The sequence below is a fragment of the Enterovirga sp. CN4-39 genome (genome assembly GCF_049446235.1).
GTDB lineage: Bacteria > Pseudomonadota > Alphaproteobacteria > Rhizobiales > Beijerinckiaceae > Enterovirga.
On sequence record NZ_JBMSEF010000001.1, the window covers coordinates 110544 to 559717 of the forward strand.

The 449174-nt window shown below is 67.0% G+C and carries 429 protein-coding genes, 5 tRNA genes and 10 pseudogenes (2 of these 444 cut by a window edge); 236 read left to right on the forward strand and 208 right to left on the reverse strand.

Going from position 1 to position 449174, the window contains the following annotated elements; translation table 11 throughout:
• The 3 genes in view from ACO2SS_RS00560 to ACO2SS_RS00570 are tightly spaced (at most 52 nt apart) and all read right to left on the reverse strand, a layout consistent with a single transcriptional unit that may run on beyond the window.
• Nucleotides 1-380, reverse strand: the 5' portion of a protein-coding gene (locus ACO2SS_RS00560) for a GNAT family N-acetyltransferase (protein ID WP_423275615.1). 820 nt of this gene lie to the left of the window's left edge; 380 of the gene's 1200 nt are visible here — the first part of the coding sequence; its start codon is at nt 378-380; its stop codon lies off the left edge, out of view.
• 52 nt (nt 381-432) lie between these two features.
• On the reverse strand, nt 433-1182 hold the full coding sequence (locus tag ACO2SS_RS00565; protein ID WP_423275616.1) for a glycerophosphodiester phosphodiesterase family protein: 750 nt from the start codon (nt 1180-1182) through the stop codon (nt 433-435).
• Entirely contained in the window at nt 1179-1652 is a 474-nt protein-coding gene (locus ACO2SS_RS00570; protein WP_423275617.1) for a RidA family protein, read from the reverse strand. The genes ACO2SS_RS00565 and ACO2SS_RS00570 overlap by 4 nt, the downstream gene beginning before the upstream one ends.
• Before the next feature lie 115 nt (nt 1653-1767).
• On the opposite strand from ACO2SS_RS00570, the gene ACO2SS_RS00575 reads away from it, so the two are divergent.
• Nucleotides 1768-2604, forward strand: coding sequence for a cell envelope integrity EipB family protein (locus ACO2SS_RS00575; protein ID WP_423275618.1), 837 nt, complete (start codon nt 1768-1770; stop codon nt 2602-2604).
• Here the strand turns inward: ACO2SS_RS00575 and ACO2SS_RS00580 are convergent.
• Together ACO2SS_RS00580 and ACO2SS_RS00585 are read right to left on the reverse strand one after the other, a co-directional pair.
• Nucleotides 2510-3871, reverse strand: a complete 1362-nt coding sequence (locus ACO2SS_RS00580) for a DNA polymerase IV (protein WP_423275619.1) — start codon at nt 3869-3871, stop codon at nt 2510-2512. The genes ACO2SS_RS00575 and ACO2SS_RS00580 overlap by 95 nt on opposite strands.
• A 1-nt stretch (nt 3872) precedes the next feature.
• Nucleotides 3873-4124, reverse strand: coding sequence for a DUF3572 family protein (locus ACO2SS_RS00585; RefSeq protein ID WP_423275620.1), 252 nt, complete (start codon nt 4122-4124; stop codon nt 3873-3875).
• 152 nt (nt 4125-4276) lie between these two features.
• On the opposite strand from ACO2SS_RS00585, the gene ACO2SS_RS00590 reads away from it, so the two are divergent.
• On the forward strand, nt 4277-4648 hold the full coding sequence (locus tag ACO2SS_RS00590; RefSeq protein WP_423275621.1) for a response regulator: 372 nt from the start codon (nt 4277-4279) through the stop codon (nt 4646-4648).
• Nucleotides 4649-4664: 16 nt separating this feature from the next.
• On the forward strand, nt 4665-6035 hold the full coding sequence (locus ACO2SS_RS00595; RefSeq protein ID WP_423275622.1) for a PleD family two-component system response regulator: 1371 nt from the start codon (nt 4665-4667) through the stop codon (nt 6033-6035).
• Between the two features lie 246 nt (nt 6036-6281).
• Here ACO2SS_RS00595 and ACO2SS_RS00600 read toward each other — a convergent pair whose 3' ends face one another.
• The 7 genes from ACO2SS_RS00600 to ACO2SS_RS00630 form a co-directional block, all read right to left on the reverse strand.
• Nucleotides 6282-6911, reverse strand: coding sequence for a hypothetical protein (locus ACO2SS_RS00600; RefSeq protein ID WP_423275624.1), 630 nt, complete (start codon nt 6909-6911; stop codon nt 6282-6284).
• A gap of 60 nt (nt 6912-6971) precedes the next feature.
• On the reverse strand, nt 6972-7247 hold the full coding sequence (locus ACO2SS_RS00605) for a hypothetical protein (RefSeq protein ID WP_423275625.1): 276 nt from the start codon (nt 7245-7247) through the stop codon (nt 6972-6974).
• 106 nt (nt 7248-7353) lie between these two features.
• Nucleotides 7354-7521: a 50S ribosomal protein L33 gene (gene rpmG / locus ACO2SS_RS00610; RefSeq protein WP_423275626.1), complete on the reverse strand. Its 168-nt coding sequence runs from the start codon at nt 7519-7521 to the stop codon at nt 7354-7356.
• A 115-nt stretch (nt 7522-7636) separates the two neighbouring features.
• Nucleotides 7637-8395 carry an NUDIX hydrolase gene (locus tag ACO2SS_RS00615; protein WP_423275627.1) on the reverse strand — a complete coding sequence of 253 codons (759 nt, stop codon included), beginning with the start codon at nt 8393-8395 and terminating at the stop codon, nt 7637-7639.
• Nucleotides 8376-8831 (reverse strand): DUF983 domain-containing protein, encoded by a 456-nt coding sequence (locus tag ACO2SS_RS00620; RefSeq protein WP_423275628.1) that lies wholly within the window; start codon nt 8829-8831, stop codon nt 8376-8378. Before ACO2SS_RS00620 ends, ACO2SS_RS00615 begins: the two co-directional genes overlap by 20 nt.
• On the reverse strand, nt 8828-11128 hold the full coding sequence (gene rnr / locus ACO2SS_RS00625; protein ID WP_423275629.1) for a ribonuclease R: 2301 nt from the start codon (nt 11126-11128) through the stop codon (nt 8828-8830). The genes ACO2SS_RS00620 and rnr overlap by 4 nt, the downstream gene beginning before the upstream one ends.
• Before the next feature lie 43 nt (nt 11129-11171).
• On the reverse strand, nt 11172-12347 hold the full coding sequence (locus ACO2SS_RS00630; protein WP_423275630.1) for a vWA domain-containing protein: 1176 nt from the start codon (nt 12345-12347) through the stop codon (nt 11172-11174).
• A gap of 112 nt (nt 12348-12459) precedes the next feature.
• Here ACO2SS_RS00630 and purS point away from each other — a divergent pair.
• Nucleotides 12460-12699: pseudogene (purS, locus tag ACO2SS_RS00635) on the forward strand (phosphoribosylformylglycinamidine synthase subunit PurS); the annotation flags it as partial.
• 130 nt (nt 12700-12829) lie between these two features.
• Entirely contained in the window at nt 12830-13528 is a 699-nt protein-coding gene (purQ, locus tag ACO2SS_RS00640; protein ID WP_423276205.1) for a phosphoribosylformylglycinamidine synthase subunit PurQ, read from the forward strand.
• Here purQ and ACO2SS_RS00645 read toward each other — a convergent pair whose 3' ends face one another.
• The 6 genes from ACO2SS_RS00645 to ACO2SS_RS00670 form a co-directional block, all read right to left on the reverse strand.
• A complete protein-coding gene (locus ACO2SS_RS00645) occupies nt 13529-15340 on the reverse strand; it encodes a cation:proton antiporter (protein WP_423275631.1) in 1812 nt (603 codons plus the stop codon).
• A gap of 147 nt (nt 15341-15487) precedes the next feature.
• Complete coding sequence (locus ACO2SS_RS00650; protein WP_423275632.1) at nt 15488-18739, reverse strand: efflux RND transporter permease subunit; 3252 nt, start codon at nt 18737-18739, stop codon at nt 15488-15490.
• Between the two features lie 10 nt (nt 18740-18749).
• On the reverse strand, nt 18750-20045 hold the full coding sequence (locus ACO2SS_RS00655; RefSeq protein ID WP_423275633.1) for an efflux RND transporter periplasmic adaptor subunit: 1296 nt from the start codon (nt 20043-20045) through the stop codon (nt 18750-18752).
• A gap of 88 nt (nt 20046-20133) precedes the next feature.
• Entirely contained in the window at nt 20134-20502 is a 369-nt protein-coding gene (locus tag ACO2SS_RS00660; protein WP_423275634.1) for a hypothetical protein, read from the reverse strand.
• 17 nt (nt 20503-20519) lie between these two features.
• Nucleotides 20520-20924, reverse strand: coding sequence for a hypothetical protein (locus tag ACO2SS_RS00665; RefSeq protein WP_423275635.1), 405 nt, complete (start codon nt 20922-20924; stop codon nt 20520-20522).
• 235 nt (nt 20925-21159) lie between these two features.
• Nucleotides 21160-21585 carry a MerR family transcriptional regulator gene (locus ACO2SS_RS00670; RefSeq protein WP_423275636.1) on the reverse strand — a complete coding sequence of 142 codons (426 nt, stop codon included), beginning with the start codon at nt 21583-21585 and terminating at the stop codon, nt 21160-21162.
• A gap of 64 nt (nt 21586-21649) precedes the next feature.
• On the opposite strand from ACO2SS_RS00670, the gene ACO2SS_RS00675 reads away from it, so the two are divergent.
• Nucleotides 21650-22378, forward strand: coding sequence for a cation transporter (locus tag ACO2SS_RS00675; protein WP_423275637.1), 729 nt, complete (start codon nt 21650-21652; stop codon nt 22376-22378).
• A gap of 318 nt (nt 22379-22696) precedes the next feature.
• Here ACO2SS_RS00675 and ACO2SS_RS00680 read toward each other — a convergent pair.
• Nucleotides 22697-22781 (reverse strand) — tRNA-Leu (locus ACO2SS_RS00680).
• Nucleotides 22782-22965: 184 nt separating this feature from the next.
• Between ACO2SS_RS00680 and ACO2SS_RS00685 the strand changes: the two genes are divergently transcribed.
• Nucleotides 22966-23208, forward strand: a complete 243-nt coding sequence (locus tag ACO2SS_RS00685; RefSeq protein ID WP_423275638.1) for a hypothetical protein — start codon at nt 22966-22968, stop codon at nt 23206-23208.
• A 73-nt stretch (nt 23209-23281) separates the two neighbouring features.
• Here ACO2SS_RS00685 and ACO2SS_RS00690 read toward each other — a convergent pair whose 3' ends face one another.
• From ACO2SS_RS00690 to ACO2SS_RS00700, 3 genes are read right to left on the reverse strand one after another with little or no spacing between them, the layout of a single operon-like run.
• A complete protein-coding gene (locus tag ACO2SS_RS00690) occupies nt 23282-23659 on the reverse strand; it encodes a YkvA family protein (RefSeq protein ID WP_423275639.1) in 378 nt (125 codons plus the stop codon).
• Nucleotides 23660-23684: 25 nt separating this feature from the next.
• Entirely contained in the window at nt 23685-23876 is a 192-nt protein-coding gene (locus ACO2SS_RS00695; RefSeq protein ID WP_423276206.1) for a DUF6494 family protein, read from the reverse strand.
• Entirely contained in the window at nt 23876-24721 is an 846-nt protein-coding gene (locus ACO2SS_RS00700; protein ID WP_423275640.1) for an AAA family ATPase, read from the reverse strand. The genes ACO2SS_RS00695 and ACO2SS_RS00700 overlap by 1 nt, the downstream gene beginning before the upstream one ends.
• A 152-nt stretch (nt 24722-24873) precedes the next feature.
• On the opposite strand from ACO2SS_RS00700, the gene ACO2SS_RS00705 reads away from it, so the two are divergent.
• The 5 genes from ACO2SS_RS00705 (at nt 24874) to ACO2SS_RS00725 (ending at nt 30007) form a co-directional block, all read left to right on the forward strand.
• Complete coding sequence (locus tag ACO2SS_RS00705; RefSeq protein ID WP_423275641.1) at nt 24874-25404, forward strand: hypothetical protein; 531 nt, start codon at nt 24874-24876, stop codon at nt 25402-25404.
• A 139-nt stretch (nt 25405-25543) separates the two neighbouring features.
• Nucleotides 25544-26632 (forward strand): mandelate racemase/muconate lactonizing enzyme family protein, encoded by a 1089-nt coding sequence (locus ACO2SS_RS00710; RefSeq protein ID WP_423275642.1) that lies wholly within the window; start codon nt 25544-25546, stop codon nt 26630-26632.
• A gap of 107 nt (nt 26633-26739) precedes the next feature.
• A complete protein-coding gene (locus ACO2SS_RS00715; protein WP_423275643.1) occupies nt 26740-28113 on the forward strand; it encodes an ABC transporter substrate-binding protein in 1374 nt (457 codons plus the stop codon).
• Between the two features lie 101 nt (nt 28114-28214).
• A complete protein-coding gene (locus tag ACO2SS_RS00720) occupies nt 28215-29096 on the forward strand; it encodes a carbohydrate ABC transporter permease (protein ID WP_423275644.1) in 882 nt (293 codons plus the stop codon).
• Nucleotides 29093-30007 (forward strand): carbohydrate ABC transporter permease, encoded by a 915-nt coding sequence (locus ACO2SS_RS00725; protein ID WP_423275645.1) that lies wholly within the window; start codon nt 29093-29095, stop codon nt 30005-30007. The genes ACO2SS_RS00720 and ACO2SS_RS00725 overlap by 4 nt, the downstream gene beginning before the upstream one ends.
• Nucleotides 30008-30044: 37 nt before the next feature.
• Here the strand turns inward: ACO2SS_RS00725 and ACO2SS_RS00730 are convergent, their stop codons facing one another.
• The 8 genes from ACO2SS_RS00730 to ACO2SS_RS00765 all read right to left on the reverse strand — a co-directional run bounded on the left by ACO2SS_RS00730 (nt 30045) and on the right by ACO2SS_RS00765 (nt 37383).
• Entirely contained in the window at nt 30045-31007 is a 963-nt protein-coding gene (locus ACO2SS_RS00730) for an alpha/beta hydrolase (protein ID WP_423275646.1), read from the reverse strand.
• Nucleotides 31008-31358: 351 nt separating this feature from the next.
• The gene (locus ACO2SS_RS00735) at nt 31359-32225 is read right to left on the reverse strand and encodes a fumarylacetoacetate hydrolase family protein (RefSeq protein WP_423275647.1); all 867 of its coding nucleotides are present in this window, start codon (nt 32223-32225) and stop codon (nt 31359-31361) included.
• Between the two features lie 82 nt (nt 32226-32307).
• Nucleotides 32308-33339 carry a uroporphyrinogen decarboxylase family protein gene (locus ACO2SS_RS00740; protein WP_423275648.1) on the reverse strand — a complete coding sequence of 344 codons (1032 nt, stop codon included), beginning with the start codon at nt 33337-33339 and terminating at the stop codon, nt 32308-32310.
• A 25-nt stretch (nt 33340-33364) separates the two neighbouring features.
• Nucleotides 33365-34030: a polysaccharide deacetylase family protein gene (locus tag ACO2SS_RS00745; RefSeq protein WP_423275649.1), complete on the reverse strand. Its 666-nt coding sequence runs from the start codon at nt 34028-34030 to the stop codon at nt 33365-33367.
• Between the two features lies 1 nt (nt 34031).
• A complete protein-coding gene (locus ACO2SS_RS00750; RefSeq protein WP_423275650.1) occupies nt 34032-34850 on the reverse strand; it encodes an ABC transporter permease in 819 nt (272 codons plus the stop codon).
• A gap of 10 nt (nt 34851-34860) precedes the next feature.
• Entirely contained in the window at nt 34861-35661 is an 801-nt protein-coding gene (locus tag ACO2SS_RS00755) for an ABC transporter ATP-binding protein (RefSeq protein ID WP_423275651.1), read from the reverse strand.
• On the reverse strand, nt 35640-36401 hold the full coding sequence (locus tag ACO2SS_RS00760; protein ID WP_423275652.1) for an ABC transporter permease: 762 nt from the start codon (nt 36399-36401) through the stop codon (nt 35640-35642). Before ACO2SS_RS00760 ends, ACO2SS_RS00755 begins: the two co-directional genes overlap by 22 nt.
• A gap of 1 nt (nt 36402) precedes the next feature.
• On the reverse strand, nt 36403-37383 hold the full coding sequence (locus ACO2SS_RS00765; RefSeq protein ID WP_423275653.1) for an ABC transporter substrate-binding protein: 981 nt from the start codon (nt 37381-37383) through the stop codon (nt 36403-36405).
• Nucleotides 37384-37577: 194 nt separating this feature from the next.
• Between ACO2SS_RS00765 and ACO2SS_RS00770 the strand changes: the two genes are divergently transcribed.
• The 4 genes from ACO2SS_RS00770 to ACO2SS_RS00785 are packed head-to-tail and all read left to right on the forward strand — an operon-like array spanning nt 37578 to nt 41650.
• Complete coding sequence (locus ACO2SS_RS00770) at nt 37578-38912, forward strand: MmgE/PrpD family protein (protein WP_423275654.1); 1335 nt, start codon at nt 37578-37580, stop codon at nt 38910-38912.
• A gap of 41 nt (nt 38913-38953) precedes the next feature.
• Nucleotides 38954-39958, forward strand: a complete 1005-nt coding sequence (locus tag ACO2SS_RS00775; RefSeq protein ID WP_423275655.1) for an ABC transporter substrate-binding protein — start codon at nt 38954-38956, stop codon at nt 39956-39958.
• A gap of 5 nt (nt 39959-39963) precedes the next feature.
• Entirely contained in the window at nt 39964-40782 is an 819-nt protein-coding gene (locus ACO2SS_RS00780) for an ABC transporter ATP-binding protein (RefSeq protein ID WP_423275656.1), read from the forward strand.
• Complete coding sequence (locus ACO2SS_RS00785) at nt 40775-41650, forward strand: ABC transporter permease (protein WP_423275657.1); 876 nt, start codon at nt 40775-40777, stop codon at nt 41648-41650. The genes ACO2SS_RS00780 and ACO2SS_RS00785 overlap by 8 nt, the downstream gene beginning before the upstream one ends.
• 86 nt (nt 41651-41736) lie before the next feature.
• Here the strand turns inward: ACO2SS_RS00785 and ACO2SS_RS00790 are convergent, their stop codons facing one another.
• A complete protein-coding gene (locus tag ACO2SS_RS00790; protein ID WP_423275658.1) occupies nt 41737-43083 on the reverse strand; it encodes an MmgE/PrpD family protein in 1347 nt (448 codons plus the stop codon).
• A gap of 93 nt (nt 43084-43176) precedes the next feature.
• Between ACO2SS_RS00790 and ACO2SS_RS00795 the strand changes: the two genes are divergently transcribed.
• Nucleotides 43177-43905 carry an SDR family oxidoreductase gene (locus ACO2SS_RS00795; protein WP_423275659.1) on the forward strand — a complete coding sequence of 243 codons (729 nt, stop codon included), beginning with the start codon at nt 43177-43179 and terminating at the stop codon, nt 43903-43905.
• 146 nt (nt 43906-44051) lie between these two features.
• Here ACO2SS_RS00795 and ACO2SS_RS00800 read toward each other — a convergent pair whose 3' ends face one another.
• Together ACO2SS_RS00800 and ACO2SS_RS00805 are read right to left on the reverse strand one after the other, a co-directional pair.
• Nucleotides 44052-44981, reverse strand: a complete 930-nt coding sequence (locus ACO2SS_RS00800; RefSeq protein ID WP_423275660.1) for a cupin-like domain-containing protein — start codon at nt 44979-44981, stop codon at nt 44052-44054.
• Between the two features lie 73 nt (nt 44982-45054).
• Nucleotides 45055-47652 (reverse strand): GNAT family N-acetyltransferase, encoded by a 2598-nt coding sequence (locus ACO2SS_RS00805; protein ID WP_423275661.1) that lies wholly within the window; start codon nt 47650-47652, stop codon nt 45055-45057.
• A gap of 217 nt (nt 47653-47869) precedes the next feature.
• On the opposite strand from ACO2SS_RS00805, the gene ACO2SS_RS00810 reads away from it, so the two are divergent.
• Entirely contained in the window at nt 47870-48079 is a 210-nt protein-coding gene (locus tag ACO2SS_RS00810; protein WP_423275662.1) for a hypothetical protein, read from the forward strand.
• Between the two features lie 7 nt (nt 48080-48086).
• Here ACO2SS_RS00810 and nth read toward each other — a convergent pair whose 3' ends face one another.
• Nucleotides 48087-48821: an endonuclease III gene (nth, locus tag ACO2SS_RS00815; RefSeq protein WP_423275663.1), complete on the reverse strand. Its 735-nt coding sequence runs from the start codon at nt 48819-48821 to the stop codon at nt 48087-48089.
• Nucleotides 48822-48841: 20 nt separating this feature from the next.
• Between nth and ACO2SS_RS00820 the strand changes: the two genes are divergently transcribed.
• A complete protein-coding gene (locus ACO2SS_RS00820) occupies nt 48842-49345 on the forward strand; it encodes a DUF2244 domain-containing protein (protein WP_423275664.1) in 504 nt (167 codons plus the stop codon).
• Between the two features lie 39 nt (nt 49346-49384).
• Here ACO2SS_RS00820 and ACO2SS_RS00825 read toward each other — a convergent pair whose 3' ends face one another.
• Both ACO2SS_RS00825 and ACO2SS_RS00830 read right to left on the reverse strand, forming a co-directional pair.
• Nucleotides 49385-50074: a hypothetical protein gene (locus ACO2SS_RS00825; protein WP_423275665.1), complete on the reverse strand. Its 690-nt coding sequence runs from the start codon at nt 50072-50074 to the stop codon at nt 49385-49387.
• Nucleotides 50075-50231: 157 nt separating this feature from the next.
• Entirely contained in the window at nt 50232-51428 is a 1197-nt protein-coding gene (locus tag ACO2SS_RS00830) for an acyl-CoA dehydrogenase family protein (protein ID WP_423275666.1), read from the reverse strand.
• 131 nt (nt 51429-51559) lie between these two features.
• Between ACO2SS_RS00830 and ACO2SS_RS00835 the strand changes: the two genes are divergently transcribed.
• Both ACO2SS_RS00835 and ACO2SS_RS00840 read left to right on the forward strand, forming a co-directional pair.
• Entirely contained in the window at nt 51560-52720 is a 1161-nt protein-coding gene (locus tag ACO2SS_RS00835; RefSeq protein WP_423275667.1) for a Ppx/GppA phosphatase family protein, read from the forward strand.
• Nucleotides 52717-53427: an RlmE family RNA methyltransferase gene (locus tag ACO2SS_RS00840; RefSeq protein ID WP_423275668.1), complete on the forward strand. Its 711-nt coding sequence runs from the start codon at nt 52717-52719 to the stop codon at nt 53425-53427. The genes ACO2SS_RS00835 and ACO2SS_RS00840 overlap by 4 nt, the downstream gene beginning before the upstream one ends.
• On the opposite strand, the gene ACO2SS_RS00845 is transcribed toward ACO2SS_RS00840, so the two are convergent.
• Nucleotides 53424-54839 carry an MFS transporter gene (locus ACO2SS_RS00845; protein ID WP_423275669.1) on the reverse strand — a complete coding sequence of 472 codons (1416 nt, stop codon included), beginning with the start codon at nt 54837-54839 and terminating at the stop codon, nt 53424-53426. The two genes, ACO2SS_RS00840 and ACO2SS_RS00845, sit on opposite strands and share 4 nt — an antisense overlap.
• 91 nt (nt 54840-54930) lie before the next feature.
• Nucleotides 54931-55278, reverse strand: a complete 348-nt coding sequence (locus ACO2SS_RS00850; RefSeq protein ID WP_423275670.1) for a hypothetical protein — start codon at nt 55276-55278, stop codon at nt 54931-54933.
• 183 nt (nt 55279-55461) lie between these two features.
• Here ACO2SS_RS00850 and guaB point away from each other — a divergent pair, with 183 nt between their 5' ends.
• The gene (gene guaB / locus ACO2SS_RS00855) at nt 55462-56958 is read left to right on the forward strand and encodes an IMP dehydrogenase (protein ID WP_423275671.1); all 1497 of its coding nucleotides are present in this window, start codon (nt 55462-55464) and stop codon (nt 56956-56958) included.
• A 37-nt stretch (nt 56959-56995) separates the two neighbouring features.
• Nucleotides 56996-57427 carry an MAPEG family protein gene (locus tag ACO2SS_RS00860; protein WP_423275672.1) on the forward strand — a complete coding sequence of 144 codons (432 nt, stop codon included), beginning with the start codon at nt 56996-56998 and terminating at the stop codon, nt 57425-57427.
• Nucleotides 57428-57455: 28 nt separating this feature from the next.
• Here ACO2SS_RS00860 and ACO2SS_RS00865 read toward each other — a convergent pair whose 3' ends face one another.
• Nucleotides 57456-57608 carry a hypothetical protein gene (locus ACO2SS_RS00865; RefSeq protein ID WP_423275673.1) on the reverse strand — a complete coding sequence of 51 codons (153 nt, stop codon included), beginning with the start codon at nt 57606-57608 and terminating at the stop codon, nt 57456-57458.
• 108 nt (nt 57609-57716) lie between these two features.
• On the opposite strand from ACO2SS_RS00865, the gene ACO2SS_RS00870 reads away from it, so the two are divergent.
• From ACO2SS_RS00870 to ACO2SS_RS00890, 5 genes are all read left to right on the forward strand, one after another.
• The gene (locus ACO2SS_RS00870; protein WP_423275674.1) at nt 57717-59012 is read left to right on the forward strand and encodes an RsmB/NOP family class I SAM-dependent RNA methyltransferase; all 1296 of its coding nucleotides are present in this window, start codon (nt 57717-57719) and stop codon (nt 59010-59012) included.
• A gap of 9 nt (nt 59013-59021) precedes the next feature.
• Nucleotides 59022-59252: a hypothetical protein gene (locus tag ACO2SS_RS00875; RefSeq protein WP_423275675.1), complete on the forward strand. Its 231-nt coding sequence runs from the start codon at nt 59022-59024 to the stop codon at nt 59250-59252.
• On the forward strand, nt 59252-59695 hold the full coding sequence (locus tag ACO2SS_RS00880; protein ID WP_423275676.1) for a type II toxin-antitoxin system VapC family toxin: 444 nt from the start codon (nt 59252-59254) through the stop codon (nt 59693-59695). Before ACO2SS_RS00875 ends, ACO2SS_RS00880 begins: the two co-directional genes overlap by 1 nt.
• The gene (gene guaA, locus ACO2SS_RS00885) at nt 59692-61251 is read left to right on the forward strand and encodes a glutamine-hydrolyzing GMP synthase (protein ID WP_423275677.1); all 1560 of its coding nucleotides are present in this window, start codon (nt 59692-59694) and stop codon (nt 61249-61251) included. Before ACO2SS_RS00880 ends, guaA begins: the two co-directional genes overlap by 4 nt.
• Nucleotides 61252-61400: 149 nt before the next feature.
• Entirely contained in the window at nt 61401-62675 is a 1275-nt protein-coding gene (locus tag ACO2SS_RS00890) for a tyrosine-type recombinase/integrase (RefSeq protein ID WP_423275678.1), read from the forward strand.
• Nucleotides 62676-63834: 1159 nt separating this feature from the next.
• On the opposite strand, the gene ACO2SS_RS00895 is transcribed toward ACO2SS_RS00890, so the two are convergent.
• From ACO2SS_RS00895 to ACO2SS_RS00915, 5 genes are all read right to left on the reverse strand, one after another.
• Nucleotides 63835-65532 carry a hydantoinase B/oxoprolinase family protein gene (locus ACO2SS_RS00895; RefSeq protein WP_423275679.1) on the reverse strand — a complete coding sequence of 566 codons (1698 nt, stop codon included), beginning with the start codon at nt 65530-65532 and terminating at the stop codon, nt 63835-63837.
• Nucleotides 65532-67607, reverse strand: coding sequence for a hydantoinase/oxoprolinase family protein (locus tag ACO2SS_RS00900; RefSeq protein ID WP_423275680.1), 2076 nt, complete (start codon nt 67605-67607; stop codon nt 65532-65534). Before ACO2SS_RS00900 ends, ACO2SS_RS00895 begins: the two co-directional genes overlap by 1 nt.
• A gap of 37 nt (nt 67608-67644) precedes the next feature.
• Nucleotides 67645-68733 (reverse strand): amidohydrolase family protein, encoded by a 1089-nt coding sequence (locus ACO2SS_RS00905; protein ID WP_423275681.1) that lies wholly within the window; start codon nt 68731-68733, stop codon nt 67645-67647.
• 173 nt (nt 68734-68906) lie between these two features.
• On the reverse strand, nt 68907-69767 hold the full coding sequence (locus tag ACO2SS_RS00910; protein ID WP_423275682.1) for a substrate-binding periplasmic protein: 861 nt from the start codon (nt 69765-69767) through the stop codon (nt 68907-68909).
• A 34-nt stretch (nt 69768-69801) separates the two neighbouring features.
• Nucleotides 69802-70896, reverse strand: coding sequence for a DSD1 family PLP-dependent enzyme (locus tag ACO2SS_RS00915; protein WP_423275683.1), 1095 nt, complete (start codon nt 70894-70896; stop codon nt 69802-69804).
• A 114-nt stretch (nt 70897-71010) separates the two neighbouring features.
• Here ACO2SS_RS00915 and ACO2SS_RS00920 point away from each other — a divergent pair, with 114 nt between their 5' ends.
• Genes ACO2SS_RS00920 through ACO2SS_RS00930 form a run of 3 tightly spaced genes read left to right on the forward strand, consistent with a single transcriptional unit; the run spans nt 71011 to nt 73179 of the window.
• Entirely contained in the window at nt 71011-71808 is a 798-nt protein-coding gene (locus ACO2SS_RS00920) for an amino acid ABC transporter ATP-binding protein (protein WP_423275684.1), read from the forward strand.
• Complete coding sequence (locus ACO2SS_RS00925; protein WP_423275685.1) at nt 71805-72506, forward strand: amino acid ABC transporter permease; 702 nt, start codon at nt 71805-71807, stop codon at nt 72504-72506. Before ACO2SS_RS00920 ends, ACO2SS_RS00925 begins: the two co-directional genes overlap by 4 nt.
• 4 nt (nt 72507-72510) lie before the next feature.
• The gene (locus ACO2SS_RS00930; protein WP_423275686.1) at nt 72511-73179 is read left to right on the forward strand and encodes an amino acid ABC transporter permease; all 669 of its coding nucleotides are present in this window, start codon (nt 72511-72513) and stop codon (nt 73177-73179) included.
• Between the two features lie 172 nt (nt 73180-73351).
• On the opposite strand, the gene ACO2SS_RS00935 is transcribed toward ACO2SS_RS00930, so the two are convergent.
• Together ACO2SS_RS00935 and ACO2SS_RS00940 are read right to left on the reverse strand one after the other, a co-directional pair.
• Nucleotides 73352-73984, reverse strand: coding sequence for a tyrosine-type recombinase/integrase (locus tag ACO2SS_RS00935; RefSeq protein WP_423275687.1), 633 nt, complete (start codon nt 73982-73984; stop codon nt 73352-73354).
• 419 nt (nt 73985-74403) lie between these two features.
• Nucleotides 74404-74565, reverse strand: a pseudogene (locus ACO2SS_RS00940) (TRAP transporter large permease subunit); the annotation flags it as partial.
• A gap of 73 nt (nt 74566-74638) precedes the next feature.
• Between ACO2SS_RS00940 and ACO2SS_RS00945 the strand changes: the two are divergent.
• The 13 genes and pseudogenes from ACO2SS_RS00945 (at nt 74639) to ACO2SS_RS01005 (ending at nt 86792) form a co-directional block, all read left to right on the forward strand.
• Entirely contained in the window at nt 74639-75109 is a 471-nt protein-coding gene (locus tag ACO2SS_RS00945; protein ID WP_423275688.1) for a recombinase family protein, read from the forward strand.
• Nucleotides 75110-75932: 823 nt separating this feature from the next.
• Complete coding sequence (locus ACO2SS_RS00950) at nt 75933-76256, forward strand: hypothetical protein (RefSeq protein WP_423275689.1); 324 nt, start codon at nt 75933-75935, stop codon at nt 76254-76256.
• Nucleotides 76257-76300: 44 nt separating this feature from the next.
• A complete protein-coding gene (locus tag ACO2SS_RS00955; RefSeq protein ID WP_423276207.1) occupies nt 76301-77113 on the forward strand; it encodes a lysophospholipid acyltransferase family protein in 813 nt (270 codons plus the stop codon).
• Between the two features lie 1251 nt (nt 77114-78364).
• Nucleotides 78365-78478, forward strand: a pseudogene (locus ACO2SS_RS00960) (ATP-binding cassette domain-containing protein); the annotation flags it as partial.
• Between the two features lie 111 nt (nt 78479-78589).
• On the forward strand, nt 78590-79213 hold the full coding sequence (locus tag ACO2SS_RS00965) for a helix-turn-helix domain-containing protein (protein WP_423275690.1): 624 nt from the start codon (nt 78590-78592) through the stop codon (nt 79211-79213).
• Nucleotides 79214-79221: 8 nt separating this feature from the next.
• Entirely contained in the window at nt 79222-80880 is a 1659-nt protein-coding gene (locus tag ACO2SS_RS00970; RefSeq protein WP_423275691.1) for an ABC transporter substrate-binding protein, read from the forward strand.
• Between the two features lie 20 nt (nt 80881-80900).
• Nucleotides 80901-81845, forward strand: coding sequence for an ABC transporter permease (locus ACO2SS_RS00975; protein ID WP_423275692.1), 945 nt, complete (start codon nt 80901-80903; stop codon nt 81843-81845).
• Nucleotides 81845-82705, forward strand: coding sequence for an ABC transporter permease (locus ACO2SS_RS00980; RefSeq protein ID WP_423275693.1), 861 nt, complete (start codon nt 81845-81847; stop codon nt 82703-82705). Before ACO2SS_RS00975 ends, ACO2SS_RS00980 begins: the two co-directional genes overlap by 1 nt.
• Before the next feature lie 32 nt (nt 82706-82737).
• Entirely contained in the window at nt 82738-83442 is a 705-nt protein-coding gene (locus ACO2SS_RS00985) for a DUF1028 domain-containing protein (protein WP_423275694.1), read from the forward strand.
• A 27-nt stretch (nt 83443-83469) separates the two neighbouring features.
• Nucleotides 83470-84180: a DUF1028 domain-containing protein gene (locus tag ACO2SS_RS00990; protein ID WP_423275695.1), complete on the forward strand. Its 711-nt coding sequence runs from the start codon at nt 83470-83472 to the stop codon at nt 84178-84180.
• A gap of 736 nt (nt 84181-84916) precedes the next feature.
• Nucleotides 84917-85048 carry a hypothetical protein gene (locus ACO2SS_RS00995; protein ID WP_423275696.1) on the forward strand — a complete coding sequence of 44 codons (132 nt, stop codon included), beginning with the start codon at nt 84917-84919 and terminating at the stop codon, nt 85046-85048.
• A 249-nt stretch (nt 85049-85297) separates the two neighbouring features.
• Nucleotides 85298-85543: pseudogene (locus ACO2SS_RS01000) on the forward strand (dihydrolipoyl dehydrogenase); the annotation flags it as partial.
• Between the two features lie 10 nt (nt 85544-85553).
• Nucleotides 85554-86792: an NAD(P)/FAD-dependent oxidoreductase gene (locus tag ACO2SS_RS01005; RefSeq protein WP_423275697.1), complete on the forward strand. Its 1239-nt coding sequence runs from the start codon at nt 85554-85556 to the stop codon at nt 86790-86792.
• Here the strand turns inward: ACO2SS_RS01005 and ACO2SS_RS01010 are convergent.
• The 5 genes from ACO2SS_RS01010 to ACO2SS_RS01030 form a co-directional block, all read right to left on the reverse strand.
• Complete coding sequence (locus ACO2SS_RS01010; RefSeq protein ID WP_423275698.1) at nt 86767-87738, reverse strand: CobW family GTP-binding protein; 972 nt, start codon at nt 87736-87738, stop codon at nt 86767-86769. The two genes, ACO2SS_RS01005 and ACO2SS_RS01010, sit on opposite strands and share 26 nt — an antisense overlap.
• Entirely contained in the window at nt 87735-89222 is a 1488-nt protein-coding gene (locus tag ACO2SS_RS01015; protein ID WP_423275699.1) for an amidohydrolase family protein, read from the reverse strand. The genes ACO2SS_RS01010 and ACO2SS_RS01015 overlap by 4 nt, the downstream gene beginning before the upstream one ends.
• A gap of 81 nt (nt 89223-89303) precedes the next feature.
• Nucleotides 89304-90026 carry a DJ-1/PfpI family protein gene (locus ACO2SS_RS01020; protein ID WP_423275700.1) on the reverse strand — a complete coding sequence of 241 codons (723 nt, stop codon included), beginning with the start codon at nt 90024-90026 and terminating at the stop codon, nt 89304-89306.
• 24 nt (nt 90027-90050) lie between these two features.
• Nucleotides 90051-91184, reverse strand: coding sequence for an ABC transporter substrate-binding protein (locus ACO2SS_RS01025; protein ID WP_423275701.1), 1134 nt, complete (start codon nt 91182-91184; stop codon nt 90051-90053).
• A 216-nt stretch (nt 91185-91400) separates the two neighbouring features.
• Nucleotides 91401-92081 (reverse strand): DJ-1/PfpI family protein, encoded by a 681-nt coding sequence (locus tag ACO2SS_RS01030; RefSeq protein ID WP_423275702.1) that lies wholly within the window; start codon nt 92079-92081, stop codon nt 91401-91403.
• A 91-nt stretch (nt 92082-92172) separates the two neighbouring features.
• Here ACO2SS_RS01030 and ACO2SS_RS01035 point away from each other — a divergent pair, with 91 nt between their 5' ends.
• A complete protein-coding gene (locus tag ACO2SS_RS01035; RefSeq protein WP_423275703.1) occupies nt 92173-93216 on the forward strand; it encodes a GlxA family transcriptional regulator in 1044 nt (347 codons plus the stop codon).
• A gap of 655 nt (nt 93217-93871) precedes the next feature.
• Here the strand turns inward: ACO2SS_RS01035 and ACO2SS_RS01040 are convergent.
• The 7 genes and pseudogenes from ACO2SS_RS01040 to ACO2SS_RS01070 all read right to left on the reverse strand — a co-directional run.
• Entirely contained in the window at nt 93872-94621 is a 750-nt protein-coding gene (locus tag ACO2SS_RS01040; protein WP_423275704.1) for an SDR family NAD(P)-dependent oxidoreductase, read from the reverse strand.
• Between the two features lie 19 nt (nt 94622-94640).
• Nucleotides 94641-95849: an NAD(P)/FAD-dependent oxidoreductase gene (locus ACO2SS_RS01045; protein WP_423275705.1), complete on the reverse strand. Its 1209-nt coding sequence runs from the start codon at nt 95847-95849 to the stop codon at nt 94641-94643.
• Nucleotides 95850-96001: 152 nt separating this feature from the next.
• Nucleotides 96002-96688 (reverse strand): response regulator transcription factor, encoded by a 687-nt coding sequence (locus tag ACO2SS_RS01050; RefSeq protein ID WP_423275706.1) that lies wholly within the window; start codon nt 96686-96688, stop codon nt 96002-96004.
• Nucleotides 96685-97068, reverse strand: a complete 384-nt coding sequence (locus ACO2SS_RS01055; protein WP_423275707.1) for a response regulator — start codon at nt 97066-97068, stop codon at nt 96685-96687. The genes ACO2SS_RS01050 and ACO2SS_RS01055 overlap by 4 nt, the downstream gene beginning before the upstream one ends.
• 11 nt (nt 97069-97079) lie before the next feature.
• Nucleotides 97080-97709, reverse strand: a complete 630-nt coding sequence (locus ACO2SS_RS01060; protein WP_423275708.1) for a response regulator transcription factor — start codon at nt 97707-97709, stop codon at nt 97080-97082.
• A gap of 2 nt (nt 97710-97711) precedes the next feature.
• Nucleotides 97712-99648 (reverse strand): annotated as a pseudogene (locus ACO2SS_RS01065) (PAS domain-containing sensor histidine kinase); the annotation flags it as partial.
• A gap of 441 nt (nt 99649-100089) precedes the next feature.
• A pseudogene (locus ACO2SS_RS01070) lies at nt 100090-100617 on the reverse strand (PAS domain-containing protein); the annotation flags it as partial.
• 469 nt (nt 100618-101086) lie between these two features.
• Here ACO2SS_RS01070 and ACO2SS_RS01075 point away from each other — a divergent pair.
• The 4 genes and pseudogenes from ACO2SS_RS01075 to ACO2SS_RS01090 form a co-directional block, all read left to right on the forward strand.
• On the forward strand, nt 101087-101803 hold the full coding sequence (locus tag ACO2SS_RS01075) for a hypothetical protein (protein ID WP_423275709.1): 717 nt from the start codon (nt 101087-101089) through the stop codon (nt 101801-101803).
• Nucleotides 101804-101848: 45 nt separating this feature from the next.
• Nucleotides 101849-102760, forward strand: a complete 912-nt coding sequence (locus ACO2SS_RS01080) for an adenylate/guanylate cyclase domain-containing protein (protein WP_423275710.1) — start codon at nt 101849-101851, stop codon at nt 102758-102760.
• A gap of 97 nt (nt 102761-102857) precedes the next feature.
• Nucleotides 102858-103774 (forward strand): annotated as a pseudogene (locus tag ACO2SS_RS01085) (MBL fold metallo-hydrolase).
• Between the two features lie 218 nt (nt 103775-103992).
• Nucleotides 103993-104313, forward strand: a pseudogene (locus ACO2SS_RS01090) (alpha/beta fold hydrolase); the annotation flags it as partial.
• A gap of 810 nt (nt 104314-105123) precedes the next feature.
• Here the strand turns inward: ACO2SS_RS01090 and ACO2SS_RS01095 are convergent.
• Complete coding sequence (locus tag ACO2SS_RS01095) at nt 105124-105912, reverse strand: SDR family NAD(P)-dependent oxidoreductase (RefSeq protein ID WP_423275711.1); 789 nt, start codon at nt 105910-105912, stop codon at nt 105124-105126.
• Between the two features lie 105 nt (nt 105913-106017).
• Between ACO2SS_RS01095 and ACO2SS_RS01100 the strand changes: the two genes are divergently transcribed.
• From ACO2SS_RS01100 to ACO2SS_RS01120, 5 genes are all read left to right on the forward strand, one after another.
• A complete protein-coding gene (locus ACO2SS_RS01100; RefSeq protein WP_423275712.1) occupies nt 106018-106578 on the forward strand; it encodes a TetR/AcrR family transcriptional regulator in 561 nt (186 codons plus the stop codon).
• Between the two features lie 158 nt (nt 106579-106736).
• Complete coding sequence (locus tag ACO2SS_RS01105; protein ID WP_423275713.1) at nt 106737-107699, forward strand: TAXI family TRAP transporter solute-binding subunit; 963 nt, start codon at nt 106737-106739, stop codon at nt 107697-107699.
• Between the two features lie 494 nt (nt 107700-108193).
• A complete protein-coding gene (locus ACO2SS_RS01110; RefSeq protein WP_423276208.1) occupies nt 108194-109120 on the forward strand; it encodes a sulfurtransferase in 927 nt (308 codons plus the stop codon).
• A gap of 1 nt (nt 109121) precedes the next feature.
• On the forward strand, nt 109122-110339 hold the full coding sequence (locus tag ACO2SS_RS01115; protein ID WP_423275714.1) for a YeeE/YedE family protein: 1218 nt from the start codon (nt 109122-109124) through the stop codon (nt 110337-110339).
• 88 nt (nt 110340-110427) lie between these two features.
• On the forward strand, nt 110428-111663 hold the full coding sequence (locus ACO2SS_RS01120) for an FAD binding domain-containing protein (protein WP_423275715.1): 1236 nt from the start codon (nt 110428-110430) through the stop codon (nt 111661-111663).
• A gap of 16 nt (nt 111664-111679) precedes the next feature.
• Here ACO2SS_RS01120 and ACO2SS_RS01125 read toward each other — a convergent pair whose 3' ends face one another.
• Together ACO2SS_RS01125 and ACO2SS_RS01130 are read right to left on the reverse strand one after the other, a co-directional pair.
• Nucleotides 111680-112120, reverse strand: a complete 441-nt coding sequence (locus ACO2SS_RS01125; protein WP_423275716.1) for a hypothetical protein — start codon at nt 112118-112120, stop codon at nt 111680-111682.
• Between the two features lie 27 nt (nt 112121-112147).
• Nucleotides 112148-112873 (reverse strand): TetR/AcrR family transcriptional regulator, encoded by a 726-nt coding sequence (locus ACO2SS_RS01130; protein ID WP_423275717.1) that lies wholly within the window; start codon nt 112871-112873, stop codon nt 112148-112150.
• A gap of 97 nt (nt 112874-112970) precedes the next feature.
• Here ACO2SS_RS01130 and ACO2SS_RS01135 point away from each other — a divergent pair, with 97 nt between their 5' ends.
• From ACO2SS_RS01135 to ACO2SS_RS01175, 9 genes are all read left to right on the forward strand, one after another.
• Nucleotides 112971-113825, forward strand: a complete 855-nt coding sequence (locus tag ACO2SS_RS01135; protein WP_423275718.1) for an FAD binding domain-containing protein — start codon at nt 112971-112973, stop codon at nt 113823-113825.
• Nucleotides 113815-114318, forward strand: coding sequence for a (2Fe-2S)-binding protein (locus tag ACO2SS_RS01140; RefSeq protein WP_423275719.1), 504 nt, complete (start codon nt 113815-113817; stop codon nt 114316-114318). Before ACO2SS_RS01135 ends, ACO2SS_RS01140 begins: the two co-directional genes overlap by 11 nt.
• Nucleotides 114315-116693 (forward strand): xanthine dehydrogenase family protein molybdopterin-binding subunit, encoded by a 2379-nt coding sequence (locus tag ACO2SS_RS01145; protein ID WP_423275720.1) that lies wholly within the window; start codon nt 114315-114317, stop codon nt 116691-116693. Before ACO2SS_RS01140 ends, ACO2SS_RS01145 begins: the two co-directional genes overlap by 4 nt.
• A gap of 118 nt (nt 116694-116811) precedes the next feature.
• Nucleotides 116812-118053 carry an ABC transporter substrate-binding protein gene (locus ACO2SS_RS01150; RefSeq protein WP_423275721.1) on the forward strand — a complete coding sequence of 414 codons (1242 nt, stop codon included), beginning with the start codon at nt 116812-116814 and terminating at the stop codon, nt 118051-118053.
• A gap of 64 nt (nt 118054-118117) precedes the next feature.
• The gene (locus tag ACO2SS_RS01155; RefSeq protein WP_423275722.1) at nt 118118-119008 is read left to right on the forward strand and encodes a branched-chain amino acid ABC transporter permease; all 891 of its coding nucleotides are present in this window, start codon (nt 118118-118120) and stop codon (nt 119006-119008) included.
• Nucleotides 119005-120015 (forward strand): branched-chain amino acid ABC transporter permease, encoded by a 1011-nt coding sequence (locus ACO2SS_RS01160; RefSeq protein WP_423275723.1) that lies wholly within the window; start codon nt 119005-119007, stop codon nt 120013-120015. The genes ACO2SS_RS01155 and ACO2SS_RS01160 overlap by 4 nt, the downstream gene beginning before the upstream one ends.
• Nucleotides 120012-120758 carry an ABC transporter ATP-binding protein gene (locus ACO2SS_RS01165; RefSeq protein ID WP_423275724.1) on the forward strand — a complete coding sequence of 249 codons (747 nt, stop codon included), beginning with the start codon at nt 120012-120014 and terminating at the stop codon, nt 120756-120758. Before ACO2SS_RS01160 ends, ACO2SS_RS01165 begins: the two co-directional genes overlap by 4 nt.
• A complete protein-coding gene (locus tag ACO2SS_RS01170) occupies nt 120755-121483 on the forward strand; it encodes an ABC transporter ATP-binding protein (RefSeq protein ID WP_423275725.1) in 729 nt (242 codons plus the stop codon). The genes ACO2SS_RS01165 and ACO2SS_RS01170 overlap by 4 nt, the downstream gene beginning before the upstream one ends.
• Nucleotides 121484-121526: 43 nt before the next feature.
• The gene (locus ACO2SS_RS01175) at nt 121527-121946 is read left to right on the forward strand and encodes a diacylglycerol kinase (protein WP_423275726.1); all 420 of its coding nucleotides are present in this window, start codon (nt 121527-121529) and stop codon (nt 121944-121946) included.
• Here the strand turns inward: ACO2SS_RS01175 and ACO2SS_RS01180 are convergent.
• Complete coding sequence (locus ACO2SS_RS01180; RefSeq protein WP_423275727.1) at nt 121933-122562, reverse strand: hypothetical protein; 630 nt, start codon at nt 122560-122562, stop codon at nt 121933-121935. The two genes, ACO2SS_RS01175 and ACO2SS_RS01180, sit on opposite strands and share 14 nt — an antisense overlap.
• 43 nt (nt 122563-122605) lie before the next feature.
• Here ACO2SS_RS01180 and ACO2SS_RS01185 point away from each other — a divergent pair, with 43 nt between their 5' ends.
• Nucleotides 122606-122992 (forward strand): c-type cytochrome, encoded by a 387-nt coding sequence (locus ACO2SS_RS01185; RefSeq protein ID WP_423275728.1) that lies wholly within the window; start codon nt 122606-122608, stop codon nt 122990-122992.
• 9 nt (nt 122993-123001) lie between these two features.
• Here the strand turns inward: ACO2SS_RS01185 and ACO2SS_RS01190 are convergent, their stop codons facing one another.
• Nucleotides 123002-123379: a 4a-hydroxytetrahydrobiopterin dehydratase gene (locus tag ACO2SS_RS01190; protein ID WP_423275729.1), complete on the reverse strand. Its 378-nt coding sequence runs from the start codon at nt 123377-123379 to the stop codon at nt 123002-123004.
• 74 nt (nt 123380-123453) lie between these two features.
• On the opposite strand from ACO2SS_RS01190, the gene ACO2SS_RS01195 reads away from it, so the two are divergent.
• The 4 genes from ACO2SS_RS01195 to ACO2SS_RS01210 all read left to right on the forward strand — a co-directional run bounded on the left by ACO2SS_RS01195 (nt 123454) and on the right by ACO2SS_RS01210 (nt 126917).
• A complete protein-coding gene (locus tag ACO2SS_RS01195) occupies nt 123454-124431 on the forward strand; it encodes an ABC transporter substrate-binding protein (protein ID WP_423275730.1) in 978 nt (325 codons plus the stop codon).
• Nucleotides 124432-124511: 80 nt separating this feature from the next.
• Nucleotides 124512-125264, forward strand: coding sequence for an ABC transporter permease (locus ACO2SS_RS01200; RefSeq protein WP_423276209.1), 753 nt, complete (start codon nt 124512-124514; stop codon nt 125262-125264).
• Nucleotides 125233-125973 carry an ABC transporter ATP-binding protein gene (locus ACO2SS_RS01205; RefSeq protein WP_423275731.1) on the forward strand — a complete coding sequence of 247 codons (741 nt, stop codon included), beginning with the start codon at nt 125233-125235 and terminating at the stop codon, nt 125971-125973. The genes ACO2SS_RS01200 and ACO2SS_RS01205 overlap by 32 nt, the downstream gene beginning before the upstream one ends.
• Nucleotides 125970-126917: a quinoprotein relay system zinc metallohydrolase 2 gene (locus tag ACO2SS_RS01210; protein WP_423275732.1), complete on the forward strand. Its 948-nt coding sequence runs from the start codon at nt 125970-125972 to the stop codon at nt 126915-126917. The genes ACO2SS_RS01205 and ACO2SS_RS01210 overlap by 4 nt, the downstream gene beginning before the upstream one ends.
• A gap of 3 nt (nt 126918-126920) precedes the next feature.
• On the opposite strand, the gene ACO2SS_RS01215 is transcribed toward ACO2SS_RS01210, so the two are convergent.
• Both ACO2SS_RS01215 and ACO2SS_RS01220 read right to left on the reverse strand, forming a co-directional pair.
• A complete protein-coding gene (locus ACO2SS_RS01215) occupies nt 126921-127670 on the reverse strand; it encodes a DUF1194 domain-containing protein (RefSeq protein ID WP_423275733.1) in 750 nt (249 codons plus the stop codon).
• A complete protein-coding gene (locus tag ACO2SS_RS01220; protein WP_423275734.1) occupies nt 127670-128452 on the reverse strand; it encodes a pentapeptide repeat-containing protein in 783 nt (260 codons plus the stop codon). Before ACO2SS_RS01220 ends, ACO2SS_RS01215 begins: the two co-directional genes overlap by 1 nt.
• Before the next feature lie 495 nt (nt 128453-128947).
• Between ACO2SS_RS01220 and xoxF5 the strand changes: the two genes are divergently transcribed.
• The 4 genes from xoxF5 to ACO2SS_RS01240 all read left to right on the forward strand — a co-directional run bounded on the left by xoxF5 (nt 128948) and on the right by ACO2SS_RS01240 (nt 132819).
• Complete coding sequence (gene xoxF5 / locus ACO2SS_RS01225) at nt 128948-130747, forward strand: lanthanide-dependent methanol dehydrogenase XoxF5 (RefSeq protein ID WP_423275735.1); 1800 nt, start codon at nt 128948-128950, stop codon at nt 130745-130747.
• Between the two features lie 192 nt (nt 130748-130939).
• Nucleotides 130940-131395: a c-type cytochrome, methanol metabolism-related gene (locus ACO2SS_RS01230; protein WP_423276210.1), complete on the forward strand. Its 456-nt coding sequence runs from the start codon at nt 130940-130942 to the stop codon at nt 131393-131395.
• On the forward strand, nt 131385-132245 hold the full coding sequence (locus ACO2SS_RS01235) for a quinoprotein dehydrogenase-associated putative ABC transporter substrate-binding protein (protein WP_423275736.1): 861 nt from the start codon (nt 131385-131387) through the stop codon (nt 132243-132245). The genes ACO2SS_RS01230 and ACO2SS_RS01235 overlap by 11 nt, the downstream gene beginning before the upstream one ends.
• A 64-nt stretch (nt 132246-132309) precedes the next feature.
• Nucleotides 132310-132819: a PQQ-dependent catabolism-associated CXXCW motif protein gene (locus tag ACO2SS_RS01240; protein ID WP_423275737.1), complete on the forward strand. Its 510-nt coding sequence runs from the start codon at nt 132310-132312 to the stop codon at nt 132817-132819.
• 6 nt (nt 132820-132825) lie between these two features.
• On the opposite strand, the gene folB is transcribed toward ACO2SS_RS01240, so the two are convergent.
• Both folB and folP read right to left on the reverse strand, forming a co-directional pair.
• The gene (gene folB, locus ACO2SS_RS01245; RefSeq protein ID WP_423275738.1) at nt 132826-133194 is read right to left on the reverse strand and encodes a dihydroneopterin aldolase; all 369 of its coding nucleotides are present in this window, start codon (nt 133192-133194) and stop codon (nt 132826-132828) included.
• Nucleotides 133191-134036: a dihydropteroate synthase gene (gene folP, locus ACO2SS_RS01250; protein ID WP_423275739.1), complete on the reverse strand. Its 846-nt coding sequence runs from the start codon at nt 134034-134036 to the stop codon at nt 133191-133193. Before folP ends, folB begins: the two co-directional genes overlap by 4 nt.
• Nucleotides 134037-134122: 86 nt before the next feature.
• On the opposite strand from folP, the gene ACO2SS_RS01255 reads away from it, so the two are divergent.
• Nucleotides 134123-134887 carry a quinoprotein dehydrogenase-associated SoxYZ-like carrier gene (locus ACO2SS_RS01255; RefSeq protein WP_423275740.1) on the forward strand — a complete coding sequence of 255 codons (765 nt, stop codon included), beginning with the start codon at nt 134123-134125 and terminating at the stop codon, nt 134885-134887.
• A 2-nt stretch (nt 134888-134889) separates the two neighbouring features.
• Here the strand turns inward: ACO2SS_RS01255 and ACO2SS_RS01260 are convergent, their stop codons facing one another.
• From ACO2SS_RS01260 to ACO2SS_RS01315, 12 genes and pseudogenes are all read right to left on the reverse strand, one after another.
• Complete coding sequence (locus ACO2SS_RS01260; protein ID WP_423276211.1) at nt 134890-135213, reverse strand: hypothetical protein; 324 nt, start codon at nt 135211-135213, stop codon at nt 134890-134892.
• A 37-nt stretch (nt 135214-135250) separates the two neighbouring features.
• Entirely contained in the window at nt 135251-135931 is a 681-nt protein-coding gene (locus ACO2SS_RS01265; protein ID WP_423275741.1) for a hypothetical protein, read from the reverse strand.
• Nucleotides 135928-137061, reverse strand: a complete 1134-nt coding sequence (pqqE, locus tag ACO2SS_RS01270; protein WP_423275742.1) for a pyrroloquinoline quinone biosynthesis protein PqqE — start codon at nt 137059-137061, stop codon at nt 135928-135930. Before pqqE ends, ACO2SS_RS01265 begins: the two co-directional genes overlap by 4 nt.
• A pseudogene (gene pqqC / locus ACO2SS_RS01275) lies at nt 137058-138118 on the reverse strand (pyrroloquinoline-quinone synthase PqqC). The gene pqqE and the pseudogene pqqC overlap by 4 nt, the downstream one beginning before the upstream one ends.
• Entirely contained in the window at nt 138115-139011 is an 897-nt protein-coding gene (gene pqqB / locus ACO2SS_RS01280) for a pyrroloquinoline quinone biosynthesis protein PqqB (RefSeq protein ID WP_423276212.1), read from the reverse strand. The pseudogene pqqC and the gene pqqB overlap by 4 nt, the downstream one beginning before the upstream one ends.
• A gap of 38 nt (nt 139012-139049) precedes the next feature.
• The gene (gene pqqA / locus ACO2SS_RS01285) at nt 139050-139139 is read right to left on the reverse strand and encodes a pyrroloquinoline quinone precursor peptide PqqA (protein WP_423275743.1); all 90 of its coding nucleotides are present in this window, start codon (nt 139137-139139) and stop codon (nt 139050-139052) included.
• A gap of 125 nt (nt 139140-139264) precedes the next feature.
• Nucleotides 139265-139969 (reverse strand): response regulator transcription factor, encoded by a 705-nt coding sequence (locus tag ACO2SS_RS01290; protein ID WP_423275744.1) that lies wholly within the window; start codon nt 139967-139969, stop codon nt 139265-139267.
• Nucleotides 139966-141546: an ATP-binding protein gene (locus ACO2SS_RS01295; RefSeq protein WP_423275745.1), complete on the reverse strand. Its 1581-nt coding sequence runs from the start codon at nt 141544-141546 to the stop codon at nt 139966-139968. The genes ACO2SS_RS01290 and ACO2SS_RS01295 overlap by 4 nt, the downstream gene beginning before the upstream one ends.
• A gap of 404 nt (nt 141547-141950) precedes the next feature.
• On the reverse strand, nt 141951-142748 hold the full coding sequence (locus ACO2SS_RS01300; RefSeq protein ID WP_423275746.1) for a formylmethanofuran dehydrogenase subunit C: 798 nt from the start codon (nt 142746-142748) through the stop codon (nt 141951-141953).
• Entirely contained in the window at nt 142745-143653 is a 909-nt protein-coding gene (fhcD, locus tag ACO2SS_RS01305; protein ID WP_423275747.1) for a formylmethanofuran--tetrahydromethanopterin N-formyltransferase, read from the reverse strand. Before fhcD ends, ACO2SS_RS01300 begins: the two co-directional genes overlap by 4 nt.
• Nucleotides 143641-145272 (reverse strand): formylmethanofuran dehydrogenase subunit A, encoded by a 1632-nt coding sequence (locus tag ACO2SS_RS01310; protein ID WP_423275748.1) that lies wholly within the window; start codon nt 145270-145272, stop codon nt 143641-143643. The genes fhcD and ACO2SS_RS01310 overlap by 13 nt, the downstream gene beginning before the upstream one ends.
• Nucleotides 145266-146330, reverse strand: a complete 1065-nt coding sequence (locus ACO2SS_RS01315) for a formyltransferase (RefSeq protein ID WP_423275749.1) — start codon at nt 146328-146330, stop codon at nt 145266-145268. The genes ACO2SS_RS01310 and ACO2SS_RS01315 overlap by 7 nt, the downstream gene beginning before the upstream one ends.
• A 254-nt stretch (nt 146331-146584) precedes the next feature.
• Between ACO2SS_RS01315 and ACO2SS_RS01320 the strand changes: the two genes are divergently transcribed.
• The 7 genes from ACO2SS_RS01320 (at nt 146585) to fae (ending at nt 153016) form a co-directional block, all read left to right on the forward strand.
• The gene (locus ACO2SS_RS01320) at nt 146585-147583 is read left to right on the forward strand and encodes a beta-ribofuranosylaminobenzene 5'-phosphate synthase family protein (RefSeq protein ID WP_423276213.1); all 999 of its coding nucleotides are present in this window, start codon (nt 146585-146587) and stop codon (nt 147581-147583) included.
• A 19-nt stretch (nt 147584-147602) separates the two neighbouring features.
• Nucleotides 147603-148505: an NAD(P)-dependent methylenetetrahydromethanopterin dehydrogenase gene (locus tag ACO2SS_RS01325; RefSeq protein WP_423275750.1), complete on the forward strand. Its 903-nt coding sequence runs from the start codon at nt 147603-147605 to the stop codon at nt 148503-148505.
• Nucleotides 148498-149673, forward strand: a complete 1176-nt coding sequence (locus tag ACO2SS_RS01330; protein WP_423275751.1) for an ATP-grasp domain-containing protein — start codon at nt 148498-148500, stop codon at nt 149671-149673. The genes ACO2SS_RS01325 and ACO2SS_RS01330 overlap by 8 nt, the downstream gene beginning before the upstream one ends.
• Nucleotides 149618-150589 carry a methenyltetrahydromethanopterin cyclohydrolase gene (gene mch / locus ACO2SS_RS01335; protein ID WP_423275752.1) on the forward strand — a complete coding sequence of 324 codons (972 nt, stop codon included), beginning with the start codon at nt 149618-149620 and terminating at the stop codon, nt 150587-150589. The genes ACO2SS_RS01330 and mch overlap by 56 nt, the downstream gene beginning before the upstream one ends.
• Nucleotides 150590-150597: 8 nt before the next feature.
• Complete coding sequence (locus tag ACO2SS_RS01340) at nt 150598-151515, forward strand: ATP-grasp domain-containing protein (protein WP_423276214.1); 918 nt, start codon at nt 150598-150600, stop codon at nt 151513-151515.
• Nucleotides 151512-152348 (forward strand): triphosphoribosyl-dephospho-CoA synthase, encoded by an 837-nt coding sequence (locus ACO2SS_RS01345; protein WP_423275753.1) that lies wholly within the window; start codon nt 151512-151514, stop codon nt 152346-152348. Before ACO2SS_RS01340 ends, ACO2SS_RS01345 begins: the two co-directional genes overlap by 4 nt.
• 149 nt (nt 152349-152497) lie before the next feature.
• Entirely contained in the window at nt 152498-153016 is a 519-nt protein-coding gene (fae, locus tag ACO2SS_RS01350; protein ID WP_423275754.1) for a formaldehyde-activating enzyme, read from the forward strand.
• 113 nt (nt 153017-153129) lie between these two features.
• Here the strand turns inward: fae and ACO2SS_RS01355 are convergent, their stop codons facing one another.
• Entirely contained in the window at nt 153130-153840 is a 711-nt protein-coding gene (locus ACO2SS_RS01355; RefSeq protein ID WP_423275755.1) for a HisA/HisF-related TIM barrel protein, read from the reverse strand.
• On the opposite strand from ACO2SS_RS01355, the gene ACO2SS_RS01360 reads away from it, so the two are divergent.
• Nucleotides 153834-154913 carry a hydantoinase/oxoprolinase family protein gene (locus ACO2SS_RS01360; protein WP_423275756.1) on the forward strand — a complete coding sequence of 360 codons (1080 nt, stop codon included), beginning with the start codon at nt 153834-153836 and terminating at the stop codon, nt 154911-154913. The two genes, ACO2SS_RS01355 and ACO2SS_RS01360, sit on opposite strands and share 7 nt — an antisense overlap.
• Here ACO2SS_RS01360 and ACO2SS_RS01365 read toward each other — a convergent pair.
• The 6 genes from ACO2SS_RS01365 to ACO2SS_RS01390 are packed head-to-tail and all read right to left on the reverse strand — an operon-like array spanning nt 154882 to nt 159450.
• A complete protein-coding gene (locus tag ACO2SS_RS01365; protein WP_423275757.1) occupies nt 154882-155424 on the reverse strand; it encodes an SRPBCC family protein in 543 nt (180 codons plus the stop codon). The genes ACO2SS_RS01360 and ACO2SS_RS01365 overlap by 32 nt on opposite strands.
• Nucleotides 155425-155455: 31 nt before the next feature.
• A complete protein-coding gene (locus tag ACO2SS_RS01370) occupies nt 155456-156025 on the reverse strand; it encodes a DUF447 domain-containing protein (protein ID WP_423275758.1) in 570 nt (189 codons plus the stop codon).
• 3 nt (nt 156026-156028) lie between these two features.
• The gene (locus ACO2SS_RS01375) at nt 156029-157414 is read right to left on the reverse strand and encodes a DUF6513 domain-containing protein (RefSeq protein WP_423276215.1); all 1386 of its coding nucleotides are present in this window, start codon (nt 157412-157414) and stop codon (nt 156029-156031) included.
• Nucleotides 157415-157461: 47 nt separating this feature from the next.
• Complete coding sequence (locus tag ACO2SS_RS01380) at nt 157462-158064, reverse strand: uridylate kinase (protein ID WP_423275759.1); 603 nt, start codon at nt 158062-158064, stop codon at nt 157462-157464.
• Between the two features lies 1 nt (nt 158065).
• Nucleotides 158066-158794: a (5-formylfuran-3-yl)methyl phosphate synthase gene (locus ACO2SS_RS01385; RefSeq protein WP_423275760.1), complete on the reverse strand. Its 729-nt coding sequence runs from the start codon at nt 158792-158794 to the stop codon at nt 158066-158068.
• On the reverse strand, nt 158791-159450 hold the full coding sequence (locus ACO2SS_RS01390) for a DUF3280 domain-containing protein (protein ID WP_423275761.1): 660 nt from the start codon (nt 159448-159450) through the stop codon (nt 158791-158793). The genes ACO2SS_RS01385 and ACO2SS_RS01390 overlap by 4 nt, the downstream gene beginning before the upstream one ends.
• A gap of 14 nt (nt 159451-159464) precedes the next feature.
• Here ACO2SS_RS01390 and ACO2SS_RS01395 point away from each other — a divergent pair, with 14 nt between their 5' ends.
• The 8 genes from ACO2SS_RS01395 (at nt 159465) to ACO2SS_RS01430 (ending at nt 167056) form a co-directional block, all read left to right on the forward strand.
• Nucleotides 159465-160646: an ABC transporter substrate-binding protein gene (locus tag ACO2SS_RS01395; protein WP_423275762.1), complete on the forward strand. Its 1182-nt coding sequence runs from the start codon at nt 159465-159467 to the stop codon at nt 160644-160646.
• Entirely contained in the window at nt 160631-161647 is a 1017-nt protein-coding gene (locus tag ACO2SS_RS01400; protein WP_423275763.1) for a YVTN family beta-propeller repeat protein, read from the forward strand. Before ACO2SS_RS01395 ends, ACO2SS_RS01400 begins: the two co-directional genes overlap by 16 nt.
• A 10-nt stretch (nt 161648-161657) precedes the next feature.
• Nucleotides 161658-162086, forward strand: coding sequence for a hypothetical protein (locus ACO2SS_RS01405; RefSeq protein WP_423275764.1), 429 nt, complete (start codon nt 161658-161660; stop codon nt 162084-162086).
• A 10-nt stretch (nt 162087-162096) separates the two neighbouring features.
• Complete coding sequence (locus tag ACO2SS_RS01410; RefSeq protein WP_423275765.1) at nt 162097-162336, forward strand: hypothetical protein; 240 nt, start codon at nt 162097-162099, stop codon at nt 162334-162336.
• Complete coding sequence (locus tag ACO2SS_RS01415) at nt 162291-163073, forward strand: ABC transporter ATP-binding protein (protein WP_423275766.1); 783 nt, start codon at nt 162291-162293, stop codon at nt 163071-163073. Before ACO2SS_RS01410 ends, ACO2SS_RS01415 begins: the two co-directional genes overlap by 46 nt.
• Nucleotides 163070-163918: an ABC transporter permease gene (locus tag ACO2SS_RS01420; protein ID WP_423275767.1), complete on the forward strand. Its 849-nt coding sequence runs from the start codon at nt 163070-163072 to the stop codon at nt 163916-163918. Before ACO2SS_RS01415 ends, ACO2SS_RS01420 begins: the two co-directional genes overlap by 4 nt.
• Nucleotides 163915-164520: a hypothetical protein gene (locus tag ACO2SS_RS01425; RefSeq protein WP_423275768.1), complete on the forward strand. Its 606-nt coding sequence runs from the start codon at nt 163915-163917 to the stop codon at nt 164518-164520. Before ACO2SS_RS01420 ends, ACO2SS_RS01425 begins: the two co-directional genes overlap by 4 nt.
• Before the next feature lie 145 nt (nt 164521-164665).
• Nucleotides 164666-167056 (forward strand): TonB-dependent receptor, encoded by a 2391-nt coding sequence (locus ACO2SS_RS01430; protein WP_423275769.1) that lies wholly within the window; start codon nt 164666-164668, stop codon nt 167054-167056.
• 60 nt (nt 167057-167116) lie between these two features.
• Here the strand turns inward: ACO2SS_RS01430 and ACO2SS_RS01435 are convergent, their stop codons facing one another.
• A complete protein-coding gene (locus tag ACO2SS_RS01435) occupies nt 167117-168730 on the reverse strand; it encodes a GMC family oxidoreductase (protein WP_423275770.1) in 1614 nt (537 codons plus the stop codon).
• Between the two features lie 132 nt (nt 168731-168862).
• Here ACO2SS_RS01435 and ACO2SS_RS01440 point away from each other — a divergent pair, with 132 nt between their 5' ends.
• Both ACO2SS_RS01440 and ACO2SS_RS01445 read left to right on the forward strand, forming a co-directional pair.
• Nucleotides 168863-169633 (forward strand): glucose 1-dehydrogenase, encoded by a 771-nt coding sequence (locus ACO2SS_RS01440; RefSeq protein WP_423275771.1) that lies wholly within the window; start codon nt 168863-168865, stop codon nt 169631-169633.
• A gap of 144 nt (nt 169634-169777) precedes the next feature.
• Nucleotides 169778-169854 (forward strand) — tRNA-Asp (locus ACO2SS_RS01445).
• 375 nt (nt 169855-170229) lie between these two features.
• Here ACO2SS_RS01445 and ACO2SS_RS01450 read toward each other — a convergent pair.
• A complete protein-coding gene (locus ACO2SS_RS01450; RefSeq protein ID WP_423275772.1) occupies nt 170230-170460 on the reverse strand; it encodes a hypothetical protein in 231 nt (76 codons plus the stop codon).
• A 325-nt stretch (nt 170461-170785) separates the two neighbouring features.
• Between ACO2SS_RS01450 and ACO2SS_RS01455 the strand changes: the two genes are divergently transcribed.
• From ACO2SS_RS01455 to dnaE, 23 genes are all read left to right on the forward strand, one after another.
• The gene (locus tag ACO2SS_RS01455) at nt 170786-171223 is read left to right on the forward strand and encodes a low affinity iron permease family protein (protein ID WP_423275773.1); all 438 of its coding nucleotides are present in this window, start codon (nt 170786-170788) and stop codon (nt 171221-171223) included.
• A 196-nt stretch (nt 171224-171419) separates the two neighbouring features.
• Complete coding sequence (locus ACO2SS_RS01460) at nt 171420-171785, forward strand: NADH-quinone oxidoreductase subunit A (protein WP_423275774.1); 366 nt, start codon at nt 171420-171422, stop codon at nt 171783-171785.
• Nucleotides 171776-172354: a NuoB/complex I 20 kDa subunit family protein gene (locus ACO2SS_RS01465; protein WP_423275775.1), complete on the forward strand. Its 579-nt coding sequence runs from the start codon at nt 171776-171778 to the stop codon at nt 172352-172354. Before ACO2SS_RS01460 ends, ACO2SS_RS01465 begins: the two co-directional genes overlap by 10 nt.
• Before the next feature lie 2 nt (nt 172355-172356).
• Complete coding sequence (locus ACO2SS_RS01470) at nt 172357-172962, forward strand: NADH-quinone oxidoreductase subunit C (protein WP_423275776.1); 606 nt, start codon at nt 172357-172359, stop codon at nt 172960-172962.
• A 1-nt stretch (nt 172963) separates the two neighbouring features.
• The gene (locus tag ACO2SS_RS01475) at nt 172964-174268 is read left to right on the forward strand and encodes an NADH-quinone oxidoreductase subunit D (RefSeq protein ID WP_423275777.1); all 1305 of its coding nucleotides are present in this window, start codon (nt 172964-172966) and stop codon (nt 174266-174268) included.
• Nucleotides 174268-175356 carry an NADH-quinone oxidoreductase subunit NuoE gene (gene nuoE, locus ACO2SS_RS01480; protein ID WP_423275778.1) on the forward strand — a complete coding sequence of 363 codons (1089 nt, stop codon included), beginning with the start codon at nt 174268-174270 and terminating at the stop codon, nt 175354-175356. Before ACO2SS_RS01475 ends, nuoE begins: the two co-directional genes overlap by 1 nt.
• An 8-nt stretch (nt 175357-175364) precedes the next feature.
• Complete coding sequence (nuoF, locus tag ACO2SS_RS01485; RefSeq protein ID WP_423275779.1) at nt 175365-176669, forward strand: NADH-quinone oxidoreductase subunit NuoF; 1305 nt, start codon at nt 175365-175367, stop codon at nt 176667-176669.
• Between the two features lie 12 nt (nt 176670-176681).
• Nucleotides 176682-178763, forward strand: coding sequence for an NADH-quinone oxidoreductase subunit NuoG (gene nuoG, locus ACO2SS_RS01490; protein ID WP_423275780.1), 2082 nt, complete (start codon nt 176682-176684; stop codon nt 178761-178763).
• Between the two features lie 9 nt (nt 178764-178772).
• Nucleotides 178773-179837, forward strand: coding sequence for an NADH-quinone oxidoreductase subunit NuoH (gene nuoH / locus ACO2SS_RS01495; protein ID WP_423275781.1), 1065 nt, complete (start codon nt 178773-178775; stop codon nt 179835-179837).
• Nucleotides 179834-180322 (forward strand): NADH-quinone oxidoreductase subunit NuoI, encoded by a 489-nt coding sequence (nuoI, locus tag ACO2SS_RS01500; RefSeq protein ID WP_423275782.1) that lies wholly within the window; start codon nt 179834-179836, stop codon nt 180320-180322. The genes nuoH and nuoI overlap by 4 nt, the downstream gene beginning before the upstream one ends.
• A 113-nt stretch (nt 180323-180435) precedes the next feature.
• Nucleotides 180436-181059 carry an NADH-quinone oxidoreductase subunit J gene (locus tag ACO2SS_RS01505; RefSeq protein ID WP_423275783.1) on the forward strand — a complete coding sequence of 208 codons (624 nt, stop codon included), beginning with the start codon at nt 180436-180438 and terminating at the stop codon, nt 181057-181059.
• Nucleotides 181056-181367, forward strand: a complete 312-nt coding sequence (gene nuoK / locus ACO2SS_RS01510) for an NADH-quinone oxidoreductase subunit NuoK (protein ID WP_423275784.1) — start codon at nt 181056-181058, stop codon at nt 181365-181367. The genes ACO2SS_RS01505 and nuoK overlap by 4 nt, the downstream gene beginning before the upstream one ends.
• A gap of 9 nt (nt 181368-181376) precedes the next feature.
• Nucleotides 181377-183458 (forward strand): NADH-quinone oxidoreductase subunit L, encoded by a 2082-nt coding sequence (gene nuoL, locus ACO2SS_RS01515; protein WP_423275785.1) that lies wholly within the window; start codon nt 181377-181379, stop codon nt 183456-183458.
• On the forward strand, nt 183458-184969 hold the full coding sequence (locus ACO2SS_RS01520) for an NADH-quinone oxidoreductase subunit M (protein ID WP_423275786.1): 1512 nt from the start codon (nt 183458-183460) through the stop codon (nt 184967-184969). The genes nuoL and ACO2SS_RS01520 overlap by 1 nt, the downstream gene beginning before the upstream one ends.
• A gap of 5 nt (nt 184970-184974) precedes the next feature.
• Nucleotides 184975-186411 (forward strand): NADH-quinone oxidoreductase subunit NuoN, encoded by a 1437-nt coding sequence (gene nuoN, locus ACO2SS_RS01525; RefSeq protein WP_423275787.1) that lies wholly within the window; start codon nt 184975-184977, stop codon nt 186409-186411.
• Between the two features lie 5 nt (nt 186412-186416).
• The gene (locus ACO2SS_RS01530) at nt 186417-187208 is read left to right on the forward strand and encodes a biotin--[acetyl-CoA-carboxylase] ligase (protein ID WP_423275788.1); all 792 of its coding nucleotides are present in this window, start codon (nt 186417-186419) and stop codon (nt 187206-187208) included.
• Nucleotides 187209-187261: 53 nt separating this feature from the next.
• The gene (locus tag ACO2SS_RS01535; RefSeq protein WP_423276216.1) at nt 187262-188875 is read left to right on the forward strand and encodes a ribonuclease J; all 1614 of its coding nucleotides are present in this window, start codon (nt 187262-187264) and stop codon (nt 188873-188875) included.
• 34 nt (nt 188876-188909) lie between these two features.
• Entirely contained in the window at nt 188910-189314 is a 405-nt protein-coding gene (mce, locus tag ACO2SS_RS01540; RefSeq protein WP_423275789.1) for a methylmalonyl-CoA epimerase, read from the forward strand.
• Nucleotides 189315-189317: 3 nt separating this feature from the next.
• Complete coding sequence (locus ACO2SS_RS01545) at nt 189318-189647, forward strand: DUF1467 family protein (protein WP_423275790.1); 330 nt, start codon at nt 189318-189320, stop codon at nt 189645-189647.
• Nucleotides 189648-190027: 380 nt separating this feature from the next.
• Nucleotides 190028-191350, forward strand: a complete 1323-nt coding sequence (proS, locus tag ACO2SS_RS01550) for a proline--tRNA ligase (RefSeq protein ID WP_423275791.1) — start codon at nt 190028-190030, stop codon at nt 191348-191350.
• A 56-nt stretch (nt 191351-191406) separates the two neighbouring features.
• Nucleotides 191407-192645, forward strand: coding sequence for a lipoprotein-releasing ABC transporter permease subunit (locus ACO2SS_RS01555; RefSeq protein ID WP_423276217.1), 1239 nt, complete (start codon nt 191407-191409; stop codon nt 192643-192645).
• Between the two features lie 5 nt (nt 192646-192650).
• Nucleotides 192651-193343 carry an ABC transporter ATP-binding protein gene (locus ACO2SS_RS01560; protein WP_423275792.1) on the forward strand — a complete coding sequence of 231 codons (693 nt, stop codon included), beginning with the start codon at nt 192651-192653 and terminating at the stop codon, nt 193341-193343.
• A gap of 108 nt (nt 193344-193451) precedes the next feature.
• A complete protein-coding gene (gene dnaE, locus ACO2SS_RS01565; RefSeq protein WP_423275793.1) occupies nt 193452-196946 on the forward strand; it encodes a DNA polymerase III subunit alpha in 3495 nt (1164 codons plus the stop codon).
• Nucleotides 196947-196969: 23 nt separating this feature from the next.
• On the opposite strand, the gene ACO2SS_RS01570 is transcribed toward dnaE, so the two are convergent.
• Entirely contained in the window at nt 196970-197398 is a 429-nt protein-coding gene (locus tag ACO2SS_RS01570) for a hypothetical protein (RefSeq protein WP_423275794.1), read from the reverse strand.
• A gap of 126 nt (nt 197399-197524) precedes the next feature.
• Nucleotides 197525-198169, reverse strand: a complete 645-nt coding sequence (locus tag ACO2SS_RS01575; protein WP_423275795.1) for a TIGR00730 family Rossman fold protein — start codon at nt 198167-198169, stop codon at nt 197525-197527.
• Between the two features lie 493 nt (nt 198170-198662).
• On the opposite strand from ACO2SS_RS01575, the gene ACO2SS_RS01580 reads away from it, so the two are divergent.
• The 4 genes from ACO2SS_RS01580 to ACO2SS_RS01595 all read left to right on the forward strand — a co-directional run bounded on the left by ACO2SS_RS01580 (nt 198663) and on the right by ACO2SS_RS01595 (nt 203324).
• Entirely contained in the window at nt 198663-199649 is a 987-nt protein-coding gene (locus tag ACO2SS_RS01580) for a LysM peptidoglycan-binding domain-containing protein (RefSeq protein ID WP_423275796.1), read from the forward strand.
• A gap of 72 nt (nt 199650-199721) precedes the next feature.
• A complete protein-coding gene (locus ACO2SS_RS01585; protein ID WP_423275797.1) occupies nt 199722-201647 on the forward strand; it encodes an ABCB family ABC transporter ATP-binding protein/permease in 1926 nt (641 codons plus the stop codon).
• A gap of 57 nt (nt 201648-201704) precedes the next feature.
• Nucleotides 201705-202406: a phosphatidylserine decarboxylase gene (locus ACO2SS_RS01590; RefSeq protein ID WP_423275798.1), complete on the forward strand. Its 702-nt coding sequence runs from the start codon at nt 201705-201707 to the stop codon at nt 202404-202406.
• Nucleotides 202407-202475: 69 nt separating this feature from the next.
• Nucleotides 202476-203324, forward strand: coding sequence for a CDP-alcohol phosphatidyltransferase family protein (locus ACO2SS_RS01595; protein WP_423275799.1), 849 nt, complete (start codon nt 202476-202478; stop codon nt 203322-203324).
• On the opposite strand, the gene ACO2SS_RS01600 is transcribed toward ACO2SS_RS01595, so the two are convergent.
• The gene (locus tag ACO2SS_RS01600; RefSeq protein WP_423275800.1) at nt 203325-203681 is read right to left on the reverse strand and encodes a hypothetical protein; all 357 of its coding nucleotides are present in this window, start codon (nt 203679-203681) and stop codon (nt 203325-203327) included.
• A gap of 97 nt (nt 203682-203778) precedes the next feature.
• Here ACO2SS_RS01600 and ACO2SS_RS01605 point away from each other — a divergent pair, with 97 nt between their 5' ends.
• Nucleotides 203779-204477 (forward strand): Maf family nucleotide pyrophosphatase, encoded by a 699-nt coding sequence (locus ACO2SS_RS01605; RefSeq protein ID WP_423275801.1) that lies wholly within the window; start codon nt 203779-203781, stop codon nt 204475-204477.
• Nucleotides 204437-205960, forward strand: a complete 1524-nt coding sequence (locus tag ACO2SS_RS01610; RefSeq protein WP_423275802.1) for an AMP-binding protein — start codon at nt 204437-204439, stop codon at nt 205958-205960. The genes ACO2SS_RS01605 and ACO2SS_RS01610 overlap by 41 nt, the downstream gene beginning before the upstream one ends.
• 8 nt (nt 205961-205968) lie before the next feature.
• On the opposite strand, the gene ACO2SS_RS01615 is transcribed toward ACO2SS_RS01610, so the two are convergent.
• Nucleotides 205969-206406 carry a hypothetical protein gene (locus ACO2SS_RS01615; RefSeq protein ID WP_423275803.1) on the reverse strand — a complete coding sequence of 146 codons (438 nt, stop codon included), beginning with the start codon at nt 206404-206406 and terminating at the stop codon, nt 205969-205971.
• A gap of 141 nt (nt 206407-206547) precedes the next feature.
• Here ACO2SS_RS01615 and ACO2SS_RS01620 point away from each other — a divergent pair, with 141 nt between their 5' ends.
• The 8 genes from ACO2SS_RS01620 (at nt 206548) to ACO2SS_RS01655 (ending at nt 210647) form a co-directional block, all read left to right on the forward strand.
• Nucleotides 206548-206778, forward strand: a complete 231-nt coding sequence (locus tag ACO2SS_RS01620) for a DNA gyrase inhibitor YacG (RefSeq protein WP_423276218.1) — start codon at nt 206548-206550, stop codon at nt 206776-206778.
• A 36-nt stretch (nt 206779-206814) separates the two neighbouring features.
• Nucleotides 206815-206890, forward strand: a tRNA-Phe gene (locus ACO2SS_RS01625).
• Nucleotides 206891-207006: 116 nt separating this feature from the next.
• On the forward strand, nt 207007-207720 hold the full coding sequence (gene pcaH / locus ACO2SS_RS01630) for a protocatechuate 3,4-dioxygenase subunit beta (RefSeq protein ID WP_423275804.1): 714 nt from the start codon (nt 207007-207009) through the stop codon (nt 207718-207720).
• Entirely contained in the window at nt 207710-208336 is a 627-nt protein-coding gene (gene pcaG, locus ACO2SS_RS01635) for a protocatechuate 3,4-dioxygenase subunit alpha (protein ID WP_423275805.1), read from the forward strand. The genes pcaH and pcaG overlap by 11 nt, the downstream gene beginning before the upstream one ends.
• Before the next feature lie 66 nt (nt 208337-208402).
• Nucleotides 208403-209239 (forward strand): 3-keto-5-aminohexanoate cleavage protein, encoded by an 837-nt coding sequence (locus ACO2SS_RS01640; protein WP_423275806.1) that lies wholly within the window; start codon nt 208403-208405, stop codon nt 209237-209239.
• 35 nt (nt 209240-209274) lie between these two features.
• The gene (locus tag ACO2SS_RS01645) at nt 209275-210078 is read left to right on the forward strand and encodes a glycosyltransferase family 2 protein (protein WP_423275807.1); all 804 of its coding nucleotides are present in this window, start codon (nt 209275-209277) and stop codon (nt 210076-210078) included.
• 37 nt (nt 210079-210115) lie between these two features.
• Nucleotides 210116-210208 (forward strand) — tRNA-Ser (locus ACO2SS_RS01650).
• A gap of 76 nt (nt 210209-210284) precedes the next feature.
• The gene (locus ACO2SS_RS01655; RefSeq protein WP_423275808.1) at nt 210285-210647 is read left to right on the forward strand and encodes a hypothetical protein; all 363 of its coding nucleotides are present in this window, start codon (nt 210285-210287) and stop codon (nt 210645-210647) included.
• Between the two features lie 39 nt (nt 210648-210686).
• On the opposite strand, the gene ACO2SS_RS01660 is transcribed toward ACO2SS_RS01655, so the two are convergent.
• On the reverse strand, nt 210687-211355 hold the full coding sequence (locus ACO2SS_RS01660; protein ID WP_423275809.1) for a spermidine synthase: 669 nt from the start codon (nt 211353-211355) through the stop codon (nt 210687-210689).
• Nucleotides 211356-211488: 133 nt separating this feature from the next.
• Between ACO2SS_RS01660 and ACO2SS_RS01665 the strand changes: the two genes are divergently transcribed.
• The 5 genes from ACO2SS_RS01665 to ACO2SS_RS01685 all read left to right on the forward strand — a co-directional run bounded on the left by ACO2SS_RS01665 (nt 211489) and on the right by ACO2SS_RS01685 (nt 215982).
• Nucleotides 211489-212844 carry a sulfite oxidase gene (locus ACO2SS_RS01665; RefSeq protein ID WP_423275810.1) on the forward strand — a complete coding sequence of 452 codons (1356 nt, stop codon included), beginning with the start codon at nt 211489-211491 and terminating at the stop codon, nt 212842-212844.
• 5 nt (nt 212845-212849) lie between these two features.
• A complete protein-coding gene (locus ACO2SS_RS01670) occupies nt 212850-213212 on the forward strand; it encodes a hypothetical protein (RefSeq protein WP_423275811.1) in 363 nt (120 codons plus the stop codon).
• Between the two features lie 117 nt (nt 213213-213329).
• A complete protein-coding gene (locus ACO2SS_RS01675; RefSeq protein WP_423275812.1) occupies nt 213330-214193 on the forward strand; it encodes an SGNH/GDSL hydrolase family protein in 864 nt (287 codons plus the stop codon).
• Between the two features lie 118 nt (nt 214194-214311).
• Nucleotides 214312-215490 (forward strand): pyridoxal-phosphate-dependent aminotransferase family protein, encoded by a 1179-nt coding sequence (locus ACO2SS_RS01680; protein ID WP_423275813.1) that lies wholly within the window; start codon nt 214312-214314, stop codon nt 215488-215490.
• Nucleotides 215491-215505: 15 nt separating this feature from the next.
• A complete protein-coding gene (locus ACO2SS_RS01685; protein ID WP_423275814.1) occupies nt 215506-215982 on the forward strand; it encodes a GNAT family N-acetyltransferase in 477 nt (158 codons plus the stop codon).
• A 2-nt stretch (nt 215983-215984) separates the two neighbouring features.
• On the opposite strand, the gene ACO2SS_RS01690 is transcribed toward ACO2SS_RS01685, so the two are convergent.
• The 3 genes from ACO2SS_RS01690 to ACO2SS_RS01700 all read right to left on the reverse strand — a co-directional run bounded on the left by ACO2SS_RS01690 (nt 215985) and on the right by ACO2SS_RS01700 (nt 219465).
• Nucleotides 215985-216668: an SCO family protein gene (locus tag ACO2SS_RS01690; RefSeq protein ID WP_423275815.1), complete on the reverse strand. Its 684-nt coding sequence runs from the start codon at nt 216666-216668 to the stop codon at nt 215985-215987.
• A 50-nt stretch (nt 216669-216718) separates the two neighbouring features.
• On the reverse strand, nt 216719-218050 hold the full coding sequence (locus tag ACO2SS_RS01695; RefSeq protein WP_423275816.1) for a selenium-binding protein SBP56-related protein: 1332 nt from the start codon (nt 218048-218050) through the stop codon (nt 216719-216721).
• Nucleotides 218051-218310: 260 nt separating this feature from the next.
• Nucleotides 218311-219465, reverse strand: coding sequence for an acyl-CoA dehydrogenase family protein (locus ACO2SS_RS01700; protein ID WP_423276219.1), 1155 nt, complete (start codon nt 219463-219465; stop codon nt 218311-218313).
• 247 nt (nt 219466-219712) lie between these two features.
• Between ACO2SS_RS01700 and ACO2SS_RS01705 the strand changes: the two genes are divergently transcribed.
• Entirely contained in the window at nt 219713-220447 is a 735-nt protein-coding gene (locus tag ACO2SS_RS01705; RefSeq protein WP_423276220.1) for a winged helix-turn-helix transcriptional regulator, read from the forward strand.
• A gap of 7 nt (nt 220448-220454) precedes the next feature.
• Here the strand turns inward: ACO2SS_RS01705 and ACO2SS_RS01710 are convergent, their stop codons facing one another.
• Entirely contained in the window at nt 220455-221516 is a 1062-nt protein-coding gene (locus ACO2SS_RS01710; protein ID WP_423275817.1) for an alpha/beta fold hydrolase, read from the reverse strand.
• A 248-nt stretch (nt 221517-221764) separates the two neighbouring features.
• On the opposite strand from ACO2SS_RS01710, the gene ACO2SS_RS01715 reads away from it, so the two are divergent.
• Nucleotides 221765-222199: a pyridoxamine 5'-phosphate oxidase family protein gene (locus ACO2SS_RS01715; RefSeq protein WP_423275818.1), complete on the forward strand. Its 435-nt coding sequence runs from the start codon at nt 221765-221767 to the stop codon at nt 222197-222199.
• A 72-nt stretch (nt 222200-222271) separates the two neighbouring features.
• Here ACO2SS_RS01715 and ccrA read toward each other — a convergent pair whose 3' ends face one another.
• From ccrA to ACO2SS_RS01770, 11 genes are all read right to left on the reverse strand, one after another.
• A complete protein-coding gene (gene ccrA, locus ACO2SS_RS01720; RefSeq protein ID WP_423275819.1) occupies nt 222272-223546 on the reverse strand; it encodes a crotonyl-CoA carboxylase/reductase in 1275 nt (424 codons plus the stop codon).
• 111 nt (nt 223547-223657) lie between these two features.
• The gene (locus tag ACO2SS_RS01725) at nt 223658-223840 is read right to left on the reverse strand and encodes a hypothetical protein (protein ID WP_423275820.1); all 183 of its coding nucleotides are present in this window, start codon (nt 223838-223840) and stop codon (nt 223658-223660) included.
• A gap of 129 nt (nt 223841-223969) precedes the next feature.
• Entirely contained in the window at nt 223970-224737 is a 768-nt protein-coding gene (locus ACO2SS_RS01730) for an ABC transporter permease (RefSeq protein WP_423275821.1), read from the reverse strand.
• On the reverse strand, nt 224734-225537 hold the full coding sequence (locus ACO2SS_RS01735; protein ID WP_423275822.1) for an ABC transporter permease: 804 nt from the start codon (nt 225535-225537) through the stop codon (nt 224734-224736). The genes ACO2SS_RS01730 and ACO2SS_RS01735 overlap by 4 nt, the downstream gene beginning before the upstream one ends.
• Nucleotides 225534-226307, reverse strand: a complete 774-nt coding sequence (locus ACO2SS_RS01740) for an ABC transporter ATP-binding protein (protein WP_423275823.1) — start codon at nt 226305-226307, stop codon at nt 225534-225536. The genes ACO2SS_RS01735 and ACO2SS_RS01740 overlap by 4 nt, the downstream gene beginning before the upstream one ends.
• Nucleotides 226308-226383: 76 nt before the next feature.
• The gene (locus ACO2SS_RS01745; protein WP_423275824.1) at nt 226384-226845 is read right to left on the reverse strand and encodes a RidA family protein; all 462 of its coding nucleotides are present in this window, start codon (nt 226843-226845) and stop codon (nt 226384-226386) included.
• Nucleotides 226842-227255: an acyl-CoA thioesterase gene (locus ACO2SS_RS01750; RefSeq protein ID WP_423275825.1), complete on the reverse strand. Its 414-nt coding sequence runs from the start codon at nt 227253-227255 to the stop codon at nt 226842-226844. Before ACO2SS_RS01750 ends, ACO2SS_RS01745 begins: the two co-directional genes overlap by 4 nt.
• Nucleotides 227256-227311: 56 nt before the next feature.
• On the reverse strand, nt 227312-228955 hold the full coding sequence (locus ACO2SS_RS01755) for an AMP-binding protein (protein ID WP_423275826.1): 1644 nt from the start codon (nt 228953-228955) through the stop codon (nt 227312-227314).
• A 46-nt stretch (nt 228956-229001) separates the two neighbouring features.
• Nucleotides 229002-230183: an acyl-CoA dehydrogenase family protein gene (locus ACO2SS_RS01760; protein WP_423275827.1), complete on the reverse strand. Its 1182-nt coding sequence runs from the start codon at nt 230181-230183 to the stop codon at nt 229002-229004.
• Nucleotides 230176-230691: a MarR family winged helix-turn-helix transcriptional regulator gene (locus ACO2SS_RS01765; RefSeq protein ID WP_423275828.1), complete on the reverse strand. Its 516-nt coding sequence runs from the start codon at nt 230689-230691 to the stop codon at nt 230176-230178. The genes ACO2SS_RS01760 and ACO2SS_RS01765 overlap by 8 nt, the downstream gene beginning before the upstream one ends.
• On the reverse strand, nt 230691-231446 hold the full coding sequence (locus ACO2SS_RS01770; RefSeq protein WP_423275829.1) for an SDR family NAD(P)-dependent oxidoreductase: 756 nt from the start codon (nt 231444-231446) through the stop codon (nt 230691-230693). The genes ACO2SS_RS01765 and ACO2SS_RS01770 overlap by 1 nt, the downstream gene beginning before the upstream one ends.
• 180 nt (nt 231447-231626) lie before the next feature.
• Here ACO2SS_RS01770 and ACO2SS_RS01775 point away from each other — a divergent pair, with 180 nt between their 5' ends.
• From ACO2SS_RS01775 to ACO2SS_RS01805, 7 genes are read left to right on the forward strand one after another with little or no spacing between them, the layout of a single operon-like run.
• The gene (locus ACO2SS_RS01775) at nt 231627-232796 is read left to right on the forward strand and encodes an ABC transporter substrate-binding protein (RefSeq protein WP_423275830.1); all 1170 of its coding nucleotides are present in this window, start codon (nt 231627-231629) and stop codon (nt 232794-232796) included.
• 33 nt (nt 232797-232829) lie between these two features.
• Nucleotides 232830-233291, forward strand: coding sequence for a cupin domain-containing protein (locus ACO2SS_RS01780; protein ID WP_423275831.1), 462 nt, complete (start codon nt 232830-232832; stop codon nt 233289-233291).
• Nucleotides 233292-233322: 31 nt separating this feature from the next.
• On the forward strand, nt 233323-234564 hold the full coding sequence (locus tag ACO2SS_RS01785) for a flavin-dependent oxidoreductase (protein WP_423275832.1): 1242 nt from the start codon (nt 233323-233325) through the stop codon (nt 234562-234564).
• Nucleotides 234561-235481: a branched-chain amino acid ABC transporter permease gene (locus ACO2SS_RS01790; protein WP_423275833.1), complete on the forward strand. Its 921-nt coding sequence runs from the start codon at nt 234561-234563 to the stop codon at nt 235479-235481. Before ACO2SS_RS01785 ends, ACO2SS_RS01790 begins: the two co-directional genes overlap by 4 nt.
• 9 nt (nt 235482-235490) lie before the next feature.
• Nucleotides 235491-236480, forward strand: coding sequence for a branched-chain amino acid ABC transporter permease (locus ACO2SS_RS01795; RefSeq protein WP_423275834.1), 990 nt, complete (start codon nt 235491-235493; stop codon nt 236478-236480).
• Nucleotides 236477-237235: an ABC transporter ATP-binding protein gene (locus tag ACO2SS_RS01800; protein WP_423275835.1), complete on the forward strand. Its 759-nt coding sequence runs from the start codon at nt 236477-236479 to the stop codon at nt 237233-237235. Before ACO2SS_RS01795 ends, ACO2SS_RS01800 begins: the two co-directional genes overlap by 4 nt.
• 7 nt (nt 237236-237242) lie before the next feature.
• Nucleotides 237243-237941 carry an ABC transporter ATP-binding protein gene (locus ACO2SS_RS01805; RefSeq protein ID WP_423275836.1) on the forward strand — a complete coding sequence of 233 codons (699 nt, stop codon included), beginning with the start codon at nt 237243-237245 and terminating at the stop codon, nt 237939-237941.
• Between the two features lie 338 nt (nt 237942-238279).
• Here the strand turns inward: ACO2SS_RS01805 and ACO2SS_RS01810 are convergent, their stop codons facing one another.
• The 3 genes from ACO2SS_RS01810 to ACO2SS_RS01820 all read right to left on the reverse strand — a co-directional run bounded on the left by ACO2SS_RS01810 (nt 238280) and on the right by ACO2SS_RS01820 (nt 240171).
• The gene (locus tag ACO2SS_RS01810) at nt 238280-238930 is read right to left on the reverse strand and encodes an HdeD family acid-resistance protein (protein ID WP_423275837.1); all 651 of its coding nucleotides are present in this window, start codon (nt 238928-238930) and stop codon (nt 238280-238282) included.
• Nucleotides 238931-238996: 66 nt separating this feature from the next.
• Nucleotides 238997-239329, reverse strand: coding sequence for a four-helix bundle copper-binding protein (locus ACO2SS_RS01815; protein ID WP_423275838.1), 333 nt, complete (start codon nt 239327-239329; stop codon nt 238997-238999).
• 62 nt (nt 239330-239391) lie between these two features.
• Nucleotides 239392-240171: a YidB family protein gene (locus ACO2SS_RS01820; protein WP_423275839.1), complete on the reverse strand. Its 780-nt coding sequence runs from the start codon at nt 240169-240171 to the stop codon at nt 239392-239394.
• A gap of 95 nt (nt 240172-240266) precedes the next feature.
• Here ACO2SS_RS01820 and ACO2SS_RS01825 point away from each other — a divergent pair, with 95 nt between their 5' ends.
• On the forward strand, nt 240267-240752 hold the full coding sequence (locus ACO2SS_RS01825; RefSeq protein ID WP_423275840.1) for a GNAT family N-acetyltransferase: 486 nt from the start codon (nt 240267-240269) through the stop codon (nt 240750-240752).
• Between the two features lie 2 nt (nt 240753-240754).
• Here the strand turns inward: ACO2SS_RS01825 and ACO2SS_RS01830 are convergent, their stop codons facing one another.
• Nucleotides 240755-241180: a DUF4345 domain-containing protein gene (locus tag ACO2SS_RS01830; protein WP_423275841.1), complete on the reverse strand. Its 426-nt coding sequence runs from the start codon at nt 241178-241180 to the stop codon at nt 240755-240757.
• Between the two features lie 632 nt (nt 241181-241812).
• Here ACO2SS_RS01830 and ACO2SS_RS01835 point away from each other — a divergent pair.
• Nucleotides 241813-242448 (forward strand): glutathione S-transferase family protein, encoded by a 636-nt coding sequence (locus ACO2SS_RS01835; RefSeq protein ID WP_423276221.1) that lies wholly within the window; start codon nt 241813-241815, stop codon nt 242446-242448.
• Between the two features lie 2 nt (nt 242449-242450).
• On the opposite strand, the gene ACO2SS_RS01840 is transcribed toward ACO2SS_RS01835, so the two are convergent.
• Together ACO2SS_RS01840 and ACO2SS_RS01845 are read right to left on the reverse strand one after the other, a co-directional pair.
• On the reverse strand, nt 242451-242822 hold the full coding sequence (locus ACO2SS_RS01840; RefSeq protein ID WP_423275842.1) for a DUF2147 domain-containing protein: 372 nt from the start codon (nt 242820-242822) through the stop codon (nt 242451-242453).
• 38 nt (nt 242823-242860) lie between these two features.
• Nucleotides 242861-243310, reverse strand: coding sequence for a DUF2147 domain-containing protein (locus ACO2SS_RS01845; RefSeq protein ID WP_423275843.1), 450 nt, complete (start codon nt 243308-243310; stop codon nt 242861-242863).
• 190 nt (nt 243311-243500) lie between these two features.
• Between ACO2SS_RS01845 and ndk the strand changes: the two genes are divergently transcribed.
• Both ndk and ACO2SS_RS01855 read left to right on the forward strand, forming a co-directional pair.
• Nucleotides 243501-243923 carry a nucleoside-diphosphate kinase gene (gene ndk / locus ACO2SS_RS01850; RefSeq protein ID WP_423275844.1) on the forward strand — a complete coding sequence of 141 codons (423 nt, stop codon included), beginning with the start codon at nt 243501-243503 and terminating at the stop codon, nt 243921-243923.
• 88 nt (nt 243924-244011) lie between these two features.
• Nucleotides 244012-246162 (forward strand): molybdopterin-containing oxidoreductase family protein, encoded by a 2151-nt coding sequence (locus ACO2SS_RS01855; protein ID WP_423275845.1) that lies wholly within the window; start codon nt 244012-244014, stop codon nt 246160-246162.
• A 3-nt stretch (nt 246163-246165) separates the two neighbouring features.
• Here the strand turns inward: ACO2SS_RS01855 and purN are convergent, their stop codons facing one another.
• Both purN and purM read right to left on the reverse strand, forming a co-directional pair.
• Nucleotides 246166-246810 carry a phosphoribosylglycinamide formyltransferase gene (purN, locus tag ACO2SS_RS01860; RefSeq protein ID WP_423275846.1) on the reverse strand — a complete coding sequence of 215 codons (645 nt, stop codon included), beginning with the start codon at nt 246808-246810 and terminating at the stop codon, nt 246166-246168.
• Complete coding sequence (gene purM / locus ACO2SS_RS01865) at nt 246810-247886, reverse strand: phosphoribosylformylglycinamidine cyclo-ligase (protein ID WP_423275847.1); 1077 nt, start codon at nt 247884-247886, stop codon at nt 246810-246812. The genes purN and purM overlap by 1 nt, the downstream gene beginning before the upstream one ends.
• Before the next feature lie 101 nt (nt 247887-247987).
• On the opposite strand from purM, the gene ACO2SS_RS01870 reads away from it, so the two are divergent.
• From ACO2SS_RS01870 to ACO2SS_RS01890, 5 genes are all read left to right on the forward strand, one after another.
• Nucleotides 247988-248521, forward strand: a complete 534-nt coding sequence (locus ACO2SS_RS01870) for a CDP-alcohol phosphatidyltransferase family protein (RefSeq protein WP_423276222.1) — start codon at nt 247988-247990, stop codon at nt 248519-248521.
• A gap of 63 nt (nt 248522-248584) precedes the next feature.
• On the forward strand, nt 248585-249706 hold the full coding sequence (locus ACO2SS_RS01875) for an AI-2E family transporter (RefSeq protein WP_423275848.1): 1122 nt from the start codon (nt 248585-248587) through the stop codon (nt 249704-249706).
• Between the two features lie 3 nt (nt 249707-249709).
• Nucleotides 249710-250417, forward strand: coding sequence for an HdaA/DnaA family protein (locus ACO2SS_RS01880; protein WP_423275849.1), 708 nt, complete (start codon nt 249710-249712; stop codon nt 250415-250417).
• A gap of 20 nt (nt 250418-250437) precedes the next feature.
• On the forward strand, nt 250438-252792 hold the full coding sequence (locus tag ACO2SS_RS01885) for an RNA degradosome polyphosphate kinase (protein WP_423275850.1): 2355 nt from the start codon (nt 250438-250440) through the stop codon (nt 252790-252792).
• A gap of 25 nt (nt 252793-252817) precedes the next feature.
• Nucleotides 252818-254299: a Ppx/GppA family phosphatase gene (locus ACO2SS_RS01890; RefSeq protein ID WP_423276223.1), complete on the forward strand. Its 1482-nt coding sequence runs from the start codon at nt 252818-252820 to the stop codon at nt 254297-254299.
• A gap of 2 nt (nt 254300-254301) precedes the next feature.
• On the opposite strand, the gene rnd is transcribed toward ACO2SS_RS01890, so the two are convergent.
• Together rnd and ACO2SS_RS01900 are read right to left on the reverse strand one after the other, a co-directional pair.
• A complete protein-coding gene (gene rnd, locus ACO2SS_RS01895) occupies nt 254302-255459 on the reverse strand; it encodes a ribonuclease D (protein WP_423275851.1) in 1158 nt (385 codons plus the stop codon).
• Between the two features lie 67 nt (nt 255460-255526).
• Nucleotides 255527-255661 (reverse strand): hypothetical protein, encoded by a 135-nt coding sequence (locus ACO2SS_RS01900; protein ID WP_423275852.1) that lies wholly within the window; start codon nt 255659-255661, stop codon nt 255527-255529.
• Between the two features lie 274 nt (nt 255662-255935).
• On the opposite strand from ACO2SS_RS01900, the gene aspS reads away from it, so the two are divergent.
• Nucleotides 255936-257726 carry an aspartate--tRNA ligase gene (aspS, locus tag ACO2SS_RS01905; protein ID WP_423275853.1) on the forward strand — a complete coding sequence of 597 codons (1791 nt, stop codon included), beginning with the start codon at nt 255936-255938 and terminating at the stop codon, nt 257724-257726.
• Between the two features lie 53 nt (nt 257727-257779).
• Here aspS and ACO2SS_RS01910 read toward each other — a convergent pair whose 3' ends face one another.
• The 8 genes from ACO2SS_RS01910 to ACO2SS_RS01945 are packed head-to-tail and all read right to left on the reverse strand — an operon-like array spanning nt 257780 to nt 265234.
• The gene (locus tag ACO2SS_RS01910; RefSeq protein ID WP_423275854.1) at nt 257780-258268 is read right to left on the reverse strand and encodes a MaoC/PaaZ C-terminal domain-containing protein; all 489 of its coding nucleotides are present in this window, start codon (nt 258266-258268) and stop codon (nt 257780-257782) included.
• The gene (locus tag ACO2SS_RS01915; RefSeq protein ID WP_423275855.1) at nt 258265-259002 is read right to left on the reverse strand and encodes an IclR family transcriptional regulator; all 738 of its coding nucleotides are present in this window, start codon (nt 259000-259002) and stop codon (nt 258265-258267) included. Before ACO2SS_RS01915 ends, ACO2SS_RS01910 begins: the two co-directional genes overlap by 4 nt.
• Before the next feature lie 30 nt (nt 259003-259032).
• Entirely contained in the window at nt 259033-259893 is an 861-nt protein-coding gene (locus tag ACO2SS_RS01920) for an HpcH/HpaI aldolase/citrate lyase family protein (RefSeq protein ID WP_423275856.1), read from the reverse strand.
• A complete protein-coding gene (locus ACO2SS_RS01925; protein ID WP_423275857.1) occupies nt 259893-260348 on the reverse strand; it encodes a MaoC family dehydratase in 456 nt (151 codons plus the stop codon). Before ACO2SS_RS01925 ends, ACO2SS_RS01920 begins: the two co-directional genes overlap by 1 nt.
• 11 nt (nt 260349-260359) lie before the next feature.
• The gene (locus ACO2SS_RS01930; protein WP_423275858.1) at nt 260360-261559 is read right to left on the reverse strand and encodes a CaiB/BaiF CoA transferase family protein; all 1200 of its coding nucleotides are present in this window, start codon (nt 261557-261559) and stop codon (nt 260360-260362) included.
• On the reverse strand, nt 261549-262814 hold the full coding sequence (locus ACO2SS_RS01935) for an acetyl-CoA hydrolase/transferase family protein (RefSeq protein WP_423275859.1): 1266 nt from the start codon (nt 262812-262814) through the stop codon (nt 261549-261551). The genes ACO2SS_RS01930 and ACO2SS_RS01935 overlap by 11 nt, the downstream gene beginning before the upstream one ends.
• 12 nt (nt 262815-262826) lie before the next feature.
• Nucleotides 262827-263993 carry an acyl-CoA dehydrogenase family protein gene (locus ACO2SS_RS01940; RefSeq protein WP_423275860.1) on the reverse strand — a complete coding sequence of 389 codons (1167 nt, stop codon included), beginning with the start codon at nt 263991-263993 and terminating at the stop codon, nt 262827-262829.
• Nucleotides 263993-265234: a CaiB/BaiF CoA transferase family protein gene (locus ACO2SS_RS01945; RefSeq protein ID WP_423275861.1), complete on the reverse strand. Its 1242-nt coding sequence runs from the start codon at nt 265232-265234 to the stop codon at nt 263993-263995. Before ACO2SS_RS01945 ends, ACO2SS_RS01940 begins: the two co-directional genes overlap by 1 nt.
• Nucleotides 265235-265431: 197 nt before the next feature.
• Here ACO2SS_RS01945 and dctP point away from each other — a divergent pair, with 197 nt between their 5' ends.
• The 6 genes from dctP (at nt 265432) to ACO2SS_RS01975 (ending at nt 271309) form a co-directional block, all read left to right on the forward strand.
• Complete coding sequence (gene dctP, locus ACO2SS_RS01950; RefSeq protein ID WP_423275862.1) at nt 265432-266469, forward strand: TRAP transporter substrate-binding protein DctP; 1038 nt, start codon at nt 265432-265434, stop codon at nt 266467-266469.
• Between the two features lie 59 nt (nt 266470-266528).
• Nucleotides 266529-267077, forward strand: a complete 549-nt coding sequence (locus tag ACO2SS_RS01955; protein WP_423275863.1) for a TRAP transporter small permease — start codon at nt 266529-266531, stop codon at nt 267075-267077.
• Nucleotides 267074-268363, forward strand: coding sequence for a TRAP transporter large permease (locus tag ACO2SS_RS01960; RefSeq protein WP_423275864.1), 1290 nt, complete (start codon nt 267074-267076; stop codon nt 268361-268363). The genes ACO2SS_RS01955 and ACO2SS_RS01960 overlap by 4 nt, the downstream gene beginning before the upstream one ends.
• A 34-nt stretch (nt 268364-268397) precedes the next feature.
• A complete protein-coding gene (gene rfbD / locus ACO2SS_RS01965) occupies nt 268398-269285 on the forward strand; it encodes a dTDP-4-dehydrorhamnose reductase (RefSeq protein WP_423275866.1) in 888 nt (295 codons plus the stop codon).
• 117 nt (nt 269286-269402) lie between these two features.
• Nucleotides 269403-270140 carry a DUF4336 domain-containing protein gene (locus ACO2SS_RS01970; RefSeq protein ID WP_423275867.1) on the forward strand — a complete coding sequence of 246 codons (738 nt, stop codon included), beginning with the start codon at nt 269403-269405 and terminating at the stop codon, nt 270138-270140.
• A 116-nt stretch (nt 270141-270256) separates the two neighbouring features.
• The gene (locus ACO2SS_RS01975) at nt 270257-271309 is read left to right on the forward strand and encodes an alcohol dehydrogenase (protein WP_423275868.1); all 1053 of its coding nucleotides are present in this window, start codon (nt 270257-270259) and stop codon (nt 271307-271309) included.
• A 7-nt stretch (nt 271310-271316) separates the two neighbouring features.
• Here ACO2SS_RS01975 and ACO2SS_RS01980 read toward each other — a convergent pair whose 3' ends face one another.
• Nucleotides 271317-272975 (reverse strand): alpha-amylase family protein, encoded by a 1659-nt coding sequence (locus ACO2SS_RS01980; RefSeq protein WP_423275869.1) that lies wholly within the window; start codon nt 272973-272975, stop codon nt 271317-271319.
• A 497-nt stretch (nt 272976-273472) separates the two neighbouring features.
• Complete coding sequence (locus tag ACO2SS_RS01985) at nt 273473-274312, reverse strand: heme-dependent oxidative N-demethylase family protein (RefSeq protein ID WP_423275870.1); 840 nt, start codon at nt 274310-274312, stop codon at nt 273473-273475.
• A 191-nt stretch (nt 274313-274503) separates the two neighbouring features.
• Between ACO2SS_RS01985 and secG the strand changes: the two genes are divergently transcribed.
• The 3 genes from secG to ACO2SS_RS02000 all read left to right on the forward strand — a co-directional run bounded on the left by secG (nt 274504) and on the right by ACO2SS_RS02000 (nt 277135).
• Nucleotides 274504-274917 carry a preprotein translocase subunit SecG gene (gene secG / locus ACO2SS_RS01990; RefSeq protein WP_423275871.1) on the forward strand — a complete coding sequence of 138 codons (414 nt, stop codon included), beginning with the start codon at nt 274504-274506 and terminating at the stop codon, nt 274915-274917.
• Nucleotides 274918-275045: 128 nt separating this feature from the next.
• Nucleotides 275046-276674, forward strand: a complete 1629-nt coding sequence (locus ACO2SS_RS01995; protein WP_423275872.1) for a CTP synthase — start codon at nt 275046-275048, stop codon at nt 276672-276674.
• 59 nt (nt 276675-276733) lie between these two features.
• On the forward strand, nt 276734-277135 hold the full coding sequence (locus ACO2SS_RS02000; RefSeq protein ID WP_423276224.1) for a DUF350 domain-containing protein: 402 nt from the start codon (nt 276734-276736) through the stop codon (nt 277133-277135).
• Here the strand turns inward: ACO2SS_RS02000 and ACO2SS_RS02005 are convergent.
• Complete coding sequence (locus tag ACO2SS_RS02005; protein WP_423275873.1) at nt 277125-278444, reverse strand: O-antigen ligase family protein; 1320 nt, start codon at nt 278442-278444, stop codon at nt 277125-277127. The genes ACO2SS_RS02000 and ACO2SS_RS02005 overlap by 11 nt on opposite strands.
• 265 nt (nt 278445-278709) lie before the next feature.
• On the opposite strand from ACO2SS_RS02005, the gene ACO2SS_RS02010 reads away from it, so the two are divergent.
• A complete protein-coding gene (locus ACO2SS_RS02010; RefSeq protein WP_423275874.1) occupies nt 278710-280071 on the forward strand; it encodes a sensor histidine kinase in 1362 nt (453 codons plus the stop codon).
• Here ACO2SS_RS02010 and ACO2SS_RS02015 read toward each other — a convergent pair.
• The 4 genes from ACO2SS_RS02015 to ACO2SS_RS02030 are packed head-to-tail and all read right to left on the reverse strand — an operon-like array spanning nt 280068 to nt 284800.
• Nucleotides 280068-281204, reverse strand: coding sequence for a CaiB/BaiF CoA transferase family protein (locus ACO2SS_RS02015; RefSeq protein WP_423275875.1), 1137 nt, complete (start codon nt 281202-281204; stop codon nt 280068-280070). The genes ACO2SS_RS02010 and ACO2SS_RS02015 overlap by 4 nt on opposite strands.
• Before the next feature lie 5 nt (nt 281205-281209).
• Nucleotides 281210-282064 carry an FAS1-like dehydratase domain-containing protein gene (locus ACO2SS_RS02020; RefSeq protein WP_423275876.1) on the reverse strand — a complete coding sequence of 285 codons (855 nt, stop codon included), beginning with the start codon at nt 282062-282064 and terminating at the stop codon, nt 281210-281212.
• A 12-nt stretch (nt 282065-282076) separates the two neighbouring features.
• Nucleotides 282077-283237 carry an acyl-CoA dehydrogenase family protein gene (locus tag ACO2SS_RS02025; RefSeq protein ID WP_423275877.1) on the reverse strand — a complete coding sequence of 387 codons (1161 nt, stop codon included), beginning with the start codon at nt 283235-283237 and terminating at the stop codon, nt 282077-282079.
• 12 nt (nt 283238-283249) lie between these two features.
• Nucleotides 283250-284800, reverse strand: coding sequence for an acyl-CoA synthetase (locus ACO2SS_RS02030; RefSeq protein ID WP_423275878.1), 1551 nt, complete (start codon nt 284798-284800; stop codon nt 283250-283252).
• 225 nt (nt 284801-285025) lie between these two features.
• On the opposite strand from ACO2SS_RS02030, the gene thrS reads away from it, so the two are divergent.
• Nucleotides 285026-286978, forward strand: a complete 1953-nt coding sequence (gene thrS / locus ACO2SS_RS02035) for a threonine--tRNA ligase (protein WP_423275879.1) — start codon at nt 285026-285028, stop codon at nt 286976-286978.
• A gap of 7 nt (nt 286979-286985) precedes the next feature.
• On the opposite strand, the gene ACO2SS_RS02040 is transcribed toward thrS, so the two are convergent.
• Together ACO2SS_RS02040 and ACO2SS_RS02045 are read right to left on the reverse strand one after the other, a co-directional pair.
• Entirely contained in the window at nt 286986-288167 is a 1182-nt protein-coding gene (locus ACO2SS_RS02040) for an MFS transporter (protein WP_423276225.1), read from the reverse strand.
• A complete protein-coding gene (locus ACO2SS_RS02045; RefSeq protein ID WP_423275880.1) occupies nt 288167-288751 on the reverse strand; it encodes a GNAT family N-acetyltransferase in 585 nt (194 codons plus the stop codon). The genes ACO2SS_RS02040 and ACO2SS_RS02045 overlap by 1 nt, the downstream gene beginning before the upstream one ends.
• A 43-nt stretch (nt 288752-288794) precedes the next feature.
• On the opposite strand from ACO2SS_RS02045, the gene ACO2SS_RS02050 reads away from it, so the two are divergent.
• Nucleotides 288795-289718, forward strand: coding sequence for a LysR family transcriptional regulator (locus tag ACO2SS_RS02050; RefSeq protein WP_423275881.1), 924 nt, complete (start codon nt 288795-288797; stop codon nt 289716-289718).
• Between the two features lie 24 nt (nt 289719-289742).
• On the opposite strand, the gene ACO2SS_RS02055 is transcribed toward ACO2SS_RS02050, so the two are convergent.
• From ACO2SS_RS02055 to ACO2SS_RS02065, 3 genes are all read right to left on the reverse strand, one after another.
• The gene (locus ACO2SS_RS02055; RefSeq protein WP_423275882.1) at nt 289743-290834 is read right to left on the reverse strand and encodes a TRAP transporter substrate-binding protein; all 1092 of its coding nucleotides are present in this window, start codon (nt 290832-290834) and stop codon (nt 289743-289745) included.
• 131 nt (nt 290835-290965) lie between these two features.
• Nucleotides 290966-293131, reverse strand: a complete 2166-nt coding sequence (gene mdoH, locus ACO2SS_RS02060) for a glucans biosynthesis glucosyltransferase MdoH (protein WP_423275883.1) — start codon at nt 293129-293131, stop codon at nt 290966-290968.
• Nucleotides 293107-294663 carry a glucan biosynthesis protein gene (locus tag ACO2SS_RS02065; protein ID WP_423275885.1) on the reverse strand — a complete coding sequence of 519 codons (1557 nt, stop codon included), beginning with the start codon at nt 294661-294663 and terminating at the stop codon, nt 293107-293109. Before ACO2SS_RS02065 ends, mdoH begins: the two co-directional genes overlap by 25 nt.
• Nucleotides 294664-294798: 135 nt before the next feature.
• On the opposite strand from ACO2SS_RS02065, the gene glmU reads away from it, so the two are divergent.
• From glmU to ACO2SS_RS02080, 3 genes are all read left to right on the forward strand, one after another.
• Nucleotides 294799-296163, forward strand: coding sequence for a bifunctional UDP-N-acetylglucosamine diphosphorylase/glucosamine-1-phosphate N-acetyltransferase GlmU (gene glmU / locus ACO2SS_RS02070; RefSeq protein ID WP_423275886.1), 1365 nt, complete (start codon nt 294799-294801; stop codon nt 296161-296163).
• Between the two features lie 86 nt (nt 296164-296249).
• Entirely contained in the window at nt 296250-298073 is a 1824-nt protein-coding gene (gene glmS / locus ACO2SS_RS02075; RefSeq protein ID WP_423275887.1) for a glutamine--fructose-6-phosphate transaminase (isomerizing), read from the forward strand.
• 55 nt (nt 298074-298128) lie between these two features.
• A complete protein-coding gene (locus ACO2SS_RS02080) occupies nt 298129-298368 on the forward strand; it encodes a hypothetical protein (RefSeq protein WP_423275888.1) in 240 nt (79 codons plus the stop codon).
• A 32-nt stretch (nt 298369-298400) separates the two neighbouring features.
• Here ACO2SS_RS02080 and panB read toward each other — a convergent pair whose 3' ends face one another.
• Together panB and recG are read right to left on the reverse strand one after the other, a co-directional pair.
• Nucleotides 298401-299186 (reverse strand): 3-methyl-2-oxobutanoate hydroxymethyltransferase, encoded by a 786-nt coding sequence (panB, locus tag ACO2SS_RS02085; RefSeq protein ID WP_423275889.1) that lies wholly within the window; start codon nt 299184-299186, stop codon nt 298401-298403.
• A gap of 61 nt (nt 299187-299247) precedes the next feature.
• Nucleotides 299248-301479: an ATP-dependent DNA helicase RecG gene (gene recG / locus ACO2SS_RS02090; RefSeq protein WP_423275890.1), complete on the reverse strand. Its 2232-nt coding sequence runs from the start codon at nt 301477-301479 to the stop codon at nt 299248-299250.
• 52 nt (nt 301480-301531) lie between these two features.
• On the opposite strand from recG, the gene ACO2SS_RS02095 reads away from it, so the two are divergent.
• Complete coding sequence (locus ACO2SS_RS02095) at nt 301532-301849, forward strand: succinate dehydrogenase assembly factor 2 (RefSeq protein WP_423275891.1); 318 nt, start codon at nt 301532-301534, stop codon at nt 301847-301849.
• A 26-nt stretch (nt 301850-301875) separates the two neighbouring features.
• Complete coding sequence (gene mfd, locus ACO2SS_RS02100; RefSeq protein ID WP_423275892.1) at nt 301876-305523, forward strand: transcription-repair coupling factor; 3648 nt, start codon at nt 301876-301878, stop codon at nt 305521-305523.
• Between the two features lie 51 nt (nt 305524-305574).
• On the opposite strand, the gene ACO2SS_RS02105 is transcribed toward mfd, so the two are convergent.
• Nucleotides 305575-305928 (reverse strand): hypothetical protein, encoded by a 354-nt coding sequence (locus ACO2SS_RS02105; protein WP_423275893.1) that lies wholly within the window; start codon nt 305926-305928, stop codon nt 305575-305577.
• A 68-nt stretch (nt 305929-305996) separates the two neighbouring features.
• Complete coding sequence (locus tag ACO2SS_RS02110; protein WP_423275894.1) at nt 305997-307250, reverse strand: AMP-binding protein; 1254 nt, start codon at nt 307248-307250, stop codon at nt 305997-305999.
• Nucleotides 307251-307575: 325 nt separating this feature from the next.
• Here ACO2SS_RS02110 and ACO2SS_RS02115 point away from each other — a divergent pair, with 325 nt between their 5' ends.
• On the forward strand, nt 307576-308361 hold the full coding sequence (locus ACO2SS_RS02115; RefSeq protein WP_423275895.1) for an invasion associated locus B family protein: 786 nt from the start codon (nt 307576-307578) through the stop codon (nt 308359-308361).
• A 54-nt stretch (nt 308362-308415) separates the two neighbouring features.
• Here the strand turns inward: ACO2SS_RS02115 and hspQ are convergent, their stop codons facing one another.
• Nucleotides 308416-308757: a heat shock protein HspQ gene (gene hspQ / locus ACO2SS_RS02120; protein ID WP_423275896.1), complete on the reverse strand. Its 342-nt coding sequence runs from the start codon at nt 308755-308757 to the stop codon at nt 308416-308418.
• 42 nt (nt 308758-308799) lie between these two features.
• Nucleotides 308800-309834: an HpcH/HpaI aldolase/citrate lyase family protein gene (locus ACO2SS_RS02125; RefSeq protein ID WP_423275897.1), complete on the reverse strand. Its 1035-nt coding sequence runs from the start codon at nt 309832-309834 to the stop codon at nt 308800-308802.
• A 128-nt stretch (nt 309835-309962) separates the two neighbouring features.
• Here ACO2SS_RS02125 and ACO2SS_RS02130 point away from each other — a divergent pair, with 128 nt between their 5' ends.
• Nucleotides 309963-310931 carry an AEC family transporter gene (locus ACO2SS_RS02130; RefSeq protein WP_423275898.1) on the forward strand — a complete coding sequence of 323 codons (969 nt, stop codon included), beginning with the start codon at nt 309963-309965 and terminating at the stop codon, nt 310929-310931.
• Here ACO2SS_RS02130 and ACO2SS_RS02135 read toward each other — a convergent pair.
• Entirely contained in the window at nt 310891-312099 is a 1209-nt protein-coding gene (locus ACO2SS_RS02135; protein ID WP_423275899.1) for an FAD-dependent monooxygenase, read from the reverse strand. The genes ACO2SS_RS02130 and ACO2SS_RS02135 overlap by 41 nt on opposite strands.
• 78 nt (nt 312100-312177) lie before the next feature.
• Between ACO2SS_RS02135 and ACO2SS_RS02140 the strand changes: the two genes are divergently transcribed.
• Nucleotides 312178-313152, forward strand: coding sequence for a quinone oxidoreductase family protein (locus ACO2SS_RS02140; RefSeq protein WP_423275900.1), 975 nt, complete (start codon nt 312178-312180; stop codon nt 313150-313152).
• A gap of 18 nt (nt 313153-313170) precedes the next feature.
• On the opposite strand, the gene rimO is transcribed toward ACO2SS_RS02140, so the two are convergent.
• The 5 genes from rimO to ACO2SS_RS02165 form a co-directional block, all read right to left on the reverse strand.
• Nucleotides 313171-314487, reverse strand: coding sequence for a 30S ribosomal protein S12 methylthiotransferase RimO (gene rimO / locus ACO2SS_RS02145; RefSeq protein ID WP_423275901.1), 1317 nt, complete (start codon nt 314485-314487; stop codon nt 313171-313173).
• A 27-nt stretch (nt 314488-314514) separates the two neighbouring features.
• Nucleotides 314515-315024 (reverse strand): ureidoglycolate lyase, encoded by a 510-nt coding sequence (locus ACO2SS_RS02150; protein WP_423275902.1) that lies wholly within the window; start codon nt 315022-315024, stop codon nt 314515-314517.
• Nucleotides 315025-315028: 4 nt separating this feature from the next.
• The gene (locus ACO2SS_RS02155) at nt 315029-315274 is read right to left on the reverse strand and encodes a BrnA antitoxin family protein (protein WP_423275903.1); all 246 of its coding nucleotides are present in this window, start codon (nt 315272-315274) and stop codon (nt 315029-315031) included.
• Between the two features lie 67 nt (nt 315275-315341).
• Nucleotides 315342-315851, reverse strand: a complete 510-nt coding sequence (locus ACO2SS_RS02160; RefSeq protein WP_423275904.1) for a DUF4399 domain-containing protein — start codon at nt 315849-315851, stop codon at nt 315342-315344.
• A gap of 31 nt (nt 315852-315882) precedes the next feature.
• On the reverse strand, nt 315883-318036 hold the full coding sequence (locus ACO2SS_RS02165; RefSeq protein WP_423275905.1) for an SUMF1/EgtB/PvdO family nonheme iron enzyme: 2154 nt from the start codon (nt 318034-318036) through the stop codon (nt 315883-315885).
• Between the two features lie 569 nt (nt 318037-318605).
• On the opposite strand from ACO2SS_RS02165, the gene ACO2SS_RS02170 reads away from it, so the two are divergent.
• The 5 genes from ACO2SS_RS02170 (at nt 318606) to ACO2SS_RS02190 (ending at nt 323694) form a co-directional block, all read left to right on the forward strand.
• A complete protein-coding gene (locus tag ACO2SS_RS02170; protein WP_423275906.1) occupies nt 318606-320198 on the forward strand; it encodes an ABC transporter substrate-binding protein in 1593 nt (530 codons plus the stop codon).
• Between the two features lie 222 nt (nt 320199-320420).
• On the forward strand, nt 320421-321398 hold the full coding sequence (locus tag ACO2SS_RS02175) for an ABC transporter permease (protein ID WP_423275907.1): 978 nt from the start codon (nt 320421-320423) through the stop codon (nt 321396-321398).
• A gap of 1 nt (nt 321399) precedes the next feature.
• On the forward strand, nt 321400-322236 hold the full coding sequence (locus ACO2SS_RS02180; RefSeq protein ID WP_423275908.1) for an ABC transporter permease: 837 nt from the start codon (nt 321400-321402) through the stop codon (nt 322234-322236).
• Nucleotides 322237-322266: 30 nt separating this feature from the next.
• Nucleotides 322267-323052 (forward strand): VOC family protein, encoded by a 786-nt coding sequence (locus ACO2SS_RS02185; protein ID WP_423275909.1) that lies wholly within the window; start codon nt 322267-322269, stop codon nt 323050-323052.
• A gap of 12 nt (nt 323053-323064) precedes the next feature.
• Complete coding sequence (locus ACO2SS_RS02190; RefSeq protein ID WP_423275910.1) at nt 323065-323694, forward strand: 2-hydroxychromene-2-carboxylate isomerase; 630 nt, start codon at nt 323065-323067, stop codon at nt 323692-323694.
• 58 nt (nt 323695-323752) lie between these two features.
• Here the strand turns inward: ACO2SS_RS02190 and bluB are convergent, their stop codons facing one another.
• A complete protein-coding gene (bluB, locus tag ACO2SS_RS02195; RefSeq protein ID WP_423275911.1) occupies nt 323753-324382 on the reverse strand; it encodes a 5,6-dimethylbenzimidazole synthase in 630 nt (209 codons plus the stop codon).
• A gap of 10 nt (nt 324383-324392) precedes the next feature.
• Nucleotides 324393-325814 (reverse strand): NAD(P)-binding domain-containing protein, encoded by a 1422-nt coding sequence (locus ACO2SS_RS02200; protein WP_423275912.1) that lies wholly within the window; start codon nt 325812-325814, stop codon nt 324393-324395.
• A 343-nt stretch (nt 325815-326157) separates the two neighbouring features.
• On the opposite strand from ACO2SS_RS02200, the gene ACO2SS_RS02205 reads away from it, so the two are divergent.
• Entirely contained in the window at nt 326158-327273 is a 1116-nt protein-coding gene (locus ACO2SS_RS02205; protein WP_423275913.1) for a GNAT family N-acetyltransferase, read from the forward strand.
• Between the two features lie 34 nt (nt 327274-327307).
• Here ACO2SS_RS02205 and ACO2SS_RS02210 read toward each other — a convergent pair whose 3' ends face one another.
• Nucleotides 327308-328486 carry an FAD-dependent oxidoreductase gene (locus tag ACO2SS_RS02210; protein WP_423275914.1) on the reverse strand — a complete coding sequence of 393 codons (1179 nt, stop codon included), beginning with the start codon at nt 328484-328486 and terminating at the stop codon, nt 327308-327310.
• 425 nt (nt 328487-328911) lie between these two features.
• Between ACO2SS_RS02210 and ACO2SS_RS02215 the strand changes: the two genes are divergently transcribed.
• Complete coding sequence (locus tag ACO2SS_RS02215; protein ID WP_423275915.1) at nt 328912-329748, forward strand: universal stress protein; 837 nt, start codon at nt 328912-328914, stop codon at nt 329746-329748.
• A gap of 8 nt (nt 329749-329756) precedes the next feature.
• On the opposite strand, the gene ACO2SS_RS02220 is transcribed toward ACO2SS_RS02215, so the two are convergent.
• From ACO2SS_RS02220 to ACO2SS_RS02230, 3 genes are all read right to left on the reverse strand, one after another.
• Nucleotides 329757-330740, reverse strand: a complete 984-nt coding sequence (locus ACO2SS_RS02220; RefSeq protein ID WP_423275916.1) for a zinc-dependent alcohol dehydrogenase family protein — start codon at nt 330738-330740, stop codon at nt 329757-329759.
• Nucleotides 330741-330828: 88 nt separating this feature from the next.
• Nucleotides 330829-332166, reverse strand: coding sequence for an NRAMP family divalent metal transporter (locus tag ACO2SS_RS02225; RefSeq protein ID WP_423275917.1), 1338 nt, complete (start codon nt 332164-332166; stop codon nt 330829-330831).
• Between the two features lie 587 nt (nt 332167-332753).
• Complete coding sequence (locus tag ACO2SS_RS02230) at nt 332754-332993, reverse strand: biotin/lipoyl-containing protein (RefSeq protein WP_423275918.1); 240 nt, start codon at nt 332991-332993, stop codon at nt 332754-332756.
• Between the two features lie 236 nt (nt 332994-333229).
• Here ACO2SS_RS02230 and ACO2SS_RS02235 point away from each other — a divergent pair, with 236 nt between their 5' ends.
• The 3 genes from ACO2SS_RS02235 (at nt 333230) to ACO2SS_RS02245 (ending at nt 337740) form a co-directional block, all read left to right on the forward strand.
• On the forward strand, nt 333230-335086 hold the full coding sequence (locus ACO2SS_RS02235; RefSeq protein WP_423275919.1) for a PHA/PHB synthase family protein: 1857 nt from the start codon (nt 333230-333232) through the stop codon (nt 335084-335086).
• A gap of 8 nt (nt 335087-335094) precedes the next feature.
• The gene (locus ACO2SS_RS02240) at nt 335095-336504 is read left to right on the forward strand and encodes a bifunctional enoyl-CoA hydratase/phosphate acetyltransferase (RefSeq protein WP_423275920.1); all 1410 of its coding nucleotides are present in this window, start codon (nt 335095-335097) and stop codon (nt 336502-336504) included.
• 72 nt (nt 336505-336576) lie between these two features.
• Nucleotides 336577-337740, forward strand: coding sequence for an acetate/propionate family kinase (locus ACO2SS_RS02245; protein WP_423275921.1), 1164 nt, complete (start codon nt 336577-336579; stop codon nt 337738-337740).
• 7 nt (nt 337741-337747) lie between these two features.
• On the opposite strand, the gene ACO2SS_RS02250 is transcribed toward ACO2SS_RS02245, so the two are convergent.
• The 7 genes from ACO2SS_RS02250 to glgX form a co-directional block, all read right to left on the reverse strand.
• A complete protein-coding gene (locus tag ACO2SS_RS02250; protein ID WP_423275923.1) occupies nt 337748-339325 on the reverse strand; it encodes an AAA family ATPase in 1578 nt (525 codons plus the stop codon).
• A 25-nt stretch (nt 339326-339350) separates the two neighbouring features.
• Nucleotides 339351-340172: a universal stress protein gene (locus ACO2SS_RS02255; protein WP_423275924.1), complete on the reverse strand. Its 822-nt coding sequence runs from the start codon at nt 340170-340172 to the stop codon at nt 339351-339353.
• Between the two features lie 164 nt (nt 340173-340336).
• Nucleotides 340337-341026, reverse strand: a complete 690-nt coding sequence (locus ACO2SS_RS02260; protein WP_423275925.1) for a CBS domain-containing protein — start codon at nt 341024-341026, stop codon at nt 340337-340339.
• Nucleotides 341027-341104: 78 nt separating this feature from the next.
• Nucleotides 341105-341476 (reverse strand): SPW repeat domain-containing protein, encoded by a 372-nt coding sequence (locus tag ACO2SS_RS02265; RefSeq protein WP_423275926.1) that lies wholly within the window; start codon nt 341474-341476, stop codon nt 341105-341107.
• Between the two features lie 211 nt (nt 341477-341687).
• Nucleotides 341688-344192, reverse strand: coding sequence for a glycogen/starch/alpha-glucan phosphorylase (locus tag ACO2SS_RS02270; RefSeq protein WP_423275927.1), 2505 nt, complete (start codon nt 344190-344192; stop codon nt 341688-341690).
• Between the two features lie 55 nt (nt 344193-344247).
• Nucleotides 344248-344814 carry a histidine phosphatase family protein gene (locus ACO2SS_RS02275; protein WP_423275928.1) on the reverse strand — a complete coding sequence of 189 codons (567 nt, stop codon included), beginning with the start codon at nt 344812-344814 and terminating at the stop codon, nt 344248-344250.
• Between the two features lie 289 nt (nt 344815-345103).
• Complete coding sequence (gene glgX / locus ACO2SS_RS02280) at nt 345104-347113, reverse strand: glycogen debranching protein GlgX (RefSeq protein ID WP_423275929.1); 2010 nt, start codon at nt 347111-347113, stop codon at nt 345104-345106.
• Here glgX and ACO2SS_RS02285 point away from each other — a divergent pair.
• From ACO2SS_RS02285 to ACO2SS_RS02305, 5 genes are all read left to right on the forward strand, one after another.
• Entirely contained in the window at nt 347091-347288 is a 198-nt protein-coding gene (locus ACO2SS_RS02285; RefSeq protein ID WP_423275930.1) for a hypothetical protein, read from the forward strand. The genes glgX and ACO2SS_RS02285 overlap by 23 nt on opposite strands.
• Nucleotides 347289-347312: 24 nt before the next feature.
• Nucleotides 347313-349739, forward strand: a complete 2427-nt coding sequence (locus ACO2SS_RS02290) for a phosphoketolase family protein (protein ID WP_423275931.1) — start codon at nt 347313-347315, stop codon at nt 349737-349739.
• Between the two features lie 740 nt (nt 349740-350479).
• Complete coding sequence (locus ACO2SS_RS02295) at nt 350480-353566, forward strand: autotransporter domain-containing protein (RefSeq protein ID WP_423275932.1); 3087 nt, start codon at nt 350480-350482, stop codon at nt 353564-353566.
• 58 nt (nt 353567-353624) lie between these two features.
• Complete coding sequence (locus ACO2SS_RS02300) at nt 353625-354392, forward strand: DUF6065 family protein (RefSeq protein ID WP_423275933.1); 768 nt, start codon at nt 353625-353627, stop codon at nt 354390-354392.
• Between the two features lie 211 nt (nt 354393-354603).
• Nucleotides 354604-355665 (forward strand): SDR family oxidoreductase, encoded by a 1062-nt coding sequence (locus ACO2SS_RS02305; RefSeq protein ID WP_423275934.1) that lies wholly within the window; start codon nt 354604-354606, stop codon nt 355663-355665.
• A gap of 84 nt (nt 355666-355749) precedes the next feature.
• Here the strand turns inward: ACO2SS_RS02305 and ACO2SS_RS02310 are convergent, their stop codons facing one another.
• Nucleotides 355750-356139 (reverse strand): response regulator, encoded by a 390-nt coding sequence (locus ACO2SS_RS02310; RefSeq protein ID WP_423275935.1) that lies wholly within the window; start codon nt 356137-356139, stop codon nt 355750-355752.
• 87 nt (nt 356140-356226) lie between these two features.
• Between ACO2SS_RS02310 and ACO2SS_RS02315 the strand changes: the two genes are divergently transcribed.
• The 4 genes and pseudogenes from ACO2SS_RS02315 to ACO2SS_RS02330 all read left to right on the forward strand — a co-directional run bounded on the left by ACO2SS_RS02315 (nt 356227) and on the right by ACO2SS_RS02330 (nt 361523).
• A complete protein-coding gene (locus ACO2SS_RS02315) occupies nt 356227-357240 on the forward strand; it encodes a chemotaxis protein CheB (RefSeq protein WP_423275936.1) in 1014 nt (337 codons plus the stop codon).
• 39 nt (nt 357241-357279) lie between these two features.
• The gene (locus tag ACO2SS_RS02320) at nt 357280-357528 is read left to right on the forward strand and encodes a hypothetical protein (RefSeq protein ID WP_423275937.1); all 249 of its coding nucleotides are present in this window, start codon (nt 357280-357282) and stop codon (nt 357526-357528) included.
• Between the two features lie 142 nt (nt 357529-357670).
• Nucleotides 357671-360768, forward strand: a pseudogene (locus tag ACO2SS_RS02325) (CheR family methyltransferase).
• The gene (locus ACO2SS_RS02330) at nt 360750-361523 is read left to right on the forward strand and encodes a Crp/Fnr family transcriptional regulator (protein WP_423275938.1); all 774 of its coding nucleotides are present in this window, start codon (nt 360750-360752) and stop codon (nt 361521-361523) included. Before ACO2SS_RS02325 ends, ACO2SS_RS02330 begins: the two are co-directional and overlap by 19 nt.
• Nucleotides 361524-361580: 57 nt before the next feature.
• On the opposite strand, the gene ACO2SS_RS02335 is transcribed toward ACO2SS_RS02330, so the two are convergent.
• Nucleotides 361581-361670 (reverse strand) — tRNA-Ser (locus tag ACO2SS_RS02335).
• 300 nt (nt 361671-361970) lie between these two features.
• Here ACO2SS_RS02335 and ACO2SS_RS02340 point away from each other — a divergent pair.
• The 10 genes from ACO2SS_RS02340 to mazG all read left to right on the forward strand — a co-directional run bounded on the left by ACO2SS_RS02340 (nt 361971) and on the right by mazG (nt 371221).
• On the forward strand, nt 361971-362774 hold the full coding sequence (locus ACO2SS_RS02340) for a lysophospholipid acyltransferase family protein (RefSeq protein WP_423275939.1): 804 nt from the start codon (nt 361971-361973) through the stop codon (nt 362772-362774).
• 276 nt (nt 362775-363050) lie between these two features.
• Nucleotides 363051-363689, forward strand: coding sequence for an AAA family ATPase (locus ACO2SS_RS02345; protein ID WP_423275940.1), 639 nt, complete (start codon nt 363051-363053; stop codon nt 363687-363689).
• Entirely contained in the window at nt 363673-363978 is a 306-nt protein-coding gene (locus ACO2SS_RS02350) for a ribbon-helix-helix domain-containing protein (RefSeq protein WP_423275941.1), read from the forward strand. Before ACO2SS_RS02345 ends, ACO2SS_RS02350 begins: the two co-directional genes overlap by 17 nt.
• 214 nt (nt 363979-364192) lie before the next feature.
• Complete coding sequence (locus tag ACO2SS_RS02355) at nt 364193-365212, forward strand: septal ring lytic transglycosylase RlpA family protein (protein WP_423275942.1); 1020 nt, start codon at nt 364193-364195, stop codon at nt 365210-365212.
• A gap of 48 nt (nt 365213-365260) precedes the next feature.
• Nucleotides 365261-365956 carry a dTMP kinase gene (gene tmk, locus ACO2SS_RS02360; protein WP_423275943.1) on the forward strand — a complete coding sequence of 232 codons (696 nt, stop codon included), beginning with the start codon at nt 365261-365263 and terminating at the stop codon, nt 365954-365956.
• On the forward strand, nt 365949-367007 hold the full coding sequence (locus tag ACO2SS_RS02365) for a DNA polymerase III subunit delta' (RefSeq protein ID WP_423275944.1): 1059 nt from the start codon (nt 365949-365951) through the stop codon (nt 367005-367007). Before tmk ends, ACO2SS_RS02365 begins: the two co-directional genes overlap by 8 nt.
• Before the next feature lie 30 nt (nt 367008-367037).
• Complete coding sequence (gene metG, locus ACO2SS_RS02370; RefSeq protein WP_423275945.1) at nt 367038-368588, forward strand: methionine--tRNA ligase; 1551 nt, start codon at nt 367038-367040, stop codon at nt 368586-368588.
• 2 nt (nt 368589-368590) lie between these two features.
• Complete coding sequence (locus ACO2SS_RS02375; RefSeq protein WP_423276226.1) at nt 368591-369400, forward strand: TatD family hydrolase; 810 nt, start codon at nt 368591-368593, stop codon at nt 369398-369400.
• Nucleotides 369397-370197 (forward strand): MBL fold metallo-hydrolase, encoded by an 801-nt coding sequence (locus ACO2SS_RS02380; protein ID WP_423275946.1) that lies wholly within the window; start codon nt 369397-369399, stop codon nt 370195-370197. Before ACO2SS_RS02375 ends, ACO2SS_RS02380 begins: the two co-directional genes overlap by 4 nt.
• 166 nt (nt 370198-370363) lie before the next feature.
• Entirely contained in the window at nt 370364-371221 is an 858-nt protein-coding gene (gene mazG / locus ACO2SS_RS02385; protein ID WP_423276227.1) for a nucleoside triphosphate pyrophosphohydrolase, read from the forward strand.
• On the opposite strand, the gene ACO2SS_RS02390 is transcribed toward mazG, so the two are convergent.
• The 8 genes from ACO2SS_RS02390 to dusB all read right to left on the reverse strand — a co-directional run bounded on the left by ACO2SS_RS02390 (nt 371209) and on the right by dusB (nt 380880).
• On the reverse strand, nt 371209-371754 hold the full coding sequence (locus tag ACO2SS_RS02390; protein WP_423275947.1) for an AAA family ATPase: 546 nt from the start codon (nt 371752-371754) through the stop codon (nt 371209-371211). The genes mazG and ACO2SS_RS02390 overlap by 13 nt on opposite strands.
• 23 nt (nt 371755-371777) lie before the next feature.
• Nucleotides 371778-373181, reverse strand: coding sequence for a GTPase HflX (gene hflX, locus ACO2SS_RS02395; protein ID WP_423275948.1), 1404 nt, complete (start codon nt 373179-373181; stop codon nt 371778-371780).
• Nucleotides 373182-373189: 8 nt separating this feature from the next.
• Nucleotides 373190-373441, reverse strand: a complete 252-nt coding sequence (gene hfq / locus ACO2SS_RS02400) for an RNA chaperone Hfq (RefSeq protein WP_423275949.1) — start codon at nt 373439-373441, stop codon at nt 373190-373192.
• Nucleotides 373442-373589: 148 nt separating this feature from the next.
• The gene (locus ACO2SS_RS02405) at nt 373590-374960 is read right to left on the reverse strand and encodes a sigma-54-dependent transcriptional regulator (protein ID WP_423275950.1); all 1371 of its coding nucleotides are present in this window, start codon (nt 374958-374960) and stop codon (nt 373590-373592) included.
• Complete coding sequence (locus ACO2SS_RS02410; protein ID WP_423275951.1) at nt 374957-377182, reverse strand: ATP-binding protein; 2226 nt, start codon at nt 377180-377182, stop codon at nt 374957-374959. The genes ACO2SS_RS02405 and ACO2SS_RS02410 overlap by 4 nt, the downstream gene beginning before the upstream one ends.
• A gap of 129 nt (nt 377183-377311) precedes the next feature.
• Complete coding sequence (gene ntrC / locus ACO2SS_RS02415; protein WP_423275952.1) at nt 377312-378760, reverse strand: nitrogen regulation protein NR(I); 1449 nt, start codon at nt 378758-378760, stop codon at nt 377312-377314.
• A 15-nt stretch (nt 378761-378775) separates the two neighbouring features.
• The gene (locus ACO2SS_RS02420) at nt 378776-379867 is read right to left on the reverse strand and encodes a two-component system sensor histidine kinase NtrB (protein ID WP_423275953.1); all 1092 of its coding nucleotides are present in this window, start codon (nt 379865-379867) and stop codon (nt 378776-378778) included.
• Nucleotides 379864-380880 (reverse strand): tRNA dihydrouridine synthase DusB, encoded by a 1017-nt coding sequence (gene dusB, locus ACO2SS_RS02425; RefSeq protein WP_423275954.1) that lies wholly within the window; start codon nt 380878-380880, stop codon nt 379864-379866. Before dusB ends, ACO2SS_RS02420 begins: the two co-directional genes overlap by 4 nt.
• A gap of 99 nt (nt 380881-380979) precedes the next feature.
• Between dusB and ACO2SS_RS02430 the strand changes: the two genes are divergently transcribed.
• Both ACO2SS_RS02430 and ACO2SS_RS02435 read left to right on the forward strand, forming a co-directional pair.
• Nucleotides 380980-382173: a bifunctional 2-C-methyl-D-erythritol 4-phosphate cytidylyltransferase/2-C-methyl-D-erythritol 2,4-cyclodiphosphate synthase gene (locus ACO2SS_RS02430; protein WP_423275955.1), complete on the forward strand. Its 1194-nt coding sequence runs from the start codon at nt 380980-380982 to the stop codon at nt 382171-382173.
• Nucleotides 382174-382187: 14 nt separating this feature from the next.
• Nucleotides 382188-382667: a CinA family protein gene (locus tag ACO2SS_RS02435; protein WP_423276228.1), complete on the forward strand. Its 480-nt coding sequence runs from the start codon at nt 382188-382190 to the stop codon at nt 382665-382667.
• A gap of 10 nt (nt 382668-382677) precedes the next feature.
• Here the strand turns inward: ACO2SS_RS02435 and ACO2SS_RS02440 are convergent, their stop codons facing one another.
• From ACO2SS_RS02440 to ACO2SS_RS02455, 4 genes are all read right to left on the reverse strand, one after another.
• The gene (locus tag ACO2SS_RS02440; protein ID WP_423275956.1) at nt 382678-383154 is read right to left on the reverse strand and encodes a type II toxin-antitoxin system RatA family toxin; all 477 of its coding nucleotides are present in this window, start codon (nt 383152-383154) and stop codon (nt 382678-382680) included.
• Between the two features lie 68 nt (nt 383155-383222).
• On the reverse strand, nt 383223-384185 hold the full coding sequence (lipA, locus tag ACO2SS_RS02445) for a lipoyl synthase (protein ID WP_423275957.1): 963 nt from the start codon (nt 384183-384185) through the stop codon (nt 383223-383225).
• 95 nt (nt 384186-384280) lie between these two features.
• A complete protein-coding gene (locus tag ACO2SS_RS02450) occupies nt 384281-384553 on the reverse strand; it encodes a hypothetical protein (RefSeq protein WP_423275958.1) in 273 nt (90 codons plus the stop codon).
• Nucleotides 384550-384759 carry a hypothetical protein gene (locus tag ACO2SS_RS02455; RefSeq protein ID WP_423275959.1) on the reverse strand — a complete coding sequence of 70 codons (210 nt, stop codon included), beginning with the start codon at nt 384757-384759 and terminating at the stop codon, nt 384550-384552. Before ACO2SS_RS02455 ends, ACO2SS_RS02450 begins: the two co-directional genes overlap by 4 nt.
• Before the next feature lie 167 nt (nt 384760-384926).
• Here ACO2SS_RS02455 and ACO2SS_RS02460 point away from each other — a divergent pair, with 167 nt between their 5' ends.
• Together ACO2SS_RS02460 and ACO2SS_RS02465 are read left to right on the forward strand one after the other, a co-directional pair.
• Complete coding sequence (locus ACO2SS_RS02460) at nt 384927-385688, forward strand: endonuclease/exonuclease/phosphatase family protein (protein WP_423275960.1); 762 nt, start codon at nt 384927-384929, stop codon at nt 385686-385688.
• Nucleotides 385689-385732: 44 nt separating this feature from the next.
• A complete protein-coding gene (locus ACO2SS_RS02465) occupies nt 385733-386713 on the forward strand; it encodes a lysylphosphatidylglycerol synthase domain-containing protein (protein ID WP_423275961.1) in 981 nt (326 codons plus the stop codon).
• Here ACO2SS_RS02465 and ACO2SS_RS02470 read toward each other — a convergent pair.
• The 3 genes from ACO2SS_RS02470 to ACO2SS_RS02480 form a co-directional block, all read right to left on the reverse strand.
• Nucleotides 386621-388105: a phospholipase D-like domain-containing protein gene (locus tag ACO2SS_RS02470; RefSeq protein ID WP_423275962.1), complete on the reverse strand. Its 1485-nt coding sequence runs from the start codon at nt 388103-388105 to the stop codon at nt 386621-386623. The genes ACO2SS_RS02465 and ACO2SS_RS02470 overlap by 93 nt on opposite strands.
• Nucleotides 388106-388241: 136 nt before the next feature.
• Nucleotides 388242-388451 carry a hypothetical protein gene (locus ACO2SS_RS02475; RefSeq protein ID WP_423275963.1) on the reverse strand — a complete coding sequence of 70 codons (210 nt, stop codon included), beginning with the start codon at nt 388449-388451 and terminating at the stop codon, nt 388242-388244.
• Between the two features lie 58 nt (nt 388452-388509).
• On the reverse strand, nt 388510-389451 hold the full coding sequence (locus ACO2SS_RS02480; RefSeq protein WP_423275964.1) for a dihydrodipicolinate synthase family protein: 942 nt from the start codon (nt 389449-389451) through the stop codon (nt 388510-388512).
• A gap of 312 nt (nt 389452-389763) precedes the next feature.
• Here ACO2SS_RS02480 and ACO2SS_RS02485 point away from each other — a divergent pair, with 312 nt between their 5' ends.
• Nucleotides 389764-390390: a Crp/Fnr family transcriptional regulator gene (locus tag ACO2SS_RS02485; RefSeq protein ID WP_423275965.1), complete on the forward strand. Its 627-nt coding sequence runs from the start codon at nt 389764-389766 to the stop codon at nt 390388-390390.
• A 109-nt stretch (nt 390391-390499) separates the two neighbouring features.
• Here ACO2SS_RS02485 and ACO2SS_RS02490 read toward each other — a convergent pair whose 3' ends face one another.
• The 3 genes from ACO2SS_RS02490 to ACO2SS_RS02500 all read right to left on the reverse strand — a co-directional run bounded on the left by ACO2SS_RS02490 (nt 390500) and on the right by ACO2SS_RS02500 (nt 391755).
• On the reverse strand, nt 390500-390649 hold the full coding sequence (locus ACO2SS_RS02490) for a hypothetical protein (RefSeq protein ID WP_423275966.1): 150 nt from the start codon (nt 390647-390649) through the stop codon (nt 390500-390502).
• A gap of 149 nt (nt 390650-390798) precedes the next feature.
• Nucleotides 390799-391101, reverse strand: a complete 303-nt coding sequence (locus tag ACO2SS_RS02495) for a hypothetical protein (protein WP_423275967.1) — start codon at nt 391099-391101, stop codon at nt 390799-390801.
• A 198-nt stretch (nt 391102-391299) separates the two neighbouring features.
• Nucleotides 391300-391755 carry a MucR family transcriptional regulator gene (locus ACO2SS_RS02500; protein WP_423275968.1) on the reverse strand — a complete coding sequence of 152 codons (456 nt, stop codon included), beginning with the start codon at nt 391753-391755 and terminating at the stop codon, nt 391300-391302.
• 255 nt (nt 391756-392010) lie between these two features.
• On the opposite strand from ACO2SS_RS02500, the gene ACO2SS_RS02505 reads away from it, so the two are divergent.
• On the forward strand, nt 392011-392772 hold the full coding sequence (locus tag ACO2SS_RS02505; protein ID WP_423275969.1) for a trypsin-like serine protease: 762 nt from the start codon (nt 392011-392013) through the stop codon (nt 392770-392772).
• 53 nt (nt 392773-392825) lie between these two features.
• A complete protein-coding gene (locus ACO2SS_RS02510; RefSeq protein WP_423275970.1) occupies nt 392826-393278 on the forward strand; it encodes a PaaI family thioesterase in 453 nt (150 codons plus the stop codon).
• Here the strand turns inward: ACO2SS_RS02510 and ACO2SS_RS02515 are convergent.
• The 5 genes from ACO2SS_RS02515 to ACO2SS_RS02535 all read right to left on the reverse strand — a co-directional run bounded on the left by ACO2SS_RS02515 (nt 393272) and on the right by ACO2SS_RS02535 (nt 400045).
• Nucleotides 393272-394162 carry an alpha/beta fold hydrolase gene (locus tag ACO2SS_RS02515; protein WP_423275971.1) on the reverse strand — a complete coding sequence of 297 codons (891 nt, stop codon included), beginning with the start codon at nt 394160-394162 and terminating at the stop codon, nt 393272-393274. The two genes, ACO2SS_RS02510 and ACO2SS_RS02515, sit on opposite strands and share 7 nt — an antisense overlap.
• Nucleotides 394163-394296: 134 nt before the next feature.
• A complete protein-coding gene (locus ACO2SS_RS02520) occupies nt 394297-396135 on the reverse strand; it encodes an ABC transporter ATP-binding protein (RefSeq protein ID WP_423275972.1) in 1839 nt (612 codons plus the stop codon).
• 169 nt (nt 396136-396304) lie between these two features.
• The gene (locus ACO2SS_RS02525; protein WP_423275973.1) at nt 396305-397255 is read right to left on the reverse strand and encodes an ABC transporter permease; all 951 of its coding nucleotides are present in this window, start codon (nt 397253-397255) and stop codon (nt 396305-396307) included.
• Nucleotides 397221-398180 carry an ABC transporter permease gene (locus tag ACO2SS_RS02530; RefSeq protein ID WP_423275974.1) on the reverse strand — a complete coding sequence of 320 codons (960 nt, stop codon included), beginning with the start codon at nt 398178-398180 and terminating at the stop codon, nt 397221-397223. The genes ACO2SS_RS02525 and ACO2SS_RS02530 overlap by 35 nt, the downstream gene beginning before the upstream one ends.
• A gap of 77 nt (nt 398181-398257) precedes the next feature.
• Nucleotides 398258-400045: a peptide ABC transporter substrate-binding protein gene (locus ACO2SS_RS02535; RefSeq protein WP_423275975.1), complete on the reverse strand. Its 1788-nt coding sequence runs from the start codon at nt 400043-400045 to the stop codon at nt 398258-398260.
• Between the two features lie 321 nt (nt 400046-400366).
• On the opposite strand from ACO2SS_RS02535, the gene ACO2SS_RS02540 reads away from it, so the two are divergent.
• Both ACO2SS_RS02540 and ACO2SS_RS02545 read left to right on the forward strand, forming a co-directional pair.
• Entirely contained in the window at nt 400367-401353 is a 987-nt protein-coding gene (locus ACO2SS_RS02540; protein ID WP_423275976.1) for a tripartite tricarboxylate transporter substrate binding protein, read from the forward strand.
• Nucleotides 401354-401444: 91 nt separating this feature from the next.
• Entirely contained in the window at nt 401445-402584 is a 1140-nt protein-coding gene (locus ACO2SS_RS02545; protein ID WP_423276229.1) for an amidohydrolase/deacetylase family metallohydrolase, read from the forward strand.
• 96 nt (nt 402585-402680) lie between these two features.
• Here the strand turns inward: ACO2SS_RS02545 and ACO2SS_RS02550 are convergent, their stop codons facing one another.
• Nucleotides 402681-403040 (reverse strand): nuclear transport factor 2 family protein, encoded by a 360-nt coding sequence (locus ACO2SS_RS02550; RefSeq protein WP_423275977.1) that lies wholly within the window; start codon nt 403038-403040, stop codon nt 402681-402683.
• Between the two features lie 835 nt (nt 403041-403875).
• Between ACO2SS_RS02550 and ACO2SS_RS02555 the strand changes: the two genes are divergently transcribed.
• The 5 genes from ACO2SS_RS02555 to ACO2SS_RS02575 all read left to right on the forward strand — a co-directional run bounded on the left by ACO2SS_RS02555 (nt 403876) and on the right by ACO2SS_RS02575 (nt 409704).
• Nucleotides 403876-405486 carry an ABC transporter substrate-binding protein gene (locus ACO2SS_RS02555; protein WP_423275978.1) on the forward strand — a complete coding sequence of 537 codons (1611 nt, stop codon included), beginning with the start codon at nt 403876-403878 and terminating at the stop codon, nt 405484-405486.
• A gap of 181 nt (nt 405487-405667) precedes the next feature.
• Nucleotides 405668-406609, forward strand: a complete 942-nt coding sequence (locus tag ACO2SS_RS02560) for an ABC transporter permease (RefSeq protein ID WP_423275979.1) — start codon at nt 405668-405670, stop codon at nt 406607-406609.
• A 62-nt stretch (nt 406610-406671) separates the two neighbouring features.
• Entirely contained in the window at nt 406672-407535 is an 864-nt protein-coding gene (locus tag ACO2SS_RS02565) for an ABC transporter permease (RefSeq protein WP_423276230.1), read from the forward strand.
• On the forward strand, nt 407535-408524 hold the full coding sequence (locus tag ACO2SS_RS02570; RefSeq protein WP_423275981.1) for an ABC transporter ATP-binding protein: 990 nt from the start codon (nt 407535-407537) through the stop codon (nt 408522-408524). Before ACO2SS_RS02565 ends, ACO2SS_RS02570 begins: the two co-directional genes overlap by 1 nt.
• A gap of 181 nt (nt 408525-408705) precedes the next feature.
• Nucleotides 408706-409704, forward strand: coding sequence for an ABC transporter ATP-binding protein (locus ACO2SS_RS02575; RefSeq protein WP_423275982.1), 999 nt, complete (start codon nt 408706-408708; stop codon nt 409702-409704).
• Here the strand turns inward: ACO2SS_RS02575 and ACO2SS_RS02580 are convergent.
• The 3 genes from ACO2SS_RS02580 to ACO2SS_RS02590 form a co-directional block, all read right to left on the reverse strand.
• A complete protein-coding gene (locus ACO2SS_RS02580; RefSeq protein ID WP_423275983.1) occupies nt 409701-410864 on the reverse strand; it encodes a CynX/NimT family MFS transporter in 1164 nt (387 codons plus the stop codon). The two genes, ACO2SS_RS02575 and ACO2SS_RS02580, sit on opposite strands and share 4 nt — an antisense overlap.
• Before the next feature lie 38 nt (nt 410865-410902).
• Entirely contained in the window at nt 410903-411652 is a 750-nt protein-coding gene (locus tag ACO2SS_RS02585; RefSeq protein ID WP_423275984.1) for an N-acyl amino acid synthase FeeM domain-containing protein, read from the reverse strand.
• A 136-nt stretch (nt 411653-411788) separates the two neighbouring features.
• Nucleotides 411789-413915, reverse strand: coding sequence for a putative bifunctional diguanylate cyclase/phosphodiesterase (locus ACO2SS_RS02590; protein WP_423275985.1), 2127 nt, complete (start codon nt 413913-413915; stop codon nt 411789-411791).
• Nucleotides 413916-414768: 853 nt separating this feature from the next.
• On the opposite strand from ACO2SS_RS02590, the gene ACO2SS_RS02595 reads away from it, so the two are divergent.
• The 15 genes from ACO2SS_RS02595 (at nt 414769) to ACO2SS_RS02665 (ending at nt 428820) form a co-directional block, all read left to right on the forward strand.
• Complete coding sequence (locus ACO2SS_RS02595) at nt 414769-415446, forward strand: isochorismatase family protein (protein ID WP_423275986.1); 678 nt, start codon at nt 414769-414771, stop codon at nt 415444-415446.
• The gene (locus ACO2SS_RS02600; protein WP_423275987.1) at nt 415443-416363 is read left to right on the forward strand and encodes a polysaccharide deacetylase family protein; all 921 of its coding nucleotides are present in this window, start codon (nt 415443-415445) and stop codon (nt 416361-416363) included. Before ACO2SS_RS02595 ends, ACO2SS_RS02600 begins: the two co-directional genes overlap by 4 nt.
• A gap of 13 nt (nt 416364-416376) precedes the next feature.
• Nucleotides 416377-417312 carry a polysaccharide deacetylase family protein gene (locus ACO2SS_RS02605; protein ID WP_423275988.1) on the forward strand — a complete coding sequence of 312 codons (936 nt, stop codon included), beginning with the start codon at nt 416377-416379 and terminating at the stop codon, nt 417310-417312.
• A complete protein-coding gene (gene leuC, locus ACO2SS_RS02610) occupies nt 417305-418720 on the forward strand; it encodes a 3-isopropylmalate dehydratase large subunit (RefSeq protein WP_423275989.1) in 1416 nt (471 codons plus the stop codon). Before ACO2SS_RS02605 ends, leuC begins: the two co-directional genes overlap by 8 nt.
• Before the next feature lie 7 nt (nt 418721-418727).
• On the forward strand, nt 418728-419357 hold the full coding sequence (gene leuD, locus ACO2SS_RS02615) for a 3-isopropylmalate dehydratase small subunit (RefSeq protein WP_423275990.1): 630 nt from the start codon (nt 418728-418730) through the stop codon (nt 419355-419357).
• A gap of 58 nt (nt 419358-419415) precedes the next feature.
• Nucleotides 419416-420675: an ABC transporter substrate-binding protein gene (locus ACO2SS_RS02620; protein WP_423275991.1), complete on the forward strand. Its 1260-nt coding sequence runs from the start codon at nt 419416-419418 to the stop codon at nt 420673-420675.
• 74 nt (nt 420676-420749) lie between these two features.
• Nucleotides 420750-421619 carry a branched-chain amino acid ABC transporter permease gene (locus ACO2SS_RS02625; RefSeq protein ID WP_423275992.1) on the forward strand — a complete coding sequence of 290 codons (870 nt, stop codon included), beginning with the start codon at nt 420750-420752 and terminating at the stop codon, nt 421617-421619.
• A complete protein-coding gene (locus ACO2SS_RS02630) occupies nt 421619-422611 on the forward strand; it encodes a branched-chain amino acid ABC transporter permease (protein WP_423275993.1) in 993 nt (330 codons plus the stop codon). The genes ACO2SS_RS02625 and ACO2SS_RS02630 overlap by 1 nt, the downstream gene beginning before the upstream one ends.
• Nucleotides 422611-423366 (forward strand): ABC transporter ATP-binding protein, encoded by a 756-nt coding sequence (locus ACO2SS_RS02635; protein WP_423275994.1) that lies wholly within the window; start codon nt 422611-422613, stop codon nt 423364-423366. The genes ACO2SS_RS02630 and ACO2SS_RS02635 overlap by 1 nt, the downstream gene beginning before the upstream one ends.
• Nucleotides 423359-424060, forward strand: a complete 702-nt coding sequence (locus tag ACO2SS_RS02640) for an ABC transporter ATP-binding protein (RefSeq protein WP_423275995.1) — start codon at nt 423359-423361, stop codon at nt 424058-424060. The genes ACO2SS_RS02635 and ACO2SS_RS02640 overlap by 8 nt, the downstream gene beginning before the upstream one ends.
• Nucleotides 424061-424098: 38 nt before the next feature.
• Complete coding sequence (locus ACO2SS_RS02645) at nt 424099-424989, forward strand: isocitrate lyase/PEP mutase family protein (RefSeq protein WP_423275996.1); 891 nt, start codon at nt 424099-424101, stop codon at nt 424987-424989.
• Nucleotides 424990-425001: 12 nt separating this feature from the next.
• Nucleotides 425002-426405, forward strand: a complete 1404-nt coding sequence (locus tag ACO2SS_RS02650) for an FAD-dependent oxidoreductase (RefSeq protein ID WP_423275997.1) — start codon at nt 425002-425004, stop codon at nt 426403-426405.
• Nucleotides 426406-426447: 42 nt separating this feature from the next.
• Nucleotides 426448-427221 (forward strand): aspartate/glutamate racemase family protein, encoded by a 774-nt coding sequence (locus tag ACO2SS_RS02655; protein ID WP_423275999.1) that lies wholly within the window; start codon nt 426448-426450, stop codon nt 427219-427221.
• Nucleotides 427222-427225: 4 nt separating this feature from the next.
• Nucleotides 427226-428026 carry an aspartate/glutamate racemase family protein gene (locus ACO2SS_RS02660; protein WP_423276000.1) on the forward strand — a complete coding sequence of 267 codons (801 nt, stop codon included), beginning with the start codon at nt 427226-427228 and terminating at the stop codon, nt 428024-428026.
• 56 nt (nt 428027-428082) lie between these two features.
• Nucleotides 428083-428820: an SDR family NAD(P)-dependent oxidoreductase gene (locus ACO2SS_RS02665; RefSeq protein WP_423276001.1), complete on the forward strand. Its 738-nt coding sequence runs from the start codon at nt 428083-428085 to the stop codon at nt 428818-428820.
• A gap of 210 nt (nt 428821-429030) precedes the next feature.
• Here ACO2SS_RS02665 and ACO2SS_RS02670 read toward each other — a convergent pair whose 3' ends face one another.
• Nucleotides 429031-429816 (reverse strand): GntR family transcriptional regulator, encoded by a 786-nt coding sequence (locus tag ACO2SS_RS02670; protein WP_423276002.1) that lies wholly within the window; start codon nt 429814-429816, stop codon nt 429031-429033.
• 160 nt (nt 429817-429976) lie between these two features.
• Between ACO2SS_RS02670 and ACO2SS_RS02675 the strand changes: the two genes are divergently transcribed.
• Together ACO2SS_RS02675 and ACO2SS_RS02680 are read left to right on the forward strand one after the other, a co-directional pair.
• A complete protein-coding gene (locus ACO2SS_RS02675) occupies nt 429977-430210 on the forward strand; it encodes a hypothetical protein (protein ID WP_423276003.1) in 234 nt (77 codons plus the stop codon).
• Between the two features lie 210 nt (nt 430211-430420).
• Nucleotides 430421-431113, forward strand: coding sequence for a helix-turn-helix domain-containing protein (locus tag ACO2SS_RS02680; RefSeq protein WP_423276004.1), 693 nt, complete (start codon nt 430421-430423; stop codon nt 431111-431113).
• A 58-nt stretch (nt 431114-431171) separates the two neighbouring features.
• On the opposite strand, the gene ACO2SS_RS02685 is transcribed toward ACO2SS_RS02680, so the two are convergent.
• Nucleotides 431172-432092: a LysR family transcriptional regulator gene (locus tag ACO2SS_RS02685; protein WP_423276005.1), complete on the reverse strand. Its 921-nt coding sequence runs from the start codon at nt 432090-432092 to the stop codon at nt 431172-431174.
• A gap of 108 nt (nt 432093-432200) precedes the next feature.
• Between ACO2SS_RS02685 and ACO2SS_RS02690 the strand changes: the two genes are divergently transcribed.
• From ACO2SS_RS02690 to ACO2SS_RS02700, 3 genes are read left to right on the forward strand one after another with little or no spacing between them, the layout of a single operon-like run.
• Nucleotides 432201-432938 carry an SDR family oxidoreductase gene (locus tag ACO2SS_RS02690; protein WP_423276006.1) on the forward strand — a complete coding sequence of 246 codons (738 nt, stop codon included), beginning with the start codon at nt 432201-432203 and terminating at the stop codon, nt 432936-432938.
• A gap of 44 nt (nt 432939-432982) precedes the next feature.
• The gene (locus ACO2SS_RS02695; RefSeq protein ID WP_423276007.1) at nt 432983-433453 is read left to right on the forward strand and encodes a carboxymuconolactone decarboxylase family protein; all 471 of its coding nucleotides are present in this window, start codon (nt 432983-432985) and stop codon (nt 433451-433453) included.
• Nucleotides 433450-433812 (forward strand): Atu4866 domain-containing protein, encoded by a 363-nt coding sequence (locus ACO2SS_RS02700; protein ID WP_423276008.1) that lies wholly within the window; start codon nt 433450-433452, stop codon nt 433810-433812. Before ACO2SS_RS02695 ends, ACO2SS_RS02700 begins: the two co-directional genes overlap by 4 nt.
• Nucleotides 433813-433898: 86 nt before the next feature.
• Here the strand turns inward: ACO2SS_RS02700 and ACO2SS_RS02705 are convergent, their stop codons facing one another.
• From ACO2SS_RS02705 to ACO2SS_RS02715, 3 genes are all read right to left on the reverse strand, one after another.
• The gene (locus ACO2SS_RS02705) at nt 433899-434879 is read right to left on the reverse strand and encodes an MBL fold metallo-hydrolase (protein WP_423276009.1); all 981 of its coding nucleotides are present in this window, start codon (nt 434877-434879) and stop codon (nt 433899-433901) included.
• Nucleotides 434880-435211: 332 nt separating this feature from the next.
• Nucleotides 435212-435820: a DUF1269 domain-containing protein gene (locus ACO2SS_RS02710; RefSeq protein WP_423276010.1), complete on the reverse strand. Its 609-nt coding sequence runs from the start codon at nt 435818-435820 to the stop codon at nt 435212-435214.
• 346 nt (nt 435821-436166) lie between these two features.
• Complete coding sequence (locus ACO2SS_RS02715; protein ID WP_423276011.1) at nt 436167-436601, reverse strand: chorismate mutase; 435 nt, start codon at nt 436599-436601, stop codon at nt 436167-436169.
• Nucleotides 436602-437067: 466 nt separating this feature from the next.
• Between ACO2SS_RS02715 and ACO2SS_RS02720 the strand changes: the two genes are divergently transcribed.
• On the forward strand, nt 437068-438024 hold the full coding sequence (locus ACO2SS_RS02720) for a c-type cytochrome (protein ID WP_423276012.1): 957 nt from the start codon (nt 437068-437070) through the stop codon (nt 438022-438024).
• A 1-nt stretch (nt 438025) separates the two neighbouring features.
• On the opposite strand, the gene ACO2SS_RS02725 is transcribed toward ACO2SS_RS02720, so the two are convergent.
• From ACO2SS_RS02725 to ACO2SS_RS02775, 11 genes are all read right to left on the reverse strand, one after another.
• A complete protein-coding gene (locus tag ACO2SS_RS02725) occupies nt 438026-438559 on the reverse strand; it encodes a c-type cytochrome (RefSeq protein ID WP_423276014.1) in 534 nt (177 codons plus the stop codon).
• Nucleotides 438546-439445, reverse strand: coding sequence for a cytochrome c oxidase assembly protein (locus ACO2SS_RS02730; protein WP_423276015.1), 900 nt, complete (start codon nt 439443-439445; stop codon nt 438546-438548). Before ACO2SS_RS02730 ends, ACO2SS_RS02725 begins: the two co-directional genes overlap by 14 nt.
• Complete coding sequence (locus tag ACO2SS_RS02735; protein ID WP_423276016.1) at nt 439442-439777, reverse strand: hypothetical protein; 336 nt, start codon at nt 439775-439777, stop codon at nt 439442-439444. Before ACO2SS_RS02735 ends, ACO2SS_RS02730 begins: the two co-directional genes overlap by 4 nt.
• Nucleotides 439778-439794: 17 nt before the next feature.
• Nucleotides 439795-440397 carry a cytochrome c oxidase subunit 3 gene (locus ACO2SS_RS02740; RefSeq protein ID WP_423276017.1) on the reverse strand — a complete coding sequence of 201 codons (603 nt, stop codon included), beginning with the start codon at nt 440395-440397 and terminating at the stop codon, nt 439795-439797.
• Nucleotides 440394-442301, reverse strand: coding sequence for a cytochrome c oxidase subunit I (gene ctaD, locus ACO2SS_RS02745; RefSeq protein ID WP_423276018.1), 1908 nt, complete (start codon nt 442299-442301; stop codon nt 440394-440396). The genes ACO2SS_RS02740 and ctaD overlap by 4 nt, the downstream gene beginning before the upstream one ends.
• On the reverse strand, nt 442298-443317 hold the full coding sequence (gene coxB, locus ACO2SS_RS02750) for a cytochrome c oxidase subunit II (protein ID WP_423276019.1): 1020 nt from the start codon (nt 443315-443317) through the stop codon (nt 442298-442300). The genes ctaD and coxB overlap by 4 nt, the downstream gene beginning before the upstream one ends.
• A complete protein-coding gene (locus ACO2SS_RS02755; RefSeq protein WP_423276020.1) occupies nt 443314-443733 on the reverse strand; it encodes a c-type cytochrome in 420 nt (139 codons plus the stop codon). The genes coxB and ACO2SS_RS02755 overlap by 4 nt, the downstream gene beginning before the upstream one ends.
• A 116-nt stretch (nt 443734-443849) precedes the next feature.
• Entirely contained in the window at nt 443850-445631 is a 1782-nt protein-coding gene (locus ACO2SS_RS02760; RefSeq protein ID WP_423276021.1) for a PQQ-binding-like beta-propeller repeat protein, read from the reverse strand.
• Between the two features lie 195 nt (nt 445632-445826).
• Entirely contained in the window at nt 445827-447218 is a 1392-nt protein-coding gene (gene lpdA, locus ACO2SS_RS02765; protein WP_423276022.1) for a dihydrolipoyl dehydrogenase, read from the reverse strand.
• Nucleotides 447219-447220: 2 nt separating this feature from the next.
• A complete protein-coding gene (locus tag ACO2SS_RS02770; RefSeq protein WP_423276023.1) occupies nt 447221-448573 on the reverse strand; it encodes a dihydrolipoamide acetyltransferase family protein in 1353 nt (450 codons plus the stop codon).
• A 3-nt stretch (nt 448574-448576) separates the two neighbouring features.
• Nucleotides 448577-449174, reverse strand: the 3' portion of a protein-coding gene (locus ACO2SS_RS02775; protein WP_423276024.1) for an alpha-ketoacid dehydrogenase subunit beta. Its footprint extends 416 nt past the window's final position; 598 of the gene's 1014 nt are visible here — the last part of the coding sequence; its start codon lies off the right edge, out of view; its stop codon occupies nt 448577-448579.

The following is a 449174-nucleotide window of genomic DNA, read 5'->3' on the forward strand; positions in this document are numbered from 1 at the left end:
GGCCGCACCAGCAGGCGCGGGCCGTTGACGGGCGTGAACGGCACGCTGACCTGCAGCTTGGGATAGTACTGCCCGCCAGCGCGCTCATAGGCGTCGGCCCAGCCGGCATCGAAGACGTACTCCCCGCGCGAGTGGGTCTTCAGATAGCAGGGCGCGGCCGCACGGATGGATGCCTCCGCGCCGGAAACGATGAGGTGGGCAGGCGACCAGCCGGTGCGTGGACCGACGCAGCCCGACTCCTCCAGCGACGACAGAAAGGCGTGAGAAACGAACGGGTTGTCGCTGCCTGCTGAACCGTCCCATTCAGCCGCATCGACAGCCTTCAGGTTCGTCGCAACCGAGATCGCAAGGCCCACGTCGGGCTCGTCCGGTAGGCTCACGTGGGGCGCCCCGCCGGATATGGGGTGGGGAGAAAGAAACCTGCGCAGCCGCTCAAGCAGGAACGAAGCCTTCGAAGACGATCTGGTCGGCATAGGGCAGGGCGCGCTGCACCTGCTCCTGCGACCGGATCGTCCAGGTCATCACGGGCACCCCGGCGAGCTGCCGCGGGAGGAAGGCCGCCGCGCAGGGCAGGTCGAGATGACGCCACGACACGAAATCGGGGCGGGTCTCGTCCCAGTGCAGGAGGTCGGTCATCTCGCGCAGGCGCTCGGGCGGAAGCTGGGCGGCATCGCCCCCATCGTAGCGCGATTGCCCGACGATGCCTCGGGGCACATCCGGCGCAATGCGTCGCAGCAATCCTACGATCGCAGGATCAAAGGATTTCAGGGCGAAGCGCCCCCGGCGTCCGGCCAGCACCTCCACGGTCCGCCGGGCCAGGCGATCGTCGCCGTCGAAGCGGCTCTTGATCTCGATGACGAGAGGGGTCCGGTCGCCGATCCGGTCGAGGAAGCCGGCGAGGGTCGGGATCCGATCCTCACTCCCACCGACTTGCATTTCCCCGAGTTCCGCGGCCTTGCGCTCCCGGACGGGGCCGTTCGCCTGCGTCAGCCGATCGAGGACGTGATCGTGGAAGACCATGGCTTCCCCGTCGGCCGAGATCTGCACGTCGCATTCGATCCCAAACCCGCCCGCAATGGCGGCTTCCGCGGCAGAGAGTGTGTTCTCGAACCGGCCCTCGTCCGGAACATGGAGGCCACGATGCGCGATGGGCCGTTCGGTCAGCCAGGCCGGTGCGCTCATTCGACCTCGAACATCCCCTCGACCTCGACGGACGCGCCGAGGGGCAGCCCCGAGACCCCGATCGTGGAGCGTGCATGGCGGCCCTTGTCGCCGAACACCTCGACCATCAGGTCGGACGCGCCATTCATCACGCCGGCATGGCCCGTGAAGTCGGGCGGGCTCGCGATGAACCCGCCCAGGCGCACGCAGCGGACCACCCGGTCGAGGTCGCCGATCGCGGCCCTCACCTGCGCGATCACGTTGATGGCGCACAGGCGCGCAGCGTCTTTCGCGGCGTCGGCCGTGACGTCCATGGTGACGCGCCCGACATGCTCCGGGGCCAATTTCCCGTCGGGGCCCAGGCAGAGCTGGCCGGAGACGACGAGGAGGCGCCCGGAGAGGACGAAGGGTACATAATTCGCAACCGGCGCCGCCGCCTGCGGCAGCTTGATCCCGAGCGATTGCAGCTTCGACTCGATCTGTCCTGCCACGTCGAACTCCCCGTTTCTGCCGGATTTCTGGACGACAGCATCTTTGCCTGCAAGCGCTCGTTGCCGGACTCCGGCTGCGTTCCTAATGTGGTCCTATTCGCCTCGCGGAGACACCATGCGGTTCCCGGTCGTCCTCGGTTCGACAGTTCTTGCCTTTGCCCTCCCAGCATATGCCGAGGTCCCGACGGGAAAGCCCCCGCAACTCGCGCCGCATCGCGCAGTGTACGACCTCTCCCTGGCGGCGAGCAAAGGCGCGCGAACCGTCGAATCGGCCAGGGGGCGCATAGCGTTCGATTTCACGGGCGACGCCTGCGAGGGCTACGCGCTCAAGTTCCGGCAGGTCACGGTGATCGAGAGCGCGGAAAGCGGCACCAAGACCTCCGATCTGCGCACGGCGAATTTCGAGAGCGGCGACGGCAAGACCTTCCGGTTCCGGAACGATACCGGATCCGGCGAAGGGCCGGCGCAGAGCGTCGATGGGAATGCCGAGCGCAAGGCGAACGGTCCCCTTGCGGTTCGCCTGAAAGCGCCCAAGCGGGACAATGTCTCCCTGGACGGCGAGGCGGTCTTTCCGAATACCCAGATGCGCGACCTGATCGTTGCTGCCAGGGCCGGCAAGACGACCCTCAACATGAAAATCTTCGACGGATCGGATGACGGCCGGACCGTGTACGAGACGCTGTCGGTGATCGGGAAGAGGATCGAACCGGGCAATGCGGCCGGCCTCGAGGAGCCGGCCCGGCAGGAGGGGTTGGCGAAGCTCGCCCGCTGGCCTGTCACGATGAGTTATTTCAAGCCGGGCAAGAAGGACGACACTCCCGTCTACGTGCTGAGCTTCGACCTGTACGAGAACGGCGTCAGCCGGGCGCTTCGTCTCGATTACGGAGATTTCGCCCTGAAGGGCGAGATGACCCGGCTGGAGCTCCTGCCGGAGAAGCCTTGCCAGAAGTGACGAAGGGGAAGGCGAGCCCTTTCTGGACGGCAGCCGCGCCGAACTTCTCGCGAATCCTGTCGATCGCAGCCTCGACCTTGACCTCCTCGGCTAGGTGAAGGTCGGCCAGGTCGCCGCGATCCGCCTCTTCTGCCGGGCACAGGTCCGAGGCGCCAATGCCGATCAGGCGGTAGAATGTGCCGTCGGCCTCCTCCCGCAGCATGGCGCGGGCCGGCTCGAACAACCGCTTCGCGAGCTGAGTCGCAGGCAGCCCCGAACGCGTCCGGGTCGAAAGGCGGAAGTCTCGGTCCTTCAGCTTCAGGACGACGCTGCGCCCTGCAAGCGAGGACCGCTTCAGTCGCAACGAGACCTTCTCGCAAAGTCGCCAGAGGATGGGCTCGAGCTCCTCGAAGCGAGCCATGTCCGTGTTGAACGTGGTTTCGGCGGAGACGCTCTTCGTCTCGCGGCGGGGCTCGACGGGACGTGCATCCTCGCCGCGCGCCAGGCGGGACAATCGTTCTCCGTCTCGCCCGAGGAGCCGGACCAGCTCCGCCGGCGGGCGGTTGCGAAGATCCCGCACGAGGTTGAGGCCGGCCCGCTGGAGGCGCGCCTCGGTCTGCTTCCCGATCCCCGGCAGGATGCCGACCGGACGGGGTGAGATCACGTCCAGCGCGTTCGACCGGCCGAGAATGGAGAAGCCGCGCGGCTTCTCCTGGTCGGAGGCGATCTTGGCCAGGAACTTGTTGTAGGACAGCCCGACCGAGACGGTGATCCCGATCTCGTGCTCGATCCTTCGGGCGAAGGCGACGAGGGTGCGCGCGGCGCTCGCGTGATGGACGCGTTCCGTGCCGGTCAGGTCGAGGAATGCCTCGTCGATCGAGATCGGCTCGACGAGCGGCGTCAGCTCCAGCATCAGCTGGCGAACCTCGCGGCCGACGGCCGAGTACTTCTCGAAGTTCGGCCGCACCACCCGGGCATGCGGGCAGGCCTTCAGGGCCTTGAACATCGGCATCGCCGACCGCACGCCGTAGGTCCGCGCGATGTAGCAAGCCGTCGCGACCACGCCGCGGGTGCCGCCTCCGATGATGACAGGCACATCGCGCAGCGCCGGATCGTCCCGCTTCTCAACGGCTGCGTAGAATGCGTCGCAATCCACATGCGCGATCGTGAGCTCGTCCAGCTCGGGGTGACGAAGGAGGCGAGGGGAGCCGCACGAAGCGCAGCGCGAGCCCTCCTCCGAGTGCTGGCCGGTTGCGCAATCCCGGCAGATGGTCGGGATGCGCCCCATCTCAATCCTCGAGAGCGGCTTCGGGCGAGAGCCGGGCCCGTGCTGCGGCGATCTCCTCCGGGCGCATCTCGAGTTCGGCAGCAATGGCGATGATCAAGCCTTCGTCTGAGGACACGTAATCGAGGATCGCGGAGTAGAATCCTGGCTGGCCGGCAGCCTCGCGGATCGTATCGGGCCTCAATCCGGTCACTGACAGGAAGGCGGCCAGCCGCTCCGGCTCGGCGATGAGGCGATTGAACGCAGCAACAGCCACATTTTCGGCGTGACTTACCCCGTTTGAGCGGGTCTGAGCCGCTGGATTTGTGGATTTGCCTTTCATCAACATGTGCTTGCTAACCTCGTAAGCGCCCGAGCGAGGCTGAGCGAGCGGCGGGCCGCCTCGAAGCCGGGACCAGGACACGTCCGATGAAGAAGACCGTGCTCATTGTCGAGGACAACGAGCTGAACATGAAGCTCTTCGGCGACCTCCTCGAGGCGCACGGCTACGCGACCCTGAAGACCGGTAACGGCATCGAGGCTATCGAGCTGGCCCGGGCGCACCATCCGAACCTGATCATCATGGATATCCAGTTGCCGGAAGTCTCGGGCCTGGATGTGACGCGGTGGCTCAAGGAGGACGAGGACCTTCGCTCAATCCCGGTGATCGCGGTGACGGCATTCGCGATGAAGGGGGACGAGGAGCGCATCCGCGAAGGCGGATGCGAGGCCTATCTGTCGAAGCCTATCTCCGTTGCCAAGTTCCTGGAAACCGTTCGGACCTATCTGAACGCCGCGTAAAGCCCGAGGAGAGGTCATGTCGGCGCGCGTGCTTGTGGTGGATGACATCGCCACAAACGTGAAACTGCTCGAGACGAAGCTGTCGGCCGAGTATTTCGACGTCCTCACCGCTTCCAACGGGCCGGACGCGCTGGCCATCTGCGAGCAGGGGCTCTGCGACCTCGTCCTCCTGGACGTGATGATGCCGGACATGGACGGGTTCGAGGTGTGCCGTCGGCTGAAGAACTCGCCGACGACCGCGCACCTCCCGGTGGTCATGGTCACGGCCCTCGACCAGCCGAGCGACCGCCTGAAGGGGCTGGATGCCGGCGCCGACGACTTCCTCACCAAGCCCGTCGACGACACTGCCCTGTTCGCGCGGGTGCGCAGCCTCGTGCGCCTGAAGGCGGTCACGGACGAACTCCGGGCGCGGCTCATGGCATCCCGCCACGGCTTCGGAGACCCGCTGGCGACGGCGACTGCGGAAACCGGGCAGAACGGCCGGGTGCTCCTCGTCGACGATCGCCCGAGCTCCTACGAGCGGCTCTCGGCGGCCCTTTCGCAGTATCACCGCGTCGAGGTGGAGGCGGATCCGCAGGCTGCCATGATCCGGGCTGCGGAGAACGAGTTCGACATCGTCCTCATCAGCCTCGACCTCCAGGGCTTCGACGGGCTTCGGCTCTGCAGCCAGCTTCGCTCGCTCGAGCGGACCCGGCATGTCGCGGTCGTGCTCATCGCCGACATGGACGACCGGTCGAAGGTCCTGCGGGGGCTAGACATCGGGGCGCATGATTTCCTGGTGCGGCCGGTCGACCGGAACGAGCTCGTCGCGCGGGTGCGCACGCAGGTGCGCCGGAAGCGCTTTGCGGAACGCCTGCGGGACGGCGTGCAGCACTCCATGGATGCTGCGATCACGGATGCCCTCACGGGGCTCCATAACCGGCGCTACCTCGATGTTCGCCTCGCGAACCTGTTCGAGGATTCCGCCAAGCGGGGCGCCAGCCTTGCCGTGCTGCTGCTCGATATCGACCGCTTCAAATCCATCAATGATCGCTTCGGCCACGACGCCGGCGACGAGGTGCTGCGCGAATTCGCGACCCGGATCCGCACCCTGACGCGCGGGGTCGACCTCGTGGCCCGGTACGGGGGCGAGGAGATGGTCGTCGTCGTGCCTGAAGCGTCGCTCGATGAGGCCCGTTTCGTTGCGGAGCGGATCCGGGAGCGGGTCGGCTCGACGCCTTTTGGCTTCGCGGACAAGACCAGGGCCCTTGATGTCACGGTCTCGATTGGGGTGGCGGCGCGCCAGCCCTCGGACACCAGCGCACAGGACCTTCTCAAGCGCGCCGACCTCGCTCTCTACCGTGCGAAGGACCAGGGCCGGAACCGGGTGATCGCCGCTGCCGCCTGAGGCCGCAATGGAAGGGCAGGGCAAGGATTTAACCTTGACAAGCGTTTAACGGCGTCGCTCGCCGTTCATGTATTGGTTTCGCGCAGGGCCGGCTGTACTTTCCTGACGTACCGGCGGCGCCCAGGCGCCGCCTGAAACGCCCTCTGACTCTCAGGTCCGCCGCATCTCCTGGGTTTCGAGGGCTAGGCCGGCTCGGGAGCGGCACCAGCCTCCTCATCGCCGCTCCCGGCCGGCCACCTTTCTGCTTCAGGGCCGCTTGGCGAGGCTGCCATCGTCGCCAAGGTTCTCCTCCAGCGTGCCCGAGGCGGCGGGTGGCGCGGGTTCCCTGGCCGTCGTCTGTGTGTCGCGACGGGTCAGTGCAAAGCATCCGATATCGGTAGCGCCGATCATCGAGCTCCTGCTGTCATCGGCCAGGAGCGCCGGAGAATGGCTCAGCCGCCACCTGTCGACCTCCTCGATGTCGTCGCGAGTGACGATTCCGAACACCGCCCCACGGGAATTGCCGCGGGATCGGAGAAACGGGAAGCGGCCGGAATCGTCGTAGGCGAACACCGCCACGACGGTGAGGCCATCCACCTTCTCCGGGCGCTGAAGGGCGAAATAGTTCATCCCTTCATCCATCTGGAAGGTGAGGCTGCTCACCGCATTCCGGCGGATCAGGACCTTGATGATTTCCGCTGCCCGGGGAGGGCCGTCGCATTCGAGTTCACGGCGCACCAGGGCCGCGAAATCGAACCGGGCCTCGGCATCGAAGCAGCGCAGCCGCTCGGAGGCACTCGGAATCAGCTGGCACGCGCCGCCGGCATCCGAGGCCGATGCGAATTCTGCATGCAGGCAGACGCTGAGGGCCAGTGCCCAAGCCGACCACGCCCGCATGCCGCTCCCGCCGTTCCGCTGCCGCGAAGTGTAGTGCGGGCAGCGCCGGCTTTCACGACCTCACTTCGAAGGGGCTTCCGCCTTGGCGGCGGGCGGCGCTTCCTTCGTGATCGCATCGACGGTCGCCAGGGCGAGCTCGCGCAGGGCCTCCACCGGGATCGGAACCCCGACGCGCTGGTCGCCCGAGGCAGTGTGGAACCATACGACCGCGATGCGGTCGTGCTTCGAGACGGCGATGTCCCGGCTGCAGAGCGGCAGGTGAAACAGCCCGGAGCCGTCGAGCACGATCTCGCTCGGCGTTGCCTCGGCCGGTCGTCCGTTTAGGGAATCTGACATGGCTCAGTCCTGTCGGCGCGCCATGACGCGCGGCGTATCGAGAGCCTAAAACAGAAAAGCGCCCGAATGGGCGCCTTTCAGCTGGATAAGACCGGAAAGCCCGATCTCACTTGATCTTGGTTTCCTTGAACTCGACGTGCTTCTTCGCGACGGGATCGTACTTCTTCATCGCGAGCTTGTCGGTCATCGTCCGCGAGTTCTTCTTGGTGACGTAGAAGTAGCCCGTATCCGCGGTCGAAACGAGCTTCACCTTGATGGTGACGGCCTTGGCCATGACGATCTCCTGAGTGGGGTAGCGCACGCCCAAAGCGGCGCAGCCGGCCAGGCCGGCGCAAATCGTGGTTCCTCCTCGCCGAAATGGGCGCCAAGGTCAAGGATGACAATGCGATTCAGGCCGCGCTCAGCAATTCGCGGACGAAGCGCTTCTGCCGCTCGTAATAGAAGGGCACGGGCAGGTCGTGACCGAAGCCCTCCTCGGCGCGCCGCTCTAGCTCTTCCAGCATCACGACGGTGATCGGCGGCAGGTCGAGCTTCATGGCCTCCTCGACCTCCACCCAGACCAACTCGACGAGTTCCTTGTCCGGCCCGATGAAGCCGGGGTCTTCCAGGAGAATCGCCTCGCGGTCGATGGCGAAGAAGCGGGTATCGAAGCGCTTCGGCCGGCGCGGGGGCGTGATCGCCCGGCCTATGAACTGCACGGCGGCGAGGTCCGGCAGGACCCCCTTCTCGAAGAATGGTGCCCAGGAGCCCGAGGCAGGGCCGGCCGGCATGGAATCGGCCTTGCGGCCGATCATCAGGCCCGTCTCCTCGTAGGTCTCGCGGATGGCCGTGAGCGCGAGGGCACGGCCGCGCGATTGCGACGGCCGGACAGTCCTGGCGATCAGCGCCGCCTCGACGGCTGCTTCGAGCGCCCCCATCGCGGGCATCTTGCGGTCGTCCGACTCGATCCTGCCGCCCGGGAACACGAACTTGCCCGGCATGAACTTGTGGCCGTGATGGCGCTTGCCCATCAGGACCTTGGGGCTCGAGCCTCGGCGATCGATGATGATGAGCGTGGCGGCGTCCTTCGGCCTCTGGTTGGGCCAGCGTCGCTCCCGGGCGACGCTCGACACATACTCGGTTAGCCGCTCAGCGTGACCGTCGCTCACTCTCGTCTCCTGCCCGGCTCCGGATCTGCGCGGCCGATCCCGGCCGCCCGAAGCCGTGCATCCCTAAACCGTATTGCAGGCCGACGACAGCGCCCTTGATCGGCTGAAGGAGCGCCAGGCACAGCACGATCGCCAGGGTCGGCCAGAGAAGGGCATGCAGCCAGAGGGGCAGGCCCTCGAACCTCATCTCGGACACGTAGATGCCGTAGCCGAGGAGGTGGCCGACGATGAACATCACGATGTAGGGCGGGAAGTCGTCCGCCCGGTGATGGTGGAATTCCTGCCCGCAGGCGGAGCAGGCATGCTCCACCTTCAGGAACTTGCCGAAGAGGCGTCCTTCCCCGCAGCGGGGGCAGCGGCAGGTGAAGCCGCGCCAGACCGCCTGGCCCGTCGTCGGGGCGGCGGCGTCGCCGCCATAGGCCCGGATCTCGCTCATCCTCTGCCCCGCTTCCGCCTGGTGCCGCCACCCATGTCGACGACGCGCTTCTTAGCGCCGGACGGGCGGGAAGGCTTGGCCAGCGCGCCGCGGCGCTTCGTCCGGCCCGAACTGCCTTCGCTCAGCAACTCGAAGCGGAGCGCGCCAGCGATCGGGGCAGCCTCGACCAGCTTGACCTCGACGGTGTCGCCGAGCCGATAGGTCTCTCCCGTGCGGTCGCCGACGAGCGCGTGCTGCCGTTCCTCATAGCGGTAGTAATCCGCCCCGATGGTCGAGGCGGGCACGAAGCCGTCCGCACCCGTCTCGGCCAGCTTCACGAAGACCCCCGACTTCGTCACCCCGGAGATGCGGCCCGTGAAGGTCGCGCCGATCTGGTCGGCGAGGTGGAAGGCGATCAGCCGGTCGATCGTGTCCCGCTCGGCCGCCATGGCGCGGCGCTCGGCGGCGGAGATCTCCTCGCCGATCTTCGACAGCTGCTCCGTCGTCGTGCCCGCCGGAAGGCCGTCATCGCCGAACCCGAAGGCACGGATCAGCGCCCGGTGCACGATGAGGTCGGCATAGCGCCGGATGGGCGAGGTGAAATGCGCATAGCGGCGCAGGTTCAGGCCGAAATGGCCGAGATTCTCGGCCGCATAGACGGCCTGCGCCTGGGAGCGCAGCACGACCTCGTTGATGAACGGTTCGTGCTCGGAGCCCGCGAAGGCGCGCAGGATGCCGTTGAACAAGGCGGGCTTCAGCGCGCCTGCCTTCGGCAGCTTGTGCCCCACGGAAGCGAGCACCTCGCCAAGAGCCCGCATCTTCTCGAGCGATGGCTCGTCGTGGACGCGGTAGACGAGGGGAGAGTTCGCTCTCTCCAGCGCCTCGGCCGCAGCGACATTCGCGAGGATCATGAACTCCTCGATCAGCCGGTGCGCATCCAGGCGCTCGGGAACGTGGACGCGCTCGACCTGGCCCTCCGCGTTCAGCACGACCTTGCGCTCGGGCAGGTCCAGAAAGAGCGGCCCGCGCTTGTCCCGCGCCCGGCCGAGCGCAGCATAGGCGGCCCAGAGCGGCTTCAGGACGGGCTCGAGAAGCGGGCCGGTCACGTCGTCCGGCCGGCCATCGATGGCGGCCTGGGCCTGCGCATAGGCGAGCTTCGCAGCCGACCGCATCGTGACCCGGTGGAAGCTGTGACGCTTCTTCCGTCCGTCCGAGCCGATGACCATTCGCACCGCCAGGGCAGGGCGGGCCTCGCCCTGCCGGAGCGAACAGAGGTCGTTCGAGATGCGCTCGGGCAGCATCGGCACGACGCGATCCGGAAAATAGACCGAGTTGCCGCGCTTCAGCGCCTCGCGATCCAGCGGGGAGCCGGGCCGGACATAGGCCGCGACATCCGCGATGGCGACGGTCAGGACGAAGCCGCCCGGGTTCTCAGGGTCGGTGTCGGGTGCAGCATGCACCGCGTCGTCATGATCCTTCGCGTCCGGCGGATCGATGGTCACCAGCGGCAGGTCGCGCCAGTCCTCGCGTCCCTTGGCGCCGACCGGCTTTGCGTGCTCGGCCTCCGCCAGCACCTCGGACGGGAAGACATGCGGGATGTTGTGCGCGTGAAGCGCGACGAGGCTGACGGCCTTTTCGGATTTGAGGGAGCCCAGGACCTCGCGGATCTTCGCCTGGGGTAGCCCGAAGCGGCTCGCCCGGATGAGCGCGCCCGAGACGAGGTCGCCGTCCTTCGCGCCGTTCTGGTCGGCCTCTGCGACCAGAACTTCCCGGCCCTGAGCCTTCTTGTCCACCGGCACGATCCGCCCGCCGCCCGACGAGAGCGAGCGGAAGACCCCGAGGATGTCGGTGCGCTCCTTCGGCAGGACCTTCACGATCCGGCCGGCATGGGCGCCGTTCTCGCCCGGCCGCAGGTCGATCCGGACGAGCGCGCGGTCTCCGACGCCCGCGGCGCGAACGCCGGGCGGTACCCGCCGCCCAGGAACGATGACGATCCTCGGCTTCGTGCCGGATGCCTCGTCCCACTCGGCCGGCTCCGCCAGGAGCTCGCCATCGCGGTCCCGGCCCGTGATCTCGGCGACGAGCACGGAGGGGAGGGCGCCGTTGGCGCGCAGCCGCTTGCCGCGGCGGGCCAGCGTGCCGTCGTCCTCCAACTCGCGAAGGGCGTCCTTGAGCCAGATCCGGTCGGCGCTGCCGAGGTTGAATGCTCGTGCGATTTCGCGCTTGCCGACCTTGCCGGGCGCGCTCGCGATGAAAGCGGCCAACTCCTCCCGCGAGGGCAGGGGAGTCGGGCCTGTCTGCTTATGTCGTGATTTCACTATGCGCCTGAGATGGCCCCTGCGGCCTCTTGGCGCAAGGTTCTCACCTGACCAACTCGCGCATGGCCGCATCGAGCCCTTCGAGGGTGAGCGGGAACATCCGGTTCGACATGAGCTGGCGAACGAGGCCGATGGATTGGGTGTAACCCCAGTGGTTCTTCGGCACGGGCGAGAGCCACACGGCCCGGTGGAAGTGGCCGAGCAGGCGCTCCATCCAGACCTGGCCGGCCTCCTCGTTCCAGTGCTCGACCGAGCCGCCCGGCATAGCGATCTCGTAGGGGCTCATCGAGGCGTCGCCGACGAAGACCGCGCGATAGTCGGACGGATAGGTCCGGATGACATCGAGCGTCGGGATCACCTCGGAATGACGGCGGCGGTTGTCCTTCCACACGCGCTCGTATGGGCAGTTGTGGAAGTAGAAGTGCTCGAAATGCTTGAACTCGAGCCGTGCGGCGGAGAACAGCTCCTCCGCCTTCTCGATGTGCCAGTCCATCGAGCCGCCGACATCCAGGAAGAGCAGGACCTTCACGGCATTGCGCCGCTCCGGCCGAAGCTTCACGTCGAGATAGCCCTTGTTGGCCGTCTCGCGGATGGTGCCGTCTAGATCCAGTTCCTCGGCCGCGCCCGTCCGGGCGAAGCGGCGCAGGCGCCGCAGGGCGATGCGCATGTTGCGCACGCCGAGCTCGACAGTGTCGTCGTAGTCCTTGAAGTCCCGCCGGTCCCAGACCTTCACGGCGCGGAAGTTCCGGTTCTTGTCCTGGCCGATCCGGATTCCCTCCGGGTTGTAGCCGTAGGCGCCGTAGGGCGAGGTGCCGCCGGTCCCGATCCATTTCGAGCCACCCTGGTGACGGCCCTTCTGCTCCTTCAGGCGCTCCTTCAGGGTCTCGAGGAGCTTGTCCCAGCCCATCGCCTCGATCTGCTTCTTCTCCTCTTCGGTGAGGTACTTCTCGGCGATCTTCCGGAGCCATTCCTCGGGAATCTCGGCCTTCTCGAGCGCGCCCGCGAGCGTCTCGATCCCCTTGAAGACGTGGCCGAACACGCGGTCGAACTTGTCGAGGTTGCGCTCGTCCTTCACCAGGCAGGCGCGAGCCAGATAGTAGAACTCGTCGACCCGCTTCTCGGCGAGGTCGCGATCGAGCGCTTCCATCAAGGTCAGGTACTCGCGCAGGGTGACGGGCACCTTGGCCGCGCGCAGCTCCGTGAAGAAGTTGAGGAACATGAGCACCTTCTAGTGCGGGCAAGGGGCGGGCTCAATTCCGCTCCAGGCGCCACAGGATGACAAGGCGAGGTTCGCCACGGTAAGAGCGGTCAATTCTCCAGCCGGGTTCCCGATGAAAGCGCGCGTCACCGTTACCCTCAAGTCAGGCGTTCTCGATCCGCAAGGCAAGGCGATCGAAGGCGCGCTGACCTCGCTCGGCATCCGGGGCGTGCTCGGCGTGCGGCAGGGCAAGGTCTTCGACATCGAACTCGCCACCGACGATCCCGCCGAGGCGGAGCCATTGCTCCGGGAGGCCTGCGAGAGGCTCCTCGCCAACACCGTCATCGAGAACTTCCGCTACGAACTCGAAGGCGCCGAGGCCAAGAACGGCAAGAAGCGCGGGCGCAATGGCGTCCCGGCAACGCTTTCCGCCGAAGACCCGACGGTCGAGGCGGCGGAGGATGCCGAGATGCCGATCGAAGGACATCCGTGAGGTTCCGGACGTGAAGGCAGCCGTCATCCTTTTTCCCGGCTCGAATCGCGACGGCGACGTCGTGCGGGCCCTTCGCCTCTCCGGAGCCGACGTGCAGACCGTCTGGCATGCTGACGACAAGCTGCCGGCGGGTACCGACCTGGCCGTCCTGCCGGGCGGCTTCTCCTATGGCGACTACCTGCGCTGCGGCGCGATCGCGGCACGGTCTCCGGCGATGGACGCAGTTCGCGCCCATGCGGCCCGCGGAGGGCTCGTGCTCGGGATCTGCAACGGCTTCCAGATCCTCTGCGAGTCCGGGCTTCTGCCGGGTGCCCTGATGCGGAACGCCAAGCTGCGCTTCATCTGCCATCGCCAGCACGTTCGCGTGGAGCGGACCGATACCGACTTCACCCGGCAGTACCGGGCAGGCCAGGTGATCGACATCTGCGTGGCGCATGGCGAGGGCAACTACACGGCCGATCCCGCGACGCTGGCGAGGCTCGAAGGCTACGGGCTGGTGGCCTTCCGCTACTGCGACCCGAACGGGGAGGTCTCCGTCGATTCGAACGTGAACGGTTCGACGAACTCGATCGCCGGCATCTATTCCCAGAACCGGAAGGTGCTCGGCCTGATGCCGCACCCGGAGAACTTCGTCGATCCGATCGTCGGCGGGACGGACGGAAAGGCGCTCTTCGACAGCCTGGTGGGTCGCCTCGCTGCCGCGGCCTGATCAGCGCTTTCCGTAGGATCGCCGCGCGCGGAACTCGCCGCGCCGGCGGCCCGGGGCCTCGGCGGCACCATCCCCCTCCTCGCCGCGCAGCACGCGGCGGAACTCGTCCCGGCGCTCGTGGATGGAGGCTATGACGGGCCCCATCGCGATCCCCAGGTCCACGAGGACGGCCTCCGACAACTGCAGGCTCGCCTCGATGGTCTCCGGCACCGCGTCCGTGACGCCGAGCCTGTAGAGCTGGGCCGCATGCCGCGCGTCGCGGGCGCGTGCCACGATGGTGAGGTCCGGGCGCCAGGCGCGGGCGGTCTCGATCACGGCTTCGCTGGCACTCGATGCGTCCAGGGTCACGACCAGCGCCCGCGCTGTTTCGAGGCCGCAGGTCCGCAGGAAGAGCGGCGAGGTCGTATCCCCGTAGAAAACTGGCTGCCCCGCCTCCCGCTGCGCGAAGACCAGCGCGGGATTCGAGTCGATCGCCACATAGGGAATGCCGTGGCGGCGCAGCATGTCGGCAATGAGCTGCCCCACCCGGCCGAAGCCCGCGATCACCACGCGATCGGGCTCCGCGGGCGGATTCTGGAGGTTCACGGCCGTGCTGTCTGGCGCGATCCGCTGGCTCAGGGGCCTCGCGATGCGGGCCAGGAGCGGGATCAGGATCATCGTGACGGTGGTGGTGAGAAGGATCACCTGCCCGACATCCGGGGTTAGGAGCTCGCTCGCCATCGCGGCCCCGACCAGGACGAAGGCGAATTCCCCGCCGGCAGCCAGGAGAAGGGCCATCTCGACACCCACCCGGGCCGGGAGGCGGAAGGCGCGCGCGAGGCCGACGACCAGGACGGCCTTCACGACCAGGACGCCGAGGGAGGTCGCCAGGATCGTGGCCGGAGCCTTGAGCAGCGCGGTCACGTCCAGCCCCATCCCGACCGAGACGAAGAACACCCCCAGCAGAAGTCCCTTGAAAGGATCGACGACTGCCTCGATCGCCCTCCGGTACTCGGTCTCGGCGAGGAGAAGGCCAGCCACGAAGGCGCCGAGCGCCATCGAGATCCCGCTCGCGGCCGCGAGCAGGGCCGCCACGATGACGGTGAGGAAGGAGGTCGCGAGGAACAGCTCCGAACTGCCGGTCTGCGCGACGAGCTGAAAGAGCGGACGCATGGCCAGGCGGCCGGCGAGGACGATCAGCGCGAGTGCGACGGCAGCCTGTCCCAGGGCCAACAGGAGGTTCCAGGCGAGGCCCCCGCCAAGAGACGGGGCATCGAGCGCCGCGATGGTGAAGAGGACGGGCGCGACGGCGAGATCCTGGAAGAGCAGGACCGCGAAGGTGGAGCGGCCGGTGGGCGAACCGAGCCGCTTCTGGGACGCGAGGACGGGAACCACGATCGCCGTCGATGAGAGGGCGAGGGCAAGACCGGCCAGCACTGCCGCGACAGGAGGCACGCCCAGCAGCATGGCGATCCCTCCGATCGCCAGCGCGCATGTCAGCACCTGTGCGGCACCCAGGCCGAAGACCAGCCGCCGCAGCACCCGCAGCCTCTCCCAGGACAGCTCGATGCCGATCATGAAGAGGAGGAACACCACCCCGAGCTCAGCAAGGTGTGAGACCTCGCCCCGGTCCGCGATGGTAATCCAGGAGAGCCAGGGCGCCGCCTGAGTGAGGCGGCCCAGGCCGGACGGACCGAGGAGCGCCCCGGCGCCGATGAAGCCCAGGACCGGGCTGATCCGGAGCTTCGTCGCGAGGGGAACGACCACGCCGGCCGTCGCAAGGAAGAGGATGACTTCCTTGTACGAGCCGATATCCGTCACCGGGGCTGCCATTATGCCTTGCTCGTCCCCGGTCGCGGCAGGGCAGCCCTGCGCCGTCCCGAGTCGCCGATACGCTAGGTCACGGCGTGACGAGCTCGCAACAAGATGCCTTCATCGGGTGCGAGCTTTCGGGCTGGAAGGAGCCGGAGCCGGTATGGCTCACTCAGCCGCAAGATGAAGGTCGCGGTACTCGGCCCTCGGCTCGGTTTCTCCTTTCGCTGATGTCTCCGCCGTCCCGAAGAGGGCGTAGAGGGCTGGAAGCACGAGAAGCGTCAGCAACGTCGCGCTGATGAGGCCGCCGATGACGACGGTCGCGAGCGGCTTCTGCACCTCGGCGCCCGTGCCGGTCGCGAGCGCCATCGGCACGAAGCCGAGCGAGGCGACGAGCGCGGTCATCGCGACCGGCCGAAGCCGGGTCATGGCGCCTTCCAGGATCGCGTCGAGCTTGGGCCGCCCCTCCTCGACCAGTTGCCGGACGTAGGTGAGCATGACGAGGCCGTTCAGGACGGCGACGCCGGACAGGGCGATGAAGCCGACCGCAGCCGAGACCGAGAAAGGCATCCCGCGCAGCCACAGGGCCGCGATGCCGCCCGTCAGCGCGAGCGGAACGGCGCTGAAGACGAGCAAGGCGTCCTTGGGCGAGCCGAGCGCCTGGTAGAGCAGGAGGAAGATTAGGAAGAAGCAGCCCGGGACCACGATCATCAGACGCTGACGCGCCGCCGCGAGGTTCTCGAACTGCCCGCCCCAGGTGATCCAGGCTCCCGGAGGCAGGGTCACTGAGGAGGAGACCTTCGCCTGCGCTTCAGCCACCACCGAGGCGATGTCTCGCCCGCGGACGTTTGCGGTCACGACGATGCGCCGCTTGCCGTTCTCGCGGCTGATCTGGTTCGGCCCTTCCGAGAAGGAGAAGCCGGCGACCTGCTTCAGCGGGACGGAGGCGGCCTTGCCAGACGTTCCGGGCGGCAGCGGCACGGGGAGGTTCTTCAGCGCCTCCAGGTCGTCCCTGATCCCGTCCGGCAGGCGCACGACGATCTCGAAGCGGCGGTCGCCCTCGAACAGGACGCCTGCCTCGCGGCCGCCGATAGCGGCGCCGATCACGTCCTGCACGGCGAAGTGGCTGAGGCCGAGCCGGGCGATCTCGGCCTTGTCGATGCCGATCTCCAGAAAGGGCAGGCCCGTGACCTGCTCGACCCGGACGTCCTGCGCGCCCTGGACGGAGCGCAGCGCCGTCGCGACCTGGTTCGCGGCCGGAAGCATCGTGCTGAACTCCTCGCCGAAGACTTTTACCGCGAGGTCGCCGCGCGTGCCTGCCAGGAGCTCGTTGAACCGCATCTGGATCGGCTGGGTGAACTCGTAGTTGTTGCCCGCGAGCTGGCCGACCTTCGCCTGGATGGCCGCGATGAGCGCGTCCTTGGACATTGACGGGTCCGGCCATTCCGCCTGCGGTTTCAGGATGATGAAGGTGTCAGAGACGTTCGGCGGCATCGGGTCGGCCGCGACCTCGGCCGTGCCGGTCTTCGCGAACACGAAGGCGACCTGCGGGAAGGAGCTGACCGCCTTTTCGACCGCGAGCTGCATCTCCTGGGACTGCGTGAGGGAGGTCGACGGGATGCGCATCGCGTGCATGGCGATGTTCTTCTCGTCGAGCTGCGGGATGAACTCCTGTCCGAGCCGCAGGAACAGGAGGCCGCTGGCGAGGAACAGCAGCACGGCACCGGTCACCACGAGCGTGGGATGGCGAATGGCGCCGAGAAGCGCCGGCCGATAGGCGGCCTTCAGCCAGCGGACCAGGAAGACGTCCTTCTCCTGCACCTTGCCCGTGATCACGATGGCGATCAGCGCCGGCACGAAGGTCAGCGACAGGACGAAGGCCGCCGCGAGCGCGATGATGACCGTCAGCGCCATCGGGGCGAACATCTTGCCCTCGACGCCCGTGAAGGTGAGAAGCGGCACATAGACGAGGATGATGATGGCCTGCCCGTAGACGGAGGGCTTGATCATCTCCTCGGCCGAGCGCCGGACCGTCGCGAGGCGCTCCTCCAGCGTCAGTTTGCGGCCGAGCTCGTGCTGCTTCTCGGCGAGGTGCCGGAGCGAGTTCTCGGCGATGATGACGGCACCGTCCACGATGAGCCCGAAATCGAGCGCGCCGAGCGACATCAGGTTGGCGCTGATGCGGCCCTGCACCATGCCGGTCATCGTCATCAGCATGGCGACCGGGATGACGAGGGCCGTGATGACGGCCGCGCGGATGTTGCCAAGCAGCAGGAACAGCACCGCAATGACGAGGAGCGCGCCTTCGGCGAGGTTCCTGGCGACGGTCCGGATCGTCGCCTCGACAAGCTGGGTGCGGTTCAGCACCGTCTTGGCCTCCACGCTCGGTGGCAGCGAGCGCGCGATCTCCTTCATCCGCGCGTCCACGGCAGCCGCGACCTCGCGGCTGTTCCCACCGATGAGCATGAGGGCGGTCCCGACCACCGCCTCCTTGCCGTTCTCCGAGGCGGAGCCGGTGCGGAGCTCGCGCCCAATGGACACGGTCGCGACGTCCTTAACCCGGACCGGGACGCCGCCGCGCGTCGCGACCACGACATTGCCGATCTCGTCGGCGCTCTCCAGGCGTCCGGCCGAACGGACGACGTAACCTTCGCCATTGCGCTCCAGGTACCCGGCGCCGCGGTTCTGGTTGTTGGTCTCGACCGCCTCGGCGACCTCCTTGAATGAGAGCCCGAACCCGATCAGCTTCGCCGGGTCCGGCTGTACGTGATATTGCTTCTTGTAACCTCCGATGACGTCGACGCCCGCGACGCCCGGCACCGTCCGCAGCTGCGGGCCGATGATCCAGTCCTGCACCGTTCGGAGGTAGGCCGCGCGTTCGAAATCCGAGCGCAGCCGCTGGCCTTCCGGAGTCAGGTAGCTTCCGTCCGATTGCCAGCCGGGCTGTCCGTCCTTCACGGGCCGGCCGTCGCCGGGTTCCTTGAAGTGGACGGTCCACATGTAGATCTCGCCGAGACCGGTCGAGATCGGCCCCATATGCACCTCCGCGCCGGGCGGGAGGCTCGCCTTCGCCTCGGACAGCCGCTCGTTCACCTGCTGGCGGGCGAAGTAGAGATCCGTCCGCTCGCTGAACACGGCCGTGACCTGGGCGAACCCGTTTCGCGAGAGCGAGCGGGTGTATTCCAGGCCCGGGATGCCGGCGAGCGCCGTCTCCATCGGGTAGGTGACCTGCTTCTCGACATCGTAGGGCGAGAGCGACGGCACGACGGCGTTGATCTGGACCTGGTTGTTGGTGATGTCCGGGACGGCGTCGATGGGCAGCTTGGTCAGCGACCAGACGCCGACCGCGCAGGCGACGAGCGAGACGAGGAGCACCAGCCAGCGTTGGCGCACCGAGAAGTCGAGGATACGGCTGATCACGGTCCCGCCCTCAGTGCACGTGCTCGGCCTCGGCCTTGCCGAGTTCCGCCTTGAGGACGAAGGAGTTCGTGGCCGCGATCGTCTCGCCCGGATCGAGCCCGAACACGATCTCGACCGAGGTGTCGTCACCTTTGCCGAGGACGACCTCGCGCTTCTCGAAGCCTTTCTCGTTCCGGACGAACACGACCTGCTCGCCAGCGATGGCCTGCAGCGCCGAGCGCGGGACCCTTACGTCGACGGTTTCCTCCGAGATCGTCACCTGCGCCGTGACGTAGGACCCTGGCCGCCAGGTGTTATCCTTGTTCTCGACCGAGGCGATGACGCGCGCCGATCGGGTTTCCTGGTTCAAGACCGGGCTCACGAAGACGATCTTGCCCCTGTGCGGCTCCGAGCCCGCGCCGGCCGAGATCGCGACCTCCAACCCTTCGCGGATCGTCGCGAGATCGCCGCTCGGGACCGCGAGGTCGATCCAGACCGACGAGAGATCGGCCACCACGTAGAGCTCCTTCGCCTCGCTCTCGCCGCCGACCGGGGCGCCTAGGTCCACGAGCCGCTCGATGACCCGGCCGGCGATGGGAGAGCGGATCTCGTATTTCTGCAGCCCGGAGACCGTGCGCCTCACCGACCCGGCCGAGGCGGTCTGAGCCGGGCCGAAGCGCCGGGCCAGATCGGCGACGTCCGCCTCCGAAAACCCGAGCGCCTGAAGCTTCTGGGAGGCGAGTTCCACCCGCAGATGAGCCTCGGTGAAGGTCTGGCGCGAGCGCAGATATTGCTGCTCTGCCGAGATGCGCTTCTCCCAGAGGGTCTGCTCGCGCTCGAACAGGGTCTGCTGCAGCTCGAGATTGGTGGTCGCGGCGAAGAACTCGCTGCGCGCCTCCGCCACCTCGCGGCTGTCGAGCACGGCGACGACCTCTCCCTTCGCGACGGGCTCCCCGAGGCGCTTGCGCATTTCGGCGACCGTGCCGACCACCTTTCCGGCGATGCGCGAGACGCGGTCGGCATCGGTCGTCACGATGCCGGGCACCGTGAGCTTGCGCGCCAGGGTGCCGCCGGCGGCCGCCGCGAGCCCGATCCTCGCTGCCTCGATCTGCTCGGCCGTCATCGGGACGTGGCCCTCGGGACCCTCTCTCTCGCCGTGGCTGTCATGACCGTGACCGTGCGCATGACCATGGCCGTCGCTGCCTGCCGGCGCTGGCGGCACCGCCAGGCCGGCAAGGTGGCGGACGGATTCGGAGACCCCCGGCACGAACGTGCCGGCAATGAGCCCCAGCCCCACGAGGGCGAGGCACGCCAAAAGCTTCTTCATGAGATCCTGACCTGAACGCGCGCGAAGAATGCCCGTCGAGGCGCAGCGCGCCCGGACGTCGCGGCAGGGACGGCTCAGCCGGCCCGGATCAGGTTCGAGGGGGCCTCGGGGGCGGGTTCGTCGGCCAGGCGGGCGCGGCGCTGGGTGCCGCCGCGAAGCGCGCGATGCGCGCGAGAGGCGTCGCGAGCGGGGGAGCGAAGGTGATCGCCGCGACCTGGTGCTGACAGGCGCAGCAATGCGCGGCGCCGGGATCCAGAGCGTTGCCGCAAGGGTTGGGAGACCCGTCCAGCAAGACGATTTCGGACGCCCCGTCCCGCGCCGGGGCGAGATCCGCGGCCGCGGGGTGGATTGCCGCGGCCAGGACGGCAACGCAGATCAGCAGCGCGAGCGCGCGCCGCCAGGAGGCGAGAGCCCCCCGGAGCCGGACGCCCCAGCCCTGCTGAACCGCTCGAATCATGCCGCCGGCTTATACGTCTACTTCGGGTCGAGATTGAAGCGGGCCTTGCCGACCTCCGCCGCGCCCTTCCTGAGTGTCAGCGAGGCCCGGAACTTGCCCTCTAAAGGAAAGTCGATTTTGGCTGCGAGCTTATTTTCGCCGGCCGGCTTGAGCTCGATCGTCTTTTGCTGGTTCCCCTTGGCCAGCACGATGGCCGTGGCCGCATAGGGCGCCGCCTCGATCTTCTTCTCGTTCTGGTCGACGAGAAACAGGGTCACTTCCGAGCCCTTCACCAAGAGCTCGCCCTCGACTTCCTTGCCGATCTGCTGGATCTGCCCCCCGTTCGGCGCGGCGTGTGAATGGGAGTGCTGGGCGAAGGCTGGCCCGAGGCTGGAGAGAGCGAGCGCGGCTCCGACAAGGCCGGCCTGGATGGTGATCTTCAATGCGAAGCGCTCCCGCGTGGTGGTTCGCAAACCTCTACAATCTCTAGCGGCTAGAGGTGCAAGAGGTTTTTCGGTCATGGTTTCGCTCTGTTTCGCTCAGTCCGTGACCCGGCTGCGCCGGGGGCGCTTTGTGGGGCTGCTGGTCTCGGCTGGGTAAGAAGCCTGCCGCGGCGACCCTGATCACGCCGAGTGTCCCCGGCACTCGTGGCCGGCCTCTGCGATTGGCCTCGCTGCCTCAGTCCGAGGCGAGCCGCCCGTGTTCGTGGCTGCTGTCCGCAAGGGTTTCGATCACTCGGCACTCGCCAACCCGCCCCCGACCGCATCCCTCGATCATGCGGCTCAACTCCTTCTTGAGGGCGGTGAGTTGCCGGATACGGTGCTCGACGGCCGCCATGTGCCGTCTCGCGATCACGTCCACCTCAGCGCAAGGGCGATCAGGATCGGCCGACAGAGCCAGGAGCTCGCGGATGGCGTCGACCTCGAAACCGAGCTCGCGGGCGTGCCGGATGAAGTTGAGCCGGGCGACATGGCTTTCATCGTACCTCCGCTGCTTGCCCTCGCTTCGCGGCGCCGGCGGCATCAAGCCGACGCCCTCGTAGTAGCGGATCGTCGGGACCTTCACCCCGGCCCGGCGGGAGAGCTCGCCTATCGCGATGTCCATGGGGCTTGCACCTCTAGTCGCTAGAGGTCGTAGACGCGTTTCCTGCAACGGAAAAGGCTCCTTCATGGCTGACGATTGCTGCGCCCCCGCACACGCCTGCTGTGCTCCTCCGGCGCTCGAACTGCCTCGCGGCCGCGAGCATTCGGCCGCCTGCGGGTGCTCAGGGGGCGTGCCGGTCTTCGACGGGGTGGACCCGCGCTACAAGCGGGTCCTCTGGACCGTCATCGGCATCAACGCTGCGATGTTCCTGACCGAGATGACGGCAGGCCAGGTCGCGGGGTCCCAGGCGCTCAAGGCCGATGCGCTGGATTTTCTGGGCGACACCGTCACCTATGGCCTGAGCCTCGCGGTAATCGGGACCAGCCTGCGGGTGCGGGCAAGCGCGGCCCTGCTCAAGGGCCTTTCGCTCAGCGCGATGGCGATCTGGGTGTTCGGCTCGACCGTCTACCAGACCCTCATCCTCGGCGTACCTGCGGCCGAGGTCATGGGCGTCATCGGCTTCCTGGCGCTCGCCGCAAACCTGCTGTCGGTGTTCCTGCTCCGACACTACAAAGACGGCGACGCAAACGTGAGGTCCGTCTGGCTGTGCTCGCGCAACGACGCGATCGGCAATGTAGCCGTCATGGCGGCGGCCCTGGGCGTCTGGGGCACCTCAACGGCCTGGCCGGACCTCGTCGTCGCCGCGGTGATGGCGGGCATCTTCCTGTCGTCGTCGATGCAGATCCTTCGGCAGGCCTGGGCAGAGCGGCAGGAGGGCAATCGCTCCGAACACGCCGGCCACGCGCGGACCTGACGGACGGCGCGAGCCCCGGCGCGACGGAGGACCGCCTCGCGCACGTCCTTGTGCCGAGACACGCCCGCGCTGTCCAAACCTCGGTCGAGGGAAACGGGTCAGTCCCCGCCGCCCGCCGCGAACGACAGCCTCGGCCCGCCACTTGTGCTGAATGTCGGCCGGATCGGCGGCCACGGCAGTACCACGCGCCCGTGTCACGGGAGTTCGGCGGCTGCGCCATGGAGTATGTTGGTGTGGGCCCCTCTTACGGATCAGGGCGAGAGGCGCAGCCCTTACAAATCCCGCTTATCGTTGCGGCTCAACCACTTAGAGAGTGGTTGGTGCCCAGGAGAGGACTCGAACCTCCACGGCTTGCACCACTGGTACCTGAAACCAGCGCGTCTACCAATTCCGCCACCTGGGCTTGCCGCCGAAGCGACTTGGTCCGTTTACGGGCCGAGGTGGCGGGCGTCAATGGGCCATCGAGCGCTGCACAACGCGATCTTCAGGGTTCGAGGACGCCGGCGTGCAAAGCCGAGGCAGTGCTGGAACGTTCCGTTTCGAACGGGCGTTGCAGGGCCGTGTACATTCAACCCCGGAGAGATCCGATGAAAGCGGTGACCCTTGCTCTGGCGGCGGCCCTGATCGGCTCGGCTGCCCATGCCCAGACCACGACGATCGTTCGCGAGAAGCCTGCTGACGAGACAACCGTCATCAAGCGGGAGACGATGGGCGGGACCGTCGTGAAGAAGAAGGTCGAGTCGACCGGAAGCGTCGGCTGCGAGACGAAATCCGTGACCCGGACCAATGACATGGGCGACACGGTCAAGAAGACCAAGACGGATTGCTGAGATCCGTGCGAGAGGCCCGGCATTGTCCGGGCCTCTTTTTTGTTTGGAGTCAATGCAGCGAGGCAGCTCGCTCTCACGCCGCCTGCCGGGGCCAGAATAGCCAGGCCAGCGCGGCCGCTGCCCCGATCCATCCCAGAATGACCAGCGCGATGCCCAACCGGCTCGCGGGGCGCTCGCGGCGAGCGGCCTCCGCCCGGAACTCACGCATCAACTCGTCGGGAATGAGCCTGATCGCGAGGAGGATGCCGAGCGGGACGAGGATGAGGTCGTCCAGGTAGCCGAGGACCGGAATGAAGTCCGGGATCAGGTCGATCGGGCTTAGCGCATAGGCGGCCACCAGGCCCGCGACGGCCTTTGCATGCCAGGGAACACGCGGGTCACGTGCGGCGAGCCAGAGTGCCACGACATCGCGCCTGATGGCTCGCGCCCAGCGCTTCAGGCGCGAGCGCACGGCGCGCTTGCCCCCGAGATGGCGGCTATTCGAGCTCGATCGTGTCCTCGACGACGTGGTCGAGCGGCACGTCCTCGGAGGTGAGGACCATTTTCACCCGGATGGTCCGGCCGGAAGCGCCGCTCTCGCGCACGGCCTTCTCGATCTCGCGCTGCGAGGTCACGCCGACGTGCTTGAGGAACTTGCGCAGCTCGATGTTGAAGCGATCCTCATCCATCATCGTGCCTCCCGCCGGGCCATGAAGGCCAGCTTCTCAAACAGGCTAACGTCCTGCTCGTTCTTGAGCAGTGCCCCGTGCAGGGGCGGGATGAGCTTGCGCTGGTCGCGCTCCCGCAACTGCTCGGGCCCGATATCCTCGCTCATCAGGAGCTTCAGCCAGTCGAGCAACTCGGAGGTCGAGGGCTTCTTCTTCAGGCCCGGAACCTCGCGCACCTCGAAGAACAGCCGCAGCGCTTCCTCGACGAGGCGCCGCTTGATGCCGGGGTAATGGACCTCGACGATCTGGGCCATCGTGTCGGCGTCCGGGAAGCGGATGTAGTGGAAGAAGCAGCGGCGCAGAAAGGCGTCCGGCAGCTCCTTTTCGTTGTTCGAGGTGATGACCACGATGGGCCGCTTCGCCGCCCGGACCGTCTCGCCGGTCTCGTAGACGTGAAACTCCATCCGATCGATCTCCAGGAGAAGATCGTTCGGGAACTCGATATCAGCCTTGTCGATCTCGTCGATGAGGAGGACGGGCCGCGTCTCCGACGCGAAGGCCTCCCACAGCTTTCCGCGCCGGATGTAGTTTCGGATGTCGGAGACCCGGGGATCGCCGAGCTGGGAATCGCGCAGCCGCGATACGGCGTCGTACTCGTAGAGGCCCTGCTGCGCCTTTGTGGTGGACTTCACGTGCCAGGTCAGCAGAGGCGCGCCGAGCGCCCGCGCGATCTCCTCGGCCAGCACGGTCTTGCCCGTTCCGGGCTCCCCTTTGACCAGGAGCGGCCGCTCCAGGACGATCGCGGCGTTCACGGCGACGTTGAGATCCTCAGTCGCGACGTAGCTGTCCGTACCCTTGAAGCGCATGCCTGATCCATCTGAGCCGGGGCTGGTCATAGGCAACGCGGAGGAGCCGAACAAGGCTGCAGCAGACTGGGACAATGTTGCACTGCGGGGTGTGAAACCGGCGAGGAGGGCTCGGTGTTTGCACCGCATTAGTCATTCCAGGACATTGCTCCATGACCCGCTGGCTTCGCGTGCTGGCCCTTGTCGCCGGCCTGATCCCCCTCGGCGCCTTGGCCCAGCAGGAGCATCCGCTCCCCGACGAGAATTCCCCGACCGGGGCCCTGCAGTATGACGCGCCCGTCGCCGCCCAGACGCCCGACAAGCCGCTGATCCCGAGCTTCCAGCGGAAGCCCAACCGCGCTGGCGGGCCGGCCAACGAGCTCAACACGGGCGATTACCGGGCTCGCGAGCAGCTCCCGGGCGGGGACATCGCGGCGGCGGTAACCGGTGCGGACCTGTTCCACGGCAATTTCTGCGGCCGCGGGAATCGGGGGGACGAACTCGTCTCGACCGACCCTCTGGACGAGGTGTGCAAGCGGCACGACGCGTGCTTCGACCGGACGAACCGGTCCTGCGGCTGCAACGAGGAGCTCAGGCAGGAAGCCTACCGCGTCTCCGAGCTGAAGACTGTCTCGCGAGAGCTGCGGGCGAGGGCCGCGAGCATCGTGCAGGCCGCCCCCGCCATCCCCTGCCGCGCTCCTTGACAGACGCAGCACCCGCGAGGCTTCGCCCTCCCGAACCGGGAACTCGGATCGGGGAATTGGAACGTCGACCCCGACCTCCCGGCGAGTGACAGCTCGGCCTGGCTCGTGCCAGGATCCCGGAAAATACCCCGGGGATGAAATGCCTGAGCTGACCTCGATCGAGCCTGGATTCTATCGCATCCCGCTTCCGGAGGTCCTGACGGACTCCACCCACGGCGAGATGAAGGCCTTCGAGCTGAACACAGTCCGGGTCCGGGACGCGGACGGTGCCGAGGGCGTGGGCTACACTTTCACGGTCGGACGCAACGGCGGCGCGATCGACGCCGTGCTCCGGCGCGAGATCGTGGAGCTGGCGCTCGGCGAGGACGCCGACGCGATCGAGCGGCTCTGGCACAAGATCTGGTGGGCGACCCATTACGGCGGCCGGGGCGGGCCGACCGTGCTGGCCCTCTCGGCCTTCGACACCGCTCTGTGGGACCTGAAGGCACGGCGCGCCGGCCTGCCGCTCTGGAAGCTGCTCGGCGGTTTCGACCCCAAGGTTCCCGTCTATGCCGGCGGCATCGACCTCGACCTGCCGCTCGATGCTCTGCTGCGGCAGACGGATGGCAACCTCGCCAAGGGGTTTCGCGCCATCAAGATGAAGGTCGGCCGCAAGCACCTGCACGAGGACGTCGAGCGGGTTGCGGCGATGCGGGAGCATCTCGGCCGCGGCTTTCCGCTCATGGCCGACGCCAACATGAAGTGGACGATCGACGAGGCGATCCGCGCGGCGCGGGCCTTGCAGCCGCACGAGCTCGTCTGGCTCGAGGAGCCGACCATCCCGGATGACCCGGCAGGGCATGCCCGGGTCCTACGGGAGGGCGGGGTGCCTATCGCGGCCGGCGAGAACCTGCGGACCTTGTGGGAGTTCCGCAGCTACGTGGGCGCGGGTGCGGTCAGCTTCCCCGAGCCGGACGTGACCAATTGCGGCGGCGTCACGCCCTTCATGAAGATCGCGCACCTGGCGGAGGCCTTCAACCTGCCGGTCACCAGCCACGGCGCGCACGACGTCACGGTCCATCTCCTCGCAGCCTGCCCGAATCGCTCGTATCTCGAGGCGCACGGCTTCGGGCTCGACCGCTACATCGCCGAGCCGCTGGCGATCCGGGACGGGTTTGCGCTCGCTCCCGATCGACCTGGGCATGGTATCGCGTTCGACTGGGCGGCTCTGGACAAGATCAGGAGCTGAATCGACGGCCCCGGCAGCCGGCCTTCGTCGCATTGCGCTCGCCCTGCATCCCGTGCTGAACTCTGCCTAATCGCCCGATCAACGAGGCGATCCAAGGGAGGACTTCGATGAGGCTAGGGATTGTCCGGGCATTGTCGCTCGGCTTGGCGGTTTCCACTGCGCTGCCGGCTCTCGCGCAGGAGAAGCTGACCGTTTGGTTCAGCAAGGGCTTCTACCGGTCCGAGGACGAGTCGCTCTGGGCCACCATCAAGAAGTTCGAGGACAAGACCGGCATCAAGGTCGAACTGTCGCAATACGCCATCCAGGACATGATCCCGAAGACGGTGGCTGCGCTCGATTCCGGCTCGCCGCCGGATGTCGGCTATGCCGACACCTACAACAACCAGGCCGCCGGCAAATGGGCCTTCGAGGGCAAGCTCGAGGACCTCACCGACATCCTCCAGCCGATGATGTCGCGGTTCGCGCCGCAGACCGTCGAGCACATGCACCTCTACAACGACCAGGCGAAGAAGAAGGGCTATTACGGCTTCCCGATGAAGCGGCAGACGCTGCACACGGAAATCTGGGGCGACATGCTCGAGAAGGCCGGGTTCAAGCAGAGCGACATCCCGACGAACTGGGCCGAGTACTGGTCCTTCTGGTGCGACAAGGTCCAGCCGGCCTACCGCAAGGCCTCGGGCTCCCGCGTCTACGGGATCGGCGCGCCGATGGGCGTGGAATCCACCGACAGCTTCCAGTCGTTCTACGCCTTCATGGACGCCTACGACGTGAAGCTCGTCGACAACGACGGGAAGCTCCTCGTCGACGACCCGAAGGTCCGCGAGGGCCTCGTCAAGGCCCTGAAGGACTACACGGACCCCTATGTGAAGGGCTGCGTGCCTCCCTCCGCGACGACGTGGAAAGACCCCGACAACAACGTCGCCTTTCATAACAAGACGACGGTGATGACGCACAACTTCACCATCTCGATCGCCGCGAAGTGGTACGAGGACAGCGTCAATCCGAGCGCGACGCCGGAGCAGCGGGAAGCCGCCAAGAAGGCGTACGAGGAGACGATCATCACGGCGCCGTTCCCGAACCGGCCGGACGGAAAGCCCATGACCTACAGGGCGGATGTCAAGCACGGGGTCGTGTTCTCGGGCGCCAAGAACAAGGCGGCCGCGAAGGAATTCGTGAAGTTCATCATGGAGGAGGAAAACCTCCGGCCCTACATCGAAGGCGCGCTGGGCCGCTGGTTCCCCGTCACGAAGGACAGCATCGAGAGCCCGTTCTGGCAGGCCGACAAGCACCGCAAGGCGGTCTACAACCAGTTCAAGTCGGGCACGGACTCGTTCGACTACGTGAAGAACTACAAGTTCACGCAGCTGAACAATGAGAACGTCTTTGCCAAGGCGATGAACCGGGTGGTCAGCGAGAAGGTCCCGGTCGAGAAGGCGGCGGACGAGATGCTCGCCCGCATCAAGCAGGTCGCGGGGCAGTAGGGCCCGCAAGAGGCCCAGCCTCGTACCGGCAAGCCGGTATCCGCCGACACCCTGGGCCCCGGCTCTAGCCGGGGCGAGCGGGACAGAGGGAGAAATGCCGAATGTCGGCTACGCTCGCCACGACGGTCGATCGCGCTGAACCGGCTCTCCCGCGCCGGCCCTTCCGCCTGACCCCCTGGCAGACCTGGGGCGCGATCCTGATCGCGCCCTACCTGCTCGTGTTCCTGTTCTTCGTCGTCTACCCGGTCGGCTACGGGCTCTGGCTCGCCCGGCATCCCTCGAGCTACGTCCACCTCGCGGCCGACCCGATCTTCGCCGGCACCGTCGTCAACACGCTCATCTTCCTGATCGTCGGGATCAACGTGAAGATGGCAATCGCGCTCTTCCTGTCGGGCTTTTTCACCTACGAGCGGTGGTGGATCCGCTTCCTGGCAGTCCTCTTCATCCTGCCCTGGGCCGTGCCGTCGATCCCGACGATCCTGTCCGTCCGCTTCATGCTCAACCCCGAATGGGGGATCGTGAACCAGACCATCTTCTCCCTTACGGCAGAAGACGGCCCGAACTGGCTGAACGATCCCCGGCTCGGGCTCACGCTCGCGATTGCCGTCCATATCTGGAAGTCGCTGCCGTTCTGGACGCTGATCCTTCTCGCCGGCCGCCTCTCGATCTCGTCCGACCTCTATGAAGCCGCATCGGTCGACGGCGCGACGGGATGGCAGAAATTCCGGCACGTCACCTGGCCGTCCATGCAGACGCTCTACGTGACCTGCACGATCCTCTCGATGATCTGGACGCTGGGTGATTTCAACAGCGTCTATCTGCTCACGGGCGGCGGGCCGGCCGATCTCACGCATGTGCTGGCGACACTCGGCATCCGCTACTTGAGGCTCGATCAGGTGGACCTCTCGATGGCGGCGGTGGTGTGCGCGATGCCCTTCGTCCTGCCGCTCGTCTATGTGCTGATGCGGAGGCTCTCGAAATGAGCGCGGGTATCGCAGGCGCGCCGGCTGCGACAGCCCAGGCGCTCAGGGCGTCGCCGCGGCGCCGTCCCGAATGGCTGCGGGCGGCCGGCACCGAGGCGAAGCTTCTTCTCGTCGGGATCCCAGTCCTTCTGTGGACGCTGGTCCCGATCTACCACCTGGTCCTGTTTGCGATCTCCCCAAAGGAGGCGGCCTTCTCGGGGGCGCTCTTCCCGACGAACCCCACATTGAGGAACTTCGAGATCGTCTTCGGCCAGCGGCACTATTTCCTGTCGCACTTCTGGGCCCAGCTCTGGAACTCTGTCCTTATCGCCTTCGCGACGGGCGCCCTGACGCTGCTAATCGCCACGGCGGCGGCCTTCTCGATCAGCCGCCTGAAGGTGAAGGGAGGGCGGACGGTGATGAACCTCGCCCTGTTCACCTACTTCATCCCGGCCGCCTTCCTGGCCGTGCCGATGTACAAGACCATGGGCGCCTACGGCCTCCTGAACACGAAGTGGGCGCTCATTCTGGCCATGGTGACCATCGCGAGCCCCTACGCGATCTGGGTGCTGAAGCAGGCTTCCGACAAGCTGCCGCTGGAACTCGACGAGGCGGCCATTATGGACGGCGCCTCTCCGCTGCAGCTCTTCCGGCTCGTCTACCTGCCCCTGATGGCGCCTTCGCTGGTGGCGATCGGGATCTACGCCCTGCTGCTCGCCTGGAACGAGTATCTCTTCGCCTTCCTGCTCCTGTCGGGAGACAGCGACCTCACGCTGCCGGTGGCCCTCGGCAACTTCCTGGCGGCGGATGACTCGCCGTGGGAACTCCTGATGACGACGGGGCTGATCTACGCGCTGCCGCCCGCCGCGATCTACTACGCGTTCAGGCGCTACATGGTCGGCGGGCTGACTGCCGGGGCCGTGAAGAGCTGAGCCGACGCGCTGCCAGGGGCGGCCGTTCCATTATCTCCTACGGCGTCCCGGACGCGACGCCCGAACCGAACGCAAAGGCGACACCGTCGTTGAGCGCCTCTGGCAGCACCGTGACGTGCGTGCGCCCCGGGATGAGGCGAAACCCGCATTCGATGCCGGGAATCCTGCCGAGCCGGGCGGCCATGTCGCGGGCCCGCGATACGGTCTGCGCCACCGCCAGGCGCGCCCGGAGGGTGTCACGATCCGGCGCATTCGCCTGGAACGGCGCGAGGTCCGCTTCGTATTCGCCTGCGGATAGGAGCACCCGGGCGGAGGCGGCGCGCGCCCGCTCAAGCCGCTCGATGCTGGGGAGAATCGCGAGATCCTCCCAGAAGATCGATGGGCTGGCCGCGATCCAGTGGGAGAAGGCGGACGGATCCTGGGCCAGCGCATAGAGGACGAAGAGCCCGCCGAAGGAATGTCCAAACAGCGCCTGCCTCCCTCGGTCGATCGGACAGCGGCGAGCCACGGCCGGCTTGAGCGTGGTCTCGATGAAGCGCAGGAACGCGTCCGCGCCGCCCGTCCGCATCGACTGACCGCCCGGCATCCGCGGCGGGTACGTTCTCCCGGGCGGCGGCGTGTAGTCCCACCAGCGCTGGGCGCTATAGGCGTGGGTCGTCCGGTACCCGATCCCGACCACCGCGAACCGGGACCGCAGGCCGCTATCCCCGAGCGAGGGTCCCTGGACGCGCTCCATGTCGATGGCCGTCGCGGTCAGCGCGTTGCCGTCGAGCACGTAAAGGACGGGCCAGCCGGCAGCAGGCGCCTCGCCGGGCGGCACGTAGAGCACAACGCGCCACGGGTCGCGGCCCTCTTCGCCGCCAAGCTCGAACTGCACGGCATCCTGGATCGTGGCGGGAGCATCCTGCGGCGCGGCGCCGAAGGCCGGCACGGAGGCGGCGGCCGCGCCCGCGAGCGTTCCGAGAAGCGCGGTCCGCCGGGACAAGGAGGAGGTTGGCATTTGCAGGGCGGCTCGCTGTCGACGGCCGATCTCGGCTCGCCAGGACTGGCCCGCATCACGTCGATGCGAGTACGCCCGACGACGTTCGGACCTGGCGCCTCATTGTTCGAGTAACAGGCCGCGTCAAGCTAAGAATTCAGATTAGAATTGTATCAGATAAAGCTTTTCGGCGCCGCGTTGGGTGACGGCGCTATTTTGGATGGCTGGAGAAATCTGTCTCGAGGTCGGGTTCAGGCGGGCTCTATCGATCGGCTCGGCAGCCCATTACTAAGCGAGATTACGTCGTGGGGCAGGGCGGTTGCCTAGCTCCACAACGGATTGGATCGATCGCCCGGCGCCCTGGGGGTGGGGCTATTCCTCGTCCCGCACGGTGTTCCGCAGGGTGCCGACCTTTTCGATCGCGACCTCCACGGTGTCGCCGGGCTTCATGAACACAGGCGGCTTCCGGGCATAGCCGACGCCGGAGGGCGTCCCGGTCAGGATCACGTCGCCCGGCTCCAGCGTCATCGCCTCGGTGAGGATCGCGACGACCTTCGCCACGGGGAAGATGAAGTCGTGCGTGTTGCCGTCCTGCATGACCTCCCCGTTGAGGGTGGTGGTCAGGCGCAGCCCGTCGGCACCGTCCGGCAGCTCATCCGGGGTGACGAGATCCGGGCCGAAGCCTCCCGTCCCGTCGAAGTTCTTGCCCATGGTCCATTGCGTGGCCTTGCGCTGGTAGTCGCGGATCGAGCCCTCGTTGAAGATCGAATAGCCCGCGATGATGCCGTAGGCGTCGGCCTGGCTGATATGCCGTGCCTTGCGGCCGACCACGAAAACGAGCTCACCCTCGTAGTCGAACTTGTTCGAGCAGCGCGGCCGCACGAGCGGCTCGCCATGCGCGACGAGCGAGTTCGCGCCGCGCATGAACACGTCCGGGAAGTCGAGCGGTTCGGCGCCGCCCTCGCGGGCATGAGCCGCGTAGTTGCGGCCGATGCAGATGATCTTACCCGGGCGTTCGATCAGCGGCCGGTAGCGCAGCGAGGCCTCGTCGAGCCGGGCCGAGGCGGTGGCGCCCTCGGCCGCCTTCCTGGCGCGGGCCATCAGGTCCGGCCCCCCGGCTACGAGCGGACCGACCCCATCGGGGAGCGAGGGGTCGATCCTGCGGAGATCGTAGAGGCCATCGTCCCGCCTCGCGGCGAGCGTGTCGCCCGAGGGCGTGCGAACGGAGGAGAAGCGCATCTTATTGTTCCTGGATGAGGCGAGGCGAGGCGCCCGCCGAAGCCTCGGGGTCGGGCCTCGGCGGGCGGATATAGCTCGCGAGTTATTGCAGCTCGCGGCGGACGATGGCAGCCCCGTCGGCGAGGGCCTTCAGCTTCCCGAAGGCGGCCTCGCGGGACAGGTACTTCATTCCGCAATCCGGCGCCGGGATGAGCTTGTCCGGGGCGACGTATTTCAGACCGGCGCGGATGCGCTCGGCCACGGTCTCGGGCGTCTCGACGGCCTTGTCGCCGAGGCTGAGCACGCCGAGCAGGATGGACTTGCCGGCGAGATCCTTCAGGACGCCGAGATCGATCTTCGGCTGCGCCGCCTCGATCGAGATCTGGTCGGCGGTGCAATCCGCGAGCTGCGGCAGGAAGGAGTAGCCGGAGGGCTTCTCGTGCACCATGGCCGCGTAGCCGAAGCAGAGATGCACGATTGTCGGCCCCTCGACGCCCTCGAGCGCGCGGTTGATCGCCTTCACGCCGTAGCGGTAGGCGCCCTCGGGCCGGCCCTGCAGCCAGGGCTCGTCGAGCTGGATCACGTCCGCGCCGGCGCGCTTGAGGTCCTTGAGCTCCTCGTTGACGACGGCCGCGAAGGCCATCGCCATCTCCTCGTCGTCGGCATAGAACTCGTTCTTCGCCTGCTGCGCCATCGTGTAGGGGCCGGGCAGGGTGATCTTGGCGCCGCGGTCGGTGTTGCGGCGCAGGAACTCGATGTCCCGCACCTCGACGGCGCCGCGGCGCCGGATCGGCCCGACGACGCGCGGCACGATCGTCGGCTGGCCCGTACGCCCGATCACCTCGCCCGGATTGTCGTTGTCGACGCCGTCTAGGGCGGTGGCGAAGCGGTTCGAGTAGCTTTCGCGGCGCATCTCACCGTCGGTGATGATGTCGATGCCCGCGCGCTCCATGTCGCGGATCGCGAGCAGCGTCGCGTCGTCCTGCGCCTGCTCGAGGAAGGGCTCCGGCACCCGCCACACGTCCCTGGCGCGCACGCGCGGCACCATCTTGGAGCCCAGAAGCTCGCGGTCGACGAGCCAATCGGGCTGCGGGTAGCTGCCGACGACGGTGGTCGGCAGGAGGGTGTTCGTCATCCGTGTGCTCCCGGGATTGGTTGTGTCAGGCGGAGAGTTCGGCGAGCCCGGCCGAGACGTAGTCGTCGAGCGGACGCATGATCCGCCCCCGGCGGATTGGCATCAGGTCCGGCGGGATTTCCTGGCGGAACGTCACGCCCCGCGCCGCCATCGCGTCGAGGAAGCGCGGGAGATGCGCCATTGCGCCCGTCGGCAGGTCGTGCAGGACGATCAGTGTCCAGTCCTGGCGGGCGCTGAGGTCGAGCGCCCGCTCGACCCAGCCCTCCGGCTCCTCCCAGTCCCGCGGGATCGCGTTCCAGAGCACGCAGCTGAAGCCGCCGCCGACGAGGTGGTCGACGGCGGCTTTCGAGAGCAACGCGCGGCTGATGATCCCGCCATTCCCGAAGGGGCGGAACAGCTTGTCCGGGTCGGCGAGCTCGCTGATCAGCTCCTGCGTGCGGGCGATCTCCGCCTCGGCGGCGCCTTCGTTCCGCATCAGCCCCAGAGGGAGAGAATGCGTGAAGGTGTGGTTGCCGATGCGGTGGCCCTCCGCGCGGGCACGCTCGGCCAGGGCCAGGCGAGGCGGGTCGAGGAGCTTCTCTCCGATCACGAAGAAGGTCGAGAGGATCCCACGCTCGCGCAGCACGTCGAGGACGTAGGGTGTCACCTCGGGCTCTGGCCCGTTGTCGAAGGTCAGGGTGAGCGCGGCCATGTCAGGGCGCTACCGAGGCCGGCTGCATCGCGCCGCCCGGCCGCGTGCCGCGCGCGGTCTTCGCTGCTGCGCGCCCGGCCTGGCGCCATGCCGCCGTCCGCCGTTCCGCGAGCTGGACGAGGGCGTCGAACGCGACCGCCAGGATAAGGACGAGGATGATCGCGGCGAAAACGCGTGGGCTGTCGAGGACCGTCCGGTAGCTCGTGATCAGGTAGCCGATCCCGGCCGAGGAGGTCAGCATCTCGGACACGACCACGCCGACGATCACGAGGGCGCCGCCGATCCGAAAGCTCGAGAGCACGGTCGGGATCGCGGCCGGGACGACGACCCGCACGATGCGCTGCGGGAGCGTGGCGCCCATGGACCGCGCCGCGACGAGATAATGCGGATCGATCGTGGCGATTCCGGCGGCCGTGCCCAGCATCGTCGGGAAGAAGCCGTAGATCGAGGCGAAGACGATCTTGGATTCCGAGCCGATCCCAAACCAGGCGGTGAATACCGGATACAGGACCACGAGAGGGACCGCGTAGAAGCCCGAGAACAGCGGCAGGAGCAGGCGCCCGAGCTTCGGCACGCTGCCGACCACAGCCCCGACCAGGATGCCGCCCCCGCAGGCGAAGATCATCGAGACCGCCACCTCGCCGAGCGTCACGAGAAGGTGGGAGGCGTAGGCCCGGGCATCGCCGAAGCCGGCCGCGAGCGTCTGCGTCAGCGGCGGCAGGAAGAGCGGCGCGATCAACCCCGCCCGCGGCAGCACCTCCCACAGCACCACGAGCGCGGCGATGATCAGGTAGCGGGTCTGGGTGGGCGTGAGCTTCATCGGCCGGCGCCTAGGCAGCAGCCCGGATCTGGCGCCAGATCCGGTCCCGGAGGCGGCCGAAGATCTCGCCGCCCAGCATTTCGTAGGTTCGCGGCCGCGGCAGATCGACCTTGATCCGGTCGATGATCCGTCCCGGGCGAGCCGACATCACGATCACCTCGTCGGCCAGGTAGACGGCCTCGGTCAGCGAGTGAGTGACGAAGATCACCGTCTTGCGCGTCTCCGCCCAGATGCGCAGCAGCTCGTCTCCCATCGTCATACGGGTCTGCTCGTCGAGCGCCGCGAAGGGCTCGTCCATGAGGAGCACGGGCGGGTCCTGGACGAGGCCGCGCGCAATGGAGACGCGCTGCTTCATGCCGCCGGACAGCTCGTGCGGGTAGCGCGCCTCGAACCCGGCGAGGCCGACGAGATCCAGCCGCGCGCGAGCCCGCGCCAGACGCTCCGGCTTGGGCAGTGTTCGCTTCAGGGAGAGCGGGAACTCGACGTTCTGCTCGGCCGTGAGCCAGGGATAGAGGCTCGCCTCCTGGAAGACGACGCCGACCCGGTCGGGATCCGGATCGTCGATGGGCCGGCCCGCGATCAGGATGCGCCCTTCCGTCGGATGGCGAAGCCCCGCCATCATCATGAGCAGCGAGGACTTGCCGCAGCCGCTCGGGCCCACGAGCACGACGAAGCGCCCGGCCTCCACCTCGAAGGACACGTCCTCCACGGCCGCGACAGCGCCCTTGGCCGAGCCATAGGTCTGGTTTACGGCATCCACCCGGATCGCCGCGGCCGGGCGCAACTCGGTCACGTTCGCCAATGTTCGCATCGCCTCTCGGCCCAGCGGACCGCCTCATTGAACAGGATCGCTATGAGGGACACGAGCACGACGCCGGCGAAGAGCTGGCGCATCTGGAAGTTCTCGCCCCAGTTCGAGATCGCGTGGCCGAGGCCCTCGCGGGAGGCGTACATCTCGGCCAGCATCACGCCCGTGAAGTTGAAGATCATCGCGATCCGCAGGGCCTCGAGCAGGACGGGCATCATGCTCGGCAGGTAGATGCGGGAGACGATCTGGCCGCGCGTCGCCCCGAAGGAGCGCGCCACCGTGACGTGGTCGGGCTTCACGGATTCCACGGCCGCCGCGGTGCTCATCGCCACGATGAATACGGTCGAGAAGAAGCCGAACCCGACCTTCTGGGCGTAGCCGATGCCGAAGGCCAGGATGAACATCGGCAGGAAAATCGACTTCGGAATCGAAAACAGGAAGAAGATCAGCGGCCGCAGGACCTCGCCCCAGTAGCGGCTCTCCGCGATCAGCAGCCCGATCGCCGCGCCGGCGGGCACGGCCAGCAGGAAGGCGACTGCGACCTCGCTTCCCGTCACAAGAAGATCGCCCCGCAGCTTCGGGCGCTGGAGAAGCTCGGCGAGCGTCGTGAACGCCTCGCTTGCCGAAGGCAGCAGGCGCGGATTGACCGCGCCGGTCCGCGACAGCAGCTCCCAGAGAGCGACGAGGGCCAGGACGATGGCGAGCCGCGCGAGGCTCGCGCGGCGGCCTTCGGTCAGCGCCACTTCAGGCCTTCGTCGGAACGGGCTTGAAGTTCGTGACGAAGATCTCGTCGACGGGCGCCATATCGACCGGCCCCGACAGGCGGGCGAGCTCGAGCGAACGCGCGATCTCGTCTCGCGAGATTCGGCCGTCCGGGAGGAGCTGCATGGTCGTGTGCTGGTATTCCTCCGCGGCTATGTCGGCAGGGATCTCGTTCGTCTCGGCGATCAGCTTGATGGCCGCATCGCGGTTGGACTGGAGGAAGGCAACCCCGCCGAACAGCGCGTTCAGCGTCTTCTGGACGAGCTGCGGCTTCTCCGCGATCAGCTTGTCGGAGGCGATCCAGCCCGAGGTCATGTTCGGCGGAACCTCCTTCGTAAAGTCGATCAGCGAGCGTGCCTCGCCGGACTTCATGAGCTGGAAGCTCAGGGGCGAGTAGAGCACCACCGCATCGACGTTGCCCGACAGGAGGTTCGGCACGAGCCCGCCCCCGCCCAGCGGCACCTTGGTGAAGTTCACCTTCCTGTCGGCCATCGTCCAGATGGCCAGGATGTCCGAGCCCGAACCCGCGGAGGTGATCCCGACTTTCTTGCCCTGGAGGTCGGCCACCTTCTGGATCGGGGACTTCGCCGGCACCATCAGAAACCAGCCGTGGTTCGCAATCGTGCCGCCGGCGACGATCTTCGAGGCGACGCCGCGCTTGCGCCCAGCAGCCACCAGCGACGGCGGATCGAGGATGACGTCGGCCGCCCCGGCCGCGAGGGCCTCGAAGGTCTCGGCCCCGCCCCGATAGATCGTGAGCTCGGCCGCGAGGCCTTCCTTCTCGTAGAGCTTCTGCGCCTTCGCCGCTTCGGCCACGATGGTCGGCCAGTAGGTCTTGGTCGGCAGGCCGATCCGAACCTTCTCAGCCGCGATGGCAGGCCGGCTGACCATGCCGGCCGCAACAAGCGCTGTGCCGCCCGCCAGGAAGCTGCGGCGCCCCAGCCGCCCGTTGATCCAATCCATCCCGTTCCTCCCGTGTTTGGTGCCGCTCTTTCGGCGGCATGGCTCCAGGCTCCGGCGCGTCCGGATCCTCGCTGGCTTCCACTATGCCTGCTTGACAGGCTGCCTGACAATCCGCTTTCTGGCCTCAAGAGATCGGGCCGGGGCAGAGGCGCGGAGCAGACCGCTGCCGGCACCCGACAGGGGAGGGGAATCGGATGGTCCAGACGGCGGCCCTTGTGGATTACATCCTGGCGAGCCGGCTCGAGGCGATCCCCGCCGAGATCCGGCACGAGGGAAAGCGCGCGCTCGTCAACATCGTGGGATGCGCGCTCGGGGGCGCCGACCATCCGGCGATGGACATCGCGATCGCGGCGCTAGGCCCCTATGCGGGCCAGCCGACCTCCGCGGTGATCGGGCGGCGGGAGCGCTTCGATCCGCTCTTCGCGTCACTCCTGAACGGCCTGTCGTCCCACGTCCACGACTATGACGACACGCTGCCGAAGAATTACATCCACGCGTCCTCGCCGGTCGCGTCCGCGCTCCTCGCCTATGCGAGCGTCAACAAGGTGAGCGGGCCGGATTTCCTCCACGCCTTCATCCTTGGCTTCGAGATCATCTCGCGGATCGGGAATGCCACCTACCCGGCGCACTACGAAGCGGGCTGGCACTCGACGGGGTCGATCGGCGTGTTCGGGGCGGCGGTCGCGGTGGGCAAGCTTCTCGGCCTCGACGCCGAGCGCATGACCTGGGCGATCGGCCTTGCGGCGACCCAAGGCGCCGGCATCCGCGAGATGTTCGGGTCGATGGGCAAGGGCTTCCACCCCGGCTCCTCCGCCCAGCGCGGGTATATGGCGGCCCTGCTCGCCGAGAAGGGGTTCACGAGCGGCCGCTATCCCCTCGAGGGACCGCGCGGCTTCGCGGCCGTGACCTCGGCCGAGTACGACCTGAAGAAGCTCACGGTCGATCTCGGCAGCCATTTCGAGCTGTCGGACAACACCTACAAGCCATTCCCTTGCGGGATCGTCGTGCACCCGACGATCGACGCCTGCATCCAGCTCCGGGAGGAGCACGGCTTCGGGGCCGAGGACGTGGAAGCCGTCGAGCTGCGCGTCGCGCCGCTCGTCAAGGATCTCTGCAACAAGAAGGAGATCTCGGTCGGGCTCGAGGGCAAGTTCTCCATCTACCACGCGGCTGCGATCGGCCTCGGGCGCGGCAAGGGCGGCCTTGCCGAGTTCACGGACGAGGCGGTGAACGATCCGGCGCTGAAGCGCATCCGGCTGCTGGCCCAAGCAAATGGCGACCCCTCCGTCCATGAGGACGGGGTCGTCGTGACGGTGCGGCTGAAGGACGGGCGCGAGATCGGCATGCACCTCACCGAGTCGCTCGGCAACCTGAAGCGCCCGCTTTCCGATGCGCAGCTCGAGGCGAAGTTCCGCGACCAGGCGAAGGTGATCACGCCCGCACAGGCGGACGCCGCGATCGCAGCCTGCTGGACTATCGACGAACTGGACGATGCCGCCCGCCTGATCGCACCCTGCATCCCGGGCTGAGCCGCAAGAGCCAACACGGCCCAAGGGGAGGAACCGCACCGATGAAGACCTGGAAGGCCCTGATCGCCGCGCTTGTTCTCGGCGCATTGCCGGCCGGCGTGCGCGCCGAGGTGAGCGAGCTGAAGATCCCGCTCGGCGCCGGCGGCTTCGGCTTCCTGCCTCTCAACATGATGCAGAAGCACGGCCTCATCGAGAAATACGCTGAGGAGGCGGGCCTCAAGGTGAAGGTGAACTGGGCCAATATCGGCGGCCCGGCCGTGATGAACGACGCGCTTCTCTCAGGTTCCGCTCACTTCATTTCCGCGGGGCCGCCCGCCTTCCTGACCCTCTGGGACCGGACGCGCGGGAATATCGGCGTCAAATCGATCGGGGCGATCAGCTCCATGCCGATGAGCCTGAACGCGCGCGTGTCCGACCTGAAGGATCTCGACAGCATCTCGGGCTCGCAGAAGATCGCCGTGACCTCCGTCAAGGTTTCGATCCCGTCGATCATCATGCAGATGTACGCCCTGAAGAAGTACGGAAAGGAGCAGGTCTTCCGCTTCGATCCTTACACGGTGACCATGGCGCATCCCGAGGCGCTGATCACGCTCACCTCGGGCAGCGGAACGATCGTCGGGCACTGGGCCTCCGCGCCCTTCGACCAGCGCGAGCTGAAAAACCCCGCCATCAAGACCATCATGAACTCGGACGACGTGATGGGCGGCTCGACCACCTTCACGATGATGTCCACCACGAGCCGCTTCCAGAGCGAGAACCCAAAGGTCTTCGGTGCGGTGGTGAAGGCGCTGAAGCGTGCCCAGGAGATGATCGCGGAGGACAAGAAGGCGGCGGCGGCCGTGCTGCTCGAGGCGATGGGCGGCAAGGGCTGGAGTGTCGAGGAACTGGTCGAGATCCTGAACGAGCCCGGCACCAAGTACACGATGAAGCCGGAGAACGTGCTGACCTATGCCAATTTCATGCACGAGATCGGCTCGCTGAAGAACAAGGCTGCGGGCCTGAACGACCTCTTCTTCGACAATCCCGACGTCGCGGGCGGCAATTGAGGCCGATGACGCAGAGCCCCGGTCCGGCGATGGCGGAGGCGCCGACCGCAAGGCCGCTCCTCACGGTCGAGGGGCTCACGCTCCAGTACCGGACGCGCGAAAGCCTGGTCACGGCGACCTACCGGGTCAGCTTCGACGTCCTCGCCTCGGACCGCTACGTCATCCTCGGGCCGTCGGGCTGCGGGAAATCCACCCTGCTGAAGGCGGTGGGCGGTTACATCAAGCCGGTCGAGGGCTCGATCCGGCTGAACGGTCGCGACATCACCCGGCCCGGTCCGGACCGCGTGCTCGTGTTCCAGGAATTCGACCAGCTCCTGCCTTGGAAGACGGTCCGCGAGAACGTGCTCTTCGCGCTCACGGCCAGCGGGCGGCTGAAGGGACGCGCGGCGGCCGAGCGGGCGGACGAGTACATCGCCAAGGTCCATCTCTCGAAATTCGCCGACAGCTATCCGCACCAGCTCTCGGGCGGGATGAAGCAGCGCGTCGCGATCGCCCGCGGCATGGCAATGGAGCCCGAGATCCTCCTGATGGACGAGCCCTTCGCTGCCCTCGACGCGCTCACGCGCGGCAAGATGCAGGAAGAACTGCTCCAGCTCTGGGAGGACACGAAGGTGACGCTGCTCTTCGTCACGCACTCGATCCCGGAGGCGGTCCGGATCGGCAATCGCATCCTCCTCCTCTCGCCGCATCCCGGCCGCGTGCGGGCCGAACTCGGCAGCACGGGCGTCGACGCGCTCGGCCCCGACGGGCGGACGCTCTCGGGGCGCATCGAGTCGCTGCTCTTCGAGGAGGCCCCCATTGCGCGGGCGAGCGCCCATGGCTGATGCAGGGTTGGTCGCAGTCACGCGGCCCGACATCGTCAACACGGACCTGCCGGAGGGTTTCGGGGTCGTCGCGAAGCCGCTGAGCCTGTGGGAGCGCCTCGCCGACAACAACGTCGTCCGCAAGGCCGTGCTGCTCGCCCTCATGGCGCTCGGCTGGCAGCTCTATGCGGTCTGGCTCGACAATCCGCTGCTGGTGCCGACCTTTACCGACACCGCGCGGGCCTTCTTCGCGTCCCTGCGCTCCGGGGAGCTGACGAGCGCGACCTTCCACTCGATCGGCTTGCTGCTGCAGGGCTACGTGCTCGGCCTCGTCTTCGCGGCGCTCGCGACCGCGCTCGCCATCACGACCCGGATCGGGGCGGATCTCCTCGAGACGCTGACCTCGATGTTCAATCCGCTGCCGTCCATCGCGCTGCTGCCGCTGGCGATGATCTGGTTCGGCCTGGGGGAGGGCAGCATCATCTTCGTGCTGATCCACGCCGTCCTGTGGTCGGTGGCGCTCAACACCCATTCGGGGTTCAAGTCGGTGAGCCCGACCTGGCGGATGGTCGGCCAGAACTACGGCCTCTCGCAGATTGCCTACGTGACCAAGATCCTCATCCCGGGCGCGCTGCCGAGCATCCTCACGGGCCTGAAGATCGGCTGGGCCTTCGCCTGGCGCACGCTGATCGCCGCGGAGCTGGTCTTCGGCGTCTCGTCGAGCGGCGGTGGGCTCGGCTGGTACATCTTCCAGAACAAGAACCTGCTGGAGATCCCGAACGTCTTCGCCGGGCTCCTGATGGTGATCGTGTTCGGCCTCCTGGTGGACAACCTCGTCTTCCGCACGCTGGAGCGCCGGACGATCCGCCGCTGGGGCATGCAGAGCTGACAGAGGCGGTTCCGCTCCTGCCGGCGAAAGCCGGCTCCCAGCAGTCCCGCTCTGGACCCCGGCTTGCGCCGGGGTGAGCGGGTGAGTTAGGCGCGCACCGCCTCCATGAGGCCCCTGACGTCGGGCAGCTCATCGATTTGCCAGACCAGCGCGGCGATGCGGTCGAAGTCGCAGGCGGTGCCGCCAGAGGCCGCGAGGGTGCGGCCCTTCTCCTCGATCTCGGCATCGCTCATCGGCCGCTCGATGCTGCCGCGCGCGTGCTCCACAGTCCTCGAGAGAGTCCGGCCGTCCCGGACCCGGAGTTCCACGGTCACCGCGCCGGGCGGGAGCGCGGCATCCAGCTCGCCCCGGACCTTCGCGCGGAAGGCCGCGATCTCAGGCTCGTCCACGCATTCCTGCTCGAATTCGCCCACGCCGGCCCGTCCACGGACCAGCGAGACGGCCGCCACGTGGTGCAGGCTCACGCGGGCGTCGCCGGCCGTGCGGACCACCCGGTCGCCGCGCGCGATGAAGAGGGTGTCGCCCCTGACGATCACCTGATCGATGTCGACGGGTTGTAGGCCGTGCTCCCGCGACAGCTCCAGGCAGGCGTCGATCTCGGCATGAAAGACGATGCCGCACGGGTAGGGCTTGATGGCGTTGAGCTGGAGCTCCCAGGTCCGGCCGAGGTCGTTTAGCGCCCTCTCCACGTCCGGGGCATCGCCGCAGGCCCGCGCCCAGCCGAGCCTTCCCTCAAGCGCAGTCGGCGCCGCCTCGTAGCCCTCGCGGGCAAGGTAGGCGGCAAGGATCCCGCCGCGCGCCGCATGGCCCATGCTGGCGTTCTTTCCCGCCGTGGGCAGGTTCTCCACGTTGCCGGCGGCGAGGCTCGACGCGATCCCGAGCGCGTGCGCCGCCTGGGCCGCATCGAGGCCGAGCAGCTTCGCGGCAGCGGCGGCGGCCCCGAACGTCCCGCAGGTGGAAGTAATGTGCCAGCCGCGCGCGTAATGGCCGGGCGACACCATGTTGCCGATGCGGCAGGCGACCTCCGCCCCGAGCACGAAGGCCGCCAGCACCTCCGCCCCGGTCGAGCCCAGTTCCTCCCCGAGCGCGAGCGCGACCGGCGCGACCGGCGAGCTCGGGTGGATGATCGTCGGCAGATGCGTGTCGTCGAAATCCAGGAGGTTCATGGAGATCGCGTTGACGAACGCCGCCTGGGCAGGGCGCAATCGCTCGCTGCGGCCGATCACGGTCGCCTCGCCCGCACCCGAAAGGGTGGCCATGACGCGCACGGCGCGCTCCGCCGCGAGCGACCGTGCCGATCCGAGCGCCGTGCCGAAGACGTTCAGCAGCGAGCGCTTGCCGTGCTGCAGCACCGGCGCCGGAATCGCGCCGGAGCTGGCCCCGAACGCGCCGAGGGCGGCCGACGCGGGCTCCTTTGCCGTGCTCTCCATCATCGTCCCTCCCGAACCCGGAAATATCGGGCTTTGCATCGCAATTGCCTGACAATATGCTTGTCAGAGACAGGTGGAAGCAAGCGGGAGGATGGGATGGCGGATGTTGTTCTGCTCACCGGGGCTGCAGGCGGGATGGGGCGGGCGATCGCCCGCGCCGCGATCGCGAGCGGCCGCCGGGTGGTGCTCGTGGACCGGGACGCAGCCTCGCTCGAGGCGTTTGCGGCCGAACTCGGCGAGGCGGCCTGCACGATCGTGCTCGACATCACCGACCAGGGCCGGGTCGACCGGCTGCCGGAGCTCGTCCCCGAGGCATTCCGGCCTGTCGACGTGCTGATCAACAACGCCGGCCACGACATCGGCGGCCGCACGCGCTTCGACCAGGGCTCGGCCGACGACTGGTCGGCCATCATCGCCACCAACCTCGTCGGCACCATGCGGGTCACTCGCGCGCTGCTGCCGGGCATGGTCGCGCGCGACGCGGGCCACATCGTGAACATCAGCTCCATCAACGCCATCCGAATCATCCCGGACATGGCCGCCTACAGCACCAGCAAGGCGGGCGTGCACATGTTCACCGAGACGATCCGCGGCGAACTCGCCGAGACGGCCATCCGCGTGACGGAGATCCAGCCGGGCCTGACCCGAACCGGCATCATCCGCACCCGCTACCGCGGCGATACGGCCAAGGAGCAGGCCTATTTCGACCAGTTCCGGATGGCGCTCGCGCCGGAGGACGTCGCCCGAACGATCATCTTCGCCCTCGACCAGCCCCCGCATGTCCAGATCGCGGAGATCACGGTGCTGCCGGTCAACCGATACTAGGGCGGGCCGGAGGTTTGGGGGGCTTTCGGATCCGCGGACCCTAGCCCTCCCAGCCGGTGCGCTCCTTCCGTCCCGCGGCTACCTGACGATCTGCTCGCCAGGTGTCGCGTAGGCAAGGGGAGCGCGGTCCGGGGCGGGTCTCGAACTCAGCCTTTGCGGCCGGCGAGGTAGTAGTTGGCGTTTCGCCCGAACAGCGCGCCGCGGAGCAGGTTGCGCAGCCTCTCGCTCCGGCGCAGCGGCTCGAGCGGGGCGCGCAGGGCCGTGTAGGCGGCGGCCTTGATGCCGTCGAGCGCCGGGCTCGTGCCGAGCGGCTTCTGCGGGAAGCCCCATTTCCGCAGGAGGCCGTTCATGAACAGGACCTTGTTGGACCGGCGCACCGCGGCCGACTTCCAGGTCATCGCCATGGAGATCGAATAGCTGTCGCCGGTGCGGACCCAGTGCGGCCAGAGATACGGGACGAAGCAGCCGTCGCCGGCCTTCATCTTGAACACCGTCGCCCTGCTTTCGAACTCGTCGCGATAGGGCAGGTTGCGGTGCATCGAGGGCGTGATCTCGAAGGCCTGTGGCGGCACCACGGAGCTGTCCGTGTTGTCGATCACGTGGAAGAACTTGTCGCCGTGGATCTGGACGAAGAAGTTGTCTTCCGGATCCGAGTGGAAGGGCGTCGTCGCGTTCGGGGAGGAGACGAACACGAAGCCCTCCAGGTTCGTGAAGCCGGCATCCGCCGCGTCCCGGTGGCCCATGTCGCGAGCCACGCCGTCGAGGACCTCCTGAAGAAGGGCCTTGTATTCCGGGAAGCGCTCGACGCGCTTCAGCACCATCCAGGCATTCGCCTCCCGGATGCGGCGCACGACCTCGGTCGGGGGCAGGTCGACGAGCGGGGTCTCCTCGGGCTTCTGATCGATTCCGACCTTGCCGGAATTGTACTCGACGCCGTCCGACGGCATCCGGCCCGCGACCTCGACGAGCTTCTCGAGCGAGAAGAGCGGGTTGTCCGCAAGATGGTGACGAAGGGAAAAGGGCCGATGCGGGAAGGCCGAGCGACCTTCCGCGGCAAGCTCGATAAGGGACGTCATCTGATGCTCCCGTCACATGGCGCGCTGGCCATGTCCCATGGCCGGAGAATGGCCGGCGCCTCTCTCTGTCTCTTTAAGTCGCCTCCCGATCCGGGCTCTTCCTCCCGGGATCGTTAGCGGCCGGTTTTCGGGTTTCGCGCAATCTTGCGCGAAGCGCCTTCACGCGGGCGACGGCATTCTCCCTCATGCGCTCCGCCGCGACGGCCGCGCGGAAGCCGACGCCCTCGCCGGGCCGCGTCGCGACCACCATGCAGGCGACCGGCAGCCGCTCCACCCAGACACGGTCGATCATGGGGTGGTCCGCGACCGCGATGGAATCCACCTCGTCGACGGTGGGATCGTCGAGGAGCCGGGCCGTGAGGTCGAGCGTCAGCAGGAGGCCGGGCGAGAAGCGCGCGAAGGCCTCGTCGTAGGTGGTCTTCAGGTAATAGGCCCGGGATCCGTGCCGAGGCAGGAGCCCGGCGGCGATCGTCCGCCCATCGAGGGTCAGTTGAGCAACGGAGAAGGCGCCCTGCGCGGCGAGCGCCTCGGCCGTGGCACGGATGAAGGAGGCGGCACCCGGCGCCTGCGCGAGCGCGGTGCCCGCCCGGCCCTTCCATCCCGCTGCCTCGAGCGCGAGGAACTCGTCCAGCGCGCGGGCGACCTCCTCTGGCTGGGTCGCGATACGGAATTGCAGGTCGCCCTCGTCCGCCAGCCGGCGGCGCTGCCTCTCGGCTTCCTTGCGGCGGCGGGTTTCGAGGGTCGCACGGATATACTCACCACCGGGGAGGGGGCTCCGCAGGATCGCACGCTGATGGCCGTCGAGCGTGACCGCCTCGATCCCGTCCTGGAGGCACATTTCGCTCAGGGCCGCTGCAACCGGACCCGCGGCATGCATGTAAGGAAGGACAAGGCCGACCTGGCCATGCTGCCGAAGCGCGCCGAGCATGCTCCGCAGGGTTTCTGCCGGGCGGTCCGGATCGACCAGAGGCGTGGAGAGCGTGCCGTAGAAGCCCGCGGCCCTGCGGACGGGGAGCGCGTTGAGGTAGCGCCGGCGCGCCGGGAGGATGGGCAGAGCGCCGACCAGACGTCGCTCCGCTCCCGCCCCACGCCAGGCAGCGAGGAGGCGGGCACTGCCGCCGTCGGACAAGTGATGCATTCCCGCCAGCGCCATCTCGGGCGTGTAGAAGACGTTCTGCTCCAGCGCGCGGTCGGCCAACTGCCGCCATTCCGGCGCGATCCGGGCTGCCTCTTCGGGTCTCAGGATCTCGGCCGTGAGCGGCTCCGGCACGTGGTCCGGCGGCCCGGCCGCGGCGCGGCGGGCCGGCGAGAACACGAACATGTCGAGCCCCAATCGGCTCCTGGCCGCGGCATAGAGCATGAGAGAGCGGATCCCGGTTGCGAGAACGGTCGCGAGCGCCGCGCCGGCCAGACCGAGCAGCGGGATGAGGGCGAGCGCGAGCAGGAGGTTCGCTACAAAGGACGCCCCGTAGATGTAAGCCGTCACCTTGCCGTGATCGGCCATCGCGAGCGCCCTGTCCGCCGGCCCTACGGCCGCGCCGAGCACCAGCCCGAGGCCCAGAAGCGCGACGATCGGGTAGCCGGCCGAGAAGTGTGGGCCGAATAGCGAAAGGAGCGGCCCGCCCAGAACCGAAAGCCCGGCTGCTACCGCGAGCGTGGGCCAGAAGGTCCAGCGCACCGTCTGGGCGGCAAGGTCCGCCATCCCGGCGCGATCGGCCATGGCCATGTGCTCGGCGAAGCGGTGCGCGCTCGTGTTGGAGACGCCGTAGGAGACGAAGGACGCGATTGCGACGATCTTCGTGGCGGCGAAGTAGAGCGCGATCTCCTCCGGCCCTACGAAGAGCTTCAACACCAGGATGTCGGTCGAGCCGAGCAGGAGCGTGAAGCTCGTCACGACCAGCAGCGGCCAGGACACGTTCGCCCAGCGCCGCAGGTCCATGCGGCGCTCTCCCGGCGGGATCCGGCGGCGAAGCCTGCCCTGGAGAACGGCTCCTTGGACCAGGGCGGTGACGGCCACGGATGCCAGGGTGGCCGCCATGACGTTCACGGCGGTGCCGCCGAGCCCCGCGAACCAGACGAAGCCCGAGAAGACCAGGAGCAGCCCGGGGCGGAGCAGGTAGTCTGCCGCGAGCCCGAGGTCGACGTCGTCATAGGCCCGGGCAATCCCGGTCTGGATGTCCATCAGGACGTAGACGGGCAGGATTGCGAGGCCGATGAGCGCGGCTGGCAGGTAAGCGCCGGCCTCCCCGTCCGCCACGAGAAGCAGCATGAGAGCCGCGACCGTCGCGCCCGCGATGCAGGGCAGGAGGGCGAGCCCCCTTGCGACCCGCAGGAAGCCGCGCAGGCCCGCGAGATCTCCCCGGGCCGTGTAGTCGGGCACGAATTTCAGGGCGGCGACGGGCAGGCCGAGCGAAGCGATGCCGCCGGCGAGCAGAGCCCAGACCCACACGTAAGCGTAGATGCCGAACTCCCGATGGCCCATCCACCGCGCCAGCAGAACCTGGGTGGCGAAACCGATGCCGGCATTGAAGACGCGAGCCAGGAAGGCCGTCGCGGCGAGCCGCCGCGCGGCGCCGGCTTCGCTGCGGTCGCGCGCGAAGCCGACCAGCAGCCGGGCTGCCCGCCCGGCCGCGGCCGCGGGCCCTTGCAGGCGCTCGCTCTGGGAGATCATGCCCCCGGCTGTACCAGCCGCCGCTAAACGTTCCGTCGCCAGGATTGTCGAGAGATCGATCTTTGCGTTGCAGCATCGTTAGCGGACGATGAAGCCGACCATGCGCCCAGCGCATGCCGGCTCTCGACCGCCGGAGCCTTGTTGCGCTGCAACATTGGTATACATTATTCCCGTCTGGGAGAGACGCTCATCGGGATACTCCAGAAAAGGTGGTCCGATGGTCACGACAACCATGAATTCCTCCGCTCTCGCGCCGGCTGCCAATCGCGGCCGCGGCTTTGAGGCGATCCGTACGTTCGTTGAAATGGCCGGTGCTGCTCTGCGTTGCGCCGCAGCCGTCGAGAGCGGCTACCGTCCCAGCACGCGGGACCTGAAGACCCTCGGGATCGAGGACCAGCTTGCGCGGACGAGTCTGCTCGGCCGCTAAGCCGGGATCAGGCCAGCGTCTTCGCCGGATACCGGCAGAGATCGTTGATAAGGCAGCGCGGGCATTCGGGTGTCCGCGCCTTGCACACATAGCGCCCGTGCAGGATCAGCCAGTGATGCGCGTGCGCTAGGAAGTGGCGCGGAATGCGCTTCTCCAGCCCTACCTGCACCTCGTCTGGTGTCTTGCCGATGACGATGGGGATGCGGTGGGACACGCGAAAGACGTGGGTGTCGACCGCGATGGTCGGCTCGCCGAACGCCACGTTCAGCACCACCGAGGCGGTCTTGCGACCGACCCCGGGAAGGGCTTCCAGCACCGCCCTGGCCGGTGGGACGACCCCGCCATGCTCCTCCATGAGGATGCGGGACAGGGCGACCACGTTCTTCGCCTTGTTCCGGAACAGGCCGATCGTCCGGATGTACTCCGCGACCCGTTCCTCGCCGAGCGCGACCATCTGCGCCGGCGTGCTCGCCGCCTTGAAAAGCTTGGCGGTCGCGAGGTTGACCCCCTTGTCCGTCGCCTGCGCCGAGAGAACCACGGCGACGAGCAGCGTATAGGGATCGGTGTATTCGAGTTCCCCCTCCGGATGCGGGTTTGCCGCCTCGAACCGCGTCAGGATCTCGATCAGCGTCGCGTCGTCGACGGGCTTGGGAGCCTTCGTCGGGCGGGCGGGCGCCGGGCGAATGGTAAGTGAATTGCGGCCCCGGATCTTGGGCGTCGTAGACGGTTTCCGGTCGGCCATCCGGGGGTTATATTTGGCTCATGGACAGCCGCAAGCCCGACGCGGGGGAGGACGCCGTCCGCCCTGTCTTTGCGGCCCTGATCCGGCCGCACAGGTCGCTCGGCCGGAGCGGCTTTCGCGCGATGATGCTGATCTGCGCGGCGGTGGTCGCCTTCATGGCGGCGCGATTCATTGCGCTCGGCTTCTGGCCCGTCAGCGGCTTTCTCGCGCTGGACCTGATCGGCCTCTACATCGCGTTCCGGGTGAACTACCGGCGCGGCCGATCCTTCGAGGAGGTGGTGCTCACGCCTATCGAGCTGTTCTTCCGCCGGGTCACGCATCGCGGCGAAACTCGGGAATGGCGGCTGAACCCGCTCTGGACCCGGCTCGACAAGGAAGCCGACGAAGAGTTCGGGCTGCAGCGCCTCGCGCTCGTCTCCCGCGGCGAACGCATCACCATCGCCGGAGAACTCTCGCCTCCCGAGCGCGAGCATTTCGCGGACGAGTTCGGGCAGGCGCTCGCTAAAGTGAAGCGCGGGTACTGAGACCCGCGCTCCGATCCATCAACGCCCGAGCGCTCCCGCTCAGGAATTCGCGCTCGCGTCGAGGCTGGCGCGGAGCTTCCGAGCATCCTCTGCGCTGCGGGCATATTGCTCCCAGGCCGACTTCACCCAGAGGAAGTCGGCGAAAAGCGTCACCGCGACCTTCTCGAGTTCGTCCAGCGCCCGGCCGTTCAGCATGAAGAGCCGGTGCATCTTGGCGGGATCCTCGTCGAGCTTGCGCGCATCGAGCGCCTCGCGAAGAGCCTGAGCGGTCTCCTGGACGACGGGTACGACGCGGGCGAACTTCTCGTAGGCGGCGTCGCGCTCCTTCTCGGCCGTGTGGAGCTGGATGCGGTGCTGCTCCAGGAGCCGGGCCATCGTTGCGGATTGGCGGCTCCGGCGCTCGAGATCCTCGCCGACGGCCATGAAGGTGTCCCACACGGTCTCGCCGGGACCGGGATCGTCTTCCGTGCCCGTAATCGTCCGCACATCTTCGAGGTAGTCGATATCGTGCTCGGAGGTTTCCTCGGCAGCGCCGGACGCCGCGACGTCCGCGCCGGCATCGCCGTCGCGGTCCTTCTTGCGCTTCGGCCGGAGCAGAGGACGCAAAGCATCCAGGACCGAGCTCTCCATCTCGGCGCGCGGGTTCTCGTTCTTTACGTCGGACAACGAGACCGGACCGGAGCTCTCGGCCTCCGACGGAATCGAGCTACCGTGCAGCTCGGCGTTCATTGTTGACTCCTCCAAGTTACCGTTGCCGGACACTTGTTAGGATGCGCTGAAAACTTCAACCAGTGACGCGTGTTAGGGTAAAAGATGGTGGTAGATTTTGTTGCTTAATGGCGCTTCCGGAGTAGGTTCTCGGGGCGTGTCGCGGGCTGTTCACGGCTCATCTTGGCGCCATGCGCTTCGCCACTTCCTCGAGCATCACCTCTGTTGCGCCACCACCGATCGCCTGAACGCGCGCGTCACGCGCCATGCGCTCGATCGTCGACTCCCGCATGAAGCCGAGCCCGCCGTGAAACTGCAGGCAGGCATACATCACCTCGTTCACCAACTCGCCGCAATAAGCCTTCGCCATCGAGACCTCGCGGGTGGCGTCCCGCCCTTGCGCGTCCAGCCAAGCCGCATGGTAGACGAGCTGCCGGCCGGCCTCGACCTTGGCCTGGAGGGCGGCGAGCTTCTGCCGGATGGCCTGCTTGTCCCAGAGGACGCCGCCGAAGGCCTTCCGGCTCATGACCCATTCGAGCGTGAGGTCGATCGCGGCCTGCGCCTCGCCCATCGCCATGGCGCCGATCACGGTGCGCTCGTTCTGGAAGTTGCGCATGATCGCGTAGAAGCCCTGGCCTTCCGCTCCGAGGACGGCGGATTCGGGCACGCGGCAATCTTCGAAGAAGAGCTCGGCCGTGTCGGATGAGCGCCAGCCATGCTTGTCCAGGGCGCGGCCGACCCGCAGCCCGGGCGTTCCCTTCTCGACCAGGAACATGGACACGCTGCGGGAAGGGCGCTCGTCTTCGCCGCCGGTCTTCGCCGCCACGCAGTACAGGTCCGCGTGGACCCCGTTCGTGATGTAGATCTTCGAGCCGTTGAGCACGTAGTCGCCGCCCTCGCGCCGTGCGCGGGTGCGGATGCCCTTCACGTCCGATCCGGCGCCGGGCTCGGTGACGGCGACGGCACAGATCTTCCTGCCGGCGACGATATCCGCCATATGCGCCCGCTGCTGCTGGGGCGAGCCCGCATTGGCGACATGCACCGACGCCATGTCGGTATGGACCAGGACCGTGATGGCGAAGCCGGAAAAGGTCGACCGGCCGAGTTCCTCGGCGAGCACCACGGTCGCGAGCGTATCGAGCTCCGACCCGCCGTATTCGGCCGGATAGCGGATTCCGAGGAAGCCCAGCTCGCCCATGCGACGCAGCACCTCGCGCGGCACGAAGCCCTGTTCTTCCCAGGCGAGGCCGTTCGGCTTCACCTCCTCCTCGACGAAGCGTCGCACCTGCTCGCGGAGCATCTCGTGCTCCTCGCCGAAGAAGCGCGAGGTCCGGGAAGAGGTCGCGTCAGGGGAGATGCGGGCGTGGGCGGACATGCGAGGACTCCGGCTTTCGAGGGGGTCTTAGCCCGTCGGCGAAGCGCCGCAAGTGTACCTCATGATCTGAAGTCACTAGGCGTTTCGGCTTGGCATGCTCACATTCCCATTGTTACAGTGAATCAACTCACATGCGCGGGCATCCGCTCACGCATCTAGGAATTGCGACCGTGCAGGATGGAGGCGGACAACTCGCCCCCGCCGGTGCCGCCGAGCGGGCACAGCGTGCCGCCGACGATCATACGCCGGCGCAGCGTCGCGTTGCCACGCGCAGCAACGGCCACCATCCGAGCCCTCGCCGGGCCGCTCGCGCCTATGCGGCGCTCGACCTCGGCACCAATAATTGCCGGCTTCTGATCGCCGAGCCCTCCTACCACGAGTTCCGCGTCGTCGACGCCTTCTCGCGCATCGTGCGCCTCGGCGAGGGCCTTGGCATCGGGGATCGGCTGAACGAGGACGCGATCGACCGCACGATCGCCGCCCTGAAGGTCTGCCGGGCCAAGATCGAGGCCCGCAACGTCGTGCGGTCGCGGCTGATCGCGACCGAAGCCTGCCGCCTGGCTTCCAACGGAGCCGCCTTCATCCAGCGTGTCCGGAGCGACGTGGGGATCGATATCGAGATCGTGGATCGCCAGACGGAGGCGACGCTCGCCGTGATGGGCTGCGCCTCGCTGGCGCACCCGAAGGCCGGCTCGGTCATCATCTTCGACATCGGCGGTGGGTCGACGGAGGTCGCCTGGCTCGACGGCCAGACCGGGTCCTCCGTCCTGTGCCCGAGCGAGCGGATCCGGGCCTGGGATTCCCTCGCGGTCGGCGTCGTCACCCTCGCCGAACGTCATGGCGGCCAACGGGTTACGCCCGAGATCTTCGAGGACATGGTCGACGAGGTGTCTGGCCGGCTGCTCCCCTTCGCCCTGAAGGCCGGAGCGGCGGCGGGGGCCGCGAATTTCCATCTTCTCGGCACCTCCGGCACCGTCACGACCGTCGGCGGCATCCATCTCGGGCTCGAGCGCTATGACCGCCGGCGCGTCGACGGAATGTGGATGCGGGAGGACGAGATCTCGGCCGTCATCGACAGGCTGCTCGACACGAATCTCGACCAGCGGGCACAAAACCCGTGCATCGGCCGCGATCGGGCCGACCTCGTCCTCGCGGGCTGTGCTATTCTCGAGGCGATCCGCCGGGCCTTCCCGGCCAACTACCTCCGCATCGCCGATCGCGGCCTGCGGGAGGGAATTCTGATGAGCATGATGCGCGAGGACAAGGTCTGGACGCGCCGGGGTTCGGCTTGAGCGCAGACGGTAGCCGTTCGAAGACACCGGGTCGACAGAGAGTCAGGAAGGGGGGCAACAAGACGCCGTCCCAGCGCGCCTGGCTCGAGCGGCAACTCAACGACCCCTATGTGGCGCGCGCGAAGCGCGATGGGTATCGCTCGCGTGCGGCCTACAAGCTGATCGAGATCGACGACAAGTTCCGGCTCCTCAAGCCCGGGGGACGGGTCGTGGACCTCGGGGCGGCCCCGGGGGGCTGGTCGCAGATTGCGGCCCAGCGCGTAGGGCGGCCGGCCGGGAAGGGCAGGGTGGTCGGCATCGACCTCCTCGACATGGATCCGCTCCCGGGCGTCGATTTCGAGAAGCTGGACTTCATGGAGGAGCACGCCCCGGACCGGCTCAAGGAGATGCTGGGCGGCGGCGCGGATGTCGTGATGTCCGACATGGCCGCCAACGCAACGGGTCACAAGAAGACCGATCACCTCAAGATCATGGGACTGGCGGAGGCCGCCGCCGACTTCGCCCGCCTCGTGCTCGAGCCGGGCGGTGCCTTCGTGGCCAAGGTGCTTCAGGGCGGGACGGAGAACACGCTGCTCGCCGACCTGAAGCGCGACTTCGCCCAGGTTCGGCACGTGAAGCCGGCCGCGAGCCGCTCCGATTCTGCCGAGCTCTACGTGCTTGCGACGGGCTTCCGCGGCGCCGGAGCCCAGCCGCAGGAAGCCGACTAGGCGCTCTCCGCCATCGGCTTCGCCCGGATCGCAGCCCGGCCGGACATCTCGGCGCCCGCGTCCGGATCAAGCCGGGCAAAGAAGAAGACGGACGTCGCGGAGACGAGGCCGACCGCCAGGAAGGCCGGCCAGAAGTCGCTTGCGGCAAGTTCGTGCCCGTGTCCGACCTGGCTTGCGAACTGGAGCACGCCCGCGCCGACCGCGATGCCGGCGCTAAGGGCCACCTGCTGCGTCACGCTCACGAGGCTCGTGGCTCCGCTCATCCGCGAACTCGGCACATCCGCATAGACGATCGTGTTGAGACCGGTGAACTGCAGCGACCGAAAGCAGCCGCCGACGAGCAGCACTGCCAGCACTACGAGCGCCGGTGTCGTCGGCTGGAAGAGGCCGAAGGCCGCAATGAAGCCGGAGGCCACGAGCGCATTCCAGATCAGCACCTGCCGGAAGCCGAACTGCCGCAGGATCCGCGCCGCAAGGCCCTTCATCACCATTGCGCCGGCCGCCGATGCGAAGGTGAGAAGCCCCGAATGCACGGGGCTGAGCCCGAACCCGAGCTGGAACATCAGCGGCAGCAGGAAGGGGATAGCTCCCACCCCGATCCGGAACAGCACCCCGCCTATCATCCCGTTCCTCAAGGTCGGCAGCTTCAGGAGGGAGAGGTCGACGAGGGGATGCGGCGTGCGGAGGGCGTGCCAGGCGTAGAGCGCGACGAGCGCGGCACCGAAAAGGCTGGCGGCGAAGGAAGCCTCGATCGGGATGAGATGACGGCCGCCCGTGGAGAAGCCGAGCATCAGGAGCGCGAGGCCGAAGCCAAAGGTCAGGAACCCGAAGACATCGAGAGGGCGCCTCTCCTCCTCGCGGATGTCTCCCATGAAGCGCGTCGCGAGCAGGATCCCGACGACCCCCACCGGGAGATTGATGATGAAGATCCAGCGCCAGTCGAAATAGGTGGTGATGAAGCCGCCCAGCGGAGGCCCGATCACCGGGCCGATGAGCGCCGGCATGGTCACCCAGGCCATCGCGCTCACGAGCTCGCTCCTGGGCACGCTCCGCAGGAGGACCAGCCTCCCCACGGGCACCATCATGGCCCCGCCCATTCCTTGCAGGAACCGTGCGGCCACGAAGCCGGTGAGCGAGCCGGCGACCGCGCAGGCGATCGAGCCCGCCATGAAGACGCCGAGCGCCGCCCGGAAGATGTTCCGGGCACCGAAGCGGTCGGCCATCCAGCCCGAGACGGGAATGAACACCGCCAGGCTGACCAGGTACGAGGTCAGCGCGAGCTTGAGGGCGATCGGGTCCTGGTTGAGGTCCGCGGCGATCGCCGGGAGGGCCGTCGAGAGCACGGTCGAGTCCGTGTTCTCCATGAACAGCGCTGTCGCGACGATGATCGGGATGAGGCGTTCGCGACGCATCAGGACGGGTTGGCGAAGAATGGGCGACGCGGCCCGGGGCGCCGGCTCTGTGAACCTGCCGGGGCGGCTGCGCAACCTGGCAGGGCGCCTCCTATTCCTGCGTGAAGAAGGTGAGCAGCACCTTGCCCTTCTCGCCGAGGAGACAAACGAAGCGGTGCGGCTTCTCTGTCTTCCTCTTTTCCAGATAGGCCTCGCCCATGATCACGCCCTTTACGGGCGTGTCCTCGACCTTCGTGTCCGCCTTGGCGATCGAGACCGCATCCGGGTCGATGAGAAGATCCGTGATGGCCGGGTTGCGTTCCTTCAGCGCGAGAAGGCCCGTTGTCTTGCAAGCCTCCAACTCGGGCTGGGGCGGGGTGCGCGGAACTTCCTGGGCTGCCGCGATGCCGGTCAGCGCCAGGAGGCCAAGGCAGGCATGGGCGAGAGGGGCGAACTGCATGGGGAACCTCGGTCAAGGTCGTGCGACAAGCGTCCGCGGCTCCGTCCGGTTCCCATCGGCGAAGAACCGGTGGCGAGTCGCTAGCGCTGCCGCGGCCTGCGTGCTACGGACCCTCGCCAACTCTCGGACCTGATGCTGCGGTGCGATATCGCAGTTTCCCGACCGAGCCGATGAGGGTTGGCGATGATCGAAAGCGGCGGTTCCACCATCTTTGTCGAGGGGCTTACCTTCGACGACGTGCTCTTGCGGCCAGGCCGCTCCGAAGTCCTGCCGGCGGAGACGGATGTCAGAACCCAGCTGACCCGCTCGATCGCCCTGAATATCCCGATCATCTCCTCGGCGATGGACACGGTCACCGAGGCCAACATGGCCATCGCCATGGCCCAGAATGGTGGCCTCGGGGTCATCCACCGCAACCTCGACGCACCCGACCAGGCGGAGCAGGTCCGGCTCGTGAAAAAATACGAGTCGGGCATGGTGATGAACCCGATCACCGTGTTCCCGGACGAGACGCTTTCCGAAGCGCTTGCGACCATGAAGCGCCATCGGATTTCCGGCATCCCGGTCGTCGAACGGGGGCCGAACGGCTCGCGCGGCCGTCTCGCCGGCATCCTCACCAACCGGGATGTGCGCTTCGCCAACGATCCCAGCCAGCCCGTCTCCGAGCTGATGACGAAGGACCGGCTGATCACGGTCCGCGAGGGCGTGAGCCAGGACGAGGCCAAGCGCCTGCTCCACCAGTTCCGGATCGAGAAGCTGCTCGTCGTCGACGACCACTTCCGGTGCATCGGCCTCATCACCGTGAAGGACATCGAGAAGCAGGTCGCCTATCCGAACGCCGCCAAGGACGAGCAGGGCCGGCTCCGCGTCGCCGCCGCGACGACCACGGGCGAGGGCGGCTTCGAGCGCTCGGAGATGCTGATCGATGCGGGCGTCGACGTCATCGTGGTCGACACGGCGCATGGTCACTCGGTGCAGGTGCTGAATGCCGTCACCCGCGTGAAGAAGCTGTCGAACGCCGTCCAGGTGATCGCCGGCAACGTGGCGACGCGGGAGGGCACGCAGGCGCTCATCGATGCCGGCGCCGACGCCGTGAAGGTCGGGATCGGGCCGGGCTCGATCTGCACCACCCGCATGGTCGCGGGCGTCGGCGTCCCGCAACTCACCGCCATCCTGGAGGCTGTGGAGGCGGGCAATGCGGCCGGGGTTCCGATCATTGCCGACGGCGGCATCAAGTTCTCCGGCGATCTCGCCAAGGCGCTTGCAGCGGGCGCGTCCTGCGCGATGGTCGGCTCCCTGCTGGCCGGAACCGACGAGGCCCCGGGCGAGACGTTCCTCTACCAAGGTCGGTCCTACAAGTCGTACCGGGGCATGGGCTCCGTGGGCGCGATGGCGCGCGGCTCGGCCGACCGCTACTTCCAGGCGGAGGTCCGGGACGCGCTGAAGCTGGTGCCGGAGGGAGTCGAGGGACAGGTTGCCTACAAGGGTCCGGTCGCAAACGTGCTGCACCAGCTCTCGGGCGGGCTTCGTGCCGCCATGGGGTATGTCGGCGCCGCGACGCTCCCCGAGCTGCGCGAGAAGGCCCGCTTCGTCCGCATCACCAATGCCGGCCTCCGCGAGAGCCACGTCCATGACGTGACCATCACGCGCGAAAGCCCCAACTACCCGACGCGGGTGTGAGGCGAGTGGTGGGAGCCCGGCATTCGGGAGGCGCGGCGTGAGCATCCCGGCCATTCTCCTGCCGCTGTTCGTGCAGGTCGCGCTCACCTTCGCGCTGCTGATGTGGACGGGGTTGCGTCGCTTCCGGCTGCTGCGTTCGCGGGCGGTGGAGGCCGGAGAGGTCTCCCTGGGCGAGAAGAACTGGCCGGCACCGGCGCAGCAGGTGGCGAACGCCTTCGGGAACCAGTTCGAGGTGCCCGTCCTCTTCTACGTGCTGGTGATCCTCGCCATCTACACGCGGAAGGCCGACCTGCTGTTCGTTGCCCTCAGCTGGATCTTCGTGCTCACGCGCTTTGCCCATGCTGCGGTCTATGTCAGTACGAACCACGTCCCGTACCGGTTCGGGGCTTTCGTCCTCGGCGTCCTCGTGCTTGTCGTGATGTGGATCATCTTCGCGATCCGCATCCTCGCGGGACCTTGGCCCGCGTGAGCCTTGGGCCCACGCGGACCGCGGGCGCTCAGTAGCGGCGGCCGGATTCGAGCTGTGTCTTGGCGTCGAGCTGGCGCTGACCGGGCGGCGGGTAGTCGGGCGGAGGCGGCGGGGCCGAGGCGCAGGCCGCGATCGTGAATGTCAGGGCGGCGACGACGGACAGCCGCAACAAGGTGGTCATGAGGCAATTTTCTCCGGAAGCCGGGCAGGCGCGCTGGGAGCGTTCCCTCCGGACAGGGCTGACGTTCTGCGCCCGAATGGTGACGCTTCGCTTACCGGGGGACGCCCGATGACGCCGGCGGCACGCCTCTCCGCGGCCGTGGAGGTCCTCGCTGACATCGCAGCCCGGCGGCGGCCGGCGTCGGACGCCCTGAAGGATTGGGGACTGTCGCACCGCTTCGCGGGGTCGGGCGATCGTGCCGCGATCGCCGGCTTGGTCTACGACACGCTCCGTCGCAGGGCCTCCGCGGGTTGGCTCATGGGCGATGACAATCCGCGCGGCATCCTGCTGGGAATGCTGCGGCTGGAGAGAGGCCTGTCTGCCGAGGAGATTTCCCGCCTCTGCTCCGGAGAGCGCTTCGCGCCGGCGCCCCTGAGCGACGCCGAGCGGGGGCGCCTCGATGCCGGGAGCCTCGACGATGCTCCCCCTCATGTCTCGGGGGACTTCCCCGAGTGGCTTTCGCCCTCGTTGGAAAGGCTCTTCGGCGCCGAACTCGCCGCGGAGGCGGCAGCTCTCGCGAAACGTGCCCCGCTCGACCTGCGTGTCAATGCCCTGAAGAGCTCGCGGGAGCTCGTCCAGGCAGAGCTCGCCCATCTCTCGGCCGCGCCGACGCCCTACTCGCCGCTCGGCCTGCGGATCATCCATGGCGCCGGCGAGAAGGCGCCCTCCATCCAGTCGGATCCGGCCTTCCTCAAGGGCGAGATCGAGATCCAGGACGAGGGTTCTCAGCTCGCCGCCATGATCGCCGGCGCCGGGCCCAGCGACCAGGTGATCGACCTCTGCGCCGGGGGCGGCGGCAAGACGCTCGCACTCGCGGCCGCCATGGGCAATCACGGCCAAATCTACGCGACGGATTCAGACCAGCGGCGGCTCGCTCCGATCCATGCCCGGCTCGAGCGGGCCGGCGTGCGGAACGTCCAGGTCAGGACGCCGCGTGGGCGGGAGGATGCGGTGCAGGACCTCGAGGGAAAGGCGGACCTCGTTCTCGTCGACGCTCCCTGCACGGGTACCGGCACCTGGCGGCGCAACCCGGATTCCAAGTGGCGCGTGCGGCCAGGGAGCCTCCAGGTCCGGCTGAAGGAACAGGCGGCCGTGCTCGACCGGGCTGCCGAGCTCGTACGCCCCGGCGGGCGCATCGCCTATATCACCTGCTCCATGTTGCCGGAGGAGAACGACGATGCCGTCGCCGGCCTGCGGGAACGTCGCCCCGAATTCTCGGTGGTGGCGGCGGGGGAGGCCCTCGCCGCAGCCGGGCTTTCGGGACTGGGCGAGGCCGTCCGCCTCACCGGACATGGGCTTCAGATGTCGCCGTTGCGGACGGGGACGGACGGGTTCTATGTCGCTATGATCAAGCGGGAGGGCTGAGGGCCGGCCATGGGCGAGATGACGATCCGCAACATCGACGAAAGCCTGCTGCTCGAGCTCAGGCAGGCCGCCGATCGGCTCGGGGTCGATGCCGAGAGCTTCGCGGCCGATCTGATCCGAGTGGGGTTGCGTGCCCGCTCTGGAAACCGGGCCGCCCGCGCGCGCGCGATACAGGCCGCTCAGGCGCATCCCTCGCCGATCAACTCGGTCGACCTGATACGAGAAGACCGCGCCCGTTGATGAGACCGATCGTTCTCGACGCCTCGGTTGCCGTCAAGTGGTACGTGCATGAGCACGATCGCGAGCTCGCTCTCGGTCTGCTGGAGGCGGAAAGCCTTCTCTTCATTGCGCCCGACATCCTCCTCCCGGAGGTCGTGAACGCTCTTCTGAGGCAGAACCGGGCCGGCAAGTTCGCCGATGAACTCTTGGATCTGGCGCTCGCCGATCTCGATCTGACCTGCCCTGAACTGGTCCCCTCGAAAGCGCTGATCAGGGTTGCCACGGAGGTTGCGCGAACTCTCGGGCATCCGATCTATGACTGCTTATACCTCGCCCTGGCCCAGCGGTGGGACACGGTGCTCGTCACCGCCGACGAGGATTTCGTTTCCCTCTGCCGCCGGCGTCTCGCGGACGAGTCGCTCGTGGCGCGCTTGAAATCACTTCGCGAATACCGAGTCTCATGACCACCCACGACCACGACAAGATCCTCATCGTCGATTTCGGCTCCCAGGTGACGCAGCTGATCGCGCGCCGCGTCCGGGAGGAGGGGGTCTATTGCGAGATCGTCCCCTTCCAGAAGGCGGAAGAGGCCTTCCGTGAGCTGAAGCCGAAGGGCGTGATCCTGTCCGGGGGCCCGGAATCCGTCACGGTCGAGTCGAGCCCCCGGGCCCCGCAGGACGTCTTCTCGGGCGACGTGCCGGTCTTCGGCATCTGCTACGGCCAGCAGGCGATGGCCGCGCAGCTCGGCGGCGAGGTCGAGGGCGGCCACCATGCGGAGTTCGGGCGGGCCGAGATCGAGATCATGGCCGACAGCCCGCTGTTCCACGGCGTCTGGCATGTCGGTCACAAATACCCGGTCTGGATGAGCCACGGCGATCGCGTCACGAAGCTGCCGGACGGGTTCGAGCCGCTCGCCTTCTCGGAGAACGCCCCCTTCGCCGTCGTCGCCGACGAGGCGCGCAAGTTCTACGCGGTGCAGTTCCACCCCGAGGTCGCGCATACCCCGCAGGGCGAACTCCTGATCCGCAACTTCGTCCGCGACATCGCGGGCTGCTCCGGCGACTGGACGATGGCGGCCTTCCGCGAGGAGGCGATCGGCCGGATCCGCGAGCAGGTCGGCAAGGGCCGCGTGATCTGCGGCCTGTCGGGCGGCGTCGATTCCGCGGTCGCGGCCGTGCTGATCCACGAGGCGATCGGCGAGCAGCTGACCTGCGTCTTCGTCGACCACGGGCTCCTGCGTCAGGGCGAGGCCGAGGAGGTCGTCGGCCTCTTCCGCGACCACTACAATATCCCGCTCGTGCACGTCCGGGCTGACGAGATGTTCCTGCAGGCGCTCGAAGGCGTCACCGACCCCGAGGTCAAGCGCAAGACGATCGGCAGGCTCTTCATCGACGTCTTCGAGGCGGAGGCGAAGAAGATCGGCGGGGCCGAGTTCCTCGCTCAGGGAACCCTCTACCCGGACGTGATCGAGAGCGTCTCCTTCACGGGCGGCCCGTCGGTCACGATCAAGAGCCACCACAATGTCGGTGGCCTCCCCGAGCGCATGAACATGAAGCTCGTCGAGCCCCTGCGCGAGCTGTTCAAGGACGAGGTGCGCGCGCTCGGGCGCGAGCTCGGCCTGCCGCCGGCCTTCGTCGGCCGCCATCCCTTTCCCGGCCCCGGCCTCGCCATCCGCTGCCCGGGCGAGATCACGCGCGAAAAGCTCGAGATCCTGCGCAAGGCCGACGCGGTCTATCTCGACGAGATCCGCAAGGCCGGCCTCTACGACACGATCTGGCAGGCCTTCGCCGTGCTGCTGCCCGTCCGCACCGTCGGCGTCATGGGCGACGGCCGCACCTACGACTATGTCTGCGCGCTGCGCGCCGTCACGTCCGTGGACGGCATGACGGCCGACTTCTATCCCTTCGACATGGCCTTCCTCGGCCGCGTCTCGGCCCGGATCGTCAACGAGGTGAAAGGGATCAACCGCGTGACCTACGACGTGACGTCGAAGCCCCCGGGCACGATCGAGTGGGAATAATCCTCGACAGTATCTTCCGCTAGAAAGCCTCGACGGATCAGTAACTTATACGATCCGGGTTGGGTTGCAAACTTTGACAAAACACGTTGGGAGAAAAAGGTTTAGAGCCTACACGGTTTCAGACCTGACAAACTCCCCTCGTTATCCAGATGCATAAATCCGAGACCGCTCCCGACGAGACTACTCGCGGGGCATATGTGACGGAGTCTCACGACCTCCTTGAGGGTAACATCCGGGTCTTTCGCACCATCCATAGCGGGAAGGTGTGGCAGATGTCGTGTTGGGTCCGGGAGCAGCAGCGATACTTCCGGAAGTCGCTCCGGACCAAAGACCTCGGAGAGGCAAGGCAGCTTGCAACCGAGGAATATGTCGAGCTCAAAGCTCGGCTCAGGAACGGCGAGATGGTCTTCTCCAAGACCGCTCGCACCCTGGTTGACGAGTACCTGGCCGAGCAAGCCAAGCGCGTCCGTCCGCAGGGTCGTCACCAAGGCGGCATCACCCAGGGCCGCCACGACCTCCTCAGGACGGTGCTGACACGACACTTTCTGCCCTTTGTCGGGGAGAGCATTCGGATCGATAAGATCGATCCCCTCTCGTTCAAAAACTACTTCAAGCAGCGGTGGAAGGCACAGCCGAGCGTTCGGTCAGTCACGCTCAAGAACGAGCGGAGCGTCATCACGGGCCTGTACAGTTACGCGGTCGAGCGACGCTACCTGACTCAGGCCAACCTGCCGGTCTTCGAGAAGTTGGCGACCAACACGCAGAAATATGTGGGCCGGGAGGACAGCCGAGACGCTTTCACGGCGGAAGAGTGGGACGCCGTCTATAAGCACGTCACCCACTGGGCTGACAACGCTGAGGACGAGGCAGAGAAGACGAACCGGCAGTTCGTCCGCGATTTCATCCTCATCTCCGCGAACACAGGCCTTCGCTTCGGTGAGATGCGCAAGCTCAAGTGGAGCATGGTGCAAGTTTACGAGGAGAACGGCCGGCGCAACGTCCGGATCATGGTTCCACCGGACACGAAGACCGGGGCTCGACCTGTGCAGGGAATGCAGGGCGGCCTCTTCGACCGGATCCGGCGCTACTCGAACCACACCGGCAAGGGTGACTGGGTGTTTGTCGACAACCAGACCGGGGAGCAAATCACGAAGAAGGTGCTCTATCGGCTCTGGAACGAGCTGATGGACGCCACGGGCCTGAGGGATGGCGGCAAGAAGCTGACCTACTACAGCCTGCGCCATACCTACTGTACGTTCCGACTGATGAAGGGCGTCGACGTGTTCTTGCTCGCGCGGAACATGGGCACGAGCGTCAAATACATTGAGGATCACTACGGGCACGTCGACATCGATCTGATGCGCAACAAGCTCACGAAGGGTCGTCGGCGGAATGACGCGGCGATGAGCATTCTCATCGAATGAGGCGTCATAAAGCGGGGCGGGCTAACAGAAAGAGAGAGTTGTTTTTCTATATGATGCCTGTCTGTTAGCCCCGAGGTCTGTCTTCCTGTAGGTCCGCTTCGGACTCGAAAGGAACATAGGTCAAACCTGGTCGCATGTTTGCAGGTGGCCGCAAGCGGTCCGTCTGCTTCGGAGAGGGCGCCCGTGCAAAGCGGACGTGAGCTCCCGGCCGCTGTCGACCCAGTCCGGAACGTCCGCTCTCGGGCGCCGACCCAAAGTTCCGCTTGTGGGGCAGCCCGGTGGCGATCCGGGATCGGGTGGCTGTGGTTCTGACCTCTCCTCGGACCAAAGCCGCCTCTCGAACCGAGGCATATCTGGCCATTCGGACCCGGTTGCAGCACGAAGGGCGCGTTCGCGACCTCGCAATGTCCAATGCCGCAATCGACGGTAAGCTCCGGGGCTGCGACCTCGTCCGACTTCGTGTCGCCGGCACTCACCTCGGAGACCCGATCCGGCTTCGCGCCACCATCGTACAGCAGAAGACCGGCAGGCCCGTACCGGCGGCTCATACCCGCCGTAACCGTCAAGGCTCGGATCGGGTCGGAAGTGGCCCTGGCTGATCTGCGCTGCTGATGTCCGCGTTCGGCCAGGCACCTGGAGTCCAATTCTGACGCGTCTTCGGCCAAGTCTGGCCGAAAGCGGTCCGGCTGATTTCGGGCGGATCGGCTGGGAAGCAGACGCTCCGCGCATTCGCTCGATGCGGGAAGAACTCTTGCGCGATGCAGGAACGGCAGCCCCGCACCAGCTATCCAACAGGGTCAAGCGGCGGAACGAGGCCGGCCAGTAAAGACAGGAGGTCGGCCCGGCGCTTAACGTGAGCTTGGCGAAGAGCCGGGTGCGGTGCGTCTTGGCTGTCGCAAGGCTGATGCCGAGGGTCATGGAGGCCCCATCGACATCCTCTCCGGTCGCGAGATCTCGGAGGAGGCCTTCTTCCGCTGGCGGCGAGACATCGTGACCGGCGCAGTGACGCTCGATCGCTCTCGCCGGTTCGGCTTTCATCGTGCGCATCTCAGACGGGCGGGTTATGCCGAGCCCGCAAAATGGGACGCTGCGCCGGTGCCATTTGCCAGCAACGACCGGCACTTAAATCTATAAACGCCGGGTTGGTGAATGCTATAGCTTAGGCTCTTCCGTAGTGGCGTGCCGCATGGGAAGCGGTTATCTTTCCCTCGGCCAAGTCCTCATCGACTAGGCGCGGGTCGCGTGCTGATGGCTCACCATGCCCGCCGCCGCCCGAGAGGCGGACCTTCAGGATGTCGCCCGTATTCACGGTTGTTAGGAACTTCGCCGGGAAATCTTCCTCCCGCCCACCCGCGCGGACCACGGTCGCGGCCGCCGGAGCGCCGGGGCCGCCGCCCGCGAGGCCATAGGCCAGATGCTTGCGGCGATCGGACCGGATTTGGAGCGTTCCACGGTCGATCTTGAAGCGGAGGTGCCGCTCCACCGCAAGACCGCCGCGCCACTGGCCGGCGCCGCCCGTATCCGGCGCAAAACCGTAGCGCTCGACAGCGATCGGTAAGTCCGCCTCGATTAGCTCGGCTGGGGTATTAGCATAGTTCACGAGCGTGCCTGTGCAGGCATCCATGCCGTCGCGATCAGGCCCGCCACCCCACGAGCCAACCAGGAACTCGAGATAGACGTAGGGCCGTCCGTCGGGCCCGGTCGCGCCGAAAGACACGCCGACCTCGGGGGCGTTGGCGCCGCAGGCCGGCACCATGTCCGGCCTAATCTGGGCGAGCGCGCCGAAAATGGTATCGCCGATGCGGACGCCTGTGAGGCCGCGCGCCGCGACCGCGGCAGGCGGACGTGGGTTCACGATCGTGCCCTCCGGCGCTTTCACGGTGATCGGGCGGAAGTAGCCGGAATTGTTAGGGATCGCGAGGTCGAGGATCGACCGGATGCAGCCGAGCGCGGTCGAGCGGGTGAACGGGTAGACGCAGTTGATCGCGCCTCGCACCTGGGGCGAGGTGCCCTCGAAATCGACCACGATGGCGTCGCCCGCCACCGTTATCGCGACCTCGAAGCGGATCGGCGTTGGATCGATCCCGTCGGAGTCGATGTAGTCGACGAAGCGATACGTGCCGTCCGGGAGCTTGGCGATCTCGGCCCGGGTGAAGCGCTCGGTGTAATCAAGCAGGTCCCGGCAGAGCGATACGAAATCACTTATGCCGTATTGCTCGCACAGCTTGAGCATCTCCCGCTCACCGATCGCGCACGCGGCGATCAGCGAACGGACATCGCCAAGCACCTTGTCGGGCACGCGGACGTTGCGTTCGATCAGCCGGAACATCGCGTCGTCAGGCTCGCCCTGTCGCCAGAGGCGCGACGGCGGGATCCGCAGCCCCTCCTGGTACAGCTCGGTCGAGTCGGACGCGTTGCCGCCCGGGATGCGGCCGCCGATGTCGGTCATGTGCGCCAGCGCCGACGAGAAGCCGATCAACTCCTTGCCGCGAAAGACCGGCTTCACCAGCACGATGTCGGGGAGATGCGTCGAGCCGTCATACGGGTCGTTGGTGATGAAGAGGTCGCCCGGCCTGATCCGGCCCTCGTAGGTGCGCCGGACGGAGGCGACCGCGTAGGGCATGGCGCCCAGGTGAAACGGCAGGCAGGTGCCCTGCGCGATCATCTCGCCGTCGGCGAGGTAGAGCGCGGTCGAGAAGTCGAGCGCCTCCTTGACCACGAAGGAGCGGGCGGTTCGCGCGATGGTCAGCGCCATCTCGTCGGCAGCGGCGGCGAGCGCGTTCTTGACGAGCTCCAGCGCGAAGGGGTCGCGGAGCTCCGGCTGTGGGACTGCGTTCGGTGCTGTCTGGACTGGCATCAGGCGAGCTCGATCTCGATGGTGTCCCAGGCGATCAGGCGGGCGCGGCCACCGGGCGGCACCACCGTCGTCGAATCGTATTCCTCGACGAGCAGCGGTCCGGCCGTCCAGCTGTCGTGCCGCAGATCGCCCCGCGCGACGATGGGCGTCTGAACTTGGCCGGCCGGCCCGAAATAGACCGCGCGGGTCCCGGGCCGCCGGCCCGACCCCGCCTTCAGGCGAATGGCGTCGGGCACGCTCTTCGTCTGCGCCCGGCCGCGCGCCACGAGGCGGAGATTGACGGTCTCGACACGCTCCTCCGGCGAGCGGTACCCGTATTGGCGCTCGTGCGCGTCCTCGAACTGCAGGCGCAGATCGGCCGCGCTCGCCTTCGCGATGTCGAGGGCCACGGTCAGCTCCGTGTTCGCACCAGCATAGCGGAGGTCGATCGCCGGTTCGAACACCATCATGGCCGGGCCGATACCTTCGCGGGCCAGCGCCTCCCGGCCCTCCGCGACCAAGCGGTCGAGTTCGCCCCGGAGCGCCTCCCCGTCCAGGTTCTCCAGCAGGCGTTTCAAGGTTTGGGTGAAATGATGCTCGACCTCCGGGAAGAGCATACCGAGGCTCGAGAAGACACCGGCGATCGGCGGGACCAGGATCCGGCGAATCGAGAGCAGCGACGCGAGCGTCGCGGCATGGACCGGGCCGTTGCCGCCGAATGCCATGATGGCGAAGCTGCGCGGGTCGAGCCCCCGCTCCGTCGAAACTGCCCGCAGCGCACGCGCCATCTTGGCATCGGCGACGCGGTGGATGCCCCAGGCGGCCTCCTCGACCGAGAGGCCGAGCGGCTTCGCCACCTGCTCCGTGATCGCTGCGTGCGCAAGCTCGTGCCGGATCGGGAAGGAGCCGCCGGCGAGCGACTCGGGATTGATGAAGCCCAGGACGACATTGGCGTCGGTGACGGTCGGAACGCCTCCGCCCTGCTCGTAGCAGACCGGGCCCGGCGACGAGCCCGCGCTCTCCGGCCCCACGGTCAGGCCGCCGCCGGCATCCAACCCGACGAGGCTGCCGCCGCCCGCCCCGACCTCGGCTATGTCGATCGCCGGGGCGCTCACGTGGTAGCCGCCGCCCTTCAGGAGACGCCCGGACATGTTGATGCCGCCACCGACATCGAGCGAGCCTACGCGCAGGAACTCGCCCTTCTCGATGAGCGCGGCCTTGGCGGTCGTGCCGCCCATGTCGAAGGCGAGCAGGCTTTCGCCGCCGAGCTGGCGCGCGATTTCCGCCGCTCCGACAACCCCGGCCGCCGGACCGGATTCGATGATGTTGAACGGCCGTTCGGCCGCCGCCTCCGACCGCATGACGCCGCCATTCGACTGCATGATGCGTACAGGAGTCCGGATCTCGCGGCCGGCGAGTTCCGACCCGAGACGGCCGAGATAGGCCTTCACGGACGGAAGGACGTAGGCGTTCACGACCGTTGTGGAGGTCCGCTCGTATTCCTTGATTTCCGGGTTGATGCGGCTGGAAAGCGAGACGGGGATCTCGGCATCCCGCTCCCGGATCAGTTCGAGGAGCCGCTCCTCGTGCGCGCCGTTGGCGTATGCGTTCAACAGGCACACCGCGATCGTGTCGACGCCACTGGCCAGCGCCGCCTCGACTACGCGCTCCGCTTCCGCCTCGTCGAGCGGACGCTCGACCTTTCCGCTCGCATCGATCCGCTCCGGCACCTCGTAGCGCAGGCGGCGCGGCACGAGCGCCGGCGGCTTGCGGAAGCGGATGTCGTAGAGCGCCGGCATCCGCAGCCGACGGATCTCGAGCACGTCGCGGAAGCCGTCGGTCGTGATCAGGGCGACGCGAGCCCCCTTGCCCTCGAGCAGCGCGTTCGTGGCGACGGTTGTGCCGTGCATGATCTGCGCGATCCCATCCGGTGCGACATTTCCGTCCGCAAGAAGGCCGGACAGACCCTGGACGATGCCGCGGCTGTAATCGTCCGGCGTCGACAGCACCTTCACGGTCGAGACCCCGCCCCCCGCGGCCAGCATCACGATGTCCGTGAAGGTGCCGCCGATGTCGATGCCGACGCGAAGGGTCATGTCATGCGCTCCGTTGGTCGTGCAGAAGGGGATGGTATCACCGAAGCCCCATCAGCTCGGCCGCGTTCAGGCCGAGGATGCGGTCCTTCTCGGAACCGCTGAGGAAGTCGCAGTAGCGCCGGACGTAGTCGAGGCTTTGCTTGTAGGTGCAGAAGCGCTCGACATTGGGCATGTCCGAACCCCAGACGAGCTTGTCCGCCCCGAACAGGTCCCGCATCTCACGCACAAGGCCCTGCGCCTCGGGATAGGGGTAATCCCAGATCCCGCCCCAGGTGATCGGGAACATCACCTCGATCAGCAGGTTCGGCCTCCGATAGGTCGCGAGCGCCTCGGCCGGAAACTCCCAGGTTCCGCGTGGCGCCAGATGGCCGACGGGCGGCCCCATGACCAGCACGAAGGTCGTGTCCGGCATGCGGGCGAGCAGGCGGTCGAAGGCTTCGAGGTTCGCCAGGTAGCTCGCCCGGTCGTAGTCCGGCGTGGCGGACAGCTCGGCGAAGACCGGCACCTTCATGGAGGCGATCAGCTCCCAGAGCGGGCCGAAATCGGCGTGGTCGAGGTTCCGCGCATAGCCATGCCGCGAATGGTCCTGGGCGTAGTAGAGGCCCTTGAGCCCGAGCTTGTCCTTGGCGCGGACTATTTCGGCCAGGGTGCCCTCGCGGTCGGCCGTGGCCTCGTCGACCCAGAACAGGCCTGAGAAGCGGTCGGGGTGCTGCGCCTGGGCGAACGCGTTGAAGTCGTTCATGGCGCCGTAGCCGCCGCCCGCCTGCAGGATGCAGTGGTCCACCTCGGCGACCAGCATCTGCGCGATCATGAATTCGGGCGGGGATTCGATCACCTGCATGCCGACCGGCATGTACTGCACCGCGTAATCCTCGCCCTCATACGTGAATTGGAGCTGCCCGTAGCGACCGACCCGAAAGGCGAGGTCGGTCAATCCTTCCCAGGTAGGGTCGTCCTTTCGGAACAGAGGCGCCGCCGAGGCCGGGGTACCATCACGCAGCCGGAACACCTTCGCGCTCGGGCGGGTGACGATCTTCTGCAGGTACTTGAGATGGATCTCCGTCGACGGATGCCCGCAGGACTCCGTCCAGTTGCGGAAGACGTGGGCGTGGCAATCGACGATCATGGGCTGCGAAGCTGGCGGCGGCTGTCGATCCCTCCCCTGCAGGGGAGGGCCGACTCGCGCCTGTGGCGCGAGCGGGGCGGGGTCGTGGCGGTCGAGAGGGCTTCCCCCTCCGTCGGCCCCTGCGGGGCCGCCACCTCCCCCAGCAGGGGGAGGATCGCGCGAGCGGGCTGCACCTAAGCCGCGCCGAGCTTCTCCATGTGGAGCTTGAACAGCCGGTCGATCTCGCCGTTCGCGACCATGAAGGCGCCGAACATGTCGAGGAACTGCTTCCACTCGCTGTCCCCGTAGCGGACCGCCCAGGTGTTCGGTCGCCGGTCGATCGGCTTCTCGGGCTCGATGACGACTGCCCAGCCCGGATTGCGCTTCGCGAAGAGGAGCGCGTCACTGTCGCCGCACATCCAGACGGTGGCGCGGCGCGCCCGGACCGGTTCGGCGCCGAGATAGACCTGCCCGGTGGTCGTGATGAGCTTGGCCTTCGGCCACAGGATCGGGATTCGCGGCTCCTCGCTGCCCCCCGCGACGACCGAGAAGGTCACGTCCGGGCTGTTGAAGTCGTCGCGCGTCTTGTACTTCGCCGCGTCGTCCTTGTGCACGACGAGCAGGCTGCCCTTGGCGTAGAGCGGTCCGATGTAGTTCACCGTCACGGCCCGGGCCATCGTGTAGGTCAGGGAGGAGCCGTAGAGGTCGTAATCGCCCCGGCGGAGCCCGACGGTCGAGTTCGCGAAGGTGACCTCCTTGTAGTCTGCCTTCACCTCCATCTCGCGGCAGAGTTGGTCGACCGCGTCCTTGTAGATACCGCCGAGATCGCCGGTCTTCGCGTCCTTGTAGAACCAGGGCCCGGTCTGGGAATAGCCGACCCGTAGCACGCCTTCCTTGCGGCACTTGGCGAGCACGGAGCTCTCGGGCACCCCGCTGTCGAGCATCTGCGCCATGGCTGGCCGTGCACCGGCGGCCGCGAAGGCGCCTGCCGCGGCACCCGCCAGCGCGACGCCCTTGAGAAAGTCGCGCTTGCCGTCCTCGATCCGCTCGCTCATCCGCCTCTCCGTTTGTGATTGCCCGAAAGCCCGCTCAGCGGCTGGCGCCTCGCGCATCGATGGGCCAGATCTCCTCGACACGTCCGTTCCGGACGCCGACATACCAGTCGTGCAGGTTGATCGTCGGATCGCAATGGCCGGGGATCAGCGCCACCTTGTCGCCGAGCTTCGGCCGCGCAGAGCCGGCGGACAAGCCGATCTTGCCGTGCTCGTCCGACATCCCGAGGAAGGTCCATCCGTCGGCGCGATGCACGCGCGGCGGACCCTTCTCGCCACTATACGACTTCAGGCCCGCATCGACGACGAACCAGTCGCGGCCCGAGACGCTGATGACGCCCGAGAGCACGAACAGGCTGTGCTCGAACTCGTCATAAGGACGGCCGTCCGCGCCCGCGATGGCCGCATAGTCGAGATCCATGAACGCGTAGGAGCCGGCCTGCAGCTCCGTGTAGACGCCGCTCTCCGCCTCGACCCGGAACGTGCCCGTCCCGGCGCCGCTCACGGTCCTGGCTTCCAGCCCAAGGGTGCCGAGCGCCTCCTGTGTGTCGCGGACGGCGCCGATCGCGCCGTGGATCGCGGCCTCGCGCTCGGCAGCGGTCGGCAGATGCTGGGCGCGTCCGTGATAGGCCTGCAGCCCCTCGAAGCGCAGCCCGGGCGCATCCGCGATGCGCCGGGCGAGCTCGGCGGCCGGCCGGCCCGGGGCGACGCCGCAGCGCGCCATGCCGACCTCGATCTCGACGAAGCCGTTCAGCGTGACCCCTGCCTTCGTCGCGGCCGCCGAGGCGAGCGAAACCTGATCCAAATCGTCGAAGCAGATGCCGATGGTGGCGCCCCGGGCGAGGGCCGCGAGCCGGTCGAGCTTGCGCGGATCGACGACCTGGTTCGACACGAGGATGTCCGGGATGCCGGCCGCCGCCAGCACCTCCGCCTCGCCGACCTTCTGCACGCATTGCCCGACCGCGCCGGCGGCCATCTGGCGCCGCGCCACGGCGGAGCTCTTGTGCGTCTTCGCATGGGCCCGGAGCCCGATGCCGGCCGACGCGACGTAGCCCGCCATCTTGGCGATGTTTCGATCGAAGGCGCCGAGATCGACGATCAATGCCGGCGTGTCGATCTCGTCGATCGACATTCCTGTTTCGGCCGGAGGATTCTGCATCGATCGCGGGTTGCCTGCCATCCTGGGGCGCATCATAGTCACGCCCGGCGCGCCGCGTCGACACGTATCTGGAGACAAAATCTCGGCATGGCACGTGGTACTGGTCTCGTCCCTACTATACGGGTGAGCGGCGTTCACAAGCGCTTTGGCGATATCGACGTGCTCAAGGGAGTATCGTTCGATGTAAATCGCGCCAATGTCGTGAGCATGATCGGTGCGAGCGGGTCGGGGAAGAGTACACTTCTGCGTTGCATCAACCATCTCGAAGTTCCGTCTTCAGGCGAGATCTTCATCGATGGCGAGCCTCTTGGCTCGACGACCGACGCGAACGGCCGGGTGCGCCAGCGTCCCCTGAGCCAGGTCAACCGGATGCGGCGCGACCTCGGCGTGGTCTTCCAGCAATTCAACCTGTGGCCGCACATGACGGTGCTCGGCAACGTCGTCGAGGCGCCGATCCGGGTGCGAGGGATGTCGCGGAAGGAGGCGGTCGAGATCGCTCGCGGCGAGCTCGCCCGCGTGCGCATGCTCGACAAGCAGGACGCCTATCCGGCGCGCCTGTCCGGCGGGCAGCAGCAGCGCGTGGCGATCGCGCGCGCGCTCGCGATGCGGCCGAAGGTGATGCTGTTCGACGAGCCGACCTCCTCGCTCGATCCGGAGCTGAAGGAGGAGGTGCTCGGCGTGATGCGTGAGCTCGCCGCCGCCGGCACGACCATGATCGTCGTGACGCACGAGATGGAATTCGCCCGCGACGTCTCCGACCGGGTGCTGTTTCTCCACCAGGGCGTGATCGAGGAGGAGGGGCCGCCCTCCCAGGTGTTCTCGCGACCCGCATCCGAGCGCTGCCGGCAGTTCCTCGCCAAGCACCTCGCGCGAGACGCCGCTTGAGCGAGGCGCTGCGTCAGGCGCTCGATCTCGGGCTGTTCTGGGAGTACCGCCAGATCCTTCTCGGCGGGCTGCTCTTCAACGCGGGCGTATTCGCCTGCGCGGCGGCCGCGGCCCTCACGATCGGCCTCGCGGCGTCGCTACTGCGGACGAGCCGGCACGGCCCGCTCCGGGCGGCCGGAACGCTCTATGTGGAGATCTTCCGCAACGCGCCCGATTACGTGATGCTGATCTGGGTGCATCTCGTAATGCCGATCCTGATCGGGACACTCATCGGCCGGCGCGTAGAGTTCGACCCGTTCCTCTCCGCCGTGATCGCGCTCGGTCTCGTGTATAGCGGCTATCTGGCCGAGACCTTCAGGGCCGGGTTCCAGACGATCCCGATCGGCAACATCGAGGCGGGCCGGTCGGTCGGGATGTCCGAGTTCCAGATCCTGCGCCGCATCTTGCTGCCGCAGGTCGTCCGCCGCATGCTGCCGGAGGCGATGAACAACTTCGTGTCGCTCTTCAAGGCGACCACAATCGTGTCGCTCATCGCGGTGCCCGACATGATGTACCGGGTCACCATGGTGACCCAGCAGGAGATGCAACCGCTCCCGCTCTATACCGGCGCCGCGCTGACCTACTTCACCGTGATCTTCGTGGTGTCCACGCTCGCCCGCTTCGGCGCGGAGAGGTGGCGCCGGACCATCATGGCCTGACCGGATGGGAAACTGGGAGCGGCTGGTCTGGAACCAGCGCCACGTCCTGCTCGACGGCCTGCTGGTCACGCTGCAAGTCTGCGGCTTCGCGTTCGCGGCGGCCGTGATCGGCGGGCTCGTGCTCTGCCTCGTACGCCTCTACGTGCCGCTGCTCCGGCCGGTCGCGATCGCCCTGATCGAGTTCTTTCGGGGAACGCCGATCTTCGTGCAACTCGTCTGGGTGAACTATGTCTGGCCGGAGGTGTTCGGCTGGCCGACCAGCTTCTTCACGGCTGGCTGGGTGGCGCTGGCGCTGCAATCGGCGGGCTATCTCGCCGAGACCTTCCGGGCCGGAATCGAGGGCATCCCGCGCGGCCATTCGGAGGCCGCGACCTCGCTCGGCATGTCCCGCTTGCAGACGCTCGCCCGGATCGTCCTGCCGCAGACGCTGCTCGCCACCGTGCCGGCGCTAATCAACCAGGTGACCGTAATTATCAAGTCGTCGACGCTGGTTAGCGTCATCACGGTGCCGGACCTGATGTTCCAGAGCCAGCGCATTGTAAACCGCTACTACGAGCCGCTCGAGGTGCTCACCGCCACGGCCGCGATCTACATCGCGATGATCTTCGCCCTTTCGACTGCTGGGAATCGCCTTGCAGGGCAGTTGCGAGGGCGGCTTGGCTACACCGTCTAAGTTGGAGCCATCACGCTAAGCGATAATCTCCCGAGCGATTGCAGACGTGTTTGTCTGCCCGAACTTATGTCCGCTTTGGACCATAGCCCCGCCGGTGTGGAAAGACCGGTGTGGGCGCAGTGCGGCGACTTTGAAGGCTCCCCGGTAGCTTGCGCCCGAGGAGCCACCGTCGTCAGACCTCGGTGCCTTCGGCGAGCATGAGCGCGTCCTCCACGTCGACGCCGAGGTAGCGCACCGTGCTCTCGATCTTTGTGTGCCCGAGCAGGATCTGCACGGCACGCAGGTTGCCGGTCTGCTTGTAGATGATCGACGCCTTCGTTCGTCGGAGCGAGTGGGTGCCGTAGTCCTCTCGGCGCAGCCCGATGCCGCTGACCCACTCGTCAACGAGACGGGCGTACTGCCGCGTGCTGATGTGAGCCGCGTTGTTGGTCCGGCTCGGGAAGGCGAAGTCGTCGAGCGCTCCACCTCGGCAATCAAGCCAAGCCAGGATGCTCGCGCGCGCCGGTTCGAGCAGCTCGAACTGGACAGGTCGGCCCGTCTTGCGCTGAATGACGATCGCGCGAGAGCGGACCCGGCCGCCGCTTACGAGGTCACCAATCCGGACCTTCACGACGTCGCAGCCCCGCAGCTTGCTGTCGATCGCTAGGTCGAACATGGCACGGTCGCGTACCCGACCTTCGCGATCCAACCAAAACCGCACAGCCCAAACCTGCTGCGGTTTCAGCGCTCGTTTCGCACCGAGCTTTCGCCCTGCGTTCCATGCCCGGCGCTCCTTGAAGCTCGGATCGTACTCGGAATGACCCATCGTCCGTCTCCTTCACCGGCACTCGCCGGCGGAAAAGGAGACATCACGACAGTGCAGAGGGAGAAGCTTTTGGCCGAGGGCGGAACGGCAGCTTACGCGCAAAATCACCGGAGAAGCGGACTTCCCGCCGGCTCTCTCCGGTGCTCGCTTGTAAGCACGTCGCTCAGCCGTCGCTCAGACACGGTCAGCTGCTCGTCACTAGCCCTGTAACACCCGCCGTGAACGGATGGGCTCCGCCAGATCCAACGACAATCTGCTCGCAAGCGACGTCTACATCATCGAAACTCACCTTGTCCTGCGTTCATCGAGCGCCTCTTGGCAGTGGTCGAGGGTTGCAGCACTACTCGATCACGGCGAACTAGGCCTCGGACACTTCGCAGTGACAAGGACAGTAGCGTGAGCGGTTATGTGACCGTCCATCACAGAAGGCCGATTGAGATCCAAGGCACAGACGCGATGATCACGAGCCCGATGAGTAGCGCGACGAGGTACGGCCAGATTGCCCCGATGGCTTCGTCGGGAGACACATCCCCGATCTTGCAGGCAAGATAGAAGCCGACGCCGATCGGCGGTGCCATCAGGAAAAATGTGCTGGAGTCGCTCTGCATTTGGTCCGATCTTCAAACGTAGACGGTCGTTTACGTTTGAAGCGAGGTGCCCCTGACCAGCTACGTAGCCTATTATCGCGTGTCCACAGCCGCTCAGGGCCACTCGGGGCTGGGCTTGGAGGCGCAGCGCGCCAGCATCCAGAGCTTCCTCTCCGGATCGGATCGGTTGCTGGCTGAGTTCGTCGAGATCCAGTCGGGAAGGAAGGACAACCGGACCGAACTCGCCAAAGCTGTTAGTCTTGCGAAAGGGAAGGGGGCCTCGATCCTCATCGCTCGTCTGGACCGGTTCTCCAGACGCGTGAGCTTCATCGCGGGAATGATGGAGTCAGGCGTGCGTCTCACGATTGCAGAGCTGCCCAACGCAACGGAGTTCCAACTCCACATCTTCGCCGCGCTGGCGCAGGAGGAACGGCGGCTCATCTCCGAGCGAACCCGGCTAGCCCTGAAGCAGGCAAAGGGGAGAGGGGTGTCCGGTTGGGCTCGAACGGGATCGCTCTGGCTCAACAGAATCGGGTAGCCGCTGAGGAGTTCGCGGCGAGGATGCTACCGGTGATTAATGCGCTCGGGCCTAATCAGTCGCTGTCCAGGATCGCCGCGCGATTGAACGAGGCAGGGCACCGATCCCGCAACGGGCGCCCATTCGCTCCCCAGACCGTGAAGAACCTGCTGGCGCTGCGCTGCGCGAGCACCGAGGGCGATCTCGGGCGAAACTGAGCATCACCTAAGACGCAGGGCAGGGGGCCTCACCATCGATTAGCTGACCCGACTACCCGAAGACATCGGAACAGGGTCCAGCAGGCGAAAGGCCACCCAGCGGCCCTGAACAACAACATATTTCCGATGATCGATCCAGGCACCGGATTAGGTCCCAGCCGAGGACGCCGACCGACCGCGCTCATTCTGGATTGGGGCAATGGACGCGCTGACGCAGATTTTTTCGGCGACTGGTCCAGTGTACCGGGAAAAAGGCTCCCGCCCTTTTTAGGTCCACTCCGTTTAGACGCGGGCTAACAGAATGAGAGATTTGATTCTTCTATATAAGCCTGCCTGTTAGCCCCGGGTAGGTCCCGTGTAATGTCCAGCGTGCTCAGACATGTCATCCACGGACGTGAGAGCTTTCCGTTCCTCCTAGTCCAAGCACCCCACAGCTGCGCTCCTTGCGGAACAAGCGAGTGTTTGATGCATCCACCCTTCTCCATGTCGCTGCCGCGATAAGGGATCGGGGGGAGCTGACAGAGTAAGCGAGTTGGTTCTCTATAATAGCCTGCCTGTTAGCACCGATGAAGTCGTCGAGGCCACTATCGTCTGAAATGCGCCCAGGGTTGCCGCCGATCGTCCGAATGCTGGTTCTCGAAGGTAACTGTTCCGCCTATGGGTTGCCCAGGCTGGTCGCGCATGCCGGGTCCGCGCCGGTCTGTACCTCTTGCGCGCCGGTGGCGCTCCAGACCAGTAACATCGCGCTGCAAAAGGCATCAAACGCTAAGGTGCAGGAGTTCGCGCAATTCGAGCACGACGAACAGACGACGATCGCTGAGAGCCTGAAGTCGATGGATCCAAGCCGCGCCTCAGCCAAGCCCGACGAGCAGGGCATGGCAACGGCGGCGAGCCGCGCGCTTCTGCCATATGCGCGCGGGCCGAGATACGAGCTACCGCCCACTGTGTGAAAACCCTCCTGCCCGATCTCCGTGATTGGTCGCTCCATCTCGCGATGCGCGGCCTTCCTACCGACGTTTGTTCATCTCTGGGCGCGCGGTTAGCGCCACGCCTGGGAAAGGTGGCCAACCCTGTTAGCCACCAGAGGGCGACGGAACTTCTGAAGCGACTGGAGCCGAACCAAGCCGATGCGACGGTCGAGAGACTCTGGGCCAACGTCGGCCGGACGTTCGCCGAGTTTGCCGTGAGTCACCGGATGCTCAAGGCGGGCCGCGTGGCGATTGATGGAGAGGAGCACCTTACAGCGGCGCTGAGTTCAGGCAGACCGATCATCGCTCTGTTTCCACACCTCGGGAACTGGGAACTCGCAGAAATGCAGTTCGGCTTCAGAGCGCCAGGGCGTGTTGCGGTGATAGTCGCCCCACCAGCAAGCGGCGCGCGTGCAGTCATCGCCGAGCGGGTGCGAAGCAAGGTCCCGGCGGATCTTCTAGTCAAATCCAGAACTGTATGGCGACACGGGCTGGCCAAGCTCAGGGAGCCTGGCGGCATCTTCATGGTAGCGGCAGACGAGAGCGCAAGTGGAAGGGTTTGGGGTCCTTCTTTGGGTCGGCCGTTGCGGACGGACGGGAACCTCGGCAAGGCAGTCCGCCTTGCACTCACAACCGGGGCGACCGTCCTTCCGTTTCACAGTGAGCGGATTGAGGGCGCTCACTTGATCTCCCGCTACATGGAGCCAATCGAACTACGAGGCGATGCGCGAGACCAAGCCGCAGTGAGCGAAGGGGTTCGCCTGTTGGACCAGATTATCGAGGTGCCCGTGCGGCGGCTCTTAGATCAATGGTACATGGCCTTGGCGTTCCGCGGTTGAAATGCGGCTTTGTGCTTCGCCAGCGAGTGCTTCCGAGTCTCAGCGCGACCCGTCGCAAACGGCTTCCCAGCTATCCCGCGTGCCACCTCTTGAACACCGGGTGCCGTAGCTCACCGGCTGGTGTTCGGCCACTGTGTTCGACCTCCACAACCACGGGCCCGCCCCCTCTTTGGCGCAGTCCGAATACGTCGGCAGACCTCGCCGGCAAGGCAGGAGCCCACCGAGCTGCACGGGACAAGTGCCTCGCCATCTAGGCTCGCGAGCTTGAGTGACCGTATGGCGGAACGGCCCTCAGGTCGGTGATTACGAGGTAGCGCAGCGCCGGGACGTCGGCTTTTTGCGCATTGCTGCTCGATGTAGACGGCGGTCATCGCCGCCGCAAACCGGAAAAGATGCGGTTGCCCGATTTCGGCTCGGAATTGGTCTGTGTACGAGGATTGGATGTATCCGCCGCCCTAGTATATCAGTTTGCTGTTCTGAGTCTGGAGTTGCCCCGTTTTCGTGGACACCTTTTCCTTTGAGCAGGAGGTGTTCACATGCCGAGACATCGGCAACCTTATCCGGCGGAGTTTCGTAGGCAGCTGGTCGATCTGGTCGGTCGGGTCGCACGCCCGAGGAGCTTTCGGGGGAATTCGAGCCGACCGCCCAGGCGATCTGGAACTGGGTACGTCAGGCCGACCGTGATGGCGGCGTGCGTCGAGACGAGGATCTGCCTTCGGCCGAGCGGGAGGATCTGAGCCGGCTCCGGCGTGAGAACCGCCAGATGCGCCAGGAGCGCGACATCCTGGCAAAGGCGGCAGCCGGTTCGCGCGGGAGACCGGCATGAACCCGTCCGGATCTTCCAGTTCACGAGCGCGCACCCGGCCGTCTTCCCGATCGCCGCCATGGCGCGCGTGCTCGACGTCTCGCGAGCCGGCTATCACGCTTGGCTGGAGCGCGAGCCCTCGTCTCGATCCCGTGCCGACGCGCTGCTGCTGAGGCGCATCCGGACAGCCCACGCCGTCTCGCGGGGCACGTACGGGGCCGGCTGCGCGGCCCGTCGTGATCGAGAGGCTCGGCCGGCTCCGGACCTGGTCGACCGCAACTTAACGGCCGACGCTCCAAACCGGCTCTGGGTCGAGGGGATCACCTTTGTACCGACGCTCGCCGGCTTCCTCTACCTCGAACGCGGCGAGGATGCGGCTCGAACGGCCGAGCTCCGGGGCGGTCAGGTTAAAGGTCTCGTTCACGATCTGGACCTGGGACGGGCAAGCCCGGACGCTGTCCGGCGGGGAACAGCAGATGCTCGCGATCGCGCGGGCGCTCATGTCCAAGCCGGCAGTGCTCCTCCTCGACGAACCATCTCTCGGCCTCGCACCGAAGATCGACGATAAGGTTCACGTCCGACAATGCCGGATTAAGGCATGAAGCTGAGCTGCCGTGAAATTGTGCATGCCGCGTGCAAAATGGCATTGACACTTTCAGGATCGTGAATGGATGTTGGGCTTGTCGGACGGGCCTACTGTGAATCCAGCTTCACCAGCTCCTCTCAGCCAAGATTTCGATGAAGTCGGCTTGCGCATGCGGCTGCTGCGGCAGGCGCAAGGACTGCCATTGCAGAAGCTCAGTGCCGAGACGGGCCTATCGATTGGGCTGCTGAGTCAGATCGAGCGGGGTATCTCGTCTCCAACCGTGAGGCATCTTCGCTTGATCAGCGACTGCCTTGGTGTCGGTCCATCTTTTTTCTTCGGCGTGGTCGATGAAAACAAGTGCCAAGAACTCGGGAACATCATCGTACGGGCCGCTGGACGGCGTATCATCCAGTTCGCGGAAGGCATCAGGAAGGAGCTCCTCACGCCTGACGACCCGGACGGCATCGAATTGCTCCTTGTCACGATGGAGGCCGGAGCCTCATCGGGAGAAGAGTTCTACGTTCATCCAGGTGAAGAGGCGGGCACGGTGCTAACCGGTTCGATGCGGCTGTTCGTGCGAACCGAAACCCTGATCCTCGCAGCCGGCGATTCGTTCCGGTTCAAGAGCACCATTCCGCATCGGTTCGAGAACGCAGGTCAGGAGCAGACAAGGGTGCTCTGGGCTTTGCGCGCTCCGGTTTACGTATGAGGTAGCGAGTGTCCGTTCAACGTAGCCGCAATTTGCGTTTGGCATCTGATCAGTGCCGCGCCCGAACCTCTCTGGTGTCGCAGTGGCAACGGACAATCGGGGCCGTTGCGCTGCTTCTCGGTGCTCTGACGAGCCTTCCCGTAATCGCTCAGGAAAAGACGGTCTACCTGCAGAAGAACACCGACGCGAGGAGCTTCGACCCTCACAAGATCATCTCGCGGTCCGTTGGAGAGATCCTTCCGTTCATGCTGGATACGCTCGTGACGGTCGAGGACGATCTGGCGACGATCCGACCTGGTCTCGCGGAGAAGTGGACCGTTTCGCCGGACGGGCTGACGTATAGCTTCGCTCTCAAGCAGGGTCTGCGCTTCTGCGATGGGCGAACGCTGACGGCCGACGACGTGTCGGCGACTTTCCTCCGCTGGCTCGACCCGGCGACGAAGTCTACGAACACTGTCCTGCTCGGGCCGTTGTCTAGCGTCACGGCCAAGGATCATAGCATCGTCGAGTTCAAGCTCCGGGAGCCCTACGCTGACTTCCTGATCCAGCTCGCCTCGCCCTATGCCGGCATCATCGACGCAGCCGAAGCAAAGCGTCTCGGGGACGCCTTTGCGGTCCAGACGATGAACGGCACCGGTCCGTATTGTTGGAAACACTGGCGGCCGCGCGATGAGATCGCCATGACCCGCAACCCCCATTATACCTGGGGAGCGGGGCCATATGACACAAAGGGACCTGCAAGGGTTGCGGGTGTCGTGTTCAAGATTATGCCGGAGGACAATTCCCGAGTTGCCGCGTTGCTCACCGGTCAGTCGGACGCGTCGTACTACGTTCCATGGTCTTCCATCGCTGAGATCAGGAAAGACTCGCGCTTCGAAGTCTCGCAGCCGCGCGCCTTCGGATGGATCGCCTTCCTTGGAACGAAGCTCCACCGGCCGATGATGGAGCCTGCTGTCCGCAAGGCGATGAACCTGGCGATCGACCGGGAAGCCATTGTGGAGGCCCTGTATGCGGGAGAGGCTGATCCCGCTCGTTCTGCCGTGTCGCCGAGATTCAACGGCTACAACAAGGCCCTTGAGGCGCGCCTTCCGCGGTTCGATCAGGCTGCCGCTCGGAAGATCCTTGATGACGCTGGCTGGCGGCCGGGCTCCGACGGCATCCGTGCGAAGAACGGCGTAAAGTTGGCCCCGGTTCTTGTCGGCTATAATACCTGGCGCGAGCGGCTGGAGGCCGTTCAGGGAATGTTGGCCGAAATTGGCGTCGACCTCAAGCTTGAGTTGGCCGACACGCCTGTCGCGGTCGCGCGGATGCTGAGCAAGGACGATTTCGACCTGTTTGGATACTTCGGCTCATACTCGACTGTCGGCGAGGTTCTCCAGAAGTATTTTCTTCCGACCGAACCCGTATCGCCGTTCTTCTTCGCCAAGGAGCAAGGGGTGGAAGTCGCGACGCTCATCACCGCAGGCCGGCGTGAACTCGATCCCGCGAAGAGGACGGAGTATTTCGATAGAGCTCAGGAGCTGGTCGCGGACGGCTCCTTCTGGGTGCCGTTGACACACGAGCGCATGCTCGTCGTGTCGAACAAGACTCGTGTCACGGGTCTGAAACCCCACGGCCTTGCGGGCAACGGGCTTTACAAGGGGCTCGACTTCGCCCCCGCGCGCTGACGCGAGCGCTGGATCGCGACATGCTCGGCCGACAGCTCGTTTACCGATTGACGATCTCCGTACCTGTGCTGCTGGGTGTGATGCTGCTCGGTTTCGGATTGATGGTTCTCGTCCCCAGCGATCCGGCAGCGATCCTCGCCGGAGAGGGAGCGACACCGGAGGTGCTCGCCCGCATCCGCGCGGAGCTCGGGGTGGATCGCCCCATCGCAGAGCAGTTCGTCCGCTATCTTGTTCGCATCTTGCAGGGCGATTTCGGCCGATCTCTCTTGAATGGAGCCGACGTTTTGGAAGAGGTCGGACGCGCTCTGCCGCCGACCTTCGAGTTGCTCGTCGGCTCCCTTCTTCTCGCGATACCACCTGGAATAGCGCTCGGCTGCATCGCTGCCGTGTTCCGCGGCCGGGTTCTCGACCGCCTGATCGTGTCCGGAGCAGTTCTGGGGATATCGACGCCGGTGTTCATGACCGGTCTCATGCTGATCAACATCGTCGGCGTCCAGCTGAACGCGTTGCCTGTTCAGGGGCGCGTCGGCCCACCGACGAACTGGGAGGCTGCGCGCCACATCATCCTACCCGCGCTGACACTTGCATTGGTGCTCGTTGGACCGGTTGCGCGGATGACGAGAACCTCCATGCTGGAGATTGCCGGTCAGGATTTCGTTCGGACAGCGCGCGCCAAGGGTTTGTCGCAGCGGCGCGTGACGATCCGGCACGTCCTGCGTAACGCGCTCGTCCCCACAGTGAACCTGATAGGCCTCCAGGCCGGCTACCTGCTGGGGGGTGTCGTCATCACCGAAACCATCTTTGCCTGGCCAGGTTTGGGGCGACTGGCCGTGAGCGCGATAACCAGCCGTGACACACCAATGGCTCAAGGTACCATCCTTTTCCTCGCGCTGTCGTTCGTCCTTATCAACATTGCCGTGGACGTCGTGACGGCCCTCCTGGACCCACGTTCGGGGCGGGTTTGATGCTGGCCACCGTTCTGGGTCGAGCGGGCCTGGCCCGCCGGAAGGCATCTCTCCTCCTCCGCGACCCGTTCCTTGCGGTGGCCTTGGTCGTGCTTGGTGCCGCAGTCGCTGGCGCGGTGTTCGCCGACGTTCTCGCGCCGTATAGTCCGATGCAGACCAGCCTGCGGTTCCGAGCCCGCCCGCCCTCGGGCCAGTTTTTGCTGGGCACGGATGAGCAAGGACGGGACATTCTCAGCCGCATCCTCTTCGGGATGCGCCTCACCCTCGCGACCGGGCTTTTCGGCCTCGCTATCGGCATGACGGTCGGAAGCCTCATCGGCTTTGCCGCCGCTTACTTCCGACAGGTCGACAACTTCCTGATGCGCTGCGTCGACGTGATCCTCTCGTTCCCCGCCATTCTGCTCGGTCTAGCCATTGCCGGTGCGACGGGTCCGGGGCTCACGGGAATCGTGATCGCACTGGCTGTCTCGACAATCGGGCCGGCCGCCCGGATCGCGCGCAGCAGCGCATTGTCGATCGTCAGCCTCGACTACGTGACTGGAGCCCGGATGATCGGGCTGGGGAACATCGCGATCCTGGCCCGACACATCCTTCCCAACTGCTTGCCTGCTCTCGTCGTCTACGGGACGCTCCGGTTCGGGCAGGTCATCCTTCTCGGTGCCTCGCTAAGCTTCCTCGGTCTCGGGATTGCTCCCCCGGTGGCGGAACTTGGGGTCATGGTCAGCCAGGGACGGTCGCTCTTGCTCACGGCGCCACACGTGTCTCTGATCCCCTGCGGCGCGATCCTCCTGCTCGTCCTGTCCCTGAACATCATTGGTGATGCTCTTCGGGACGCCCTCGATCCAACCATGCGGGATTAGTGATCCGCCCACTCCAATCAGCGAGGTATGTCATGACCTTCTCCATCCTGGGCTTCTGCCCAAAGACCGGCAAGACCGGCTTTGCCCAGTCGACGAGCACGCCTGCCGTCGGTTGGCGATGCACTGATGTCGTGCGCGGACGTGGCGTACTGACTGTCCAGGCGCACGGGGACTATCGCCAGCTTCAAATCGCCAAGCGCCTCATGGAACTCGGCCATACACCACAGGGCATACTGAAGTCTCTCGAGGCGGGAGATCCGTTCTTCGCCTACCGCCAGATCGCTATCCTCGATCTCACCGGCGTTGCAGCCGTTTACACGGGCGAGAAGGCCTATCCCTGGGCGGGCGAGGTGGTCGGGTCCGATCACGTCGCAACCGGGAACGTGCTGGTCGGCGAGCAGGTGGTACGGTCGATGTCAGAGACGTTCGCGTCTCTGGATGGCGCAGACCTGGAAGATCGCCTCATGAGAGCTCTCGAGGCAGGCCGTGACGCGGGTGGTCAGCCCGACGGCCAGACCTCCGCGGCGATCGTGGTCTACGATCGTTACGAGTTTCCCACCGTCAACCTTCGAGTCGACGCCGCGCTTGAGCCGACGGGCGAGCTTCGGCGCATCTACGATTGGTTCAAGCCGCTGATCCCGTATTACGTCCAACGTACGCTCGACCCGACATCGGTGCCGCGGTTCCGTTCCGTGCTTCAGGAGAAGGGCCTGCCCCAGAACCCCTACGCGGTCTGATCCTGGTCGGTCGATGGAGAGCGAGAGATGACGTTGTCAGTAGTGGCGCGTGACCCGGACCGTGGATTGCTGGGGATTGCGCAAAGCACAAACCCCCTTTCAGTCGGCGGGCGATGTCCGTTCATCCGCGCCAATGTGGGAGCCGTTTGCACCCAAGCTTTCACCGACCCGGGCCTTGGGCCTCTCGGTGTCGGACTCCTCGCGCTCGGCTACTCACCGCAAAAGGTGATCAAGGAGCTTGGCGAGAGCGATCCTCACTTTGCTCATCGGCAGATCGGCATCGTTGACCGGAATGGCCGTTCGGCAGTGTACACCGGATCAGCCTGCAAGCCCTTTAGCGATGCCGTCCATGGCGACAACTACGTCGTGATGGGGAACATGCTGAAGACCGATCGTGTGGTCCCGGCCATGAACGAAGCTTGGCAAGAGACGGCCGGGATGCTTTTCGAGGATCGTTTGCTAGCGTGTGTGAAGGCTGGTCGAGACCAAGGTGGCGATGCAGGGGGGCATCGTTCAGCTTGCTTGATCGTCTACGAGACCGAGCCCTATGCCCGAACGGATCTGCGCATAGACTTCGTACCGAAGCGGGACGGCGCACCAGACGCAGTCGATGCCCTCGGCGAGCTCCTCGAGCGTTGGAGGCCCCTGATCGAGTACTACAAGTTCCGCCCCCATGATCCTACCGTGCCCGGCTGGGCGGATTACCTCGAACAGCAGGGTACACCGTTCCGAGATTGAGCTCGATCCGACGGAGCCGATAAGGCGTTACGTCCGGGAGGGCACCGGCCAAGGCCACGGTGTCCTTTTCACCCTTTGAGACCAAGGCTGCTCAGATTCCGCAAACTCCAAAAACCATCATTTTCACCAGTGTGTTAGCGCTGTTGAATTATTGAGTGGGAATAATCCTCGACAGTATTTTCCGCTAGAAAGCCTTGACGGATCAGTAGCTTGCACGATCTAGGTCGAGTGACAAACTTTGACAAAACACGTTGGGAGACAAGGGTTTAGAGCCTACACGGGTTCATACCTGACAAACTCCCCTCGTTATCCAGATGCATAAATCCGAGACCGCTTGCGACGAGACTACTCGCGGGGCATATGTGACGGAGTCTCACGACCTCCTTGAGGGCAACATTCGGCTCTTTCGCACCATCTATAGCGGGAAGGTGTGGCAGATGTCGTGTTGGGTTCGGGAGCAGCAGCGGTACTTTCGGAAGTCGCTCCGGACGAAGGATCTCGGAGAGGCAAGGCAGCTTGCAACCGAGGAATATGTCGAGCTCAAAGCTCGGCTTAGGAACGGCGAGATGGTCTTCAGCTTAACGGGGTACGCGCGACGTGCAGATGGCCTGTTCCGTGGTTCACGCATTCTCGGACATTCTGTTCTGACGCTGCGCAATTCCATGTTCGGATCAGAAAGAAATCGCCGTCCCGGGCAGATAAGATGGCGCTTCGCTGAAACGCGCCGAGGGACCCGATGTCGGACGAAAACCTGCGAGAGGTCGTGATCGAGGCGGATTTAAACGGCCCGTATGACGGCATCGTGCGGCTCCTGGGCGACACGCAGCGCTCGCGCTACGAGCTGAGGGCCGTCGCGCTCACGACGTGATCGGACGAGGTGAAGGCCGCGAGGATCGCGCTTGGGATCCCGGCGTCCGTGGATGCGCAGCTCCCGGCACCCCGCCGTGCGGCGGGCGGTTACCTGGGAAGCGACGTCTCAGGCTGGGCACGGCTCCACGGCGGCGTAATATGGCCCGGATGGAGCTTCGCGCCCGTCACCCGAGTTTCGCCCGAGGCGGACGGAGACCACGATGACGCCGAGTGAACGGCTGCCCCTGTTCGTTCCGGAGCCTGCCGTCGCGCGATGACACTCGGATCGGACGAGGGCGTCGTGCGCGTCGACGCGCGGGCTGACAACCACCTGGTGCTCGGCATGCAGGCAGTCAGGGTCGGCGTGTCCGAGCGGTCCGCCGCCTTCGGGCTCGCGCTGGAGATGGGCTCGCGGCCCGAGGGCATTGCGGACATGATCCACGCGCACCCGACGCTCGGCGACGCATTCGAGGAGGCGAGCCTCAGCGGGGCGGGCCAGGGCTGGCACAACTGAGGGCTCGGCTTTGCGCAGTGCGATCGTTCTCGGCGGCGGGATGGCCGGTATCGGCGCGGCGCTTCATCTCCAGGGTCGCGGCTGGTCCGTGGCCCTCGTCGACAAGGGCGAGCCGGGCCGCGAGACGAGCTACGGCAATGCCGGGATCATCCAGAGCGAGGCAGTCGAGCCCTACGCCATGCCGCGCGACTGGCCGAGGCTGTTCTCCATCGCGGCACGACGCAGCAACGACGTCCATTGGGATCTGGGCGGCCTGCGTGACAACCTCGGTGCGCTGCTTCGCTACTGGTGGCATTCGTCTCCAGCTCGGCATGAGACCGTGTCGCAGGCCTATGCCGGCTTGATCGCCCGGGCCGTGACCGAGCATGAGGTTCTCGTCGCTGCGTCGGGCGCAGACCGTTTGGTGCGCCAGGGCGGCTTCCGCGTCCTGCTTTGCACGCAGGCGGCCATGGACGAGGCCGCGGCCAATGCGGAGCGACTCCGGACGCGCTTCGGTGTCCGGTCGCTCGCACTGTCGCCGGCCGAGCTCGCGGCAGCGGAGCCGACGCTCAAGCAGACCGGCGCAGGTGCCATCCACTGGCTCGATTCCTGGTCGGTGAGCGACCCGGGTGGACTCGTGGCTGCGTACACCCAGCTGTTCCGCCGCCGCGGCGGCACCGTCCGGCGCGGCGACGCCGGCACGCTGAAGCAGGGCGGGGCTGGCTGGAGTGTTGAGACGGCGGACGGGCCGTTGGACGCGGAAGCTGCGATCGTGGCGCTCGGGCCTTGGTCAACGGGGCTCCTTCGCCGGTTCGGCTATCGGATTCCGATGGTGCGCAAGCGTGGCTACCACCGGCATTGGCGGAGTGCCCAGGCGCCAAGCCTGCCAATCCTGGACGCGGCAAACGGCTACGTGATGGCACCCATGGCTAAGGGCCTGCGTATCACGACGGGCGCCGAGTTGTCGGCTGCTGGCCCTAGCGTCAGTCCGGTCCAACTCGCACGGGCCGAAGCCGCTGCCGGGAACCTCGTGGATCTCGGGTCACCCGTTGATAATGCGCCCTGGTCCGGCACGCGTCCCTGCATGCCCGACATGCTCCCGGTCATCGGAGAGGCGCCGCGGCACCGCGGGCTGTGGCTCCATTTCGGCCACGGACATCAGGGCTTTACGCTCGGACCCGCGTCCGGTCGCCTCCTGGCGGAGGCGATGTCCGGAGAGCGCCCGTTCGTTCCGGCCGAGCCGTTCAGCCCGGGCCGCTTCCGGCCCTGACGTGGTGCCCAGCAACGGCCGCCGCGTCGAGCAGCATGGTCGCTTCCTGGAGGTCGAGACGCCCGGCTTCGGCGATCAGCACGAGGCTGGCCGCGCGGCCCGGCTGCGGCGAAACCTCGGTCGGTGCGATGGTGGCGCGCGAGCCGACGAGCTGGAACAGCATCGGGCGATCCGGCTGATGGTCGAAGGTCACGAAGCCCTTGGCCCGCAGCAGGCGCGGCGCAAGCCTGCCGATAGCCACCTGGAAGCGCTGGAGCGAAACGGGCTTGCCCGCCGTCCAACTCACCGTTTCGAAGCCTTCCTCAGCCGCAGACAGCCGGGAACCTCGTGCCGGCGGGACGGGCGCATGGTCCCGGCCGGATAACAGCAGGTACCCCCATGCCCGGGGTCCACCTGCCGCATCGAAGGTGAGGCTCGGGGCCTTTTGGCGCGCGAGAGCCGCACGGACGCCCTCGAGCTCGGAAGCGTCCACAAGATCGGTCTTGCCGAGCAGGCAGAAATCCGCAGCCGTGACCTGCGACCGCCAGAGATTGTCGTCGAAGAGATCCGGCCGGTCCGCGAGGTGCCGAGCATCGACGACCGTCACCACCGTGTCGAGCGGCGTTTCCGCATAGATTGCCGGATCGATAAGGGAGCGGACGATTTCCGCCGGGTCCGATGCACCGCTCGTCTCGATGACGATCGTGTCCGGCGCGGGATCCCGGCGCATCAGGGTCGAGAGGGTGCGTATCAGGTCGCCCTGCAGGCTGCAGCAGATGCAGCCGTTGCGGAGGCTCACCACGCCATCCGCCGACAACCCCAGCAGGGCGGCGTCGACGTCGACCGCGCCGAAATCGTTGACGACGGCGGCGATCCGTCGGCCGCCGGGTTCCTGCAGGAGCTGGTTGACCAGCGTCGTCTTGCCGGCTCCGAGGAAGCCCGCGACCAGGACGACCGGGATGGTCACGCGGCCGAAGGCCGCCGGACGGGCCTGCCCGGCCGTGCGTCCCGCACCAGCGCGCCCTCCGAAATGACCGACGCGCCGCCCACCAGCAGGTGGCGGACGCCTTCCGAGGCCCGGTTCGGATTGCGGAAGTCAGCCCTGTCCGTCAGGCGATCGAAGTCGAAGCAGACGATGTCGGCATCGCACCCGACCTGCAACCGCCCCTTCCGGAGCATGCCCGGCGTGCTCGCTTCCAGGAGCTGCGCTGGGATGAGCGAGCACTTGCGCAGCCCTTCGACCAGCGAGATGGCCTGCCGCTCCCGCACCCACTCGCGCAGGAAGCGTGTGAAAGTCCCGCTCGATCGCGGGTGCGAGACTGCGTCCTCCGGCAGCGGCCAGGCATCGCCCTCGTACGTCGAGCCGTCAGGAAGGAGCCACGGGACGGCATCGGACGCGATCGCCCCGCCTGGAAACAGCACGGAGATGTCCAGGAGATCGCGGTGCCGCGCGTTCGCGGCAGTATCGAGGAAATGCCAGAGCACGAGCGCGCCCGGATCCTCGTCCTGCGCCGCGAGAAGCTCTTCCCGATCGGCGAAGCGGTGGCCGGATGCCAGGGACTCGACGGCGTCGTAGCGGGTCCCGGTCCGCTCGGGAAAGGCCGGGTCCGAGAAGAACACGGCGCCGACCACCGTCGAGCCGGTGCCGTAGGGATAAGCCTCGACCGTCACTTTCAGGCCCTGCGCCTGTGCATTGCGCACGAGCTCCGCCGCCCGCTCGACATCCTGAAGGCTCGTCGAGTTGAAATGGCAGATATGCATGTGGGCGCCGGTGGAGCCGGCGAGGCCGATCAGCCGGGTATAGGCCTCGACCGAACTCAGCGGGTCCACGTTCGACATGTAGGCGATATGCGTGAAGGTCGGCGCGTCGGTCGACGCCGCAAGGCTACAGAGCTCCGATATCTCCTTGAGGCCGGCTCCGGGCGCGTACGCATTCGGGAAGCCGATCCCGAGGCCGCCTTGGTCCAGGCCCGCCCGCGCGCGCGCGACGATGTCCGCAGTCTCGGCCGGGCTCGCCACCTCGTCGGCCCAGCGCCTGTCCTGCATGGCGCGACCCATCCCGGCGATGCTGGACTCGGTCTGCTGCGACGTCATCGCCGCAATGCGGGCGAAGACCCAGCCGGTCGAGGCGCCGTAGTTCAGCACCCGGCCGGCATCGACCTGCTCGTCGTACCAGCGCGCGACCGGCCAGACGCCGAGCTCCAGCTCGAGCGACGTCGTGACCCCGTCGAAGGCCTGCATCCTGTCTGCGGCGATGCACTGGCCGTGGGCGTGCAGGTCAATGAAGCCGGGTGCCACCACGAGGCCGTCGACGGAAATCGTTCGCTCGGCCGGGCCGAGATGGCCCCCGATCGCCGCGATGCGGCCTTGGCTGACCGCGATATCCGCCACTCCGTCGTGGCCGGTTTCCGGGTCGATGACGCGGCCACCGCTCAAAACGAGTTCGTGCATCAAACGCTCACGCTCTGGCTGTCTCCCGCAAGGCGCCGCGGTTCGATCCCGGCCTTACCCGGCGTATCGCCGAGAACATAATCAAGGCGTCAGGCGGGCTCCGATGTCCCCCGCCTTGCCCCGGAGCCGTGCCGCCGAACGCTCGCTGGCGCGCAGGCGCTCGTCGAGCATCGGCGCGGCCGCCTTTCGGATCGTCGCGATCAGCTCCGGCGGCGCGTTCCTGACAGTGATCGGGAAGGGAGGCTGCGGATCGTATTCGAGAAGGAGCTGAAGCCGGCGCGCGACGTCTTCCCCGGACAGCTCCGCCGCGACCTGGAATGCGAAATCGAGACCCGCCGTCACGCCGCCACCAGAGATCCTGTTCCGGTCCACCACCACGCGAGCGTCTTCCGGGATCGCGCCCAGGACGGCAAGCTGATCCCGCGACAGCCAATGGCAGGCGGCTCGGTAGCCGTTCAGCAGGCCGGCTCCCGCCAGGATCAGCGAGCCCGCGCAGACGGAGGTCACGTAACGAGCCGAGCCGCCGGCCCGAGCCACGAAATCCATGACCTCCCCGTCGTCCATCAGGGCGACCTGTCCCGGCCCGCCGCCGACACAGAACACGTCCAACTCCGGGCAGTCGTCGAGCGTGCAGGTCGGCATGACCGAGAGGCCGACATCGCTGACGATCGGCTCGATGCGCTTCCAGAGGAGGTGGACCCGGGCATTCGGGAGCCGCGCGAACACCTCGAACGGTGCCGTCACGTCGAGCTGGGTCATGCCGGGAAAGAACAGGATCCCGATCTCGATCGGCTTGTCGGTCATATCGTCACCTCGTTCTGGGAGCCGCTACTTCTTCGCCGACACCTGGGCGACCAGGGGGCACTCGCTCTCGCTCAAGGGCAGAAAGGCTTCGGCCGCCGGCACGCGCTCGATGACGTCGTAATAGGCCCAGGGGCTCTTCACCTCCGCGGCGGTCCTGACCCGCACCAAGTAGAAGTCGTGGATCAGCTTGCCGTCCTCTCTCAGCCGCGCCCCGCGGGCGTAGAAGTCGTTCACCGGCGTCGACCGCATCGCCTCGAGCACGGGGTCGGTTGCGTCCGTTCCCGTGCTCGCCACAGCCCGGAGGTAGTGGAGGATCGAGGAATAGACGGAAGCCTGAGGTGCGGTCGGCATCGCGCCGTGAAGCGCGTGGAACCGCTTCGCGAAGTTCCTCGTCTCATCATTCAGGTCCCAGTACCACGCCGTAAGCGTCGTAATGCCCTTGGCGATGTCCGGACCCATGCTGTGCACGTCCGTGATGAACATCAGCTGCGCGACCGGGATCTGCGCCGAACCGGCCATCCCGAATTCGTGCCATTGCTTCATCGTGCTGACGAGTTGCGCTCCGGCATTGGCGAAGGCCACGACCTTTGCGCCAGATGCCTGGGCCTGCAGCAGAAAGGAGCTGTAGTCGGTGGTGCCGAGAGGATGGAACACCGCTCCGACCGACTTTCCCCCCGCGGCACCCAGGACCCGCTGAGATTCCGAGATCATGTTGCGGCCGAAGGCGTAGTCGGCAGCGACGAAGAACCAGGTGTCGGAGCCCTGGGCGACGAGACGGCGGATCGGGCCGGCCACCAGGTTGTAGGAATCGTGCAGCCAGGTCAGGCCGGTCCGCGCACATTGCTTGCCGCTGACCTCGGTCGTGGCGACCGCCGCGTAGAGGGCCAGCTTGTTTCGCTCACGGACGATCGCCTGGACGGCGAGCCCAACCGCAGAGTTGCCGACGTCCACAACCACGTCGACGCCATCCGCGTCGAGCCACTGGCGCACGATCTGGGCGCCGACATCCGCCTTGTTCTGATGATCGGCCGTCAGGATCTCGACCTTGAGGCTGGGCGTCTCCTTCCGGAAATCCTCGATCGCCAGGCGGGCCGCCGCGATCGATCCCCGGCCGGCGAGGTCGGAGAGTGGTCCGGCCTGATCATTGACGATCCCCACCTTAACGACCCCCCCGGACAGTTCGGCGGCCTGACCGACGCAGGCCGCCGAGACAAGGAAGAGGGCCGAACAGAGACCGAGGACTAGCCGGCATCCGGCCCGCGTGAGTGGTGCTTGTGCTCGCTGATGGACCATCGATCACCCCTTCTGCTGATGATTGCTGGCGTGCGTTCGGTCACGAACCGGCCGGCCACCATGGCGCCGGCCGGTGGATGGTCACCGCGCCACGATGCGCCTTACGGCTTCGAGCCGGCGGGCCTGCCCGGGAGCCATCTTCTCCCGCATGGCCGCGAGTACCTGTCTCGGTGCCGTGTCCGGCGAACCTGCGTTGAAGGGCGGCGCCGGATTGTATTCCATGCGAAGCTGGATCGCCTCGGCGGTCGGCCTGTCGACCAGGAGCGAGACGAGCGTCAGCGCGAAATCGATTCCGGCCGTGATCCCGCCGCCGGTCACCCGGTTGCGATCGACGCAGACGCGCTCCTCCGACAGGATCGCATCGAAGTAGGGTAGCGCCTCCCGCGCACTCCAGTGCGTGGCCGCGCGATAGCCCTTCAGCAGTCCGGCAGCGCCGAGCACAAGCGAGCCGGTGCAGACGGAGGTGACATAGGCGGCCTCCCTCGATTGCTGCCGAAGGAAGGCCAGAACCTCTCCATCCTCCATAAGCGCGTCCGTGCCGTAGCCCCCGGGCACGCAGATGACGTCGAGCTGCGGGCTATCGGCGAAAGCCTTGGTCGGCGAGAGAACGATCGGCCCGTCGCTTTTGACGGGCTCGATCCGCTTCCAGAGCAGGTGGACGTTGGCGTTCGGCAGGCTGGAAAAGACCTGAACCGGCCCGGTCAGGTCCAACTGAGTGAAGTCAGGAAAGACGAGCAGGCCGATTTCGAGCGGGGTCGCCACGGTCAAACTCCAAGCGAGATCACTGCTACGGAAGCTGACATGCTGTCCTCTTGGCTGATATGCCGTATTTCCCTCGTTTTCGGACAATGCCGTGATCGGTCTGCTGATCTTCCCCGCATTCCAGCTTCTCGATGCGGCGGGTCCCATCTCGGTTTTCGAGATCGGAAGGCGCAGCAAGCCGACCGTCTCCGACGTGCGTGTCATCGCGTTGCAGGCCGGGCCGGTCCGCTCCTCGTCCGGCGCCGAAATGCTGGCGAGCGGCCTGCCGCCTCCCGATGCGCTCTCCACCCTGATCGTGGCTGGAGGGCTCGGCGTTCCGGACGCGTCGCAGTGTCCGGCGACCCTCGCGTTCGTCCGCGCCGTCGCGGGCCATGGCGCGCGCGTCGCGAGTGTTTGCAACGGCGCGTACATCCTGGCTGAGGCCGGCTTGCTCGACGGGCGTCGCGCCACCACCCATTGGTCGCTCACGCGGGACTTCAGCGCGAAATTTCCTGACGTGAAGATGATGCCGGACCAGATCTTCACGCGTGATGGCACGGTCTGGACGTCAGGCGGCGTTTCCGCCGGCATCGACCTGGCACTGGCGATGATCGCAACTGACCACGGCGAGGACGTCGCCTATGAAGCGGCACGCCAGCTTGTGATCTACTATCGGCGAAGCGGCGGCCAGTCCCAGTTTTCGTCGTTGCTGGAACTCAAGTCGCCGAACGGTCGATTCAGCCCACTCTTGTCTTGGGTGCGAGAGCACCTTCACCTACCGCTTACGGTCGATGAGCTGTCCGCGCGCGCCGGAATGAGCGCGCGGAACTTCGCGCGTGCCTTCTCCGCCGAACTCGGCACCACGCCTTCGAAAGCTGTCGAGAGGCTTCGCGTGGAAGTCGCACGGGAGCGAATCCAGTTCTCGAACGATCCGATCGAACTGATCGCGCAAGCGGCCGGCTTCGGCGACCCCGAGAGGATGCGACGCGCCTTCATCCGGATCTTCGGCCAGCCGCCACAATCCCTCCGCCGCACGGCGCGCGCTTGGGATGATGCCACTGCGACGAGCTTCGAGGGCAAAGCGAAGAGCGATCTAGACGAGGCAGGTGCCCGGGTTGATACCCCGCGGTGCTCGACGTCAACCGCCACCGGCTGATCTGCGTCGAGGGCGGCCCGAATGCGCTTGCGGCCTCACCAGCGAGTCCAGAGTCGGACCGCCGCACGGGACCCAGCGTCTGCGGAGGCGTGAGCGCCGCGTCCGCGCGGTTGGCGCAAGCCTCGTACGCGCCGCGCCGCTGCTCCGACCTCAAGCTGGAGAGCGCTTCTGCCCAAAGCCGCAGCACGAACCCGCAGCGCCCTCTGAAACACGACCGGTCCCCTCATCTACTCCTTGCCGGTCGAAGATCGAGCGCACGCTGGAGCGCCCTGGTCGGCTCGGCCAAGCGCTTACTCGCCCGGAGCCAGACGGGCTGCACCAGCACCTCGCCACCCCTCTGCTCCAGAAAGCAGACTACAGCGGGCGCAGAAATTATCTGGCGACCCGACCGCGCCATGAGCAGCCTCCAGGCGCCTGCCCGAAAGCGGACGCGAGTAGCGCAAGTGGCTTTCGGCCGCCTTCGACCCATCTCGGAAGCTCAGGACGTCCGCTTACAGGCATCCTGATCCCACTTTTGACCCATCCTGGCCGAAACCCGAATGTCCGGTTCTCGGGGCGGGGGCTGGGGAAGCAGACAGAAGAGTTCGGTCATGACTGAGACGCTGCAGGTCTCTCGAAGCCGTTCTCTGACCAGCTCGGCACGGCCGCCCTCGCGTCAAAGACTGAAGCCGCCGTCGATCCCGAGCACCTGCCCGGTCACCCACGTCCTCTCAGGGTGGGTGAGCGCGAGCGCCCAACGTGCGATGTCGTCCGGCACACCGCGGCGGCCAAGCGGGATCATTTCGATCTCCTTCGCCTTGATGGTCGCGATCTCCTCATCCGAGAAGCCCATGCGATCACGAAGGAAGTCGCTCTCCACCGGTCCGGAGGCGATCGCATTGACCCTGATCCCGAAGGGAGCGAGTTCGAGGGCCCAGACCCGCGTCAGATGTTCGAGCGCGGCCTTGCTGGCCGCATAGGCCGAGAAGCCGGCGATCGGCTTGCGGCCGAGCGTGCTCGACAGGTTAAGGATCGAGCCCTTCGTTGCCCGAAGATGCGGGACGGCTGCCTTGGCCAGCAGGGCGGGGCCGAAGACGTTCGTCCTGAACGTGGCATCCAGGCTGCCCGCCGTGATGTCGGCGAGAGCCTCCGGCTGGCCCGCCCCGGCGTTGTTGACCAGGATGTCGAGCCGCCGGGAGAGTTCGACGGCACGCGCGACCGTCGCCTCCGCCGCGAGCGGATCGCCGGCATCGGCCGCAAAGCCCGTGATCGCCGGATGGGAGGCCGCCGCCTCTTCGATGGCCTCCTGGCGGCGGCCCGTCACGAGGACCCGGGCGCCGCTTTGAGCGAAGAGGCGCGCGATCGCGAGGCCAATCCCCGCGCCACCGCCGGTGACGATGGCAGATTTGTTCTGAAGCACATTCATGGGTGTGATCCTCGCCGGCCTAGAGCCGGGTCACCTGTTCGGGATCGGCAGACGCGAGGGCGGCGCCCCTTTCAGCGGGTGGCGGGTAGATCCAGAGCGTGTTGATCTCAGTTTTGTAAGCTTTTGCCTCCGCGCCGACCAATTTGACCTGTCGATCCCAGCCGCGCGTGAAAACGGCTCCCGCTTCGCCGAGATCGAGGCAGACGACATAGGCTTCCTGGTGGTAGGGATGCAGCGGAAGCCCGAGCAGATCGGCGGCGGCATTGTTGCCCGCGAAAGCGCCGAGCCGGGTCGCATGCTGGCACGACATCAGCGCGTGGTTTCCGATGTCGTCACAGGATGCCTTGGCCGCATCCCCCGCAGCGAAGATGCCTTCCAGGCCTGGCACTCGCAACTCGCGGTCGACCAGGAGGCGCCCGAAATTGTCGCGCTCCGCCGGGAGCTTTGCCGTCAGCGGCGCTGCCCGGATTCCGGCGGCCCAGATCACGGTATCGCTGTCGATGCGCTCGCCGTCCGAGAGCGTCACACCGCCTCTGTCCAAGGCGGTCACGCCGACCCCGAGGCGGGTCTCGATCCCGAGCGTGCGAAGCGCATCCTCTACGATGGGACGCGGTCCGGGCCCCATATCCGGCACGACGGCGGGATTGCGCTCGACCAGTACCACGCGGCCCGACCCATTCCCGAGGACGCGGCGCAAACGGGCTGGCATCTCGGTCGCCACCTCGATGCCGGTGAAGCCTCCGCCCGCGACCACGACCGTATCTCGGCCCGACGTAGCGGCGCGCGAGCTGAGGCTCTTCAGATGCCGGTCGAGCTCGATGGCATCTTCGAGCTGGTCGACGCTGAAGCCGTGCTCCTGGAGCCCAGGGATAGGCGGACGGAACAGCCGGCTACCTGTCGTGATAACCAGCCGGTCATAGGTCAGCGACCGGCGCACACCGGCAGCCTCGCGGATCTCAATCGACTTGGTATCGGTATCTACCCCTTCGACTTCACCCTGAACGTATGTGGCCTCGATTGCGTCGAGGACATCGCCCAGCGGAGCCGTCATGCGCTCGGGATTGGGTTCATAGAGCCGGGGACGAATTACCAGCTCCGGCTTTTGCGAGACTAGGACGATCTCCAGATCGCGGGCGGGGCCGTTTGTCTGCTCGCGCAGGCGGGAAGCGGAAAGCGCCGCATACATGCCGGCGAAGCCGGCGCCGACGATCACGAGCCTCTGTTTCATGGTCGAGCTCCATCCTCCTCGAAGCCGCCCGAACGGCGTTCGGGGGAGCGCGAGGAGCCATGACGCTTGCCCTCGCCGCTACATATCGGAAGGTATTCTCCGGATAGAAGCAGCTCTAGCTATCTGGCCGGATAGGTCGTGACAGCGAGATGTCAGATTTGTGCCGTCGTTGTCGGTAATGTATCCCAGGCTTTCAGAAGCGCAGCGAGCGTCGTAACCTCCATTTTTCGTATCCCGTTGCTGCGGTGGAGCTTCACGGTGACCTCGCTAATCCCGAGAGCGAAAGCGATCTGCTTATTGACGCGACCCCGAACCACGTTTGCCAGGACTTCCCGCTCGCGCGGTGTGAGCGTCTCGTACCGCTCGACGTTTCGCGCCACGGCCACGGCCTCGCGCCGGCGTGCGACATCGAGCTTGATGGCGCAGGCGACGGCGTCTAGCAGCGCTTGCTCTCGCGCAGGTTTGGTCAGGAAGTCCACGGCGCCCGCCTTCATGGCCTGCACCGTCATGGGAATATCCCCATGCCCGGTCAGGAAGATGATGGGCTTGGCCGTGCCGTTTTGGGCTAGGTCAGCTTGGAGATCGAGGCCGCTCGTTCCGGGCATGCGGACGTCCAGGATGAGGCAACCCGGCCTCTCCAGCGCTCCCCTCGTGGCAAGAAGCTCGCGTGTCGATGCGAAACAGAGTGCGTCGAAACCCGCCGAGTCGAGCAAGTTTGCCAGTGCGTCGCGCACGGCCTCGTCGTCGTCGACGATGATGACGACCGGCATCTCGGTCTCGCCTCCGCGCCGCTCCACTGGATGTGCCGAGTCACGGAGAGATGGCTGTTCGGTTCTCATCGCATCGCTCCTCCGTTTCGTGCGTCCAGGGCCCTTCCGACTGCCGCGAGCAGTGCCTTGCCGTCGAAGGGCTTCCGGAAGATGCCGCTGATCCCTTGCGCCCGACCCTGCTCGGCGAGCTCGTGCCGGCCGGTGATGAGGAAGACCGGCATGTCGGGGCGCTCCCGGCTCACGAGGTTGCGGAGCTGGAAGCCGTCGAGGCCGGGCATGCCGATATCCGTGATTAGCACGTCGACCCCCGCCAGCCCGGCCTTTAGGAACGTGTCCGCGGATGCGAAGCTCACGGGCTTGTACCCGGCGGATTCGAGCAGGTTGCCGACCGACTCGAGCAGGCGTGGATCGTCGTCGACGATCGCCACGACGTAGCTGCGCGTGTTCAAGGTCAAACTCCTCAGGTCCGCCGCGAGTGCGTGACTGGTATCTCCAGCCGCTCTGCCAAGCGGACGAGGTCGGCGAGGGACGCCGCCGCCATTTTCCGCATGACGTTTCGTCGATGGACCTCCAGCGTCACTTCGCTGATGCCGAGCTCCCCGGCCGCCTGCTTGTTGAGGAGCCCGCTGATGACGAGCCTCATGACCTCGCGCTCCCGAGGCGTCAGGGAGAGATAGCGATTCGTTAGAAGGTCGACCTCAACCCGCTCGGCGCGGGCGGCCTGGTCCTGAGCGATCGCTGCATGAACCGCGGCGATCAGGTCCGATCCCGCCACCGGCTTGGTCAGGAAATCGACCGCGCCGTGCTTGATCGCCTGCACGGAGGACGGGATGTCGCCTTGGCCCGTCAGAAAGACGATGGGAGGGTGCTCGCCCTGCGCCATCTGCCTCTGCAGATCGAGGCCGTTGATGTCCGGCAAGGCGACGTCGAGGATGAGGCAGGCGGGAAGGTCCGGCTTGTCCGCCCGCACGTATTCGCCGGCCGACGCGAAGGCGACCGCATCCATGCCGTGTGAGGCAAGGAGCTCCTGGAGCGCCTCCCGCATCGCGCCGTCGTCGTCCACGATAAAGACGATCGAGCCACCACTCATCGTCACGCCTCCTCGGGAACGAGGGGCAGCGTGAAGATGAAGGTTGCTCCGTGAGGGGTGCCGGTCTCCGCCCAGAGCCGACCGTTGTGGGATTCCACGATTGAACGGCAGATCGCGAGCCCCATGCCCATGCCGTACGTCTTGGTGGTGAAGAACGGCTCGAAGATCCGCTCCGGTGCCGCTATGCCGGGACCGCAATCCGATATCTCCGTCCGAATGAGTTTCTCGGTCCGGCGCACGCGGATGTTCAGCGCCTTCTCGCCCGTGACGCCGTCCATTGCCTCCATGCCGTTGCGGATGAGGTTGATCAGGACCTGCTGGATCTGGACGCGGTCGAGAGCCGCCAGGGGCAGGTCCTTCTCGATATCGACCGCGATGCGAACCTGTCGCCGCGCTGCTTCATCCGTGATGAGCCGTGCCGCTTCCTCGATGACGCTCGACAGCGCCGTATCGTCCCGCAGCTCGATTGACTGCCTGAAGACGGCGCGGATCCGGTTGACCACGTCCGCCGCCGAGTTGGCGTCACGGATGATCCGCTCGGCCGTGATCTTAGCCCGGTCAACGTTCGGAGGATCGGCAGAGAGCCACCGGTAGCAGGCCTCTGAATTGGCTACGATGGCGGCGAGCGGCTGATTCACCTCGTGCGCGATGGAGGCTGAAAGCTCAGCAAGACTCGACGCCTGGCTCGCGCGGGCCATGCCCTCCCGCGCGCGGCGCAGTTCCTCCTGGGCCCGAACCTCGTTCTCGATGTCGAGGCAGATAATGTTCCACTGGACAATCTCGCCCGCGGCGTTCCGCATCGGGGCTGCGCGCGTCTCTACCCAGCGATACTCGCCGTCGAAGCGCCGAAGGCGGTGCCGTCTTGCGTAGGGCTCCCCCGTCGTCAGGGAATGCGCGTACCGCTCCTTGACGCCCGGCAGGTCCTCGGGATGGACGCCGGCATCAAGGGTACCGGCAAGCCGCGACTTGCCGGGTCCGTCCAGTTCCTCAAGATCGTAGCCGACAAATTGGCGAAGTTGCCGGCTGCGGTAGACCGGCTCGCCGTCCGGCGCGGCGCAGTCGATCATCGCCGGCAGCGTCTCGACGAGCTGCGAAAGGGAGCGCTCGCGTTCTCGTAAGGCCTCCTCGATCCGGAGCTGGTCGTCGATGTCGTGGGAGAGCCCGTACCATTGCAGGATGCGTCCGGCCGGGTCGCGCATCGGCTCCGCGCGCCCGTCCATCCAGCGATAGACACCATCGGCCCGGCGACGCGGTATCTCATGGCAAAGGGATCGCCCGTGGCGATGGTGTGCCTCAGCGCGAGGGCGAGGTCTTCGACCTCGTCAGGATGTACAATCGCCTCCAGAACTGCGCTGAGCCGGCTGCGATCCGGCTTGTCGGCATCGCCGACGCTCATCCCAACGAATGCGATCAGCCGCTTGTTGAAGAAGTTCGGCTCGCCATCCGACGAAAGACGCCAGAGGTAACTCGGAACCATATCGACGAGATGGGAGAGCTCCCGCTCTCGCTCGCGTAGCGCGTCCTGCGTGGCAACGAGATCATGGATGTCGACGCAGACGCCGTACCATTGTGCGATGCGTCCTGACTCATCCCGCAGAGCCTCCGCGCGGCCGTCCGTCCACCTGTAGGTTCCGTCTGCCCGCCGCTGGCGGTAGGTCATGGCGAAAGGGGCGCCCGTTTCGAACGAGCGCACGAGAGCCCGTTCCACCTCGCGCCTGTCGTCAGGATGGATGTCGGCAAGGGACCGAGAGCCTCCTTCCGTGAGCAAGTCCTCGGGACGGAGCCCGACTGCATCGGTCAGCCGTTTGTTGACGTAATTGGGCGTGCCGTCGGCCGTGGTAGACCAGATCAGCGCCGGAACGGTCTCCGTGAGCTGCCGCAGCTGCCGTTCGCTCTCCCGCAGGACCTTCTCGGCCTTCGTGCGCTCCGTAATGTCGATGAAGCCGACCAGACTCTTGTTGGCGACTGCGCCGGGACGTGCCGTCGTGAACAGGACATCGAAGACGCTGCCATCGATTCGGGCGACCTTGGTCTCCTCCTGGAAGACCTCCTCGCCGCGATAGCGTGCCTCGATTGAGCGGCGGATGGTCGGAAGGCTCGGCTCCCAGTAGCGGGTGACCGGCCCGCGCATTTCCGTGGGGTCGCGCGCTCCGAACATAGCGAGGAGATGCTGGTTGGCCTCCTCCAGTTCGAGCGCTTCCACCGCCTGGCGGAGGACGTCTGGGTGCTCGTCGATATACGGCCCGAGTTCCTGGACACCCTTCGCGCGCAGTTCGGTGAAGAGGGGGATGAGCTTGCTGGCATCGACTTGGGCGAGGCCGATCGGCATGTAGTGAAACAGGTCGCGATAGCGCCGCTCGCTCTGCCGCAGGGCTTCCTCGGCATGCACCTGCTCGTCGATGTCGACCATCGTGCCGTACCAGCCGACGACTCGCCCCTGCTCGTCGTAGCGGGCCGTCCCGAAGCAGCGAAACCAGCGATAGACGCCGTCGAACCGGCGAAGCCGGAAGTTCGCGTCGTACGGATCGCCCGCATCCAGGGCCGCTCGGCGCCGGCTGAGCACCTCGCCATAATCGTCGGGATGAAAGACAGCCCGCCATTCGGTGTTGGTGAGCTCATGGAAGAGCCCCGCGCCCGGGTTGGGCCGACCGATGAAGCCGAGCAGGTTCGCGCTGACGAAAGTCCTCCGGCCATCGGCGGTTGCCGACCAGGTTAAGGCCGGCATGCTCTCGATGATGCGCAGCGCCTCCACGGCCTCCGGATTTCTCCACCCGGAGGCGCTCGCCACCACCGCGCCGAGGCAGGCCGCGGTAGCAAGGAAAGCCGACCAGAACAGCAAGGTCTCGCGGCTGTTCGCCGGGAGAACTTGGCCCAGGAGGGCCGAAGCCGCGAAGGCGAGGGCCAGCATCGCGAGCAGGGGCGTCTGCGCCTTCGGAGGCGCGTAGACGAAGGCGGCCGCGACCGGCACGGTGAGGCCGAGAAGCGATCCCGTCACGGCGGAGGTCGTCAATTGCCAGGAGGGAGGCTAGGATGGCCACGGCCTGGGGTCGGTCCCGCAGCAGAGCTGTCACCGTCGCGTGCTCCTGTCCGGCAAAAGCTGGGGCGTGGAACCGTCCTGCACGGGCCTCGGCCCCTGGATTGGCGCTCATGCGGCGGGATCGTAGGTCCACGCCTCGCCGGCTGCACCCTATGGAAATCCATGCATCGCGCGCGATGGTCCCGCAGGAAGTCGACAAACGCCCGACGGCCGGATCGGTCTACCTATCCCGGAGCATCATACCGGCCCGGCAGGATCTCAGCGACAAGCTCTCGATGCCAGGGCCGGGCCTCTGCGCGGCCTGATCTGGCCAGCCCTGCACAGCGATTGGATGCTGATCATGCCGGACAAGGCGATCCGTGGCTCGGTAGCGGCCGCACTTGCGCAAGACGGGCCGCATCACCTCGCCCAGGTTCTTCATTCGCCTGCCGCTCAACTACTCTCCGGGGCAGGCACGCAATCCGCGTGGTGGAAACGCCGCCCTCCCGCCAAGCCGCACCGCTCCGGCAATCTCGACAGCCGGGCGGCGGCCGCCCTGGCCGAGGAGCGACAGCGGAGCGGTCGCACCGGCGCACATGCCCTGACGCTCGCCTATGTGGCCGTGGCGGTCTGGTGCGCCCTGGTCCACCCCTGGCCGGGAGCGATCTTCTATCTTGCCCTGGTTGCGGGGTTCATCGGGCTTGCCGCCGGGTGGGCCTGGCTTGCACGCCGGCCAACGCCCTCCTGGCTGGTGCTGGGTTTCGTGCTGGCAAACGCCATCCTGCTGACGATCACGCTCCTCCTTCCCAACCCGTTCGATCATCCTCCCTGGCCGATCCAGATGAAACTTCGGCCTCCGGCCTTTCCGTTCTTCATCCTGTTGATCGCATGGGCGACCTTCACGCTGTCCCCGGCGCTTGTCATCGGGGCCACCATCATCATCGCGGCAACCTGGAGCTGCGGGGTCGCGCTCCTCGCATGGCAGCCCGGAGCGCTGCTGGGCTTCGGAATGCCCGGCAGCAGCCCGAAGGATCTCGCGCATTACCTCGATGCCCGCTTCATCGACACGGCCGGCTGAGCTTCGAACATCTTCACCGGTTTTCTGATCGCCGGAATTCTGGCCGTGATCGTCGGCCGGATCCAGCGCCTGGTCGAGATGCAGGCGCGGATCGAGCGCACGCGCGACAACCTCGCTCGCTTCGTCCCGGCGAACCTCGTCGACGAACTCGCCGAGATCGATGAGCCCTTCGGTCCCGTCCGGACCCAGAAGGTCGCGGTCCTGTTCGTCGACATCGTCGGCTTCACGGCCTTGTGCGAGACCATGCCGCCGTCCAGCGTCATCCGGATGCTGCGCGGGTCCCATCAGCGCATGGCCGATTGCGTGTTCGAGCACGGCGGAACGCTCGACAAGTTCGTGGGCGACAGCGTGATGGCCACTTTCGGCACACCGCGCCCGGGCACCCGCGACGCGGCCGACGCTCTTGCCTGCGCCAAGTCAATGCTTGATCAACTTGAGGCCTGGAACGTGGGCCGGTGCGCAATCGGCGAGCCTCCTCTAAGCGTCGGGATCGGTCTCCATTTCGGGCCCGTGGTGCTCGGCGAGATCGGGAACGAGCGGCGCCTGGAACTCGCTGTCCTCGGCGACACCGTCAATACGGCGAGCCGTCTCGAGGTCCTGACCCGCCGTCTCGGTACTCCGTTGGTCGCTAGCCAGGAGCTGATCGCACGCGTTCGCGAGGAGGTGGGCGAGCTTGCAGTCGAGCTGGTTCCCGGGGCGGCGCCGATCGCCGTTCGCGGACGGGCGAGACCGGTCGAGGTTTGGACGCTCAATCGGGCGTGCGATGGCCTCCGTAATTCGGCGGAAACCGAAATCTGTCCGGGAACATCGCGTGTTTCATCCTCATTGCTGAGTGCCAGTCATCCGCACGGCAATGGTGAAGGCAACAGCAGGTCGCGCGCGTCTGCCGAGATGGAACAATCCGGGTGCTTGGGCTGTACGCAATTCATAGACTTCAATCCGCGTCCTATGCCCTAGAATAGGTGAAGCTGTCCCCCGGCCCAATCGATCTAATCTGCGCGCAATTTTACCCTGGATCGTCGCCGTTCTTCGCGGCGCCTGCAAGGAGACGATCATGGGACTGAACATTAGCTCACGCGACGCTCGGCTGAGTTCGACGGAATTGGTGCCGTCGCGCTACGCGGTGCAGGTCGGCGATATCGACGTGCTGGTGATCAGCGATGGCGTGTTGCCGCTTCCGACCGAGATGCTGGGACACAACGTTGACAAGGCCGCCCGGACGGCTTGGCTCAAGGACATGTTCCTGCCGGCGGATGCCTTCGATTGGTCGCTGAACGTGGTCCTGGTCCGCAGCGGCAAGCAGACCATTCTCATCGATGCCGGGCTCGGGCTGGATCCGGACCTGAACCTGCCGCGCGCCGGGCAGCTGATCCAGCGTCTCGAGGGTGCCGGCATCGAGCTCTCCTCCGTGACCGACGTCGTGCTCACCCACATGCACGTGGACCATGTCGGCGGGCTGCTCGTGGATGGGGTGAAGGACCGGCTCCGCCCGGACCTGCGGATCCACGTGGCCGCTGCCGAGGTCGCGTTCTGGAACTCACCGGATTTCAGCCACGCACATATGCCCACCGGCTTTCCGGATGCGCTTCGAGCGGCTGCAAAGCGCTTTGTGAAGGAATACCGCAGCCAGCTCCGCCAGTTCGATGAGGAACACGAGGTAGCCCCGGGTGTGGTCGTGCGCCGGACCGGCGGCCACACCCCCGGGCATAGCGTCGTCCGTCTGGAATCGAAGGGCGACCGCCTCACCTTCGCGGGCGACGCCGTATTCGCGGTCGGGTTCGAGCATCCCGACTGGCACAACGGCTTCGAGCACGACCCCGAAGAGGCCGCCGTGTCCGCCTCCGTCTTCTGACGGAACTTGCGGCGACCGGCGAGCAGCTGGTGGCAACCCACCTGCCGTTCCCATCCGTCGGTCGGGTCGCCGCCGAGGGCGATACCTTCCGCTGGGTCCCGGTCTTCTGGGACCATTAGCCGGCGTGCGCTCCGCTGTGCGTGGCGTAACGGCTAGTGTGGACGCTGCCCCTTACCGGTCTGCCGGCCGCCAAGGGATTGTCTCAGCCAGCTTCACCTGACGCAACGCCCTGCTGGGGCTGGAGCGTGGCCACCACCCTTCTGATGCCAGCGGCCGAAGGCATCAGATCGGTGTTCGGCCGATCCCTCCCACTGCAAACTAGAAAGGAAGAGCGCCGATGAGCACGATCACCACCACCGATGGCGTAGAGATATTCTACAAGGATTGGGGGCCGAAGGATGCCCAGCCGATCATGTTCCATCACGGCTGGCCGCTATCAGCTGATGACTGGGACACCCAGATGCTATTCTTTCTGGCGGAAGGCTATCGGGTCGTGGCCCATGATAGGCGTGGACATGGTCGCTCGACACAGGTGAGGGACGGCCACGACATGGATCACTACGCAGCGGATGCCGCTGCTGTAGCCGAGCATCTTGACCGGCGGAATGTCGTCCATATCGGTCACTCGACCGGTGGTGGCGAGGGGACGTACTCAATCGTGCCTAAGTAGGCCTCGCTCCGAACCGTCACGGTGACCGACATTAGCAAGGCGACCGAGGCGCTAAGCTGCACACCGCACTGTTGAAGCTGTTGACCATGGCGAGCCGCCGACACCTGAGGCCACGGTTGCCCCGTACGGCCGAGTTCCAACATGGCTGCTGGTGCGATTACGCTACGAGAAAATCCGGCTTGAGTAGGGATGCGATCAGTTGCTCAAATCGTCCCTGGTGTATGTCTGACTGCTGAAATCAGTCGAAAAGCAGCCAGTCGGCTTTCGGCCAAGATGCGATACCTAATCACGGAGCAAAGAACCCGACCTTCTGAACTTCAGACTTCGGTCGACAGCGGCCGAGAGCTCACGTCCGCTTTGCACGGGCGCCCTCTCAGAAGCAGACGGACCTCTTGCGGCCATAATGAGATCGTCAGTGCGCTGTTCGACAGGGGAAGGGACGGCGTCCAAAACGGACTCAGTAATAACAAACGTGCGGCGCGGAGGTCGGAACAGCAGCCGCCCGGCAGGATGGTACGACGGAGCCCTGCGCCGATGTGCATTCCTTCGTTCGTGAGTTGGGTTACTCAACTTCTACAAACTTGAAAAATGCCTCGCTTTACAATGGGTCACCAGATTCAGATCATCGAGTGGGAGTGACGGCGAGCCGCTGCTCGACTGTCCGGCAATCTTTGCGCGTCCAGCCCGCGAGAGTAGGCGGGGAGCCTGCGAGGGGGCTGGTCGATCTCCGGCCTGTGCGGCGCGTCGGCGGGGGAGAGACCTCGCCGACGGTGATCCTGCCCACGGCCCAGGTGGTGTTCAGGCGTGCATGCGGTACCGCTCGGCGGGAAGCCGGTTTCTGTAGTTCGGCAGCATGGCCTGGCGTGCGGCCTGAAACGCGTCCCACTGCCCGGAATCGGGTAGCGGCGGGATGGTCACTGCTTCGCGGCGGTCGAACCCGACCATGGCTGCATCCACGAGGTCGTCGACTTCCATCACGTAGGATAGCGCGCTGACATCCGTGCCGACGTGATCCCAGATTGCCGTGCGCGTCGTGGCGGGAAGCACGGCCTGGACGTAGACGCCTTTCGGCCCAAGCTCGAGGTTGAGCCCCTGGGACAGGAACAGCATGAAGGCCTTGGTCGCCCCATAGACGGTCATGCCGAATTCCGGCGCCAGGCCGACCACTGATCCGATATTGACGATCGCCCCTTCGCCCGCCCTTGCAAGCCGCGGCGCGACGGCGGTGGCGAGACGCAGGGGTGCAGTCGTGTTGATCGCGACAAGCCGTGCGACCTCATCCGGGCTCTGCTCGATGAAGCTTCCGCCAAGCGCCGTGCCGGCGTTGTTGACGAGAATCCCGATGCGGGCGTCGTCGCTTAGCCTCGCCTCGACCGTCGCAAGCTCGGCAGGACGCGTGAGATCGGCCTGGATGATATCGACGGATACGCCATTTTCCTGGTGCAGGCGGGCGGCCAGGGTTTCCATCCGGGCCATGTCACGGGCAACCAGCACGAGGTCGTGCCCGCGTGCCGCGAAGCGCTGCGCGTACGCGGCTCCGATGCCGGTGGAGGCTCCCGTGACGAGGACGGATGGAGCGAGTGTCATGGCGTTGCTCTTTCCCCTGATCAGTTCTAATCATGATATGCATCATGATTGACAAACACGACGTCAACCGTGGAAATCTCACAGGGCCGCGCGGGACATCTCGGAATGAAGGTGAGCCGGGAGCAGATGGCGGAGAACCGCCGCCGGATATTGGACGCGGCGAGCCGGCTGTTTCGCGAGAAGGGCTTCGACGCGGTCAGCGTGGCGGAAGTGATGAAGGCCGCCGGGCTGACCCACGGCGGCTTCTATGGCCACTTCAGGTCCAAGGACGACCTGATCGAACACGCTCTTACCCATGTCCTCGCCGGCTCAACCGGAGGCGAGGATCTTCGGGCCTATGTGGATGCCTATCTCTCGCCGCGTCACCGTGACGATGCCGGAGGCGGTTGCCCGACTGCGAGTCTCGCCGCCGCCGCGCGCCACCAGACCCCCGGGGCCCGCTCGGCCATGGCGGAGGGCCTTCGGCAGCGGGTCGACCGTATCGGCAAGTCGCTTCCGGAGGCCGATCCGGCAGAGCGACGCCGCGCCGCGATCGGAATCTGGGCAGCCATGGTCGGGGCAGTGATCCTCGCACGGGCGATCGACGATCCAGCGCTCTCGGATGAGGTGCTGGACGGGACGCGGGCCTGGATCGACGATGGGGTAGAGCGAATGACTGGCGCGTGACGGCAGCGCCGGGCCCGAGAGCGGAGGCGCGCCGTTCCATCGCGTGGGGCTATAAGTTCGTGGCGGTCGGCTCCGATCTCAGTACCATGGCCTCGGGCGCCGACGCGCTCGCTCGAGCCTTCAAGGCCTGATCCGCTCATCCTGTTGTGCGAGGCGTCATGCAGATCGACCGACGACGCCTCCTCGGGTCCGCTTTCGCGGCTCCTCTTCTGTTCCTGCCGGTGACCGCCAGCGCGCAGCCGGTGAAGGTCGTGCTTGGCACGGCGACGCCGGGCGGCGGCTTCCCGGTCTATGGGGCGGCGCTCGTCGCGGCGCTCAAGACCGTCGATCCCGAACTCGAGATCGAGCAACGCGGCACGAAGGGCAGCACCGAGAACGTACCCATGCTGGAACGGGGTGAACTCGACCTCGGTCTCGTCACGGGCGAGGTGCTGCATGAAGCGCTTGCCGGACCCGGTCGCCCTTCCGCCCGCGTGAAGATCCTGAGCGCGATGTATTCCCAGCCTGGGATGTTCGTGGTCCGGGCAGACAGCCCCGCGCGCAGCATCGCCGACCTGCGGGGAAAGCCGGTCGCCTTTGGGGCGCGGGGCTCGGGCCTGGTCGTCCTCGCCCGCTATGTCCTCGACGGGATCGGGCTCGATCTCGATCGGGACTTCCAGCCGATCTTCCTCGACCGGGCGGGCGATGGTCCCGCCATGGTGCTCGACGGCCGTGCGTCCGCCCTGTGGGGCGCGGGACTCGGATGGCCCGGCTTCGCATCCGTGGCTGGGTCGCCCGACGGAGCCCGGTTCATCGCGCCCGATGCGGCACAGATCCAGGCGATCCGCGCCAAGCACGGCTTCCTCAAGCCGCTTCTCGTTCCGGCCCGGACCTACGCGGGACAGGATGCACCGATTGCGTCGGTCGGCTCGTGGAGCTTCATCCTGGTGCGATCGGATCTGGACGAGGCGCTCGCCTATCGCCTCGCACGGGCGCTGAATCGCGCTGAGCCGGCTTTGGCCGCCTCGCTCCCGCAGGGCGCCGAGACCACGGCGGGCAATACGGTCGCGGCCATCTCCGGCCCGGACGTCTTGCATCCCGGCGCTGCCCGCTATCTGCGCGAGGCCGGCTTTCTCCGGTGAACCGGAGCTGCCGGGCCTAGTCCAACATCGCGTGTCAGCGATATCGCCGTTGACCCCCATGTGATGCGGCGTGCCGCCGACGCAGGTGTGAGCCGTTGGCCGATTGCGTATCGGCTCTGGGCTGGTGCGTTCCGGGCATGACTTGGCGACGCCGAAGGAGTCACTTCGCTCCCGTTTCGCAACGAGGCGGCATGGCGGGGGATCTCGGTCTGGCAACCACCTTTGCGGAGGGCATGTATTCGAATGGCGTGCCGTAGATTATTTCTTCTACAAGTCGCAGGAACGGGAGATTGAAATTCCGGTTTCGAGTGTAACAAAGCGTAGTCATGCTAGTTGATCTTTGTTGCCTGGGTGACGACGATGCCTGCTCCAAACATTGGTGGAGAACGATCGTGGTGGGGGCAACCGAAGCTTATTGGCCAGGGAGAGCGACGGCGTCGCTGACGTCCCCGGAGGGAGGGCGACCCTTTCGACTTCGCCACCGATTGGGAGCGCTGAGCCTGGCGCTCGCACTGGCCCTGATCAGCTGGATCATCGTCGGAGGCCCGGCCTCCGCCCAGGGAACGGCTGCCGGGGCGCTCGTTACGACGGAGTGGCTGGAGAAGAACCTCGACCAGCCGAAGCTCCGGGTTCTCGAGGTCTCCGTCGAGCCGGGGCTGTTCGAGCGAGGCCACATTCCGGGCGCGCAGAACGTCGTCTGGCACACGGATCTCGTCGAGACCACGGATCGCGACATCGCCCGGCCAGAGAAGTTCCAGGCATTGGCCCGCCGCCTCGGCATCGACCGGGACAGCACGATCGTCCTCTATGGCGACAACAACAACTGGTTCGCCGCCTGGGGCGCGTGGGTCCTCGCGCAATACGGCCTCGTCGACAACGTGAAGCTGCTCGATGGCGGCCGCAAGAAGTGGGAGGCCGAGAAGCGCCCGCTCGACACCCGGACCGCCGAGGTGGCGCCCTCGAACTTCACCGTCGCGGCGGCACAGCTGGGGCTGCGGGCGCGCCTCGCCGACGTGGTCGCGGTGGCTAAGGGCGATCGGAAGGCGAAGATCCTCGACATCCGCTCGCCAGACGAGTTCTCAGGCAAGATCATCGCGCCGGCCGGCTTCCAGGAACTCGCGATCCGCGCGGGCCACATTCCGACCTCGGTCAACGTGCCTTGGGCCCGGGCCGTCAACCCTGACGGGAGCTTCAAGTCCGTGGCCGAGCTCAAGAAGATCTATGCAGAGGTCGGCGTGGACGGGTCGCAGCCGATCATCACGACCTGCCGCATCGGCGAGCGCTCCAGCCATACCTGGTTCCTGCTGACCCGCCTGCTCGGCTACGAGGCGGCGAACTACGACGGATCCTGGACGGAATACGGGAACGCGGTTGGGGTGCCGATCGCCAACCTCGCTGGCACGGTCTGGGGCGGCAAGTAGCGTGAGCTCGGCCTCCAATCCGGTGCTCCGGGCAGGCCCGGGGCTCGGAGACCTGTCTCCTGTCAGGGCCGCGCTCGCGGCCCTGATTGCCGTCGGTCTCGTAGCCGGCGTGTGGCACCTCTCGTCACAACCGGGCAGCGGCAAGCTTTCGCTGTCGCTCCTCTTCGGCGCGCTCTTCGGCTTCGTCCTGCAGCGCTCGCGCTTCTGCTTCGCCTGCCACTGGCGCGACCTGCTCGATCGAGGCGATCCGCGCGGCGTGCTCGCCATCCTGGCCGCGCTCGCAGTGGCGCTGGCCGGCACGACGGCCGTGATCGGCGGATGGCTTCCCGACCCGAGCGGGACGCGGCTGCCGCCGGATGCGCATATCGGTCCGGTCGGCCCGGTCCTCGTCCTGGCCGGCCTCGCGTTCGGGGCCGGCATGGCGATTTCCGGCTCCTGCATCAGCGCGCATCTCTACCGGCTGGGGGAGGGGTCCCCGACGGCCCCCTTCGCGCTTCTCGGCACGGCGGTCGGGTTCGTCCTCGCCTTCCGGACCTGGAACCCGCTCTATCTCGCGAGCGTGTCGGATGCGCCGATCCTCTGGCTGCCGCGCTTTCTCGGCTATGGCGGCGCGCTTGCGCTCGGCCTCGGTGTTCTGGCGGCGATTGCGTTGTGGCTCATGCACGCCCGACCGGTCGCGCCCGCTTCCCCGGCGCCGGACCCGCTCCACGCCGTGTTCCGAAATCGGTGGCCTGCCTGGCTCGGCGGAATCGCCGTCGGCGCGATTGCGACGATCGCTTATCTGCGCGTCGGCCCGCTCGGCGTGACGGCCGAGATCGGCTCCCGATCGCGCCAGGCGGCCGGTTCCTTGGGGCTTCTTCCCGCCCGGCTGGAAGGGCTCGACACGTTCAGGGGCTGTGCCACGCTCGTGCGCGACGCTCTCCTGACCCCGAACGGCTTGTTCGTGACCGGCCTCGTGCTCGCCTCCTTCGGGGCGGCCCTGCTGGCCGGCCAGTTCCGGCCCGAGCGGCCGCGGACAGGCCATGTCGCACGGGGCCTCGCCGGGGGCGTGCTGCTGGGCTGGGGAGCCATGACGGGGCTTGGCTGCTCTATCGGCACGCTGCTGTCGGGCATCTCGGCCGGCGCCGCATCGGGCTGGGTTTTCGCCGTGACGATGTTCGGCGGGGCGACGCTCACGACGGCCCTCGGCCGGCGCCTGGGGCTCCTGCCGGGCCCGTGATCGCTCGACGGGACGGATTGCAGCCTCTATCCAGCTTCGTTGCTCGGCCCTCGCCGGCGAGCGCGTCAACGATGATGGATCAGCCTTCGTGCCGAGCCGCCAACCACTCCGGATCGCAATCGTCGGGGGCTCGATCACGGGTCTGACGGCCGCCGCGCTGCTCGCACGGATCGGCGCCGATGTCCGCGTTTTCGAGCGCTCGCAGGCCGACCTCGCGGGACGCGGAGCCGGCATCGTCACGCATCCGGAGATGCACGCGATCCTGGCCCGGCTGGATGCCTGCGCCGATCCCGCGAGCCTCGGCGTCGCGGTCGAGACCCGCCGGGTGCTCAACCGGGAGGGGCGCATCGTCGGCGAGACACGGCTGCCGCAGGTGCTCGCGAGCTGGGGGCGCCTCTATGGCGCCCTGGGGAAGGTGCTCCCGCCAGGGATCGTCACGCTCGGCGCCAATGTCGTGCGGATCGAGCCAGGCTCGGGCGAGGCGGCCTTGCAACTGGAGGACGGCCGGAGCTTCACGGCCGATCTCGTCGTGGGAGCCGATGGCCTGTTCTCGACGGTCCGCCGGATCTTCGCCCCCGCGGTCGCTCCCGTCTATGCGGGCTACGTCGCCTGGCGCGGCTTGGCGGAGGAGAGCGAGCTCTCGGCCGAGACCCGGGACGCGATCGCTGATCATTTCGCCTTCTGCCTGCCCAAGGGCGAGCAGATTCTCGGCTATCCCGTCTCCGGCGCGGGCGACGATACCCGGCACGGGCGCCGTCGCTTCAACTTCGTCTGGTACAGGCCCGCGGGGCCGGAGGAACTCGGCCGGCTCCTGACGGATACGGAAGGGACGCGGCACGAGCTGTCCATTCCGCCCAACCGGATCCGGCCGGAGGTCCTGAGCAGGATGCGGAGCGATGCGGACCGGCTGCTCGCCCCGGCCTTTGCGGAGGTCGTTCGTCGAACCCGCCAGCCCTTCCTCCAGGCGATCCTGGACCTTGAGGCGCCCGCGATGGCGTTCGGCGGCAGGGTCGCGGTGATCGGCGATGCCGCCTTCGTGGCCCGGCCGCATGTCGGCATGGGGGTGACCAAGGCGATGGCCGACGCGTCGGCGCTGGCAGATGCGCTCGTCGCAGCGCAAGGCGACGTCCCATCTGCCCTGTCAGTCCTCGACCGGACGAGGCGGCCCTTCGGCGCGGCGATCGTGGCGCGGTCGCGGGCGCTCGGTGCCTATATGCAGGCCCAGCAGCTCGACGCCCGGCAGCGCGAGGACGCCGAGCGGCACCGGAAGCCAGAAGCGGTGCTCGCCGAGACGGCGGTCCCGCCGCCCGATCTTCCGGGCTGAGGCAGGGGGCTGCCGCTCAGACCCGGACGTGCACCGCTCCTTCAGCCTGGGCCTGCACTTCGGCAGGCAGCTCGAAGGGCGGATTGGCGCTGTCCAGGAACTCCACCGTCGTGAAGATCAGCTCGGTGTCGCCGATATTGGCGAGGTCGTGCGTCATCGAGCGGCCGGACGAGAACGTCATGTGCTGGATGTCCCCGGCCCGGTACTCGGTCTCGACCACCCGACCGTCCCCGAAATGCGAGCGCGCCCGCCCCGCCGTGATGGCCGTCCAGAAGTAGTCGAGCACATGCGTGTGGAAGCCGATCCGCTCGCCCGGCTTCAGCTCGATCGTCCAGACCCGGGAGCGATCGTCCATCGATAGGAGCCGCGTGCCGACGCAGCCGTTGCGGCGTCCCGCTTCCAATTCTGCCGCGAGGTCGGGCGCTGGTGCCGGACGGGATGACAGGGCCTGCGACATGGATCGTTCCTCCTGGTGTTGTTTGGGTTAGCCCGGCTCGTGCACGGCTGGTCGGCTGGGAGCGGCGGCTCTGTGCTCGCGGCGGACGATCGCCCGGAAAGCCTCGCCGAGCCCCGGCAAGCTCGAATCGAGCAAGGCTTCGCGGAGCGCGTCGTGATCGGACGGCGCGTCGGCGCCGTAGACCTGTGTGCGCAGCCCCACATAGACGAGGGCGCCATGGATGCCGAAGAGAAGCTCGAACTCCTCCGGCGAGAGCGGCTGCGTTTCGGGCGATGGCAACCGGTACTCGGCCCGCATGGCGGCGAGGAGCGGGGCGAAGATGCGCTCGCGCACCATGCCGAGATAGCGCTGCGGAAGGCCGTAGCCCTTCAGCCCGGCCGACACGAAGATGCGCAGCCACGCATAGTCGTCGATCGTGCGCTGGTAATCGAGCTCGAACCGCCGGAAGCGTTCGATGGTCGGCCGGGATGCGTCGGCGATGATCGCCTCCCACTCGGCTTTCCAGCGCTTGAGGTAGACCTCCTCGTAGATCCGCTCGATCAGGTGCTGCTTGGTCGGAAAATAGCGGAACAGGAGCGGCTGCGTGATCCCGAGCCGCCGGGCTAGCTCGCGCGTCTGCCCGTCGAGCCCGACCTCCGCGAAATACGCGATCGCGCCCTCCAGGATCTGACGCTCGCGCGCGCCCGCATCGAGCCGCCGGCGTGCGGGCGCGCGGCTCGGCCGAAGGTCTAGCTCGATTTTACTTGACCCCATTCCAAGGCAGCCTCTATTGATCAAACGATCAACAAGAGGCTCCAGCCTGCCCCAATCACCCGGGGCAGAGCAAGGGGTGAAGGGGAGGGTGCGCCGGATGAAGGCGCCGGATTTCGCCTATGCGCGGCCGACCACGCTCGATGAGGCGCTCGCTCTGCTCGCCGAGCACGGCGAGGATGCGCGGCTCCTGGCGGGCGGGCAAAGCCTCGTCACATCCCTCAACATGCGCCTCGCGGCGCCTTCCCTCCTGATCGACCTGAACCGGATCCCCGATCTCGCCGGGATCGCTGAATCCGATGGACTGGTCCGGATCGGTGCGATGGCGCGCCACCGAGAGGTCGGCGAGTCGCCGCTGGTCCGGGAGCGCTTGCCGCTGCTCGCGGCGGCGATGCCCCACATCGCCCACCCGGCGATCCGCAACCGTGGAACGATCGGCGGCTCGGTCGCGCTGGGCGACCCGGCGACCGAGTGGCCGGCCTGCTGCCTGGCCCTCGACGCCACGATGGTGGTCCGCGCCCAGGGCGGGGAGAGACGCGTCCCGGCGGCCGAGTTCTTCCAGGGGCTGTATACGACCGCGGTCGGGCCCGACGAAATCCTCGTCGCGATCGAGATGCCCATCCCGTCCTCCGGCGCGCTCTGGGGCTTCGACGAACTCGCGCGGCGGAGCGGCGACTACGCTCTCGCCGGGCTTGCGGCCAGCGCGCGGAGCGAAGGCGGGAGGCTGGCCGATGTCAGGCTCGCCTTCTTCGGCGTCGCAGACCGTCCGGTCCTTGCGAGCGCGGCAGCGGCGGCCCTTCAGGCCGGGGACATCAAGGCCGCGCAGGCCATGCTCGGCGACGAGATCGACCCGCCCGACGACATCGCCGTGAAGGGCGCGACGCGGCTGCACCTCGCCCGCGTGCTCCTCGGACGCGTCGCCGGCCGCATGATGGAGGCTGCCGGTGGAGCGTGAACGCGAGATCTCCTTTCTGCTGAACGGGCACCCTGTCAGCTGCCGCGCCGCGGCCCGGACCCATCTCGGCGACCTGCTGCGGACGGAGTTCGGCTTCACGGGCGTCCATATCGGCTGCGAGCACGGGGTTTGCGGCGCCTGCACGATCCTGGTGGACGGCCGGGCGATCCGCTCCTGCCTGATGCTTGCGGTCCAGGCCGACGGGGCCGTCGTCGAAACGATCGAGGGGCTGACCGAGAGCGGCCGCATCGCCGACCTCCAGGAGGCCTTCCACGAACGCAACGCCCTCCAGTGCGGGTATTGTACGCCCGGCATGCTGGCGACGGCGTCCGAGTTGCTGGCGGAGAACGAGGCGCCCTCCCGCGAGGCGATCCGGGAGGCGATCTCCGGCAATTACTGCCGCTGCACGGGGTACCACGCGATCGTGGACGCGATCGCCACGACGGCTGAGGCTCGCCGGAAGGGCGATGCCGGCTGGGAGGCCGCCACGTGAGCGACACCGCGCTGACCTTCCTCGACCGGCCGAACAGCTATATCGGCCGCTCCGTCCCACGCCCGAACGCGCGGCGCCTCCTCGAGGGCAAGGGTGTCTATGTCGACGACGTCGCAGCCGGTCGGCTGGCGCATGTAGGCTTCCTGCGCAGTCCTCTTGCGCATGCCCGCATCTCCTCGATCGACACCGAGGCCGCCAAGGCGATGCCGGGCGTCGTCGCGGTCGTAACCGGGGCGGAACTCGCCGCAGTCTGCTCGCCCTGGGTTGGAGTGCTTGGCCATTTCAAGGGGCTGAAATCGGCGCCGCAGCATGCGCTCGCCGTGGATCGCGTCACCTGGGTGGGCGAGCCCTTCTGCGCCGTCGTGGCCCGCAGCCGGGCCGAGGCGGAAGACGCATTGTCCGCCATCGCTGTCGAGTTCGATCCGTTGCCGGCCGTGGTCGATATGGAGACGGCGCTCGATCCTGCGACGCCGCTCATCCACGCCGAGCTAGGCGACAACATCGCCTTCGAGCGCATGCTCGATGTCGGCGATGTCGAGGCCGCGTTCCGGGATGCGGCCGTTGTCGTCGAGGAGACGTTCCAGTTCGGCCGGCATACGGGCGTGTGCCTGGAGCCGCGCGCGATCCTGGCGGATTGGTCGGCACCCGACGCGACGTTGACCGTGCATCACTCCTTCCAGGCGCCGCACATGATGCAGGACATCCTGTGCAAGCACCTCTCGCTACCAGAAGGCTCGGTGCGGGTGATCTGCAAGGATGTCGGCGGCTCCTTCGGCATCAAGGTCCACATCTACCCGGACGAGATGGCCACCTGTGCGCTGTCCGTCATGCTGAAGCGCCCGGTGAAGTTCGTGGCCGATCGGCTTGAGAGCTTCACAAGTGACATCCATGCCCGCGACCATCGGGTAACGGCCCGCATGGCGTTCTCGGCCGAGGGCGACATTCTCGCGCTGGACATGGACGACCTCACCGGGATCGGTCCCTATTCGGTCTATCCCCGCACCAGCGCGGTCGAGGCGAACCAGGTCGTGAACCTGACCGGCGGCCCCTACCGCCACCAGCACTACCGGGCGCGCGCCCGTGTGGTCCTTCAGAACAAGGCGCCGACCTGCCAGTACCGGGCGGTGGGGCATCCGATCGCAACCATGGTGGCCGAGGGGCTTGTCGATCTCGGGGCGGCGCGCCTCGGGCTCGATCCGCTGGCCGTGCGCGAGCGGAACGTCATCCCGGACGATGCCTATCCGTGCTCCGGCGTCTCGGGGATCAAGCTCGAGAGGCTCTCCCATCAGGCCGCGCTCGCGAAGCTAAAGAGCATGATGGATTACGACGCGCTCCGGGCCGAGCAGGCTGCCTTGCGCCAGAAGGGCATCCATCGCGGCATCGGCCTCGCGACCTTCATCGAGATCACCAACCCGTCCGCCGCGTTCTACGGCGTCGGCGGCGCCCGCATCTCCTCTCAGGACGGCTGCACGATCCGCCTCGATCCGCAGGGCGGTGTCGTGGCCTCCGTCAGCGTCACCGAGCAGGGCCAGGGAACAGAGGGCATCATCGCGCAGATCGTTGCCACCGCGACGGGCGTGCCGATGGAGAAGGTGAAGGTCGTCTCCGGTGACACGCAGGCGACGCCCTATGGTGGTGGCACCTGGGCCTCGCGCGGCGCCGGCATCGGCGGCGAGGCGGCGTGGCAGGCCGGCAAGGCGCTCCGCGCCAACATCGTCGCGACTGCCGGTGCGATCCTCCAGGCGAAGCCGGAGACGCTCGACATCCGCGAAGGCGCCATCGTGGATGCCGCGACCGGGACGGAGCGCATGCCGCTGTCGGAACTGGGCCGCATCGTCTATTTTCGGCCCGACACCCTGCCTCCCGGCGTGCAGCCTGAATTCATGGTCACCCGGCACTACGTGCCGAAGGATTATCCCTTCGCCTTCACCAACGGCGTCCAGGGCTCCTATGTCGAGGTCGATGTCGAGACCGGCTTCGTTAAGCTCCTGCGCCACTGGTGCGTGGAGGATTGCGGCACGGTCCTGAACCCGCTCCTCGTCGACGAGCAGATCCGCGGCGGCATCGTGCAGGGGATCGGCGGGGCGCTGTTCGAGCACTGCATCTATGACAGCGAGGGGCAGCTGCTGAACGGCTCGATGGCCGATTACCTCGTGCCGATGGCGGGCGAGATGCCGGACATCGAGGTCGCGCACGTGGTCTCGCCGACGTCGTCGTCCGAGATCGGCGCGAAGGGCGCCGGCGAGGCAGGGACGGCGGGCGCACCGGCCGCGGTGGTGAACGCCATCAACGACGCTCTTCGGCCATTCGATGCCCGGGTCGCCCGGCAACCGGTGACGCCCGAGGTGATCCTCGAGGCAATGGGCGTGGTGTGATGGGGCGGGGACCAAACGGGCACCCGCGCCGAGGCACCGGGCAGCGTCGCCACCGTTTGCGCTTCGATGTCGAAAGCGGAAGCCGGGTCTCAGAACTTCAACGATACGGGAGGACCACATGAGCCAGGGGATCGACAGACGTAAGCTGTTGCAGGGCGCTGCGGGCGTTTCGGCCATCGCCCTGGCCGCGCCGGCCCTGCTGCGGAGCGCCTGGGCCCAGGGCTCAGGACCCATCAAAATCGGCTTCCCGGTGCCGCTCACGGGTGCGTTCGGGGCGGAGGCGAACGATCAGGTTCGCGCCGCACAGATCGCCGTCAAGGAATTCAACGAGACCGGCGGGTTCGAGGGCCGGATGGCCGAACTCCTCGTTCGGGACGACAAGCTCAATCCTGGCGAGGCCGCCACCCGCACGCTCGAGTTGATCGAGAAGGACAAGGTCAACTTCATCGTCGGCGCACTCTCGGCGGCCGTTACGCTGTCGATCAACAACGTCGCCCGCGAGCGCGGCGTGATCTACAATTCGATCAGCCAGTCCGATGCCATCAACGAGGCCAAGGATTTCGGCCGCACCACCTTCCACGAGGCCTTGAACCCGCACATGACCGCCGGCGCCGTCGGCCGCTATGTGTTTCCCAAGGCCTCAGGCAAGAAGGTGGCATTCCTCACCGCCGACTACGCGTACGGCCACGAGATGGTGCGCGGCTTCCGCAAGGCCGGCGAGGCGAGCGGAATCGAGGTCGTGGCCGATATCCGCCACCCGATCGGCGCCTCCGACTATTCCGCGTTCCTGCCCCGCATCGCCGCCCTGAAGCCGGACGTCCTCTGCCTCTGCAACTTCGGCCGCGACCAGGTCGTCTCGATCCAGCAGGCGACCGAGTTCGGCCTCAAGCGCACCACCAAGCTCGTCGCGCCCGTGCTGCTCTTCACGGCCCGCAAGGCCGGCGGCGACGCATTCGAAGGGGTGGTCGGCGGGACGTCCTATTACTGGCGGCTGGAGGACAGCGTTCCCTCGGCAAAGGCATTCAACGACAAGTTCCGGGCCGCCTATAACGGCGCGGTTCCCTCCGATTACGGCGCGCTCGGCTATGCGGGCGTACGTTCGGTTCTCGAAGGCGTGAAGGCGGCGAAATCGCTCGAGACCGACAAGGTCATCGCCGCCATGGAGGGACTGAAGGCCGATTTCTACAAGGGGCCGCAGAGCTTCCGGAAATGCGACCACCAGCTCGTCCAGTCGGTGCTGATCGTCGAGTCCAAGCACAAGGACCAGAAGACGCCGGACGACGTGTTCACGATCCTCGCGACCGAAGGCCCGGACGAGAAGGTGCTCCGCACCTGCGAAGAGCTCGGCCACAAGGCGTGAAGGTGATCCAGGACGGCAGGATCTTCTCCCCCGTTGCACGGGGGAGGATCCGGGCGCAGATGTCATGACCATCGCCGGCTTCCCCCTCGACCTGCTTGCCATGCAGGTCGTCACGGGCGTGGCGCTCGGGGCGATCTACATCCTGGTCGGGATCGGCCTGTCGCTGATCTTTGGCCTGATGAACGTCGTGAACTTTGCCCACGGCGCCTTCTTCATGGTCGGCGCCTATATCGGCGTCTTCCTGTACGGGCTCACGGGAAACTTCTGGCTGTCGCTCGTCGCCGCTCCGCTCGCGATGGGCGTGCTCGGGCTCGCCGTCGAGCGGGTGCTCGTCCGGCCCCTCTACGGCCGGGGGATCGACGATCCGCTGCTTCTGACGTTCGGCCTCTCCTACGTGATGGTGGAGAGCGTCCGGATCGCGTTCGGCCTGACTGGGTTGCCGTTCGGAGCGCCGCCCGCGCTGCGCGGCGCGGTCGATATCGGGATCGGGTTCTTCCCGCTCTATCGCCTGTTCCTGATCGGGTTCACGGCCCTGGTCGTCACGGCGCTCTACCTATTCATCGAACGGACCTCGTTCGGTCTCATCATTCGGGCTGGCGCGCGTGACCCGCAGATCGTCCAGGTGCTCGGCATCGACATCTCCAAGATCTGGCTCGTCGTGTTCGGGCTCGGCTGCGGGCTCGCCGGACTTGCCGGCATCCTCGCGGCGCCTCTCCAGGGCGTGACGCCGGAGATGGGCATTCCGGTCCTGGCGGAGGCTTTCGTGGTCACGGTCGTGGGCGGAATGGGATCACTCGCGGGGGCCGTTCTTGCCGGGCTGCTCGTCGGCATCGTCGTCTCGATGACCTCGCTCATTGCACCCGACCTCACCAAGATGGCGATCTTCGCGCTGATGGCGCTCGTGCTGCTCGTTCGTCCTCGCGGCCTTCTCGGCCGGGCGGGAGCCCTGGGATGAGCGACGCCGCCCTCGCACCGACCGCTCCGGCCGAGCGGCCCGCCTCGGGCCGGACCGGGAGCGTCCTCGCCTTCGCGTCCCGCCACCGCGTCGCGCTCACGCTCACCTTCCTGGTGATCTTCCCCTGGATCGCGCCCTACCAGGCGCTAGCGGCCAACATCCTGGTGCTCGGGCTCTTCGCGCTCGGGTTCAACCTGCTCTTCGGCTACACGGGCCTTTTGTCCTTCGGGCACGCGGCACTGCTGGGCGCGGGGGCCTATGGCTGCGGCATCGCCATCGTCCATTACGGCTGGCACCCGCTGCTCGCCATGGTGGCCGGCACGGCACTGGCGACGAGCATTGCGGTCGTCATGGGCTACCTCGCCATTCGTACCCGCGGCATCTACTTCGCCATGACGACGCTCGCGCTCTCGATGTGCGTCTACTACGCCTTCTACCAGGCGGAGCGCTTCACGGGTGGCGAGAACGGGTTGCGTGGCATCAACGTGCCCAGCCTGTCGCTCCCCGGGTTCAGCCTGAACCTGCTGAACCCGACCACGAAGTACTACGCCATGCTGGCTGTGGTCGGACTCGCGATCTGGCTGTTCTCCCGTATCCTGTCCTCGCCGTTCGGGGCCGTGCTGGAGGCCATCCGGGAAAACGAAAATCGGGCGCAGGCCTGCGGCTACGACGTCCGCCGGACGAAGCTCGTCGCCTTCATCCTGTCCGGGGCCTTCTGCGGGCTCGCGGGCGCGCTCCAGGCCATTCACCTGTCGATCGTGCCGATCGAGACGATGCACTACTCGACCTCCGGCCAGGCCGTGATGATGGCGCTGCTCGGCGGGATGGGCACGTTCTTCGGGCCGTTCGTGGGCGCCGGCGTATTCCTGCTTCTGCAGGACGTCTTCTCGAGCCTCACCAGCCATTGGCAGCTTCTCGTCGGCGCGATCTTCATCGCCTTCGTGCTCTTCCTGCCGCTCGGCATCTGGGGAGAACTCCTGGCACGCATGAAGAGGGCCGGCCTGTGACGGCGCCGATCCTCGCGACCGAGGGCGTCGGCAAGCGCTTCGGCGCCTTCCGGGCGCTGTCGAACGTCTCCGTCACCTTCCCCGAGGGGGGGATCACGGCCGTGATCGGCCCCAACGGTGCCGGCAAGTCGACCTTCTTCAACGTCATCTCCGGTGCGTTCGCACCGAGCGAGGGTCGCGTCCTGTTCCGCGGGCGGGACATCACCGGTTCGCCGCCGCATGCCTTCGCCCGCATGGGGATCGCGAAGTCCTTCCAGATCACGAATGTCTTCCCGCACCTCACGGCGCGGGAGAACGTCCGGGTCGCCGCCCAGGCGAGATCCGTCCGGTTCCAGCTCTTCCGCGACCGCTCCTCCTATCCGGAACTCACCGAGACCGCAGAGCGGCTGCTGACGGAGGTGGGGCTCGGCGCCCGGATGTCCCGCCTCGCGCGGGAACTCGCGCATGGCGAGCAGCGTGCGCTCGAGATCGCGATGGCGCTTGCCGTGGAGCCTTCGCTCCTCCTTCTGGACGAGCCGACGGCAGGCATGAGCCCCGAGGAGACGCGCGAGATGATGGATCTCGTCCGCCGGCTCGCGACGGAGCGGACGCTCATCCTCGTCGAGCACAAGATGAAGCTCGTGATGGACCTCTGCAAACGGTTGATCGTGCTGCACCAGGGCGAACTCCTGGCCGAGGGGACGCCGGACGAGATCCGCGCCCATTCCGAAGTCCGCCGCGTCTATCTGGGCAAGTCGGCATGAGCAGCGCCGCAGGGGTGCCGCTGCTCGCCGTCCAGGATCTCTCGGCCTGGTACGGGCACAGCCATATTCTCCAGGGCGTCAAGCTCGAGGTGCGGCCCGGCGAGATCGTGACGCTGATCGGCCGCAACGGCGCCGGCAAGACCACCACGCTCAAGTCCATCATGGGTCTCGTGCCGCGCCGCGAGGGGCGTGTCGCTTTCGCCGGCGAGGAGATCCTGGGCCTGCCGCCGCATGCCCGCTTCCACCGGGGGCTCGCCTATGTGCCGGAGGAGCGTCGGATCGTTCCAGGTCTCACCGTGGAGGAAAACCTTCGCCTTGGGATCCTCGCATCCGCAGGCCGGCGCGACGAGGCCCGGCGGGTCGAGGCCATCGCGGAGACGTTCCCGCGCCTCAAGCAACGCCTGAAGCAGGAAGCCATCACGATGTCCGGGGGCGAGCAGCAGATGCTCGCCATCGCTCGGGCCCTGATGGCGGAGCCGATCATGGTGCTGCTCGACGAACCCTCCGAGGGCATCATGCCCATCCTGGTCGAGGAAATGTTCGAGCAGTTCGTCGCCATGAAGCGCGCAGGAACAACCATCCTGCTCGTCGAGCAGAACGTCGACCTCGCCCTCGACGTCTCCGACCGCGTCTACGTCATGGACGGCGGTGCCGTCGTCCACCATGCGACCGCGGCCGCGCTGCGGGCCGACGATGAAGTCCAGGCGCGCTATTGCTCGGTTTGAGCTAGGATCGGCCTTCCCGGAACGCCGCGGCGGGGAGGTGGCGATGGCCGATATCCGCGTGATCTGCGCCATCGGGCTGCGAGGACAACTCGGCCTTCGCGGCGCAATGCCCTGGGAGGGCGACCCAAGGCGCGAGTTCAGGGCGGATGTCGCGCGGTTCTTCGAGCTCACGCGCGGACACGTGATCGCGGCCGGCCCGGCGACGGCACGCTCCATCCCGGATTTCGCCCGCCACGACCGGACGATCGTGGAATTACGCTCCTCGGATCGGCCGGGCGACCTCTTGGATCGCTTCCGGGACCGCGTCGTCTTCATCGGCGGCGGCCCGCCCGTCTGGGCGGCCTATGCGCAGTATGTCCGGCACTGGGACATCACCCGGCTCCCCTATGACGGGGAAGCCGACCGCTGGTTCGATCCGGCATGGCTGACCAGCGGTGCGCCCGCCGAGGTCAGCGTCCGCTGAGCCGGCGGGCTTCGCCGAGAGCCGCCTTGCAACCGGCATCGCCACGGGAATCGAGCGCGGCGGCTTCCGCGAGCTTGTTCCTGGCGGCCGAGGATGAATCGGCCGGCTGGGATGCCCGGCTTGGATCCTGCGCTGCGGTGGGCAAGCCCTGTTGCTGGCGTCTTACGTCTTCGGGCGACGTCGCGATCTGAGCGGACGCCGCATTCATCTCCTTGAGCCCGCCTTCCCCGCTGGTCCGCCCGCCCGCGGAGGTGCTCGGTGCACCTGACGTCATCGCCTCCGTGCTTCCGCTCGCGCCCCGCGCGGCGGTGCCCGAGATGGAGCCTGTTACCGGCGCGCCCATCGCCGTATCGTCAGCCAGGGCCCGGCGCAAGGACGCGATCTCGTCCGAGCAGGGCCCGGCCCAAGCCGCCGTTGCAGAAAGAGCTGCCGCCATCGCGAAGCCAATGGCGGTAAGTGTCCGGCTATGCATTGTTCCCTCCCGATCCGTCTGACGAAAATGCCGACGAAACAGGCGAAGTTCCGATGCCTCGATGTGCCTTGATTTGTGAGTAGCGATCGTGATCACTGTTGCCGGGTGAGATTTGGATAGTGTGAAAATAATAAGAGAGTGCACGTTCAGTTCTGAATGGTCGCTCTTGAATGCCGGGAGGATACGAATGCGGACTCACGTTGCGCTGGTGCTAGGGCTGACGCTGCTCGCCCCCGCTTCCGGCAATGCCCAGGATGCAGCGGCCGGCGAGAAGGTCTTTCTCCAGTGCAGGGCCTGCCATCAGGTCGGCCCCAACGCCAAAAACGGCGTCGGCCCGGTGCTGAACGGCCTCTTCGGACGGCACTCGGGCAGCGTCGCGGGCTTCACCTATACGGATGCAAACAAGAACTCCGGCCTGACCTGGGACGAGGCCACCTTCCGGGAGTACATCAAGGACCCCAAGGCAAAGATCCCCGGCACTAAGATGGTCTATCCGGGGCTCAAGGACGAGAAGCGCGTCAGCGACCTGATCGCCTACCTGCACACCTTCGACAACGCGCCCGTGCCGCACTGACGAGGGAGGCTACTTGTCATGCTTGATGTAGGCGAAGCGCGGGTCCGAAGGCGTGCCTTCGAGCGGCCCGCCTTCCGCCGCAGGGTTCCAGGCCACGACCTCCTCGATCTTGCGCGCGAGCGCGAGATCCTTCTCGGTGATGCCCTTCGCAGAGTGGGTCATCAGCCGCACCTCGACCCATGCATAGGAGGCCGTGATGTCGGGATGGTGCCAGGCGGCTTCGGCGAGGTGGCCGACGGCGTTGATGGCCATCAACGTGCCCTTCCAGCCATTCGTCTTGTAGGTTCGCCTGATCCAACCATCCTCCAGGCGCCAGCGCGGCAGCTCGCTACGGAGCCTGTCGACAACCTCCGGCTCGTCGAGGGTGGGCTCGCGCGGTTGGGTCATTGCTTCCTCCCTCCTCGGCCCCGGCACGATGCGGGCCGTTGCTGGCGCGCGCAAGGGCCGGCGAGGCCGCGGCCGTGAGGCCCTCCCGCCGGCAGGTCCTCGCCGCAGCGGCAGGTGCCGGCCTGCTCGGGCCAGTCCTTGCTGCCGATCCCTCGGGCTTTCGCCTGGGTGTGCTGCCCTTCGGCACGGTGTCGTGGGAGGCGGAGGTGATCCGCTCTCTCCGGCTCGACGAGGCCGAGGGCTTCAGGCTCGAGCAGGTGCGGCTTGCCGGGAACGACGCTGCGCGGATCGCTTTCCTGGGCGGCCAGGTGGACGCCATCGTGTCGGACCTGCTCTGGGCCGCGCGCCTCCGCAACGAGGGCAGGGCGGTGCATTTCCTGCCCTTCTCCGCGACGGAAGGCGCGCTGATGGTGCCTCCCGAGACCGAGATTTCGCAACTCGGCGATCTGAAAGGCAAGCGCATCGGGATCGCCGGAGGCGCGCTCGACAAGAACTGGCTCCTGCTTCGGGCCGCGGCGGAGCGCGAAGGCCTCGATCTGCCCAACGCCGCCTCGATCGCCTACGGGGCGCCCCCGATCCTGGCGGAGAAGCTGCAGAGCGGCGAACTCGATGCCGCACTGCTCTACTGGACGTTCTGCGCCCGCCTGGAGGCCAGGGGCTTCCGGCGCCTGATCGGGGCCGACGAGATCGCCGGCCGCTTCGGGGTGACGGACCGGCTCGCGCTGCTCGGATACCTGGTCGATGAGCCGCAGGGAGGCGACCGGATACGGCTCATCCAAGGGTTCCTTCGCGCCTCGCAGGCGGCGAAGGGAGAGCTTGTTTCCAGCGATGCCGCCTGGGCCCTCGTACGCCCGCTGATGGAGGCGCCGGACGAAGCGACCTTCCAGGCGCTTCGGCGCTACTTCCTCGATGGTATTCCCCGGCGCGCGGTGGCTGCTGAGCGGGCCGATGCCGAGCGGCTGTTCGAGGTCCTGGCAAGGGTCGGGGGCGAGAAGCTCGTCGGGCGCGGTGCGTCGCTTCCTCCAGGCCTCTATTGGGATCCCCCGGTGTGAGCCCGCGAGTGCAGCGTCATGCCACCGGCCGGCGCGACACGCACCTGAAGGAGCAGTTCGCGGCAATCGGCAAGGAAGTAATCGGAGGCGAGGTCGCCGCGCGTCTCCTCTCCGTCGCGGCTCTGTCGGCCGCCTGGGAACTCGGTTCCGCACTCGCCGACTCGCGCGCTCTTCCGAGCCCCGCTGCCGTGGCCAGCTTCGTCGCGAGCGAGGCACGATCGGGCGAGCTTGGGCGGAATGTCGGGGCGACGCTGATCCGGGTCGCTGCCTCCTTCGCCTTGGCGATGGTCCTCGGGACGGTCCTCGGCATCATGCTCGGGCGGTCTCGTGCGGCGAACCGTGTGTTCGACACGTGGCTCGGGCTGTTGCTCAACACGCCCGCGCTGGTCGTGACAGTGCTCTGCTACGTGTGGCTTGGCCTCACCGAGACCGCCGCGATCATGGCTGTTGCGGTGAACAAGCTGCCCAATGTTGCGGTCATCGTGCGGGAGGGGGCGAGGAGCATCGACCCGCAGCTCGAGGAGATGCGCGCTGCCTTCCGGTTCGACCGGGTCACATGGGCGCGGCACGTCCTCCTGCCGCAACTCCAGCCCTACATGATCGCGGCGGCCCGTTCCGGGCTTTCGCTTGCCTGGAAGATCGTGCTGGTCGCGGAACTGCTCGGCCGCCCGAGCGGTGTCGGCTACGCGATCTCCTACTATTTCCAGCTCTTCGATATCGCGGCGCTGTTCGGCTACAGCCTCGTATTCACTGCTGTGATGCTGGCCCTCGACCTTTTCGTGCTGAGGCCGATCGAGACGCATGCTGCCCGCTGGCGCGCCGTTCCCGCTTAGGGTCGAGATCCGGCGGAAGGTGTATCACTCGCGGGCGGGCGAGGTGGAGGCGCTGCGGGATCTCCGGTTCGAGATCAAGGAGGCAGAGACGCTCTGCATCATGGGCGCCTCCGGCGCGGGAAAGAGCACGACGCTCCGCATCGTCCTGGGGCTCGACCGCGACTTCGACGGGAAGGTGGAACCCGATCCAGCGCGCATCAGGAGCGCGGCGGTCTTCCAGGAGCCGCGCCTTCTGCCCTGGCGCGACGTCGAGACGAACGTGCGGCTCGCCCTGCCGCGCCGCGACCGGGATCGCAACCTGGACTTTCTCTTCGCCGGCCTCGGCCTCGAACCCTGGCGCAGTCGGTTCCCGGGCGAACTTTCGCTCGGCATGGCGCGCCGCGTCGCGCTCGCCCGCGCGCTGGCAATCGGACCGGAACTGCTTGTCCTGGATGAGCCCTTCGTATCGCTCGACGACCAGGCCGCCTCGGAGCTGCGGCGGCTCGTCTTCGCGGAGGCGCAGCGCCTCTCCTGCGCGGTGCTGCTGGTGACTCACGACCTGGTCGAGGCCGTACAGGCGGCGGATCGCTTGTTGCTGCTCAGCCCGCGTCCGGCGACGGTGCTCGCCGATCTCGCGATCCACGAGCCGGCAGCGGCGCGCAGCCGCGGCTGGGCGGAGCGCATGCGGGCGGAGCTGGCGCGGACCTATCCCGAGGTGGTGGCCGAATGACGCGACGTGCCCTGAGCGGCGCCTGGCTCGGCCTCGCGCTCCTGTGTGCCGGGTTAGGGCGGATCTCGCCCGCTCCGGCCCAAGCCGACGATCCCCTGCCGGTCCAGGAGATCGCGACAGGGGTCTTCGTGTTCGAGGCCCAGATCGAACTCGCCGCGCCGGGAAATCAGGGTGCGATCGCCAATCTCGGCTTCATCGTCGGGCGCGATGCGGTGGCGGTGATCGACACGGGCGGGAGCAGGCGTGTCGGCGAACGCCTGCTGGCCGCGATACGGGCCCGAACCACCCTTCCGATCCGATATGTCGTCAACACGCACGTTCATCCGGACCACCTCCTCGGCAACGCCGCCTTCGCGAGTTCGGGGGCGGAGTTCATCGGCCACGCGCGGCTTCCAGACGCGCTTGCCGCGCGGGCTGCCCAGTACCTCTCGGCCAACGAGGCCCTGATCGGTTCGGCTTTCGCGGGCACGCGAATCGTGTCGCCGACCCGGCTCGTCTCTGGACCGCTGCTTCTCGATCTCGGGCTTCGCCGGATCCGGCTGGAGGCCTGGCCGACGGGCCATACGGATAGCGACCTCACGGTGTTCGACGAGGCGACGGGCACCTGGTTCCTTGGCGACCTGCTCTTCGCCCGCCATCTCCCGGCGCTCGATGGCTCGCTGAGGGGCTGGATCGCAAACCTGCGGACCCTCGTCTCTCGGCAGGCCGCGCGGGTGGTGCCGGGTCATGGGCCGGCGTCGATGCCATGGCCGCAGGCCGCCGAGCCGCTCGGCCGCTATCTCCAGAGCCTCGAGGCCGATGTGCGGGCGGTCGTGAAGGGGGGAGGCACGATCGAGGAAGCCGCGCGGGGCGCGGCGCGGGGGGAGGCGGGGCGCTGGGAGTTGTTCGAGGCGTTCAATGCCCGGAACGCCACCTCCGCCTATCACGAGCTGGAGTGGGAGTAGCGGCTAAGGCCGCCCCGCTGCATGGTCCGCGAAACGCACGGCGCTGTCGTCCTGCCTGGAGCGACTGACCTCGGTCGTGAACTTGAGCCGCATCGCGCGCCCGACATCGCCGAAGTCGCGTGCAGCGATGGTGAAGGCGCTCTGCCCGCCGATGACGTTCTGGGCGTACCAGTCCTCGATCGTCGCGGCCTCGCGTCCTTCAAGGATCGGCAGCCCATTGATCGTCGCCCCGAGTGCGACGAGTTCGTCGCGCCGCGCCGAGGCGGGAGCGCTCGGATTGCAGTTCTCGCTCCCGTCACCCGAGACGTCCACGATGCTGTGCCGGGCAGGGGAGGGCAGGCTCGCGAGGACCCGATCAGCAATGAAGCCGAGCATCGCGGACACGCAGGTGAAGCTGCCTCCCACCCGATCGATCTTGCCTACCCGAAGCGCGAAGGCCCTCATGTCGTCGAGGGTGGCGAGCGGCGTCCAGGGGACGGCAATACGGGCGCGGTCCGCCCAGGTCACGACTGTGATCACCAGCGGCGCCGCGGCGGGGCTCAGGAGGACGTTCTGCACGGCCGGATCGGAGAGGGCATCCGCGATCCCGTCGCGCTGCAGGCGGAACCGCTCGGCATCAACGGATCCCGATACGTCGACCGCGAGGATGAGGGCCGTTCCAATGCGGGCCGGAAGTGGTGCCGGTGCAGGCTCGCCGAGGGCGGCCACCGCCGGCCCGGCGCAAAGGAGCAAGACGAGCACCGCGAGGCGCATCAGGGCCGCACGCTGGCGAGCAACGACGGGTCGAGGCCAAGCGCACCACTAAGCAATGCTTGGTCCAGAACGGCTCCGGTCAGGTCCGCTCCCGTGAGATCCGCCCCGGTAAGGTTCGCGCCGGTCAGGTCTGCCCGGTGGAGTTTGGCGCCGCGCAGATTTGCGCCGACGAGCGAAGCGAACGCCAGCCGCACGCCACTGAGGTCTGCATCCTCGAGCCGCGCACCGCTCATGTCCGAGGCCGTGAGGTCGGTGGGCGTCAGCGCCTCGATCATTGGGTTTCGATCCGGGCGGGCAGTCTGCCCGATGCGGGCGTGGCGGAGATCCGCGCCTCGAAGATCCGCGTGAGCGAGGCGCCCGATGATGGTCGCCCCGGCGAGCTTCGCCCGGGCGAAGTTAGGGGCCTCGTCGCGGCTTGCCGCGAGCCCGGAGAACGCCGCGACGCGCAGGAGCGAGGCCTGGGATAGATCGGCGTCGGCGAAGCTGGTGCCGATGATGACGGCCCGATCGAGGCGCGCGCCGACGAGCTTCGCGCCGCGTAGATCCGTGCGTGTCAGGTCGGCGCCGAACAGGTCGACGGAAGGCAGGGCAGCGCCGCGCAGGTCGAGTTCGCTGAGGTCGAGCGCGCTCAGATCCTTGCCGGCGAGATCCGCGGCCCGCAGCCTCTCCGGATCGGCAGCGAGGCGCGCGAGATCCCGTTGCGACAGGTCGGCGGACTTCGGTGCACCGGCCGCCACCGCGACGACGGCGAGCCCGGCAACGGTCCACCGGAGGCGGCGCAAGGCCCGCATGCGAGAGCGGCCGCTTGAAGCAAGGGGCTGTTGCGTCATTGGCCGCGCTCTGCTCCCCGAACGCATCGGAGCCATATTGATTAAGATCTTATTTGCCGGTCGACAATGAAATCCAAATCGACAGAACCGTACTATGACTTTCTAGCTAGATACTCGTGCAACGCAGCACGAAGATATTGCGCCGCAAGGAAGCATCGACATGGTGTTGACAGGGAGGGTGACAATATCTTCTGATGTAATTGAGGCTAGTATTGACGGCGGGAGGATAACGGTCTTACGCTCCTCTTAAGCTTCGGCTTCAAACGGCCTCATCGGGGGAAGGTGAGGTCTCGCAGACTTGGCGGCCGCCCAGGCACCGCGTGAGTCCAGGCGACAGCCGGTCGTGACACGCTGTCGAGGCTCCGACATCCCCATTGCGAATTGCGGGATTATTCCGCCGAGGCGCCTTGCGGCGCAGCGTCGGTTGCGTCCTGTCGGGAGGAAGCAATGAGAGCTCACGGAGTGCTAGCCGCCGTTGGGTTGGTCGGTATGTCACCGGCGCTCGCCAACGACGAAGTGATGAAACTAACGCAGGATCCAAATCAACAAGTCCTGCAGACAGTAGACTATGCGAATACGCGTTATTCAAAACTCGATCAAATCAATGGGTCGAACGTCAACAAGCTAAAAGTTGCCTGGACATTCTCGACCGGCGTTCTCCGCGGTCACGAAGGATCGCCGCTGGTCATCGGCGACGTGATGTACGTTCATACCCCGTTCCCGAACATCGTCTATGCGCTGGACCTCAATGGCGACGGCAAGATCATCTGGAAATACGAGCCGAAGCAGGATCCGAACGTGATCCCGGTCATGTGCTGCGACACGGTCAACCGCGGCCTTGCCTATGCTGACGGCAAGATCTTCCTGCATCAGGCCGACACGACGCTCGTCGCCCTCGACGCAAAGACGGGCAAGGAAGCCTGGAAGGTCGTGAACGGCGACCCGAAGAAGGGCGAGACGAATACTGCAACCGTACTGCCCGTGAAGGACAAAATCATCGTCGGCGTCTCCGGCGGCGAATACGGCGCTCGCTGCCACGTGACCGCCTATGACATGAAGACCGGCAAGCAGGCGTGGCGTGCCTATTCGATGGGGCCCGACGAGGAGATGCTGATCGATCCTGCAACGACGACCGAGCTTGGCAAGCCGGTCGGGAAGGATTCCAGCCTGAAGACTTGGCAGGGCGATCAGTGGAAGACCGGCGGCGGGTGCACCTGGGGATGGTACTCCTACGACCCACAGGCGAACCTCGTCTATTACGGCTCCGGCAACCCTTCGACCTGGAACCCGAAGCAGCGGCCGGGCGACAACAAGTGGTCGATGACCATCTTCGCGCGCAATCCCGAAACCGGCATGGCGAAGTGGGTCTATCAGATGACCCCTCATGATGAGTGGGACTACGACGGCGTCAACGAGATGATCCTGGCCGATCAGCCTATCAACGGGCAGGATCGTAAGCTTCTCGTTCACTTCGATCGCAACGGGTTTGCCTACACGCTCGATCGGATCAACGGCGAATTGCTTGTCGCCGAGAAGTACGATCCCGCGGTGAACTGGGCCACGAAGGTCGACATGGACAAGTCGTCCAAGACCTATGGGCGTCCTCTCGTCGTCTCGCGCTACTCGACCGAACAGAACGGCGAGGACGTGAACACGAAGGGGATCTGCCCGGCGGCACTTGGGACCAAGGACCAGCAGCCGGCCGCCTTCTCGCCGAAGACCGGCCTGTTCTACGTGCCGACGAACCACGTCTGCATGGACTACGAGCCGTTCCGGGTGAGCTACACGCCGGGACAACCCTATGTGGGTGCGACGCTCGCGATGTATCCCGCGCCGAACAGCCACGGCGGGATGGGCAATTTTATCGCGTGGGATGCCCGGACCGGCAAGATCGCCTGGAGCAACAAGGAGCTCTTCTCGGTCTGGTCAGGCGCACTGGCTACGGCCGGCGACATCGTCTTCTATGGCACGCTGGAAGGCTACCTGAAGGCGGTGGACTCCAAGACCGGACGTGAGCTGTTCAAGTTCAAGACCCCGTCCGGCATCATCGGCAACGTCATGACCTACACCCACAATGGGAAGCAGTATGTGGGTGTGCTGTCCGGCGTCGGCGGGTGGGCTGGCATCGGCCTGGCGGCGGGCCTGACGGATCCGAGCGCGGGTCTCGGAGCGGTGGGCGGCTATGCGGCGCTCGCCAATTACACGGCGCTCGGCGGGCAGCTGACCGTCTTCACCCTCGCCGATTGAGAGCTTGAGCTGAGTCTCCTGACCGGCGCGGTCTTCCGCGCCGGTCATTCGCGTCTTCATTTCCGCGCAGCAGAGGCCTGGCCTGCGGGCCAAGACTGCCTCGGTGGAGGGTTTTCCTTGCTCAGGAACATGCATGTGAGGGCGGCTTCACGAAAAGTCGTCATGAGCGCCGTTGCTCTGGCAGCCCTGGTCATGGGCGCTGCTGCCGAGCCGAAGAAGCCGGCGAGATCGGACGACGGCAAGTATTTCGACGCTGACGACGTGCCGACATACAACATCTCGGCCAACGGGAAGGTCGACTGGTATACGTATTCTGGTTATCGCCGCTACCACGCCGAATGCCATGTCTGTCACGGGCCCGACGGAATGGGTTCGACCTACGCGCCCTCGCTCGTCGATTCTGCGAAGAACCTGACCTACCAGCAATTTACGGAGATCGTCGTCCAGGGGCGCCAGAATGTGAATGCCTCGGCACACAACGTGATGCCGTCATTCGGCACGAACATGAACGTGATGTGTTATCTGGACGACATCTATGTCTATCTCCGGGCACGGGCAGACGACGCGCTCGGGCGTGTTCGTCCGAACGAGCGCGAACAAAAGCCGGAGGCGGCGGTCGCCGCGGAGAAGACCTGCCTTGGCGGCTAGGCTGCACCGCGCTCTGCCATCGCTCGCTGCGGCACTGTCGCTGACCGCAGCGGCGAGCACTGTTGGCCAGGAACTGCCGGATCTCGTCACGCCGGAGGTGCTGCGGGTCTGCGCCGATCCTGCCGACCTGCCGCTTTCCAACCGCAAGGGCGAGGGGTTCGAGAACAGGATCGCCGAGATCATCGCCTCCGCCCTCGGGGTGCCGACGCGCTATTACTGGCTCCAGAAAGGACCGGGTTTCGTCCACAACACGCTCGGCATGAAGCTCTGCGACGTCATCATCGGCTATGCGACAGGGACGGAACTCGTCCTGCACACGAGCCCCTATTATCGCTCAACGTATGTCCTCGTCGCCCGGCGCGGGGCACTCCCGGGCGTCACGAGCCTGGGCGACCCTGCGCTCAAGGGCAGGCGCATCGGGATGGTCGCCGGGACGCCTCCCGGTGATCACCTGGCCGAACATGGATTGATCGAGCAGGTGCGGCCCTACTCGCCCTACATCCTGGGCAGCGACCGCAACGCAACCCCGGCCTCGGCGATGATCGACGATGTCGCCTCGGGCGCGCTGGACGTCGCGGTCCTATGGGGACCGGCTGCGGGAGCCCTGGCCCGCCGGGCAGGCGGTCTCGAAATCGTGCCTCTCCTGCACGAGACGGACCGTCCCGCGCTCAGCTTCCGCATCGCGCTGGCGGTCCGACCGAACGAGCATGCCTGGAAAAGGACGCTGGACCGGATCCTCAGGCAGAAGCGGGCCGAGATCCAGAAGGTGCTGCAGGACTACGATGTGCCGCTCGTCGACGACGAGAACCATCTCATCGGCGCCGCCTCGCTTTCCGGCGGCAGGCCCTGATGTCCGGGCGCCAATCCTGAGCGCGCCGCGGGGACTGGTCCGGGCAGTCCTTTCCGCAGCGTGCATGCTGCTTTCGCTCGACTACACCGTGGCCAATCCGCCTCCGCCTGAGCCTGAGGGGTACAAGCTCGACAACTACCGCACGTCCACGCCGGCGACGCTCGCGGGCGCCGTCGTGGTTACCACCGAGCAGGCGGAAGGGCTCTGGCGGGCCGGCGCGATATTCATTGACCTCATGCCGCGTGCACCCAGGCCCGCAAACTTGCCGGCCGGCACGCTTTGGCGCACGGCGCCGCACGAGAGCATTCCGGGCGCGTTATGGTTGGTGAACACGGGCTACGGGGAGCTCGCGCCCGAGACGGAGAGCTATTTCAGCACCCGATTGAACGCCGCCGCCGCGGCCCGGCCCGACCGGCCGCTCGTCTTCTTCTGCCTGCGCGATTGCTGGATGTCGTGGAACGGCGCGAAGCGCGCGCTCGCCATGGGATACAAGTCTGTGCACTGGTATCCGGACGGCACGGATGGATGGCGCGAGGCGGGGCTGCCGCTGGAGGTGATCGAGCCCGCTGATTGAGCTCGCTCAGGTCGCGCGCTGGCGTGTGATCTCGACCAGGATGCCGTCGAGGATCGCGGGGACTGGCGCGCCCGGCTTCTCGATCCTCACGGTCACGGCCTCCAGACGGGCGAACCCCGCGAGCAGTTCGCCCGCGATCGTTTCCGCGAGCGCCTCGATCGTCCGGAAGCGGCGCTCGGTTGCGATCTCGGTCGCGATCCTGGCGAGATCCGCATACGAGACGCCGTTCAGGAGACTGTCGGTCCGGCCGACCTCGGCGAGGTCCAGGCGACAATCGAGCGACACGTAGAAGCGCTGGCCGATCCGCTCCTCCTCCGCAAGCACGCCATGGTAGGCGTAGATCGCGATGCGCTGCAGGATGATGCGGTCCCTCATCCCGGCCGCCTCATGACTGCGTCGACTACTTGCATCGCCTCCACGTGCTCGCGCACGTCGTGGACCCGCACGACATCGGCACCGAGCGTCGCCGCCAGGACGTGGGCGGATATCGAGCCGAACAGGCGTTCTCGGGGAACCGTGCTCGCATTGTGCACGCGCCCGAGGATCGATTTCCGCGATACGCCGACCAGGATGGGGAAGCCGAGCGCCTTCAGTTCCGGCAGGCGGCGCAAGGCCTCGAGATGCTGCTCCCAGCTCTTTCCGAAGCCGATCCCGGGATCGAGAATGACGTGACGGTCAGGGATGCCTGCCTGCCGTGCAATCTCCAGAGACCGGCCGAAGAAGGCTCGCATCTCGTCCATGATGTCGAGGCTGGGATCGATCGTCTCGCGATTGTGCATGACGATCACCGGCGCGCCGTGCTCGGCGGCGACACTGGCGATGTCGGGGTCCCGCTGCAGGCCCCAGATATCATTCACGATCGTGGCACCGGCGGCGAGGGCTGCGCGGGCCGTCGAGGCCTTGTAGGTGTCGATCGAGATAGGGATCCCGAGCCGAGGCGCGATGGCCTCGATCACGGAGATGACGCGAGCCTGTTCCTCCTCGGCGGGAACGGGAACGTAGCCGGGACGAGTGGATTCTCCCCCGATGTCGAGGATATCCGCACCTTCGGCCTCGAGCTGGAGCGCATGAGCGAGCGCAGCCTCGCGCGCCTGGTACAGGCCGCCGTCCGAGAAGGAATCGGGCGTGACGTTCAGGATGCCCATGACGAGCGTCCGGCGACCCAGTTCGGAAAGAAGGGGCGCGCTCGGCTGCCCCGGGCGGCTCGGTTCGCTCATCCCCGATGCTCGCCGTAGCGACGTGGAGACACTACGTCCTCGGCCGCCGCCGTGCTATATGAGCTAGTCTCGCCGGGAGAACCGGGATGAGAAGTACTTTGCTCGCCGCCGCCTTCCTTTTGGGAAGCCTGGCCCCCGCCGCCGCCCAGGACGAGACGGCCTGGAGCGAGATCCGGGCGAACATCCTCGGGGCCCGGCCGATCGAGGATGGTGCCGGCACGATCGCGCTGGAGGCGCCGACGCGCGCTGAAGATGCGGCCCTTGTCCCGCTCACCGTCCGGCTGAAGGGTGATACCGCAGCGAGAGTGAGCCGGATCACGCTCGTCGTGGACGAGAACCCGGCGCCCGTGGTGGGAACGATCAACATCGGGAGGGCAGGGGGCGAGTTCGCGTTCTCCACCCGCATCCGGGTGAACTCCTACTCCTTCGTCCGGGCAATCGCCGAGACGGAGGACGGTCGCCTCATGATGGTGAAATCCTACGTAAAGGCAGCCGGAGGCTGCTCCGCGCCGGCTGCGAAGGATCCCGTGGAGGCGAAGGCGCATCTCGGCGAGATGCGGTTCCGCGTCGTTGCGGAACGCGGGGAGGCGCAAGCGCAGCTTCGCCACCCGAACTATTCCGGACTCCAGATGGATCAGGTCACGCGGCTCTACACGCCGGCCTGGTACGTGGAGAAACTCGAGATTCGCCAGGGCGATCGGCCGCTCCTGTCGATGACGGGCGGCATCTCGCTGAGCGAGGATCCGACGATCCGCTTTTCCTACGCCAGCACCGGTGAGCCGGTGACAGTCGAGGCGCGGGACACGCAGGGTCAGGTCTTCCGCAAGGAATTCCCGGCCGCCGGCTCCTGACATCACCTGTAGCACCGGACCTCCGCTTCGGCCTGCGCCCGGCGAAGGTCGGCGACCATGTCGTCGAAGATCTTGACGTTGCGGAACGTCCCGGCTCGCCCACCGAGCCCCTGCCGCATCGACAGCACCGTCGAGGCCTGCACGTACTTGTCGTAGGGAAGGATGGTGGCGAGCACGTCCACCGAGCAGGAGCAGCGCTCGAGGCTCTCTCGCGTCTGGCCGCTCGCGGCCATGCAGCCGAACACGTAATCCGCCCGCGCTACGGTCGGATAATCGTTCTCGGATTGGCTCAGGTCCTGGGCGAGAGCGGTCGAGGCCAGCCACATCACGCCGACTGTCACGAGTGCCGGCCACCGGCCGGACCTAGTGCACGCTCTCAAAAGTGAGGCTCTCATCGAGCAGCTTCCCCTCGGGCGCTTCCGCCTCCGCGGTGATCGAAACGATGTGACCCGGCACGGCCTCGGCCGTCTGGAAGCGCAAGCGCAGGGAATGCAATCCGCGCATCAGGTCCTTCTTGGGATCATCCAGGAAGGGCTGCACCTCCACGACCCAGCCGGGCTCCGCCTTCCCACCCACCTGGATGAGCGCTGGCGTGACCGTCGCCTTGTCCCGAAGCGCTGCCCGGATGGCGTTCTTCAGGTAGCGAGGATTGCCGCCGACGACACTCGCCAACGCACCCAGATGGTGCTCCAGGAAGAGAAGGAGCGCCGGATTCGAGCTCGTGTTGTCGAAGGGGCCGGCGGCCCTGTGCAGTGCGCCGGTGAACATCTGAACGATGACGGTCCGCTCGCCTGGCGCTTGACCGGGTTCGATCGTGAGGCGGATCGTGTCTTCGATCGGCGGACCGAAGAGCTCGCCCGGCGTCCCGCCTGCGCGGTGATAGCGATAGGTGAGGACGCTCCCAGGCGGAACATTCGCAAGTTGCGGGGTCTCGAACAGGAGATCGGCTGCCGGCGGGGCTTCGGGGCGGGAAGCAGGCGCTTGGGCGGGCGCCGTCCCTGCCGCGAGCAGGAGCGCCAATCCGGCTCCCGCCCAGGGTCTCACGCCGGCATCTCCTCGCCCCGGGGCGATGCCGCCCCGATTACGCGGTAGCGATAATCCGGGGCCACCTCGGTGGCCGATTCTGCGCGCGCCAGCGCCTCGATCCGTGCGTGGAGCGGAGAAAGCGAGCAGGCCGGGTCGGTGGCTGCGGCATCGCCCGCCAGAGCCAGCGCCTGGCAGCGGCAGCCACCCCAGTCCAACTCGCGCCGTGCGCAACTCCGGCAGGGCTCACGCATCCAGTCGGTGCCGCGATAGGCGTTGAAGGCAGGCGAGTGGTGCCAGATGTCGCCAAGCGCGCGGTCGGTGACGTGCCAGAATTCCAGGCCCTGGATCGTCTCGGCCGCATGGCAGGGCAGGACCTTGCCAGCCGGCGTGACGTTGATCAGCCGGCGGCCCCACCCTCCGGCACACGCCTTCGGGTACTTCGCATAGTAGTCGGGCAGCACGAGGTCGATCACGAGACGGCCCGCGAGGCGCTCCCGTGCCGCTTCCACGATGGCGATCGAGCGGCTTACGTCGGCGCGGGCCGGCATCAGCGCTGCCCGGTTGAGGTAGGCCCAGCCATAATACTGGGTGTGGGCGATCTCGAGCCGGCGCGCCCCGATCTCGACGGCGATCCCGATGATCGCCTCGACCTCGTCGATATTGCCGCGGTGGATGACGGCATTCAGGGTCAGCGGAAGCCCGAGCTCCACCACCCTCTGTCCGAAGGCGAGCTTCTGCTCCTGTGCGCCGCGCAGCCCGCCGATCCGCTCGGCATTGGCGGCATCCGCCGACTGGATGGAGAGCTGGACGTGATCGAGCCCCGCGGCGGCGAGCGGCTCGAGCTTCTGCATGGCGGCGGCGACGCCGGAGGTGATCAGGTTCGAATAGAGCCCGAGCCCGGCGCAATGGGCCGTGATCTCCACGATGTCAGCCCGTGCGGTCGGCTCGCCGCCGGAAAGGTGGATATGCAGCACGCCGAGATCTGCAGCCTCACTGAGGACGCGCTGCCAGGTGGCCGTGTCCAGCTCGGCCGAGCGGCGGTCCAGCTCCAGGGGGTTCGAGCAATAGGGGCAGCGGAGCGGGCAACGGTGGGTGAGCTCGGCAAGGAGGCCGATTGGAGCCGGGATAATGGGCGAGATCGCGTTCACGTCTCGAGAACCCGTTTGCTGGCGAGGTCGCTCAGCATGGGCAGGATATCGGCTTCGATCGCGGCCCGGTCTGCGTCATATCGCGTGGCGAGCTCGGTCGCGATCTGCGCAATCGTGCGCTGCCCGTCGACGAGGGCCAGCACTGCGGTGGCGGTCTCGTCGAGGTCGAAGGTCCGCTCCGGCGCGAGCAGGACCTGGCTGTTTCGCACCGAATCGAACCGCATCCTGACGCCACGCGGAAGGCGGGGCACCGCCAAGGGTGAGAGGGCGGTCATGCCTCGCTCTCCGCACCCGGGACCCAGGCTCCCGGCGAAGGCAGGCGCGGCTCGACATAGGCGAAGTGCAGGGCGTCGAGCTGAGCCCAGAGCACGTCCGTCTTGAATGTCAGGGCGCCCAGGGCCTGCGCCTGCAGGGCGGGCGTCGTCGCATGCTCCTTCACGTAGTCGAGCGCGAAATCCGCATCCCGCGGCGCCTGGGTGAGGCGCTTGTCGAAATAGGTAAGCGTGTCGCGCGAGACGAAGTCGTAGTTCGCCAGCATGCCGGCGACGCGTTCCGAAATGATGTTCGGAGAGAACATCTCTGTGAGGGAGGACGCGATGGCTTCGAGCAGGGATCGCTCGCGGCAGAAATGAACATAGGCCTCGACGGCGAAGCGCGTGCCGGGGAGTATGCCGCGGGTCGATGTGACATAGTCCCGGGGCAGGTCGAGGCTGCTCGTCAGCTTCAGCCAGCGCTCGATGCCGCCATCCTGCTCGCTCTCGCCGTCATGATCGAGGATGCGCTGTCGCCAGATGCGGCGCAGTTGCGGATCGTTCATCCGGGAGAGGATCGTGGCGTCCTTCACCGGGATCATCGCCTGGTAATAATAGCGATTGAGCGCCCAGGCACGGACCTGATCGCGCGTCAGCTTCCCGCCGTGCAGGAGGCGGTGGAAGGGGTGCAGGTTGTGATAGCGCCGCGCCCCGATCTGGCGAAGCTCGGCCTCCAGGGCCTCGGGCGAAAGGAGTTCCGAGCGGGATGCCGGGGCATAGGGTCGGTCGACGATGCCGTCCGTCATAGCGATATGCTCAACCCGTCATGCGCGACAGTCCAACCCGCCGCCTCGATCTCCCGCCGCTCGTCGGAACCCTCCACGAGCACGGGATTGGTGTTGTTGATGTGGACATAAACTCGGCGGCCGATCCGCAGGTCCGACAGGCGCTTGAGCGATCCGTTTTCGCCCCGCATCGGGACGTGCCCCATGCGCCAGCCCGTCTTGCTGCCCACGCCGGCCCGGATCAGGTCGTCATCCTCCAGCACGGTCCCGTCGAAGAGGAGCAGATCGACACCCTTCACCCGCTGGCGCAGCGGCTGGGACACCTGAGCGCAGCCAGGGATATAGGCGATGCGTCTGCCCGCCGACTCGAAAATCACGCCGACCGTTGTCTCGCCCTCACCGCCGATCGCGACCTCGTCCTCCTCGAGCCAGAGCGGCACCTTGCCCGGCACCGCGAACAAGGTCGCCACAAGTCCCGGAAGCGGCTCTAAAGGCTGATCAAGCCGAACGTCCACGCGGCGTACGCGCTCCGGCGCGAGGACGTCGAAGATGCGGTTTTGTCTTAGCGAACGCTGGATTTCGGCCGTGGCGAGGAGCGTGAAGGGCTGGCCCTCGCGCAGCGAGAGAAGCCCGGCCACATGATCCACGTCGCCGTTGGTCAGGAGGATCGCAGCGATCGGCGAATCCCGGAGCGATTTCGGCTGAAGCTGAGGCTTCGAGGCGATCTGCTGGCGGATGTCGGGGGAGGCGTTCACGACCAACCATCGTTCCCCGTCTGGGGAGATTGCGAGGCTGGATTGGGTTCGCGGGACGACCCGCGTGTCACCGGCCCAGGCCAGTTCGCAGATCGGGCAGCGGCAATTCCATTGCGGTACGCCGCCGCCCGCTGCTGAGCCGAGGACGATGGCCTGCACGGACACGGCCCTGCAAACCTCCCTCGGTGTTCGAACGGCTAGAAGAGCGGGTCGATCTCGGCCGACTCGTAGCTCGTTACTTCCATGCCGACGCAGTATTCACGGACAACGGGCTTCGACCACTTCATGCTTCTCTCCCTCGCTGCACAAATCGAGATAAGAAAATCATAAGACGTCTTATCCGGAGATTGTCGTATCTCAATGGAGAAGCTAGCTATTCGCTCGCCGGAGTGCAAGTGCGCGCCGCGGGGCCTCAGGCGCGGTAAACGGGCTCGCGCAGGTCCAGCAGGAAGCCTCGGCCTCGCACCGTCGAGATGATCGGGCCGCCGATGCGCGTGATGTCGCCGAGTTTGGTCCGCAAGTAACCGAGATAAACGTCGACGACGTTCAGCGAAAGGCCGCCATGCGCGGCCCAGAGGCGATCGAAGATCTCTCCACGGCTGATCGGTTGATTTGCCCGCGACATCAGCAGCGCCAGGAGTTCGGCTTCCCGCTGCGTGAGCCGCACGCGGGCATCCGCGAAGGTCACCTGGCGGGTCGTCGTGTCGAGCTTCATGCGGCCCGCACTGAGGACCGCCTGCGGGGTCGCCGCTCCCTGCCGGCGAAGGAGGTGCGTCCGCAGCCGCGCGACCAACTCGTCGAAGGAGAACGGTTTGACGATGTAGTCGTCCGCTCCCTGCCCCAATCCCTCCACCCGGTCCTGAATTTCGTCCTTCGCGCTGAGAAACAGGATCGGTCCGGCGAAGCCGCCCTCCCGAAGGCGGCGGCATATGTCGAAGCCCGAGCCGTCCGGCAGCATGATGTCGAGGAGCACGGCCTCCGGCAGGTCTTCTTTTGCGGCGGTGAGCGCTTCGGCTGCGCCCGCAACGAGCCGGACGGTAAAGCCCTCCGCCCCGAGCCCCCTGGCCAGCATCGCAGCAATATCGCTGTCGTCCTCCGCCACGAGCAAACGCGTCATGCGGCGTCCTCCCGGATCAAGGCGGGTAAATCGAGCGTCACCTCGGCGCCGCCTTCCCGTCCGGCCTTCTCGAGCCGGATCGTTCCCCCGTGATGTTCGACGATCCAGGCGGCGAGCGCCAGCCCGATTCCGAAGCCGGCTGCGCCAGACCGCTGTCCAGACCGGGCGAAGCGGGTCAGGAACTGGTCCTGCGGCTCGGGGAAGCCCGGGCCATCGTCGCTGACCGAGATCGACGCGCCGAGCCTGCCTGCCGCGAGACGCACCACGATCCGGGTCGCGCCACTCGCATGCCGTAGAGCGTTGTCGATCAGGCCTTCGACCACTTGCCGCAGCCATTCGGCATCCGCCAGGATCTCGACATCCTGCGTGCCGGGGTCGAAATCCAGGACGATCCGCCGGCGCTCGGCCTCACCTGCGCAGGACTCGACCGCCTCGCTCAGGACTGCCACCGCGCTTACCGGCCGCGGGTCGAGCTCGATCTGTCCGGATTCGGACCGGGCGACGCGGAGAAGATCCTGCACCCTGCGCTGCAGCCTTAGAGCCCGCACGCGGATCGTCCCGACCAGGCTCCTGACCTCGGAAGGCGCGGAAGGCGGGTTGCGGGCGGCGAGGTCGCACTCGCCCAGGATCACGGTCAGGGGCGTACGCAGCTCGTGGCTGACATCGGCGAAGAAGCGGCGCCGGGAGCGGTCGATCGCTGCGAGCCGATCGTTGGCCGCCCGCAGATCGGCGGTCCGTTCCGCCACCGTCCCCTCAAGCTGAGCGCGGTCTGCGGCGAGACGCCGCTCCCTCCGACCGAGGCGGGCCGCCATCCGGTTGAAACTCGCGATGAGCAGCCCGAGCTCGTCGCGCTCCCGGACCGGAATTCTGGTCCAGCTCTCGCCGTGCCCGATCGCGCTCGCGGCCCTTCGGATCGCGTCGATCCTGGCGAGGAGCGGGCGGGTTATTGCGCGGTTGACGATTACGGTCCCGAGCAGCGCCGTGAGCATGACGATGAGCACGAGAGTGCGGAGCGAGGCAGAGAGCGCCTTTGCCTGGACGGAGGCCGCTTCCACGGCTCGCCGCTCCGCGTCCACGAGAGCGGACAGGGCCGGCCCCGTCACGGCCCCGAAGCCATTGAGGGCCCCGCGGACCTCGTCGACACGCCGGGACGGCTCGGGCTCCTTCAGAAGGTTTTGGATCTGCTGATCCAGCAGGCCGACGGACGCACGAAGCCGCGCCAGCATGCGGGAGCGCCCGGCGGCCTCGGTTTTCCCGAGGATGTCGGTTCTCTCCGCTACGGCTTCGCCGAGATGCTCCGAGACGCCGCCGAGCGCCTGCTCGACATCGGCACGGGCGCGCTGGAGCCGGTCGAGTTGCGGAGCCCCGGTCCCGGCCGCGTCCACGGCGGCCAAGCCATATTGAGTCAGCCGTCCGGAAAGCTCCGCGACCCGGTCAAGACGCGCCTGGGCGGATAGCGTCCGCTCCACCGCCTGGTCGGTAGCCGCCAGCGCCCAGAAAAGGCCGGCAGCGATGGCGATCGCGAACAGGCCGACGCTTCCTGCCAGGAGTGCGAACTTGACCCGGAGTGATCGCATGCCCCTTCCGGAACTCCGCGCCTGCGAAGACCCGGTGAGAGTGCCACTTCGTCCAGCTACGTGAAAGCCGCCCGGTACTTCACGTCAGATCGGGGTCGAGATCGAGCGCGGAGACGCACAGCGCCAGCGCCTCACCCTCCAGTCGGGATGCCCCTGCTGCCATTCCGCTATCACGGCCTGCGAGCCGACCATGCAGGTCATCGCGCTGACCTGTTCGAAGGAGAAGTTCAGGCGCTCTTCGCGGCACGTCGTCGGATCGCTCAAAAGGCATACGGACAGCAAAATCAGCACAGAATAGGTCCTCGCAATCCCAGACAACGGACGCGTGCCAGACTTGTGCCAATCCTGTCCACAAGGCGACACTTTCGGAAGAATACGCGGGTGGATGATCTGTTGCCGGTGCCTTAGCCGGTGGGCATCAGGATCTCACCTTTGCCCAGCGTGGCAAGGTCGCCTGCCCAGCGATCGAGAGGGCCTGATAAGACCTCGCCCATGTCAGGTGCAAACTGCTCGAGGAGCCTGCGGAGGATCCGCGTTATGACGAGCGGCTGCCGTCCGGTGTGCACAAATGTCGGCAGGAGCTGACCGCATTCGCGCGCCAGGAGGGTGCCGCGCCTCATGCCATAGCCCGGATAGGCTCCGACCGCTCCGGCTACGATCGTGCCGGCGACGGCCCGGCAGCCCGCATGATCGCCCGCGGCGCCGACGAGGATGAGGCCGCTCCGCATCGTGTCGCCGAGGCGATCCCCGGCGCGACCCTTGATGATGAGCGTGGCCCCGTTCAATCCCGCCTTGGCGCCGTGGAGCGTTCCGCCGGCGGAAGGGCCGGCGTCTCCGTCGATGCTGATCCGGCCGCCGGCGGCCCCGGTCCCGGCGAAGGGGCCGGCGGAGCCGTGAACCTCGAGTGATCCGTCGGTCATCCCTTCCCCGAGGCGCTGACCGACGTCTCCTTCGACGACCATCGTGCCCGCCGCCAACTTTGCCCCGACCCTGTCGAGCCGGCTCGAGCCGCCGCGGACGAGCACCCGGCCGGGTTCCCCGACCGCAATCCCGAAACAATCCCCGAGCGTTAGGCGGTAGCGCGTCGTTCCGACCGGGAGGCGAGCGATCTCGGCTTCGCTCATTCCGGCGAGCGCGGCGGGGGTGATGCCCGACAGGTCGAGGCGCTCCGGCGGCTCCTCCAGCAGCGTCAGGACGGTCATGCGACCATCTCCGCGAGGTGGAAGTGATGTCGCCCGAGCTTCCCGCCGTAGTTCCCGGCCGTAACCCCGACGAGCCCGTGCGCGGCTCCAACGCTGGCTGCCGCATGGAGCCCCGCCTTCATGGCGGCTGCGACGGCGTCGGGGAACAGCCCGTCGATCACGATCTCCAGCACGGCATCGACCTCGGCGGGGAGGGCAGATCCGGGCCGCCCTTTCAGGGTCGGGCAGTAGGCGTCATTGGTCGAGGCGATCACGCCCTTGTAGCGCGATCCGACCTTAGAACCCGAGCGGGCGATCCCGCCCGGGAAAGGCAGGATCGCGTCTGGCACCGCGCGGGCGGCGCTCACGGCCGCCTCTGCGGCAGCCAGCGTTCCGGCGAAATCGCGTCCGAGGAAGATCAGGTTTCCGCCACCGACGGCCCCGTCCACCGCGCCCGTATCGTGCTCGCAGACGAATTCGCCATCCATCACCGGGATTCGCCAGTAACGTCGGCCGCCCAAGCGCTTGGCCGTCTGGAATCCGTCGCCGAAGATCCGGATCCCGGCGCCGATCTTCAGTCGGGCTGCTCCCTCGGTGCCCGCGTAGCAGGCGGAGCCCGGCGAGGTGAGCACGCATTGCCCGACCCGCTTCAGCAGCGCCGATTGCAGCCCCTTGCGGTCGAAGCCGAAGAGCAGAACCCGGATGCCGGGGCGACCGTCCGGCGTCGCCTCCGGCGGGACCACGGCGTCGATCCCGGCTTCGACGCCGCAGCCGATCACCGAGGTCGCGAAGCCCGTCACGGTGATTGCCGCGATCTCGGCCCAGCGTGCCGTTTCCGCGGTGATCACGATCCCCGTCGCGGCCATGTCGAAGGCCTCGGCGAACGTATCCGCGATCCTGACGCCGTTCAGGCTCAGCTCCGGCATGCGACCTCGCTGAAAACCTCGCGACCCGGGAAGGCCGCCTCGGGAACCGCAAACCCGGACAGCCCGGTCCCGAACCGCGTCTCGAGATAGGCGTCGGCCCGGCGCTTCATTCCGGGATCGGCACCGAGCGAGAGGGACAGAGTCCGGCCGGCCTGCCAATCCACGACCTCCCCATTCTCCACGATCGTCCTTCCACCTTTGAGGACGTGAGCTGCCGCGGAAAACATGGCCGTCCGATCCGGGAGGTCCCGGTAAACTGCCACGTCGGCCCGGGCGCCCGGCCGGAGATGGCCGCGATCATCGAGCCCCAGCAGGCGCGCAGGGCCCGAACGCGTCATCGCGGCAACCTCGCTGAGTGTGTACTCGCGTTCCAGGCGGCCGACGGAGGAACGCTCGGCCACCGCCCGGGGGAGGGTGGCAAGCTCCCGGTCGCGCTCCTCCCTGTCCATCAGCAGGTGCAGGATGCGGGGATAGGCCGTGAAGGGACCGCCATTGGGGTGGTCCGTCGTCAGGAGGATGCGCTCCGGATCGGGCGAAAGCAGCATCAGCTCGAGCCCGATCGCAAATTGCAGGGCGCTCGTGGCGCCCGCGCGCCGATACCTGAACGGAACGAGGCCGCCACCCTCCGCATCTCCGGCGACGAGTGCCCATTTGCGCGGGGAGGCCGCTTTTCGCCCCCCGAACTGGCGAATGACGTCGAGCGACAGCGTGCAGGTCTGGCCGAAGACGACCTGCCCGACATCCATCGTTGCATTCGGGTTCTCGGCGACGGCCGCAGCGAAGCGTTCCGCCGCGGAGCGGAAGCCGCTCGAGACCGCCCCGGGCTCCGCCTCGGCATAGGCGTAGAACTGCGCATGCGCGAAGTGGATGCGACGGCCTTCCGCCGCTGCAAGCGTCTGGATCAGCGTCTCGTCGGCACCCGGCAGGCCGAGGTTGCTGCAATGGACATGCAGCGGATGCGGCACCCCGAGCTCCTCCACGGCATCGAGTAGCGCCTGGAGGATGTGCCGGGACGTGAGCCCGTATGCGGGGACCTCGTCATCCAGTCCGAACCGGATGGCACCCTCCTTGAAGGCGACGGCGCCGCCTGCATTCACGACCTTCACGCCGAGGCCGCGGGAAGTGGCGAGCGTCAGCGCGACGAGGTCGCGGACGGCCTCGGAGCTCTCCCTGTTGCGCAAGAGCGCCAGCAGCTGGTCGTCATTGCCGAGAACCGAAAGCGCGCCCCGGTCCAGGAACGGGATGTCGGCCAGTTCCAGATGCGTCGCGAGCGCATTCGTCGGTGCCAGCGCCGGCTCGATCGCGGTCGTGTAGCCCATCCGGGCGTAGGCCTCCCCGATGGCCCCCGCCGATCCGGTGACGCCGGGCAGCGGGCCGCCCTCGTCCACCTGCAACTCGGGCAGGAGCAGCCGGGACAGGATCACGTTGCCGCCCGCGATGTGGCTGTGCACCTCGATCGCGCCGGCCATCACGACGTGGCCGTGCGCGTCGATCCTCCGGTCGGCCCGGCCGTCCGCAGGCGGCTCGACCACGCGCTCGTCCTGAAGCCAGACGTCTCCGATCGCGTCCCGTGCCGTGGTCGGGTCGACGACGCGCCCGCCGGCGATGCAGGTCAGCATGGCGCCTGCCGGAGGCGGAGCGCCTCGCACCCGAGCCGCCCGAGCGCGTCCGCAGCCGTGATGGCCTTTTCCGGTCGCGCCGCCGCACGGTACGCGAGGACGCCACGGCCATCGTCCCAGACGGCGCCATCGCATGTGACCCCGGGGACGGCGACCTCGATGACGATGTGCGCCTCCTCGCCCGTTGGCTCCCCGAGGAGCGCGACCTCGGGCCTTTCCGAGCCCGCGGGCACCGGTGCCTCCAGGGACGCGAGCCAGATCACGGCGTCCACCTCTCCGGCTGAGACGGCGCGCCTCAGGTCGAAGCGCCAGGGATCATGCTCGGCAGAACCGCGCCCGAAACCCTGCCGGGGTGGCAGGCCGGTCGTCCAGGCCGAGACCTGGACCACACACTGCCCCTGCCAGGCATCGGCGAGCGGTAAAGCGAAGCACCGTGCAGTATCGTTCAACTCCTGGAGCAGTTCGATCAGCATCTGGGAGGCGAGCTCGCCCAGCTCGCCGGGGTCGTAAATCACGACACCGAATCGGGCCGTCCGCAGGTTCTCGGCAAGGGCGGTCACGTCGGGATCGGCCGCGATCCGCCCGGCCGCAACCGCCCTGAGCAGCCCGATGGTCGCCGGAAGTCCGGCCGCGTTCAGCGGGTAGGCGAGATGTTCTACCTCGGGCGGCGGCACCCCGCCCAGCGCGACGATCCTGCGGGTCGCTCCGGCCGTCCCGCCGGTCACAGGGCCTCGGCTCGCGAGACGGCGCAGCATGGATGACGCGGCCGCAGCCTCCCCGATCGCCAGGATGAAGTCGGCGCGGGCCAGGGCCTCGGCCGGGGTTGTCCCGATCGTGCCCGAGGCGGCGAAGCCGGCGAGCGCTGCATACAGCTCAGTGGACGCGAAAGGATCGACGATCCCGCCGACGACTTCCGCGAGGCGAATGCCCGCCCGGATGCCGTCCACATCGGCGACGAGCCCCGCAATTGCGGGCAGCCGGGCCTCCGCGATGACAGCGGCTGCAGCCTCGAGGGCTGCTTCTCGATCTACCCGCGCGCCATTGATCCAGGCCGCCATCAGCCGTGCCGCTGCTCCGTGCCGCCTGAATCGAAGCCTCTACGCCCGACTTTCCGCTCGTCCGCGAAGATGTCGCTCGATCAAGCAACGCTGCCGAGAGTGCCTGTTGCCCATCAGGCGGGCAAGGGCCCCAGCACAACGCGGGCTTATTCTATGATGTTTCTAAGAGCATGCTGAGTTGCGGCAGGTCGCTCGTGCATGTGAAGCTGGCGAAGACTTCGGGTAGGAGGCGCGGCAAGGTGGCTTCACAGCCGATGCGGGGTGGTCAAGCCGTCCTGGTGCGGGCGCCCGCGCGGCTGCACCTCGGATTTCTGGACCTCCATGGCGGCCTCGGGCGCCGCTTCGGCAGCATAGGCCTGGCCCTCGACGAGCCTTTCACAGAACTTCGACTGCAGCCTTCGAGAGAGCTGTGCTGCCAGGGCTTGGAGGCCAGCCGCGTGCGCCGGCTCTGCCTCGCCGCGGCCCAGCATCTTGGTGTCGAGCCCCATTGTCGGATCGTGATGACTACCGCGATACCGGCTCATGCAGGTCTCGGCTCCGGCACGCAACTCGCGCTTGCAATCGGGAGCGGGATCGCCCGGCTCAACGGTCGCGCCTTCACGCCAAACGCGGCAGAGGCGCTTGACCGCGGAAATCGCTCCGGGATCGGCATCGCGGCATTCTTCGAAGGCGGATTGATCGTCGATGGCGGCAGACGCAGCGGCCACGGCCTGCCGCCGGTGATCGCGCGCCTCGACTTCCCGGCCGACTGGCGGGTGCTGCTCGTGCTCGATCCAGATATTGCGGGCTTCCATGGCGAGGGCGAGCGCGCAGCCTTCGCGCGGCTCCCCGTCTTCCCGGAACATGACGCCGACCGGATCTCCCGGACGGTCCTCATGCAGGTCTTGCCTGCCTTGGCCGAGCAGGACCTGCCGGGCTTCGGCGCAGGGATCGCGGACATCCAGCGCCGGCTTGGGGACCATTTCGCCCCGGCGCAGGGCGGCCGCTACACGAGTCCGCGCGTCGCGGCCGCGATGGCGGCTGTCGAGGCGCTCGGCATCGGCGGTGCCGGACAGAGCTCCTGGGGCCCGACCGGCTTCGCCTTCGTCGGTTCCGAGGCGGAGGCGGCGGATGTCGTCCGCTGGCTCAGGCGGCCGGGAGGCCCAGCCGACGGGCTCCGCATCCTGGCTGTCCGCGGACGGAACGGGCCGGCCGAGATCCGGCTGGTCGAAGCGGGGGAGGGTGCCGCCCGCGGCGCTCTCCTGAACGCTTGAGCGCGAGGCGCATCCTCCGATGGCGCGCTCCATACTCCACATGCTCAGTCCGACCAAGCATGTAAGCCCGTTCGACGTGAACATGGCGGTCGATGCCGGCTTCGACGTGATCGTGCCTCATTCGGACGTTCTGCCGGGCGAAGTCGGTGCGCTCGTGCAGGACGCGATCTTCTCCCGCTCGCCCCAGGATGGCAGCCGGACCTGCGTATTCATCGGTGGCAAGGACGCGGAAACCGCGCTCGACATGTTTGCCTCCGCCAAGGCGGCCTTCGTGCCGCCATTCCGTCTCAGTCTCTTCGTCGATCCGGGCGGCTCGTTCACGACGGCGGCCGCAATGATCGCGATCGTGTCTCGCAAGCTGCGCGACTTCTCTGGAAGCGGGCTTTCCGGGCGTCGCGTACTGATCTTCGGCGGTACGGGTGTGGTCGCCTACGGGGCGGCGGTGCTCGCCGCCGGCGAGGGCGCGCGGCCGGTTCTCGTCGGCTATGACGGGCGCGATCGCGTGGCCCGCATCGCCGAGGCGATCCGAGCCAGGTTCGGCGCGGAGGTCGAGGCCCTGGACGGCTCGACGCCGGAACTCCGGCGCAGGGTTATCGGAGATGCGGAGGTCGTCCTGTCCGCCGCGAAGGCAGGCGTGCAGGTCCTCACCGGCGAGGACCTCCAACACGCTGCGAAGCTGTCCGTCGCCGCGGACGTAAACGCGGTTCCGCCTCCCGGCATCGCGGGCCTAGAGCTTCAGGCGAACGGCTCCCCGCTCGGCGACAGCGGGCATACATTCGGCGTCGGCGCTCTCGCGATCGGCAACGTCAAGTACCAGACCGAGCTGGGGCTGTTCCGGCGCATCCTGGCTTCGGAGAAGCCGCTCGCCATCGGCCTACAGGAGGCCTTCGCGCTCGCCTCCGAGATCGCGGGACGTGCCTGAGGCGGTCGTCATCCTCGCGCAGTCCGGCCGGGCGCTTGCCCAGGCGGCTCGGCGGGCCGGGCTTCGGCCCTATGTCGCCGACCTGTTCGGGGACGAGGATACTCAAGCCTCCGCCGAAGCCTGGCGCCCGCTGCGAGGCGGGTTCGGCGGAAGCCTCTGCCGCGCGACTGCGCTGCAGGCTGCGGGCGAACTTGCAGGTCTCGCGGGCCAAAACCTTGTCGGCCTGATCCTCGGCAGCGGCTTCGAAAGCGCGCCGACCCTGGTGGCCGAACTGGCACGACGTCGTCCGCTGCTCGGAGCCGATGCCTTCCTCGTCGAATGGCTCAAGGACCCGCTTAGGCTGGAGCGGCTCCTGCTCGAACTCGGCATCCCGCATCCGCCGCTGTCGCTGGAAGCCGTGCCTCGACCGGAGGGCTGGCTGTGCAAGCGCGTCGGCGGGTCCGGCGGTGGCCACATCCGGCCAGCATCGCGTGGCGCTCCGCCGAGGGGGAGCTATCTGCAGAAGAGAGTTATGGGCCGTCCGGTCTCGGTCGGCTTCCTGGCCGACGGGAGCGCCTGCGAGATCCTCGGCTTCACCGAGCAATGGACGGCGCCGTCAAGGAGCGCTCCATTCCGCTACGGCGGCGCGGTCATTCCGGCCCCCCTCGATCCTGCCGTCGCCGTAGGGATGGCCGAGGCTGTTCGCGACATCGTTCGTGCCACGGGCCTGCGAGGGCTCACCAGCGCCGACTGCCTCGTCGAGGAAACCGGCTGGTGGCTGCTGGAGATCAATCCCCGCCCGGGCGCGACGCTCGACCTGCTCGACCGCCGATCGACGCCCCTTCTCCGGCGTCACATCGAGGCTTGCACCGGCCGCTTCGGAGAGCCGGAGAGCGCGCCGGCCAAAGCAGTCGCTCAGGAGATCCTCTACGCCAGGCGCACGATCCGGGCTGTGCCGGACCTGTGCTGGGCGGGATTCGTGGCTGACCGCCCGAGACCGGGGAGCCGGATCGTAGCCGGCGCGCCGATCTGCACGGTCGGCGCGGACGGGATGACGGCAGGAATGGCGCGAGAGAGGCTGCGCGAGAGGTCGGCCGCCGTCCGCGCGATCCTGGAGCAGGAAGGGCAGGAGGATGACTTGGGCAGGACGGCGCCCGAGCGTGAACGCTTTGGCTGCGCCCCTTGTTGACGCGCTCGCGGCGGAAGCCACCGCGCTGCGGATCGAAGTAGGCGAGGCGTCCGGCGCCCGCGTCATTGATGCGGGAGCGAAAGCGCGCGGCTCCATCGAGGCCGGCCGGCGGCTCGCCGAGATATGCATGGGCGGGCTCGGCCGCGTGTCGATCGTCCCGCAGGGTCCCGTGCCGTCCTGGCCGTTTTCGGTCCAGGTTCACACCGCGGATCCCGTTCTGGCGTGCCTTGCGAGCCAGTACGCGGGCTGGAGCCTGAGCGACAGGGAGGAGGGCGGAGGCTTTTTCGCGCTCGGATCGGGCCCGGGCCGCGCGGCCGCGGCCGTCGAGGAACTGTTCGGACAGCTCGACTACCGCGACGCGGCGTCATCGATCGTCTTGGTGCTGGAGAGTGCCGATCCGCCCCCGGCCGCCATCGTCGATAAGGTCGCCCGAGCTGCCGGGATCGCGCCGTCGGCGGTCACCTTCATTTTCGCCCCCACACAAAGCCTCGCCGGCACCACCCAGATCGTCGCGCGAGTGCTCGAGGTCGCGCTGCACAAGGCGCATGAACTCGGCTTCCCGCTCGAGGCCGTGCTGGACGGCATCGGCGTTGCGCCACTGGCACCACCCGCGCCGACAATGCTCGCCGCCATGGGGCGAACCAACGACGCCATCATCTATGGCGGGCGGGTGCAGCTCTTCGTCGAGGCGGACGACCCGGACGCTCGGGATCTCGCCGAGAAACTGCCGAGCAGCGCCTCCCGCGACCACGGTGCGCCATTCGCCAGCATCTTCGAGCACGCCGGCGGCGATTTCTATGCCATCGACGCCCATCTCTTCAGCCCGGCCGAGGTGATCGTGACTTCGTTGAAGAGCGGGAAGAGCCATCGCGCCGGGAGGATCGAGCCGGCGCTGGTGGAGGCTTCCTTCACGTGAGCGCCGGGCTGCGGGTCGCGCTCGCGGCCGAGAACGGCGAGTGGCATCGCGACCGCCTCGCGTCGGCCCTCCTGTCGCGCGGCGTCGAGCCGGTGCCGATCTCCCTCGCGGACGTCAGCGTCGTCACTGGGGATGGCGAGCCGCTTCGCGTGCCCGGCTTCGGGCGTGGCCTGCCACACGGATTGCTCATCCGCACCATCTCGGGCGGGACCTTCGAGGCGACGACCCTTCGGCTCGGGATCCTGCACGCGCTGGTGGCGTCCAGGACGGTCGTCTGGAACAGCCCTGCCGCGATCGAGCGGTCGGTGGACAAATCGATGACGAGCCTGCTCCTTGCGCGCGGCGGCGTGCCAACGCCGGAGACCTTCGTGCTGTCGACCTGGGAGGCGGCCTCCGACCTCGCCGCGAGCGAGGCGCGGCCACAGACGCCGCTCGTGCTCAAGCCGCTCTTCGGGTCACAGGGCGAGGGCCTTCGCCTGATCACGCGGCCGGACGACCTGCCCGACAGGGACGAGGTCGCCGGCGTCTACTACCTGCAGCGCTACGTTTCCCGGAGGGACGGAAGCTGGCGCGACTACCGGGTCTTCGTCTGTGCTGGCCGCGCGATCGCGGGCATGATCCGCGAGGGTGACGGATGGATCACCAACCTCCGCCGCGGCGGCCGCCCAAGGCCCTGGGAGGTCCCGTCCGAGGCGGCGCGGCTGGCGGAGGCTGCCGCCGCGCTGACCAGCGTCGACTACACCGGCGTCGACCTCGTGGAAGACGGGGAGGGAGGCTACCTCGTGCTCGAGGTCAACTCGATGCCGGCCTGGTCGGGCTTGCAGCAGGTCACCCAGGTCGACATCGCGGGCGAGATCGCAGCCGGCTTCGTGCGCGCGGTCAGGGCTGCCCATGGTCCTGCACCCCGGCTCGCGGCGGCCACGTGAGTGGGCTCTCGCCCCGGTGCATCGCCGAGGCCTACGAGGCGGCCTGTCTCGCCGAACTCGCGGCGCTGAAGCCGGGCAACGTCCATGTCTTCGCTGCCGGCCACCGGATGCGCGTGGAGGATTTCCGTCGCAGCGCTACGGTGTCGTCGGGGCCGCTCTCTCGCGCTGGCAGCGGTGTCGGCGAGCGGGTTCTTGGGGCGGTCGAGGCTACGTCCGGTGCCGTCGGCCAGAACACCAATCTCGGCATTCTCCTGCTCTGCGCGCCGCTTGCGGCTGCCGCGGAACGGGGAGGGCACCTCCGGACCGCCCTGGACGAGGTGCTTGCCGCCCTGGACATGGAGGATGCGAGGCGTGTCTACGCGGCGATCCGCCTCGCGAACCCTGCCGGGCTCGGGCGAACCGATCGGCACGACGTAGCGGAGGAGCCGGATATCGATCTTCGCGCCGCCATGGCGGCGGCGGCCGAGCGCGACAGGATCGCCCACGCCTACGTGACCGGCTTCCAGGATCTGTTCGAAACCGGGCTCTCCGCCCTAACGGAGGCGCGCTCCCACGGGCTTGCGGAGCCCTGGCCGGCAACAGCCGTCCATTTCGCGTTCCTGGCAGGTTTTCGGGACAGCCACATCTGCAGGAAGCATGGCGCCGCTTGTGCGGAGGAGGTGCGGGCCGAAGCTGCCGCCCTCGGCCGGATCCTCTTCGTAAACGACGAATACGTTCGGGATCTGCTCGCGTTCGACATCTCGCTGAAATTGCGCGGCCTCAACCCGGGAACTACGGCCGACCTTACCGTGGCGACGCTTTTTCTCGACAATCTGCTCCGCGAGAACGCCTGAATGCGCCTTGTCCGGTCCGATACGCCCGCGCTAGTCTCCTGGTGCCATCTGGCCAACCGGTTCGGCTCGCCCGAACGCTGACAACAAGGATGGGTGTGCCCGGCCGTCTCGGTCGTGAGCGGCCGTCATCAGCAATGGGAGGACACCGCATGGCGACGATCAGCAAAGTGATGGTGGGCGAGTCCCTCGTGGGCGAGGGGAACGAGGTCGCGCATATCGACCTTATCATCGGCCCGCGGGGCAGCCCCGCCGAGACGGCGTTCTGCAACAGCCTCACGAACAACAAGGACGGCTTCACGACCCTCCTCGCAGTGGTCGCGCCGAATCTGCCGTGCAAGCCCAACACCGTCATGTTCAACAAGGTCACGATCAAGGATGCGCGCCAGGCCGTGCAGATGTTCGGGCCGGCGCAGCATGCTGTTGCAATGGCGGTCAGCGAATGCGTCGCCGAAGGCCTAATTCCGGCCGCCGAGGCCGACGATCTCTTCGTCTGCGTCGGCGTGTTCATCCACTGGGAGGCGGCGGACGACGCCAAAATCCAGCAGTACAACTTCCAGGCCACGAAGGAGGCCTTGCAGAGGGCCATCCGGGGTGAGCCACGGGCGAGCGACGTGGTGGCGCGCTACAAGACGGCGACGCACCCCTTCGCGGCGAACAAGGCCGCCTAGAGCGGAGACCGTCCTGGGCAGAGCGATCCTCCGCCGATGCCGAGAGGACTGCTGCAGCGACTGGCCGCCGTGTTTATGGGGCGCGCTTGAGGAGGGCGGAGCGCCTTTCCGCCTCAGACCGCCGCTCTGTCTCCGGCATGCCCCTGCCGGAGGCGACCGTCATGGATTGCGGAGGCGACGAGGATCCCCGCCGCGCCCGCGGCCGCAAGGAGTGCGAGGTCCTCCGGACCGCGCAAGCCGCCGGCCGCGTAGATGCGCGTCGTCGGCGAACGTGCCTTGACCTCTCTGACCCTCTTGAGGTCGGGGCCGAGTTCGGCCCCGACCCGCGTCAACGTCATCGCGATCACGTCGTCCGGCCAGAGTGCGGGTTCGGCGTGCAGTTCCGGGGGACCGAGGAGCGCGTCGCCCCGGCTGTCCAGGGACAGGATGGCATCCGCCCGGTAGCGCACCGGCAGGCTTGTCTCCCGCAGGCTCTCCGTGCCGAGGACGGGACGCCCGATCCCGCGATCGAGGAAACGCGCTACGGCGTCCTCGTCCGCAAACCCGGCATCCACCCAGATCTCGTGCCCCGGAAAGGCCCGTCGCAGCCGGGTCAGCACCGTGTTTTGCGGGAGCTGCGTCTCGATGGCGTCGAGGTCCGCGACATACAGCCGGCGCGACGGCACCGCCCCGAGGAGGCCCTCCGCCACCGCGACCGGATCGGGCGAGGGGGCGAGCGGCGTCTCGATCGGTTGGTAGGCCGCGCGCTCTCCTGCCCTGGCGCGGACGACGAGGCCCCCGCGGATATCGATCACCGGTATGATCGCGAGGTCGCCTAATGACATCTCCGATCCCGTCTTCGCGCCACCCTGTCATCGGCTGGGACCTCGGCGGTGTCCACCTCAAGGCAGCGCTCGCCGAGGCCGGCGCGATCCGTGCGGCCGTGCAGGTGCCGTGTCCACTCTGGCGGGGACTCCCTGCCCTGGACGAGGCTCTTGCGAGCCTGCCCGATTGGGCGCGCACTCCGGCCGACCATGCCGTGACAATGACAGGGGAGTTGACCGACTGCTTCACGAGCCGCAGCGAGGGCGTGCGCGAGCTCGCGGGCTGGGCCGCCGGCAGCCTCCAGGGCGCTGTCCAAATCTATGCGGGACGGAGCGGCTTTTTCGAGCCGGACCGGGCGCATGGCGCGGCCGCGGACGTCGCCTCGGCGAACTGGCACGCTACCGCCAGCCTGGTTGCCCGGCACCTGCCGGACGCGCTGCTGGTCGATATCGGCTCGACCACGGCCGACCTGATCCCGATCGCGGACGGGGTTGCCGCCGCGCTCGGCTATACCGATGCGGAAAGGCTCGAGACCGGCGAGCTGGTCTATACGGGCGTGGTCCGCACGCCGCTGATGGCTCTCGCCCGCCGGGCACCCTTCCGGGGGCGTTGGACGGCGCTCGTCGCCGAGCATTTCGCGACGGCGGCCGACGCCTACCGGCTTCTCAACCTGCTTGATCCGCGATCGGATCAGCAGGAGGCCGCCGACGGGAAAGGCAAGTCGCGAGCGGAGACGGAAACCCGTATCGCCCGGATGGTGGGCCGGGACCGTGAGGACGGTGGTTCGGGGGACTGGGCGCGGCTCGCCGCCTTCTTCGCGGAGCGACAACTCGTCCTCCTGCAGGAGGCGGTCGCGCAGGTCGCGTCCCAGGGCAGCCTCGTGGATGACGCTCCGATCGTCGGCTGCGGGGCCGGGCGCTTCCTCGCCGCCCGGCTCGCAGGGCACCTCGGACGTCCCTTTCGCGACCTCGCCGAATTCGTGCCGAGTGCCGGGACGTCGGCGGACTGGCTCTCGTCCTGTGCCCCGGCGGTCGCGGTCGCGCTTCTGGCGGGCGAGCAGGTCAGGAGCCCGACCGCTCGATCTTCGCCTTGAGTGCGTCGAGGCCCATTCGATAGAGGCCCGTGACGGCCTTGATCGCCGCGTCGTCGTTGAGTTCCGGCGGCGGATCGTTGTTGGGGTAGCCGCGGTAGAAGGCGCCGCGCCACACCACAACCGACTTGCCGCCGGTACCCGGCTCGACGGCGATGGTCGATGCGTAGTTTGTGACCGGCAGTACTTTCACATCCACGGCGGTGATCCGGTACGAGTAGCTCATCGTCTCGGGCTCGTACTTGTGGAGCACCTCGTCGACCGTCGCACCGCCTGTGAGCGTGAGCCTGCGCGTCGCATCGACAGCGTTGCCGCCCGGGCCTTCCGTCTTCTCGACCGGCGGCAGCCAGCTCATGTCATGGAAATTCGACAGGACGCCCCAGACCTTCTCGGGCGGGGCGTTGATGTCGACACGCTCCTCCACCTTCTTCCGTGGCGGCCCGTGCGCCTCGGCCCCGGCGGCAAGAACCATGGCGGAGAGGGCCGCGAGCCCCCCGAGCAGCAGATCCCTCATCGTCTCGTCTCCTCCGATGGTCCGTCCGGGTTCAGGCGGCCGGCCCGAGTGTCCGGTCGACCTTCTCCCTGATCCAGTCCCACGCCTCCTGTTCGGCGGGACCGGCCGTCTTTCCGACGGCAATTGCGAGGTACTTCATCTCCGAGCGCACCTTCTCCGGCGACAGCATGCCGAGGCGCGTCGACAGGATCGCCGCCTCGATCACGGCGGCCTGGGCGCGGTTGAAGCCCACGAACGGCTGGTGGCTCGCGGAATGGACGAGCCGGCAGCGGAAACGCGGCCGGGCCTCGTCTCCCTGCACCTCCGCCACCTCGAACTCCCCATGGGCATAGCAGGACGCGAGGCGCACCCCGGCGATGCGGTCGCAGGGGACCGTCGGCCAGTCCCGCCGACCGGTGACGCAGCCGGCGAGCACCCGGATGTCCGACGGCGAGGACGCGGCCAGGAAGGGATGACGCTCGAGGTTATCGATCGTCGGCGAGGGCCGGAACGGCGCGACGACGTAGAGCTCACCCTCCTGGATCAAACCGAACGGCACCAGGTGCCACCCCGTCCCGTCGGCGTTCCGGGTCGTGACGATCGTCTCGAGAATGAGCGGCACGGCTCAGCTCCGTCCGCCGCGGCTGCGCATCGTGTGCCCGGCCTCCTTGAACGCCGTCGTGTCTTCCGGGACGGGATCGGCCGCGCAGCCCCACTCGAGCGCCTCGTCCTGGACGTAGCGCTTGCCCAGGCGCCAGGCGATTTCCGCCTTGGCGAGCTCCTGGCCGAGATAGAAGGCGTGCCCGCCGTCCCCATCGACGCCGAGCTGCGGGAAGAAGGACAGGGCCTCCGTGCCGCGCGTGTGAAGGGCCCGGTTGTAGATGTGGATCCCGTCCTCGCCCACCATGATGCGGAAGGCGGCGTCGCGGACCTCCGCCGCCTCGGCTGCGATCTCCGCCGGGCTCTGTACGAAAGGCTGCTTGTCGTGCAGCGCCAGCAGGGCCCGGCCATACCCCTTCGGCACGGAGCCGTCGGCGCGCGCCGCGAACATGACTCGGCGCGCTGCATCGTGCTCCTCGATCGTGCGGCGCGTATGACTGCTCACCTGGACGACGAGCACGTTGCGGATGGCGAGTTCGGAGCAGATGCCAAGGAGAACGGCGGTTGCTCCGAGGCTGTCGGCCTCGGTGAGTTCGGTGATGTTGCCGGTTCCCATGAGGATCTCGGCCTCGGGCAGCAGCCTCCGGATCTCGGCATAACGCAGGAGCGATTGCGTGAAGCCGAAATGGATCGGTTCCAGGATGGGATCGACGAGGAACGCCTTACCGGCTGCCGTCAGCCGCTCGGCTGCGCGCACCAGGGAGGCGAGATCGTCGGGTCGGACGGGAACCAGAACAGGGATCGCGTTCGTCCGGAAGGCGAGGTCGAGCGTCATCTCGTCCAAGCTCAGCAGGAAATCGGCTCCGGCTGCCGCGCCGCGCGCGAGTTCGTCGTCTGAGAAGGAGTCGACGCTGACGCGCAGCCCGGCCCGCTTCAGCAGCGCGACGCTCTCCTCGAGATGCGGGAAGGGCGTATCCGGCAGTCCGCCGAGATCGATCACGTCCGCCCCGCGGGCGCGCAGCGAGGATGCCAGATCCAGGATCGCGGCGGGCGCCAGGCGAGGGGCATCCACGATTTCGGCGAAGATCCGCACGTCGTGGCGGGAAAGGTCGATCTTGCGGCCGGCCAGGCCGAGATGGGTCGGCAGATCGACGATCTCGTCTGGCCCGCGCTCGACCCGAACACCGAAATGATCGCTCAGCGCCGCAAGGTCCGCACGGCACCGGCCCGGCAGGAGAACGCGGTGGGTGCCCTCCGGTATTACGACCCGGCGCCGGATGATCTCTTCCGTCATCAGGGCGGCGACCTTAACGCCGGCATCCACGACCGAGCACATGAAGCGCTCTGGCGGGAGACTCGCGGCCAGCTTCTCGAGCCGGGCCCTCGCCAAATGACCGGTGACGAGAGCAATACGCTCGGGCCCCGTGCCCGGCGGTCTGGCCTGCTCCGGCGGCGTCGTCACGTGCGCGTCCCCGGCCGGGCGAGGGCGCCGCCTAGATCGCCTGTTTCCGTGCCGTGGATCACGATCTCGCCCCCGAACCTTGCGGCGAATTGCGGGAATGCCGCGTCGACGAGCCCAGCGCGAGACCAGGCCGCGGGCGTGCCTTCCGGCACGGCGATCGAGGATTTCACGAGCACGCAGCGCTCCGCTCCGAGCTGGGTCGCCAGCCAGACGGCGAGGCTGTCCGACGTGACATCCCAGCTCTCCGGGATCTCCGGATGCCCTTCCCGCAAAGCCGCCGGATGCCAGAGCGGGATGGCCGAGCTGCGCCAGGCGCGTCTTATCCCCGCGACGTCATCCGTTTGGCGCAGGCGAGGCTCGAGGGCTTTGAAGGCCTGAGCCATCGAGCCCATCGCGTCGAGCGCAAGCCGATGGGCGACGCTGTCATTGAACCCTAGCCGGCGCTGGGCGTCCCGGACCGCATCAGCGAAAACACCACCGCCGGGCACCACCACGATCTCCCCCGGCGCCCTGTCTGCCAGTTCGTGGAGCAGTGTCCGAAGCCGGCTTCGCTCCTTGGCGACGCTCCCGCCGATCTTCACGACGACCGCGCCCGCCATGTCAGGCCGCCTCCCGCCGTCCCGTCTCCGTGAGCCGCGCCGCGGCCTCACGAATGCGGCCCCCGTCGAGCGCCAGCCCACGGTTGCTGCTCGCGCAGAGGCCGCCGCGGAATCCGAGATAGCTCGGCCCGTGGCGAGCAAGAGCCGCGATGTCCGCGATCCGAAGCGAGCCCGCCAGCCCCGAGATCAGCCCGGCCTCCCGGCAGCCGGCCACGAAGCCCGCGAGCCGCTCGGGCGGCAGGAGGTCCGGCAGGCTCGTCCCGTCCTTAATCCGGGTGTCGATCATCGCTCCTGCGAAACCGGCACGGGCGACCGAGGGCAGGATGGACGGCTCCGGCCCGTCCTCCGCAAAGAAGACCGCGATGACTGGCACCCCGGCATGGGCCAGCGCTGGCCGCAGCATGTCCGGCTCGCTCCAGATCCCTGCCGGGAGCGCCACCTTCAGAAGGTCGGCGCCCGCGGGCGCGAGCGCGCCAAGGCTGGAGGCCAGTTCCGCAACCCCCCGCGGCTCTCCCGCGACTGCGCTGACGAGCGGGGAATTGGGGTTCGTCCGTACGTCCGCCGCTATGGCTGAGACAATGCCGGGCGGCAGCGCGCCTAGCGCGCCGCGATCGGGGTCTTTCGCGTCGACCAGATCGGCCCCGCAATCAGCCGCGAGCACTGCCTCTGCCGGGTCGCGCACGCTGACGAGCAGGCGGGTGCTTTGGACTGGCGTCTCCGCTGGACTCATGAGCGTTCCGGGAGGGGCTCGGCGAGCAGCCGGTTCTTCACCATCCAGCGGATGCCGCGAAGCCAAGTCTCGTCCGTGTTGCCCCGTATGTCGACCTGCGCGCCGCGCACGATCTTTCCGTCGGCGATATCCGTAACGGTGAGGACGAAGCTCAGGATGAGGTTCGAGGTCTTCTGCACGTAGCCGGAGACGACGAGTTCCGCGCCGAGGGACTTGCCGATCTCCTCGATGCAGCCGTTGCACTTGAAGACGGGGCTCTTGTCCTGGATTGCGGTGGCCTGCGGCGCGATGTCGACGGGCGTGATCTGTCCGGACTCGGCCAGCAGGCGCCGCAGTTCGGTGCTGGCGAGCCCGAGCCGACGAGCCTGCTCCGCTTCCAGCCCGCGGTCGCCCGAAGGCTGGCTCATGTCCAGCAGTTCGATCTCTAGGATCGCCGTTCGAGCCGGGCGCGCCATCGCTGCCGATGCTAGGAGCAGCGATACCAAAACCAGGACAGGCCACACATTGGCCTCCCGCAACATAATACTAATAAATCGATCACACGCCATTTCGCTCTGCACAAGCGCGCGAGTTCTTAGTTTTCTCTCATCGATAATCTGTTGTGCAAGATCACTTTGCCTGGGTAACCTGCGACACCATGACGACAGCGAGGCCATTTTCAGGTTTGCTTATGTCGCGGAGCAGGCGGATCGCGATCTGCGCTGCTCTCGTCTGCCTTGCCGGGCGTGCCGTCGCGGCGGACCCGGTAGAATTTCGCATCGGCATTATCAGCCGGGAGATCCCGCCGCCGGCGGCCTCGGACATCGAGGCTCGGCCGGAGGATGACGGCATCGCGGGCGGGCGGCTCGCGATCCGCGACAACAACTCGACGGGGGCCTTCACTCGACAAAGCTACAAGGCCGAGGAGGTGATCCTGGAGGAGGGGCAGAGCGCGGGCGAGGCCGCGAAGGCCCTCGTTTCGGGCGGGACCCCCTTCATCGTCGCGGCGCTGCCGGCGGACGATCTTCTGGCCGTGGCGGATGCCCTGAAGGACACGCCGGCGGTCGTGTTCAATGCCGCGGCAGGCGAGGACCGGCTGCGCGGGCCGGATTGCCGCGCGAACATCTTCCACGTCGCGCCGAGCACCGCGATGCTGACCGACGGGCTCGCGCAGTTCCTGTCCCACATGCGCTGGCGCAAGCTCTTCCTGATGGTTGGACCGAACGAGGCCGACCGGCTCTACGCCGAGGCGGTCAAGCGCTCGGCGCGCAAGTTCGGGCTGCAGGTCACGGCCGAGAGGCCCTGGGATCTCGGGCCGCTCGCGCGGGCGAAGGCCGACAGCCCGACTACGGCCGAGGCACTCGTCTTCACCCGGGGGGGCGATTACGACATCGCGGTCGTCGCCGACGAGGCCGGCGATTTCGGCGACTACGTTCCCTTTCGCACCGTCGACCCGCGGCCGGTCGGCGGCACGCAGGGGCTGATCGCCACGACGTGGCATCCGACTCTCGAGGCCTGGGGTGCGACCCAGGCCCAGAACCGTTTCCGCCGCCTTGCCGGCCGTCTCATGCGGCCGCTCGACTACCAGGTCTGGGCGGCGGTGCGCTCGGTCGGAGAGGCGGGCACGCAGACGAAGAGCGCCGATCCGCGCCTCGTCGCGGCATTCCTGAGAAGCCCGGATTTCAGCCTGCCGGGCCACAAGGGCGTGGGCCTTTCCTTCCGCACCTGGGACCAGCAACTCCGCCAGCCCATCCTGATCGTGCAGCCCAAGGCCCTGGTGACGGTCGCGCCGGAGAAGGGCTTCCTCCACCAGCGGACACCGCTCGACTCCCTTGGCCTGGATCAACCGGAGAGCCCATGCAGACTCGGCTGACCCCTCCCGCGCGGCCGCTGGTCAGCCGCCCCGGCACCTTCCCGGCTTTCATCGCTCTGGCGGTCGGTCTGGGATTTGCGGCCGAAGCCGCCGCCTTCACGATCTATGTGAGCAACGAGAAGGACAACACGGTCACGGTGCTCGATTCCGGGACGCTGGAGATGAAGGCGACCTGGAAGGTTGGCCGCCGGCCACGCGGCGTCACGCTGAGCAACGACGGCTCCCTGCTCTTCGTCTGCGCGAGCGACGACAACCGCGTCGACGTCGTCGACACCGCGACCGGCAAGGTCCTGCGCAGCCTACGGTCAGGGCCGGATCCGGAGCAGTTCATCCTGCATCCGTCCGGCAACCCGCTCTACATCGCCAACGAGGACGACAGCCAGGTCACGGTGCTCGACGTCGAGAAGAACCGCGTCATCGCCGAGGTGCCCGTCGGGGTGGAGCCGGAGGGGATGGGGATCAGCCCGGACGGCAAGATCCTGGTGAACACCTCCGAAACCACCAACATGGCGCATTTCATCGACACCGACAGCCTCAAGGTGGTCGAAAACGTCTTGGTCGACGCCCGGCCGCGCGTCGCCGAGTTCACGGCCGACGGAAAGAAGCTCTGGGTCTCGGCCGAGATCGGCGGCACGGTTGCGATCATCGACGTCGCGACCCGGCAGGTCGAGAAGAAGGTCGGCTTCAAGATCCCTGGCATCCCGGACGATGCCATCCAGCCGGTCGGCATCCGTATCACGCGGGACGGCTCACGGGCCTTTGTGGCGCTCGGGCCCGCCAACCGCGTCGCCGTACTGGATGGGAAGACGCACGAGGTCCTGAGCTACCTCCCTGTCGGCCAGCGCGTCTGGCAGCTCGCCTTCTCGCCGGACGAGAAGCTCCTGTTCACTACCAACGGCACCTCGAACGACATCTCCGTAATCGATGTCCCGAGCGCCAAGGTCGTCAGGAGCGTCAAAGTCGGGCGGCTGCCATGGGGCGTCGTCGTGTCACCGAAATGAGGAGGGGGCGATGAAGAGGCTTCTGCCGGGGATGCTGGTCGGGGCGGTCATGGCGGCGATGCCCGTTCAGGCGCTCGACCTCATGAAGGGCCGGACAGATCTTCCGGAACTGGCCCTGGGCGACGAGGACGGGAACGATTTTGCGCTTCCCGTGCGCGACATCGAGATGGAGGGCGGGAAATCCTACCGCCTGAAGATCACTGCCAAGGGCCAGAAGGAATACAAGTTCCTCGCGCCCGACTTCCTCCGGAACATCTGGATCAATCAGGTCGTCATCAACCGCCTGGAGGTGCACATGGCCGGCGCCCCCTACGCCTTCGAGTTCGACGACCAGGGAACCATTGCCGTGGACTTCGTCGCGGTCCGGCCGGGCGAGTACCGCTGGTGGATCCAGGGCCTGGAAGGCCGCGGCATGACCGGCAAGCTGGTTATCAAGTAGGACTGCGGCGATGAGGCGTCTTCTTGTGCCCCTTGCGATGATGCTGGGATCCGGCCTCGCGCAGGCCGATGACCAGAGCGAGTGCGTCGCGGGCATCGCGATGCTTCAGGCCGAGGTGCCTAAGGCAACGGGCGCGGTCCGGACCAAGGTCGAGCGCGAATTGCGGGTCGCCCAGCGCGAGCAGGGCGAGGGCGAGTTCGACGAATGCATGGACGCGATCCGGGCTGCGCGCGCGGCACTCGGGAAGTGACCGGGGTTCCGGCTCTTCTCGTCCGTAACCTCGGTCATCGCTTCGGGAGCCGGGCCGCCCTCTCGGAAGTGTCGCTCACGGTGCCGGAGGGGGGCTTCGTCGCACTGCTGGGCCCGAACGGGGCGGGGAAGACGACGCTCTTTTCCGTCGCGACTGGCCTCTACGCAAATCAGAGCGGCGCCGTGTCCGTCTTCGGTCACGACATCCGGACCTCGCCCGCGGGGGCGCTCGCGCTCACGGGCGTCGTCTTCCAGGCCCGCACGCTCGACGGCGACCTGACCATTCGCCAGAACCTCGTCTACCACGCGGCCCTGCACGGGATCCGCGGCCGGGCCGCGATGCCGCGCATCATCGAACTCCTCGGCCGCGTGGGCATGCGCGAGCGCCTGGACGAGAGGGTCAGAACGCTGTCGGGCGGGCAGGCCCGCCGGGTCGAGATCGCCCGCGCCCTCGTGCACGCCCCGCGGCTGCTCCTCCTGGACGAGCCGACGGTCGGGCTCGACCTCGCCTCCCGCTCCGACGTCGTGCACATCGTCCGCGACCTCGTCGTGGACGAGAGGCTCTCGGTTCTGTGGGCGACGCATATCTTCGACGAGGTCCATCCCGGCGACGAGGTCGTCGTCCTCCATGCCGGGAGGGTGATCGCGACCGGGCTAGCGGCCGACCTCGCGCGGCCTGGTGGCTCCCTTGAAGCCTCGTTCCGGCAGATGACTGCCGTTCCACTGAGGGCGGCATGAGCGCCGTCGCGCTGCGGAGCCGGGTGGACGGTGCGGGCTATCTCGTCTGCTTCGTTGGGATCGTGCGTCGGGAGCTCCTGCGGTTCCTCAACCAGACGGGACGCTTCTTCTCTGCACTCGTGCGGCCGCTGGTGTGGCTGTTCATCTTCGCCGCCGGATTCCGGAGCGTGCTCGGCCTCTCCATCACGCCGCCCTACGAGACCTACGTGCTCTACGAGGTCTATGTCGTGCCCGGGCTCGCGGCCATGATCCAGCTCTTCGCCGGCATGCAATCCTCCCTGTCCATGGTCTATGACCGTGAGGTCGGGTCGATGCGGCTGCTTCTGACGAGCCCCTTCCCACGCTGGTCGCTTCTGCTGGCGAAGCTCGCGGCCGGCGTCGTCGTCTCGCTCGTCCAGGTCTACGTGTTCATCGCGATCGCGCAGCTCTGGGGCACGGACCTGCCGCCCCTGGGCCTTCTTACGGCCCTGCCGGCCTTCATCCTGGTCGGGCTGATGCTCGGCGCTATGGGGCTCTTCCTCTCCTCGCTCGTGCGGCAGCTCGAGAACTTCGCCAGCGTGATGAACTTCGTCATCTTCCCGCTGTTCTTCGCGTCCTCCGCGCTCTACCCCCTGTGGCGGATCCGGGAAGCGAGCGAGATCCTCTACCGCATCTGCCTCGCCAATCCCTTCAACCATGCGGTCGAACTGATCCGCTTCGCACTCTACATGCGGCTCGAGCCGGTGGCGCTCGCCGTCGTAGCCGGAACGACCGCGCTCTTCTTTCTGCTCGCGGTCGCGGCTTACGATCCCGGTCGCGGCGTGATGGGTCGGCGCGGCGGCGGCCCGCAGGAGGCGCCGACATGAGGCCCTACATCCTCGCGGTTTGCTCCATCCTGGTCGCGCCGGCGGCCGCATGGGCGCAGCCGAAGCCGGATCCCGACTGGCCCTGCGTGCAGCGCCGCGTGGCGACGATCGCGCCGGCCGCAATCTGGTCGGGACCCGACCTGGAGAAGGCAGGCGCATGGGGAAGTGACCCTCCCGTTGCAGCGCTCGCCCAACGGCTGGCGTCGCGGCGCACGACGCTGGAGGAGGCGGACACGTTGCTGGAAGGCTTCGCGAGGGAAGCGGGCCCTGACCGGAAGGAAAAACTGACCCGGCTCTTCTCCGGGATCCTCGCGCTCACCAACGCGGAGAGGAGCCGGGTGCTCGAGGGGATCACCCGCTATGCGCGTGGCCAGGAGCGCTTGGCAGAACGGATCCGGGATGAGGCTGACCGGATCAGCGCAGCGAAGGATTCGCCACAGGCGGAGGCGCCCAAGGACATTGCCGCACTCGAGACGAGCTTCGCCTGGGACAAGCGCATCTTCGAGGAGCGCAGCCAGGCCCTCAACTATGTCTGTGAAGTTCCGACGCTCATCGAGGAGCGACTGGGTGAGATCGCGCGGCGGATAGAGGCGCGATTGTGAAGCTTAATGGCAGACTATTCTAAGCTAATCATAATGTCATAATCGGTTTCTTCGGTATATATCTGTTGTATGTAGCTCAATCGGCGGCATCATGCGTCTGGCGAGGGCGAAACGCCCTCGTGGCGGGGCGGGCACGATGCGGGGCATGTGGTTTGCGCTGTCGGCGGGTGTCGCCAGCCTCTCGGCCGCGGAGGCCATAGCTCAGAGCGCGACAGCGCTTCCGGAGATCGAGGTAATCGCGACGACGCCCGTCGCGAGTTCGGGTTCGACGCGCGGCATCGCGCGCGACATGATTCCGGGCACCGTCGAAACCGTCACGGCCCGTGAGTTCGAGCGGCAGCGTTCATTCAACCTCCTGAATACGCTGCAGGCCCGCACGCCGGGGGTGAGCCTCAACGACGTCCAGGGCAGCGAGCAGTTCCAGGACCTGCGCTATCGCGGCTTCGCAGCCTCGCCGCTGCCCGGCACGCCCCAGGGGATTGCCGTCTACCAGAACGGCGTGCGCATCAACGAGGCGTTCGGCGACAGCGTGAACTGGGACTTCATCCCGCCTGTCGCGATCAACCGCCTCGACCTCTTCAGCAGCAACCCCATCTTCGGTCTCAACGCTCTCGGCGGCGCCGTGAACATCGAGATGAAGAACGGCTTCACCTGGCAGGGCTTCGAGACACAGATCCAGGGGGGCTCCTTCGGCCGGTTCGGCGGCTCGATGCAATACGGGGCGGCCATCGGCGATTGGGGCCTCTACATCGCGGGTGACGGAATGCGCAACGACGGGTGGCGCTTCCAATCGCCATCCGAGATCAAGCGCTTCTACGGCGATCTCGGCTATCGGGCGGAGTCCTCCGAGTTCCACCTGATCGGCGCTGGCGCCTGGAACTCGTTCGGCGTGATCGGGCCGACACCCGTCGATCTTCTGCGCCTCAACGAGCGCTCGATCTACACGTGGCCGCAAACGACGCGGCACGAGATGAGTCTCGTCGCCCTCAACGGCCGCGTGGATGTAAGCCCCACCTGGACGATCCAGGGCACGGCCTATGTCCGGACATTCGACCAGCGGCACGTCGACGGAAACGACGCCGAGTTCGAACGGTGCAGCAACCAGTCCTCGTTCGGCGGCCGCCTTTGCCTGGAGGACGACGGCTTCGGCGTCCCGCCAGGCGGAAGGACGCGCGCCTTTCGAGACCAGTTCGCAGTGGTGGGCCCGAACGGTGCAAGCCTTCCCTTCACGCCCGGCGCCACCTACGGCACCGTCGATCGGACACGAACCTCGGCGACCAGCTATGGCGGCTCGCTCCAGGCGACAAGCACGGAGACGCTGCTCGGCCACAAGAACACCTTCATCCTTGGCGGGAGCATCGACGGCGCGGATTACAGCTTCCGCTCCGGAAGCGAACTGGGCGTCATCTATCCAAACCTGTTCGTCGGCCCCAGCGCTGCCGTTCCGGGCACCGGGACCGGCCCGATCCGGTCCTTCGGTAACATCGGCTATGCGCCGGTCGACCTCCGCGGCACCAACACCTATTTCGGCCTTTTCGCGACCGACACGTTCGAGGTGACGGATCGGCTTGCCGCGACCTTCGCCGTCCGGCTGAACTCGATCCAGATCGATACGCGCGACGCGAGCGGCGTCGCGCCGGAATTGAACGCGAAGAACAGCTTCACGCGTGCCAATCCGGCCTTCGGGCTGACCTACAAGCTCACGCCGGAGGTCTCCGTCTATGGTGGGTATGCGGAAGCGAACCGCGCTCCGACCCCGCTCGAGCTGAATTGCGCCGACCGCAATCGGCCCTGTCTCCTGGAGAACGCGCTCGTCGCCGACCCACCCCTCCAGCAGGTGGTGTCGCGCACCTTCGAGGCAGGCCTGCGCTCGACGGTGACGGACTTCCATGGCGGAACGCTCCGCTTCAAGGCTGGAGCATTCCGCACCGCCGTCGAGGACGACATCATCGCACTCGCGAGCGTCATCCAGGGGCGCGGCTTCTATGCAAATGTCCCGTCGACCCTCCGGCAGGGAGCAGAGCTGTCGGCGGAATATGCCGGCGAGCAATGGCAGCTCTACGCCAATTACAGCTTCATCGACGCGACCTTCCGGTTCACCGGCGCGATTGCCTCTCCGAACAACCCGGCCGCCGACGATGACGGCAATATCCTCGTGCGGCCCGGCCACCACATTCCGCTGATCCCACGCCACCAGGTCAAGGCCGGGTTGGAATACGCGTTCACGCCAGCGTGGCGGTTCGGGATCGAACTCGCCGCCTTCTCGAGCCAGCGCTTCGCGGGGGATGAGGCGAACCTCGCCCGCGTTCTCCCGGCCTATTGGTTCGCGAACCTCCGCACCACCTATCAGGTCACGCCGAACATCCAGGTCTTCGGCGTGGTGAACAACCTGTTCGACCGCCGCTACGCGAGCTACGGCACCTTCTTCGAGAGAAGCGCGATCCCGAACGCGGCCGGTGTTGTCTTCAACGACCCGCGGACCATCACGCTCGCCCAGCCTCTCTCAGTGTATGGGGGCGTGAAGATCACCTGGTGAGCGGCGGGGAGGCCCGGCGGGGCAGGGCGCTCCCCATGTCGGTGCGCCGGAGTCCTTCCTTCACGCCCGCACGGTCTTCCCATCTTCCAGGATCATGGCGGCGGCTTTTTCGGCGATCATGATGGTGGGGGAGTTGGTGTTGCCGGAGGTGATGCGGGGCATGGCGGAGGCGTCGGCGACGCGCAGTCCGCCGACCCCGCGCACGCGCAGGCGCTCGTCGAGGACCGCCATCGGGTTGTTGTCGGGGCCCATGGCGGCCGAGCCGGCCGGGTGGAAGATGGTGGTGCCGAGGCGGCCGGCCGCGACCAGCATGTCCTCGTCGCTCGCGACCCCCGGGCCCGGCAGGTGCTCGACCGGGCTGTAGCGGGCGAGCGCGGGCTGGCTCACGATTCTGCGGGCGAGCTTGAGCGAATCGACGGCGACCCGGCGGTCCTCGTCCGTGGTCAGGTAGTTCGGCTGGATCAGAGGCTTGCCGTCCGGGCCGCGATGCACGCTGCCGCGGCTCGAGGGTCGCAGGTTGCAGACGCTCGCCGTGAAGGCCCCGAACGGGTGCAGGCCCTCGCCCCACTTGTCGAGCGAGAGCGGCTGGAAGTGGAATTCCAGGTTCGCGGTCGCGTAGTCCGGCGAGGATTTCGCAAAGGCGCCGACCTGGGAGGGCGCCATGGTCAGCGGCCCTGTGCGGAGGAGGGCGTATTCGACCCCCATCCAGGCGCGGCGGAGGAGGTTGGCATAGTCGGTGTTGAGCGAGCGCACGCCCGTGACCTTGTAGACCGGGCGGATCTGGAGGTGGTCCTGCAGATTCTCGCCGACCCCGGGCAGGTGCCGGACGGTGTCGATGCCGTGGCCCGACAGCCGCTCGCCATCGCCGATGCCGGAGGCCTCGAGCAGGACCGGCGAGCCCACCGCGCCGGCCGAGAGCACCACCTCGCCGGCCACCGCGGCCCGGTATTGCTCGCCGCCGCGCGAGAAGATCACGGCGCTGGCGCGGCCCTCCGTGAACTCGACCCGGTCCACATGCACGCCGGTCTCGAGGCGGAGGTTGGGCCGGTTCAGGACGGGCTTGAGGAAGCCCCGGAACGCGCTCCAGCGCCGGCCCCGCCTCTGGTTCACCTGGAAATAGGACGAGCCCTCGTTGTCGCCGGTGTTGAAGTCCGGGATCTTGGGGATGCCGGCTTCGGCGGCGGCCTCCCGGATCGCGTCCAGGATGTCCCAGCGCAGGCGCGGGTGCTCGACGCGCCACTCGCCGCCCGACCGGTGGAACTCGTTCGGCGGCGCGATGTGGTCCTCGTGCTTGAGGAAGAAGGGCAGGACGTCGTCCCAGCCCCAGCCGGCGAGCCCGAGCTGGCGCCAGCCGTCGTAATCGGCCGCCTGGCCGCGCATGTAGATCATGGCGTTGATGGCGGAGGAGCCGCCGACCACCTTGCCGCGCGGATAGGCGATGGTGCGCCCGCCGAGCCCCGCCTCCGGGGCGGTGGCGAACATCCAGTCGGCGCGCGGATTGCCGATGGCGAACAGGTAGCCGACCGGGATGTGGAACCAGACCCAGTTGTCCCGCCCGCCGGCCTCCAGCACCAGCACTCGGTTCCGCCCATCCGCCGAGAGCCGGTTGGCCAGCACGCACCCCGCCGAGCCCGCCCCGACGATCACGTAGTCGTATGTGCCAAATTCCTGCATGAAAGACCCATATCCGAGTTGAACGGCCAAGGGCGAGGGATCCCGTCTCCGTCCGCTCGAAAATCGGGGGCGCTCGCGGAATGCCGCCGGACAGGTTAGCTAGCCGCCGTCACTCCCAAAGGCGGCGCGAACATGAGCTACACTATAGATTTGTCCGGTCGGACGGCCCTCGTGACCGGGGCCTCGAGCGGCCTTGGCCGGCACTTCGCGACGGTGCTCGCACAGGCTGGCGCACAGGTCGTTCTGGCGGCTCGGCGGATCGATGCTCTTTCCTCCCTCCAGACCGAGATTCGCGACGCAGGCGGGTCGGCGGAGCTTGTCGGACTGGATGTGACCGATCCGAGGGCCGTGGCGACAGCCGTTGCCGAGGCTCAACGGATCGGGGCCGGGCAACTCGACATCGTTGTGAACAATGCCGGCGTCGCCCTGACAAAGCCCTTCCTGGAACTAACGCCGGAAGACTGGGACGGCGTCCTCGACACGAATCTCCGCGGCGCCTTCCTGGTCGGTCAGGCTGCGGCACGCCAGATGAAGGAAAGCGGCCGCGGCGGGTCGATCATCAACATCGCCTCCATCCTGGGGCTCAGGGTCGCCGGCCAGGTCTCGGCCTATGCCACGTCCAAGGCCGCGCTCGTGCAGCTTACGCGTGCGATGGCGCTTGAGCTCGCCCGTTACGGGATTCGCGTGAATGCCCTCTGCCCGGGCTACGTGGAGACCGATCTGAACCGCGATTTCTTTGCCACCGACGTGGGCAAGGACCTGATCCGCCGCGTGCCCCAGCGCCGACTCGGCCAGATGTCGGACCTCGACGGCGCTCTGCTTCTGCTCGCGGGCGATGCCGGGCGATCGATCACGGGTGCTGACATCCCTGTCGATGGCGGCCACCTGGTCTCGTCCCTCTGACGAACGAGCCGCATTCAAGCAGCGTCCACAGGAGCCGGCGCAGCCGACTGCAAAGTTCCACCGGAATTTGCTGGTTCCGCTTGACAACCAGGGCCGCCGCCACCTAAACGGCGGGCCTCCCCGGTTGGGGACCAGCTACCCCGCGCGGGCGTAGCTCAGTTGGTTAGAGTGCCGGCCTGTCACGCCGGAGGTCGCGGGTTCGAGCCCCGTCGCCCGCGCCACCTTCAAACTACGCAGCTTATTCGCCAGCGAGGCGAAAGCGGAATGCTGCGGCTTCCCTCCCTCCAGGATACAGATCGTCGAACCGGGCTGGGGTCTCGCCCCGCCAGGCGCGTCGCGAGGCAAGGGCAGATTCTCGCGCGCGCAGGTCAGCGAAGACGGGAGCGCCTCATAATCGGGATTGACGGCCGTTGGCCGACAATCTCGTACGCGCAGCGCAATGCCGCGGGAATTCCTGCAGTGTCGAGCAAAGTGATTTTGGCGGGCTTGTAGGCTTCGGTGATGATCCGGGGTGGCTCGAAGCCGGCCTGGAGCGCGTCGTTGATGACGTGAAGTCCTCCAGGCCTACACCTTAGCGGCGCTCTGCAGCGGCGACGTCACGCCGCCCGGGTCCGAACATTGGCATCGGCGAAGGCCGGCGGGAGCGAGCCGCGGACACGCTTGACGATCTCAGCCTGATCGGCGCCGCTCTCGATCGCAACCTCTACCGAGGCGCTGCCGGCCGCCATTCCGGTGCTGTAGCTGATGATGACGCCTTCCCGAACCAGTCCGTTCAACGCGACGTTCAGTTCCCCCCAGCCGGCGGGGGCTTTCGGCTTGCGACTCATTGCTGCTCTCTCAGTAAGGTCAAAGACAACTCAAGACACGAAAACGCCCGCTCGAGACTGAACTCGGCGGGCGTGTCCTCCAACTTTGCAGCGCCGGACAATCTGCCGGGACGGGCAAAGGTGGGCGGAGGGCTGCTCAAGCTTTTCGCGAGCGTCGGCCCGAACCGCAAGACCTCATATGGTCTGAAAGCGCGGATGTTCAAGACCAGACGAATCTGCCGCGGCTCACGGCTCCCGGCCAGCGCCGTCTTTGGGACCTCTTTGCCCTGTTCCGCATTGTTTGATTCCGGCCACGCCGCGGTGATGCGCCCCGAGTGCCTTCGCCATGCCGACCTTCAGCAAGCACTTCGTCCAATTCTCGAACTTCGTGGCGCATGCCAGCGGAAAGCAGCTGACCTTCGCCCTCGCAGTTTTCCTCACAGCGGTCTGGGGCGTTACCGGCCCCTTGTTCCACTACTCGGATGCCTGGCAGCTGGTGATCAACACCGGCACGACGATCGTCACGTTCCTGATGGTGTTCCTCATCCAGAACACCCAGAATCGGGACGGCGCCGCCATCCAGACCAAGCTCGACGAGCTCATCCGGGCGAGCGCGGCTCAGAACGTCTACATCGGCATCGAGCATCTTACCGACGAGGAGCTGGATGAGCTGCGCGCCAAGTGCGAGGCGAGGGCGCGCTCTGAGCGCTCAGGCGACGAGGCGGCGCGTAGGGCGCAGGAGAAGGCAGCGGCGGCTGCGGACCGCGCCGCAGGGATTGGCTGACCGGCCCCGCCGGGCCAAGTTTCGAAACAAGCCGGAAACACGCTTGTGCGTCGCAGCGACGGCTTGTCACTTTAGAACCGCTGCGATAATCGAGCCGCACGCTTTGCGGACGGTCCGGCTCGCGGCCATATCTGCCTCAAAGACAAGCAACCCAACGCGTTCCGGCCCCTGACCTGTCCGCGTTCGCAGGTGGCGAATGAACGCAGTCGTATCGGACTACCTACCTCTCATCATCTTCATCGGCGTCTCGGTGGTGATCGCGGCAGCGCTTCTCGTTGCCCCGTTCCTGCTGGCCTACAAGAGTCCGGATCCGGAGAAGCTCTCGGCCTACGAGTGCGGCTTCAACGCGTTTGACGACGCCCGGATGAAGTTCGACATCCGGTTCTATCTCGTCGCCATCCTGTTCATCATTTTCGATCTCGAAGTGGCGTTCCTCTTCCCCTGGGCCATCACCTTCGGCGACCTCGGCTGGTACGGCTTCTGGTCGATGATGATTTTCCTGGCCATCCTCACGATCGGCTTCATCTACGAGTGGAAGAAGGGAGCGCTGGAATGGGACTGACCGCCTCCCAGACCGCGATTGCACCGGCACCGCGTGGCATCATCGATCCTTCAACGGGGCAGCCGGTTGGGGCGCGCGATCCGTTCTTCCGCGAGGTCAACGCCGAGCTCGCCGACAAGGGCTTCGTGGTCACGACCGCCGAGGATCTGATCACCTGGGCGCGAACCGGGTCCCTCATGTGGATGACCTTCGGGCTCGCGTGCTGCGCGGTCGAGATGATGCAGATGTCGATGCCGCGCTACGACGCCGAGCGCTTCGGCTTCGCGCCGCGTGCCACGCCGCGCCAGTCCGACGTGATCATCGTGGCAGGCACCCTGACGAACAAGATGGCCCCGGCCTTCCGCAAGGTCTATGACCAGATGCCGGAGCCGCGCTACGTCATCTCCATGGGGTCGTGCGCCAATGGCGGCGGCTACTACCATTACTCGTATGCGGTGGTGCGCGGCTGCGATCGCGTCGTGCCGGTCGACATCTACGTGCCGGGTTGCCCCCCGACCGCGGAGGCGCTGCTTTACGGAGTGCTGCTACTCCAGCGGAAGATCCGCCGCGTCGGAACAATCGAGCGCTGAGAATGGCAATGGATCTCGCCCAGCTCGGGCAGCACATCGCCAGCCGACTTGGTTCGGTGGTGACTGGCCACGCGGTCGCCTATGGCGACCTCACGATCGGGGTGGAGCGCTCCGCCATTGTGGAGGCGGTCACCTTTCTGCGTGACGATCCCGAGTGCCGGTTCATCTGCTTCATCGATATCTGCGGGGTGGACTACCCGGCGCGCGAGCGGCGATTCGATGTCGTCTATCACCTGCTCTCACCGGTCCTGAACCAGCGGATTCGGATCAAGCTCGAGACGGACGAGGTCTCGCCCGTCCCCTCGATCATCAGCGTCTTCCCGGCTGCCGACTGGTTCGAGCGGGAGACCTACGACCTCTACGGCATCCTATTCACCGGGCATCCGGATCTGCGTCGCATCCTCACCGACTACGGTTTCGAGGGCCACCCGCTGCGCAAGGACTTCCCGATGACGGGGTTCGTCGAGGTACGCTACGACGATACCGAGCGTCGGGTCGTCTACGAACCCGTGAAGCTGCAGCAGGAGTTCCGCAGCTTCGATTTCCTCTCGCCGTGGGAGGGGACGGATTACGTCCTGCCCGGCGACGAGAAGGCGAAGGCTGTCTGACATGGCTCTCGAGGATCACGGCCTCGCGGCTCAGCGCGACGAGCTGCTCGATACCCGGCCTCATGCCGAGGCCTCCAACGCGGTCCGCGAATCCGGGACCCTGCTGCCGTCTGCGGGGCGCGAGCACGAGATCCGCAACTTCTCGATCAATTTCGGCCCGCAGCATCCGGCCGCCCACGGCGTGCTGCGCCTGGTGCTGGAGCTCGACGGCGAGATCGTCGAGCGGGTGGATCCGCATATCGGCCTGCTCCACCGCGGCACCGAGAAGCTGATCGAGTACAAGACCTACCTGCAGGCGACGCCCTATTTCGACCGGCTCGACTATGTCGCGCCGATGAACCAGGAGCACGCCTTCTGCCTCGCCATCGAGAGGCTGGTCGGGCTCGAGGTGCCGAAGCGCGGGCAGTTGGTCCGGGTGCTCTACTCCGAGATCGGCCGCATCCTTTCGCACCTCCTGAACGTCACGACCCAGGCGATGGATGTCGGCGCCCTCACGCCGCCGCTTTGGGGCTTCGAGGAGCGCGAGAAGCTGATGGTGTTCTATGAGCGTGCCTCCGGCTCGCGCATGCACGCCAACTACTTCCGCCCGGGCGGGGTGCATCAGGATCTGCCGCCCGAGCTGATCGACGACATCTGGGCGTGGTGCGACCCCTTCCTGAAGGTCTGCGACGACCTCGACGCGCTCTTCATCGGCAACCGCATCTTCAAGCAGCGCAACGTCGATATCGGCGTGGTCTCGCTCGAGGATTGCTGGCGCCTCGGCTTCTCGGGCGTGATGGTCCGCGGCTCCGGCGCGAAATGGGACCTGCGCAAGGCGCAACCCTACGAGTGCTACGAGGAGGTGGAGTTCGACATCCCGGTCGGCACGAGCGGCGACAACTACGATCGTCAGGTGATCCGGATGCTCGAGATGCGGGAATCCGTCCGCATCATGAAGCAGTGCCTGCACAAACTCCGCTCTCCCGAAGGTGCGGGCCCCGTAACGTCCCTCGACGGCAAGGTCGCCCCGCCGAAGCGCGGTGAGATGAAGCGTTCGATGGAAGCGCTCATCCACCACTTCAAGCTGTATACGGAAGGCTTCCACGTCCCGGCCGGCGAAGTCTACGCCGCCGTGGAAGCGCCGAAGGGCGAGTTCGGCGTCTATCTGGTCGCCGATGGGACCAATAAGCCGTATCGGTGCCATATCCGGGCACCGGGCTTCGCTCATCTCCAAGCCATGGACTTCATGTGCCGCGGTCACATGCTCGCCGACGTGTCCGCCGTGCTCGGTTCCCTCGATATCGTGTTCGGCGAGGTTGATCGCTGATGGCCGTCCGTCGTCTCGCCCCTGTCGAGGTCCAGCCCGCCTCCTTCGCCTTCACGGAGGAGAACGAACGCTGGCTCGATCAGCAGATCGCCAAGTATCCGGACGGCCGGCAGGCCTCCGCGGTCATTCCCGCGCTCTGGCAGGCCCAGAAGCAGCATGACGGCTGGCTGCCTCAGAAGGCCATCGAGGCCGTTGCCGCGCGCCTCGGAATGCCGCTGATCCGGGTGATGGAGGTCGCGACCTTCTACACCATGTTCAACCTGGAGCCGGTGGGCCGCTACTTCATCCAGCTCTGCGGCACCGTACCCTGCCATGTGAAGGGGGCGCTCGACCTGAAGCAGGTGCTGCTCGACCGTGTTGGCGACCAGCATCATGTCACGGAGGACGGCTACTTCTCCTGGCTGGAGGTCGAGTGCCTTGGCGCGTGCTGCAACGCTCCGATGGTGCAGATCAACGACGACTACTACGAGGATCTGACGCCGGACCTCCTGATCAAGCTTCTCGACGACCTTAAGGCGGGGCGAGAGGTGAAGCCGGGTCCGCAGAACGGCCGGCGGGCATCCGAGCCTCAGGACGACGTGAAGACGCTGACTGACCCTTCGCTCTATGATGGGTCGCTGGTCGGAAGCTGGCGCGAGAGATTCAAGGACGAGTTGTCAGGCGCGCCGACTGTGGCCACGACCGGCGAGCATCAGGCAGCGACGGCGACCGGCCCTGGCGACCCGAAGGCGGCGAAGCCCGATGCTGGGCGTCCGATCGAGCGCCCCGTTGCCGATACCCCCGCAACGCGGGCTGCCGCGGGCGAAGCCCCCGTGAAGCAGGCCGACCAAGCCGCGGCTGGGCGGACCGACACCACGGGTGCCGTTCACCCCGGCCCCGAGACCTCGACGCGGCCCCAGCAGAGCGACAAGTCCTACACGGCGGTTCCATCGAAGCCGGGCGAGGGGAAGGTCGCGGCCGACGCAGAGGGCACGACGCCGTTTGCCGGCACGCCGCAATCCGAAACCGCCGACCGCCGGGATGGATCGGAGACCAAGCCTGTCGGCGCGAGCCCGGACGTTTCTCCGGGCGTGGCGCCGAAGGAGTGAGCTGACAGATGGCGCTCGCCGACAAAGACCGCATCTTCACGAACCTGTACGGCTTCCATTCGCCGGGGCTCGAAGCCGCGCGCCGTCGTGGTGCGTGGGATGGGACGAAGTTCTTCCTCGACAAGGGGATCGACTGGATCATCGAGGAGATGAAGTCCTCGGGCCTTCGCGGCCGCGGTGGCGCGGGCTTCCCGACTGGCCTCAAGTGGTCGTTCATGCCGAAGCAGTCGGACGGGCGGCCGCATTACCTCGTCGTGAATGCCGACGAGTCGGAGCCCGGCACCTGCAAGGACCGGGAGATCATGCGGCACGACCCGCACCTCCTGATCGAAGGCTGCATGATCGCGTCCTTCGCGATGCGGGCCCACGCCTGCTACATCTATCTCCGCGGTGAATACATCGCCGAGCGCCAGGCGCTGCAGCGCGCTGTCGACGAGGCCTATGCCGCGCGCCTGATCGGCAAGGACAACATTCACGGCTACCCCTTCGATCTCTACGTCCACCACGGGGCAGGGGCTTATATCTGCGGCGAGGAGACGGCGCTTCTCGAGAGCCTCGAAGGCAAGAAGGGGATGCCGCGGCTGAAGCCGCCGTTCCCGGCCAATATGGGCCTCTATGGCTGCCCGACCACCGTGAACAACGTCGAGTCGATTGCCGTCGCCGGCACGATCCTTCGCCGGGGCGGCGCCTGGTTTGCCGGCCTCGGCACCAAGAACAACACTGGAACCAAGCTCTTCTGCGTCTCGGGGCACGTGAACAAGCCCTGCAACGTGGAGGAGGAGATGGGCATCACCTTCCGGGAGCTCATCGACCGGCATTGCGGCGGGATGCGGGGTGGCTGGGACAACCTGCTCTGCTCGATCCCGGGCGGCTCCTCGGTTCCGCTCGTGCCGGCGGAACAGATCATCGACGCGCCGATGGATTTCGACACGCTGCGGAACTTGAAGTCGGGCCTCGGCACGGCAGCCGTGATCGTCCTCGACAAGTCGACCGACATCGTCCGCGCGATCGCCCGCATCTCGTACTTCTACAAGCACGAGAGCTGCGGCCAGTGCACGCCGTGCCGTGAGGGCACCGGCTGGATGTGGCGCGTCCTGTCGCGCATGGCCGAAGGCCGCGCGCAGAAGCGCGAGATCGACATGCTGCTGGAGGTCACGACCCAGGTCGAGGGCCATACGATCTGTGCGCTGGGCGATGCCGCAGCGTGGCCCATCCAGGGCCTGATCCGCCATTTCCGCGGCGAGATCGAGAAGCGCATCGACCTCTACTCGAACAACCCCCATTCCGAGCCCGTGCTCATGGCGGCGGAGTGACGGACGAATAAGATGGCCAAGATCGTCGTCGACGGCACCGAGGTTGAGGTTCCAGCGGAATTCACGCTGCTCCAGGCCTGCGAGGCGGCAGGCGCGGAGATCCCGCGCTTCTGCTTCCACGAGCGGCTGTCCATCGCGGGCAATTGCCGGATGTGCCTCGTCGAGCTGAAGGGAGCGCCTAAGCCGGTCGCGTCCTGTGCCTGGGGCGTGCGCGACTGTCGGCCCGGCCCGAACGGGGAGCCGCCGACCGTCCTCACCAAGTCGCCCATGGTGAAGAAGGCACGCGAGGGGGTGATGGAGTTCCTCCTCATCAACCACCCGCTCGATTGTCCGATCTGCGACCAGGGCGGCGAATGCGACCTCCAGGACCAGGCGATGGCCTACGGGGTCGACACCTCGCGCTTCCACGAGAACAAGCGCGCCGTGCACGACAAGTACATCGGCCCGCTGGTGAAGACCTCGATGAACCGCTGCATTCACTGCACGCGGTGCATCCGCTTCGTGGCGGAGGTCGCGGGCGTGCCGGATCTCGGCGCGACGGGCCGCGGCGAGGACATGGAGATCACGACCTATCTCGAGCACGCGATGGGCTCGGAGCTGCAGGCGAACGTGGCGGATCTCTGCCCGGTCGGTGCCCTCACGCATAAGCCGCAGGCTTTCAACGTGCGGCCGTGGGAACTGACCAAGACTCCGTCGGTCGACGTGATGGATGCCGTCGGCTCCAACATCCGCGTCGACGCGCGCGGCAAGGAGGTCATGCGCGTCCTTCCGCGGGTGAACGAGGATATCAACGAGGAGTGGATCTCGGACAAGACCCGCCAGCATGTCGACGGCCTGCGGCTTCAGCGTCTCGACCTCCCCTTCGTGCGGGAGAACGGGCGCCTGCGCCCTGCGTCCTGGAACGAGGCATTCGGGGCGATCGCGGCGAGGGTGAAGAGCGCTGACCCGAGCCGTATCGGTGCGATCGCGGGCGATCTCGCGGGCGTCGAGGAGATGTTCGCGCTGAAGCTCCTAATGGAGAGCCTCGGCTCGCGGAACATGGACTGCCGCCCGGACGGCTCGGTTCTATCGTCGGCCCATGGCCGCGCTTCGTACCTCTTCAACCCGGCCATCGCGGGCATTGACGATGCCGACGCGATCCTGATCGTCGGGTCGAACCCGCGGCTTGAGGCTTCGATCATCAACCAGCGTATTCGCAAGCGCTGGCGGACCTCGCGGCTCCCCATCGCCCTGATCGGCCCCAAGGTCGACCTCACCTACCCGTACGAGTACTTGGGCGCCGGGCCGGATACGCTCGTCGAGATCGTCGGGGGACGCCACAGCTTCAATGAGGCGCTGTCCAAGGCTGAGAAGCCGCTGATCATCGTCGGCGCGGGCGCGACTTCCCGCCAGGACGGCGCGGCGGTGCTCGCGGCTGTGGCCCAGCTCGCTTCCGCGCTTGGCGCCGTCAAGCCGGGCTGGAACGGCCTTGCGATCCTCCACACAGCCGCATCTCGCGTCGGGGCGCTCGACATCGGCTTCGTGCCAGGCGAGGGCGGCCTTACGGCTCCGGCCATGGCCGGTGGCGGCGTGGACGTGCTCTTCAACCTCGGGGCGGACGAGATCGACGTCGCCCCAGGTGCCTTCGTGGTCTACCAGGGGACGCATGGCGACCGCGGCGCCCATCGCGCTGACGTGATCCTGCCCGGAGCCGCCTACAGCGAGAAATCCGCGACCTTCGTGAACACGGAAGGCCGGGTTCAGATGACGAACAGGGCCGTATTCCCGCCGGGCGACGCCCGCGAGGACTGGGCGATCTTGCGTGCGCTCTCGGACGTACTCGGCAAGCGGCTGCCCTTCGACAGCCTCGCGGCGCTCCGCCGCGCGCTGTACACGGCCCACCCGCATCTCGGCCGGATCGAGGAGATCGCGCCGGCCGGGGACGCGAACGTGCTCTCGTCGCTCTCAGCGCTGGGCGGCTGGCCGGGCCACGAGCCGTTCGCGCCCGTGATCCGCGACTTCTACCTGACCAATCCCATCGCCCGCGCCTCGCGGGTCATGGCCGAGTGCTCGGCTCTGCTGGGTGCGCCGTCGGCGCTCCAGGCGGCCGAGTAGGATCGTTCCATGAGCGCCACCGACATCATTCTGACGGTCCTGCTGATTGCGCTGAAGAGCGTCGTCCTCCTGGTCGCGCTGCTCGTCTTCATCGCCTTCGCGCTCTATGCGGACCGCAAGGTCTGGGCCGCGGTCCAGCTCCGGCGCGGGCCGAACGTAGTCGGCCCATGGGGCCTCCTGCAGAGCTTCGCCGACCTGACCAAGTTCTTCTTCAAGGAGCCGGTGATTCCGGCTTCCGCGAACAAGGGCATCTTCCTGCTCGCGCCCTTCGTGTTCGCGACGATCTCGCTCGCGGCATGGGCGGTGATCCCGCTGAACGCCGGCTGGGCCATCGCCGACATCAATGTCGGCATCCTCTACCTGTTCGCGGTGTCCTCGCTCGGCGTCTACGGCGTCATCATGGGCGGCTGGGCCTCGAACTCGAAATATCCGTTCCTCGGCGCTCTCCGCTCCACGGCGCAGATGGTGTCCTACGAGGTCTCGATCGGCTTCGTGATCATCACCGTGCTCATGTGCGCCGGTTCGCTGAACCTCACGAAAATCGTCGAGGCGCAGGACAGCGCCTTCGGCATCTTCGGCTGGTACTGGCTCTGGCTCTTCCCGATGTTCGTGGTCTTCTTCATCTCGGCGATGGCCGAGACGAACCGGCCGCCCTTCGACCTGCCCGAGGCCGAATCCGAGCTCGTCGCCGGCTACATGGTCGAGTACTCGTCGACGCCGTTCCTCATGTTCATGCTCGGCGAGTATGTGGCGATCATGACCATGTGCGCGCTGGGCACGATCCTGTTCCTCGGCGGCTGGCTCTCGCCGATCCCCTTCGCGCCCTTCACCTGGATCCCGGGCGTGATCTGGTTCGTGCTGAAGGCGAGCTTCCTGTTCTTCATGATCGCGATGGTTAAGGCCTTCGTGCCGCGCTACCGCTATGACCAGCTCATGCGGCTCGGCTGGAAGGTCTTTCTTCCCCTGTCGCTGGTGATGGTGGTGCTCGTCGCGGGCGTCCTCAAGCTAACCGATCTGGCCCCCCGCGGCCCTGTCGTGCCCGAGCCGGTCGCGACGAGAGGAGTCGTGCAATGAACGTCGCCCAGGCGGCTACGTCGCTTCTCCTGAAGGAGTTCGTCGCGGCATTCGTGCTGTCGATGAAGTACTTCTTCAAGCCGAAGGCGACGATCAACTATCCCTTCGAGAAGAACTATTACTCGCCCCGCTTCCGCGGCGAGCACGCCTTGCGCCGCTACCCGAACGGCGAGGAGCGCTGCATCGCCTGCAAGCTCTGCGAGGCGATCTGCCCCGCACAGGCGATCACCATCGAGGCCGGCCCGCGCCGGAACGACGGCACGCGGCGCACCACCCGGTACGACATCGACATGGTGAAGTGCATCTATTGCGGCATGTGCCAGGAGGCCTGCCCGGTGGACGCTATCGTCGAGGGGCCGAACATGGAGTTCTCCGTCGAGACGCGCGAGGAGCTCCTCTACAACAAGCAGAAGCTTCTCGAGAACGGCGACCGGTGGGAGCGCGAGATCCAGCGCAATATCCGCATGGATGCGCCGTACCGCTAAGCCCTGAACGCATGCGACCCGCCGTTGTCCCATCCGGGGCACGGGCCTATAGACCTCCGGGACTCGACGGTCCCGCCTGAACCCGAAGAGGCCGGGACGAGACCCGATCGCCGATGCAAGCACTCTTCTTCTACATCTTCGCGGCGATCACCGTCGCGTCGGCCGTGATGGTGGTTGCCTCGCGCAATCCCGTTCAGTCGGTGCTGTTCCTGATCCTCGCCTTCGTGAATGCGGCAGGGCTGTTCGTCCTGCTCCACGCCGAGTTCCTGGCGATGATCCTGGTCGTCGTCTATGTCGGCGCCGTCGCGGTGCTGTTCCTGTTCGTCGTGATGATGCTCGACGTCGACTTCGCCGAGCTGCGCCAGGGCTTCCAGCAATATCTGCCCGTCGGGGCGCTGATCGGGCTGATCTTCCTCGTCGAGATCCTGCTCGTCGTCTCCACCTGGGCCGTGAGCCCCGAGGCGCTACGGGTGCCCATCGCTGCGACGCCTCCTGGCGAGGCGATCACCAACACCGAGGCAATCGGGCGCGTGCTCTACACGCGCTACTCCTACTTCTTCCAGGCCGCAGGCTTGATCCTGCTCGTGGCGATGATCGGCGCGATCGTCCTGACCCTCCGGGATCGGCCTGGGGTGAGGCGCCAGAACATCGCCAAGCAGGTTGCGCGGACGCCAGAGGAGGCGGTGCAGATGCACAAGGTGCCTTCCCGTCAGGGCCTCGGGGAGTTCACGCGATGACCACGATCGGGCTCGGGCACTTCCTCACGGTCGCGGCGATCCTGTTCACGATCGGCGTCCTCGGCATCTTCATCAACCGGAAGAACGTCATCGTCATCCTGATGTCGGTCGAGCTCATCCTGCTCGCCGTGAACATCAACCTCGTCGCGTTCTCGTCGCACCTGAACGACATCGTCGGCCAGGTCTTCGCGCTCTTCGTTCTGACCGTGGCTGCCGCCGAGGCGGCGATCGGCCTTGCGATCCTCGTCACCTTCTACCGCAATCGGGGTTCGATCGCGGTGGAAGACATCAACATGATGCGGGGCTGATACCGCCCGATGTACCACGCGATTGTCTTTCTCCCCCTAATCGGCTTCCTGATCGCCGGCATCTTTGGCCGGGTGATCGGGCCGCGGCCGAGCGAGATCGTCACGACTGCCCTGCTCGGGGTGTCGGCGTTCCTGTCCTGGATCGCCTTCATCTCGGTCGGCTTCGGCTCGGGTGCGACTCGTGTCCAGGTCGCGAGCTGGATGGTCTCGGGCGACCTCGTGGTCGACTGGGCGTTCCGCATCGACACGCTGACGGCCGTGATGCTGGTTGTCGTGACCAGCGTCTCCGCGCTCGTCCACCTCTACTCGATCGGCTACATGCACGAGGACCCGCACCGGCCGCGGTTCTTCGCCTACCTGTCGCTCTTCACCTTCGCCATGCTGATGCTGGTGACGGCCGACAACCTCGTCCAGATGTTCTTCGGCTGGGAGGGCGTTGGCCTGGCGAGCTATCTGCTGATCGGCTTCTGGTACGAGAAGCCGTCCGCGAACGCGGCGGCCATGAAGGCCTTCATCGTCAACCGGGTCGGCGACTTCGGCTTCCTCCTCGGCATCTTCCTCGTCTTCATCCTGTTCAATTCGGTCGCCCTCGACCAGATCCTGCCGCGCGTTGCGGAGGTGAAGGACGAGACGTTCCTGTTCCTGGGCTACAACTGGAACGCGGTGACGATCACCTGCCTGCTCCTGTTCATGGGAGCGATGGGAAAGTCGGCGCAGTTCCTGCTGCACACCTGGCTGCCGGACGCCATGGAAGGCCCGACCCCCGTCTCGGCGCTCATCCACGCCGCGACCATGGTCACGGCGGGCGTGTTCATGGTGGCGCGCATGTCGCCGCTCTTCGAGCTCTCGCAGAATGCGCTCACGGTCGTGACGGTCATCGGCGCGATCACGGCGTTCTTCGCCGCGACGGTCGGCCTCGTGCAGAACGACATCAAGCGCGTGATCGCGTATTCGACCTGTTCGCAGCTCGGCTACATGTTCGTCGCGCTCGGGGTCGGCGCCTTCGGAGCCGGCATCTTCCACCTGTTCACCCACGCCTTCTTCAAGGCGCTGCTGTTCCTCGGGGCCGGCTCGGTCATCCATGCGATGCACCACGAGCAGGACATGCGGAACATGGGCGCGCTGCGCCGCTACATTCCGTTCACGACGGCCATGATGGCGATCGGCACGTTGGCGCTGACCGGCTTTCCGTTCACCGCGGGCTATTACTCGAAGGACGCCATCATCGAGGCGGCCTACATGTCGCATAACCCGGGCGCGGCGCTTGGCTTCATGGCGACGGTGATCGCGGCCTGCATGACGTCGTTCTATTCGTGGCGCCTGTTCTTCATGACCTTCGAGCAGACGCCGCGCTGGGGCGGGTCGCACGATGCGCATGCTCATGCGGCTGGCCATGCGGGCTCGCACCATGCCGATGGCGCGCCGGGCCACCATGAGGGCGTCGCTCACGACGATAAGGGGCATGACGTCGAGCCGGCTGCGCATTCGCATCTGGAGCACGGCGACCACGGCCACGACCACCAGCCGCACGAGAGCCCGCTCGTCATGCTGATCCCGCTCGGCGTGCTCGCCTTCGGGGCGATCTTCGCCGGCATGATCTTCGCGCCGTTCTTCATCGGCCACGACGCCGAGCAGTTCTGGCGTGAATCCCTCGGCATGACCCAGTACAAGGTCTTCGAGGAGATGCATCACGCCCCGCGTTGGGTGGTGTGGTCGCCTTTCGTCGCGATGATCGTGGGCTTCCTGCTCGCCTTCCTCATGTACATCCGCCGGCCGGACCTGCCCGGCCGCGCGGCGGCGCAGAACCCGATCCTGTACCGCTTCCTGCTCAACAAGTGGTACTTCGACGAGATCTATGACTTCGTCTTCGTGCGCGGTGCGAAGTGGCTCGGCCGCTTCCTCTGGAAGCAGGGCGACGGCACCGTCATCGATGGTCTCGGGCCCGACGGCATCTCGGCCCGGGTGGTCGACGTGACGCGTGGCGTCATGCGGCTGCAGACCGGCTACGTCTATCACTACGCGTTCGTCATGCTGATCGGGGTTGCTGCCCTGATCACCTGGTACCTTCTCACCGGCGCGGGGGCGCACTGATGTTCGGCCTCGGCATTCTCGCCGGTCTTCTGATCGTCCCGCTCGTCGGCTCCGCGATCATCCTGTCGCTGCGCGGCGACGATGCGGATGTGCGCTCAAACGCCCGCTGGATCGCGCTGTTCACGACGCTAGCGACGTTCCTGCTCTCGCTCTACGCCTGGAGCCGGTTCGATCCCACGACTTCTGCATTCCAGCTGACCGAGACTCATGCCTGGCTGGCGGAGACGATCCGCTTCAAGCTGACGGTGGACGGCTTCGCCATGCCGTTCATCCTCCTCACGACGTTCCTGATGCCGTTCTGCATCCTGGCGTCTTGGGAGGCGATCGAGCGGCGGGTGAAGGCGTATTACGTCTGCTTCCTGGTGCTCGAGACGACGATGATCGGCGTCTTCGCGGCCGGCGACCTCGTGCTCTTCTACCTGTTCTTCGAAGCCGGCCTCATGCCGATGTTCCTCATCATCGGCATCTGGGGCGGCAAGCGGCGCATCTACGCGTCCTTCAAGTTCTTCCTCTACACCCTGCTCGGCTCCGTGCTGATGCTGCTCGCGATCATCGCGATGTACTGGCAGGCCGGCACGACCGACATCCAGGCGCTGCTGCAGCACCGGTTCCCGGTCTCGATGCAGACCTGGCTCTGGCTCGCGTTCTTCGCCTCGTTTGCGGTGAAGATGCCGATGTGGCCGGTTCATACCTGGCTGCCCGATGCCCACGTGGAGGCCCCGACGGCGGGTTCGGTGATCCTCGCCGGCATCCTGCTGAAGATGGGTGGCTACGGCTTCATCCGCTTCTCGCTGCCGATGTTCCCGGACGCCTCGCTGTACTTCCAGCCCCTCGTTTACGCGCTGTCGATCGTGGCCATCATCTACGCTTCGCTGGTCGCGCTGGTGCAGGAGGACATGAAGAAGCTCGTCGCCTACTCGTCGGTGGCGCATATGGGCTTCGTGACCATGGGCCTGTTCTCCCTGAATCCGCAGGGGATCCAGGGCGCCATGTTCCAGATGATCTCGCACGGCCTCGTCTCTGGTGCGCTCTTCCTCTGCGTCGGTGTGGTCTACGACCGCATCCACACCCGCGATATCGCGGCCTATGGCGGCCTCGTGAAGCGCATGCCCCTCTACGCGGTCGTGTTCCTCATCTTCACGATGGCCAATGTCGGCCTTCCCGGCACGTCGGGCTTCGTCGGCGAGTTCCTCACGATGCTGGGCGCCTTCCGGTCCAATCCTTGGGTCGGGTTCTTCTCGGCGTTCGGCGTGATCCTTTCTGCGGGCTACGCGCTCTGGCTCTACGCGCGCGTCGTGTACGGCCCGCTCGAGAAGCGCTCGCTCGCCGGCATCCTCGACCTGAACCGGCGCGAGATCATCACGTTCGCGCCCCTCGTGCTGCTCACGATCTACTACGGCGTGCAGCCCGGCCCGATCCTCGACACCTTCGCGCCTCCCACCGAAGCCCTTATCAGGGGCGTCGAGACCGCCATGGCGGCGGTCAAGACCGCGGCACTCTCCGGTAACTGACGACAATGCAGAGCTTCGCGGCTTCGAGCTTCGGCCTCGCCACGCCAGAGATCATCGTGGCAGTGGGGGCGCTTGTGCTCCTCATGGTCGGCGCCTTCTCCGGAAAGCGGGCGACAAACATCGTCGGGACGGGCGCGTTCGTCGTCCTCCTGCTGGCGCTGATTGCCGTCGCCTTTCTTCCTTCGTCGAAGAACGCCATCCTCGGCGGCGCCTTCATCGCCGACGGCTTCGCCAAGTACATGAAGGCTCTGGTCCTCATTGGCTCGGCGGCGGCGCTCGCGCTCTCGTCCGACTACATGCAGCGCGAGGGCTTCATTCGCTTCGAGTTTCCGGTTCTCATCCTGCTCTCGACAGTGGGCATGATGATGATGGTCTCGGCGAACGACCTCATCTCGCTCTATCTCGGCCTCGAGCTGCAGAGCCTCGCGGCGTATGTGGTCGCGGCGATCCATCGCGACGACACGCGCTCCACGGAAGCCGGCCTGAAGTACTTCGTCCTCGGCGCGCTCTCTTCCGGCATGCTGCTCTACGGCGCGTCGCTGATCTACGGCTTCACGGGCACCGTTTCCTTCCCGGCGATCGCAGAGGTCGTCCGCGGGGAGGCGCCGATCGGCCTGATCCTGGGCATCGTGTTCGTCGCGGCCGGCGTCTCGTTCAAGATCTCGGCGGTGCCGTTCCACATGTGGACGCCGGACGTCTATGAGGGCGCGCCCACTCCCGTCACCGCCTTCTTTGCGTCGGCCCCGAAGGTCGCCGCGATGGCGATGGCGGTCCGGGTGTTCATCGGGGCGTTCCCCGACATCATCCATTCCTGGCAGCAGATCATCATTTTCGTCGCCATCCTGTCGATGGCGCTCGGCTCCTTCGCGGCAATCGGCCAGCGCAACATCAAGCGCCTGATGGCCTATTCCTCGATCGGCAATGTCGGCTACGCCCTTATCGGGCTCGCGGCAGGCACGCCCGAGGGCATCCAGGGCGTCATCGTCTACATGGCGATCTATCTCGCCATGACGCTCGGCGCTTTCGCGGTGATCATCGGGATGCGCCGAGGGGACCGGTATCTGGAGACGATCGACGAGCTTGCGGGTGCGGCCACGACACATCCCTGGCGCGCCTTCGCGCTCGCCATGATGCTGTTTTCCCTCGCTGGAATTCCGCCTCTCGCCGGCTTCTTCTCGAAGTTCTACGTCTTCGCGGCGGCGGTTCAGGCTGGGCTCTACACCTTGGCCGTCATCGGTGTGGTGACCAGCGTGATCGGCGCCTACTATTACATCCGCGTGGTCAAGGTGATGTATTTCGACGAGCCGAAACCGGCCTTCGAGCGCATGGCTCCCGGCGCCGAGGCCGTGCTGATCGCCTGTAGCGTTGTCGTCACCCTGTTCTGGGTCGTCCCGGCCCCGCTGGTGAATTCCGCTGCCGCCGCGGCGCGATCGCTCTTCTGAGCGGGATGGCATTCGCCCTCGCGCCAGAGGCTCTCGACGCCGGCTATAGGCTCATCGCGCACGATACGGTCGGCTCGACCAGCACGGACGCGCTGGAGCGGCTTCGCTCTGGCGAGCAGGGGCCGCTCTGGGTTGCCTCCAGCCACCAGACGCAAGGTCGGGGGCGGCGTGGTTCCTCCTGGAGAACGGAGCCGGGCAACCTCGCGGCGAGCCTCGCGCTGAACACGGATGCAGATCCGGCCGGCATTGCGACATTGGGTTTTGTTGCCGGCGTGGCTCTCGCGCAGGCGCTTGAGCGATGCTGCCAAGCCGGGGCTGCGTTTCGCCTCAAATGGCCGAACGACATGCTGGCCGATGGGGCGAAGCTCGCCGGGATACTCCTCGAGACCGAAAGCCTTCCCTCCACACGCGCCGTCGTGATCGGCATCGGGGTCAACGTCGTGCACGCGCCGGAGGGGCTGCCCTATCCGACCGCCTCACTTCGCTCTCTTGGCCATTCGGTCACGGCGGAAGAGCTGTTCGCAGCACTGAGCGCCGAATGGGTGCGAAGTGTCCAGCTCTGGGATCAGGGGAGGGGATTCGGCAGCATTCGTGAGCTTTGGCTCGCCCGAGCCTCGGGGCTTGGCGGGCCGGTCTCCATCCGGTCCGGTTCCAGCGTCATCTCGGGCACGTTCCAGACCATCGACCAGCACGGTCAACTCGTGCTTCGGACGGAGGAGGGCGCGGTCCGAACGATCAGCGCCGGCGAGGTTTATTTTGGTTCGGCGGCGAGTGCGCGCCGGGAGGCTGTTGCGTGAGCGCTGACGACGAACTCGTCTTTCTGCCGCTTGGGGGCGTCGGCGAGATCGGAATGAACGCCGCCCTCTACGGCTTCGGGCCGGAGCGGCGGCGGAAGTGGATCCTGGTCGATTGCGGCATGGGCTTCGCGAGCGAGGAGCACATGCCGGGCGTCGACCTGATGTACCCGGACCTGTCCTTCATCGAGCAGCGCAGCGAGGATCTCCTCGGAATCATCATCACTCACGCGCATGAGGATCATATCGGCGCACTCGTCGAGATGTGGCCCCGGCTCCGGGCTCCGGTCTACGCAACGCGGTTCGCGGTCGGCTTGGTCGAGACCCGCAAGCTGAGCGAGCCAGGTGCGCCGAAGATCGAGCTGAACGAGATAGTGCCTGGAAACCGGCTCCAGCTCGGGCCTTTCAGCGTCGAGTACGTGCCGGTCTCACACTCGATCCCCGAGTCAAATGCGCTCGCGATCCGGACCCCGGCCGGGCTCGTGGTCCATACGGGCGACTGGAAGATCGACCCGACGCCGTATCTCGGCGGCACGACCGAGGAGGCAGCCTTCCGGGCACTCGGCGACGAAGGCGTGCTGGCGCTCGTCTGCGATTCGACGAACGTGGTCCGGGACGGGGTCAGCCCGAGCGAATCGGATGTTGCGGCAGCCCTGAAGGACTTGATCGCGGACGCGCCGCATCGGGTGGCGATCACGACCTTCGCCTCCAATGTCGCCCGCATCCGAGCCGTTGCCGAAGCTGCGAAGGCCTGCGGCCGCGAAGTCGTGGTGGTCGGCCGGGCGATGGACCGGGTCGTCGGGGTGGCGGACGATTGCGGCTATCTGTCGGGCCTGAACGAATTCAACCCGCCCCAGGCCTACGGCTATCTCGACCGAAGCCGGGTCGTCGCGCTGCTGACCGGCTCGCAGGGCGAGCCGCGGGCCGCTCTGTCGCGCATCGCAGAGGACGAGCACCCTGACATAGCGCTCTCTGCGGGTGATCGGGTCATCTTCTCGTCCCGGACCATCCCGGGCAACGAGACCCCGGTGAACGCGATCATAAACAACCTCGTCCGGCGCGGGATCGAGGTGATCACCGACCGCACGCACCTAGTCCACGTTTCGGGCCACCCGCGAAAGGACGAGGTGGCCCGCATGTATGCGTGGACCCGGCCGCAGGTCGCCGTCCCGGTGCACGGCGAGGACCTGCACCTGGCTGTCCACGCCGATTTCGCTCGGAAGCAGGGCGTGCCGAACGTTGTTCGGGCGCGCAACGGCACCATGGTGAGGCTCGCACCAGGTCAGCCCGAGGTCATCGAGCACGTTCCCGCCGGTCGACTCTATCGCGATGGCGACGTGATCATCGGCCAAGCCGACAAGGCCATTCCCGAGCGCCGAAAGCTGGCCTTTGCGGGCATCGTTTCGGTCGCAATCGCTATCGACCAGCGCGGGGAGCTCTCCGGCGATCCGGCCGTCGAGCACATGGGAATTCCCGAGCGCACGCGATCGGGCGAGACCTTCGCAGAGCTGATAGACGACGCGATCGCCGAGACGCTGAACGGGCTGCCGCGTGCCCGACGGCGTGATCCCGAGGCCGTGGAGCAGGCGGTTTCGCGGGCCATTCGCGGCGTTATTCGAGCGCATTGGGGCAAGAAGCCTGCCTGCCATGTGCTGGTGGTCGAGGTATAAGCCGGCCGACCTCGTGGACTCAAAGGGTGGCAGGATGATCGGGCGGCTGAACCATGTCGCAATCGCGGTGAAGGACCTCGCAGCCGCGACGCGCGTCTATCGCGACACACTGGGCGCGGATGTGTCCGCCCCCCTTCCGCAGCCGGAACACGGGGTGACGGTCGTGTTCGTCAACCTGCCGAACACGAAGATCGAGTTCCTCGAACCGCTCGGGGAGAACTCGCCGATTCGCGCCTTCCTGGATCGCAATCCGGACGGTGCCATCCATCACCTTTGCTACGAGGTGGACGATATCAACAGCGCGCGAGATAGGCTCGTCGCCGCTGGAGCGCGCGTGCTGGGCGGAGGCGAGCCGAAGATCGGCGCTCACGGCAAGCCCGTCCTCTTCCTGCATCCGAAGGATTTCTGCGGGACGCTCACGGAACTCGAGCAGGCCTGAGCAATGTTCCTGGTGAATTGGGCGGCGCGGTCGCTCGCGACGACTCTTCTTGCGATCTTCGTTCTCGCCGGCATCGGGATCTACGCGGGCGTGTTGCTGAAGCTCAGCGTCGCCGGCGCGTTCGGCCTCTACTTCGTGGTTTGGTGGACGCTCGTTTTTGCGATTCTGCCGGTACGCGTTCGGACGCAGGCGGAGACGGGCGAGATTGCGGCTGGAACCGACCCCGGCGCGCCCGCGAATCCGGCGCTGAGGGAAAGGGCGATCTGGACCACAATCGTCGCGGACGGCGTCTTCGTCGCCATCGCAGCGTTCTTTCCGCTGTCAGGGCTGTAGCGCTCGGCTGCAGCACCAAAACAAAAGAGCAAGGCTTCTCAGCCCTGCTCTCGGCCTTTCGGCAGATCGTTGATTGTCTTCGGTCTCCGATAAGCCGTCCCTGTGACGGCGGGCCGAAGCTTGGCTTCCTCCCAGGACTTGGACCCGGCGCACGCTCTTTTCGGGTGCGGCCGATGCGCACTTGTTTATGGCACCCGAGAGGACCTGTCACCTCAAATCTACTCCTGATCGACGAAAGTAGAGGTCGTTCGTCTCCAGGATTGCGGAACTTCGACGCTCTGTTTGCCGTCTTGCATTCCTCGGCGGTTCGCTCGATAGCGGGGCGCACGAGCGCCGTTGACGCGCTTTGGCCTGCGTCTCGCTCCAGCAAATCACCTTCGATGCGCCTCTCCCGCTTCCTTCTTCCGATTCTCCGCGAGGCTCCTCGCGAAGCCGAGATTGCCTCCCACCGCCTGATGCTGCGTGCGGGCATGATCCGGCAGCAATCGGCCGGCATCTACTCCTGGCTGCCGCTCGGCTATCGCGTGCTACGCAAGATCGAGCAAATCGTGCGCGAGGAGCAGAATCGCTCAGGCGCGATCGAGCTTCTGATGCCGACCATCCAGTCGGCAGATCTCTGGCGGGAATCCGGGCGTTACGACGCGTACGGCAAGGAGATGCTCCGCATTCAGGATCGGCACGAGCGCGAGATGCTCTTCGGGCCGACCAACGAGGAGATGATCACGGACATCTTCCGGTCCTACGTGAGATCGTATCGCGACCTTCCGATGAACCTCTACCACATCCAGTGGAAGTTCCGGGACGAGGTCCGCCCCCGCTTCGGCGTGATGCGCTCCCGCGAGTTCCTGATGAAGGATGCGTACTCGTTCGACCTCGACCAGGCCGGTGCGCGCCACTCGTACAACAAGATGTTCGTCGCCTATCTCCGCACCTTCGCGCGGCTCGGGCTGAAGGCGATCCCCATGCGTGCCGATACGGGCCCCATCGGCGGTGACCTCAGCCACGAATTCATCATCCTCGCCTCGACGGGCGAGAGTGAGGTCTTCTGCCACAAGGACTATCTCGAGTTCGCAACCCCGCCGGCGGACACGAACTTCGAGTCCCGCGAGGATCTGCAGGGCATCGTCGATCGCTGGACCTCGCTCTATGCCGCGACGTCCGAGATGCATGATGCGGGCGAGTTCGAGGCACTTTCCGAGAGCGATCGGGTCTCCGCGCGCGGCATCGAGGTCGGCCACATCTTCTATTTCGGCACGAAGTACTCAGCCCCAATGGGCGCGCGCGTGATGGGGCCCGACGGGACCGAGCACGACGTCCATATGGGCTCCTACGGGATCGGGCCGAGTCGCCTCGTCGCCGCGATCATCGAGGCGAGCCACGATGATGCCGGAATCGTCTGGCCGGACGCGATTGCGCCGTTCCAGGTCGGCATCCTCAACCTCCGGGTCGGCGACTCGGCGACGGATGCCGCCTGCGGCGACCTTTATCGGGGACTGACGGCAGCGGGATTTGACGTGCTCTACGACGATCGTGATGACCGTCCTGGCGCTAAGTTCGCGACGGCGGACCTCATTGGGCTCCCCTGGCAAGTGATCGTCGGGCCGAAGAGCCTCGCGGACGGCAAGGTCGAGCTCAAGCGCCGTGCAACGGGAGAGCGTGAACTGCTGTCGCCTGCCGACGCTATGCGGCGGATCAGCGGCTGACCGGGATGGGCAGCGAGAGGCGGACGCTGCGACTGCCGTTCCGGCTGCCGGCAGGGATGCCCGCCGGGTTGCCATTTGCCCCTTTCGAGTGGCTGCTCGCCGGGCGCTACCTGAAGACGCGGCTGATCGCGCTGCTGTCCTTCCTCGGGATCATGCTCGGGGTCGCCACGCTCATCATCGTCCTTTCGGTGATGAACGGGTTCCGCAAGGAGCTCCTCGAGAAGCTCGTCGGCATCAATGGCCACATCTTCGTCGCGGCAATCGATAGTCCCCTGACCGATTACGCCGACGTCGCTGATCGGCTCTCGAAGGTCTATGGCGTGAAGCGCGCCGTCCCGTTTGTCGAAGGGCAGGTTTTCGCCTCATCCCCTTATAATGGATCCGGCGCCCTCGTGCGCGGGGTTCGGGGCGACGACATGCCGAAGATCACGGCGGTGGCCGATAATCTGCGGCAGGGTACCCTCGAGAACTTCGATACGGCCGGCGGGGTCGCGATCGGGCGCCGGCTGGCCGACGCGCTCGGTATTCAGGCGGGAGACACCATCTCGCTGCTGACGCCGCGCGGCGCGGCCACTCCCTTCGGCACGACGCCTCGGATCAAGAGCTTCCCCGTCGTCGCCGTGTTCGAGATCGGCATGTCCGAGTTCGACGCGACGTTCATCTACATGCCGATGACGGAGGCGCAGGCCTTCTTCAACCGGGAAGGGGACGCAACTCTCATCGAGGTGTTCCTCGACGATGCCGACCGGGTCGATGAGGCACGCTACGCGATCGAGCAGGCGGCCGAGAGGCCGGTGCTCCTGACTGACTGGCGCCAGCGAAATCGCACGTTCTTCTCCGCCCTCGAGGTCGAGCGGAACGTCATGTTCCTGATCCTCACCCTGATCGTGCTGGTCGCCTCGCTCAACATCATCGCGGGCCTCGTGATGCTCGTGAAAGACAAGTCGAGCGATATCGCCATCCTGCGCACGATGGGTGCGACGCGCTCCGCCGTGATGCGGATCTTCGTCGTGACCGGCGCCTCGATTGGCATCGTAGGTACCCTTGCGGGCGTTGCGCTCGGGCTCCTCGTCTCCCTGAACATCGAAACGCTCAGGCAGCTCATCTCTGGCCTCACCGGCGCGAATCTGTTCCCTGCCGAGCTCTACTTCCTGTCCCGACTGCCCGCCGTGGTCGACCCGACGGAGGTCACGACGGTTGTCGTGCTCGCAATGGCGCTCTCCCTTCTCGCCACCATGTACCCATCCTGGCGTGCGGCGCGGCTCGATCCCGTCGAGGCGCTTCGGTACGGCTGACCCGCATGGCCGAACAGCCTTCTCCGGCGCTCCGCTTGGCGAGCGTCGAGCGTCGCTATCCCGAGGGCGACGGCTTCCTGGAAATTCTGCGGGGCGCGGATCTCAGCCTGGTGCCGGGCGAGATGGTCGCGCTCGTCGGACCGTCAGGCGCTGGAAAATCGACCCTGCTTCACGTGGCGGGTCTGCTTGAGAAGCCCGACGGGGGCGACGTGTTGCTCGGCGGCCGTTCCACCGCCGCCATGGGAGACGCCGAGCGCACGCGGATGCGTCGCGAGGAGATCGGCTTCGTCTACCAGTTCCACCATCTCCTGCCCGAGTTCACGGCACTCGAGAACGTGGTCCTGCCGCAGATGATCCGTGGCCTGTCGCGAAAGGAAGCACGAGGGCGTGCGGCCGAACTGCTGACCTTCCTCGGCCTTGGGGAGCGCCTGACCCACCGCCCCGCGAAACTCTCGGGCGGCGAGCAGCAGCGGGTCGCGATTGCCCGCGCGGTGGCGAACGCCCCGCGGCTGCTGCTTGCCGACGAACCCACGGGCAACCTCGATCCGCAGACCTCCCGCCACGTTTTCTCGACCTTGGTGTCGCTCGTGCGGGCTTCCGGCCTCGCTGCCCTCGTTGCGACCCACAACCTTGAGCTAGCCGAGCGCATGGATCGGCGGCTGACCCTTCAGGAAGGCAAGCTCGTCGAACTCGACTGAGCCGGGCGCTCCAGTTCGGGGCGCGAATCTGGGGACGCGACTTCGGGCAGGATCGACTTCCGCCGCGCCTCCGGCGAAAGATGGCTGCCCAGCTCAGAATCCGAGACCATGGCGCGCATTCTACGTGACGTCGGCTTCGTGCATCTGCACGTCCACTCGTCCTACTCGCTGCTCGAAGGCGCATTGAAGATCGCCGATCTGCAGAAGCTTGCGGAGAAGGACCGCCAGCCCGCGCTCGCGCTGACCGACACGAACAATCTCTTCGGAGCGCTCGAGTTTTCCGAAAAGCTCGCCGGCAAGGGCATCCAGCCGATCGCCGGCATCCAGCTCTCGGTCTGCTTCGAGGAGCCGGAACCGAATGCCCGCCAGCCCGGCGTCAAGACGTCGAACATCGTCCTGCTCGCCTCTTCGGAGGAGGGCTACGGCAACCTCATGAAGCTGGCGAGCCGGGCGCAGTTCGATGTGCCGCTCGGGGACCCGCCGCATGTCCGGGCCGCCTGCCTGAGGGAGCACGCTGCCGGCCTTTTCGCGCTGACGGGGGGCTTTACGGGACCAATCGATTCCGCCCTCCGGGATGGTGCGCGCGCGGACCTTGCCGGGAAGCGGCTCGCGGTTTTGCAAGAGGCCTACGGCGAGGCGTTGTACGTCGAGATCCAGCGCCACGGGCTCGATGTCGAGCGCATGGTCGAAGGCCAGCTCATCGACATGGCGGACGAGCGCGGCATCCCGATTGTCGCCACCAACGAGCCGTTCTTTTCATCGGCGTCCGACTACGAAGCGCAGGACGCCCTTCTCGCCATCGCCGAGGGACGGCTCGTCTCCGACGATAACCGCCGCCGGCTCACGCCCGAGCACCGGTTCCGCAGCCGCTCTGAGATGGCCGAGCTTTTCGCGGATCTGCCCGACGCCCTGCAGGCGACGGTCGAGATCGCGATGCGGTGCCATTTCCGGGTGAGGACGCGGAAGCCCATCCTGCCGACCTTCGGCACGGGCCAGGATGCGGAGACGCTCGACGAGGCCGCCGAACTTGCGCGACAGGCGAAGGACGGACTCGAGGCCCGCCTCGCCGCGCACGGGCCTGCCGCGGGCTGCACGGTCGAGGAATACCACGAGCGCCTGGAGTTCGAGCTCGGCGTCATCACCCGGATGAAGTTCCCGGGCTACTTCCTGATCGTCGCCGACTTCATCAAGTGGGCGAAGGAGCACGACATCCCCGTCGGGCCCGGCCGCGGGTCGGGCGCAGGATCGCTCGTCGCCTACGCCCTGACGATCACGGATCTAGATCCGATCCGGTTCGGCCTGCTCTTCGAGCGCTTCCTCAATCCCGAGCGCGTGTCGATGCCTGACTTCGACATCGATTTCTGCGTCGATGGGCGTGAGCGGGTGATCGAGTACGTCCAGCAGCGCTACGGCGAGCCGCAGGTCGCCCAGATCATCACCTTCGGTACACTGCTTGCGCGCGGCGTCATGCGCGACGTGGGCCGCGTGCTTGAGATGCCTTACGGGCAGGTCGACAAGCTCACGAAGCTCGTCCCCAACAATCCGGCGAACCCCGTCACGCTCGAGCAGGCGATCGCCGGCGAGCCGAAGCTTCAGGCGGCGGCCGAGGAGGAGCCGGTCGTCGGGCGCATGCTCGCCATCGCCAAGAAGCTCGAGGGACTTCACCGACACGCTTCGACCCACGCGGCCGGCGTCGTGATCGGCGACCGTCCGCTCGAGGAGCTGGTCCCTCTCTACCGAGACCCGAAGACCGGGATGCGGGTCACCCAGTTCAACATGAAGTGGGTCGAGCAGGCCGGGCTCGTGAAGTTCGACTTCCTCGGCCTCAAGACCCTGACCGTCCTCAAGAAGGCCGTCGAGCTCATCGAGGCGAAGGGCGTAAAGATCGACCTCGCGGCCGTCCCGCTCGATGACAAAAAGACCTACGAGCAGCTCGGCCGCGGTGAAACGGTTGGCGTGTTCCAGGTGGAATCCGCAGGCATGCGCAAGGCGCTCTGCGAGATGGAAGCGGACCGCATCGAAGACCTGATCGCCCTGGTGGCGCTCTATCGGCCTGGTCCGATGGCCAACATCCCGGTCTATTGTTCGCGCAAGCTCGGCCGCGACCCGGATCCGGAGGAGACCTGGTACCCGCACCCGAAGCTCGCCCCCATTCTCCGGGAGACCTTCGGCATCATCGTCTACCAGGAGCAGGTCATGGAAGTGGCCAAGCTCCTGGCCGGCTACTCGCTCGGTGGCGCGGACATGCTGCGTCGCGCGATGGGCAAGAAGATCAAGGCGGAGATGGACGCTCAGCGCGCCATCTTCGTGAAGGGTTGCACCGAGCGGGGGCTATCCGAAGATGTGTCCAACACGATCTTCGACCTTCTGGCGAAGTTCGCGGATTACGGCTTCAACAAGAGCCACGCGGCGGCCTACGCCCTCGTTTCGTATCACACGGCCTACCTGAAGGCGAACCACCCGGTCGAGTTCCTGGCGGCGTCCATGACCATGGACCTCGACAACACCGATAAGCTCGGGGAATTCAGGCGGGAGGCGCAGCGCCTGGGCATCAGGGTGGAGCCGCCCTCGATCAACAAGTCGGGCGTCGTGTTCCAGGTCGAGCGTGACCGGGACGGGAATGGCGCGATCCGCTACGCGCTTGCCGCCATCAAGGGGGTGGGCCGCGGAGCCGTCGAGGCGATCATCGAGGCGCGGGGCGACAAGCCCTTCCGGAGCCTCACTGACTTGGCGCAGCGGATGAATCCGCGCCTTCTCAACAAGCGCACTCTCGAAAACATCATCGCAGCCGGCGCTCTTGATGAAATCGAGCCCGACCGGGCCCGCGCGAGCGCTGCGATCGATGCGATGATGGGGCTCGCGCAGCAGGCGCTCGACATGCGTACCGGCGGTGCGCTGGACATGTTCGGCGGCGTGTCGGGCGCCGGCGTCGAACTCCGCATCCCCCTCCATCAGACCTGGCCGGCCTCGGAGCGCCTGCGGAAGGAATACGAGGCCGTTGGCTTCTTCCTGTCGGGGCATCCCCTCGACGAGTACGGCGACCTCCTGAAGAAGCTGCGCGTCCAGACCTGGGCCGACTTCTGCCGGACCGCCAAGGCGAGCGGGGGATCGGTGGGAAGGGTCGCGGCGAGCGTGCTCGACAAGCAGGAACGCCGGACGAAGAGCGGCAACAAGATGGGTATCGTGAACCTGTCCGATCAGACGGGCCACTACGAAGCCATCATCTTCTCGGAAGGGCTGACCACCTACCGCGACTTGCTGGAGCCGGGCCGGCCGGTGCTCCTGGTTCTCCAGGCCGGCGTCGAAGGCGATGAGGTCCGCGCCCGGATCCAATCGGTCGAGCCTCTCGATGACGCGCTCGGCCGGCACAAGAACGACATGCGCATCTTCCTGCGCGATCCTCGGCCCATTCCCAGCGTGCAGGAGCGCCTCCGGGCTCGGGGCGGCGAGGCGCGGGCAGAGGGCGAGATCTCGCTCATCCTCATCCTCGACGAGGGCGAGCGCGAGGTCGAGGTGAAGCTGCGCGGCCGCTTCCCGGCCTCGCCCGCAATTGCCGGAGCGCTGCGGGCGGTGCCGGGCGTGGTGGACGTCCAGATAACCTGAGGGAGGGCCGAGCCCCTCCCGAATCAGTTCGTGAACCGGATCTTCCGGTCCTTGCAGATATCATGCTCGTGGGTGTCGGATGCCGGCGAGCCCTCGAAGGTCGCCGAGATCGCCACGGTGCATGATTTCAGGGCCGGCAGGCGCAGCGTGGCCGACTTTCCGGTCGGCAACTCCTTGGTGAGGGTCGCCGACTTGCCTTCCGCCGAGATCTCGAGGCCCGTGAGGGCCGCACCGCTATCGTTGGTGATGTTGAGCACCCGCGCCGGCGTCGGGCCTTTCGCCTTCGGCTTCGCTCTTGGGGTCGCCGCGGTGGTGCCGCCTCCGGCCGGTGGGGTCAGCGGCGCCGCGCCGCTGTTCGCCGGCGGCGGGTCAAAGAGCGAGGTCTGCGCCTGGGCGCTTCCGGCGATCGCCAGCGTTCCGCAGACAAGAAGAAGCGATTTCCATCCCGACATTCGTCTCCTCCCCGACGGACAGGGCCTCCTCGCCCGAGTCCATTCCGGGCGGGAGCGTGACCAGAATGTCGCGCCCTGTCTAGCCGGCCCTGCCGCTCCCTCCCCAGGGAGCGGTGACGGCCTGGATCAGAAGTGAGCCTTGATGGCCCCGGCATTCTCCACCCCGCCGAGGCGCCGGTAGCTCGCCTCCATCATCGGAATGAGGTCCTCGACCTTCTCCGCCACGCCGTAGTTCAGCTCGAGACCTTCGCGAATGAAGCCGTTCAGACGCATGTGCGCGAGGAGATCGATCAGCGGCCGCCAGAAGCCGTTCAAGTCGAGCAGCAGGATTGGCTTCGTATGCCGTCCGAGCTGGGACCAGGTCATCTGCTCGACGAGTTCCTCCAGCGTGCCGACGCCTCCAGGCAGGGCGACGAAGGCGTCCGCCTTCTCGAACATCAGCTGCTTGCGGGTATGCATGTCCGGAACGACGATCGTCTCCTGAGCCTCGTCCAGCATGTTTTCCCGGCGGCGAAGGAAATCAGGGATGATCCCGGTGACGTGCCCACCGTGTCGCAGAACGGAGCGGGCGGTCGTTCCCATCAGGCCCACGTCGCCGCCTCCATAGACGAGGCCGAGACCGGCTTCGGCGAGGCGGCGTCCGAATTCCGCTGCGGCTCTCTCGAAATCGGGGTCGCGGCCCGGGCTGGACCCGCAATAGACGCAGACCCTCCGGAGCCCGCTCTCGCCGGCCGAGGCCGAGCGATCGCGTGCCGCCTTGTCCTGCTGCATGCTATCTCCTTGTTGTAAAACGTTTCGGGTCGTAACGTGGGGATGAGATTACGATCATCCAGGCAAACGCGCGAACAGGAACGACATGAGCGTGGGTCCCGCCAGGGCTCTTATTCCGGTCTTCGCGACTTTGGTATTCGCTGCCGCCCTGGGCTTCTACTTCACACGCAACGACGTGTCGCCGCGCCGGCCCGGTGCCTCGGGCGTCGTGTCGCAGGAGCAGCAACCTGCAGCGGGCGCGAGCGCCGGCCCCGCGGTGGCTCCTTCGGCGGTCCAAGGAGCCACTGTGCCTCCGGCAAAGCCTGGGGGGGCAGAGGCGGGCGCGGCTCCTGTAGCCCCCGCGCCAGCAGCCTCCGCGACGCCTCCGGCTGCTCCCGGGCCTGGCTCGAAGGAAGCGGACGCCTCGGAACCGAAGCACCCCTCCTTTGACGTCGTCCGCGTCGAGCCCACTGGCGAAAGCGTGATCGCGGGGCGCGCAGCTCCGGGAGCGACCGTGGAATTGCTGCGAAACGGCGAGCCTTTCGCGCGCGTCATCGCCGATGCGTCCGGGCTGTTCGCCTTCGTCCCGCCGCCACTGCCTCAAGGATCGCACGACCTCGTGCTGCAGACGAACGTCCCGGAAGGCAAGGGGCGCATCCGGTCCGCCCAGAGCGTCACGGTCGTCATCGGAACCGATAAGAAGCAGGCGCCGCTCGTCACGATCGCAGCTCCCGACCAGCCGACGGTCGTCCTCTCGCAGCCGGAGGAGCCAGCGGCGGCTCCGTCCCAGCCCGCACACACAGTGGCGGCGGCCCGCCAGCCGGACGGTTCGGCTCCACCTCCTGCTGCGCCGGCGAAGCGCCCTGAGGTCAGGATCTTCGCGGTCGAGGCTGAAGGCGCGGGTCGCCTGTTCGTCTCGGGGCAGGCGGCGCCTGGCGCCACGGTGCGCCTCTACCTGAACGACGCCTTCGTCGCACCGGGTGGGGCCGGTCCCGACGGTCGCCTCTCCTTCGCGATCGGGCGTGGAGTGAAGCCCGGGGATTATCGTGTCCGCCTGGACGATGTCGATCCCGTTACAGGCGCGGTGAAATCGCGGGCGGAGGTGCCGTTCTCCGTGCCTCAGCCGCCACCCGTCGCCGTTGCGGGCGCTCCCATCGGTCGGGCAACAGACGCGGCCGGTACGACCTCGCGCTCGGCACCGTCAGCACCCCGCTCGAGCGATTCCCCAGCGCAGGCGTCGGATCCAGCCGGTCCTCGAGAGAGCCCTGCCTCCGGGACTGCTCTCGCTCTTGCTGATCCTGGGCAGGTGGTGGTCCCAGAGGTCAACACCGCGATCGTGGCTCGCGGGGACAATCTCTGGCGCATCTCGAAACGGGTCTATGGAAAGGGGCTCCGCTACACCGTCATCTTCGGTGCGAACACGCCTCAGATCCGCAACCCGCACCTCATCTATCCTGGCCAGGTCTTCGTGCTGCCAGCCGACGAGGCCCAGAAGCGCTGACCAGGGCTTGCGCCAGCGCACGTGCAAGCGACGACGGCCTGACATATATCCGGGGCCAACCCGGATAAGAAAATGCTTGCCCCACCTTCGGGCCTCGAGGCGCCGCAGCCCCGGCCCGGCCTCGTCGCTACGCTTCTGAGACTGTGGCCGTATCTCTGGCCCTCCGGCCGGCCGGAGCTGCAGCGTCGTGTCTATTTGGCCTTTGGCCTCCTGCTCGTTGCGAAGGCCGTGACCATGGTCACGCCCTTCACGTTCAAGTGGGCCACCGACGCGCTCGTGGCCGTCGCCGGAAAGGCTGCGCCGGCCGAAGCTGCGAGCCTGCCGGCCTGGGTCCTCGACCTGCCGTTCGGGCTCTGGGGGGCGCCGCTGGTGCTCACGATCGCCTACGGCGTCTCGCGAGCCCTGCAGGCGCTGCTGACCCAGGTTCGGGACGGTCTGTTCGCCAAGGTCGCGATGCACGCCGTGCGTCGGCTGGCGCAGCAGACTTTCGAACACATGCACGCGCTCTCGCTCCGCTTCCACCTGGAGCGCAAGACCGGCGGCCTCACGCGCGTGCTGGAGCGTGGGCGCAACGGCATCGAGGAGCTCTCTCGCCTCTTCGTCCTGCAACTGATCCCGACGATCATCGAGTTCGTCCTTGTGATCGGGATCCTGGCCTACGAGTTCGACTGGCTCTACTCGGTCGTGGTGATCCTCATGGTCGCCGTCTATCTCGGCTACACCTACAAGGCCACTGAGTGGCGGATCTCGATCCGCAAGCAGATGAACGAGTCCGATACGGACGCGAATATCCGCGCTGTCGATTCGCTGCTGAACTACGAGACCGTCAAATACTTCGGGGCGGAGCGTCGGGAAGCCGAGCGTTACGACCGCTCGATGCAGCGCTACGAACGCGCCTCGACGCAGACCTACACGTCGCTCGCCGTGCTCAACTCCGGCCAAGCCGTAATCTTCTCGGTGGGCATGACGATCATCATGCTCCTCGCCGCCCGCGACATCATGGCCGGCCGCGTGTCCGTCGGGAGCTTCGTGCTCGTCAACGCGATGCTCGTGCAGCTCTACATCCCGCTGAACTTCATGGGCATGCTGTACCGGGAGATCAAACAGGCGCTCATCGACATCGACGACATGTTCCGGATCATCGAGCGCCATCCGGAGATCCAGGATCGGCCGGGTGCGCAGCCGCTTCTGGTCCGCGAGGGCGAGGTCCGTTTCGAGAATGTCCACTTCGCCTACATCCCCGCGCGGCCGATTCTGAAGGGCATCAGCTTCACGATCCCCGCAGGCCGGACGGTGGCCATCGTGGGGCCCTCCGGGGCCGGCAAGTCGACGATCTCACGGCTGCTATTCCGGTTCTACGAGCCCACCAGCGGCCGGATCACCATCGACGGACAGAACATTGCAGAGGTCCAGCAGGCGAGCTTGCGTGCGGCTATCGGCATGGTCCCCCAGGACACGGTGCTGTTCAACGACACGATCGGCTACAACATCGCCTATGGTCGGGCCGACGCCACTCCGGCCGAGATCGCCGAAGCCGCGAAGCTCGCCCAGATCGATGGCTTCATCCGCAGCCTGCCCGAAGGCTACGACACGCCGGTCGGCGAGCGTGGCCTCAAGCTCTCCGGCGGGGAGAAGCAGCGCGTCGCCATAGCCCGGACGATTCTCAAGGCGCCTCCGATCCTGATCCTCGACGAAGCGACCTCCGCGCTCGATTCGTTCACGGAGAAGGACATTCAGGATGCGCTGGAGCGCGTATCCCGGGACAGGACCACCATCGTGATCGCGCATCGCCTCTCGACAGTCGTCGGGGCCGACGAGATCATCGTACTCGATGGAGGGATCATCGTGGAGCGGGGCACGCATGGCGACCTTCTGGCCGCCAACGGCGTCTATGCGGCAATGTGGGACCGGCAGCGCAAGGCCGCCGAGGCGATGGAGACCTTGGAAAAGGCGAGGGCGGACGAGCAGCCTTCGCTCCGCGTGACTATGGCCGGTTGACGCCCCCAACTCATCCTGCAATCCGCGGGTTCAAGGCGCGGCACCAAACAGGGCGACATGACAGACATCTACGAATCGATCCGGCGGCTCTTCGTGCCGATCCGCCGCGAGGGCTACCCGTTCATCGCGATCGCATTCGCGGCGGCCGTCATCCTGGGCTTCTTCTGGACGCCGCTTTTCTGGGTGCTCCTGATCGTCACGCTGTGGGTCTGCTACTTCTTCCGCGACCCGCAGCGCGTCACGCCGGTGCGGGACGGCCTCGTCATCTCGCCCGCAGATGGCCGGATCAGCATGATCGCCGATGTCGTGCCGCCGACGGAGATGGGCCTGCCCGAGCTCCCGATGCTCCGCATCTCCGTCTTCATGAATGTGTTCGACTGCCACGTGAACCGGGCGCCCGTGGATGGCCGCATAACCCGGATCGCCTACACGCCCGGGCTGTTCCTGAACGCCGATCTCGACAAGGCGAGCGAACACAATGAGCGCAATGCGCTCGTGATCGAGACGGAGGGCGTGTCGGTCGGTGTCGTCCAGATCGCAGGCCTCGTTGCCCGGCGCATCGTGGACTGGGTCAAGGAAGGCGAGAGCATCGCGACCGGCCAGCGTTTCGGGCTTATCCGCTTCGGCTCGCGCGTGGACGTCTATCTGCCGACTGGAACTCAGGTTCTCGTTGGCGTGGGGCAGAAGGCGGTGGCCGGCGAGACCGTGCTCGCGGATCTGCGCGGCACGGAAGCGCCTCGCATGTACCTCGCGTCATGATTGGATCGCGCCGCTGGTTGCCGCTTGATCGTGCGGCACTTAGCTTCCCGGGAGCATGAGCCGAGCGGCATGAGCGATATCCTGCAGCCTTTTGTTCCTGATCCCGTCGAACCCCGGCGCCGGTTGTTCAACAAGCCGGTCCCTTTCCGGGTGATCGCCCCCAATCTCATCACGCTCATCGCGCTCTGTCTCGGGCTGACCGCGATTCGGCTCGCCTATGAAGGGCGGCTCGAGCCGGCGATCATCGCCATCGTCGTTGCGGCCGTTCTGGACGGGGTCGATGGTCGGGTCGCACGGCTCTTGAAGGGCACGTCCCGTTTCGGGGCGGAGCTCGATTCTCTCGCCGATTTCGTGAATTTCGGGGTCGCGCCAGCGCTCGTCCTCTACAGCTTCATCCTGCACGACGCGAAGGCGTTCGGCTGGATCGTCGCGCTGATCTTTGCGATCGCGACCGGGCTGAGGCTCGCGCGCTTCAATGTGATGATCGAGGATCCCGACCGGCCGGAATGGCGAAAGGACTTCTTCGTCGGCATGCCTGCTCCGGCGGGCGCCGGAACCGTGCTCCTGCCGATCTACCTGCACTTTCTCGGGTGGCCGTCGGACTGGATGTTTCTGCCCGTCATCCTTGGCTACGTGCTGGTGATCGCCCTGCTGATGGTGTCGACCGTCCCGACCTATTCGGGAAAGACCTGGGGCAAGCGGATCCCGCGGGACTGGGTGCTGCCGATTTTCGTGCTGACGGTCGCCGTGTTCGGGCTTGTGGTGAGCTTCCCCTTCGAGGCGCTCGTCATCATCACGGCCTTCTACCTGGGAACGATCCCGCTCGGCGTCATGCATTTCCGCCGGTTGCGACGGGAGCATGCCAGCGTGCCGGTGGTGGCGCAGGAAAAGGCGGACCCGGAGAACCCCGCCTTGTAGCTACCGGAGGCGACCGAGCCTCTCTGCATTCGCGCGAACGCGGTCATGACCGGGCCTTGAGGCCGCCCGGACGAGGACCAGCGCCTCGTGGGCCATTCCTGTAGGCGTGGCGGGCGAAATCAGCGTCCGCCACAGCATGGCGTTCCAGGCTGCGCCTACTGCAAATGCCCCTTCCCAGGCGGCGACCAGCTTCTCGGAGGAGGCTCTGTGCCATTCCGCCAAGCCGTCCGGGGTCGGCATGAGGGCAGCTCTCGCCAGGATCGGGAGGCGCGCCGCGATGGTCACGATGCTGTCGGTGACGGCTTCGCTCGTTTCGCGTGCAGCTTCGGCGATCGCGTGGTCAAGCTTGCGGGACATGACGGCTCCGTGCTGGTCGGCCGCAAAGGCGGTCGCGGTTCACAAGCTCGCCGGCCCTCTCTAAGTTCCCGGCCGATTGCGGCAGACAAGGTGGGACGTGGAAGCGGGTATCGATGCGGTAGGGGCTCCGGTCGCAAGCGAGTCCGGGAGTAGTGCGCCTCGGCTGGTGCTCGCCTCGGCATCGCCCCGTCGTTTGGCGCTCCTGCGGCAGATCGGGATCGAGCCCGACGAGGTCAGCGCCGCAGAGATCGACGAGACGCCGCGCAGGGGTGAGTTGCCGCGCGATCTTGCCCGGCGACTTGCCCGCGAAAAGGCGGATGCTCTCGGGCCGAAGACCGGATCCTACCTGCTTGCAGCCGACACCGTCGTCGGCGTCGGGCGCCGCATTCTCCCCAAGGCGGAGACGGAGGACGAGGCGCGAAGGTGCCTCCTCCTTCTTTCGGGTCGTGCCCATCGCGTCTACACGGGCCTCTGCCTCGTCACGCCCGCGGGGCGGGTTCGCGAGCGGCTCGTCGAGACCCGGGTGAAGTTCAAGCGCCTCTCGGAAGAGGAGGTCGCCGCCTACCTCGCCTCGCGGGAATGGAGCGGGAAGGCCGGCGGCTATGCCATCCAGGGCTTCGCAGCCGCTTTCGTGCTCGGCCTCGTCGGGTCGTACAGCTCCGTCGTAGGGCTCCCTCTTTACGAGACGGCTTCCCTCCTGGGCGGAGAAGGTTATCCAATCCGTCGCAAATGGGTGGAAACGGGGGTGGGTCCGGATGAACATCGCGCTTTGGCTCGAACGCACGGCGAAGGCTGAACCGGATGCCCCAGCGCTCGGGCACGCACTCGCGACCGTGCGGACATATGGGGCGTTCGGCGCACGGGTTGCCCGAATCGCCGGAGCGCTGACGGGCGATCTCGGGCTCGGGCTTGGCGATCGCGTCGCGATCTTCGCCAAGAACCACCCGGCCTATGTCGAGGCGCTGTTCGCGATCTGGCACGCGGGCCTGGTCGCGGTTCCGGTGAACGCCAAGCTGCACGGGGCCGAACTGGCCTACGTGCTCGAGCATTCCGGGGCACGCGTCTGTTTCGTCTCGAGCGACACCGAGAGCGCGGCCGCAAGCCACGCGCCCGCTTCCCTGGAGCGGATGATCCGGCTGGACGGCCAGGCCTTCGAGGCCCTGGCGTCCGGCAGCGCCGTGCCGATCGCGCCGCGAGGGCAGCACGATCTCGCCTGGCTCTTCTACACCAGCGGTACGACGGGTCGGCCTAAGGGCGCGATGCTGAGCCACGGCAACCTGATGGCCGCCTCCTTCGCCTACGCACTCGAGGTGGACCCGATCGCACGGGGCAACTCGATCCTCCACGCAGCTCCGATGAGCCACGGCTCGGGGCTGTACATCATGGCCCATGTGCTGCGGGGCGGGATCAACGTCGTGCCTGAGAGCGGAGGGTTCGAGCCGGACGAGATCGCGGAGACCTTCGCGAAGTGGCGCGGGATGTCGATGTTCGCCGCCCCGACCATGGTGAAGCGGCTCGTCGCAGGCGCGCGCGAATTCGACCCGGAATCGATCCGCACCATCATCTACGGCGGAGCGCCCATGTACGTGGAGGATTCCCTCGCTGCGCTCGATCGCTTCGGGCCGCGCTTCGCCCAGATCTACGGGCAGGGCGAAAGCCCCATGACGATCACGACCCTGTCGAAAGCAGAGATCGCCGATCGCAACCATCGCGATTGGCTGGCGAGACTCGCCTCCGTGGGGCGCGCCTACGGAGGGATCGAGACCCACGCGGCCGATGGCGAGGGGAGGGCGCTTCCGGCGGGTGAGACCGGCGAGGTGGTCGCGCGCGGAGATGCCGTGATGCTGGGCTACTGGCAGAACGAGGAGGCGACGGCCTCGACCTTGCGCGGAGGATTGCTCCACACGGGCGATGTCGGGTCCTTCGACCCGCAGGGCTATCTCACCCTGAAGGACCGCTCGAAGGATGTGGTGATCTCCGGGGGCACCAACATCTATCCCCGCGAGGTGGAAGAGGTTTTGCTGACCCATCCGGGCGTGCGGGAGGTCTCCGTCATCGGCCGTGCCGACTCGGATTGGGGCGAGGTCGTCGTCGCCTATGTGGTCGGGGAGGCTTCTGCCCCGGAGCTCGACCAGCTCTGCCTATCCCAGATAGCCCGCTTCAAGCGCCCCAAGGACTACGTCTTCGTCGAAAGCCTTCCGAAGAACAATTACGGCAAGGTCCTCAAGACGGAACTGCGGGCGCGCGACAAGGAAATGGCCAACCCGCCCCCGGTGTGACTGGCGGCTCAGAGGCGCTGCGGGAATGTCCTCGCGCAGCTCCCGTTCACCACCTCGATCGCGACATCCTCACCTGGAACCTGCGAGCCTTTTGCCTCTTCGCCGGGTTTCGGCTGCCGCAGGTACGATGTCCTGAATTCGCTCGTGATGCGGTTCACCACGAAGGTCTGCCGGTCGGTCTCGGCAGGCCAGTCGGCGATCCGCGTCCGAAGCTCACCCAGCACCTGGTAGTCGTCGGACCGGAGCACATCCAGGTCGTGCACGTTTGCCGTGCTCACCCACTTGACCGAAGGTTTCATCAGGGGGACCCAGGGCACCCCCGGCTTCACCATCAGCAGGTAGTTTCCCTTGGGCGTCGCGCAATTCAGGGAGAACTCGTTGTTGCAGGCGGCCAGCGGGAGGGCGAGCGCGACACCGCACGCAATTCGCTTCAGGGAAGGCAGCATGTACAACCGCATAGTGGGAGATCTTCGATCAACCTACCCGGAGATTCCACGTCGTGCCTAGCCGGCCCCACACCCGAAGCAGCCGTTGTCCATCTGGCCGTTCTGGGGCTGCGTGAAGGGCCTGACGTGAGCGCCCACGCAATGGAGGTTTCCGCCAAGGTGAACGAGACGAAACGCGAGCCGGCCTGCCCCACCTGCCGAGCGCCGCGCTCCCCACGCTTCCGGCCGTTCTGTTCGGCTCGCTGCGCCGATGTCGACCTGCAGCGCTGGCTGCAGAATCGCTACGCCATTCCGGTCGGCGAGGACGAGGAGCGCCCGGATCCAACAGAAATCGCCGAGGTCGCTAGACAGCGCTCACAAGGCTTACTATAAGCCGGCCTCCCCACCGGACACGTCCGGTGCCGGGACGCCCAGGTAGCTCAGTTGGTAGAGCATGCGACTGAAAATCGCAGTGTCGGTGGTTCGATTCCGCCCCTGGGCACCATCTCCCTTCTAGCTAAGCCCCGTCCTTCCGAGCGCGTCTCATCTCGCGCAGGAATGTCTTGCACGCGGCTCCTCTAGGCGCGAAACCAGCCGCGTCGCCGGTCAGCGGAGAGGCCCATGAGCGAGACGGTCTTCGAGAGGGCTAGCCTCTCGGCTCACCCCCCGTACCTCCATCCCGATTACGCTTCGACCCGGAAGCGCGCCCCGTCTCAGCCGCTCGTCATCATTCCCCAGACGTTGTCTGAGCTGACGGGCCCGGTCTATGGCCACGAGATCGTTCGCGAGGGCGACAACGACTTGACGCGCCAGCATGCGGGCGAGCCGCTCGGGGAGCGCATCATCGTCTCCGGTCGTGTGCTGGACGAGGCCGGCCGGCCCGTCCCGGACACTCTGGTCGAAATCTGGCAGGCCAATGCCGCCGGCCGCTACATCCACGTACGGGACCAGCACCCCGCGCCGCTGGACCCTAACTTTTCCGGGGCAGGGCGCGTCGTGACCGACTCGCAGGGCCGCTACCGCTTCACCACCGTCAAGCCGGGCGCATATCCGTGGCGAAATCACCCGAACGCCTGGCGGCCGGCGCATATCCACTTCTCGCTCTTCGGCTCCTCGTTCCTCAGCCGGGTGGTGACGCAGATGTACTTCCCGGGGGATCCGCTCTTCCCCTTCGACCCGATCTTCAACGCGATTTCGGACGAGCGTGCGCGCAACCGGTTGATCGCGCGATTCGATATGAACACGACTGAGCCGGAATGGGCGCTCGGCTACCAGTTTGACTTCGTGCTCCGCGGGCGCGACGCGACGCCGGTCGAGGAGCCGCATGATGACTGAGGCCCGCCGGTATGGCGTCCAACCCGAGAACCCCGACGGCGTTACCCCGTCGCAGACGGTCGGGCCGTTCTTCGCCTACGCGCTGACGCCGCACGACTACGAGCTCAACGAAATCTTCTCTACGGATCTCCGTACGGCGGACGCGTCCGGCAAGGCGATCCGCATCGAGGGCTACGTGATCGACGGCGATGGCGAGCCGATCATCGACGCTATGCTCGAGATCTGGCAGGCGGATGGGGAGGGGCGGTATTCCGCCGGCGCGCGCCAGCACGGGGCCAACTCCTCATTCACCGGATTCGGCCGCAGCGATGTCGATTCGAACGGCTTCTTCTCGTTCGAGACCGTGAAGCCGGGCCAGGTACCGGGGCCGAATGGCAGCCTGCAGGCGCCCCACATCAACGTCAGCGTATTCGCCCGGGGGCTCCTCAAGCAGCTCTTTACCCGCATCTATTTCGAGGGCGAGGCTGCCAACGCAGCCGATCCGATCCTGGCGCTTGTACCGGAGGACCGCGTTCCGACGCTGATCGCGACCCGGCGGGAGCGCGGGGAGGAGACCGTCTACACCTTCAACATCCGCCTTCAGGGAGAAGGCGAGACGGTGTTCTTCGAGGCCTAGCAGGGCAATTGCGCCGCGCTGCTCGCCGTTAGAGAGAAGCCGCATTCCCCCAGAGAGAAGTCTGACATGAATCCCGTCGTCATTGCTGTCGCGATCACCGGCTCCGTTCCGCGCAAGAAGGACAATCCGGCCGTCCCGACCACGCCATCGGAGCAGATCGAATCGACACACCAGGCCTTCGAGGCCGGTGCGACGCTCGTGCACATCCACGTGCGCAACGACGACGAGACGCCGTCCTCCGATCCTGCCCGCTTCGCGGCCGTGCAGGAGGGTGTGGCCAAGCATTGCCCCGGGATGATCATCCAGTTCTCGACCGGAGGGCGCGGACGCGACCAGGCGGCTCGCGGATCCTCGCTCTACCTCAAGCCGGACATGGCATCGCTCTCGACCGGCTCGGTCAATTTCCCCACGATCATCTACGAGAACCACCCGACCCTGGTGGAGGATCTGGCCACGAAGATGCGCGACAATGGCATTTTGCCCGAGATCGAGATCTTCGATCTGTCGCACATCCATGGCGCTCGCAGGCTGGTGGATGCAGGCCTGATGAACGATCGCCCGCACGTCCAGTTCGTGATGGGCGTAAAGAACGCGATGCCTGCCGAGGAGCATCTCGTCGACACCCTCTTGGCAGAGACGAAGCGCGTCCTGCCGAATGCCACCTGGACGGCCGCTGGGATCGGGCGCAACCAGGCCGTGGTGATGGATTGGGCGCTGGCACGGGGAGCGGATGCCGTTCGTACCGGCCTCGAGGACAACATCCGCGTCACCAAGGATCGGCTGGCAGCGAGCAATGCGGAACTCGTCACGCTCGCGGCGGAGAGAATCACCCGCCACGGGCGCCGGGTGGCAAACGCGACCGAGGCACGGCAGCTTCTCGGTCTTCGGTCCAATCCGGCCTGAGATGAGGCCCGGGGGACGGACGTCTCTCGTGAGACATGACTGATACGCTCCCCCTCTCCGTTTTCGTCATTGCGAAGAACGAGGTCGATCGGCTGGGCGACACCCTACGTGCCGTCCGGGAACTCACGGACGATCTCGTTGTGGTCGATTCGGGGTCGACGGACGGCACGATCGAACTCGCCCGCTCACTGGGGGCGCGTGTCGTTCACCGGGATTGGGAGGGCTACGGGCCGCAGAAGCGCTTCGCCGAGGAGCAGTGCCGCCATGACTGGCTGCTCAACCTCGATGCCGACGAGGTCGCGCCGCCTGAACTAGTGGCCGAGATTCGCGGCCTCTTTCGCCAGCCGGGAGGGGCGGCCCCGGACGCCTTTCGAATCGGCATCGCCGAGATATTCCCGGGGGAGGGCCGGCCTCATCCGCTGGCCTATACCCTCTGGCCGGTCCGGCTCTATCGCCGGAGCAGGGGACGCTACTCTGCTTCTCCGGTTCATGATCGGGTCGAACTCGAGGATGGCGTCAGCGTAGGACGCCTGCGCCACAAGCTGCATCACTTCTCCGTCCGGTCTCTTGGAGACCAGCTTGAGAAGCTGAACCGCTACTCGAACCAGCAAGCCGACGATCTGGAGGCGCGCGGCGTCCAGATCCCGACCTGGCGATTATTCTTCGAATTCCCCGCGGCGTTCCTGAAGGCGTATCTCGGTCGCCGGCACTTCGTGCGAGGCACCTATGGTTTCCTGACCGCGGTGAACTACGCCATCTCGCGCCATCTCCGGCTGGCCAAGCACTACGAGCGCAGGCGAATCCAGGGGAAAGGCAGCGGATCGCGCGGCGTTCGTTGACGGGAGGGCCGGCGACGTGCGAGGAACCCCGCCCAACGGAGACGTGGCCGAGAGGCTGAAGGCGGCGGTTTGCTAAACCGTTATACGGCCAAAAGCCGTATCGAGGGTTCGAATCCCTCCGTCTCCGCCAGCCCTGACTTTCTGCCTGGCGAACCGGGATGACGCCGAGTCGGCGCGTCATTCTCGCGGGCATCTCCGAGGCTTGAATGGCGGCGGATCATCGCGAGGGCATGTACGCCATCGCCTTCTCGACGAATCTCGGTGCGGGCTATGGCGTCGTCATCCTCGAGAACGGCCGGTTTCGCGGCGGAGATTCCCGGATGGCCTATTCCGGCTTCTACAGCCTTTCGGGCGACATGCTCTCTGCCGACATTCAGGTCAGCACCCACACGGACAATCCGAAGCTGACCTCGTCGTTCGGACTGGAGACGTTCACTCTCGCCCTCCACGGCAACTTCGCCGAAGACCCGGCTACCTTGATCGGAATCTCGCCCGACGCGGTGAAGGTCGATTTCCGTGCGACCCTGCGGAAGATCCACGAGCCTGAGCGCGCCCCAGAACTCCGGTAGGCGCGTCGCGAGGCTCGCTCCTCGCCGGTGATCAGCGCCTCAGCGCCGGGCCAGCCAGATGACGTGGCGCGAACCGCCGCCGCCCCCGGCCCGGGCGCGTACCTTCACCTCCTCGACGGCGAATCCGGTCCTGCGGAGCCTCTCGGTGAAGTGGCGGTCCGGCCCGGACGACCACACGGCGAGCAATCCGCCGGACTTCAGCGCGGCCCGGGCGGCGCCCAGGCCGGCGTGATCGTAAAGCGCATCGTTGGCCTCGACGGTCAGCCCATCGGGGCCGTTGTCAACATCGAGCAGGATGGCGTCCCATTGCTGGCGGGACCTGCGGATGAGCGCGGCCACGTCCCCTTCGTGGATCGTCACGCGTGGATCTTCGAGAGAATCACCGAAGATCCCGGAGAGCGGTCCGCGGGCCCATTCGACGACGGCCGGGACGAGTTCGGCCACTGTGATGGCCGCCTCGGGCCCGAGCAGCGCTTCGGCGGCCCGCAGCGTGAAGCCCATGCCAAGACCGCCGATCAACACCTGCGGCCGGGGCGTGCGGAGCCGCTCGCAGACGAGCTGGGCGAGCGCCTCTTCCGAGGTGAAGAGGCGGGTATTCATGAGCTCGTTCTGGCCGAGCCGGATGGAGAACTCGGTTCCCCGCTGCATGAGGCGGAGTTCGCCGCCACCTGGGATGCGGGCGGTATCGAGGTGAATCCAGGGGATCATCCCTCGGAACTAAGGGCGCCCCAACCAGGATGCCAGTCCATCTTCACAGACGAGAGAGCCCCGGCCTAGGATCGCGGTAAGTGTTGTGGGCCAGCGACGCGCGAGATCGCGGCGGCACCGGGGGAGGATGATGATGCCGAAGATGCTGGAGCGGTCGCTCGAGGAGCTTTTTCGAGACGATCCCGAGCGCGCCGATGCCGTGGTTTTCGGCCGGAGGCTGGTCAACCGGCGCGGCCTGCTCGGCGCGACCGCCCTTGGCGGGGTCGGGGCCGCGATCGGCGCAACCATTCCTTTCGAGGCGGAGATGCCGGTAGGGCTCGTCCCTGCAGCCCTCGCCCAGGCCGGCGCCGCCCCGGCCGGTGGCTCTGCCAAGCGCACCTCGGGACCGCAGATCCTCGACTTTCCCGGCAAGGAGAAGGGCCTCGTCGTTCTCGGCGAGCGGCCGCTCGTCGCCGAGACGCCGGAGCACCTCCTCGACGATGAGACGACGCCTACGGCCAAGTTCTTCATTCGCAATAACGGCCAGATGCCCGAGGCCGCGACCAATCCCGATGCCTGGAAGCTGGTCGTCGATGGCGAGGTCGATCAGAAGCTGGAACTGACGCTCGGCGAGTTGAAGGCGCGGTTCTCGCCCAGGACCTATCGCATGGTGCTGGAATGCGGCGGGAATGGCCGCTCGGCGTTCCAGCCGGAGGCGCGAGGCAACCCGTGGACCAATGGCGGGGCGGGCTGCGCCGAATGGACCGGGATCCCGCTTGCCGACGTCCTGAAGGCGGCCGGCGTGAAGGACAGCGCGAGGTACACGGCCCATTACGGGGCGGATCCGCATCTCTCCGGAGACACGAGCAAGGATTCACTGTCCCGCGGCATGCGCCTGCCCAAGGCCATGGAGGAGCACAACCTCCTCGTCTTCGCGATGAATGGCGAGCCGCTGCCGAACGTCCACGGCGGTCCACTCCGCCTGCTCGTCCCGGGCTGGCCGGGATCGCTGTCGCACAAGTGGGTGACGCGCATCTCTCTCCGCGACCGGGAGCATGACGGCCAGGGCATGACTGGGACGTCCTACCGGGTACCGACAAAGCCGATGGTGCCGGGTGGCAAGCCTGACGAGAAGGACTTCCGCATTCTCGAATCAATGCCGGTGCGGTCGATCACCACCTCGCCCATGAACGGGACGCGCCTGCCCTCCGGCACGCGGGAAATTCCAGTTCGGGGCGCCGCCTGGGCGGGCGACCTGACCGTCTCCCGCGTCGACCTCTCCACCGATTTCGGCCAGACCTGGACTCCCGCGACGCTGGCCCCGGCGCGGAACCGCTACGACTGGAATCGCTGGACGGCTAAACTGAGCCTCCCGTCCGACGGCTATTTCGAGATCTGGACGCGCGGAACGGATTCTGAGGGTCGCATGCAGCCGCCCGTTGCGGCCGGCTGGAACCCACAGGGTTATGGCGGAAACGCCATGCACCGGGTCGCGATCCTGGTCGGCTGATCAGCGTGCCGCGAAAGATCGCGATCGCCACTGCGCTTGCGCTCGGGACGGCATTGGCCGTGCCCGATGCAGGCGCGCAAACCGCCTTCAAGCCGCAGGACGAGCGCCTCGAGGACCTGCCCGACACGCCCGGGCGGGATGAGACCTTCGGCCTATGCACGGCCTGCCACGGCTACAGGATCGTCTCCAACCAGGGCATGACACGGGAGCGCTGGGACGAGACCCTCACCTGGATGACAGAGCGGCACAATATGCCGGACATCCAGGGAGCCGACCGCGACCTGATCCTCGACTATCTCGCCAAGCATCACCCGCCCAAGGCGCCTTCGCGCGCCGGCGGGTTCAGGAACCCGTTCGTGCCCCAGTAGCCGTTCGCGTCGCCGCCCCGAGGCCGCGTCGGCCGACGTTCAGGTCAGGTTCAACTCTGCTCCATGACCATCGGTGCCAGAGGCAGAATTGCCCATCTGGCTGGGGCGGCATCGAGAATGATCGGAAAAGCCGGCTTGATCCGGGCCTGGTCCCGTCTGCGACTGCTCGGCGCCGCTGGGGCCGTGACGGTTGTCGTGCTCGCCTCCGCGATCAGCCCAACGCCCGGGCGGGCTTCGGACCTCGCCTGCGGCAACGACCGCCTCTCCCTGACCCGGCCCTCTGCCTTCCGATTGCTGTCCGACACGCTCACGGCCGGCAAGCCAGTTCGCCTCCTCGCCATCGGCTCCTCCTCCACGCAGGGAGCGGGTGCGAGCGGGCCCGACCACGCCTATCCGGCGCAGCTGGAGCGCGAGCTCCGCTCCGCGTGGCGCGGCCGCCGCATCGACGTGCTCAACGCCGGGATCGGCGGCGAGACGGCGGATCAAACGCTGGCGCGCCTCGAGCGCCTGATGGCCGAGCCGGCGAAGCCAGCGCTGGTGCTCTGGCAGGTCGGTACCAACGATGCCTTGAGGGGCGGGGACGAGGGCCAGTTCCGATCCCTCCTCGAACGCGGCATCGCGCTGGTCCGGGCGGCCGGTTCGGACCTCGTCATCGTCGACCAACAATTCTTCCCCAAGATCGGTGACCTGCGCCAGTACGAGCGCTATGTCGCGCTCGTGACGACCGTCGCCGGGGAGCACAGCGTGCCTGTCTTCCCGCGCTACAAGCTGATGAAGCTCTGGGCCGAGCGCGATCCGGCCCTTCTGGGAAGAATGCTGTCGGCGGACAGCTTCCACATGGGCGATCTCGGCTATCACTGCCTCGCGGACGCCCTCGGCCGCAGCGTGACCGAGGGTGTCGACCGCACGATGCGGACCCGCGGGATCGTCGGCGAACCGCTGTCGGCCCCCGCCGCAGCGCTGGCAGAAATTCGCGGCTGACCGGCCTCGAGCGGCGGCCGCACGATCATCCCCAGCGTCAAGACGCCTCTGCATTCCCAGTCGGGACAAGAGGTCCGGCGGATCCTAAAGAGGGATCCGCCGCATCACGGAGTTCGCTTTGACCGGTCACGAGTTCCTCCATTCGCCCGGGCCGACGCATATTCCTGACCGGGTTCTGGCGGCGATGCATCGCCAGCCCCTCGACCTCGTAGACCGTCGGCTGAAGGAGATCGCGCATTCCTGCTTCGCCGATCTCGCCGACGTGTTCCGCACCAGGGGGAGGGTCTTCATCTACGCGGCCAACGGCCATGGCGGATGGGAGGCGGCGCTCGCCAATATCTGCGTGCCGGGCGACGCCGTCCTCATCCCCGAGGTCGGGCATTTCTCCCACAACTGGGCCGACCACGCTCGCGCGCTCGGGCTCGAGGTCGTCTCAATCCAGGGCGATTGGCGGCACGCAATCGATCCCGAGGACATCGAGCGGGCGCTGCGCCACGACACGGAGCGCCGGATCAAGGCGGTCCTTGCTGTCCAGGTGGATACCGGAACGGCGGTCGCGAGCGACGTGCAGGCGGTGCGCGCCGCCATCGACGCGGCCGGCCACCCGGCGCTGCTCGTGGCGGACACCATTGCGTCGCTCGCGGCGATGCCGTTCGAGATGGATGCATGGGGCGTCGACGTGGCGATCGCTGCTTCGCAGAAGGCCCTGATGTGCCCGCCCGGGCTCGCGATCCTGGCCGTCAACGAGAAGGCGATGCGCACGGCGGCTTCGCTTCCGCTCCAGCATCGCTACTGGGACTGGAAGACCCGGATGGCGGAGGAGAACTACCGTTCCTTCTGCGGCACCATGCCGGAGCAGCTCTTGTTCGGGCTCCGCGCCGCGCTCGACATCATCAAGGAGGAGGGCCTCCCGGCGATCTTCGCCCGCCACCGCCGGCTCGCGGGCGCCGTGCACCGGGCTGTCGACGTCTGGGCAGAGGCCGGCGCGCTGTCCTTCAACGCGGCCGTGCCGGAGCAGCGTGCCGTCACCGTCACGGCCATCCGGACTGGCGAGGGAATTGATGCCGACCTAATACGGTCGCATACGCGGGAGACGTTGGGCGTCTCGGTAGCCGGCGGCCTCGGGCTCCTGTCGGGCCATGCGTTCCGGATCGGTCATCTGGGCGACCTCAATGAACCGATGATCCTCGGCTGCCTTGCGGCCCTGGAGGTCGCGTTCATCCAGCTCAAGGTGCCGCACGCGCCGGGCGGCGTGCGGGCCGCGGTGGAGTTTCTGGCCGGGACCGCTCCGGCCTGAGCACGGAGGGCTTCGATGGCCGGGGTGGTATCTGACGTCGCTCTGACCGTCGATGATCCGGAAAGCCCCGACGCTCTCTGGTGCCGTGCACGCTATTTCGAGGAACTTGCCGCTCGCTTCGATGGCGGGTTCGACCCGGGCGAAGGCGGTGCCGGTTCGGATCGCGAGATGGCGCCGCCGGCCGGCCTATTCCTGGTGGCCCGCCGCGACGGGCTCCCCGTTGGCTGCCTGGGGCTGAAGCTCCACCCTGGAGATGTCGCCGAGATCAAGCGCATGTGGGTTTCGCCGACCGCGCGCGGGCTGGGGCTCGCGCGTCGGATGCTGCTCGCGATGCAGGATCACGCCCGTAGCCTGGGCGCCACGCGGCTTCGCCTCGACACGAACGCCTCGCTCAAGGAGGCGCAGGCACTCTATCGCCAAGAGGGTTTCGTCGAGGTGCCGCGCTTCAACGACAATCCCTACGCCCACCACTGGTTCGAGAAGGCGCTCTGACGTCAGTTCCGCTCGGCCTCGAGCGAGCGGATGTCGGTGAGTACGAGCTCCGGATCGAAGAAGTCGAGGCTGTAGATGTTCCGGATCCTTCGGGCGGGATCCACCAGGAACCCGCGGAAGAGGTGCGAGAGCGCGTTGGCCGAGCCATCGGGCAGCGGCTTGCGGTTCACGCGCTGGTCGTAGGCTGCCAGGAGCGGCGCGAGAGACGCGTGGTCCGCCGCCGTCAGGAAGAGCCATTCGGGTGCGGCCGGATCAGTCGAGCGTAGGGCGGACGCATATTCGCGCATCACTGGTGGTGTGTCGTGGTCCGGGTCGAAGCTGATCGTGATCAGCCGAAGGCGGGATGAACCCGAACCTACGCGGGCTACGCGATCCTGCAGGCGGGCCATGTCGAGGCTCGCGGCCGGGCAGACATCCGCACAGCGCGTGTAGACGAAGCCGACGATGGTGATCCTCCCATCCAGGAGTCCGCCGAGCTCACGAGGCTGGCCGGCTTCGTCCAGGAGCGTGCCGCCGGCCGCGGCCTTGATCGGCGGAAGCTGGTAGCTCCCGGGTGCAGGCAGCGGAAACGCGTAGGCTGGCGTGAGCGTCAGCCCGGAGGGCTGGTGCGTGTCGTGCGGGCCGGCGCCTACGGGCGAGGTGGCGATGCTCATGAGCGTCGCGAGGAGCAAGCAGGTTCGGATCATCGCCGCATTCCTGCGCAGCGGGTGCCGGGGCACTGCCCCGGCGCCTCGCGTCAGTTCGTGTAGAGGGCCGCCGATCCGAACGCCATCATGTGCGGCCGTCCGAGGCGCTCGGTCGTGAAGTCGATCGCGAAGCGCGGCTTCAACTCCTTCCCGTCCCAGGCAAAGGCCTTCAGGAACTGCTCGTTATCGGCGCCGGTCTTGTCCCACTTCGAGAGCAGCGAACTCGTGAAGTAGAGCCGCTTCCCGTCCCAGCTCTGCGAGACCATGTTGACCTGTGCGCCGATTTTCTTCTCGTGGACCTGCCTGGGCTGGTGGGGGTCGGACACGTCGAAGACGCGAACCATGCCGTCCCCGAACGTGTCCACGAAGAGCGTCCTGTCGTCGGCCGAGAGGCTGATATCCGCCGGCACAGGCATCTTCGACGGATCGGCGATGTCCGCGATCGCCTTCGCCTTCCAGTCGCCGCCTGCGTCCTCGTAGACGAGCCAGAGCTGGGATCCGACGGCCGTGGCCGTGAAGGCGTAGTTGTTGTGCGGCCCCCACGCCCAGCGGACCTCTAGCGGCACCCCTGGAACGTGCAGCACCTTCTTCGGCTGCCGAGCGTGGAAGTCCCAGAGCACCATCGTCTGGCCGAACTTCGTCGACGCTTCCTTGTCGGCCAGGACCTCGCCGAGCGGCCGCATGTAGTTCTCGATCCCGGTGAAGGACGAGGTCAGCATCACGTTCTTTCGCGGCAGGACCCGAGCGTCGTAGCCGTAGCCGTCGGCAACCTTGTCGATCTCGGCACCCTGAGGATTCTGGTTCGTCGGGAGCCAGTGAGTTGCGATGTACTCGCCGTCGTTCGTGTATTCGACCAGCGCCGCCTTGCCGGTCCCGTCCTTGTTCGAGAGGCTCGGGATGAGCATGCGGCCGGGCAGGGCGTACGCGCCGTGCGGCCCGGCTGCGCCGCCGCTCCGTTCGACGAAATCGTCGATCACCTTCACGAGCTTCGGTTGAGAAGGATCGTTCGCGACGTCGAAGATGAAGATCTTGCTGTCGGATAGGCCTGCGGCCCAGAACTGGCGCCGGTCGTCGGTGAAGCCGCCGTGATGCGCCTCATGCCGGCCACCCACGGAGGCCGAGCGGATGGGCTTGCCGAAAGTGGGCGAGCCCTCGCGCACGTCGACGGTGACGAGTTTGTCGGAGCCGTCGCCCAACCCTTCGACGCCGAGGGTCCAGACGTAGACGAAATCCTCGAGGCCAGTGATCTTCGCCATATACGGAGACTGACAGGTCTCGTCCGCGGTGGCCGCCGTAGCGCCCAGCGATAGGCCGAGGGCGACGCCTGCCCAACGGATCGTACGGCTCAATGTTGTGGGTCGCGTGGAGCTTCGCCTCGCCATCGGAACCTCCCCTGAACCGCCCCCTCGCTGGGGTGCGCCGTTCGGTTTCGGCTACTCGCGTGCGCGATGTTGATACGCGCCGCCCTGAACGGCATCCTCGAGTTCGATCGTTGCGCGGGCATTTCGACCGACGCCTTTTCGGTGAGCTTTGAAACAGCTCCCGCGCGGCCGTGAGCGGCTGACTTTTCAACCGCTCCTCTTGCCCGGATGGTGCTCCTGCCCCGGATACCCGTCAAGTTGAAGAGGCCGGGGCAAAGGCCTCAGAAGACCTTGTCGATGGGCAAGCCCAACGCCAGCGATCCGGCGTACTCGGCCTGCGGACCCTCCTGGAGAGGATGGTAACGGGCCGCCTGGATGTCCCGGAAGCGCCGTTCCAGCCCGGCAGCCCGGTAGAACCCGGCGCCACCCGCGATTTCCATCGCAAGCTCCGTCGCGGCGATCGCGTGCCGCCCTGCGATCTGACGCCCTATCATCACCTGGTTGATCGTCTCGGCGGAAGGTGCGTTCAGCCGCGCGGCCGCCAGCATGGACTCGACAGCCAGGCGGGCGGCCGCGAGGTCAGTCTCCATGCGCCCGGCGAGGACGACCAGGTGGCGGTTTGCCACCCGCCGCTTGGCGAGGGCGATTGCGAGGTCGCGAGCGCTCTCGGCAACCCCGAGATAGACGGAATAGATCAGGGGAAACGCGATGGTGGCGATGATCTGAAAAAGCGGATGCCATTCGCCGGCCTTGCGCCGCACGGAGACCGCCGCCTCGGGGACCACGTGACCTTCGATGAGTACGTCGTGTGAGCCGGTGCCCCGCATGCCGAGTGTGCGCCAGTTGTCCAGGATTCGCACGTGAGGGGAGTTCATGGGGATGCCGAAATGCAGGACGGTTGGACCCTCATCAGTATCCAGGACGGCACCCGTCATCAGGATGTCGCCGGTGGGCGCACCGGAGGTGAAGATCTTGCGCGCGTTGATTGCGTAGCCGCCGTCGACCTTCTCCGCCCTTCCGGAGCCGGCGATCCAGTCGGAGCCGCCGCTCGACAGGAGCATGATCTTCTCGCTCGCGACCCGGCGGAGCAGCGGTTCGGCGGCGGCGACCTTCTGGTGCGTCCAGCGCCAGGCCGGGATCGCCACCTGGTGCGTGTGCATGGAGAAGGCGAGCCCGGTGGAGCCGCAGTGGTAGCCGAGGATGCGCAGCATGGCGGCGAGCGCGTCGATATCGGCCCCGCCGCCTCCAAGCTCCGCGGGAACGCCCGCCTCGACGAGGCCAGAAGCTCTCAGTAGCGCAATGTTGTCGGCGACATATTCGTCCGACTCCCCCGCCGCTTCGGCGCGGCGCGCCAACTCGGGACCAAGCTCACGGGCGATCTCGGCGGGGCTCCGCTCTGTACGGGCGGCACTCGGCAGGGCTGATGCGGATGCCATCATTGCGACCTCCATGGTTGGCTTGTGCAGGTGTTCCCCTCCTGCTCGCACCAGCTTCCATCCGATGAGGCCGGAGCATCCAGTCCAGGAAGTGGAGCGGTCTCGGCCCGCGGGAGCTACGGACGGTGTTCGCGCCCGGTGGCAGGCACTCAGGCGGCCGTTCTGGCCATCTTTCGCTGGCAGCGGTACTCTATCTGTAGCGCCAGCCCGTTCGAACTGGAGCGATGGAGAGCCTGCCTTGGCACGAGTGCAGGATCCGGGGAGCTACGGCCAGTTCTGCCCAGTCGCGATGGCGGCTGAGATCGTCTGCTCGCGCTGGACGGCGCTGATCGTGCGCGAGCTGCTCTCGGGATCCACTCGGTTCAACGATCTCCGGCGCGGCGTGCCGCTTATCTCGCCGACCCTGCTGTCCAAGCGGCTGAAGGAGCTCGAGGAGTCCGGGGTGATCAAGGCGACGCCTATCTCACCGGGCGGCCCCTTGGAATATCGCCTCACAGCCGCCGGGGAGGATCTGCGCGGCATCGTGATGGCGCTCGGGATCTGGGGCCAGCGCTGGGTGGATTCGAACCTATCGCTCCGCAACCTCGATCCCTCGCTCCTGATGTGGGACATGCGCCGCAACCTCGATCCGACTCCGCTTCCGCCCCGTCGCTGCACAATCGGCTTCGTGTTTCCGGAGGTCCCGGCGAGCCGGCGCTCGTGGTGGCTCGTCGTCGAGGGCTCGGCCGTCGACCTCTGCTCGAACAATCCGGGCTTCGAGGTCGACCTCTATGTGCGCGTCTCCCTGCGCGGCATGACGGCGATCTGGATGGGGCTCGCCACGGTCCAGGGCGAGCTCGCATCAGGCGGGATCGAGCTCATCGGCGATCCCGGGGTCGCCGCTCGAATGCAGCAATGGCTCGGGCTGAGCCCGTTCGCGACGGAAGGGAAGCGGCCCGACGCGGCGATTGGCGGCCAGCGGCTGCGGGCGCAGGCCGGCTGACGGCCGATCAGCTCGGCGGCAGCGTCTTCAGGAAGCTCTCGAGTTCGCTCTTCCAGAAGCGCGGGAGGCCGGTCGTGCCATGGCCCCGCGTTTCCTCGCTTGCGGGGATCAGGAACAAGCGGGCGTTCTTCATCCGCTTCAGCTCGCGCTCCATGATCCCGCTTTCGGGCGGGTTGCGCTCGTCGTCGGCCGAGTTGATGGCGAGCACCGGGACCTGGATTTTCTCCAGAAGCGGCGACGGGTCGTAGTCGCGCGAGGAATCCCACTGGTACATGTAGTCGTTCGCATCCGCCGTGAACGGCTGCGAGAGGCGGAAGTCGAGGAGCTTGTCGGCCGCTTCGCGGGTGGGTGCGAGCTTCTGATAGCCCAGCGACCCGCCGTTGGTCGCGATCCCGAAATAGACGTTGGCGATACGGATCGCCTTCGGCTGCTCGGTGTAGTTTCCGCCCTTCCAGTCCGGGTCGTTGCGGACCGCGTCGACGATCATCCGGCGCATCATCCAGTTCCGGCTCGCCATCGCGGTCGGCTGCGAGGCCATCGGCACCAGGGCCTCTGCAAAGCCCGGATAGCGCGTACCCCAGATCCAGGCATGCATGCCGCCCATGGAGTTGCCGAGGATAAGCTTGAGGCGCTTCAGCCCGAGCCCCTCGGTCAGGAGCCGGTATTGCGCGTCGACCATATCCTCGTAGTTGTAGAGCGGAAACTTCGCCCGAAGACCATCGGAAGGCTTGGCGGACTTCCCCGCCCCGACCGCGTCCGGCAGGATGATGAAATACTTGCGGGCATCCAGCGGCTGGCCGGGCCCGAACAACTCGCCGGCGAAGTCTTTCGTGAGCATCGAGTTCGAGGAGCCCGCGGTGCCGTGGAGGACGAGCACCGGCTCCCCTTTAGGCTCCCCGACGGTGGCGTAGTGCACCTTCAGCTCCGGGAAGACCTCGCCGGTGTGGAACTTGAAGTCCTTCAGGACGACGGCGCCCTGCTTCGGCGCGGGAAAGTCCGCTGCCATTGCGATTGTCGCGCAGACAATTACGGCGCCGAGCGCGCCGAGGAGACGTGAGAAGCCAAGCATGAACGCCCTCCCGCGAGGCGCCCGGCGCGATCTCCCGCCGCGCTCACATGGCGCCTAGTGACGAGCGTATGACGGAGGAAACAACCGGACAATTCCCGAGTATCCCGACCTTCCGCCGCTAGGCGGGGCGCGATCTTGTCTCTCGGCGGAGTGCGTCGTTGCCCGACCGCTCGCGTGACGGTGAACAGTGATGGCCGAACGAAGAGCACGCCCTGCACATTGATTCGCCATCAGCATGGAGCCTTGGCGTGAGCGACCTAACTCTGGCGGACCTGTCGAAGAAGATGGCCGAGATCGACTTCGCCATCCTGTCGACGCGGACGGAAGGCGGCGAGATCGCAGGTCGGCCGATGAGCAATAATGGCGATGTCGCCTATCAGGGCGACTCGTACTTCTTCGCGCTCGACAGCACCCGAACGGTCGCGGATATCGCTCGCGATCCGAAGGTGGGGCTATCGTTCACCGGAAGCAAAGGGCTGCTCGGCGCACCGCCAATCTTCATCGTGATCGAGGGGCGGGCGGAACTGATCCGCGAAAAGCCGAGCTTCGAGGCCCACTGGAACAAGGATCTGGAGTTTTGGTTCGAGGACGGCGTCGACACGCCGGGCCTCGTCCTGATCAGGGTCCACGCCAGCCGGATCCATTACTGGAACGGTCGGGACGAAGGCGAGATCCGGGTGTAGCGCAGGTCGGGGGCGAGGCCGCCCCCGACGCTTGAATGAGAGATCCGGGGCTGCCGCACCGGGATAAGGGTGCTATCGCTGCCCCGCTTCGACCACGTCCTCGAATGTTCGCAGGCCCGGCCGCGGCGAGTTCACGAGCACGGCCATGTTGCCTGGCTTGTGCTGGTTCTTCCACATCAGGGTATGCGCCTTCGGGATCTCGTCCCAGGGCAGGACCTCGCTCATGCAGGGATCAACCCGGCGATCGATCACGAACTCGTTCGCCGCCATCGCCTGCTTCAGGTGCGCGAAGTGCGATCCCTGGATTCGCTTCTGCCGCATCCAGACGTAGCGGGCATCGAAGGTGATGTTGAACCCGGTCGTGCCCGCGCAGAACACCACCATACCGCCGCGCTTCACGACCAGGGTCGAGACCGGGAAAGTCTGCTCGCCCGGATGCTCAAAGACGATGTCGACGTCGCGCTTGCCTGTGATGTCCCAGATCGCCTTGCCGAATTTCCGCGCTTCCTTGGTCCAGTCCGCATATTCCGGCGAGTTCACCTTCGGCAGCTGGCCCCAGCAGGCGAAGTCCTTGCGATTGATGACGCCCTTCGCGCCGAGACCCAGCACGTAGTCCCGCTTCGTCTCGTCCGAGATCACGCCGATCGCGTTCGCACCGGCCGCGGCGACCAACTGCACGCCGAACACGCCGAGGCCGCCGGATGCGCCCCACACCAGCACATTGTGGCCGGGACGCAGGCGATGGCCCTGGTGGCCGAACAGCATGCGATAGGCGGTTGCGAGCGTCAGCGTGTAGCAGGCGCTCTCTTCCCAGGTGAGGTGCTTCGGCCGCGGCATGAGCTGGCGCGACTGCACCCGGCAGAACTGGCCGAAGGAGCCGTCCGGCGTCTCGTAGCCCCAGATTCGCTGGGACGGAGACAGCATCGGGTCGCCGCCGTTGCACTCCTCGTCGTCCCCATCGTCCTGGTTGCAGTGGACCACGACCTCGTCGCCGACCTTCCAGCGCTTCACCTTGGAGCCCACCGCCCAGACGATGCCCGAGGCATCGGAGCCGGCCACGTGGAAGGGAGCCTTGTGCACGTCGAATGGCGAGATCGGCTCGCCCAGCCCGGCCCAGACGCCATTGTAGTTCACGCCCGCGGCCATCACGAGGATCAGCACCTCGTCGTCCGCGATCGTCCAGGTGGGCACCACCTCGAGCTGCATCGACTGCTCCGGCGGGCCGTGCCGCTCGCGCCGGATCGTCCAGGCATACATCTTCTCGGGAACGTGCCCGAGAGGGGGGATCTCCCCCATTTCGTAGAGCGATTTAGGACCGCCAGCCTTGAGTTGCGCAACCGCCGCCATGTTTCCCCACATAAGGTTCGTCGTTCGTGCGGGGACGATATGGCGGCAATTGCTGCGCTGCAACGCTAGGCGCGTAACACCATAGGACCAAGGAACTCGGAGACGGCAAGCTCAGAGCAGCGCGAGGAGGATGTTGCGGCCGCCCAGCGCCGCGAAGGCTAGCGGGAAGGAGGCGCAGAAGCCGATGGCCAGCCCGCGCCAGAATGCCCAACCCTCCGCCTTCGCCTTGCGGCGGAACTCCGCGATCGTGAAGTCGTCCGTGGGGGTGAGCAGGCGGGCAACGGCGGCTGACATGAGGCTCTCCGACCTATCAGCAGAAGAGTGCCTGCAGCCGCCTCAGGCACAAAGGGTTACCTCCAAGTGGCGTGAATGGAGCGTTTACGCGCGAAAGCGTTCAGCTCTCGGTAACGCTCTCGCCGTCGTTCACTCCTCCTCGGGGAAACCGGCGAGGAGCTTCTTGCGCGCCAAGGCGAGTGCACCGTTCAGCAGCAGGCCGATCGCGGAGATCGCAATCAGGGGAACGAACATGTCGACTGTCTGGAAGTTTCGGGCCGCCCGCACGAGGAGGTAGCCGAGCCCGTCCGTCGAGGTGATCATCTCCGCCAGGAAGACGACGATGCACGCCACCACCAGGGCAATGCGGCTGCCGGTGAGAATGGAGGGGAGGGTGGCCGGAAGGATCACCTTCAGGACGGCGCCCGGTGGCGAGGTGCCGGCCGCCCGCGCCGACCAGACCAGCTTCGGCTCGACCATAGCGGCACCCTGGAACGTCGCGAGCAGGATCGGGAAGAGCGCGTCCGCCGTCACGAGGACGATCTTCGAGGCGTCGTCGAAGCCGAGAGAGAGGATGAGGGCCGGGTAGAGCGCGATCTTCGGCACGGGAGCGAGGACGCGGACCAGCGGCTTCAAGGCCGCGCCGACGATCCGGTTCGTGGCCCCGGCGAGGCCGAGAGGCACCCCGATGGCGAGCGCGATGAGGAAGCCGACGAACAGGCGATACAGCGTGACCCAGGTGTGGACGAGAAAATCGGGGTCGACGAGGTTCTGCCCAAACCTGGCGAAGACGGCCCAGGGGGCGGGCAGGAGCGCGGGCGGCGCGAAGCCCGCTGAGACGATCACCTGCCAGAGAAGCAGGAGTGCAAGGATCGGGACGAGGCCGAGCAGCGCCTCGTTGCGGGCGAGGGCGGTCATAGCGGCGGCGCCACGAGGTCGTGCCGCGGCTCGGCCCAGCCGGTGAGCCAGGAGCGGACCTGCTCGAATACAACGTCGAGGAGAATGCCCAAGGCCGAGATCACCAGGATCATGGCATAGACCGTCTCGTATTGAGCCATGTCCAGCGCATTGAAGAGGATGTTTCCGGCCCCGGACTGACGCGCGATCATCTCGCTCGTGATCATGGTGATCAGCGCGAGCACGATGCCGGTCCGGCATCCGACCAGGATCTCGGGGAGGGCGGCCGGCAGGACGATACGGGCGAGGCGGCCCGGGCCCGACATGCCCATGGCGCGCGCCGACCACAGCATCTTCTCCTCCACGGCCCGGGCGCCCTGATAGGCGTGGTAGATGATGGGCAGGCTGACCCCGAGCACGATGACAAGGAGCTTGGATGCGTCCCCCACGCCGAGCCAGAGCATGATGATCGGCATCAGCGCCGCCTTCGGCACCGGATAGGTGATCATCAGGAGCGGGTTCACGAGCGCCGCCACGACCCTGCTCCGTCCCATGAACAGTCCGAGCGGAACAGAGAAGGCGAGAGCGATCGCAAAGCCGATAGCCATCCGCCGGATCGAGTCGAGGATCTCGTAGAGGGACTCGGGATCGCCGAGGATCGTGGGCAACTCGCGCAGCGTCGAGAGGGCATCGGGTATGCCGCCGACGGAGAGCGTGCGGGCATAGAGCTGCCACGCGAGAAGCAGCGCGAGGCAGGCGAGGATCGGCGGCAGCCCGGGCAGGAGCGCCGCCCGCGTCCGGGTGGCGAGCGCAGCGCTCACGCGCGCAACTCCTCCGGCGGATCCTCGATCATGCCCTCGAGCTCTATGATGAGGTTCTGGTAGCGCGGGTTCAGAAGCAGTTCGTCCCGGTGGCGAGGGCGGGGGAGATCGATCTCGACGATGGCCTTGATGCGCCCCGGCTGGCGGCTCATGACCACCACGCGGTCGGACAGGAAAACGGCCTCGTCCACCGCATGGGTGACGAACAGCACCGTCTTGCGATCGCGCTCCCACAGCTCGAGCAACTCGTTCTGCAGGCGCAGCCTCGTATGGGCGTCGAGCGCGCCGAAGGGCTCGTCCATGAGGAGGATCGACGGGTTGTAGGCGAGGGTCCGGGCGATCGCGACGCGCTGCTTCATGCCGCCCGAGAGCTCCTTAGGATAGAAGCTCTCGTAGCCCTTCAGGCCCACCCTCGCGATCAGCGCCTCCGCCTGAGCCTCGGCCTCGCGCTTGCGCATGCCGGCCTCGCGCAGCCCGTAAGCGACGTTGCCGAGCACCGTCTTCCAAGGGAACAGCGCGAATTCCTGGAAGACAGGGCCGCGGTCCGGCCCAGGGCCGCTCACCGGCCGGCCGGATACCGTGATCGATCCGCGCGAGGGCGGAACGAACCCGCCCACGATGTAGAGCAGGGTCGACTTCCCGCAGCCGGAAGGGCCGAGAATCGATACGAACTCGCCCTCCGCAACCTGGAGGTCGATGGAATCGATAGCGAGGTGCGTACCCCCGCCACGGCGCTGAAACGTCTTGGTAACGCCCGAGATGGCGATCATGGGATCGAACTTAGCACGCCATCACGGCCGCTGAAGAAGATAGTTTAGGCCTCAAGCAATCCGATCTGCTGCTGCGTCATGCAAGCGGGCTGGCCGATGCCGCACTGCCGGGCACGACCGCCGTCGCCTCGATCTCGATCTTCGCCTTGGCTTCGACGAGCCGCACGACCTGGACCACGGCCATTGCCGGATAATGAGGGCCGATCACGTCGCGATAAGCGCGCCCGACGTCCTTTCCGGCGGCGAGATACTCCTCCACGTCGGTCACGTACCAGGTGAGGCGGACGAGGTGATGCGGCTCCGCTCCACCCTCGGCCAGGATCGCGCGGATGTTCGCGAATGTCTGCCGCGCCTGATCCGCGAAGCCGTCCGCGAAATTGCCCTCCGTGTCCCATCCGACGACGCCGCCCGTCACGACGAGACGGCCCTCCGCCATCATCCCGTTCGCGTAGCCGCGCGGCTTCGGCCAGCCCGGCGGCTGCAGAGTGACGGGCCGGCCTTCGTCTGGCTCGCTTATCGCAAGCGCTGCAGCCGTCATTGTGTATCTCCTTGGTATCGCTCGAGCGCCGCGCGAAGATCGTCCGGAATGGGGATCGCGCGATGCTCGACGAGCGATGTCGTGACGATGGTGAGCCGGGCCGACAGGATCGGGTCCGGCCCGCGATAGGCGAGAATTCGGAGCGCCAGCGAGGCGGCGCCGATCCGCTCCACCAGCACCGCGAAGCTGATCCGGTCGCCCATGAAGCCGGGCGCCGCGAAATCCGCCTCGCAGGATGCGTAGCCCAGGCCGACCCGGCGAGGACCGATGAACTCGGCGTAGTCGAGCCCGAGCGCGCCGGAGAACCAGTCCTCCACGACCCCGTTCATGAGGTCGAAGTACCGGGCGAAATAGACGATGCCTGCGGGATCGCAATGCGAGAACCGGATCCGGATCTCGGTTCGCCACACGCTTGACGGCAGGCTCTCTTGTGGGGGAGGCCCGCGCCGCAACTTCTCCTGGCCGCTCATGCCGCGGCTGATGCCTGGGCGCCTTCCGCTTCGGCACGACGCCGTAGGGCGACCCGCTGCAGCTTTCCGGACGGCGTCTTCGGGAGCTCCGTCACGAACTCGATCGAGCGCGGATACTTGTAGGGCGCGATCTCGGCCTTGACGTGGTCCTGCAACTCCTTCGTCAAGGAAGGGTCGCCGGTTCGGCCGGGCGCAAGCACGACATAAGCCTTCACGATGTGACCGCGATCTGCGTCGGGAGCGCCGACGACGCCGCACTCGACGACTGCCGGATGGGTGATCAGCGCGGCCTCCACCTCCGGTCCGGCGATGTTGTAGCCCGCCGAGATGATCATGTCGTCCGAGCGCGCCTGGTACCAGAAGTACCCGTCCTCATCCATGACGAAGCTGTCGCCGGGCAGGTTCCAGCCATTCTGGACGTAGCGGGTCTGCCGTTCGTCATCGAGGTAGCGGCAGCCGATCGGACCACGGAGCGCGAGCTTGCCGATCGTGCCCGGCGGGACGTCGCGGCCTTCGTCGTCCACGATCTTGGCCTCGTAACCCGGTATGACCCGGCCCGTGGAGCCAGGCCGGATCTCGCCCTCGGGGGAAGAGATATAGATGTGCAGCACCTCCGTGCCGCCGATCCCGTCGATGAGCTTGATGCCGGTCGCCTTCAGCCACGCCTCGAAGGTCCCTCGGGGCAGCGACTCGCCGGCCGACACGCATTTGCGGAGCGAGCTCATGTCGTATTGCTGAAGCTTCGGGATCATCGCCCGGTAGGCGGTCGGGGCCGTGAAGCAGACCGTGGCCTTGAAGCGCTCGATTGCCGGCGGGAGGTCATCCGGCCCCGCCTTCTCGATCACCACGAAGGATGCGCCGATCCGCATCGGGAAGAGCACGATACCGAGCCCGAACGTGAAGGCGAAGGGCGCCGAGCCGATGAACCGGTCGCTCGGCTCGGGCTGCAGGATCATCTGCGAGAAGCCGTCACAGATGGCGAGCATGTCCTTGTGGAAATGCATGCAGCCCTTGGGCTCGCCAGTCGTGCCGGACGTGAAGGCGATCAGGCAGACATCGTCCGCGGCCGTGTCCACGGCCTGGAATTCCGGCGAGGCGCGCTCGACCAGCGCCTCCAGGGAGTGCTGCCCCTCGGTGCCCCAATAGACGACGTGCTGCAGCCCCGGGGCCATGGGGCGAGCCTTTTCCATCTCGTCGGCGAGCTTCGCGTCGCAGAGCGCAACCGCGATCTTCGCCTTGTTGATCGGGAAGGCGATCTCCTTCGCCCGGAGCAGCGGCATGGTCGCGACGACGACCATGCCGGCCTTCAGGCCCGCGAGATAGGTCGCGACCATCCAGGGATTGTTTGCCGAGCGCAGGAAGAGCCGCGAGCCGGGCACCATGCCGAGATCGTGGACGAGGACATTGCAGATGCGATTCACCCGGGCCTGAAGCTCGGCATAGGTGAGGTTCTCTTCGGGGCTGAACAGGCAGGGACGATCACCGTGGCCCTCGGCGACCCACCGGTCGAGCAGCGGCACGACACAGTTCAGGCGCTCCGGGTACTGGTAGGCGGGATGGTCGTCGAGGATCACCGGCCATAGCTCTCGAGGCGGCAGGTTGTCCGCCGCGAAGGTGTCGACATGGGCTGAGCGCGTCATCGTCCGGTCCCCGTTTTCGTGTCCGAGCGCCTCGTTCCCGGCCTCGTTATGCGGCGGCTTGTGCGGAAGCGGCCTTCAGCAGGTCGCGCGCGATCACCACCTTCTGCACCTCGGTCGCGCCTTCGTAGATCCGCAGTGCCCGGATCTCGCGATAGAGCTCCTCGACCTTCACGCCCTTCGTGACGCCAAGCCCGCCGAAGATCTGGACAGCCCGGTCGATCACGGCCTGAGCGCTCTCCGTCGCGTGCATCTTGGCCATCGCTGCCTCGCGCGTGACCCGCGCGGCGCCTGCGTCCTTGGTCCAGGCGGCGCGATAGATGAGGAGGGCGGAGGTATCGACGCCCGTGGCCATGTCCGCGAGCCCGGCCTGGGTGAGTTGCAGGTCGCCGAGCGGAGCGCCGAACAGCTTGCGGGTGGATGCGTGCCGCAGCCCTTCGTCCAGCGCCCGCCGGGCTAGGCCGAGCGCCGCCGCACCGACGGTGGATCGAAAGACGTCCAGTGTCGCCATGGCGATCTTGAAGCCTTCGCCGGGTGCGCCGACCCGGCGCTCGACGGGAACACGGCAATTCTCGAAGCGGAGCGTCGCGAGCGGGTGGGGAGCCACCACCTCGATCCGCTCCTCGATCGTGAGGCCCGGCGTGTCGGCGTCGACGACGAAGGCGGACAGCCCGCGGGCACCCGGCGCCTCTCCGGTGCGGGCGAAAACCACGTACTGGTCTGCGATCCCGCCGTTCGAGATCCAGGTCTTCACCCCGACGAGGCGGACATGTGTGTTGCCGTCCGGGGTCCCGGTCGTGGCCATCGCGGCGACGTCCGATCCGGCTTCCGGTTCGGAGAGCGCGAAGGCGGCTATGCGGGTGCCTTCCCCGACGGGCGGCAGGTAGCGCTGCTTCAGCTCGGGGGAGCCGAAGAGTACGATCGGCCCGGTGCCGAGACCCTGCATGGCAAAGGCGAAATCGGCGAGCCCGCTCTCATAGGCGAGGATTTCACGCGCAATGCAGAGGGTGCGCACGTCGTGGCGCGCCTCCTCCCCGTCCGAGCCCGGGACTGCGGCTTCCAGCCAGCCGCCTTCGCCGAGTGCGGCGACGAGGCGCCGACAGGAGCCATCGACGTCGTGATGATCGATCAGCTGCGGTACGTTCTCGCGCGCCCAGACGGTCAGGGCGCCTGCGAAGATTCGGTGCCGCTCCTCGAAGAAGGGCCACGAGAGGAAGGATCGGTCAGGCATTCAGGCTCGCCTCCCGGACGGAGCTCTTCGTGCGGGAGAGCAACTCCATGAGCTGCTCCACCCGATTGTGGCTCAGGCCCGCGAACATTTCCGCGATCCAGCCCTCATGCGCCTCCGCCATGGCGCGAAACTCGGCACGCCCGAGCTCAGTGAGGCTGATGAGCTGGGCGCGCCTGTCGGTGTCGCTCGCCCGGCGTGTGACGTGGCCCGAGGCGACGAGGCGATCGACCAGCCCGGTGATATTCCCGTTGGACACCATCATGCGCTTCGAGATGTCGGACAGCGTCATGCCCTGCGGCGTCTTCTCGAGCTGGGCCATCAGGTCGAAGCGGGGGAGGGTGACGTCGAAATCGCGCCGCAGACGGCGCCGGATCTCGCCTTCGATCATGTTGGTACAGGTCAGAAGGCGCAGCCACAGACGCAGCTCCTCGCGATGATGCCCTGGCAGTTCGGCCGCAATCGTCTCGGCGTCGATCGGGTGGTCGCGGGAGGCGTTGACCTGCTCCATCACACTTCGCCCCCCGCCACCGCGATGGCCTGGCCGGTGATCGAGCCTGCACCGGCGCCGCACATCCAGGTGACGGCATCCGCGACCTCGGCTGGCTGAACCAGCCGCCCTTGCGGGTTCGACTTCGTAAGCTCCGCCAAGGCTGCGTCGCGAGTGCGCCCGGTCTTCTCCACGATCCGGTCGAGGGAGGACGCGACCATGTCGGTATCGGTGTAGCCTGGGCAGACCGCGTTGATGGTCACGCCGGTGCGGGCAATCTCCAGCGCGAGCGACCGAACAAGACCGACGACGGCGTGCTTCGCTGAGCAGTAGGCGGTGACGTAGGGATAGCCCTTGAGTCCGGCCGTCGATGCGACGGCGACGATTCGGCCGAAGCCCCGCTCCGTCATGCCCGGCAGCACCGCCTGGACCGCGTTCACCACGCCCATGAGGTTGACCGCGAGCATGGCCGAGAAATCGGCGCTGTCGGTTCGGGCGAATGGCTTGGAAACGGCGCTCCCGGCATTAGCGACGAGAAGATCGACGGGATGCTCCAGCCGTGCGACCGCGGCCTGGATGGCCGCGGGATCGGATACGTCGGCGAGCGCGAAGCCCTGCGCTTCGCCGGCGGCCACAACGCTCTCGAGCGCAGCCGTGTCGCGACCGAGCACGACGACCTGAGCGCCCGCCTGGGTCAGCGAGGCAGCGATCGCGCGCCCGATGCCGCGGCTCCCGCCGGTCACCAAGGCATGACGTCCTGAAAGCGGTCCCGCCAAAGTTCTTCCCCTGGCCATCTCACGGCCCTTGCGGGCGAAAGCAAAGTTACTTTAAGCTTCAAATATCGGCTGGCAAGACGCCCGGCACGGGTCCTGCACTTGAAGTGGGGAACGGGCTGTTGGACAACCGACCTGAGCAGGCCCGCCGCACGAATGCGGGCGACATAACGGGGAACAGCGATGAAACGACTTGCAGGTCTCGGTTTCGCGGTTGCTGTCGGAGCGCTGGCTTCATCCGGCGCCATGGCTCAGGACAAGGTCAAGGTCGGCCTCATTGTTACCCTCTCCGGACCGTCGGCGGTTCTCGGACAGCAGGCCCGCAACGGCATAGAGATGGCCTTCAAGGATCTCGGGGGCAAAGTCGGCGGCAAGGATGTCGAACTGATCGTCGTCGACGACGAGTTGAAGCCGGACGTTGCCGTCACGAAGGTGAAGGGCCTCCTGGAGCGCGACAAGGTCGACTTCGTGGTCGGGCCGATCTTCTCGAACGTGCTCGGCGCGATCGCCAAGCCCGTCACCGATTCACAGACTTTCCTGATCAGCCCGAATGCCGGTTCCTCGGCGCTCGCCGGCAAGTCGTGCAACGCGTTCTTCTTCGCGACCTCGTACCAGAACGACCAGGTGCACCAGATCTCGGGCAAGGTCGCTCAGGATCGCGGACACAAGAAGGTCTACCTGCTCGCGCCCAACTACCAGGCCGGCAAGGACGCGATGGCCGGCTTCAAGCGAGACTTCAAAGGCCAGGTGCTCGAGGAGTCCTACGTCCCTCTCAACACGCTCGATTTCCAGTCGGAGCTCGCCAAGATCGCTTCCATGCAGCCGGACGCGATCTACACCTTCATGCCGGGCGGCATGGGGGTGAACCTCGTCAAGCAGTATCGGCAGGCAGGTCTGACGATCCCGGTCTATTCCGCCTTCACGGTCGACGAAGCGACGCTTCCCGCGCAGGGCGAGGCCGCGCTCGGCATGTTCGCCGGCTCGAACTGGGCGCCTAACCTCGACACCCCTCAGAACAAGAAGTTCGTGGAGGCCTATCTCGCGGCGCATAACGCGGTGCCCGCGACCTATGCCTTCCAGGCCTACGATGCCGGGCTCCTGATCGATTCCGCGGTGAAGGGCGTGAAAGGGGACCTGTCTAACAAGGATGCGGTTCGGGCGGCGCTCCGCAAGGCGGACTTCACCTCGCTTCGCGGTGCCTTCAAGTTCAGCCCCAACGGCTATCCGGTGCAGGATTTCTACCTGACGAAGGTGGGCAAGCGTGCCGATGGCAAATACGAGACGCAGGTGGTCGAGAAGGTCTTCTCGAACTACGCCGACCCGTACGTGAAGGACTGCGCGCTCACGAACTGACGCGCGGCCGGCGATGGACGAGAGGGGAATTCGATGACGCGCAAGGAAACGGCGGGGATCACGCCCGCCAACTCGGGCTTCGAAGGGATCGTCTGGAACATCCTGGGCCAAACCTATGTGCCGAAGAGCCTGACCGAGGACAGCTTCTCCTGGCACGCCACCTTTCCGGACGGCACCTTCGTTCCGCCGCACATCCACCCGACGCAGGACGAGTACCTCTACATCCTGGAGGGTAAGCTGGAGTTCTGGCTCAACGGCCAGGAGATGTCGGCGACCCCCGGCGACCTGGTGCGGTTGCCGCGCGGCGAGCCGCACGGGATCTTCAACCGCTCGGGCGCCACGGCGAAGAGCCTCTTCTGGGTTTCTCCCACGGGCAAGCTCTTCGATCTCTTCTGGGGCATCCACAACCTGCCTAAGCAGGAGCCCGAAGCCGTCGTCGCGCTCTCTGCGCGCCATGACGTGAACTTCCTGCCGCCGCCTCCCGGCGCGGCCTGATCCTTCCCGAATAGGTATGGGGGGTGGCGTCGTGAAGGCTATCATCGTCGGCGGAGGGATCGGCGGGCTCACGACGGCGCTGATGCTCCATGCGAGGGGCATCAAGGTCGAGCTGTACGAGCAGGCCGATACGATCCGTGAGCTCGGCGTGGGCATCAACACGCTGCCTCACGCGATCGCCGAACTCGCCGAACTCGGACTCCTTGACGATCTCGATCGCGTCGCGATCCGGACCCACGAGCTGATCTACGCGAACCGGTTCGGCCAGGAGGTCTGGCGCGAGAAGCGCGGAACTCATGCGGGTTTTCCCGTGCCGCAGTTCTCCATCCACCGCGGCCGGCTGCAGGGCGTGATCCACGCCGCGGTTCTCGACCGCCTCGGCCCAGCCTCTATCCGAACAGGCTGCCGGCTGGGCGCATTCGAGAGCGACGAGGGCGGGGTCACCGCCCGCTTCTTCGACCGCGAGAACCGTTACGTGTGCCAGGCCCGTGGCGACGTGCTGATCGCCGCGGACGGCATCCATTCGGCAGTTCGAACGAAGCTCTTTCCGGATGAAGGGCCTCCGAGTTGGAACGGCCGTATCCTCTGGCGCGGAGCGGCCGACTGGCCCGTCTTTCTGGACGGGGATTCGATGGTCATCGCTGGCGGGATGAGCGCGAAGCTCGTCGTCTATCCGATCGCCGAGGGTTCGGCGCCGGACCGGCGGCTGACCAACTGGGCCATCGTTGCCGCGGTTGGGAATGCCGGGCCGCCGCCTCGGCGTGAGGACTGGTCGCGTCATGCGCGCCGGGAGGAGATGGAGCCTTTCATCGAGAAGTTCGCCATCCCGCACGTCGATGCACGCGCCCTGATCGAGGCGACGACCGACGTCTGGGAATACCCGATGTGCGATCGCGACGCGCTGCCGCGCTGGTCGCACGGCCGGGTTACACTGCTCGGCGACGCCGCGCATCCGATGTACCCGGTGGGGTCCAATGGCGCGAGCCAGGCCATCCTCGACGCTCGCTGCCTCGCCGACCGACTGGCATCCTCCGAGCACCCGGCGCACGCACTCGCTGCATACGAAGCCGAGCGGCTGCCGCTGACGGCGGCGATCGTGCAATCGAACCGGTCCGGCGGCCCCGAGGGCGTGATCGACGCCGTCGAGGAACTTGCGCCGGAGGGGTTCCGCGAGATCGAGGCGGTCCTTCCCTATGCCGAGCGTGAGGCCATCGTGCGCGGATACGCGCGCCGGGCCGGTTTCACGCCAGAACAGGTCGGCCGCGCCGCGTGACGCCCACCCTCCTTCTCCTCCAGACGCTGAACGGATTGCAGTTCGGCCTTATCCTGTTCCTGATCGCGGCCGGGCTGACGCTCGTCTTCGGCGTCATGGACTTCATCAATCTCGCCCATGGCGTCCAGTACATGGTCGGGGCCTACCTGACGGCGGCTTTCACGGCCTGGACCGGCTCCTTCCTGTCCGGCGTCCTCCTGGCGTTGCCGACCGCCCTCGTTTTCGGATTGCTGCTCGAGGTGGTGATATTCCGCCATCTGTACGACCGCGATCACCTCGACCAGGTCTTGGCGACCTTCGGCGTCATCATCTTCCTGAACGAAGCGGTCCGCATTCTCTGGGGCTCGGCGCCGCTGAGCGTTCCTACGCCGGACGCGCTGTCGGGCTCGATCGCCTTGCCCGGCGGGATCAACTATCCCGTGTTCCGGCTCGCGATCATCGGGGCCGGGCTTGGCGTCGCGGGACTGCTCTACCTCCTCGTGAACCATACGCGGACGGGGATGCTGATCCGCGCTGGGGCAACCAACGCCGCGATGGTCTCCGCGCTCGGGGTGAATATCCGGCTCCTGTTCACGGTCGTCTTCGGCTTCGGGGCCATGCTCGCGGGCTTCGCGGGCGCGATGGTCTCCCCGATCCTGTCGGTCGAACCCGGGATGGGCGACAATGTCCTGATCCTCGCCTTCGTGGTCATCGTGATCGGCGGGATCGGCTCCGTCCGTGGCGCGTTCCTGGCTGCCTTGCTGATCGGGGTCGTCGACACGCTCGGCAGGCTGGTGGCTCCGACCCTGCTGCGGACGATCCTGGACCCGGCGGCCGCGAGCCAGACGGGGCGGGCGATCGCCCCGATGCTGATCTACATCCTGATGGCTGCGGTGCTGTTCGTGCGGCCTGCCGGCCTCTTTCCGGCGAAGCGATAGGAGCCTTCGGTGAACCCAGCCGAGGCTGTTCCCGTCGCGCTGCCGGCCACGGCCGGCGGCCGGCTCCCTGCATTCCGCACTCTCTGGCTCCCGGTCCTTCTCTTTGGCCTCCTGGCACTCGTACCTGTGCTGGCCAAACTCGGGGCCGAAGGCTTCATCATCTCCCTTCTCACCCGGGTCGTCATTCTCGGGCTCGCGGCCATGTCGCTCGATCTGCTGATCGGGTTCGGGGGGCTGATCAGCTTCGGCCACGCGGCCTTCCTCGGCATCGGCGCCTATTCGGTCGGCATCCTGTCGAGCCACGGACAGGAAGACCTCCTGGTCCAGCTCGCGGTCGCGATCGGTGCATCGGTCGCCTTCGCGCTGGCGAGCGGGGCCATCGCGCTCAGGACACAGGGCGTCTACTTCATCATGATCACGCTGGCCTTCGGCCAGATGCTGTTCTTCCTGGCGACGTCGCTCGCAGCCTATGGCGGCGATGACGGCCTGACCCTCTCGGGTCGAAGCACGCTACTCGGCCGGCCCGTCCTGAAGGGGGATGTCGCGCTCTACTACCTGGCGCTCGGGATCCTGCTCGTAGCGTATCTCTTCTGCCGCCGGCTGGTCGGTTCCCGCTTCGGCCGCGTCCTGCGGGGTGCGCGGGAGAACGAGATCCGCATGGAGGCGATCGGCTTCGAGCCGTTCCCCTACAGGCTCGGCGCCTATGCGGTGGCGGGCGCGATCGCCGGGATCGCGGGTGTGCTGCTTGCCAACCAAAGCGAGTTCGTGAGCCCCGCCGTGATGAGCTGGCAGCGCTCGGGCGATCTCATCTTCATGTCCGTGCTCGGGGGGCTCGGCACCCTTCACGGCGCGATCGTCGGTTCCGCGGCCTTCATCCTGATCGAGGAGGTCCTGTCGCATTTCACCGAGCATTGGCGGATCATCTTCGGTCCGCTGCTCATCCTGGCGGTGCTCTTCCTCCGAGGCGGCATCGTCGGCCGGCTGGGGCGTCCGACGTGAGCGCGCCGATCCTCCAACTGGAGCGGCTGGGTAAGAACTACGGTGCGCTGCGGGTCACGGACGATGTCTCGCTGACGATCGAACCCGGCGAACTCCACGCGATCATCGGCCCGAACGGCGCCGGCAAGACCACCCTGGTGCATCAGGTCTCGGGCCTTGCCCGAACCGATTCCGGCCGTATCCTCTTTCAAGGCGCCGACATTACCCGCACCCGGATGCCAGATCGCGTTCGGCTCGGCCTCGCCCGGTCTTTCCAGATCACCTCGGTCCTGCCCGGGTTCACAACGCTCGAGAACGTCGCGCTCGCCATCCAGGCAAGGTCGGGGTCCAGCTTCCGGTTCTTCGCATCCGCCAGACGCGACCCCGCTCTGAACGAGCCCGCACTCGAACTCTTGCGCCAATTCGGTTTGACCTCCCGGGCGGACGTTCTGGCGAGCCTCCTTTCGTACGGCGAGAAGCGGCAACTCGAACTCGCCGTCGCGCTTGCCACGAAGCCGAAGCTGCTCATCCTCGACGAGCCGCTCGCCGGAACGAGCCACGACGAATCCCGCGCCGTTGTCGAAATCCTGCGGAGCCTCAAGGGATCGATCTCGATCCTTCTGATCGAGCACGACATGGAGGCCGTATTCTCCCTGGCCGACCGCGTATCGGTGCTCGTCTACGGCAGGCTCATCGCGACCGGCGCTCCCGCCGACATCCGTGCCGACGCGCAGGTTCGCGCCGCCTATCTCGGCGAGGAGGAGATCGCGGCATGAGCGTCCGATGCTGACGATCGAGCACCTCCAGGCAGGCTATGGGCCCGCGAAGGTCCTGTTCGATGTCTCCCTTGAGGTCGGGGCAGGCCAGGTCGTGACGCTCATCGGCCGTAACGGCATGGGCAAGACGACGACGATCCGGTCCATCATGGGCTTGCTGCGGCCGACCGGCGGGGCGGTCAAGTTCGATGGGCGCAGCATCCTCGGCCGCGCGCCTTACCGGATCGCGCAGGGCGGGATCGGCCTCGTGCCCGAAGGGCGTCAAGTCTTTCCGACCCTGACGGTCGAGGAGAATCTCGTCGCGACTGCCGCGTCCCGGGAGGGACGCAGCCGCTGGACGCTTCCCGAGGTCTACGCACTCTTCCCCCGCCTGGCCGAGAGGCGCGGCAACCTCGGTTCCCAGCTCTCTGGCGGGGAGCAGCAGATGCTGGCCATCGGGCGCGCCCTGATGACGAACCCGAAGCTTCTCATCCTGGACGAGGCGACGGAGGGTCTCGCGCCCCTCATCCGGATCGAGATCTGGAACGTCCTCAAGCGCTTGAAGGAGCAGGGGCAATCCATCCTTGTCGTCGACAAGAATGTCGAGGCGCTGGCCGCCTTCGCTGACCGGCATGTCGTAATCGAAAAGGGAACGGTCGCCTGGACGGGAACGAGCGCGGAACTGCGCTCCGATCCGTCGATCAAGGACCGCTACCTCCACGTATGAGGCGACGTCCGGGCGTCAGTAGCAGCCGGTCGCTGCAAAGCAGGCCGATTGCTCAGCCAGGATCCGGTCAGCGCAGAGGAAGCGTCCCGGGAAAGGGTCGCACATCGTCATCTTGAACCGCGCATCGGCCTGGCACTCGCGAACCAGTCTGCGATCGCAGGCGGGGCCATACGGAATGTAGGCGCCTGTCCCCGCCGCTGGAATGATACTCTGCGGGCCCGCGAGTGGCTGGGCGAACCCTGGCGAGGCAGAGCCGAAAGCTGCGGCCACCGCAGCCGCGAGCGCTGCGACTCTGAATGAGACCATGATGCGGCTTCTCCGTTCGAAGGATAGGACTTTTATCGGGCTGCTCCGGTGAGACCGGCGGTGCCCTGCGTGGCGGGCGGATACACGTCGCGCATCCTCTTCAGCTTGAAGGCTGCGACCAATAGGAAGACCCCGAACACGAGGGCATAGGCGCCGAGCCATATCGTCAGTGCGACGGCACCCGCTCCCGGCATGATCGCGAGCACGATACCAAAGATCACGGAGAGTGCTCCGGCGAGCACCATCCACCAACGGCCATGTTCTCCCGTCAGCTTGAAGGCGGCCATCACCATCAGGATTCCGCTCACGATCGACCAGAATGCGATGAGGTAGACGAACACGAGCACCGTGATGGCGGGCCAGAGCAGGGCCACGACACCCGCGATGATGTCGACGATCCCTTCCAGCACGAAGTAGCCCCAGCGCTCGTTTTGGCGAGCGGCCTTGATGGCCGCGACGATGGCGAAGATGCCGTCCACCAGCATGTAGGCCGCGAAGAAGATGACCAGCGTGGCAATGGTGATGCCGGGCAGCAGCAAGGTGAGAATGCCGAACAGGATGGCAAAGGCGCCCCGCAGCGCTACGGCCCACCAGTTCTGCGCCAGAATGCGGCACATCGCGGCGGTTCGGGCGTCGGGTTGAACAAGATAGTCGGGCTGGCTGCCCAGCGGTGAGGTGCTCATCGTCCTCTCCCCCTCGAGTGTCCCGAGCGCTCGGAGGCCGGGCCGGCCTCGGTGGCGCGAGGGTGGTCAGGCCGCCATCTTGCGGCAACTTTCGGCGCAGCGGCGGCACTGGGCGGCGCAGTCCTCCATGCCGTCAAGGCCTTCGCAGCTCTTGGCGCATTCCTCGCAGATCTCCGCGCATTCGGCGCAGGTATGCTTGTGGTGCGGCGTGCTGATGAGCATGAAATGCGCGCTGGTCCGGCAGATCTCGGCGCAGGCCATCATGATGCGGAAATGCTCGGGCTCAAGATGCTTTCCGCCGACCTCGAGGCAGTGGTTCATGGCCATCCCGAGACAGGTCGAATAGCAGCGGAGGCATTCCTCGATGCAGTCTCGCATCTCGTTCGACAGGTGATGCATCGCATTCCTCCTGCGGGCTTGAAGGTAAAGGCGGAGGGCCGGGCATCGTTCCCATAGTCAGGTCAAATCCAGCGCCTCTCCTCGTCCTCGTTCGGAAGCCGCCCCTCGGGAGTGAGGCCGTCGACGACATCCGGGAGGGCTTGTGCAAGTTGAGACAGAAGGTCCTGGCGGCCCAGCCCCGTCTCGTGAGCAAGCTCGTCCACCCCATCCTCGCCGAGGACGCTGCGAAGATCATCGGGCGAGATCATCTGGTTCGGGCCGGTGCCAACCCAGGAAGCAAAGGCATCGCCTCGGCCGCTCTGCTGGAACCGCTCGAGCAATCCTCCCAGGCCGCTTCCGACAAGTCCCCCGAGCCCACCTGCGACCAACCCGCCACCAAGTCCCTCGTCGAACATGCCGCCCCCGGGCCCCCGCGGCGGCACGCCAGCGGGAGATCGCCGCTCGCCTCCCGTATCGCGCGGGTTCTGGCCCGGATGGGGGTTGTCGAGCATCGACCCGACGCTATCCAGGAAGCTGTCGCCGGAGGATTGAGGGCGAGGGCGATCGCGCCCGAGGATACCGCCCCCGCCTGGCAGCCCCGAGCTCTCGAGCCCGCGGTCGAGGGGTCCGTCGCGACCGCTTGCGTTGCCGCCCGTGATCAGATCCCGAAGCTTGGAGCCGAGCCCGCCGGCACCTTGATGAACGACGCGGGATGCCACGAGCGCGAGGATCGCGAGGACCAGCGGATTGACGTTGGCGCTGCTGCCGCTCGGGGCAGGGGCGGGCTGCCTGCCTTGCTGGGCCTGTCCCGAGCCGCCGAGGCCGCCGATGACTTGGCCGAGCACCTGATCGAGAAGACCCATAGCGACCGCTCCTTTCAGAGGGCGGACAACGTTTCGCCACCGACGTGGTTGCCTGACCTCTTGCTCTCGACCGGGCGGTCGGCGATGGCAGATCCATGACAGCGGACACACGCCTTGCCCGGAACGAGGATGCGCAGGACCTGTTCGGACTCATAGCACTTTGCTTCGCCGAATACCCCGGGTGCTTCGTCGATCCACACGATGACCTGCGGGATCTTAGGGCGGCCGGCGACGCCTTCGCGAGTCGGGCCGGCGCCTGGTGGGTGTGCGAGGACGCGCGAGGTCGTGTTTGCGCCTCGGCGGCCGTGGATCTGGCATCTGAAGAAAGCGCGGAACTCCACCGCCTCTATGTTCGCCCGGATCGGCGCCGACGCGGGCTCGGTGAAGCGCTGGTCGGACAGGCGGAGCGCTTCGCGGCCCAGGCCGGGGCAGCCCGCCTGTGTTTCTGGTCGGACACCCGGTTCGAGGCGGCGCACCGCCTCTACTCGCGGCTCGGCTTCCAGAGTTCCGGCGAGATCAGGGAGTTGGGCGACATCTCGCGAACGCGCGAACTGTTCTTCGAGAAGCGCCTCTCGCCGTAGCGTCACCTCCGCGGACCGAGCGTTGCGCGGCCGCGATAGAGCCGGGCGACGCGCAACTGCCACAGGCAGATGATGGGCGTGACGACGAGTTCCATGCCGAGCGCGCCGAGCATGATCAGCGAGGGGATGCCCGTCAGGGCGAGGCCGCCGAGGCGGGCGAGGCCACCGATGACTATGATCAGCGTCAGGCATTGAAAGCGCCCGGTCTTCGTCTCGATCGCGGGAATGCAGGACCAGAAGAGGAGGCCGACCCCGAGGAGCAGTCCGGAGAGGAAGCGGTAGTGGCTGTCACCGGAGACGCCGACCTGCGCGTCGCCGGTGATCGTCGGGCCGAACAGCACGCCGAAGAGGCCGGCCCCCACCGGCACGAGCGCGGCAAGGGCAACGATCTGCTGCAGGAGACGCCGTTCGCGTTCGACCCGGTCCATTGCCAACGTTTCCCTCCCGGAAAAAGGCGGACGCGCCCGGTATTCGATCTCCGGATGGCGGGACCGCCAAGCGCCCCAAGACGGTCAGGCGGAGTTCCCCTTCAGCCTCGCGTTGCAGCGGCTCCAGAACTGCGGCCACTTCATGCTGCCGGTTCTGTTCGCGGCCTTCGCTTCCTTCCATTCGACACCGCATTTGCGCTGACGCTCGCGAGCCGCCATCTGACTGGCGGTTGGCTCGCGCCTTGTGCGCGCCGCCCTGGTTCCGGATGGCTTTTCGGCTCCACTCTCCTGCGCCTGCCTGCCGCTGGCGGATGTCCCGCCCGTTGCGGTACTCTGCGCGGAGGACGGGAAAGCTCCGAACACGGTGCCGAGAGCCAGGACGGCGGCGGCGACAACATGCGATCTTGGCATCTACGCTCCCTCTGGCTCGGTACGGCCGGAGACGATCGTATGCCGAGTGGGGGCGGTTGCAACGCTCCTCAGGCTAGTCGCGGGAAGAATTTTCACTTCCTGGCGGTTCGCCTAGAAGAGGCGACTAAGAAATTTCAGAAGAGGCGCTTGTGGCGGCTGTGACGAAGGACCCTGTCGAGCTCTACTACTGGCCGACACCGAACGGCTGGAAGATCTCGATCATGCTCGAGGAGTGCGCGCTGCCCTACCGGGTGCACTCCGTGAATATCGGCAAGGGGGATCAGTTCAAGCCGGAATTCCTGGCCCTTTCACCGAACGGCAAAATGCCGGCGATCGTCGATCCAGACGGTCCGGACGGCAGGCCGATCTCGGTTTTCGAGTCGGGTGCGATCCTCCAATATCTCGGCCGCAAGACAGGGAAGTTCTATCCGGCCGAGGAGCGGGCGCGCGTCGAGGTGGAGCAGTGGCTGTTCTGGCAGATGGCGGGGCTCGGGCCGATGGCGGGCCAGACGCACCATTTCCGGATCTATGCTCCCGAGAAAATTTCATACGCCATCGATCGCTATACCAACGAGACGAACCGCCTCTACGGCGTGCTCGACCGGCGGCTCGCGGATCGCGAGTTCCTGGCCGGCGATTACTCGATCGCCGACATGGCCACCTTTCCCTGGGCCAAGCTTTGGGAGCGCCAGGGGCAGGACATCTCCTCCTTCTCCAACATGCAGCGGTGGTTGGCCGCGGTGGCGGCTCGGCCCGCGGTTCAACGTGGGCTTGCGATCAACGCCGAGGACCGGGGTACGACCAACATCAACGATCCGGCAGTGCGCGCCGTCCTCTTCGGCCAGAGAGCGAGATGAGCTTACCGGATGCGGGTCCAGGTCTGGGCCTTGCAGATCAGGCCGGCGAGAACGCATCCCGATAATTCGAGTTGATCCTGGGAGAGGAGCCGCATGCGGCCCGCATAGGTGCGGCCGTCCATGGGATTGTAGAGCTCGCCCGTCCAGGCGGCGCCCTCCGGGCGGGCGTTCCGGATCATCTGCAGCCCGACGAGGCTCGCGCCGCGTCGCGCAGGATCGGGATTGTTGAGGTCCTTAACCTCAGCCTGGGTCCAGATGATCGTGCCGCACCGCGCTGGGCCACATGGCCCGATGCGTACGCGGGACCGGCCTCCCTCGGTCAGCCAGGTTCCGCTGACCTCCTGCGCGCTCGCACCCGTGGCGAGGAAGAGCACCGCAGCGGCAAGGACCAGAGCGCGCTTCGCTCGCGAACTCAGCGCCCGACAGGCGGAGCCGGATCGGCGCTGGCCGTCTCGTCGGGCAGCCTCGACCAGGATTCTCCTCCGCAGAGGAACCCGAAAACGCATCCCTCAACCTCGAGCTTGCTCGGCCCCTTCACCTGCATGGTGATGCTGTAGGTCTTGCCGTTCTCGGGATTGTAGATCGAGCCCGCATAGCGGTCTCCAGCCGGACGAATATCCTTTGTGAGGGGCATGCCGACGATCGAGCGCTTGCGGAGCGCGGGGTCGGGGTTGTTCTCGTCGCGCCCGTTGACCTTCGCCCAGATCACAGTGCCGCAATAGGATCGTCCGCAGGCAGACATCCGTATCTTGGAGTCGCCGTTTTCCGTCAGCCAAACGCCTGTGATCCGCCCGGTTTCGGCCACCGCCGCACCTGCGCACAGGAACGAGGCTGTCGCCCCGGCCACCAAAGCCACTCGCATGCGAACCTCCCCGTCTTGTAAACCCTTTCGTCGCACCCGGCTCGAGCACCACGCGTAAGCTCGACGCCGATCTTGCAGATTGTGTGACACGGAGCGGGCCGAGCCTAGACGGAGATCGCTTCAGTTCGGGTTGAGACAACTGGGGCCGATGCTATAAGCCCCCACTTCATCCCCTCAGGAACAGACTTTGATGGCCACCGAGCAGACCTTTTCCATCCTCAAGCCCGATGCGACGCGCCGCAACATCACGGGCGCCGTCAACGCGGTCATCGAGGAAGCGGGCCTGCGCATCGTGGCGCAGAAGCGGATCCAGATGACGAAGGCCCAGGCCGAGACGTTCTACGGCGTGCATCGCGAGCGCCCGTTCTTCGGCGAACTCGTCGAGTTCATGACCTCCGCCCCGGTCGTCGTGCAGGTTCTCGAGGGCGAGAACGCGATTGCGAAGTACCGCGAGGTGATGGGCGCGACGAACCCGGCCAACGCGGCCGAGGGGACGATCCGCAAGAAGTTTGCGGAATCGGTTGGCGAGAACACCGTGCACGGCTCCGACAGCGCGGAGAACGCGAGGATCGAGATCGCGCAGTTCTTCTCCGGGAACGAGATCGTCGGCTAAACTCTTGCATCGCTGACGCGTCGAGCGTGCGGAGGCTTGCGACCGCCTCCGCCGCTCTGAGCAGAGCTGGGTCGCGCGCGGGCCATGGATGAACTTCGTTCCTCGCGTCGAGACCCGGCTTTCGACCTGCCCGCATGACTGCCCCTCGACCTGCGGGCTCGAGGTCGAGGTCATCGATGGCCGTAGCGTCGGCCGTATCCGCGGCGCCTCCGATCACAGCTATACGGCGGGCGTGGTCTGCGCGAAGGTCGCGCGTTATTCCGAACGGCTCTACCACCCCGACCGGCTCATGCACCCGCTGCTGCGGGTCGGGCCAAAGGCCTCCGGCCAGTTCCGCCAGATCTCGTGGGCCGAGGCGCTGGACCGCACGGCCGAGGCGTTCCTCGATGCCGAGCGGCGGCTCGGCTCGGAATCCGTGTGGCCGTACCACTATGCCGGTACGATGGGCTACGTGATGCGCGACGGCATCAACCGCCTGCGTCACGCCAAGAACTATTCCGGGCAGTATTCCACCATCTGCACGACGCCAGCCTGGACTGGCTACATCGCCGGCACCGGCAAGCTCGCCGGCTCGGATCCGCGCGAGATGGCTCGGGCCGATTGCGTCGTGATCTGGGGAACGAACCCCGTCCACACGCAGGTCAACGTGATGACCCATGCGCTGCGCGCCAGGAAGGAACGCGGCGCGAAGATCGTTGTCATCGACGTCTACGACAATCCGACCATGAAGCAGGCCGACCTCGCGCTGCTGGTGCGGCCGGGCACGGATGGTGCGCTCGCCTGCGCGGTCATGCACGTCCTGTTTCGCGAGAACCTGGCCGATCGCGACTATCTCGCCCGCTACACCGACCGGCCGGCCGACCTGGAGCGGCACCTCTCGAGCCGGACACCGGAATGGGCGGCATCCATAACGGGCGTAAGCGTCGGCGAGATCGAGAGTTTCGCCCGGATTGTCGGCACCCGGAAGGCCAGCTTCTTTCGCCTGGGCTACGGCTTCTCCCGCAGCCGAAACGGCGCCGTGAACATGCACGCCGCCCTGTCGATACCGGCCGTCACGGGTGCATGGCAGGTCGAAGGGGGCGGCGCCTTTCATTCGAACTCAGGCGTCTACAAGCTGAACAAGATGCTGATCGAAGGCCAGGACGCCCGCGATCCGGCGATCCGGCAGTTGCAGCAGGTTCAGATCGGGCGCGTCCTGACAGGTGACCCGGAGGCGCTGAGGAATGGCCCGCCGGTCGCAGCCCTCCTCGTCCAGAACACAAACCCGGTCTCCGTCGCGCCCGAGCAGGAACTCGTGAAGCAGGGCTTCGCTCGCGAGGACCTGTTCGTCTGCGTGCACGAGCAGGTGATGACCGAGACGGCGAAGATGGCCGATGTCGTCCTGCCTGCGACGATGTTCGTTGAGCACGACGACATCTACACGGCCGGAGGACACCAGCACATCCAGCTCGGCCTGAAGCTGGTGGACCCGCCGGGCGAGTGCCGTTCGAACCACGAGGTCATAGGCGAACTCGCGCGCCGGGTCGGCGCAGCCCACCCGGGTTTCGACATGAGCCCGCGCGAGTTGATCGACCAGATGCTCGCCGCCTCGGGCCGGGGAACCTTCGCCGAACTCGCGCAGGATAATTGGCTCGACGTACAGCCATCCTTCGAGGAAGCGCACTATCTGAACGGTTTCGGCTATGCGGACGGGAAATTTCGCTTCAGCCCAGACTGGACGAAGGTGCCGAACGCCAATGACGGCCCGATGGGCCCCTGGCAGGATCTGCCCGAGTTTCCCGACCATTGGGCCTCCATCGAAGCCGCGACGGCGCGCCACCCGTTCCGTCTGGCGACAAGCCCGGCGCGGAACTTCCTGAATTCGAGCTTCAACGAGACGCCGACCTCGCGCGCCAAGGAGGCGGGGCGGCCAGAGGTCATGATCCACCCCGATGACGCCGAGCGTCTTCGGGTCGAGGCCGGCGATTGGGTTCGCCTCGTGAATGATCGCGGGGCCGTCCTTTTGAGGGCGAGGATTTTCCCAGGCGTTCGGCCCGGCGTCCTGATCGCAGAGTCGATCTGGCCGAACGAATTTTTCCCCGGTGGACGGGGAATCAATACGCTGACCTCGGCAGATCCCGTGGCGCCCTATGGCGGCGTCGGTTTTCACGACAACCGCGTCGCGCTGGAGCGGATCGGCCCGGTTCTGGAAGGTTTCGACGACGCGGTGACGGCCGCGCCGGAGCCAGCTCTCGCCTGAGCGTCAGGCGAGGCCTAGGGCGGTTCGGCTGCCGGACGCCAACACGGTGCGGCCGCCTTCGAGACGGGCCTGCCCCCCGGCGACGAGTTCCAGCCCGAGAGGGTAGAGCCGATGCTCTTCGGCGAGCACGCGGGCGGCGAGACCATCCTCCGTGTCCCCCGGGAGAACCGGCACGGCGGCCTGTGCCACGATCGGCCCGGAATCGAGTTCCGGCACGACGAAATGGACGCTGCATCCGTGAATGCAGACACCGGCATCAAGCGCCTGCCGGTGGGGGCGAAGCCCTTTGAACAAAGGCAGGAGCGACGGATGGATGTTCAGCATCCGCCCGGTCCACTGCTCGACGAAGCCATCGCTGAGAATGCGCATGAAGCCTGCAAGGCAGATCAGGTCTACGCCGGCCTGAACGAAAGCTTGGCCGACAGCTTCGTCGAATGATGCGCGGTCCGGGAACAGCTTATGGTCGACCGTGGCGGTCCGAATGCCGGCGGCCTCGGCTCGCGCGAGCCCGCCGGCACCTGGGCGGTTCGAGACGACGAGCGCGATCTCGGCCGGATAATCCGGTGCCTGGGCAGCCTCGATAAGCGAGGCCATGTTGGACCCGCGGCCGGAGATGAGGACTCCGACGCGCTTCTTGCCGCCGTGCATCAGAACGTCAGCTTACCCTTGTAGACGACACGCTCCGTCGCCTCGGCGACGACGTTCCCGAGCCGGATCGGCGCCTCACCTGCCGCTTGGAGGGCGGCGGCCACCTCGTCCGCCTTGGCTGCCTCGACGCCGATGATCATCCCGACCCCGCAATTGAAGGTCCTAAGCATTTCCGCCTGGGCAATGCTTCCTGCCGCAGCGAGCCAGCCGAAGACCGGGGGAGGGGTGATGGCATCCAGGTCGAGCTCGACGGCAAGCCCTTCGGGCAGCACGCGAGGTATGTTGTCCGGGAACCCGCCCCCGGTGATATGGGCGAGCGCTTTGATCCCATCGCTCCCCCGCAGCGCGGCGAGCAGCGATTTCACGTAGATCCGGGTCGGCTCGAGCAGCGCCTCCCCAAGCGTCGTGCCCTGATCGAAGGGAGCCGGATCGCTCCACCCCAAACCTGCGTGCTGCACAACGCGGCGCACGAGGGAGAATCCATTCGAATGAACGCCGGACGAGGGCAGACCGAGCACCACGTCGCCATCCGCGACGCCGCGCGGCAGAAGCGCGCCCCGCTCAGCCGCTCCGACGGCAAAGCCGGCGAGGTCGTAATCCGCCTCGGCATAAAGGCCCGGCATCTCGGCCGTCTCGCCCCCGATCAGGGCGCAACCGGCCTGGCGGCAGCCCTCGGCGATGCCCTTGACGATGTCGATGCCAGCCTTCGGGTCGAGCCGGCCCGTCGCGTAGTAATCCAAGAAGAACAGCGGTTCGGCGCCCTGCACGACGAGGTCGTTGACGCACATGGCGACGAGGTCGATCCCGATGGTGTCGTGCCGCCCCGTCTCGATGGCGATCTTCACCTTGGTACCGACGCCGTCATTCGCCGCTACCAGGATCGGGTCGGTGAAGCCGGCCGCCTTCAGGTCGAACAATCCACCGAAGCCCCCGATTTCGGCATCGGCGCCCGGCCGCCGCGTCGCGCGGACGAGCGGTTTGATGGAATCAACCATCGCGTTTCCGGCATCGATATCCACACCCGCTTGGGCATAGGTCAGGCCGGATCCGGTCGGCCGGGTGTCAGGGTCGCTCATGCGGTCTAGGAGTGAAGCCAACCGGGCAGTAAGCGTCCTGCGAACCCGACGCAAGCGCGGACGCTCGGGAGTCCATGCCGAGAAAGGCCGAGCCGGTCGAGATGACCATTCCAAACCTGATCACGATCCTCCGGCTCATCCTGGTTCCGTTCGTCGTCGTCATGATCAACGAGGGGCAATGGGCGGCGGCTTTCGCCCTGTTCGCCTTCGCGGGAATTTCGGACGGCGTCGATGGTTTCATCGCGCGACGATTCAACATGCGCACCGAGTTCGGCGCCTACATCGATCCGCTTGCAGACAAGGCGCTGCTGGTCTCGATCTACGTCACGCTGTCGGTCGTAGGCGTCCTGCCAGGCTGGATCGCGATCATCGTCGTGTCGCGCGATCTGATGATTCTGGCCGCCATCCTGGTGTCTCGTCTGATGGAGCGGCCGATGCCGATCCGCCCGCTTCTCGTCAGCAAGTTGAATACCGCGGCGCAGATCGCCTTTGCCGGGCTGGTACTCGCCATCATGGCATTCGGGGGGGCGGCCGGCTGGATCGTTCCCGCCGGAATGTGGCTCGTGGCGGTGCTGACGGTGATCTCGGGAGGCGCCTATCTCGGCCGCTGGCTTCGGCACATGGCCGGGGCCTGAAGACGTTTGCGCATGCCGGCACGAAACCCGCTAGATTGATAGGGAAACCGGGTTCTCGCGCCGATGCAAAGGCAGGTTCTTTATCCACTAGGCGGCTTCGTACTGCTGCTCGTGGGACTTTACGTTCTGCGCGACGTGCTTCTGCCCTTCGTCGCGGGAGCTGCCCTGGCCTACCTGCTCGATCCTGTGGCGGACCGCCTCCAGCGGCTCGGCCTCGGCCGGCTCGGTGCGACGATCCTCATCCTGACCGTCTTCGTCCTGCTTCTCGGGCTCGTGCTCATCATCGCCGTGCCGCTCGCCGTGCAGCAGGTCGTGAAGTTCGCCGAGCAGGTGCCCGGCTATGTGGCAAGGCTGCAGGCCTTGATGGCCGAGCACGGCGGGCCGCTGATCCGCGAGTTCGGCGGTGAGGAGGCTCTGGGACAGATCCAGCGCTCGCTCGGAGATCTGCTCGGCCAGGGCGCGAACTGGGTCACCACCTTTATGCGCTCAATCTGGAGCGGCTCTCAGGCCGTGATCAGCGTCCTGTCGATCTTCGTCGTCACGCCGGTCGTCGCCTTCTACCTTCTGGTGGATTGGGACCGGATGATCGCCACGATCGATGGGTGGGTTCCGCCCCGCCATCGGGAGACGGTCCGCCGTCTCGCCCGCGAGATGGACCGCGCCGTCTCTGGGTTCGTGCGGGGGCAGACGACGGTCTGCATCTTCCTGGGCGTCTTCTACGCGAGCGGGCTCGCTCTCCTCGGTCTGAATTTCGGCGTCCTGATCGGGCTATTCGCGGGCCTGATCAGCTTCATTCCCTATGTCGGCTCCCTCACCGGCCTGCTGCTCTCCGTCGGCGTCGCGCTCGTGCAGTTCCTGCCGGACTGGAGCATGGTTCTCGCCACACTCGGCATATTCTTCGTCGGACAATTCATCGAGGGGAACATCCTGTCACCCAAGCTGGTCGGGGCCTCCGCTGGGCTCCACCCGGTATGGGTGATGTTCGCCCTTCTCGCGTTCGGGTCCCTGTTCGGCTTCCTCGGCCTGCTTCTGGCGGTGCCGATGGCTGCGATCATTGGCGTCCTCACCCGCTTCGCCATCCTTCGGTACCAGGCGAGCCCGATCTATATGGGCGAGCCCCCATCCGTGCCGGGTTCTCCACCCGAGATCATGATACTGCCCGTTACGAAGAAGGCCGACGTCTGACCAATGCGGCAACTCGTTCTCGATCTGCCGGTCGAGCCTCGTTACGGTCCGGACGACTTCCTCGTCAGTCCCTCGAACGAGGACGCGTATTCGCGCCTTGAGCTCTGGCCCGACTGGCCGAGCCGCTTCCTGCACCTGCGCGGTCCCGCCGGCAGCGGCAAGAGCCACCTCGCCGCCATCTGGGCCCAGCGCTCCGGTGCGCCCATCCTGCCTGCGGCGCGGATCGACGACGAGATCGCAGCCGCCTCCGACGGCGTTCCTGCTCTGGTGATCGAGGATTTGGATGTCGGGCCAGTCGCGGAGGCCGCGCTGTTCCACCTGGTGAATATCGCGAGAGAGCGCCAGGTGTCGGTTCTTGTGACCAGCGCCGAGCCGATCGAGCGTTGCGGTCTCCGAACGCCGGATCTGATGTCGCGGCTGCGCCTGGCGCCTGTGGTGGAGCTCCATGCCCCCGACGATGCGCTGCTGAAGGCGGTCCTGGTGAAGCACTTCGTAGATCGGCAGCTCGTCGTGGACACGAGCGTGGTCGACTACCTAGCAACCCACATCGAGCGGTCGCTCGCCCGCGCGGCCGAGATCGTCGCGGCTCTGGATCGTGAGGCGCTGAGCCGCGGGCGCCGGATCACGCGCCCGATGGCGGCCGCGCTCGTCGCGAAGGAGGACGAGGAGCGGGACCCAGAGGCGGAAGGGGTCATCACAGCTCAGTCATAATATCCACGTAGAAGGGAGCCATGGCGACACGTCGTAGACGCATTCCGAAGACGATCGCAGAGGGGGACGCCGCGTCGCTTCGGCCGGAAGACGCCGTGGCGCCCGCTGAGGCTCGCATCGCCATTCCGAGCGCTGCCGGTAGCGACACGCCGCCCCCCGAGGCGGAAATCATCACGCTGGAGCCGCGGGAGCCAACGACTCGGGTGAAGGCGGAGACAAGCGTGTCCGAGGGCGAGGCGCTTCGCCGCCGGCCCGAGCGCTTCGTCAATCGCGAGCTGTCATGGCTGCAGTTCAATCGCCGGGTTCTCGAAGAGGCGTCAAACCGCAACCATCCCCTTCTGGAGCAACTGCGGTTCCTGTCGATCTCGGCCAACAATCTGGATGAGTTCTTCATGGTGCGGGTCGCTGGCCTGATGGGCCAGGTCCGCACCGGGGTGGCCGTCACCTCGCAGGACGGCCTGTCTCCGGCCGGCCAACTCAGCCAGATCGCGGCCGAAGCCTCGTCCCTGGCGACGGATCAGCAGCGGCGCTGGACGGAATTGAAGCACGAGCTTGTGGAGAACGGAATCGTCCTCGTCGAGGCCGATCAGGTCTCCCCTCGCGAGGGCGCCTGGCTGCAGGACCATTTCCTCAATTACGTCTTCCCGGTGCTGACGCCGCTCGCGGTCGATCCGGCTCACCCCTTTCCATTCATCCCGAATTTCGGATTCTCCATCGCCCTCAAGCTCGCGCGAAAGATCGATGGGCGCCCCCTCAAGGCCCTGATCCGTCTTCCGGCCAAGATCGAGCGGTTCGTGCGGCTGCCCGACCTGGACGGCGCGGGCACCATGCGGTTCATCGCAGTCGAGGAACTCGTCGGCCTTTTCACCGATCAGCTCTTTCTCGGCTATCGGGTCGAGGGTCGAGGCGCCTTCCGCGTCCTGCGGGATTCGGACCTCGAGATCGAGGAGGAGGCCGAGGACCTCGTGCGCCTCTTCGAGACGGCCCTCAAACGTCGCCGCCGCGGGAGCGTGATACGCCTCGAGGTCGAAGCCTCAATGCCGGATGACCTCGCGCAATTCGTCGCCGGAGAGCTCGACGTCACGGGCGATGCCGTCTTCGTCGTCGAGGGCGAGCTCGCTCTGAACGAGCTCTCGCAGCTTGTGGCGCTCGAGCGGCCGGACCTGAAGTTCAAGCCGTACAATCCCCGCTTTCCGGAACGCATCCGGGAGCACGGGAGCGATTGCTTCGCGGCGATCCGTCCGAAGGACATCATCGTCCACCACCCCTACGAGTCGTTCGACGCCGTCGTCCTCTTCCTGCAGCAGGCGGCGCGCGATCCGAACGTCGTCGCCATCCGGCAGACACTCTATCGCACCTCGTCCGACAGCCCGATCGTGCGGGTCCTGGCGGAGGCCGCGGAGGCAGGAAAGTCGGTCACGGCTCTCGTCGAGCTGAAGGCCCGCTTTGACGAGGAGGCGAATATCCGCTGGGCGCGCGACCTCGAGCGGGCCGGCGCGCAGGTGGTCTTCGGCTTCCTCGAGCTGAAGACGCACGCCAAGCTCTCGATGGTGGTCCGGCGGGAGGGCGGACAGCTCGTCACCTACTGCCACGTCGGGACCGGCAACTATCACCCGGTCACGGCACGGATCTACACGGACCTGTCGTTCTTCACGGCGGACCCTGCGGTCGGTCGCGACGTGAACCGCATCTTCAATTTCATCACCGGCTATGCCGAGCCGGACGAACTCGAACTGATGGCAGTTTCGCCCATCAACCTCCGGAAACGTCTCTTGCGGCGAATCGAGGAGGAGATCGCACATGCGAGGGCAGGGCGGCCCGCCGCCATCTGGGGCAAGTGCAACTCCCTCGTCGATCCTGAGATCATCGACGCGTTCTATGACGCGAGCCAGGCGGGCGTGCAGATCGATCTCGTCGTACGGGGGATCTGCTGCCTCAGGCCGGGCATCCCAGGGCTGTCGGACAACATCCGGGTGAAGTCGATCGTCGGCCGCTTCCTGGAGCACAGCCGGATCTATGCCTTCGGCAATGGGTTCGGGTTGCCTCACCCGGAGGCCCACGTCTACATTTCGTCCGCCGATCTAATGACCCGGAACCTCGACCGCCGTGTCGAGGCCCTCCTGCCGATCACCAACCCGACGGTCCATCAGCAGGTGCTGGACCAGATCATGCTGGCGAACCTCCTGGACAACGAGCAGAGCTGGACCGTATTGCCGTCCGGCGCGAGCGAACGGGTTCAGCTCCAGCCGGGCGAGGAACCGTTCAACGCGCACAAGTATTTCATGACCAACCCGAGCCTGTCCGGTCGCGGCAAGGCTCAGAAGACATCGAGCCCCCGGTCGCTTGCCAAGCGTAGACGCCCTACAGTCTCCTAGTACGGGAAGCGGCACCCCCGGCCGCATTGCCGGCCGCGAGCCTATCGCCATCATCGATATCGGGTCGAACTCCGTTCGGCTCGTCATCTATGAAGGGCCGGCGCGCGCGCCTACGCCCCTGTACAACGAGAAGCTCTTCTGCGGTCTCGGCCGCGATATCGCTTCCACCGGCCGGCTGTCCGAGGAAGCCGTCGAGCGCGCGCTTGCGGCCCTGGCACGCTTTCGTGTGCTCTGCGACACCGTGCAGGTGCGCCGCGTCAGGGTGCTGGCGACTGCCGCGGCTCGTATGGCCGAGAACGGGCCAGCCTTCCTCGCGGCGGCTCAAGCGGCGTGCGGCTGCCCCGTCGAATTGCTTACCGGCGAACGCGAGGCGTTCCTCTCGGCGGCCGGCGTGATCTCCGGCCTTCACGAGCCGGATGGTGTGGTCGGGGATCTCGGCGGCGGATCTCTCGAAATCGTAGACGTCCGCGGTGACCGCGCGGGCGCCGGGCTCACGCTCCCCCTCGGGGGGCTCGTTCTCAGGGACATGGCCGGCAACTCGCCGAAGAGTGCGGCCAAGATTGCGCGGATCGAGCTAGCCCGCGCACCCCAGTTGCAGGAGCTCGCCGGACGCACCTTCTACGCCGTCGGTGGAACTTGGCGAGCGCTCGCCCGGATGCAGATGGTGGATCGTGAATACCCGCTCCACGTCATGCACGGCTATCAGTTCGAGCTGAAACGCGGCGGCTTCCAGCGCATGGTCGAGCGCACGAGCCCCGCTGCCCTCAAGGCGATCGCGTCCGTATCGGAGGCCCGTCGCCCCCTTCTGATCTACGGTGCGATCGTGCTCGATGAGATCGTCCGCCTTGGACAGCCTTCGGGTGTCACCACCTCGGCACTTGGCGTCCGAGAGGGCCTCCTGTTCGAGGAGCTCTCGGATGCGGAGCGCCGGGAGGATCCGCTTCTGAGCGCCGCGGCCGAACTCAACCAGCTCCGGGCACGCGCTCCCCAGCACGGGGAAGAGCTGCGGACCTGGACGGACAACTTCATCGCAAGCTTCGGCGTGCCCGAAACCGCCTCCGAGCGTCGGCTTCGCCACGCGGCCTGTCTCCTTTCGGATACCGGCTGGCGTGCCCATCCCGATTACCGCGGTGCCCAGAGCCTGGCCATGATCGCACATGCTGCGCTCCAGGGCGTCGATCATCCCGGGCGCGCCTATCTGGCGCTCGCGGTCTACTTCCGGCACGAGGGCGTGGCGGCGGATACGGCCAGCACGCCCTTGCTGGGGCTTGCGGGTCAGCGCCTTGCCGAGCTCGCAAAGCTCGCCGCTGCCCTGTTCCGCATCGCTTACCCGATAACCGTTGCGATGGCCGGCGTGCTGCCGCGGGCGCCGCTTCTCTGCCAGGATGGCGCGATCGTGCTCGAGCTGCCCGGCGAACTCGCGCCGCTGGCGAGCGAGCGGTTGCTCAATCGAATGCGGGCTCTTGGAAAGCTCCTCAGTTGTGAGGCAGTCGTCCGCGCGGGTTGAGGTCAGCGTTCCCGCGAAGTGACGACGACGGAGCCGCGCTCGATGGAGAGCGCAAGGTCTCCGGCTTTCAGGGCCAGGGCCTTCTCCCCGAAGAGGCGCCGCCGCCACCCTCGCAGCGCCGGGACGTCTGCCCCGTCGTCATCGGCAATGGCCTCCAGATCATCCACGGTGGCGAGCACCTTCGGTGCGACGCGCTCGTTCTCGGAGACTGCGCGCAGGAGGACTTTCAGGAGCTCGACCGTCGCGGCGTTCCCTCCGGCGCGCGGTCGGCCTCGGGCAGGCACCGGCACGGTAGCCGGATCACGCGCCAGACCTCGCTCCACAGCCGCGAGGATGTCGCTCGCAGGTCGGGAGCGCTCGAAACCGTTCGGAATCGACCGTAGCCGGCCGAGCGCCTCTGCGCTGCGGGGCGCCGATACTGCGACGTCGATCACCGCTTCGTCCTTGAGGACGCGGCTGCGTGGAACGTCGCGGCTCTGGGCCTCGCGTTCACGCCAAGCGGCCACCTCCATGAGCACCGCGATCTCGCGCGGCTTGCGCATGCGCCCAGCCAGACGCATCCATGCCTTCTCCGGATCGTTCCGATACGTCTCCGGCGAGGTCAGAATGGCCATTTCGTCGTCCAGCCAATCCGCCCGCCCGGTCCGCTCCAGCTCGGCCGAGAGCTTCTCGTAGATGGTCACCAGGGACGTCACGTCGGACAAGGCGTAGGCGAGCTGCGCCTCGCTGAGGGGGCGCCTCGACCAATCGGTAAAGCGGGACGACTTATCGATGCGGGCCTTGGCCAGATCGTTGGCGAGCTGCTCGTAGGAGACCGAGTCGCCATAGCCGCAGACCATCGCGGCGACCTGGGTGTCGAAGAGCGGCTCTGGAAGCAACCCGCCGAGGTTCCAGACGATTTCGAGATCCTGCCGGGCCGAGTGGAACACCTTGACCACCGACTTGTCGGCCATCAGGGCAAAGAACGGGGCGAGGTCCATGCCGGGCGCCAGCGGATCGACAAGGACGCCGTCGAGCCCGGGGCCCGCCATCTGGATCAGGCACAACTTGGAATAATATGTCGTCTCCCGCATGAACTCGGTATCAACCGTGACGAACGGCGCGGCAGCGAAGCGAGAGCAGGAAGAGGCGAGTGCCTCCGTCGTCGAGATCAAGTCCATCTGGGCGCTATAACCGACTGTTTCTCGTTCCGCGACGTCAACCTGAGCCGGAGACGGGATCCATCGCCTATGCGGCGCCTCTCCCGAGCCAGGCATATCTCGCCTTCAGGTACCTGCCTGGCTTGCCGGTGGCCGAGATGGCGGTCTCGATGTCCTGCGTGCGCAGGTTCACAGCTCCGGGCGCCCGGCCGAGGACGGCCATCGTAGCTCCGGTGCACATGACGAGGATTATGGTGCGGTGAATGGGGGCTCGCATCGCCAAAAACTCACGACGAGCACCCCAGCTAGGCCCGAGAATCTCAACGAGACCCTTACAATTTGAGTTACTTTGTGCGCTGCACAATCACGGTTAACGAGTAAGGATCCCGAGCAAGATTGACGGTGAACGTCGGAACCCCGCGGGACCTGCCCGCCGGCGCTCTCGCTTGACAAGCACGGGACCCCATGAATGGTGCGCGGCTTCCCGAGGTACCGTCATGCACCGTTATCGCAGCCACACCTGCGGAGCCCTCCGCCCGTCCGACATCGGCCAGAGCGTGCGTCTCTCCGGCTGGTGCCACCGCATCCGCGACCATGGCGGGGTGCTCTTCATCGACCTGCGGGATCATTACGGGCTCACGCAATGCGTGGTGGACCCGGACTCGGCCGCTTTCCGGCTCGCCAACGAAGTGCGCTCGGAGTGGGTGGTCCGAATCGACGGCAAGGTCCGTCAGCGTCCGGAAGGTACCGCGAATGCCGAGCTCCCGACCGGGCAGATCGAGCTGTACGTCACCGAACTCGAGGTGCTGGGTCCGGCCGGCGATCTGCCGCTGCCGGTCTTCGGCGAGCAGGAATATCCGGAGGATATCCGGCTCCGCTATCGCTTTCTCGATCTGCGCCGGGAGAAGCTGCACGCCAACATCATGCGGCGTACCCAGGTCGTGTCGTCGCTCCGCCGCCGGATGGGAGAGGCGGGGTTCTTCGAGTTCCAGACGCCCATCCTGACGGCTTCGTCGCCTGAGGGAGCGAGGGACTTCCTCGTTCCCTCGCGGCTGCATCCGGGCAAGTTCTACGCCCTCCCGCAGGCGCCGCAGCAATACAAGCAGCTCCTGATGATGTCGGGCTTCGATCGGTACTTCCAGATCGCGCCCTGCTTCCGCGACGAGGATCCGCGGGCCGATCGCTTCTACGGCGAGTTCTACCAGCTGGACCTGGAGATGAGCTTCGTCACCCAGGACGACGTGCTGGGTGCCATGGAGCCCGTGCTCCGTGGGGTGTTCGAGGAATTCGCGGACGGAAAGCGCGTCACGGGCGAGTTCCCGCGCATCCCGTATGCGGAGTCCATGCTGAAATACGGCTCGGACAAGCCGGACCTCCGCAACCCGCTCCTCATCGCGGACGTGACGGAGGAATTCTCGGACGAGAGCGTCACGTTCAACGCTTTCAAGAACGTCATCAAGGTAGGGGGCGTGGTGCGCGCCATCCCGGGACCCGGGGCAGGGGCTCAGCCGCGCTCGTTCTTCGACAAGCTGAACGACTGGGCCCGAAGCGAGGGCGCAGCCGGGCTCGGCTACATCATCCTGGCGGACGAGAACGAGAAGGTCGTCGGCCGCGGGCCCATCGCCAAGTTCGTGCCGGAGGATGTGCTGGCGCGGATCTGCCTGCGCGCCGGCGTCGGGGCCGGTGACGCCGTATTCTTCGCGGCAGGCGAGGAGGCGAAGGCGGCCAGTCTCGCCGGGAAGGCGCGGCTGCGCATCGGCGAAGAACTCGACCTGGTCGATCGCGAGCAGTTCGCGCTCGCCTGGATCACCGATTTCCCGTTCTACGAGTGGGACGACGAGAACAAGAAGGTCGATTTCGCCCACAATCCGTTCTCGATGCCCCAAGGCGGCATGGACGCGCTTCAGACGCAGGAGCCCCTGACGCTGAAAGCCTTCCAGTACGATCTCGTCTGCAACGGCTACGAGATCGCATCGGGCGGCATCCGCAACCAGCTTCCCGATGTCATGGTGAAGGCGTTCGAGATCGCCGGGTACACACGCCAGGACGTGGAGGACCGGTTCGGCGGCCTCTATCGCGCGTTCCACTACGGCGCCCCTCCGCACGGGGGCATGGCTGCGGGCGTGGACCGGATCGTCATGCTGGTCTGCGGCGCGAAGAACCTTCGTGAGGTTGCGCTCTTCCCGATGAATCAGCAGGCCGAGGATCTGCTGATGGGTGCGCCGTCGGAGCCGAGCGCGAAGCAGCTTCGCGAACTGCACATCCGGCTCAACCCGCCGCAGAAGTAAGCGGTTTTGACCGAGACGCCCCGCTTTCAAGCGAGAAGCGCGGCGTCTCGCGGTCAGTCGGCCTCAGGCCGATACTCGCGCCCCTTCACGAGGCGCGACGGCGTGTAGACCAGCACCGGTTCGGATCGCTGGTTCAGCACCGTGTTGCGCGTCTTCACGAAGCCGCGGCCGGCCTTGCTGGTGGGACGCGACTCGAGGACCTCGCATTCGAGCCGGATCGTGTCTCCGGCGAAGGTGGGCCCCTTCACGTCGAGTTCCATACCGAGGAAGGCCAGCCCTACGCGCTGCACCACGGATTGCATGAGCAATCCCTCGGCGAAGCTGTAAACGAGCGCGCCCGGCACGAGCCGCTTGCCTCCGAACAGCGATTGCTCCTTCAGGTACTCGACGTTGGTGAACAGCACCTCCGTCATCCCGGTCACGCCGACGAAGGCCGTGATATCGGCCTCCGTGATGGTGCGGCCGATCGTCCGGAAACGGAAGCCGACGGGCGTGTCCTCCCAGCGAAGCCCGAGACCGAGCGTCGGAACGTCCTCTTTCATGTGCTCGCCTTCGCGTGCCGCTTGATCGCTTTGCCGATCGCCTCTGCGACCGTCTTCATCCGGGACTGCATGCGGAACATCGGTCCCGCGACGACAACCGCGAGGCGCCGCTCGGGAAGGCCAAGAGGCATCGCGACGCCCGCGAGATCGGCGCTGAAATCCGCATAGCTCTCGCAATAGCCGCGCTCGACCGAGCGCCTCAGCTCGGCCTCGACCATGTCGATGCTGATGGGCGTATGCGGCCCATATTGCTTGAACTCGATCTTGCGATAGAGCGCCATCCGCTCGTCGACCGAGTACTGGAGGAGCAGAGCGCGGCCCGTCGAACTCGCGTGGATCGGGATCCGGTGGCCAATATGGCCGAAATAGCGCACCGGCGCAGGCGATTCGACGACGTCCAGGAAGACCGCCATCGTGCCAGCCGCACCGCCGATCGCCACCGTCTCGCCCGTATCCGCGGCAAGCTCGTTCAGGATCAGCTTGGTCCAGGAGGGCAGGGGCTCGGCATTCGCGACTGCCTGCGCCTGCATGAGCCAGCGCGGCGTCGGATAGAAGCCGGCCCGCGGCTTCGGCTCGTAGAGGTAGCCGCGGTCGGCGAGCGTGGTCAGCAGGTTGAACGTGCTCGAGCGCGGCCAGCCGAAATGGTCCGCGATCTCGGAGAGGGTCGCGGGCCGGCGTGCCTGGGCGAAGTATTCCAGGAGGTCGAGGACGTTTGCCGCCTGCCTGACGATCATCGCTGCCTCACGAGCGGGCTGGAGGCGGCATCAGGGCCGTCCCGAGGCTGAAAGGATTTTCTCGGCCGCACGCAGATGGGGCTTGTCGATCATCTTGCCGTCGATGCGGATGACGCCGAGTCCGGTATCGGCCGCGAAGGCATCCACGATCCGCCGCGCCCAGGCGACCTCCTCATCGGTCGGGCTGAACGCTGCGTTGACTACCTCGACGTGCTTCGGATGGATCACCGCCTTGCAGCTGAAGCCGTCCCGCCGCGCGGCCGCGGACTCCTCGGCCAGGCCTTCGAGGTCCTCGATGTCCGTGTAGACGGTGTCGATGGCCGCAACCCCTGCCGCCGCGGCGCCCATGAGGCAGAGGTCGCGGGCGAGGCGGTAGGGCGAGTGGTAGGTGCGGCCGGTCTTGTTGGCCGTCGACCCGAGGGAGGCCGACAGGTCCTCCGCCCCCCACATCAACCCGAGAAGCCGCTCCGTCGCGCCCGCATAGGAGCCTAGCCCGAAGATCGAAGCCGCGGTCTCGGTGGCGATTGCGATGATGCTTGTGGCTCCCGGAACAACGCCGGTCGCGGCCTCGATCCCGTCCAGCCAGAGCGAAACCTGCCGCAGTTGATCCGCCGATTCGCATTTCGGAAGGACGACCCCGTCTGGCCGCGCGGGGAGCGTCGCGGCAAGATCCCCGAGCGTTCGTCCCGTATCGAGCGCGTTCACGCGGACGAAGAGCTTCTGCGCGCCGCGCTCGGCCCCGAGCATGCCGCAGGTGATCGAGCGGGCCTCGTCCTTCCGGTCGGGCGCGACGGAATCCTCCAGGTCGATGATCAGGGCGTCGGCCGGGCCGGTGCGCGCCTTCTCGAACTTTCGCGCGCTGTCGCCGGGAACGAAGAGGAGGGAGCGCATCAGGCCGCGTCCTGCTTTCGCATCATCGCCATGCGCTTGCAGGTCGCTACGACCTCGTCGTTCTGGTTGAGGCAGGTGTGCATGAACTCGACGAGCCCGACGCCGGGCCGCGACTTGGACTCTCGTTTCGAGAGTACCTTGGTGACGGCCCGCAGGGTGTCGCCATGAAACACGGGCTTCGGGAAGTTCACTTCGCTCATCCCGAGATTGGCCACCGTCGTGCCGAGCGTCGTGTCGTAGACGGTCATGCCGACCATGATCCCGAGCGTGTACAGCGAGTTGAAGATGCGCTGGCCGAACTCCGTCTTTTCCGCGAAGTGAGCGTCGATGTGCAGCGGCTGAGGGTTCAGCGTGAGGAGGCTGAACATCGTGTTGTCCATCTCCGTCACGGTGCGCGTCAGCGGATGCCGGAACTCGTGTCCGACCTCGAATTGCTCGTAATAGAGACCCGCCATCCTTGTTCTCCCTAACTCTTCAATGATCCCGCGTCGGCGCCGATAGCGCCGGACACGAGCAGCGTCTGGATCCGCTCCGGGGCGACGCCCCACTCGCGAAGGGCACTCTCCGTGCTGGCGCCGGCAGGCTCGGGAGCCGTCGGCGCCTCGGATGGCGTCGCCGAGAAGCGCGGCGCCGGGCCGGGCTGTACGACGCCGTCGACCGTCACGAAGCTGCCCCGCGCGACGTTGTGCGGATGGGTGGGTGCTTCAGCAAGCGACAGCACGGGCGCCACGCAGGCGTCCGTTCCCTCTAGCAGGGCACACCATTCCGCCCGCGGCTTCTCCCGAAACCGTGCCGCAAGGACTGCCTTCGCCCGGGGCCAGTTCGAAGGCTCGCCGACGTCCGGAAGGCTCGCGGCATCGATGCCGATTTTGGCCAGGAGGATCTCGCGGAACTTGCCCTCGATCGGCGCCACCGAGAGATAGAGCCCGTCGGCGCACTCGTAGACCTCGTAGTGCGGCGCGCCGGAATCGAGGAGGTTGGCACCCCGCATGTCGCTCTGCATGCCGGCCGCATGCAGGCCGTAGAACATCGCCATCAGGCTCGCTGCGCCTTCGGTCATGGCGGCATCGACGACCTGGCCAACGCCGGTTTGTCGGGCGTGCAGAAGCGCCGCCGTGATCCCGAAAGCGAGGTACATTGCCCCGCCCCCGAAATCGCCCACGAGGTTCAGGGGCGGGGTAGGGGGCGCGCCAGCCCGGCCGGTTGCGTGCAGCGCGCCGGTGAGCGCGATGTAGTTCAGGTCATGCCCGGCGGCTTGGGCGAGGGGGCCGCTCTGGCCCCACCCGGTCACGCGGCCATAGACCAGCGAAGGCTTAGCCGCGAGGCACGCTTCCGGGCCGAGGCCGAGCCGCTCCATCGTTCCCGGCCGGAAACCTTCGATCAGCGCATCCGCATCGCGCAGAAGATCGAGCACGAGCCCGATCCCGTCAGGATGCTTCAGGTTCACGGCAACGGAGCGTCGACTCCGAGCCAGCAGATCGAATCGCACCGGCTTGTCGATGCCAAGGCCGCTCGGGCTCGGCCGGTCGATGCGCAAGACATCGGCGCCCGCATCGGCGAGCACCATGGCGCACATCGGTGCCGGCCCGATTCCGGCCATCTCGAGGATCCGGATCCCGGCGAGAGGACCCTGCCTCCTCCGTACCGCCTTGCCGTCAGGTTGCATGCTGTGACTCCCTGTCGTGCCAGGCTCGCGAAAGTTCCTCCCGGTACTCGGGCGCCGCGATAGCGATTATCCGTTCGGCCCGCTCGTTCAAAGTTGCCCCGCGCAGGTCCGCGACGCCGTGCTCCGTCACCACCAGATCCGCGTCACTGCGCGGCAGGGTCACCGTCTCGAGCCGAGGCACGATCCGGCTGGCCTTCCCCCCCAGCGCAGTTGCCGGCAGGGCGATGATCGAGCGACCACCGTCACCTGCGAGCGCACCACGCACGAAATCCACCTGCCCACCGACAGCGCCGACGTAACGGCCGCCGGCCGTCTCGGCGTTCGCCTGTCCGGTCAGATCGATCTCGACCGCCGAGTTGATCGCGCGGAAGTTGGGAATGGCTGCGATCGTGGCATGATCGTGCGTGTGGGCGGCGGGTCGGACCTGGACCGCCGGATTGTCGTGGACGTGGTCGAACAGGCGACGTGTGCCGAGCACGGTGTTGGTCGTGCTCATGCCGCGGTCCACGGGTTTGCGGGCGTTCGTGACCACTCCCGCCTCGATCAGGTTGAGGCAGACGTCTCCCATCACGCCGGAATGGATCGAGAGCTCCTTGTGGTGCCGCAGCCCGGACAGCGCCGCGGTGGGTGCCGCGCCGACCCCGAATTGTAGGCAGGCGCCGTCAGGGATGTGGTCCGCGATATGGCGCGCGATCCGCTCCTCCGCCTCGCCGAAGCGGGACGGTTTCAGCTCCTGCGGCGGCAGCTCCGCCGCTACGAGCAGATCCGGCTCTCGCCAATCCAATTTGGCGCCATGGGTCCAGGGTGCGTCCGGGTTGACTTCTCCCACCACAACCCGGGCGTGCCGGGCCGCTGCCGCGACGTAATCGTTGGCCAGCGCAAGACTGTAGCCGGACCGTCCGGGCGGCGGGGGCGCGAGTTGCAGAAGCACGATATCGGCGCGCAGGAATCCTGTCGCGAAGGCCTGCTCTATCCGGCTGTAATGCCACGGCAGAACGTCGAGCCGGCCCGCCCGCGAGAGCGCCGCATTCGTCCCAAACCCGCCATAGCTCCTGAACGCGATCCCGCCGGTGCCTTCGCTCCGGAAGGTCTCCGAGAGGCAGAGCCCTAGGAACAGCGTGAACGGACCGATCTCATCCTTTTGCGCGATGAGCCGCCGGGTCAGCGTGAGCGGCTCCGCTGTGCCTTGTCCGCAGAGCACGACGTCGCCGGGCTGCACGAGCCTGGCGAGATCGAGGTCACTGGCGGACAGCATGTCTGGTTGCGCTCAGTAGGATTTTGGCAGGCCGAGCACGCGCTCGGCGATGAAGCACATCACGAGTTGGGGGCTGATCGGCGCAATGCGCGGGACCATCACCTCCCGGAGGTAGCGCTCGACGTGATATTCCTTGGCGTAGCCGAAGCCGCCATGGGTCATGACGGCCTGCTGGCAGGCGTTGAATCCCGCCTCACCAGCCAGGTACTTGGCAGCGTTCGCGGCCGCCCCGCAGGGGAGGTCGTTGTCGTACTGCCAGGCGGCGGACATGGTCATCAGCCACGCCGCCTCGAGCTCCATCCAATTGACGGCGAGAGGATGCTGGATCGCCTGGTTCTGGCCGATCGGACGATTGAAGACGATCCGCTCCTTCGCGTAGGCCGTTGCGCGTGAGAGCGCCAGACGGCCAAGCCCGATCGCCTCGGCGGCGATGAGCACCCGCTCCGGGTTCATCCCATGCAGGATGTATTCGAACCCGCGGCCTTCCTCGCCGATACGGTCCTCCTCCGGGATCTCGAAATCCTCGATGAACAGCTCGTTCGAGTCGACGGCCTTGCGGCCCATCTTCTCAATCTCGTGCACCTTGATCCGGCTGCGGTCGAAATCCGTGTAGAAGAGCGTTAGGCCTTGTGTCGGCTTCTTGACCTCCTCCAGCGGCGTGGTGCGGGCGAGAAGCAGGATCTTTTTCGCGACCTGGGCGGTCGAGATCCAGACCTTCTGGCCGTTGACGACATAGCGATCGCCTCGCTTCACGGCTCGCGTCTTGAGCTGCGTCGTATTCAGCCCCGTATTGGGCTCGGTGACGGCGAAGCAGGCCTTCTCCTGCCCCTGCAGCATCGGCGGGAGCATGCGCCGCTTCTGCTCTTCCGTTCCAAAGACGACGACCGGATTGAGGCCGAAGACGTTGATGTGGACCGCGGAGGCGCCGGACATGCCGGCGCCGGATTCGGCGATCGTGCGCATCATGATCGCGGCCTCGGTTACGCCGAGCCCCGAGCCGCCATACTCCTCGGGCACGCAGATCCCGAGCCAGCCACCCTCGGCCATGGCGTCGTAGAAGTCGGTCGGGAAGCCGCCCTTCAGGTCCCGCTGATGCCAGTACTCGTCGTCGAAACGGGCGCAGATGGACGCGACCGCTTCCTGGATCGCCTCTTGGTCGGCCGTGAGTGCAAAGTCCATCAGACCGCTTCCTTTGTCGCTTCTCTGCCCGAGCTGATGGGCATGATGTCGGCCTCGCGCACCGCCCCGATCCGGCTGAGCGCGTCGAGTTCCGCGTCGGAAAATCCGGCTTCGGCAAGGACCTCGCGGGTGTGCTCGCCAAGAGCGGGCGCGGGCCGCCCGGCAACGGGCTGGGTCCCGGACCACCGGGACGGTACCCGCATGGACGTCACGGGCCCCTCGATCGGGTGTTCGATCTTTTCGAAGAAGCCCACGGCCTTCAGGTGCGGATCGTCCTGGATAGTCTCCAGGCTGTGCATCGGCATGTTCGGGATGTCCGCCTGCTCCAGCACTTGCCGCCATTCGGCGGTGGTGCGCGTGCGGAAGATGCGCCCGACCTCGCCATAGACCTCGTCGATGTTTCGCAATCGGGCCTTCAGACTGGCGAAGCGGGGATCCTCGATGAGGTCGGCCCGGCCGATGGCGTTGAAGAAGCTGCGCCAGTGCTTGTCGGTGTAGATGAGAACGCAGATGTGGCCGTCCGCGGTTTCGTAAGGCCGCCGGGCGCGTGCCAACAGCCGAGGATAACCCCCGCGATCGAGCGCAGGCCGGTAGGTGAGGCCGCCGAAATGGTCGCCGAGCACGAAGCCCGTCATCGTCTCGAACATCGGAACCTCGACCTCCTGGCCTTCCCCGGTGCGCTCGCGGTGGACCAGCGCAGCCAGGACCGCCTGCACGGCGAAAAGGCCGACGATCCGGTCGGCAATGTTGACGGGAACGTAGCGCGGCGTGCCATCCGACGCGGCGGCGACGAGGGCTGGGACGCCCGACGCACCCTGGATGAGGTCGTCATAGGCCGGCTTTGCCGCGTAGGGGCCGCTTTGCCCAAACCCGACCAGCCCGACAAAGATGATGTCCGGGCGCACGGCTTTGACGTTTGCGTAGTCGAGCCCGAGGCGGGCCAGCGCTTTCGGCCGCATGTTGCAGATCATCACATCGGCCGTCGCGGCAAGGCGGAGCAGTGCATCTCGGCCCTCGGGCCGTTTCAGGTCGATGACGACACTGCGCTTGCTCCTGTTCGTGTGCAGGAACATGCCGCCCATTTTGGCGCTGCGCCCCGGCCCGATGTCCCGGACGATGTCACCCTCGGGCGCCTCCACCTTGATGACGTCTGCGCCGAGATCGCCGAGCTGAAGTGTCGCGTACGGCCCCATGAGGACCGAGGTCAGGTCCAGCACACGAATTCCGGCGAGAGGTCCCATGCTAGTCCCGTTCATGCACATGGACAGATCGTTCAGGCGGGATGGCATGTCAACCTTGCCATTCAGTGCAGAGCAGCAAGGTTTATTGCACTGCAACTTGCCGAAGCGAGCCTTGACGCGACAATTCAGGAGTATGTACTCAAAGTTCAAGACGGCTCGCCGGTGGGCGGACGACAACAATCTCTGGAGGATCAGCCATGGCGAAGGCTCGAGGGCAAATCGTTGCGTCAGGGGTGGGGTTGACCCTCCTGGCGGCAACCCCGGCCTTTGCCGCGGATCCGATCAAGCTTCGGGTCGCTGATTCATTTCCAAGCGGTCACTACCTGACGAAAGTGATCATCCAGCCCTGGATGGCCGAGGTCACCAAGCGCACGAACGGTCGGGTAACGTTCGAGTACTTCCCGAGCCAGCAACTCGGAAAAGCGACCGACATGCTGACTCTCACCCAGACCGGGGTGACGAATATCGGCTACGTGGCGCCCGCCTATGCGTCGGAGAAGATGCCGCTGTCGGAAGCGGCGATGCTGCCGGGCGCGTTCCAGACGAGTTGCCAGGGAACGATGGCCTACGCCAAGGCGGCTCGCCAAGGCGCAATCGCGGCGCAGGACTATTCGTCCAACAAGATCCGGCTGCTCACAGCCGTGGCGCTGCCGCCGTACCAGATCCTGACCGTGAAGGCGCCGGTGAAGGGCGAGGCGGACCTGAAGGGGCTCAAGCTACGCTCGACGGGCGGCGCGCAGGACCTCACCTTGCGCACGGTGGGCGCAGTGCCAGTCCGGATGGCGGCTCCGGACACCTATGAATCCCTAGCGCGCGGAACGCTCGACGGCGTGCTCTTCCCGCTCGACAGCGTCGTCTCCTACAATGTCGAGAAAATCGTCCGCTATTCCACCGAAGGTGCGAATTTCTCGAGCTTCATCGTGGCCTACTCGATCAGCGATGCCGCCTGGAATGCTCTCCCCGATGACGTGAAGAAGGTCATGACGGAGGTCTCGGACGAGGTCACGAAGTCCGCCTGTGCGTCAGTCGACAAACAGGAAGCGGATATCAAGCAGAAGCTCAAGGAAGCTGGTGTCCAGTTCCAGCCCATCTCCGCGGAGTTCAAGGGCAAACTCGACGACATGCTGAAGGACGTTGCCAGCCAGTGGGCGAAGGGCCTTGATTCCCGCGGTCGCAAGGGGACGGTGGCGCTCGGTGAATTACGCAACGCCGTTGCGGAGCAGCCTGCGAAGTAGGCCTGTCCCTCTCGCCGAACCCCTCAGGGTTCCGGTTCGCCGGGCAACGGAGCATCCCGATGAGAGTTCTCGAAGCCGCGCTGCGGCTGGTCGAGCGCGTCGCCACCACCATCGCTGCCGTGATCATGTTCGCCATCATGGTGATCGTGGGGGCCGACGTGTTCATGCGCTACGTCTTCAACAGCCCGTTCGGCTGGGCCTATGACCTGATCTCCCTCTACCTGATGGCGGCGGTCTTCTTCCTGGTCCTTTCGCACACCTACGTCGTCGGCGGGCATGTCAGCGTCGACATCCTCCAGCAGAAGCTGCCGGCGAAGCCGTTCCGTGTGACGGAGATCGTGACGACGGGCGTGAGCTTCGTGGTGTTCGTCCTGATCGCCTGGGCCGGTTGGCACCGCATGGTGGACGCCTTCCAGCAGGGAGATGTTCTCGCCGGCGCGATCCCCTGGCCAACCTGGCCGGCTCTGGCCCTCGTTCCCTTCGGATCCGGCCTTCTGGCTCTGCGACTCGCGATCGATTTCGTGGGCCATCTCGGGTCGCTCATCACAGGCCGTGACCTGATTCCGGTTCGTCGGCACGTCCAACACGGGCAGGAGTCGTTCGAGTGAGCGTTGCAATCGGCCTGGGTACGCTCTTCCTCCTGCTTGCCATCGGAACCCCTGTCGGGTTCGCGATGGCGGTGTCGGGTTCGATCGGCCTCTATGTCGTGGGCGGGCTGCCGATGCTGTCCGGCATCCTGCAGACGGCACCGCTCTCGAGCGTGAGCTCCTATGAGCTCATCACGATCCCGATGTTCCTCCTCATGGCGGAACTCGTGCTGCTCAGCGGGGTCGCGGACGATCTCTTCCGCGCCACCGCGGCCTGGATGGGCCGCGTCCGCGGCGGTCTCGCCATGGCGACGGCGCTCGCCGGCGCAGGATTCGGGGCGATCTGCGGAACGAGCACCGCGTCGGCCGCCACGCTCTCCTCGACAAGCCTCCCCGCGATGCTGCGGCAGGGCTACGAGCCCAAGCTGGCGGCTGGGGTGGTCGCGATCTCCGGCACGCTCGCCATGCTCATTCCGCCGAGCGTCGCCCTCGTCATCTACGGCTTGCTCGCCGAAGTGAACATCGGCGGCCTCCTCATCGGCGGCATCATTCCCGGCATCCTCGTCACCATCACCATCATGGCGACCGTCTGGTTCCTCGTCTGGCAGGATCCCAGCCGCGCGCCGGAAGCGGGACCCGTCCCGTGGTCCGAGAAGTTCCGGATGCTGCGCGTGGTCGCGCCGATGGTGATCCTCTTCGGCATGGTCACGGGCGTGATCTATACCGGCGTCGCAACTCCCACCGAGGCCTCGGCGCTCGGCGCGCTCGGCGCGTTCGGCATCGCCTGCTTTTACGGGAAGGTGAACCGGCACACGCTGCCGAAGACGCTGATCCGCGCGGCCCATGGCAGCTGCATGATCGCCATGATCCTGCTCGGCGCCCACATCTTCGGCTACTTCTTCACCTTGACGCAGGTCACCCAGAACCTCGTCGCCTGGGTCGGGGCGCTCGAAGTCTCCCGCTGGGTGATCATGGCCGTTATCCTGTTCGGCTACATCATCCTCGGGATGTTCATGGACCAGATCGCCATCCTGGTCCTCACGGTCCCGATCGTCGTGCCTCTCATCAAGTCGCTCGGCTTCGATCCGCTCTGGTTCGGCATCGTGAAGATTGTGACGGCCGAAATCGGCATGATCACGCCGCCCATTGGACTGAACTGCTTCGTGGTCGCGCGCTATTCGGGGCGGCCGGTGAGCGAGGTCTTCCATGGATCCCTGCCGCACTTCATTGCGCACCTGATCGCGATCGCGATCCTCGTCGCCTTCCCTGAAATCATCCTTTGGCTCCCCTCCAAGATGATGCATTAAGCCCGCCGGCCTGAGGCCGGAGGAGCCGAAGCGGATGGATGTTCTTGTCACGGGCGGCAGCGGTCAGGTCGGCGGCGCGCTCGCCGGGCTGAAATGGCCGACGGAGATCCGCCTCCACGCCCCGCCCCGCACCGAGCTTGACCTCGCCGATCCGCGCTCGGTCGAGCGCGTCATGTCAGCCCGCCCTTGGGCGGCGGTGATCTCCTGCGGTGCCTACACGGCGGTCGACAAGGCCGAGTCGGAGGTCGGGGCAGCATGGGCGGTGAATGCTCTGGCGCCGGCCATTATGGCTGCCGCATGTGCAAAGACCGGGACGCCGATCGTCCATGTCTCGACCGACTATGTCTTCGCCGGCGACAAGCCCGGCTTCTATACCGAGGATGATCCGATCGCCCCGATGAGCATCTACGGCGCCTCGAAGCAGGGCGGGGAGCAGGCGATCAGGACCGCCAACCCCTTGCACGCCGTCGTGCGGACGGCCTGGGTGCTCTCCCCGCACGGCCGCAACTTCCTGACGACGATGCTGCGCCTCGCCGGCGACAGGGACGAGGTCGCCGTCGTATCCGACCAGCGCGGATGCCCAACCTTCGCGGCCGATCTGGCGGGGGCGTTGCAGGCAATCACGCTTCGCCTCCTGCGGGAGCCGGAGGGTGCAACGGGCACGTTCCACTTCGTTAATGGCGGCGAGGCGACCTGGAGCGAGCTCGCGGCTGCCATCTTCGAGGGGGCCGCACGGCGCGGAGCGCCGAGCGCCCGCGTGCGCCCGATCACGACGGCCGAATACCCGACCCCGGCCCGCAGGCCAGGGAATTCGCGCCTGTCGACGGAGAAGATCGAGCGTGTCTTCGGGATCCGGCCGCGACCCTGGACAGCGGCGCTGGACGAGGCACTCGACGAGCGCCTGAAGGCCGCTCAGGCCTGACCGGGGGCGCGAAACCCTCGCTGGAAACTGGAACGACCTACTCGGGAACTGAGCCGATCACCTGGACATTCAGTCCCGACCGGGCGCCCTCAGGCCGCCCCCGGCGAGGGCAGAAAGATGGCCAGTGACCCGGACGTCACCTACCCGCCGCTCGACCGGCTGAAGGCGGTGGCGGAGAACGTTTGGGTCGTCGATAGCGGTCCGATCCGGGCGATGGGGCTGTCCCTGCCGATCCGGATGACGGTCATCCGCCTCGGCTCCGGCGGGATGTGGCTCCATTCGCCGACGCGCTTCGACGAGACCCTCCGGGGAGAGATCGAGGCGGTCGGCCCGATCCAGCATCTCGTCGCCCCCAACATCGCCCATTGGAGCTTCCTGAAGGACTGGCAGGAGCACTGCCCCGGCGCCACGACCTCCGCGGCACTGCATCTGCGCGAGCGGGCGCAGGTCAAGGCTGCGGGGATCCGGCTCGATCGCGACCTGACCGGCGACGCGCCGCCGGAATGGGCGGAGGAGATCGAGCAGGCGGTGGTTCCGGGTGCCTTCGGCTTCACGGAAGTCGCCTTCTTCCACCGGCCCTCAGCCACCCTCGTCCTGACCGATCTCATCGAGGATCTCGAAACCTCCAAGCTGCCCCTCGGGACGAAGCTCTTCGCCATCGTGATGCGGGCGAACAAGGCCACGAGCCCGCTGCAGATCCGGGTGGTGCTGCGCCTGCGCCGTGCGGAAGCCGCCGAGGCCGTCCGCCGGCTGATCGGGTGGCGTCCCGAGCGGGTGATCTTCGCCCATGGCCGCTTTTTCGATCGCGACGGCACGCGGGCCTTCAGGAACGCAATGGCCTGGCTCGTGAAGTAACAGGCGCCCTCATGCCGACCTGCATCCGAAGCAAACCTGTCCTTCCTTGACTTCCGCCGGCCCGCATCGACCATCGGGGAGCACGGCCGCAGAGCCGCGATGGTTCGGGAGGACAGATGAACAGCTACCAGATCACCGCCTTCGGCCGTCCGCTCGAGCTTCGCTGCACGGCGGAACCGGAGCCAGCGGGCAGCGAGGTGCTGGTCAGGGTGGAGCGCGCCGGCGTCTGCCACTCCGATCTCCATATCTGGCACGGCTTCTTCGATCTCGGCGGCGGAAAGCGCTTCGAGATGACCCAGCGCATGACGCTGCCTTTCACGCTCGGGCACGAGATCGTGGGGGAAGTCGTGGCAGTCGGTCCGGATGCCGATCCCGATCTCGTGGGAACCCAGGGCATCGTCCATCCCTGGATCGGCTGCGGCAGCTGCCATGCCTGCGCGGCCGGAGAGGAGGTGCGCTGCGCCAAACCCCGCACCGTCGGGACCCGGCGCGATGGCGGCTACAGCGACCACGTCCTCGTGCCCCACGGGCGCTACATCGTCCCGTACGGCGACCTGGAGCCCGGGCTCGCCGCCACCTGCGCCTGTTCGGGCCTGACCGCCTATAGCGCCTTGAAGAAGCTGCCGCGGATGTCGGCGGAGGACAGCGTGGTCATCATCGGGGCAGGGGGCGTCGGCCTCGCCTGCGTCGGACTCGCGGGCGCGGTCACGCCCGCCAAGGTCATCGTGTCGGATGTCGGCGGGACGAAGCGCGCGGCCGCTCTGGCGGCGGGAGCGCATGCGGCGCTGGACGGTTCGGGCGAGGGCGGCTCCGCCGCGATCCGGGAGGCGGCAGGGGACAGACCGCCCCGCGCCGCGATCGACTTCGTCGGCTCCCCGGAGACCCTGCGGCTGGCCATCGACTCGGTCGACGTCGGTGGCATCGTGATCTCTGTCGGGCTGTATGGTGGCGAGATAGCGATCTCGACAGCGCTCCTGCCGCTCCGGCAGACGACGATCCGCGGCTCCTATGTCGGCTCGCTGGAGGAGTTGCGCGAACTCGTCGGCGTCATGCAGACGCGGGATGTGAAGGCGGTGCCCGTGACCACCCGGCCGATGGCGGAGGTGAACGCCATCCTGGCCGACCTCGAGGCCGGCCGGATCGTCGGCCGGACCGTGATGGTGCCGTAGGCCGGCGCTATCGCTCCTGGCGGTTGAGGATGTAGTCGAGCCCGCCCACCCGGAACCAGCGGTAGCCATAGGGCTCGAGCACCAGCGTGTGGCGCCCGTCGGCATCGGCGTCGCTATGGCCGTTGCCGAGAAGATCGATCAGCCGGTCGCCCTGGGGCGTCCCCGGCTTGAGGCGAACCTCGCACGGCTCGTGGTGGAGGTTGTGGACGACCATCACGGAATTCCCGCGCCAGTCGTACCGCAGCGCCAGCACGCCGGGGTCGCGGGTCTGGACGACCTCGTAGTCGCCCCAACCGATTTCGGGCGCCTCGTGCCGGGCCCGGATCATGCGCTCCGTCCAGTTCAGGAGCGAGTCGGGGTCCCGCCGCTGAGCCGCGACATTCACCGTCTCGAAGCCCCACGGGCCGCCCTGGATGACGGGGAGCAGCGGCTTGTCGCCCTTGGTGAACCCGCCATGCGGCTCCGTCGACCATTGCATGGGCGTGCGCGCGCAGTTCCGCTCCGGCAGTGAAAGGTCGTCGCCCATCCCGATCTCGTCGCCGTAGCGCAGGACGGGCGTGCCCGGGAGCGTGAACATCAGGCTGTAGGCGAGTTCAAGCCGGCGACGGTCGGCGCCGAGCATGGGCGCGAGCCGGCGGCGGATGCCACGGTGGTAGAGCTGCATGTTCTCCTCGGGCCCGAAGGCCGCGAAAACCCGGTTGCGCTCCTCCTCGGTCAGGCGCCCGAGGTCGAGTTCGTCATGGTTGCGGAGGAACTGGCCCCATTGCCCGGAGGCGGGGCGGGACCTTGTCGCCTTCAGGGCCTGGATCAGAGGCTTCGTGTCGGCGGAGGCGAGCGCGTAGAACAGGTTCTGGTTGACCTGGAAGTTGAACATCATGTGGGAGCGGTCGCCGTCCTCCCCGAAATATTCGAGATCGTCCTCGGGCAGGATGTTGGCCTCGGCCAGCATCACGGCATCGCCCTGCCGCCATTGGATGAACTCGCGAAAGGTTCGGAGCATGCCGAACTGCTCGACGGGCTTCGTCACGTCCGGGCCCTTGGTTCCGATGATGAAGGGCACCGCATCCATCCGGAAGCCGGAGACGCCGAGCTGGATCCAGAACCCCATGATCTTCAGGATCTCGGCCTGAACGCGCGGGTTCGACGTGTTGAGGTCCGGCTGGAACTTGTAGAAGCGGTGGAAGTAGTAGGCGCCTGCCACTTCGTCCCAGGTCCAGGTCGTCTCCTGGACGCCCGGAAAGACCATTCCCTCGTTGGCGTTCTTCGGCTTCTTCTCCGACCAGACGTACCAGTCACGATAGGGGGAGTTCGGATCGCGCCGGGCGGCCTGAAACCAGGGATGCTCGATCGAGGTGTGATTGACCACGAGGTCGATCAGGACCCGGATACCCCTGCTCTTGGCCGCGTGGGTGAACTCGACGAAATCGCCGAGCGTGCCGTGCCGGGGATCGACGCCGTAATGGTCCGTGACGTCATAGCCGTCGTCCTTGAAGGGCGAGGGCTGGAAAGGCTGCAGCCAGACGGCATCGACACCAATCCCGTGCAGGTAGTCGAGCCGCCGGCTCAGCCCGATGAAATCGCCGACCCCGTCGCCGTCCGAGTCCATGAACGTGCCGACGTTCAGGCTGTAGATGACGGCGTTCTTGTACCAGAGGTCAGTGATCATATGACGGGCTCCCGATCGCACCATCCTGCGAACGCGTACGCTCGCTGACGGTTCGGGGCCCGGTCGGAAACGGCATCAGGAGCCGCTAGAGAATGCCGGAGCAGGTTCCGCAGCAGCCACTGCACCGGCGCGCCTCGTCACCGGGGTGTTCATCGCCTGCCAGGTCGGGCGAATGCTCCAGATGTCCCCCGCCGCAGTTCGAATGCGTCCGCAGGATCGCCGGCGGCTCGGCCATCGGCGCAGGCGCCACTTCGCGCGCGGCGAAGTCGGGGCCGAGATTGGCGTGAGGCGGCATGCTCGCGCTTCGCGTTCAGCCGGCCGGCTCAGCGCGATACGGCAACCTTCCGTGTCTGCCGGCCGCCATATTCCAGCGCCGCCGCGAAGGTTGCGAAGATCGAGGCGACAAACGCTATGACAAGGACGGTGGTGACGGGCATCGCGCTCTCCATTGACGAGGAGAGATTTGCTCCGCGCGTCCCGACCGGCATTGATCTCGGTCAAATCGCGTCCGGGGCGGAGCTCGATGAGCAAGGCGCGCTCGCGGCTTCCCGGTCGAGCCAGGCGAGCAGCGCGTCGCCGATCGGTCCCATGTGGCGATAGGCCTGCAGCGCCGGCGGCATGGCGCGAAGCGCCTCCGCGAGCTCGGCCGCCTTGGCTGGGGAGGCGACTGCCTCCCGAAGCCGCCTCGCCCTGGTCCGTATCGTGAATAGAACCGCGTCGCTCTCCGGCAGGCGTTGCAGGACCTGCCGCTCGGTCCTCAGCCAGAGAGTATCACCCGCGTTCTCGGGCGTGAGATCCGGGGGGGCTGGGTTTCGTCCGAACTGGAAGAGGGCGGGGCTGTCATGGATCAGCCAGTTGAGCCTTCCGACGACCTGTCCCGGAGCGAGGCGGGCAAAGAAGCGGTCGACAGGCGAGCCCAAAGCCTCCCTGAAACCCGGGACGGGGCCGTGGATCTCGTCGAGCACGCGGCCGAGCTTGTCGGAAAGGCTCCAGTTCGACGGAAAGCAGACGCAGCCAGCCGTCAGACGGTAGGCGCGCTCGCCTGGTTCGAGGACACAGAAATCCTCCTGGACGAGCCGGCCCGCGATCTCGAGGGGGTGGAGGCCTGGCTCGTCAACGCCACCCTCAGGCCCGGACTGAAGCAGGCCTGGATGGAAACGGGACAGGTTGTCACGGAGAAGCGCGAGCGTTTCGCGGCACGCCGCCTCCGAACCCGGCAGGGAAGCCAGGACCTCTCGACGTCGCTCGTCGAGCAGGCGTCGCTTCTCGGCCATTTGAAAGCGGCGGTCTTCGCCGACATCGATCCACTCCGCTGGACCGAGTGGGCTGAGACCCATCCGCATCGTTCCGCGTGCGAAGGGGATGTCACCGGGAGCCGGCACAGCATGGGTCTTGAGCATCCGGAGACAATCGGGATGGTGCGCCGGTGGTCAAGCCGCAAGTCGGATCTTGCGGCGCGCCTTCCAAACGCCACATGGGGCGTGCTAGAGGCTCCGCGAATGCGCGCCGGCTCGCGCCCCAGGTTCCCATGCAAACCGTCCTGATCGTCATCCACCTGCTCATCGTGCTCGCCCTGATCGGCGTCGTGCTCCTGCAGCGCTCCGAAGGCGGTCTCGGCCTCGGCGGCGGCTCCAGCTCGGCCGGTGGCTTCATGACCGGCCGCGGCCAGGCGAATGCGCTCAGCCGCGCGACCGCGATTCTGGCCACGCTCTTCTTCATGACGAGCCTCGGCCTCGGCATCCTGGCCCATCGTGGCTCGGCCCCGCGCTCGATCTTCGATCAGAACGGCCCGGTCTCCGGCGCGCCGGCAGAGAATCAGCCGGCCGGCAGCCAGGGTGGTGGCGTTCTCGACCAGCTGCAGCGCATGCAGCAGCCGGCAACCCCAGTTACGCCGACCGCCCCGGCGGCTCCCGCGCAGCCCCAGGTACCTCAGTCCCGCTAGGCGGACCGACTGCAGCCTCGCCGCCCGCGCGTTTGGCACGGGCGATCCCTCTTTCATTGTTGATCTCTGGGCCCGTTGCGGGCCCGGGCCTGTTCAAGGCCGTTCAGAGCGCTTAAGGGTGGCCTCCCATGACGCGGTATGTCTTCATCACCGGCGGCGTGGTCTCCTCACTTGGTAAGGGTCTCGCCTCCGCCGCTTTAGCGGCTCTCCTGCAGGCGCGAGGCTTCAAGGTCAGGCTTCGCAAGCTCGATCCGTATCTCAACGTCGATCCGGGCACGATGAGCCCCTACCAGCACGGCGAGGTCTTCGTGACCGACGACGGCGCTGAGACCGATCTCGACCTGGGGCATTACGAGCGCTTCACTGGCCGCCCGTGCACCCGCGACGACAACATCACGACGGGTCGCATCTACCAGGACATCATCACCAAGGAGCGCCGGGGCGACTATCTCGGCGCAACCGTCCAGGTGATCCCGCACGTCACGAACGCCATCAAGGAGTTCGTCCTGTCGGGGAACGACGAGTACGACTTCGTCCTCGTCGAGATCGGCGGCACGGTCGGCGACATCGAGGGCTTGCCCTTCTTCGAGGCCATCAGGCAGCTCGGCCAGGAGCTCGATCGGGGCCAGGCCCTCTACCTGCACCTGACTCTGCTTCCCTACATCCCGTCTGCGGGTGAGCTGAAGACCAAGCCGACGCAGCACTCGGTGGCCGAGCTCCGGTCGATCGGCATCCAGCCCGACATCCTGCTGTGCCGCTGCGACAGGGAGATCCCGCGCGAGGAACGCCGCAAGCTCGGGCTCTTCTGCAACGTCCGCGAGAGCGCCGTCATCGAGGCCCGCGACGTCGCGTCCATCTACGACGTGCCGCTCGCCTACCATGCGGCCGGACTCGACGACGAGGTCCTCCGCATCTTCGGCGTGCGCGTCTCGCGGGAGCCGAAGCTCGCTCCCTGGGCCGCCATCGCGAACACCGTGAAGAACCCCGAAGGCGAGGTCACGATCGCGGTCGTCGGCAAGTACACGGGGCTCAAAGACGCCTACAAATCGCTGATCGAGGCGCTGAACCATGGCGCGATCGCCAATCGCGTGAAGGTCAATCTCGACTGGATCGAGAGCGAGATCTTCGAGCGCGAGGATCCTGCGCCCTTCCTGGAAGGGGTCGGGGGCATCCTCGTGCCCGGCGGCTTCGGTGCGCGCGGAAGCGAAGGCAAGATCCGCGCGGCGCGCTTCGCCCGCGAGCGGAAGGTACCGTATTTCGGCATCTGCTTCGGCATGCAGATGGCGGTGGTCGAGGCGACGCGTTCGCTGGCCGGCGTGCCCGAGGCCAGCTCAACCGAGTTCGGCCCCACCTCCGAGCCGGTCGTCGGCCTGCTGACGGAATGGCTGCGCGGGAACGAGCTCGAGAAGCGGCAGGCGAACGGCGATCTCGGCGGCTCGATGCGCCTTGGCGCCTATACGGCGCGCCTGCGGCAGGGGAGCAAGGTCGCGGAGATCTATGGCTCCACGGAGATCTCCGAGCGTCATCGCCACCGCTACGAAGTCAACATGGAATACCGCGACCGCCTGGAGGACAAGGGCCTCATCTTCTCCGGCCTGTCCCCGGACGGGCTCCTGCCGGAGATCGTCGAGTACGCGAACCATCCGTGGTTCATCGGCGTGCAGTTCCATCCCGAACTGAAATCCCGCCCGCTCGAGCCCCACCCGCTCTTCACGAGCTTCATCGGAGCGGCGCTGGAGAAGTCGCGACTGGTGTAGCGGCGCCATACCGCCGACCGTTCAAACCGGCTAAGCTTGGCCGGTTGGGGCGGAGTGGAATTGTGAGCGCGACGGTTGCCGGATTGCAGAGCTTTCTCGCCTATTTCGGCACCGCGCTCGGGCTCGTCGCGCTGTATTTCGTCATCTACACGGTGGCGACCGCGCATAACGAATTTGCGCTCATCCGGCAGAACGTCGTCTCCGCCGCGCTCGCGCTCGGCCTCTCGCTGATCGGCTTCGCGCTGCCGCTCTCCAGCGCCATCACCCGCGCCCAATCGGTTCTGGACTGTTTCGTCTGGGGGATCGTGGCGATCGCCGTGCAGGTCCTGGTCTATTGGCTTGTGCGCCTGGCGGTTCCGCGGCTCTCCGAGCGGATCGCCGCGGGCGAACTCTCCGCCGCCCTCTTTCTTGGAGCGGCCTCGCTCGCCGCCGGGGTCATCAACGCCGCCGCTATGGTCTGAGCCGGATCAGCGCCGGCTGCGGGGCGATCGAGATCGCCTCCGGCCCAGCAGGTCGGGCGGGTTCGTCTCCACGGCTGCCGGCCGTCACGACGAGGTGGCGCGCGTTCAGGCCCCAGACGAGCCCGGTGAACAGCCACAGGTGCCGCCAGCGCTCCGCCTCGTGCAGGAAGGCGCAGCAGATGACGGCCGCCCAGGCGACGCTGACGGCGAGCAGGGCCTCGTTTCCGGTCTGGCGGAAGTTCCAGGCCGAGATCGACACGCTGAACATCAGCAGCAGCGTGAAGGCGATCCCCGACAGCCAGCCGTAATTCAGGAACGAGCTGACCCAGATGTTGTGGATGGGCTCCTCGAAGAACCTGTCCCATTCGAGAAGGCCCATCCCCAACGGGTTGTCCAGGATGAAGGGGATGCTGAGGGCGTAGCGGTTGTAGCGGCCGCCGTGGCCGAGGTCATAGTCCTTGGCGATGGTGGAGCGCTCGGCGAGCCGCTCGCCGAGGCCGTCGACGAAGAGCACGCTCAGGAGGACGAGCACCAGGAGCGCGGCGATGCCGAAGCCGGCATAGAGCGAGGCGCGCGCCACGTTCCGGCGGTTCAGGAAGGCGTAGTAGATCAGGCCCCAGAGGAGGCCGGACACGATCGCGGCCCGGGAGAAGGAGACGAGCAGGCCGAAGACGATCCAGGCCAGCGCCGGCCCATAGATGGCCCGCCGCTCCCCGCGGGACAGCATGTACATGCAGGCGAGCGCCCCCGGCAGGAGGAACGCGCCGTACATGTTGGGATCATCCAGGAAGCCCTTAGCCCGACCGTCCCACATCAGCTCCTCGATGCCGAGAACGTAGCCGGCTATCCCGAGCGTCGCGGCGGCGGAGGTCGCCAGGACATAGACCTGGAGGAAGCGCCGTAGGTCGGCCGCATCCCAGTGCGCAGCGACGAGGCAGGAGCAGACGCCGATCGAGACCGCGAAGCTGATCTTCAGGAGGTAGTAGCTGACCTCCGGATTCGAGACGAGCGAGACCGACGAGACGAACAGACCGAACACCCAGACCGCGATCAGGGTGAGGAAGATGAACATGTTCCGCGTCACGATCTGGCGCGAACTCACAGAGAGGGCGAGCGCGATGACGAAGAGAACGTCGACCGGGGAGGGGCGAAACAGCGTGAAGTTGATGGCCACGATGGCCAGGAGATAGCAGCCATTCGCGAGCCGCCGGCCGAGCGGATCCTGGCCGGCGCGCTGCTTGGCGAAAGAGCCTGGGCCGGCCACTGGTGCGGCCGTGCCTATCCATCCCTGCTCTGTCCCGCTCGTCATGCCGAAGGAGCTCGCTTGCTTGGCAGCATAGGGACCGCGCTGGATCAACCCCTAGTAGCACTCTTCCAGGCTTAGCATGGGTGGGTCGTTCGGTCCTGGCTTGCCCGAAAGTACGGTGAAGATGGAATCGCGAAGTTGCCCGAAAAACTCGCGTATCGACGATTTGTGAACGCCACCGGTAGCCCGAGACCTTCGTCCGGGTTGCCAAGTTCCGGTTTCAGTCTAGAGCGTCATCCATGACGACCCAATTGCGGCCGTACTACCCGTGACGGTCAGTAGAAGACTGCTCGAGGCGATCCTGGACGGGATCGACGAGTGCTTCTACGCCACTGATCCCGATTGGCGGATCAGCGTCTTCAACCGCGGTGCGGAGAAGCATTTCGGGCTCTCCCGCGAGAGCGCGATCGGGCGCAGCCTCTGGGAGGTGCTGCGCATCGGCCCCGACCACGAGGCGTGGCAACGCTTCCACCATGTGATGGAGACGCGCGAGCCCCTGATCGTCGAGGCCGAATCCATCATCAGGCCCGGCCGCCTGATCGAGGGCCGCATGTTCTCCCTCCCGGAGGGGGTAGGGGTCGCGGTGCGGGATGTGACGGACCGCCGACGGGCCGAGACGGAGTTGCGGCGGCGCGAGGCGGAACTCGCCCATGTCCAGCGCATCGCCGGGGTGGGGGGCCTGGAGGTCGACCTGCGCCACGGCTTCAGCAATCGCCGCTCGCCTGAATATCTGCGCCTGCACGGCCTTCCGCCCGAATCCGCCAACGAGAGCCACGAAGCCTGGGTGGAGCGCATCCATCCGGAGGACCGGCAGCGGACGGAGGCGGAGTTTCGCGGCGCCGTGGACGGCGATGCCCTGCGCTATGCGTCCGAATACCGGATCATTCGGCCGGACGATGGGCAGGTTCGGTGGATCGCCGCCGCGGCGGAGATCGAGCGCGATCGGAACGGGCGGGCGATCCGCCTCGTGGGCGCTCATCGCGACGTTACCGATCGTGTCGTGGCCCAGGAGCGGCAGCGTCTCCTCATCAACGAACTCAATCACCGTGTGAAGAACACGCTCGCCACGGTTCAGTCGATCGCGAGCCAGTCCTTCCGCCACGCGCGGACGACGGACGAGGCGCTTGCCGCGTTCGAGGAGCGACTGATGGCGCTCTCGCGGGCCCACAACGTCCTCACCCGCGAGCGCTGGGCAGGCGCGAATCTGCACGAGATCGTGGCTGGCGCTGCCGAGCCCTACCAGGGCCCGGGAGGCCGGCTGCGGACCCGAGGCGACAACATCAGGCTCAGCCCGCAGACGGCGCTCGCACTCGCCATGGCGCTCCAGGAGCTTGCCACGAATGCGGTCAAGTACGGCGCGCTCTCCACGCCATCTGGATGGGTGGAGATCGAGTGGGCGATCACGTCCGGCGAGCCGGACATCCTTCATCTGACCTGGCTCGAACGGGGTGGGCCGCCCGTCAAGCCTCCGGAGCGACGAGGGTTCGGATCGCGCCTGATCGAGCGCAGCGTCGCCATCGACCTCAACGGCGCAGTGAGCCTCGCTTTCGATCCTGAGGGCGTGGTCTGCACCTTGGAGGCAAGGCTTCCGGGCGCTACCGACGGCGCCGTGTTCTCCGGGGACCTCTAGCCGAACTCGGCCCTGATCGCGGCACTATGCTCGCCGATCTCCGGCACGCGCCCGAGCCGGCGCCCCTCGCCATCGATCAGAGCAGGCGGCGCGATGATCGAGGCCGGGCCGACCGAGGTGGCAACCTCGGCGCGGCGGAGCGCCGGGTGATGCACGAGGTCTGCCACCTCGTTCACGAACCCGAAGGCCGTGCGGGCGGCCGTGAGGCGGCGGGCTGCGTCGGCCTTGGTCATCTGACGGAAGGCGGTCGCCACGACGGAATCCACATCCGCGCGGTTCGCGACTCGCGCATTGTTGCTGTCGAAGCCGGGCCGGGTTGGCAGTTCGGCGGCGCCGAGCACCTCGGCGCAGAACGTCTTCCACTCCCGCTCGTTCTGGATGGAGATCAGGACGAGGCTCCCGTCGGCAGTCTCGAACGCGCCATAGGGGCAGATGGAGGGATGCGCGAGGCCGACGCGCTTCGGCGCCTGCCCCGTCCCTTCGAAATAGAGGAGCGGGACGTTCATCCAGTCGGCCATCCCGTCGAAAAGGCTGACCTCAAGCTTCGCGCCCTGGCCCGTGCGACCGCGGCCGATGAGAGCCTCGAGAATCGCCGAATGGGCCGCCATCCCGCAGGCGATGTCGCAGACGGAAACACCGACCCGGCCCGGTCCTGCCGGATGGCCGGTGATCGCTGCAAGCCCGCTCTCGGCCTGGACCAGGAGGTCGTAGGCCTTCATGTCCGAGTAGCCATGGCCCGAGCCGTAGCCTGAGATGTCGACCGTGATCAGCCGCGGGTAGCGGGCGCGCAGTTCGTCCGATCCGAACCCGGCACGCGCGGCGGCGCCCGGGGCGAGGTTCTGGATGAAGACGTCCGCCTGCCCGAGCACCCGATGCAGGAGGGCGGCATCGGCCGGATCCTTGATGTCGGCGACGAGGCTTTCCTTGCCCCGATTCAGCCAGACGAAATAGCTCGCCAGCCCATTCACGGCCTTGTCGTAGCCGCGGGCGAAATCGCCTTCGGGACGCTCGATCTTGATGACCCGGGCCCCTGCATCGGCGAGGCGGGACGAGCAGTACGGCGCGGCGACCGCCTGCTCCAACGTGACGACAAGGAGGCCTTCGAGCGGCAGGTGGCTTGCGGGTTCTGCCATCGTCCTCAACCTGCCGCTGTGGCTTCCATGCAGGCCCGGCCCTCCGCGTTCTCCGTCCAGCATCGGATGGTCCCGTCAGACTGGCGCCGCCCAAGCACTCGGAAGGTCGTCGGGGCGAACATCGGCGAGAGGCCGCGATAATCGAAGACGCGCGGCGTCGCTCCGCCGAGCACGGCCGCCAGGTTGAAGAGCAGCGTCGCCTGGAGCGGCCCGTGCACCACGAGCCCCGGATAGCCCTCGACCTTCGTCACGTATGGCTCGTCGTAATGGATACGATGACCGTTGAAGGTCATGGCCGAGTAGCGAAACAGCAGCGTGGGCGTCGCTTGAACCTCCCAGGCGAGGTCGTGCTCGGCCGGCTCGTGGGCCGCTGTCGAAGAACCCGCGGGACCGGCACCACTCGCAGGAGCAGCGTCGCGGTAGACGATATCGTGCCGTTCGCTGATCGCCGTTCCGGATGCGCCGGCGTAATCGTGCCGGACGGCCACGAAGCACAGCGACCCGGAGCGGCCCTCCTTCAGGGTAACGTCCTGGATCGTGGAATTCCGGCGAACCGTCTCCCCGACCTTGAGCGCACCGGACGTCTCGATCCTGCCCCCGGCCCACATCCGGCGGGGCAGTGGGACGGGCGGCAGGAAGCCGCCGCGTGCCGGGTGGCCGTCAGGCCCAAGCTGCTCCTGCGGGGCGATGGGCGGCGTCAGGCACCAATGCAGGGCGAGCGGCGCGTCGCCGCTCGCCACCGGCGCGAGATGGGGGGCGACCGTCGCCCGATACTCCGCCGCAAGCCGCGGCGTAATCACGTCCTCGGCCGCCTCGCTGCGGCCGATCCAGGAGCGGAGGTGGTCGATATCGATCGCCATGGCGACCCCGTCTCAGTAGGAGCGCGGCAGCCCGAGCACGTGCTCGGCGAGATAGGCCAGGATGAGGTTCGTCGAGATCGGCGCCACCTGGTAGAGGCGGGTCTCCCGGAACTTGCGCTCGACGTCATATTCCTCGGCGAAGCCGAAGCCGCCATGCGTCTGGATCGCGGCGTTCGCGGCCTCGAAGGAGGCGTCTGCGGCGAGCATCTTGGCCATGTTCGCCTCCGCACCCGGGTTCTGCCCGGCCTCGTAGAGGCGGAGCGCCTCGCGCACCATCAGCTCGGCCGCCCGCATATTCGCGTAGGCCTTCGCGATCGGGAATTGGATGCCCTGGTTCTGACCGATGGGGCGGCCGAAGACGGAGCGCTCGCGCGCATAGCCGACCGCCTTCTCGATGAACCATTTCGCATCGCCGACGCATTCGGCCGCGATGAGAATGCGCTCGGCGTTCATGCCGGACAGGATGTAGCGGAAGCCGCTGCCTTCCTCGCCGATCAGGTTCTCGGCCGGGACGCGCAGGTCGTCGAAGAAGACCTCCGTGGTGGCGTGGTTCATCATGGTCCGGATCGGCCGGATCGTGAGGCCGTTGCCGCGCGCTTCGCGCATGTCGACGAGGAGGACGGAAAGGCCGTCCGTCCGCTTCGCCACCTGGTCGAGCGGGGTGGTGCGGGCGAGGAGCAGCATGAGGTCGGAATGCTCCGCCCGGCTCGTCCAGATCTTCTGCCCGTTGACGACGTAGTGATCGCCCTCACGGCGCGCGACCGTCTTCAGCGAGGAGGTGTCGGTCCCGCTCGTCGGCTCGGTAACCCCGAAAGCCTGGAGCCGAAGCCGGCCGGCCGCGATCTCGGGCAGGTACTTCCGCTTCTGCTCGTCTGAGCCGTGCCGCAGCACGGTGCCCATCGTGTACATCTGCGCATGGCAGGCCCCGCCGTTGCACCCGGCGCGCTGCACCTCCTCGAGAATCGCGGCGGCAGCCGAGAGCGGCAGGCCGGAGCCGCCGTATTCCTCTGGGATCAGCACGGCGAGGTAGCCGTCCTGCGTCAGCGCATCGACGAACTCCGCCGGGTAGGCCATCTCGCGGTCCAGCGCCCGCCAGTACTCGCCGGGGAAGCGCTCGCACAACTTCCTCACCGCCTCGCGGATCTCGGGGTAGTTTCCGTCCTCGTTGTGCATCCTGGTCTCGGCTTATCCGGTCCTGCGGCCGAACGTGGCCGCAAGACGCTTGCGCTGCACTTTGCCGTTCGGCGTCCGGGGCAGGGCGTCGACCAGCACGTATTCTCGGGGCTGCTTGTAGGCCGCGAGACGGCCGGCGCAATGGGCAGCGAGTTCGGATGTGTCCGGGATCATGCCTGGCTCGGGCACGACAAACGCCGCGATCACCCGGATGTCATCGCGCACGGCGAGCTCCGCCACCGCAACATCGTGAACGGCAGGGTGGTCGAGAAGCACGTTCTCCACCTCCTTCGGCGAAACGCGGTAGCCGAACGCGTTCATCACGTCGTCCGCGCGGCCGTGGAACCAGAGGTATCCGTCCTCGTCCAACTCGGCGAGGTCGCCACCAGCGAACCACTCGCCCCGGAAGACCGCCTCCTCCTCGTCCGGCCGGTTCCAATAGCCCAGCATCAGTCCTGGATCGGAGCGATGGATCGCAAGGAGCCCGGTCTCGCCGGGTGGAAGCGGCACGGGGTCTCCATCAACGGGCAGGATCGCGACCCGGCGCCCGGGCTGGGGCTTGCCCGGCGAGCCCGGTCTCACCGGGACGGAGGGGGCGCTCGACACATAGGTCGAGATCTCGCTCATCCCCAGCGCCTCGTAGAGCAGGGTCCCGGTCGCCTCCCGCCATTCGTCCAGCAGTGCCGGTGGGAGCGCCTCGCCGGCCGTGACGCCGTGCCGAAGGCTCGACAGATCGTGCCGCCCCGGCTCGGCATATTTCAGCATCTGCCGGAACACGCTCGGCACTGCCGCGAAGAGTGTGGCGCGCTCCTGCTCGATGAGGCGCGGCCAGACGGAGGGATCCCGCGGGCCGTTGTAGAGGACGGTCGTCGCGCCCCGCGCCCAGGGATCCATGATCCCCACCCCGAGCGTGTAGGTCCAGTTCATCGTCCCGGCGTGGAGGACGATGTCGCCCTCCGTGAGCCCCAGCCAATGGTCATGCATCGGCCGGCGGCCCCAGATCGCCCGGTGCGCGTGCAGCACGCCCTTGGGCCGGCTCGTCGTGCCGGAGGTGTAGATGAGGTAGGCGGGATCGTCCGCAGTGGTATCGGCATAGGCCGGCAGCGGGTCCCTCTCCAGCATCCGCGAGATGTCGTCGGGCCCGAGCACGAGGCGTCCGGTGGCGTCCTCCAGATCGAGGCTCTGCCCCGCGCCGAGCACGATCGCGGCAGCGCCGGAATCCGCCATCAGGAACGATGCCTCCGCCGGGGTGAGCTGGGGCGAGGACGGCATGGCGATGAGGCCGGCCGCCAGCGCGGCAAAATAGACGAGGAGATAGGCAGGCTCGTTCCCCATCCGGATCATGACCCGGGAGCGGGGCGGGAGGCCGAGGCCCTGGAATCCCGCCGCGAGCGCCCGGACGGCGTGGTCGATCTCGGCGAAGCTGTGCCGCACCACCTCGTTTCCCGCTCCGACCATGATCAGGGCCGTCTTCTCCCCCCGCAGGGCTGCGTTCCCGGCGAGCAGGTAGTGCGCGGCGTTGAAGCGCTCGGGGACGGGATCACGATCGGCGGCTTGGTGCACGTTTCGGCTCGCGGTTCTCGAAGCCCGGTACCATCCGGCTGCGGATCAGGATACGCCTGCGATCAGAGGCCGAAGGGATCCGTTTATCCCCGGATCCCGCGATCCTCAGATCCTGGAATCCGCTGATCCTGTGACATGAGCCGGCCTTGTGCTCCGGGGCGGATTCCTTCAGGAGGGCGAAGTGGCGGGCCTGCGTCGGCGGGCCGCAAACCCTATCTTAGCCTCATGATCAATCTCAGCTTCCCCGACGGCGCCCGCCGTGAGTTCCCGGACGGCGCCACGGGCGCCGACGTTGCCGGCGCGATCTCGAAGTCGCTCGCCAAGCGCGCCTATGCCGTGAAGGTGGACGGGACCGTGCGCGACCTCTCCGCGCCTGTGCCGGACGGCGCGACGATCGAGATCCTGACCCGCGATGCGCCGGAATCGCTAGAGCTGATCCGGCACGATGCCGCGCACGTCATGGCGGAGGCCGTCCAGGAGCTCTACCCCGGGACCCAGGTCACGATCGGCCCGGTGATCGAGAACGGGTTCTATTACGACTTCGCCCGCGAGGAGCCCTTCCACCCGGAGGATCTCGAGCGGATCGAGGCCAAGATGCGGGAGATCGTCGCCCGCAACGAGCCGATCACCTGCGAGGTCTGGTCGCGCGAGGACGCGAAGGCGTTTTTCGCCGAGCGTGGCGAGACTTACAAGCTCGAGCTGATCGACGCCATCAAGTCCGACGAGCCGCTCAAGATCTACAAGCAGGGCAAGTGGCTCGATCTCTGTCGCGGCCCCCACGGTGCTTCCACCGGCGGCATAGGAAACGGCTTCAAGCTCCTGAAATTGGCGGGCGCCTACTGGCGCGGCGACTCGAACAACCCGATGCTCCAGCGCATCTACGGGACGGCCTGGGCGAGCGAGAGCGACCTGAAGGCCTACCTGACGCAGCTCGAGGAAGCGGAGCGGCGGGACCATCGCCGCCTCGGCCGGGAGATGGACCTCTTCCACTTCCAGGAGGAGGGGCCCGGCGTCGTGTTCTGGCACCCGAAGGGCTGGACGCTGTTCCAGAACCTCGTCTCCTACATGCGGCGGCGGCTGGGCAGGCTCGGCTACCAGGAGGTGAACGCGCCCCAGCTTCTCGACACCTCGCTTTGGGAGACTTCGGGCCATTGGGGTTGGTACCGGGACGCCATGTTCCAGGCGACCTCGGCCGGCCCGGAGATCGAGGACAAGCGCGTCTTCGCCCTGAAGCCGATGAACTGCCCGGGCCACGTGCAGATCTTCAAGCAAGGCGTCAAATCATACCGCGATCTGCCTGTCAGGTATGCGGAATTCGGCGCAGTGCATCGGTACGAGCCTTCCGGCGCGCTCCATGGCCTGATGCGCGTGCGCGGGTTCACGCAGGATGATGCGCACATCTTCTGCACCGACGCGCAGATGGCCGACGAGTGCCTGAAGATCAACGACCTGATCCTCTCGACCTATGCGGATTTCGGGTTCGAGGAGATCGTCGTGAAGCTCTCCACCCGGCCCGAGAAGCGGGTCGGGTCCGACGAACTGTGGGACCGCGCCGAGGCCGTGATGACGGAGGTGCTGGAGCGCATCAAGCGCGAATCCGGCGGGCGGGTGAAGACCGAGATCAACCCGGGCGAGGGCGCCTTCTACGGTCCCAAGTTCGAATACGTTCTGCGCGACGCGATCGGCCGCGACTGGCAATGCGGGACGACGCAGGTGGACTTCAACCTGCCGGAGCGGTTCGGGGCCTCGTACATTTCTCCCGAGGGCGACAAGACCCGTCCGGTGATGATCCACCGCGCGATTTGCGGCTCGATGGAACGCTTCACGGGCATCCTCATCGAGCATTTCGCGGGGCATTTCCCGCTCTGGCTGGCGCCGCTCCAGATCGTCGTTGCCACTATCACCTCCGATGCGGACGAGTACGCCGCCGAGGTGGTCGAGGCCGCCCGCAAGCTCGGCCTGCGGGCCGAGGCGGATACCCGCAACGAGAAGATCAACTACAAGGTCCGCGAGCACTCGCTGTCCAAGGTTCCTGTGATCCTGGTGCTGGGCAAGCGGGAGGTGGAGGAGCGTCGCGTCTCGATCCGCCGCCTTGGATCCAAGGATCAAAGTGGGGCGGGGCTCGACGAGGCTCTGGCGGCGCTCGCGGCCGAGGCGACGCCCCCCGACCTGCGCTGAGGGCGGCTCAGCGGCGCTTGCCCTTGAAGCACCACCAGAGGGCGGCCGAGGAAAGGAACACCGCTCCGGCGAGCGCGGTCGCGACCTGCATGGCGACCGTCGGGCCGAAGCGGTCGATCATCCAGGCGAAGACGGCCGGCGACAGCGCCGAGAGATAGAAGCTCGGCGCGAGCAGGCGGCCGGAGATCGTGCCGTAGCTCGCAGGGTCGAAGAGCACGAGCGGCTGCGTTCCCCGCGTGATCGTCACGAGCCCGAACCCCGCGCCGTAGAGGAACGCGAAGGCCAGTCCTGCCGCGGGCGAGGCGCCGGCGAACAGTCCCGACAGGAAGCCGAGTGGGATGATCCCCGTCGCCAGGACGCCGAGCGCTAGGGGCGTCAGCCGGGAACCCGTCAGGATCTCGCAGAGCCGTGCGAGGGACTGGCCGATGCCGCGCAGGCTCGAAGCCCACACGGCGAGCGCGAAGCCCATGCCGAGCCCATTCAGCAGCGCGATCATGTGCGCGGACAGGGCCGCGTTGAGGGTCGCGGCGAGCGTCGTCGAGAGGGCGAAAAGGCCGGCGGCAACAGCCTTCTCCCGCGGCGTGGTCGCGAGCGGTCGCGGCCCGGACCGGGTCGCTCCCGGCTCGGGAGGGGGGAACCGGCCCTTCGGAATGCCGAGATGCAGCGGCACCGTCGCAAGCGCGATCCCGGCATAGCAGACCACGGCGATGCGCCAGCCAAACGCGTCCGCGAGCGCGGCGCCAACCGGCCAGAGCGCCGTCGAGGCGAGGCCGCCCAGAAGGGTGATCTGGGAGATCGGCTTGCGTGCCTGCGGGCCGGCGATGCGGACCAGCGTGGCGAAAGCGGCGTCGTAGAGCGACATGCGCATCGCGACGCCGAGCAGGATCCACGCGGCGTAGAATGTCGGGAGGTTCGTGGCCGCCGCGAGCAGGAGGCATCCGGCCGCCATCAGCAGGGAGCCTACCGTCATGATCCTGCGGCCGCCATTGCGATCGACCGCGCGCCCCACCACTGACGAGGTGATGCCCATCGTGATCAGGGCCGCGGAGAAGCCGCCATAGACGGCGGCGCCGGGCCATCCCGTCTCCTGCCCGATCCGCTCGCCGAATATGGCGATCAGGTAGTAGGAGATTCCCCAGCAGAGCAGCTGCGAGAAGCCCAGCCGCCAGACGAGCCCGCGGGTCACCATCACGCCGGTTGGCCGAGTTCGCTTGGCATTTGGTCGCCGGTTCCCAGAGATCGCTGCATGAGGACGGTGTCGAGCCAGCGGCCATGCTTCCACCCGACCGAACGCAGCACGCCCGTATGGCTGAACCCGGCGACCTCGTGCAGGCGGATGGAGGCGAGGTTCGCTGAATCGCCGATCACGGCGATCATCTGCCGGAATCCGCGGGCGGCGGACTCGTCGATCAGTCGGGAGAGAAGATTACGGGCGATGCCGGTCCGACGCGCGCTTTCCGCGACGTAGACCGAGTTCTCGACGGTGCTCCGATAGGCCAGCCTCGCCCGGTAGGGGCCGGCATAGGCGTACCCGGCCACCCGGTCGCCGAGCTCGGCCACGAGATAGGGATGACCTGCCTCGTCCAGGGCCGCGCGGCGCCGCGCCATCTCCGCCTCGTCCGGCGGATCGATCTCGAACGAAGCCGTCCCGTGCAGAACCGCCTGACGGTAGATCGCCGTGATCTCGGGAATGTCACGGATCTCGCAGGCGCGAAGCAGCAAGGCGGGGCTCCTCCAGTGTGGGCCCTGGCTTCTCGCTCCGTCGTCACGCAAAGTGAAGCTTATGGATCTGATGCAGACGATAAGGCCGGCTTAGATGTTTGCGCTGCCGGACTTCCCGGCGCTGGAAAGCTTTGCGGATGTGGCCGCGCTGGGCAGCTTCACGGCCGCTGCGGAAAAGCGGGGAGTGTCCCAGCCGGCCATCAGCATGCAGGTGCGGCAGTTGGAGCGGCGCCTGGGCGTCGTTCTTCTCGAGCGGGTCGGACGGCGGGCCCAGCCGACGGCCGCCGGCCGAACCCTGCTGGTCCATGTGGAGCGCCTTCGGACGGACCTGGCGGCGGCCATGGAAGCCCTCGCACCGCACAGGGACGGGCGGACCGGCCGGATCAGGATCGGAACGGGCGCCACAGCCTGCATCTACCTCCTGCCGCCGCTCCTGCGCACGTTGCGACGGCGCATGCCGCTGCTGGAGATCGTCGTCCAGACGGGCAACGCGGCCGAGATGGTTCGCCTCGTTGAGGAGAACGAGATCGATCTCGCGCTCGTGACGCTGCCGGCGCACGGGCGGGCGCTCGACGTCAGGGAGATCCTCACCGACGAACTCGTCGCCGTCTTCGCGAGCGGCGACGCCGTCCCGGAGGAGCCTGTGGAGGCGGCCGAACTCGCGGCCCGGCCACTCGCGCTCTACGCCGACGGGGGCAATACCCGGGGCCACATCGATGCATGGCTCGAAGCCGGCGGGGTCAAGCCGAAGCCGCCCATGCAGTTCGGAAGCGTGGAGGCGATCAAGGAGCTGGTTTCCGCCGGGATCGGCTGCTCCATCCTGCCGGCCATGTCTGTTTCGGGGCGGGGAGCCCGGGCCGACCTGACCGTCCGGTCGCTCGAGCCGCGGCTCTGGCGCTCGCTCGGACTCGTCCTTCGCCGGAACAAGAGACTGGACCGCGGCCTGCGCATGGTCGTGCAGGTGCTGGAAGCACTCGGCACGAAAAAGCCGGCCGGCTCTTGCGAACCGGCCGGCTGATCTCTCCTGTGGCGCTAGGGGAACCTAGCCGCCGCGGGCGCGCGCCCGGATCATGAAGTTGTCGTAGGTGTACTCGGCGACCTGGAACCAGAGGTATTCCTCGCCGCGGAACGCCCGCATGTTCTCCCAGATCTTCTTGAAGTCCGGGTTCTTGGCCATGGTCTCGTCGTACATCTCGTTAGAGGCCTTATAGCAGGCCTCCATGATTTCCTGGCTAAAGGGCCGGAGCTGCGCGCCGGCGCCGACGAGCCGGCGGAGCGCGCCGGGGTTCCTGGCGTCGTACTTCGCCGTCATGTCGATGTTGGCGTAGGCGCAGGCGGCCTCGGCAATGGCCTTGTAGGCCTTCGGCAGCGAGTTCCACTTGTCCTTGTTGAACCAGAAGTGGATCGTGGCGCCGCCTTCCCACCAGCCGGGGTAGTAGTAGAACGGCGCGACCTTGTTGAAGCCGAGCTTCTCGTCGTCATAGGGGCCGACCCACTCGGTCGCGTCGATCGTGCCGCGCTCCAGAGCCGGGTAGATGTCGCCGCCCGGGATCTGCTGCGGGATGACGCCGAGCTTCTGCACGACCTGCCCGGCAATGCCGGCGATGCGCATCTTGAGGCCCTTCAGGTCCTCGACCGTCTTGATCTCCTTGCGGAACCAGCCGCCCATCTGGGTGCCGGTGTTGCCGCCCGGGAGAGCGTAGAGGCCGGACTTGCCGTAGAACTCGTTGGCGAGTTCGTTGCCGCCGTTGTGGTAGAACCACGAGTTCTGCTGGCGGGTGTTTAGGCCGAAGGGCGCCGCGGTCAGGATGCCGTAGGTCGGGTCCTTGCCGACGTAGTAGTAGGACGCCGTGTGCGCCATCTCGACGGTGTTGTTGGAGACGGCGTCGATCGCCTGGGGCGTGCCGACGATCTCGCCCGCCGCGAAGGGCTGGACCTGGAACTTGCCGTCGGTGGCCTCGGACACGTACTTCGCGAAGAGCTCGGCCGCGCCGTAGATCGTGTCGAGCGACTTCGGGAAGCCGGAGGTCAGGCGCCACTTCACCTCGGGCATGGATTGCGCGATGGCCGGTGCTGCGACGCCGCCCACCGCAGCCGTCGCGGCGCCAGCCGCCAGGAATTGCCGTCTCTTCATGTTCACTCCCGTTGGATCTGCGAAGGTTCCCGGCCGGCTCACCGCTCGCGGGATGTCGGCCTGGTCAGGCGAAAGTCATGTTCGTCTTGCGTCCCTCTAGCACGGGAAACACCTGACGAAACAAGGCATTGCTACGATTTTAGTCTCATTGCCAGAGACAGAAGAGCGCGGTCGTTGAGGACCACCATCCGCTCCTTCGGCTTGAGCCAGGCGAGCGCCTCGTCGAGCTTCTCGGCGTCGATGATCTTCGCCTCCGCCATCACGCGGTCGCTCTCGAACTCCCCGCGCTCGCGGTGCGGCCGATGGGGCAGCATCGCCTCGTGCTGCTCGCGGAACGCGCGGTCGCGGTGAAGCACCGCAAGCGCATCCTCGTCGTCGAAGCCGGAGGCGGCGTTTTCGCGTTGCAACTCGTTCGAACGCTCGACGATCGGCGGCACCCGATACTCGTCCGGGGTCTGCAGCAATCCGAGCCGCTTCAACGCCAGGCCCGCCGCGAGGGAGCCCGACAGCCAGGAGAGCGGGATCGCGAGCACGAGGCCCAGGATCGTCGGAGACATCCAGAGGAACAGGGATGTCGCGATGAGGAAGGCCGACAGCCCGGTGAGCACACCGAGAAGCGTGTGCCATCGATGGCGGCGCACGATGTCGCGTAGGGGGATCGAGCCGTCGTCCCGCCGCTGCGGATTCCAGCCGGTATCGCCGCCGATCAGGATCTGGAACACCGAGCCCGACTGGATGAGCATCAGGATCGGCGCGACGAGCGCCGAGAGGATAATCTCGATGAAGGCCGACAGAGTCAGCCGGATCGCACCACCCGAGGCGCGCCGTTTCGCCCCGTCGACCAGCATCAGGATCAGGCCGAGGATTTTGGGCGCCAGCAGCACGGCCATCGTCAGGCCGAACAGCCATAGAGCGCGCTCGGGATCGAAACGTGGCCATGACGGGAACAGGCGGAAGTCGCGGCTGAAATATTCGGGGCGGATATAGGTCGTCTGCAGGACGAGCGCGATACCCACCACCAGTTGCAGCAGCCACAGCGGCGACGCGAGATAGGACATGATGCCGGTCGCGAAATGCTGGCGCGTCGGAAGCCGGAGCCCGCGAGCGCCGATGATGCGCGAGTGTTGCAGATTGCCTTGGCACCAGCGCCGGTCGCGAACCGACAGATCGATGAGAGAGGGCGGGCTCTCCTCGTAGCTACCCTCGAGTTCGGGCAGCATGTAGACGGACCAGCCGCCCCGCCGCATCAGCGCCGCCTCGACGAAGTCGTGGCTCAGGACGTGGCCGCCGAACGGCGGCTTGCCCTTCAGGTCGGGCAGGCCGCAATGCGCCGCAAATGCCCGCGTGCGGATGATCGCGTTGTGCCCCCAGTAATTCCCGTCGCGGCCCGACCAGACCGCGAGCCCCGTGGCGATCACCGGCCCCGCGAGCCGCGCCGCAAATTGCTGCAGGCGGGCAAAGAGCGTGTTGCGGTTCACGATGATCGGCAGCGACTGGATGATGCCGGCCCTCGGGTCCGCCTCCATGGCGGCCGCAAGCCGCACGATGCAATCGCCTGTCATGAGGCTGTCGGCGTCGAGCACGAGCATGTGCTCGTAGGCGCCGCCCCAGCGGGTCACGAAATCCGCGATGTTTCCCGCCTTGCGATGGTGGTTCTTCTCGCGGTGCCGATAATAGAACCGGCTGTCCGGGCCGGCCTTCTCGCGCAGACGTAGAAAGGCGCGCTCCTCCGCGATCCAGGCGTCCGGGTTCGTGGAATCGGACAGGATAAAATAGTCGAACGCCGCGCCGTGGCCCGTCGCCTCGACCGATTCCCGGATGGCCTCCAGGGCCGCGAAGGTCCGGGCAGTCAGCTCGTTGTAGACCGGCATCACGATCGCGGTGCGCGAGGCGAGGCGGGCCACCGTCTTCGGAGGCTGCTTCGCCCAGCCGAAAAGGAGAGCAAAGAAGCCGACGAGCGCGCCCGTGAAGGCGAGCGCGATCCAGGAGAAGTTCAGGACGAAGAGGCCGAGCAGGCCGTACTGCAGAACCGTCGTGCGGCTGACCGACACGACCGCGTACATCTCGTACGCGCCATAGGCCGTGAGCGCCGCCGCACCCCCGAATACGAAGAACCGGGCGAGAAGCGGCGTTGCGGGGCGCGGCCCCTCGAAGCGGTCTTCCTGCGACTTGGACCACTTGCCCAATGCCTGAACCGGCATGTCGAGCCGGTTCTCTGGGGGTGTCGGCGGTTCGGGGCGCGGCAGCACGACCGGCCGCACCGCCTCTGAGGTCAAGGCGTCCAACGATAAAGCCATGTCTCGCTTAGGGGCCGAGTGCCCGCCTCGAGCACCAGCCGCATCTCACACGCGTTTTCCCCGCCCGGGTCAAGGTCGAACGAGACCCGCACCGTACGCCGTTCCGGGTAAGACCAAAATCGGAGGTTCTGGATCGCGCCGCTGGAGGTCGCCACCACCGGCTTGAGGTCGGGTGGTACGGTACTCAGGTTCTCGCCGGTGAATTCGACGAGGAAGCGACGGCGACGGCCACCGGCTCCTCTGCCGGAACGGGTCGACGTGACGGCCGCGAGGGCAGGGCGCTCGGGCGGGGCCCAGCACCAGAACTGCCGGTAGGCAAAGAACACCTCCGAACCCGCCTGCACGGGAGCGCGGGGACGCCAATATGCCAGGATATTGTCGTTCACCTCCGAGTCGGAGGGGATTTCGATCAGCTGCACGGCGCCCTGCGCCCATTCGCCGATCGGCTCGATCCACACGCTCGGGCGACGCTCCGGCTGCTGGGCGTCGTCCTGGAAGAACATGGGGTCGCGCTCGCGCTGGATCAGTCCGAAACCCTTCGGGTTTTCGTCCACGAAGGCGGAGATCTGGAGCATGGTCGGGTTGTTGAGCGGCCGCCACAGCCACTCGCCCTTGCCATTGAGCATCTGAAGCGCAGCGGCGTCGTAGACCGCCGGCCGGAGATCATCGGTCGCCTGACGGACGTTCGGCCCGAACATGAAGGTCGCGGCGAGCCCACCCAGGCCGACATGCTCGAGGTTCACCCGCGGGAACAGGGTCGTCTCGACGTCGACGATGGTCGCCTCGCCGGGCCGGAATGTCATCCGGACGGCGCCGGAGACCGATTCGGAATCGAGCAGCCCATGCACGATGACGGCGTTCGTCCCCGGGTTCGGCCGCTCGAGCCAGAATGCGCGGAAGGCCGGGAATTCCTCGCCCTTGGTTTCCGCTGGCTTCAAGGTCAGGGCCCGGGCGACCGTGCCGAAGAGCTGGCCTCGCGCCAAGGCGCGGAAGAAGGTCGCGCCCTGGACCAAGGCGAATTCGAAGGGCGCGCCGCCGAGGGCTGTCGAGATCAGGCGAAAGCCGGAGAATCCGAGATCCCCGGAATTGGCCGGAACGTTCAGGCCGCCGAAGTCGAAGCGATTACGGTCGAACAGAACGCGTCGAACGAGCCCGTCCTCCACGGTGAAGATCGTCACGGGAGTCGTGAACACGAAGCCACGGGGCAGGGGCTCGGCGACGAAGCCCCTGCCTTCGCCCTCCCAGATCCGAGCCGAAGGCTGGGCCTTGATGTCGATATACTGCTCGTAGTTCAGGTTGCCGAACGGCTCCGGCAGATCGGCCGGCGCTGCCACGAACGGCCGCCGTGCCAGCGCGCGCGCGATGTCCACGACCCCTGCGGGATCGAAGCGCTGGCCCTCGCCGAGGGTCCCCTGGATGATGGCTTGCGGGCTGCCGGCGGCGGGCTGGGCGCCGGCCCTGGTGGCCATAACGAGCGGCGCGGCGCTGATCAGGCCGACCGCTTGGCGCCGCGTTAGCGTGGGCACGCGCATGTCCAGGTGACTCAAACCATCTGTCTCGGGTGAAGGTCGGCGGGGTGCTTCCGCTTCCGCGAGGTTTGCCGAGGTGGCACGCCGTGGGGTAGGTCCGCGCGAAACCGGTCACAGTTCCGCCGAGCCCGATCCGCCATGACAGACGCACCTCACCAGGAACCCGCGAAACGGGATCGATCCTGCTTAGCAATCATCCTGGCGGCTGGCGAGGGCACCAGGATGCGCTCGTCCGTACCGAAGGTGCTGCATCGGATCGCGGGCCGCAGCATGCTTGCGCATGTGCTTCACGCGGTGCGTGCGGCTGGCGCGGACCGGATCGCCGTCGTCGTAGGGCCGAACCGTGACGATGTTGCGGCGGAGGCTCGGGCTGTCGCGCCAGAGGTCGAGGTCTTCGTCCAGTCGGAGCGGCTCGGCACGGCGCACGCCGTCCTCGCCGCCCGGCCGGCGCTGGAGCGCGGGGCGGACGATGTGATGGTTGCGTTCGCGGATACGCCGCTCGTGACCGCCGAGACCTTCTCAGCTCTAAGAGTCCCGCTCGCCGAGGGTGCCGCGCTCGCGGTCCTCGGCTTCGAAGCGCGTACACCCACCGGGTATGGGCGACTCATCCCGGGGGGCGGCAAGCTCGTCGCGATCCGGGAAGAGCGGGACGCTTCCCCTGAAGAGCGGAGCATCACGCTCTGCAATGCCGGTTTGATGGCGATGGCGGGCCGGGACGCCTTGTCGCTTCTGTCGACGATCGGCAACGCCAACGCCAAGGGCGAGTACTACCTCACGGACGCCGTCGCTCTCGCGGCGGAGAAGGGTCTCGTCGTTGACGTCGTGCTCGCTCCCGAGGCCGAGGTGCAGGGCGTCAACGACCGTGTGCAACTCGCGGCGGCGGAGGCCGACATGCAGAACAGGCTGCGGCGCGAGGTGATGGCTGCGGGTGCGACGCTGGTCGCGCCGGAGACGGTGTTCCTCCAGTCCGATACGAAGATCGGCCGGGATGTGATCATCGAGCCCAACGTCTGGTTCGGGCCCGGCGTGACCGTGGAGGACGACGTCCAGATCCGCTCCTTCTGCCACATCGAGGGCGCCGGCGTCGGCAAGAACGCGATCATCGGTCCCTTCGCGCGCCTGCGCCCGGGCGCGAAGCTCGGCGAGGACGTGCATATCGGCAACTTCGTCGAGGTGAAGAACGCGGAACTCGCGGCGGGCGTGAAGGCCAATCACCTCGCCTATCTGGGCGACGCGACGGTGGGCGCCGGGACCAATGTCGGGGCGGGCACCATCACGTGCAATTATGATGGCGCGTTCAAACATCGCACCGAGATCGGCGCGAACGCCTTTATCGGGACGAACACGTCGCTCGTCGCCCCTGTCACGGTCGGCGATGGCGCCTATATTGGGTCAGGCTCCGTCATTACGGAGAATGTGCCTGCCGATGCGCTGGCTCTCGGGAGAGGCAGACAGGTGGTCAAGGAGAATTGGGCAAAGACCCGGCGGCCGACCAAGGCCTGAACCGCGGCAGCGCGATTGGCATTCGTTCAACCCTATCAGCTATGTAACTCTCGCCCGCGACGGATGCGGGCGGACGGGATCCCTTCATGTGCGGCATTGTTGGCATCCTCGGACGGAGCGCTGTTGCTCCCCTCTTGGTCGATGCGCTGAAGCGCCTCGAATATCGCGGCTATGATTCCGCCGGCGTCGCGACGCTGGAACACGGACACATCGAGCGGAGGCGCGCGGAGGGAAAGCTCCGCAATCTGGAGCTGAAGCTCTCGGACGCGCCCCTCATGGGCGCCATCGGCATCGGCCACACCCGTTGGGCGACGCATGGGCGTCCGAACGAGACCAACGCCCATCCGCATGCGACCGACAAGCTGGCTGTCGTCCACAACGGCATCATCGAGAACTTCCGCCCACTGCGGGAGGAGCTCCAGGCGAAGGGCGTCGTCTTCGAAACGGAAACCGACACCGAGGTTGTCGCCCAACTCGTGACGGAAGAGATCGTCCAGGGGCGCAGCCCCGTCGATGCACTCGCCGCGACGCTGCCGCGGCTTCGCGGCGCCTTCGCCCTCGTCTTCCTGTTCGATGGTGAGGAGAACCTGCTGATCGGGGCCCGGCACGGGGCACCGCTCGCGATCGGCTACGGCGACGGCGAGATGTATTTCGGCTCGGACGCGCTCGCGCTCGCGCCCTTCACGGACGAGATCTCCTATCTCGAGGACGGGGACTGGGCGGTGCTGTCGCGCTCCGGCGCGACCATTCGGGATGCACAGGGAGGCCTCGCCGAGCGGCCCCGGCAGACGGTGCCGGTCGGCTCCGTGATCGCCAGCAAGGGCAACTACCGCCACTTCATGGCGAAGGAGATCTACGAGCAGCCGGAAGTCGTCGGCCGCACCTTGGCGCACTACGTCGATTTCGGCCGGTGCGCAGTGCGCCTGCCGGAGCTGCCCTTCTCCTTTGCGGATGTTTCCCGTCTGTCCATCTCGGCCTGCGGCACCGCCTATTATGCGGGGCTCGTCGCCAAGTACTGGTTCGAGCGGCTGGCGCGGCTGCCAGTCGAGATCGACGTCGCGTCCGAGTTCCGCTACCGCGAGGCGCCTCTCGAGCCGGGGCAGGCGGCGCTCTTCGTCTCCCAGTCCGGCGAGACGGCGGACACCCTGGCGTCGCTGCGTTATGCCAAGGCCCACGGCCAGCACACGCTTTCGATCCTGAACGTCCCGACCTCCACGATGGGCCGCGAGAGCGCCGTCGTGGCGCCGACGCTCGCCGGCCCGGAGATCGGCGTCGCCTCGACCAAGGCTTTCACCTGCCAGCTCTCCGTGCTCCTGGCGCTCGCGATCGGCGCGGCCCGCCAGCGCGAAACCCTTTCGCAGGCCGAAGAGCAGCGGCTCGTGGAGGCGCTCGTTGCCGTCCCGAGCCTGATGACGGAAGCCTTCCGCACGGAAGCGGAGATCGAGACGATCTCGCGCGAGCTCTCTAAGGCCAAGGACGTGCTCTATCTCGGCCGCGGGACCTCGTTCCCGCTGGCGCTCGAAGGCGCGCTGAAGCTGAAGGAGATCTCCTACATCCACGCCGAGGGCTATGCCGCCGGCGAGCTGAAGCACGGGCCGATCGCGCTGATCGACGAAACTATGCCGGTGATCGTGATCGCGCCCCACGACGCCGTCTTCGAGAAGACGGTGTCCAACATGCAGGAGGTGGCGGCCCGCGGCGGCCGCATCCTGCTGATCACGGACGAGCGCGGCGCCGCGGAGGCCGCCATGGACACGATGGCGACGGTGATCATGCCGGATTGCGATCCGGTAGTGGCGCCGCTCATCTTCGCCGTGCCGGCGCAGCTTCTCGCCTACCACACGGCCGTGTTCATGGGGAAAGACGTCGACCAGCCGCGCAATCTCGCGAAGTCCGTCACCGTCGAGTAGCCAACCGAACCGCTTCCGCACTCGGGCGTTCAAGGCTCGGGCGAGGAAGCCGTTCATGAACAAGGGCTTTGGGGTCACGGTCACCCGGCCCCGCAACGGCGGCGGGCAGGACAGGTCGGCGCTCGTAGTCGTGGCGACGGACGAGCTCGACGCCGAGCTCATCGCAACCCGCCTCACCGGGGCGTCCGGCGAGACCGAGATCTTCCGCGAACTGACCGCCGACGAGGTCAAGGAATACGGGCTGGACCTTTCCGCCCACGGAAGCGCCAAGGCGCTGTCCGTGCCGGATCTCTGAAGCTCGGCTCCTCACGCCGGCCCGGCCGCCTCTCAGTAGCAGTGGTCGGCCGAAGGGAAGGTCCCGGCCCTGATCTCGTCGGCATAAGCCTGCACGGCTTCCCGGGTGATCGACCGTAGGTCGGCGTAGCACTTCACGAATTTGGCCGGCCGCTCTGCCATTCCGAGCAGGTCCGAAAGCACCAGCACCTGCCCGTCGCAGGCGGGCGAGGCGCCGATCCCGATCACCGGGATGGAGACCTCCGCCGTGACGCGGTCCGCAAGGGCGCGCGTCACGCCCTCGACCACGATCGAGAAGCAGCCCGCGGCCTCCATGGCGCGTGCGTCCGCCAGCACCTGCTCCGCCGCCTCGGCAGTCCGCCCCTGGACCCGGAACCCGCCATAGGCATTCACCGATTGGGGCCGGAGCCCGACATGACCCATGACGGGGATGCTGCGTGCGACCAGGAAGGCGACCGTCTCCGCCATCTCGGTGCCGCCCTCGAGCTTCACGGCCTTGGCGCCCGTTTCGATCATGACCCGGGCGGAGTTGGCGAAGGCCTGGGCCGGGGATTCCTGGTAGCTGCCGAAGGGCAGGTCGACGACGACGAAGCTTTCGGATGCGCCACGCGCGACCGCACGCCCATGCGCAATCATCATGTCCAGGGTCACGGGCAGCGTCGAATCGAGACCGTAGACGACCATCCCCAGCGAGTCGCCGACAAGGAACATGTCCACCGCGCCGTCGAGCAGCTTCGCGCTCGTGTAATCGTAGAGGCTCAGGACGGTGATCTTTTCCTTGCCCTTGCGGGCCTTCAGACTGGGTAGGTTGGGCATCATTCCTCCGGGGATTCGAAGCGCAGCCATAGCGATCCGGATGGGTCGGGTGAACCCGCCCGGGTCAGCCGGCTCGAAGCAGCCGAACGCCTGCGTCGCGATCGAACAGATAAAGAAGGAGGCGCAGCGCCTTCCCGCGATCGCTGGTGAGGTCCCGGTCGCGCTCGACGACCAGCCGCGCGTCGTCGCGAGCCGCCGCCAGCAGGTCCGCGTCGGTATCGAGCCGGGCGATCCTGAACGCCGCCATGCCGGATTGCCGCGCGCCGAGGAGTTCGCCTTCTCCACGAAGCCGCAGGTCCTCTTCCGCGATCTCGAACCCGTTCTCGGTCCGGCGCATGGCCTCGAGCCGCGCCTTCGCGGTCTCGCCGAGCGGTCCCTTGTAGAGGAGGAGGCAGGTCGAAGCCTTGTCGCCGCGCCCGATCCGGCCGCGCAGCTGGTGGAGCTGGGCGAGGCCGAAGCGCTCGGCGTGCTCGATCACCATCACGGTCGCAGCGGCCACGTCGACGCCGACCTCGATGACCGTGGTCGAGACGAGCACCTGGACTTCCCCGCGCTGGAATCGCTCCATCACGGCGTCCTTCTCCGGCCCCTTCATGCGGCCGTGGACGAGCCCGACGCGATCCTCGCCGAGCACTGCCGCAAGCTCGACATGGCGATCCTCGGCCGCCGCGAGATCGACCGCCTCCGATTCCGCCACGAGCGGGCATACCCAGTAGACGCGATCGCCGGACGCGATCGCGCGCGCTATCGCGTCCGTCACTTGGTCCAGCCTCTCGATCGAGACGAGCCGCGTAGCGATGGGCTTCCGCCCCGGCGGCTTCTCGTCGAGCACGGAAATGTCCATGTCGCCGAAGGAAGCGAGGGCGAGCGTCCGCGGGATCGGGGTGGCGGTCATCACGAGCATGTCGACCGCCTCGCCCTTGCGGCCGAGCGCCAGGCGCTGATGCACGCCGAAACGGTGCTGCTCGTCGATCACCGCAAGGCCGAGATCGCGGAACACGACTTCATCCTGCATCAGCGCATGCGTGCCGATTACGATATCGACCTCGCCGGCCTCCATCGCGGCGACCGTCGCCCGCCGCTCCGACGGGCGGTCGCGGCCGGTGAGCACGGCCAGACGCAAGCCGGCCGGCTCGGCCAACGTGGCGATGCGCTCGGCATGCTGGCGAGCCAGGATTTCGGTCGGGGCGACCAGCGCCGCCTGTCTACCGGCCTCGACGGCGCTCGCCATCGCGAGCAGGGCGACGAGGGTCTTGCCGGCCCCGACATCGCCCTGGAGCAGGCGGAGCATGCGATGGGCCGAGACGAGGTCTTCCCGGATCTCCTTCACCGCCCGCTCCTGCGCGCCAGTCAGCCCGAAGGGAAGGCTCTCGACGATGCGCCGCACGAGCGAGCCATCGCCCGCATTCACCCGGCCGGCCTTGCGGCGATTGCTTGCCCGGACGAGGGCGAGCGCGAGCTGGGAGGCAAGCAACTCGTCATAGGCGAGGCGGCGCCGAGAGGGACTCTGCACCCCGCTCGATGCCTCCCCTGAGGGGGAGGGCGAGTCGCCGAAAACAACCGAGGTGGGGTCGCCTTGGCCGGGCGCTCCACCTCCGTCAGACCCTGCGGGCCTGCCATCTCCCGCTGGAGCTTGAGGATCGGCGGCGAGCTTCGGATCGTGTGCGTCGCGCAGCGCCTCGATGAAGCCCGGATATCCGTTTCGTTGCAGCCAGGCGGGGTCCTGCCATTCGGGCAGGGCAGGGACCTTCTTCAGAGCCGCCCCGACATAGCGGGCGATCAGGCGCGACGAGACGCCCTCCGTCAGCCCGTAGACGAGCTCGGATGCCGGCATCTCGGCCGCCTGCCGCTCGTCCAGGATCCGGCTCGGGTGGACCATCTGCCGGTGCCCGTCCCACAACTCGATGGTCCCGGACACGAGCCGTCGCGCGCCCATCGGCAGCATCTGCTCGATCCGCTGGCGGGGGAGATTGAAGAAGACGAGCGTGACGTCCCCGGTCTCGTCTTCCACCAGGACGCGATAGGGCGCCCTGGCGCGGGCATAGGGCGAGGGTCGGTGGGCCGTCACCTTGACGGCGAGCGTCACCGGCTGGCCGATCGGTGCGTCCTTCACGGCACCAAGGGCGCCGCGGGAGACAGAGCCGGTCGGCAGGTGGAATAGGAGGTCGAGCACCCGCGCGGGCTGGCCGGGCTCGCCGATGAGCCTGTCCAGGGCGGGCGCGATCTTCGGCCCGACCCCGGGAAGCGTCGAGGCGGAGGCGAAGAGAGGATCGAGAAGCGACGGTCTGAGCGACATCGTGAGCTGACGGCCCTGGCACGGCCGGGCTCACCCGCTATATAGCCTCCTGATGTCCCAATCACACGCAGGAACGGACGTCGCGGGCTCAGGTGCCGGCGAGGCCGGAGAACTCGATCCGCGGCGCAAGCGCGCGCTGTTCCGCGCCTGGCATCGCGGCACGCGCGAGATGGACCTCGTCATGGGCCGCTTCGCCGATCGCGAGATCAGGACGATGTCCGACGAGGACCTCGCCGAGTTCGAGCGACTGCTGGACCTGCCCGAGCCCGACGTATTCGGCTGGATCACTGGCCAGCTTCCGCCGCCGGCCGGCATCGATGCCGGCCTCCTTGATCGCCTCGGCCAGTTCCGAGGCTTCGACCAGCACTGAAGGCGCGCTCCGGCGCCCACCGACCGATGGCCAAGACGAAAGCCTTCCTCACGGGCCCGCTCGCGCGCGCCCTGGATCTCCTCAAGAGCGGGGACAGCCTGACGCTCGCGAGCGTGCCGGACGGGTTCGACGCGCTCGTGATTGCGGACCTCGCGCGCGGATTGTCGCGCGATGCGGAGGGTCCTGCCGTCCTGGTCCATGTCGCCCGGGACGGGCAGCGGCGGCAGAATCTCGAGAACGCGCTGCGGTTCATCGCGCCGGAGATCGAGGTGCTCGCCTTCCCGGCCTGGGATTGCCAGCCCTATGACCGCGTCTCGCCGACCTCGGGGATCACCGCCCAGCGCATGATTGCGCTCGCCCGTCTCGCCCGCTCGAGCACCTCGGAGGAGCGGCCCCGCATCCTCTCCACGACCGTCAACGCACTCGTCCAGCGCGTGCCGCCCCGTTCCCGCATCGGCGCGGAGACGTTTTCGGCGGCGCCCGGCAACGTCGTGAAGACGGACACCCTGGTCGCCTGGCTGGAGACGAACGGCTTCACCCGGACGGGCACGGTGCGTGAGGCGGGCGAGTATGCGGTTCGCGGCGGCATCGTGGACCTCTACGCCCCCGGGCTGCCGGCTCCCGTCCGCCTCGACTTCTTCGGCGACACGCTCGAATCGATCCGGTCCTTCGATCCCGAGACGCAGCGCTCCGTCGGTCAGCTGCGCTCGCTCGACCTCGTGCCGATGAGCGAGATCCAGCTCACGACCGATTCGATCCGCCGTTTCCGCCAGGCCTACGTCGCTCAGTTCGGGGCGCCGCGCCGCGATGATCGACTCTACGAGGCGGTGAGCGAGGGGCGCCGCTATCCCGGCATGGAGCATTGGCTGCCGCTCTTCCACGAGCGGATGGACACGCTCCTCGACTACGTGCCCGATGTGCCGGTGATCTTCGACGCGCTCGTCGAGGATGCGGCCGGCGAGCGGCTCGCGCAGGTGAAGGACTATTTCGACGCCCGCGCCTCCTCGGTCGCGAGCGCCGACGCCTCGTCCACCCCCTACCGGCCCCTGAAGCCCGAAGCGCTGTACTTCGGGCCGGAGGAATGGGCGAAGAAGGTCGGCGATCTGCCCCTGGCGCGCCTGACGCCCTTCGCCCAGCCCTCGGCCGACGGCCGGCCGGTCGTGGATGCCGGGGCGCGCCGCGGGCGGGACTTCATCGCCGAGCGCGCCGACCCCAACGCCAACGTGTTCCAGGCCGCTGTCGATCATATCCGGGCGCTGAAAGGGCAGGGGAAGCGGGTCCTCGTCGGGGCATGGTCGGAAGGCTCGCGCGAGCGCCTCTGCCACGTGCTCGAGGACCACGGCCTCGCGGAGACCAAGCCCGCCGGCCGCTTCGCGGATGCGGTGGCGATGCCGAAGGGCGATGTCGGCGTCGTCGTCTGGGGCTTCGAGGCCGGGTTCGAGACGCCCGACCTTGCCGTCATCGGCGAGCAGGACATCCTGGGCGACCGCCTGGTCCGGCCGAAGCGCGCCTCCAAGCGCCCGCAGGACTTCCTTGCCGAGGTCACCGCCCTCACGCCGGGCGACCTCGTCGTCCATGTCGACCACGGCATCGGGCGCTTCGAGGGCCTGAAGACGATCACGGCCGCCGGCGCGCCGCATGATTGCCTCGACCTCGAATATGCGGGGGATGCCCGGCTCTACCTACCGGTGGAGAATATCGAACTCCTGAGCCGCTACGGCTCGGAGGAGACCGAGGTCCAGCTCGACAGGCTGGGCGGCGGCGCCTGGCAGGCCCGCAAGGCCAAGATGAAGAGCCGCATCCGCGAAATGGCGGGTGCGCTCATGAAGATCGCGGCGGCGCGCTTCCTCAAGGAGGCGCCGAAGGTCTCTCCACCCGAGGGGCTCTACGACGAATTCGCAGCCCGCTTCCCCTACGAGGAAACCGAGGACCAGCTGAACGCCATCGAGGCGGTGCTGGGCGACCTCTCGTCCGGCCGCCCGATGGACCGGCTCGTCTGCGGCGATGTCGGCTTCGGGAAGACCGAGGTCGCGCTCCGGGCGGCCTTCGCGGTTGCGATGTCGGGCAGGCAGGTTGCGGTCGTGGTGCCGACGACGCTCCTGGCGCGGCAGCACTACAAGACCTTTGCCGAGCGCTTCCGCGGGCTGCCCCTGAACATCGCCCAGCTGTCGCGATTCGTCCCGGCGGCTGAGCTCAAGGCCACCAAGGCCGGGCTGCTGGAGGGTGGCGTCGACATCGTCGTCGGCACCCACGCGCTGCTCGGAAAGGCCATGAAGTTCAAGGATCTCGGCCTCATCATCGTCGACGAGGAGCAGCATTTCGGCGTCGGCCACAAGGAGCGCCTGAAGGAGCTCCGCGCCGAGGTCCACGTCCTCACCCTGTCGGCAACCCCGATCCCACGCACCTTGCAGCTCGCGCTCACGGGCGTGCGCGAGCTGTCGATCATCGCGACCCCGCCGGTCGACCGCCTCGCGGTCCGTACTTTCGTCATGCCCTTCGATCCGCTCGCGATCCGGGAGGCGCTGCTGCGCGAGCGCTATCGCGGCGGGCAGGCCTTCTACGTCGTGCCCCGCATCCAGGACCTGGACGAGGTGCGCGAGTTCCTGGCCCGCGAGGTGCCGGAGGCGAAGGTCGCGGTCGCGCACGGCCAGATGGCAGCCGGCCAGCTCGAGGACGTCATGACGGCCTTCTATGACGGCCAGTACGACGTGCTCCTGTCGACCACGATCGTGGAATCGGGGCTCGACATCCCGAGCGCGAACACGCTGATCGTGCACCGGGCCGACATGTTCGGCCTCGCCCAGCTCTATCAGCTGCGGGGCCGGGTCGGGCGGTCGAAGACCCGCGCCTACGCGCTCTTCACCACCCCCGCGAACCGAACCCTTACCGTCCAGGCCGAGCGGCGCCTCAAGGTGCTGCAATCGCTCGACACCCTCGGGGCCGGCTTCCAGCTCGCATCGCACGACCTCGACATCCGCGGCGCCGGCAACCTGCTCGGCGAGGAGCAGTCCGGCCACATCAAGGAGGTCGGCTACGAGCTCTACCAGCAGATGTTGGAGGATGCGGTCGCCGCCCTGAAGGCGGGCGTCGAGGACGAGGAGGAGACTGACGAGCAATGGTCGCCGACGATCGCGATCGGCGCGCCCGTCATGATCCCCGAGACCTATGTCTCCGACCTGCAGCTTCGGCTCGCGCTCTACCGCCGACTCGCGACCTTCGAGACGGAAGAGGAGCTCGTGACCTTCCGGGCCGAGCTCGTCGACCGTTTCGGTCCGATTCCGCCCGAGATCGATCAGCTCCTGGCCGTGATGGCCATCAAGGTGCTCTGCCGGCGGGCGAATATCGAGAAGGTGGAGGCCGGGCCGAAGGGCATCATCGTGTCCTTCCGCGACAACTCCTTCGCCAACCCGGCGGGCCTCGTGAAGTATGTCGGCGAGCAGGGCTCCTTCGCGAAGGTGCGGCCCGACATGAAGGTCGTGTTTCTGCGCGAGACGGACGACATCGGTCGGCGGCTGAAGACGACGAACCGGATCGTGAAGGAGCTGCTGGCCGTGTCCGAGGGGAAGTCGGTTTCGGCTCTGGTGCCGCCGGCACCGCCGCCTCCGGCTCAACCGGCGCGGCCTGTTCCGGCCAGGTCCCGGCTGCAGTCATTTCCGCCGCGCGGACGCCGGTGATCGGCCTGTCCTGCTAAAGGGTCCCGAGGGCTCCGGCCCGCGGGTGGTCGTTCAGGCCCGGGCGAGGGGGCGGGCGTTGAGATGGCCGTTGAGGAGGGCGGACACGCCGCCGTTCTCGAGCATGCGGGCGCGGTCCCATACGAAAACCGGCGCGCCGGCCGAGCCCTGGGTCAGGCGCAGCCGGGCCGCGAGGGCGAGGATTTCGTCCGAGCTCTTGTCGCCCGGCTTCTGCGGCACCTTCAGGAAGATGGCCGACGGCTGCGGGATCACTTCGAGCACGTCGTCAGCGGCTTCGAAGGAAGTCGTGACGCTCGAGAACCCGAGTTCAGCGAGTTCGGCGGCGAGCGGATCGACGCCGTCGCGCTCCCCGTTGTCGACCACCAGCACCTTCTGAAGATCGTTCATGCCCGCCTGCATCGATTTTACGCCGCAGCGCAACAACTCTGGAGCATGAAGAAGGTTTCACCCTCCAGTCAAGCTATCCCGACGGGCCTGCCGCCGATCCGTTCGATATGCAACCCAGCCGGCTGCCACTCGAACTCCCCTGGCTTGACGCGGTCCGGCCAGGCGAGAGCGGGCCCCCGCAGCAGGATTTGGTCGTCGGGATCGACGCGGAGCTGAAGGAGAGCTGCGTCCGGCGCGTCCGGTCCCGCGCTGCACAATTCCGGCAACGAAATCTGGGTGCGGTCAAGCCGCGCCGATGGGATGAGCGCCAGTTCGGCGCAGCAGACGACATCGACGATGCTGCACGTTGGCGCTTGTCGTCCGTCGAGGGCCAGCGGCGCCTCGTGGACGAGGATGATGGTTCGGAGCGTGGGAGGAAGGTCCATCCTGGCGAGCGCCGGCTCCATCCAGCCTGGCGCGACCAGATGGGTCGGCTCGGGCCGCAGGAGCGCCGCGCCGAAGGCCGCGGCGTCGAAGACGGCCAGAAACTCGACGGTCGCGCCCGCGACCAAGCCTGCCGCGAGACCCGTCGCGATCCCCTTTAGGTCGTCCGGAGCGAGCAGGGTCAGCAGGCGCTCTCCGGGCCGCAGCCGCGCCGCGCGAACGATGGGCGCAGCGGCCGCGATAAGAGACCGATAGCTGCGAAAGTAGGCCAGCTTGCCGGACGAGCCGCGCGAGAAACTGACGAGACCAGGCTCCTGCGCAGCACTCCTGACGGGCTGCCTCTCCCGGCGTGGCTCCAGGAGGATCGGGTCGAGGTCGACGACGCCGTCGGGCACGTCAGGCCCGAAGGCTAGCAGGAACCGAAGCCGGAAAAACCCTGCCGCGACGAAGCAGAGCTTCTCGGCGAGCCGCTCGGGGCCGAACCTCGTCTGCGTGATGATGGCGCGGATATCGGCCGCTTCGATCGCGTTCGACAGCTCGCCCGCGTCGGCGGTCACGTCGAGGAGGCAGGGCGTCAGCCCCGCATCCCCTGCGGCGAGGATCGACATCGCCGCCTCCGAGCCATTGGCAAGGCAGATGCCGAGCCTGGCGCCGGGTTCCAGACCGAGACCCGCCAGATAGGCCGAGAGACGCGCGACGGCCTCGGTGCCGACCTCCGCGGTGAGCTCGAAGCTCGGCCGGCCGCCCCACTGCTCCCGCCCGGCCGAGTCGCGAAAGGCGGGTCTATCCGGCGTGATCTGCGCGGCGTCGCCGAGCAGGCGACCAAGAGCCGAGCTCGGACCACTCTCTCCCAAGCCGGAATATTCGGCGTGCGGCCGCCCTGGCGCGACGATGGCCATGCCGCTTCGATCAGCCCCGATACATTCGAATCACCGGGCTACACCTTGGCCGATCGCCTGCCCGGCCGCCATTGCGCGCGAACGGAATCACCAGGATTCTCATGACCTTCGAGCAAGAAGGCGAGATTCCAGAGACGGGCGGCGCGCGCCGGGAGGGCTCAGTCCGGTACACACCCCTGGAAAACGGGCAGCAGAGCCGCTAGACGAGCGGGTGCGCGTCATGCCCTCGCCTCATTCCGTGGGGATTGACCGGTAGCGCGAAGCGTCGAAAGCGTCTGAGAGCAGCGGCGGCTCCGTCCTACAATCCAAAGAACGAGGAACAGGGATGTCTTCAAGGACACGTCTCGCGTGGGTGGCCAAGCCGCTGGGGCTCGCGATTTCCACGATGGCCATTCTAGGAGCCAGCAATGCGCTCGCCCAGGCTCAGCGGCCGGCTCAGCGCCCGGCCGCGCCTGCCCAGAGCGCACCCGCCCAGGACAACAATCAGCAGAATCAGCAGGCCCAGACCGGCCCGCTCGTCGTCCAGGTGAAGGCCGAGCCGTCCCAGGCTGAATGGACGAAGGTCTGCGGCAAGGATCCCGGCAACCAGACCGAGATCTGCTACACCACCCGTGACTTCGTCTCGGACCAGGGCCAGCCGGTTCTCGCGGCGGCGGTCTATGACATCAAGTCGAATCCCCCTCAGAAGGTCGTGCGCTTCCTCATGCCGCTCGGCCTGCTGATCCGTCCGGGGATCCGCTTCGCGGTCGACAAGGGCCAGCCGATCCCGGGCGCCTACACGATGTGCTTCCCGAACGGCTGCTTCGCCGAGGCGACGGGCCTGAAGGACGACGTCGTCAACTCCATGAAGAAGGGCACGACGGTCAACGTCAGCGTGCAGAACCAGGTCGGCCGCGAAGTGACCTTCGCGGTTCCGCTCGCCGGGTTCGCCAAGGCCTTCGACGGTGCGCCGATTGATCCGCAGGTTCTCGCCGACCAGCAGAAGCGCCTGCAGGAAGAGCTCGAGAAGCGCAGCGAGGAGCTCCGCAAGCGCCTCGAGGCCTCCGCGGGCCAGGGCGGCGCTCCGGCGCCTGCCGGTATGCCGCCGGCCACCCCGGCTCCGAAGCAGTAAATAAAAGAGGCCGCGTCGCCCAGAGCGCCGCGGCCTCTTCTCATTTCCGGCGGGTCAGTTCGCCCCGCTCATCCTGATCCGGTACGAGCCGTCGCCCTTCGGCTCCAGCACCTCCTCGATCTGTCGATGCCGCAGAGGCACGCCGGAGGTGTCCGGAAGCAGGTTCTGCTCCGAGACATAGGCGATGTACTCGGTCTCCTCGTTCTCCGCGAAGAGATGGTAGAAGGGCTGGTCCTTGGACGGCCGGATCTCTTCCGGAATCGCAAGCCACCATTCCTCCGTGTTGTTGAACACGGGGTCCACGTCGAAGATCACGCCTCGGAACGGAAAGATCCGGTGGCGGACGATCTGTCCGATCGAGAAGCGGGCGATGCGGGCCGGAGCCGAGACGGGCATGGAAGCCGATATAGGTTCGGTGGAGTCCTAGCGGAAGCGGTATCAGGCCTTTGCGGCGGAGCTCCCGTCCTTGGCCTCGACGAGGTCGGCGAGATCCGCGATCACCTTCGCCTGCTTCCAGGTGGCATCGTCCTGCATCTTGCCGTCGATCATCACGGCGCCGGTGCCATCCGGCATGGCCGCGAGGATCTTGCGGGCAAAGGCCACCTCGCCGGGATCCGGCGAGAAGACCCGCTTTGCGATCTCGATCTGCGTCGGATGGAGCGACCATGCCCCCACGCATCCCATCAGGAAGGCGTTTCTGAACTGGGATTCGCATGCCTCCGGATCGGAGAAATCGCCGAACGGGCCGTAGAACGGCTTGATGCCGTTCGCGAGGCAGGCATCGACCATGCGGGCGACGGTATAGTGCCAGAGGTCCTGCTGGGCGACCGAGCGGTCCTGGCCGCCGGCCGGGTCTCCCAGCACCTTGTAGTCCGGGTGCCCCCCACCGACGCGCGTCGTCTTCATGCCGCGCGAGGCGGCTAGATCGGCCGGGCCAAGACTCATCCCGTGCATGCGGGGGGAGGCGGCGGCGATCTCGTCGACGTTCTTCACCCCTTCGGCCGTCTCCAGGATGGCGTGGACAAGGATCGGCTTCGCGATGCCGTGCCTGGCCTCCAGCTGGGCAAGGAGCTGGTCCACGTAATGGATGTCCCAGACGCCCTCGACCTTGGGCACCATGACGACGTCGAGCTTGGAACCGACCGCCCCGACGATCTCGAGGAGGTCATCCAGCGCCCAGGGCGAGTTGAGGGCGTTCATCCGGATCCACAGCCCCGTCGTGCCGAAATCCGTCTCCTCGGCCATGCGGATGAATCCCTGGCGCGCCTCCAGCTTCTTGTCGGCCGGGATGGCGTCCTCGAGATTGCCGAGGATCACGTCGACCTGGGAGACGAGGTCGGGGACCTTCGCCCGCATCTTCTCCACGTGGGGCGGGACGAAATGGATCATCCGCTCGAGCCGGATCGGCAGTTCACGCAGGGGCGCCGGAGCCCCGACGGCCAACGGCTGGAAGAAACGGCGCGGGAGCTTCATCGGGGACCTCGGCAACGTCGACAACGGCGAAGCTTTGTGAGCCGCGCGCCGCGCCAGTCAACCATGCATCGCCGCGCTTGCGAACGCGCTCCCGCATTGCGAGAAGCGCCCGATCCCCGCGAGGCCCGATGCCCGACACGGTCGGCCTGTTCAATCTGCTCTTCCCGTTCTTCGGAGTCATCGCGCTAGGCGTGCTGTTCGCGCGTCTCGCGAAGGTGCCGGAGGCTGGGCTCGCCTGGATGCAGCTCTTCCTGATCTACCTGGCGCTGCCTTGCCTTTTCTTCCGGCTGATCTCCGACAAGCCCATCGGCGAGCTGGCGAACTGGCGCTTCATCGCCGGCACGACGCTGTCCACCGCTATCGCCTTCGCGCTGTCCTTCCTCGCGGGGCGCCTCAATGGCCTGAGGCCGCCCGAGACGGTCCTCAGCGCGGTCGCGGGCTCCTATTCGAACATCGGCTATATGGGGCCGCCGATGATCCTCGGTCTCCTCGGGTCGGCGGCGAGCGCCCCGGTCGCGCTGATCTTCGTGTTCGACACCATCTTCCTGTTCTCGGTGACCCCGGCGCTCATGGCGATTGCCGGCGTGGAGCGCCGGAGCGCCCTTGCTACGGCGAGCGATGTCCTCCGAAAGGTCTTCACTCACCCTTTCGTGGTCGCGACCATCGTGGCGGTCCTTGCGAGCCTTCTGGGCATCCGTCCCCCGGCCGCCATCGACACGATGATCGGCTGGCTCTCGGGCGCCTCCGCGCCGTGCGCGCTGTTCCTGCTAGGCGTGACGGTCGCGCTTCGGCCGGTCGGCAAGCTCCCGCCGGAGGTCAGCTGGCTCGTCCTCATCAAGCTCGTGCTGCACCCGCTGATCGTGTGGCTGGTGCTGGCAACGATCGGCGGCTTCGATCCGGTCTGGGTCGAGGCGGCGATCGTCATGGCGGCGCTGCCGCCCGCGCTCAACATCTTCGTCCTTGCGCGCCAGTACGACACCGGCATCGAGCGCGCCTCGGCCTGTGTCCTCGTCGGAACGGTGGTGTCGATCGCGACGCTGACGGGCTTCATCCTCCTCACGCAGAGCGGGATTCTGCCGCTGACCCCGTTCCGGTAAGCTTTCCGCCGCCGAGCCCGGCCCGCATGACCATGCGCCGGAGCGGGCCCATCCGGGCCAAGAGCCCGAGCCCGAAGCCCCGCGCCATGTCGAGCGGCAGAAGCCCGGACAGGATCGCGCGGTTCAGGCCGTCGATCGCGGTGCTCCGGATCTCCACGTCGCGCAGCCGCATCCGCTGGTAGCGGGCGAGGAGCGCCGGGCTGCCGATATCCTCGCCGGCGGCCCGTGCGGCCGCCACGAGTTCGGTGAGCGCGGCGATGTCCGCGAAACCGAGATTCAGGCCCTGCGCACCGATGGGCGGCACCGCGTGTGCGGCCTCGCCGGCCAGGACCAGCCGTCCGCGGTGGAGCTCCCCAACCCGTAGCGTGGAGAGGGGAACGAGCCCGCGCGGGCCATCGATCTCGATCCTGCCGAGGATTCGGTGCGAGCGCGCCTCGATGGCGGCTGCCAGCTCGGCGTCCGGAAGCTTCACCAGGCGATCCGCGACTGGGGGGCGATTGACCCAAACGAGGCTGGACCTCCGGCCACGCAAGGGAACGAGCGTGAAGGGGCCGGAATCGGTGTGGAACTCCGTCGAAACGTCGTGGTGGTCGCGCTCGTGGCGGAGAATGGTCGTGAGGGCGACCTGCGGGTAGCGCGTCTCGCGCGCCTCGAGGCCGGCCAGGTCGCGCAGGTGGGACTTGCGGCCGTCCGCGGCCACGACGATCCGGCCCGCCACGGCCGAGCCGCTGGCGAGGGTTACTGTCCCGAGCTCCGGGCCTTCCAGTCCGGAGGCGAATTCCGGCACCCACGCGATCCGGCCATCCCGCTCGACGGCCTTGCCCAGCAGCTCGACCAGGGCCGCGTTCCCGATGTTGCGGCCGAAGGCAGAGAGGCCGATCTCCTCTGCCCGGAACTCGACAGGCGGTGGCCGGAACAGGCTGGCCGTATCGTCCACCAGCCGTAGGACGCGTAGCGGCTGGGACGCGGCCTCCAGCGCCTCCTCCACGCCGAGGCTCCGGAGGAACGCGAGCGACGTCTCGAGAAGCGCGGCGGTCCGCCCGTCCCGGCGCTCACCGGGCGGTCCGACGAGGGCCGTCGAGAGACCTGCGCGCGAAAAGGCGAGGGCGGCGGCAAGGCCGACCGCCCCTGCGCCCACCACGACGGCATCGAAGTGCTTTTCGGTCATGTGGTCCCCAAGCCACAGGGCAGTTGCCGCCGGCCATCGCGGCTTCTAATGGGTCGGCCAGTGAAGAGGGAGAGAGACATGGTCGCGGCAGTTCGGGTTCATCAGTATGGCGGGCCCGAGGTACTCACTTACGAAGAAGTCGATCTGCCGGCCCCCGGGCCCGGTGAGCTCCGCGTCCGCCAGACCGCGATCGGCGTCAACTACATCGATACCTATTTCCGCAGCGGCCACTATCAGGCGCCGTCGCTTCCCTTCATCGCCGGCAACGAGGCGGCGGGCGAGGTCACGGCGCTCGGGGAAGGCGTCACCGGCTTCAGCGTCGGCGATCGCGTCGCCTACGTGACGGCGCTGGGCTGCTACACGGCTGAGCGGAACGTTCCCGCGGCCGTTGCCGTGAAGCTGCCGGAAGGGGTCTCCGACGAGACCGCCGCCGCCATGATGCTGAAGGGCATGACCGTCGAGTACCTGCTCCACCGCTCCTACAAGGTGCGGAAGGGCGACGCGATCCTCGTCCATGCCGCGGCTGGCGGCGTCGGCCTCATCCTCTCGCAATGGGCCAAGCATCTCGGCGCGACGGTCATCGGAACCGCAGGTAGCGAGGCCAAGGCCGAACTCGCCCGCCAGAACGGCTGTGATCATGTGATCCTGTACCGTCAGGAAAACTTCGTCGACCGGGTCCGGGAGATCACGGGCGGTGAGAAATGCGCCGTGGTCTATGACGGCATTGGCAAGGATACGGTCGTGCAGTCGCTCGACTGCCTCAAGCCGCTCGGGACGCTCGTCAATTTCGGCTCGGCGTCGGGCCCGGTCGAGAACTTCAACCTCGGCCTGCTCGCCCCGAAGGGCTCGCTCTACGTCACCCGGCCGACGCTCAACACCTTCACGGCGAAGCGCGAGTGGCTGGAGGAGATCGCCAAGAACCTCTTCGACGTCGTCGCGTCGGGCGTGGTGAAGATCACCATCAACAAGCGCGCGAAGCTCGCCGAGGCGGCCGACGTGCATCGCGCCCTGGAGGGCCGCGAGACCACCGGCGCGACGATCATGACGCCCTGATCCCAGGGCGTCTCGCGGTCAGACGGCCTGGCCGAACAGGTCGTAATCGCCCGAGCGCTCGATCCGGCAGGTGACGATGTCGCCTTGCCGGAGCGGACGCCGCGAAGCGATGTGAATGGTGCCGTCGATCTCCGGCGCCTCGTATTTCGAGCGGCCCTTTGCGATCGGGCCGCTCGCCTCGTCGATGATGACCGGGAGGCGCTTGCCGACCTTCCGGGCAAGGTTCTTGCGGCTGATCTCGCGCTGGGCGGCCATGAAGCGGTGCCAGCGCCGCTCCTTCACCTCGTCCGGGACAGGCGCGGCGAACTCGTTTGCGGGTGCGCCGGCGACCGGCTCGAACTTGAAGCAACCGGCCCGGTCGAGCTTCGCTTCCTTCAGCCACTCCAGAAGAAGCTCGAAGTCTTCGTCCGTCTCGCCGGGGAAGCCCACGATGAAGGTGGAGCGGATGGCGAGGTCCGGCACGGCAGCCCGCCACGCCTTGATGCGCTCCAGCGTCTTCTCGCCATGGGCCGGCCGGCGCATGGCCTTCAGGACGCCGGGCGAGGCATGCTGGAAGGGAATGTCGAGATAGGGAAGGACGAGGCCGTCGGCCATCAGCTGCATGATCTTGTCGACATGCGGATAGGGATAGACGTAGTGCAGCCGGACCCAGGCGCCGAGCTGGCCCAGCTCCTTGCTCAGATCAAAAAAGCGAGCGCGGACAGAGTGATCCCGCCACATGCTCTCCGAGTACTTGAGGTCGATGCCGTAGGCGCTCGTGTCCTGAGAGACGACGAGCAACTCCTTCACGCCGGCCTTCACGAGCTTCTCGGCCTCGCGCAGCACCTCGGCGGCGGGGCGGCTGACGAGGTCGCCCCGCAGCTTGGGGATGATGCAGAAGGTGCAGCGGTGATTGCAGCCTTCGGAAATCTTCAGATAGGCGTAGTGCCGCGGGGTGAGCTTGACCCCCTGCGGCGGCACGAGGTCCATGAACGGGTCGTGCTGAGGCGGCGACGCCTGGTGGACGGCCGCGAGGACGCTTTCGTATTGCTGCGGGCCGGTGATCGACAGGACCTCGGGGAACCGCTCGCGGATCGCCTCGGGCTCGGCACCCATGCAGCCCGTCACGATCACCCGGCCGTTCTCGGCCAGCGCATCTCCGATGGCCCCGAGCGACTCGGCCTTTGCCGAATCGAGGAAGCCACAGGTGTTCACGATGACGACGTCGGCCCCATCATGCCGCTTCGTGAGCTCGTAACCCTGCGCCCTGAGCTGCGTGATGATGCGCTCGGAATCGACGAGCGCCTTCGGGCAGCCGAGCGACACGAAGGAGATCTTGGGGGCGACAGCGTTCATCGGTAACGGACGTCCTGGATCCTGGTATCAGCCGATCCCGGCATCCCAGGATCCCTCCACGACAAGTGGAGCGTCGAGCTCGAAGGTTTCGCAATCGGCGGGGGTGCCGGTCTCTTGCATCGCCATGACGAAGGCTCCGCCGTCGCCAAGTGCGAAGAGCGGTGCATGCCATGTTCCGGCCGAATAGAGAAATGGGGTTTGCGGTCGCGCAATGAAAGCCCGCGCCGATGGGAGGTCGGGCGTGCCGTCCACGGCGGCACCGGAGACGACCACCAGCGCGGCCGCGCCGTCCAGGGCGAAAAAGGCCTGATCCGACTCCGTGTGGCGCTCCAAGAGCATGACCCGGATCGGTAGTGTGCTGCCCGTCACATCGTATCTAGCAAGAACCGTCCGCCCGGAAGAAGACCGGAAGCTTGCGAGGTCGCGCCGGGTGGCCCGGCCCTCGTTGACCAGCCGCGGCGGCAGGTCCGTACCGCTGAGCAGGTGGCCGAATGGCGCGAAGGCCTCTCGCGTGAGTCGCTCGGCGACGAGGCGCATCGGGCTAGAGCCCGGCCGCCTTCCGGAGCGCCGCGTTGATCCGCTCCTGCCATCCGGCACCCTCTGCTTGGAAGTGCTCGACCACCTCGCGATCGAGGCGAATGGACACGAGCTCCCTGGCCGCCGGGAGTTTCACGGGCTTCGGGGATGCCGTCGCAGGCTCCCCGAGGGGCTTCGTCGTGGCTGCCCGGAACGCTCGCTCCGCCGTCGCTCTGGCGTCGCCGCCACTCCGTCTCGACCGATCCACCATGGCTTCCCTAACTCCTCGTCGAGGACCCGATACACGGAAGCTGCGCCGGGGACGACCTCGATCGCTCTCAGCCGCGCCTGCGCTTCTTCTTCGGCGTGGGCCGAAGGACGATGATCTCGATCCGCTCGGAGGCGACGCTGGGCTGGAAGGGGCGGTGGAGGGAGTCACCGAGGACGAGCTGAAGGGTATGCCGTCCCGGCGGGAGGTCGAGCCTCGTCTCCGTCTGCCCGCCGCCGAAATGGATGTGGTTCTTGTCGGCGGGGATGGGCTCGAGCGGATCGAGCGGCGTCTTCACATCGACGAGGAGGTGGTGATGACCTGTGTTGGCGGTCGTCACGCCCGCCTGGGTCACGCCCATGCCGCGAAGCCCGAACTGAACGACGAAGGGGCCGCGGATGCGCGCGCCGTTCACGGGGGCGATGAAGTAGACCCTTGCGTCCGCAGGGGCCGCCGTGGGGGGAGGATTGGCCGGCGCCGCCGGTGCCGTGTGGCCGGTATGAGGCGGTGTCGGCTGTGCGAGGGCCGAGAATGGCAGCAACAGCGTCGCCGCCGCGATCAGGTAACGTACCCTTCCCATCGATGCTCCCCCTTCGCTTCGATCCGCGATCTCACATGTCGCGCGCCACCCTGAAGCCGTGGTTCGGATACCTCACGGAGGCGTCGTAGAATTCCCGGCTCGAGATCCGCAGCCCGGCTTCGTCGCTGTTCCAGGCCCCGCCGCGAAGCACGCGCTCCCGGCATTGCGGTCCCGTCCAGGCCGAGCCGTCGCGCGGGGCGCCGCGATAATCCTTGTGCCAGCAATCCTGCGTCCATTGCGTCACCGAGCCCGTGACGCCATGAAGTCCGAAGGCATTGGCCGGGAAGGCCGCGACGTCCGGCGGCGAGCGGGGCACGGGGCGGGTACAGCCGCGGCAGGGGGACATGTCGCTCCGGAACTGGTCTCCCCACCAGAACTTCGTGGTCGTTCCCGCGCGGGCCGCATATTCCCATTCCGCTTCGGTCAGCAGCCGATAGGCGCGGCCGGCTCGCCGGGACAGCCAGGAGAGATAGGCCTGCGCGTCGTTCCAGCTGACGTTGCGGACCGGTTCGTTCGGCTCCCCGCCGGGGTCGAAGGAGCAGGCCCCTTCGGCCGCGCATTCCCGCCACTCGGCGACCGTCACGGGAAAGCGGCCGGCTGCGAACCGGCCGACCGTCACCTCGCGAACCGGGCGCTCGGTTGGATCGGCCGTGCTCCCCATGCGGAACTTGCCCGCCGGCAGCGCGACCAGTTGCGGGCACCCTTGGCAATCCTGGGTGACGCCCGGCGGCAGAGCCGGGAGTTCAGGCCGGGATGGCGCCGCAACCTCCTGGGTCTGAGCGGGCCGGGGCGCCTCGCGCCGGCTGGGCTGTTCGGCGGGCACAATGAGCGGGGCCGGTGCCGGGGGAACCGCCGCCGGCGGCGGGAGCACCGCCTCGACCGGCGCCGGGCGTGGCTCTGGAGGCGGGGGTGGAGGAGGCGGCAGAAGGGCGATGCTCGGTGCCGGATCGGGCGTGGTACGAGCCGGATCAGGGCCGGGACGAGCCAGCTCCGGTGCGGGACGAACCGGCTCCGGAGCTGGACGCGCGGCTTCCTGGAGGGGACGAGTTGGCTCTGGGGCTGGCCGCGCCGGTTCCGGGGTCGGCTCGGGCGCCCGCACGGTCTGCCTTTCGGGAGATCGCGGCGGCACCGTAACGGGTGCCGGAGCAGGCTGCGTGACAGCCGCTGTGTTTCCGGACGCCGTTTGGGCCGGACCGGGCGAGGGCGAGGAATCCTCGCCGAGCCGCTGCGAAAGGAAAAAGCCTGCCCCGGCGCTCACGAGCAGCGCCAGGGCGGCCGCGCCGGCCACCAACCAGCGCGGCCGCGGTGCGGCGGAACCACGGGTGGATATTCGCGTGGTTTCCGGCTCCCAGGCGGCGACCTCCGCCATGCTGGCAGGGCGGTCCTCCGGCCGCGGCTGGAGCATCTTGGCCAGGAGCGGCCGGAAGGATGGGTCGATCCGCTTGAGGTCCGGGAGGACCTGGCGCTTGCGGACCACATCGAGCTGCGTGCCGCCCATGTTGAGCGGCTCCCCGAGGAGCGCTGCCGCAAGGGTCAGGCCGAAACTGTAGATGTCAGACTTGGTCCCCGCCGTGCCGCCATAGAGGCCGACCTGCTCGGGCGAGGCGTAGTTCGACTTGCCGGCAAAGCGGTCGCCGATGACGGTTCCGCCCCCGAAGGCGCTCCGGGCGATGCCGAAATCGATGAGCTTCGCCCGGGACGCGTCGCCGTCCGGGAGGATGATGTTGTCCGGCGAGACGTCACGGTGGACGATCCCGGCCCGGTGGGCGGAGTCCAGCGCCGAGCCGATGCGGCGCTGCAGGATGCGCACGCTCGAGAGTGGCAGGGGCCCCTGCGCGATGAGGTTCGAAAGCGAGGTGCCCTCGACCAGCTCCATCGCCAGGTAGGGGCATTGCAGGTCCGGATCCGTGGTGAAGACGTAGTAGCGGACGACGGCCTCGTGCTGGAGGTTGTGGAGCGCAGCAGCCTCCTTCCGGAACAGCGCCAGGACGGTGTCGTTCTCGGTCAGGTCCGCCCTGACCATCTTGATGGCGACCTTGATCCCCGTCTCGATCGCTCGGCCGCTGAAGACCTCGCCCATCCCACCGGTCGCGATCAGCGACTCGATTTCGTAGATGCCGTTGAGGCGGGTTCCCGGACGGATCTGCCGCCGGAACTGCGCCGGGAAATCCGATGGCTCCTTCATGCGAGCCTCCAAGGTCGCGCCGAACCTCTGCCCCCAGCGGCTCGGACGAACGGGATGGGTTCCCGAAAGCTTCCCAGACTCTGACTGGGACTCGGTTCCCAGGCTGCGCGTTTCACCGCCTCTGCCCCGCCTCTGCCACTCCGCATCATGCACAAGCGGCACGAGGCGAGTGTGCTCCAGGGCACACGACGGGTGACCCGCGCTCTTTGAAGAATAGCGCGACTGAAGCCGTCGGCGAAGTGGTGCAAAGGATAATCCGGCCCCGCTTCCTGCGGAGGATGCGCCCGAGGCTCGTTCAGGGCACCCTCCGTCTGCTCGCGGGACATCTTCACGGCCGAGACTAAGCCTCGGCGGCCCTTACCGCCGGGCGCACGACAGGAGCGGCTTCGCTCCAGCCGCTGCACGTTCGGGTGAAATGAGGATTCCGACGGTTTGCGCCGATTTTCTCTTTCTGTCGCTGAACGGAGAAGATTCATTCTCTCTGGAGCGCTGCGATCGCCTGCTCCCTTTCCTTGCCCTTCCTTGTTCGAGCCGCAATATTGCACTGCACGTTCTGACAGGTCGGGTAGATGAACCGTCGAGAGATTTTGGCCACGATCGGCGCGGTCGCGCTCAGCGCTGGCTCCGCGCGCACGGCGCTAGCAGAAGCCCCCCGCCGGGGCGGCGTGCTCACCGTGCAGCTCAATGGCGAGCAGCGGGTCCTGAACCCGGCCATTCGGGCCTCGACGGGCGTCTACATCATCACCTCCAAGATCATGGAGGCGCTGGTCGATCTCGATAAGGACGGAAAGCCGAGCCCGGTCCTCGCGACCAGCTGGGAGGCGGCGCCGGACGGGAAGACGATCACGTTCAAGCTGCGCGAAGGCGTGACCTGGCACGACGGCAAGCCCTTCACCTCCGCGGACGTCCAGTACACGGCCATGGAGATGTGGAAGAAGTATCTGAATTACGGTACCCAGCTTCAGCAATATCTCGACGCCGTCGATACGCCGGACGCCAATACGGCCGTGTTCCGCTATTCCCGGCCGATGCCGACGGACCTGCTTCTCCGCGCGCTCTGCGATCTCGGCTACATCGCCCCGAAGCACGTCTTCGAGGGGACGAACGTCCTCGAGAACCCGGCGAATACGGCCCCGATCGGCACCGGCCCGTTCAAGTTCGTCCAGTACGAGCGAGGTCAGTACGTCATCGCCGAGCGGAATCCGAACTACTGGCGCAAGGAATTCCCTTATCTCGACCGCATCGTCTGGCGCTTCATCACGGACAAGGCAGCCGCGACCGCGGCGCTGGAGACGGGGCAGGTCCTGACCTCCGAGTACAACGCGCTCGCGTTGGCGGACCTCGATCGTCTGAAGAGCGACAAGCGGTTCACGGTTTCGAGCCGCGGCCTCGAGGCGAATGCGTTCAACAACACGCTGGAATTCAACACGCGCCGCAAGGAGCTGTCGGACGTGCGCGTCCGCCGCGCCATCGCGCACGCGATCGACGTGCCCTTCTTCATCGAGAACTTCATCTACGGGGAGGGCAAGCCGGCCACCGGGCCGATCCCGTCCTCATCGACCGCCTTCTATCCGGAAGGATCCAAGCCTCCCTACGAGTTCGACGTGAAGCGCTCGAACGCGCTCCTCGACGAGGCCGGCTACAAGCGCGCCTCCGGCGGCATCCGCTTCTCTCTGAAGCTCGTACCCATCCAGAACGGCGAGGACGTGCCGCTGCTCGCGACCTTCATCCAGCAGTCGCTGCAGAATGTCGGCATCCGGGTCGAGATCGTGAATCTCGACAATGCCGGCGCGCTCGCCACCGTCTATCGCGAGTGGAATTTCGACCTGGCGACGGGCTGGCACCAGTACCGGGGCGACCCGGCGGTCTCCACGACCGTCTGGTATCGTTCCGGCTCGCCGAGGGGCGCGCCGTGGACGAACCAGTATGGCTGGCAGTCGGACGCGGTCGACAAACTGGTCGACGATGCGGCCGCGGAACTCGATCCCGCCAAGCGCAAGGCGCTCTACGCGCAATGGGTGAAGGCCGTGAACGAGGAAATCCCCGTTTGGATGATGACCGAGCGGACGTTCCTGGCGGCCACGTCCAAGAAGGTGAAGAACGACCACAACTACCCGCGCTGGGGCTCGGGCGACTGGCACGACACCTGGGTCGAGGGGTAAGGAAGCCCTGTCGCCTCTCCCCGTGAGAACGGGTAGAGGCCGAGCGACGCAAAGCGTCGACGGGTGAGGGGCACAACGCTGTGCCTCTCACCGCCCCTCATCCGGTTGCTCTGAACCCGGCTGTTGCCGAGTTCAGCCTATCGGCACGCAAGTCGGGCAGGCCCGACTTGCGTTCGAGCAACTCGACTTCTCCCCGCTGGCGGGGAGAAGATGGCCGCACCCATGACCATCCTCCTCCTCGCCCTTCGCCGGCTGGCCGCGAGCCTCCCGACGCTGCTCCTGATCCTGGTCGGACTGTTCCTGCTGCTGCAACTCGCGCCCGGGGACACCGTCGACGCGCTCATGGCGCAGATGGGGGGAGGGGACCCGGCAACGGCGGCCGAGCTCCGCCGCTATTACGGGCTGGACCTCTCGGCTGCGGCCCAGCTCGGGCGCTATGTCCTCCGTCTCGTCCAGCTCGACCTCGGGATGTCGGCGATCTACGGCAAGCCTGTCGCCGACGTCATTGCCGAGCGGCTCCCGGTGACGCTCCTGCTGATGGGGACATCGCTCACGCTCGCCTTTATCGGCGGGATGACCCTCGGCGTGATCGCGGCGCGGACCGTCGGCCGCTGGCCCGACACGCTGCTCTCGACCTTCGGCCTGATCTTCTACGCGACGCCTTCCTTCTGGTTCGGCCTGATGGGGATCGTGGTCTTCGCGATCACGCTCGGATGGCTTCCATCCGGTGGCTTCGAGGAGGTCGGGTCGGGCGCAACGGGCCTCGAGAGAGCGCTCGACATCGCGCGCCACCTGGTACTCCCGACCGTGACACTCGCCCTCATCTTCCTGGCGACCTACCTCCGGGTGATGCGGACCGCGATGCTGGAGGTCATGAACCTCGACTTCGTCCGCACGGCCCGTGCCAAGGGCGTCGGCCAGACCGCGGTCACCATCCGTCACGCGCTGCGCAACGCGCTCCTTCCGATGGTGACGATCCTCGGCCTGCAGGCGGGCACGATGCTCGGCGGCTCGGTCGTGGTGGAAAGCGTCTTCGCGCTGCCGGGCCTCGGGCGCCTTGCCTATGAATCGGTCGTCCAGCGCGACCTCAACACGCTTCTCGGCATCGTGTTCGTGTCCGCCATCCTCGTCATCCTCATCAACTTCGTGGTCGACCTTCTCTACGCCTGGCTCGACCCCCGCATCGCGGCGGGCGCCTGAGATGGTGCTTCTCGACCGCTACCGGCGCAGCCCGGCCTCGATCGTCGGGGCCGTGCTTCTTCTTCTCGTGATGGGGGTCGCCGTCGCGGCGCCGTTCGTGTTCCCGAAGGACCCGCTGAGCCTCGCCGGACGCCCGCTGCAATGGCCGATGGCGAACCCGCGCTTCTGGCTCGGGACGGATCCGAGCGGCCGCGACATCGCCTCCCAGATCTTCCATGGCGCCCGCGTGGCCCTGCTGATCGGGCTCGTCGCAGCCGTGATCTCCGTCGGGATCGGGATCGTCATCGGAGCCCTCGCGGGCTTCTACGGCGGCTGGGTCGACACGCTGCTGATGCGCGTTGCCGAGGCCTTCCAGACGCTGCCGAGCTTCCTCCTGCTCCTCGTCTTCGTCGCGGTATTCGGGTCCGACATCATCACCGTGACGATCGCGATCGGCCTCGTCTCGTGGCCGGCACCGGCGCGCCTCACGCGGGCCGAGTTCCTCTCGCTGAAGAACCGCGAATTCGTGCAGGCCTGCAGGGTGCTCGGCATGAGCGATGCCAAGATCATCTTCCAGGAGATGCTGCCCAACGCGCTTCCGCCCGTGATCGTCTATGGCAGCATCGTCATGGCGACGGCTATCCTGCTGGAGAGCGCGCTCGCCTTCCTGTCGCTCTCGGATCCGAACATCGCCTCCTGGGGCAACCTGATCGGGGCCGGCCGCGGCGTGCTGCGCACGCAATGGTACGTTTCGGCCATTCCCGGCGTCGCTATCCTGCTCACCGTCCTGGCCGTGTCGCTCGTCGGGCAGGGGCTCAACGACGCGCTCAACCCGCAACTCCGCAACTCCGGCGACTGAGCCGGGGCGCTTCTCTAGAGGAAACTCCCAATGTCCCTGGCGCTCGACCACATCGTGATCGCGGTTGCGGATCTCGACGCAGCCTTCAACGACTACACGAAGCTCGGCTTCACGGTGATCCGCGGCGGCGAGCACGCGAACGGGATCACCCACAACGTGCTCGTCGTGTTCCAGGACGGAGCCTATCTCGAATTGATCGGCTGGAAGAAGCCGGAGCCGGGCAACCGCTGGTCCGACATCTTCCACACTCATGGCGAGGGCTTCGTCGACCATGCGCTCCTTCCCGACGACATCGCCGGGATCGTCTCGCGCGCCCAATCACGCGGGCTCGACATCGCCGACCCGATCGATGGTGGGCGCAACCGCCCGGACGGACAGCGCCTGGAATGGCAGACGGCGCGCTCGCCGAAGCCGGACGTGCCGTTCCTGTGCGGGGACGTCACGCCTCGTGCCGGTCGGGTGCAGGAGGGCGAGGTGCGGGTTCACCCGAACGGCGTCACGGGTGTGGCGAGCCTCACGATCGCCGTGAACGACGCCGATGTGTCCGCGAAGCGGTATGCGGCGCTGCTCGGCGGCGACGTTCCGAAGGTCGAGGAGGGCGTCGTCGGCGATGCCCCGGCGCGCACGGCTTCCTTCCGGCTCGCGAATGGCACGCGCGTGACCCTGGCGAGCCCGGTCGGCGCCGAGGGCGAACTCGCGAAGGCGCTTGCGGAGCGCGGCGAGGGTCCCTTCGCGGCCGTGTTCGCCGCGACCGGCGGTGCCGCGCGGGAGCTCGATCCGGTGCTCACGCACGGGGCGCGCCTGTCGATCGCCTGAATGGAGGGTACGATGCTCGAGCTGCCCTGCTTCTACACGCTCTCGTCGCCCTGGGCTTATCTCGGGGGGCCGCAGCTCCAGGACATCGTGCGGCGGCATCGGGTTCGGCTCGTGCTGAAGCCGTATGATTTTCAGGAGGTCGTGCCGAAGACCGGCGGCGTGCCGATCCGGACCCGGCCGCAGCCTCGGCGCGACTACCATCGCACCGAGCTGGCGCGCTGGAGCGCCTATCTCGGCCTGCCGCTCAACCTCGAGCCGAAGCACTACCCGATGCAGAACCCGGCCCCGAACTGGAACAAGTTCGCGGGCTGGACGGTCATCGCGGCCCAGCAAGCCGGCCTGGATGCCTTTCCGCTCTCGCACGCGATCCTGCGCGCGCTCTGGGCGGAGGAGCAGGACATCGCTGACCCGGCCGTGCGCCGCCGCATCGCGGACGAGAACGGGTATGACGGGGCGGGGCTCGTGTCCCTAGAGACGAGCGACACCGTCCAGGCCGAGTACCGGGCGAACGGGGAAGAGGCGGAACGCCTGGGCGTGTTCGGCTCACCCACGCTCGTCATCGACGACGAGCTGTTCTGGGGCCAGGACCGCTACGGCTTCGCCGACCGGGCGCTTGCCCTTCGGGCGGCCGCGAGATCTTAGCTCTCCAGGCCTGAAGCGATCCTCCGGACGGGCTCGGCCCGGCGCGGAGTGGGACGTGTCACCGCCTGATGATCACCGCATCGGGGTCGCGGCGTCGCTCCCAGCCTTCGCGCTCCAGTTCTGGCACGAGTTCCTGCGCGGCCGGGTAGCCGAGGCAGAAATAGCCGATCAGATTCCAGGACGGCGGGACGTCGAGGGCGGCGGCGACCTCCGCTGGATCCAGGATCGAGATCCAGCCGAGGCCGATCCCTTCGGCCCGCGCCGCGAGCCAGATCGTGTGAACGGCCATCACAGCCGAATAGGCGAGGGTGGCCGGCATGGTGCGGCGACCGAGGCCGTGGCCCTGGGGCGGATCGGGATCGACAAACACTGCGAACTGGCACGGCGCCTCGTCGAAGCCGGCGAGCTTCAGCCGGGCGTAGAGGGCGGCGCGGTCCTCCGACTGCGACTGTAGCGCATCGGCGTTGCATCGCTCGAACGAGGCCCGGACGGCGGCGCGGCGCCCGGGCTCTTCGACCACGACGAACCGCCACGGCTCGCTCAAGCCGACCGAGGGCGCTAGGCAGGCAAGCTGGATCAGGCGCTCCAGGGTGCCGTCCGGGAGCGGGTCCGTCTTGAACCGGCGCACATCCCGCCGCCAGGCGATCAGCTGCGCGAGGCCATCTCGAAAGTCCGTGCCGAACTGCATGGCAGCACCTTCAGAGGGCAAAGAACGGCGTGGTCTCGAGTTCCGGCTCGGCGAAGGCTTCCAGCAACTTTCGCTGGTGATCGAGGTCCTCGCGGAACAGCGCCTGCGCGACGCCGACCGCGAGCTTGTTCGCGCCGATCTCGACGCCAGGGATATCGCCGGAGAGCTGGCGATGGCTCAGATGCGCGGAGTAGTTGAACAGATGGATGCGGGACAGCGCCGGGCTGCTACCTGGCGTCTTTCCGACCAGTTCGAACGCCCGGCCGAGATAGGGGAACCGCGCGAGGGCCGGACGCCGGAGTTCCTCGGGCGGGTCGTAGCGGTCACCCCACGTCGCCGCCTCGCCCGCGACCGCGCGCAGTTCGGGCGTGGCCGCGAGATCGACCCTGAAGCCCGTCCCGACGATCAGGAAGTCGGCGAAGGCGTCGGGCCGCCCATCGATGCCGAGCCGCACGCCCGACCCGCCGAGGACGGCTGAGGTGATCGGTGATCCGAGGTGGATGCGGAATTGCTCGTGCCGGATCGTCCTGTGCACGGTCTCGTGCGGGGGCGGCGCCTGAAGATCCTCGAGATAGACGCTGAACGCCCATTTCTCGGCATCGTCGAGCGCCTCCCAGCCATGGTACCAGCCCGGATTGGCGGTGCCGCGGCTCTTGTTAACCTGGGGCAGGACCTTGCGGCGGACGTACATGTCCACTGCCCCGGCGCCAGCCTCGAGCGCGGTCGCAGCGTTGTCCCAGGCCGAGGCGCCCCCGCCCAGGACCGCGACCTTCCGGCCGCGGAGCCTCTCGAAGTCGATCGGGTCAGCGGAGTGCGCGGCAAGGTCGGGGAAGAGCGAGGCATCGACGAAATCGGGGATGAAGCCGCCGCCGATCCCGCCACGTCCCGTCGCGAGCACGAGGTGCCGGACGAAGCGAGTGCGGTCTCCCTCGGGGCCGCGCAGCGAAACCTGGAGCAGGTCGTCGGCAGGCTCGACGCTCACGAGTTCCATTTCGTTCGCCACCGGAAGCGCGAGAACCCGGACCAGCCAGCCCAGATACTCCGCCCAGACGGCATTCGGGATCTTGTAGAGCGCTTCCCAGCCGGCATCGCCCTCCCGGGCCTCGTACCAGGCACGGAAGGTGAGGGTTGGGATGCCGAGCGCCGGCCCCGTCAGGTGCTTCGGTGAGCGAAGCGTCTCCATGCGGGCGAAGGTGGTCCAGGGACCCTCTCGGCCGGCTGGCGCACGGTCCACCAACTCCAGGTGGCGCACGCCAACGGAGATCAGGGCGGATGCCGCAGCGATGCCGAGCATTCCCGCCCCGACGACGAGCACGTCGAGCACCTCCGAGCCGTCGGGCGCGGTGACGCGGGCAGGCCAGTTCGCAGGGGGGAAGTTGAGACGCGCAAGGTCGGCCCGCAGGCGGCCTTCGAGCGCAGCAAGGCCGCTCATGGGTGGGTCATCTACCCGGCAAGGGAACGGGGGAAAAGGGGAATCCGACGCCCCGTCCTCCACGTGTCGACAAAGCCGCCCGAGAGGCCTGATCGGCGCTCCGTTCCGGCCAGACCTAGGCGCAGGAAGTAGTCCCGACAAAGCACGAGGGAAACTGCCCCGCACCTCGGAATAGCCGCCGAGACCATCCGCCATGCACACGGGCGGGGCGGCGGGGTCGGGAGGTACGTCCAAGTTGAAGAAGCACCCTCGACCGCCCTGTGATGAAGCTTGAAGGTGGGGTGCCGCCAGTCGGCGCCGTCGGGGACATCCCTTGGGCAGGCACCTGATTCCGGAGAGCTGCGTGAGCGACGTGCAGCACGAGATCCTCGAAGCGGACCAACTCCCTCAGCTGCGAAGTGATTGGCTCAGCCTGGAGGGGTCGGCCACCGGCTTCCAGACCTATGATTGGTGCCACGCGTGGGTGAAGGCGGCCGGCGAGGCCGGTAGCCCGGAGAGCGTCCGGATCCTGGTTCAGAGAGTGGCCGGGAAGGTGGCGCTGATCTGGCCGATGGCCATTCGGCAGCTCGGACCCTGCCTCATCCTGCATACGCTAGGGGAGCCCGCGACGCAGTACAGCGAGGTTCTGATACGCGACGATCCCCAGGGCCAGGAACTGCTCGCACTGGCCTGGGCGGCCATCTCGTCATGGAAGGGCATCGACGCGATCGAGCTGCGCCGCGTGCGTCAGACCTCCAAACTGTCGCAACTGGAGGCCCTGCGCCGTTTCGAGGCTCCCGGATCGCTCGAGGCGGCCCCCTATGTCGATGTCTCTGGAAAGGCCGGAGGAAGCGCCATCGGGCAGCGGACGGGCCGATCCCGGAACGCGCTCCGCCGCCATGAGCGCCTCCTGTCCGAGCACGGGGAGGTCCGGTTCGAAATCCTCAGGGGCCCGGAGGATCAACTCGGCGCCTGTCGCGAGGCCCGGATCCTCAAGGACAGCTGGCGCGCGCGTAAGATGATCGTCACCGCCGGTTACGCGCACCCGGCCAGCCAGGGCTTTCTGGAAAGCCTGGCCGAGCAGGGTCAGCTCTGTGGGGCGAGGCTGCGGGTGGGCGAGGACACCGCGGCGATCGAGATCGGGATGGTGAGGAACGGCGTCTACCTGTCGCTGGTTCAGAGCTACGACGAGCGCTTCTCCCGCCATGCTCCCGGCCGGATTCTCTTCTGGCGCTTTCTCGACGAGTGCCCGAAGCTCGGCATTACCGTCTTCGACTTCCTTGCTCCGGCGACCAGGCACAAGCAGGAATGGTCGGAGGAGGCCGTCGCCACGCGGGACTACTTCGTCCCGATCTCCAGGCGGGGGCGCGTCGCGGCCTACTACCTCTCCCACACGAAGCCGGCCCTCAAGCGGATCTATCTCAGGCTTCCCGGATGGGGGAAGAAGATCGCGGAACGGTCCCTGCTGCGATTGAGCTGAGTGGCAAGCCTGCGCGGGCGCGCCGGCGCCCCTTCTATGCGGACTTGGCGAACCTCTCCGGCCGGTTCGGCGCTCCGGGCCTGAGCCGACGGAGACCTCGAAGCATCCGCTTGGCGACACGCGACACGAACCGTGCCCAGTGATGCGCGTGCGATGCGGGGCCGGTGTCGGTCGCCAGCCACCTGAGCCTGGACGCATAGGCGAGGGAGGCTTCGTCGCAGGCACGCTTGAGCGGATCGGCGTAGAAGGCCGCGATCTTGCCCGATGACATGCCGGGGCTCGCCAGCCAGCCGGGAACATGCTCCCGCAGGCGCTCGACATCCGTCAGGACCTTGAGCGTCCCGGTGCCCGTCGCCGGGCAGGGCACCGCGAACGCGTCCCCGATCGCCACGACCCCGTCGGCCTCGACCTTGCGCGTCGTCTGGAGGTCGGTCGGCCGGATCTTCACCGGTCCGACCACCTGATAGGGCCCGGTCAACCGCGCGAGGCGCGGCAGCAGAGCCTCGAGGGCCTGCGTCGGGTCTTCCCGAAACCTTGCCACCCGCGGGTCCTTCAGCGGCATGTACAGGAAGAGATTGGCGCGCATTGTCCGCTCGAGGCGGAAGAGCGTGATGTAGCCGACGTCGTCGCCGACCCGCTCCGCATTGTACTGCAGGCCCTGGAAGGCGAATTCGAGCCCGTCCCTACGCTGGAGGTCGAAGCCGAGCGTGATGGAGTGGCACTTGCGGAGCAACTCGCGCTCCATGCCGAGCTTCTCGAGCAGGGACCAATTCAGCCCGCTGGCCATGACGACCAGGCGCCCCTTGATCTCGCTCCCATCGAGGAGGCGTACGCTTGGCGCCGTAGCGCTCGGCTGGATCTCCTCCGCCCAGGAGACGTACCTCTTCACGGCGTTCGGAACCTGCGCCCGAACCGCGTTGACGAGGTCTTCGTAGCGGAAGCTGCCCTGATGGAACGGCACCTTGTCCAGGAGCCATCCGAAGCGGGCTATCCAGAGTTCCTCCATATGCGTGGAGATCCTGGAGACGCATTCGGACAGACCCAGCCGACGAAGAATTTCGAAGCGGTAGCCCTCGAGCTTTTCGCACCGGAAATCGGTGGGGTATTTCTCGTGCGGATCGATGAGAGCCACGTCATAGCCGGCCCGGCCAAAGACTGTCGCTACGAGGGCGCCGGCAAACCCGCCCCCGACGACGATGATCTCTGCTTCCATCAAGGTTTTGGCTCTGAGGCTGATCGAAGAGAGACAATCCGAAACAGCATCAGGTTGCCGGATTGACTGGCGAGGGGAGTGTTTGGAGCGGGTGGGTCGGTGCCGCCCCGACCGCCAGACGAGGGGGAACCTCGTCGTCGCCTGCTTCACCCGCGTTGGATCAAGGATCCTATTCTCGCGGCAGCCCCACAACTTGTCTGGCGAGGTAATCCTCCGCGCCGCCTTCCGCGAAAGCTCATCCGGCGTAGGGCCCGATCGCGTCAGCTCCTCGGGTGGCGCCAGGGCTCCGGACGGGCGAGCAGCCCGTCCGGCCGCATCGGGCAGCCGCAGCCTGCGGAACGCAGGCCGGGCGAACCCACTTGATCCGTCTCAATCTGCCGAGCCGCGGGCACGATAGCTTAGCGGCAGGATCTGGGGGATTGCTCATGGCCATCGAGGGTTTGAAGAACCTGCTTGTCGGCTTCACCAAGGACGATGCGCGCCCGAGTTGCGCGGCCGCCTATGCCATCTCGCTCGCCAGGCAAGCCGGCGCGCACCTCACGATCCAGGGTCTATCTGCGCGGATCGTCGTCGCCGCCGTGGTTGCGACCGAGTTCGCGCAGGGGCTCGTCGCCGACGACAACCAGCGTCGCCTCGCATTGGCGGAGGCTGCCACGGACGCGGCGCGGCAGGACGCGGCGGCGCAAGGCGTCCCCTGCACGAGCGAGGCGATTCAGCTGCCGCTGACCGATGCCGCGTCCGCGTTGGGTCGGCGGGCGCGCCTGCACGACCTGACGATCATGGACGGGCCGGAGGACTTGTTGTCGTTCCCGAGGGCGATGGTCGAGGAGGTGCTGTTCACGAGCGGGAGGCCGGCCATCATCCTTCCGAGGGGAGCCGAGTCGTTCCAGCCCGGTCACGTTATGGTGGCGTGGGACGGCAGTGCCGCGGCCGCCCGGGCGGTGAACGAGGCGATGCCATTTCTCAGGGCCGCGGAGGAGGTCAGCCTGGTTGCGGTGGCCGAGGCGAAGAAGGAGGCCATGATCCCAGGCTCCGAAATCGCCCCCCACCTCGCGCGACACGGGGTGAATGCGACAGTGGTCGATCTCCAGCCCGGCACGCGCGATGTCGCGACCGCGCTCCGCGAGCAGGCGCTGAACCGGCGGACGAGCCTCATCGTGATGGGCGCCTTCGTCCATTCCTGGTGGCGCGAGGTCACGCTCGGGGGTGTGACGGAGGCCTTCCTGGAGAAGCCGCCGGCACCTCTCTTCCTGGCCCATTGACGGCAGCGCTACGGAATCAGGACGGCGGCGCCGATGAGGCGACCGTCGCGAAGGTCGGATAAGGCCTCGTTCGCCCGGGACAGCGGGTAGGGCACCGTCTGCGTCCTCACTCCGGCTTTGGGTGCGATGCTCAGGAAATCGAGCCCGTCCTGCCGCGTGAGGTTCGCCACGGAGACGACCTGCCGCTCCTCCCAGAGGATGCGGTAGGGAAAGCTCGGGATGTCGCTCATATGGATCCCGCCGCAGACGACGCGGCCGCCCTTGCGGACCGCCCGTAGCGCCGCCGGCACGAGCGATCCGACCGGAGCGAAGATGATCGCCGCGTCCAGGGGGGAAGGAGGCGCCTCGTCGGACCCTCCCGCCCAGGCTGCGCCGAGCGAGCGCGCGAAGTCCTGCGCCGCGTCGTCGCCCGGCCGCGTGAAGGCGAAGACGCGGCGTTCCTGCCACAAGCAAACCTGCGCGATGATGTGGGCCGCGGCGCCGAACCCGTAGATCCCGACCGTCTCCGCATCGCCCGCAGCCACCAGGGAACGCCAACCGATCAGGCCGGCGCAGAGTAGCGGCGCGGTCGCGACCGGATCGTCGAAGCCGTCCAACGGGAAGGCGAAATGCGCGTCCGCGACCACGTGGGTCGCAAAGCCGCCATCCCGCGTGTAGCCGGTGAAGAGCGGCGCATCGCAGAGGTTCTCCCTGCCGCCGGCACAATAGGGGCAATGCCCGCAGGTATGGCCCAGCCAGGGCACGCCGACCCTCTGGCCGAGCGAGAGCCCGGCAACGCCCGCTCCGACGGCATCGATCCGGCCGACGATCTCGTGGCCCGGTATGATGGGAAGCTTCGGGTTGGGCAGGTCGCCATCGACGACGTGCAGATCGGTGCGGCAGACCGCGCAGGCCTCGACGGCGAGGCGGATCTCGCTACGTCCAGGCGCGGGCAGAGCGAGCTCCTCCATCCGGAGAGGCTGGCCAAGGGCGTGCAGGACCATGGCCCTCATCGAAACCTCCGCTTTCCCAAGCAGGTCTGCCTTCCCCCGCCCGGGACCCAGCGACAATGCGCTGACAGCGGGCCTCGCCGCGCAGCGATCAAACGGCCGCGGCGACCATCGCGCAGGTTGCGAGCGCCATCACGCCCGTCGAAACCCAACCGAGCCACTTGAGAACGCCCGCAACGGCGAACCGCCCCATCACGTCCTGGCGAGTACTGAACAGCATGATGATCGCCATGACGGGTACGGCGGTGACGCCGTTGATCACGGCGCTCCAGAACAACGCCTTGATCGGGTCGATCCCCGTGAAGTTCATCGCCATCCCGACGAGGGTGGCGAGGCCGACCGTGCCGTAGAAGGCCTTCGCCTCGTTCCAGCGTCTGGAGTACCCAGTCGGCCAGCGCCGGGCTTCACCGAGCGCATAGGCCGCCGAACCTGCCAGGACGGGCACTGCCAGCAGGCCCGTCCCGATGATGCCGAGCGCGAAGACCGCAAACGCGAACTGCCCAGCGATGGGCCGCAAGGCTTCAGCGGCCTGAGCGGATGTCTGGATCTCCGTGATGCCATGGGCATGCAGGGCCGCGGCGGTCGTGACCATGATGGCCAAGGCCACGATGTTCGACACTCCCATTCCGACGAGCGTATCGATCTCGATCCGGTGGAGCGCCACTTGCCCTTGCTCGGGAGCGTCGAGCAGGTCCTTGCGGTGGGCGTATGCGCCGATCTCCTCGACCTCCTCGGCGGCCTGCCAGAAGAACAGGTAGGGGCTGATCGTCGTGCCGAAGACGGCAACCACCGTGGTCAGGTAATCCGCCGAGAACGTGATCTGCGGCCAGAAGAGGGATGCCGCAAGCGCCCCCCAATCCACATGCACGGTCACCAGGGCCGCGAAATAGGTGAAGAGGGCGAGCGTGAGCCACTTCAGTACGGCGACGTACCGCGAATACTGAAGAAAGATCTGCAGGTACACGCAAAGGCCTGCGAACAGGAGGATGTAGGGCCAGCGCGGGCCGGGAGCCAGCAGCGTCACAGCATCGGCCATCGCGCCGAGATCTGCTCCGAGATTAATGGTGTTCGCCGTGAGAAGGAGCAGGACGACCAGCTGGAGCAGCCAGTTCGGATAGTGCATGCGCAGCACGCCGGCGATGCCGTGGCCCGTGGTGCGTCCGACCCGGGCGGAGATCATCTGGATCGCGGCCATGAGCGGGTACGAGAACAGGAGAGTCCAGGAGAGCTGGTAGCCGAACTGCGCCCCGGCCTGGCTGTACGTGGCTATGCCGCTCGGATCGTCGTCGGATGCGCCGGTGATGAGGCCGGGACCGAGCACGCGGAAAAGCCGCGGCCGGAAACGCTCGATGGCAGGGGAGGGCCACTCGGGATCGTCGAGTTCCGCCCGATCCTGTTCGGCCTCCTGCTTGTCTCGGCCGTCCTGCATCGGGGAACCCTCCGGGACAGGGGCACTCAGTGCTGCCGGCAATGCCGGAGGAAATTGCGCCGGAGTTGCGGCCTGGCTCTCGTCGATAGGCCCGTCCTCCGCCTCGGTCTGGAGATGTGTCCCATGGACAGCTGCCGCGCCTCCAGGGCGTCGGCGTAGTGCGTCCAGTCGGCGACCCCGCGGCTGCGACAAAACGCGGCGACCGCCTGCTGGCAGGCTTCCCGATCGTTCCTCGCCTCGAGTTGGACCTGCCACTGGCACGCAAGATGATCGTGGCCCTGATCATCGGGTACGGACTTCAGGAGCCGCAGCTGGAAGATCGGCATAGAGGCCTCCAAGGCTTGCCGGACCAGTCTGAGGCGACAGAAAACCCGCGCCTTGCGCGAGATCAACCGGAAGTTGGTCCAGGAAGGCTGCGGGTTCTGGCCAGACAGGCAACCGGAGGCGACGCTCCACTCGGGGGAAGGCGGAGGCTCTGATTGAGCCCGGCAAACTCACGCCGTGGCACCGAACGGACAGGAAGGAACGGCTCTGTCTCGGTACAGAGCCGTTCGGCGGTGATCGACGGCGCTAGGGCAGCGATGCGCTCACGCCGAGAGTTCTGCGATGAGCGATCCGGGCTCGACCATGCTGGATGCCGCCATCGTCGTCCGCAGGAGCCCGCCGGCGGGTGCGCATATCTCGTGCAGGTTCTCGCCGACCCGGATCATGGCGATCGGCTGCCCCTGGGTCACGCTCGCTCCATCGGAAACGAGCCAGCGCTCGAGGATCGCCTCCGGCATGAGGCTGGTCGACCAAAGATCGTCGGGCACGCGGATGTCGGGCATGCTGGTCTCCCTTGTGAATGGAGGACTGACGGCCACCGCGGAGGATCGTAGCAGGCGCGGCGTCAAAATGTCCTTCGCCTTGAGGGCGGCGACGCGGGTTTTCATTTGAGCTTCCGCCTTCGTGGCCCGGCGGACCCATGGGGAGCCTAGGTCCGGCGGCGCGACATGCCTTGATCTGAGTCACAACACCTCGAACCAGGCAGCCTATCTGGCGACCGGGACAGGAGTTCAGTCTGATGCAGGCGAGACCGAGTGCCGTAGCTCACCCCCAGCCACTCCCGGATTCGAACGTCGTGGCGCTGCGGCCGAACGGTCAGACGCCCCGGGAAGACACGTCGAAGCCGGTGCGAGGTCTCGACGATCGCTCGCTCGTCCAGTTCGGAAACTCGATCGACAATGCGGCGCATGCTGCTCTCGCGCGCCTCACCGGAGGGCTCTCGCCGGCAGCATTGGGCGGCGCCTATCTCGACTGGGCGGTCCATCTCGCCTTCTCGCCCGGCAAACAGACCGAACTGGCCGTCAAGGCCCAGCGCAAGTGGATGCGGCTCGCTCATTACGGGCTGTCCTGCTTCCTCGGCGGCGGGACGGCCGAACCTTGCATCACGCCCCTGCCGCAGGACCGCCGGTTCTCGGACCCGCTCTGGCAGACCTGGCCGTATAACCTGGCCCACCAGGCTTTCCTCCTGAACCAGCAATGGTGGCACAACGCCACCACCGGGGTCGCCGGCGTGACCCAGCCGCACGAGAACCTGGTCGAGTTCGCGACACGCCAGGCGCTCGACGTCTTCTCCCCCTCGAACTACCTGCTCACCAATCCGGTCGCGCTGGACGAGACCGTCAAGACGGGCGGCAGGAATCTCGCCGTAGGCCTCAAGAACCTTGCCGAGGACCTCGAGCGGGAAATCCACGGCCGCGGGCCTGCCGGAACGGAGGCGTTCCAGGTCGGGAAGGACGTCGCGGTGACACCGGGCAAGGTCGTGTACCGGAACCGCCTGATCGAGCTCATCCAATACGCCCCCGCCACCGAGGCGGTGCGGCCCGAGCCGGTGCTGATCGTGCCCGCCTGGATCATGAAGTACTACATCCTCGATCTTTCGCCGGGGAACTCGCTCGTCCGCTACCTGACGGAGCAGGGGTTCACGGTGTTCATCGTGTCCTGGCGCAATCCCGGCCCCGAGGAGCGCGATCTCAGCTTCGACGATTACCGGACGCTGGGCGTCATGGCGGCCCTGGATGCGATCGCTGCCATCGTCCCGGGCCGAAAGGTGCATGCGACCGGATACTGCCTCGGAGGCACGCTGCTTTCGATCGCAGCGGCCGCGATGGCGCGGGATGGGGACGACCGTCTCGCCACGATCAGCCTCTTCGCGGCCCAGCAGGACTTCACCGAGGCTGGCGAACTCACGCTCTTCATCAACGAGAGCCAGGTCAGCTTCCTGGAGAGCCTGATGTGGGCGCAGGGCACGCTCGACTCGGCCCAAATGGCCGGGGCGTTCCAGCTCCTTCGCTCGAACGACCTCATCTGGTCGCGGGTGGTGAATACCTACCTGATGGGCAGGCGACAGGGGATGACGGACCTCATGGCCTGGAACGCCGATGCGACCAGGATGCCCTACCGGATGCACTCGGAATACCTGCGCCACCTCTTCCTCGACAACGACCTCGCGGAAGGCCGCTTCAAGGTGGATGGCCGCGCGGTCGCGCTGACCGACATCCGCGCACCGATCTGTGCGGTGGGCACCGAGCGCGACCACGTCGCGCCGTGGCGGTCCGCCTTCAAGGTGCACCTCCTCACGGACACGGAGGTCACCTTCATGCTGGCGAGCGGAGGACATAACGGCGGGATCGTCTCCCCGCCCGGCCGTTCCGGCCGCTTCTACCGCGTGCTCACGAAGGGCGCCCACGACCGGTATTCCGGTCCTGACGAGTGGCTGACCATCGCGCGACGGGAGGAGGGCTCCTGGTGGCCGGCATGGGCGTCATGGCTCGCGGAGCGGTCCGGCGAGCCGGTCGCGCCTCCCACGATGGGTAGCGGCGACGGGCGATATGTGCCCCTCTGCGACGCCCCGGGAACCTACGTTCTCGAGGCGTGAGGTCTCACATGGCGCTCAACTACGTCGAGAACCGGCTGTTCGGGGAGATCTCGGTCGGCGACCACGCCAGCCTCGTTCGGACGCTCAGGCCGGAGGACATCAGCCTCTTCGCCGTCGTGTCCGGGGACGTGAACCCCGCCCACCTGGACGCCGATTACGCGGCGACCGACATCTTCCACGGCGTCGTCGCGCACGGGATGTGGGGCGGATCCCTCATCTCGGCCGTTCTCGGAACCGAGCTCCCGGGCCCGGGCACGATCTATCTCGGCCAGACCCTCAAATTCGTGCATCCCATCAGGGTCGGCGACACGATCAAGGCGAGCGTGACGGTGCGGAGCAAGGACGAGGCCCGGTCGCGGCTCGTCCTCGACTGCCGGTGCGAAAACCAGGCCGGGGAAGCGGTCATCCTCGGCGAAGCGGAGGTGATCGCCCCCACGAAGAAGGTTCGTGTCCCGCGCGTGTTGCTGCCGGAGGTGCACCTTCATGAGCGTGCTGCCCATTACGCGCGCCTCCTGGAAGCGGCGCGAGGCGCACCACCGATCCGTACCGCCGTCGTCCATCCCTGCGATGCGCTGTCCATCCGGGGCGCCCTGGATGCCGCCGAGGAGGGGTTGATCGTGCCGGTCCTCGTCGGGCCGCGGGCGAAGATCGAGGCGGCGGCCAAGCAGGCAGGCATCTCACTCGGCGCGTTCGAGCTGGTCGAGGCGCCGCACAGCCACGCCGCCGCGACCGCGGCCGTCGCTCTCGCGCGCTCGGGCAAGGTCCAGGCGCTGATGAAAGGGGCCTTGCATACCGACGAGGTGATGGGCGCGGCCGTCGCGCGCGAGGGCGGGCTCAGGACCGAGCGGCGGATGAGCCATGTCTTTGCCTTTGACGTCCCGAACTACAGAAAGCCCCTCTTCATCACGGATGCGGCCGTGAACATCGTGCCCACCCTCGAGGAGAAGCGCGATATCATCCAGAACGCGATCGATCTCTGCCGGGCGCTCGGCATCAGCGAGCCGAAGGTCGCGATATTGTCGGCGGTCGAGACCATCTCGCCCAAGCTGGGTTCCACGGTGGATGCAGCCGCGCTCTGCAAGATGGCCGCCCGCGGCCAGATCACCGGCGGGCTGCTCGAAGGCCCGCTCGCATTCGACAATGCCGTCTCCCGCGAGGCCGCTGCTACGAAGGGCATCGTGTCCGCTGTTGCAGGTGATGCGGATATCCTCGTCGTGCCGGACCTGGAGGCGGGGAACATGCTCGCGAAGCAGCTCATCTACCTGGCGGGCGCGGATGCGGCGGGGCTCATTCTCGGCGCCCGCGTTCCGATCATCCTCACGAGCCGGGCAGACAGCCTCGAGGCCCGGATGGCGTCGTGCGCGCTGGCGAAAATCTTCGTCCAGCGCCAGATCGAGCCGCTGAAGCTCGAGGTGTGATCCGGGGCCGAATCCTCGTGCCCCGGGCGGCTACCCAGTGCCGGTGCTGAAGGCGCGGCGAGGAGATCCCCCATGAGCAACGCGATCCTCGTTCTCAATGCGGGGTCCTCAACTGTGAAATTCGCGCTGTACGAGGCGGAGACGCTGCAGCCGCTGTGCCGGGGCGAGATTGACCGGGTGGGGGCGGATTCCCGCCTGCACGTATTCGGCCCGCAGGCTCGCTCGTTCGAGGCGGTGCCTCCGCCTCCCGTAGGCGGCGACCACGAGGATGCGGCGGCCTGGCTCCTCGACACGATACGGCACGAGCCCCAGTTCGCCCTGAAGGCGGCGGGCCACCGGGTGGTGCATGGCGGGCAGAGTTTTGGGACGCCGGTCCTCGTCGACGATGTCGTGGCGGCAGAGCTGGCTGAGCTCATCCCGCTTGCGCCGGCTCATCAGCCGCACAACCTCGCCGCCATCCGGGCGGTCGGGCGGGCCTGGCCGGGCCTGCCTCAGGTCGCATGCTTCGACACGGCCTTCCACCGCACCCAACCTCGCCTAGCCCAGCTCTTTCCGATCCCGCACGAACTCACGGCGGAGGGGATGCTCCGTTACGGCTTCCACGGCCTTTCGTACCAGCACGTCGCGGAGGTCCTTCCCGGGCTCGCGGGAGAGCGGGCGAAGGGCAGGGTGATCGTCGCCCACCTCGGTCAGGGAGCGAGCCTCTGCGCCATGAAGGACGGCCGGAGTGTCGCCACCACGATGGGGTTCACGGCGCTCGATGGCCTGATGATGGGAACCCGCTCGGGCGCGGTCGATCCGGGGCTCGTGCTCCACCTCATCCGGGAGCGGGGGATGGAACCGGCCGCAGTGGCCGAGGTCCTGAACAAGAAGTCGGGGCTCCTCGGCGTCTCCGGGGTGAGCAGCGACGTCCGCGATCTCCTGGCGACCTCCGATCCCCGCGCCGCCGAGGCGCTCGACCTTTTCGCCTACCGGGCCGTTCGCGAGATCGGATCGCTCATGGCGGCGCTCGGGGGGCTCGATGTCCTCGTCTTCACGGCCGGCATCGGCGAGCACGCGCCGGCCGTCCGGGCGGGAATCTGCGCGGGCCTCTCTTGGGCGGGCGTGGTGCTGGACCCCACCCTCAACGAGGCTGGTCAGGGCCGGATCAGCGCAGGTTCCGCGCCGGTCGAGACCTGGGTGGTGCCGGCCAACGAGGAACTGCCTATCGCCAGGGCAACCCGCGCACTCATCTGAGAGGGCCTTATCGGCCCTCCGCGCCGGACCCTAGTCGTGCCCGGTTGGCCATCGCGGCGATCGCGGCGGCAAGCTCCGAAGCCGGCCTCGCCGCATCGAGCGTCGCCCATGTGATCCTGCCGGTTGGGCGCGATTCCTGCGCCAGCGCTACCTCCGGCCCGGCATCGGAGGCATCTCCCCGGCGACCTGCAACGCGGCGGACGCGCTCTTCCGTCGAAAGTGCGAGCCAGATCCCGACGAACGGGACCCCAGCTCGCCTGGCGAGGTGCTCGATCGCCTCTCGCTCCCCGGGCTCGCCGTGGACGGCGTCGACGATCACGGCGGAGCCCGCCTTTGCTGCGAGCAGCGCCAGGTCCCTCAGGCGCGCATAGACCTGCGCCGTTACGCCCGGTCCGTATGCCTCGTCCGGCAGCCGCTCCGTCTCGCCGACGCCGAAGAGGCGCTTGCGTTCGATGTCGCTGCGCAGATGCACGGCGCCAGGAGCGGGGCCCAGATGCGGCGCGAGCTCCGCCGCGATCGTGCTCTTGCCGGTTCCGGACAGCCCGCCGATCGCCACCAGGGGGCCGCGAGACGAGCGCAGGAAACCTGCCGCCGCATCGAAGTAGGTGCGGGCCGAGCGTCCGACATCCGTGCGGGCGCGGCCTTCGACGACGAGCGATCGAGCCGCCGTGACATGGGCGCGGATGGCGGCGCGCAGGCTCAGGAACAGGGGGAGGGCGGCCAGCCCGGGCAACTGATCGTCAGGCCCCGACGCGTTCAGGTAGCGGTTGAAGACGAGGTTGGCGCCGCGCCGGTCCCCTCGGACCCACAGGTCCATGAGGAGGAAGGCGAGATCATAGAGGACGTCCCCCGTGGCGATGTCCTCGTCGAACTCGATGGCATCGAAGAGGACCGGCCCGCGCTCCATCAGGACGATGTTGCCGAGGTGAAGATCGCCGTGGATGCGACGGACATGGCCTTCCTGTCTTCGGAGATCGAGAAGGGCGCGAACTCGGTCGAGGGCCGCGCATTGGCCGGAATGGAGCGCCTCAACGACCCCCGCCGGGAAAAGGTCCGGAAACCGCAGCAATGCGTCGCGAGCCTCCTCGATGAAGCGCGACAGGGATGGCAGCCACCGGTCGCGAGGGGAGGGCGCTGCCCGGGCGTGCGACGCAGCAACCGCTGCCGCGAGCTGACGCGCGAGTTCGGGAGGCAACGCGGCACCCGCCGGCATGCAGTCGAGCGTCCGGCTCTCGTCGAAGCGGCGCATGTGCACCGCCCATTCCGCCAGCTCCCCCTCGCCGCCGATCTCCAGGCGCCCCGCGGATCGGGTGATCGGGACGACGCCGAGGTAGAGCTCCGGCGCGTTGGGCTGGTTGAGGGCGAACTCCGCTTCGCAGGCCGCCTTCCTCAGCGCCAATGTCGAATAGTCCATGTAGGGGAAGCGGATCGCTCGCTTGACCTTGTAGACATCCGGGCCGGCGAGGAAGACAACGGCCCCATGGGTGTCGATCCGGCGAACCGCCGGGGCGCCCGGATAGGTTTCCGGCTCCGCCAGGAAGGCAAAGACGCATTCCTGCGCCTCTGCTGCGCTCTGCCTGCTCATCTGCCTCGAGGATCGTTCGGGAACCTCAATGGGACATGAGCACCGGCAGCGTCATCGCCTGGAGGATGGTGCGGCTCGTGCCGCCCAGCAGCGCTTCTCTGACGCGGGAATGCCCGTAAGCCCCTAGGACGAGAAGGTCGGAGTTGGAATCCGCGACCCGGGACAGCAGCGTCTCCGCGATCGGGATCGTCGTCGTGAGGCGCCGAAAGCTCGCCTCGATACCGTGCCGCGCGAGATGCCTCACGAGCTTCGGCGCGAAGCTCTCGTCCTCTTCGTCACCCTCCCGGACGACGCTCACGACCTCGACATGACCCGCACGGCGAAGGAGCGGGATGGCATCGGCGAGCGTGCGAGCGGCGGTCGAGCTGCCGTCCCAGGCGACGGTGGCGTGGGCGAAGCGAGGTGGAGCAGCCTGCGTGTAGGGCACCAGCAGCGTGGGCCGGCCCGAGTGAATGAGCAATGCATCGAGATAGAGGTCGCCGGGCTTCGCGCGCCCCGGCTCGGATTGTTCGATCACGCACAGGTCGCTCAGGCCCGCAGCCTGCCTGATCTGCTCCGATACCAGAACGGGCTCCGCGACGATCGACGTGCACTCGACCGTCAGACTGGCCTGCCTCGCTTCCGCTTCGAAGCGCTGCTTCACGGCATCGGCCATCTCGATCGCCTCGTCGCGGGCAGTCGCATAGACGCCGAGATCGACCGGGACGTATGGGAGGGCGGGCACGGAGGGCTCCGGGGCAACGCATACGCCGGAGAGCGCGGCGTCGAATACACGCGCCAGACCGAGTGCATATGGTCCGGCGCGCTCGCCGACATTGTCCAGCAGAACGAGAATGTCCTTGATCATCGCCGACCTCCTTGTGGCGGGCGAGCCCGAAGCTGCTCGGCGCCAGATCTGCGCGAGCGGCGCTCGGCACGGGCCACGTCTCTGTCGCCCCTCGAACGTGAGCCTGTTTCTGCCCGCTGTCACCCCGCCCGGGTCGCCTCCCGAGCGGCCGCTCCGCGGAAGGTCTAGGCGGTCGCAGCTGCGATCGGGCTGACCTGGATATGGTCCTCGACGGCCTTCACGCCGGGTATTCGCTCCGCCGCAACGCGGACCGCCTCGCGCTCGGTCGTCGAACTGCAGAACCCCCAAAGGCTCACGACACCGCGGCTCACCGTGGCATTCAGGAGCGCGGTATGAGCCCACGGCTGCGTACTGAGGTGTTTCATCAGCTCCTCGCGGATCAGCTCGTCGGAGCGCGCGCTCTCCTGCTCGATCCCTTGTGTCGCGATGGCCTGGACGAGGTTCGCCCGGCTGACGATGCCCAGGAGCTTGCCGTCCTTGACGATCGGAACGCGCTTGATCGCGTTCCTCTCCATCAGCATGGCGACCTCCTGGAGCGGGGTCTCGGGATCCGCCGTGACGACCGTCCGCGTCATGACCTCCTCGACCTTGGATCCATGAGACTTCACGTACTCGGCAGCCAGCAGCCGTTCGCTCGCGAGAAGCTGCAGCCACCATGACCTGCGCCGCTCGGTTCCGATCTCCACGCGGTGGAGGAGGTCGCCTTCGCTGACGATCCCCACCAGTTTGCCCGCCTCGTTCACGACCGGGGCGGCGCTGATGCGATGTTCGATGAGCCGTGCGGCTGCCTCTCGCACCGTGGTGCCGGGCGTCACCGTGACGACGTTCGAGGTCATGACATCCCTGGCGTTCATGACATGCTCCTCTCTGCGCGCGGCCACGATCGGGACGGCGCGCCCTGCGGCGGCGATCAGCTGGAGATCGGTCGGGGATCAGGCCCGCGCGGCGCCGCCCCCGTGGTGCGCGCGCCAGATCTCGATCAGCGCCAGGAGAGCGGTCGCAATACCCAGGCTCGCGATGCTCCAGAGTGCCGTCTCCGACAGGCCCGTGAAGCCCATTGCCCACGGCGAGAGGGCTGCCCAGATGCCGATGGCGGCGACGATCCAGTCTTCCCACTCGTCGAGATGCTTTGCCGCGCCAAGGCTCAGGGTCACTATGGCTGCGCCCGAGATGACGACGCTCGTCAGGGCGGCGATGTTGTCGGCGAAGCCGGCGAGCCATGGCATCGCGATCAACAGCGCGCCCAGCATGGCGTTGATGTAGTTCGTTGCGGCGTATTCCTGCGGGTCCTTGAGGCGGATCATTCCTACCTCCCCATGTAGCGCGCCCTGACGCTCAGGGCAGCGAATAGGATACGAGGTCCCCGGGCGAACGCTTTGAGACAGATCAACAGGTCTCACCAGGATTTATCAGTGTCCTTTGCTCGATCTCTTGGGCCTCGGATGCGTGAGCGCGGTGCGATCAGCCACGGCTGCATTCGGTGAGTTCGGCAATGGGGCGGCGAGCCGATCATGGCTACATGACCGGACAGGCTTTCACGTTCCAGATCTCGGAGGCGTATTGCGCGATCGTGCGGTCGCTCGAGAACTTCCCGGATCCGGCGACGTTGAGGATCGCCTTGCGAGCCCAGCCGCCCGCGTCGGCGTAGAGCCGGCACAGCCTGCCATCCGCCTCCAGGTATGAGGTCAGGTCGGCGAGGTGCATATAATGGTCGCCATGCTCGAGCAACGCCTCGTGCAGCGGCGCGAAGATGCCCGGCTCGTACCGGCTGAAATAGTCGCCGGCTATGAGATCGAGCGCCGCCCTGGTTTCCGGCTCGTTGTCGTAGTGCCACCGCGGGTTGTACCAGCTTCGGCTCTCGGCGACCTCCTCGGCGTTCAAGCCGAACAGAAAGAAGTTCTCTTCTCCGGCTTCCTCCATCATCTCGATCGTGGCGCCGTCCCGCGTTCCAAGCGTCAGCGCGCCGTTCATCATGAACTTCATGTTGCTCGTGCCGCTCGCCTCGTAGCCGGCCGTCGAGATCTGGTTGGAGACGTCGGCGGCCGGGATGAGGCGCTCGGCAAGCGAGACGCAGTAATCGGGCAGGAACACGACCTTCAGGCGCCCTCGGACGACAGGGTCCCCGTCGATCGTCCGGGCGAGGTTGTTGATGAACTTGATGATCAGCTTGGCCAACACGTAGGCCGGCGCCGCCTTGCCGGCGAAGAAGAAGGTGCGAGGCGCCATCTCCAGGTCGGGATCGGCCCTGAGCCTGTCGTAGAGCACGATGATCCGCAGCGCGTTCAGCAGCTGGCGCTTGTACTCGTGAATGCGCTTGATCTGGCAGTCGAAGATGCTGTCCGGGTCCACGACCTGCCCGTGGCGCGAGCTCAGCCACGCGGCAAACCGCAACTTCGCCTCCCGCTTGGCCCCCGCGAACGCCTCGACGAAGCTGGGATCTGAAGCGAAACGCCTCAGACCGGCAAGCTGGCTGAGCTCCGTCGTCCAGCCGTCACCGATGACATCCGTGACGACCTGCGCCAGCTCCGGATTGGCGAGCAGCAACCATCGGCGCGGCGTCACGCCGTTCGTCTTGTTGTTGAAGCGCTCGGGATACAGCTCGGCGAGGTCCCGGACCGTGTTCTCGCGCAGCAGCTGGGAGTGGATCGCGGCAACGCCATTGGTGCTGTGGCTGCCGACGATGGCGAGGTTGGCCATCCGGACCCGGTCCTCCGGGCCGCGCTCGACAAGGCTCGTCCGGCCGACGCGCTCCTCGTCGCCGGGATATCGATCCCGCACCTCCGCGCCGAGCCGGCGGTCGATCTCCAGCACGATGTCGAGATGTCTTCGCCGGACCAGCTCCAGGTATCGCAGCGGCCATTTCTCGAGCGCTTCCGGCAGCAGCGTGTGGTTCGTGTAGGCGAGCGTCCGCCTGGTGATGTCCCAGGCCTCGTCCCATCCGAGGCGAGCGTCGTCGAGGAGGATGCGCATCAGCTCCGGCACAGCCAGCGACGGGTGCGTGTCGTTGAGCTGGATGGCCACCTTGTCCGGAAGCAGGGACCAATCCGAATTTCCGCGACGGAAGCGGCGGATGAGGTCGGCCAGAGAGCAGGTGACCAGGAAATACTCCTGCAGGAACCGCAGGGCCTGCCCCTGCTGCGTACTGTCGTCGGGATAGAGGACGCGGGTCGGCGTATTGGCCGCGATGCTCGCCGCGAAGGCGCCCACGAAGTCGCCGTGGCTGAAGTTGTCCAGCTGGAAGTAGTCTTGCGCCGCGGCATCCCAAAGGCGGAGCGTGTTGATGGTCTCCCCGCCATATCCGACTACAGGCCTGTCGAAGGGGATGCCGAGGATGCTCGATGGCCGGCCGGGCACCGCGCGCAGGGCGCCGTTTTGCAGCTCGAAGGAGGAATCGAGGCTCACCTCGACCGCCTCCTCCAGGCGCTCCACTTCCCAGGGATCGGGGCGCCGAAGCCAGTTGTCCGGATACTCGCGCTGCCACCCATCCTCGATAGATTGACGGAACATGCCATACTCGTAGCGAAGGCCGTAGCCCATTGCCGGGAGCTGCATCGTCGCCATCGAATCCAGGAAACAGGCGGCCAGTCTGCCCAGCCCGCCATTGCCGAGGCCGGCATCCGGCTCCTGCTCGAGGAGGCCGAGCCAGTCGAGGTTCGTCTGCCCGGTCGCCCGGGCGACGAATGGCTCGAGCTGCAGGTTCGTGATGTTGTTGGCCAGTGACCGGCCGATGAGGAACTCCATCGAGAGGTAGTATGCCCGCTTCGGGTTCTGCCTCTCGTAGGTGCTCCCCGTCAGCACCCAGCGCTGGGAGAGGACATCCCTGATGGCGTGAGCGGCAGCCTCGAACTTCTCGCGCAGGCCTGCTTTCTGCGCGTCGATGACGTTGTCGAAGAGCAGGTGTCGCTCATAGAGGGCGTCACGATCGCCCGTGAAGTGGAACGGCCCGCAGCCGTAGCGCTCAAGGAGGCCCTGCCGGGACATGTGAGGGGCTGCCGGGCTGATGATTGCCGCCTGGCTCATGCGGTCCTCCTCGCGTTGTTTGGCCTTCCGTGACCCGAACCGCGTTCGTTGCGGCTCAGGTCAGGGGCCCGTTCCAGATCCTTATCGCCGGAATGTCGTAGTAGTAGCTCAGCACAGAGAGCGTGCCGGTCCCGAGCAGGAAATGCTGGCCCGCGCGCGTCGGAAGTCCGATCCAACGCGCCGCGAGCACGCGCAGGATGTGGCCGTGTGCGAACAAAGCGACGTTCCCGTCAGCGCCGCGCACACGGGCGATCACCCGGTCGACGCGTGCCCCGACCTGCTCCGGGCTCTCGCCACCGGGACAGCCATCCCGAAAGATCAGCCAGTCGGGAGCAGCGTCGTGGATCTGCTTCGGGGTGAGTCCCTCGTACTCGCCGTAATTCCACTCTGTCAGGTCTGGGTCCGTCACGGAGGTCGCGCCGACACCCGCGAGCTCGCAGGTCTCCCGGGCGCGCCCGAGCGGGCTCGTGAGGACGAGCGCGAAGGATTCCCGCGCGAGCACCGGACGGAGCCGCGTTGCGAGCTGGCGACCGTTTTCGGTCAGTGGGATGTCCGTGGTGCCGGTGTGCTGCGCACTCAGGCTCCAGGCCGTTTCGCCATGCCGGATCGCGAAGACGTCCATCCTGGATCCCCGCCGCTCGAGCCGGGTCTGGCGCCGTCCCCCGGGCGCTTCCGGGGTAGTCCATCCTTCCAAGTATCCGTCCGGATGGATCTGGGTCAGGCGCGCGCCTCTTCGTTCAGCTTAGGACAGGAAAAATGGATTGTGAATACAGAGAGAGCTGTGGCCCGCAGAAACTGAGATACATCCGCTCAACGAGGCGACCGTGACCGACTTTCTACAATGGCGGTCGGCGCCGGCGAGGAAAGTTATTCGGGTATCCGGACGTCGCCGCCCAGAACCGCCTTGATCATCAGGGCCGTTTCCCTACGTGCGCGACGACCAGAACGACCGAACGGGGCTGGACGAGGTAGGTCGGGCCTTCCACCGTCGGGGCTTCCTCCAGGCTGCAGATGTCGCCGGGCGCGGCGACGGACGTGTCGATGAACCGTCGCCAGGTGCCGCCCCGCTGGAGCCCGGGAAGGTCGAACGCGAGCCCCTCCCAGAATGCGTTGACCATGATGTGCATGGTCACCGGGTATCCGAGGAGTTCGACCGTGGCCGCGAGCGTGTGAGATTCGTCGCTCCAGTCGGGCGCATCCTGGTGGACCCCGTGCCAGCGGAACGGCTGGCGCTGCAGCAACTCGCCCAGCGTCATCGCCAGCCGCTCGATCGGCAGTTCGCGGTTCATCTTCGCCGCGACGAGGCCTTTCGTGAAACGGTGGATATCCGCGTGCTCCCGGAGGAGGGCCCAGTCGAACCAGGAGATCTCGTTGTCCTGGCAGAACGCGTTGTTGTTGCCTGCCTGGCTTCGGCGAACCTCGTCGCCCATCAGCAGCATCGGCGTTCCGGTCGAGAGCAGCAGCAGGGTCAGGAAGTTCTTGATCTGCCGCTGGCGAAGCTGCTCGATTTCGGGATCGTCCGTCGGCCCTTCGACACCGCAGTTCCAGCTCAGATTGTCGTTCCCGCCATCACGATTGTGCTCGCCATTCGCCTCGTTGTGCTTGGTGTTGAACGACACGAGGTCGTTGAGCGTGAACCCGTCATGCGAGGTCACGAAGTTCACGCTCTGCTCGGCCTCGCGGCCGTCATGCATGTAGACGTCCGGGCTGCCGGTCAGGCGATAGGCGAAGGCTCGAACCACGCCGTTGTCGCCCTTCACGAAAGCGCGCACGTCATCGCGATAGCGCCCGTTCAACTCCTTCCAGCTGTCTCCGACGAAGCTGCCGACTTGGTAGAGGCCCGCCGCGTCCCAGGCCTCGGCGATCAACTTGACATTGGCCAGCACGGGGTCAGACTCGATCTCCCACAGGATGGGGGGATTGGCCATCGGCATGCCGTCCTGATCGCGCGACAGGATCGACGCGAGATCGAACCGGAAGCCGTCAACATGCATCTCGCTGACCCAGTAGCGTAGGCTGTCGAGGATCAGCCGCCGGACGACCGGCTCGTTGGCCTTCAAAGTATTGCCGCAGCCGCTGTAGTCGGCATAGCGAGACTTGTCGTGCCCGAGAATGTAGTAGGTCTCGTTCGAGAAGCCGCGGAAGCAGATCGTGGGGCCGGCCGCGTCCCCCTCTGCCGTGTGGTTGTAGACGACATCGAGGATCACCTCGATGCCCGCCCGGTGCAGGGCTTTGACCATGTCCCGGAATTCATCGACCGCCGCGAGCGGATCGGGGCTCGAGCTGTACCCTGGATGCGGTGCGAAGAACGAGATCGGCTGATAGCCCCAGTAATTGCCCAGGCCGACCGGACCGTCCTGCTCGTCGAAGGCGAAGACGGGCAGCAACTGGACCGCGGTGACTCCGAGGTCCTCAAGGTACGGGATCTTGTCGATCAGGCCGGCAAAGGTGCCTCGCTTCTCGGCCGCTACGCCGGATCCTGGATGACGGGTGAACCCACGCAGGTGCATTTCGTAGATGACCGTGTGGGCGAATGGCCGGCGGGGCGGGGCGTCGCCTTCCCAGTCGTACAGGTCGGTGTCGACGACGGCGCTCTTGAACGCCGCGGCATTGTTGTCGCCCGCGATCTGCGCCGCGCGCCGGCTCCTGCCCGCGGGACGCGCCACGCACCTGCCGTACGGGTCAAGAAGCAGCTTCTCCGGGTCGAACCGGAGCCCCTGGGAATGATCGACGGGACCCGCGACGCGGTAGCCGTAGAGCTGGCCCGCACGGAGGCCCGGCACGAAGGCGTGCCAGTAATGGTATGTGCGATGTCGCGTCGGATCGAGGTCGATGACCCTCGACGGCTTCGCGTCGTCGGCCCGATCGAAGAGAAGCAACTGCACGGACGTGCTGCGCTTGGCGAAGACGCTGAAGTTCACGCCACTCGGCGAGATCGTCGCGCCCAGCGGGAAGCTCGATCCGCGTTCAATCGGCCTGGAGGACATGGCGACGAGCCTCGGCACGTCTCAACCGGCGCAGCTTAGCGCGATATCGTTCGGCAAGCATTTGCCGTGGGCGGAGATCCACGCCCCAAGCCTCTGGAACGGCGTGTGAAAAACTCGGTCGAGGGAGGAAAACATGGACGTTGCGACGGCTGAATCGCTAGCCATCAGCACCCACGGTCCGGTTCGATCCACCGTCGAGGGTACTCCCCTGGAGAGCCGGGAACTCCAGCAGATCAAGGCCTACTGGAACGCGACGCTCTATCTCGCGGCGGGGATGATCTACCTTAAGGACAACCCGCTCCTCCGCGAGCCCTTGAAGCCCGAGCATGTGAAGCGGCGCCTCCTCGGCCATTGGGGCACGAGCCCAGGGCTGAGCCTCATCTACGTCCACCTCAACCGGCTCATCAGGAAATACGACCTGGACGTGCTCTACGTGGCCGGGCCCGGACACGGCGCGCCCGGCGTGATCTCGAACGTCTACCTGGAGGGCGTCTATTCCGAGATCTACGGCGCCGTGACCCAGGACGAGGTCGGCATGCGGCGGCTGTTTCGGCAGTTCTCGTTTCCGGGCGGCATCGGCAGCCATTGCACCCCGGAGACGCCCGGCTCCATCCACGAGGGCGGGGAGCTCGGCTATTCGCTCTCCCACGCCTACGGCGCAGCCTTCGACAACCCGGGACTGATCGTGGCTGCGGTGGTCGGCGACGGCGAGTCCGAGACGGGCCCGCTTGCCACCGCCTGGCATTCGAACAAGTTTCTCAATCCGGTCCGCGATGGCGCAGTTCTGCCGATCCTCCACCTGAACGGCTACAAGATCGCGAACCCGACCATCCTCGCCCGCATCTCGCACGACGAGCTGGAGGCCCTGTTCCGCGGCTACGGCTACGAGCCCTGTTTCGTGGAGGGAGAGGATATCGACGGCATGCACCAGGCGCTCTCCGCCACGCTGGAGCATTGCGTATCCGAGATCCGGCGCATCCAGGAGGAGGCGCGCGGATCTCCCGCCGAGGTGGAGCGTCCCCGCTGGCCGATGGTGATCCTCCGCAGCCCGAAAGGCTGGACGGGTCCGAAGGAGGTCGACGGCCACGCCGTCGAAGGCTCATGGCGCTCGCACCAGGTGCCGCTCGCCGGCGTGCACGAGAACCCGGCGCACCTGGCGCAGCTCGAGGAATGGCTCCGCAGCTACCACGCCGAGGAACTCTTCGACGAGGGCGGACGCCTCCTGCCGGAACTCGCCGAGCTCGCCCCGGCCGGAACCCGGCGGATGGGAGCCAACCCCCATGCGAATGGCGGCGTGCGCCGGGCGCTGTGGATGCCGGATTTCCGGGACTACGCGGTTTCCGTCAAGGCGCCGGGGGCCGCGGAGGTCAGCCCAACCAAGGTCTTCGGCGAGCTGCTCCGCGACGTCGCGCGCGAAAACCCGAACGACTTCCGCGTGTTCAGCCCCGACGAGAACGCCTCCAACCGCCTCACGGCGCTCTACGAGGCGACCAAGAAGACCTGGCTCGGCGAGTACCTGCCGGAAGACAGCGACGGCGGCGAGCTGGCGCCCGACGGGCGCGTCATGGAGATGCTGAGCGAGCACACGCTCGAAGGCTGGCTCGAAGGCTACGTGCTGACCGGCCGGCACGGCCTCCTCTCGACCTACGAGGCCTTCGTCCATGTCATCGATTCGATGTTCAACCAGCACGCGAAGTGGCTCGACAAGTGCCGGGAGCTGCCGTGGCGTGCCGACGTGCCCTCGCTCAATCTCCTGATCACGTCGACCGTCTGGCGGCAGGACCATAACGGGTTCACGCACCAGGACCCTGGCTTTCTCGACGTGGTGGCCAACAAGAGCCCGCACGTGACCCGGATCTACCTCCCGCCGGACGCCAATTGCCTGCTCTCCGTCGGGGATCACTGCCTGCGCAGCCACAACTACATCAACGTCATCGTCGCCGATAAGCAGCCGCACCTGACCTATCTCGACATGGATAGCGCGATCCGGCACTGCACGAAGGGCGTCGGCATCTGGGACTGGGCAAGCACGGACCAGGACAGCGAGCCGGACGTCGTGATGGCGAGCTGCGGCGATGTCGCCACCATGGAGGCGCTCGCCGCCACGGCCCTGCTCCGCGAACACTTCCCCGAACTGAAGGTCCGCTTCGTCAATGTCGTGGATCTGTTCCGGCTGGTGCCCAGCACCGAGCATCCGCACGGCCTCTCGGACCGCGAGTTCGACGCGCTCTTCACGCCGAACAAGCCGATCATCTTCAACTTCCACGCCTATCCGTGGCTGATCCACCGGCTCACCTACCGGCGGACCAACCACGGCAACCTCCACGTCCGCGGCTACAAGGAAAAGGGCAACATCAACACGCCGATGGAGCTCGCGATCGAGAACGAGGTCGACCGCTTCACGCTCGCGATCGACGCGATCGACCGCATCCCGGCGCTGAAGCTGCGCGGCTCGCATGCGCGGGAGGCGCTGCGCGATCGCCAGCTCGAGTGCCGCCGCTACGCCTATGCCGAAGGGATCGATCCACCGGAGATGCTCGGCTGGCGTTGGACGCAGTGACGAGGGGCAGGCGCCCCGCCGGGTGGCGGCAGGCGATGGCGACCTAAGACAACGAGGCGCAGGCTGGAGGTGTAGGCGCGCCGCTTGCGGAGCCGGCAGGGCTCCGCTCGTTCCCGCTCTCGCTCTGCCACGCCGCAGACATGCCCTCCATGCTGCCGCCACCACCTCGCGCCAGCATCCTTTCCGAACAGTGTCTCCGCATTGCAACAGCTAAAATCTGGAAAACGGGAACAGCTCAGTAAGATCTATTCAGCGCGAGACGGGATTATTCAGCGCGATCGCTCGCTATCTACGATGAGCGCAGGGCACGAATTCCGTTAAGCAGAAGTTATTTTAGGGTAAAATGCGCTTAAATCCCGTATTTCGACTGCCAATGTAATCTGATTAGAGCCCAAATTGGAAAACTTCAGGCTGGATTGTGCGCCCTGATTGGACGTCGACCGGTGATCGATCAAGGTCGCCCGGCGGTCGCCGGCATGAAAAGGCAGTCTCCGAACCCGTTCTGGAAGATGCGATCAGCTGGTCAGGGCGCGCAACCCAGACACGTCACTTTCCCAACCGGGGGCCACATACATCAGTAGTGGAATAGACTATGCCAAGATCAATTCGCAAAGGGCAAATGATCGTCCACAACTGAGAATTGTAAGACGCCAACATTCCCCCCGCATCGCGTTGACGGTTCTGGGGCTACATGCCCCCTGAATGAAGATTCAGTTCGGGGGCGCAGAGAAACGATGCGATTGGCGAAATTGCTTCTGGCCAGTACTGCCTTGGTTCCTGCCGCTCTCTCGGAAGCGGCGGCCCAGTGCTCGCCGGTCACCGTGACGCCTGGAGTGACGGTGAACTGTGGCTCCGGGACCTTCAACGGCACGCTCGGCACCTACACCGCCCAGCACCAGGGAAACATCGACAACGTCAACGTCAATGTGACGCCCACCGGGACAGCGGACGCCGTCGTGAATGGCGGAAGCGATTCGGCCATCATCCTGAGAAATGGCGCACCGTCGACGATCAATATCGGCACGGTCGGGAACACAACCAACACGGCTGCACCTCTTGGAATAGCAACCGGCAATGTTCCTGCCCGCGTCATCGATCCGGGCGAAAACACCATTCAGGTCAGCAGCAATTATGTGATCAATGTCTGGGCCAACGGCCGGGTCATCCAACTTGGCAATGATTCCCGCGCCGAGGCGATAAACCCGCTCGGCACCAACAACACGATCACGAATTACGGCGTGATCCAGAGCGTGAATGGCGGCGGCTCCGCCATCTGGTTCCAGGACGACATCACGGGTGGCACCAACACCATCGACAACCACGGCACCATCACGGTCGGCGTCGATACGGGCCGAAGCGTGATCGGCTCGAGTTCCCAGGAAGCGGGAGCCGGGAACGTCCGCTTCATCAATCAGACGGGCGCGAGCGTCATCGGCGATCTCAGCTTCGCCTCGGGGAACGACGCCCTCCAGTTCTTTCCCAACTCCACCGTGACGGGCAACATCAACGGTGGCGGGGGCATCAATGCCCTGGAACTGAACGGAGTGGCGGGCTCCTTCGACACGCTGCCGGGAGCGCTGACGAACTTCACGACGCTCACCAAGCTGGGCGATGGCCAGTGGAACATCACCGGCACTCTGATCGGCTTCACGGCGGTGACCGTCGAACAGGGCACGCTCGGGCTGACCGGGAACAATACGGGGTACACGGGGACCGTTCTCGTCCAGCCCGCGGGCACTCTGGAGGCCCGCGCCCAAAGTCTGCCGACATCATCCCCCAATCTCAATAACGTCACCAACAACGGCATCTTGCGCTTCACGCAGCCTGACGACGGCACCTATGTGGGCCAGATCACCGGGACGGGTGCGGTGCAGAAGACGGGCGCGGGCGTCACGACGCTCTCCCCGGAGGCGACCGCCGGCAACACCTATTCGGGCGGAACGACGATCTTCGAAGGCGGGATCGCCATCGCGGCGGATTCCGCCCTGGGGGCTTCCACCGGCTCGCTCACGTTCAACGGCGGCTTCCTGCGGCTGAACGCAGACATGGATCTCGCCTCGACCCGGGCCATCACCCTCGATACGGGTGGCGGTGCGATCGACACGCAGGCGTTCACGTCGACCCTGACCCAGGGAATGACCGGACCGGGAGCGTTCACGAAGCTCGGCACCGGCACCCTGCGCTTCGCCGGAGCGAATTCCTACCAGGGCACGACGACCGTATCGGCCGGAACGCTTCAGGCGCTCACGACCAATACCTTCAGCTCCAGCTCCACGCATATCGTGCAATCGGGCGCCACGCTCGACCTCAACGGCTTCGACCAGACGCTCCCCGGCCTCACGAATGCGGGTTTGGTCAGCACCGGCGGCCCGGCCAACACGGTGCTGACGGTCACGGGGCCATATGTCGGGCAGGGAGGCACCCTGCGGCTCAACACCTTTCTGGGCGGCGACGGCTCGCCTTCCGACCGCCTCCTGATCAACGGCGGCACGGCCACCGGCTCCACCTTGCTTCAGATCATCAATCTCGGCGGCCCGGGCGCGCTGACCGTCACCGACGGCATCCTCGTCGTGCAGGCCGCCAATGGCGGGACGACGGCGGCCGGCGCCTTCGCGCTCTCCGGACCGGTTGCCGCGGGTCCTTACAACTACATCCTCAACAGGGGCGGCGTCAGCTCCGGGACGGGCGAGAACTGGTACCTGCGCAACACGGCGCAGCCCACGCCGACACCGACTCCAACACCTACGCCGACCCCAACCCCGACTCCCACGCCGACACCTACGCCGACCCCAACCCCCACGCCGACGCCCACTCCCACACCGACCCCGACACCTACTCCCACGCCCACACCAACCCCGACGCCTACGCCTACCCCCACACCAACTCCGACGCCGACTCCCACTCCTACGCCCCCGCCGGAGCCTACACCGCTCTACCGCGCGGAGGTCGCGACCTATAAGGCGATGCTGGGTTCGGAATTCATCGTCGGGCGGGCGATGATCGGCACGTTCCACCAGCGCCGCGGCGACCAGTACCTTCAGGCAGGTCCGGGGATCGCCAACGGCGCCTGGGGGCGCTTCTTCGGGCAATCGACCGATCGTCGCTGGAACGGGACGGTTGCGCCGGAACTCGACGCCAACATCTTCGGCTTGCAGGCGGGCCTCGACCTCTTCTCGTACGAGGCCTTCTCCGGCCGCGGCAGCCTCGGCGTCTTTGTCGCGCATGGCAGGACCGACGGCGACGTGCGCGGCTTCGCGGATGCCATCCAGCGCAACCGGGTGGGCCGGCTGAGCCTGGAGAACACAGGAGTCGGTGCGACCTGGACGCATGTCGACTCGTCCGGAGGGTATCTCGACGCCCTCGTGATGGGGCAGTGGCTCTCCGGCACGGCCACGTCGCTACGCGGCTTCGGGATCAAGGCCGACGGCTCTGGTTTCGCCGCCTCCATCGAGGGCGGCTATCCTCTCGTCATCCAGCCCGGCCTCGTGATCGAACCGCAGGGCCAGTTCATCTGGCAGAGCCTCGATCACGACGCCTCGCGCGATACGTTTTCCCGGCTGGATTTCGGCTCGCCGAGTCTCGCGACAGGTCGGCTCGGCCTGCGGATGCAGGGTACCGCCGTCTGGGAGAACATCGAATGGCGGCCGTATCTGCTCACCAATCTCTGGCACAATTTCAGCGAGACGAGCAGGATCAGGTTCGAGGCGGTTCCCATCTCGACCAAGCTCGGCGGCACCTCGATCGAGGTCGGCGGCGGCGTCGTCGCCCGGGTCAACGCCAATATCGGCTTCTTCGCCCAGGCCAGCTACGCGACCGGAATCGGGTGAGGGGACGAGAACACGGTCCAGGGCGAAGTCGGATTGCGCGTGACCTGGTGAAGCCGACATGCCGGAGGAGACAGGAACGATCCCGCAAGCGCCCGAACTCCTCTGCTATCCGGAATACGAGGGCGCACCGGAGATCATTCCGGGCAGGGCGGCGCGCGAGTGGATGGACGCGACGCATCAGCGCTTCGCCTATCGCTGCACGCCGCTCGCGATCGCCAACGCGACGGGCTGGGAGATCACGCTTCCCTTCACCTTCTCGGCCACGTGGAACGGCGGCCCGCTGGTGTCCGACGTCTGGTCCTTCCTCGAGGGGTGGGACCGCCGCTACAAGCAGGTCGTCGCCTCGGTCTTCGGCCACGGCGTGCTGACCTTCCACCCGGGCTGGCTGTTCCGCACCTCGCCCGGATGGGCCCTGGTCGCGCGCGGGCCGCCGAACACTCCGAAGGACGGCATCGCGCCGCTCGAGGGTCTGGTCGAGACCGACTGGCTCCCCTTCACCTTCACGATGAACTGGCGCTTCACCCGCCCCGGGACCGTGCGGTTCGAGAAGGGTGAGTGCTTCTGCTTCATCTCTCCCGTTCCGCACGAGACGTTCGACGCGATCCGCCCGCGCATCGCGAGCCTCGACGAGGATCCGAACTTGAAGGCGGCTTATGCGGAGTGGCGCAGCAGTCGCTCGGCGTTCCAGGCGCGGGTCGCCGCCGGAGAGCCCGAAGCCGTGGGCGCGGGATGGCAGCGGGACTACATCCTGGGCCGCGATCCGGCCGGTGGAGCCCGCCCCAATTTCCATCGCAGCAAGCGAGCCCTGGCGAAGCCCGTTCGCTGATCATCCGCCGCTCACCGGCTCCCATGATGTGTGCACGAGTGCCCGGCGCGGATCTCGGGCGCCGGTCGTTGCGGGAACCCGGAGTAGATCGGGACGGCCAGCGCTCTCCTCCGGGCCTCGACGGAACGTTCGCCGCCGGAAGCGACTTCCCCCAGGGTGGCGGCGCGACGGCCGCCTCCTAGCGCGGCGATCTCGGCCGGGGAGCTTGAAGATGGCTGGAACGGCATTGGTGGTGGGTGCGAGCGGCATCGTCGGGAGCGCGACGGCGGCCTTGCTCGTCGAAGAGGGCTGGACGGTGCATGGTCTGGCGCGCCGCTCCGTCCAGCAGACAGGCGTTCTGCCCGTCGCGGCCGATCTCCAGGATCCGGCGGGAACGGCCTCCGCCCTCGGGGCCGTGAAGCCGGACGTGGTGTTCATCACGACTTGGCTGCGTCAGGACAGCGAGGCCGAGAACATCCGGGTCAACGCGGCGATGGTGCGCAACCTGCTCGACGCCTTGCGTGCAGGAGGATCACCGCGCCATGTCGCCCTGGTCACCGGCCTCAAGCACTACCTCGGCCCATTCGAAAGCTATGGGAAGGGCACGCTTCCGCAGACGCCGTTCAGGGAGGAGCAAGGCAGGCTCGACGTCGAGAATTTCTACTACGCGCAGGAGGACGAGGTCTTCGCCGCCGCGGCGCGGGACGGCTTCACCTGGAGCGTCCATCGCCCGCATACCGTGATCGGCAAGGCGGTCGGCAACGCCATGAACATGGGCACCACGCTCGCCGTCTACGCCACCCTCTGCCGTGAAACAGGACGGCCCTTCACGTTCCCCGGGTCCGCGGCGCAGTGGAACGGGCTGACGGACATGACCGATGCCCGCCTCCTCGCGCGGCATTTGCTCTGGGCGGCGACCACGCCGGCGGCGGCCAACGAGGCGTTCAACGTCGTCAATGGCGACGTCTTCCGCTGGAGCTGGATGTGGAGCCGCATTGCCGACTGGTTCGGCTTGGAGCCGGCAGCGTTCGACGGCACCGTACGACCGCTTGAGCAGCAGATGGCGGACGACGCGCCTGTCTGGCGGCGCATTGCAGAGCGGGAGGGCTTGGCCGAGCCCCGTCTCGACCGCCTCGCCTCGCCCTGGCACACGGATGCCGATCTCGGGCGGCCGATCGAGGTCGTGACCGACATGTCGAAAAGCCGGCGTCTCGGATTTACTGCCTACCAGCCGACGGATGATGCCTTCTTCGACCTGTTTGCGCGCCTTCGCGCGGACCGGCTCATCCCCTGACTGCGATACGATCCTGGCGATCGAGGCTCTTCGATTGGGCCGAGGCCGATCGGAGGGAACGTTGGCCGCCTGCTCTGACTACGATCAGGCCTTGAAAAGCGAGGGCAGGGCCCGCGCGAGCGCCGCTGGATCGAACGGCTTCTCCCAGCGGGGGACATGGGCGAATTCGGGCGGGATGGCGGCCTGGTCGTAACCGGTGGTGAAGACGAACGGGACCGACCTCACCTGCAAGGCGGACGCGACCTCGAAGCTCATCTTGCCGTGAAGATTGATGTCGAGGACCGCTCCGTCCAGGGGCGACGCGCCTTCGATGAAGCCGAGGGCACCCTCCCTCGTGTCGACGGGGCCCGCGATTTCGGCCCCGGCGCCCTTGAGCGCGCGCATCATGTCGTCGGCCAGAAAATATTCGTCCTCGACCAGAAGGATGCGGAGGCCGAACAGACCCGGCGCGTCCTCACGACCCGATTCCGACATCACCCTCCTCGATCCCGATCGTCAGTAGCCTACTCGGAACATAGCCGAGTTGCCGGGCTTGTCGACATCAGTAGCCGGGACCTGGCCATGAGCAACCGCGACATCATAGCGATCGGCGGCTCCGCCGGCGCGACAGCCCCTCTCAAGCAGATCCTGGGCAGGCTCCCCCGCGACCTGCCTGCAGCCGTGTTCGTGGTCCTGCACGTCCCGGCGCGCGGGATCGGGATCCTGTCCACGGTCGCGAGCGCGGCCGGCCCGCTTCCCGTCGTCGAGGCCGAGAACGGCATGAAGGTCGAGAACGGCCGTGTCTACCTCGCCCGACCAGACCATCACCTGATGGTGCATCACGGACATATCGCCCTGGGACGAGGGCCGCGCGAGAACCTGGCACGCCCGGCCATCGATCCGCTCTTCCGTTCGGCCGCGATGTATTACGGGCCGCGGGTCATCGGCGTGATCCTGAGCGGGCTTCTTTCCGATGGCGCCGCCGGGCTGAATGCGATCAAGCGCTGCGGCGGCCTCGCTCTCGTCCAGGATCCGAGCGACGCGATTTCGGACGAGATGCCGCGGCGGGCCCTCGAGGATACCACCGTCGACCTCTGCGTACCCGGGACGCGGCTCGGCGACGTCCTGTCCGACCTCGTACGGGAGCCCGCAGGCTCGCCGCTGCCCATTCCGCCGGAATTGCGCCTGGAGGTGGCCATCGCGGCCGGCGATCGCATCGACAGCGAGCGGCTCCGATCCATCGCCGAGCCCGCCGCGCTGACATGCCCGAGCTGCGGCGGCGTGCTGTCGATGATGAAAAGCGCAAAACCGCTCCGGTTTCGCTGCCAGGTCGGGCATTCCTTCACGTCCGACATCCTGGCGAAGGAGCAGGAGGGACGTGTCGACGAGGCGCTGCGCGTCGCGCTCCGCATCATCGAGGAGCGCGCCGAGCTCGTGAACCGCATGGCCGAGGATGGACGCATGAGCGGCCGGCGTGCGGTTGCCGAAATGTATGATGCGCGTGCCGAGGAATACCGGCAATATGCCGACACGATCCGGCAGGTCGTGCTCGAAACGCTCGATATACCGTCGTGCGATCCAGGCGACGACCCGTAGCGGCAGGACCGCCGAGCCGGAGGGCTGGAGGGCTGCAGGATGAGCCTGGAGCTCGAAAGGGAGCGTGCCGCTCTCGTCCGTGCCGATCTGGACATCGCCGCCGGTCAGGACCGGGTCGAGCGCCAGCGGGAGCTCGTGCTGTCTGGACGGCTGAACAGCCTCGACACAGAGCAGGCGAGGCGGCTTCTCACCACCATGGAGACCGCTCTCACGGAATGGGAGCGCCATCGCATCCTGATCGTGGACCGGATCGCCTATCTCAGCCGTCTTCCCCCGGCCGGCACTTGAGGGACGGCAGACGCCGTGCGAGGTCCGCGTGAAACCCTGTTCTCTACCGTTCTGAAGCGTTCAGATCATGAAGTCTGACACAGACCAGCCCTCCGCCCCGGAGGCAGCGCCTCCCTCGGGCGCAGCCCCTGGTCCGCTCATCATGGGCATCGGCGCGTCCGGAGCCTCGGGACGGAGACTGGAGCGGCTGCTCTCGACCCTCCGGCCGGATCCGGCGCTCGCGATCGTTATCGTGCTCCGCCAGCGCGAGGCCCTCAGTTCGAACTGGCTGGAGGAGCTCGCGGCGCGCCACCCCGGGCTCGAGATCCAGGAGGCGGCGGACGGGGCTCGAATCGAAGGCGGCAAGACCTATCTCTGTGCACCGGACTCCATCACGACCGTCCAGGAGGACATCCTGAGGGTCGAGCCTGCGGAGCAGGAGCCCAGCGAGCGAGGCACGATCGACAGCTTCTTCGTATCCCTCGCCGACTCGGTCGCTCAGAAGGCGATCGGAGTCATCCTGGCGGGCACGAATGGAGATGGAACCCTGGGCGTTGCGGCGCTGAAGGACCAGGGCGGGCTGGCCATCGCGGAGGCGCCTCCGAGCGGGATCGAGCACCTCGCCGAAAGCCATTCGCCGATAGCGATAGCCGACTTCATCCTCCCGCTGGACGAGATCGGAACCCAGGTGGCGGCCCATGTCCGCAATCTGCAGCGGATAGAGGAGCGGCAAGGCTTCGATGCGACGCTGGCGGCGGCCGCCGGCTCGCTCTCGCGGATCGCCGAGATCCTGCGCAACAAGACGGGCAACGATTTCCACGGCTACAAGCAGAACACCTTCCTACGCCGCGTCCAGCGCCGGATGCAGGTCGTGCAGATCAACGAGGTCGCGGATTACGTCGAGTTCCTGCGGACCGACCAGGAGGAGGTCACAAAGCTTTTCAACGACCTCCTGATCGGGGTGACGCAGTTCTTCCGCGACCAGCGCGAGTTCGAGGTTCTCGAGACGGAGATCATCCCGAAGCTGTTCGAGGGCAAGGATGCCGGCCAGCAGGTCAGGGTCTGGGTGCTCGGCTGCGCCACCGGCGAGGAGGCCTACTCGATCGGCATCCTCCTGCGCGAGTACATGGCGACGCTCGAATCCGCGCCGCAGGTGCAGATCTTCGCCACCGATCTCGACGGGCGCGCGCTGGCCTCGGCGCGGGTCGGGCGCTACCGATCCACCATCGAGGCCGATATCCGGCCGGATCGGCTCGCCCGCTGGTTCGTGCGCGAGGGCGACACGTACTGCGTCGTTCGCGAATTGCGGGAGATGTGCATCTTCTCCCAGCACAACGTGCTGAAGGACGCGCCCTTCTCGCGCCTCGACCTCGTCTCCTGCCGTAACCTCCTGATCTATCTCAATGCCGAGTTGCAGAACCGGGTCATTCCTCTGTTCCACTTTGCGCTGCGGCCGGACCGGTTCCTGTTTTTGGGCAATTCGGAGAACGTGACGCGCCACCCGAAGCTGTTCGCGCCCGTCGATCGGCGCGCGCGCATCTTCAAGCGATTGGAATCGGGGGCGCGGGTTCCCCCGGAATTCCCGATCACGAGCGCGCCGCGCGCAATGGCGGAGGTGCCGGGCTTGCGTATGCGCGCGCCGGATGTCGGGCTCGGGCGCAGCGCGTAGCGGAACGCTATGCGCCAGCATACGTGATCACGGACGAGCATTTCCAGGTCCTGCACTTCTCCGGTCGCACCGGCCGCTACCTCGAACCCTCTGCGGGCGTCGCGACGCTAGACCTGCTCAACCTCGTCCATCGCGACCTGCGCCTGGAACTGCGCGCGGCCCTCAACCGCGCCGTCGAGCACAACGAACCCGCACATGCCGACCGGGTGCAGATCGGCCAGAACGGCGATCGCCTGCTCGTCGACATCACCGTCGAGCCGCTGCAGGAGCGACCGGGCGGGCCCCGCCACCTGATCGTGATCTTCAAGGACGGTCCGGTCCGTTCGGAACAGCCGGGCGAGCAACCCGACCCGACGCTCGTCCGCTCCGAGCATGTCGAGCGGCTCGAGGCGGAGCTCCGGGCAACGCATGATCGCCTGCAATCGACGGTCGAGGAGCTCGAGAGCACGAACGAGGAGCTGAAATCCTCGAACGAGGAATACCAGTCCCTCAACGAGGAGCTGCAATCCGCCAACGAGGAGCTGGAGACCTCGCGCGAGGAGCTGCAATCGGTCAACGAGGAGCTCACCACCGTCAATGGCGAGCTGCACCACCGCGTCCAGGAGCTGACGCGGGCGACGAGCGATCTGAAGAACTTCCTGGAATCGACCCAGATCGCGACGATCTTCCTCGACAACGACCTCAAGGTGATGAATTTCACGCCGGCCGTGACGCAGGTCTTCCATCTTGTCGAGACCGACATCGGGCGGCCGATCGCGCACATCAAGGCGAAGATCCCGATCGAGGATCTGTTCGAGGACGTGCGGCGGGTGGTCCGCACCCTTGCGAGCGTCGAGCGTGAGCTGACCGCCCCGGATTCCGGCACGCGCTACATCGTCCGCATCCTGCCCTACCGCTCCGTGGAGAACTACATCGCGGGTGCCGTGATCACCTTCGTGGACGTCACCGCGGTGACGCGCGCGGAGGCGCGCACGCGGATGCTGCTGGCGGAACTCCAGCACCGGGTCCGCAACACGCTGGGCGTGGTGCGCTCGATCGTCCGCCGGACGGCCGACACCAGCTTGAGCGTCGACGAATTCGCCATGCATCTCGACGGCAGGCTCAACGCCTTCGGCCGCACCCAGGCGCTGGTGACCCGCGACCCGGAGGCCGGTGTCGACCTCGGCTACATGATCGCCGACGAGTTGCTCGCCTATCGGGCGAAGGAGGCCGAGCAGGTTCGCATCTCCGGGCCGGCGGTGCGGTTGCAGCCGAAAGCCGCGGAGACGCTGGGGCTGGCGATCCACGAGCTCGCGACGAACGCGCTGAAGTATGGCGCGCTCTCGACCCCGAGCGGCAGGATCGAGGTGAGCTGGTCGGTCGAGCAGGAGGAGGCGGCCAACCTTGCCTTCGATTGGCAGGAGGTGGACGGCCCCCCGATCGACGGACCTCCGCAACGCCAGGGCTTCGGGACCGAGCTCCTGGAGCGAACGCTGGCATTCGAGCTGAAGGCCAAGACGGTGCTGGCCTACGAGCCCTCCGGGCTGCATTGTTCGATCACGATCCCGCTGAGCGAGCGGACGGTGATGCCGTCATGGAAAGCCGCGCTCTGAACGAGGTCGCCGCTCCGGGCGGCTCGGCGGCGGCACTGCTCCGCCGGCTCAACGCGCTCTCCCCGATCGCCGAGGCCGAGGGAGAGATGCTCCGCAGCCTTGCGGAAGCCCACATCCGCCACGCCGCGCCTCGGGAGGACGTGGTCAGCGAGGGCGAGAAGCCGGAGGGCGTGCGCATGATCCTGTCCGGCTGGGCTTGCCGCTACAGGCTGCTGGTGGACGGGCGGCGCCAGATCCTGGGATTCATGCTCCCGGGGGACGTCTGCGACCACAACGCCACCTTTTCGCCTCGCATGGATCATTCGATCCTGGCGCTGACGGCCGTGTCATACGCAAGGATCCCCACCCGTGCCTATGAGGACCTGATCTCCTCATGCCCGTCGGTCGCCCGGGCGCTGATGTGCGAGACCCTGTCCAACGCGTCGACCCAGCAGGAATGGATCGTCAATCTCGGCCAGCGCGTCGCGTTCGAGCGGTTGGCACACCTCTTCTGCGAGATCTTCGTACGCCTCTCCGTCGTCGGGATGACGCGGGGCGCGACCTGCCCATTTCCCGTCACCCAGACGGACCTCGGTGACGCCACGGGCCTGTCGAGTGTCCACGTCAACCGCACATTGCGGGACCTGCGGAAGGTGAACCTCGTGGAGCTCACGGGAAAGTCGCTCACCATCCCCAACCTGGAAGAGCTTCAGGCGGTGGCGCTGTTCAACCCGGCCTACCTGCACCTGGCGAGGCCGATCCATCGCCGGGTCTGATGCGACTCAGCAGGTCCGACCGACGATCTCGCGGTGGCGCGCGATCCGAGGGATTGCTGGCGGAAGGGGTGGGATTCGAACCCACGGTGGAGTTGCCCCCACGGCGGTTTTCAAGACCGCTGCCTTAAACCACTCGGCCACCCTTCCAGGCCGCTGAACTCGCGGGGGACTCGGATCCTCCGGGAGACTGGAACGCGGTGCCTGGCACCGCCTTGCCACCTTCTTCAACGGGCAGCTTTGTCTATGGCGGCGTGCGGAGGCGCGTCAACCGGCCGAGCCGCTCTGGTCCGGCGAGGTTCGGGTTGTCGTGCGCCGGGTGCGTCGATCGCGCAGCCGGGGCGTGCGCATCTGCCGGGTGCGAATCGGCCAGGGCGGGCCTAAGGCCGCAAGGTGAATACCTCCTGGCCCGACTTCCGAGACTGGTCCCTCCACCTGGCGATGAGCGGCATGCCGATCGACGCGTGCTCAGGGCTGGGTGCCCGGCTGGCGCCGCGGCTCGGCAAGCTGGCGAACCCTGTCAGCCACGAGCGGGCGACGAGGCTCTTTGCGAGCATCACCCCGAGCAACGCACAGGCCGGGGTCGACCGGCTCTGGGCGAATGTCGGCCGCACCTTCGCCGAATTCGCCGTGAGCCACCGCATGCTGAGGGCAGGGCGGGTGGCGATCGATGGCGAGGAGCACCTCGATGCTGCCCTGAATTCCGGCCGCCCGGTGATCGCCGTGTTTCCCCATCTGGGAAACTGGGAACTCGCCGAGATGCAGCTCGGCTTCCGGGCTCCGGGTCGGGTGGCGGTCATCGTCGCTCCGCCCGCCAGCGGTGCCAGGGCCGCGATCGCCGAGCGCGTCCGAAGCAAGGTGCCCGCCGACCTCCTGGTCAATTCCCGGACTGTCTGGCGACGCGGTCTCGCGAAGCTTCGCGAACCCGGCGGCATCTTCATGGTGGCAGTGGACGAGAATGCCGGCGGACAGGTCCGGGGCCCCTCTCTCGGCAGGCCCCTGCGGACGGACGGGAATATCGGGAAGGCCGTGCGGCTGGCTCTCACGACCGGCGCGATCATCCTCCCCTTCTACAGTGAGCGCGTAGAGGGCTCGCACCTCGTCTCCCGATACCTCGCGCCGCTCGAACTCGAAGGCGATCCGCGGGATCAGGCCGCCGTGCTCGAGGGCGTCCGCCGGCTGGATGCTGTGGTCGAGTCGCCGGTCCGGCGGCTGCTCGACCAATGGTACATGGCGCTGGCCTTCCGCAGCTGAGGCTCACTCCCGGAATTTCCGGCAGACGCGCGAAGGTCGTCGCGCCGCCGGCCGCGCACGAACGCGGCCGCGGTCGGGCGGCCCTGCGCGTTCCGGCCGCCAACACGGGGGCGGATTGCCCGGGACGCTCTCGAGCTTAACGGCCCGTTAACCATGATGGCCGAGAGAATAGGCCAATCCTTGGTTCACAGGATCGCAGGATTCTCGATCTGGGGGTGCTGGCCCGACGCGACTCGGCGCGGGTCCGCTTTTTGTACCACAAGGAAAGGGACGCCCATGAAGGCGATCACGTTCGTGACGCAGAAAGGTGGCAGCGGAAAGAGCACGCTGTGCATCTCCCTGGCGGTTGCGGCGCAGGAGGCGGGCCAGTCGGTCTGCATCCTCGAAATGGACAGGCAGGCGACCGTCACGGACTGGGCGGAGCACCGGAAGGCCGACACGCCCGAGGTCGCCCAGATCGATGCGACTCAGCTCGACGACATCATGAACCGGCTGCGGGATTCGGATTTCGACTACGTCTTCATCGACACGCCGGGCGTCGATTCCCCGGGCAGCCTTGCCGCGATCCGTGCGGCCGACCTCTGCGTCATTCCCTGCCGCCCCACCCCGGCGGACCTGCGCGCCTTCAAGCCGACCCTCGCGGCGATCTATCGCCTGGAGAAGAAGTTCGCCTTCGTCCTGAACCAGACCCCGCCGCGCTCCTACCGTGTGCGTGACGCTGCCGACGGCCTGGCCGTCCTGGGCGTTCTTCCGGACGTCAACATCGTGACGCGTAACGACCACCAGGATGCGCTCGGCATGGGGCAGGGCGTGACCGAATACAACCCGACCGGACAGGCCGCTTCGGAAATCCGCCGCTTGTGGACCTGGATCGAGAAGCGTTCGCAGGGGCACATCTATGTCAAAGCCGCCTAAGCTCAGTCTCGCGTCGATCGTCGCCTCCGCGGCGCCAACCCCGAACCGAGCGGGCGGGGAGGTCATCCAACTCGCCCCCGCCAAGCCGCAGGAGCCGAACCCGCGCGGCACCCTGAAGGAGCGCGCAAAGCAGCTCTCCGTCTATCTCGAGCCGCCGGTCTACGATCAGCTGCGCGACATCGCCTATACGGAGCGGACGAAGATCCACCAGCTCATGCTGGAGGCGCTCGACCTGCTGTTCCAGAAGCGTGGGGCGCTCTCGATCAAGCAGCTCAATCAGCCGCGCTGAGCGCGTCTTCATGCCGGCCCGCGAGCACCAGCCCGCGGGTCCCTGGGCCGAATCCCTGCCCGGCAGCGGTCGCAATAGCTGATCCTTCGGTTCAGAGATCAAGCGCAACCGCCTAACAGCGTTGAGCTTTCGCGCAGCGATAGTCCGCTACAATTCGCGTCAAACTTTCCTTAAGCCGCTCCCAGCATCCTGCTCCATCGCCAGGGAGCCGGTGTTGATCTTTCCGCGTCCGACAGAAGTCGTGCCCGAACCGAAGTCGCGTCCGTCGGGCGGCGGGGCGGGCATATCGCGGGCAGCCCTCAGGGGCGGGGCCGTGATGCTCCTCGCCCTGATGGTCGCGAATTGCGCGGGCCCGCAGGTCGCGAGCCGCAAGGGCGGGAACAAGTATGGCGTGAAGCCGAGCCCGAGGGTCATCCCGGAAGGCGAGCCGATTCCGAAGGGCGGCGGCCGCGAGATGATCGGCCAGCCCTATGTTGTCGGCGGCCGCACCTATGTGCCCCACCGCGGCAAGGGCTATGTGCGCGAGGGCTGGGCCTCCTGGTACGGCACCGCCTTCCACGGCCGCCTCACGGCCAATGGCGAGATCTTCGACCGCCAGTCGATCGCAGCCGCGCATCCGACGCTGCCGCTGCCGAGCTATGTCCGCGTCACGAACCTCGTGAACAAGCGCTCGATGGTGGTCCGGGTGAACGACCGCGGACCCTATGAGCGGGACCGCGTGATCGACGTCTCCGAACGCGTATCGGATGCCCTCGAATTCCGCCGCAAGGGCGTGACCCGCGTGCGCGTCGAGTATCTGGGGAAAGCCTCGACGCGCGGCAGCGACGACGAGAAGCTGCTCGCGACGCTTCGTCTCGACGGCACGCCGGCTCCGTTCCGGGGCGGCGGGGCGACGATGTATGCCGGCTTGAGCGGCGAGCGGCCGGCACAGCCCGCACCGCGCCGGATCGAGGTGGCCGAGGCGTCCGAGCCGCGGGTCGCGGCCCGCGCGGCTGCGATGGACGATGCCGGAGAGGCGCCTGCGACGAGGCCGGCCTACACGCAGCCGACGCCGATCCGCGTCGCTGCGCAGCCGCCGTCTCTGCACCTGGCGGACGGCGTTCCGCTGCCGCCGCTCCGGCCGGCCTTGTTGCGGGAGGTTGCCGGCATGGCGCTGCCGCGTGAGGAGGCCGCGCCGCTCCCCGTCGTGCCGCTCCTCCCGCCGCAGCGCCCGATCTACGCCGGCATCTACTGACGCACGGAGGCTGCACGGCTCCGAGATCCGGGCTAAGGATCGCGCGCCATGCAGGGGCAGCAATCACATTCGGGTCGCGGCCGGTTCATCACCCTCGAAGGAGGGGAGGGGGCCGGGAAGTCGACGCAGAGCGAGCGTCTCAGGCGCCGCCTCGAGGCGCGGGGCATCCGCGTGGTCACGACGCGCGAACCGGGCGGGTCGGAGCGCGCCGAGACGATCCGGAGCCTGCTGCTGTCCGGCGCGGTCAAACCCTATGGCGCCTTCGCGGAAACGCTTCTCTTCGCCTCCGCACGGGCCGACCACATCGACCGCACGATCGCGCCGGCGCTGGAAAACGGCGCCTTCGTCATCTGCGACCGCTTCGCCGATTCGACGCGCGTGTATCAGGGAGAGGTCGGCGAGGTTCCCCGGGTGCTGGTCTCGGCGCTCGAGCGGGTTGCCGTCCGCAGCGCCTCGCCCGATCTCACCCTCGTGCTGGACGTGCCCGCCAAGCTCGGCCTCGCGCGGGCGAGCCAGCGGCGGGAGCTCGCGGGGGAGGAGAGGGACCGTTTCGAGGCGGAGGGACTTTCGTTCCACAGCCGCGTCCGCGAGGCCTTCCTCGCCATCGCGGCGGCGGAGCCGGAGCGCTGCGCCGTCGTGGATGCAGCCGGGCCGCCCGACAGCGTCGAGCGGCTGATCTGGGCGGAAGTCGAGGCCCGGCTGCTGACGCCCTTGGAGGTAGCCGGGAGGCCTGCGAATGGCTGACGACGGGCCCGACCTCTCGGCCATACCGCATCCGCGCGAGCGCGCAGTCCTCGTCGGCCATGCCGATGCGGAGCGCAGCTTCGGGGAGGCGATCCGCTCGGGCCGCCTCCACCACGCCTGGCTGATCGGAGGGGCGCAGGGGATCGGCAAGGCGACGCTCGCCTACCGCGTGGCCCGCCGGCTCCTCGCGAGCCCGGACGAGGTGGAGGAGGGCGCGCCGCTCGCCATCGCGCCGTCCAGTCGGACGGCCCGGCAGGTCGCAGCGGGTGCGCACGGCAACCTCATCGTGCTCGATCTCGAGACCGCGTCCGCCGATGTCGACCGTCCGCCGGCGAAGACGATTCCCGTCAAGTCCACGCGGCGCGCGCTCTCGTTCTTCGGGACGACGGCGGCCAATGGCGGCCACCGGGTGATGATCGTCGATTCGGCGGAGGACCTGACCGTCCAGTCGGCGAATGCGCTTCTCAAGACGATCGAGGAGCCGCCGCCGCGATCGACCATCCTCATCGTCTCCCACGCACCCCAGCGCGTCCTGCCGACGATCCGCTCGCGCTGCCGCAAGCTCAACCTGGACCCGCTCTCCGGCGCGCAGATCCTGGACGTCCTGCGCTCCCTCAGTCCCGAGATGCAGGCGGACGGGGAGGGCGGTTCGGACCTGGTGAGGGGAGCGGCCGAGAAGGCGGACGGCTCCGTCGGACGGGCGCTCACGCTGCTCGATCCCAAGCGCCAGGCCATCCTGGACGAGCTCGCGGCCTTGCTGAAGCTTCTCCCCGAGGTGCCGATGCAGCGCGTGCTGAGCCTTGCCGAGAAGCTCGCGGACCGGCGGACGGAAGGAAATTTCGAGCTGGCGCTCGATGCCGTCCAGCTCTGGGCGTCCGAGCGCATCAGGGCAGGGACCTCCCTCGGCCCTGCCCGCCTTGCACCCCTTGCTGAGCTATGTGAGAAGGTCGCCGACGCTGCGAGGTCGGTGGAAACCTACAACCTCGATCGTCGCCCATTCGTCGTGTCGATGTTCGGGGATCTGGCGGAGGTTGTCCGCGCTACCGCCTGAACCGGCCCGCATCACTCTCCAAGGTTCGGCATGGCCGGCGAGCCCTTCTATATCACCACCCCGATCTTCTATCCGAACGGCGTGCCCCATATCGGCCACGCCTATACGGCCCTCGCCTCGGACGCGATTGCGCGGTTCCAGCGGCTGGAGGGACGGGACGTCTTCTTCCTGACGGGAACGGACGAGCACGGCCTGAAGATGCAGCAGACGGCGGCCACGGAGGGCCTGACGCCCCTCGCACTCGCGGACCGCAACTCGCAGCGCTTCCGCGACATGATGGCCGCGCTCGGCGTGACCTACGACGACTTCATCCGCACCACCGAGCCGAGGCACCATCTCGCGTGCCAGGCGATCTGGAAGAGGATGGAGGAGGCCGGCGACATTTATCTCGACACCTATGCCGGCTGGTACTCGGTCAGGCAGGAGGCGTTCTTCGACGAGACCGAGACCACTGTCGGCGACGACGGCGTCCGCCGCGAGCCGCTCGGCTCGCCCGTGGAATGGGTCGAGGAGGAGAGCTACTTCTTCCGCCTTTCCGCCTACCAGGATCGCCTTCTCGCGCTCTACGAGAGCGAGCCGAACTTCGTGGCGCCGCGCGAGCGCCGGAACGAGGTGATGAGCTTCGTGCGGTCGGGCCTGAAGGACCTTTCAATCTCGCGGACGACGTTCGACTGGGGCGTGCAGGTTCCGGGAAACCCGAAGCACGTCATGTATGTCTGGGTCGACGCGCTCACGAACTATCTCACGGCAGCCGGCTTCCCCGACGAACAGGCGCCGCGCTGGCGCTATTGGCCCGCCAACATCCACGTCATCGGAAAGGACATCGTCCGCTTCCACACCGTGTACTGGCCGGCCTTCCTGATGTCGGCCGGGCTGCCGCTGCCGAAGCGCGTCTTCGCCCACGGCTTCCTGTTCAACCGCGGGGAGAAGATGTCGAAGTCGGTCGGCAACGTCGTCGACCCCTTCGCTCTCGCCACGCAATATGGCGCCGACCAGTTCCGCTACTTCCTCCTGCGGGAGGTCCCGTTCGGACAGGACGGCAGCTATTCGCATGACGCGATCGTCAACCGGATCAATGCGGACCTGGCGAACGATCTCGGAAACCTCGCTCAGCGCTCGCTGACGATGATCGCGCGCAACTGCGACGGACGGGTACCGGAGCCGGCTCGCCTCATGGAGGCCGACGAGGCGCTGCTCGCGCTCGCGGACGCGCTGCCCGGGAAGGCGAGGGCGGCCATGGACGGCGTTGCCCTGCACACGATCCTGGCGGAGATCTGGGCCGTCGTGGCCGAGGCGAACCGCTATTTCGCGTCACAGGAACCTTGGATCCTGCGAAAGCAGGATCCTGCCCGGATGGCGACCGTTCTGTACGTGACGGCCGAGGTCCTGCGGGAGATCGCCATCATGGCCCAGCCTTTCGTGCCGGACGCGGCGGAGAAGCTGCTCGACCTCCTCGCCGTCCCCGGCGAGGCACGCGCCTTCGCGCAGGTCGGGGCTGAGAACCGGCTCGCGGCGGGACTGGCGCTGCCCGCCCCGGCACCGATCTTCCCGCGCTACGTCGAGCCGACGGAGGCTGCGTGACGTTGCTGATCGACTCGCATTGTCACCTCGACTTCCCTGACTTCGCAGAGGATTTGCCGGGCGTGATCGCCCGCGCCAAGGCGGCCGGGATCGGCCGCATGGTGACGATCTCGACCCGGGTCGCCAAGGCGGACGTCTACCGCCGCATCGCCGAAGAGCATCCGGAGGTGTTCTTCACGATCGGCACCCATCCGCATAACGCCGCCGAGGAGCCGGACGTCGCCGCCTCGACGATCGTCGAGGCCGTGCGGCATCCGCGCTGCATCGCCGTCGGCGAAGCCGGGCTCGACTTCCACTACGACAAGAGCCCCCGGGACGTGCAGGAGCGCGTCTTCCGCACCCATATCGCGGCCGCCCGGGAGAGCGGATTGCCGCTCGTCATCCATGCCCGCAATGCCGACGACGAGATGATCCGGATCCTGACGGAGGAGCACGGGCGAGGGCGCTTCGACGCCATTCTGCACTGCTTCTCCTCCGGACGCCGGCTCGCCGAGGTCGGGGTCGAACTCGGGTTCTACGTCTCCTTCTCCGGCATCCTCACGTTCAAGAACTCGGACGAGATCAGGTCGATCTCGCGCGAGGTCGTGCCGCGCGATCGCCTGCTCGTGGAGACGGACGCGCCCTACCTCGCGCCCGTCCCACACCGCGGCAAGCGCAACGAGCCGGCCTATGTGGCGCACACGGCCCGGGTGCTGGCAGAGACGATCGGGGTTTCCGCCGAGGAGATCGCTCAAATCACCACCGCCAACTTCGAGCGGCTTTTTATCATGGCCGCGCAAGGCACTGATACGGATCGGAAATCCGCGGCATGAGCTTCACGCTGACGATTCTCGGCTGCGGGTCGTCAGCCGGTGTGCCGCGGGTGGGCATGGGCTGGGGAGCGGCCGATCCGCGGAACCCCAAGAACCGCCGCCGGCGCTGCTCCATCCTCGTGGAACGGACCGGTCCCGACGGCCGCACCAGCGTCCTGGTCGACACCTCGCCGGACCTTCGGGAGCAGCTTCTGTCGGCCGATGTGCGCTGGCTCGATGCCGTGCTGATCACGCACGACCACGCCGACCACACGCACGGCATTGATGACCTCAGGCCGCTGGTCATCCACATGCGCCGTCGCATGCCGGTCTATTCCGATGAAGCGACGGGCCGGGTCCTGCAGGAGCGCTTCGGTTATTGTTTCGCGACGCCTCCCGGAAGCGACTATCCACCCATCCTGGACGACCACCGCATCGATCATGACGTGCCGCTCGTGATCGATGGAGCCGGTGGCGCGGTGGAGGCATTGCCGATCGTCGTGGAGCACGGCCGGACGCCTGCGCTGGGCTTCAGGTTCGGCAGCCTGGCCTATGTGCCGGATGTCAGCCGCATCCCGGACCAATCGCTCGAGCGTCTCCAGGACCTGGACGTGCTGATCCTGGACGCGCTGCGCTACACGCCGCACCCGACACATTTCTCCGTCTCGGAGGCGCTGGCCTTCATTGCGGAGGTGAGGCCGCGTCGCGCCGTGCTGACGAACATGCACACCGATCTCGACTTCGAGACGCTGCGCCGCGAACTGCCCAAGGGGATCGAGCCGGCTTACGACGGCATGAGCATCGGATGGACCCCGTGAGCAGCGGATCCTGGCATCCTGTGATCCGCGGATCCCTGGCAGGCCGGAGAGAGCCGCTCTGGTTCCATAATATATCTTATGCGAATGGCCGCTGGGGCTCCGCCCTGCCCCTGTTCAGCCTTTCCGGAGCCCGCTCGTGAGCACCAGGCCGGCTGTCGTCTCGGCGATGATCTCGGATGATGGCAGCGCGTTCGAGCCGGTGCCATCGCGGGATCTGTCGATGCTGCTCGCCATCATGGCGGCGCTGCGCACACCCGGAACCGGGTGCGCCTGGGACATCGCGCAGAGCTTCGAGACGATCGCGCCCTACACGCTCGAGGAAGCCTACGAGGTCGCGGACGCCATCGCCCGCGGCGACCTGGATGATCTCCGGGACGAGCTCGGCGACCTGCTGCTTCAGGTCGTGTTCCACGCCCGGATGGCCGAGGAACGCGGCGCTTTCGATTTCGGCGGCGTCGTCGAGGCGATCACGGCCAAGCTGATCCGGCGCCATCCGCATGTCTTCGGCAATGCGCGGGACCTGGCGCCGGCCGAGGTCAAACGGCTCTGGGACGACATCAAGGCGGCCGAGAAGCGCGAACGCGCCGCTCACCATGGGAGCAAGCCTGCGAGCATCCTGGACGGCGTGCCGGCCGCGTTGCCGAGCCTTACCCGGGCCGACAAGCTGACCCGCAAGGCCGCGAAGGTCGGGTTCGAGTGGCCGGACATCCAGGGCGTGACCGCCAAGATCGAGGAGGAACTCGCGGAGGTCCGTGAGGCTGCAGCCCTGGGAGACAAGGCGGAGATCGCGGAGGAGGTCGGCGATCTTCTCTTCACCGTCGCCAATCTCGCGCGGCACCTGGACGTGGATCCAGAAGCAGCGCTCGCAGCCGCCAATCGCAAGTTCGAGCGCCGCTTCAGGGCTGTCGAGCAGGCTCTTGCCGCCGTCGGACGCTCGCCGGAACAGTCGGAACTGGAGGAGATGGACCGGCTCTGGGACGAGGCGAAAGCGGCGGAGCGCGGCGGCGGCCCTCAGCCGGACTGAATCGTTTCGAGAACGAACCGGACCCGTGCCTCGACCGGAGCGCGCGGAAGCTCCACCAGTTCGTAGCCGAAGTCGGGATAGGTCTCGCACATCGCCCGGTACGTCCGCTCGGCCTCCGCCGGATCCTGGCGCCGCTCCGCATCCCGGCGATAGATCTCGGGCCAATGCGGCGCGACGAAAACCCGGCCCGCGTACCTGAAGCGCCTCGCTGCCGTCTCCATGTGTGTCGGAACGGGAAGTCCGGTGAGACGGAGATATCCGATCACGTCGGGGATGCCGCGATCGAAGAAGGTCGGGAAGGCGGAAAGGGCGGCCTCCCGATAGGAGCGCAGGTCGTGGGCGAGCATGAGCTCGGCGAAGAGCGCAGGATCCGACCAGGGCAGGGCGGGGCCATCGATCTCGGCCTGCCCCTGGATGACCGCCCTCCCCGCCTCCTCCGCGACCGGATAGCCGGCGGCCTGCAAGGCCTTGATGAGAGACGACTTGCCGGAGCCCGGTCCGCCCGTCACGACGTGGAACGGCAGCTCGTCCATCAAGCCGCGCCGCCCAGGATCCCTCAGCCGACCTTCTCGGCCTGAGGAAAGCGCTTCCAGAGCCGCGGCTCCTTCTCGGGCGCGATCCTGACGATCATCTCGGTGCGGCCATCCTCCGCCTGATGCCGGTCGATGATCTCGGCCTCCTCATGGAGCCAATTCGCGGCGCCGCCGTCGGCGGGCTCGAGCGCGATGCGGAAGCTGGGGCGTCCCTTGGCGATCCGGCCCTCGATTTCCGCCAGGAGCGCAGCGAGTCCCTCCCCCGTGACGGCCGAGACCAGGGCTGGCCGCGTGTCGGAACCCGCGCGCTCCGCGATCGCCGCGAAACGCTCGCGGTCCGGGCCCGAGAGCAGATCGGCCTTGTTCCAGACCTCGATCACCCGGGCGCGGTCGTCCGGATTGATCCCGAGCTGGCGCAGGACGTTCTGGACGTCGGCGGCCTCGGCCTCGGTCTCCCCATGCGAGATGTCGCGCACATGGAGGAGCACGTCGGCCTCGATCACATCCTCGAGCGTCGCCCGGAAGGCCGCGACGAGCATCGTCGGGAGATCCGAGATGAAGCCCACCGTGTCCGACAGGATCGCCGTCTCGCCATGCGGCAGCTTGATCGCACGGGAGGTCGGGTCGAGCGTCGCGAAGAGCAGGTTCTCGGCGAAGACCTCCGCCGTCGTGAGCCGATTGAAGAGCGTCGACTTGCCGGCATTCGTGTAGCCCACGAGGGCCACGATCGGGTACGGCACGCGCCGTCGGCTCGCCCGATGGAGCGAGCGCGTCTGCTTGACGGCATCGAGGTCGCGCTCGATTCGGCGCATCCTGTCCTGGATGATGCGGCGGTCCGCCTCGATCTGCGTCTCGCCCGGGCCGCCGAGGAAGCCGAAACCGCCCCGCTGGCGTTCGAGGTGGGTCCAGGACCGCACGAGGCGGCTCTTCTGATAGGCGAGATGCGCATGCTCGACCTGGAGCGCACCCTCGCGCGTCCGCGCACGGCGACCAAATATTTCGAGGATCAGGCCGGTCCGGTCGATGACCTTGACGCCCCAAGCCTTCTCCAGGTTGCGCTGCTGCACCGGCGTCAGCGCGCCGTCCATCACGACGAGGTTGATGTCGTCGGCCGCGATCCGCCCCGCGATCTCCTCCACCTTGCCCTTGCCGAGCAGCGTGGAAGGGCGAGGCGACGACACGACGAGCGAGAACTGGTCGACCACGTCGAGGTCGATCGCCCGCGCGAGCCCGACGGCCTCGTCCAGCCGCGCCTGTGCGGGCCGGGGATTCGGAGGGGGCGCGTCCGCATCCCCTGCCCTCCCCGGAGCCGCTCCCCGCGCGAGATACGGCCCGATCACGAGAGTTCGCGTGCGGGCCGCAATGTCCCGCTCGGGCTGGGCCGCCCGCTTGAGACGGTCTTCTTTCGAGGGGAGCGTTTCCGCCACTTAAGTCCTTACGGCTTGGGGTCGATCTCGTCCGGCTCGAAGAGCTGGATCGGATGGCCGGGCATGATTGTCGAGATGGCGTGCTTGTAGACGAGCTGGGAATGCCCATCCCGACGAAGCAGGACGCAGAAGCTGTCGAACCAGGTCACGATACCCTGAAGCTTCACGCCATTGACGAGAAAAATCGTGAGCGGGACTTTGTTCTTCCGGACATGATTGAGGAAGGTGTCCTGCAGATTTTGGCCGCGTTCGTTCGGCATAGTTTGAGCCCGTGTCAGCCCTCGCGGCCGGCCAACGCCGGGCTGCCTCTTGTCGTTGGTCTGAAAGCTCGCGCTTCTGACCGGCTCCTCATTACACGGATTGATGCCGCATTGCGCAAGCCTTTTCGCAGGCGCAACGCCAGTCCAGCTATCCGCCAATCCCGAGCAGCTTGAGCTTCCGGTGGAGCGCGGAGCGCTCCATTCCGATGAACTCGGCCGTACGCGAAATGTTTCCGCTGAAGCGGGCGATCTGCGCGACAAGGTATTCGCGCTCGAAGATCTCACGCGCCTCCCTCAGGGGAAGGCTCATCAGGCGCTCGCCCCCCTCCCCGCTCGGCGTCGACGGCACGAGCGTCCCGATCTCCGACGGGAGCATCTCGGCCGTGATCTCCGCGTCCGGGTCACCGGCCGTCAGAATCATCAGGCGTTCGACGTTGTTGCGGAGCTGGCGCACGTTGCCGGGCCAGTCGTGCGACTGAAGCACGGCCATCGCCTCCTCGCCGATTCGGCGCCGGGGCAGGCCGGTCGTGGTGGCGATCTGGTCCTGGAAGAACTCGATCAGCTCGGGCACGTCCTCACGCCGCTCCGACAGCGCCGGAACCCGGATCGGCACGACCCCGAGACGATGGAAGAGATCCTCGCGGAACGCGCCGCGCTCGATCTCCGCCGGCAGGTCGCGGCTCGAAGAGGAGATGATCCGGACATCGACATGCACGCGGGTCGAGCCCCCGACACGCTGGAAGTTCTGCTCCACGAGGACCCGAAGGATGCGGCCCTGCACCTCCTTCGGCAGGTCCGCGATCTCGTCGAGATAGAGCGAGCCGCCATGCGCCTCCTCCAGCGCGCCGGTGCGCCGGCCACGCTCCCCATTGGCCTCCACGCCGAACAGCTCGGCTTCCATGTTCTCAGGCGTGATGGCGGCGGCGTTGAGCGTCACGAACGGACCCGACGAGCGGGCCGATTGCGCGTGGATCGTCCGGGCGACGAGCTCCTTGCCCGAGCCCGGAGCGCCCGCGATCAGGATGCGGGCATTGGTCGGGGCCACCTTCTCGATCGCCTGCCGAAGCTGGTTCATGACGACCGAGCGGCCCGCGATGCGGCTCGCCTGGGTGGAACGGGCCTTGAGGTCCTTCACCTCCCGCTTCAGCCGCCAGGCCTCGAGCGCCCTCTCGGCCACGAGCACCAGGCGGTCCGCCTTGAACGGCTTCTCGATGAAATCGTAGGCGCCGGCCTTGATGGCCGAAACGGCCGTCTCGATGTTGCCGTGGCCCGAGATCATCACGATCGGAAGATCCGGGTGCTCGGCCTTGATGAGGTCCAGGACCTGCAGCCCGTCGAGCCGGCTTCCCTGGAGCCAGATATCCAGGAAGACGAGATGCGGGCGGCGCGCCTGGATGGCGGCGAGCGCCTCGTCCGAGGAGCCTGCCTTGCGGGTGCCGTGGCCCTCGTCCTCCAGGATGCCGGCCACGAGCTCGCGAATGTCGACTTCGTCATCGACGACAAGGATGTCCGTGCTCATGCGGGCACCACGTGTTCAGCGGCAGCGGCGAGCGTCGCCTCTGCGTTGTTCTGCTGGAAGCGCATGCGAACGAGGCCTCCGCGGCCTGCCGGGTTGTCCAGGAGTTCGATGCGGCCGCCATGGTCCTCGAGGATCTTGCCGACGATCGCGAGGCCGAGGCCGGTCCCGCCCTCGCGGGTCGTCATGTACGGCTCGAGCAGACGCTGCCGCCCCTCGACCGGAAAACCCTTGCCCGTGTCGCTCACGTCGATGATCACCTCGCCCCCCTGAGCCTTCACCGCCACGCGGATCTCGGCCCCTCCCCTGTCCTGCTCCGGCACGGCCGCGATGGCCTCCGTCGCGTTCTTGATGATGTTGGTGACCGCCTGCGAAAGCAGCCTCCGATCGAACCTCGCCGGGATTGGAGCCTCCGGCACCTCGTCGACAATCTTGATATCCGGATTGGCGATTCGCATCATGAACACGATCTGCCTAACCGTATCAACTATATCCTCTTCGACGATCGCCGGCTTCGGCATTCTCGCGAATGAAGAGAACTCGTCCACCATTCTCTTGATGTCATCCACCTGCCGGACGATCGTGTTCGTGCACTGGTCGAATACCTCGCGGTCCGTGGTGATCAGCTTTCCGTACTTGCGTCTAATTCGCTCGGCGGAGAGCTGGATCGGCGTAAGCGGGTTCTTGATCTCGTGCGCGATGCGACGGGCGACGTCGGCCCAGGCCGAGGTCCGCTGCGCGGTCACCAGGTCCGTGATGTCGTCCAGCGTCACGATAAAACCCTTGTCCTCCCCTCGGGCCTGCTCACTGGTGACGCGGATATTCAGTGTCCGTTCCCGCCCGAGGCGCGTAATCGGAATCTGCTGCTGAGTGAGTCGAAGCCGCCCAAGCCTCGCCTCCTCGATCAATTGGGCGATTTCGGGGAGCACGGACACGATCGGCTGTCCAAGGAGGTCCTGCCGCTTCGCCTCCAGAAGCGACTCGGCCGGTGGATTCACGATCGTGATCAGGCCGTGCGAGTCGATGCCGATCACGCCCGCCGACACGCCGGACAGCACGGCCTCCATGAAGCGCCGACGGCGGTCGATCAGATCGCTCGCCGCCGTGAGTCCGTCGTGCTGCCGCCGCAACTCGGAGGTCATCTTGTTGAAGGTCTCGCCGAGATGGGCGAGGTCGCCCTCCTGCCGACGAACGGGAACTTGAACATAGAAGTTCCCGGTCGCGACTTGGTCCGTCGCGTGGATCAGGCGCCGGATCGGCGCAACGAGGCGGTTGGAGAAGTTCAGGCCGAACCAGACCGCCGAGAGGAGGACGATCAGCGCGATCAGGCCGAACATCGAGGCGAACGCCACCTGGATGCCGAGCCGCTTCTCCTCGAGCGCCTGGTAATAGGCGACGCCGGCCTCGGCCACGGGCGGGAACTCCGTCGCCCGAGGATCGACCGGGCGGGTGACGAAGAGCACCGCGCCATCATAGGCGGCGAGGCGGAGAACCGAGCTGAAGAGGTTGCCGACCCGCGGGATGACACAGATCGCCTCGTTCTCGTTCGCCGTCTTGAGGTCTTCGGGTGAGGGACCCGTCACGCCCGGGATGGGTCGGACATCGACCCGCTCGACGATGGCGCCGTCAGGTTTCACGATCATTGCGAGCGGGAAGCCGAGATATGTCGCGCGCGACGCAAGGAAATCGCGGAACAGCTTCCTGTCGGCGTCGAAGAGCACCTTCGCACGGTTGAGGTCGCCGGCCATGAGCTGCGTTTCGCGGGCCAGCGTGCGGCACTGGTCCTCGCGATAGGCCTGCGCGATCTCGACGGTGTTGCTCATCAGCGCCTTGATCGAGCCCGTGAACCAGGGATCGAGCCCCCGCTCCAGGATGGCGCTCGCCACCACGGCCACCAGGATCGCCGGCGCGGCCGCGACGAGGCTGAACAGCGCGACGACCCGGACATGCAGGCCGGCCGCCGCGGCTCCCTCCCGCCGGGCCCGAACGATCGTCCAGCCTTCCCAGGCGACGATCCCGATCAGGAGAAGAACCAGGAGGACATTGCCCGCCAGCACCCACACGACGACGTCGTGCGTCGGCAGGATGGGGGTCATCCCGGCAAGGACGAAGAAGGTGACGAGCCCCGAGCAGAGCGCCGCGCCGACCGTGAAGGCCCCGATCCAGCCGGGGCCCCGTGCGCGCCGGGCGGGTTTCGGGGCTAGCGGCCGCTCACCTGCCTGCATGGTTCAACCCGCAAGCCATCCCTGTCCGCGGAGCGAAGATCCGCGAAGCCGGGGCGAAGTGATGCATAACGGCCACAGCCGCCGATTAGAGCCGATACGCTCCGAAGTCCAGGCGGCGGGGAGCGCTGCTCACCGCGATGATCGGATCACCTGGAGGTCGAGGTCCCGAACCTTCTTGCGCAAGGTGTTCCGGTTCACCCCCAGAAGCTCCGCCGCCCGGATCTGATTCCCGCGCGTGGCTGCGAGCGCGGCGCCGATGAGCGGCCCTTCGATCTCCCGCAGGATGCGATGGTAGAGGCCGGGAGGCGGCAGGGTGTTCGGGAACTTCTTGAAGTAGACGCCGAGGTGGCGCTCCACCGCCATGGACAGGGTCTCGCCCTCCACCGGGGCCGTGTCCTCGACGCTCGATGAGGCCTGCGGCGACGTGTCGAGCTCGGCATCCAGAATGGGACCCGTGATCGTGTCCTGCGGGTAGAGAGCCGCGAGGCGCCGGACCAGGTTCTCCAGCTCGCGGATATTCCCGGGCCAGCGGTAGCGCTTCATCCGGTCGAGCGCGTCGGAATCGATCTGCTTCCGCGGCAAACCTTCCTTCTCGACCAGGTTCATGAAGTGCCGGACGAGGTCCGGGATGTCCTCGCTCCGCTCCCGCAGGGGCGGCAGGCGCAGGGGCACGACGTTCAGGCGGAAGAACAGGTCTTCGCGGAACTGGCCGGTCTGGATCGACTGGCGGAGATCCTTGTTCGTCGCGGCGACGATCCGGACGTTCGTCTTGATCGGCACCCGGCCGCCGACGGTCGTGTACTCGCCCTGCTGGAGCACGCGCAGCAGCCTCGTCTGCGCCTCCATGGGCATGTCGCCGATCTCGTCGAGGAAGAGCGTGCCCCCTTCCGCCTGCTCGAAGCGGCCCGCCGAGCGCGTCAGGGCCCCCGTGAAGGCGCCCTTCTCGTGCCCGAAGAGTTCCGACTCGATCAGGTCGCGCGGAATGGCGGCCATGTTGACGGCGACGAACGGCCCTTTGCGGCGCTTGCCGTAATCGTGCAGGGCGCGGGCGACGAGTTCCTTGCCTGTCCCGGACTCGCCCGAGATCATCACGGTGAGGTCCGTCGGCATCAGCCGGGCGAGCGCCCGGTAGATCTCCTGCATGGCAGGCGAGCGGCCGACGAGCGGGATCTCCTCCTGCTCCTTCTCGAAGCCGTTCTGGCCGGCATTGCGCGGCCGCGACAGCGCCCGGCCGACGATGGCCACGAGCTCCTTCAGGTCGAAGGGCTTCGGGAGATACTCGTAGGCTCCGCGTTCCGACGCCCGGATGGCTGTCATGAACGTGTTCTGGGCGCTCATGACGATGATCGGCAGTTCCGGCCGCACCTTCTTGATGCGCGGCAGGAGGTCGAACGCGTTCTCGTCCGGCATCACCACGTCCGTGATGATGAGATCGCCCTCCCCCTGTGCCGCCCAGCGCCAAAGGGTCGCTGCATGCCCGGTCGACCGGACGTCGTAGCCGGCGCGCGAGAGCGCCTGATTGAGAACCGTCCTGATCGCCGAATCGTCATCGGCCAACAAAATCTGTCCGCTCGGCATCCTCTCGGCCTCAACCTATGAGCCGCGCCCGTCTCGGGCGCTGTAGATGGGCAGGAGGACCCGGAAGGTCGTCCGCCGCGGGGCGGGATCGCACTCGACGACACCGCCATGCGCGCCCACGATTTTGGCAACCAAGGCAAGGCCCAGGCCACTTCCCTGGGCTTTCGTCGTAACGAAGGGGTCGAACAGGTGCGGGAGCAGGTCGGCGGAGACGCCGGGGCCGTTGTCGCTCACCCCGACTTCGATCGGCAGCGCAACGCGTCCGCGCGCGCCGGGCACCTGGAGCCTCACGCCGGCGCGGAATGCCGTCGAGAGGACGATCTCCCCATCCACCGCATCCAGGCCGATCGCCTCGGCGGCGTTCTTCACGAGGTTCAGGATCACCTGCACCAGCTGGTCGCGGTTGCCGTGGACCGGCGGCAGCGAGGGATCGTAGGCCTCGACGAAGCGGATATGGCGCGCGAAGCCCGACTGGGCGAGCCGCCGGACGTGGTCGAGCACGCCGTGCACGTTGACGGCGCCCCGCTCGACCGGGCGCTCATCGCCGAAGAGCTCCATCCTCTCGACGAGCTTCACGATGCGATCGGCCTCGTCGCAGATGAGGCGGGTCAGCATGCGGTCATTGTCGTCGACCGATTGCTCGAGGAGCTGCGCCGCGCCCCGGATGCCGGAGAGCGGGTTCTTGATCTCGTGCGCGAGCATGGAGCCGAGCGCCGTCAGCGAGCGCGCCGCGCCGCGATGCGTGAGCTGCCGGTCCATCTTGTCGGCGATGGTGCGCTCCTGGAACATGAGCACGACCGCACCGTCGCCGCCCAGCGGCGTTGCGAAGACGTCCACTGTCCGCTCGACGTTGGACCGCGGATTGGCGAGTTCCACGCGGTGCTCGCTGACGCCCGCATCGCGCCGCCGCACCTCCTCGATCAGCGTGATGATCGGCGACCCGAAAGGGACGATGTCCTCCAGCTTCTGCCGGCGGAGCACGCGGATCGACAGCTCGAAGAACGTCTCGGCCGCATGATTGGCGTCGAGGATCTCGTCGTCGGCGCCGATCGTCAGCAGGGGCAGCGGCAGGGCATTGACGATGAGCTCGCTCGAAACCGCGCTCATGCCGCCAGCCTCACGGGTGCCTCGTAGATGCGTCGGAGTAGCGCCGTGACACGAGCCGGATCCGTCGTGGTCACGAGGACGCGGCGGTCCTCGCCGGAAAGTCCGTAGCCCGCCTCTGACGCCCGGTCCGAATAGGCCGCCAGATGCTTTCGTGCATGCCGCAATCCCATCTCGACGCCGTAGAGGGAGAGCATGGCCTCGTAATGCTCCACGGCCGCGCCCGTCCGCTCGGCCAGGGTCGGTGCGAAATAGGTTCGTCCGGCGAGCGCGGCTGCGACCTCCCCGACCAGCCAGGGCTGCCCGACCGCCGCGCGCCCGATCATCACGGCGGCCGCGCCCGACCGTTCGAGGCAGGCGCGAGCGCTCGCCGCGCAGGCCACGTCGCCATTGGCGATCACCGGCACCGGGACCGCCCGCGCGACCTCGGCGATCGCATCCCAATCCGCCGTCCCCGAATAGAATTGCTGCCGGGTCCGGCCGTGGACCATGATCCCCCGCGCGCCGGCATCCACGGCGCTTGCCGCCAGAGCGACGGCGTTGCGGCTCTGGTCGTCCCACCCCAGACGCATCTTCACCGTCACGGGAACGGACACTGCCGAGACCACCGCCTCGACGATGCGCAGGGCCAGGTCGGGCTCACGCATGAGGGCGGAGCCGCAGAGCCCGCCCGTCACCTTCTTGGCGGGACAGCCGAAATTGATGTCGACGATGTCCGCGCCGCTCGCCTCGGCAAGGCGGGCCGCCTCGCCCATCGAAGCTGGATTTCGCCCAACCAATTGCACCACATGCGGGCGAATGCCCCGGCCCTCGGACCGCAGCCGGGCTTCGTCTGCCTTTGCGACATAGGCGCTGGCGGCCACCATCTCGGTAACGACCAGCCCTGCCCCGAACCGGGCGGCGATGCGCCTGAACGCGACATCGCTGATGCCGGACATCGGCGCCAGGACGGCCAGCCCAGACATCGGAACAGCGCCGATCGACGGCCCGTTGCCTAAAAAGTGTTCAGATCGCATGCTGCCTGACGAATAACCAATCTGACGGGCAGCGCAATGGTCATCTTTGCAGCGCGGCTCTGACGGCCTATCAGGTCGCCCCGCTTCAGGACGAGGTGAATGGAGACGATCGCGATTGTCGTGGCGGCCGGCCGCGGCAGCCGGGCCGGCGAAGGCCTGCCCAAGCAATACCGCAGGCTGGCGGGCCGGACCGTCCTCGCACGGACGTTGGAGGCGTTCGCCGATCATCCGGGAGTGACCCGGATCCTCTGCGCAATCCATCCGGACGACCGGGAGCTTTACGACGCCTCGGTGCGCGAGCTCGCCTCCTCCAGCCGCACGAAACTCCTCGAGCCGGTCTATGGCGGCGCGACGCGCCAGATTTCGGTCCATCGTGCGGTCGCGGGCCTCGCCGGAGCCGGCGAGGCTGTCTGCCTCGTGCACGACGCGGCGCGGCCTTTCGTGAAGCCCAGCCTCATCGATCGGGCGATCGAAGCCGGCCGCCGGTACGGAGCTGCGCTGCCCGGGCTGCCCGTGACGGACACGGTGAAGCGGATCGAGCAGAGCGGCGCGGTCGCGGAGACGCTCGACCGCACGCCGTTGCGGAGCGTGCAGACGCCCCAGGCCTTCCACCTGGCCTCCCTCCTGGAGGCGCATGCCCGGGCTTCAGCCGAGGGGCGGGACGCCTTCACGGATGATGGCCAGCTGATGGAATGGGCGGGTGCGACCGTGCACCTGTTCGATGGGGATGGCGGGAACGTCAAACTGACCAATCCGCCCGATTTCGAGGAAGCCGAGCGGCGTCTCGCCGGCCGGGGAGAGAACATGATCACGCGGGTCGGTACCGGGTTCGACGTCCACACCTTCACGGAGGGCGACCATATCTGGCTTGGCGGTCTGAAGATCCCGCACAGCAAGGGCGTGCTGGCCCATTCGGATGGGGACGTGGTGCTTCACGCGCTGACGGACGCCCTGCTGGGGACGATCGCCTGCGGCGATATCGGCACGCATTTTCCGCCGAGCGATCCGCAGTGGAAGGGCGCCTCGTCCGACCTCTTCCTCGAGCACGCCGCCAAGGAAGTGCGCGAGCGCGGGGGCAAGATCGACCACCTCGACGTGACGGTGCTCTGCGAGCGCCCGCGGATCGGGGCTCATCGCGACGCCATGCGGGAGCGGATCGCGGCGATCGTCGGCATCCCGGTCGAGAACGTGTCCATCAAGGCGACGACGACGGAGAAAATGGGCTTCACCGGCCGCGAGGAAGGCCTCGCCGCGCAGGCCGCTGCGAGCGTGCGCATGCCGGAGCGGCCGTGAACGCCTCCCCGGCCATGCTCGAGCGGGCGGAAGCGCTGCTCGCGGCCTGCCGGTCGAAGGGCTGGCGGCTCGCGACAGCCGAGTCCTGCACGGGCGGGCTCGTGGCCGGTCTGCTGACCGAGATCGCGGGCTCGTCCGATGTCGTGGAATGCGGCTATGTGACCTACTCGAACGAGGCCAAGGCCTCGATGCTCGGCGTCGATCCCGCCCTGATCTCGGCAAAGGGCGCCGTCAGCGAGGAGGTCGCCCGCGCGATGGCGGCGGGGGCCCTCGCCCGCTCAGGCGTCGACATCGCGGTTTCGATCACGGGCATCGCCGGGCCCGGTGGAGCGACGGCGACCAAGCCCGTGGGCCTCGTGCATTTCGGCCTTGCGACGCGGGACGGAACCGTCCGGCATCTGGAGCGCCGCTACGGCGATCTCGGGCGCGCGGCGGTGCGCGCGGCGGCCGTCGGCGATGCGCTCCGCCTGCTGGAAGAGGCGGCCGCGGGCTAGATCCCGGGCGTCAGCCCTGTGCCGGATCCGCGGATGGGCGGCCGTATACGTCGGCCGCACGGGTCTCGAAGGCGTCCGTGAAGCGCCGGAACGCGCGGTCGAACATCGCGCCCATCAGCAATCCGAGCGCCATCGACCTGAATTCGTAGTCGATGGAAAAATTGACGGCGGAGCCGCCGTTCTCGGCCGGGCGGAACTCCCAGTGGTTCTCCAGGTACCGGAACGGCCCGTTGATGTAGGAGACGTGGATGTCGTGCGCCTTGCGGTCGAGCACGACCTTCGTCGTGAACCGCTCGGCGATCGAGCGGTAGCCGACGCTCATCTCGGCAACCAGCACGTCGCGCCCCTGCTCGTCCTTCACACGCCGGATCACGCGCAGCCCGGTGCAAAGGGGCAGGAATTCCGGATAGCGCTCGACGTCGGCGACGAGGTCGAACATCTCCTCGGCCTTGTGCTGAACGCGCCGGGTCGTGCGAAAGGAGGGCATTGCCGATATCTGGTCTGGCGGGGCGATGAAGTCCAGGACGGGGCCGCGTCGTCCGCCCCTGTTCCGGGTCAGGCCGTCGCGGCGGCGCGGCGTCGCGCCTCGCGCAGGCGCTGGAAATCCTCGCCGGCATGGTGCGAGGAGCGCGTCAGCGGGGTCGCCGAGACGAGGTGGAAGCCTTTCGAATAGGCGCTCGTCTCGAAGGCCTTGAACTCATCGGGCGGCACGAACCGGATCACCGGATGGTGCTTGCGGGTAGGCTGCAGGTACTGGCCGATCGTCAGGAAATCGACCTCCGCCGAGCGCAGGTCGTCCATCAGCTGGAGCACCTCGTTCCGCTCCTCGCCCAGCCCGACCATGATGCCGGACTTCGTGAAGATGTCGGGATCCAGCTCCTTCACGCGCTGCAGCAGCCGGATGGAGTGGAAGTAGCGGGCGCCCGGCCGGACGGTGAGGTACTTCGAGGGAACGGTCTCGAGATTGTGGTTGAAGACGTCGGGCTTCGCCTGGACCACGACCTCCAGCGCCCCCGGCTTGCGCAGGAAGTCGGGCGTCAGGATCTCGATCGTGGTCGCGGGCGAGCGCTCCCGGATGCAACGGATCACCTCGGCGAAATGTGCCGCGCCACCGTCGGGCAGGTCGTCCCGGTCGACCGACGTGATCACCACATGGCTCAAGCCGAGCTTGGCGACCGCGTCCGCGACCTTTGCCGGCTCCTCGGCATCCAGCGCCTCCGGCAGACCCGTGCGCACATTGCAGAAGGCGCAGGCCCGCGTGCACGTGTCGCCCATGATCATGAAGGTGGCGTGCTTCTTCTCCCAGCACTCGCCGATATTGGGGCAGCCCGCCTCTTCGCAGACCGTGACGAGCTTGTTCTCGCGCACGATGCGGTTGGTCTCGGCCCACTTGGCCGAGCCCGGCGCCTTCACGCGAATCCAGTCGGGTTTCCTCTGGACCGGGCTGTCCGGGCGCTTCGCCTTTTCGGGATGACGGGGGCGTTGATCGCGCGCAAGAAGATCGAGAACGACGGCCATAGATCAGGTCCGAGCCTTCGCGGCTCCGGCTCTATCTAAGCGCCTGTCCCCTCCCCGGCAAACCCGCGGAATATCCTGCCCGCTCCGCGTTGGCCTCAGGGCCGCCGCCGCTCGAAGACCTGCCGGCCGCCTTCGGAGAACCCGCCGACGCGCGTGCCGCGCTGCGGGTGGGCGCGCTCCCAATCGTCCAGGCCGGTATTCGTGACCTCGACCCAGTCGCCGAGCGGCTTCCCGGCGAGGAGCGCCTGCTTGAAGCGGGACGCCAGCTCGCGCTCCAACTCGCCTTGCTCCAGGAGCGTCATCTTTGCCCGGCTGGCATAGAGCTCGACCACGCGCTCGGCCCAAAGCCGGAGCTCTCTGTCGGTCACCTGTCCTCCGCGATCACCTCCGCGTCGGCACGTGGGCGGGGCCGGTCCTGGGCCGGATGGGGGTCCCATCCGCGCTCCTTCAGGCGTTGCGGTCCGAGGGAGCTGCGGGACTGCTCGTAGGAGCTGCGGACGATCTCGATGTATCGCGCCTTGCGCTCCTCCCGCAGACGGGCGGCCTTCTCGGCAGAGATCCAGGGCCAGGCCATTCATCCTCCACGGGTCGATCACCGCAACGAGGCAACGGCTGGACGATGGTTCGGTTTCTTGTCGCGAACGTGGCGGGCGGAGTAGCCCCGAAAGGAACGTCACGCTCCGGCGCCGGTTGTGGCTGGGCGGGCACGTATGTTGGCCCGGGCAGGAGCAGCGCAGGCGGTTGTATCGGGTTCTGACCTACAATGTCCGACGATGCCTCGGCACGGATGGGCGGGTGGAACCGACCCGCATCGCCGAGGTGATCGCCTCCTGCGATCCCCATATCGTGGCCCTCCAGGAACTCGATGTCGGGCGAGCCCGGACCGGCGGCGTCGACCAGGCGGATGCCGTGGCCAAGGCGCTCGGAATGGAACTCCATTTCCATCCTGCCTTGCGGGTTTTCGACGAGCTGTACGGAGATGCGGTGATGACCACCCGGCCTTCGCGGCTGGTGAAGGCGGATGCGCTTCCGGCGCCGGGGCCGATCGCCCGGCTGGAGCCGCGCGGGGCGCTCTGGATCTCCGCGCAGGTCGGCGGCCGCCATTGCGAGATCGTGAACACGCATCTCGGATTGCGCGGCCACGAGCGTCTGGTCCAGGTGGAGGCGCTGCTTGGCCCGGACTGGATCGGCAGCGCGACGCCCTCCTCCCCCCTCATGGTGGTCGGGGACCTGAATGCCGTCCCCTCCTCCCGGGCCTATCGCAGGATCGCCCGCCGGCTGCGGGACGCGCATGCCCTCGCCGCCGGGCGCCCGCGCCCGACCTTCCCCAGCCGGCTTCCTTTCCTGCGCCTCGACCATGTTTTCGTGAACGGCTGCATCGACGTGCTCCGGGCCGATACGATCCGGACGCCGCTCTCCCGGGTCGCCTCCGATCACCTGCCGCTGCTCGTCGAGTTCCAGGTCACGTCCGGCCGAGCCGCCGCCGCGGGCAGCCTCCATTGACCTCCGGATCAACCAAAGGCGCCGCACGCGTCTCGAAGCGGTGGGTGAGCTATGGGCTCGCAGCCCTCGGCTTGGCGCTTGCCGCCTACCTGCTCCACCGGGCGCTGAGCCGATACACGCTCGACGAGATAACCGCCTCCATCGGCAGCATCCCTCGGGGCGATCTGGGGATCGCGGCGCTCTTCGCGGCCGCGAGCTACCTCTGCCTGACAGGGTTCGACTGGTTGGGCCTTCGCTATGTCGGCAAGCCCCTATCCTATCCGCGCACGGCCCTCGCCTCTTTCGTCAGCTTGTCGCTCGGTCACTCGATCGGCTTTGCGGGCGTGAGCAGCGGAGCCTTCCGCTACCGGTACTACTCGCGCTGGGGCCTGAGCGCGCTGGAGGTCGGCAAGCTCGTCGTCTTCTGCGGCGCGACCGTTGGACTTGGGCTCCTCGTTCTCGGCTCCGCCGCGCTGCTGCTGCGGCCGGACCTGCCGGCGGGCTTCGCGGGCCTCTCGCCGGGACTCGTGCGGGCGATCGGCATCGCTGGCGCGGCGCTCGCGATTCTCTACCTCGTGCTCGCCGCGAGACTGCGCCGCCCGCTTCGGATCAGGAACGTGACGATCGAGATGCCGCCGCTCCGGCTCGCCGCAGCGCAGATGCTGGTCGGGACCGTCAACTTCGCCCTCGTGGCGGCATGCCTGGCCTCGGTTGTCTCGGCCGCGTCGGAGGCCCGGTATCTCGATGTCGCCACGGCCTACGTGACCGGCAACGTGATGACGCTGCTCACGCATGTTCCGGGCGGGCTCGGGGTCATCGAGACGGCCGTCATGTACCTCCTGCCGGGGGCGAGCCTCATCGGCCCGCTGATCGCCTTCCGGGTGATCTATTTCCTCCTGCCGCTCGCAATCGGGCTCCTGACCTTCCTCGGAGCGGAACTGGCCTTCCGGCGCTCAGGCGCCGCGCCGAACCGCCGGCGCCCGAACGGACGAAAGGAGGCGCATCAGGGGGCGCATGAGCCGGAAGGGGCGCTTCGGGTCGAATAGGGCCGTCCCGAGCACCTGCCGGGCCGGAGCCTTCCGTCCGTCGATCGTGAAGGGACGCAGTCCGCGGGCGCCGGTATTCAGCCGGTCGATAGCCCGGACGAGCGAGCCCTCCTGCCGGACGGCATCCCGCACCTCGGCGGGGGCGACGCCCAGATGCTCGCCGAGCAGCGTGTCGCGGATCAACGCGATCCTCTCGCGCGTGCGATCCGTCCGCGCTTCGATCGCGAGGTCGCACTCGGTGTCGAGCGCAATCGAGCGGTTGTTGAGGTTCGACGAGCCGACGCGCAGCAGGTCGTTGTCGACGATCGCCACCTTCGCGTGCACCAGTACCTCGCAGTCGTCGCCCTTCCGGTCGGGAACGACAGGGTAATAGACCCTCAGGCGATCATACCTGTCCGCCTTCTTCAGCCGGCGAAGGAGGTGATCGCGGTTATGCCCCATGATCAGCCGCTCGGCCAAGCCGTGGGACTGGCGCGTCAGCACGACCGCCAGTTCCGGCCCGACCGGGCGCTGAAGCTGCTCCTCCAGGATATCGCCCAGGAAGTCGGCGGTGAGGTACTGTGCCTCGATGTAGATGCAGCGTCTGGCGGCCTTCAGCACGTCCACCGTGAGGACCGCGCCCTCGGCCCAGGCGGGAGCCTCGCCCCAGCCAGGCGCCGTCCGGGAAATGCCGACACAGCAATGCGAGAAGTCCGGCGCCAGAGTGGCCGGCCAGGGATCGTGCTCCACGTCGAGCGGAGGAAGCGCCTCCCCGGCCGCATAGCGCCACCGTGCCCGCGCCACCTCCGCCACCGCCCGGGCGGCCTCGCCATCCACCACCATCTGGACGTCGTGGACGGGAGCGTAGGGTTTTCCCTCCGGATCGAGCCGGATCGTGGAATGCGGATCGTGTTCGGGCGTGTCCCAGCGCCGGACAGTGAGGTCCATCCCGCCCACGAAGGCGACGCGGTCATCGACAATGACGATCTTTTGATGATGCGCCGCGTAGACGGGGTGCTCCCTATCCAGCCGGATCTTGATCCTCGGATGCTTCTGCCACTCCGCGCCGACGAGGAGTTCCACCGGGGATCCCGGCGCGTGCAGGACCGCAATGCTCCAGACCAGGATCCGGATCTCGAGCTCGGGCCTTGCCTCTACCAGTTGCCGCAGGAAGGCGCCGAGGGCGGGCGCTTCCCCGCCCTTGTCGGGCCTGAGGCGGATCCGGCCATCGAAGTCCCACCCGACGATGATGACGGAGCGCTCCGCGCGCGACAGGGCCTCCTCCAGCCGGGCGAAATAGGCCGCAGCATCGACGAGCACGGCCGCCCTGTCCGCCTCGGTCACCCGCCAGCAGTTGCGGCCGGGCCTGAGGATCGGGCTGGGTACCGGAGAGCCTTCGGGTTGCGCCTGCATGTTCTCCCGGCCTGAGACGCGGCCAAGCTTGGCACGAGCTTTCCTGAACAAACACTTGGGGCGGTTAGCGTTCCCAAGGTCGGAATGCAGGGCCGGTTTGCAGGACGGGTATCGTTAAGGCGGGGACGCTGGATGCTCAGAAGCCGACGCCGAGAGACGGAACGCTCCGCAGGCATGCGACGCCCGAGCAGCGCCGTGCCACGAAGATCGAACGGTCGCGGCTCTGCGCCACCTTCCCGCTTTCCGATTGGCGGGAGGTTCCAGAGGATGCGCTGCCTCCCTGGGCCGAGGCACCACCGCACAGCACCAGGCTGGCGAGCAGAGCCCCCGCGATCGCGCGTGTCATCTTTCCCTCCGTCTCGGACGGAGGATGAACCAGGGAGAAGCAGCGCAGTTCCAAGTCGTCAGGACACGCGCGCCGAGAGATCCGCCCGCTTGTCGAACCGCGCAACGCGGCTGAGGAGGTAATCGACTTCGGCCTTTGCCCGCTCCGACAGGGCCGAACCTGGCTTGCGCTGTGCATCCGAGGTCAGGATGCCCCGCCGCGCGAGGACATACTTGCGGACCGCCAAGCCGATGCCCGGCTGCTGCTCGTATCTGATGAGTGGCAGATGAGCGTCGAAGAGATCGTGTGCTTCGTCCCGCCTGCCCTCCTGCTGCAGGCGGACGACATCGACCAACAGTTCAGGGAAGGCGTAGCCCGTCATCGCGCCGTCGGCGCCACGCTCCATCTCGAAATCGAGGAACAGGGCGCCGTTGCCGGTCAGGATCGAGATCGGGCGCAGCGATCCATCGGCCTGGAAGGCGCGGAGCGCGGTGATCTTCTCGAGGCCCGGCCAATCCTCGTGTTTCAGCATCAGGCAGGAGGGGTTCTCGACGAAGATCCGGCGTATGACCTGCGGCGTCATGACCACGCTCAGCGTGAGCGGATAATCCTGCAGCACCCAGGGGATGTCGGAGCCGATGGCCTCGGAGGCCTGACGGAAATAGGTGACGATCTGGTCGTCGGTCCGCAGCGCAGGGGGTGGCGCGATCATCACGCCCGCCGCTCCCGCATCCATGACGCTCCGCGCGAGGCCGCGCATCGAGGCGAAGCCGGGTGCCGACACCCCGACCACGACCTGCATCGAACCGGAGGCGCGGATGAATCGGGTCGCGACTTCCAGTGCCTCGGCCCCGTCGAGCTTGGGCGCCTCGCCCATGATGCCCAGCACGGTGACGCCCGTGCAGCCGACCTCCTCGTAGAAAGAGGTCAGTCGATCGATGGACGCGAAGTCCACCGACCCGTCGGGCAGGAAAGGGGTCGCTGCGATAGCGAATGTTCCGGAAGCGGTGTCCAGCGGCATGTCTTGTCTCCTGCCGCCGTGTCACATGCGGCTCCGCATCCCGCAAGCTTTCACCTCTCGATCCTGCGATACCCGCGCGACAACGTAACTCGGCCGATTTCGCCTAACAAAAGTGAAGGTTGCCAGGACAAAGCGCCTATAGGGTACGATCAGAGGGATCGTCGGGGCGGCGAGATGTCTGAATTTCAGATCCGGAACCAACTACTTTCCGCGCTGCCAGCGCGAGATCAGCTGTATCTTCAGCCGCTGCTTGAGCATGTCTTTTTGCGGCACGACGATGTTCTGGTCGAGCCGTTCAGTAAGATCACCCATGTGCATTTCGTCGAGACGGGACTTCTGTCCGTGCTGGCCAATGCGGGTGATCGCGAACAGGCCGAGGTTGCCATGATCGGCCGCGAAGGTATGTCGGGACTCTTTCTCGCGCTCGGGTGCGCGGAAGTGCCCTTTCGGACCTTCGTGCAGCGATCGGGGTCAGCCTACCGCATGAGCGGCGAGGCCTTCCTCCAGGCCTGCCATGCCAGTCCGGCGCTGCACCGTGCTGTCCTGCTCTATTCCCAGGTTTTCATGACGCAGGTGGCCGAGACCAGCCGCGTCAATGCCCGCCACACGGTCGAGACGAGGCTCGCGCGCTGGCTGCTGATGGCACATGATCGCGCAGACGGAGACGACCTTCCGCTCACGCACGAATTCCTGTCGCTGATGCTCGGGGTCAGGCGGCCTGGGATCACGGTGTCGCTGCACGTGCTCGAGGGCGAGCACATGATCCGCGCGCGGCGCGGCAATATCCGGATCCTCGACAGGTCGAAGCTTCAGGCCGCGGCGCGCGGCTCGTATGGGCTGCCGGAGGCTGAGTACGATCGGCTGATCGGCTCGATCACGCTCGATCCCCTCACATCCCCCCAAGGCGAGCGTGCAGGCTCGCCCATGGCCGTCGCATAGACTTGCGACGTCTTCCTTGCTGATGTCGTCGTCAGGGAGCGTGGGGGCGGCACGCTGAGGAAAGCGCCGGGGCCGGGCCGCATACCAGCCCCGGGCTGAGCAACTGAACTTACTTCTTCTTGGCGGCCGGCTTTTTTGCCGGCGCAGCCGGGGCCGGTGCGGCTGCCGCCTTCTTCGCGGGGGCAGCCTTCTTGGTTGCTTCAGCTTTCGATGCGGCCGCGGCCGGTGCTTTCGCGGCCACGGCGGGTTTCTTTGCCATCGCAGTACTTCCCCTGTTGCTGCGTGATCAGCTTCACTGAGTCGCAGGAAGCGAGTCGATCGCGAGTCAAACGCAGGGTTGTGGAAAACTACCGATTTTCCGTGTGAGTGCTGCTGGCGGCGCTTCGTGAAAAGTAGATCGCAAGACGATCAGGCGGTGAGGCACGCCTCGAGGTGATCCACGCTTGTGAGCACGGCCAGTCGGGCCGTCGCGATGTCGCCACGTCCGTGCAGGGAGGTCAGGAAGCCGAGGCTGGCGTCCCGGACCGCATCCGTGGCGTCGGCGAGGGCCGGCTTTTTCGGCAGCTCGATGGAGAGCGCCTGCAGGTGGCAGCCGATCGTGGCGGCCACCATCCGTGAATTGTCTCGGCCCGCGCGCGCCAGCACTTGCCGCAGGCCGATCACCCGATCGAGCCCGCGAGCCGGCAGTTCATCTTCCGAGACCGTAATCATGCCGTGCGAGTCACCCCGTTAACCTTTGGGTAAGCTCGCCCGCGATGGTTAATGCGGCGTTAATTCCGAGCCGCCGGCTGGTGAGGTCGTACGCTCAGCCGGCACCCGCACCGAAGAGGCCGGCGCAACTTCGCCGAACCTCCCGCAAGACCAGAGAAGACAGTGATGCGCCCGGCAGCCGGGCGCACCGCTCCGCAATCAAGCCGCGCGGCGGCGTCCCCCGCGCTTCGGCGGCGGGATAGGCTTTGCCCGCGAGCGGCCAAGCCCCAGCGCTTTCGCGAGTTCGGAGCGCTGCCGCGCGTAGCTCGGCGCGACCATCGGGTAGTCGGCCGGCAGGCCCCACTTCGTCCGATACTGCTCGGGGGTCAATCCACGGCCGCTGAGGTGCCGTTTCAGCGACTTGTACTGACGCCCGTCCTCCAGGCTGATCAAGTAGTCGGGAGTGATCGATTTCCTGATCGGCACGGGCGGGACGGGGCGCTCCGGCGCGACTTCTGTCTTCGGCTTGCCGAGAGCGGAAAGCGCCTCGTGAACCGAGGCGATCACCCGCGGCAGGTCTGACATCGCAACCGCGTTGTTCGCAACGAAGGCCGAAACGACACCGACGGTGAGCTCGGTGATTTCGCTCTGCGCGTTATGTTCTTCCTGGGCCATGGCGTCCTCGTGAAAAATTAGGCCGCATGTGCTTGAATAAAGTAGTTCCGTCAAGGCGTGATATACGAAAGAGCACGGATCATCCTTGCGAATGAGTAAGCAGGGGCGTTTTGGTCCTGTATCGATCGGAAAGAAGTCGGAGCAAATCAACATAGGATGGCGCGCACTGGGAGGGAATTTCGAATCGGGATCAATTCGCGGACGCGCAAAGCACGCGCTTGCGCGATCCCGCCGGCGTCATAACTTCGGAGCCATGTGTACAAACGACAGATGCCGATCATGCAGCGCCTGAAGAGCTATGTTGGATGGATTTCGAGCCTCTGGTTGTTGCTGTCGGTTGCGCCTGCACAGGCGATCGAGGGAGGACGACTGGCTCGGGCGAACGACCCGCTCGCGGCCGCGACCGTGACCATCGGGAGCGTCGTCGCAGGCGGAGAATCGGTGAGCCTCAACCGATGCTCCGGTGTGCTGATCTCGCCCGAATACGTCCTCACGGCGGCGCATTGCGTTCGCGGAAATGCGCTCGCCGCTGCCGTTCGGTTCTTCTCCGGCTCCCGCCCGACGGGCCGGCCCGTCAGGGTGGCCCAGGTCGCGCGCTACGCGCTCCAGGAGGATGACGTTCCCAGAGAATACGCGGCGAGTCTGGCGGAGCTGTCGCTCGATACCGCGATCCTCCGGCTGGAGGCTCCCGTCCGCGGGCGCCGGCCGATCATGGTGGAGCGTCGCCCGGACCGGGTGCCGAGCCGCCTCCGCCTCGCCGGGGCCGGACTGTCGGGCGGTCGCGGCGCAGGCATCCTCAGGACGACGCTTCTCGAGCCGATTGCGATCACCCGCAGCGGCCTGACCATCGCCCGGGCGATCGGATCGCGTGTATGCGTCGGCGATTCCGGAGGTCCGGTCGTGGCGGAGGGGCGCGGCGTCCCGCGCGTATGGGGTGTCGCCAGCGCCGTGATGACGCGCGAGCCTCCCTGCGGCGACACCCTGGTCATCGCCCCGGCGAACCCCGCGGCCTGGTGAATGGCTGGCAACCTTCCTGTGCTTTGATCCGGGACGTCAGCAGGAGAAAACGCTTGAGCCTCGACAGGTCGGAAGCCGAACGCCTTTTGGGAGAGCTCATCGCGCCCTGGGTTCGCGATCTGCGTCTCTCGTTCGAAACGATCGATGCGGGGCGCGTCAGCGTCCGAATGCCGTTCGACGAGAGGCTGACCCGCATCGGCGGCACCGTCTGCGGCCAGGCGCTCATGGCCCTCGCAGACACGACGATGGTCTTCGTCGTATCGAGCGCCATCGGGGAATTCCGGCCGATGACGACCGTCAGCCAGAGCAGCAACTTCATGCGCCCGATCGCGGGCGCCGACGTGATCGCGGAAGGCCGCATCCTGAGGCTGGGACGCACGATGGCGTTCGGCGAAGTCTTCATCCGGGCGGCAGGGAGCGAGGCGCCTGCCGTCCACGTCTCGAGCGCCTACGCGCTGATCGCGGAGCCGGCGAAAGCGGCAGCGGCGCCGCCCTCCCCTCACTGACCGAGAATCAGGCTCCGGACGCGCTCCGGCTCCTCCATGGGCAGGAAATGCGTCGTGCCCGGCAGCGTTTCCACGCTCATCCTTGGGGAAAGCGGCTTCCGCAGCGCGCAGGTGCTGCCCTTGTCGGCGCGAAGGATCGCGACGGGGCAGCGCAGCCGTTTGAGCGCGCCCCAGATGTCGTGGGCGTGGCTGAGGAAGTTCGAGGCTTCCCAGGCCGGCGCGCAGGCGAGCTCGACCGATCCGTCCGGCCGGTCCCTGAACGCCCCGGCGACATAGTCGGCCAGTTGCTCCGGTCTCCACGTCCTGAAGGCGCCCCGGCCGGAATAGGCGAGGAGCGCGGCTTCGCGCGACTGGAACGAGCTCTTCCGGCGCAGCGCCCCCTCGGACAGGTTTCGCAATCCCGTCAGCCGGCGCGCCGGAAACCCGAGGCGCAGGGCCAGCGAGACCGGCCAGGGCATGATCACGGGGTCGAGCAGGACCAGCCGCCGCACCTTGTGGGGCCGGCGTACCGCCGCGAGGGCCGAGGCCGTTCCGCCCATCGAATGGCCGGCCAGCGTGACCGGCTGGTCGAGCCGGTCGAGGACGGCGACGAGATCGCCCGCGAGATCATCCCAGCTCCTGCGCCGCGCGGGGTTGGCCGGCAGCGTCGTCTGTCCATGCCCGCGCTGGTCGAGGGCCAGGATGCGCAGGCTCCGGGACAGCGGCAGGAGAATGCTCCGGTAGGTCAGCGCGTTGAACCCGTTCGCGTGAAGAAAGACGACGTCGTAGGGCCGGCGGGAATCCCCGAGCTCGATGGCGGACATCCCGCCCGCTCGCGAGCCGGCGAGATCCAGCTTGAGGCGCCTGGTCGCCGGCTCCTCGAGGGTGTGGTTCTGATCGAGCATTCCGTCCAACGTCCTCGCGGCCGTCGGGTGCCGCCCCGACTTGCCGTCCGAAGGTCTTCCGCAGCCGTATGACAGGTTGATTTCAGATGGGCGAGCGGCGGCCGCCGGATGGGAGCGGAGGCTTCGGCCTTCGATCAGGCGGCAACCGGCATGGATTTCGGCGGCGCTTCCGAGACCTGCACCATGTGGCCGGGCGAGACCTCCCGGTAGAGCCGCTCGGGCGGGACGTAGTCGACCGGCCGGATCGGGCTCTTGAGCTCTTCGTTCGACACGCGATGCTTCTCGTGCCGCCGGGCGGGGTCCGGAACCGGCACCGCGTCGATCAGGCGCTTCGTGTAGGGGTGCTGAGGGTTCCCGAAGATCTCCGCCCGAGGCCCGATCTCGACGATCTCGCCGAGATACATCACGGCCACGCGGTGGCTCACCCGCTCGACGACGGCCATGTCGTGGGAGATGAAGAGATAGGCGAGCTTCATGCTCGCCTGAAGCTCCAGCATCAGGTTCACCACCTGCGCCTTCACGGAAACGTCGAGCGCGGAAACGGATTCGTCGGCCACGATCAGGCTCGGCCTGACGGCCAGCGCACGCGCGATGCAGATCCGCTGCCGCTGCCCGCCCGAGAATTCGTGCGGGAAGCGGCTCGCCATGTCGGGCGACAGGCCGACCTGGCGCAGGAGATCGGCCGCACGGTCCCGCGCCTCCGATCGGCTGGCGAGGCGATTGATCAGGAGCGGCTCCGCGATCGCCGAGCCGATCGTCATCCGGGGATCGAGGCTCGCGAACGGATCCTGGAAGATCATCTGCATGCGCTTGCGGCGCTCGCGTAGCTCGCGCTCGCCGAGCTTCATGATGTCCTCGCCGTCGAGGAGGACGGAGCCGGACAGCGGCTCGACGAGGCGCATGACGGAGCGGCCGGTCGTGGACTTGCCGCAGCCGGACTCGCCGACGAGCGCCAGCGTCTCGCCCTGGCGGAGATCGAAGGACACCTTCTCCACCGCATGCACGCGCCCGCGCGCCCGGCCCAGGAGCCCGCCCCGGATCTCGAAGCGCGTGGTCAGGTCCTTCACCTGTAGCACCGGCGTCTCGGCACGCGCGACCGTGTCCGGAATCTCCGGCTGCGGCTCGGGCAGGCCGGTGGCCCTGTCGATCTTCGGGAATGGCAGCGGATGGGCATGCGCGGCCATCGAGCCGAGCCGGGGCACGGCGGACAGAAGCACGCGCGTATAGGGATGCTGCGGACGCTTGAAGATGTCGTCCGTCGCCCCGGTCTCCACCGCCTGGCCGCCATACATGACGACCGTGCGGTCGGCGATCTCCGCCACGACGCCCATGTCGTGCGTGATGAAGAGGACGGACATGCCCTCCTCTTCCTGCAGCAGCTTGATCAGTTCGAGGATCTGCGCCTGGATCGTCACATCCAGCGCTGTCGTCGGCTCGTCGGCGATCAGCAGCTTCGGCCGGCAGGCCAGCGCCATCGCGATCATCACGCGCTGGCGCATCCCGCCGGAGAAGCGGTGCGGGTACTCGTGGATGCGGGAGCGCGCGGCCGGAATGCGCACCTTGTCCAGGAGCCGGATCGTCTCGGCCTCCGCCTCCGCGCGTGAGATCCCACGATGGAGGATCAGCGCCTCGGCGATCTGGAAGCCGATGGTCAGAACCGGGTTCAGGCTCGTCATCGGCTCCTGGAAGATCATCGCGATCTCGTCGCCGCGCACCTCGCGCATCTCGCGTTCGGGCAGCTTCAGGAGGTCGCGGCCGCCGAGCATGACGCTCCCGCTGATCCGGCTCGCATCCCGGGGCGTCAGGCGCATCAGCGAAAGCGCGGTGACGCTCTTGCCCGAACCGGACTCGCCCACGAGCGCGACCGTTTCCTTCGGTCCGATAGAGAAGGAGACCTTGCGGACGACCTCGCGCCACGCCCCCTCGACGCGGAAGGCCGTCGTGAGATCCCGGACGGAGAGGATGGGGGTCATGGCCGCGCTCCCCTCTCCCCGCTCGCGGGGAGAGGTCGAGCAGCCCGCGCAAGCGGGCGCCCGGGTGAGGGGCATTCCCGCCGCGGCCCGCCCCTCATCCGGTCGCGCTGCCGCGCGACTCGACTTCTCCCCGCCTGCGGGGAGAAGAGTTCGCCAGCTTCGCCGCCCATCAGATCACCCGCCGCGGATCGAGGGCGTCGCGCAGCCCGTCGCCGATGAAGTTGATCGAGAGCACCGTCAGGAAGATCGCCGCTCCCGGGAACAGCGCCCAGTGCGGGGCGACGTCGAGATGGTCCTTGGCGTCGAAGAGGAGCCGGCCCCAGGTCGGGATGTCCGGGGGGAAGCCGAGGCCGAGGAACGAGAGCGTCGATTCCGCGATGATCGCCGCCGAGACCTCGATGGTGCCGGCCACGATCACCGGCCCGAGCGCGTTCGGCAGGATGTGGCGGACCACCTGGCGCCACTTGCTGGCCCCCATCGCGCGAACCGCCTCGACGAATTCCTTTTCGCGCAGGGACAGGAACTGCGCCCGCACCAGGCGGGCCACGGGCATCCAGCGCAAGCCCCCGATCACGACGACGATCATGACGAAGACGCCGCCCTCGACCCCGAAGACCGCCTTCAGCTTGTCCCGGAAGAGATAGATGACGAGGAGCAGCAGCGGCAGCTGCGGCAGGGACAGGAACAGGTCCGTGATCCACATCAGGATCGGATCGAGATAGCGCCGCGACATGCCGGCCACCGCGCCGATCACCGTCCCGACCACGGTCGCCACCACCATGGCGGCGAAGCCGACCGCCAGCGAGATCCGGCCGCCATACATCATGCGCGCGAGGAGATCCTGCCCGAGGTCGTCCGTGCCGAAGGGGTGCGCGGCCGAGGGCGTCGCCAGCCGCGCCGAGAAGTCGATCTCGTCGATCGGGACGCGCCAGATCAGCGGGCCGACCAGCACGCCCGCAACCAGCACGGCGAGGACGGCGGAACTCGCCATCGCGAGCTTGTGCCGGCGGAAGCGCCGCCACGTCTCGCGTCCAGGCGGAACGGCCGGCTCGGCAGCGCTCGCGGGCGCGGCCGCCCGCGCGGGCTCACCCGAACGAGATGCGAGGGTCGAGCCAGCCATACAGGAGGTCCGCGATGAGATTGAACAGGACGACGAGGCAGGCGAACACGAAGGTCACGGCCATCACGACGGGGGTGTCGTTGGCGAGCATCGCGCTGATGAGGAGCGAGCCGATCCCCGGGACGCGGAAGATCTGCTCCGTCACGATGGCGCCGCCGAACACGGCCGGCATCTGTAGCGCGACCAGGGTCACGACCGGGATGAGCGCGTTGCGCGAGACGTGCCGGACCGTGACCGTCGTCTCGTCGAGCCCCTTCGCACGGGCGGTCGTCACATAATCCAGCCGGGCGACGTCGAGCACGGAGGAGCGGACGTAGCGCGTGTAGGAGGCGGCCTGGAAGAAGCCGAGCACCATGATCGGCATGATGGCCTGCCGGAAATGCTCCCAGTACCAGCGCCACCCCTCTGCCGAGATGTCGGACCTGTAGACGAAGGGCAGCCAGTCGAGGTGGATCGAGAAGAGCAGGATGAAGAGGAGGCCGGTGAAGAAGGTCGGGAGCGAGAAGCCCACGAAGGCCAGCGTGTTCGCGATCTGGTCGAAGAGCGAATAGGGCCGCATCGCCGCGTAGATGCCGATCGGCAGCGCGATCGCGAGCGCCAGGATCTGCGAGGAGCCGATCACGAAGAGGGTCACGGGCACCCGCTGCAGGATCAGCGTGTCGACGTCGATCCGGCTCGCGAAGGAGAAGCCCCAGTCGCCCTGCGCCATAGCCGTGAGCCAGCGCAGGTAGCGCACCATCACCGGGTCATCGATGCCGAACTTGGCGCGGAGCGCGGCCCGGACCTCCGGCGGCACGTTCGGGTTGGTGGCGAGCTCCTCGAAGGGGTCGCCCGGCGCCAGCGCGAGCACCGTGAACAGCACCAGGCTGATGCCGAGGAGGCTCGGAATCGCGATCAGGAACCGGCGTAGCAGGTAGGTTGCCATCGGCTCTCGCTATCCGGGGACGCAGATACGGGAAGGTTCGGCGCCGCGCGGCCGTGCGGCCGCGCGGTCCGGCGCGCTCAGGTTCGGTACCAGGCGGCGATGTTCCAGGTGTCCACGTCCCAGCCCGAATGGTCGAACATGAGGTTGTTCGCCCCCGCCGCGACACGCGTCCGCGAGAGGAGCGGCAGGATCACGTTCGCCTCGCAGAAGATGTCGTTCACCTTGATCAGGAGGGCCGCCCGCTTCACCGGGTCGAGCTCCTTCTGGGCGGCCTTGTAGGCCTCGTCCGCCGCCGGATCAGAGTAGCGGGAGACGTTGCGGCCGAGCCACTTGTTCTCCTTGTTCGCGATCTCCCAGGAGACGAACTGGTTGAGGAACCGCTCCGGATCAGGCTGCGGCTGGGTCGTCGTGTACATCTCCATGTCGCAATAAAGCTTCGTATAGGTGTCCGGATTGGCGACGTCGGACGAGAAGAACACCGACGCGGTCACCGACTTCAGCTCGAGGTCGATACCCGCCCGCTGGCAGGCCTGCTTGATGATCGCCTGCGTCTTCTGGCGCGGGGCGTTGATGGAGGTCTGGAAGACGTATTTGAGCTTCTTCCCGTCCTTCTCGCGGATGCCGTCCGAGCCGCGCTTGTAGCCGGCCTCGTCCAGGATCTTGTTGGCCTTCTCGATATTGAACTCGTATTTCAGTTTCTGCGACTTGAACTGCTTCGGTTCGTTGACGAAGCTGGCCGTCGCGGTGCCGCCGCGCCCGTAGATGAACTTCTGGATCGAGTCCCGGTCGATCAGGAGGTTCATGGCCTCGCGGACCTTCGGGTCCGACAGCGTCGGGTGCTTCGTCTTGATGCTCGAGCGCTCGCCGTCGACATCGGTCCAGGGGTCGGTGGTGTTCAGGATGATGAACTCGATGTCGCCCGAGACCACGGTGCTGACCCTGCCGCGGCCGCCGCTCTCCATCCGCTTGAGGACATCGTCCTCGACCTGGAGGTTCCAGGCATAGTCGAACTCGCCCGTCTGCAGGATGGCGCGGGCCGCCGAGACGGCGTCGCCCCCGCCCTTCACCTCCAGCCTGTCGAAGAAGGGCTGGTTCGGGATGTGGTAGTCGGGATTGCGCTCGCCGGTCAGGATGTCGCCCGGCTTGAAGTCCACGAACTTGTAGGGCCCGGTGCCGACCGGCTTCAGGTTCGCCGGCGCCTCGCGCGACTTCGCCCCCTTGTACTCGCCGAAATGATGCTTGGGCAGGATCTGGCCGGTCACACCGACGAACGCGTCGGCCCAGAACGGCGTCGGCTCCTTGAAGGTGATCTTGACCGTGTGGTCGTCGATCTTCTCCACCTTGATGTTGCTGTACGCGCCGGTCGTGTAGGCGGCGGTTGCCGGGTCCGCCGCGTATTCGGCCGTGAAGACGACGTCGTCGGCCGTGAAGGGCTTGCCGTCGTGCCACTTCACGTTCCGCTTCAGCTTCCAGGTCACCTCCTTGCCGTCCGCCGAGAGGCCGCCATTCGCCTTGGACGGCACTTCCGCGGCCAGCTGCGGGATGAGGTTGCCCTCCTTGTCCCAGCCGGCGAGCGGCTCGAAGAAGATGCGCGAGGCGATCTGGTCCTTGGTGCCGCTGGCGAAATGCGGATTGAGCAGGGTCGGCGCCTGCCAGAGCAGGATCTTGAGCAGGCCGCCGCCGCCGGCCTTCTCCGGCTTGTAGGGCAGCGTGGCGTTCGCGTAGGCGACGCCGGAATGGGCGAGCATCATGCCGGCCAGCGGCGCGGTGAGCCCGAGGCCGACCATCTGTCGCACGAAGTTCCGCCGGGACAGCTTGCCGTCCGCCACCTCGGCGATCAGATCCCGAAGCTCCTGCTCGTTCATCGACAGCTCCCGTTATACGTGTGGCGGTCAGGACCAGTATCCGCCCGCAGGCGCCGCAGCCGTTTCGCAAGTGGCGCGCCAGCCGAGGCCGCGCGCGTGGCGAATACCGGTTTGTCGGAAGCTGACGCGGATCTGGCGGCGCATTGTCTTGGCGCTTCGTCCTGTTGCGGGGGCCAAGGCTAGCTGTCGTTCCGGACGATCACAACATCTGTCGCCGCCCGACCGGCCTTCTACTTCTGGCCAAAGGGCGGGGGTGACAAACGAACAAGGATTGATAAGGGTCGGCCAAAATCTAAGGCAAAGACCAAGGGAGAAACGTCGATGTTGCGCCGTCAGGTGTTGAAGGGGCTGTCCGCGGCCGCGCTCGGGGGCGCGGGCCTGCCGCTGATCGGTGGAGGCCCGGCCTGGGCCGCCTGGCCGGAGCGGCCGATCACCCTGGTGGTGCCCTGGGCGGCAGGCGGCGGGACGGATGCGACGGCCCGCATCATCGGCTCGCTCCTGGAGAAGGAACTCGGCCAGCCCGTCAACGTGGTGAACAGGACGGGCGGCAACGGCGTCGTCGGCCATACGGCGATCGCGACGGCCGCGCCCGACGGCTACACGATTGGCCTCGCCACGGTCGAGATCGCCATGCTGCACTGGCAGGGCCTCACCAACCTGACCCACCAGAACTTCACGCCGCTGGCGCTGATGAATCTCGACCCGGCCGGCGTCCATGTCCGCCAGGACTCGCCCTTCAAGTCGGTCAAGGAGCTCCTCGACGACATCAAGAAGAACCCGGGCAAGCACAAGGCCTCCGGCACCGGCCAGGGCGGGATCTGGCACCTCGCCATCGCGGGCATGCTCGACAGCCTGTCGATCGATCCGGCCTCGGTGCCGTGGGTGCCGAGCAACGGCGCGGCCCCGGGCCTGCAGGACCTCGTCGCCGGCGGCGTCTCGGTCGTCCCCTGCTCCATCCCGGAGGCGCGTTCGCTGATCGACGCGAACCGCGTGCGCGGCCTTGCGATCATGGACGAGGGGAAGAACGCGATCTTCCCCAACATCCCGACCCTGAAGGAGGAGACGGGCAGCACCTGGGCGACCGGCGCCTGGCGCGGCATGGTCGCCCCGAAAGGGCTGCCGCAGGAGGTCACGACCCGGCTGATCACGGTGCTCGACAAGATCTACAAGAGCAAGGAATACAACGACTTCATGGGCAGCCGCGGCTTCGGCGTACGCTTCGCCGCAGGCCCGGATTTCGGCAAGTTCTGGGAGACGAGCGACCAGAACATGGGCACCGTGATGAAGAAGGTGGGCCTGGCGAAGTAGTCGGCCCTCAACCCGGCTGTTCGACCTCGGCGAGGCTGGACGCGCCTCGCCGGGCATGCAGCATTAGGCCCGACCGCGGAGGATCTGCGCGCTGGCCTACGATCTCATTCTCAGGAACGGGCGGGTGCTCGACCCGTCCCAGAACATCGATTCCGTCACGGACATTGCCTTCGCGAACGGCAAGGTCGCCCGCATCGGCAGCAACCTCGAGACGGCGGGCTGCCCGGACGTGCGCGACGTCTCCGGCCTGATCGTCTCCCCGGGGCTGATCGACCTCCACACCCATGTCTATTGGGGCGGCACCTCGCTCGGCATCGACGCCGAGGATTTCTGCCGCCGCAGCGGCGTGACGACAGCCGTCGATACCGGCTCGGCCGGCCCCGGCAACTGGATGGGCTTCCGCAAGCACGTCATCGAGCCGAGCCAGGTGCGCATCCTCGCCTACCTGCACGTCTCGCATGCCGGCATCTACGGGTTCGACAAGCGCGTGATGGTCGGCGAGAGCCGCGAATTGATGCTGATGAACCCGATCGATTGCGCGGAGGTCGCGGACGCCAACCGCGACCTCATCGTCGGGATCAAGGTGCGCGTCGGGCTTCACGCATCAGGCACCTCGGGCACCGTGCCGCTCAACATCGCCCTCCAGGTCGCGGAGGAGGTCGGCATGCCCGTGATGGCGCATATCGACCACCCGCCGCCCTCCTACGAGGAGGTGCTGGACATGCTGCGGCCGGGGGACGTCCTCACCCACGCCTTCCGGCCCTTCCCCAACGCCCCGATCACCGGGCAGGGCCGCGTGAAGGACGCCGTGCTCGCGGCCCGCAGGCGCGGGGTGCTGTTCGATATCGGCCACGGCAAGGGCTCCTTCGCCTTCAAGACGGCGCGGGCCATGCTGGCCAACGGCTTCGAGCCGGACACGATCTCGTCCGACATCCACACGCTCTGCATCGAGGGCCCCGCCTTCGATCAGGTGACGACGCTCTCAAAATTCCTCTGCCTCGGCATGCCGCTCGACCGCGTGATCGCGTCGACGACGGTGAATGCCGCCATGGCCATGAAGCGCCCCGAGCTCGGCACGCTGAAGCCGGGCTCGATCGGCGACGCGACCCTTCTCCGGGTGGAGGAAGGCCGGTTCGATTACGTCGACGTCATCGGCGAGCATTTCGAGGGCGAGCAGCGCCTGAGCAGCGCGGGTGTGGTCATCGGCGGACGCTGGTGGCATCCGAACTGAGCGTAGCAATCACCTCGCTCATCCCGGCGGAAGCCGGGATCCAATCCGTCCCCGCCCCTGGGCACCGGCTTTCGCCGGTGTGAGCGGCAGGGGCCGCTACTTCGACACGAGCGGCGGGGTCTGCTGGTGCTGGATCACCCGCCAGACCTCGTGCTCGAGCCGGCGCATCACCGTCGTGCAATGGGCCGTATACGCCTCGCCGCCCTCTTTCTGGGCATCTGCCTTGTAGGCGATGACGATGATGCCTTCCTGCGGGCGTGAGACCTGCTTCTCCGAGAAGCTCACCGACGACCAGCGCGGCGTATCCGAGACCGCGTCCGCCGCCTCCCGGCCCCTGAGCACGAAGGGCGGCGCGGGAACGACCATCAGGCACTCGTCGTCGATCAGTTCGTGGTACCGGCCGGCATCGCCGGTCCAAAGGCTCTCCTCGAAAGCCCAGATCCGCTCGTCGTCCATGCCGCTCTCCCTCGGTCGATGCCCGCCAACGTGAGCCCGAAGCGGCACGTTCCGCCGCTCACGCAATCGTTTGGAAGCGGCCGGACGCGCCCATCCACTCTCGCCGCCAGCCACGATCCCCCGCCGTCGTCAGGCTGAGGAGCGCTGCGCAGCAGCGCGTCTCGAAGCACGCACCCAGCAACCTTGCCGCTGGTGAGACCTGACCGAAGCAGCCACCGGCCAAAGCGCGTGCTTCGAGACGGCGCTCGCGCCTCCTCAAGATGACGAGGGTGGGAAGTGGGAACGGCGGCTTTTCGCCAGTCCCATAGTCTTGACATTTATTCCTATATCTGTCACAAGCCCATCGCCGCTTCCGACGGGCAGGCTCGTCTGATCACCGGATCCGACTGGCGGAAGAGGGCGGCAGGTCCCGAGGTCCGGTCCGGTGATCGGGCTCCCGGGCGGCTGACCGGGCGTGTGCCCAGGGGCCGAAAAGACCGCCAGAAAGGACGCCGGGCTCCGGCATACCTTTCCAAAATCGAAGCTGGGACCCGGCGTCCTTCTTCCCACCCGCTCTTTGACAGCGCCGACGGACATGACCACGGGCCGGGGACGGACGGCGCGTGGGCGGATGCGCGCCCGCCCCTCCCCTTGCGAGAGAGAGCCTGCCCTCGGGCTTGGCCCAAGGACCGGGCGGGCCACGGCAGCGGCCGTCCGGGTGAGGGATCTGCTGGCTCGCCGTCGCGGCAATTGGGATCTCGGTTCGCTGCCGGTCGCGCTTGACCGCCCCTTGGCACGATGCATGCTGAGCCTGCGGCAAACCTTTCCAAGCTAGATCTGCTTAAGGGGGCGTTTGATGTCGATCACCACCCGTAGGACTTTGCTGAAGGGTATAGCGGGTGCATCGGCACTTGCGACGTCAGGCGGTCTTTCCGCCCCTGCTCTTGCCCAGGGCGCAAACGCCCGCACGCTGCGCTTCGTGCCGCAGGCCAATCTCGCCAATTTCGACCCGATCTGGGGGACCCAGTACGTCGTCCGCAACGCCGCCGCCTATGTCTGGGACACGCTGTATGGCGTCGACGACAAGCTTCAGCCGCAGCGCCAGATGGTCGAGGGCGAGGAAGTCTCCTCCGATGGTCTGACCTGGACCTTCAAGCTGCGTCCCGGTCTCAAATTCCACGACGGCACGCCCGTCCTGGCGAAGGACGTCGTCGCCTCGCTCGTGCGCTGGTCGGCCCGCGACCCGATGGGCCTGATGATCCGGGACATCCAGAACGAGCTGACGGCGGTGGACGACCGCACCTGGAAATGGGTGCTGAAGAAGCCCTATCCGAAGATGCTGCTGGCGCTGGCTAAGAACAACGCGCCCTGCTCCTTTGTCATGCCGGAGCGGATCGCCCAGACCGACCCGTTCAAGCAGATCACCGAATATGTCGGGTCGGGCCCGATGCGGTTCGTGAAGGACGAGTGGGTGCCCGGCGCCCGCGCGGTCTTCGCCAAGTTCGACGACTACGTTCCGCGCCAGGAACCCGCCTCCTGGCTCGCCGGCGGCAAGCGGATCCTCGTCGACCGGATCGAGTGGGTAATCATGCCGGACCCCGCGACCGCGGCGGCGGCGCTGCAGAACGGCGAAGTCGATTGGTGGGAGAACCCGATCTCCGACCTCGTCCCGCTGCTCAAGAAGAACCGCAACATCAATGTCGATATCGCCGATCCCCTCGGGAATATCGGCTCCTTCCGGATGAACACGCTGTTCCCGCCCTTCGACAACGTGAAGGCGCGCCGGGCCGTGCTGACGGCCATGGACCAGGAAGACTACATGCGCGCTCTCGTCGGCGACGACGAGAACCTCTGGAAGCCGCTGCCCGGTTTCTTCACGCCAGGAACGCCTCTCTACAACGAGGAGGGCGGCGAGGTCCTGAAGATGAAGAACCTGGAGGCCGCCAAGAAGCTGCTGGCCGAGTCCGGCTACAAGGGCGAGCCGGTGGTCTGCGTGGTGGCGCAGGACCAGGCGATCACCAAGGCGTTCGGCGAGGTGACGGCCGACCTGCTGAAGAAGATCGGCTTCAACGTCGACTTCGTCGCGACCGACTGGGGCACGACGGGCCAGCGTCGCGCCATGAAGAACCCGCCCTCCCAGGGCGGCTGGAACATGTTCCACACCTGGCATGCGGGCGCCGACTGCATCAATCCGGCTGCCTACACGGCCATCCGGGCCAATGGCGACAAGGCCTGGTTCGGCTGGCCGGATTCCCCGGCGGTCGAGAAGGACATCGTCGAGTGGTTCGACGCCAAGACCCTCGACGAGGAGAAGGCGGCGATGAAGAAGCTCAACAAGGACGCGCTCGATTTCGTGGTCTACGCGCCGACCGGCTTCTTCCTGAGCTACCAGGCCTGGCGAAAGAACGTCTCCGGGGTGGTGAAAGGCCCCCTCCCCTTCGCCTGGGGCGTGAGCAAGACGGCATAGCCGGGATGCACCGATCCCAGGCGGGTCTCGGGTCCCCTCTCCCCGTGCAACGGGGAGAGGTCGAGCAGGCGCGTAGCGCCGTCCGGGTGAGGGGCTACCTCCGCGGACGCCCCTCATCCGGTTGCGCTGCCGCGCAACTCGACGTCTCCCCGTCGGAGACGGGGAGAAGAGGGATCCGCTGATGCTCGCCTATGTCGGCCGGCGTGTCCTGGCCACCATCCCCGTCATGGCGATCGTCGCCCTGTTCGTGTTCAGCCTGCTCTATATCGCGCCGGGCGACCCGGCCTCGATCATCGCGGGTGACCAGGCGACCCCGGAGCAGATCGCCCAGATCCGCGTCAATCTCGGGCTCGAGCGGCCGTTCGTGGTGCGGTTCGGCGAGTGGGTCTGGCAGATCCTGCACGGCGATCTCGGCACCTCGATCTTCACCGCCCTCCCCGTCCGCCAGATGATCGCCCAGCGCATCGAGCCGACGCTGTCCCTGATGATCGTCACCCTGATCTTCTCGGTCTGCGTAGCGGTCCCGCTCGGCGTCGTCGCGGCCTGGAAGGCCGGCTCCCTGATCGACCGCCTGGTGATGGCGCTCGCGGTGGTCGGCTTCTCGGTCCCGGTCTTCGTCGTCGGCTACGTGCTCGCCTATGTCTTCGCCCTCGAATTCGACTGGCTTCCCGTCCAGGGCTACACGCCGATCGCGAACGGGTTCTGGCCCTGGCTGCAGAACCTGATCCTGCCCGCGATCTCGCTCGGCCTGATCTACATCGCGCTGATCGCCCGCATCACGCGTGCCACGATGCTGGAGGTCCTCAGCCAGGACTACATCAAGACCGCCCGGGCCAAGGGGCTGGGGCAGCGGGCGATCCTCTTCGTCCACGCGCTCAAGAACGCGGCCGTGCCGATCGTGACAGTGATCGGCCTCGGCATCGCGCTTCTCATCGGCGGCGCCGTGGTGACGGAGAGCGTCTTCGTCATCCCGGGCCTCGGCCGCCTCACGGTCGATGCGATCCTGCGGCGCGACTACCCGGTCATCCAGGGCATCGTGCTCCTGTTCTCCTTCACCTACGTGCTGGTCAATCTCGGCGTGGACCTGATCTACACGCTCGTCGATCCGAGGATCCGCTATTGAGCGCGCTCCTCGCCGACCGGGAGATCACGCTCGAGCCGGAGAGCGTCGTTCCGGCCCCGGCCATGCCCGAGATCCTGCCCCCTGTGCGGCGCCGCCGCGGGCTGCTCGGCTTCGCCCTCCGCCATCCGACGATCGCGATCGGAGGCGGGCTACTCCTCGTCATGCTGTTCATCGCGGTCTTCGCGCCCTTCCTCGGGACGGTTGACCCAACCGCGCTCTCGCCGGCGCGGCGAACCCGCAACCCCTCCGCGGTCTACTGGTTCGGCACCGACATGCTGGGCCGGGACATCTATTCCCGCGTGCTCTACGGAGCGCGGGTGTCGCTGGTGGTGGGTTTCTCGGTCGCGGCGCTCGCCTCCGTGATCGGCCTCGCGATCGGGCTCGTTTCCGGCTTCGTCCGCTGGACCGACACGATCATCATGCGGGTGATGGACGGGCTGATGTCGATTCCGCCCATCCTGCTCGCGGTGGCGCTCATGGCGCTCACCCGCGGCTCCGTCGGCAACGTCATCCTGGCGATCACGATCGCGGAGATCCCGCGGGTGTCGCGGCTCGTGCGCGGGGTCGTCCTGTCGCTCCGCGAGCAGCCCTATGTCGACGGGGCGATCGCGGCGGGCACCCGGACGCCCATGATCATCTGGCGCCACATCCTGCCGAACACGCTCGCGCCGCTCACCGTGCAGGCGACGTACATCTGCGCCTCAGCGATGATCACGGAGGCGATCCTGTCCTTCATCGGCGCCGGCACGCCGCCGATCACTCCCTCCTGGGGGAACATCATGGCCGACGGCCGGGCGCTCTGGCAGGTGAAGCCCTACATCGTCTTCTTCCCGGCCTTCTTCCTGTCGATCACGGTGCTCGCCGTGAACCTCCTCGGCGACGGGCTGCGCGACGCGCTCGACCCGCGCATGGCGAAGCGGCTGTGATGCCCCTCCTCCAGGTCGAGAACCTCCAGACCCACTTCCGCACGCCGGACGGGATCAACCGCGCCGTGGACGGGGTCTCGTTCCATGTCGAGGCCGGCGAGACGGTGGCGGTGGTGGGCGAGTCCGGCTGCGGGAAGTCGGTCACGGCGAACTCGATCCTCCGGCTCATCCCGGAACCGCCAGGCAAGATCGCCGGGCGCATCCTCTTCGAGGGCCGCGATCTCCTGACCCTGCCCGACCGCGCCATGCGCCAGATCCGCGGCAACGAGATCTCCATGATCTTCCAGGAGCCGATGACGAGCCTGAACCCGGTGCTCACGATCGGCCGGCAGCTCGGCGAGACGCTCCGGCTTCATCAGGGGCTCGACCGGCAGGCCGCGGAGGCACGGGGTATCGAGATGCTGCGCCTCGTCGGCATCCCCGAACCGGCACGCCGCATCCGCAACTACCCGCACCAGCTCTCGGGCGGCATGCGCCAGCGGGTGATGATCGCGATGGCGCTGGCCTGTTCGCCGAAGCTTCTCATCGCCGACGAGCCGACGACCGCCCTCGACGTGACCATCCAGGCGCAGATCCTCGACCTCATGCGCGACCTCAAGACCCGGGTCGGCGCGGCGATCATCCTGATCACGCACGATCTCGGCGTGGTCGCCGAGGTCGCGAGCCGGGTGATCGTCATGTATGCGGGCCGGAAGGTCGAGGAGGCGCCCGTCGCGGAGCTCTTCCGGGCGCCCAAGCACCCCTACACGCAGGGCCTGATCGGGGCCGTTCCGAAGCTCGGCTCATCGCTCACCGGCACCCGCACGCGCCTCGCCGAGATACCCGGCCTCGTGCCGAGCCTTAAGCAGCGGATCGAGGGCTGCGTCTTCGCGGGCCGCTGCCCTTACGCGACCGACCTCTGCCGCCAGATCGCGCCGGCGCTGGAGCTCAAGGCGCCCGCTCACATCGCGGCCTGCCATTACTCGCGCCATGAGGCGGTCGCCGCATGAGGCTCGTTGCACGTCTCCCCTCCCCGCCTGCGGGGAGAGGTCGAGCAAGCCGCGGTAGCGGCTGCCCGGGTGAGGGGCAGCGTCGCACAGCAGACGGCTCGTCATCCTTTGCCCCTCATCCGGTCGACGCTTCGCGTCGCTCGACTTCTCCCCGTCCGGGACGGGGAGAAGAGGTCGTCGCATGAGCGCCTCCGCCCCACTCCTCGAGGTCAACGACCTCAAGAAGCACTTTCCGCTGAAGGGGAAGGCCGTCGTCCGGGCGGTCGACGGCGTCTCCTTCGAGGTCCGCCGCGGCGAGACGCTGTCGCTCGTCGGCGAATCGGGCTGCGGCAAGTCCACCGTCGGCCGCGCCATCCTGCGCCTCATCGAGCCGACCGGCGGGCAGGTCGTGCTCGACGGCCAGCGCATCGACCAGCTCTCGGCCGGCACGCTCCGGCCGATGCGGCGACGCATGCAGGTCGTCTTCCAGGACCCGTTCTCGAGCCTCAACCCGCGCATGCGCGTGCGGGACATTCTCGCCGAGCCGGTCCGCAATTTCGCCCTCGCCCGCTCGTCGAGAGAGATCGAGGAGCGCGTGGCGAAGCTGCTCGACACCGTGCGGCTGCCCCGCGATTCGGGCGCCCGCTTCCCGCATGAATTCTCGGGCGGGCAGCGCCAGCGCATCGGCATCGCCCGCGCGCTCGCGGCCGAGCCGGACATCATCATCTGCGACGAGGCGGTCTCGGCCCTGGACGTGTCCGTGAAGGCCCAGGTCGTAAACCTCCTGCAGGACCTCCAGGCGGAACTCGGCCTCGCCCTCCTCTTCATCAGCCACGACCTCGCGATCGTCGAGCACATGACGCACCGCGTCGCGGTCATGTACCTCGGCAAGATCGTCGAAATCGCCTCGCGCGAACGGATCTTCGGCGCGCCGCGCCACCCCTACACCTACGCGCTTCTCTCGGCCGTGCCGGTGCCCGAGCCGGGGAAGGCGCGCAGCCGTGTCGTGCTCTCCGGGGATGTGCCGAGCCCGATCAACCCGCCCACGGGTTGCCGCTTCCACACCCGTTGCCCGTTCGCCTTCGATCGTTGCCGGACCGACGAGCCGGCGCTCAGGCCGCTCGAGAGCGGGCAATCCGCCGCCTGCCACCTCAACGACCTTCCGAGAGCCGAGAACCCGCTGCTCTCGGGTCGAAACTAGGCTGCAGGCGCAGCGATCGTTGCGCCGGGCCGGCGAAGCCGGTCGAGGATGAGCACCGCCCCCCAGGCGAGCATGATCGTGCCACCCGCAAACAGGATCGGCGCATTCACCTTGTCGGCAGCCTCTCGAACGACCCCCGCGGCCCCCGGCAGGGCCGCCATGGCGAGGTAGAAGATCGTGAAATAGAGGCCCATCCCGACCGGTCGCTGCGCCGGCGGCAGGATCTGGGCCGGGAGCGCCATGATGGCCCCCGCCGGAAGCCCGATCGCGACGACAAGAATGCTCATCGCGGTGACGGTCCAGTCCGTCACGGCGAGCAGGAGAGAGCCGGCCGCGATCAGAAGGAAGCAGGCACTCAACATCAGCGTGGCGCTGCCGATCCGCTGGGCGACATAGCCCCCGACCGGGAGAAAGACGAGAAGAGCCCAGCCGAGAATGCTCGAGATCGCCGCGGCCTGGGCCATCGCATAGCCGCGCTGCGCGAAGAACTCGGGCAGGGAGGCGACGAGAACGACATAGGTGACGTTGTAGAGACCCCAGATCACGCCGGCGATCGTCGCAAGCTGGAACTCCTGCCGCGACAGCCGCGGGCGTCTGTCGATGGAAGAGACGATCTTTCCCTCCGGCCCGTCCTTGTAAAACAGCCCGAGCAGGACGAGGCAGATCAGTGTCGGCGCGAGTGCCGCCAGACTGAGGGCGGTCCATCCGGAGCTCACCATCACCGCCGGAAGCGTGACGAGGGCGAGTGCCACCCCGAGCGGCCAGCTCGCGACAAAGGCACCCATGACACCGGCAAGCTCGCCAGGCGCGAACCAGCTTCCGACCGCCCGCGCCAGGACCACGTTCAGGATCGCTGCTCCGCTACCGCTCAGGATGCGGCCGAAGAACAGGAACTCGGCCCCGCCGACCGCCATCAGACCTCCCCCAGCAGCCATGAGGGAGAGGCCGAACATCAATATCTTCCTGCCCCCGAAGCGCTGATCCAGCATTCCCCCCGGAAAGGCGAGCGCCACCCCGGGGAGCATGTAGCATCCAATCAACGCCCCGAGCGTGGCGAAGTCCGATATGACACTTCCGACGAGGAGCGGCCCGACCGCTGCGACGGACTGAAACTGGTACGCGATCGTCGTACGCGCCGCGAACAGCAGCGCGAGAACCACCCACCGCTCAGAACGCATACGGACGCGACTGCCTGCGGTTAGGCGTTGATGTGAACCGGCCCACGATGAACCGGCCGATGACCGGCAGTGACGTGGCCGTCGAAGCGCGAGGCATCGGCCTGGCCGAACACCCGTGCCCGCTCGGCGGCCCCGGATCGCATGAACGGGTAGCGTGCGTGGACCTGGTCGCGCGCTTCCGCGTAATCGGCCATCGTCAGCGTGATCGGCTTGGTCAGCATTGGGTAATCGCGCGCGGGCGCCACGATTCTCGTGCACCAGAACCGTCGATAGAACGCCGCATGCTCGGGCCGCACCGCAGCCAGCAAGATGTCGGCCTCGAAGTGTTCCATGGCGATCCAGGCAAGACGCAGCGTGATGTACGGCAGTTCAGGGTGCCGCCTCGACCACGCATGATCTACCACGAACCGCGTGGGATCAACGATGATCTTGCCCGCAGCTGCCGCTGGCCCGAGGATCTCAGGGAACACGTGGGCGGTCGGAATTTCGGAAGTGTCGACACCGCCGACGGAGAGCCGGATCGAACTCATCAGGATCCCATCGATCTGAACCCCGAAGAGGTAGGTGTTATCAGCCTCGTCAACCTCGTCGGTGAAGATCCCGTCCGACCTGCGGTCGATCGCGCCTTCCCTCGCATAAGCATCGTGGCGGAGGCGGAAGATCTGCTCCCTGTACTCCGGCGTGATCGCCAACTTGTAGTTGAGACGCGGAAAAAGCTTCTCGATACGGCTAGTCAGCCCGCCGCTGGCCGCCTGTTCTGCACCCGACATTGGCACTCCTCGCCCATCTGTCGGGACGTTAACTAGTTCTTAACCGGTGTAAATAAAGTCCTTAAAGATTGGTTAAATGTGGATACTTCATCAGCCCTGCGCCGCCGGCAGTGCAGCCGTGTGGATCCCGCAGGGGTCAACCCGCCGAGCGTCGCGACCAAGGTGGGCCATATGCTGCAGAGGCCGAGGTGACAGAGTTGAAGCCGAACCCAAGCAGTCGGCGCGTGTGGGCCGCGGAGGCAGGCTTGGCAAAGAGGAAGCCTTGAGCCTCCTCGATCTCCGGATTTGCGGAGATGATATCGAGCTGCGCACTCGTCTCGACGCCTTCGATCACGACCCGCACGCCCAGTTCACCGCAGAGCCTCGCGATGCCTCGAAGAAGGACCCGCTGCTTGTCGTTCGCTTCGATCCCGAGGAGGAAGGAGCGATCTATTTTCACGGTCTGCAACGGGAATTTCCGCAGATAGCTCAGGCTCGAATAGCCGGTGCCGAAATCGTCGAGCGAGATACTCACCCCGAGAGCCCGGATCTGCTCTAGGGTCTGCAAGACGCCGTCGGTGTCGCGCAGCAGTGTCGATTCGGTGATCTCAAGGTCGAGGCGCGCAGGATCGAGACCAGACCGGTCGAGCGCCTCGCCCACCGTCTCTACGAGGCCGGGCTGCCGGAACTGGGATGGCGAGAGGTTGACCGAGACCCGCGTGTCGGCCGGCCAGTGGGTGGCCTCGCGGCAGGCAGAGAACAGAACCCAGCGACCGATTTCAACGATCAGGCCCATCTCTTCGGCAAGAGGAATGAACTCCCCGGGGGAGACAAGCCCGCGCTCGGGGTGGTGCCAACGGAGTAGCGCCTCGCAGGCTGCGATCCTGCCCGTCTGCAGGTTCACAAGCGGCTGATAGTGCAGTTCGAGGGCCGCGCCGGCGACCGCTTCCCGCAAGTCGATCTCGAGCGCGCGGCGTTCCCGCATCCGGGTATCCATCTCCGGCTCGAAGAACCGGTAACGGCCGCGGCCCTCGGCCTTTGCTCTGTAGAGCGCCATGTCGGCGTTCTTCAGAAGGGTGTCCGCGTCCGTCCCGTCTGTCGGCGCGATCGCGATCCCGACGCTCGCCCCGATGATGATGGCGTGCCCGTCAACCCAGAAAGGTCTGCTAAGCTCATCAACAACGCGCTGCGCGACCGCTCCCGCCTGCTCTGGACGCGCTGTTGGAGCGATGACGATGACGAACTCGTCGCCGCCGAGCCGGGCGATGAGCTGGCTCTCCGCGGCAAGTGTCCGCAAACGCGTGGCCACGAGTTGGAGGAGCACATCGCCCGCCGGGTGTCCGAGCGTGTCGTTCACCTGTTTGAACTCGTCCAGATCCACGAATAGCACCGCGCAGCCGCTTTCTGGTGTCACCTCCTCCAGCAGGCGGCCGACGCTTTCCCGGAACTTCACGCGGTTAGGCAAGTCGGTCAGGTAGTCATAATGAGCGAGGTGCCGGATCTGGGCCTCGGCCTTCTTCTGTTCGGTCACGTCTTCGGCCAGCATCACCGAGCTGCCATCGGGCATGCTCCGGGACGTAATCATCAGGGTTCGCCGCCCCCTGATGGGCAGGATGAGCGACGCAGCGCCCTCCCCGAGGCGCGAGCGGATCTCGGCTAGAATGCGACGGAGGTCGGCAGGCGCGACTACTCCGGCCCGGACGCAGCTCAGGAACGCTTCGATCGCTGGCCGGCCGGGACGGAACACATCCGGCTCGACTCCGAGCAGATGCGGCAAACGATTGTTCGAGATCGCGATTGTTCCCTTCCGGTCGACCATGCAGAGCCCGTGGCTCATGTTGTTGAGCGCCGCATCGAGCCGATTAGCCAATAGCCGCACGTCGCGCTCGGCAACCACGGCACCCATCAGGGTCTGTCTGAGCCTGTCCGCTATGGTGCTGAACGCGAAGAAGAAGGGAGTCAGGACGCCCGCGGCGAGGAGATAGAACAGGTCGCCAGTCCACAGGAGCGCTGCAAGGAGGGGCAACCCGGAGCAGAGAAGCTGGGCCGTCACCAGCAGCTTGCTCCCGAAATTCCGCCCCATGACCCCGATCACGTTCACGAGGACCAGGGAGACGCACAACAACTGCACCATGGGGTCGGCCGTCCTCGCGAACGCGAGGAAGCACCAGACTCCCATGGCGAAGACATAAACGGACGAGCCTAGGACATACCGGACTTCCCAGCGCCGGGCGTCCGCGAGGTCGAGCGACTTCGATTCATCCCGTCGCTTGAAGGCGCGCATGTCGAGAGCTCGACCGACCGCGATAGCAGTTAGAGCAAGCGCACAGAGATAGAACAGAATATCCCCGGCCTTGATCCCGGTAATGACCGCCGCACCGATTGTTGAAAGCGACCCGAGTATCAGGTTCTTTGGATCTCGGAACAGCGACTCGACGAGGGAAATATATATCTCGTCCGGAAGTTCTTCCGTGTCTCGCACGTGAGACGGAGCGATTGGCATGTGGCGACCTTGCGGGCGAGCTCAGCGTATCGAATTTACCCTGCCAGGCTGAACGAAGTGTTTCTTGCGCCGCGGCGGAGGTGAAATCTTCAGCCTGCCGCGATTTGTCGGAGATCGCGGAAGGATTCTCGAAGGAAATGCACGCTATGGCTGTGCGAGCACTCGCCAGGGCGCGCCATGGATCTTCAACTCAGCCCGACTCAGGTTCCCCATCCGCTGTGCACCCAGTGCCTTTTCGATAGCGGCCACCAATGCGGCATGATTGGCGCTGCGCGTTGCCCGCTGATCGAGGCTTGGCAGGAGGGAGAAGGGGAGCCGATGGAATGGTCTCCTCGCACTTGCGGCGGCTGGAGATGCTCCCAGTTCGAAGCGGCCCTCTCCCCGCTCGAACACTGAACGGCCTCGCGGCGATTTCGCCGAGGTCCCGTATCGAGCACGTCGAACCGCTGAGACCGATGCGCCGCCTCATGCACCTGGTTGCGCCGAAGCACCTCGTTGCGCGCCTGCGCACGCAAAGGCTGCGGCCCAGATTGCCGCCGGAATCGTGTTTACACCGGCTGACCTAATGTCATACCAATAAGCCTAGCGCCGCGGCGTATGGATTGCCGCGCGAGCCTGTGGGCGGAGTGTGGCTTTGGAGCAGTCGAGCAAGACCGCGCGTGAACTCTTCGAGGAGATCAAGGCGAAGCCGACGAGGCCCCGCTTCGGTTTCGGCAAGAAGCCGATGCTCATCAATATCGACCTGCAGAAGGCCTACACGTCGGTTGGCGAGTTCGCGACCGCCTACGAGGCCGACCCGAAGCAGGTCGACTACGTGAACGAGCTCGCTGAGCTGTTCCGCGCGAAACGCCTGCCGGTGGCCTGGACCTACGTGGCCTACATGGAGTCCGGCGAGGATTGCGGCGTTTGGGGGACCCGGACGAACACCCCAGATTCCCTCCAGAACATCAAGGTCGGATCGGAGCGGTCGAAGTTCGATCCGCGACTCAAGATCGACGAGGTCAACGACATCGTCGTCAACAAGCGCATGGCCTCGGCCTTCTTCGAGACCAACATCCCGTCCCTAATGGTCTGGCATCAGTGCGACAGCGTCATCCTGACGGGTGGCTCCACGTCGGGCTGCGTTCGTGCCACTTGTGTGGAGGCGCTTTCGCGTGGCTACAAGGTAGCTGTCCCTGAGGAATGCGTGGCCGACAAGCATGAGAGTCCGCACTACGCGAACCTCTATGACATGGCGATAAAGTATGCGGATGTCGTCCCCGTTGCGGACGTGATCGCGTACCTGAAATCCTATCCGGGGACGAACGCGTGAGTGGCGGCGTGGCCGGCGATCCCGGTCTTTACGATTACCTGCCCTACAAGGAACGGCCAAAGATCACATGGCCGGACGGCGCCCAGATCGCGGTCTGGATCGCGCCGAACATCGAGTTCTACGAATACGAGCCGCCGAAGAACCCGGTGCGGACGCCTTGGGCGCGGCCGTTGCCGGACGTTCTCGCCTATTCTCATCGGGACTACGGCAATCGCGTCGGTTTCCGGCGGATGCTGGACGCGATGGATGAGGCGGGGTTCCGCGGCTCGGTGTCGCTGAACGTCGCGATTTGCGACCACCACCCCGAGATCATCAAGCTCTGCGCAGACCGAGACTGGGAGTTCTTCTCCCACGGCGTGTACAACACCCGCTATGCCTACGACATGAGCCCCGAGCAGGAGCGAGAGATCATCCGCGACTCGGCCGACACGATCAGAAAGTGGACCGGCCAGAAGCTCGACGGCTGGCTCGCCCCGGCATTGTCGAACAACACGTGGACGATGGACCTCCTCGCCGAAGAGGGCCTCCTCTACACCTGCGACCTGTTCCACGATGATCAGCCGACGCCCATCAAGGTGAAGTCGGGCCGCTTCGTCAGCGTGCCCTACTCGCTCGAGATGAACGATACGATCGTCTTCAACACGAACAGCTACGATCCCCGCCATTACGGGACGATCATCAAGCGCCAGTTCGACCAGCTCTACAAGGAAGGCGCGACCTCGGGCACGGTGATGTGCATTCCGCTGCACCCCTACCTCGTAGGGCAGCCGCACCGGATCGAGCCCTTCGCCGAGGCGATCCGCTACATCGCGGGCCACGATAACGTCTGGAAGGCAACCGGGCGCGAGATCGCGCAGCACTTTCTGGCCAACTCGTACGATGACTTCGCCGCCGCCGGCGCGGCTCAGGCTCGCTGACGGGAGGACGACGATGCCGCTTCCCGACGATCACCTGCAATACCCGCGCCGCGGGCATCACATGGACCACGACCTTTATAAGTGGTCCGACCTCTTTGACCGGCCGAGGATCGCCTGGCCGAGTGGGGCACGCGTCGCGCTCTGGGCGACCCCGCTTGCGCAGTGGTTCCCGATCGATTCCACCGGCAAGCCGTTCCGGGCTCCTGGCGCGCTGACGATGCCGTACCCGGATTACCGCCACTACACGAACCGGGACTACGGCAATCGCGTGGGCATCTTCCGCCTTCTCGACGTCATGTCAGACCTGGGCATCGCCGGCTCGGTGGCAATGAACGCCGCGGTTGCCGAGCGCTATCCGAGCTTGGTCGAGGAAGTCGCCCGGCGCGGGCACGAGATCCTCGCGCATGGGCTCGACATGGACCACCTCCATTACGGCGGCATGCCTGAGGAAGATGAGGCGGCGCTCATCCGGCACTCCCTCGATATCCTGCGCTCCGTCTCCGGCCAGCCGGTCACCGGCTGGCTGTCGCCGGGACGTTCCCAATCCCATGCGACGCTTGGCCTCTTGGCTAAGAATGGCATCGCCTATTCTTGCGATTGGGCGAATGACGACATGCCGTTCGAGATGGCCACGCCGAATGGCCCGATCTGGGCGATGCCTTTCGCCCAGGAGACGGACGACCGGACGGTGATGCTCGACTTCAAGCACACCGAGGACAGCTGGCTGGCGCAGGTGACGGACCGCTTCGACGTTCTCTACCGGGAGGCAGAGACCTATGGCGGCCGCATCGTGTCGGTCCCGCTCCACGCGTGGGTTGCCGGCGTCCCCTATCGGATCGGTGCGGTCCGGGAGGCGTTGTCCTATATGATGGGCCATGACGGCGTCTGGGCAGCTACCGGCGCCGAAATTCTGAAGGCCTTCGAGGCATCCGAGGCAGGCCATGGCTGACCGGGTCGGGCCGCGCACCCTTTACGACAAGATCTGGGACCGGCACGTCATCGTTGCACGCGAAGACGGCCCGTCGCTTCTCGCAATCGACCGGCACGTAATCCACGAAGGCTCGTTCCATGCCTTCAACGACCTACGCCGGCGAGGCATTCGGCCACGTCATCCGGAGCAGATCTTCGGCGTAGCGGATCACTACGTTCCGACGCATGGCCGGCGGCCGGAGGACGCGCCGACGGAAGAGATCGCGAGGATGATCCGGGTCTTCGACGAGAACATGGAATGGGGCGGTATCCCCCATTTCTCCCTCGCCGATCGGCGTCAGGGCATCGTCCATATCATCGGGCCGGAACAGGGACTTACGCTTCCCGGCCTGACCATCACCTGCAGCGACAGCCATACCTCCACACAGGGTGCGCTCGGGACCATCGCCTTCGGCATCGGTCAGTCCGAGAGCGCGCACGTGATGGCGACCCAGACGATCTGGCAGGCGAAGCCCAAGACCTTCCGTATCACCGTGACCGGGCGCCGGGCTCCTGGTGTCGAAGCCAAGGACGTCATCCTAACGATCATTCGGACCATCGGGGCGGGAGGCGCGACCGGCTACGCCGTCGAGTATGCCGGGCCCGTCATCCAGGCCCTCTCCGTCGAGGAGCGGCTCACCGTATGCAACATGTCCATCGAGGCCGGCGCCCGCTCCGGGATGATCGCGCCCGATGACACGACCTTCTCGTACCTGCAGGGCCGGCCCTATGCGCCGAAGGACGCAGCCTGGGACGATGCGGTCCGGTTCTGGCGCACTCTCCCCTCCGACGAAGCTGCCCATTTCGACCGGGAGATCACGATCGACGGAGCCGCCATCGCGCCGACCGTGACCTGGGGCACGAGCCCGGAAGACGCGCTGCCGATTTCCGACCGAGTGCCCGACCCCGCCGATATCCCGGACGCGCAGAGGCGCGGTACGGCCGAGCGGGCGCTCGCCTATATGGGCCTGACGCCGGGAACGCCGCTGACCGAGATCCCGATTGATCGTGTCTTCATCGGTTCCTGCACCAACAGCCGCATCCAGGATCTGCGCGCGGCGGCTGCGATCCTGAAGGGTCGGAAGTCCGCCGTGCCCGGCATCGTCGTTCCGGGTTCGGGCTTGGTGAAAGAGGCCGCGGAGGCAGAAGGGCTCGACAGGATCTTCAAGGAGGCCGGCCTCGAATGGCGCGATGCCGGTTGCTCCATGTGCTCGGCCATGAACGGCGACATGGTCGGCCCGCAGGAGCGCTGCGCCTCAACGTCGAACAGGAACTTCGTCGGGCGCCAAGGTCCGGGTGCGCGGACACACCTAATGAGCCCCGCAATGGCCGCCGCAGCCGCCGTGACGGGCAAGCTGACGGACGTGCGCCGTCTCGTCGGGAACTGAGGCGGACATGGAACCCTTCATCCGCCTGACTGGCGTCGCAGCCCCGATCGAGGGCCGCAACATCGATACCGACCAGATCCTGCCGGCGCGCTTTCTCAAGGCCGACAGGGCGCAGGGCTACGGCCGCTACTTCTTCCACGATGCTCGCTTCGACGGCGAAGGCCACGAGAAGCCGGACTTCGTGCTGAACCGCGAGCCGTTCCGGCGCGCCACGATCGTGGTGACGGATGACAATTTCGGCTGCGGCTCTTCTCGCGAAGGCGCCGTCTACGCGCTGCACGATTTCGGCGTGCGGTCGGTGATTGCCCCGTCCTTCGGGGACATCTTCTACAATAACTGCCTCAAGAACGGGGTGGTGCCGGTTCGGCTGGATCGCCCGGTCGTGACGGGTCTCCTCGACCGCCTCCAAGGCGAGGCGAATCCTGAGATCACGGTCGATCTCGAGGCACTCGAAGTCACGCTACCAGATGGCGTGCGTCATGCTTTCCCGCTCGATCCGTTCTGGCGCGAATGCTTGATGAAGGGCGTCGACGAGATTCAACTTACGCTTGGCTATCTCGACCAGATCGAGGCGTTCGAGCGCGATTACCGGCGCGACATGAGCTGGCTCGGCGCACAGCCGCAGTCCGCCCACTAGTCCCAAGACCAAGACGGCCGAACGCCGCTTCCAACCGCTGACACCAGGGGAACAAAAGATGGCAGACGAGAAGAGCGGGTTCGATGCGACGACCGGCCGGAGCCGGCGCGACATTCTGAAGGCGGGCGGCTCGACCCTGGCGCTTGCGGCGCTGGGCACGGTCGCGGCCCCTGCCGTGCTTCGCGCGCAGGCACCGGTTATCAAGATTGGCGGCATCGGCCCGCTGACCGGCGCGATTGCCTACAATGGCAATCAGGCGAAGGCCGCAATGCAGTTCGCCATCGACGATGCGAATGCCGCCGGCGGCATCAAGAGCATGGGTGGCGCCAAGCTCGAACTCCTGTTCGGCGATGCCGAGTCCCGCCCGGATGTCGGCGCCGCGCAGGTCGACAAACTCGCAGAGGCAGGTGTCTCGGTCCTCGTCGGCTCCCAGTCGAGCGCGATCAGCCTTGCCACTACGCAGGCTGCGGCGCGCTTCAACCTGCCCCAGATCGTGGATGTCGGCACGGCCGATCAGATCGTGCAGCGCGGCCTGCCGAACGTCTTCCGCTTCTCGCCAGGTACGGCGCGCTCGGTGGCTGAGGGCATCGCGAACCTCAACACGCTGAACGAACAGGCCGGCAAGCCGGTGAAGACGGTCGCCATCGTGCACGAGGACGGCCCATTCGGCTCCTCCATGGCAAAGCTGTTGCAGGAGAAGCTGCCGTCCATCGGCATGAACGTCGTCGAGACGATCAGCCACCCGACGCCGCAGCGCGACTTCACGAACATCCTGCTCCGCCTGAAGAACGCGAAGCCCGACCTCGTGATGCCCTCGCACTACATCAACGAGTTCATCCTCTTTGCGCGCACGACCCGGCAGCAGCGGTTCGCGCCGAAGGGCATCTACTCGATCTTCGGGGGCGGGGCCTCCAACATCAAGTTCGTGCGCGAGAACCAGGACGCCGCCCAGTTCGTGATCGATACCAACCACTGGTACGATCCGAGGAAGGCCGCCTCGCAGGCGCTTGCCAAGAAGGTCGCGGACGCGAAGCTCGACCTGACCTACGACATCATGGTCGCCTACGGCGCGACGCAGGTGGCCATCGATGCCATCGAGAAGGCCGGTTCGGCCGACCGGGCCAAGCTGATCGAGACCCTCTCGACCCAGACCTTCGCGGATACCGTGATGCCGTATGGGCCGATCAAGTTCGTGGGGGGCGACAACACCGGCTCGCATCTCGTCAACCTGCAGGTCCGGGGCGACAAGATCGAGGTCATCTTCCCGAAGGAATATGCCACGATCGCGCCGGTCTTCCCAATCCCTGAGCGGTCCTGACCGGACCTCTTGATTTGTGGGCGGGACGATGTCCCGCCCTTAGCAACCTCTAGAATTCTGAGGATGACCGGCGGATGCTGGGTCTCGTCATACCCGCGATTTTGAGCGGGCTCACCACGGGCGCGGTCTACGCGCTCGTGGCTCTGGGCCTGACCCTGATCTACGGCGTTCTTCACATCATCAATTTCGCGCACGGAAGCCTGCTCATGGCAGCGCTCTATGCAGCGCTCTTCATGAACCTGCGGCTGGGCATCGACCCCTACGTGGCACTGCCGATCGTGGTCGTCCTGTTCTTCGGGGTGGGCTATGTGCTGCAGCGCTACGTGATCGACACATTCAGCCACGGCCGGGACGCGAACATCCTCCTTGCCACGCTTGCGCTGTCGATCATCATCGACAACGCCGCGCTGTATTTTTTCACATCGAACACGCGCACGATCGACGTGCCCTACGCTTTCGAGATGATCGAAATCGGGCCGGCCTTCATCCCGCTTCCGAAGGTCGTGGCCTTCGTGGCCGCGCTCGTCTTCGCGGCTTTGTTGTGGCTCCTGATGCGCCACACTCGGCTGGGTGCCGCGATCCGAGCCGTCGCGATCGAGAAGCGCGGCGCTGAACTCATGGGCATCGACGTAAAGCACACCTACGCGATGTGCTTCGGCATCGGCACGGCCTGCGTTGCCGCTGCAGCTTGCCTGCTGCTCCCGACCTTCTATGTCACGCCGCAGGTTGGCTACGCCTTCGTGCTGGTCGCCTTCACGACAGTCGTCCTGGGCGGGATGGGCTCGCTCGGGGGTGCGCTTGTCGCAGGCCTCCTGCTCGGTGTGATCGAAGCCCTCTGCGGACTGTTCCTCGGCGAGACGCTCGGCCAGATCGGGATCTTCGCGGCCTTCATCCTCACACTGCTTTTCCGGCCCGCGGGCCTCTTTGCTCCGAGAGCTGCCTGATGAAACGTCTCGGCCCGGGCGAAGGTATCGTCGGCATCCTGCTGGTGCTCGCCGCGATTTCTCCGTTCGTCCTCCCATCGCAGGCCTGGATCGGGTTCGCGGTGAATGCCCTCCTGATCAGCGTGCTCTCGATCGCCTGGAACGTGACGGGCGGCTTCTGCGGGCAGATGTCGTTCGGCCACGCGGCGCTTTACGGAACGGGCGCCTATGCTGCCGCGCTCCTGCAACTCCGCCTGGGATTGAACCCGTATCTCGCGGGGGTGTTCGGGATCGCAGCCGGCGCCGCGATGGGCGGCCTGATCGGGACGCTGGCGTTCCGCTACGGCCTGCGCGGCTCATATTTCGCGCTTGTCACGCTAGCCTTCGCCGAGGTGTTGCGGATTCTGGCGAGTTCGTTCGAGTTCATGGGCGCCGGCAGCGGTCTGACGCTTCCATTCAAGCCCGGCCTGGCGAACTTCCAGTTCGCCGACCGGTACGCCGCCTACGTCTTCGTGCTCATCCTCTGCCTTGCAGCGCTCGCGTTCGCGGCGGCCGTCAAGGGCTCACGCCTCGGCTCGAACATGATCGCGGTCCGCGAGAACGAAGAAGCCGCTTCCGCAATCGGGATCGACGCATTCCGTGTGAAGGTGATCGCAATGATCATCTCGGGCGCGATCGCGGGTGCGGCCGGCGTCGCCTACTTGCAGATCCAGCTCTTCATCGACGCCCCCATCGCCTACGGCTCGCTCATCTCGGTCGAGGCGCTCCTCGGACCGATTATCGGCGGGGCCGGCACCCTGCTCGGCCCAGTCGTCGGCACCATCGTCCTCCACATCGTCGGCGAGGTCGTGAAGAACGGCGTCGGCGGCGCGCCCGGCCTCAATCTCGTCTTCTACGGGATCGTTCTCCTGCTCATCCTGCGTTTCCTGCCCAACGGCTTGATGGGGCTCGCCAGCCATTTGCGCTGGCCAGCCCGTGAGACGACGATTGCGCGCTCCGCGGAGGCTCGCTGATGCTTTCCGCACGTGGCATCACCAAGCGCTTCGGCGGGCTCCTTGCCATCAGCGACGCCTCGCTGGAGGTCGCGGAGGGCAAGATCGTCGCCCTCATCGGCCCGAACGGCGCCGGGAAGACTACCTTCTTCGCAGCCATGGCGGGCTTCCTGAAGCCTGATGCAGGCTCAGTGACCTTCCGGGGAACGCGGATCGACGGCATGGCGCCGCACCAGATCTGCAAGCTCGGCCTGACCCGCACCTTCCAGATCGTCCAGCCCTTCGCCGGCCTCACCGTCCGGGAGAACATCGCCTGCGGGGCCCATCTCCATCATCCGAAGAGAAGCGACGCGCTCGCCCGAGCGGCCGAGATCGCCGTCCAGGTCGGCATGGAACGCATGCTCGACCAGCCGGCGCAGGACCTTACCGTAGCGGGCCGGAAGCGGCTTGAGCTGGCCCGTGCGCTTGCGACCGAGCCTAAGCTGCTCCTTCTCGACGAGGTGATGGCCGGACTGATCCCGAGCGAGGTGGCCGAGATCATCCCCACCATCCGCAAGATCCGCGATTCCGGGGTGACGATCCTTCTCATCGAGCACGTCATGCAGGCCGTTATGAGCCTCTCCGAAGAGGCCTACGTTCTCAATCAGGGCCGCATGATCGCCCATGGCACCCCGCAGGAACTCGTCCGCGATCCCCAAGTGATCGAGGCATATCTCGGGCATGGCGCGGCCGAACGCCTCCATGCGAACCAGGCGGGAGCCCAGGCCCATGCTTGAGATCTCGGGCCTAAAGGCCGGCTATGGGCCGGTCACCATCCTCCACGATATCGAGATGTCGATCGCCGCTGGCGAGATCGTCGCGGTGCTCGGCTCGAACGGCGTCGGCAAGACGACGCTGAACAACGTCATCAGCGGGATCGTGAAGCCGCGCGCCGGCACCCTTCGGTTCGACGGCCAGGACATCACCGGGAAGCGTCCGAAAGACATCGTCGCGATGGGCCTCGCCCAGGTGCCGGAAGGCCGGAAGATCTTCCCCAACCTGACCGTACGAGAGAACCTGGAGCTCGGCGCCTTCCGCCGGGCTAGCGCAAACCGCGCCCGCAACTTCGAGCGGATGTGCACGATCTTCCCGCGCCTGCGGGAACGCCTGAACCAACGCGCCGGCACGCTCTCCGGCGGCGAGCAGCAGATGCTCGCGATCGGCCGAGGGCTGATGTCAGAGCCCAAGCTCGTGATCCTCGACGAACCCTCCCTCGGGCTTTCGCCGCTCCTCGTGGAGGAGATGTTCTCGCTCATCCAGACGATCAACAAGGACGGCCTTGCCGTGCTGCTGGTCGAGCAGAACGTCGTTCAGTCGCTTGCCATCTCGTCGCGAACCTACGTGCTCGAGCAGGGCCGGTTCGCGATCGTCGGGAGGTCCTCCGACGTCCTGAACGACCCGAAGCTGCGCCAGACATATCTCGGGCTCTGAAACCCGGACCCACAACGAACCAAGAAAAGGTGCGCCCCTTGTCCACTCGCCCAACCACTCGCCTTCGCGAGCTTCTCGCCCGTCCCGGCGCCGTGATGGCTCCCGGGGTTGTGGACCCGCTCTACGCCCGCCTCGTCGCAAAGCACGGCTTCGATGCCATGTACATGACCGGGGCCGGCACCTCGGCGACGCGGCTCGGCATGCCGGATATCGGGCTCCTGACCCTGACCGAGATGGTCGATAATGCGGCCCGGATCGCGGCCGTGTCCGACATCCCGTTGATCGCGGATGCCGACAACGGCTTCGGCGGCCCGTTCAACGTCCGCCGCGCGATCCAGGATTACGAACGCGCCGGCGTTGCGGCTATCCACATGGAGGACCAGGTGCTGCCGAAGCGCTGCGGCCACCTCGCCGGCAAGCAGCTCGTCTCGGCGGAGGAGATGGTCGCGAAGATCAAGGCCGCGACCGATGCCCGCCGCGATCAGGATTTCGTCATTATCGCCCGCACGGATGCGATCGCGGTGGATGGCTACGAGGCCGCGCTCGAGCGCGCCGAGATGTACCGCGAGGCGGGCGCAGACGTGCTCTTCGTCGAGGCGCCGAGCTACGAGCAGCTCGAAGGCATCAACAAGCGCCTCAACTACCCCACGCTCTACAACATGGCCACGAGCGGGAAGACGCCATTCCTGAAGCGCGAGGAGATCGAGGCCTTCGGGTTCAAGATCATCCTCTTCCCGAACTGGCTTCTACTCTCCGCCATCAAGGCCGCCGACGGCGCGCTGGAGATCCTCAAGCGCGAGGGGACGATCGCCAGCCTCGCGCCACAAGTGCCTTCCTTCCAGGAGTTCTTCGACCTGGTCGGGATGCAGGAGGTGCGGGCACTCGAAGCGCGCTACGGCGTGCCGGAGAAGGCTCGGACGGATTACTGAGCGCAGACCCGAATGGCCATTCGCCCTGCCTCCGAGGCCTCATTCGAGTATAGCGTCCCGATCGTCGTGATCGGGGCGGGGGCCTGCGGGCTCACAGCAGCCCTTTCGGCGCATGAGCAGGGCGCAGGCGTTCTTGTGCTAGAGCGCGACTCCCGCCCCTCAGGCTCCACGTCGCTTTCGGCCGGTCTCATCCCGGCCGCCGGGACTCGGTTCCAGCGCGAGAAGGGGATCGAGGACAGCCCGGAGCTTTTCGCGGCCGATCTCGCGGCCAAGGCGCATGGCGAGAACGACCCGGGCGTCGTGCGGGCGATCGCCGAGGCATCCGGCCCGACGGTCGACTGGCTGGCTGAATCGCAGGGGCTCGAGTTCCACCTCGTCGAGGGCTTCACCTACCCGGGTCATTCCAGGCTGCGGATGCATGGTCCGAAGTCGCAGACCGGTGCCGATCTCGAGGCGATGCTCCTCGGTGCCGCTGAGCGTGCCGGGATCGACATCGTGACGAATGCTTCGGTCGAGGATCTCTTCGCGGATGAGTCGGGCCGCGTCGTAGCCGTTGCCGCGAAGCGGCCCGACGGTACGGAGGAGATCGTAGGCTGCGAGGCCGTGATCCTCGCTTGCAATGGCTTTGGCGGGAATCCGGATCTCGTGCGCCGCCACATCCCCGAGATGGCAGAGGCCGAGTATTGCGGCCATACCTCCAACACCGGCGACGCTCTAGCATGGGGTCAAGTGCTAGGCGCTGCGACGGGCGATCTCGCGTCATATCAGGGGCACGGCTCGGTGCCGCGGCCGCATTCGGCACCGCTGACCTGGGCGGTGATCACGCTCGGTGGCTTCCAGGTGAACCGGGATGGCAGGCGCTTCGCCAACGAGATGCGTGGCTATTCCGAGCACGCGGAGGAGGTCCTGAAGCAGCCCGACCGCTTCGCCTGGGACATCTACGACGCGCGCTGCGAGGCCCCTGCCCTCGCCTTCCACGACTACAAGGAATTCAAGCGGCTCGGGGCGATCAAAGAGGCCGGCAGCATCTCCGAACTCGCCGCAGTCACTGGCATCCCAGAGGACGCGCTCGCCAAGACGCTCGCCGATGTCCAGGGCTACGCGCGCGGGGGAGGCACGGATCCGTTCGGGCGGGACTTCACCATCAATCCGCCCCTCTCCCCACCTTACCGTGCCGCGAAGATCACCGGTGCGCTCTTTCACACGCAGGGGGGGCTTGCGATCGACGCTGAGGCCCAGGTGCTGCGGCCCGACGGAACGAGGCTGCCCAACCTTTTTGCCGGAGGCGGCGCTGCGCGCGGCCTCTCCGGCCCCTCATCGTGGGGCTATTTGTCAGGCAACGGGCTTCTCTCGGCGACAGTGCTCGGCCGCATCGCCGGCCTTGCGGCGGCGCGGCTGGTGGGTCGAGGCGCCTGATCCGAGCCCCTCAGGTTACGGCAGGCCGTCCATTGGAGAACAATGATGCCTAGAGTCCTGGTGATCGTTCCGTTCCCGATGAACGAGGCCGATCTCGCCAACCGCCGCGAGCAGCTCGGCACGCTCGAGCTCGGGGACGGGATGACTTTCGAGTACCGTCCGGTCCGGTTCGCCCCCGCGAACTACACCAGCCACCACGACTTCTCGCTCGCCGACCTCTCGATCCTGGAGGCCGGGATCGATGCCGAGCGCGAAGGCTATGACGCCGTCTGCATTGACACGATGAGCGACAGCGGCCTGTCGGCCCTGCGCTCGGTCCTGAACATTCCCGTGATCGGCCCCGGCCGTCACGCCATGCTGACGGCGCTGATGTTCGGCGAGCGCTTCTCGATCGTCGTCATGTGGGACCGCTGGAAGCCGCTCTACGCCAAGACGCTCGGTGAGCTCGGCCTCGAAAGGAAGTGCGCCTCGATCCGCTCCATCGGGGTCGAGCCGAACAACCGTTCGCTCCTCGCCGGCAAGGAGGACGACGTCTTCCCGAAGCTCGAAACTGCCGCCACGCGCTGCATCGAGGAGGATGGGGCGGACGCCATCATCCTCGGCTCGACGACGATGCACCAGGCCCATGCCTATCTGGCGGAGCGGCTGCAGGTCCCCGTGATCAACCCCGGCCCCCTCACCTATCGGCTCGCCGATGCCGCCCTGAAGCTGGGGCTGACGCATAGCCGGAAGACCTACCCGACCCCGCTCGCGCCGAAGCGCGACATGATCAAGGCGATCGGCGACGCGGCCGTCGCCGCGGCCCAGGCGAGGTGACGCCATGACGACCAGACGCATCCTCGTCATCGTCCCATTCGCGCTCGACGCGGAGGGCGTGAAGCGGCGCGAGACCCAGGGCGGCTATGTCCAGCTCGATGCCGGCACCGAGCTGACTTATCGGCCCGTGACCTGCGGGCCGACCTCCTTCATGAGCCCGCACGATTGGACGCTCATGGACATGGCCATCTTCGAGGCCGGAATGAGCGCCGAAGAGGACGGCTTCGACGCGGTCTGCATCGACACCATGAGCGACAGCGGCATGCAGGCGCTGCGTTCCGTGCTGTCGATCCCGGTCATCTCGCCCGGCCGCGCTTCCATGCTGTATGCGCTCACGCTCGGCTCGAAGTTCTCGATCCTGGCGCAGTGGGAGCCGGCGATCGTCCGCTACAAGAAGGCAGTGGTCGAGTACGGCCTTAAAGACCAGTGCGCCTCCATCCGGTCATTCGACACGCCACCGGATTTCGCGGCCTTGCTCGACGGCAAGGAGGAGGCGGTGTTCCCGCGCATGCTCGACGCGGCGACCCGTTGCATTGAGGAGGACGGCGCCGAGGTGATCTGCCTCGGCTCGACGACCATGCACCAGGCTGCGGCCTACCTAGCCGAGATGCTGCCCGTCCCCGTGATCAATCCCGGTCCGCTGACCTACAAGCTCGCCGAGACCTTCCTGGCTCTCGGCCTGAAGCAAGGTCGGCGGGCCTACCCGTCGCCCGTAGTACGGAAGGACGATCTGATCCACGCGATGATGAAGGGCGGGGCCGCCCATGAGAGGACAAGCCGCCAGGCGGCCGGGCAACCCGGCTGACCAGGCTGTTGGAACGAATGCCTGAAACAGGGCCAGCTCTCTCGCTGGAGAACCGGGTGGCCGTGATCACCGGCGCCGCGGGCGACATCGGGCTCGCCATTGCGCTGCGATATGCCAGGGCGGGGGCGCGCCTTGCATTGCTCGACCTAGACGCCGCAGCCCTCGCCGAGCGGATCGAGGCGACGGGGATGACCAGCAGCGAATTCCTCCTTCTCAGCTGCGATGTCTCGTCAGAAGACGAGGTCAAGACGGCGGTTGCCGCCACCTCGCAATGCTTCGGACGGGTAGACATCCTGGTCAACAACGCGGCCGCCCTGACGCCTCTTGCACCGACGGCGCAAGTCGAGACTGCTGCCTGGCGGCGGGTCATTGAGGTGAACCTCACCGGCGCCTTCCTCATGGCCCGGGAATGCCTCCGCCCGATGATCGCAGCGCAGCGGGGCGTCATCATCAACGTAGCATCACAACTCGCCCACGTGACCACGCCCGGGCGCGCCGCCTACAGCGCGTCGAAGGCCGCTCTCCTATCCCTGACGCGGAGCATCGCGCTCGATCATGCGGGCGACGGCATCCGCGCCGTGAGCCTCTCGCCCGGCGCCATCATGACGAGCCGCCTCACGCGCCTCATCGGCTCGCCCGACGAGGTCTCGGCGGCACTCGTGGGCGATTATCCTTCCGGTCGCATCGGCACCGCAGACGAGGTCGCCGCGGCGGCGCTGTTCCTGGCGAGCGACGATGCGGCCTTTGTCACCGGTTCCGATTTCCTGATCGACGGCGGTTACACCGCCCGCTGAGACCGGATGATTGCGTCCGGCACTGGCCGGGCTACAGCTTCGTAGCGGCCATCCTGCAGCCGCTCCGGTTCGAGGGCATCTAAGGCGCGTTCTTCGACGGGCTCGCCCGCAACGGAAAAGCAGTCGCGCGCGAGAGCCTCTCGCGCTACCTCGCCGCACTGTCAGGCGACTACGGCGACCTGAGAACGCCGGGGCGGCAGCCGGCCGGGATCAGACCTGAGCTTTGTGCTCGTAGCGCCAGAGGTTCGGGCTGCCGGTCCCGTCCCGCGACATCGAGAGCCGTACCTCATACTGGTCCGGCCGATACAGCGCGCTGAGATACTCGATCGGCCGGCGACGCTCGTCGCGAACGGTGCGCGTCAAGGCGATCAGCGGCTGGCCGACCTGAATTCCCAGCAGAGGCGCGGAGAACGCGTCCGCCAACTTCGCGGTGATCGTGCTGTCGGCCGAATCGACCCGAGCCCCGCCCCGTTCGAGAAGCCGGATAAGTGATCCCGACGCGAGTTCGTCGCGAGAATAAGTGCGCCCCAGTCCGGCAGGAACATGTGTCGTCAGAAGCGAGACCGGCACCCCTTCCCGACTGCGGGTCCGGACGGCCTTCTGGACGGACTCGCCCTCCCCGATCTCGAGCGTGGCGGCGACCATCGGGGAGGCCGGGATGTACTCGAACGAATGCAGAGTGACGGCGGTGAATTCCGCATAGGATGACAGGTTGTCCGCCAGCCCCGACAGCTGCCCCGTGATCGGTGTTCCGAGAGCACCGGTGCGGGCGAAGGTGCCTCGGCCACGCCGGCGTTCGATGAGGCCATCCGCAGTCAGCATCTCCATGGTCCGGCGCACCGTGATCCGGGATACGCCGTGCTGCTTGGAGATCTCCAATTCTCCGGGAAGCGGCATCTCCGCCGGGAAACGCCCCTCCTCGATCTGCTGTCGCAGCACGAGGTAGAGGCGGTGATAAAGCGGAACCGGCCCGGCGCCCTGATCGTCGCGATCCATGCTGCGGCCTTAGCATGTCCTACGAACAAGACATATAGCAGTCGGGCAGGGAACAAGCCGCTACGTCGATGATCATTCTTGGAAGCGAATGCTCCCAGGCGAGCCAAAAAGGCGATAAGAATTTATTGAAATCGACCCGTCGCCGGCAGAACTATGGAGCATGAAACAGGCACTGCGGGATGTGGCCCAGGACCACTTCGGCGATGCGGCCCTCCAGGAAGGCAATCTGGAGAGGATCACACCTCCGGATCGCCGCACCTGGGTCGCCGTCCTTGCGTTCTGGATCATCGTTATCATGCTGGTTGCCGCCCGCGTCGGAGCGCAGCCGCCTGGCGAGACCGCGGGCCCGATCGTGCGCGGCATGTCGGCGGCGACAAACCTCGTCCCCGCCTGAACTCGGCTCGACGTGTCCGCACTTCTCTGCCCGCGCACCACGGAGCCGCTTGCGCTGGATCAATTGCCGGTCGGGCGGTTGCGGGTATGAGGATCGGTAGGCTGCGGCTACGTGATCGTACGTAAGGGCCGGTCCTTACGCAGTGGCCCCGAATATCGGGCCAGATCCTCGCTCGGTACCTCTCTCATCAGGCTTGAGATGAGGACGCCGATGAGACCCCAAGTAACATCTCAGAACCCCGTTGCGCCGACTGGTGCGTCCGGCCTGCCGACCGCGAGCGTCGTCGAAATCGGGCTATTCGCCGGCTGCCCGGAGCTCATCGGCTCGCCCTTCGCGTATGCGCGGGAAGAGGAGATCTACGGCGACGGCGAGGATACCGAATACGTCTACAAGATCGTCTCGGGCGCGGTGCGGACCTGCAAGATCCTTGGCGACGGTCGGCGCCAGATACATGGCTTCCATCTGCCGGGTGACCTCTTCGGCTTCGAGCCCGGCTCGGCCCACCGGCTCACGGCGGAAGCCGTCGCAGATACCAAGGTCCTGATGTTCAAGCGCCGGCAACTCGAGCGGCTCGCCAAGCAGAATGTCGAGGTCGCGTGCCAGCTCTGGACCATGACGGCGAAGAACCTTCAGCATGCCGAGGAGCACATGATCCTTCTAGGCCGCCGCACGGCGCTGGAACGCGTGGCCGCCTTCATCCTGGAGATGGATGCTCGCCTCGGCGGATCGGGAGCAATCGAACTGCCGATGTCGCGCCGCGACATTGCCGACTACCTGGGCCTGACGCTCGAGACGGTGTCCCGCTCGATGTCCCAGCTCCAGACCGATCGCTCGCTCTCCCTCTCGGGGGCCCGGCGTATCGTGCTGAACAAGCGTGCGATCGGCGGGCTCGTCGAGAACTGAGGCTGGCGCCCGCCTGCCGCCGCGCACTGAAGCTGCAGCCCGGCGGCGGATTGTCTGCTTACACTGAGTTGTCACGATTTCGGAGCGGCCGGGGGCTGCGCTTCAGGTAATCGACGAGCGATCTCAGCGCGCCCGCCATAGTGCGGCGGCTCGGGTAGTACAGAAAGAAGCCGGGAAAAGGAGCGCAGAATTCCTCCAGCACGGGCAGGAGAGCACCACTCATCAGGTAGGGGCGAAACGTCTCCTCCAGCCCGCAAGTAATCCCCACCCCGGCACGGGCGAGCCGCACCATCACAGCCATGTCGTTGGTGGTTACGTGCGGGTCGACTTCGACCGAGACATCACGGCCGTCTACCGTGAATTCCCACCGATACGGCGCCACGTCGGGGCTGGGTCTCCAACCGATGCAGTGGTGGTCCACCAGATCGCGCGGGTGTGCCGGAGCCCCTGCACGGGCAATGTAGTCCGGAGAGGCAACTGCGAGCTGACGCTGATCGGCGGATACTGGAACGGCGATCATGTCGGCCTCGATCACCTCTCCCAGGCGCACGCCAGCATCGTAGCCCTCGGCCACGATGTCGAACTCGGCATCGGTCACGACGACGTCAAGCCGGATCTCGGGATGAGTGATCAAGAAGCCGGCGAGCGCGGCTCCGTCGAGGAAGCTCTCGGCTATCGAGGAGACCGCGAGACGCAGCCGGCCGCCCGGGCGGCCTCCCGCCTCTGCGACCGTCCTCAAGGCGCCCCTCAGATCGGACAGGCTAGGGCCGGCAACCTGCAAAAGCTGCATTCCCGCTTCCGTGAGGTGAACGCTGCGGGTGGTTCGGTGAAAAAGCGCAATCCCGAGATGCTCCTCCAGCTTCCGGATCGCTTGGCTGACCGCAGAGCGCGTGACACCGAGGCGCTCGGCCGCGCGGCGGAAACTCAACGTCTCTGCGACGACCACGAAGGTTGCGACAGCTTCGATCTCGTCCCGCATTGGTTAGCCTAGCTGAACGGCCCGTCCCCGATCTGGGGCTCGATCGTGTCCAGTCCCTCGCTAGATTCCTCCTTAAGCCGACACAACCGGGACAGAAGGATCAGTGGAATGGCACAGGGCATCAGCGGCAAGGTCATTGCCATAACGGGTGCATCGAGCGGCATCGGAGAGGCCGCGGCGAGGGCGCTCGCCGCAGCAGGCGCAAAGGTCCTGATTGGGGCCCGGCGCGCTGATCGCCTTGAGGGCGTAGCGGCCGAGATCGAAGCGGAAGGTGGTACGGTCCGCCATCGCTCACTCGACGTCACCGACCGCGACGATGTCGCCACTTTCGCCCGCTTTGCGGCCGAGGAGTTCGGCCGCCTCGATGTGATGATCAACAATGCGGGCGTGATGCCCCTCTCTCCGCTCGCCAGCCTCAAGGTCGAGGAGTGGGATCGGATGATCGACGTCAACATCAAGGGCGTTCTCTATGGCATCGCCGCTGCGCTGCCGATCATGGAAACGCAGGGATCCGGCCAGATCATCAACCTGTCCTCCATCGGGGGGCACTCTGTCTCGCCGACCGCCGCGGTCTATTGCGCGACGAAGTTCGCGGTGAGGGCCATCTCGGATGGTCTTCGGCAGGAGACGGATCGGATACGCGTCACGGTGATCTCGCCGGGCACGACGACCTCGGAACTCGCCGACAGGATCTCCGACGAGGTTGCACGCGAGGGGATGCGAGCCTTCCGGGCCGTCCAGATTCCCGCAGCCGCGATCGCATCCAGCATCCTTTACGCGGTCGCCCAGCCTGATGACGTGGACGTCAGCGAGATTTTGGTTCGGCCGACCGCCAGCCCGCACTGACTCACGGGAATTTCACAGCCACGACAAGGGAAAGGGAGAGAGAGATGACGAGAGTTGCCCACCTTCCGACCGGCATCCTTGCCGCAGCCGCCCTGCTGGCGGTTCCGCAGGCAAGCGTTGCTCAAGGCAGCGACGACGATCGACGCCGCCGCGGTGCAGAGGTCGTGCGATCGCTGAACAACGGCCAGCCGCAGCCGGCCCTCGAGAACCTGCGGCGGGAGTTCCCATTCCTCGCCGACGCGACGGAGGCCTACGCGCTTGGGGACGTGTGGTCCCGTCCGGGACTCGAACCGCGGGCGCGCCAGATCGCGACCGTTGCAGCCTTTGCTGCGCTCGGACACGGCGCGTTCATGAAGGTCCACGCCGGATATGCTCTCAACTTGGGCGTGACCGAGGAGGAACTGAAGGAGGTCGTCTACCTCACGACCGTCCATGCCGGTTTCCCTCGGGCGATCCAGGCCGCGGGCGTTTTATCTGAGCTCTTTGCCGAGCGCAGACGGGGACCCGCGCAATGAGGGCAGCGCAGGTTCTCGCGAGCAGCGCGGTCGCGGTCGCGCTGTTCACCCGTTCGTTCACGGCACCGCCAAACGCTTCGGCCAACCAGAGACCGACCATGCAAACGGACCAGCAGGATGCCGGGCACCCCTATGCCGGCATGTGGGTGACCCGCGACGGAAATATCCGGCACGAACTGCTTCCGAATGGCCGCTACGACGAGGCGCGTGGATCGCGACAGAGCGCCTATCGCGGCCGCTACGAGGTCCGCGGAAACGAGATCTTCTACTGGGACGACACCGGCTTCACGGCCGACGGCGTGTTCGTTGACCAGAACCAGCTTCATCACGGAGGCATGACGTTCTTTCGCAAGCCCTAAGAGCCTCAAGGCTTTCCCGGACGAGGTCGCGGAAACTGCGACCTCGTCCTCGCGCACGCCGAGGATGGCACCCGGCGGGTTCGCGATCACATCTCCATTTTCATGGGCTCGGGATAGTAGCGGAAGCCTTCGCCTGCCTTCGCGACGTGGCCGATCCCCGGCCAGGCGAAGTGATAAGCAAGAATCGGGACGCGCTTCTCGGAAAGGATGGTCAGCATCTTCACGCGTGTTTCGGCGGATTGCGCAGGGTCTGTGTCGTACGCGAACTGCGTGCGAGGCTTCTCCATCAGCAAGATCGGGTGGTGTGTCAGGTCACCGATATAGCAGAGCTGATTGTTGCCGTTAGTGATCATAAAGATCATGTGCCCGACCGTATGCCCCGGGGCCGCAAGCGCCGTGATGCCTGGCAGGAATTCCTGGCCGTCCTTGATGAATTCGAGCCTGTCCCGGATCGGCAGCAGATTCTTCCGCGCGGTATCGAGGAACACCTTGAAGTCCTTCGAGACCTTGTTCTCATCGGTCCAGAAATTGAAATCTGCCTCGCTGATGTAGAATTTTGCATTCGGGAAGTGCGACTTCCCGTCGTCGCCCACGCAGCCGCCGCAATGGTCGATATGAGCATGGCTCATCACCACGGCGTCGATATCCTTGGGGTCGATCCCCGCCTGCTTCATCGTCGCGAGAAGCTTGCCTGTAGTCGGCCCGAAGAGCTGCAGCGTCCCCATCCCGGTGTCGAACAGGACCAGGCGATCGCCGGTGTTCAGGATGAGCACGTTCTGCTCGAGGACCGCGTTCGAGGTCGGAAGGAAGTTGTCGGTGAGTTGCTTGTCCATCTCCTGCGGGGAGAGGCCGGTGAAGTTGGTGTGCGGATTGCCGAGCGGCAGCGTGCCGTCCGACACGATCGTCGCCTCGCCATTGCCGAACTTGAAGCGGTAGAAATATGGGGCGGGTGTTCCGGCCAGCGGGGCCTTGGCCAGCGCCGCCCCAGGATAGCCTAGCGCAAGCGCTCCCCCGCCGAGCGCGGCGCCCACGAGCGCATGCCGGCGCGTGAAGGTGCTGTCGTTCATCTAGAACCTCCTCGATTTCGTTTCCTCGAGCACACCCTCTTCTGCAGCCGCCAGTACCTGGGTGCGGGGCCGGGCGTCGGATGCGAGCTTACCTTAGCCCGGGAAGATGTCGCCCGTTCGCCGGCGAGGGTCTTGGCAACGAGGAATGCAAGGAGATCAGAGCTCGACCACTGACAGGAACCGTGAGTACGCCGCTATGGCGCTCGGAGAGCGGCTGCCGCGACTTGCGCGGTTTCCTGGGGGGCAGCCGAGCAGACCGCTCATAAACAAGCGGGCGTGTGGCCTCTGCTGGAGCAGGTATCTCCAGCAGAGGCCACACCCAGCAGCAGAGGTTAGACAGAATAGGTCGCCGACGAGGGAGCCGAACCGGCCTGTGCGCCGCCGGAGGAGCCTGAGGAGCTAGACGAGCCAGAGCTGCCCGGCATGCTGACGCCACCGCCGGAGAGTGCAGCCTGGAGCCGCTTCTCTTGCTCCGGGGCCAAGGAGGAGCGGATCACGTGGCCGCGGAAATTGGAAATCTCCTGGAGCACCTTATCCGGCTGCGCCTTGCGGATCAGCACGAACAACGCCGACGTGTTCGGTTGCAGGGTCTCACCGAGCTTGCGGATGAAGCCGTCGTCGATCCCGTAATCACTCAGGCTTCCGGATATCGCTCCCGCGCCCGCTCCTAGCGCGCCGCCGGCAACCAGGCCGAGTAGCGGATTCAGGAACAGCAGCCCGACGAGCGAGCCCCACATAGCGCCCCACAACCCGCCACCGGCCGCGCCGGTGCCGATCAGATCGACGCTCTGCTTCAGCCGAACCTTGCCGTCCGGCGCGCGGATCGCGATCACCGCGTCCTCCAGATCGACCAGATACTCCTTCTGCATCCGTGTGAGTTCGGTGAGCACCCGATCCGCTTCGTTCGGATTATCAAAGCCAATGACGATGAGTTCAGCCATGGGACCCTCTCTTGTGCGCGCGAGCGCTGCGCATTCATCGGGCGTCGTGAGGTCCGCATGACAATTCATGCCGTGCGCGGTCAGCAAACCTCGCTCAACAAATCCGGCTGACCACGCCAACGTTCCAGTTCGTCTGAAACGGATCTTTTCCCAGTCTATGCGTGCGCGCGATATTGCTTTCGAGACGCCGGATGATCGTGTCGGCCGAGCAGCGCCGCGAAATCTTCTGGTTAGTCGAGGCCTCGAACGGACAGGAGGTGGACGAATTCGCAGCGACTCTAACGGAGTCGAGGACGGGGACGGCCCGGGAACTCCGGGGTTCCACGATTGCGCCCGCGCCCGGGTCTCAGCGGGTTGGGTGTCGCATCATCTCGGCCGCGTCGCGGCGCTCGTCCTCCGTGAACCTCTCGATCATTGCGCGATAGGTCACCTCCGCGACATCGGGGTTCAGCTGACGTTCTGTCGCGAGGCGCCGCACCTTCCGGATGATCGCCTCGACCCGCGTCTTGTCCTCCACGGCAGCGGGGTTCTGCTTGAAGCGAGCCGCTTCATGAACATAGGCTCCACGTTTCGCCATAAGCTCGATGATCTGATCGTCGATCTGATTGATGTTCTCGCGCACCTCACCAAGCGTCTTGCAGCATTTCCCGCCATCGACACTGGGTGTTCCCCAGAATGCCGGCGCACCTTCGTCCGCGCACTGCTGCGGAAATGCGTTCGTGCCGCCCAAGACAGCAGAGCCGACAACGAAGAGATATCTAGCGGTGCGCAGCGTATTCATTCTATTCCTCGGGTACTGGAGGGCAGGTGGCTGGATCCAGAATCCGGCCGCCCCCGATCGGGCTCATCGAGCCGGCCCTACGGTGGAAGCCGTTGAGGGCACTCTACTGCGAAGCGAGCTTGGTGAAGCCCTCTCTGTTCATCTTGCTGCAGGACTCTGCCGGCGCGCGGCGCCGACCTCGATGCCCAACAATGCTCAAACTCGCGCCGCGCCGGAAGCGTTCGTTCCGGATAGGGCCAACGCAAAGGCTGCATGACCTAACTGCACCGATCGGGCGCTGTGCTTCCGCGCCTGGGCTCTCTCGGAGGGAGTCAAGCCGAGGATGCGCTACCCCGGCGAGGAACCATGCCGATGGTGTGGATCTCTCTTTAGCGCTCAGGCGTATTCCTGAGGCACCGGGCGGACTCTCGTCGGTGGAGCGGGTCGCGAGTTGGCCGGGGTGACGCCAAAAGCGAGACTGGTTCAGTTGAAGAAGCGCGCGGTCATCCTCGTCGGTTTAGCCCTCGCCGGCGCGGGTGCGGGCTTGGTCGCTTGGCACTTGTCAGCTCCTCGACCGGCCTTCTCCGCGGCCGACGAGGTCCGGCTGAGCGGAGGCGATGCCCTCAAAGGCAAGCTCGTCTTCGATGCCGCGCAATGTGCGTCGTGCCATTCCTCGCCTGGACAGCCCGACCGCCTCCGGCTGGGTGGCGGCATGGCGCTCCCGACGCCTCTGGGAGCGCTCCGCCCGCCCAACATCTCGCCGCACCCGATCGACGGGATCGGCAGTTGGACCGCCGTGGAAGTGGCCAACGCGGTCTCGAGCGGGGTGTCGCCCTCCGACCAGCACTATTACCCGGCGTTCCCGTACACGAGCTACGTGAGGATGGAGCCGGGCGATCTCAGGGACCTCGTCGCCTATCTCCGCTCCCTACCCCCGGTAGAAGGCCGCACGCACCCACACGACCTGCCGTTCCCCTTCACCATTCGCCGTGCCCTCGGGCTGTGGAAACTGCTCTTTTTCGACCGCAGCCCCCTCCCCGCCGAGCCGGCACGCAGCGAGGAGTGGCAGCGCGGCCGGTACCTGGTCGAGGCGCTCGCGCATTGCGCGGAGTGTCATTCGCCTCGGAACCTTGCCTATGCCGTGAAGGATGGGGAGCGCTTCGCGGGCGGGCTGAACCCCGAACAGGCCGGCAGTGCGCCGAACATCACGCCGGATCGGATCGGAACCTGGTCGGAGGCGGCCATCGCTGAAGTGCTGACGAGCGGCCGCACACCCGACCTGCGCTATGTCGGTGCGACGATGGCGGATGTGGTGACGAACCTGGCGGAGCTGCCGGCCAGTGACCGCGCCGCCATGGCCGCCTACATCAAGTCGCTTCCCGCCCTCCCGACGCCAGACGAAGCGAAGCACCAGCGCTTTCCGCGGGTCAGCGAAGGGCGCTGATCTATCGCGTATAAAGGAAGGCGGCGACGTCCCGCGCTTCCCCTTCGTTGATCCCCGTCGCGGGCATGGCGGAGCGAGGGGAGATGGATTGCGGTGCGACGATCCAGCGGATCAGCGTATCGGCATCGTGGCGTGCGATGCCACCGACGTAGACCCGGGAGCGCATGCCGCCGAGCGGGCCCGCTACCTTTCCGTCTGCTCCGGGCGCGCCTGGGATCGTGTGGCAGCCGCCGCATCCGTATTTGGTGATGAGCGCCGGAGCTCGGCTCGGATCGCCGCGGGTCAACGCCTTGGCGACCTCCACAGCCTGGGCTTCGCTCTGCCAAGTGCGCCACCCTATGGCGGCCAGCGCCACTCCGGCCGAGCCGAGCAGGAGCCCCAACCCGAGGCGGTGGGGAAGTGCGCTTTGCGGCGCGCGCGGGCCGTCCTCGGCTATCTCCTCGGGCGGCGGGGAAGCGGGCCTGAACCGTGCCGCAAGCCGAGCCGCGAGGAGCGTGCCGGCCAGCGTGGCCAGCTTGAGCCTAGGAGAAGGCATGGCGCTTGAGCCTGGCCTGGCCCGAACCCCTGATCCAGAGTCCGATGAACGTGATCGCCGCGCCGGCGTAGACCGTTCCAGCCGGAACCCACATCACGAGCCCCGCGAGTTGCTGGTCCTCGAGCGGCGTCAGCCCGCAGATCGCCGCCCCGGCCGTTTGCCCGGCGTAGACGACCCGGGGCGCAAGCGCGATCAATGCGCCCAGAACGCCCGTGTGGATCATGGTCACAAACAAGTGCCCGCAGGCCGCGCCCGGATCGCTGCGTCGGATGAGCGCCCACCAGAAAAGGAGCGCAGTCGCGAGGAAGCTCGCATGCTGCAGCCGGTGCAACGTCACGTCGACGACCGTCGCGTCGAACAGGACAGGGATGTGCCAGATCCAAATCGCCGCCCCGTGCATGATCGTCGCCACCGCGGGGCGGCTCAGGGAGGCCCACAGCTTCCTGACGGGGGTGGCCCTGCCGAGAGCTCCGAGGCCGCGCCGGATACGCGGGGGCAACGCCCAGAGGAAGGCCCCCACGGGCCGCGCCAGCGCCAGGAGGGGCGCAGCGACCGCCATGACGATCTCATGCTCGATCATGTGAGCCGTGAAGAGGCGCTCGCCCAGCCAGTGAAGCGGTGAGGTGAGCGCGGCCGCGAGGGCGAGGAATCCCGCAGAGTAGGAGAGCACCTGCCATGGACGGATCCCACGGCCGACACCGGCGCGGGACCACAGGACCGTAGTGCCGAGGAGGTACAGGGCGCCGGACAGCAGCAGTGGCACGACCACGAAGGGATCGAACGTCCAGCTAGGCGGGGCGTCTACCGGCCCGCCATGAGCGGCGGCGGCCACGGGCGCCCCGATCGCCAGCACCGTGGCGAGCGTAGCAAGAGACTGCCGCCTCACCGCTCGCAGCCCGTCAGAAGGATGCCCGAAAGCGCCTGGAGCAGGAGCGCATAGGCGAAGATCGCCCCGGTAAGGCACCCGAGGATCGCCACGAACCGGCGTGTCGCCGGATACGCACTCTCGCCCGCAACGTCCGGCGCTGCGCCTGTGCTGCGCCAGGACAGGTAGACCGAGAGCAGCGTGAGCGCCACGCCAGCAAGCGGCGCGGCCGCGCTGGTGTGCAGCCCGGAGCGGCAGTCCAGGTAGGGAAGAACCTGGGACAGCTGCATATTCGCGGCCCATACGGAGGGGCCGACCAGCAGCCCCGCGCAGGGCAGGACGTTTGCGAGCAAGAGTGAAGATGCGGACTTCACAACCATGACGGCGCATACAGGCAGGCGTAGATCGGCAGCCATGTGAGAACGACGAAGTTCCAGTACATGGCGTTGTCTTGAACGTCCCCGAACCGGCGGGAGTTCGCGCCGTGCCTGGTGAACATCATTGCGGCGAGCACCAGCGTGTCCGCGACATCAGTGAGAAGATGGACCGTGTGGAGGGCCAGGAGCGTCCAGACGACGGAGCCGTAGGCGTTGCTGTCCCAGGAGATGTTGAGGGAGGCGAACTCGAACCCCCGCGCGATGAGCGGAAGAATGCCGAGAACGGACATGACCACCAGGCCGAACCGGACCTTTCCCAACTCCTCGCGCTCCGCCCAGCGGCCGACGAGATAGTTCGGGACCACGCTCACGAGCAGCAGGAGTGTGACGACAATCCCGGGGCCGACAGCGGGGGGCGGCGCTCCGAACGGCCAATCCGGCGCGAGCGACCGGAGGTACAGATAGACGGCGATCAGCAGAGCGAAGCCTGCCCCTTCCAGCAGCATGAAGACGAGGGTTCCCCACCAAGTGGGGCTCGCGCTCCCCTTCCCGTGCAGCGGAAGGCCGGAGAGGTCCGTCACGACGCGCTCGTTCACGCGTCGTCCTCCGGCGTGCCCTTCGGCCAGAACCAGCCGATCAGGGTGATCGCCACCGGGATCGCACCCCAGACGACGGCCCAAGGCGTGAAGATCGAGCCTATCAGCATCACGCTCGTCGCAAGCGCCGCCCAGAAGGGCCAGATCGAGTCTCTCGGCGAGGAGTCTCGCGCCTCCGGGACCGCGTCTGCGACCGACGTGATGACGAGCTCGCGCCGGTCGACGCGCAGGCCTGCTGCAACCGGGAAGACCTCGCGCTCCTCCCACAGGGGGCTCTGCCCGGTGACGACCGGGATGCGGGCAAAGTTGTAGGCAGGTGGCGGCGACGTCGTTGCCCATTCGAGGCTGGGAGCCCCCCACGGATCGTTGCCGGCCGGAGCACCCCGCCGCGCGCTGCGGACGGCGTCGATGAAGAACAGGAGAAAGCCGAGCGCGAGCATCATGGAGCTCAGGCTCACGAAGAGGTTCAGCCCGGCCCAGGGGACGTCGGTCTGATACGTGTAGACCCGCCGGGGCATGCCCTGCAGCCCGAGCAGATGCATCGGGAAGAAAGCGAGGTTGAACCCGACGAAGATCAGGCCGAAGACCCAGCGGCCGAGCCGCTCGCTCATCATCCGACCAACGATCTTCGGATACCAGTAGTAGATCGCGCCCAGGAGCGGGAACACGGCCCCGCCGATCAGGACGTAGTGGAAGTGCGCGACCACGAAATACGTGTCGTGCACCTGAGTATCGAACGGCACCGAGGCCACCATCACGCCGGTCATGCCGCCGAGCACGAAGGTGAAGAAGAAGGCCAGGATGAACAGGAACGGGGTCCGGAAGACCGGCCGGCCGCCCCAGATCGTGGCGATCCAGCAGAAGATCTGCAGGCCGGCCGGCACCGCGATCGCCATCGACGACGCCGTGAAGAAGCTCTCTCCTAGGCGCGGCAGGCCCGTCGTGAACATGTGGTGCACCCAGAGCCCAAAGGACAGGATGCCGATCGTCACCATGGAGAGGACGAGGCCGAGATAGCCGAACACCGGCCGGCGCACGAAGGCCGGCAGCATGGAGGAGACCATGCCGGTCGCCGGCAGGAAGATGATGTACACCTCCGGGTGGCCGAAGAACCAGAACAGGTGCTGCCACAGGAGCACGTCCCCGCCCTCGGCCGGGTTGTAGAAGTGCGTCCCGACGAGCCGGTCCAGGATCAGCGTGGTCGAGCCCACCATGATGGCCGGCATCGCGAGCATGACCAGGAAGGACGTGACCAGCATCGCCCAGACGAAAAGCGGCATGCGGTCGAGCGTCATGCCGGGCGCGCGCTGTTTGAACACGGTCACGACGATCTCGACCGCGACCGCGAGGGCCGCAATCTCCGTGAAGGTGATCATCTGTGCCCAGATGTCGGCGCGCTTGCCAGGGGCGTATTGCGGGCCCGACAGCGGGACATAGCCGAACCAGCCGATGTCCGGTCCCATGTCCAGCGCGAAGGATACCCAGAGGAGGATCCCGCCGAAGAGATAGATCCAGTAGGAGAAGGCGTTGAGGCGCGGAAAGGCGATGTTCCGGGTGCCGACCATCAGGGGCACCAGGTAGACGGCCATGGCCTCCATCACGGGCACGGCGAACAGGAACATCATGTTCGCGCCGTGCATCGTGAAGACCTGATTGTAGAGGTCGGGTCCGATCACCCGCCCTTCGGGCCGGGCGAGCTGCCATCGCATCAGCAGCGCGAGCACGCCGCCCAGCAGCAGAAACACGAACGCGGTGAGAATGTAGCGGCGGCCGATGATCTTGTGGTCGACGGTCGCGAGGGCGCCCCAGAAGCCGGGCCGCGTGCGCCACGTCGCGGCGAGGCGCGCGTCCAAGGCGTCGCGCGTCAGATCCGTGTCGAGCGGGGGGCTCGCGGCGATGCTCATTTCAGACTGGCCATGTAGGCGGAGACGGCCCGCAGTTCGTCCGCCGAGAGCGGCACCATCGGCATCTTGCTCCCCGGCTTGATCGTCTGAGGGTCGGCGATCCAGGCGGCCAGGGCGCCCCGGGTGGTCGGAAGCGTGCCCGCCGCGATGGTCTGCCGGCTCGCGACGTGGGTGAGATCAGGCCCGACCGTCCCGTTCGCGCGGGTGCCGCGGATGGCATGGCAGGCGGCGCAGGCCTTCGAGGTGGCGACTTCGCGGCCGGCGGCCTCCTCCTCGGTTGCGGGCGAGGCCGCTTCCCGGAGCTGCCCGTCGAGCCAGCTCTCGAACTCCTCCGGCGGCAGCGCCACGACGACCATCGCCATGCGGGCGTGCTGCATCCCGCAGAACTCGGCACATTGCGCCCGGTAGGAACCGGGTCGCTCGGCCGTGAAAGTCAGGATGTTCTCGCGCCCCGGAATGAGGTCCTGCTTTCCGGCGAGGCTCGGAACCCAGAAGGAGTGGATGACGTCGCCCGAGCTCAGTTCCAGCCGCACCGGCCGGCCGACCGGAACGCGGATCTCATTGGCGGAGATCATGAAACGGTCCGGCGAGCCAGCCGTGTAGGTCACCTCCCACCACCATTGGTATCCCCGCAGGCGAATGACGAGCGGATCCCCCCTGCCCTCGCTCAGCGAGCGGGTCGCCACGAAGCTCAAGCTCGTCAGGACCGTGATGATGACGATCGTGGCCGCGAGAGCCGCGAGCACGACCGTCTTCTTCCGGCGCTCTGCGCGAGGCTCCGGCGCGAGCGGAGGATCGCCCGGCTGGGACGCCAGCCCCCGGCGACGCCACAGCGCGACGCCGAGCGTCAGCATGACGAGGAGCCAGACCGCGCCACAGATCGCCGTGAAGAACCAGATCAGCCACGCCAGCGAGGCAGCATTCGGCCCCTGCGGATCGAGCGCCGATTGCGGTCCCACGCAGCTGGCAGCCGTGAACGCCACGGCAGCCAGGGCAGAGATGCAGGCCTTCCTCATCGGCTGGGGGGAGTGCCGAGATCGGCTGCGGCCGGCGCCCGGTTCTCGGCCGGGCGAGACTGCATCTCGTCGTTCCGGCTCGGCGCTCCGGTCACGGCGCTCGCCCGGCCTATGGACCGGACATACCCGACCAGCTGCCACATCTGCTCGGTCGTGAGCTTGTCGCCGAAAGCCGGCATCCCGTTCGGACGCCCGTCCCGAAGGGAGACGAAGACGGAAACCGGGTCAGCCCCATAGCGCCACCACCCATCCATCAAGGCCGGCCCGGACGCGCCGCCGCCATCGGCATGGCAGCCCTTGCAGTTGAACCACGCGTAGAGACGCTTTCCCTCGCCAAGATTGTAGGCGTTGCTCTCGTAGGGTTCCCCGAGCGCGGACAGCACATCCGGCGGCGCCCCCCCGATCCGGTTCGCCATGGGGGCCACCTGACCGAGCGCGGCGAGAACCGGAGGGTCGAGCCTGACCTCGCGTTCCTCACGCTGACAAGCGGACAAAAGAGAGAAAACCGCCACGGAGGCGGCTGCGACCGGTTTCACGGGAGGGCGAACAGGTACAGCGCGCCGCTCGCGTCCTCCGGCGGAGGCAGGCCGCGCAGCAGGTTGCCGAAACCCCGGCCCGCGGTGGCATCCCGAACGTCGACCTCAAGCCCGGCATTCGGCCCCACGGACCCGCCTCGGCCCGCGACCACTGCCACGTAATCGCCCCCATCTGGACCGCGAAGAAGCACTGGAGCGCTGATTATTCCCGAGGAAAGCTTCTGCTGCCATAAGGGAGAGCCGTCGCGCTCGTCGACCAGTTTGAGATAGCCGTCCAGCGTTCCGTACAAAACCGACCCTCCCGGGATCGGGAGCGGAGCTCCGAGCAAGGGCCATTGCTCCGCTACCGTCCAGGCGGGCTTGGCCTTGTCGAGGCGCCAAGCGACGAGCGCGCCCCGGCCGCCCTCCCGAGAGCCCTTCACTCGGATGTTGGCACCCAGATACGGGGTCCCGGCGACGTAGTTTGCCGGCCGGATCTCGATATCCATGCAGAGGCGCGAAGAGGCGATGAACAGCGTCTGCCCATCACTCGATAGCGACGCGCCCTCTGAACTGGTTGCCCCGGTGAGCGAGGGGCAAACATCCCGGCTCCTGGACCCGAGCCGCGTTCGCTTGTCGTCGTTGGCGAGAAGCGTCCCCGTCTTGAGCTCGACGCCGCGGCTCGCATCGACCGGGACGAAGGGCTGCGCGGACAGCACTTCTCCTGTGAGGCGGTCGAGCACGTAGACATAGCCGTTCAGGCCGGCATGGATCAGGAGCTTGCGATCCTGCCCCTTCCAGCGGCGATCCGCCATGAAGAGCGGTCCGGTTCCGCTCACGCCGTGGAGGTCGTGCGAAGAGAGGCCATAGAACCACCGGGCCGCCCCGGTCCGATCGTCACGCGCGAACAGGCCGGAGGTCCACCTGTTGTCCCCGGGGCGCTGATCCGGGTTGAGCGGCGCCGGCCGTCCTGTGCCGTGGAAGATGAGGCCGAGGCCGGGATCATGCAGGATCGGACCTGAGACGCTACCGCCGCCGCGCTCCCAGGCGCCGGGTGGCCAACTCCTGACCCCCGCCTCGGCCTTCCCCTTCGGCCCGTAGGCGGGTGCGAAATCGGCCCCGATCCCGACATCCTCGTCCGGCCCGGTACTGTAGCGCGTCCAGAGCGTCCGGCCTGTCGACGCATCCAGCGCTCTGAGCCAACCGCGGGCGCCGTAATCGTCGCCCGAATTGCCGACCAGGATCTTGTCGCCGGCCACGACCGGAGACGAAGCGAGCGTCTCGCCGTTTCCTCCCCCCGCGGTCCTGACGGCCCAGACGGGGTGCCCGGTCCCGGCGTCTAGCGCGATCGTGCGACCGTCGACGGTGTTGAGGTAAATGCGGTCCGCGGACAGGGCCGGCCCCGGAATGCCGAGCCCACAACACGCGGTCCCCTCCGCCATCCGGTCGGCTTCGGGCTCGAAGTGCCAGTCCGGCTGCCACCCTCCCGATCCCAGTCGAAAGGTCAGGAGCTTGTGCGGGAAAGGGGTGAGGAGCAGCAGTCGATCTCCAGCGAGCCTCGGAGACGCAAGGTGTGCCCCGGGATTGCCTGTCTTGAAGGTCGAAACGAGGCGTAGCGCCCGAACCTGTTCCTCTGGCTCGCGCGCCGGAGCGGTCTTCAATTCGCTCTTCGGGGAAGTGTCGCCTGGATTCTCGCTCGCGGGTCGGGATCGCACCTGCGCATGCGGGCTGATCGCCCAACCCTGTGCAAGGCTGAGCGACAGCAATGCGGCGAGGGCAAGAACTCCGGTCCTCGTCACAGCACCTCCGCCCCCGGCGCCAACGCGAGCGAAACACGCCGACCCCGGGGAAATGCACCTTGGCGTCGACGCAGATAACGTGGCCACCCCAGGCCGGGTTCGTGCCGGCGCCTCGGACGGCTCAGGGTCCTTGTGCTCCAGCGGAGTGGCGGGGCCGTCGAGCCTTCTCGAAAAAAGATCCGGGACCGGAAAGGCTCACATATGCAGGCCCTGCCCCAGCCCGGTGAGGCTTGCCTCGTGGAAGGCTTCGCCAAGCGTCGGATGGGCGTGGATCGTGTCCGCGATGTCTTCCAGCCTGGAGCCCATCTCCAGCGCGAGTCCGAAGGCGGCTGAAAGCTCCGAGACGCCGGCCCCCACCGCCTGGATGCCGAGCACGAGGTGGTTGTCGGCCCGCGCGACGACGCGCGCGAAGCCCTCGTCCGAGCCGAGCGTCATCGCGCGCCCGTTCGCCGCGAAGGGGAACTGGCCGATGCGCGCCTCGATCCCAGCGGCGCGGGCTTCCTCCGGCGACAGGCCGACGGACACGATCTCGGGATCCGTGAAGCACACGGCCGGGATCGCGGCCTTCTGGAAGAGACGCTTCCGGCCGGCGACGATCTCCGCGACCATGGCGCCCTGGGCCATGGCGCGATGCGCAAGCATCGGCTCGCCCGTGACGTCCCCGACCGCCCAGACGTTGCGCATGGAGGTCGCGCAACGCTCGTCGATGCGGATGAAGGGCCCGCTCATGTCCAGGTCGAGCTGGTCGAGGCCGAAATCGCCCGTGCGCGGCTTGCGGCCCACCGCGACCAGGATCTTCTCCGCCGCGATCTCCCGCACCGCGCCGCCGCTCTCGACCCGGAGAGCGTCGCCGCCCTCCGAGAGGCCGGCCGCCCGCGCCCCGAGCAGGACCTCGATCCCAAGCCCCGCGAGCCGGCGGGCGACCGGGCGGGTAAGGTCCGCGTCGTAGAGCGGGAGGATACGGTCGGCCATCTCGACGACCGTGACCCTGGCGCCGAGCTTTGCGAAGGCGATGCCGAGCTCGAGCCCGATATAGCCGGCGCCCACGACGGCCAGCGTGCCCGGCACGGCCGGCAGCGACAGGGCCTCGGTGGAGGAGATCACGTTCCCGCCGAACGGCAGGTTCGGCAGCGCCATCGGTAGCGAGCCGGTCGCGATGACGACGTGCTCGGCGGAGACCGTGTCCACGCCGGTATCCGTCTCGACGCGGCAGGTCTTGCCGTCCGTCATGCTGCCGCGGCCTCGGACGATCTTCACGCGTCCGCGCTTCAGGAGCGATGCCACGCCGGCGTTCAGGCGCGCCACGATCCCGTCCTTCCAGGCGACCGTGCGGGCGAAGTCGAGCCGCAGCTCGGCGACGGTGACGCCGAAGGGCGAGCCGCCGGCCTGCCCGACAGCCGCGTGGAAGGCGTCCGCCGCATGGATCAGCGCCTTGGACGGGATGCACCCGACATTTAGGCAGGTGCCGCCGAGCTTCTGCTCCTCGACGAGCACGGTGTCGATGCCGAGTTGCCCGGCGCGGATGGCCGCGACATAGCCGCCCGGACCGCCGCCGAGCACGAGAAGCCTGGTCGTGATCTCCGTCATGTTCAGGCGTCCATGAAGAGGAGCGTCGGCGTCTCGAGGAGCGCCTTGATCGCCTGGATGAAGCGGGCCGCGTCGTAGCCATCGACGACGCGGTGATCGAAGGACGACGAGAGGTTCATCATCAGGCGCGGCACGAAGGTCCCGTCGCGCCACACGGGGCGCATGACCTGCTTGTTCACGCCGATGATGGCGACCTCGGGCCGGTTCACGACCGGCGTCGTGGCGATGCCGCCGAGGGCCCCGAGCGACGTGATGCTGATGGTGGACCCGCTCAGCTCGTCGCGCGCCGCGACCCCCGAGCGCGCGGCATCGGCGACCCGCTTCAGCTCGGCCGCAACGTCCCAGAGGTCCCGCGCCTCGGCATGCCGGAGCACCGGCACCATAAGGCCGTTCGGCGTCTGCGTCGCGATGCCGACATGCACGCCTTCGTGGCGGAGGACGATACTCGCCTCGTCGTCGTAGAGCGCGTTCATCTGCGGGAAATCGGGGAGCGTGCGCACGAGGGCGCGCACCAGAAACGGAATCAGCGTGAGCCGCGTGCGGCTCTCGCCGTGCCGCGCGTTCAAGGCGCCGCGCAGTTCCTCGAGCGCCGTGACGTCGACCTCCTCGACATAGGAGAAATGCGCGACGCGGCGCTTCGCGTCGGCCATGTTCTCGGCGATGCGGCGGCGGAGGCCGACGACCTTCACCTCCTCGACGCCGATCCTGGGCCGCATTCCGGCCGGCTGGCCGAGCGCCTCGCTCTCGCCAGCGGCCAGATAGGCGTCGAGGTCGTCATGCGTGATGCGGCCGGCAGGCCCGGTTCCGCGCAGGCGGCGCAGATCAATTCCGCCTTCCAGCGCGCGGCGGCGCACGGCCGGCGAGGCGATCGGCTTCTCGCCGGGCGCGCGCGGCGGACCGGCGGGTGGAGCGACGGCCGGGCGCACCGGAGCGGCGGCCGGGCGGGCCGGAGCTGGCGTGGGGCTCGTCGGCGGCGCCTCTTTCCGTGGTGCGGGCTGCGGCGGCTCGAGCCCTTCCGCCGCCGGCTGGAGCTCCGCGGGAGTACGGCCGCTTTCCGCGCCCTGCGCGGCCGCTATCTCGGGCGCGACCTCGATTCCGGCGGAACCGCCCTCCCCGTCCACTTCGAGCCGCACGAGCTCCGACCCGACCGGGACCCGCGTGCCGGGCTCCGCTCCGAGGGCCACGACCTTGCCGGTGACCGGAGAGGGAATTTCGACGGTGGCCTTGTCGGTCATCACGTCGGCTAACGGCTGGTCCTCGCGGACGAGATCGCCCACCTTGACGTGCCAGGCCGTGACCTCGGCCTCGGCGACGCCCTCGCCGATATCGGGGAGCCGGACGCTGCGTGCGGCCATGGCCTAGGACTCCATCGCTTGGCGCAGCGCCCGCCCGACCCGCTCCGGGCCCGGGAAATAGGCCCATTCCTGCGCATGCGGATAAGGCGTGTCCCAGCCGGCGACGCGGATGATCGGCGCTTCCAGGTGGTAAAAGCAGTTCTCCTGGACGAGCGCGGCGAGCTCCGCCCCAAACCCGGACGTGAGCGTCGCCTCGTGCGCCACGACGCAGCGGCCGGTCTTCCGCACCGAGGCCGTGATCGCCTCCATGTCCAGGGGCAGGAGCGTCCGCAGGTCGATGATCTCCGCATCGATGCCGGCCTCGGCGGCAGCGGCCTCGGCCACATGGACGATCGTGCCGTAGGCGAGCACCGTCACGTCCGAGCCCTCGCGGCGGATGACGGCCTTGCCGAGCGGGACGGTGTAGTGCCCGTCCGGAACCTCGCCGAGCTCGTGCTTCGACCAGGGCGTCACGGGTCGGTCGTGGTGGCCGTCGAAAGGCCCGTTATAGAGACGTTTCGGCTCCAGGAAGATCACAGGATCCGGATCCTCGATGGCCGCGATGAGGAGGCCCTTCGCGTCGTAGGGGTTCGACGGAACGACCGTCTTCAGGCCCGCGACA

What these genes read in the sequence shown, in the direction of transcription:
- ACO2SS_RS00565 (WP_423275616.1), bottom strand. Translation starts at nt 1,182, where the DNA reads ATGAGCGCACCGGCCTGGCTGACCGAACGGCCCATCGCGCATCGTGGC.
- ACO2SS_RS00575 (WP_423275618.1), top strand. Translation starts at nt 1,768, where the DNA reads ATGCGGTTCCCGGTCGTCCTCGGTTCGACAGTTCTTGCCTTTGCCCTC.
- ACO2SS_RS00580 (WP_423275619.1), bottom strand. Translation starts at nt 3,871, where the DNA reads ATGGGGCGCATCCCGACCATCTGCCGGGATTGCGCAACCGGCCAGCAC.
- ACO2SS_RS00590 (WP_423275621.1), top strand. Translation starts at nt 4,277, where the DNA reads ATGAAGAAGACCGTGCTCATTGTCGAGGACAACGAGCTGAACATGAAG.
- ACO2SS_RS00595 (WP_423275622.1), top strand. Translation starts at nt 4,665, where the DNA reads ATGTCGGCGCGCGTGCTTGTGGTGGATGACATCGCCACAAACGTGAAA.
- ACO2SS_RS00600 (WP_423275624.1), bottom strand. Translation starts at nt 6,911, where the DNA reads ATGCGGGCGTGGTCGGCTTGGGCACTGGCCCTCAGCGTCTGCCTGCAT.
- ACO2SS_RS00605 (WP_423275625.1), bottom strand. Translation starts at nt 7,247, where the DNA reads ATGTCAGATTCCCTAAACGGACGACCGGCCGAGGCAACGCCGAGCGAG.
- rpmG (WP_423275626.1), bottom strand. Translation starts at nt 7,521, where the DNA reads ATGGCCAAGGCCGTCACCATCAAGGTGAAGCTCGTTTCGACCGCGGAT.
- ACO2SS_RS00620 (WP_423275628.1), bottom strand. Translation starts at nt 8,831, where the DNA reads ATGAGCGAGATCCGGGCCTATGGCGGCGACGCCGCCGCCCCGACGACG.
- ACO2SS_RS00630 (WP_423275630.1), bottom strand. Translation starts at nt 12,347, where the DNA reads ATGTTCCTCAACTTCTTCACGGAGCTGCGCGCGGCCAAGGTGCCCGTC.
- ACO2SS_RS00645 (WP_423275631.1), bottom strand. Translation starts at nt 15,340, where the DNA reads ATGGCAGCCCCGGTGACGGATATCGGCTCGTACAAGGAAGTCATCCTC.
- ACO2SS_RS00655 (WP_423275633.1), bottom strand. Translation starts at nt 20,045, where the DNA reads ATGAAGAAGCTTTTGGCGTGCCTCGCCCTCGTGGGGCTGGGGCTCATT.
- ACO2SS_RS00660 (WP_423275634.1), bottom strand. Translation starts at nt 20,502, where the DNA reads ATGATTCGAGCGGTTCAGCAGGGCTGGGGCGTCCGGCTCCGGGGGGCT.
- ACO2SS_RS00670 (WP_423275636.1), bottom strand. Translation starts at nt 21,585, where the DNA reads ATGGACATCGCGATAGGCGAGCTCTCCCGCCGGGCCGGGGTGAAGGTC.
- ACO2SS_RS00675 (WP_423275637.1), top strand. Translation starts at nt 21,650, where the DNA reads ATGGCTGACGATTGCTGCGCCCCCGCACACGCCTGCTGTGCTCCTCCG.
- ACO2SS_RS00685 (WP_423275638.1), top strand. Translation starts at nt 22,966, where the DNA reads ATGAAAGCGGTGACCCTTGCTCTGGCGGCGGCCCTGATCGGCTCGGCT.
- ACO2SS_RS00695 (WP_423276206.1), bottom strand. Translation starts at nt 23,876, where the DNA reads ATGGATGAGGATCGCTTCAACATCGAGCTGCGCAAGTTCCTCAAGCAC.
- ACO2SS_RS00700 (WP_423275640.1), bottom strand. Translation starts at nt 24,721, where the DNA reads ATGCGCTTCAAGGGTACGGACAGCTACGTCGCGACTGAGGATCTCAAC.
- ACO2SS_RS00705 (WP_423275641.1), top strand. Translation starts at nt 24,874, where the DNA reads ATGACCCGCTGGCTTCGCGTGCTGGCCCTTGTCGCCGGCCTGATCCCC.
- ACO2SS_RS00710 (WP_423275642.1), top strand. Translation starts at nt 25,544, where the DNA reads ATGCCTGAGCTGACCTCGATCGAGCCTGGATTCTATCGCATCCCGCTT.
- ACO2SS_RS00715 (WP_423275643.1), top strand. Translation starts at nt 26,740, where the DNA reads ATGAGGCTAGGGATTGTCCGGGCATTGTCGCTCGGCTTGGCGGTTTCC.
- ACO2SS_RS00720 (WP_423275644.1), top strand. Translation starts at nt 28,215, where the DNA reads ATGTCGGCTACGCTCGCCACGACGGTCGATCGCGCTGAACCGGCTCTC.
- ACO2SS_RS00725 (WP_423275645.1), top strand. Translation starts at nt 29,093, where the DNA reads ATGAGCGCGGGTATCGCAGGCGCGCCGGCTGCGACAGCCCAGGCGCTC.
- ACO2SS_RS00730 (WP_423275646.1), bottom strand. Translation starts at nt 31,007, where the DNA reads ATGCCAACCTCCTCCTTGTCCCGGCGGACCGCGCTTCTCGGAACGCTC.
- ACO2SS_RS00735 (WP_423275647.1), bottom strand. Translation starts at nt 32,225, where the DNA reads ATGCGCTTCTCCTCCGTTCGCACGCCCTCGGGCGACACGCTCGCCGCG.
- ACO2SS_RS00740 (WP_423275648.1), bottom strand. Translation starts at nt 33,339, where the DNA reads ATGACGAACACCCTCCTGCCGACCACCGTCGTCGGCAGCTACCCGCAG.
- ACO2SS_RS00745 (WP_423275649.1), bottom strand. Translation starts at nt 34,030, where the DNA reads ATGGCCGCGCTCACCCTGACCTTCGACAACGGGCCAGAGCCCGAGGTG.
- ACO2SS_RS00750 (WP_423275650.1), bottom strand. Translation starts at nt 34,850, where the DNA reads ATGAAGCTCACGCCCACCCAGACCCGCTACCTGATCATCGCCGCGCTC.
- ACO2SS_RS00755 (WP_423275651.1), bottom strand. Translation starts at nt 35,661, where the DNA reads ATGCGAACATTGGCGAACGTGACCGAGTTGCGCCCGGCCGCGGCGATC.
- ACO2SS_RS00765 (WP_423275653.1), bottom strand. Translation starts at nt 37,383, where the DNA reads ATGGATTGGATCAACGGGCGGCTGGGGCGCCGCAGCTTCCTGGCGGGC.
- ACO2SS_RS00770 (WP_423275654.1), top strand. Translation starts at nt 37,578, where the DNA reads ATGGTCCAGACGGCGGCCCTTGTGGATTACATCCTGGCGAGCCGGCTC.
- ACO2SS_RS00775 (WP_423275655.1), top strand. Translation starts at nt 38,954, where the DNA reads ATGAAGACCTGGAAGGCCCTGATCGCCGCGCTTGTTCTCGGCGCATTG.
- ACO2SS_RS00780 (WP_423275656.1), top strand. Translation starts at nt 39,964, where the DNA reads ATGACGCAGAGCCCCGGTCCGGCGATGGCGGAGGCGCCGACCGCAAGG.
- ACO2SS_RS00785 (WP_423275657.1), top strand. Translation starts at nt 40,775, where the DNA reads ATGGCTGATGCAGGGTTGGTCGCAGTCACGCGGCCCGACATCGTCAAC.
- ACO2SS_RS00790 (WP_423275658.1), bottom strand. Translation starts at nt 43,083, where the DNA reads ATGATGGAGAGCACGGCAAAGGAGCCCGCGTCGGCCGCCCTCGGCGCG.
- ACO2SS_RS00795 (WP_423275659.1), top strand. Translation starts at nt 43,177, where the DNA reads ATGGCGGATGTTGTTCTGCTCACCGGGGCTGCAGGCGGGATGGGGCGG.
- ACO2SS_RS00800 (WP_423275660.1), bottom strand. Translation starts at nt 44,981, where the DNA reads ATGACGTCCCTTATCGAGCTTGCCGCGGAAGGTCGCTCGGCCTTCCCG.
- ACO2SS_RS00805 (WP_423275661.1), bottom strand. Translation starts at nt 47,652, where the DNA reads ATGATCTCCCAGAGCGAGCGCCTGCAAGGGCCCGCGGCCGCGGCCGGG.
- ACO2SS_RS00810 (WP_423275662.1), top strand. Translation starts at nt 47,870, where the DNA reads ATGGTCACGACAACCATGAATTCCTCCGCTCTCGCGCCGGCTGCCAAT.
- nth (WP_423275663.1), bottom strand. Translation starts at nt 48,821, where the DNA reads ATGGCCGACCGGAAACCGTCTACGACGCCCAAGATCCGGGGCCGCAAT.
- ACO2SS_RS00820 (WP_423275664.1), top strand. Translation starts at nt 48,842, where the DNA reads ATGGACAGCCGCAAGCCCGACGCGGGGGAGGACGCCGTCCGCCCTGTC.
- ACO2SS_RS00825 (WP_423275665.1), bottom strand. Translation starts at nt 50,074, where the DNA reads ATGAACGCCGAGCTGCACGGTAGCTCGATTCCGTCGGAGGCCGAGAGC.
- ACO2SS_RS00830 (WP_423275666.1), bottom strand. Translation starts at nt 51,428, where the DNA reads ATGTCCGCCCACGCCCGCATCTCCCCTGACGCGACCTCTTCCCGGACC.
- ACO2SS_RS00835 (WP_423275667.1), top strand. Translation starts at nt 51,560, where the DNA reads ATGCGCGGGCATCCGCTCACGCATCTAGGAATTGCGACCGTGCAGGAT.
- ACO2SS_RS00845 (WP_423275669.1), bottom strand. Translation starts at nt 54,839, where the DNA reads ATGCGTCGCGAACGCCTCATCCCGATCATCGTCGCGACAGCGCTGTTC.
- ACO2SS_RS00850 (WP_423275670.1), bottom strand. Translation starts at nt 55,278, where the DNA reads ATGCAGTTCGCCCCTCTCGCCCATGCCTGCCTTGGCCTCCTGGCGCTG.
- guaB (WP_423275671.1), top strand. Translation starts at nt 55,462, where the DNA reads ATGATCGAAAGCGGCGGTTCCACCATCTTTGTCGAGGGGCTTACCTTC.
- ACO2SS_RS00865 (WP_423275673.1), bottom strand. Translation starts at nt 57,608, where the DNA reads ATGACCACCTTGTTGCGGCTGTCCGTCGTCGCCGCCCTGACATTCACG.
- ACO2SS_RS00870 (WP_423275674.1), top strand. Translation starts at nt 57,717, where the DNA reads ATGACGCCGGCGGCACGCCTCTCCGCGGCCGTGGAGGTCCTCGCTGAC.
- ACO2SS_RS00875 (WP_423275675.1), top strand. Translation starts at nt 59,022, where the DNA reads ATGGGCGAGATGACGATCCGCAACATCGACGAAAGCCTGCTGCTCGAG.
- ACO2SS_RS00880 (WP_423275676.1), top strand. Translation starts at nt 59,252, where the DNA reads ATGAGACCGATCGTTCTCGACGCCTCGGTTGCCGTCAAGTGGTACGTG.
- guaA (WP_423275677.1), top strand. Translation starts at nt 59,692, where the DNA reads ATGACCACCCACGACCACGACAAGATCCTCATCGTCGATTTCGGCTCC.
- ACO2SS_RS00890 (WP_423275678.1), top strand. Translation starts at nt 61,401, where the DNA reads ATGCATAAATCCGAGACCGCTCCCGACGAGACTACTCGCGGGGCATAT.
- ACO2SS_RS00895 (WP_423275679.1), bottom strand. Translation starts at nt 65,532, where the DNA reads ATGCCAGTCCAGACAGCACCGAACGCAGTCCCACAGCCGGAGCTCCGC.
- ACO2SS_RS00900 (WP_423275680.1), bottom strand. Translation starts at nt 67,607, where the DNA reads ATGACCCTTCGCGTCGGCATCGACATCGGCGGCACCTTCACGGACATC.
- ACO2SS_RS00905 (WP_423275681.1), bottom strand. Translation starts at nt 68,733, where the DNA reads ATGATCGTCGATTGCCACGCCCACGTCTTCCGCAACTGGACGGAGTCC.
- ACO2SS_RS00910 (WP_423275682.1), bottom strand. Translation starts at nt 69,767, where the DNA reads ATGAGCGAGCGGATCGAGGACGGCAAGCGCGACTTTCTCAAGGGCGTC.
- ACO2SS_RS00915 (WP_423275683.1), bottom strand. Translation starts at nt 70,896, where the DNA reads ATGTCGATCGACGAGATCGACACGCCGGCATTGATCGTCGATCTCGGC.
- ACO2SS_RS00920 (WP_423275684.1), top strand. Translation starts at nt 71,011, where the DNA reads ATGGCACGTGGTACTGGTCTCGTCCCTACTATACGGGTGAGCGGCGTT.
- ACO2SS_RS00930 (WP_423275686.1), top strand. Translation starts at nt 72,511, where the DNA reads ATGGGAAACTGGGAGCGGCTGGTCTGGAACCAGCGCCACGTCCTGCTC.
- ACO2SS_RS00935 (WP_423275687.1), bottom strand. Translation starts at nt 73,984, where the DNA reads ATGGGTCATTCCGAGTACGATCCGAGCTTCAAGGAGCGCCGGGCATGG.
- ACO2SS_RS00950 (WP_423275689.1), top strand. Translation starts at nt 75,933, where the DNA reads ATGCTGGTTCTCGAAGGTAACTGTTCCGCCTATGGGTTGCCCAGGCTG.
- ACO2SS_RS00955 (WP_423276207.1), top strand. Translation starts at nt 76,301, where the DNA reads ATGCGCGGCCTTCCTACCGACGTTTGTTCATCTCTGGGCGCGCGGTTA.
- ACO2SS_RS00965 (WP_423275690.1), top strand. Translation starts at nt 78,590, where the DNA reads ATGTTGGGCTTGTCGGACGGGCCTACTGTGAATCCAGCTTCACCAGCT.
- ACO2SS_RS00975 (WP_423275692.1), top strand. Translation starts at nt 80,901, where the DNA reads ATGCTCGGCCGACAGCTCGTTTACCGATTGACGATCTCCGTACCTGTG.
- ACO2SS_RS00980 (WP_423275693.1), top strand. Translation starts at nt 81,845, where the DNA reads ATGCTGGCCACCGTTCTGGGTCGAGCGGGCCTGGCCCGCCGGAAGGCA.
- ACO2SS_RS00985 (WP_423275694.1), top strand. Translation starts at nt 82,738, where the DNA reads ATGACCTTCTCCATCCTGGGCTTCTGCCCAAAGACCGGCAAGACCGGC.
- ACO2SS_RS00990 (WP_423275695.1), top strand. Translation starts at nt 83,470, where the DNA reads ATGACGTTGTCAGTAGTGGCGCGTGACCCGGACCGTGGATTGCTGGGG.
- ACO2SS_RS00995 (WP_423275696.1), top strand. Translation starts at nt 84,917, where the DNA reads ATGTCGGACGAAAACCTGCGAGAGGTCGTGATCGAGGCGGATTTAAAC.
- ACO2SS_RS01015 (WP_423275699.1), bottom strand. Translation starts at nt 89,222, where the DNA reads ATGCACGAACTCGTTTTGAGCGGTGGCCGCGTCATCGACCCGGAAACC.
- ACO2SS_RS01020 (WP_423275700.1), bottom strand. Translation starts at nt 90,026, where the DNA reads ATGACCGACAAGCCGATCGAGATCGGGATCCTGTTCTTTCCCGGCATG.
- ACO2SS_RS01040 (WP_423275704.1), bottom strand. Translation starts at nt 94,621, where the DNA reads ATGAATGTGCTTCAGAACAAATCTGCCATCGTCACCGGCGGTGGCGCG.
- ACO2SS_RS01045 (WP_423275705.1), bottom strand. Translation starts at nt 95,849, where the DNA reads ATGAAACAGAGGCTCGTGATCGTCGGCGCCGGCTTCGCCGGCATGTAT.
- ACO2SS_RS01050 (WP_423275706.1), bottom strand. Translation starts at nt 96,688, where the DNA reads ATGAGAACCGAACAGCCATCTCTCCGTGACTCGGCACATCCAGTGGAG.
- ACO2SS_RS01060 (WP_423275708.1), bottom strand. Translation starts at nt 97,709, where the DNA reads ATGAGTGGTGGCTCGATCGTCTTTATCGTGGACGACGACGGCGCGATG.
- ACO2SS_RS01075 (WP_423275709.1), top strand. Translation starts at nt 101,087, where the DNA reads ATGCCGGACAAGGCGATCCGTGGCTCGGTAGCGGCCGCACTTGCGCAA.
- ACO2SS_RS01095 (WP_423275711.1), bottom strand. Translation starts at nt 105,912, where the DNA reads ATGACACTCGCTCCATCCGTCCTCGTCACGGGAGCCTCCACCGGCATC.
- ACO2SS_RS01100 (WP_423275712.1), top strand. Translation starts at nt 106,018, where the DNA reads ATGAAGGTGAGCCGGGAGCAGATGGCGGAGAACCGCCGCCGGATATTG.
- ACO2SS_RS01105 (WP_423275713.1), top strand. Translation starts at nt 106,737, where the DNA reads ATGCAGATCGACCGACGACGCCTCCTCGGGTCCGCTTTCGCGGCTCCT.
- ACO2SS_RS01125 (WP_423275716.1), bottom strand. Translation starts at nt 112,120, where the DNA reads ATGTCGCAGGCCCTGTCATCCCGTCCGGCACCAGCGCCCGACCTCGCG.
- ACO2SS_RS01130 (WP_423275717.1), bottom strand. Translation starts at nt 112,873, where the DNA reads ATGGGGTCAAGTAAAATCGAGCTAGACCTTCGGCCGAGCCGCGCGCCC.
- ACO2SS_RS01135 (WP_423275718.1), top strand. Translation starts at nt 112,971, where the DNA reads ATGAAGGCGCCGGATTTCGCCTATGCGCGGCCGACCACGCTCGATGAG.
- ACO2SS_RS01150 (WP_423275721.1), top strand. Translation starts at nt 116,812, where the DNA reads ATGAGCCAGGGGATCGACAGACGTAAGCTGTTGCAGGGCGCTGCGGGC.
- ACO2SS_RS01155 (WP_423275722.1), top strand. Translation starts at nt 118,118, where the DNA reads ATGACCATCGCCGGCTTCCCCCTCGACCTGCTTGCCATGCAGGTCGTC.
- ACO2SS_RS01160 (WP_423275723.1), top strand. Translation starts at nt 119,005, where the DNA reads ATGAGCGACGCCGCCCTCGCACCGACCGCTCCGGCCGAGCGGCCCGCC.
- ACO2SS_RS01170 (WP_423275725.1), top strand. Translation starts at nt 120,755, where the DNA reads ATGAGCAGCGCCGCAGGGGTGCCGCTGCTCGCCGTCCAGGATCTCTCG.
- ACO2SS_RS01175 (WP_423275726.1), top strand. Translation starts at nt 121,527, where the DNA reads ATGGCCGATATCCGCGTGATCTGCGCCATCGGGCTGCGAGGACAACTC.
- ACO2SS_RS01185 (WP_423275728.1), top strand. Translation starts at nt 122,606, where the DNA reads ATGCGGACTCACGTTGCGCTGGTGCTAGGGCTGACGCTGCTCGCCCCC.
- ACO2SS_RS01190 (WP_423275729.1), bottom strand. Translation starts at nt 123,379, where the DNA reads ATGACCCAACCGCGCGAGCCCACCCTCGACGAGCCGGAGGTTGTCGAC.
- ACO2SS_RS01205 (WP_423275731.1), top strand. Translation starts at nt 125,233, where the DNA reads ATGCTGCCCGCTGGCGCGCCGTTCCCGCTTAGGGTCGAGATCCGGCGG.
- ACO2SS_RS01210 (WP_423275732.1), top strand. Translation starts at nt 125,970, where the DNA reads ATGACGCGACGTGCCCTGAGCGGCGCCTGGCTCGGCCTCGCGCTCCTG.
- ACO2SS_RS01215 (WP_423275733.1), bottom strand. Translation starts at nt 127,670, where the DNA reads ATGCGCCTCGCGGTGCTCGTCTTGCTCCTTTGCGCCGGGCCGGCGGTG.
- xoxF5 (WP_423275735.1), top strand. Translation starts at nt 128,948, where the DNA reads ATGAGAGCTCACGGAGTGCTAGCCGCCGTTGGGTTGGTCGGTATGTCA.
- ACO2SS_RS01230 (WP_423276210.1), top strand. Translation starts at nt 130,940, where the DNA reads ATGGGCGCTGCTGCCGAGCCGAAGAAGCCGGCGAGATCGGACGACGGC.
- ACO2SS_RS01240 (WP_423275737.1), top strand. Translation starts at nt 132,310, where the DNA reads ATGCTGCTTTCGCTCGACTACACCGTGGCCAATCCGCCTCCGCCTGAG.
- folB (WP_423275738.1), bottom strand. Translation starts at nt 133,194, where the DNA reads ATGAGGGACCGCATCATCCTGCAGCGCATCGCGATCTACGCCTACCAT.
- folP (WP_423275739.1), bottom strand. Translation starts at nt 134,036, where the DNA reads ATGAGCGAACCGAGCCGCCCGGGGCAGCCGAGCGCGCCCCTTCTTTCC.
- ACO2SS_RS01255 (WP_423275740.1), top strand. Translation starts at nt 134,123, where the DNA reads ATGAGAAGTACTTTGCTCGCCGCCGCCTTCCTTTTGGGAAGCCTGGCC.
- ACO2SS_RS01260 (WP_423276211.1), bottom strand. Translation starts at nt 135,213, where the DNA reads ATGTGGCTGGCCTCGACCGCTCTCGCCCAGGACCTGAGCCAATCCGAG.
- pqqA (WP_423275743.1), bottom strand. Translation starts at nt 139,139, where the DNA reads ATGAAGTGGTCGAAGCCCGTTGTCCGTGAATACTGCGTCGGCATGGAA.
- ACO2SS_RS01290 (WP_423275744.1), bottom strand. Translation starts at nt 139,969, where the DNA reads ATGACGCGTTTGCTCGTGGCGGAGGACGACAGCGATATTGCTGCGATG.
- ACO2SS_RS01295 (WP_423275745.1), bottom strand. Translation starts at nt 141,546, where the DNA reads ATGCGATCACTCCGGGTCAAGTTCGCACTCCTGGCAGGAAGCGTCGGC.
- ACO2SS_RS01300 (WP_423275746.1), bottom strand. Translation starts at nt 142,748, where the DNA reads ATGACCGTCCTGACGCTGCTGGAGGAGCCGCCGGAGCGCCTCGACCTG.
- fhcD (WP_423275747.1), bottom strand. Translation starts at nt 143,653, where the DNA reads ATGCCGGAGCTGAGCCTGAACGGCGTCAGGATCGCGGATACGTTCGCC.
- ACO2SS_RS01310 (WP_423275748.1), bottom strand. Translation starts at nt 145,272, where the DNA reads ATGCTGACCTGCATCGCCGGCGGGCGCGTCGTCGACCCGACCACGGCA.
- ACO2SS_RS01315 (WP_423275749.1), bottom strand. Translation starts at nt 146,330, where the DNA reads ATGGCGGCCTGGATCAATGGCGCGCGGGTAGATCGAGAAGCAGCCCTC.
- ACO2SS_RS01320 (WP_423276213.1), top strand. Translation starts at nt 146,585, where the DNA reads ATGCGGGGTGGTCAAGCCGTCCTGGTGCGGGCGCCCGCGCGGCTGCAC.
- ACO2SS_RS01325 (WP_423275750.1), top strand. Translation starts at nt 147,603, where the DNA reads ATGGCGCGCTCCATACTCCACATGCTCAGTCCGACCAAGCATGTAAGC.
- mch (WP_423275752.1), top strand. Translation starts at nt 149,618, where the DNA reads ATGACTTGGGCAGGACGGCGCCCGAGCGTGAACGCTTTGGCTGCGCCC.
- fae (WP_423275754.1), top strand. Translation starts at nt 152,498, where the DNA reads ATGGCGACGATCAGCAAAGTGATGGTGGGCGAGTCCCTCGTGGGCGAG.
- ACO2SS_RS01360 (WP_423275756.1), top strand. Translation starts at nt 153,834, where the DNA reads ATGACATCTCCGATCCCGTCTTCGCGCCACCCTGTCATCGGCTGGGAC.
- ACO2SS_RS01355 (WP_423275755.1), bottom strand. Translation starts at nt 153,840, where the DNA reads ATGTCATTAGGCGACCTCGCGATCATACCGGTGATCGATATCCGCGGG.
- ACO2SS_RS01365 (WP_423275757.1), bottom strand. Translation starts at nt 155,424, where the DNA reads ATGAGGGATCTGCTGCTCGGGGGGCTCGCGGCCCTCTCCGCCATGGTT.
- ACO2SS_RS01380 (WP_423275759.1), bottom strand. Translation starts at nt 158,064, where the DNA reads ATGGCGGGCGCGGTCGTCGTGAAGATCGGCGGGAGCGTCGCCAAGGAG.
- ACO2SS_RS01385 (WP_423275760.1), bottom strand. Translation starts at nt 158,794, where the DNA reads ATGAGTCCAGCGGAGACGCCAGTCCAAAGCACCCGCCTGCTCGTCAGC.
- ACO2SS_RS01390 (WP_423275761.1), bottom strand. Translation starts at nt 159,450, where the DNA reads ATGGCCTCGCTGTCGTCATGGTGTCGCAGGTTACCCAGGCAAAGTGAT.
- ACO2SS_RS01395 (WP_423275762.1), top strand. Translation starts at nt 159,465, where the DNA reads ATGTCGCGGAGCAGGCGGATCGCGATCTGCGCTGCTCTCGTCTGCCTT.
- ACO2SS_RS01400 (WP_423275763.1), top strand. Translation starts at nt 160,631, where the DNA reads ATGCAGACTCGGCTGACCCCTCCCGCGCGGCCGCTGGTCAGCCGCCCC.
- ACO2SS_RS01405 (WP_423275764.1), top strand. Translation starts at nt 161,658, where the DNA reads ATGAAGAGGCTTCTGCCGGGGATGCTGGTCGGGGCGGTCATGGCGGCG.
- ACO2SS_RS01410 (WP_423275765.1), top strand. Translation starts at nt 162,097, where the DNA reads ATGAGGCGTCTTCTTGTGCCCCTTGCGATGATGCTGGGATCCGGCCTC.
- ACO2SS_RS01415 (WP_423275766.1), top strand. Translation starts at nt 162,291, where the DNA reads ATGCATGGACGCGATCCGGGCTGCGCGCGCGGCACTCGGGAAGTGACC.
- ACO2SS_RS01420 (WP_423275767.1), top strand. Translation starts at nt 163,070, where the DNA reads ATGAGCGCCGTCGCGCTGCGGAGCCGGGTGGACGGTGCGGGCTATCTC.
- ACO2SS_RS01425 (WP_423275768.1), top strand. Translation starts at nt 163,915, where the DNA reads ATGAGGCCCTACATCCTCGCGGTTTGCTCCATCCTGGTCGCGCCGGCG.
- ACO2SS_RS01430 (WP_423275769.1), top strand. Translation starts at nt 164,666, where the DNA reads ATGTGGTTTGCGCTGTCGGCGGGTGTCGCCAGCCTCTCGGCCGCGGAG.
- ACO2SS_RS01435 (WP_423275770.1), bottom strand. Translation starts at nt 168,730, where the DNA reads ATGCAGGAATTTGGCACATACGACTACGTGATCGTCGGGGCGGGCTCG.
- ACO2SS_RS01440 (WP_423275771.1), top strand. Translation starts at nt 168,863, where the DNA reads ATGAGCTACACTATAGATTTGTCCGGTCGGACGGCCCTCGTGACCGGG.
- ACO2SS_RS01450 (WP_423275772.1), bottom strand. Translation starts at nt 170,460, where the DNA reads ATGAGTCGCAAGCCGAAAGCCCCCGCCGGCTGGGGGGAACTGAACGTC.
- ACO2SS_RS01455 (WP_423275773.1), top strand. Translation starts at nt 170,786, where the DNA reads ATGCCGACCTTCAGCAAGCACTTCGTCCAATTCTCGAACTTCGTGGCG.
- ACO2SS_RS01460 (WP_423275774.1), top strand. Translation starts at nt 171,420, where the DNA reads ATGAACGCAGTCGTATCGGACTACCTACCTCTCATCATCTTCATCGGC.
- ACO2SS_RS01465 (WP_423275775.1), top strand. Translation starts at nt 171,776, where the DNA reads ATGGGACTGACCGCCTCCCAGACCGCGATTGCACCGGCACCGCGTGGC.
- ACO2SS_RS01470 (WP_423275776.1), top strand. Translation starts at nt 172,357, where the DNA reads ATGGCAATGGATCTCGCCCAGCTCGGGCAGCACATCGCCAGCCGACTT.
- ACO2SS_RS01475 (WP_423275777.1), top strand. Translation starts at nt 172,964, where the DNA reads ATGGCTCTCGAGGATCACGGCCTCGCGGCTCAGCGCGACGAGCTGCTC.
- nuoE (WP_423275778.1), top strand. Translation starts at nt 174,268, where the DNA reads ATGGCCGTCCGTCGTCTCGCCCCTGTCGAGGTCCAGCCCGCCTCCTTC.
- nuoF (WP_423275779.1), top strand. Translation starts at nt 175,365, where the DNA reads ATGGCGCTCGCCGACAAAGACCGCATCTTCACGAACCTGTACGGCTTC.
- nuoG (WP_423275780.1), top strand. Translation starts at nt 176,682, where the DNA reads ATGGCCAAGATCGTCGTCGACGGCACCGAGGTTGAGGTTCCAGCGGAA.
- nuoH (WP_423275781.1), top strand. Translation starts at nt 178,773, where the DNA reads ATGAGCGCCACCGACATCATTCTGACGGTCCTGCTGATTGCGCTGAAG.
- nuoI (WP_423275782.1), top strand. Translation starts at nt 179,834, where the DNA reads ATGAACGTCGCCCAGGCGGCTACGTCGCTTCTCCTGAAGGAGTTCGTC.
- ACO2SS_RS01505 (WP_423275783.1), top strand. Translation starts at nt 180,436, where the DNA reads ATGCAAGCACTCTTCTTCTACATCTTCGCGGCGATCACCGTCGCGTCG.
- nuoK (WP_423275784.1), top strand. Translation starts at nt 181,056, where the DNA reads ATGACCACGATCGGGCTCGGGCACTTCCTCACGGTCGCGGCGATCCTG.
- nuoL (WP_423275785.1), top strand. Translation starts at nt 181,377, where the DNA reads ATGTACCACGCGATTGTCTTTCTCCCCCTAATCGGCTTCCTGATCGCC.
- ACO2SS_RS01520 (WP_423275786.1), top strand. Translation starts at nt 183,458, where the DNA reads ATGTTCGGCCTCGGCATTCTCGCCGGTCTTCTGATCGTCCCGCTCGTC.
- nuoN (WP_423275787.1), top strand. Translation starts at nt 184,975, where the DNA reads ATGCAGAGCTTCGCGGCTTCGAGCTTCGGCCTCGCCACGCCAGAGATC.
- ACO2SS_RS01530 (WP_423275788.1), top strand. Translation starts at nt 186,417, where the DNA reads ATGGCATTCGCCCTCGCGCCAGAGGCTCTCGACGCCGGCTATAGGCTC.
- ACO2SS_RS01535 (WP_423276216.1), top strand. Translation starts at nt 187,262, where the DNA reads ATGAACGCCGCCCTCTACGGCTTCGGGCCGGAGCGGCGGCGGAAGTGG.
- mce (WP_423275789.1), top strand. Translation starts at nt 188,910, where the DNA reads ATGATCGGGCGGCTGAACCATGTCGCAATCGCGGTGAAGGACCTCGCA.
- ACO2SS_RS01545 (WP_423275790.1), top strand. Translation starts at nt 189,318, where the DNA reads ATGTTCCTGGTGAATTGGGCGGCGCGGTCGCTCGCGACGACTCTTCTT.
- proS (WP_423275791.1), top strand. Translation starts at nt 190,028, where the DNA reads ATGCGCCTCTCCCGCTTCCTTCTTCCGATTCTCCGCGAGGCTCCTCGC.
- ACO2SS_RS01555 (WP_423276217.1), top strand. Translation starts at nt 191,407, where the DNA reads ATGCCCGCCGGGTTGCCATTTGCCCCTTTCGAGTGGCTGCTCGCCGGG.
- ACO2SS_RS01560 (WP_423275792.1), top strand. Translation starts at nt 192,651, where the DNA reads ATGGCCGAACAGCCTTCTCCGGCGCTCCGCTTGGCGAGCGTCGAGCGT.
- dnaE (WP_423275793.1), top strand. Translation starts at nt 193,452, where the DNA reads ATGGCGCGCATTCTACGTGACGTCGGCTTCGTGCATCTGCACGTCCAC.
- ACO2SS_RS01570 (WP_423275794.1), bottom strand. Translation starts at nt 197,398, where the DNA reads ATGTCGGGATGGAAATCGCTTCTTCTTGTCTGCGGAACGCTGGCGATC.
- ACO2SS_RS01575 (WP_423275795.1), bottom strand. Translation starts at nt 198,169, where the DNA reads ATGCAGCAGGACAAGGCGGCACGCGATCGCTCGGCCTCGGCCGGCGAG.
- ACO2SS_RS01585 (WP_423275797.1), top strand. Translation starts at nt 199,722, where the DNA reads ATGCTTGCCCCACCTTCGGGCCTCGAGGCGCCGCAGCCCCGGCCCGGC.
- ACO2SS_RS01590 (WP_423275798.1), top strand. Translation starts at nt 201,705, where the DNA reads ATGACAGACATCTACGAATCGATCCGGCGGCTCTTCGTGCCGATCCGC.
- ACO2SS_RS01595 (WP_423275799.1), top strand. Translation starts at nt 202,476, where the DNA reads ATGAGCGATATCCTGCAGCCTTTTGTTCCTGATCCCGTCGAACCCCGG.
- ACO2SS_RS01600 (WP_423275800.1), bottom strand. Translation starts at nt 203,681, where the DNA reads ATGTCCCGCAAGCTTGACCACGCGATCGCCGAAGCTGCACGCGAAACG.
- ACO2SS_RS01610 (WP_423275802.1), top strand. Translation starts at nt 204,437, where the DNA reads ATGAACATCGCGCTTTGGCTCGAACGCACGGCGAAGGCTGAACCGGAT.
- ACO2SS_RS01615 (WP_423275803.1), bottom strand. Translation starts at nt 206,406, where the DNA reads ATGCTGCCTTCCCTGAAGCGAATTGCGTGCGGTGTCGCGCTCGCCCTC.
- ACO2SS_RS01620 (WP_423276218.1), top strand. Translation starts at nt 206,548, where the DNA reads ATGGAGGTTTCCGCCAAGGTGAACGAGACGAAACGCGAGCCGGCCTGC.
- pcaH (WP_423275804.1), top strand. Translation starts at nt 207,007, where the DNA reads ATGAGCGAGACGGTCTTCGAGAGGGCTAGCCTCTCGGCTCACCCCCCG.
- pcaG (WP_423275805.1), top strand. Translation starts at nt 207,710, where the DNA reads ATGATGACTGAGGCCCGCCGGTATGGCGTCCAACCCGAGAACCCCGAC.
- ACO2SS_RS01640 (WP_423275806.1), top strand. Translation starts at nt 208,403, where the DNA reads ATGAATCCCGTCGTCATTGCTGTCGCGATCACCGGCTCCGTTCCGCGC.
- ACO2SS_RS01645 (WP_423275807.1), top strand. Translation starts at nt 209,275, where the DNA reads ATGACTGATACGCTCCCCCTCTCCGTTTTCGTCATTGCGAAGAACGAG.
- ACO2SS_RS01655 (WP_423275808.1), top strand. Translation starts at nt 210,285, where the DNA reads ATGGCGGCGGATCATCGCGAGGGCATGTACGCCATCGCCTTCTCGACG.
- ACO2SS_RS01660 (WP_423275809.1), bottom strand. Translation starts at nt 211,355, where the DNA reads ATGATCCCCTGGATTCACCTCGATACCGCCCGCATCCCAGGTGGCGGC.
- ACO2SS_RS01665 (WP_423275810.1), top strand. Translation starts at nt 211,489, where the DNA reads ATGCCGAAGATGCTGGAGCGGTCGCTCGAGGAGCTTTTTCGAGACGAT.
- ACO2SS_RS01675 (WP_423275812.1), top strand. Translation starts at nt 213,330, where the DNA reads ATGATCGGAAAAGCCGGCTTGATCCGGGCCTGGTCCCGTCTGCGACTG.
- ACO2SS_RS01685 (WP_423275814.1), top strand. Translation starts at nt 215,506, where the DNA reads ATGGCCGGGGTGGTATCTGACGTCGCTCTGACCGTCGATGATCCGGAA.
- ACO2SS_RS01690 (WP_423275815.1), bottom strand. Translation starts at nt 216,668, where the DNA reads ATGATCCGAACCTGCTTGCTCCTCGCGACGCTCATGAGCATCGCCACC.
- ACO2SS_RS01695 (WP_423275816.1), bottom strand. Translation starts at nt 218,050, where the DNA reads ATGGCGAGGCGAAGCTCCACGCGACCCACAACATTGAGCCGTACGATC.
- ACO2SS_RS01700 (WP_423276219.1), bottom strand. Translation starts at nt 219,465, where the DNA reads ATGGCATCCGCATCAGCCCTGCCGAGTGCCGCCCGTACAGAGCGGAGC.
- ACO2SS_RS01710 (WP_423275817.1), bottom strand. Translation starts at nt 221,516, where the DNA reads ATGCTTGGCTTCTCACGTCTCCTCGGCGCGCTCGGCGCCGTAATTGTC.
- ccrA (WP_423275819.1), bottom strand. Translation starts at nt 223,546, where the DNA reads ATGGCGGCGGTTGCGCAACTCAAGGCTGGCGGTCCTAAATCGCTCTAC.
- ACO2SS_RS01725 (WP_423275820.1), bottom strand. Translation starts at nt 223,840, where the DNA reads ATGTCAGCCGCCGTTGCCCGCCTGCTCACCCCCACGGACGACTTCACG.
- ACO2SS_RS01730 (WP_423275821.1), bottom strand. Translation starts at nt 224,737, where the DNA reads ATGACCGCCCTCGCCCGCAACGAGGCGCTGCTCGGCCTCGTCCCGATC.
- ACO2SS_RS01740 (WP_423275823.1), bottom strand. Translation starts at nt 226,307, where the DNA reads ATGATCGCCATCTCGGGCGTTACCAAGACGTTTCAGCGCCGTGGCGGG.
- ACO2SS_RS01745 (WP_423275824.1), bottom strand. Translation starts at nt 226,845, where the DNA reads ATGACGGCTGCAGCGCTTGCGATAAGCGAGCCAGACGAAGGCCGGCCC.
- ACO2SS_RS01755 (WP_423275826.1), bottom strand. Translation starts at nt 228,955, where the DNA reads ATGACGCGCTCAGCCCATGTCGACACCTTCGCGGCGGACAACCTGCCG.
- ACO2SS_RS01760 (WP_423275827.1), bottom strand. Translation starts at nt 230,183, where the DNA reads ATGCCTGACCGATCCTTCCTCTCGTGGCCCTTCTTCGAGGAGCGGCAC.
- ACO2SS_RS01765 (WP_423275828.1), bottom strand. Translation starts at nt 230,691, where the DNA reads ATGGAGCAGGTCAACGCCTCCCGCGACCACCCGATCGACGCCGAGACG.
- ACO2SS_RS01775 (WP_423275830.1), top strand. Translation starts at nt 231,627, where the DNA reads ATGAAACGACTTGCAGGTCTCGGTTTCGCGGTTGCTGTCGGAGCGCTG.
- ACO2SS_RS01780 (WP_423275831.1), top strand. Translation starts at nt 232,830, where the DNA reads ATGACGCGCAAGGAAACGGCGGGGATCACGCCCGCCAACTCGGGCTTC.
- ACO2SS_RS01805 (WP_423275836.1), top strand. Translation starts at nt 237,243, where the DNA reads ATGCTGACGATCGAGCACCTCCAGGCAGGCTATGGGCCCGCGAAGGTC.
- ACO2SS_RS01810 (WP_423275837.1), bottom strand. Translation starts at nt 238,930, where the DNA reads ATGAGCACCTCACCGCTGGGCAGCCAGCCCGACTATCTTGTTCAACCC.
- ACO2SS_RS01815 (WP_423275838.1), bottom strand. Translation starts at nt 239,329, where the DNA reads ATGCATCACCTGTCGAACGAGATGCGAGACTGCATCGAGGAATGCCTC.
- ACO2SS_RS01820 (WP_423275839.1), bottom strand. Translation starts at nt 240,171, where the DNA reads ATGGGTCTTCTCGATCAGGTGCTCGGCCAAGTCATCGGCGGCCTCGGC.
- ACO2SS_RS01825 (WP_423275840.1), top strand. Translation starts at nt 240,267, where the DNA reads ATGACAGCGGACACACGCCTTGCCCGGAACGAGGATGCGCAGGACCTG.
- ACO2SS_RS01830 (WP_423275841.1), bottom strand. Translation starts at nt 241,180, where the DNA reads ATGGACCGGGTCGAACGCGAACGGCGTCTCCTGCAGCAGATCGTTGCC.
- ACO2SS_RS01835 (WP_423276221.1), top strand. Translation starts at nt 241,813, where the DNA reads ATGCTCGAGGAGTGCGCGCTGCCCTACCGGGTGCACTCCGTGAATATC.
- ACO2SS_RS01845 (WP_423275843.1), bottom strand. Translation starts at nt 243,310, where the DNA reads ATGCGAGTGGCTTTGGTGGCCGGGGCGACAGCCTCGTTCCTGTGCGCA.
- ndk (WP_423275844.1), top strand. Translation starts at nt 243,501, where the DNA reads ATGGCCACCGAGCAGACCTTTTCCATCCTCAAGCCCGATGCGACGCGC.
- ACO2SS_RS01855 (WP_423275845.1), top strand. Translation starts at nt 244,012, where the DNA reads ATGAACTTCGTTCCTCGCGTCGAGACCCGGCTTTCGACCTGCCCGCAT.
- purN (WP_423275846.1), bottom strand. Translation starts at nt 246,810, where the DNA reads ATGCACGGCGGCAAGAAGCGCGTCGGAGTCCTCATCTCCGGCCGCGGG.
- purM (WP_423275847.1), bottom strand. Translation starts at nt 247,886, where the DNA reads ATGAGCGACCCTGACACCCGGCCGACCGGATCCGGCCTGACCTATGCC.
- ACO2SS_RS01870 (WP_423276222.1), top strand. Translation starts at nt 247,988, where the DNA reads ATGACCATTCCAAACCTGATCACGATCCTCCGGCTCATCCTGGTTCCG.
- ACO2SS_RS01875 (WP_423275848.1), top strand. Translation starts at nt 248,585, where the DNA reads ATGCAAAGGCAGGTTCTTTATCCACTAGGCGGCTTCGTACTGCTGCTC.
- ACO2SS_RS01880 (WP_423275849.1), top strand. Translation starts at nt 249,710, where the DNA reads ATGCGGCAACTCGTTCTCGATCTGCCGGTCGAGCCTCGTTACGGTCCG.
- ACO2SS_RS01885 (WP_423275850.1), top strand. Translation starts at nt 250,438, where the DNA reads ATGGCGACACGTCGTAGACGCATTCCGAAGACGATCGCAGAGGGGGAC.
- rnd (WP_423275851.1), bottom strand. Translation starts at nt 255,459, where the DNA reads ATGGACTTGATCTCGACGACGGAGGCACTCGCCTCTTCCTGCTCTCGC.
- ACO2SS_RS01900 (WP_423275852.1), bottom strand. Translation starts at nt 255,661, where the DNA reads ATGGCCGTCCTCGGCCGGGCGCCCGGAGCTGTGAACCTGCGCACGCAG.
- aspS (WP_423275853.1), top strand. Translation starts at nt 255,936, where the DNA reads ATGCACCGTTATCGCAGCCACACCTGCGGAGCCCTCCGCCCGTCCGAC.
- ACO2SS_RS01910 (WP_423275854.1), bottom strand. Translation starts at nt 258,268, where the DNA reads ATGAAAGAGGACGTTCCGACGCTCGGTCTCGGGCTTCGCTGGGAGGAC.
- ACO2SS_RS01915 (WP_423275855.1), bottom strand. Translation starts at nt 259,002, where the DNA reads ATGATCGTCAGGCAGGCGGCAAACGTCCTCGACCTCCTGGAATACTTC.
- ACO2SS_RS01920 (WP_423275856.1), bottom strand. Translation starts at nt 259,893, where the DNA reads ATGCGCTCCCTCCTCTTCGTTCCCGGCGACAGCGCGCGAAAGTTCGAG.
- ACO2SS_RS01925 (WP_423275857.1), bottom strand. Translation starts at nt 260,348, where the DNA reads ATGGCGGGTCTCTATTACGAGCAATTCGAGGTCGGACACGAGTTCCGG.
- ACO2SS_RS01930 (WP_423275858.1), bottom strand. Translation starts at nt 261,559, where the DNA reads ATGCAACCTGACGGCAAGGCGGTACGGAGGAGGCAGGGTCCTCTCGCC.
- ACO2SS_RS01935 (WP_423275859.1), bottom strand. Translation starts at nt 262,814, where the DNA reads ATGCTGTCCGCCAGTGACCTCGATCTCGCCAGGCTCGTGCAGCCCGGC.
- ACO2SS_RS01940 (WP_423275860.1), bottom strand. Translation starts at nt 263,993, where the DNA reads ATGGACTTTGCACTCACGGCCGACCAAGAGGCGATCCAGGAAGCGGTC.
- ACO2SS_RS01945 (WP_423275861.1), bottom strand. Translation starts at nt 265,234, where the DNA reads ATGGGACCTCTCGCCGGAATTCGTGTGCTGGACCTGACCTCGGTCCTC.
- dctP (WP_423275862.1), top strand. Translation starts at nt 265,432, where the DNA reads ATGGCGAAGGCTCGAGGGCAAATCGTTGCGTCAGGGGTGGGGTTGACC.
- ACO2SS_RS01955 (WP_423275863.1), top strand. Translation starts at nt 266,529, where the DNA reads ATGAGAGTTCTCGAAGCCGCGCTGCGGCTGGTCGAGCGCGTCGCCACC.
- rfbD (WP_423275866.1), top strand. Translation starts at nt 268,398, where the DNA reads ATGGATGTTCTTGTCACGGGCGGCAGCGGTCAGGTCGGCGGCGCGCTC.
- ACO2SS_RS01970 (WP_423275867.1), top strand. Translation starts at nt 269,403, where the DNA reads ATGGCCAGTGACCCGGACGTCACCTACCCGCCGCTCGACCGGCTGAAG.
- ACO2SS_RS01975 (WP_423275868.1), top strand. Translation starts at nt 270,257, where the DNA reads ATGAACAGCTACCAGATCACCGCCTTCGGCCGTCCGCTCGAGCTTCGC.
- ACO2SS_RS01980 (WP_423275869.1), bottom strand. Translation starts at nt 272,975, where the DNA reads ATGATCACTGACCTCTGGTACAAGAACGCCGTCATCTACAGCCTGAAC.
- ACO2SS_RS01985 (WP_423275870.1), bottom strand. Translation starts at nt 274,312, where the DNA reads ATGGGTCTCAGCCCACTCGGTCCAGCGGAGTGGATCGATGTCGGCGAA.
- secG (WP_423275871.1), top strand. Translation starts at nt 274,504, where the DNA reads ATGCAAACCGTCCTGATCGTCATCCACCTGCTCATCGTGCTCGCCCTG.
- ACO2SS_RS01995 (WP_423275872.1), top strand. Translation starts at nt 275,046, where the DNA reads ATGACGCGGTATGTCTTCATCACCGGCGGCGTGGTCTCCTCACTTGGT.
- ACO2SS_RS02005 (WP_423275873.1), bottom strand. Translation starts at nt 278,444, where the DNA reads ATGACGAGCGGGACAGAGCAGGGATGGATAGGCACGGCCGCACCAGTG.
- ACO2SS_RS02015 (WP_423275875.1), bottom strand. Translation starts at nt 281,204, where the DNA reads ATGGCAGAACCCGCAAGCCACCTGCCGCTCGAAGGCCTCCTTGTCGTC.
- ACO2SS_RS02020 (WP_423275876.1), bottom strand. Translation starts at nt 282,064, where the DNA reads ATGGCGATCGATATCGACCACCTCCGCTCCTGGATCGGCCGCAGCGAG.
- ACO2SS_RS02025 (WP_423275877.1), bottom strand. Translation starts at nt 283,237, where the DNA reads ATGCACAACGAGGACGGAAACTACCCCGAGATCCGCGAGGCGGTGAGG.
- thrS (WP_423275879.1), top strand. Translation starts at nt 285,026, where the DNA reads ATGATCAATCTCAGCTTCCCCGACGGCGCCCGCCGTGAGTTCCCGGAC.
- ACO2SS_RS02040 (WP_423276225.1), bottom strand. Translation starts at nt 288,167, where the DNA reads ATGGTGACCCGCGGGCTCGTCTGGCGGCTGGGCTTCTCGCAGCTGCTC.
- ACO2SS_RS02050 (WP_423275881.1), top strand. Translation starts at nt 288,795, where the DNA reads ATGTTTGCGCTGCCGGACTTCCCGGCGCTGGAAAGCTTTGCGGATGTG.
- ACO2SS_RS02055 (WP_423275882.1), bottom strand. Translation starts at nt 290,834, where the DNA reads ATGAAGAGACGGCAATTCCTGGCGGCTGGCGCCGCGACGGCTGCGGTG.
- mdoH (WP_423275883.1), bottom strand. Translation starts at nt 293,131, where the DNA reads ATGGCTTTATCGTTGGACGCCTTGACCTCAGAGGCGGTGCGGCCGGTC.
- ACO2SS_RS02065 (WP_423275885.1), bottom strand. Translation starts at nt 294,663, where the DNA reads ATGCGCGTGCCCACGCTAACGCGGCGCCAAGCGGTCGGCCTGATCAGC.
- glmU (WP_423275886.1), top strand. Translation starts at nt 294,799, where the DNA reads ATGACAGACGCACCTCACCAGGAACCCGCGAAACGGGATCGATCCTGC.
- glmS (WP_423275887.1), top strand. Translation starts at nt 296,250, where the DNA reads ATGTGCGGCATTGTTGGCATCCTCGGACGGAGCGCTGTTGCTCCCCTC.
- ACO2SS_RS02080 (WP_423275888.1), top strand. Translation starts at nt 298,129, where the DNA reads ATGAACAAGGGCTTTGGGGTCACGGTCACCCGGCCCCGCAACGGCGGC.
- panB (WP_423275889.1), bottom strand. Translation starts at nt 299,186, where the DNA reads ATGATGCCCAACCTACCCAGTCTGAAGGCCCGCAAGGGCAAGGAAAAG.
- recG (WP_423275890.1), bottom strand. Translation starts at nt 301,479, where the DNA reads ATGTCGCTCAGACCGTCGCTTCTCGATCCTCTCTTCGCCTCCGCCTCG.
- ACO2SS_RS02095 (WP_423275891.1), top strand. Translation starts at nt 301,532, where the DNA reads ATGTCCCAATCACACGCAGGAACGGACGTCGCGGGCTCAGGTGCCGGC.
- mfd (WP_423275892.1), top strand. Translation starts at nt 301,876, where the DNA reads ATGGCCAAGACGAAAGCCTTCCTCACGGGCCCGCTCGCGCGCGCCCTG.
- ACO2SS_RS02105 (WP_423275893.1), bottom strand. Translation starts at nt 305,928, where the DNA reads ATGAACGATCTTCAGAAGGTGCTGGTGGTCGACAACGGGGAGCGCGAC.
- ACO2SS_RS02110 (WP_423275894.1), bottom strand. Translation starts at nt 307,250, where the DNA reads ATGGCCATCGTCGCGCCAGGGCGGCCGCACGCCGAATATTCCGGCTTG.
- ACO2SS_RS02115 (WP_423275895.1), top strand. Translation starts at nt 307,576, where the DNA reads ATGTCTTCAAGGACACGTCTCGCGTGGGTGGCCAAGCCGCTGGGGCTC.
- hspQ (WP_423275896.1), bottom strand. Translation starts at nt 308,757, where the DNA reads ATGCCCGTCTCGGCTCCGGCCCGCATCGCCCGCTTCTCGATCGGACAG.
- ACO2SS_RS02125 (WP_423275897.1), bottom strand. Translation starts at nt 309,834, where the DNA reads ATGAAGCTCCCGCGCCGTTTCTTCCAGCCGTTGGCCGTCGGGGCTCCG.
- ACO2SS_RS02130 (WP_423275898.1), top strand. Translation starts at nt 309,963, where the DNA reads ATGCCCGACACGGTCGGCCTGTTCAATCTGCTCTTCCCGTTCTTCGGA.
- ACO2SS_RS02135 (WP_423275899.1), bottom strand. Translation starts at nt 312,099, where the DNA reads ATGACCGAAAAGCACTTCGATGCCGTCGTGGTGGGCGCAGGGGCGGTC.
- ACO2SS_RS02140 (WP_423275900.1), top strand. Translation starts at nt 312,178, where the DNA reads ATGGTCGCGGCAGTTCGGGTTCATCAGTATGGCGGGCCCGAGGTACTC.
- rimO (WP_423275901.1), bottom strand. Translation starts at nt 314,487, where the DNA reads ATGAACGCTGTCGCCCCCAAGATCTCCTTCGTGTCGCTCGGCTGCCCG.
- ACO2SS_RS02150 (WP_423275902.1), bottom strand. Translation starts at nt 315,024, where the DNA reads ATGCGCCTCGTCGCCGAGCGACTCACGCGAGAGGCCTTCGCGCCATTC.
- ACO2SS_RS02155 (WP_423275903.1), bottom strand. Translation starts at nt 315,274, where the DNA reads ATGGTGGATCGGTCGAGACGGAGTGGCGGCGACGCCAGAGCGACGGCG.
- ACO2SS_RS02160 (WP_423275904.1), bottom strand. Translation starts at nt 315,851, where the DNA reads ATGGGAAGGGTACGTTACCTGATCGCGGCGGCGACGCTGTTGCTGCCA.
- ACO2SS_RS02165 (WP_423275905.1), bottom strand. Translation starts at nt 318,036, where the DNA reads ATGAAGGAGCCATCGGATTTCCCGGCGCAGTTCCGGCGGCAGATCCGT.
- ACO2SS_RS02170 (WP_423275906.1), top strand. Translation starts at nt 318,606, where the DNA reads ATGAACCGTCGAGAGATTTTGGCCACGATCGGCGCGGTCGCGCTCAGC.
- ACO2SS_RS02175 (WP_423275907.1), top strand. Translation starts at nt 320,421, where the DNA reads ATGACCATCCTCCTCCTCGCCCTTCGCCGGCTGGCCGCGAGCCTCCCG.
- ACO2SS_RS02180 (WP_423275908.1), top strand. Translation starts at nt 321,400, where the DNA reads ATGGTGCTTCTCGACCGCTACCGGCGCAGCCCGGCCTCGATCGTCGGG.
- ACO2SS_RS02185 (WP_423275909.1), top strand. Translation starts at nt 322,267, where the DNA reads ATGTCCCTGGCGCTCGACCACATCGTGATCGCGGTTGCGGATCTCGAC.
- ACO2SS_RS02190 (WP_423275910.1), top strand. Translation starts at nt 323,065, where the DNA reads ATGCTCGAGCTGCCCTGCTTCTACACGCTCTCGTCGCCCTGGGCTTAT.
- bluB (WP_423275911.1), bottom strand. Translation starts at nt 324,382, where the DNA reads ATGCAGTTCGGCACGGACTTTCGAGATGGCCTCGCGCAGCTGATCGCC.
- ACO2SS_RS02200 (WP_423275912.1), bottom strand. Translation starts at nt 325,814, where the DNA reads ATGAGCGGCCTTGCTGCGCTCGAAGGCCGCCTGCGGGCCGACCTTGCG.
- ACO2SS_RS02210 (WP_423275914.1), bottom strand. Translation starts at nt 328,486, where the DNA reads ATGGAAGCAGAGATCATCGTCGTCGGGGGCGGGTTTGCCGGCGCCCTC.
- ACO2SS_RS02215 (WP_423275915.1), top strand. Translation starts at nt 328,912, where the DNA reads ATGGCCATCGAGGGTTTGAAGAACCTGCTTGTCGGCTTCACCAAGGAC.
- ACO2SS_RS02220 (WP_423275916.1), bottom strand. Translation starts at nt 330,740, where the DNA reads ATGAGGGCCATGGTCCTGCACGCCCTTGGCCAGCCTCTCCGGATGGAG.
- ACO2SS_RS02225 (WP_423275917.1), bottom strand. Translation starts at nt 332,166, where the DNA reads ATGCAGGACGGCCGAGACAAGCAGGAGGCCGAACAGGATCGGGCGGAA.
- ACO2SS_RS02230 (WP_423275918.1), bottom strand. Translation starts at nt 332,993, where the DNA reads ATGCCCGACATCCGCGTGCCCGACGATCTTTGGTCGACCAGCCTCATG.
- ACO2SS_RS02235 (WP_423275919.1), top strand. Translation starts at nt 333,230, where the DNA reads ATGCAGGCGAGACCGAGTGCCGTAGCTCACCCCCAGCCACTCCCGGAT.
- ACO2SS_RS02240 (WP_423275920.1), top strand. Translation starts at nt 335,095, where the DNA reads ATGGCGCTCAACTACGTCGAGAACCGGCTGTTCGGGGAGATCTCGGTC.
- ACO2SS_RS02245 (WP_423275921.1), top strand. Translation starts at nt 336,577, where the DNA reads ATGAGCAACGCGATCCTCGTTCTCAATGCGGGGTCCTCAACTGTGAAA.
- ACO2SS_RS02250 (WP_423275923.1), bottom strand. Translation starts at nt 339,325, where the DNA reads ATGAGCAGGCAGAGCGCAGCAGAGGCGCAGGAATGCGTCTTTGCCTTC.
- ACO2SS_RS02255 (WP_423275924.1), bottom strand. Translation starts at nt 340,172, where the DNA reads ATGATCAAGGACATTCTCGTTCTGCTGGACAATGTCGGCGAGCGCGCC.
- ACO2SS_RS02260 (WP_423275925.1), bottom strand. Translation starts at nt 341,026, where the DNA reads ATGAACGCCAGGGATGTCATGACCTCGAACGTCGTCACGGTGACGCCC.
- ACO2SS_RS02265 (WP_423275926.1), bottom strand. Translation starts at nt 341,476, where the DNA reads ATGATCCGCCTCAAGGACCCGCAGGAATACGCCGCAACGAACTACATC.
- ACO2SS_RS02270 (WP_423275927.1), bottom strand. Translation starts at nt 344,192, where the DNA reads ATGAGCCAGGCGGCAATCATCAGCCCGGCAGCCCCTCACATGTCCCGG.
- ACO2SS_RS02275 (WP_423275928.1), bottom strand. Translation starts at nt 344,814, where the DNA reads ATGGACGTCTTCGCGATCCGGCATGGCGAAACGGCCTGGAGCCTGAGT.
- ACO2SS_RS02290 (WP_423275931.1), top strand. Translation starts at nt 347,313, where the DNA reads ATGGACGTTGCGACGGCTGAATCGCTAGCCATCAGCACCCACGGTCCG.
- ACO2SS_RS02300 (WP_423275933.1), top strand. Translation starts at nt 353,625, where the DNA reads ATGCCGGAGGAGACAGGAACGATCCCGCAAGCGCCCGAACTCCTCTGC.
- ACO2SS_RS02305 (WP_423275934.1), top strand. Translation starts at nt 354,604, where the DNA reads ATGGCTGGAACGGCATTGGTGGTGGGTGCGAGCGGCATCGTCGGGAGC.
- ACO2SS_RS02310 (WP_423275935.1), bottom strand. Translation starts at nt 356,139, where the DNA reads ATGTCGGAATCGGGTCGTGAGGACGCGCCGGGTCTGTTCGGCCTCCGC.
- ACO2SS_RS02315 (WP_423275936.1), top strand. Translation starts at nt 356,227, where the DNA reads ATGAGCAACCGCGACATCATAGCGATCGGCGGCTCCGCCGGCGCGACA.
- ACO2SS_RS02320 (WP_423275937.1), top strand. Translation starts at nt 357,280, where the DNA reads ATGAGCCTGGAGCTCGAAAGGGAGCGTGCCGCTCTCGTCCGTGCCGAT.
- ACO2SS_RS02330 (WP_423275938.1), top strand. Translation starts at nt 360,750, where the DNA reads ATGGAAAGCCGCGCTCTGAACGAGGTCGCCGCTCCGGGCGGCTCGGCG.
- ACO2SS_RS02340 (WP_423275939.1), top strand. Translation starts at nt 361,971, where the DNA reads ATGCCGATCGACGCGTGCTCAGGGCTGGGTGCCCGGCTGGCGCCGCGG.
- ACO2SS_RS02345 (WP_423275940.1), top strand. Translation starts at nt 363,051, where the DNA reads ATGAAGGCGATCACGTTCGTGACGCAGAAAGGTGGCAGCGGAAAGAGC.
- ACO2SS_RS02350 (WP_423275941.1), top strand. Translation starts at nt 363,673, where the DNA reads ATGTCAAAGCCGCCTAAGCTCAGTCTCGCGTCGATCGTCGCCTCCGCG.
- tmk (WP_423275943.1), top strand. Translation starts at nt 365,261, where the DNA reads ATGCAGGGGCAGCAATCACATTCGGGTCGCGGCCGGTTCATCACCCTC.
- ACO2SS_RS02365 (WP_423275944.1), top strand. Translation starts at nt 365,949, where the DNA reads ATGGCTGACGACGGGCCCGACCTCTCGGCCATACCGCATCCGCGCGAG.
- metG (WP_423275945.1), top strand. Translation starts at nt 367,038, where the DNA reads ATGGCCGGCGAGCCCTTCTATATCACCACCCCGATCTTCTATCCGAAC.
- ACO2SS_RS02380 (WP_423275946.1), top strand. Translation starts at nt 369,397, where the DNA reads ATGAGCTTCACGCTGACGATTCTCGGCTGCGGGTCGTCAGCCGGTGTG.
- mazG (WP_423276227.1), top strand. Translation starts at nt 370,364, where the DNA reads ATGATCTCGGATGATGGCAGCGCGTTCGAGCCGGTGCCATCGCGGGAT.
- ACO2SS_RS02390 (WP_423275947.1), bottom strand. Translation starts at nt 371,754, where the DNA reads ATGGACGAGCTGCCGTTCCACGTCGTGACGGGCGGACCGGGCTCCGGC.
- hfq (WP_423275949.1), bottom strand. Translation starts at nt 373,441, where the DNA reads ATGCCGAACGAACGCGGCCAAAATCTGCAGGACACCTTCCTCAATCAT.
- ACO2SS_RS02405 (WP_423275950.1), bottom strand. Translation starts at nt 374,960, where the DNA reads ATGAGCACGGACATCCTTGTCGTCGATGACGAAGTCGACATTCGCGAG.
- ACO2SS_RS02410 (WP_423275951.1), bottom strand. Translation starts at nt 377,182, where the DNA reads ATGCAGGCAGGTGAGCGGCCGCTAGCCCCGAAACCCGCCCGGCGCGCA.
- ntrC (WP_423275952.1), bottom strand. Translation starts at nt 378,760, where the DNA reads ATGCCGAGCGGACAGATTTTGTTGGCCGATGACGATTCGGCGATCAGG.
- ACO2SS_RS02420 (WP_423275953.1), bottom strand. Translation starts at nt 379,867, where the DNA reads ATGAGCGCGGTTTCGAGCGAGCTCATCGTCAATGCCCTGCCGCTGCCC.
- dusB (WP_423275954.1), bottom strand. Translation starts at nt 380,880, where the DNA reads ATGCGATCTGAACACTTTTTAGGCAACGGGCCGTCGATCGGCGCTGTT.
- ACO2SS_RS02430 (WP_423275955.1), top strand. Translation starts at nt 380,980, where the DNA reads ATGGAGACGATCGCGATTGTCGTGGCGGCCGGCCGCGGCAGCCGGGCC.
- ACO2SS_RS02435 (WP_423276228.1), top strand. Translation starts at nt 382,188, where the DNA reads ATGCTCGAGCGGGCGGAAGCGCTGCTCGCGGCCTGCCGGTCGAAGGGC.
- ACO2SS_RS02440 (WP_423275956.1), bottom strand. Translation starts at nt 383,154, where the DNA reads ATGCCCTCCTTTCGCACGACCCGGCGCGTTCAGCACAAGGCCGAGGAG.
- lipA (WP_423275957.1), bottom strand. Translation starts at nt 384,185, where the DNA reads ATGGCCGTCGTTCTCGATCTTCTTGCGCGCGATCAACGCCCCCGTCAT.
- ACO2SS_RS02455 (WP_423275959.1), bottom strand. Translation starts at nt 384,759, where the DNA reads ATGGCCTGGCCCTGGATCTCTGCCGAGAAGGCCGCCCGTCTGCGGGAG.
- ACO2SS_RS02470 (WP_423275962.1), bottom strand. Translation starts at nt 388,105, where the DNA reads ATGCAGGCGCAACCCGAAGGCTCTCCGGTACCCAGCCCGATCCTCAGG.
- ACO2SS_RS02475 (WP_423275963.1), bottom strand. Translation starts at nt 388,451, where the DNA reads ATGACACGCGCGATCGCGGGGGCTCTGCTCGCCAGCCTGGTGCTGTGC.
- ACO2SS_RS02480 (WP_423275964.1), bottom strand. Translation starts at nt 389,451, where the DNA reads ATGCCGCTGGACACCGCTTCCGGAACATTCGCTATCGCAGCGACCCCT.
- ACO2SS_RS02490 (WP_423275966.1), bottom strand. Translation starts at nt 390,649, where the DNA reads ATGGCAAAGAAACCCGCCGTGGCCGCGAAAGCACCGGCCGCGGCCGCA.
- ACO2SS_RS02495 (WP_423275967.1), bottom strand. Translation starts at nt 391,101, where the DNA reads ATGATTACGGTCTCGGAAGATGAACTGCCGGCTCGCGGGCTCGATCGG.
- ACO2SS_RS02500 (WP_423275968.1), bottom strand. Translation starts at nt 391,755, where the DNA reads ATGGCCCAGGAAGAACATAACGCGCAGAGCGAAATCACCGAGCTCACC.
- ACO2SS_RS02515 (WP_423275971.1), bottom strand. Translation starts at nt 394,162, where the DNA reads ATGCTCGATCAGAACCACACCCTCGAGGAGCCGGCGACCAGGCGCCTC.
- ACO2SS_RS02520 (WP_423275972.1), bottom strand. Translation starts at nt 396,135, where the DNA reads ATGACCCCCATCCTCTCCGTCCGGGATCTCACGACGGCCTTCCGCGTC.
- ACO2SS_RS02525 (WP_423275973.1), bottom strand. Translation starts at nt 397,255, where the DNA reads ATGGCTGGCTCGACCCTCGCATCTCGTTCGGGTGAGCCCGCGCGGGCG.
- ACO2SS_RS02530 (WP_423275974.1), bottom strand. Translation starts at nt 398,180, where the DNA reads ATGGCAACCTACCTGCTACGCCGGTTCCTGATCGCGATTCCGAGCCTC.
- ACO2SS_RS02535 (WP_423275975.1), bottom strand. Translation starts at nt 400,045, where the DNA reads ATGAACGAGCAGGAGCTTCGGGATCTGATCGCCGAGGTGGCGGACGGC.
- ACO2SS_RS02540 (WP_423275976.1), top strand. Translation starts at nt 400,367, where the DNA reads ATGTTGCGCCGTCAGGTGTTGAAGGGGCTGTCCGCGGCCGCGCTCGGG.
- ACO2SS_RS02550 (WP_423275977.1), bottom strand. Translation starts at nt 403,040, where the DNA reads ATGGACGACGAGCGGATCTGGGCTTTCGAGGAGAGCCTTTGGACCGGC.
- ACO2SS_RS02555 (WP_423275978.1), top strand. Translation starts at nt 403,876, where the DNA reads ATGTCGATCACCACCCGTAGGACTTTGCTGAAGGGTATAGCGGGTGCA.
- ACO2SS_RS02560 (WP_423275979.1), top strand. Translation starts at nt 405,668, where the DNA reads ATGCTCGCCTATGTCGGCCGGCGTGTCCTGGCCACCATCCCCGTCATG.
- ACO2SS_RS02565 (WP_423276230.1), top strand. Translation starts at nt 406,672, where the DNA reads ATGCCCGAGATCCTGCCCCCTGTGCGGCGCCGCCGCGGGCTGCTCGGC.
- ACO2SS_RS02570 (WP_423275981.1), top strand. Translation starts at nt 407,535, where the DNA reads ATGCCCCTCCTCCAGGTCGAGAACCTCCAGACCCACTTCCGCACGCCG.
- ACO2SS_RS02575 (WP_423275982.1), top strand. Translation starts at nt 408,706, where the DNA reads ATGAGCGCCTCCGCCCCACTCCTCGAGGTCAACGACCTCAAGAAGCAC.
- ACO2SS_RS02585 (WP_423275984.1), bottom strand. Translation starts at nt 411,652, where the DNA reads ATGTCGGGTGCAGAACAGGCGGCCAGCGGCGGGCTGACTAGCCGTATC.
- ACO2SS_RS02590 (WP_423275985.1), bottom strand. Translation starts at nt 413,915, where the DNA reads ATGCGCGCCTTCAAGCGACGGGATGAATCGAAGTCGCTCGACCTCGCG.
- ACO2SS_RS02605 (WP_423275988.1), top strand. Translation starts at nt 416,377, where the DNA reads ATGCCGCTTCCCGACGATCACCTGCAATACCCGCGCCGCGGGCATCAC.
- leuC (WP_423275989.1), top strand. Translation starts at nt 417,305, where the DNA reads ATGGCTGACCGGGTCGGGCCGCGCACCCTTTACGACAAGATCTGGGAC.
- leuD (WP_423275990.1), top strand. Translation starts at nt 418,728, where the DNA reads ATGGAACCCTTCATCCGCCTGACTGGCGTCGCAGCCCCGATCGAGGGC.
- ACO2SS_RS02620 (WP_423275991.1), top strand. Translation starts at nt 419,416, where the DNA reads ATGGCAGACGAGAAGAGCGGGTTCGATGCGACGACCGGCCGGAGCCGG.
- ACO2SS_RS02625 (WP_423275992.1), top strand. Translation starts at nt 420,750, where the DNA reads ATGCTGGGTCTCGTCATACCCGCGATTTTGAGCGGGCTCACCACGGGC.
- ACO2SS_RS02630 (WP_423275993.1), top strand. Translation starts at nt 421,619, where the DNA reads ATGAAACGTCTCGGCCCGGGCGAAGGTATCGTCGGCATCCTGCTGGTG.
- ACO2SS_RS02635 (WP_423275994.1), top strand. Translation starts at nt 422,611, where the DNA reads ATGCTTTCCGCACGTGGCATCACCAAGCGCTTCGGCGGGCTCCTTGCC.
- ACO2SS_RS02640 (WP_423275995.1), top strand. Translation starts at nt 423,359, where the DNA reads ATGCTTGAGATCTCGGGCCTAAAGGCCGGCTATGGGCCGGTCACCATC.
- ACO2SS_RS02650 (WP_423275997.1), top strand. Translation starts at nt 425,002, where the DNA reads ATGGCCATTCGCCCTGCCTCCGAGGCCTCATTCGAGTATAGCGTCCCG.
- ACO2SS_RS02655 (WP_423275999.1), top strand. Translation starts at nt 426,448, where the DNA reads ATGATGCCTAGAGTCCTGGTGATCGTTCCGTTCCCGATGAACGAGGCC.
- ACO2SS_RS02660 (WP_423276000.1), top strand. Translation starts at nt 427,226, where the DNA reads ATGACGACCAGACGCATCCTCGTCATCGTCCCATTCGCGCTCGACGCG.
- ACO2SS_RS02670 (WP_423276002.1), bottom strand. Translation starts at nt 429,816, where the DNA reads ATGGATCGCGACGATCAGGGCGCCGGGCCGGTTCCGCTTTATCACCGC.
- ACO2SS_RS02675 (WP_423276003.1), top strand. Translation starts at nt 429,977, where the DNA reads ATGAAACAGGCACTGCGGGATGTGGCCCAGGACCACTTCGGCGATGCG.
- ACO2SS_RS02680 (WP_423276004.1), top strand. Translation starts at nt 430,421, where the DNA reads ATGAGACCCCAAGTAACATCTCAGAACCCCGTTGCGCCGACTGGTGCG.
- ACO2SS_RS02685 (WP_423276005.1), bottom strand. Translation starts at nt 432,092, where the DNA reads ATGCGGGACGAGATCGAAGCTGTCGCAACCTTCGTGGTCGTCGCAGAG.
- ACO2SS_RS02690 (WP_423276006.1), top strand. Translation starts at nt 432,201, where the DNA reads ATGGCACAGGGCATCAGCGGCAAGGTCATTGCCATAACGGGTGCATCG.
- ACO2SS_RS02695 (WP_423276007.1), top strand. Translation starts at nt 432,983, where the DNA reads ATGACGAGAGTTGCCCACCTTCCGACCGGCATCCTTGCCGCAGCCGCC.
- ACO2SS_RS02700 (WP_423276008.1), top strand. Translation starts at nt 433,450, where the DNA reads ATGAGGGCAGCGCAGGTTCTCGCGAGCAGCGCGGTCGCGGTCGCGCTG.
- ACO2SS_RS02705 (WP_423276009.1), bottom strand. Translation starts at nt 434,879, where the DNA reads ATGAACGACAGCACCTTCACGCGCCGGCATGCGCTCGTGGGCGCCGCG.
- ACO2SS_RS02710 (WP_423276010.1), bottom strand. Translation starts at nt 435,820, where the DNA reads ATGGCTGAACTCATCGTCATTGGCTTTGATAATCCGAACGAAGCGGAT.
- ACO2SS_RS02715 (WP_423276011.1), bottom strand. Translation starts at nt 436,601, where the DNA reads ATGAATACGCTGCGCACCGCTAGATATCTCTTCGTTGTCGGCTCTGCT.
- ACO2SS_RS02725 (WP_423276014.1), bottom strand. Translation starts at nt 438,559, where the DNA reads ATGCCTTCTCCTAGGCTCAAGCTGGCCACGCTGGCCGGCACGCTCCTC.
- ctaD (WP_423276018.1), bottom strand. Translation starts at nt 442,301, where the DNA reads ATGAGCATCGCCGCGAGCCCCCCGCTCGACACGGATCTGACGCGCGAC.
- coxB (WP_423276019.1), bottom strand. Translation starts at nt 443,317, where the DNA reads ATGAGGAAGGCCTGCATCTCTGCCCTGGCTGCCGTGGCGTTCACGGCT.
- ACO2SS_RS02755 (WP_423276020.1), bottom strand. Translation starts at nt 443,733, where the DNA reads ATGGCGAACCGGATCGGGGGGGCGCCGCCGGATGTGCTGTCCGCGCTC.
- lpdA (WP_423276022.1), bottom strand. Translation starts at nt 447,218, where the DNA reads ATGACGGAGATCACGACCAGGCTTCTCGTGCTCGGCGGCGGTCCGGGC.
- ACO2SS_RS02770 (WP_423276023.1), bottom strand. Translation starts at nt 448,573, where the DNA reads ATGGCCGCACGCAGCGTCCGGCTCCCCGATATCGGCGAGGGCGTCGCC.